This is a genomic window from Rhizobium sp. S96 (assembly GCF_030382195.1).
Taxonomy (GTDB): Bacteria; Pseudomonadota; Alphaproteobacteria; order Rhizobiales; family Rhizobiaceae; genus Rhizobium.
The window spans coordinates 54,298-464,120 of record NZ_JAUDRY010000004.1 but is presented as its reverse complement, the minus strand read 5'-3'; the positions used below and the strand labels follow the sequence as shown (position 1 = coordinate 464,120).

The window sequence follows — 409,823 nt, the reverse complement described above, 5'->3', positions numbered from 1 at the left end:
CTTTGCCGACCTGTTTAACACTAGCTACTAACCTATAGCAAAACCGCTTCTAGCGGTTCAAGCGCAGCGTTTCAAACCTCCACCTCTGGTGGAGGTCATGACTTTTCTCCGACCGTCACAAGCCTGTCATTACAGGCGCCTAAAGCACCGCCATGACACAATCTTTCGCCACTCCCATCCTCCGCTTCGGCATCATCGCAGACCCGCAATATGCAGCCATCGAGCCGCATGTCGGAATGGATCGCTACTACGCCAACAGCCTCGCCAAGCTTGGGGACGCCATCGAGGTCTTCAACGGCGAGGACCTGAGCTTCGTCATGACGCTCGGCGATATCATCGATCGCGACTTCGCCAGCTTCGACGATATCCTCCCGGTTTACGAGGAACTGAAGCACGAAAACCTCTTCCTGCTTGGCAATCACGATTTCTCCGTGGCGCCCGAACATCTCGCGCATGTGTCGGCAAGGGTCGGGCTATCGGCGCCCCATTACAGCTTCGTCCGCCATGGTTGGCGCTTCATCGTGCTGAACGGCAACGAGGTGAGCACCTTCGCGCCGCCGGAAGGCCATCCCCATCGCGAGATCGCCGCAGCCAAGCTCGCCGAACTGCGGGCGGCAGGCGCGATCAACGCCAATGCGTGGAATGCAATGGCAAGCGACGAGCAGTTCGCCTGGCTGGCCGACGAGATCGAGGCGGCGGGCAGGGCCAACGAACGCGTCATCGTCATGAACCACTACCCGGTCTATCCGCCGAACGAGCATGACTGCTGGGACCGCGAGCGCATCATCGAGCTGCTCTCGCCCCAGGATCACGTCGCCGCCTATTTCAATGGCCACAACCACGTCGGCAACTACGGCGCCGTCAACGGCTGCCACTTCGTCAATTTCAAGGGCATGGTCGACACCGAAGCCGAGAACGCTTTCGCCATCGTCGAGATCTGGCCGGATCGGATCACGATCCACGGCTTCGGCCGCGAAGATGACCGAACGCTGGCGCTGCGCGCCTGAGCTTGACTGCCATCGCCATCGTCCGAATGGGCGGGCGATCGTGACCTAGGAGACCGCTGCCGGCCGTTCCGTCCAGCCTGATGTCCACAGCTGGCGCAGCCCGTCGCCTTCGCCCTTGAAATAGGACTGGGCCGGCGCGCAGTGCTCGACCCGGTCGCTGCGGAAATTGCGGATCGCCTTGCGCAGCTCGCACCAGGCGACGATGTTGGCGGTCTGCGAATAGTAGATCAGCGCGATCGGCCGGATCATGCGCTCGGTGGCCCGGCCGAGTTCATCACGGTAGTCCAGTGTGAGTTTCTGTTCGTCGCGAATGGCGCGGCGCACGAGCCCGAGATCCAGCCCCACCGGCGAGGGCGCGGAAGATCCCCAGGCATAGAGCGCCTTGCCCTCCATCGCCTGGCGCAGCGGGGCGGGCACGGCGCCTGCGATCTTCTGGTTCACACGTTTGGCCGCCTGCTTCAGCTCGTCGTCGCCTGTGCGCTCCAGCAGCGCCAGCGACAAGACGATGGCCTCCATTTCCTCGATGGAAAACATCAGCGGCGGCAAGTCGAAGCCGGGCCGCATGATATAACCGATGCCGCGCCCGCCCTCGATCGGCACGCGCATCGCCTGGAGCGCCACGATATCCCGGTAGATCGAGCGAACGGTGACTTCGAGCGTTTCTGCCATGGCAGCCGCTGTCATCGGCTTCCTCGCGAGCCGCAGGATCTGGATGATCTCGAAAAGGCGCGACGCCTTGCGCATTCTTCGTCTCCGCAATCAAACGCTACTGACAATACGCTGTCAGTACGGCCTCCGTATAGTTCCCATTATCGAATTGAAATTCAACAACCTATCCAGAATTCACCTTCAATTTCACCATGGGCAACTGACATGACATATAGCCAAAACCTCTGGCTCTTCTTCACTCTCCTTTTCGGGATCATCATCGTGCCGGGCATGGACATGCTATTCGTGCTCGCCAATTCGCTGACGGGCGGCAGGCGCAGCGGCATGGCGGCGACGGCCGGGATCATGGCCGGCGGCGCGGTCCATTCGCTCTATGGCGTGGTCGGCGTGGGCATCCTCGCCAGCCTGTTGCCGTCGCTCTTTAATCCCTTGCTCGTGGTCGGCGCAGCCTACATGGCCTGGATCGGCTATACGCTTGTTCGCAGTTCCATCGTCGTCGACACGGTCGGAGCCGACGGGACGCGCTCCGGCTGGCGGGCGTTCCAGCAGGGGGCGGTCACATGCCTAGTAAACCCGAAAGCCTATCTGTTCGTGCTGGCGATCTATCCGCAATTCCTGAAACCCGCCTATGGGCCGATCTGGGTGCAAGGCGTCGTTATGGGGCTGATGACCATGGCCACGCAGGCGGCGATCTATGGCACGGTGGCCTTTACCGCGGCGGGAAGTCGGCGGGCGCTGATCTCCAATCCGCGGGCGACGATCCTTGTCGGGCGCATCGTCGGCGGGCTGTTGATTGCCGTGGCAATCCTTACCGCATGGCACGGCTGGCGTGCATCGGCCTGAGGGGATGTCGTGCAAACCGATTAGATTCCTGAAATGATTGCATTATCACCCATTTGTTACTTCTTGGCCGAGATAATTTTGACATCATGCCCGCGTTAAAACGAAGCGCCGGGCTTCGAAGATCTCGGTTATCGAAGAGGAGTGAAGATATGAGACTGAAAGCAATCGCCGCGGCAGTTCTCGTTGCCGGCATGGGGGTAGGCACCGTTTTGGCGGCCGGTGAGGGAACGCATGACGCTCGCGTCGCGATGATGAAGAAGGTCGGTGGCGCCACTGGCGCACTGGCGGCGATCGCCAAGGGCGAAAAGCCGTATGACGCCGACGCGATCAAGACCGCGCTGGCGACGATTTCCGAGACTGCCAAGGCATTTCCCGACCAATTCAAGGCAGGCACGGAAACCAGCGACAAGGACAGTGAGGCAAGCCCGAAGATCTGGGACAACATGGACGACTTCAAGGCCCGCTCCGTCAAGCTCGGCAGTGACGCGGACATGTTGCTCGCCCAGCTTCCAGCTGACGCGGCCGGCGTCGGTGCCGGCCTGAAGACACTCGGCGCGAGCTGCGGCGGCTGTCATCAGCTCTATCGCGTGAAGAAGGAATAATACCTTCGATCCATCGGCCGCGATCCGCCCCGGTCTTGCAGGCCCGGCGGATCGCTTTATGTTTGAGCGCCAGGATCGTGAATGGGAGAGCGGTGCGTGGTTCGAAGATTTATCCGATTTCTTCTTTGCATCGTCGGTGTCGTGGTGCTTAGTGGCGCCGCGTTCTACATGATCACCGCGCCCAATCCGCTTCCCGAGAGCCATTGGGCCAACCTCGGCGCGCCGGATGTGAAAAACGGCGAGCTTGTCTTCTGGGCCGGCGGCTGTGTCAGCTGTCATGCAGCGCCGGGCGCGCAGGCGGATGCCAGGCTGACACTTTCCGGCGGACTAGCGCTGAAGAGCCCATTCGGCACCTTCCATGTCCCCAATATTTCGCCGGATGAAAAGGCCGGTATCGGCCAGTGGACGCTCGCTCAGTTCGGCAACGCCATGAGGCGCGGCGTCGGCCCCGATGGTCAGCACCTCTATCCGTCGTTTCCCTATGGTTCCTATGCCCGCATGAGCGACAAGGACGTCAATGACCTCTTCGGCTATCTCAAGACGTTGCCGAAGAGCAGCAACGTCGCGCCGCCGCATGAACTGCCGTTCCCGTTCAATGTTCGGCTGGCGCTCGGCGGCTGGAAGTTCCTCTACTTCAACGAACAGCCCCGCGTCGTTCTTGCCAATGCCGATGACAGGCAGAAGCGCGGACAGCATCTGGTCGAAGGCCTCGGCCATTGCGGCGAGTGCCATACGCCCCGCAATAGACTCGGCGGCTTCCAGCCCGACATGTGGCTAGCGGGCGCTCCCAATCCCGAAGGCCCTGGCAAAATACCCAACATAACGCCGGGGTCGAAAGCCGTCGGCGGTTGGAGCGAAGCCGATATCGCCAATTATCTCGCAACCGGGTTCACGCCTGATTTCGACTCGGCCGGCGGCTCGATGACCGAGGTGCAGCAGAACATTGCCCATCTTCCAAAGGAAGATCTTGAGGCGATTGCCGCCTATCTCAAGGCTGTTCCGTCACATTAGGGGTCTCTAACCTAAAAATCGCCGCATTGCAGCATACGATCGCCGGGCCAACTGAATGCCCCGCGGCAGCCTTGTGGCTTGCCGCCGAACGACGAACGATCAACGTCTTCCGAAAGGCCAGCTGCATGCACAGCCCATCAGTGACTTCAGTGAACGACTTGGAATCCGTCGCCCGCAAGGGCGGCAAGCTCCGTCGCATGGCGGTGCGAATACCGACCTACATGGCCGATATCCGCGAGAACCCGGCCTGGCTGCCGATGTTTTTGCTAGCCCGCACCATTGCGGGGCGGCGCGCGCACTGGCTGACGGCGCGGCCGAGCAACGGCGCGATCGAGGGGCTTCCCTCGATATTCGCAGGTGTGGATCTCGACGCCGCCGTCGATGGACTGAAGCGTGAGGGGCTGTTCCCGGCAATCACCCTGCCGAAGGCCGTCACTGAAGAAATTGCCGAGTTTGCCCACGATACGCCCTGTTTCGGAAATTTCGACCGCAACATCGAGTTCCGGGCCGTCGAGCATCGCGCCGCCGAGGAGCAACACGGGCGGGCGATCCTGAGCGGCCACCATTTCGAGCGCGCCCTCGATTGCCCGGCGGTACGCGCGGTCCAGCGCGATCCGCTGCTGTCCGAGATCGCCCGCAGGTACCTTGGCGCGCAGGCCCGCCTGATCACCACGCGGACCTGGTGGAGCTTCCCCACTAGGGCGACTGAGGCCGACTGCAGCCTGGCATCGCTCGACAAGTATCATTTCGATCTCGACGATTGGCGGATGCTGAAGTTCTTCTTCTATCTGGTCGATGTCGACGCAGGGACCGGGCCTCACGTCTATGTCAGGGGCAGCCACAACAAGCGACGTCTCAAGCACCAGTTCACCTTGCTTGTCGGCCACCCCGCCAAGGAAATCCTGGACTTCTATGGTAAGGACAGCCCGGTTACGCTGACCGGCCAAGCGGGCTTCGGCTTCGTCGAAGATCCCTTCGGATTTCACATGGGCACGGTCGCAACGCATAAGCCGCGTCTGATGATGGAGGTCGGCTTCGGCGTATCCAAGCCGTCGCGGCGTCGTATCCACGGAGAGCCGGTCCTGCGCTGAGCTGGGCCGAAGGATTAAATGGCCTTCGGCTGGTGCTCCGCGCCGAACATCAGCACATACTGGTCGAGTTCGTCGCCGCCATGGCCGAGAGCCCGGTAGACTTCGGCAGCGAAGGTGACGGGGGCGGATCCTGCGGCGGTGATGATCTTGCCGTCGCGGATTGCGTAGGGGCTATCCTTGTAGCGCGCCTTGCCGGAATAGCCGGGCACGTCGGCGATGAAATCGGCGGCATTGCTGGTATGGGCCGCCCGGTTCAGCGCGCCGGCCCGCGCCAGCGCCAGGGTCGCCCCGCAGATTGCAGCAACGACCTTATCGCGGCTGATGAAGTCGTCGATCACGCCGTTCAGATCAGGTGCCTTTTCGGTTTCCCACACGGTGCCTCCGCAAAGGATCAGGGCGTCGAACGCGTTGGCATGCAGGTGCTCCGTTGCGATGTCGGCCGCCACGCGCATGCCGCCCATCGAGCGCACCTCGGCTCCGTCCGGCGTCGCCGTCACAACGTCGAAGCCGAAATGGGTGCGCGCCGAGGCCGTCAGAGTAGCTACCTCCCAATCGGCAAAGCCCTCGGTGAGGACGATTGCAAGCCGCTTCATGGTTCCTCTCCTTCGTGGGGAGCGGAGGCGCAGCCGCCTCCTATGCCAGGGCCTGCATATAGCGCATGCCGGTGACCGGGCGAGGGACGAAGTCCATGTTCTCGTAGAAGCGGTGCGCCTGGACGTTGCCCGTCGCGGCGCTGACCGAAAGGTAGCCGCAGCCGGCGCTGCGGGCGGTGTCGCGAGCGCGGTTGACGAGATGCTGGCCGACGCCGTGGCCACGATGACCGTCGCGGACGAAGAGGTGGTGCAGGTCCATGCCGCGCGCACCGTCCTGGGCCCTGTAGAGCGGCACGAGTATGGCGTAGCCGATCAGGCCTTCGGGCGTCTCGGCGACAAGGGCGGTGATCCAGGGCAGGGGACCGAAGAGGTCGCGCTCGAGCTGTTCAGGCGTGGAGGCCGCTGCATCGCCGTGATGCTTGGCCAGAAGCGCGATCATGTCGCTGAGTTCGGGCAGGTCGCGCGGCTTGGCGGTACGGATGTTGATCACCGGCGGGCGGATCAACGAGATTTCGCTGTCTTCGATTTCAATCATGGTTCTGCGTCCTTTAGTGGTGTTCTGCCGTCAGGACGCTGCCGATACAACAAAGCCGCCTGACGGCGGCTTGTTGACAATATGATCTTGTCCGGCCGCCCTTTACAGGTACAGCCAAAAATACGAGCTGGTGATGTGCGCGTTCTTGATCATGAGCTGATACATCGGCGGAAAAGAGTCTTTTGTCAAGCGGCTGGCGGTCACTCCATCCTTGTGTTATTTAGATAGGGTACCCCCCTATATTATGAGCGAACGATGTCCCACACCACGCACCAGAAAAAGAAGCTGATCGCACGGATCAGTCGGATGAAGGGCCAGATGGAGGCCGTCGAGCGCGCGCTGGAGGCGGAGCGTCCCTGCGGCGAGATCCTGCAGTTGCTGGCGTCCATCCGTGGCGCGTTGAACGGCCTGACCGGGGAGGTGCTGGACGACCATCTGCACGAGCACGTGCTGCACGCAGCAGACGAGCAGGCCCGCAGCGAGGCGGTGCAGGAGATTTCGGAAGTACTGCGGACCTACATCCGCTGATTATTGTTTGAAAGGGTTGCGTGATGAATGCGCAAGTAGAGAAGCTGGAACACGAGCATGTTTTCCTGGGCGCCGACCACGATCGCAATGCGCATCGGGTCTGGCTGGTCATCGCCCTGACGGTGACCATGATGGTGGTGGAGATCGCTGCGGGCACCTATTACGGCTCGATGGCGCTGGTCGCCGATGGCTGGCATATGTCGACACATGCCAGCGCGCTGCTGATCACCGCGATCGCCTATGTCTACGCCCGCAAGCAGGCGCATAATCCACGCTTCACCTTCGGCACCGGCAAGCTCGGCGATCTGGCAGGCTTCGCCAGCGCGATCATCCTCGCCCTGATTGCCCTGCTGATGGCATGGGAAAGCATGGTACGCCTGACGCATCCCGTTCCGATCAGCTTCTCCCAGGCCATCGGTGTTGCCGTTGTCGGCCTGCTCGTCAACCTGGCGAGCGCCTGGCTGCTGAGAGGCGATCACCACCATCACGGCCACGCCCACGGACATTCCCATGGGCACCATCATGGCCACGATCACGCTGGCGACCATGCCCATCATCACGGCGCGCCCGCCCACCACGGCGCGGATAACAATATGCGCGCGGCCTATGTTCATGTGATTGCCGATGCCCTGACATCGGTGTTGGCGATCGTGGCCCTGCTGCTCGGCAGCTGGTATGGCTGGCTGTGGCTCGACCCCATGATGGGTATCGTCGGCGGCCTGATCATCGCACAATGGGCGTGGGGCCTGATGAAAACGTCCGGCGCCGTGCTTCTGGACGTCGTGCCCGAACGCGAGGACCTGCCGGAAGAAATCCGCGCTGTCATCGAGACCGGTGGCGAGCGCATCACCGATCTGCACGTCTGGCAGGTAGGCCCCGGCCATCATGCCGCCATCGTGGCGCTGGTGACCCGCGAGCCGCGTGCGCCCTCCTTCTATAAGGACAAGCTGGAGCGGCTCACCGGGCTTTCGCATGTCACGGTCGAGGTTACGCAGGCGGCTGCCTGATCGACGCAAGCGGGCCACAATCTCTCTCTAGCTCTGTCATCCATTGATTCTGGCATTGATTCTGGGCAGAGGGTTTTCATGCATCGCTTTTCGATCCGCCGTCGCACGCTTCTTGGTTCGGCATTGCTGATGCCGACCCTGTTCAGCCCGATCGTGGCGCGGGCGGCCGAGAGCGATGACGAGATCGATCGGCGGATCGGAGCCCTGGAAAAGGCGATCGGTGGCCGCATCGGCGTGTCGGCGATCGATACCCAGACGAACATCTCCTTCGGCTACCGCGAGACCGAGAGCTTCCCGATGTGCAGCACTTTCAAGGTGCTCGCCGCGGGCTTCGTCCTTGCCCGTGTCGACAAGGGCGAGGAAAACCTCGAGCGCCGCGTGGTCTACGACAAGGACAAGCTCGTGACCCACTCGCCGGAGACCGAAAAGCATGTCGGCGGCGAGGGGATGAGCGTTGGCGAGCTTTGCCAAGCGGCGATTACCCAGAGTGACAACACGGCCGGAAATCTGCTGCTCGAAAGTTTCGGCGGTCCCAAGGAGCTGACAAACTGGCTGCGCACGCTCGGTGATGGCTCCACCCGCCTCGACCGTTGGGAGACTGATCTCAACGAGGCGAAGAAGGGCGACCAGCGTGACACCACGACGCCGGATGCGATGCTGGATACCCTGGGTAACCTGACACTCGGCTCGGTCCTGTCGGAGCCCTCGCAGAACAAGCTTGTCGAATGGATGGTGGCAAACACGACGGGCGGCACACGCCTTCGCACCGGGCTGCCTGACACCTGGAAGATCGGGGACAAGACCGGAACCGGCAACAACGGCACCGCCGCCGATATCGCCGTCGCCTGGCCTCCCGGGCATGGCCCGATCCTGATGACCGTCTACGTTGCCGACGCGACGGCCGAGATTTCCGAGATCAACGCGATTTTCGGCGAAGTCGGCCGGATCGCAGCCGAGATGATCTGAGCGGGCGTCGCCCGAAAAATGAGATTTCGATTCAAACAGATGCGACGGAAATGTGAATCTCCGTCGCATCCGCATGAATCAGTTTGTGAAGCGTATCAGGCTGTGATGACGCCGCTGTCTTGAGCGTCGCTCTTGTTGTCATCGACGCCGGTCAACTGCTTCTTGATCTCTTCGGCGATCTGCTTTTCGACCGCCGCGCGCTCTTCCGGCGGCATCGATGCCAGCTCGTCTTCCGAAATGCCGAGACGCTCTAGCATCTGTTGGCGAATGCGCTCTGCCGGCGTCATGTTGGCAAGCTCCGTGAACTCGCTGATGACAGCATCATGCCGGGCCTTGGCTTCGTCGTCGCTGGCGTTGATCGTCGCGCTGCCGCCGCTCTGCAGAGCCCACATGGTGCTGGAGATGGACGGCGGTGTCGTGCTCGGCTGCAGAGCCGAACCGCTTTGGCGCGCGCTGGTCTCGATGCTGAGAGATTGCTGCTTGTTGCGCTGGCTGAGCAGGCTCGTCAGCCCGTAGGCGCTGGAAATGCTATTATCGATCTTCATGAAAAATTCCCCGGAACAACATGTCGGGAGAATTGCGCAGGGAGCCTGTCTGAAACTTGTGGGCGAAAAGATAGCGGCCGCCAGATGGCGGCCACTATCGTGCTTTGGCGTGTTGCCGCTCAGGGCAGCGTGTAGGCAATCACGTAGTCGCCCGGCTTGGTCCCGATCGAGCCATGGCCGCCTGCGACCATGACAACATACTGCTTGTTGTCGCTGGTCGTGTAGGTCATCGGTGTTGCCTGGCCGCCGGCCGGCAGGCGGGCCTGCCAGAGCTGCTTGCCGTTGGTCACGTCGTAGGCGCGCAGGTAGTTGTCGACGGCGGCACCGAGGAAGGCGACGCCGCCCTTGGTGAGCATCGGGCCGCCAATGCCCGGAACGCCCACCTTGAAGGGCAGCGGCAACGGCGTCATGTCATGGACGGTGCCGTTCTTGAGCTTGTAGGCGATCTTGCCGGTCCTTAGGTCGACGCCGGTGACATAACCCCATGGCGGTGCCTGGCAGGGAATGTTCAGCGGTCCCAGGAACGGTCCCATGAAGACCCCGTAAGGCGCGCCGTCGTTGCGGTTCAGGCCCTGTTCGCTGCCTTTCTCATCCTGTCCCTTCGGCGGGATGTCGGCGGTCGGGACCAGCCGCGAAGTGAAGGCAAGATAGGTCGGCATGGCGAACATGATCTGGCGCTCGGGGTCGACAGCCACGCTACCCCAGTTGAAGGTGCCGAAGTTGCCGGGATAGATGATCGAGCCGACAAGCGACGGCGGTGTGTAGCGCCCTTCGTACTTGTAACGGTGGAACTGGATGCGGCAAGCGAGCTGATCGAACAGCGACACGCCCCACATGTCCTTTTCCTGTAGCGGTGGCGGCGAGAAGGTGAGGTCGGAAATCGGCTGTGTAGGCGACGTATGGTCCTCCGGGATCGCGCCACCCGGGGCAGGGATTTCCTTGAACGGAATGATCGGCTCGCCGGTCCCCCTATCAAGCACGTAGATGTCGCCCTGCTTGGTCGGGGCGACAAGCGCCGGGACCACCGTGCCATCGGCCTTCTTCATGTCGAAGAGGACCGGCTGGGCGGGCACGTCCATGTCCCAGAGGTCGTGGTGAACGAACTGCTGGACCCACTTCATCTGTCCGGTATTGAGGTCGAGCGCGACGACCGACGACGAGAACTTTTCGACATTGGCGCTTCGGTTCATGCCGAGCTGGTCCGGCACCTGGTTGCCGAGCGGGATGTAGACCATGCCCAGCCCGTCATCGACGCTGAAGACCGACCAGCTGTTGGGCGAGTTCGTGGTGTATGTCTGTCCTTCGGGCAGTGGCGTCGTCACATCGGGATTGCCCGAGTCCCAGTTCCAGATCAGCGCGCCGGAATTGATATCGAAGGCACGGATGACGCCGGATTGCTCATGCGTGGAGTAGTTGTCGTTGACCGCTCCGCCGATGATCAGCTTGCCGGCAACCGCGACCGGTGGCGAGGTCGAATAGTAGTAGCCGGCCGGATTGTACTTCATGCCCTTTTCGAGATGCAGCACGCCTTGGTCCGCGAAGCTCGTGCACACTTTGCCGTCCATGGCATCAAGCGCGATCAGGCGGGCGTCCGACGTCGGAAGGTAGACGCGGTCGACGCAAGGCTGGCCGCCGGCCGTTGCCGTATCGTGGTAATAGGTGACGCCACGGCAGGTCTGGTGCTGCCGATCCGGGTTCATGCCGGAGTTGGCATCGTACTTCCATTTCTCCTTGCCGGTCTTGGCGTCGAGCGCGATGGCCCAGTTGTGCGGCGTGCACAGGTACAGCGTGTCGCCGATCTTCAGCGGGGTGACCTGATAGGTCGTTTCGCCGACATCGTCAGGCCGCTTCACGTCGCCGGTCTGGTAGCGCCAAGCTTCCTGCAGATCCTTGACGTTGCTGACGGTGATCTGATCGAGCGGTGAATAGCGCTGGCCGAACGGCGTGCGTCCATATTGGTGCCATTCGCCATCGGGAACGGTGCCGCCGAAGGCCTGTGTACCCGCGACATCGGTCGGCAACGCTCCGGTCTGGTCGTGCGGATTGGTGGTCATCGAGTAACCGGCCACCACGATGGCGGCGAGAACCGGTATGGCCAGCGGCCACGCGTTCGCTCCGTAGGAGGTTCCGGTCGGGCTGACAAAGCCGAGCGACCTGCGGATGACACGCGTCAACAGCCACAGCCCGAACAGGATGATCAGGCCGCCGCGCGGGCCGAGCTGCCACCAGTCGAAACCGACTTCCCAGATCGCCCAGACCAGCGAAACGACGACGAGCGCCGCATAGACCCAAAGGGCCGCAGGCTTGCGCATCAGGAGCAGGATGGCCGTCAGCAGGAACATGACGCCGGCGAAGAGATAGAAGACGCTCCCGCCGAGTATCACGAGCCAGAGCCCGCCGCCGCCAAGAGCCAGTCCGATGAGAATGAGGAGTGTCGAAGTAATGACGATTGCCATTATGAATTTCTCCCGCTGAATGTTCGGGTAGGACCGCGCGGGAAAAATGTCCGCTAATCAGCGAGATAGAGCGAGCGCAGTGGCTTTCAACCGCGACCGGAAGCACCACGGAGCGTCAGGTGTTCTAGGTGCCGCAGAAGGTTTCCACCACGCGTTCTTCCGGCTTCGGCGGTTCCATATAGGCAGCAAATGCCGGCTGGTCCTCGTATGGTCTGGCAAGCACCGTGAGCAGCGCCTCGAACAGCGAGAAGTCGGCGTCCTCGATCGCGGCTGCAATCGCCTGCTCGATGCGGTGGTTGCGCGGAATGAAGGCGGGGTTCACGCGCAACATGGCCGCACTTCGCTGCGCGGCAGGCTCCATCTCGCGCTCCAAGCGCTGTCGCCAACGCTCGAGCCATGCTCGTGCAGCATCGGGATCTCGGAAGCTGGCGAGGAAGGCCGGCTCTGCGCTGTCATCGGCCGCTAGATGCGACAGACGGCGGAAGGCAAGCGTGAAATCGGCCTGCTGGGTCTGCATGAGGGCTAGAAACGACTGCACGAGATCCAGATCGCCGTCCTCGACGGACGCGAGGCCGATTTTCTCGCGCATCCCGCCAAGCCAATGGGTCTGGAAGCGCTCTCCGTAATTGCCGATCACGACATTGGCGGCCTCGACCGCCTTTTCAGTGTCGGCATCGATTAGCGGCAGAAGCGTCTCGCCAAGCCTTGCCAGGTTCCATTGCCCGATGCCAGGCTGGTTGGCATAGGCATAGCGGCCCTGCTGGTCGATCGAGGAAAAGACGGTCGCGGGATCGTAGACATCCATGAAGGCGCAGGGGCCGAAATCGATCGTCTCGCCTGACACGGTCATATTGTCGGTATTCATGACGCCATGGATGAAGCCGACATGCAGCCACTTCGCAATCAGCGCTGCCTGCCGCTCGCACACCGCCTCGAACAAGGCAACATATGGATTGCCCGCGTCGCGCAGCTCTGGATAGTGCCGGTCGATGACATAATCGGCGAGCGCCCTGACGCCATCGACGTCCCCGCGCGCGGTGAAGAACTGGAAGGTGCCGACCCTGACATGGCTGGCGGCGACACGGGTGAAAACGGCACCGGGCAGGATGCTCTCGCGATAGACAGGCTGTCCGGTCGAAACCGCGGCAAGCGCCCGCGTCGCGGGCACGCCCAGCGCATACATGGCTTCGCTGACGATATACTCGCGAAGCACGGGCCCGAGCGCCGCGCGCCCATCGCCCCGGCGCGAAAACGGCGTCTGTCCCGCGCCCTTCAACTGGATGTCGCGGCGCTGGCCGTTCCGGTCAACGACTTCGCCAAGCAGGATCGCTCGTCCGTCGCCGAGTTGCGGCACGAAGCCCCCGAACTGATGGCCGGCATAGGCCATGGCCAGCGGATCAGCGCCGTCCGGCAGCATGTTGCCCGAAAAGATCTCCGCGCCATCGCGCCTGAGGAGGGCCACGTCGAGCCCAAGCTCCTCCGCGAGCGGTTCATTGAGCTTGATAAGCCACGGCTCGGCGGCCTGCGATGGCGTCTGGCGCGCGAAGAAATGCTGCGGCAACCGCGCGTAGCTGTTGTCAAAAGGAAAAGCTGCGCTGTCGCGCATGTCTTCGAGGGTCTGGCTCATGATCCATAGGTAGTGCCCGACGCCGATTGCTGCAAGCCGGATGGTCTTCGCCACGTCGCCAAACATGCGGGAACATTCGTTTCCAGGCGGTGATGCGACCCATACCATCAGCTCACACCAGACTTGCCAGAAAAGCATAACGCCGCCACATTTGCGGGCGTATACAGAAAGGCAATCCCCCTTTGGCATCATGCCATATCATACCGCGGCCATCGCTTCCGCGCCGGCCCGCGCCATTGCGAGTGATCCCAGACGATGTCGGATCAGATCTATCAGGCGGCTGCCATCGGGCGTCGCCAGCCTAATTTCCGCGTGATTGCAATGATCGTTGCGAGCGCCATGTTCATGGAACAGCTCGATGCGACCGTTTTGGCCACAGCGCTGCCCACCATGGCCCGCGATTTCGGTGTCAGTGCGCCGTCGATGAGTATCGCGCTGACCTCCTACCTGCTCAGTCTTGCGATCTTCATTCCGGCAAGCGGGCTGATCGCCGATCGCTTCGGGTCGCGCACGGTCTTCCGTTCGGCCATCGCCGTCTTCATTGCGGGTTCGATCTTCTGCGCGCTGTCGCCCAACCTTCTCTGTCTGGTGCTGGCTCGTCTGCTCCAGGGTCTCGGCGGCGCTATGATGCTGCCGGTCGGTCGCCTCGTGCTGCTGCGCAGCGTCGATCGCAAGGACATGGTCAACGCCATGTCATGGTTGCTGGTGCCCGCCCTGATCGGCCCGATCCTCGGGCCGCCGGTGGGCGGTCTTATCGTCACCTATCTCGACTGGCGCTGGATCTTCTACATCAACGTGCCGATCGGCATCATCGGCTTCACCCTGGTCTCGATCTTCATCGAGGATTTCAAGGGCAAGGCGTCGGGACGGTTCGACACCATCGGCTTCATTCTCTCCGGCATCGCGCTCGGCTCTCTGCTGTTCGGCTTCGAGACGTCGAGCCGACCGGGAGAGGGAAGCTTTTCGCTGTTCCTGATTGCCGTCGGCGTGCTGTTCGGCATCGCCTATCTCAAGCATGCCCGCCACCATCCGTCGCCGATCATGGATTTCTCGCTGATGAAGGTGCCGAGCTTCGGCACCTCGGTGATCGCCGGCTCGCTCACCCGCATCACGCAGGGCGCGCAGCCCTTCTTGCTGCCGCTCTATTTCCAGCTCGGCTTCGGCCTCTCGGCCGCCAAGGCCGGCCAGCTCGTCACCGCGGCTGCTCTCGGCTCCATGGCGATGAAGGCGTTTGCGCCACGCGTGTTGCGTCGCTTCGGCTTCCGCAACGCGCTGGTCGCAAACGGCGTCATCGCAACGGTCGGCTATGCGCTGTGCGCCGCCTTCCGCCCCGATTGGCCCCTCGGCTTGATCTTCGCGATCCTCGTCATGTGCGGCTTCTTCATGTCGTTCCAGTTCACGGCCTACAACACGGTTGCCTATGACGAGATCGATCGTGACCGGATGAGCTCGGCGACGAGTTTCTACACGACCTTCCAGCAGCTGATGCTGTCGCTTGGCATCTGTGTCGGCGCGCTGGCGCTGCACACGTCCATGTCGTTCAACGGCAGCGAGACCCCGCAGCTCCACGACTTCTCAGCCGCCTTCCTCTTCGTCACCGCGATCTCGATCACGGCGACCTTCTGGAACCTGCGCTTCTCCCGCACAGCCGGTGCCGATATCAGCGGCCACCGCGGCGAGAAGCCCGCGCACGCCGAGCATTGACCATTCATGCCCGCGCCGGTGCGGGCATGCAGGCCTCGCAGATTGCCGCGACATGGCGGTGATCGGTGCCGCAACAGCCGCCGACGATGCGCACCTGCGGCATCTCCTGCATCAGCTCGCGATATCGCTGTCCGAGGTCGGCGGGGTCCCCCGCATCCAGCTCCTCGCTCTCGTCAAGTTCCGCGTGGCTCATGCGTGAGGCATTGGCGCGCAAGCCGTAGATCCGCTTAACCCAGCCGCTGCGGTGGTCAAGAGCATCGGCAAAATGCGAGGGGTGAGCGCAGTTGATCATGTAATAGGCCGGCGATGCGTCGGTCGCCGCATCCGTGGTCTCGATCGCATCCTGCATGCTGCGCCCGGTCACCAGCCTGCCGTCCGTCTCGACCGTAAACGAGATCGCGCAGGGCATGCCTCTTGCTGCGGCCGCCCGCGCGACGCCGATCGCCTCGTCGATATTGGTCAGCGTAAATGCCGTCACCATGTCGGCTTGGCTCTCCGCGAAGCTGCCAATCTGGATGCCGTGATAGTCCTCGCTCTCCGCCGCATTCATGTTGCCGGCCCTGTAGCCGTCACCGCGCGGTCCGATCGCGCCGCTGAGGACGATCGGCCGGTCCGGCTGCTCGTGTTTTGCGCGCAGCTCGGCCAGCAGATCGATGCCTGCAACGTTTGCCGCGTGCAATGCTTCACGCGTGTAATGAAGCTTTTCGCCCCAATCCGGATTGGCGCGCCATGTCGGGGTGTCGAGGATGAAACCGGCGCCGTGTCTGCGGGCAATGTCGAGATAGCGGCGATAGTACGCCCTCAACCGGTCGCGTCCCTCTTCCGAGGCGAGCATGACGAAGGACGCAAAGTGGGGAAGCTGCAGGCCGTCGTGGAAAATGAAGGTTGTCTCCATGCCGCCATCGGTCACGAAGAGGCCGCCATCGAGTTGCGGCAAGCAGTGTCGGTAGGTCGCCATCGGATCTCTCCCGTGCCAAACCAAAGGAATGCTGCACCGCGAGATTGATTGTTAAGTTTGTTCTAAAATAGGCAGCAGGCGCACTCAGCGCGCTTCCATCGCCGCGGCCATTCCGGCGAGCTTGCGCACCGTGTTCATGTTGCGGGCGGTGCCGGGTTTGAGGGCGGCGAGCTTGAGCTTGGATCTGCCGGCACCGATAGGGAAGTGGACATAGATCTCGCGGCCAGCCACGACCGCTTCCTCGCCATCAGCCGCGACCATTCCGTCCAGAGCGTTGCTGGGCGCAGCCTCCGGCAGGAAGCTGACAAGAAGATAGTTCGGCTTGGCGTCGGGGAAGGGCGCATTGGCGACGATGATGTCCAGCTCCTTCCTGCTGCGGAGCATGATGCCCGGCTTCTTGCCAAGCGCCTTTCCGAGAGCCTCGTCGAGCCGACGCTCGACATCGGCAGCGCCAAGATCGGAGCGGAACAGCACGTTGCCGCTTTGGATAAACGTCGTGACGTCTGCGAAGCCGGGAGCTTCGCAGATCGCCTTCAGCTCCGCCATCGGCAGCTTGCCGGTACCGCCGACATTGATGGCCCGCAGCAGTGCCACATAGACAGTCACAGGCTGCTCCCGCTCATCGGCCTACATCTTGCCCGCAACCTTGATCGCAAATGCGTATTCAAACGCGATCTCCTCCAGTCGCTGGAAGCGTCCCGAAGCGCCGCCGTGGCCGGCATCCATGTTGGTCTTCAACAGGATCGGTGCCGAGCCGGTGGTCTTTTCGCGCAGACGCGCCACCCACTTTGCCGGCTCCCAATAGGTGACGCGCGGATCGGTGAGGCCGCCAAGCGCCAGGATCGGCGGATAGGCCTTCGCGCCGACATTGTCGTAGGGCGAGTAGGCGGCGATCTGTTCGTACTCTTCCTTGCTGTCGATCGGGTTGCCCCACTCCGGCCATTCCGGTGGCGTCAGCGGCAGCGTATCGTCGAGCATGGTGTTCAGCACGTCGACGAATGGAACAGCGGCGATGACCCCGGCGAACTTCTCGGGCGCCATGTTGGAGATTGCGCCCATCAGCATGCCGCCGGCGGAGCCGCCCTCGGCGATGATGTTTGCGTAGGACGTGAACTTCTGTTGATTCAGATAGTCCGCCGCGGCAATGAAGTCCTTGAAGGTGTTGGTCTTCTTTTCCATCTTACCGTCTTCGTACCAGGCAAAGCCCTTGTCCTTGCCGCCGCGGATATGGGCGATGGCATAGACGAAGCCGCGATCGACCAGCGACAGGCAATTGGTGTTGAAGCTGGCAGGGATCGTGACGCCATAGGCACCGTAGCCATAGAGCAGGCACGGTGCGGAACCGTCGAGCGGGGTCTCCTTGCGATAGAGCAGCGTGACGGGAACCTCGACGCCATCCCAGCCGGGTGCGAAGACGCGGCGTGTGACATAGTCGTCGGGATTGTGGCCCGATGGGACTTCCTGCGTCTTCAGGAGCGTGCGCTCGCGCGTCACCATGTTGTAGTCGTAGAGCTGCGAGGGCGTCGTCATCGAGGAATAGGAGAAGCGGATGACGTCGCTGTCATATTCCGCCGCACCCTGCAGGCCGAGCGAGTAGGCCTCTTCCGCAAAGCCGATCGCGTGTTCTTCGCCGGTCCGGCGGTCCCGGATCATGATCTGCGGCAGGCCGTCCTTGCGCTCCAGCCAGAGCAGGTGCCGTGCATAGGCCATGTGGCTGATGATCAGCGTGCCAGGCTTGTGCGGCACGACCTCGCGCCAATTGGCCTTCTCCGGCGCGTCAACCGGAGTCTCCATGATCTTGAAATCTTTCGCACCGCCATCGTTGGTGAGGATATAGAAGACATCCCCGCCTTCGGTCATCGAATATTCGACGCCATCCTCGCGAGCCGCAACGAGCTTGGGCTCCGCGGTGAGGTCCTTGGTCGAGAGCAGCCGATATTCGCTGGTCTCGTGGTCGTGGATATCGATGTAGATGACGTCGTCGAGCAGCGAGCCGCCGACCCCCATGAAGAAGCCGGCATCCTCTTCCTCGTAGACCAGCCGGTCCTCAGATTGCGGCGTGCCGACGATGTGATGAAACACCTTCGACGGGCGGTGGTTCTCATCCAGCGCGGAATAGAAGAAGCTCTTGCCGTCGGGCGCCCAGACGCCGCCGCCGCCGGTGTTCTCGATCACATCGGCCAGATCCTCGCCGGTGGCGAGATCGCGGACCTTCAGCGTGTAGAATTCCGATCCCTTGTCGTCATATCCCCAGATGCCGCGATTGTGATCGGTCGAATGATCGATTCCTGCGAGGCGGAAATAGGCCTTGCCGGCCGCTTCCTTGTCGCCGTCGAGAAGCACGGTGCGGATCGTCTCATCCTTGACGTCGCCATCGCGAGGGATGCGGAAATAGCGCGGCTGCTCGCCGCCGGTGACGAAGAAGGTGCCGTAGGCATAGGCACCATCCTTCATCGGTACGGAGCTGTCGTCTTCCTTGATACGGCCGCGCATCTCGGCAAACAGCGTCTTCTGCAGCGGCTTGGTGTCTTCCATCGCAGCATTCATGTAGGCGTTTTCCGCCTCGAGATGCTTGCGAATTTCAGGGTCGAGGATCGACGGATCCTTGAACATCGCCTGCCAGTTGTCGGCCCGCAGCCAGGCGTAATCGTCGGTGCGGGTAATGCCGTGGCGCGTATCGGAAAGCGGCTTCTTGGGCGCGACGGGCGGGGCAGGCAGGTTTTTGAAGGCGGACAAGGAAATGCTCCGGGTCGGAATGACAGGTGGGCAAGAGATAGAGGCCCACAGGCCCCGGATCAAGCTCGGAAGGCTGCTTGCTGGGCCAGCCTGTGAAAAGCGAAGGACTGCTCACGTTGCCTTGATGTCACCACATTGTTTAAGAAAGTCCGCTACCGTCGCGCGGAATTCGGATATCGTTCGGCTCGGTCCCAAGCGGGCGGGCGATGGCGAAATTCCCGAACGTGCATGCAAAGGAATTCCACATAATGCCAAAACGTATCGTGCTGCTCCTGTCGGCTCTAAGCCTTGCCGCTCCTGCCTTCGCAGTAGATCCCGCCATCAAGAAGCAGCTCGAGAAACTGGACCCCGCCACGCGGCTCGAACAGAGCTGCGATACAGAGGCGATGAGCCGAATCAATAAGGATCCCTCCGGCTACAAGCCCGACAAGGTGATTGCCTACACCTTCAAGGATCCGGTCGCAGGCGACGACAAGCTGGAAGCACCGGGCGCCGTTTTCCGCAGCAAGGGCGACTGGTATCATCTGTCCTACACCTGCATCACCGGCCCGCAGCACATGAATGTACGTGATCTGCAGTACTCGATCGGCGACAAGGTCCCGCGCGAGAAGTGGACCAAGTATTACCTCTACGATTGAGGCGGCAGCGGGTGCCGCCGGGCGGTCGCAGCGGCATCAGACCACATGTCGCGCCTTCGCGCGATGCGTTAACAAGTCGTCAAACATTCAACGGCATCTCTTTGATATGAATCGCACTCTTCTCGTTCCGGCGCTGTTGTTCGCCTCCGTTTCCATCGCCTCTGCAACGAGCGTGGCAACGACGGCGCAGCCGCCTGTTACCCTGAAGGGGGCCGCGTCTCCGAGGCTGGTCGAGCCACACCTGCGCATCGCCCGCTCGAACGTGAAAGGGCATGCTCGCATCGCCCTGACCTTCGATGCCTGCATGGGCAAGGCCGACGACCGCATCCTGTCGGTGCTCGTCAGCGAGCGGATCCCGGCCACGATCTTCGTCACCGCCCGCTGGCTGAAGCACAATCCGCAGGCGCTCGAAATCTTTCTGAAGAACCCTGACCTCTTCGAACTGGAAAACCACGGACAGAACCACGTTCCCGCCGTCGACAAGCCGGTCTCGATCTATGGGATCGCCGCCGCCGGCTCCCCTGAGGCAGTCCGGCAGGAGGTCCAGGGCGGCGCGGACGCGATGCTCGCTGCCGGTATTGCCGCGCCCCGCTGGTTCCGCGGCTCGACCGCCAAGTACGATCTGTCCTCGATCGAGCAGATCCGCGCCATGGGCTATCGCATTGCCGGCTATTCCGTGAACGGCGATGGCGGCTCGCTGCTTGGTGCTGCGGTGACGGAAAAGCGGATCTCGTTAGCCAAGGACGGCGATGTGGTGATCTCCCACATCAACCAGCCGACCCACGCAGCCGGCGAAGGCGTCGCCAAGGCGATCCTCGACCTCAAGGCCAAGGGCACTGAGTTCGTTAGACTAGAGGATGTCGACGACACCGGCGACGACCAGACGACGGAATAGCCTCGTCAGTTGAACAGGGTCTCGCGTCGATCCTGCACGGGGCGGCCGGCACCGAAGCCGGGGCCATCCCGGTCCAGCGCGAAATCGTCGAACCAATCCCTGTAACCACCACTGATCATCGCGCCGATCATCTGAGCGGCGAGATAGGAGAAGGTGATGCCGTTGCCGCCATAGCCGTAGGCGGCATAGACGCGGGGCAGAGACGGAACCGGGCCGATCAGCGGCAAACCGTCGGCGGTCTCCCCAAACGTCCCGCACCAGGCGTTTGCCACGCGCGTATCCGCTCTCGGCCAGAGCCGCTTCATCTTTTCCCGGATCGCCATGATCTTCTGCGGCAGCTTCGCATCCCGCATCTCAGGATCGACGGTATCGTCATCCTCGCCACCGGCAACGATGCGGCCGTCGGCCGTCGTGCGCATGTAGAGGTAGGGGTGGCTGTCTTCCCAGATCAGGGCCTGATCACGCCAGAGCGTTGCCGGATCCTGCGGCACGGTGGCCAGCGCCCAGCTCGAGGTCGTGCGATGCAGCTTCGACATTTCGATCCCGGGCATCGTATAGCCGGTCGCCAGCACCGCGGCCTTCCCTTCGATCACGAATGACCGGTCGGTCTCGGCCGTCACGCGGCCGCCTTCGCTGGTCAGCCGTGTAACGGAGGCGTTGACCAGGCGTGCCTGCTGCTTCACCGCCATGTCGAGCAGGCTCCAGGTCAGGAGCAGAGGGTCGGCCTCGGCCGCGCCGCGAGAAAGAATGCCGGCATCGCGATCGAGCTCGAATTGGGTGAAGAGATCGCAATGCTCCAGATAGGTGCTCGGCAGTCCTGCACGCCGGCGCAACTCGACTTCCCGCATCAGGTCACCGGCGCCCTCGCTGTTGCTGGTGAGGAACAGCGATTGGCGTGGCCGGAAATAGCAGGGAATGCGGTGCGCCGTGATGAGTTTGGCAAGACCGGCGACCGAGCCGGCACTGCGCCGGTAGATGCCGATAGCGCGCTCGTGTCCGTAGAAATGCTCGAGCTCGGTCAGCGTCCGGTCGATCTCCCACTGCAACAGCGCAGTGCTTGCCGCGGTGCTGCCGAGCCCCGGCTCCTCGCGATCAACAATCGCGACGGAAAGGCCGCGCTCCGACAGGTGCTGAGCCGTCAACGCGCCGGTGATGCCACCGCCGACGATCAAGACGTCGACCTTGAGATTGTCTGCAAGTGGTTGGTAGGCTGGCCTGACGCCGGCATGGCCCCAAAGGCATGCGCCGCTCGTCAGACGATCGTGGCTGGACTCTTTCAGATCAACTTCGGCCATCGTACGCTTCTTACCTCAATCATTTCGGCAATTGCGGCTGCACTTTTTCTTCGATGAAGAGTTCATCGATGATGGTCATTACGATCAGCGATAGTGGTAGAGCCAACATAGCACCGACTGCGCCCCACATCCAAGTCCAGAAGAGAATCGCGATAAAGACCACGAAAGGATTGATTTCCAGCCGTCGTCCCATCACCGCGGGGAAGATCAGGTTTTCCATCACAAGGTGCACGCAGAAGAAGGCCGCAGCCGGGATCAGACCGATCAGCACGCCGTCATGCGTCAGGATGCCGGCGATGGCGACTGCCAGCGTCATCATGGTGATCCCGAGATAGGGCACGAAGCTCGACAGGAACGCGAAGAACCCCCACAGAACCGGCGAGGAGAGGCCACCGACATAGGCGATGACCATCATCGTTACGCCAAGGCAGACATAAATCAGCGATGCTGTGGCGAAATAGAAGCCGAGCGCCTGCTCGACGCCATTGATGACGCGGATGGCGGCAAGCCGCTGGGGCCTGGTCTTGAAAACCATGATGATCGATTTGCGCAGGTTGACGCGGCCCGCCAGAAACAGAAGCAGCGCTGCGAAGAAGATCAGCGCCTGGACGAGGGCGGGCGTCAGGTTGGCGGTGATGAGATGCAGGATGTTGCCGGTGTTCTCGAGCAGCTTGTCGCTGGACATCGGGCCGCTCTGGAAGGTCTCCGGCGTGATGTGCAGCCACTTGATGCGCTCCAGGTAGGGAAGCAGCCGCTCCATCGTCTTCTCGGCGAAGGCGGGGCCGTCACTGGCAAGGGTCGCCAGCGGCCCGGCCAGCGAATTGGCGAGCAGGAAGAGGATCAGCGCGACGCTGGACGACAGCAGCACCGCATTGGTGATGCGTGGCACGCCGAGCTTGCTGAGCTTCTCCGCCAGGATGCCGAGTATCATGCCGACGACGATGGCAAGCGTGAGCGGAATGAGGATCAGCGCCATCATGTAGACGCCCGCCAGAGCAAGGATGCCGAAAATGCCGATGATCGCCCAGGCCGTGACGATATCGAGGCCGTCCTTTTCCACGCGGCGCACCGGAGCCTGGGGCATCAGGTCGGTCGCCTCCTGCATGGTGCGTGCCCATGTGCTGACGTGCCGTTCGCCGATCTTGTTGGCCTGTTTGCGTATCCCGTTGGCGATGCCCATCGTGAAAGATCCCCGGAAGCCCGATGCTTCGAGCGCAAAACGCGGATTGTTGAATTGGGTTCCTTGGAGTGCAGAAGATAAATGCCGCGATCTTGCCGCATCCTGCGTGCAAGGTGAGCAAATGTTCGGCGGGGGAGCAGGGCCGCTTCTCGGTACGCCCGGAGAGGACGAGAGACTGCGGCCCTGCCTGCTTCGTTCGTCGCGCGCGACCAGCTAGGTGGCCGCGCTCTCACACGCGATCGCCTCTGGTTCCCGCACCCTGCGGCCGAGGAAGAGGACGACGACGATGGCCGTCACGATCGTAATTGCCGTCAAAAGCAGGAGGAGGGTGGCAAAAGCCTGCCCGTATCCCTGCACCAGCCCGTCATGGCCGATGGCTGGCATGCTTGCGACAGCGGCCTTCAGGTCTCCGGTGACCAGCTGCTGGGCCGCACTGGTTGCGTTGCCTTCCGTGCCAAGGTTCGAGCGGATGAGGGCGGAGAGAACAGCGCTGACGATGGCCAGCGCCACGCCTTCCCCGGCAACCCGTGTCGTGCTGAAAATCCCGGTCGCCATGCCCGCCCGCTCCTTGGGAACGACGGAGACGGCGAGCCCATCCATCAACCCCCACGGCAGGCTGATTCCGACGCCGATCGTCAGGAGTGGCGCGATCAACAGCGCCGGTTGCGCGGCCGCCTGCATATTCGAGAGCCAGAAGAGCCCGCCCGCCGAGATCACGAGCCCGGCGCCACAGATGGTGGCCGGGCTGAACCAGCGCGTCAGCAATCCCGCGACGATCGGCAGGACGAGAAGCGGCGACGACAGCGCAATCATCATCTTGCCGGCCGCAACTTCGCTCATGCCGTCGATGCCGACGAAACGCACCGGCAGCAGGATGAGCAGGACGACGAAGGCATAGGCAGGTGCGGCCGCCAGCAACTGCACGCCAACGAATCGTGGATAGCGGAACAGCGACAGATCGAGCATCGGTCGCCTTACAGTGCGCTCGATGACGCAGAAGGCAATCAGCAGCAGAGCCGACGCGGCCAGCAGGCCAAGGACGGCGGGGTTCTGCCAGCCACGTTCAGGCGCCAGCAGCACCCCGTAGGTGAACAGCGTGAGCGCCAGCGTAAAGCTGATGGCGCCCAGCCAGTCGAGGCCGGATGCCGCCGGATCGCGGGTCTCATGCAGGAACAAGGCGCCGAGGACAAAGGCGATCGTGCCGAGCGCGAAGACCAGCGCAAAGATGGCCGGCCAGCCGAAAGTCTCCACCATGAAGCCGGAGGCGATGGGGCCGAATGCCAGCCCGACCCCGAAGCTCGATCCGACGATACTGAAGGCACGCATGCGGGCATTGCCGTCGAACTCCTGGGCAAGCGACGCCATGCCGCCCGAGAAGGCAGCCGCAGCGCCCAGCCCCTGCAGCGCCCGCAGGATGTCGAACCAGACGATGTCGGTGGAGAAGGCAAGGGCAGCTGAAAACAGAAGGAACGCAGCGAGCCCACACAAGAATATGCGTTTGCGCCCATAGCTGTCGGCCAGCGCGCCGGCGGCCATCAGGCTGCTTCCAAAGGTGAGCATGAAGGCGTTGGTCACCCAGTTGAGGGCGATCGGGCTCCCGCCGAGATCCCGGGCGATCGATGGAAGGGCAACTGCGGGGCCGGTAAATGTCAGCGGCATCGCGGCCGCGGCACAGCAGACGCCGATCAGCGCCAGCGTCTTGGTCCCCGCCTTCGCGGGGCGTGTCTTGTCGGGTCTTTTCATGAGGTTTCCGCCTGGTTGAAAATGACGTGCGCGCGGACGGGCAGAGTCGAAACCCTGGAACTCGCGGCCAAGACAAGATAAATTTGCAGGAGTGATTGCATAAGATAGTGATCTTTCCGCCCATTGCGGAAAGAAACGATCGAATAAGGAGTGGCAATGGACCAGTTGAACGGCTTGGCCGCCTTCGTCAGGACAGCCGATCTCGGAAGCTTCGTTGCAGCCGGCCGGGTGCTGGGTCTGTCCGCTTCGGCTGTCGGCAAGGCGGTGACGACGCTTGAGCGACAGCTCGGCGTACGACTGTTCCAGCGCTCGACGAGGAGCATCAGGCTGACCGAGGAGGGCCGTCTGTTCCACGAACGCTGCCGGCGCGTTCTCGACGATCTCGAAGACGCACAGGCCTCGCTGGCCGAAGCCGTGGCGACACCGCGGGGGCGCCTGCGTCTCAGCGTGCGGCTGGTTAGCTATCATCTGCTGCTGCCGGTCCTGCCGGCGTTCATACGGCTCTATCCCGAGGTCGAACTCGATCTCGACTTCAACGATCGCATCGTCGATCTGATCGAGGAGGGCGTCGATGTGGCGATCCGCAGCGGCAACCTGCCGGATTCCCGGCTGATGTCGCGGGCGCTGCGGCCGTTCCAGATGCTGTTGTGCGCCTCGCCCGCCTATCTCGCGGAGCATGGCGTACCGGAGACGCCGCAGGATCTCTGCGGTCATCTCGGGATACGCTTCCGGTTTCCCAACAGCGGCAAGATCCAGAACTGGCCCTTGACCTTGCCTGCAGGTGCTCCGGAGCTTGCGGTCCGCACATCGATGGTCTGCAACAACATGGAGGCCTTGCGGGGAGCGACGCTGAGCGGTCTCGGAATCGGCTGCATGCCTGATTTTCTCGCCCGCAGCCCGCTCGCCGAAGGGACACTCAGCACCGTGCTCGGCGACCATATCGACGGCCCCGGGCAATTCCACCTGCTTTGGCCGTCGAACCGGCATCTCTCGCCGAAGGTGCGCGTTCTGGTCGACTTCCTGACGGAGACGCTGTTTGCCGACAGGTGCGACAGCCCCGCCACAACGACAAACGCCCACCGTTCGGTGGGCGCTGCCGGATGATTGCGAGGCTGAGAGTTAGGCCGTTAGCGTCAGGCCGATGCCCCATGGATCTTTCAGGAACACGCCACGGTCGCGCTTCTCGCTCTTGATTTCGAGTTCGTCGAGCTTGGCGACTGCCTTGTCGAGCGCCGCTGTATCGTTGAAACGAAGGGCATAGTCGGACAGTCCGGTCATGCCGTCGGCGCGGGTGCCGGCGCCGCGGCTGTTCCAGATATTGGCGGCAACATGGTGGTGGTAGTCGCCGGTGGCAAAGAAGCTGGCGCCGGGGTAGCGCGCCATCAGCTTCAGGCCGAGCACGTCGCGGTAGAAGGTATCTGCTTCCGGAATATTTCCAACCTGCAGATGGATATGGCCGATCGCCGTGCCGTCCGCCATGCCGTTCCACGCATCCTGTGGCGCGCTGTTGTAGAGCGCCTGGAGATCGAGACGGAGCGTCGCCATTTCAACCTGGCCGTCCTGATGGAACTTCCACTGCTCGTGCGGCCGGTCGGCATAGATCTCGATGCCGTTGCCTTCCGGGTCGGAGAGATAGATTGCTTCGCTGACGAGGTGGTCGGAAGCGCCCTCGAGCACGACATTGTTATGCGCCGCATGGCGCAGCCAGCGAGCAAGTTCCGTACGGTTGGGCATCAGGAAGGCGGTGTGGAACAGGCCTGCGGCATTGCGCGGCGCCGTGCGGATGTCCTTGCCTGTCGTCAGCGTCAGCAGCGGCGTGCCATCGACGCCGAGAACTTCGCCACTGGCTGTCTTCTCGATGACCTTGAGGCCCAGCATCGATTGATAGAAGCTGGACACCTGCGCCAGGTCAGTGACGACAAGATGCGAGTGGTCGACATAGGCAGGGCGCGTCAGCGCATAGGAAGTCTCGGTGGTCGTCATGCGGATATCTCCTGCCTGTGAAAGAGTAGGCGTACCGGCGGTGGCAGCGAGCGCGCTGCCTGTAGCGATGCCAAGGAATTTTCGCCGATCCATTGCTTCTGAGCTCCCCTTGGCCGCTGTACTTGATCCCGTATATGGCGGATTTCCATCGTTCACAAAAGATCCCGTTTTGGCGATGAAGCGTTCGACGATCGTTGACGGTCCGCGGCGTGGGGGACTTGATCTTGATCAAAGCGCCTTATCTTCTTTCTGAGAAGATCGCGACAGCAAGGTCAGGCGCGACAGGAGGGCCGGAGTGTACAAGAAGATCATCGTAGCCATTGAAATCGGGGCACTGGCGGATGGAGAAGCAACGTTCCGCAAAGCGGCGACATTGCTCGACACGGGAGGGGAAATCATCCTCCTGAACGTGGTCGAGGATATCCCGACCTATGTCGCCGTCGACCTTCCCGTGGAGCTCGTCGAAAGCGCTGCGGCCGACGCACGCACCAAGCTGGAGGCTCTTATCGTCACGACCGGGATTCCCGCCAGCCTGCAGATCAGTCACGGCCGTCCGGCCAGCGGCATCCTCGCCGCAGCCGAAGCCAACCATGCCGATCTGATCATCCTCGCATCGCACATTCCCGATATTAGCAATTACTTCATCGGCGCGACTGCCGACCGGGTGGTGCGCCACGCGAAATGTTCGGTGCTGGTCGACAGGCAGCGCCGGGCGACAGCGGCATAAGGGAGGCAAGCCTATGAGTGACATGCAGGCATACGAGAAGATTTTGGTTGATCGTCAGCGGGAGCTGCAATCGCGCCTGAGCCGGATTGATGTCGATCTCGGCCGGCTCAAGGAGCAGGACAGCGATGATCGCGCGACCGAGATGGAAAACGATGAAGTGCTGGAGGGGCTCGGCCAGGCCGGTCAGGAAGAGTTGCGCGCCATTGCCGCGGCCCTGACCCGGATTGCCAACGGCACCTACGGCACATGCGCCAATTGCGGTCTGCCCATTTCCAAAGAGCGTCTCGCCGCCGTACCCTATGCGCCGCTCTGCGAAGAGTGCATGCCGCACTCGTAGGCCTGCGCAGCCGCGCGCCTCCTCACGAAGATGTATCACGACCGCAAAGCTGTTGTATTGCGCGCAAGCCGCTGAAGTGACACCATCAGCCGACCGAAAGAGGGCGTTCCGGCATGACGGAGTTCAACGGTATACGCTGGGCTTATGACAAGTACGAACTGATCGCGGATGGCATCGTCCACGGTATCGGTCTTGCTTTTGCTCTGGTCGGCGCCACCGCCCTGATCTTCTATGCGACCGTCTGGAGTTCGCATGGAGAGCTCGCGGCGGCGTGGATATATGCCGTCGGCCTTGTCCTCACGATCGGCATTTCGTTTTCCTATAACGCTTGGCCGGTATCGCGAACAAAGTGGTTCCTGCGGCGGCTCGATCACTCGTCGATCTTCATCCTGATCGCCGCCACTTACACGCCCTTCCTCCAGCGCGGCGCCGACAATCCGCTGCTGTTCGGCATGCTGATCGGCATCTGGGTCGTCGCCGCGGTCGGCGTGTTCCTGAAATGCGCTTTCCCCGGCCGCTACGACAAGCTGGCGATCCTTCTCTACCTCGCAATGGGTTGGAGCGGTGTGATGGTGGCCGGGCCAGTCGCCGAGCGCATTCCCTTTGCGTCCATGCTGCTGATCGTTATCGGCGGAATTATCTATTCGCTCGGCGTGATCTTCCACGTATGGGAAAGGCTGCGCTTTCAGAACGCGATCTGGCACGGCTTCGTCGTTGCCGCGGCCGCGGTGCATTATTCGGCGGTCTTCACCTGTCTCAGCATGGGCGCGTCAGGGCTCTGATCAGCCACAGCGCGGCGGTGCCGCCAGTGTCTTCACCATATGCGCGACGATCGGATCGTACTGCGTCAGTGCGGCTTTCGGGTAATCGAGCGTGAAGTACCCGATGGCGTCGTGACAGAGCGCAATCGCCCGGACATAGAGAATGCGATCCTTGCGGGAGCCGGAATAGCTTGCCCAGGTCTTTGACGACTTGTTGTAGCCGATCGCCCAGCCATCCTGCTTGTCCATCGCGACGCGGCTTTTGACCTCGGCTGCGAAATCGTCTTCCATCCTGTTTGCGCCGAAGACCCGCAGTTCGGCTTTTCCGTCCTTCGACGTCAGCGTCATACCGTCGCCGTTGTCGGCTTCGGCCGTAACCTTGAAGTCTCCCGGAAGGTCGATCGCGTAGCCGAACCGGGCGTTGGCATAAGGGCGCCAGTCGTCCGCCAGCGCCGGCGTTGCGGCCAAACACAGCAGTAGGATGAAGCGGTTGATCATCGGGCGGCTCCTTGGTCGCGAGGGAGCCTAGCGCATCGCGGCGATTATTTCAGCCTGTCTTGCTCAAGGTCACGACATAGCGGCAGTGGGCGGTGCTGCGGTTGCGGAATTCGCAGTCGGCCGCCGGCCCGAGCAGCAGGCAGTCGCCGGCCCCGAGATTGTGCACGATGCCGCCCTCCGTGAAGGTGAGTTCGCCCTCAACCACCCAGATACATTGCCTCAGGAAGACAAAAGAGGATGCCGGATAGGCCACGGAAGCGCCGGCGGGAAGATCGATTTCCACGATATCGAACGGACTGCCGCTTGCCGGGGAAACGTGACGGCGCGTATAGCCGGTCTCGGGATCGGTCCAGACCTGCTGGTCCGCCCGCCGGGCAAGCCGTTCGCTGCCGGCTTCGGCGCGGGCGATCAGCGCCGAGACGGTCAGGCTGAAGGCGCCGCAGAGTTTTCCGAGCAGCGACGCCGTCGGGCTGCTCTCGCCGCGCTCGATCTTGTGGATCATAGCGCGCGACACGCTCGATCGGTCTGCGAGATCACTGAGGGACCATCCGCGTATTTCCCGCTCGGCGCGGACGCGTTCCCCTAGACAGCGGTCAAAGTCATTTGATATAGTGGACATATTGAAACAATAGTGGACTAACGCAAATGCCGCAAGCCATTCTCGTCCGTGACGCTACCGAGGCCGATCTCCCTGCCATTCGTGATATCTACAATCACGCGGTAGAGCACACGACGGCGATCTGGAACGAGACGGTGGTCGATCTGCCAAATCGCGTTGAGTGGTTCAAAATGCGCCAAGCGCGCGGGTTCCCCGTTCTCGTCGCGGTCAAGGACGGCGTGGTCGCCGGCTATGCCTCCTATGGTGACTGGCGTGCGTTCGAGGGCTTTCGTCACACGGTCGAGCATTCGGTCTATGTGGAGAAGGACCATCAAGGCGCGGGGATCGGCAAATTGCTGATGCAGGCATTGATCGAGCGGGCAGCCGCAAACGGCATCCACGTCATGATCGCCGGCATCGAGGCCGGAAACGCAGCATCGATTGGACTGCATGAGAAGCTCGGTTTCCGCAACGGCGGCACCTTCTATGAGGTGGGCACGAAGTTTGGCCGCTGGCTGGATCTGACATTCATGGAACTGCGCGTCTCCAAATAGCAGAGACATTCTGCCCGGTCATTTCCCGGGCTCGAACACCATTGCATGACCGTTGATGCAGTAGCGCAGGCCGGTGGGTGGCGGGCCGTCGGGGAAGACGTGACCGAGATGGGCATCGCAGGTTCCGCACCGTATTTCCGTGCGGACCATGCCATAGGTGGCGTCGCGATGCTCGGTCACCGCGTCTGGCGAAACCGCCTCGAAGTAGCTGGGCCAACCGCAACCCGCGTCGAACTTGGTATCGGATCGGAAGAGCGGTGAATTGCAGCCGACGCACCGGTAGAGGCCCGTTTCGAACGAGTCCCAGTAGGGGCCGGTAAAGGCGCGTTCGGTGCCGTGCTGCCGGGTCACCCGGTATTGCTCCGGCGTCAGCTGCTCTTTCCATTCGGCATCCGTTTTCCGGACCTTGGCGGTCGTGGTTTCGGCCATGGCGTTGTTTCCTTTTGGATCGGGCTGCGGGCGCTGCGTTCGTTGAAAATGTGGTGCGGCCTCCGGAAACGATCAAGAGATACGTCTTTCAGCGGGAGGAGGTCTCACGGGGTACGCCGAATAGGGATGATATATTTTAGCGCGATGTTGAAGTATTGTTAAGAATAAGTGGGGTGTTTGTTTAGGGAGCCTGGGTTTTGCCTGGTGTCTTTTGGGGTATATACGGCGCCGTTGTGGGCCTGTTCGTAGTGATGTCCTTCCTCGAGGGGTGGGCTCATCACGATCGCTGGACGATGCGACGGATTGCCGGGCTCCTGTGCGCTCTCATCTGGCCCCTGATGCTGGCCTTTTTCTTGTTGCACGGTCGCCTGTCGCGACCTTTCCTTGCGGCCGAGGTTGCCGTTCCCTGTGAGTATCGCGCGGCACGGCCGAAGAAAGCTTGAGGCAGGGCGGTTCTTCTCCTAAACCTAGCTGGCACTTCTGATTTTGGTTGATTGTTTTCTCGGCCATGCCAGCAGAGGAGGGGACATGGCCGCTGTCACGGCTTTGACATTCGCGGCCCTGTGCATGCCGTTTCTTGCAGCAGCCGTCGCTCCCTTCATCGTCCGGGCGTTGGGCGACAAGGCCGCATGGCTTCTGGCTGCCGCCCCGTTTCTCGCCTTCCTGCACTTTTGCAGACTGCTTCCTGTGGTGGCCGATGGGACCGTCATCACCGGCGGCTATACCTGGGTGCCGAGCTACAATCTCGCATTTTCCGTGCTGCTTGACGGCTTGTCGCTGACCTTCGCGCTGCTGATCACCGGGATCGGAGCGCTGGTGGTGCTTTATGCCGGCGGGTACCTGAAGGGTCATCCTGACCTTGGACGTTTCTTCTCGTTCATTTTCCTCTTCATGGGCGCCATGCTCGGGCTGGTCGTGTCCGACAGCTACCTGATGCTGTTTGCCTTCTGGGAACTGACCTCGATCACCTCGTTTCTGCTGATCGGTTTCGATCACAGCCGCGAAGCGTCGCGCCGGGCGGCGCTGCAGGCGCTTGTCATCACCGGCGGTGGCGGCCTGTTGCTGCTCGCCGGGTTGCTTCTGCTGTGGAGCGTCACCGGAACAACGGATCTTTCCACGCTGCTGCGTTCCGGCGATCTGTTGCGCGCAAACGCCTATTATCTGCCCATTCTGCTGCTGGTGCTGGGTGGCGCCTTCACCAAGTCCGCGCAGTTTCCCTTTCATGTCTGGCTGCCGAACGCCATGGAGGCGCCGACGCCGGTGTCCGCCTACCTGCATTCCGCGACCATGGTGAAGGCGGGCGTCTATCTCCTGATGCGGCTTCAGCCGGCAATGGGCGGAACCGCTTTGTGGGAAACCTTGCTGCCGGTGTTCGGCGGCGCGACGCTGATCGTCGGCACGCTGCTTGCCGTTCGCCAGACGGACCTGAAGCTAAAGCTTGCCTACACCACCGTATCCTCGCTCGGTCTGCTGGTGATGCTGACCGGCTTCGGCACACCTTATGCGATCGAGGCCGCGGTCCTTTATCTGGTGGCGCACTCGCTCTTCAAGGGTGCTCTCTTCATGGTCGCCGGCATCATCGACCACGAAACCGGCACGCGCGACATCACCCGGTTGTCCGGCCTCCGGCAAGCCATGCCGCTAACCTTTGCCGCGGCGTTGGCTGCCGCCGTATCGATGGCCGGTTTGCCGCCCTTCTTCGGCTTTCTTGCCAAGGAGGAGATCTACACTGCATTGGCCCATGGCGATCCACGCTCGATCTTGTTCACGGTCCTTGCTTTGGTGGGCAATGCGCTGATGTTTGCCATCGGCTTTGCCGTGGCGTTGAAGCCTTTCGTCGGAAAGGCGGTCGAAACGCCAGCACATCCGCATGAGGCTCCGCCACTTTTGTTGGTTGGGCCATTGGTGCTGGCCTTGCTCGGCCTCATCGCCGCGGTGTTTTCCGGGGCAGCGCATCACTACATCTCGACGCCCATGGCGTCGGCGGTGCGCGGAACTGCTGCCTCCGTTGATATCTCACTCATCCCCCACCTCGGCGTACCGTTGCTTCTGTCGCTGCTCACCGTGATCCTGGGCATCGGCGTCTATTGGCAACTTGATCGCGCGCGTTTTGTAATGGCGGCGTTGCTGCGCAGGCTCGGGCCGGGGCCGGATCGCGGCTTCGATTATGCCATGACAGGCATCGTCCGCCTTGCGGTCGCGGTTACGCGCTTCGTTCAGCCCGGGCGTCTCGAGATCTACGTGACCACGACCTTCCTTTGCATCGCGGCGGTCCTACTTGTTCCGCTGTGGCTCTTTGGTGAATGGCCGTCGCTGCCGGCAATGCCGGACGGGGTTCGACTTTACGAGTGGGGGATATTCCTTCTTGCTGTTGTCGGTCTGACGGCGGTCGTGTGCGCCCGCGATCGGCTGACGGCGATTGTATCGCTTGGCATCCAGGGCTTTTCCGTTGCCATCATCTTCCTGCTGTTCGGCGCGCCTGATCTGGCCTTTACGCAGTTCATGGTCGAGACCCTTTCGGTCGTAATCCTCGCTTTGGTGATGACGCGCCTGAGACTGTCGCCGACCGATCGGCGCCCGCTGGGCCAGATGCTGCTTGATGGCGCGATCGCGCTTGCCTGCGGCACCGGCTTTGCGCTGTTGCTGACGAAGGCGACGGACGGGCCGTTCAATACGGCGCTCACCGACTTCTTCAACACCTATTCGAAGACCATCGCCCATGGTGCGAATGTCGTGAACGTCATTATCGTCGATTTCCGCGGCACGGATACGCTCGGCGAAATCGCGGTTGTCGCGGTCACGGGTCTTGCCATCCTCGCGCTGATCCGGGTGAGGGCGCAGACGGAGCGAAAGCTGGCTGAAAACGATCCCGATGCGCCCGAGGATCTCGGGGTGGAACGCCCATGAACACGCTGATCTTCAGAACCATCGCGCCGGTATTGACAGCCCTGATGCTGCTCTTTTCGGTTTTCGTGCTGCTGCGCGGGCACAACGAGCCGGGCGGCGGCTTCATCGGTGGCCTGATTGCCGCCTCGGCGTTCGCGATCTTCGGAATTGCGCGCGGTGTCGGGGCGGTGCGTCATGCCATCGTCTTTCATCCGCTGGCGATTGCCGGCGCCGGCCTGTTGCTGTCGTGCTGTGCTGGTTTACTGTCCATCTTTTTGGCCGTGCCGTTCATGACCGGTCTATGGGTTTATCCGTCGGTCTTCGGCGTCGAGGTGCCCCTGTCGAGCGTCATGCTGTTCGATCTCGGTGTCTATCTCGTCGTTGTCGGCGCCATCACGTCGATAGCCTTGGCACTGGAAGAGCGGGAGGTCGAATGATGGAGCCGGTCTTTGCTATCCTCGTTGGCCTGTTTTTCTCCGCCGCGATCTATCTGATGCTGTCGAAGTTCTCCATTCGGATCATGCTTGGCATCGCTGTCCTCGGAAATGGCGTCAACCTGCTGCTGTTCACGGCAGGACGGCTGACACGCGAAGTACCGCCGATCATCCCCGGCGCGCTTGACGCGTTGCCGGCGGGGGCGGCCAATCCGCTGCCGCAGGCACTGATCCTGACGGCGATCGTCATTTCGTTTTCGTTTCTCGCATTCCTCCTGGTGCTCACCTATCGCGCCTATCAGGACGTTGGCACCGACAATACCGACGAGATGCGGGTTGCCGAGCCCGTCGATCCGCCACTGCCGCCGATGGGGTATTAGACGATGGCTGCCCCGATCGAGAAAATCCCGGATCTCTCCGCGGCCGTGGTCACGACGCCGGTCCCAATCGGCGATTGGCTGGCCATCGCCCCCGTTGCGCTCTGTATCGCGCTGGGTGCTGCTCTTTTGATGCTGCGTGGTTCGCTGCGCGTCCAGGCGTCGGTCGCCATTCCGGGGCTCGCGCTTCTGGTCCTAGTCGATGCCGCCCTGCTGGCGAAGGTGGCCGTCCACGGTCCATTGACAATGGTCATGGGCCGCTGGCTGCCGCCGTTCGGCATTGCCTTCACCATCGATCTGCTTGGCGCGCTGATGGCGCTGACGGCGGCGCTGGCAGCACTGGCGGGTGGCATCTATGCGCTTGCCGACATCAATGAAAGCGCGCGCCGCTACGGCTTCTTCCCGCTGCTGCTGATGCTGATGGCGGGTGTCACTGGGGCTTTCCTCACTGGCGACGTCTTCAATCTCTACGTCTGGTTCGAGGTGCTGCTGATTTCGTCTTTCGGCCTGCTGATCCTTGGATCGGAGCGGGGGCAGATCGACGGCGCGATGAAATATGCGGTGCTGAACCTTATCGGCACCACGCTGTTCCTGATCGCCGTCGGCATCCTCTATGCCGTGTTCGGCACGCTCAACATGGCCGATATCGCGATGAAGGCGCAGGACGCGCGAGACGGCGCGCCCTTGATGACACTGTCCGCGCTGTTTCTGCTCGCCTTCGCCATGAAGGCAGCCGCCTTTCCCCTGAACTTCTGGCTGCCCGCCTCCTACCACACGCCACGCATCGCCGTTTCGGCACTGTTCGCCGGACTCCTGACCAAAGTCGGCATCTATGCACTGATCCGCGTGATGGTCATGCTGTTGCCCGTCGAGCGCGAGCAGTTGAGCCTGCTGATCGCAGCCGTCGGCGCGGCGACGGTTGTGTTCGGCGCCCTTGGCGCGCTGGCGCAGGACGATATTCGCAAGCTGTTCGGCTATGTCGTCATCTCGGGTATCGGCAACATGCTGATCGGTGTGGCGATCGGCACGCCGGATGGTCTCGCCGGCGCGATCTTCTATGCCCTCCACTCCATGGTGTTGATGACGGCTCTGTATCTCGTCGCCGGCCAGGCCGCGGTTCTCGGCGGCAGTTTTTCCCTGAACAGTCTCGGCGGACTCTATCGACGCAACGCAGGCTTCGCGGCGATTTCGTTCATCGTGTTCTTCGCCGCCTGCGGCCTGCCGCCGTTCTCCGGTTTTTGGCCAAAGGTCATGTTGGTCAAGGCGTCGTTCGATGTGGGAGCATGGTGGCCGGCAGCCGCCATCCTCGCTGGCGGTTTTTTGACGACGATAGGGCTCGGGCGTGTCTTTCTGCTGGCCTACTGGAGGCCGGCAACGGCGCCGGAAACGCGGCGATCAATGGAGTGGCGCACGGTGCTGCCGCTCGTCTTCCTCTCCGCATTGGTCGTCGGCTTCGGCATCCTGCCGGAAAGGCTGCTGGCGCTGACGCAGGCAGCCGCACAGGGACTTGCCGATCCATCCGCCTACCTGCAGTCGGTCTTCCCCGGGGAGGCAGCGCAATGATCCGTCTTCTCCTCAACCTTCTGCTTGCCATCGCCTGGGCGGCCGTCACCGGCAGCGTGTCGCTCCACAACCTCTTGTTCGGCTTTGCCCTTGGCGCGCTTGCGCTCTTTATCGTGCGTGAGCCGCACGGCAGCGCTCGCTACGTCGGTCGCCCTGTCGCAATCGCCGCGCTCGCGCTGCTTTTCCTCAGGGAGCTCGTGCTGTCTGCATGGCGGGTCGCAATGACTGTCATCAGCCCCGGGATGGATATCAAGCCGGGTATCTTTGCCTTTCCGCTCACCGTCGAAAGCGATTTCGAGATCACCTTGCTTGCCAACATGATCACGCTGACACCGGGGACATTGTCGGTGGATGTGTCGGACGACCGGCGCACACTGTTCGTCCATGCGCTGGACTGTTCCGATGCTGACGCTACACGGCGCGATATCGCCAATGGCTTCGAACGGAAGATCATGGAGGCGTTCCGATGATTACGCCGCAGGCCATTGTGTTGATCTCCGCCGACATCGCGCTTGTCGTTCTCGCGGCCGCGTTCCTGCTGGCCGCCTGGCGTGTCGTATTTGGGCCGACGCTGGCTGATCGCGTGCTGGCCCTGGACACGCTCTCGGGCACCGCCATTGGCTTCATTGCCGTGATTGCCGTCAAGACTGGCTTCTCGCTCTACATCGACATCGCTATTTCGCTCGGCCTGGTTGGATTTCTCGCAACCATTGCCTTCGCGCGCTTTGTGATGTCGCGAGGGGCAATCGCCACAGGACTGGGCAAAACTCTTTCCGTTGCCTCGAAAAAGCCAAAGGCGGCAAAGAAAAGCAGCGGCAAGCAAGCGGCAAGGAAGGGCAAACAATGATGGAGTATGCGATTGCAATCGCCGTCGCCGTCCTTTTGCTGACGGGTGCCTTCTTCGCGTTCGCCGCAGCACTCGGCATCCTCAGGCTTCCCGATCTCTACACGCGCATGCATGCCGCCTCGAAGGCGGGCACGGTAGGGTCTGGTCTGCTGCTCTTTGCCGCCGGCATCGAATCAGCCGAGCCGTCTGTCTTTGCTCGCGCGGTGGCGGGATTCGTCTTCTTTATACTGACCGCGCCGGTCGCCGCACATCTTCTTGCCAGAGCGGCACACAAGACAGGTTATCGTCTTTCGGCGCCTTCGGTGCGCGACGATCTTCTTGAAAGAAAAGACTGCTGACGATTCAGTATTTTAAGCGGATTTTTGCAGCTTTACGGCGCTCGAATGATGATTAATGTTTCCATGCGTGCTTACCAATTCTTAAGACGTAGGCACTTTTCGACAGTTATATAAGAAATAATAATTGGCGTTTTCGCAAAACGGTGATATTTCAATGGCCAAGTAGAGTTCTGATATTGAATTAGAATCACGTTGCTTTTTTCCTCGGTCGCTTTGAATTTCAATGTCTAATTGAGGAAACTGCTTGCGTGACGACGTACTAATTCAGGATCAGGCAGTATAAGAACGGGTTTCGGCCTCAGGAATCTAGGGGTGGATTTCAGTTTTTCGAAACAGGTAGCCGCAGCCTGAGCTTTTTGCTGTTCGCTCTACGATGACGGTCTTGGCCGATCAGGTCTTCGACCATTGGAGCATGCAAACAGGAGAAACGAAATATGACGGATACTGCAGCCGGTAGCGGGCCGGAATTGCTGGTAGAGCTTACCGCAGATATTGTCGCCGCTTATGTCAGCAACCATGTCGTGCCCGTTGGCGATCTCGCCAACCTGATTTCCGACGTGCATTCGGCTCTCAGCAATACGTCGACGCCGCAGACTGCAACGGCGGTCGTCGAAAAGCAGAAGCCGGCTGTCTCTGTACGTAAATCCGTTCAGGACGAACAGATTACCTGCCTTGAGTGTGGTGGTAATTTCAAGTCGCTCAAGCGTCACCTGATGACGCACCATAGCCTTTCGCCCGAAGAATACCGTGAAAAGTGGGACCTTCCGGTCGACTACCCGATGGTAGCGCCGGCCTACGCAGAGGCGCGCTCGCGCCTGGCCAAGGAAATGGGTCTCGGTCAACGCCGCAAGCGCGGCCGCGGCTAAGGCGCTCGATAGCGATCGTCCATCCGGTCGAAAGATCGGCGTTGCGATTGCCATGCGTTTTGTAGGCGCGGAAAGCGCCACATGAGAAACAAGCCGGGTGAAAGCCCGGCTTTCGTGTTTTTAAGGTTTGACGATAGAGGAAAATAATCCCATTTAATTTTGGGCGTTAATGAGAATTGTCAGCGAAAACAACAGATGGTTGCGGTTATTGGCTTTTGTTTATCCTCACGTCCGTATAGGGTGTATGAAATAATTCCTATTATAGGGAGTAGTCATATGCCGATTGAAGATTTTTCATTGCGACCTCGGCTGACGGCGCCCGCCGTTGTCGAGTGCATCGATACAAACCGCCATTCCTCCGGCGCCGTTTCGCCGTCCGCTTTGCCAATCCGCACGATCTGCATGATATGCGCGCAGATAACCACCGAAATGGTCATGCTGGCCGCAAGTCGCATTCAGGTGCGGCGCGACGGACGGCGCACCCTGTGCCACGTCAGGCAGATTGCAATGTATGTCTGCCATGTCACGTTGCAGATTCCGCTTTACGAGATCGGCAAGGCGTTCGGCCGGGATCGGACGACAGTCGGGCATGCATGCCATGTCGTTGAAGATAGGCGCGACGATCCCGCCTTCGATGAATTCGTTGCCGCTGTCGAGCGCACGGTCGGTTCGGTCTTTCGGTCGAGTGGAGCTCTCGGACATGAGTAAGATCAATGCGACCGGCCGCAAGGCGATGGCGAAGCTGATCAGTGTTCTCACACGCGGTGTGGTGTCGGAGGAGTCAGCCGACGGGCCGCATGTCGGCCTGTGCACGGTCGATGGTCGCCTCCATCTTTTCGCCGCCGATCTTCTTGGCGAAGCCCTGTCCCTTGGCCTTGCCGAGAGGGGCGAGGGCGGGTTGCGCGCGAGTGCGGCCGCGCGATCCTATCTGCGGCGCGCCGCGTCCGAGCGCGACGAAGCGTTTCTCGAGCAGCACGGCGACATCGCCGAGGTCGCCACCGACGTCGAGGGAGTACGACAGCAGCTTCGCGTCAACAGGTCGGAATCGCCGCTCGCAAGCATGACCCGCCTTAAGGAAAAGAACGGATCGCCCTTCCTGCCGGCGGAAGCGATCGCTGCCGGCGAACGGCTGCTGGCGGACTTCACCCGCGGCCAGCTCCAGCCACGGGTGACGGCTTCGTGGGAGCCGCGTCTTTCCGACCGTGCAAAGGGCGCGCGCGGCGGCATGGCTGATCTGACCGAAGGGGCGATGGCCGGCCGGCTTGCCGTCAACCGTGCGCTCGAGGCGATCGGCCCCGAGCTTTCGGGCGTGGCGCTCGACATATGCTGCTTCATGAAAGGACTGGAAACGGTCGAACACGAGCGCCAGTGGCCCGCCCGATCGGCGAAGCTGATGCTGCGAACAGCGCTGATGGCCCTGTCGCGCCACTATAATCCGCAGGCGCGGTCAAGGCACGCACGCATGGAGCACTGGGGTGCCGAAGGCTACCGGCCCGCGATGGGTTACTAGGCTGCCATCCTCACATGCGCTTCTTCACGGATCCTGTTGACCATGGAGCGCAGGCCATTCGACCGTTGCGAGGAAAGGTTTTCGACAAGGCCGATTTTCGAGAAGACCTCGAAGGCATCAAGGGCTGCGATTTCGGATGCGGTCTTGCCGGAATAGGTGGCAAGCACGATGGCGACGAGGCCGCGCACGATATGCGCATCGGAATCGCCTTCGAATGTCAGCGTCGGATTGTCGGCATTTCCGTCCGCGTGGGTCACCAGCCAGACCTGGCTTGCACAGCCCATGACCTTGTTGGCCGAGGTCTTCTTCTCGTCGGCGAGATCCGGCAGGGCTTTGCCGAGCTCGATCACATAGCGATAGCGATCTTCCCAATCATCCAGGAAAGAGAAATCGTCGATGATCTGATCGAGGGACGTCATGGGTATACTGGCCTTTCGTTGTCTAGATTCCATATAGGTGAAAGACGGCCAGATTTGAACCATTAAAAAGAAGCGCCGCGAGGGATGGGCTTCCTCGCGGCGTAGCAACAAATGCTGAAAGTAAACAGGGCAGGCACGTCAGGCACAGGGCGTTCGCAGCAAGGCGAACCCACGGTGCAAGCTGGGTTGCGGGCGGACCGCGGAAATCTCAAGTGGCGGGGCGGGGCGTCGGCAGCGGAATGGTACCCGTCGTGACCGTATCGGATACATTGCTGCCGTCATCGACCGGCGGGCGGTAAGGCATCGGCTGGTTCAGGGCGGCGGTCCGCTCGCCAAGAGCCTGGACGGTCGGTGCGAGAGCGGCGATCGGTGCTGCCGGGGCAGGAGTAGCAGCAGTATGCGGATGCGCCGCGCTACCGTCGCCAAACTGACGATCAAGCATCTCATAGGCGACAAACGCACCTTCACGGGCCCGGTGGCCGAGTGCTGCCATCGTTTCCGCGCCCTTGGCGCAGACCTCAGGCTTCTCGCCGCACATGCCGGTCAGATAGTCGTAGGCGCCGGTCGCCGCCACGAAGGCGTCGGAAAACTGTAACTTTGGTCCGTTGGCCGTCTCAGTCGAGCTTCCGCCGCCAAAAAACGACAAGAGCACGAGCACAAGCCCGAACCAGAATGACCCTTTGATCAGAAACCACATCGTCGTTGCCCATCCTGTTTTCCCGTTCGGTCTTGTTGCCGAATCGAGCCGGTTCTCCGGTGTGAATTCACCTTAGCGAGAACTTGCGAATGCCGGTTTTCGAAACTCGTCGGCATTTGCGGCAAGTTTAATTCGAATTTTAATGAACGGCATTTGCACCGCATTTCAGTCAAATTGTAGACATTGGCGTTAAGCATAGGAAGGCGCGTGTCCCGCAACTGCCGGGAATCCTTGGGAAAGCCTCGCCGCAATCGTTAACAGGATGACGAAATGTGAGCGAAATCCGTCGCTTACCCCCTGTTAACCGTAAAACTCAAAGCCGCTTCCCGATGGCCCAAAATGGGACTTTTCGGCTTTTTGAGCTGTGGAGGCAGGCGATCCCTTATCCTTTCTTTAAGCGCAGCGGGCCTATTGTCGGCACTCGATAAAGAGCCTTTTTTGGGCGGGTATTGCGTGCGTGTATTGAGTAAGATCGCAGATCGGGCATCAGCCCTCGTAGACCGGGCAGCGGACAGCTGGCTCTCCCGGACGGGTGGTGGTGTGGCGGTGCGCCAACGCGAACTGATGATCCTGCGCAGGCTTGCGATGCTGTCGTCCGCGGCCCTCGTGGCGGCACCCGTCGGGCTTTCGATGGTCACCAGCCCAGCCGTGGCGCTTCCGGCCGGTGTTGCCGCCGTGTTTGCCGGCTTCCTGTTTTCCGCTGTCGGCAGCATTGCGCTGTCGCGGCAGAGCGCTGCTGCCGCAAGCGTCGCGACGCAGCCTGCCGAAGACTTCTTCATGGAAGCGAGCGCCGGTCTCGCCTTCTTCCTCGATCCGCAGGGCAGCGTTGTCACCATCGGCGGCCGCGACAAGCGCGAATATCTCGCCTGGATGCGCGACCCGAGCGGCAAGGGCTTCATCGATCAGATCCACGTTTCCGACCGTATCCTCTTTCTCCAGGCGCTGGACGAGCTGCGCCAGGGCGAAGACAGGGCGACGGTGGACCTGCGGCTCGAGCGGGCCGCTGTCTCGCGTGACAATCGCCAGTTCGTCCATCTCCGCGTGGACCTCACGGCCCGGCGCGATCTGGACGACACCCTGCTGAGCATCGTTGCGCAGCTGCGCGATGTCTCCGTCGAACAACGCCTGCGTTCCGAGGCCCAGAGCCGGGCCGCTGATGCGGAATCGGCCAATGATGCAAAGTCGCGCTTCCTGGCTGCGGTCAGCCACGAACTGCGCACGCCGCTGAACGCCATCCTGGGCTTCTCCGACATCCTGCTCGGCGAATATTTCGGCAAGTTCGAGAATGACCGCCAGCGCGAATATGTGGGCCTCGTCCGTGATTCCGGCGCGCACCTGCTTTCGGTCGTCAACACCATGCTCGACATGAGCAAGATCGAAGCCGGACGCTACGAGCTGTGCCCCGATGCGTTCGATATCGCTGCGGCGGTTCGCTCCTGTGAAGCGATGCTGGCCCTGCAGGCCAAGACCAAGGGCGTCTCTCTCACCAGCCGCATCCAGCGCGGATTGGACGACGTCGTGGCCGACCAGCGGGCAATCCAGCAGATCCTGATCAATCTGGTCGGCAATGCCGTGAAGTTCACGGACGCCGGTGGCGCGATCTCGATCGACGCCTCGGTCCGCAATGGCATCCTGACGCTGTGTGTCAGCGATACCGGCATCGGCATTCCTGTCGACAAGCTGGAAACGCTCGGCCAGCCATTCGTCCAGATCCAGAACGACTATACCCGCAAATTCGAGGGCACCGGCCTTGGCCTGTCTCTCGTGAAGGGGCTGGTGGCCCTGCATGGCGGCGATTTCGCGATCGCAAGCACGCCCGGCGCCGGCACCATCATCACGATTTCGATTGCAGCGGATGGCTCCGGCATTACCGAGGCGGCTACGGCCCGCCACGAGCCGGTCGAGTTTCCGCCGCGACTGAGGATCAAGCCCGGCCATGCCGGCGTTGTGGAAGAGGGGCATTTCGATGGCCGCGAGCAAGCGAAAATCGCCTAGGGGAAAGAAGGGTCGGCAGAAGCCGAGCCTTCTGCTTACGGGCGCAACCGTCGTGGGCGGTATCGGCCTGCAGGGCGCAACAGCGCTCGGCGGGGTGGTCGGTCGCAATCCTTCCGTTGCCGGCGGCACGGCAGCCTTTCTCGTGATCTTTAGCTTCGTTGCGGCCAATGCACTGTGGTACCAGCCCGGCAGCCATCCGCATCCCTTCCTGCGCACGCGCGATCCACTGTTTCCGAGCGTGCTCGGTGTGCGCCCGACAACGACCGAACACACCGGCGATGTAACGACCTTCAAGATCGAGCGCCAGGATGAAGGCGACGCCGGCCAGACCACCAATGCCACGCCGCCGCCCGCCACAGGCGCGCAGCCGGCAAGCCAGCTGGTGATGGATATCCAGACGGAACTCGTGCGCAAGGGGCTCTACAACGGCGCGCCCGACGGCGTCATAGGCCCACGCACCAGCGCCGCCATCCTGTTCTTCGAGGAAACCGTCGGCATGCCGCAGAAGGGCGATGCGACGCCCGACGTGCTTGCCGCGCTGAAGACCGGATCCGTGGGCGCCTCCACGATCCCGATCGAGAAGCCGCGCGAGAATATCACGCCCGCCGCCTTGGCCGAGGATCCCGTCGCCGCGGCCATTCGCAGTGCCGAAAAGAGCGTCAAGACGGCGCCGACCCCTGCAAAGCCCGCGCCATCGGGAGCGCTCGCAAACGTCGATCTCGTTCTGAGCATCCAGAAGGGGCTCAGCAACATGGCCTACACCAATGTCGGGGTCGATGGCGTTGCCGGCGACCAGACACGTGCGGCGATCCGCCATTTCCAGAAGCACTACAGCCTTCACGAAGACGGCGAGCCCAGCGAGGCCGTGTTGAAGAAGCTGAAGGAAATCGGCGCGCTCTGAGGAGGATTCAGCGCGCATTGTCGCTGCGGACAGGTCGCGCTATATCGCGATCATGAGATTGCGCACCGATATCTATGTTTCAGCTCTTTTGCGCCGCGTCTTCGCCAATGGCGATTTCGCGGCAATCGAAAAGAAGGGCGCGGAAGAGGCCGGCGCGGTCTTCATCCGCCAGCAGTTTCGCGATGGACTGCAGACCCTTTACGGACCGGCCCCGCAGAGCTTCTTCGATGAGGAGAGCAGCGGCGACAGGCTATTTGAGGTCCGCTTGATGCGGCAGGATGCCGACAGCGTCAGCGAGATGCTGGGACGCGAGCGCAAGTTCGATCCTGATCTGTGGATCGTCGAGCTGGAAGCCGAGGATGTCACGAATGTCGTGCCCACGGCCGATCAGCGTCAAAACCCCTTGGGGTGACGGTCAACGCGCGCGACCGACGACGCGAATGTCGCGGGCAGGCGGAACCTGACGCACGGAACGGCTGGGCGTCTCGCTCGGCGGTGCTGCCGCCTCGGGGTGGTGGGTGTAGCTGTCGGCGCGGCGCCATGCCTCGACACGGGCATTGCATTCTTCCGCATCCAGTGCATCCAGCACCATCCAGGCGCGCGTGACACTGTGCTGCGGCTCCGCCAGATGCGGATAGAGCTTTTCGAGCACGAGGACGGCATCGCGGAAATCCATGCCGACACTGACCAGCGTCGTCGCAAGCTGCTGGCCGGACATGTCGAGCATGATCCGCTCGGCGAGCCACCGGCTTGCCGAAAGCGAGTCGGCTAGAGCCGACGCAAACAGCAATGCCTCTCTGTTGCGCGCGAAGCGGACGAGCAGCGCGGCCTGGATCGGCGAAATCGTCCTGAGCCCGAGGCGGTCGTTGTCGTCTCTTGCGAGGTGACGCGCCAGACCTTTGATCCTGTCGCGCATTTCCTCTTCGCTGTGCCGTTTCGCATCTTCGTCGTCGTTGGAAGCCGGCGCAAGCGACGGGGTGGGGATGGCGACCTCTTCCACGACGACTTCCGGCGCGACGCTTCGGGGCGCCGCCTGGCGCAATCCGACCAGGGCATCGATCACGCGCGGCGACAGGGAATCGCGGCTGACGATCGCCTTCATGTGGGCGCTGCCTTGCGTCCGCGCAATCGTGATCAAGGTCTCGTCGTCAATGGCAGGGGAGGCCGTAAGAAAGGGAGCCGCAATCTCGATCGGCTGGCTGCCGACGAACAGGGCGACGGCCTGCGGAATCTGGGGGCATTGAGAAAGAGCGGCCACCGCCTGCCGTTTGGCGTCGTTCGTCGATGCCTGGAAAAGCGGCGTGAACAATTCGGCGAACTGGCGAAGCTCCGACCGCGTTGGCGGCTGCAATCCCTCGAAGCTGCTGACGGTCGCCATGAGAACCACGTCCTTCTTCCGACTCGCGGATGGGGCCTCTAGGTCTCTGAACCGGTCACGCACAAGAACACACCCTGAAATACGCACAAAGGGATGCCGCAGGACTGGACGCGTTGAAGAGACGCCCTCTACCTCATACGGTTTATGAACAAATCCTACACCGGCAGGGTTAATGCTTGTTGAAGATTTCGGGGGAACTGTCTCGAATCCAAGCACAATCATGCGCCCGCGGCCAAGCCGCTCGCACCTGGGCGAAACGAGGGAAGGTATCGGCGGCTAGACGCCTTTGCGGCCGCGCAGTGCGATCAGCAGCCTGTTGCTGTCCGTGTGGCCGGATTGATAGAGGTCCAGCGCCATCGAGGCAGCGCATTGGGCTTCCGAGCTCTTGATGTCGATCCGGTTCTCCACGCACCACGCGTCGAGGGTGTCGCGCAGGACGTCGAGGTCCTCAGGGGAAAATGTAGATCCGATCATCAAAGACATTGTCGGCCACCGCGCTCAGCATCAAGAAAAAATAGCCAAAGTCTCGTTCGGTCGCTGCCTTGAACTGCGACCGTGAAGGCGACCTTACGCGCATTGTGAGGAACTGCAATTAGTATTTTCATGTTGCAAAAATACAACTATCCCACGATCGTCCTTTGCAGATGGCGCTCGGACGGTAACTATATGATTTAATGCTAAAATTTAGAACGCTTTCCAACGGCCAATCTTTCTGCCGAAGCTTGAAACCAAAAAACGGTCCCGCGCGTTTACAGGGGGAGCCAGATGCGTCCTGCGTCGGGATCAAAAATTAGTAATCTGTTAACTGTCATATGTCTCAATTCGGCCAGGACCACGTGATCGCTGCTTCGATCAGGTGTCCAGGTCACGGTATTCGAACAGATGCCGTGGGAAGGCGTGGATGCCCCGAGAGCCGAGGTCGGCTCGAAGGACGCGCTGGCTCGCAGGGGGCGGGCAGGGTGAAATTCGCAGTTCATCCGTCTCAGGCAATGCGTGGAGACGAGAATGGCAATAGTGGTAGCATTGGCAGACCGTCTATCCAGGACGCAAAGCCGCAAGGACAGGAAACCGGTCGAGGCGCAAATCCTGCTTTTCACAGGCGTTCGGTACGAGCGTCTGAGCGAAGGGCCGAAGCGCACGACAGGTCGTCGGCCGTCACGGCTGAAGAAGTAGGTTGCGTCTAGTTGGACGCGCCGGTGAATTCGTCGCAGCCAGCTTCCGACAGGAAGTTGTTGGCCGCCGCGTCGAAGCTGGGCTGCGGCGCCAGCGTCCTCAGGACCGCGTAGCCTTCGGTCCTTGTCGTCTCGACCAGAATGGTCTTCTGCAGTTCCGGCGGCAGTGCCTTGCGAAGCTCCGTCAGCTGGATCGGAGAGCCAATCAGAATATCCAGAGCCCCGCCAACCGATGTCCGGTCGTTCATGCTGAAAACTTCGTTTGATGCTTCATCGTAGAGCGCGATGGACCAGAACGGGACGTTGCCCCTTGCGGTGAAGCGAACCGGATCATCCTCGATGCTGAAGGAGCAGACCGCCGTTCGCACATAGGGATCGTCGTTCGACAGACCGGCGGTATCGTCCGTCTGTCCAAGCAGATAGAACTTGTCGATATCGCCTTCCGCCAGGATCCGCGTGGCGGCATCCTTACCGGTAAAATGCGGTAGGGACAGAATGATGACGAGATGCAGAAGTGCCGCTCCGAACAGCCCCGCGAGCAGACCGAACAACATTCTAAGCATTGCCGCACCCGGTCTTTTCAAGCTTCGGCATGGCAAGGTCGATCACGCCTGAGCTGCCGGCGGTCGGCGTGTCGAACAGGGTGAGCACGAGCTGGAAGGTGCCGGCGGCGGGCACCGCCAGCCAGTTACCAGGACGCGCCTGGGCGGAGATGTCGATCGAAAATCCACTGTCGGCCTGACGAAGGACTGTCCACGAGTTCATCGCGCCGGGAAGGCCAGTCTGTAGCGAAGCCGGATTGCCGCCATTGTCCGCCGTGAAGAGCGTCCAGATGCGGGCAGGCGGTGTCTGGCCCCTGAGCCTGTAGCGACATGCCGCGTCCAGCCGATTGCCCTGGTCGTCCACCTTGGCGGTGAACATCAGGCCTTCCGCGCTGCCATAGAGCAGTCGCCCGGCACGCGCCCTGTGCGATTTGGCGTAGGGGTCGGCATCTTCGGTCTGCAGTTCGGGAAAGGCTTCCCAGGCGCCGAGCTTGATGGCGCCGAAGCCCGAGGTCGCATCCAGCGCGTACAGCGAAATAAGGATACCGCCACCGAAGGCAATAATCAGGGTCATCGCTATGAAAAGAGGAAAACGAAACACCGGGCGCCCTTGAGAGACAAATCAGTTGAAAGGCGTATCACTGATTCTGATAAGGCGGAATGCTTGTGGCGGAAAACGCAGGTTTTACCACGTCATTCCGCACTCGCCACCTTCTGCGCCTCGAGCGGTGGCGCCGCCTTCAGCTTCTCGCCGATGCCCTTGAGAAGGCGGGTCGACTCGACCGACAGCATGCGCGGCCGCACGAGCGGCGGAGGGCTGCCCTCCGGTGGCTTGGCAGCGGCGACAACTTTGGCCTTCTTGTCCGGCGCAGGCGTCGGCACACCGGGGATCGCGCGCAGGGTAATTCCCTGGTGCGCATAATCCATCGCGCGCTTGAAGGTCATCGCCGGTAGCGACCCGCCTGTCATCTTGTTGGTCGAGGTGTAGTCGTCATTCCCGAACCAGACCGCGGTGGTGTAGTTGCCGGTAAAGCCGATGAACCAGGCGTCACGATAGGCCTGTGTGGTGCCTGTCTTGCCCGCGGTGAGAATGCCGTTATCGAGCGCCGCCTTGCGGGCTGTGCCGACATAAGGCACCCGCGACAGCATCTGGTTCATGTACGCATCGGCCTGTTCCGACAGAACGCGCTTGGCGGGCGGCTCGTCGCGGTCGAAATCGTAGAGCACGTCGCCGCCGTAATCTAGGATCTGCGTTATGCCATGGCGGCGAGACTGGTAGCCGCCGGCCGGAAACGTGGCATAGGCCGTCGCCTGGTCGAGAACCGTCACTTCGGAGGTGCCGATCGGGATCGTCACGTCGTCGCGGATCGGCGTCTCGACGCCGAGATTCTTCGCCATCGCCCGGATCGGTGCGATGCCGAACTTCTCCTTGGCCAGGCGCACGGGAATGGTGTTGATCGACTGCGCGATCGCCGTCGCCAGCGTCACCCGCCCGGCATACCGGTTTTCGTAGTTGTGCGGGCTCCAGTTGCCCCAGTAGATCGGGGCGTCGACGACGATGCTGTCCGGCGTCATGCCGCTCTCCATGGCCACCGAGTAGGTGTAGACCTTGAAGGACGATCCGGGCTGGCGCAGCGCCTTGGTGGCGCGATTGAACTGGCTTTCGCCATAATCGCGTCCGCCGACCATGGCGCGCACGGCCCCGCCGTTCTCGATCATCACCATGGCGCCCTGCTTGGCGTGGTAGCTATCGCCATATTCGCGCAGCGACGTTTCCACCGAATCCTCGGCGGCGTTCTGCAGGCCCATGTCGATCGTGGTGCGCACGATGAGCGAGTGCTGGTGGAAACGCGGCGAAAGCCGCATGACTTCGTCGAAGGCCCAGTCGAGGAAGAAGTCGGGCGATTCGACCTCGTTGCGGTCGACGACGGTTGCCGGGTTACGGCGGGCGGCGATCACCTGGCCTTCGGTCATCAGTCCGCTCTGGACGAGATTGGTCAGCACTTCGTTAGCGCGACCGCGCGCGGCGGGCAGGTTGACGTGCGGTGCGTATTTCGCCGGCGCCTTGAACAGGCCGGCAAGCATGGCCGATTCCGCCAGGTTAACATCGGTGATGCTCTTGCCGAAATAGAACTGCGCTGCCGCTGCCGCACCGAACGTGCCGCCACCCATGTAGGCGCGGTCGAGATAGGTCGACAGGATTTCCTTCTTCGACAGGTTGGCCTCAAGCCAGAGTGCCAGGAAGGCTTCGGTGATCTTGCGGTCGATCGAACGTTCGTTCGACAGGAACAGGTTCTTGGCCAGCTGCTGAGTCAGTGTAGAACCGCCCTGGACGACACCGCCGGCCTGGGCATTGGTGACGATCGCGCGGAAGAGGCCGATGACGTCGATGCCGAAGTGATCGAAGAAGCGCCGGTCTTCCGTTGCCAGCACCGATTTGATCAGGCTGTCCGGCAGCTCGTCGATCGGCACCGAGTTCTGGTGGATGACGCCGCGATGGCCGACAATGTTGCCGTAGCGGTCGAGGAAGGTCACGGCATAGTCGCCGCGATTGCGCCAATCTTCCTTGGTAGCCTCAAACGCTGGCTGGGCGAGCGCGAGCATCAGAACGGCGCCGACGGAACCCCATGTGAGACCTTCGCCGGCCAGTTCGAAAACCACGCGCTTCCAACCGCGCACGCGGAAGCGGCGGAAGAAGATCGTGACGTCTTCCCAGATCTCGGCGGAGCGAAAACCGGCATTCCAGATGGTCGAATCGATCCACGAATCGATCTTCAGCAGGATGTGCCGTTTCTTTGCCGGTCGTTTTTCTGGATTGTCCGGATCCGTCACGTCTTATATTCCCGCCCGATCAGTCGCTTCGACGTCGGGTGACCCTGACGCCGGACTATGGCAAATCTGCCGACAGTGTCCGGACTAGCCGGACCATGGTGAATCATTGGTTGATTTGCCTGCCAAGAACAAGAGAAATGGAAAGCTCTCACGCGATTTTGCGGGGGCTGTTGCAAGAACGGAATGATGGAACAAGCACCCTTCTGGAAGCAAAAGACGCTTGCCGAGATGACCAACGCCGAATGGGAAAGCCTGTGCGACGGCTGTGGCCTCTGTTGTCTCAACAAGCTTGAGGACTGGGATAGCGGCGACATCTATTTCACCTCGATCCGCTGCAAGCTCATGGACGGCGAAAGCTGTCGCTGTTCGAGCTACGAGAACCGCTGGGATTTCGTGCCGGACTGCGTGCAGCTGACCAAGCAGAATGTCGACGACATTCCCTGGCTGCCGCCCACCTGCGGCTATCGGCTGATCAATGAAGGGCGTGATCTCTACTGGTGGCATCCGCTGGTGTCGGGCGATCCCGAGACCGTGCACGCCGCCGGCATTTCGGCACGCGGACGGACGATCAGCGAAACGGAAGTCGATGTCGAAGACTTCGAGGATCACGTCGTTGACTGGCCGTTGACGGTCGGGGACGAAGCACGGGCGCAGGAGCCGGAGACGGCCAAGTGATGCCGGGCTAGGCGACCGTCTGGAGGAACTGGCCGAGTTCGCCACGCACATAATCTTCGACTGAGCCTCGAGGCTCGAAGCCCCACCAGAGCAGGCAGCCCTGCCACTGCGACAGCATCAGCCGTCCGAGCGGCGCTTTGCCTTTGGCGCCAAGGCATCGATCAAGCGCTGCTGCCAGCGTGTTCCCCCAGGCCGCTCCCCGAGCCCGCAAGGCCGGGTCGCGCAGATCCTCCCTGAGCACCAGCAGGCCTTCCGCATAGGACGCGGCATCCTCGCCGTAGTCCTTGGAAAGTCCAGTCAGCAGGTCGATGGCGCCTTCGGGCGTTTCCGGAACGGAGTGGATCAGCCGGGCCGTTTCCATGTCCAGCCGGTCCCAGGCGCGCAGCAGGCAGGCCCGCAGCATCGCCGCCTTGGTACCGAAGCGCTGCACCAGCGTCGAGCCGGAAAGGCCGCTGATCTTCGCCACCGCGCCGAAGCTCGCCGCATCAGGACCTTCGGCATGCACAAGCCCGAGAACCATGTCGAGAAGCTGTTCGTCAGAAAGCGTGCGGGGGCGGGGCATGAAGTTTCCTCTTGCGTTTGCACTAATTATGAACGAACGTTCGTTTATATTCAAGCGAAATGGCGAGGCCCATTGAATGGGTTCCAGCGTGGAGGACAAGCACATGACCGCATCGCTTTCAGGAAAGATCGCCCTTGTGGCCGGCGGCACGCGCGGCGCCGGCCGCGGTATCGCGGTGGAACTCGGGGCCGCCGGCGCGACGGTCTACGTGACCGGCCGTACGACGCGGGCAACGCAATCGGAATATGGCCGGCCTGAGACGATCGAAGAGACGGCGGAGCTGGTAACGGCAGCCGGCGGCGAGGGGATCGCCGTTCGCGTCGATCATACCGTGCCTGAAGAGGTCGAGGCGCTGGTCGCCCGCATTCGCCGCGAACAGGGCCGTCTCGATATCCTGGTCAACGATATCTGGGGCGGTGAACACCTCACCGAATGGAACAAGCCGATCTGGGAGCATTCGCTGGACAAGGGACTGCACATGCTGCGGCTGGCGATCGACACGCATCTGATCACCGCGCATTTCGCCCTGGCGCTGATGATCGAACACCCCGGCGGACTGCTGGTAGAACTGACCGACGGCACCGCCGAATACAACGCCACCCACTATCGCCTTTGCCCCTATTACGACCTCGTGAAAACGGGTGTGATCCGCATGGCCTGGGCGCACGGCAAGGACCTCGCGCCGCATGGCGCGACCTCGATTGCATTGACGCCGGGCTGGATGCGCTCGGAAATCATGCTCGACATCTTCGGGGTCACCGAGGAGAGCTGGCACGACGCGACCGCGGCGCAGCCGCATTTCGTCATCTCCGAGACGCCGCGCTTCACCGGTCGGGCGGTGGCAGCCCTTGCCGCCGATTCCGAACGCGCCCGCTGGAACGGACAATCGTTGTCGAGCGGCGGCCTCGCCAAGGTCTATGGCTTTGACGACATTGACGGCTCTCGACCGGACTGCTGGCGCTACATGGACGAGGTGATGGAGGCGGGCAAGCCTGCCGATGCCAGCGGCTACCGTTGAATCAGATTAGCTGGATGGGATGATAACGAACTGTCTTTGCAGCGTTTTCGGCGCCGCATTCTGCCACGACTTGCGCACCAGACCTTGCACCAGCTCGTCGCTCGCCTTGCCGTAGAAGAGACGCGTCGAACCCCGCTCCCCCCAGCCACCCGGCACGGCAGCCGTATCATCGGGCGCCACGGCCAGCGTCATGTGCTGCTGGTCGGGCGTCAGGCGGACGACACAATAGTCCTGCTCCGGCATCGTCAGGAATATCTTGCTGCGCACGCGGAAATCACGCGTGCCATGATGCGCACTCTCGACTGCCTCGGGCAGGCTGAGCGCAAAGGAAATGAGCTCTTCCTGGTTCATGGCTGTGAAATTAGCATATGCTGATGGTCGGAGACCAATCAGAAAAACTCAAGCAGCACCTTATTGAGGAAAATTGTCATTTATAGGAAAATAATCCTTGACGGCGTGACGGTGGTTTGATAGGGTTATGGCATAGTCGGAAAGTTGCGGGTGCAGCGGTGGTGCGCCGAGGTGAGCACGGGTTCGGCCCAACTTGTTTTGACGGGCAGGACCAAAGCACCACGACGCCCTCACAGGCGAACAATTCCCTATTGTTTGGCTGTCGCGCTCTGCGCTGTGGGCGGTCCGAGGAGCGAATGCGAGAAGGCGGATACGTTCTCGCCCTCCAGAAAATAATCGCGACGTTCTCTCGTCAGGACTGAAAGGATCGAGTGGGCCGTGCCATGCCAGTTGGCGATGAGATCATGTGATTCAAAGACGATGAGGGGAGTTTGATCGACCCAATCGGTATTGCTCCGAAAGAGACTGACTTCGCTTCCCTCGATATCGATCTTCACAATGAATGGCTTCCCGTCGGGAACAGAGGAGATGAGGCTAGGTATGGTTTGCGCTTCGATCTCTCCGGATGCGCTTTCGACGGTTTGCCAAGCCCAGGAGCCGTATCCCGGGTCGTGCAGTGCAATGCGCCCCTGTCGATCGGATATGGCGGCCTTGATGGGCCGAATGTTCGGCCGGTTCTCGGCATTCCGGCACAGCACGGCGTAATTGTCGGGTTCCGGTTCGACCGCAATGATGACTGCACGTGGAAACAACTGCGAATACCAGATCGAAGCCAGTCCGGAATTTGCGCCGCAGTCGACGATGACGGGCGTTCCTCCTTCGTTGATAATGCTCTGGTAGTGACAGTTTAAAGCCTCGGCGTGTGCGGTGCTTTCGATGAAATACTCCTTGTCCATAAAGACTTGAATGAGAATTTCCCAATCAGTCGATCTGAGGCGCAGGAAAATATCGCCATCAACGTCAGGTATCCGGATCTTTCTGATCTCGGAAATTTCGCGCGTGGTCTGACGGGTGAAGTAGACAGAGAGAGCAGCCTGAAAGCCAAAATGCTTTATCAAAGTGTTTAGCGTTTGAACGTGCCACAGCATCAACGAGACCTGCTTTTGCTGATTAAAGTATTGAATGTACGTATGGATGAAATAGCGAAGGCGGGATTGGGCAAAGATAGCTTATAGCGGTATTCGGCACAGCGCTCGGCCTGATCGAGGCCGAAGTGCAAACGTTATGCCCGTTTCCTACCCCATGTCGCGGTCCCCCCGTTCACGGGCGTTCGCCTCCAAGCGAATGAAAGTCTTTCCGATTGCTTCGCCACGATCGTGTTGGGTGCTTCCTCGCGGTTAGCGCGGTTTGCCCTTGATAGATCTCGCGGCCAAAGAGGTTTCAACGATGGAAGTCGAGAGTTTCGTGCCCGAGCTTTGTGGCTTGTGGCCGCAGACGCGCGCCTACTGCTCTGGCTTGGCGGCGGTATCGGGCCGGGCGGATGTTCAGGCCGTCGTCGAGGAATATTTTCTTGAGACGAAATCCGGTGCGAACGCCGCGCCGGAAGATTTGCGGGTGCTTCTGAACGAGATGACGGCGGAGATGCGCGAGCAGTTCGCGGCCTTCCGCGAGCTACGCAGATCGGCCGAGGCTGCGGCGTCGGCAAGCGGCGATGAGGCGGCGGCCAAGCTTGCCCGCACCGACCTCAAGGCCGCGACCGATGCCATGTCGCTCATCGTGCGCACGCTGGAGAAAATCGACCAGCTTCAACGGCAGTTCGCCCGGGATCGGGAACTGGCGATCGAGGAAAACGAGATGGCGATGGGGCTGGACGATGCGAAGACGAGCTTTCTCCGACGCATCGAAGAGCGAGCAACAGCCCGCGCATGGCAACTCTTTGAAGACTGGCAGCGCAACGGCCCTCCGGCAACTGACGAAGACGAGGCCGTCAGGGCAACCCGCGAAGCCGAACCGGGCTGAACGCCTGGCCGCCCTTGCCGACGAACGGCGAGCGGCAAGGTTGCTGGCGCGGCACGAACAGAGGATGGCAGGCATCGTGGCGCAACATTCGCAGGTGCGGCAGGCGATGGCGGCGATCACCGCAACCACCGACGCGCTCCTTAAGGGGACCGCTCAGCCGCTGTCGGCACCGCCACAGCAGGAAGAGCTGGTCGTCTCGCGCGATGCGGCGGCTTCGCCCGAGTTATTGGCCGAACGACACGATCTCTGGAAAACCCTGGCGGGGCTCTGGGAGTTCAACGCCCGTCCGGAGCAGCTACCGCCGCCGGGCGACTGGCGGATATGGCTGATCCTGGGCGGGCGCGGTTGCGGCAAGACGCGGGCCGGTGCGGAATGGGTGCATGCCATTGCCAGCGCCGGGCGGCGATCCGATCTGCGGATCGCCCTGATTGCCGAAACGCTTGGCGACGCGCGCGAGGTGATGATCGACGGCATTTCGGGTATCTGTCGCATAGCGCGGCGTTACCGGCCCGAGTTCGAGATCCCGCGGCGCAGGCTCGTCTGGCCGAATGGCGCAGTCGCCCAGATCTTCTCATCCGAAGATCCGGAAAGCCTGCGCGGCCCGCAGTTTCATTTCGCCTGGTGCGATGAGTTGGCGAAGTGGAAGCATGGGCAGGAGACGTGGGACATGCTCCAGTTCGGTCTGCGCCTCGGCAGTCATCCGCGCCAGCTGGTGACGACGACGCCGCGTCCTGTGCCCTTGCTGAAGGCATTGATTGCTGACACGGGTACACGACTGACGCGGATGAGCACGCTTGCCAACGCGGCCAATCTGGCGCCGGGTTTCATCGACGCGCTGGCCCACCGCTACGGCGGCACGCGGCTTGGGCGGCAGGAGCTCGACGGCGAACTGATCGAGGATCGCGACGATGCGTTGTGGCGGCGCGAGATGATCGAAGCGGCCACGATCCGCCTCACCGGCGAGATCAGACGGATCGTCGTCGCCGTCGATCCGCCGGCGGCGGCCGGCGCGCATTCCTGCTGCGGCATTGTCGTCGCAGGGGTGGAGGCGTCAGGCCGCGCCGTGGTTTTGGCGGACTGCTCGATCGAGGGGGCGAGCCCTGCCGGTTGGGCGAGCGCCGTGGTGCGCGCCTACCGACGCTTCTCGGCGGACCGGGTGGTTGCCGAAATCAACCAGGGTGGGGACATGGTGGCATCGATGCTGAAGAGCATCGACGAAAGCCTGCCGGTCTCGACCGTGCGCGCGACGCGCGGTAAGTATCTCAGGGCCGAGCCGGTCGCGGCACTCTACGAGCAGGGGCGGGTCGCCCATGCTGGTCGTTTCGTCGCGCTGGAAGACCAGATGTGCGACTTCGGTCCCGATGGCCTCTCCTCCGGCCGCTCGCCAGACCGGCTAGACGCGCTGGTCTGGGCGCTGACGGCGCTGATGCTCGAGGGAAACGGAGAACCGCGGGTGAGGGGTGTGTGACGCGACGATCTATCGCTGCGGTTGTTGGGACACGGGGCGAGGTGCCTCGCGCTCAGGGCGCACCTGACGCCACTCGTTTTCGAGCTGGTCGATCACGTGCTGGGGAATGGTCGGCTGGTTGCTGTTGGCAGGCTGCTGCATACTCTCCTCCGGCGGCCAGTTTTAACGCTGAGTTAATCACTGGCATGCCCCAAATGATCTGTAAATCAGGGGCTTAAACACTTTAAACGATTGAATTTAATTTAATCGATTAAGACGGACAATGACGTTGCAGTTTTTCGAGGTGAACAACATGGTTATCCACATCGACCGGCCATTTTTCTTCGACACCGTGCGTGATGCCCTTTTCAAGGGAGCGCTTAATCAGCCTCAGGTGGAGGGAATGACGGCGATTCTTGATTTCTGGGAAAGCCGGATGGCCACGGCCGATCGGCGCTGGCTCGCCTATATCATGGCGACGGCCTTTCATGAGACTGCCTATACCATGCAGCCGGTGCGTGAGACGCTGGCGGCGAGCGATGCCCGCGCCATCGAAATTCTCGAAAACGCCTATGCGTCAGGCAAGCTCTCCTGGGTGAAGACCCCATACTGGCGGCCGGACGAGGACGGCAAGAGCTGGCTCGGCCGCGGCCTGGTGCAGCTCACCCACAAGCGGAATTACGAAGCGATGAGCAAGCTTACGGGCATCGATCTCGTCGCCGAACCGGACCGGGCGATGGAGATGGACGCCGCGGTCTCGATCCTGATCGAGGGCATGGTGCAGGGCAGCTTTGCCAACCACAAGCTCGCCGACCACCTGAACGAGACGACAGACGACTGGATCAACGCCCGCCGCATCGTCAACGGCACCGATCGGGCAGAGAAGCTCGCCGGTTATGGCAAGACCTTCATGGCAGCGATCCGCGACAAGGCGCCCGAGGGGTGGTTCGCGCGGTTGAAGGCCTGGCTCGCGCGTGGTATCGCCCGCATATTCGGCTAGAGAGTTTCGCAGGAGTTCCGCGTGATCCGCCACATCGTCTTCTTCACGGCGCCGGCCGAAAATCTCGAAAAGGTCCGTGCCGGACTGTCGATCCTGACAGCCATCCCGCATGCCCGCCTGCTGGAGATCGGTACCAACGTGAAGACCGACCAGCTTGGCACCGATGTCGACCTCATCGTCTACGGCGAATTCGACGACGAGGCGGCGCTTGCCGCCTACAAGGCGCACCCGGACTACCAGCGTTCGATCGATCTCGTGCGTCCGATCCGCGAAATGCGTATGGCCGCGGACTATGAAACCGATGCGGCCGTGAAGCAGCCGCTGCGATAGGCCGCGCTCACCGGACCATGAAGCCGATGACGGCTGCGTTGACGAGATCGATGAAGAAGGCGGAGACCAGCGGCAGGATAATGAATGCCGTTGGAGCCGGACCATGGGCCTTGGTGACCGCCGTCATGTTGGCGATTGCCGTCGGCGTTGCACCAAGGCTGATGCCACTGAAGCCGGCCGATAGCACGGCCGCCTGATAGTCTCGACCCATCGCCGGAAACACGACGAAGATCATGTAGAGCACGGCTGCAATCGTCTGGATGCCGAGAACGATGACGAGTGCCGTGCCGAGGCCACCGAGCGTCCACAGCTGCATGCTCATCAATGACATCGCCAGAAACACATTCAGCGAGAGGTCGGAGATCAATGCCAGTGAACGTGACCGCGATGGCCAGAACATCCGCGGCACTACGCGCGGGATCGTGTTGGTCAGGACGATCGCGACCAGAAGGCAGACCACGAAAAGCGGCAGCTTGACCCCGGTTTCCTCGACCACCTCTTCGAGCGCGTAGCCGATCAGGATAGCGACGTTGAGGATCAGTACCGTGCGCAGCAGGTTGACATAGTTGATGCTGCTGTCCTCCTCGGAGGTCGGCGCATCCGGAAGGCCGATGATGGGTGCTTCCGCCATCTGGCCACTGAGCTGGTAGCGATTGATGAGAAGGCGCGCGACCGGACCGCCGACGATGCTGGCGATCACGAGGCCGAGCGTTGCCGATGCAATGCCGATCTCGAGCGCATTGTTCAATCCGAAGCGGCTGGCGATCAGCGGCGCCCAGGCGATGGTCGTGCCGTGGCCGCCAATGAGTGAAATGGAGCCGAGAAGCGGTCCCATCCCATCAGGCAGGTTGAGCATCCTGACGGCGCCGACGGCGATGAGATTCTGGATGAGGACGAAGCACACCGTCAGCGCGAGCAGGATCACCAGCGGCTTGCCGCCGGCGGCCAGGTCCGCGACGCGCGCGTTAAGACCGATGCCGGTGAAGAAATAGAGCAGCAGCATGTCGCGCGCATCGAGATCGAAGATAACCTGCGTGCCGAGAAAGTAGAAGGCGGACAGCGTCAGCAGCGCCGCAACGAGCCCGCCGGAGACCGCGTCCGGAATATTCCAGCGCTTGAGCGGCTTGATGACGTTATTGATGCCGGTGCCCAGGAAGAACACCACGATGGCGATCGTGAAGGTGAGAAGTCCCGGCGTCTCGATCGTCGTCATCGATGCTGTCCCTCTGATTCGTGGTGTCGGGAGGAATGTATTCGCTAAGCCGGTGAAAGGAATGAACGGCGCGTATGCTGATACGTTTCACGCCTGCCATCAAGTTGCGCTTATGACGTAAACAATGGGTAAACATGCAACGTTGGGGCGAATGTTCGCGTGGCTGCATCGCGGTGCGGGAGACGGATAGCGCCTCACAGCGGGGCAAGCCTCGCGGGCCAAGCCAAACCTGAGGACGAACAATCATGAAACTCCGATCATTGCTGCCGTGGGCCTCCACGGCGGAGCGCAATCCCGCGACCGAGAAAAAGGCCGCCTCCGGCTTCATGTCTCTGGCCGTGGATGGCCGGGCAAGCTGGACGGGTCGCTCCTATGCGGCGCTGTCCCGCGAAGGGTTCATGCGCAATCCCGTTGCGCACCGCTGCGTCAGGCTGGTGTCGGAGGCGACGGCGTCGGTGCCGATGCTGCTCTATGAGGGCGATCGTGAGCGGCCGGATCATCCGCTGCTGGCACTTCTGAGGCAACCGAACGGCCGCATGAGCGGGCCCGATTTCTTCGAGGCGCTCTACGGTCATCTTCTGCTGTCGGGCAACGCCTATGTCGAGCCGCTCGATATCGCCGGGCAATTGCGCGAACTGCACCTGCTGAGGCCCGACCGCGTCAGCGTCGTCGAGGGGCGGGACGGTTGGCCTGAGGCCTATGACTATCGCGTCGGCGGCGTGCTCCGCCGGCTTCCCGCGGAGGCGGCAGGGCTTGGCCTGCTGCACCTCAAACTCTTTCACCCGCTCGACGATCACCTCGGCTTTCCGCCACTGGCGGCGGCACAGGTGGCGCTCGATCTCTCCAATGCGGCGGCGACCTGGAACAAGGCGCTGCTCGACAATTCGGCGCGCCCCTCCGGCGCACTGGTCTATCAGCCCAAGGAGGGCGGCAATCTTTCGCCGGACCAGTACGAGCGGCTGAAGCAGGAGCTGGACGAGGGCTATTCCGGCCCGATGCGTGCGGGCAGGCCGTTGCTGCTCGAAGGCGGGCTCGATTGGAAATCGATGGGGCTCTCGCCGAAGGACATGGATTTCGTCGAGGCACGCAATGGTGCCGCCCGCGACATCGCGCTCGCCTTCGGCGTCCCGCCCATGCTGCTCGGCATTCCCGGAGACAACACCTATGCCAACTACCAGGAGGCAAACCGCGCCTTCTATCGCCTGACAGTGCTGCCGATGCTGACCCGAACGGCGGCCACACTGTCTGCTTGGCTGGCAGGCAGCTATGGCGACGGTCTGCGGCTGGAACCCGATCTCGATAAGGTGGCGGGTCTTGCGGCCGAGCGCGACCAGCTGTGGACGCGGCTGGGCGCGGCGGCGTTTCTCACCGACGAGGAGAAGCGGCAGGCGGTGGGGTATTGAGATCTCGATAAATCGTTTGCTCCGCGAGAAGATCCGACGGTGTTGCCGCCGGATTCAATTCGCGAAGATGCCCGCTCAAGCGATTCAAAAGGCTGGAGGAAACCGGCATCCGATGTGGTCGGGTGCTGCATCCCTTTCGATCCGGAGAGTTTGACCATGACGGACCTTTCCAATGATGCCGGGCTCTGGGCGACCAGAGCGCTGGGCGCGTCGGCGGGCGCTGCTGTGTCGCTCGTCTATCTCCTGCCGAAGAGCCGGCGTGAGGCGGCGAGCCGGTTCTTCACCGGGCTTTCGTGCGGGCTCATCTTCGGTGGGCCGACCGGTATATGGATCGCCGAGCGATTGGATCTTGTCGATCGATTGTCGGTGTCCGAGGTGATGCTGTCGGGATCGGCGGCGTCCAGCCTCTGCGCCTGGTGGGGTCTCGGCATCGTCGCGCGGATCGCAGGGCGATACGGCGCTCGCAACCGCTGACGCGCCGGTGAACATTTGACGGCCGGTGAGGTTGTCAGCGCCACGCCCCTGAACCCGGTGGCGGCATAATCACACAACGAGGAGAGCATCATGACCGCAAGCAGCGCGCTGGCGCGATCACCCATGGGCGCGGATACGCGCAAGTTCGCCAATCTTGAGCTCCGTGGATTGGGGCGCGACGGCAGCTTTTCTGGCTACGCCAGCGTCTTCGGCGAAGTCGATCTCGGCAAGGATGCGATCGAACGCGGCGCCTTCAGAAAGTCGCTGACGGAGCGCGGGGCAGGCGGGGTGCGGATGCTTTTCCAGCACGACCCGTCCGAGCCGATCGGCGCCTGGAAGACGATCCGCGAGGACAGCCGCGGCCTCTACGTCGAGGGCGTGCTTGCCGAGGGCGTCAGTCGCGCCCGTGAGGTGCACCAGTTGCTGAAGAACGGCGCGCTCGACGGGTTGTCGATCGGTTTCCGGACAGTGCGGGCAAAAACCGACGCCAAGTCGGGCGTGCGCCGCATCCTCGAGGCCGATCTCTGGGAAATCTCCGTCGTGACCTTCCCGATGCTGCCCTCGGCCCGCGTGCAGAACATCAAGAATGCGCGGTGGTTCCGCGACAAGGAGACCGAGCTTGTCCGCGCCATGCGCCGGGCCGCCCGGATGATGCTGACTGAAACCTTCAGATAGGATGAACAGATGACCGACAAGCAGACCGCCGTGAAGACCGCACCCGAGATCAAGGCGGCGCCGGAAATGGCCGCCGCCTTCGATGAATTCATGGAGGCCTTCGAAGCCTTCAAGGAAACCAACGATATCAGGCTCGGCGAGATCGAGCAGAAGCTGACCTCCGACGTCGTCACCCGCGATAAGATGGATCGCATCAACCGCGCCATCGACGAGCAGAAGAAGGTGCTCGACCAACTGGCGCTGAAAAAGGCGCGCCCGCCGCTTGGCCGATCGGCTACGGTTGGCATCGAAGCGACGGAGCACAAGGCTGCCTTCGAACAATATATCCGCCGCGGCGACGAGGCCGGATTGCGCGAGATCGAGGCGAAGGCGATGTCAGCGGGGTCAGGCGCCGACGGCGGCTATCTCGTGCCGCCGGAAACGGACACCGAGATCGGCCGCCGGCTCTCCGTCGTTTCGCCGATCCGCTCGCTCGCAACGGTGCGTCAGGTCTCCGGTTCGGTGCTGAAGAAGCCGTTCTCCGTCGCCGGCATGGCAGCAGGCTGGGTCGCGGAAACGGCGGCCCGGCCACAGACTTCAAGTGCCCAATTGGCCGAGCTCTCCTTCCCGACCATGGAGCTTTATGCCATGCCGGCGGCCACCCAGGCGCTGCTTGACGATGCCGCGGTCGATATCGAGGCCTGGATCTCGGGCGAGGTCGACACCGTCTTTGCCGAACAGGAAGGGACCGCCTTCGTGAACGGCGACGGCACCAACAAGCCGAAAGGCTTCCTCGCCTATACTGCAGTAGCCGACAGTGCCTGGAGCTGGGGCAATCTCGGCTACATCGCAACCGGTGCCGCCGGTGCCTTTAAGGCGTCTGCCGCATCCGACACGCTCATCGACACGATCTATTCACTGAAGGCCGGCCATCGCCAGAACGCCAACTTCGTGATGAACCGCAAGACCCAGGCCGAGGTGCGCAAGCTGAAGGACGGCGACGGTCGCTATCTCTGGCAGCCGCCGGCAACGGCGGGTGAGGCGGCCTCGCTGGTCGGCTTCCCTGTCGTCGAGGCCGAGGACATGCCCGATATCGCGGCCAACGCGCTGTCGATCGCCTTCGGCGACTTCCGCGCCGGCTATCTCGTCGTTGATCGCACCGGGGTACGCGTGCTGCGCGATCCCTATTCCGCCAAGCCCTATGTCCTCTTCTACACCACCAAGCGCGTCGGCGGTGGGGTGCAAAATTTCGAAGCGATCAAGCTGGTGAAATTCGCCGCAAGCTGATTGGTCGCCCCATGCGGCGCCCCGCGTCTTCCTCCCACCGGGGCGCCGTACCCTCTTTGCTTTCGATATAATCCGGGAACCCACATGACCTATGCATCTATCACTTCGCCCGCAGCGGAGGCGCTGACGCTCGCCGATGTCAAGGCGCATCTGCGGCTCGACGACGGCAACGAAGACCCGCTGCTGGCCGCCTTGATCGCTACGGCCAGAGAGCACCTCGAACGCTCCACCGGGCTCTGCCTCATCACTCAGACATGGCGCCTCTATCTTGATTCAATACCTGAAGGCGGTGTGATTCAGATTGCCAGAGGCCCGGTGCAAGCCATTGAAAGCCTGACGCTTTATGATGCGTCCGGTGACGAGGTGACACTACCGCTCACCGGCCACATCCTGGATGGCAGTGCGCGGCCGGCTCGCCTGGTGCTGAGCCAGGCGACCGACAGCACGCGCGGTATCAACGGCCTGGAGATCGACTTTATTGCGGGCTTCGGCGAGAGTGGCGCCGACGTGCCCGACACGCTGAAGCGCGCCATGCTGATGCATATCGCCCAGATGTTTTCCTTCCGTGGCGCGATCTCGGCGGAAGACCAGCCGGCGGACATTCCGCCGGGCTATGATCGCCTGATCGCGCCCTTCGTGATGCGGAGATTGTGATGCGCTCGGTGTTTTTCGATCCCGGCCAGATGACGGCGCGGCTCGAACTGGAGGCGCCGGAGGCAACCTCGGACGGACAGGGCGGCGCCACAGTCTCCTTCATCGCGGTCGCGTCGCTATGGGCGCGCATCGAGCCCGTCAGTGAGATCCGGCAGGAGCAGGCGAGCGCCGATGTGTTCACCCTGACCCACCGCATCTGGCTCCGATTTCGAAGCGATATCACGGCCGGCATGCGGCTGCGCAAGGGCGAGCGGGTCTTCGTGATCGGCGCCTGGCGTGACCCGGATGAGAGGGGCAACTACGTCGTCTGCCTCTGCGAGGAGGAGAGCCAATGACGGAACCGCGAGCGTCGCTGGCGATCACTCTCCAAGACCTGGCGGCGGCATTGCTGGCGCTGATGCGCCGTTGCGAGAGCAAGACAGGCCCGAAGGGAGTCGAGACGGATGAGCGCTGCCAATGAACTGCTGACGGCGATCCATGCGCTGCTCAGCGAAGATGCCGAATTGACGGACCTGATCGGGCCGGATGCCATTCGCGACCGGCTGGTCGCGGGCAGGAAGTTACCCTGCATTGTCGTTGGCGAGCTGACCAGCAACGACTACTCGACCTCGACAGAGGAGGGCGAAGAGCATCTGCTGGCATTGGAAATCTGGTCGGATGCCGCAGGGCGCAGGCAGGTTCAGACAATCGTCGAGAGGCTCTATGCTTTGCTGCAGGACGCCGCGCTTGGGCTCGCCACCCATCACTTGGTCGGCGTGCGGCATCTCGCAACACGCACGCGGCGTGAACCGAAGACCAGGCTGCATATAGCGGAGATGCGGTTCAGGGCAGTGACGGAACCGGCTGCGTGACGCCGCGCACCAGGGCCATCAGCATCATCACGAACCCGAGCGACAGAACCGCCAGCACAGCGCAGGTGGCGATCGCCATGCCAGCGCCCGCGCGGTCCAGGATCGCGGTGAAGACGACGGGCGCGACCGCATTGGCGAGATTCTGAGGCAGGGAGAGGCGGGCGGATTGCAGGCCATAGTCGCGAGGTGAGAACAGCGCCAGCGGCAGCAATGCGCGGGCGACGGTCATGACGCCGGAGCCGAAGCCGTAGAGCAGGATGAAGGCGACCAGCAGCGGCGTCGAAGGCGGCAGAACGATCATCATCAGAAAGCTCAGAACCATGAGGCTGACGCCCATGGCTGCGCTGAGGATCGGATTGCCTCGTTTGCCGAGCAGCATGTCCATGAAACGGGCTGAAATGCCGATGACACCACGCGCCGAACCGAGTTGGATAGCGAGCGCTGGCGAGGCGCCGGACTGGCGAAAGATCTCGAGCAGCGATGGCGAGACGCCGAAGGTGACGAAGGTCGAGATCGTCGTCGCCGCCGCGATGAGCAGGAACGCCTTGCGCTGCTTTGCCGGCGAGAGCGGCAGTGGCGCCGTATGCGCGGCAGCGCCCTCGGTGTGGCTGACGATCGGCGCTGGCAGCGCGAAGAGGTGCAGTGGAAGGCAGATGCAGAACTGCAGGGCCGCGCAGATCAGGAAGGTAGATCGCCAGCCGACGGCATCGTTCAGGAGGCTGAGGACAGGCCAGAAGATTGCGCTCGAAAGCCCGGTGAACAGCATCAGGATCGCGATCACGCGTTTGCTGTTCGGCCCTTCGCGTTCCACCACGGCGGTATAGGCAGGCGCCGACAGGCCGAGCGCCCCGCCACCCCCTATGAGGATCCAGGCGAGCACGTAGAGAACGATGCCATTGGCCGCTGCAAGGAGGGCGAGACCGGCGGCAAAGACCAGCGACGCCGCGGCAAGCACGCGCGCCGCCCCGTAGCGCCCCAGCCAGCGGCCCGTGGTCGGGCCCATGAGCGCGCTGATGATCATCATGACGGTCAGTCCGCCAAAGACGATCTCGTTTGCAAGCCCGAGGTCCGGCGCGATGACGCGGCCCATGACGCCGAGCATGTCGAAGCTGGTGCCCCAGCCGATCAGCTGTGTGACGGCAAGAACGGCGACGGTGCGGGCTGTACGTGGGGAGAATGATCGGGACATCGGGCGGATGCCTTGGGGAATCGAGACGTCGGACGGGAATTCAACCGGTCGTACCAGCTTGGCCGACGGGTTGAAAGTGACAAGTAAATGACAGTGGCAGGCGTCCCAGGGGCGCCTTTTGTTTTAAGGGACAAAGCGATGGTTGCGCAAAAGGGCAAGGATCTGCTGCTCAAGATATTCAACGGGACAGCCTTCGAGACGGTGGCAGGCCTCCGCTCGAAACGGCTCGCCTTCAATGCCGAAACCGTCGATGTGACCGATGCCGACAGCGTCGGTCGCTGGCGTGAACTGCTGGGCGGCGCCGGTGTGCAGCGTGCATCCGTTTCTGGCGCCGGGATCTTCAAGGATGCCGCCTCCGATGCGCTGGTACGGAACGCCTTTTTCAATGCGTCGATCCTGAACTGGCAGATCGTCATTCCCGGCTTCGGCAATATCAGCGGGCCGTTCCAGGCGAGCGCTCTTGAGTATTCCGGCCAGCACAACGGCGAGGTGCTGTTCGAAATGGCGCTGGAATCGGCCGGCGCCATCAGCTTCGAGGCGCTTTGATGCGGGCGGCGGGTGCACGTGCAAATCGGCGACGCGGCGAGATCGAGGCGATGATCGATGGTGAACGGCGGATTCTCTGCCTGACGCTTGGCGCTCTGGCCGAGCTCGAGACGGCCTTTGCAGTCGACAGTCTCACGGGTTTGGCGGAACGCTTCGCCGATGGTCGCCTGAGGGCCGCCGACATGATCCGCATCATCGGCGCCGGCCTTCGCGGTGGCGGCAATCTCTATTCCGACGACGAGGTCGCGCAGGCCGATGTCGAGGGTGGCCTGGGCGGCTATGCCACGATCGTCGGCAGCCTGCTTACTGCCACCTTTGTCGGCGTGGAGGCGGAGACCGCCTCGCGCCCCCTCTAGCCGCAGCCGGCATCGAGGCTGAACGTGGTGCCGCGCCTTTCCCCTGGGCGCGGGTGCTGCATGTCGGTCTCTGCTTGCTGCGGCTTCCCCCGGTCGCGTTCTGGGCAATGACACCTCTCGAATTCCACGCAGCCGCAGGCGGGCTGGTGCCGCCTGGCGTCGGCACATCCCGCGCCGATCTGGAGGGGTTGATGGCCCGGTTTCCGGATTGATCCGCAGCGACCCAGAAGAAGGCAGGACAATGGACAGCGAAGAAACGGATTTTACCACCGCAACAGGGCAGGCGGAGACGCTGCAACGCGCTCTCGATGGTCTGGAGACGCGCTCACGCTCGTTCGGGGCAGCGCTTTCGAGCGCGCTTCGAAGCGCCGCCGACGGTAGCAAGAGCTTGGACGACATTCTGCGCAGTCTCGGCAACCGGCTGGCGGATATCGCGCTGTCGGCAGGTCTGAAGCCGCTGGAGACGATGATCTCGGGGAGTGCTTCGAGCCTGCTCGGCAGTTTCGGCAAGCTTCTGCCCTTTGCCGATGGCGGCGTGGTCTCGCAGCCGACCTACTTCCCGATGGGCGGCGACATGGGGTTGATGGGGGAGGCGGGCAGCGAGGCGATCTTGCCGCTGAAGCGTGGCGCCGACGGTTCGCTTGGCGTTGCTGCCGCAGGCGGCGGCTCGCAGCAGATCATCTTCAATGTCACCGCCGCCGACGCCCAGAGCTTCCAGAAAAGCGAGGCGCAGATTTCCTCGATGCTGGCGCGCACCGCCATGCGCGGCCAGCGCAACTTGTGAGGTGCCATGACAAGCGGGTTTCATGATGTGCGCTTTCCGCTGCGCCTGTCGCTTTCGACCAGCGGCGGGCCGGTGCGGCGCACCGATATCGTCAATCTGTCCAATGGGAGAGAGAGCCGCAACAGCCGATGGCGCGATGCGCGGCGAAGCTATGACGCCGGCTCGGGCCTGCGCTCGGTGGCGGATCTCTACGAGGTGCTGGAGTTTTTCGAAGCGCGCAGCGGCGAGCTCTATGGCTTCCGGTTCCGCGATCCAATCGACTGGTCATCGTCCAGGCCCGGCATTCCGGTAACGCCGGGCGACCAGCGGTTGGGCACAGGCGATGGGGTCACCGTGACATTCCCGCTCGTCAAGACCTATGGCGACGCGGCGGGCGGTAGCGTCCGACGGATCGCCAAACCGGCGGACGGTTCGGTCGTCGTTGCGCTGGACGGGGTACCCGTGCCCGGCGCGGCCTTCGACTGTGATACGGCAACAGGGACCGTCACATTTGCCGCCGGTCATGTTCCTGCGCCGGGCTCTTCGATAACGGCCGGCTTCGAGTTCGACGTACCCGTTCGTTTCGCCACCGGCCGGATCGAGGTCAACCTGTCCGCGTTCAATGCCGGGCGGATTCCAACCATACCGCTGACGGAGATCGCGCCATGAGAACGATCCCCTCAGCGCTGAAAGCGCATCTGGATGGAGACGCCACGACGGTCTGCCACGCCTGGCGGGTGATCCGCCGCGATGGCGTCGTGTTGGGCTTCACGGAGCACGACAACGACATCGCCTTCGATGGCACGATCTTTCTCGCTGCGAGCGGATTTTCCGCAAGCGCGGCGGAGGAAGAGGTTGGCCTGCCGGCCGCGACCAGCGAGGTCTCCGGGGGCTTCTCCAGCGCGGCAATCACCGAGGACGATCTGGAGCGGGGACGCTATGACGGCGCCCGTGTCGAGGTGTTCCTCGTCAACTGGGCGCTGCCCGAACAGCACATGATGCTCAAGGTGCAGGAAATCGGTGAGGTGACCCGCGACGCCGGCCGCTTCCATGCCGAGCTTCGCAGCTTCGCCAGCCGCCTGAACGAGCCGCAGGGGCGCGTCTATGGGCGTCGTTGCGACGCTGTGGTCGGGGATAACAGGTGCGGCGTGGATCTGTCGTTGCCGCAGTTTCGTGCGGATGGCGTCGTCGTGTCGGTGCCGGATGCGAGTCGCTTGCTTCTGTCGGGTGTCAGGTCTGTCGACGACGGCTTCTTCCGGCTGGGAACGGCCACGTTTTTCGACGGCGAGAACCAGGGACAGCGTTTCGATATCGACGCGCATGTGTGGGTTGGCGACCTGATGGAGGTCACGCTCTGGCTGCCGCTTGACCGCGCGCCTTCTTCCGGCGATCGCCTCGTATTGACGGCAGGCTGCGACAAGTCCTTCGCCATCTGCCGAAGCAAGTTCTCCAACCGCCTGAATTTTCGCGGTTTCCCGCACATGCCGGGTGCCGATTTCGCCTACACCTACGCCGACGGCGAAAGCGTTCACGATGGGAAGGCGCTGTTCAAATGATGACGACGGCAGACCGCGTGCTCGCCTGTGCCGAAGGCTGGATTGGCACGCCCTACCGGCATCAGGCGTCGCTCAAGGGGGTGGGGTGCGATTGCCTGGGGCTGATCCGCGGGATCTGGCGCGAGCTCTATGGCGAAGAGCCCGAAGTGCCGCGCCCCTACGCGCCTGACTGGGCCGAACGCAGCGGCGAAGATCGATTGATGAACGCGGCGTACCGTCATTTCGATACGTCGCTGTCGCTTGCCGAAGCGCTGCCCGGCGATCTGCTGCTTTTCCGCTGGCGGCCCGATGTGGCTGCCAAGCATGCCGGCATTCTGGCCGATGAACGGCACTTCATCCACGCCTACGAGCAGGCGGCGGTAATCTCCTCGCCTCTCGTGCCGAGCTGGCGGCGTCGTGTCGCGGCTGTGTTTCGGTTTCCGGAGAAATAGATGGCAACACTTCTCTTTCAGGCAGCCGGTGCAGCGCTCGGCAGCGTCTTCGGTCCAGTCGGCGCGATCATCGGTCGCGCGGCCGGTGCCCTGGCCGGCAGCGTCGTCGACCACGCCCTCATCAACGGCAGTACCACCGTGCGCGGCTCGCGGCTGTCGACGGCACGCATTCCCGGCGCCGAAGACGGCACGGCAATCAACCGTGTCTACGGCACTGCCCGCATCGGTGGCACGCTGATCTGGGCCACGCGGTTCGAGGAGCAGTTAACGACCGAACGAACGGGCGGCAAATCCACGGGTGGCACGCGGGTCGAAACCTACCGCTACTTCGCCAATCTCGCGATCGGTCTGTGCGAAGGGCAGGTGGCGCGCGTGCGGCGGGTGTGGGCCGATGGCAAGGAGCTGGATCTCACCAAGATCGAGATGCGGCTCTATCGCGGTGGCGACGACCAGCAGCCCGATCCGCTGATAGAGGCGAAGCAGGGGACAGGCAACGCCCCTGCCTATCGCGGGTTGGCCTATGTCGTGTTCGAACGCTTGCCGCTCGATACCTACGGCAACCGCATCCCGCTGCTGCAGTTCGAAGTGGTTCGTGCAATCGGCGCCCTGGAAAACAAGATCAAGGCGGTCTGCGTCATCCCGGGCGCGACCGAACATGGCTACCGCACGACCGCCGTCTCTGAAAAGACCGGTGCCGGCAGCGCCCGTCTTCTCAACCGGAACACACTGCAGGGGACGACGGATTGGGACGTCTCCATCGACGAGTTGACTGCCCTCTGCCCGAATCTGGAGCGCGTCGCGCTTGTCGTCACCTGGTTCGGAACCGACCTGCGCGCCGGCGAGTGCCGCGTCGTGCCGGGCGTCGAGGTCGCTCGCCGCAACGAAAGCAGGGATTGGTCCGTATCGGGTGTCGAACGTGGCGACGCATATGTCGTCAGCCGGAACAATGGCGGCCCGGCGTTCGGCGGCACGCCGGATGATGAGAGTGTGGTGTCGGCCATTGCCGATCTCAAAGCGCGCGGGCTCAAGGTCTATCTCTATCCGTTCCTGATGATGGATATACCCGCCGGCAACAGCTTGCCTGATCCCTATGGCGACGATGCGCAAGCGGCCTATCCCTGGCGCGGGCGGATCACCTGTCATCCTGCCATCGGCCAGGTCGATACGGCAGACCGTACGGCGCAGGGCCGCAGTCAGCTGCGCGCGTTTGCCGGTGCCGCGCGTCCCGGCCACTTTTCGGTATCGGGGCACCGGGTCGTCTATGACGGCGATGAGGAAAGCTATCGGCGCTTCATCCTGCACTATGCACAGCTTGCGAAGGCGGCCGGTGGTGTCAGCGGGTTCATCGTCGGTTCCGAGCTGCGCGGGTTGACCCAGGTCCGGGACGATAGTGGTGCCTTCCCCTTCGTCGAAACCCTTGCCTCGCTGGCCGCCGACGTGAAGACCCTACTGCCGGCTGCAAAGCTGACCTATGGCGCGGATTGGAGCGAATATTTCGGCTATCATCCGGCGGACGGCAGCGGTGATGTCTATTTCAATCTCGATCCGCTCTGGGCATCGCCGGCAATCGACGCGATCGGTATCGACAATTACATGCCGCTGGCCGACTGGCTCGACGATGATCTTGCCAATGCCAACCCCGACGGCTTCCGCCTCGCGGACGATCGCCAGGCCCTGATGGCCGGCATCGGCTCCGGCGAAGGCTTCGATTGGTATTATGCGACAGAAGCCGACCGCCGGGCGCGCGTGCGGACCGCGATTGTCGATGGCTCCGCGGGCAAGCACTGGGTCTATCGCTACAAGGACATTGCCGGCTGGTGGAGCAATTCGCATTACGAGCGGCTTGGCGGCGTGGAGCGTGCATCTCCGACGCCGTGGATCCCGGCCAGCAAGCCGATCTGGTTCACGGAGCTTGGCTGCGGCGCAATCGACAAGGGAGCCAATCAGCCGAACGTATTCGCCGATCCGAAATCCGCGGAAAGTGCCGCTCCTTATTTCTCCAGCGGAATGCGCTCCGACAGCATGCAGCGTCGGTTTCTCGAGGCGCATCACGATTGGTGGAGCGGTGGCGCCGCGCCTGGAATGGTCGATCCCGCGCACCTCTTCATCTGGTCCTGGGATGCGCGACCCTATCCGGCCTTTCCGCAAAATACGACTGTCTGGAGCGACGGCGCGAACTGGCGCACCGGTCACTGGCTCAATGGCCGGATCGGCGGAGGGACGCTTGCCGACGTGATTGCCGCGATGCTGGACGACCACGGCTTTGCCGATTTCGACGTTTCGGAAGTGAGCGGTGATCTGACAGGCTATGTCCAGGGCGATCTCGCCTCGGCACGCAGCCTGATCGAGCCCTTGCTCCAGGCATTCCAGATCGATGTTTTCGAGGATGCGGGACGCTTGCGGTTTCGTTCGCGTGCGCGGGCAAGCCTTCCGGCCTTGCCGATCGAGACGCTCGTCGATCGTGAGGATGAACAACTCTGGCAGGAGACGCGCGGCCATGACAGCGACTTTGCCGCGGAAGCGGTACTGACTTTCTACAATCCCGAACTCGATTTCGAACAGGCCAGCGTGCGCTCACACCGTGCTGCGCAAACGACGAGCCGGGTCATCAAGCAGGATCTGGCAGCGGTTGTCGCAGAAGAGACGGTACTGGCCGCAGCCGAGGCGCTGTTGCGCGACAACAGGATTTCCCGCCGCTCGGTTCGCTTCTCGATATCGCCCGGCGAGCTGCAGATCCAGCCCGGCGACGTGGTAACTCTGCCCGGCGGCCCGGCCGGTCGTTTCCTCGTCGCACGGATCGAGGAAAGCGAGGCGCGCCGCATCGAAGCACGCGAGTTCGCGCCATCGCGTGGCGGGAGCCTGCCCTCATCGCTGGATGGGCGCGAGGTTGGCACCGAGCCATCGAACCTTTTCGACCCGGTCGTCTGCCTCATGGATCTGCCGTGCATCGATAGCGGTGACGCCGCATCTTTTGCGCAAGGGGCCGTCTTCTCGCGGCCCTGGCGCACAGTCGGGCTGTCGTCGTCCGCGACAAAGGAGGGGTATCAGGGCAGGGTGTTGCTTGATCGCCCGGCCACGATTGGAACACTGGCTGTTGAACTGGGCAGTGGGGTCAGCGGCCGTTTCGACTGGTCCCAGCCGTTGGTCGTTGATCTCCCTACAGGCGAGTTTTCCTCTTTGCCTGCCGTATCCGTCCTGAACGGCGGTAACCTCATGGCGGTCCTGGCAACAAACGGTGCGTGGGAGATTCTGTCCTTCCAGCAGGCCGACGAGATCGAGAGCGGCCGCTGGCGCTTGAGCGGCCTGCTCCGGGCGCTCGCCGGGACCGATGACGCGATGATGTCAGGCGCAGCCGCGGGTTCGCCTGCCGTGCTGCTCGATCAGGCAGTCAAGCCGCTGGGCCTCGGCAGCGATGAAATGGGACTGCGCTTGAACTGGATTGCCGAGGCTGCGGGGTCCGTTGAAAAGGCCGGCCCCTTCGTCTTCGAAGGAGGATTGCGCGCACGGACGCCACTGGCGCCCGTCCATTTGCGCTGCGCGCGCAACAGCGCCGGAGAGGCCGTCGTCTCCTGGATCCGCAGGGGGCGGGAGAACGCCGACAACTGGATCGGCGCCGATATCTCGCTCGACGAACCATTTGAACGCTATCGCCTCGAGATGCTGCGGGAAGAGGCCGTTTTGAGAACTGTCGAGGTCGATACGCCCGAATGGACCTATTCGCTGGCTGACGAGACTGCGGACTTTGGCGCACCGCAGACGAGCCTGACCGTGAGAATCCGCCAGATGGGGGCACGCGTTCCTCTCGGATTGCCCGCGATGCGCGCCTTTGTGCTGTGACTTTTGTTGAAAGGAGAAAGATGATGAGCGAATTGAAATTCTGGTACACCTCCAAGACGATCTGGGGTGCGCTGATCTCTGTTGTCGCATCCTTGATGCACTTTACGGGTGTGGATATTGCCGCTGCCGATCGCAGCCAGATCGTCGACTCGATCGTCAATATTGCCGGCGCGTTCGGCGGTCTGTTGGCCGTCTACGGTCGCGTCACCGCGAAGTCCGCGATCAAATCCGCGTCATGAGAAGCAATGCCGGCGAGGGGTGGATACCCACCACCTTTCGCTGGATTCTACGTGGTTTGGCCCCGCCTGTTCCTAGTCTCAAACAGTTCTAAACACTCGACGTTACAGTGCATTCATTTGCCATTCAGGTCGCTTGAGTACATAGTCGGGCCAAGTTGGTATCCATTGAAAGCATAGCACATGGCCTCTCCTCTGAGCGTCGCAGCGTTAGCCGCCGGGCTGGCGGTATCGTCGCCCTCACCGGATAATTCGCGCAACTTTATAGTGCGCGTAGCAGGCGATTGCAGCGCGGCCGCCCAGCAGGTTGTGGAGAAGACCGGCGGTCAATTGCTCTCCGTCCAACCCTCCGGCGACAGTTGCATCATCACGGTTCTGGTCCAGGGCAACGGTCAGCGTCCGCGCAAGGTAACCGTCAAGGTTCCGATGTAGGCAGAATCGGCCTATGAGACATCGAAGAGATCAAGCGGGGTAAAGCCGACCGATGCGAATTCTGGTAGTCGAAGACGACGTCAATCTGAACCGACAGCTGAGCGACACTCTGAAAGAGGCCGGCTATGTCGTGGATCAGGCATTCGACGGTGAGGAAGGGCATTTCCTCGGCGATACCGAGCCTTACGACGCGATCATCCTCGATATCGGTCTTCCTGAGATGGATGGCGTGACGGTGCTCGAGAAGTGGCGTGGCGCTGGTCGCGGCGTGCCGGTGCTGATCCTAACGGCGCGCGACCGGTGGAGCGACAAGGTTGCCGGCATCGATGCTGGCGCCGACGACTACGTCACCAAGCCCTTCCATGTGGAAGAAGTCCTTGCCCGTATCCGCGCCTTGATCCGCCGCGCGGCAGGCCATTCCTCTTCCGAAATCGTCTGCGGTCCAGTGCGTCTCGATACCAAGACCTCGAAGGCCGTCGTCAATGGCGTGACGCTGAAACTGACGTCGCACGAATACCGCCTGCTGGCCTATCTGATGCATCACATGGGTGAGGTCGTGTCTCGTACCGAACTCGTCGAGCACATGTATGATCAGGACTTCGACCGCGATTCTAATACGATCGAGGTTTTTGTCGGTCGCTTGCGCAAGAAGATGGGCGTTGATCTGATTGAAACGGTGCGCGGTCTCGGTTACCGCATTCAAGCGCCGAGCAATGCGAATTAAGTCGCTCACCGCACGCGTTCTGCTGTTGACCACGATCTGGTCGACCGTTGCGCTGGTTGTCATCGGTCTCCTGATCTCGACGCTCTATCGCAAGAGCGCCGAGCGCGGCTTTCAGGATCTGCTGCGAGCCCAGCTCTATAACGTCATCAACTCCGTGGCGATCGGCGATCAGGGAGCACTGAGCGGCAGTCCGCAGCTTGGCGACCTGCGCTTCGCGCAGCCGAAGACCGGCTGGTACTGGGTGGTGGAACCGCTCGGCACCTACACGGCGCCGCCGCTGGTATCGCCTTCTCTCGGATCGGCGACGATCCCGGTTCCATCGGTGCTCGAAGCGCCCTTCGACAAGAATTACGAGCGCTATTACCAGGTGACCGATGCCTCGGGAAACCGGATCCAGGTCGCCGAAACCGAAGTCGTTCTCGACACGGACGGACGCGCGGCGCGTTTTCGCGTGACGGGCAATGTCGATGTCGTGGAAGACGACGTCCGCAATTTCTCCCACAGCCTCTATCTCGCGCTCGCCGGCTTCGGTGTTGGCAGCCTTATCGTCAATGCGTTGGCCATTCTTTATGGTCTCAAGCCGCTCGACAAGGCACGCGCCGCGCTTGAGCGGATCCGCGCGGGCGAGAGCGAGCAGCTGAAGGGGGACTTCCCTCGCGAGATCTTGCCGCTCGCCAACGAAGTGAATGCGTTGATCGACAGCAACAGGCGTATCGTCGAGCGCGCCCGCATGCAGGTCGGCAATCTCGCCCATTCTCTCAAGACCCCGATTGCCGTGCTGCTCAACGAAGCGCGCGTGCTCGAGCGATCACATGGGGATCTCGTGCGCAGCCAGGCTGAAGCGATGCAGGGGCAGGTCCAGTCCTATCTCAACCGTGCCCGCATCGCCGCGCAGCGGGAATCCGTTCTCGCCCGCACAGATGCCGAGCCGGCGATGGAGCGCCTGGTCCGCGTCATGCGTCGCCTGAACGTCGACAAGGAATTTGAGCTTTCCGTCGCGCCGCCGCATCTGGCCGTCGCGATGGAACAGCAGGATCTCGAGGAAATTGTCGGCAATCTCCTGGAAAATGCGGCACGCTTTGCAGCAACCAAGGTCCGCCTGTCGGTCACGGAGGCGCCTGACGACATCAAGGGAAGCGAGGCCAGCGCGCGTCGTCACTGGGTCGAATTGATCGTCGAGGATGACGGAAGCGGCCTCGAGCCTGATCAGATTCGGGAAGCGCTGAAGCGCGGGCGGCGGCTTGACGAAAGCAAGCCGGGCACGGGTCTCGGTCTGTCGATCGTGACGGAGATCGCCAATGAATACCAAGGGCGGCTCGAGCTGTCTCGCGGTGACTGGGGTGGACTTAAGGCACGCCTTATTTTGCCTGGTGTCACAAAGGATGTTGCGTGACGAACTGCTTGATGCCAGAAAGACATAGGCATTTGCATAGCATGCTTTGCCTTAATGCCGACATGGCGCGATGCGCCTGTGGCAGCGTATTTGACAGCTGAGTCGGGTTCCCCTGAATGATGTTCCGTTCGAAAGGCATGATTGTTTCCTCGTTGGCGGCCGCTGTGGCCTTGTCTGGCTGCCAGACAACGAAGAGTGGTGGCTCCGGCGGCCTTTTCGGAAGCAGCAAGCCGTCTGCATCCGCGTCCTTCATTGCTGCCCTTCAGGGCGGTATCGTCGGTCGCACGGGCATAACGTTGAGCGACAGTGATCGCCAGCGTGCGCTTGAAGCGGAATATCGTGCCTTGGAAGGTGCGGCCGTCGGCCAGCCGGTCGTCTGGAGCGGACGCAATGTCAGCGGCAAGGTCATTGCCGCCGCTCCCTATCAGGTCGGCTCGCAGAACTGCCGCCAGTACACTCATACGGTGACGGTCGAAGGCAAGGAAACCGTTGCCCGCGGTTCGGCCTGTCGCAATGATAACGGCAGCTGGTCGCCGCTCGGCTAGCTGAGATTGGCCTGATTGCGGCCAAACGCCTCAAATCTCGTTCATCACGGCTTTGCTTGTTGGAAAGAAGCCGCGCTTCGAGTATTTGGCGGCTATGATTTTCTGGATTCTTGTGGCCGTTATGACGGCGGTTGTTGCCGCTATCCTGCTTTATCCGCTTTTGCGTGGAGCAAAGGCGGCTGACGATAGCCGGGCTGGCGAAGCCGCGGTCTATCGCGACCAGCTCCGCGAGCTCGAGCGCGACCTTGCCGGCGGCCTGATTTCTGCTGACGAAGCCGAGTATGCGCGGGCGGAAGTCGGCCGGCGGTTGATCGCCGTCTCGAACACTCCTGCGACGGTTTCCGGCCGGAAAAGTGGGCGTCATCGCCTGGCCGAGGCTTTCGTCCTCCTCTTGCTACCCGCAATGGGGCTCTGTCTTTACGTGGCGATGGGGCGGCCTGATTTACCGTCGCAGCCGCTGGAGGCACGTCTTGCAAATCCCGGCAATGACATGGCCGTGCTGGTCGCCAAGGCGGAGCGCCACCTCGCGCAAAATCCCGACGACGGCAAGGGCTGGGACGTCCTGGCGCCGATCTATTTCAGCACGATGCGTGTCGACGATGCCGAGGCGGCCTACCGCAACGCCATCCGCCTGCTTGGTCCGAGCGCCGTGCGGCTCGACGGCCTTGCCGAAACGCTCATGGCGAAATCAGGCGGTGTCGTGACCGACGATGCGCGTCAGGTGCTCGAACAATCGCTACAGCTGGAGCAGGACAATCCGCGCGCGCGGTTCTACCTTGCCCTCGGCATGGAACAGGCGGGCAAGGCGAGCGAAGCTCTCAGCGGCTTTCAGGCGCTCGCCAAGCAATCGCCCGCCGATGCGCCGTGGATGCCGCTGGTCAACGAGCACATCGCCAAGAACGGCGGAACGCCGGCAACAGCGTCGGCGCCGGCCGGTCCGACACAGGCCGATGTCGCCGCCGCCGAACAGATGACTGCCGGCGATCAGCAGCAAATGATCAAGGGCATGGTCGAAAGCCTGGACGCAAAGCTCGCCGAAAATCCGGATGACCTCGAAGGATGGTTGCGGCTGGTCCGCTCCTATGCCGTATTGAACGACAAGGATCATGCCGTTGGTGCCCTCAAGCGCGGGCTCGCGGTGTTCCCCGCCAAGAGCGACAAGGGAATGCAGCTTCTCGCGCTGGCGCGTGAACTTGGTATCGCAACGGAAGGATTGACGGAATGACGCGCAAGCAGAAGCGCCTTGCGGTAATTGGCGGCGGGATGACCTTCATTCTCGCGGCCGTCCTGCTCGTCATGTTCGCCTTCAGCCAGTCCGTGGCCTATTTCTACATGCCGGCCGATCTCGCCAAGAACCCAGTGCCCCCAGGAACGCGCATCCGCCTCGGTGGTCTTGTCGGCGATGGCAGCATCGTGCGCGGCGTCGGCTCGACGGTGCAGTTTGCGGTGACCGACCCCAGCGGTGACCAGATCCGCGTTCGCTATACGGGGATATTGCCTGACCTCTTTCGCGAGGGGCAGGGGGTCGTCACCGAGGGGCGTTTCGAGACGGGAAGCGATGTCTTCACCGCCGATACCGTTCTTGCCAAGCATGACGAGAAGTATATGCCCAAGGAGGTTGCCGACCGCCTGAAGTCGCAGGGGCTGTGGAAAGAAGGAGAGGCGGCGCAATGATCATCGAGATCGGGCACTACGCACTCATTCTGGCGCTGGCGACAGCGCTCGTCGTCTCCCTTGTGCCGTTGATCGGGGCGAGGCGGCTTGATCAGGCGATGATGGACGTCGCGCCGGTCGGTTCGATTGCGCTCTTCGGGCTGGTCGCGTTCTCGTTCGGCGTGCTTACCTATGCGCACGTGGTTTCGGATTTTTCAGTCGAGAACGTCTGGGAAAACTCGCACTCGCTGGTGCCGCTGATCTACAAATACTCCGGTGTGTGGGGCAACCATGAAGGCTCCATGATGCTGTGGCTGCTGATCCTGGCTTTGTTCAGCGCCCTTGTCGCCGCTTTTGGCCGCAACCTTCCCGATACGTTGAAGGCGAACGTGCTTGCCGTGCAGGCTTGGATTTCGGTCGCGTTCATCCTCTTCATCTTGTTGACGTCCAATCCGTTCACGCGCCTTGATCCGGCGCCGGCCGAGGGCAAGGATCTCAATCCGGTGCTGCAGGATATCGGCCTGGCGATCCATCCGCCCTTGCTCTATCTCGGCTATGTCGGCTTCTCCGTCTGCTTTTCCTTCGCCGTCGCTGCCCTTCTTGAAGGGCGCATCGATGCCGCCTGGGCGCGCTGGGTGCGGCCGTGGACGCTCGCCGCATGGACCTTCCTGACGCTTGGCATCGCCATGGGCTCCTATTGGGCCTACTACGAACTCGGCTGGGGTGGCTGGTGGTTCTGGGATCCGGTGGAAAACGCGTCCTTCATGCCGTGGCTCGCCGGTACGGCGCTTCTGCATTCCGCCCTGGTCATGGAAAAGCGCGAGGCGCTGAAGATCTGGACCGTGCTGCTCGCTATCCTGACCTTCTCGCTGTCGCTGCTTGGGACGTTTCTCGTTCGGTCGGGCGTCCTGACATCGGTCCATGCCTTTGCCAGTGATCCTTCGCGCGGTGTCTTCATCCTGTGCATCCTGCTGATTTTCATCGGCGGTGCATTGTCGCTCTTCGCATTCCGCGCGCCTCTGCTGACCGCCGGCGGTCTGTTCGCGCCGATCTCGCGCGAGGGTGCCCTGGTCGTGAACAATCTCATCCTGACGGTGGCGTGCGGCACCGTGCTGACCGGCACGCTTTACCCGCTGCTGCTCGAGACCCTCACGGGCGACAAGATCTCGGTCGGTCCACCCTTCTTCAACATGACGTTCGGCCTCTTGATGGCGCCCTTGCTGGTGATCGTTCCCTTCGGACCACTCCTGGCCTGGAAGCGCGGTGATTTGCTGGGAGCATTGCAGCGGCTTTACGTGGTCGCCGCGCTGGCCTTCGCCGTGGCGATAGCCTTCTTCTATGTCGAACACGGTGGGCCGGTGCTTTCCGTTCTCGGTCTTGCCGCTGGGCTCTTCCTCATCTTCGGTGCGATCGCTGATCTCTGGTACCGTTCCGGCGTCGGTAAGGTTGCCGCCAGCGTTGCCTGGAGGCGTTTTGCCGGGCTGCCGCGCTCCGCCTTCGGAACAGCGCTTGCGCACGCTGGCCTCGGTGTAGCGGTTCTTGGCATCGTCGCCGTTACGACGTTCGAGACCGAGTATGTCGTTCAGATGAAAAAGGACGAGGTCGTCGAGGCAGGCGGGTACACCCTGCGCTTCGACGGCATGCAGGCCGCGGCCGGCCCGAACTATACTGAGGAGCGCGGCCATTTCAGCGTCGCCCGTGGCGGCGTGGAAGTGGCGGACGTATGGTCGTCCAAACGCCTTTACACCGCACGCCAGATGCCGACGACCGAAGCGGGCATACTCAGCTTCGGTCTTAGCCAACTCTATGTCTCCCTTGGCGACGCGACCAACGATGGCGGCATCGTCGTGCGTATCTGGTGGAAGCCCTTCATCCTGTGCGTATGGGGCGGAGCCGTGATCATGGCGATCGGCGGCTTCGTCTCGCTTAGCGACCGCCGATTGCGGGTGGGCGCCCCGCGGCGCAAGGCGAAACCAGCGGCTCCCGCCATGGAGCCGGCCGAATGATCCGACGCTTCATCATGGTGCTGGCGATCCTGTTTGCTGCCGCTCCGGCGTTTGCGGTCAACCCTGATGAGGTGCTTGCCGATCCAGCGCTCGAAGCCCGTGCACGTGCCATCTCAGCAGAGTTGCGCTGCATGGTCTGCCAGAATCAGTCCATCGATGATTCCAATGCCGAACTGGCCAAGGATCTGCGCCTGCTGGTTCGCAAACGCCTCAACGACGGTGACAGCGATACGCAGGTGATGGATTATATCGTCTCCCGCTATGGCGAGTTCGTTCTGCTCAAGCCGCGCTTCGAAATGAAGACGATGCTGCTTTGGGGCGCGCCGCTTCTGCTGTTTGTCGTGGGCGGCATCGCGCTGGCAGTGTTTGCGCGGCGACGCGCGGGAAAGCCGACCGGGTCTGCATTGACCGCTGAAGAACAGGCACGCCTGACCGAATTGCTCAGGAAGTGATCTCGGCCCGGCGCAGACGCTGGCGCAGCAGGGCCGCAACAATCACGGCTGTCAGCGCCAGCACGACGCTGCCCGCAGCTATCGGGCCTGCGGACGGGGAGTAGATATCCATTACGGCCCCGACTGTTGATGAGCCGGCCGCGCTGCTGACCGCATAGGCGAGCGCGAACGCCGCACTTCCAGCGACAAGCGTATCGCCGTTATACCGTTCACCAAGCAGCGTGAGAGCGCAGGTATAGAGCGAAAAGCTCGCCGCACCCATGATGCCGAAGGCAATCAGGATTGCTGCCTGCGATTGAAGAAACGGAATGGCGATAAAGCTCAATCCGGCTAGGCAACCCGAGCAGACGGCAACGCCCGATCGCGACGTCTTGTCGAGGAACCAGCCGACGAGCGGTTGAGCAAGCGCCGTCGGCAAAGCCAAGACGGACACGCTGATTGCCGCGAAGGCCTCTGAATACCCAAGCCGCACGAAGTAGACCGGCATTGCCGAAATTGCGGCGATATCGGCAAAGGCAAAAGCGGCGACCATGACGATCAGCATCGGAGCGCTTTTGGCAAACTTGAAAAGCGCTCCGGAGGCGGCCTGCTCCGGTTGGGTCCTCGCCCTTCTGCTGAGGATGACCGTCAGGAACGCGACGCAAGCCACGTAGACGGCAAGCAGCGCGAACGCAAAACCGTTCTCTGTTCCGAAGAGCGGGATCGCGAGGGGGCCGGCGGCAAAGCCACCGCACATGCCGGCGCCGTAGAGGCCGGACATTCGCCCGCGCAGACGATCGGGGCAGGCCGTGTTGAGCCAGGCTTCGCTCAGCATGAAGATGATGCTGACGCAGACACCCAGCGAGAAGCGAGCGAGACACCAGACCCAGAAACTGTCGAAGGTCGCAAACAGCGAAAGGCTGAGCGCACAGCCGATCAGGCCTGCAACGATCAGGCGATCTCCCCGCACCAGCCGCGAAAGCCATCCGACCGCGAATGTCGCGGTTGCCAGACCGCCCGCAAAACAGCCGGCGTTGAAGCCGATTAGGCTCTGAGAGACGCCGCGGTGCTCGAGAACAAGAGAAATCAACGGGTAGGTCAGTCCTTGCGCGACGGCAAAGGCAGTGACGCCCACGATCACGGCGGCGATTGCTGCCACGTCGGGCGCAAAATCATCTGCCGGAACAGCATGGGTCATTGATCGCTCCTCGCTTGCGTCAGGGCAAGACGCTTAGCGGGTCGCGGCGACTTAGTCGAGACGCCGGGATTGCGAACGGCGCTGAAACAATTTTTGCGAGCGATTTCGCACATTACGAATTTTTCATCGCTCGGACAGTTCGCAGTAAGGTGTGCCGTCCTATATCTTCGTCCATCAACTGATCCGGTGTTTGCCGATCCCGTGGATGCAAAGAGAAAAGAAGGTGCCACTCATGTTCAAGAATATCAAAGCTCCGTCGCTGAACACCGCGCTCAAGGCGTCGACAGTCGCGGGGCTTGCCGCAGCAGTCCTCGCCACCGGTATTCCCCTTGAAATTACCCGTTCCTACGCAGAAGCAGTCAAGGTACAGGCTCCGTCCGTTCCGAGTTTCGCGAACGTCGTTGACGCCGTTTCGCCTGCTGTCGTGTCGGTTCGTGTTGAAAGCCGCGTCAATCCGGTTTCCGATGAAGACGGTGGCAATGGCTTCTCCTTCGACTTCAACGGCCGTGGTTTTGACGATCTCCCCGATGCACTGAAGCCGTTCTTCCGCCAGTTCGGCGAGCAGGGCCCGCAGGGTCCGCAGGGCCATCGCGGTCCTCCCGGCAAGCATTTCGGCCAGCAGGACAAGGAAGGTCGTCTTCGTCCCGTCGCACAGGGCTCCGGCTTCTTCATCTCCGATGATGGCTATATCGTCACCAACAATCACGTCGTTTCCGATGGCGCGGCCTTCGTCGCAGTCATGAACGATGGAACCGAGCTCGACGCCAAGCTCATCGGCAAGGATCCGCGCACCGATCTTGCTGTGCTGAAGGTCGATGGCAAGGGCCGCAAGTTTACCTACGTGAACTGGGCAGACGACAACAACGTTCGCGTTGGTGACTGGGTTGTCGCCGTCGGTAACCCCTTCGGTCTCGGCGGTACGGTCACGGCCGGTATCGTCTCAGCGCGCGGTCGCGACATCGGCTCCGGCCCATACGACGATTACCTGCAGGTTGACGCTGCTGTGAACCGCGGTAACTCCGGTGGTCCGACCTTCAACCTCGCTGGCGAAGTCGTTGGCATCAATACCGCGATCTTCTCGCCGTCGGGCGGCAGCGTTGGTATCGCCTTCGCTATCCCCGCATCGACCGCCAAGGACGTTGTTGCCGATCTGATGAAGGACGGCCAGGTTTCGCGCGGCTATCTCGGCGTGCAGATCCAGCCGGTTACCAAGGATATTGCGGACTCGCTTGGCCTGTCTGAAGCAAGCGGCGCATTGGTTGTCTCGGCCCAGGCCGGAACCCCAGGCGAAAAGGCCGGTCTGAAGGCTGGCGATGTGGTCACGGCCGTCAACGGCGAGACCGTCAAGGACGCCCGCGATCTGAGCCGCCGTATCGGCGCGATGACGCCGGGCAAGAAGGTCGAACTGTCGGTATGGCGTTCGGGCAAGGCTACCCCTGTAACGGTTGAACTCGGCACGTTGCCGGCCGAACAGAAGGACGCCTTGGCTGACGACGGCGATCAGGCACCTGAAGCACAGACGCCTGCCTCCGAAAAGGCGCTTGCCGACCTCGGCCTCAGTGTCGGCCCTGCCGACGATGGCAAGGGCCTGCAGATCACCGGTATCGATCCGAATTCCGATGCCGCCGACAAGGGCATCAAGGAAGGCGAGAAGATCACCTCGGTCAACAACCAGGAGGTCTCCAACGCTGACGACGTTGTCAAGGTTCTGAACCAGGCGAAGAAGGATGGTCGCACACGCGCACTGTTCCAGATCCAGTCGAAGGAAGGCAGCCGCTTCGTCGCGCTTCCGATCAACGGCCAGGGTTGATCCGTCTCAAATCCGAAGAGCTGGAGCCGCGCCGCAGGGTGCGGCTCCTTTTTCACCAATACATCATGGGTGGCTGCAATGACTTCCGTTCAACAGGACACAGCTTTGAGCCTTGCCGAAACACAGCCTACGGGTAATGTCGGCCGCATGAAGATTCTTATAATTGAAGACGATCTCGAAGCTGCGGTTTACCTGACGAAGGCGTTTCGTGAGGCGGGCATCGTTGCCGATCACGCGAGTGACGGGGAGAGCGGCCTCTTCATGGGGACCGAAAACACCTACGATGTCATCGTAATCGATCGGATGCTGCCGCGCCGTGACGGCCTCTCCGTTATCAGCGAGCTGCGCCGTAAGGGCATCCACACTCCCGTTCTCATTCTTTCGGCGCTTGGCCAGGTCGATGACCGCGTGACCGGCCTTCGGGCAGGCGGCGACGACTATCTGCCGAAGCCCTATGCCTTCAGCGAACTGCTGGCGCGTGTCGAAGTGCTCGGCCGTCGCAAGGGTACGCCGGAACAGGACGTGGTCTACCGTGTCGGCGATCTTGAGCTTGATCGCCTGTCGCATGAAGTCAGGCGCGGGGGTAAGGAAATTCCGCTCCAGCCGCGCGAATTCCGCCTGCTCGAATACCTGATGAAGAACGCGGGCCAGGTGGTCACGCGCACGATGCTCCTGGAAAATGTCTGGGACTACCACTTCGATCCGCAGACCAACGTCATCGACGTACACGTCTCGCGCCTGCGCTCGAAAATCGAGAAGGACTTCAGCCAGCCATTGCTGAAGACCATTCGCGGCGCAGGTTACATGATCAAGGATGAGGGATGAACCGTTTCTGGTTTCTCTTCAAGTCCACCGCAGTCCGTCTCTCGGCCCTCTACATTCTGCTCTTTGCAATCTGCGCGGCGACGCTGGTCTTCTATGTGACCGCGATGTCCGAGCGGTTGCTGACCAGCCAGATACGGGAGGCTGTACAGCAGGAAGTCGACCAGGTGCAGCGCGCCTATGACGCGGGCGGCATGAACCTCCTGTTGCGCACGATGGAGCGGCGGGCACGCCAACCCGGTGCCAACCTCTACATCATCGCGGGTCCGTCAGGCGACATCCTTGCCGGCAACGTCGCTTCCGTTCAGCCGGGCGTGCTCGACGAGCAGGGCTGGACGACGTTGCCTTTCAAGTATCGGCGCTATGCCGAAGGGGGTGCCACCAAGCAGCACATGGCGGTTGCCAATATCGAGGTGCTCGACAACGGCTTGCGCGTGCTGATCGGCCGGGACCTTGGCGAGCCGGAGGCCTTTCGTGTGCTCGTGCGGCAAGCGCTGATGATCGCCTTGGCGATCATGGGACTGGGTGCGGTCATCATCTGGTTCGGCATTGGTCGCAATGCCTTGAAACGGATCGACCGGATGTCGGCGGCGAGCAAGAAGATCATGGCCGGCGACCTGTCGCAACGTCTGCCGGTCGGCGGCTCGGGCGACGAGTTTGATCGCCTCTCGGCATCATTGAATGCAATGCTCGGGCGGATCGAGAAGCTGAACGAAGGCCTGCGCCAGGTCTCGGACAACATCGCGCACGATCTCAAGACACCATTGACACGACTGCGCAACAAGGCAGCCGATGCGCTCGATACGCCGGATACGGAGACACGTCGGATCGCACTGGAGGGCATCATCTCCGAGTCCGACCAACTGATCCGTACCTTCAATGCCTTGCTCATGATCTCCAGGGTGGAGGCAGGCTCTGCAGCAGCGGAAATGTCAGCGGTCGATCTCTCAGCCATCGTCGCCGACAGCGCCGAACTCTACGAGCCGGTGGCCGAGGAGGCCGGACTTGCGCTCAATTCATCGATCGAGAAGGACATCGAGGTTCAAGGCAATCGCGAGCTGATCGGCCAGGCGATCTTCAACCTCATAGACAACGCCATCAAGTATTCGGCGGATGTCGAAGGCGGAGGCGAGGTCTCTCTGAAACTCACCCGCCGACAGGACGGCATATGCCTGCAGGTTGCCGATCGCGGCCCCGGAATTCCCGCGGCGAAGCGCGAAGAGGTCCTGAAGCGCTTCGTGCGTCTCGACGAGAGCCGTTCGAAGCCCGGAACCGGCCTGGGGCTTTCACTGGTCGAGGCTGTCATGGAACTGCACGGCGGCAAGCTCGAGCTTTCCGATACGGATCCCGATGATACGGCGAAGCCCGGCCTTGCCGTCGCCATGATCTTTCCCACCAAATAGTTCGTCCATCGATTGCGCACGATCGCTCAATTGATGGTTGGCCATTGTCCTCCCAGACCCTAACTTATCAGGCGGTGGCACGGAGCGATTGTGATTCCGTCCATGGGTGATGCGGCGAGTGGGAGGATGCATGCTGACGGAATCGAAGCACGGTCTCGAGGAGGTGGCGGACGGCCTGTTGAAGCCGTTGAGCAAGACCGAGTTGAAACTCGCGCTCGCCGATTTGCAGAAAATCGGGAAGTCCGAGCCCGCGGTGGCCGAGATGCTGAAGGATGAAGGCGCGCTCCGCGACTTCATCACCGCTGCGTTTAGCCTGTCTCCCTATCTGCGTGACATCGCCAACGTGGACGACGCCGTTCTCGCATCTGCGGTCTCCGGCCCGCTGGAGCCGCAGATCGCCGCATTGATCGGTGAAGCGCGGCTGGCATGGCAGCCGACAGCAGACGGCGCATCGCCGACTGAGGCCGAGGTCATGACCCGTTTGCGCGTTATCAAGCGCCGAGTGGCCTTCCTCGTGGCGCTCGCCGATCTTGCCCGCATTTTCGATGGTCGTGCGACGACCATGTGGCTAAGCAGGCTGGCGGAAGCATCCGTCGCTGCGGCGATCGATCACCTGCTGCTATCTGCGCACGAGAGCCGAAAGCTTCACTTGAAGGATGTTTCCAGGCCCAGTGAGGGCTCGGGGCTGATCGTTCTCGGCATGGGCAAACTGGGCGCCTCGGAGCTCAACTATTCGTCCGATATCGACGTGGTCGTGTTCTTCGACGAGCAGGCCGGAATTCTGCCCGATCCGGAGGATGCGATCGAGATCTTTCCGCGCATGATGCGCCGGCTGGTCAGGATCATGCAGGAGCGAAGCGCCGACGGCTATGTCTTCCGGACCGACCTGAGACTGCGGCCCGATCCGGGATCGACGCCGCTGGCCATCTCGGTCGATGCCGCGATGATCTATTATGAGGGCCGGGGACAGAACTGGGAGCGGGCCGCATTCATCAAGGCTCGTGCTGTCGCTGGCGACATCAAGGCTGGCGAACAGTTCCTGCGTGACCTCGTGCCCTTCGTGTTTCGCAAATACCTCGACTACGCGGCGATTGCCGATATTCATTCCATCAAGCGGCAGATCCACGCCCATAAAGGGCACGGCGCAATTGCTGTCAAAGGGCACAACGTCAAGCTCGGACGTGGCGGCATTCGCGAGATCGAGTTCTTCGCCCAGACCCAACAACTGATCGCTGGCGGACGCATGCCGGTCCTGCGTTGCCGCGGGACGGAAGAGACGCTTGCGGAGCTCACCAAGGCGAAATGGATCGACGAAGAGACCCGCGATGAGCTGACGGAAGCCTACTGGTTCCTTCGTGATGTCGAGCATCGGATCCAGATGGTTCGCGATGAACAGACGCACCTGCTTCCGGAGACAGAGACAGACTTGAAGCGCATCGCTTTCATGATGGGCTTTAACGACACGCAGAGCTTCTCGGAGCGACTTGTGGAGGTGTTCAGAGCCGTGGAACGGCGCTATGCCCGCCTGTTCGAACAGGAAACCAAACTGTCGACGGAAACCGGGAACCTTGTCTTCACCGGACAGAATGACGATCCGGACACGCTGATCACCCTGAAGAAGCTCGGCTTCGAACGACCGTCGGACATATCGCGCGTTATCCGCACTTGGCACTACGGGCGATACAAGGCGACGCAATCAGTCGAAGCGCGCGAACGGCTGACAGAGCTGACGCCGGAGCTCCTGCGTGTCTTCGGGGAAAGCAAGCGGGCGGATGAAGCGATCTTGCGCTTCGATAATTTCATTTCCGGCCTCCCTGCTGGTATTCAGCTTTTCTCACTGCTTGGCAGCAATCCGGCGCTGTTGTCGCTCATCGTCAACATCATGTCCTCGGCTCCGAAGCTCGCCGAGGTAATCGCCGCCAAGCCGCACGTCTTCGATGGCATGCTCGATCCTGGCCTCATGGCGGAGCTGCCGACCCGCGACTATCTGGCCGAGCGCTTGAAGGGATCGCTGCTGCAGGCTCGCTACTATGAAGAGGTGCTAGACAGGCTGCGCATTTTTGCCGCCGAACAGCGTTTCTTGATCGGCATCCGCCTGCTGACTGGCACAATCAACGGCGTCATGGCGGCGCGCGCTTTCACGCACCTCGCGGACCTGATTATCGAGGCTGCGCTCAACGCTGTCATCAAGGAAATCCGTGACGTGCATGGTGACTTTCCCGGCGGCCGTATCGCCGTCGCGGGCATGGGCAAGCTGGGCAGCTTCGAGCTAACGGCCGGCTCCGATATCGATCTCATTCTGCTTTACGATTACGACGAGCGAGCATCGGAGTCGGATGGTTCTAAGCCACTCGACGCCGTGCGCTACTTTACCCGGGTGACCCAGCGGCTGATCGCGGCACTCTCCGCGCCGACCGCCGAAGGCGTGCTTTACGAGGTCGATATGCGGCTTCGTCCGTCCGGAAACAAAGGGCCGGTTGCCACGCGCATCAATGCATTCGAAAAGTATCAGCGCGAGGAGGCATGGACCTGGGAGCATATGGCGCTTAGCCGTGCCCGCCTCATCTGCGGAGATCAAGGGCTGATCGCGGAAGCCGAGCGCGTCGCAACTGAGGTGCTATCCCAGAGCCGCGATATCGCAAGTGTGACGCATGACGTCGCCGAGATGCGTGAGTTGATCGAGAAGGAAAAGCCGCCTTCAAGCCTCTGGGATCTGAAGCTGATCCCGGGAGGTGTCATCGACATCGAGTTCATTGCCCAATATCTGGCGCTGATCGCACCCGCGAAGGGTGCCAGGGTCAGCGTTCGCGGACTGAACACGGGCGAGGCCCTGAAGCTGCTTGGCGGCAGGCTCATGGCTCCGGCGGATGTCGATACCTGCATCGAGGCATTTTCGCTCTATACCGAGCTGTCGCAACTCATTCGGCTGTGCATCGATGGCGTGTTCGACCCGAAGGAAGCGCCATCCGGCCTCATTGATCTGGTCTGCCGCGCTGGTGATTGCCCCGACATCCGCACGCTGGAGAGCGAGGTCAAGCGGCTCTCCAAGGCTGTTCGCAAGATACTGCTGGTGGTCGTCAAGCCCTAGTTCTGCGTGTCGGGTATCCGCAGCGAGATGATCGTTCCGACGGCTTCGCGCGATCGGATCTTCATGCGGCCGCCATGCAGGTCTGTGAGGGAGCGGGAGATCGCCAGTCCGAGGCCAGAGCCGCCCTTGCTCTTCGCGTACTGGTTCTGCACCTGCTCGAACGGCTGTCCAATCTTGCTCAACGCCGCCCGCGGAATGCCGATGCCGGTGTCGGCGATGGTGAGAAGGACATGACCATTCGTCCGGCGCGTCCGCACCGCGATACGGCCGCCGTCATTCGTGAATTTGACGGCATTCGAAAGCAGATTGAGCAGGATCTGTTTCATCGCCCGGCGGTCGGCCTTCAACGTCATGCCGTCGCAGATACGCTGTTCGATCCGGATGTTCTTTTCTGCTGCTGGAATAGTGGTGAAACGTAGGCTTTCCTCGATCAGCGGCACGAGATCGATCGTCTCGCAATGCAGCTTCATATGGCCTGCCTCGATCTTCGACATGTCCAGAATGTCGTTGATGACGTTCAGCAGGTGCCTGCCGCTGTGGTGGATGTCGCGGGCATACTCGTCGTACTTGGCAGAGCCGAGCGGCCCAAACATCTCGTCCTGCAGGATTTCAGAGAACCCGAGGATTGCGTTCAGTGGCGTCCGCAGCTCGTGCGACATGTTGGCCAGAAACTCCGACTTCGCCTTGTTGGCGGCTTCCGCGCGTTCCTTCTCGGCCTGATAGTTGGCGTTAGCGAGGGAAAGGGCAGCCTTCTGGCTTTCCAGTGTTTGCCGGGAGGCGGAAAGGTCCCCAATCGTTGCCATCAGTCGCCGTTCGGAGTCACGCAGGCGCTCCTGGTTGCGCTTCAGCAAGGTGATGTCGGTCCCGACCGAAACCATGCCGCCATCGCGTGTACGGCGTTCATTGGTCTGGAGCCAGCGCTCGTCGGCGAGCTGAACTTCGGTGGTACGGGAGTGGCCGGATCCATCGGCATCCGCGATGCGGCGCTCGATCACGGGGCGAGCCGCGGCAGCGTTGACGACGCTCCGCTCCGTGCCCGGCACCAGCACATTGTCCGGCAATCCGTACGCCTGCTGAAAGTGAGCGTTGCACATGACCAGCCGGTCGTTCTTGTCCCAAAGCACGAAAGCCTCGGACGTGCACTCGATGGCGTCGGCAAGGCGCTGGTCGGCCTCGGCGTAACGCTGTGCGAGACGGTGCTGTTCCGTCACGTCCATTGCGATGCCGATCATGTGGACGCGGCCGGCATTGGTCCGAATGACCTGGGCACGGGCGCGCATCCAGACATAGTGGCCGCCTGCATGACGCATGCGGAAGATCTGGTCGATCTGCTCGGAATCGCCGCGAGAGATCGAGCGTGCGATTTCGTAGATGCCGCCATCGTCCGGGTGCATCAGTCGCGCTGCATCACCGAAGCACATGTTGCCTTCGGAAGCGGGCAGGCCGAGCATTTCGTACATCGACCGGGACCAGAAGAACTCGCGGCGATCGAAGTCGAAGTCCCAAAGGCCGCAGCGACCGCGAGACAGGGCCGTCTCGACCCGCAGGTTGGATTCCTGGAAGATGTCGTCGGCGTCGCGCGCCCGGCGGACCTGCATGTAATAGGCATAGAGAACAACAAGCAGGATCGACGAGATGCCAGCGAAAAGGCTGACATTAAGGGTCATCGTCTCGCGCCACAGGCTGCTGATGCGGTCGAGCGAGGTGGCCGCGACGATATATCCGCCCGAGTCGCCAACAAGGGTGATCTCGGCGTAATGCGGGCGGCCGCTGATCGTCGTTTCGATGACGCCCGCACGATCGCCGAAGCGGCGAACTGCGGAGACTTCGGAGAAGAAGTCACCAACGCTCGCGCCGATATAGGCAGCACCTGCCGTTGATGACGCGAACACTTTGCCCGACGGCTGTACCAGCAGCACGAACGCGTCATCGTCGAGACGGTCTTGCGGAAGGAAACGCGCCAGCCGCGTCTGCGCTGCAGCGGCGTCGCCGGCTTCGAACACGGAGGCGGAATCAGCAAATGCTGCGGCAGCGGTCGCCGCTGCCAGAGCGGTGGAGTGACGCGCGGCCGCCGTCATACGGCTGTACTCGGACATCATGCCAAAGAAGTGTGATGCCGCGACAACCGCAAGGAATGCGACGATGAGAATGGGAATGACGCGCTTCAGGACCGTCTCTGCGTGATTGAGACTTCGAACAGGCGGTCGAAGGGGCGCTGAAGCGTTATCGGCGAAGCGGTCGCGCAAGGCGCGAAAGTCTTCGAAATCGACACGCAGCCGTCCTCCGGCCACGGTTGCCCGCCGCACGTCCATCATCTCTGAGCCTTGATCCCTCGTGTGATTCGCGCGCCGCTCGCTCGAACCTGCATCAATGAATCATTGGTGATTCGCCTTGTCCAGAGGAAAAGGTAAAAATCCGTTAACCGATTCTAAGTGCTGATTATTCTTGAGGGGCCCGAAGCGGCCTGCGTTCGCAAAGCCGCTCCCTGCTGCAAATCACCCCTTGAGGGTGCGTTCGACGATGTCTCTGACGTCGCTGGAAAGACCCGAGCTTTGCTCGATCTCGGCCAGAGCTTTCTGCGCGTGGCCGGCACGTACAGGCTCCAAAGAGCGCCACGAACGCATGGATGTAAGGATGCGTGCGGCGAGCTGAGGGTTGCGCTGGTCGATATCCAGAATCTCGCGGGCGAGGAACCGGTAGCCTTCACCGTCGGCACGACCGAACCCGGTCGGGTTCGTGAAGGCGAACGTACCGATGAGCGAACGCACGCGATTGGGATTCGTCCGCTTGAACAGCGGGTTCTCCATCAGCTTGCGAACGCGGTCGAGGGTCTGCGCGCCGGGAATGGTCGCCTGGACGGAGAACCACTTGTCGATCACCAGCGCATTGTCGGCGAAGCGATCGCGGAACGTCGCAAGCGCTTGGATTGCCTCGTCGCTATCGGGGAAACGATGAGCAAGGATCGTGAGCGCCTGCATCAGGTCGGTCATATTGTTTGCGGCGTCGAAAGCGGCTTTCGCGCGTGCCGGAGCGCTTTCCGCATAGGACAAATATGCAAGTGCGGTGTTTCGCAGGGCACGCCGGCCAGCGCTCTTTGCATCAGGGCTGAAATCGCCTGGCGTTGTCATCTTGTCGTAAAGGGCTGCAAACGCATCCTTTCCGGCGTCCGCGACCTGCTTCATGACTGTCTGGCGGCCGGCATGAATGGCGTCAGGGTCGTTGTTGCCGCCAAGTTCCCGCGCAATATCGGCTTCGCTTGGCAATGCCAGCGCCTGCGCACGGAAGGCCGGCTCCAGACCCTCGTCGGACGCGGCGGCGAGCAGCGTATCGATAAAGGTCTGGTCAGCAACAATGGCCTTGCCTTCACGCGCATCGCGCGCCGCCTTTAGCAGCGTTGGCAGTGTTAGATCTGTCAGCGCTTGCCAACGGGCAAAGTGGTCCGTTTCGTAGCGCGCGAGCAAAGCAAGATCGATTGGTGTCTGATCGAAATGCAAATTGATGGGTGCCGAGAAGCTTCGGTTGATCGAGACGACAGGCCGCGAGGCGATGCCGTGGAATACTGCTGTCTGGGTTCTCTCGGTCAGGTGCAGGACATTGCCGCCGTACTCCGCGCCTTCCACGGAGGAGGGGGCAAAAGCAGCGCCGTCTTCGGAGAATAGCGCCAGGCTAAGCGGAATATGCATCGGCTTCTTGTCGCTCTGACCGGGCGTTGCCGGTATCATCTGCTCCAGAGCAAGGCTGAAGGTCTTGGCAGCGGGATCATAGGTGCCCGATGCCGTCACAAGCGGTGTGCCAGCCTGATGGTACCAGAGCGAAAACTGCTGGAGGTCACGGCCGCTGACGTCTTCGAAGCATTTGACGAAATTCTCGATTGTCACAGCCTCGCCGTCATGTCGTTCGAAATAGAGATCCATACCCTTCTTGAACGCTTCCTTGCCCAGAAGCGTGTGGATCATCCGCGTGACTTCGCTGCCCTTCTCATAGACGGTCGTCGTATAGAAGTTATTGATTTCACGATATTTCGTTGGCCTCACCGGATGAGCCAGCGGGCCGCCGTCTTCTGGAAACTGCTCTGATTTCAGGTGGCGCACTTCCGCGATGCGCTTGACCGGGCGCGAGCGCTGATCAGCCGAGAATTCGTGGTCGCGATAGACCGTCAGGCCTTCCTTGAGGCAAAGCTGGAACCAGTCGCGGCAGGTGATACGGTTGCCGGTCCAGTTGTGAAAGTATTCGTGTGCGATGATTGCTTCGATGTTGGCATAGTCGGCATCGGTTGCCGTTTCGGGATCGGCAAGGACATACTTGTCGTTGAAGACGTTGAGTCCCTTGTTCTCCATCGCACCCATGTTGAAGTCCGACACGGCGACGATCATGAAGATGTCGAGGTCGTATTCACGGCCGAACACGTCTTCGTCCCACTTCATCGAGCGCTTCAGCGCGTCCATCGCATAGCCTGCGCGTTGCTCCTTGCCACGCTCCACGTAGATTTTCAGCGCGACTTCGCGGCCGGACATGGTCGTGAAGGTGTCCTCGATCACGCCGAGATCTCCGGCCACCAATGCGAAAAGGTAGCTCGGTTTCGGGTGCGGATCGAACCAGGCGGCGAAATGCTTGCCTTCGCCGTAGCCAGCACCGCCGAGGAAGTTGCCGTTCGACAGCAGCAGCGGATTGGCCGCCTTGTCGGCGATGATGTTGACAGTGTAGGGCGCAAGTACGTCAGGGCGGTCTGGGAAGTAGGTGATGCGGCGAAAGCCTTCGGCCTCGCATTGGGTGCAATAGATCCCGCCGGTGCGGTAAAGCCCCATGAGTTGGGTGTTCGCTTCCGGATTGATGATCGTCGTGATCGTCAGTTCAAAGGGACCGGACTCCGGCAGGTCGCGGACGGTGAGGCTTTCCGGCGTCGCGGTATATTGGCCGGCCGGCATCTCCATCTGATCGAAGAGCAGCCCTGACAGTGCCAGTTCATCGCCGTCGAGGATAAGGGGCGCACTCGCATCAGCGCCCTCCCGACGGTGGAAGATCAATCTTGATTCTACTTTGGTTTCAGTGGGATCAAGTTCGAACGTCAGGTCCACACGCTCCAGAACGAAGTCGGTGGGGCGGTAGTCTGCCAGATTGATGACCTGGCCGGTATCTGTGCGCATGGTGTTCCCTGAAGACCTTAAGACATAGATTTGCAGCGGAGTGGGCGCTCTGCAGCAAAATTTGACGACATGATTACATCAAAGTCTGAACCAAAGCTAAAGCGAAACATCAGGAGTGCAAGTTTTGGCAGTCGGACGCTGAGAGATACTTAACCGCGTATTCCTGCGTCGACGTACGATGCAAAGGATGTCTTCGGCGATTCCGATCTACCAAGACGTGCGAGCGAGGTGTCGCTTTTTTGATTTTTGCCCTGTTCATTAAGCATCGCGACTGCCACACTTGGGTTGCGTCGAGTCTGGCGCGCTCTCCCAAGCCTTTAGATGGCCAATTCGCGAGTTTCCTGACATGCGGTCGGTTTTCGGAAGTCCGATGAGAGGCATTGCGTTCAAAGTTGCCTCCGTCTGTGTCTTCCTTGCAATGCAAACCTTCATCAAGCTCGCTGGCAGCGATATCCAGCCGGGGCAAGTGACATTCTGCAGGTCCTTTTTCGCATTGTTTCCGATCATGGCCTATCTGGCTTATCGGGGGCAGCTTCGGTCGTCGTTCTACACGACCAATCCGATCGGCCACCTGAAACGAGGCACGCTCGGTATCATATCCATGGGGCTGGGTTTCTACGGCCTGTTGCACCTGCCGCTGCCCGAAGCCATTGCACTGGGCTATGCCACACCACTTGTAGCCGTTGTGCTCGCTGCCTTTTTTCTCGGAGAGACGGTTCGTATCTACCGATGGACGGCCGTTTTGGTCGGTCTCGTTGGTGTCGCCATCATCTCCTGGCCTAAGCTCACGCTTTTTCGGGAGGGCGGTGTTCAGTCCGATCAGGCGATCGGTGCAGTAACGGTGTTGCTAGCATCTGTCCTGGGCGGGATGGCGATGATCCAGGTTCGAAAGCTGGTGGAAGAAGAGAAGACCTCGACGATCGTTCTCTATTTCTCGATCACCGCATCGGTATTTTCACTTGCGACCCTGCCTTTCGGCTGGGACCTTCTGGACCTCTGGCCGCAACTGCATCTGATTGCCGCCGGCTTTTGCGGCGGCGTGGCGCAGATCCTGCTGACCGAGAGCTACCGTCACGCGGACGTGTCGACGATCGCGCCGTTCGAGTACACGTCGATCGTGCTTGGCGCCATCATCGCCTATGTCGTCTTTGGTGATATCCCGACGGGGAGCATGTTACTCGGGACCGCCATCGTCGTGGCGGCGGGCATCTTCATCATATACCGCGAGCACAGGATCCAGCTCGAGCGCCGCGCCTCGGGCCGCTCCGCTCCCTGACACCGTCAGATTTTCCCGGAAATCGTTTCAATCTTGAGACTAACGCCGTGCGCGAATTGACTCGCGCGTAGATTGCGGCGTATGCGCGTGTTTTTAAAGTTGATGAAAATTCATTTATTCGCGAAGATACATATTACCGGTGAACGGTACTTGATACCGAATGAGTCCGGAATCCGGGAGAGAAATGCCTTTACGTGCTGAAGACCTTGCCGCCGACCCGAAGTTTATACTGGGCATTCGCTTTCACGCTGAACGAATGCGCACCATGTATGAGGCAGGCCCACGGCTTGCGCGGCTCCTGGCATCCCAACAACGTTGGCTGCTGACTCAGATGGCCTATGCGCTGAGCGTGGAGCGTGATCCCGCTGATTCGTCTTCCGGCTTGACGGCGGTTAGGCTCACCAATGAGATCACCGCCTACAAGGTGGCCAGCCGCAACACCGTTCTGAGCTTTGTGGACGAGCTCCTGACCTACCGTTTCATTGCCTACGAGCCAGGCGAGGAGCGAAAGAGGCCTCGTCACTTCGAGCCGGCCGAGATCAGCCACCAGTCCATGTATGGGTGGCTCTGCTCCAATCTCGTTGCTCTCGACCTTTTGGACGGAGGTGAGAGGACCGCCTATTTCGAGAGCCATCCCGCCATGGCTCGGCAAATGCAGCCTCGAATAGCCCGCAATTGCCTGGCGGACCAACGCTGGCGGGAGCCGCCTGAACAAGTCGGCCTCTTTCTATGGAGCGATGCGGGCGGCCTGATCGTCGACAACCTGATGTCTCGAATCGACATCGAGGAAACGGACCCGGAGCGCTTTTTCGTCGGTCCGGTGGACAGTCGAGCGCTTGCGGCCGATTTCATGATGTCACGGACGCACATGCAGCGGTTGTTTGCCAAGGCTGTGCAGAAGGAATGCTTGGGGTGGGAGGCTGGAAAGAAGCCCGTGCTGTGGATATCACGCGCGTTCGTGGAAGAATATTGCCGCTGGCAGGCGGTCAAGTTTGCCTATGTTGATGAGGCGTTCAGTTGGGCAAAGGCCGAACTCGATGACGAGGCCACGTAGAGGTCGGATCGCCAGAGAGCCGAGGCAGGCGGGCTGCCCGCCTCGGGTCCACGTCAGTACTGTTGAAAATCCGCGAAAATTGCAGCCGGGCGCGAGATGCGTCCGCTGGCGCCAGTTCCACGAGCAATCATCTGCTCGTTGGTGGCGAAGCCTATGCGGTTGCGGCTTTGTGCCGAGCGAACCGGGTCGCTGGCGACGCGCAGGGTTTCAAACCTGCAATGGATAGGACGAAGCAATGTCGGCATGGCCTTGGTTCCTGATTGATTCCTCCCAAGACACATCCGTAATATTGCAGTGCAGCATGGATTTAACAATAACCGAAAACACGCAACAGCTATGCAAAAAGCGCGTAGGTTATTTATAAAACGTTCATATTCGTCTATTTTTTATGCACTACTGGCTTGAGCCGAGTCTTGCTCGGAAAGCCAGCAGATCGTTCCACGCCAGCCGCTTGTTGATTGGGGCGGTGAGCAGATCCTGCGGGTGAAGCGTCGCAATCGACGGAATAACCTTTCCATCAACGGCGATTTCGCGCCACTGACCACGAAGGCCGTGGATCGTGTCGCCTTCACCGAAGAAAACGCGTGCAGCAAAATTACCAAGAAGCAGGATCGCCTTGGGCTCGGCAAGCGCGATCTGGCGCTCGATGAACGGGCGGCAGATATCCATTTCCACCGCTGAGGGCACGCGATTACCCGGGGGGCGCCAAGGGACAACCTGGGTCAAAAGTATGCCCGAACGGTCGAGACCGATCGCTGCCAGCATCTTGTCGAGCAGCTGTCCGGGACGGCCTGCGAATGGCTGTCCTTCCCGATCATCGTCGGCGCTCGGCGCCGAGCCGATCAGCATGATGCCCGAAGCCGCATCACCGGTGGCGAAGATGGTCGAGCGCGCGCTGTTCTTGAGATTGCAGCCGCTGAATGCTTCGATCGCCGTCTTCAGTTCGGCCAGCGACCGGGCGCTTTCAGCAGCAAAGCGCGCCTGCTGAACCGCTTCACCATCGGGAATGGCGGGATGCGGTTTCTGGGCCGAGCGTTCAGGGGCAGCATCGCGAGCGGAGACTTGAGGTGTGGCTCGCGACGGCGCTTGTCGGGTCTCGGTGGCCTGCGACGAGGAGGGGGCGCTACGTCGCGTCGCCTTCATCGCCTCGAATTCGGCAAACCGATCGACGGCCTCTTCCTCCAGCAGCCATTCCACGCCTGCATCCGCATGAAAATGGAGCAGTGCGGCAAGTTCGGCCGGGGAGAGGTCGTTGACGGAGATCATGATCGGAACTGTAGCGAAGCGGCAGCCTCAATGAAAGGGCGCAGGCGTTCTCGTGCCTGCTATTGCACCGTCCATTGCGCGATGTCGTCTCGTTCGCCGATCAACGCCAGACCATGTGCGATGGACAGAAGTTCGCCACCCGTCTCGATGCGGTCTGTGTCAAACCGTTCCGTGAAGATTCGGCGAACGGCAGGCACGAACGACGTGCCGCCTGTGAGGAACACCTTGTCGATCGCCGTCGAGGGTGTGTTCGTCTTCTCGAGCACGTCATCAAGCGCTCCTTCGATCCGGGCGAGGTCGTCGCCAATCCAACCTTCGAAATCGGTTCGACGGATCGTGCAATGACCACCGCTGCCCAGCGGCGCGAAGTCGAAAGCAGCTTCGTCGGCGGAAGACAGGGCCATTTTGGTGGCCGAGACGGCTTGATAGAGCGGATATCCTTCATCGTGATCGACGAGATCCACGAAGGTCTCCAGCTTCTCCGGCTCCAGCGCGGTGCGCACGAGTTTCTTCAGGTCCTGGAACTCGCGCGAGGTCTTGAAGATCGACAGCTGGTTCCAGCGGCCGAAGGCCGAATAGTAATTTGTCGGCACTTCAAGGATCTTGTCGAAGCTCTTGAAATGACTCCCCTTGCCGATTTGCGGCGAGACGATGTTGTCGATTAGGCGGTAGTCGAAGTGATCGCCGGCGACTCCAACACCAGAGTGGCCGATCGGTGTCGCTGTGAGCTTTCCAGCGATCGTCTCGAAGCGGATCAGCGAATAGTCGGTCGTACCGCCGCCGAAGTCGGCAACCAGGACCGTCGCGTCCGCCTTCAGGTTCTGCGCGAAATAGAACGCCGCCGCCACAGGCTCGTAGACATAGTGGATCTCAGGAAACCCAAAACGGGCGAGCGCCTCGTTGTAGCGCATGGTCGCCAATTGGGGATCCGGGTTGGCGCCGGCAAAATGCACCGGCCGGCCCGTGACGATGCGGGTTACATCGCTCGGCCAGTTCTCGCCCGCATAGTGGCGCAGGCGGCGGATGAAGACCTCCATCAGATCCTCGAAGCTTTGGCGCTTCCCGAAGATGATCGTTCCCTGGAAGAGGGCGCTTGCGGCGAAGGTCTTGATGGACTGCAGGAAGCGGCTGTCGCCGGGGTTCTCGATGAACTGGCGGATCGCCGCGTGCCCGGCTTCCACCTTGAGTGCGGATGCGCCGAGATTAGGATCCTTCATGAACGAAAGGGCCGTGCGCATGCTGTCGGCCTTGCCTGCCGCGCTCGTAAATTCCATCGAACGGGTGGTCGCCCCATCCGCCATTGCAAGAACAGTGTTCGTTGTGCCGAAGTCCAAACCCAGCGCCTGAGCCATGCTCGCACCTCTCAATGTCGATTGTGTATGAGATCGGGGCAAAACCCCGCGAAGGCGCGGGAGGGGCGCCAATTCGAAGAGGGCGCGTGATGCCATAGGGGAACGGCAGATTCAAGGCCAAATCGAAAATGAAACGGGCGCCCTTGGCGCCCGTTGGATCATTCCGCGGCAATCGCCTCCGGAGCATTTTCATGCTCCTCTGCTGGCTTCTTTCGCCCGAAGCTCAGCAACCAATCGCTGAGCCGGCCCATCTCGACGAAGATAACCGGGGTGATGAACAAGGTCAGCGCCTGAGAGACGAGCAAGCCGCCGACCACCGCAATCCCGAGCGGCTGGCGCAGTTCGGAGCTCGCGCCCGAGCCAAGCGCGATCGGCAGCGCGCCAAGCAACGCGCAGAAGGTGGTCATCATGATCGGCCGGAAACGTCGCACGCAGGCTTCGTGAATTGCTTCCGACGGCGACATTCCATTGCCCGATCGGAGGTTCTCCAGCGCCACGTCGATCATCATGATCGCGTTTTTCTTCACGATGCCGATCAGCATCAGCAACCCGATCAAGGCGATGATGGATAGGTCGAAGCCCATTACCTTGAGGGCGAGCAACGCTCCGAGGGCGGCTGCCGGCAGGCCGGAGAGGATGGTGAGCGGGTGGATAAAGCTCTCATACAGCACACCCAGGACGACATAGATCGTCAGGACGGCCGCCAGAATGAGCAACGGTGTGTTGCCCTGCGATTGCTGGAAGATCTGCGCCGTGCCGCCGTAGGACGTGAAAATGTCCGTCGGCATGTTGATGTCCTTCTTGATCTGATCGATCGCAGCCGTGGCGTCACCGAGAGCTTCGCCGGCCGGCAGGTTGAAGGAAACGGTCGTGGAAACGAGCTGACCGGTCTGGTTGATCGTCACCGGGCCTGTGTTCCGCCGCACGGTCGCAAAGTTGGACAGCGGAACCAGCGTTCCATTGCTGGATGCGACACGGATATCTTGAAGCTTCTGGTCGTCCCAGGGTCTGCCGGTGTCGTATTCGACAATCACGTCATAGCTTTCGCCGGTCGATTGGATTTGCGTCGCCGCATATCCGCTGAAGGCTTCCTGCAGCGTCGTGCGCAACTGGTCGTCATCGATGTTGAACGCAGCCGCCTTTTCGCTGTCCACGACAATGTCGGCCTGCAATGCGTTGTTCTGAGCATCGGACGTGACGTCGGTAAAGCGGGGATCAGCCCGCAGCGCCTGCTGCATCTTGTCGGCCCAGAGGTTGGTCTGGTCGGCACTCAGGGCCTGGATCACCAGCTGATACTGGCTCGCCGTCTGCCGTCCGCCGAACCGCAAGCTTTGCTGAGGCGTTATGAACGCCTGCAGGCCGGCAATCTTGTTGATGCTCGCGCGCAACTCTCGCAGCGTTTGATCAAGCGGTACACGCTGGTCCTTGTCCTTCAGTTCGACGAACATCGTGCCGTTGTTCAAAGGACTGCGCGCGCTGCCGCCAACGATCGACATCACGTGGTTCACAGCGGGGTTCTGCCGTACCAGTTCTGCGGCCTGGTTCTGAAGAGCCTGCATCGCCGGATAGGAGATATCCTGGCGCGCGCGGGTCGAAATGTTGAGGCGGCCGATATCCTCGGTCGGGAAGAAACTCGCCGGCAGTGTCATGAACAGATAGATCGTCAATCCGACAGAGGCGAGGAAGAGAGCGAGAATGGCGGGGCGGTGACGAAGGCACCAGCCGACAGCCGCGCCATAACCGCGAAGCGTCCAGTCGAACCCGGCATCGAACCAACGGATGAAGAACGGCGGCCGATCGTGGGCATTCCCCAGACGGGATGCCAGCATCGGCGTCACGGTCAACGAGACGATCGCGGACGCGACGATTGCGATCGCCACGACCATGCCGAACTCGTTGAAGATTCGGCCCACGACGCCGCCCATCAGCAGGATCGGGATGAAGACGGCAATCAGCGAGACCGACATCGAAATGATCGTGTAGCTCACTTCGCCGGCGCCCTTGATCGCGGCATCCATGACAGGCATGCCTTCTTCGACGTGTCGAAGAATGTTCTCGAGCATCACGATCGCATCGTCCACGACAAGCCCGACCGCAAGTGTCAGTCCGAGCAGCGAGATGTTGTCGATGCTGTAGCCGAGCACATACATCATCCCGAAGGTCGAAATCAGCGACAGCGGAACAGCCAATCCCGGGATGAGGGTCGCGGTCAGGTGGCCGGTAAACAGGTAGATGACCAGAACGACAAGGCCGATCGTCAGGAGCAAGGTGAACTTCACGTCGGCGATTGCATCACGGATCGGCTTGGCCGAATCGTTCATGACCGTCGTTGTGACCGACGCCGGAATTTCCGCGTGGAGGGAAGGAAGCTTGGCGTTGATTGCATCGACCACCTCGACCGTATTCGCGTCGGGCTGGCGCTGAATGGCGAGAATGATGCTTTGCTTGCCGTCGTACCAGCTACCGGTGTTCAGGTTCTCGACACTATCCTGCACATCGGCAATGTCGCCGAGATGGATCGGCGCGCCACCCGGATTGGCGATCACCAAGGACCGGAATTCCGCGGCATTGGTCCGCTGAGTATCGGCATTAATGGTCATGCTCTGGCTGGCGTTCTGCAGGGTTCCCACGGGCACCTGGCTGTTTGCCGCGACCAGCGCCTTGTTTACGGTGTCGATACCGATGCCGCGATTGAGAAGCTTGTTCGGATCAACCTCGATGCGCACCGCATAGGTCTGCGCACCGAAGACCGACACTTCGGCCACGCCCGGGAGCGTCGAAAGCGACGGCGAGATGATGTTTTCTGCAATGTCGTCCAGCTTGCTGCGCGGCATCGTATTGCTTTGGATGGCAAGCAACATGACCGGCGCGTCAGCGGGGTTCGTCTTGCGATAGCTTGGCGGCGTCGTCATGTTGTCGGGTAGCTGGCGCGTCGCGTGCGATATCGCCGCCTGAACGTCAGCCGCCGCTGCGTCGATGTTGCGATTGAGATCGAACTGCAGCACGATGCTCGTATTGCCGAGCGAATTGGTCGCGCTGATTTCGCTGATGCCGGGGATTGTCTGGAATTGCTTGATCAGCGGTGTCGCCACGGACGTCGCCATCGTCTTCGGCGATGCGCCGGTCAGCGCAGCAGAGACATTGATGGTGGGGAAGTCGACCTGCGGCAGGGCTGCCACCGGAACAAGCTGGTAGCCTGCGAGGCCGGCAAGAACGACGCCGATCGCTAGCAGCGTGGTGGCAACTGGTCTCCGGATACAGAAATTCGGTATCATTCTTCGGTTCCCGCCGCTGTGGTTGCCTTGTTGTCCGGTAGGGTGGCCGAGGCGACATCCAGCGTCTTGGCGTTGAACTGTTCATTGACAGGCTGCTTGTCGACCAGCTGGGCCTGCCCCTCGACAACGACATGGTCGCCTTCCGACAGGCCTGACGAGATGGCGCTGAAATCGCCGTTTGCGCGTGCCACGGTCACCGGCATCTGCCGTACCTTTCCGTCCTTCACGACAAACGAGAAGAAGCCATCGGCACCAGGGCTTACCGCTACGGTCGGCACGACGACTTGTTGCTCATTGTTGTTGAAATGAACGACAATGTTGACGGACTGACCTGGCCATAGAGCGCCGGAGGCGTTCTCGAACTTAGCTTTGGCAAGGATCGTCCCAGAGGCGGGATCCACCGTGTTGTCGTAGAAGCTGATGTGTCCCTGCCGTGGCTTGCCCTTGTCCGATTGCGGAACCGTGCTGACGTCGACCGGGCCGGTCGCCAAGGCTTGCTTCAACTGTCGTAGATCGCGCTCCTGAAGGTGAAACTTGACATAGATCGGATCAAATTTCGCGATGGTTACGATGGCCGAGCCTGCGTTGACGAAGGCGCCGGGGCTCACGGCGATATCCCCGAGCCGCCCGTCGAATGGAGCCCGGATCTCGGTGTGTTCAAGCAGAACCTGATCCGCCGCAAGGGCTGCTTTGTCAGCTTGGACGGTCGCCGCAGCGCTGTCACGCGCGGCCTTCGCCTGGTCATAGGTTTGCTGCGTGCCAGCCTGCGACGTCAGAAGATCATGGGCTCGTGTCAGTGCCGTATCGGTTTCCGCAAGTGTCGCGGTATCGCGAACAATCATGGCGCTGTCTTTGTCGACGGTTGCTTGGGCCGTACGGTTGTCCAGTTTGACGATCAGGTCGCCCTGTTTCACCATCGTACCGTCAGACGCGATGATCTCTGTGACCAGTCCCTGTTCCTGCGCGGCGATCGTCGTATTGTCATCGGCGTCGGCCCAGCCAGATGCTGTCACGTCGCGGGGCAGGGTGGTCTTGACCGCGGCAACCGTCTTGACGAGCGTAGGTCCGCCGTTGCCGCGTCCTTTGCCGCCGCCCTTGCGATTTCCTGCATCCGGCGTTGCACCGTCACTCGCAGCCTTGTCGCCCCCGGCATCCGCCTGCTTGGCCGTCGTGTCGCCGAACTGGGAAAGATAGGGAATGCGATCCCTATACTGCCAGGCGCCGACGCCGGCTGCAGCAACAATGCAAATGGGGATCCAAAGTTTCTTCATGGTAGGACTGGTCTCGGGCAGTTGCGCTAAAGTGGAGCCTGCATTGAACCACATTTATTACGGCGCAAAAACGACACAATTCCGGAATGACCATCACTAAGTGGTTATTATAGCTTAAATTTTTGTAATAAAAGAATGTGTTGATATTATAATGTTTCCACCCGCCGAACGCCAGTGGGCACGGGCGCGGATCATCCGCGCCCAAATATCCTTTGCAATCAAACCGATCGCGCTGCGCCGCCGTCGCAGCGGATGAGGCTGCCGGTGATGTAGCTTGCCGGTTGGCTGCATAGAAAGGCGGCTGTCGCTGCGAACTCTTCGACGGTGCCGTAGCGCCCGACGGGGATCAGAGCCTCCTTGCTCGCGCGGATATCCGCCATGTTTTTGCCTGTCCGCTTGGCTGCGGCACCGTCGAGATCGTCGAGCCGACCGGTCAGAATGCTTCCGGGCAGCAGGACATTCGTGGTGATCCCGTAGCGGCCGACCTCGGAGGCCAGCGTCTTGCTCCAGCCTGCAAGGGCCGGACGCAGGGTGTTGGACAGCGCAAGACTGGGGATCGGCTCGATGACGCCGGATGAGGCAACCGTCAGGATGCGCCCCCAACCCTGCGCCTTCATCGCCGGCAGCAACGCATTGGTCAGCGTGATGACGCGCAGCACCATCGAGAAGAAATAGGTCTCCAGTCGGTCTGCCGTCATGTCCTCGGTCGTTCCTGGCGTTGGGCCGCCCGTGTTGTTGACCAGAATGTCGACACCACCAAGCTTGCTGGCAACAGCCGCCGTCACGGTTTCGGTGAAGTTCTCATCGGAAAGATCCGCCCAGATCCAGTCGGCATTGCCCTTGCCCTCGGCGTTGATCGCCTTGCAATTTGCCTCCAGCGTCTCGCCGCTGCGCCCGCAGAGCAGGACGTTGGCGCCCTCGTGAGCAAGCGCCACGGCGATGCCGTGCCCAAGTCCTCGCGATGATGCCAGGATGAGCGCGCGCTTGCCCTTGATGCCGAGATCCATTGTGTCGTCTCCTGTTGTTCTGCCCAATCTATAGGGTGCGCAAAGCTCAAAAGGGAAGGGTGATCGAACAGGCATTTCCGTTCATTTTATTGACGTTAACGTAAGGGTAATATACTTCTTTCGCGCTTGAGAATATCATTGCGTGAAATGGGGGATTGGGTGTCGTTTCCCGGCTCGACAATGGTTGCGGGTTTTGCCAAGAGATACCCGATACGGGGAATGTGGCCGCAATGCCGGCCGAATGGAGCGATGCATGACCGATACGCCAGATCTGCCCGAACGCGAAAGCATGGAATTCGACGTCGTGATCGTCGGCGGCGGTCCTGCGGGTCTGTCGGCGGCGATCCGTCTGAAGCAGGTCAATCCGGAGCTGTCGGTGGTCGTGCTGGAAAAGGGCGCCGAGGTCGGTGCCCATATCCTGTCGGGTGCGGTCGTTGATCCGATCGGCATCGACCGATTGCTGCCGGATTGGCGGCAGGAGACGGATCATCCGTTCAAGACGGAGGTCAAGGACGATCACTTCCTGCTGCTCGGCCCGGCCGGATCGGTGCGTCTGCCGAACATCCTGATGCCGCCTTTGATGAACAATCACGGCAACTACATCGTCTCGCTCGGGAATGTCTGTCGCTGGCTGGCGGGCCACGCGGAGGCCTTGGGTGTCGAGATCTATCCGGGCTTTGCCGCAACCGAAGTGCTCTACAACGACGAGGGTGCGGTCATTGGTGTGGCCACCGGCGACATGGGCATCGAGAAGAACGGCGAGCCCGGCCCGAACTACACCCGCGGCATGGCATTGCTCGGCAAGTATGTCCTGATCGGCGAAGGCGTGCGCGGCTCGCTCGCCAAGCAGCTGATCGCCAAGTTCGATCTCTCCAGGGATCGAGAACCCCAGAAATTCGGCATCGGCATCAAGGAACTCTGGCAGGTCAAGCCGGAGAACCACAAGCAGGGTCTCGTGCAGCATTCCTTCGGCTGGCCGCTCGGCATGAAGACCGGTGGCGGTTCCTTCCTCTATCATCTGGAAGACAACCTCGTGGCCGTCGGCTTCGTCGTCCACCTGAACTACAAGAACCCCTATCTCTATCCCTTCGAGGAGTTCCAGCGCTTCAAGACGCATCCGTCGATCCGGGGCACGTTCGAGGGCGGCAAGCGCTTGTCCTACGGCGCCCGCGCCATCACCGAAGGCGGCTACCAGTCAGTGCCGAAGCTCTCCTTCCCCGGTGGCGCCCTGATCGGCTGCTCGGCCGGCTTCGTCAACGTTCCCCGCATCAAGGGCAGCCACAATGCGGTGCTGTCGGGCATGATGGCGGCGGACCGCATCGCCGCCGCGATCGCCGCTGGCCGCGCCAATGACGAGGTGGTCGAGATCGAGACCGACTGGCGTTCGAGCGACATCGGCAAGGACCTGAAGAAGGTCCGCAACGTCAAGCCGCTGTGGTCGAAGTTCGGCACGGCTGTTGGCGTCGCGCTCGGCGGTCTCGACATGTGGACCAACCAGCTGTTCGGCTTCTCCTTCTTCGGCACCTTGAAGCACGGCAAGACCGATGCCGCCTCGCTGGAGCCGGCTTCGAAGCACAAGCCGATCGCCTATCCGAAGCCGGACGGTGTTCTCACCTTCGACCGTCTCTCCTCGGTGTTCCTGTCGAACACCAACCACGAGGAAGACCAGCCGGTGCATCTCAAGGTCAGGGACATGGCGCTGCAGGTCTCGTCCGAGCACGACATCTATGCCGGCCCCTCGACCCGCTACTGTCCGGCTGGTGTCTACGAATGGGTGGAGAAGGACGGCAAGGAGACCTATGTCATCAACGCCCAGAACTGCGTCCACTGCAAGACCTGCGACATCAAGGACCCCAACCAGAACATCAACTGGGTCCCCCCGCAGGGCGGCGAGGGGCCGGTCTATCCGAACATGTGAGGCTGCGACGTGAGCGAGACACAGGCTGATGGTTTGAGTATTCGGCCCGCTCGCCCCGACGAACTGTCGCGACTGGCCGACATCGAGATCGACGCTTTTGCTGCCCTCGCGGACGCGCTAGACGTTGCACGGGACGCCCACGCCCTGCCGCAGGGTGTCCTTCGCCGATCGCACGCGGAAGGGCTTCTTTTCGTCGCCGCCGATGACGCTGGCCAGCCGATCGGGTTTCTTGCAGGCGCCGAGATCGAAGAAACGCTCTACGTCATCGAGCTGGATGTCGTCATGCAATGGCAGCGGCGCGGAGCGGGCCGCCGCCTGATGCTTGAAGCGATAGAGGCGGCTCGTGTTCGCAAGCTCAATGGCGTGACCCTGACGACGGATCGTTACGTCGTCTTCAATGCGCCTTTTTATCGCTCGCTGGGCTTTGAACTGTTGGACCACGAGCACACGCCACCGTATCTGCGCCAGAAGCTCGACGACGAGATCGAAAACGGCATGGACCCCGATCGTCGTGTCGCAATGGCTCTGTGGTTCGAGTGACACTTGCGAAGGCGAAGCGCAGGCCGAAGCTCATCGGCTCCGGCCTGCGATACCAGTGCGTCATGATTGGCGCCTCGCCATGATCCCCGTCGAAAGCGCAACACCAATTCCGGTGATTGCCGCAGCGGTGAGCTCCGCAATACCCACGTCTTCACCGAGCAAGACGGCGCCGCCGAGCGTTGCCAGAACCGGCGTGATCGCGGTGAATGCCGCTGCCTGCGTGCCGCCCAGCGAGCGAACGGCAACGCCGTAGGCAAGCGTTGCAACAAGGCCGGACAGCACGCCCTGGCTCAGGATCTGAAGGCCGATTTCTGGAAGCGGTGCCTGCGCGATCGATGTTCCCAAGACCATGGCGAGCGCGACGTGGATGAGGAACGACCAGATGGCGATGAGTGCACTTGCCTGCAGCGCCGTCAGGCCTGACCGGCGAAAGGCATGGGTATAAGAGGCCCAGAGCACCGCGCCCATCGGCAGGAGCGCGAAGCTGCTCCAGGGAAGCATCGTCGTCGAGAGGCCGTGGACGAGCAGGATGACCATGCCGGCGACAATCGCCGCCAACCCCAGCCAGCGTGTCAGGTCCGGTCGCTCACCGAAAACCACGACGCCGATGAGGGCGGTCGCTAGCGGCATGGAACCTCCGAGCAGGATCCCTGCGGACGCGGCGGGCGTCGAATGGATCGCCGCGGTCGTCAGTTGGAAGAAGACCGCGCCTGCACCCGCGACCATTATTGCCAACAATGTCAGCGGAACGCTTTTCGGCAGCAGGCCTGTCCTCAACCAGACGGGCGCCAGCGCCAATGCCGGAACGCCGTAGCGGATCAGGCCAAGATCAACGGTGCCCAGCCGGGTCGCCGCACTGTGGCGGGTTGCCAGGATCCAGGTTGCCCAGATGAGCACGGTCACTACGGCACCAGCATATCCGGTGGCGAGGGGAGAAGGCTTTGTGTTCGAAAATGCAAGAGTGGTCATGGGTCTATCCTCCAATGGCGTCCGGTTCACCGGTTGCATGAAGAATAGCCGCGGAGGGCGCGGCATGTCCTTGCTATCTGTGGCGCCTATCGCATAGGCTGCGCAATGATATGCCAATGGAGTCATTGGAAATTACTGAATATGCCAAATCTTGATAAATTCGATATCGCGATCCTGAAATGCCTTCAGGAGGACGCACGGGCTACCAACGTCGAGATTGCGGAGAAGGTCAACCTGTCTCCATCGCCATGCCTGCGCCGGATCCGCAACCTTGAGAAGGCCGGCGTCATCCGCGGATATCGCGCCGATATCGATCGCAAGGAGGTTGGCCTGGGTCTCACCGTGTTCGTGGAGTTCAAGGTTGCCCATCACAGCCGGGAGAACTCGGAAGCGCAGCAGGCGGCTTTGCTGGCCATACCCGAAATCGTGTCGTGCTTCCTGATCTCGGGGACCGCGGATTTCCTCGCGGAGGTGGTGGTCGAGGATCTGGCAGCCTATGAGCGGCTTCTGACAGAGACGCTGCTGACGCTACCCAATGTCAGCGACATCAGGTCCAACTTCGCCATCCGCAGCATGAAGACGCACGGGGCTCTGAAGCTGCCCGAGCCGAAATGAAAACGGGGCCGCAAGGCCCCGTCCGAATTGTCATAGCAGTGTGCCGCTGAGGATCATCAGGGCAACCGAGAAGTAGATCACCAACCCGGTCACATCGACGAGCGTTGCGACGAACGGTGCCGAAGCGCTGGCGGGGTCGAGCCGCAGTCTCTGGAGCACGAAAGGTAACATCGAGCCGGCGATCGAACCGAAGGTCACGATGCCGATCAGTGCCGCAAAGATCGTCCATCCGACCAGGATCCAGTGCTCGCCGTAGTCGTAGAGCCCGATATTCTGCCAGAGCACGATGCGGGCGAACCCGACCGCACCGAGGATCGAGCCGAGCACGATGCCTGTCGGCAGTTCGCGCAGCAGCACACGCCACCAGTCCGACAGCTTCAATTCTCCGAGCGCAAGCGCACGGATGATCAGCGATGTAGCCTGCGAGCCGGAATTGCCGCCCGAGCTCATGATCAAGGGGACGAACAGCGTCAGCACGATGGCCTTCTCGAGTTCGCCCTCGAAGTGCTGCATGGCGCTGGCGGTCAGCATTTCGCCGAGAAACAGGGCACACAGCCAGCCGGCGCGCTTGCGTATCATGCCTGCGAAGCTGATCGTCATGTAAGGCTTGCCGAGCGCTTCCATGCCGCCGAACTTCTGCGCATCTTCCGTCTGGTCGGCGATCATCGTGTCGATCACATCGTCGACGGTTACGATGCCGAGCATGTGGCCGTTTTCGCCGATAACCGGAAGTGCGAGCAGATTATGCTTGCGGATCAGCCTTGCGACGTCTTCTTGGGGCATCAGCGGATCGGCCCGCACGATGGCGCCTTGCTGGGCGACGCTGAGAACCGGCTGTTGCGGTTCGCCGGTGATGAGACGGCGCAGGGTGACGACGCTGGTCAGCGCCTGCGTCTGCCCGTCGAGCACGTAGATGGCATAGACCGTCTCACGCGACCGTTCGACCTTGCGGACATGCTCGAGCGTCTGCGCGACGGTCCATGTCGCCGGCACGCTGACGAACTCCGTCGTCATGATGCTGCCCGCCGTACGCGGGGGGTAGCCCATCAGGTGCTGGACGGCGAGACAGGTGGTCCGGTCGAGCTTGGAGAAAAGGTGTGCTCGCGCGTCCTCGCCCATTTCCTGGAAGAGGTCGGCGACACGGTCGTTGGCGGTTGCATTCAGCAGCCGCGCTGCCTGGTCCGACGGCATTTCGGTCAGCATGGCAGCAGCATGGTGCAGCTCGGGGCGCCCCAATATACGGACGGCCTTCTGCTGAGGCAGCGTGGCGAGGATAGCCGCTGCTTCTGGTATTTCGAGCGCGTTCAGGCGTTCGACGCGTTCAGCCGTGGTGATGGCACCGAGGCTGTCGCTGGTAAAGAAACGGGCGGCATGGCCTGCCCGCAGAGGGAAGCGATTGATGTTCATTAAGCTCGCCTTTCCGTCGATCCGCCGTAGCGTCCGACGGGCGAGCCCGACAGAGATCGGTCAGCGCACGAGGGCCGCGTACGGCAAAGGCAATCGACTGCTACTGTCGCTTGGCATCGTGATGATGGCTCCGTTGATAACCGCGAAGAACGGTCGTTCCGCGCGTAAGGCAGTAGGTGGTCTCAAACGGCAAAAAAGTCAAGCTCCTTAGGCGCTTGAGGCAAGAATGCCGCACCCCTGGCGCGCCATTCTTCCTTGGTGTTTCGCCGGCTGGCTCGTTTGGCGGCGAACCCGTCATCTTGCAGCGGCGATATCTGATGCTAGAAGCCCGAAAGAACGACCTTGCCCTTCATCCTGCCGCTCTCGACCATTGCATGTGCCGTCTTGAGGTTCTCGGCGTTGATCGGACCGACGGTCTCGTTCAGCGTGCTTCGGATCGTTCCTGCGTCCACGAGCTCGGCAACCTCGTTCAGCAGCTTGTGCTGCTCGATCATATCGGGCGTCCCGAAGAGCGGACGGGTAAACATCAGCTCCCAGTGGACCGAAATCGCCTTGCGCTTGAATGGCACGATGTCGAGCGTCTTTGGGTCATCAATCAGCGCAAAGCGGCCCTGCGGAGCGATGGCTTCTGCGATGTCTTGAATATGGTCGGCGGTGTTGGTCGTCGAGAAGATGAAGCCGGGTGCGCCGATGCCAAGCGCGGCGACCTGTGGAGCGATCGGTCGCGAATGGTCGATGACGTGATGGGCGCCGAGCTTCTTGACCCACTCGCGGGTCTCGGGGCGGGAGGCTGTGGCGATGACGGTCAGGTCGGTCAGCGCACGCGCGAGCTGGATCGAGATCGAGCCGACCCCACCAGCCCCGCCGATGATCAGAAGTGACCGGGCCGCGCCGTGGACGGCATCCTGTACTTTCAGACGATCGAAGAGCGCTTCGTACGCTGTGATCGAGGTGAGGGGCAGTGCAGCCGCGGCCGCAAAATCGAGGCTTTTCGGTTTGCGGCCAACGATGCGCTCGTCGACAAGATGGAATTCCGCGTTGCTGCCGGGGCGATTGATCGCTCCGGCGTAGAAGACCTCGTCGCCAACCTTGAACAGCGTCACATCGGCGCCGACTGCTTTGACCACGCCGGCCGCATCCCAGCCGAGAACCTTGGGCTCATCGGCGGCGGGTGCAACGCCGGCTCTCACCTTGACATCGACAGGATTGACGGAGACGGCCCGCACTTCGACGAGCAGGTCATGTCCTGTCGGGCTAGGGGTGGGCAGTTCGATGTCGATCAGCGACGTTTCGGCTGAAATGGGTTGCGGGACATAATAGGCGACGGCGCGCATCGGAAACTCCTGTGTTCATTGCACACAAGCTAGATGCGTCCTATGTTCAGCTGACGCAAGAATGCACAAATTATGTACGTAGTACCCAAAAGGATACCGTAAGATGTCGCGACCCCGGGCCAAGCTCACGAAGAACTTTCCCGGTTGCCCTGTCGAGGCAACGTTGAGCTTTCTGGACGGAAAATGGAAAGGCGTGGTTCTCTTCCATTTGCTTGCCGGAACATTGCGGTTTAACGAACTGCGCCGCAAGTTGTCGACCGTGACGCAACGGATGCTCACCAAGCAATTGCGCGAGCTTGAAGAGTCGGGGCTGGTATCGCGCACGGTCTTTGCGGTCGTTCCGCCGAGGGTGGAATACGCACTGACGCCGCTAGGCGAAACGCTGAAGCCGGTGATCGAAGCCTTGGCTGTGTGGGGCGAGGAAAACGTCTTTTGTCTTCCGGACGGCCGTCACATGCGCAATGTCACCGCCGAAGATCCGTCAGTTCCGGCCGCGGCGATCCAGGCGTAGCGATGCTGCGAAGACGAACATGCCGAGGAACGACAGAATGGCGCCGACATAGCCTGTCGCCGCGAAGCCGTAACCCCAGGCGATGACCAGTCCGCCAAGCCATGCGCCGAGCGCGTTCGCGATGTTGAAGGCTGAGTGATTGGACGCTGCGGCAAGCGTCTGCGCGTCGGCCGCGACGTCCATCAGGCGGGTTTGCAGGGCAGGACCTGCCGCAAAGCCGCAGCCGATGAGGAACACGCAAAGCGCCAGCATGAAGGGGTTTGCAGCGGTTAACGAGAACATCGTCAGCACGACGATGTTGAAGATCAGCGAGCCGCCGATCGTGCCCATGATCGATTTATCGGCAAACCAGGAGCCGACAAGGTTGCCGACGTTCATGCCGACGCCGAACAGGACCATCATCACGGCCACCATGCTTGGTTGAAGCATCGCAACCTTGACCGTCGTGTCGGCGATGTAGCTGAACATGGCGAACATGCCGCCATAGCCGACAGCGGCGACGCCGAGCGTCAAGAGCACCTGCGGCCGCTTGAATGCGCCGAGTTCGCGCATGAAGCTCGCGCCTTCCGAGACCTGATCGCGCGGCACGTAGTACCAGATGAGAGCCATCGTCACGAGGCCGATGACACCGACAGAGGTGAACGCCACGCGCCAGTCGAGCGATTGCCCGAAGAAGGTGGCCAGCGGCGTGCCGAGCAGCGTTGCGATGGTCAGGCCGAGCATGACGCGACCGACGGCGCGGGCGCGCTTGTGCACGGGCACCATGGAAGCGGCAACGATCGCGGCCACGCCGAAATAGGCCCCATGCGGCAAGCCGGTGATGAAGCGCAGCATGGCAAAGCCCTCGAATGTCGGCGCCATGGCGCTGAGAATGTTTCCGACCGCGAAGATGCCCATGAGCAGAAGCAGCAGCGAACGCCGCGCCATCTTGGCGGCGAGCACGGCTATGACAGGTGCGCCGATAACGACGCCGAGCGCATAGGCGCTGATCACATACCCCGCCTGTGGGGTCGTGACGGAGAAGGTGTCGGCCACGTTGGGGAGCAGGCCCATGATCGCGAACTCTCCGGTTCCGATCCCGAAGCCGCCGCAAGCAAGCGCCAGTTGCACGAGTGCAACCGCCATCGGAGAGGGGGCTTCGACCGCCGTCCCGGCGTCAATGGAATCGTTTACGGCGATCTGGCTCAAGCGAGAGCTCCTTGGGCAGGCATGCTTGTTTCCGGACGCTGGACGGAGGCGTAGCCACAACCGGCCGGACAAGCAGAAAATGATGGGAGGTGGGGCTTTGCCCCAACATCGCATTTATCGACGATTTGTGCGCCGCCGTCCCCTGCGTTTTATGCAGTGCAGCGTCCCTCATGGCGCATACGTAGGTCATCGATCGGCTGCCTGTTGTGCAGAGCGACCTGCCATTTGGTTGAAATCGATGACGGAAGGACCATCTTCTAGCAGGACGAGGCAGGCGCCTGCGAAAGGCGGCTAATGACAGGAACCGCATGAAGCTTATAGGTTTTTTCAATCGCGACGGCGGTACTTTCCGAACCACCGACATGTCTGCATACCAGAACCGCGCCGAGATCACCTTTGCCGAGGCCGGTCACGACTTCGAGGCTGTCGTGTTTTCCGGTAGCGAGATCGTTCCCGCCATGGAGCGGGCGGCGCGGCGGGACGATATCGACGGGATCGTTGCCGGCGGCGGCGATGGCACGATTTCTGCTGCTGCCTCCATAGCCTGGAAAAACGGCGTGGCGCTCGGGGTTGTGCCTGCCGGCACCATGAATTTGTTTGCACGGTCGCTGCGTGTCCCTCTCGATATATGGGAGGCGCTTGATGTGCTGGCGTTTGGCGAAGTCGATCACGTCGATATCGCGAGCGCCAACGGCAGGCCGTTCATCCACCAGTACTCCGCCGGCCTGCATGCCCGCATGGTGCGCTATCGCAATTCCTACAGCTATCGCTCCCGCCTGGGGAAAATACAGGCAAGTACGCGCGCGGCTTTCGGCGTCGTGCTCAACCCGCCCGAGTTCGATGTGGAATTCGAAGCCGCGGGTATCCGGGAGCGCCGCAAGGTTTCGGCCGTATCGGTCTCCAACAATCCGTTTGGCGAAAACGCGCTCCTCTATGCTGACAGCCTGACCGGTGGCGAATTGGGTTTCTACACCGCGAAACCATTGAAGCCGCTCGGCGTGGCGCGCCTTGCCATCGATCTGTTGCGCGGCAAGGTGCGCGAGAATGCCGACTTGATGATCATGCACCCCGCCGAAGTGCATCTGCATTTTCCGAAGCTTCATCCCAAAGCCAATTGCGTGATGGACGGAGAATTGCTGCCGCTCGAGCGGGACGTGGCATTGACCCTGCACCCGGGTGAGCTGAAAGTTCTGGTTAAACAGGGTCTTGCCGCCAAGCTCGACGAGAGGGAGCGGCGCGAGCCTGTCTCGTAACAACTTCAAGTGTTGCTTTTTGGAGCGATTTCAATCAAGCTTCGCGCGTTCAATCTACAGCAAGGCGGATACGACGATGCCTGTGCAGTGGAATACTCAACGGATATCCGAATCTTTTTCTCGCGCGGCCATTGGGGAATGGGCGTGGTCTGAAGCCCTCGATGTCATATCGGAGGAGGCTTCCGGCGCTGGCGCGACCCTCGTGCGGCTGAAGGGCGGGCTGCCTCAGCTGCCGACCACCCCCTCGTTTCAAGAGGCGATCGACACATATATTCGAGACGGTTGGGCGAACCATGACGTTCGCTTTCGCGGCGTCGGCCATATGATGCGGCACGGGGTCGCCATCGACCTCGATTTTATCAGTGACGACGAAATCAAGCGCAATCCCTATTATCAGGACTGGCTGGCTCGGTTCGGCCTAAAGTGGTTCGCGGGCGTCAAGATCGCAGGCCTGGAAGAGCTCTGGGTGCTGTCGCTGCAGCGGCGCGAGGATACCTTGCCTTTTGACGAGGAGGAGCGTCAATGCCTTGTCGACCTGGCAAAGGGCTTCGGCAATGATGCTGTCTTGGCCAGTGCCTTCGGCTTTGTCCGCGCGGATGAGGCGCTTGCGGCGTTCGACGCAAGCCGGAAAGCAGCATTCGTGCTCGATTATGCGGGCGTTGTCGTTCAGCACAATCAGGCGGCGGACAGTCTCCTTGGTAGCGACGTCACGTTGCGGGAACGCCGGCTCAGTTGTCGCGACGAGCGTTCCGACGAACGTTTGAGCGTTGCTGTCGGTAAGGCTCTGTTGCCACCCACCGGATCATCCTATGTTTCGATCGAGCGCCCCGGCGATTTTCCGCTGGTTGCGCACGTATTACCCGTTCAGGGCGCTATGCACGATATTTTCTCGCCGTGCCAGGCGATCGTGATCGTCAGCGATCCCACCGCGCGCGCCGCACCGTCCACCTTGGCGCTTCAGGCGATCTTCGGCCTCACGCACGCCGAGGCCAAGGTTGCGTCCAAGCTGGCGGCGGGATGGGACCTGCGCGCCGTTTCGGATGAGCTTGGGACCTCGGTAAGGGCGTCGCGCGGTCATCTGCGAAGCGTGTTCCAGAAGACCGGGTTCCGATCCCAGCCCGGGCTGGTCGCTGCTCTTCTGGAATTGATGATGACCGAACACTAGGTTCGCACAACACCGCGCGTCGCTCTCTACAGGCGCGATAGATAGGTGCGATGGTCGAAGTCCGAGACCGTCCTGAGGAAAGTGATCGCTTCCTTGCGCTTCGTGTCGCCGTAAAGCCTCTGGTAGCGCTCGCCGAAGATGTCGGCGATGAACGGCGATGCACGAAAATCCTCCACTGCCGTGAGGAAATCGTGCGTTAACCGGGTGGTATTCTCAGGGATATGGGAAGGCGTGGTTTCCTCGCCCGGGTCCAGTTCGTTGTCGAGGCCCAGCAGCATGCCGCCGAGGATGGCCGCCAGGAGCAGGTACGGATTGGCATCGGCGCCCGCGACACGATGTTCGACGCGCGCCGCCGGGCCATTCAGGTCGGGAATTCGGATCGCGGTGCCACGATGACCATAACCCCAGGTCAGGTCGACGGGAGCAAAGGAATCCGGCTGGAGGCGGCGATAGGAGTTGGCAAACGGTGCGAAGACCAGCTGCGCCTCGCGCATGGTGCGCAACATGCCTGCACAAACGGATTTGAGCTTCTTCGGCTCTTCGCCCTTGGCGTCGAGAATATTGCGCCCATCCCGATCCACGACACTGGCGTGCACGTGCAGGCCCGAACCGGCATGATCCGAATAAGGCTTTGCCATGCAGGTCGACTTGAGACCGTGTTTGCGTGCTGCCTGTTCCACGATCCGCTTCAGGTAGATGCAATCGTCAGCCGCGGCCAGCGCGTCGGGGCGATGCAGGAGGTTGATCTCGAACTGCCCGGGACCAAACTCGGCGGTCGTCGCATCGGCAGGCAGGCTCTGCGCCTTTGCGTAGGACCGCACCGTCTGCAGATAGCCGTCGAGGGCATCGACGGCGTTCATGTCGTAGAGCTGAAAGCCGTTCGGATCACCCCGATAGGTCAGGCTTGACGGCGGGGAGGGGCGACCGGTGTCGCGCCAGTCCTGTTCAACGACATAGAACTCGAGTTCCGTTGCAACCACCGGCGTCAGGCCGCGCTCCTCGTATCGCTTCAGCACCGAGGAGAGGATGGCGCGCGGATCCATGAAGCTCGGCGTGCCGTCGAACTCGTGCATGGTCGCTAGGACCTGCATCGAGCCTTCCGGCGCCCAGGGCATGGTCACGAGGCTGCGCTTGTCCGCAATGCAGTTTCCATCCGGATCGCCGACCGACAGCGACAGGCCGGTAATGTCGTCGTTGTCATCGCCCCAGATGTCGAGCGATTGTGTCGATGAAGGCAGCCGGACTTCGCCAGCCCAGACCTTTTTCTGCGCATCCAGGGGAATTTGCTTGCCGCGAAGGTCCCCATTCATGCCAACGAGCATGATTTCAATGCGCGGTTCTCCGTCCGCAGCCTTTCCGTGCATTTTGTCAGTCGCCATGATCTTGTAAATCCCCTCGGACAAGGCCAAGGTCGTAGCTTATTGGGAAGAGGCTTTCAATCACCGAAGGTGTTTAGCAAATCATGTCTGATACTTACGCGCGTTCTAATCTTGCTGCCGTCGATGCCGCTCATCATCTGCATCCGTTCTCCGACATGAAGAAGTTGAATGCCGATGGCACACGCATCATCCAGCGCGGCGAGGGCGTCCATATCTGGGATAATCACGGCCGGAAGTATCTGGATGGTTTTGCGGGTCTGTGGTGCGTCAATGTCGGCTATGGGCGTAAGGAAATAACCGATGCCGTTGCGCGGCAGATGAACGAGCTGCCCTATTACAACACCTTCTTCGGCACGACCACGACACCGACGACCCTTCTCGCCGAGAAGGTGACGTCTCACGCCGGTCCACGCTTCAACCATGTTTTCTTCACGGGCTCCGGCTCGGAGGCAAACGACACGTGGTTCCGCATGGCGCGCGTCTACTGGAGCGCGGCCGGCAAGCCGTCGAAGAAGATCGTCATCTCACGCAAGAACGGCTACCACGGCTCGACCGTTGCCGGCGCCAGCCTCGGCGGCATGAAATACATGCACGAGCAGGGCGATCTGCCGATCCCCGGTATCGTCCATATCGGCCAACCCTACTGGTACGGGGAAGGCGGCGACCTGTCGCCCGCGGAGTTCGGCCTCAAGGTTGCTCGCGAGCTCGAGGCCAAGATCGACGAACTGGGCGAGGACAACGTCGCGGCCTTCGTTGCAGAGCCCGTGCAGGGGGCAGCCGGCGTCATCATCCCGCCGGAGACCTACTGGCCGGAGATCGCCCGCATCTGCAAGGCGCGCAACATCCTGCTCGTCACGGACGAGGTGATTTGCGGCTTCGGTCGTCTCGGCCAATGGTTCGGCCACCAGCATTTCGGCGTCGAGCCTGACCTTGCTCCGATCGCCAAGGGACTTTCGTCGGGCTACCTGCCGATCGGCGGCGTGCTCGTCAGCGATCGCGTGGCGAATGTACTGATCAACGATGTCGGCGATTTCAACCACGGCTTCACATATTCGGGCCATCCGGTGTGCGCAGCCGCAGCGATCGAGAATCTTCGCATCATCGAGGAAGAGCGGCTTGTCGAGCGTGTTCGCGACGATATCGGCCCTTACTTCGCCAAGGCCTGGGGTGGTCTTGGTGAACATGACCTCGTGGGCGAAGCCGTCAGCATAGGCCTGATGGGCGCATTGCAGCTCACCGCCGACAAGCCTTCACGCACTCGCTTCGAAAAGCCTGACGCGGTCGGTACGCTGGTCCGCAATCATGCCCTCGCAAACGGACTGGTCCTGCGCGCCACGGGCGACCGCATGCTGGCATCGCCGCCGCTGGTCATCAGCCACGCTGAGGTCGATGAAATGGCTCGGATCACCAAGATCGCATTGGATGCGGCGTGGAAAGAGCTGCGAAGCTGACGAAACCACGATAGGTGCGGAAGGATCGCTGCTTTATTGGTTGGCAGCGATCCAGAAATAGGCGAACCGAACATGCTTTTCCGCATCGTCGGGGCTGTAGGGAATAGCCAGGTACTGGGGCGCGATCCCGTCTAGGGCGATGTCCCGTTTCTTGAGGAATGTCGCCACCCGGTCTGGAAGCGCTTCGCCGTACTCACCTTCGACGCGCCAGACGATGAGCAACGGCTGTGAAAGCTCGGATGTAGCCAGCCCCCCGGGGGCCTCGACCAGGACGTTGGGAAACTGCGTACGGAGATTTCCCGCGGTGTTTCCGTCAGTGGTCAAAATCCGCGCCGGCTCGCCATGCTGGGCGACAATCGCATCCGCAAATGCGTGGTAGGGGGTGTTGACCCGCGAATAGTAGCCCAGCATAGGGCCGACAATCGCTCGTCCCGAAAGAACGGCAAGGGCAATCAGGACAAGAGCAGCGACGACGGCCGCAAAACGCGGCAGTTTCAGCTCCACGGCGCTGCCTGACGCGTCCACTTTCATCGCAAGATAGAGCGGCAGCAGCACGATCAGCAGCGAAAGCCACTTTTCGCGGATGTGTGTCGCGCCAACGCCGATAACGACCAGAAGGACAAGGACGAAGCAGGCGATCAACATCCTGCCCAGAATGCGGGTCCACTCACTCTGTGCGCGAACAATGGTCTTGATGTCCCGATAGAAGATCAAGGCAAAAACCGCGACCGTCGGTGCGATCGCCTGGATAGTTGCACTCGTCAGGGAGAGTGTGCCGAGCAGGAAGGTCGGGATGTGCTTGCTTGGTCCACCTTCCTTCATTTCCGCCAGTGTGTTGTTGCTCGCATTTCCAAGATTGTGCAGCAGCCAGTAGGCGTGGGGGGCGGCAATGATCGCGGCTGCCAGCACGGCCAGCAGAATGCGCCAATCGAAGATGCGCTTCCGAAGGTCAGCCTCTGGAAGGATTGCCAGAACGGCCGCCACCGGCACCACAACGAAATTGTACTTGGATATGACGCCGATGCCGACGGCAATGCCAGTGATCAGGTAGGAAGCGAAGCTCGGAGCCTTCAGCGTCCGAAGGAAGCCGAACAGAAACAGCGATACGGCAAACAGCGCCGCAACCGTGTGAGAAAGATCTTTCTGGGCGAGAAAGAAAACAGGCGGCAGCGTCAAAACGCCGAGCATAGCGATGGCCGGTGTCGCGCGGTTCGACGCGACCTGACGGGCGGCAAGACCGTAGAATAGGCAGCACAAAAACAGCAGGCTGTTCTTCAGGATCGACAGGGTCGCGACCGAGATGCCGAAGAGTTCCGCAAGTCCGTGCTGCAGCCAGCCGTAGAACGGCGGCTGGGAGCCGTAGCCGACGAGGAAATATTGCGAAAGAAATGCTTGCGTCGATTCATCGATCTCAAGCGCATCAGGTCGCAAAAGGCGGACGATGACGCAAAGCAGAAAGTAGCCGCCGACGAGATAGAAGGCGGCATCGGATCGACGTGCCAGCATGTTACGCATTCGTTCTTTCGTCGAAAATCTGGCGGACGATGTAGTTCGGCGAGGCGTCGTCGCGATAGTAGGTTCGCGCGATCATCTCCGCGAGGATGCCGGTGGTGATCATCTGTACCGAAGACAGCAGCAGCACGATGCCGACCATCAGCATCGGACGTGTGCCGATATCATTGCCGAGGATGAACTTGTCGAAGAACAGATAGACCAGGATCAGCGCTGAAATGGCACCGAGGCCAAGTCCAAGCGAGCCGAAGAAGTGGCCGGGGCGCGCCTTGTAACGCATGAAGAACATGACCGACAGCAGGTCGAGAATAACGCGGAAGGTGCGCGAGATACCGTACTTGGACTGGCCGTGCTGGCGGGCATGGTGGGTGACGACCATCTCGCCGATGCGGGAGCTTGGGACAACGCCGGCGACCCAGGCAGGGATGAACCGATGCATCTCACCCATCAGCTTCACCTGTTTGATGATCGATGCGCGGTAGATCTTCAGGCTGCAGCCATAATCATGCAGCTTGACGCCCGTAATGCGGCCGATCAGGTAGTTGGCACACCAGGATGGGATCTTGCGCAGGAAAAGACCGTCCTGACGGTTTTTCCGCCAGCCGACGAGGAGATCCAGTTCGCGGCGCTCCAGTTCTGCGACCATCGAGGGGATGTCCTTCGGATCATTCTGCAGATCGCCGTCCATCGTCGCGATCAGTCGTCCGACCGCCGTGTCGATGCCGGCCTGCATGGCTGCCGTCTGTCCGAAATTTCGCTGCAGTTCGACGATCCTCAGCAGCAGACCTTCGCGGCTGACATGCTTGCGCGCGTTTGCCAGCGTTGCATCGGTACTTCCGTCGTCAACCAGGATGAGTTCCCACTGTTCGGCATATCCGGTCATGGCCGTACAGATGCGATCGATCAGCGGGCCGACGCTATCCTCCTCGTTGAAAACGGGAACGACCAGCGAAAGCTCAACAGGTTTGGGAGCGTCGATGACGTTCGAAAGTGACTCAGCCGTTGTCTGCAACGCTTATTTCTCCTAAAACGCCGCGCAGCCGTGTTGGTGGCATCGCGGACGAAGTCAGGAAGCTAGTACATGAAGTCTCCGGTTGTTGCCAGCCGACAATCTTGGTTCGCGCGCAATCGGATGCTGTTGCTGACCGTAACGATTGTCGCGGCCTATGCGGTTTTCATCGAGTGGTTCTGGGGATGGGCATCGATCGTTGGACAATGGGCGGCAGTCGGCGCGCTGCCGGTCGTCACGGCGCTCGTTCTGCTGACCAGCACCTACTTTTTGCGCACGTGGCGCATCTACGACTATTTCCCGCGCGAAACCGCTGGCCGGTTTCAAACGCTCTTTCGGGTGACGCAGATCCACAATCTGCTGAATATCATGATGCCGTTTCGAACCGGCGAGACCAGCTTCCCCGTGCTGATGCGCACGGAATTTGGCATTCCCCTGGCGCGCGCCACATCCGCGCTCCTGGTCATGCGGCTCCTGGATCTGCATGCGTTGCTCGCTGCTGCCGGAATAGGCTTTGCGATAGGCGCCTCGCATAAGGTGCTCGTATGGCTGGCCTGGGGCGTGTTCCTGCTCTTGCCGGTGGCTGGCTTCACCGTTCGCAAGACGTTGCTCCGGTTCGCCGGCAAGCTGCTGCCATCGAAGCTTCACCATTTCGTCGTGGAGATCGAAAACGGGCTGCCGGCCAATGCGTCGGCTTTCGCAAGAGCCTGGGCAATGACTGTCATCAATTGGCTCGTCAAGGTTTTGGTGCTTGCCTGGGCTTTGAGTTTGATGGGCGTTTTGCCCCTGGCAGCCAGCTTCGGCGGCGCATTGGGCGGTGAATTGTCATCTGTGTTGCCGGTTCACGCACCGGGTGGCGTCGGGACTTATCCGGCCGGTATCACTGCGGGTGCAGTGGCCTTCGGTGCGTACGGCGAAAGGGCAGCCGTGGCATCACTGGCGCAGGCGAGCATCAACGCCCATCTGCTGATCATCGTTTCCGCCCTGACGGGTACAGCGGTGTCACTGCCCTTCGGCCGCCGCCGCGAGCTCTGAGATCCGCTTTTGCAGGAAGGCGCGCTCGGGCGCCTGCCGGCAGTGAGCGAGAGCCGTTTCATATGCTTCCAATGCCTGTTTCGTCCGCCCCAGCTGCCGCAGGAAGTCTGCACGGGCGGAGTGCGCAAGGTGATAGGAGCCGAGGTCTCCTGCCTGCAGGATCGTATCGACCAGCTGCAGCCCCTGTTCCGGCCCATCGAGCATCGCAATGGCTACCGCACGATTGAGTTCTGCAATCGGTGACGGCTGAACAGAGAGCAGAAGATCGAAGTAGGCCGCGACCTGTCGCCAATCCGTGTCTGCTGGCGTTTGCGCGCGGGCGTGCTCTGCTGCGATGGCGGCCTGGAGGGTGTAGATCCCGATTTCGCCGTGACGCATGACATCGTGAAGCAGTCGCAGACCCTCGTTGATTTCGGCGCGATCCCAGAGGTTGCGATCCTGCTCCGCAAGAAGAATCAGATCGCCATTGGCGTCGCGCCTCGCGAGCCGGCGTGAATCCTGCAACAACATCAGCGATAGGAGACCTGAAACGTCAGGGTGCGGCAGCAGCCCGCGCAACAGCCGGGCAAGCCGGATTGCCTCGACGGCAAGATCGGTCCGGATCATCTCGTTGCCGGATGAGGCTGAATATCCCTCGTTGAAGACGAGATAGATCACATGCAGCACGCGATCGAGGCGCTGTGGGAGCTCCTCATGGGATGGAACCTCGTAGGGGATGGCTTCCGCGCGGATCTTGCTCTTTGCACGGACGATGCGTTGCGCCACGGTCGGCGCTGGAACGAGGAAGGCATGCGCGATCTCTTCGGTGGTGAGGCCGCAGACCTCGCGAAGCGCCATCGCCATCTGGGCGTCCGCCGGGATCACCGGATGGCAGCAGGTAAAGATCAGCCGCAACATGTCGTCCTCGATAAGTTCCATGTCGCCGACCTCCTTTTCATCGGCAGACGGGTATAGAGTATCTTCTATGTCCCTCAGCGAAGCATCGAAGCGTGTTCGCCGACGGATGTGGTCGATGGCACGGAAGCGGCCGGTCGATACGAGCCAAGCAAAGGGGTTGTCGGGCACGCCATCTCGCGGCCAGGTGCGTGCCGCTGCCGCGAAAGCGTCGTGCAATGCCTCTTCAGCGCGGTCGAAGTCGCCCAGCAGTCGGATCAGGGTCGCAAGGACTCTGCGAGAATGCTTTCGGTAAACGTCCTCGATGAGGTCTTCCACGGTTCACTCCGGAAGGGTCAGCGTTCTCACTGGGCGCAACTCCACGGCTCCGACGCGTGCACAGGGAATGCGTGCCACGATTGCCTTGGCCGCTTCCATGTCCTCTGCCTCGATGACGTATAGTCCAGCGAGATGCTCCTTGGTCTCGACATAGGGCCCATCGGTCGCGCTGAGCTCATTGTTTCGAAGTCGCAGGACAACCGCCTGCTCGGGTGGCTCCAGCGCGTCAGCGTGGATCAGCGTACCGGCGCGGATCAGTTCTTCGTCGACGCGAAAATGAGCTCGAACGATCTCCTCCGTTTCCGCTGTGGTGAGTGTGCCGTCAGTATCAGCGGAGTTGTAGATAAGGCAGACGTAACGCATGGCATCATCTCCCGTCATTGATCGAATAGGCCGGTCGGATTTCGATCGAGGCATATCTCAGGATGGGAAAGGTCGACGCGATCGCCTTTGCCTCTGCCATATCGGTGGCCTCGATCAGCACGAAGCCGCCGAGATGTTCCTTTATTTCGGCGAAGGGGCCATCGGTGGCAGTGACCGAACCTGTTCCAGCACGCAGGGTGAGCGCCGTGTTCGGCGCGTGCAGCGCCAACGCGGTCTGGAGCACACCCCGGTCGCGCCAGTGGTCGTCGCTCGCGATGCATTCCTGCGTCAGGGCGTCCCACTCCTCTTGTGGCACGAGGTTGCTTTTCTCTGTGTCAAACCAGATCTGGCAGAGAAATTTCATGTCATTACCCCTGTTGTTCAACTGGAATCGTATAGATCGGCCTGACTTCGATTGATCCCGTCTTTGCAAGCGGAATACCGGCGGCCACACGGATGGCGTCGTTCAGATCTTTCGCCTCGATCAGGATGAAGCCGCCCAGCTGTTCCTTCGTTTCGGCATAGGGGCCGTCGGTGACCGACATTTCTCCGTTGCGAACCCTTACAGTCACGGCACTCCGAGGTGACTGCAGTGCCTGGGCGACGATCAGGTGTCCGCTCTCGAGGAGGTGATCGTCGTAGGCGAGCGAATCCCTGTCGAGCTTGCGCTTCTCGTCGCTCGTCATGGCGTCGAGCCTGGAGGGCTCGAACCACACCTGGCAGAGATACTTCATGGCATTTTTCCTCCCGAGTTGCGCCGTGACATCTCCTTGACGAGCAGCCTAGGCGCATTTCGACAAGGTGGAAAAAAATCTTTCTGCACGCCCCCTGTCGAATTGAGGAGATCTAACGCGACTAGCAACCGTCAACAGCAAGGAGTGACGGTTATGAGCATCTTCGAGATTGTACTGGCAAACCAGTTGTGGGCGCGTCGGCGCCAGGGAGAAAAGCTTGATCCGCTGGCGCAGGACGTGCCCACCGCCGGTGCCATCGCTGCGCGGCTTGCCGCTGTGCTGGCCGTTTTCGCGTTGTCCATAGTAACGCTGGATATGGCTGGCCACCGTGATGGCCAGCAAGCTTTCGCTGTCGGTCAGGTTGCCGCGTCGCGACAGTAGGGAAACGGCCTACTGGAAGGCCGTCTCGAAGAAGCTTCTGAGCTTGCGGGAATGCAAGGCTTCCGGTGGCATGGCGGCAAGCTTCTGGACGGCACGGATGCCGATCTGCAGATGCTGGTTGACCTGCGTGCGATAAAAGGCGGTGGCCATGCCCGGAAGCTTGAGCTCGCCATGCAGTGGCTTGTCGGAAACGCAAAGCAGCGTTCCGTAGGGCACGCGGAAGCGGAAGCCGTTGGCGGCGATCGTCGCCGATTCCATGTCGAGCGCAATGGCGCGGGCCTGCGACAGCCGCTTGACCGGTCCGCGCTGGTCGCGCAGTTCCCAGTTGCGGTTGTCGATGGTTCCGACCGTGCCCGTGCGCATGATCCGCTTCAGCTCGAAGCCCTCGTAGCCGGTGATCTCGGCAACGGCGGCTTCCAGCGCAACCTGCACTTCTGCAAGGGCCGGAATCGGCACCCAGACCGGCAGGTCATCATCCAGCACATGGTCTTCGCGCATGTAGGCGTGCGCCAGCACATAGTCGCCGAGGCGCTGGCTGTTGCGCAGGCCTGCGCAGTGGCCGAGCATCAGCCAGGCATGCGGCCGAAGAACCGCCACATGGTCGGTAATGGTCTTCGCATTCGACGGCCCGACGCCGATGTTGATCATCGTGATCCCGGCATGGCCCTTCTTCTTCAGGTGGTAGGCCGGCATCTGCGGCAGTCGCGTGAGCGTCACGTCGGTCTCCGGCTGGCCGCTGCCCGCATGGGTAACGATGTTGCCGGGCTCCACGAACGACGTGTAGCCATCGCCGCCATCCGCCATCAGCTTGCGGGCCCAGGCGCAGAACTCATCAATGTAGAACTGGTAGTTGGTGAACAACACGAAGTTCTGGAAATGCTGCGCACTGGTCGCCGTATAGTGCGACAGGCGCGCCAGCGAGTAGTCGATGCGCTGGGCGGTAAACGGGGCGAGGGGAGATGGCTCGCCCGGCGGCGGAATGTACTCGCCGTTGGCGATCTCGTCGTCCGTCGTGTTCAGATCCGGCGTGTCGAACAGGTCGCGCATCGGTATGTCGAGAAACGCCGCGGCCGACGCCTCGACATGCGCACCTTCGCCAAAGGCAAAATGCAGCGGGATCGGCGTGGTCGATTCCGACACGATGACGGGCACGTTGTGGTTCCGCATCAAAAGCCCGAGCTGCTGCTTCAGATAATGCCGGAAGAGCTGCGGACGGGTGATCGTCGTCGTGTAGATACCTGGCGCGGTCACATGCCCGTAGGATAGGCGCGTGTCGATATGGCCGAAGCTGGTCGTCTCGATGCTGACCTGCGGATAGAAGGCCCGGTAACGCGAGGTGATCGGCGCGCCCTTGGCGAGAGACGTGAAATTCTCGATGAGGAAGGACGTGTTGCGCTCATAAAGCGCTGTTAGCGCATCGACTGCCTGAACTGGATCGTCGAAGCTCTTCGGCGAAAAAGGCGATGGTGATGCAATGTCGAGAGGTGCAGATGGAGAGATTCGTTTGCTCATGACGCATTATAGGGTGTTGCATTTAACAAGCAAACGACGCGTTGAGCAGCAACGCATGGAATTTTTATAGGCATTCCGACGGTGTTGGCCGGAATGCCATGACGTCATGGCCGGACGGCACGGATAGGCTCGATCGAAGCCGTGTAGTTGGCGCCGAAGTGCGACTGGGCACCGCCGCCTGCATTTCGGCTGACTGCAGCCGAAAATGTGATGGCGAAGATCGCTGCGAACAGCGTGATGATGGTGAAACGCCTTGCCAAGACTAGCACTTCCATATCCTTGCCCCGGTACGAGGTTCTGGGTGAAAACCGCTCGGTAGCGTCGTTGTGACGATCTGCTCCTGAACGTGACACCGTTTTGCCATGGTCCTGCTGAACCGACGCTGAGATGCCGGTTCATCCAGCGTTCATGAAGACCAGGATGCTTGAAGCGTGCCGGGCGTTACTTATCTCTCAGTATCCGCGCAAGGAGATTTTCATGACGGCGCCAATTGAACTCTATTACTGGCCCACGCCGAATGGCTGGAAGATCAGTATTATGCTGGAGGAACTCGGCGTTCCCTACGAGGTCAGGTACGTCAACATTGGCAAGGGTGAACAGTTCGCGCCCGAATTCCTGAAGATCGCGCCCAACAACCGCATGCCGGCCATCATCGACCGCGAAGGCCCTGGCGGCGAGGCGATCTCCGTCTTCGAATCCGGCGCGATCCTGCAGTATCTCGGACGCAAGTACGGCAAATTCTATTCGATGGACCAGCGAACCCGCGTGCAGATCGAAGAATGGCTGTTCTGGCAGGTCGGCGGTCTTGGTCCGATGGCCGGACAGGCCCATCATTTCCGTGGATACGCCCCTGAGAAGATCGAATACGGGATCAATCGCTATACCAACGAAGTGAACCGTCTCTACGGGGTCATGAACAAGCGCCTCGCAGAGCACGAATACCTTGCCGGCGATTACTCCATTGCGGATATGGCCTCTATCGGCTGGGTCATACCCTACGAGCGCCAGGGACAGGACCTTGCCGAGTTCCCACATCTCAAACGTTGGTTCGATACGATGATGGCACGCCCCGCGGTCATCAAGGGTATCGCGATCGGCAAGGAAGAGCGTGAGCGCAGCAATCTGGCCGACGACAAGGAAGCGCAGAAGATCCTTTTCAACCAGCGGGCACGCTGAACGGTACGGTTGGGAATGTCATGCCTACAGGCGTGTCCAGGTCTGCGATTTGCAGAAGACCTTCAGCACGCAGCCTTTCATCTTCAGAGAGCCGCCGGAAACGGTGCCTGATCCGCTGTAAGTCTTGTCGTTGCTAGGGTCGGTGATCTCGCCGGTGTAGTCCGCGCCTGATCCTGCAAGGGTGCCGATTTTCCTGCCTGTATATTTGCCGGTTTTCAGGGTGATGCAGAAGTCGCCGCCGCAAGCGGCAATCAGCGCGGTTTCACCGGAAGCGGTCTTCCAGTTGCCGACGATGGGTTCGTCGGCATAGGCGAATGTCGCCGATAACGCGATCGCGCCTGCCAGAACGTACTTACGGATCATCTTTTACCTCCCTGATGTCGTGGCGGGCAAACTAACTGACGCGAACGTAAAGGTAAATAATTGTGTTTTCAGCGGCCAGAAATCGCCGGCGCGGAGCGCAATAATTGACGCGCCTTCAGGTTTGCCGCTGATTTCGTGGTGAACGGAAGGTTGATTTCCAAATCTGAATTTTCGGTAAATCGAGGGCCAAAATCCTTAATCCGCAAGGATTCCGATGTTTAACAAAAATCCAATTTTACCAAGCGTTTGGACTTTATTTGTCTCAAATTAATCATGCATTTTAGGCGTTTTTTGAAAGCCATCCGGCATAGTGAAGGCATCAAACGAGCGGGGCAAACCCGCCGAACCGAAGGGACCCAAAAGCTGCGATAGACGGCAAGGCCCAGAGGTAAAACAGGGTAAGTCAACACAGGCTAAACAGGGATAAAACCGATGGCACGCTTTGAAATGCACAATGCAGAAATGGCCACCATGGGTGGCGAGAACAGCGCCGATATCTTCTGCGAAATGGGTCTGATGTATGCAACCGGACGCGGCTGCCCCATCGATCTGGTGGCCGCTCACAAATGGCTGAACATCGCCGCAATCAAGGGCAACGATCGTGCGGCGGAGCTCCGCGCCGATCTCGCCGCAAGCATGGACAAGATGCAGCTTGCCCAGGCGCTCCGCGCGGCTCGCGAATGGATGACCGTTCACTGAGAACGGCCCGCAGCATCACTGCATGATAAAAACAAAAGCCTCAGAAGAGGAACCGGCGGGCTAGGCTCGCTCGGGAGATAGCAAAACCGCGACCGGCAGGAACAAGGCCGGCGCGGTTTATCTCGTTTGCGCTCAGCCGAGCGATTTGAGGACCACGGGCAAGGCTTGCTCGAACAATGCCATATCAGCCTCCGGCCCGACGCTGACCCGGATGCAGCGGTTGAGAGGCGCGACACCCGGCATGCGGATGAAGACGCCGTGCTGCATCAGACCATCGACGATCGAACGCGCGTAAGCACCGTCCCGCCCGGCGTCGATGGCAACGAAATTCGTCGCGGACGGCAGGGGAGCAAACCCATTTGCCTTGGCGATACCGGCAATCCGCTCGCGGGCAGCATGGATCTTGGCAACCACTTCGGAAAGATAGGCCTGATCCTTGAGAGCGGCGAGCGCGGCGGCTGTCGCGAGGCGATTCATGCCGAAGTGATTGCGGATCTTGTCGAAGGCAAGCGCCGTTCCGGGAGTGGAAATAGCGTAACCCACGCGGGCGCCGGCCAGGCCATAGGCCTTGGAGAAGGTCCGCGTCCGGATGACGTTCGGCAGGTCGATCAGCGACGCGATCGATGGCAGCGAATTAGCGGGGCCGGTTTCGCTATAGGCTTCGTCGAGGACGAGAAGAGTGGTCTCCGGTAGCGCCCGGGCAAAGGCGATGACGCTATCGGCGTCCCACCAGCTTCCCATCGGATTGTCGGGGTTGGCAAAATAGACAAGCGGCGGCACCTCGCGTTTCACCGCATCGAGTAGGCCATCGAGGTCCTCACGATCCTGCACATAGGGAACCGTGACGAGCCGGCCCCCAAAGCCGGAGACATGGAAGTTGAACGTCGGATATCCGCCCAGCGATGTCACGACGGGAGCACCCGGGTCAATCACCAGCCGCACGATCTGGCCGAGCAGCTCATCGATGCCGCCGCCGATGGCGATATTTGCTGGGCCGGTGCCGAGATGAGCGGCGAGCGCTTCCTTCAGTTCGTAATTTTCGGGGTCGTTGTACTTCCAGATTTCGGGGGCATGGTCGCGAATGGCCGCAAGCACCGATGGCGCTGGCCCGAAACCGTTTTCGTTGGCGCCGATGCGCGCTTTTACGTGAAGTCCGCGCTGGCGCTCGATCGCCTCGGGGCCGACAAATGGGACAGTTGAGGGCAGGGCGCTGACGAGGGGGGTGAAGCGCGAGAAGGCAGACATTCTGAGGCGTATCCCAAGGCTATGAAAATCGCGCCAACAATAGGCGCTGGTAGAGCCAAGGCAAGGCAGATTATTCCCAGAAACGGCGATCTACATGCTGATAGTGCGGCGCGCGTCGATCGCTTCCATGTTGCCGATCATGAAGTCCGCGCGGACCACGCGGCGCAACACATCTGGCTCGATTGTGTTGATGAAGCGAACGCTGATCCTCTCGTTCCTGCGGTGCACCTCGGCGCAGCCGATACGGTAGGCGAGCCCGAGGATGTTGAGATAGTAGTGCTTCGGCAGGCCGGTTGTGGACGAAACGATGAAGGTGGCGCCGCCACGCGAGATGTCGATGATCTCGGCACTGCGCATCGAAATGCCCGTGAGGCATGGACGGACGGCGATAATGCGGGCGGGACGCTTCACATTGAATTGCTCCCAACGCGTCTCGTAGACTTCCGATTTCACCGTCGCGAGGTGTGTGGCACGAAGCATCGACATAGACATCACAGGGCTCCTGAAAACAGGATCGTCCTGATCCTGCACTCAAAGCCTCACACGAATGGTTTTCGCATTTGTCAAAGAAGAAAATACAAGTTTAACGAAAGCGGATTTTCTTCCGGCCGCTTCAAGCGAATGCCCGGACCGCGAGATATCCGCCAGCCGCTGCCATTGCGGTGACGAAACCACCCCACAGCACGTCAACGATGCTCATCGCCAGAGGCCAATTCTTCAGCGTTGCGAGATTGGTCACGTCATAGGTGCCGTATGCCGCAAGTCCGAGAACCGCCCCATGGATGATGGCGATGGTAATCGAGGCCGAGGACAATCCCGGCCGCGTTGCAAGAAACACGATGGCAACGGCAAAAAACACATAAAAGACGACCGCAATGCCGAAATTGGGAGAGGGGAGCATCAACTCGCCGAGCTGATCGCGATAGAAGGTACGAGCAACCAGACCGAGCCAGATCGCGTCTAGGACAAGCAGCGTCATGAGCGCGCCGGCAAAGGCAATAACCTGTGTCTTCATCTCGATACTCCCATCGATGTGCTCTTTTACGCGGATCAGGGAGATTGGATTGCCTGACCTGCGATTTATCCACCCTGACGCAGAACTCTTTCGTGCCCTGCACGTTTTAATAGAGTTAGCGGCGCAAGGGCGCTCTATCAAAATAGCAAGGAGACGAGGATGTCTGACATCATGCTGCAGCCGAAGTCATGGGTGGTCGTTTGCGATGGAGGGAAAGCCTTGATCATGCAAAATGCCGGCGACGCGAGCGGCATCAACCTGAAGGTCCAGGAGACCTTGACGCAGCCGAATGAGCCAGACCGCGAAATCGGCGCGGATAAGCCCGGTCGCACTCACGCCGCCGACGGATTGAGCGGAAGCGCCGTCGAAGAGACGGATTGGCACAAGCAGGCGGAAGTCGAGTTCCTGAAGCAGGTCGCATCCAAACTCGATCTGCTTGTGCGCGAAAGGGACGTCCAGCGCATCGTGATTGTTGCGCCACCGCGGGCGCTCGGCACGCTCAGAGCAAGCCTCAGTGCCGATGTGCAGGCAGCGGTCTCTGCAGAACTGGCAAAGGATTATACCAACTTGCCGGTCGAGCAGATCGAGCGACGACTGGCCGCCTAGACGGCATAAAGCGGGAGGGCGCAGCGGCGAGCTCGCCCACCCGCAGGCTACGGCTTAGCTCTCGAAATTCAATCGCAGAACGTGGTGAAGGAATTCGGGATTGATCAGCATGTTGAAGCTGATCGTCACGAGGTCTCCCTCACGCTTGACGACGGTCGAACCGATCTCGTCGTGAATGCCGAGAATCTCGAGGAAGAAGTGGTTCGGCATTTCCAGGTTCGGATTGACCTCCAGCACGGCGCCGGCGAGCGTGATCGTGCGGATCAGGCAGCGGACTTGCGTTCCCGTGCTGAGGTGGTGTCCGACGAAGATGATCTTGCCGGGCCGATCGAGCGAGAATTCCCGATAAGCCTGTTCCGGCTGTGGGTGCTCTGTGTCGAGGTGCATCTGAAAGGCCATGTTAGCCTCCGCTTGTTGTACGCTTCTAGATTAGCGCAAGATTGCTGACAACTTCTGAACAATCTCCCTACAATCCGAAGCTTATGCCTGTCTGGAGAGCAGAATGGCTCATTGTTGAGCAAACCGGGCAAACCGCTCCGGCTTGACAGGCCGCCGCCCTTCAATCATATCGGACATGGCTCGAGGCGCCAGCCGCTCGCGGACGACAAGTCCATGGTGAAGTCCTCGGCAAGATTCAGTCACAGCCATTTGGTGCATGCTGACTGCAGGCAATGCGAGCTCCCTTGTGACGGTCGAAATGGCATGCCTTCCGAAAGGCTGAATCCGTGACCACTGCATATCCCACGATCGAAGAACTGAAGTCGCAGGCGAAGCGCCTCCGTCAGGCGATGGAAACACGCGGAACCGCGATCTCCCACGGCGCCGCCCTTGAACTCGTTGCCCAGCAGCACGGCGTGCGTGACTGGAACACGCTTTCCGCGCTTGCGACCCGGCCAAACGAAGAGCCGATCGCTGCCCTTTCCGTCGGCGCGAAGGTCCGTGGCCGGTATCTGAACCAGACGTTCAGCGGCAAGATCCTGGCGCTCTCGGCGCATGGCGGCGGGCTCCACAAGATCACGATCCATTTCGACGAGCCTGTCGATGTCGTGACCTTCGAGAGTTTTTCGGCGTTCCGGCAGCGTATCAATGCGCAGGTCGATGGCAATGGCGTGTCGCCGCGCAAGACGTCGAACGGTGTTCCTCACCTCGTTCTCGACATCTGAGCCGCTCCCGCTTCCTTCATCCCAAACGGCCGCAGCCTCTGGCCGTCGCTCTTCGGTATCCGTATGAAAAACAATGCTGAAAAGAACATGTTTCTGACCGCCCCGCTTGCCGTCGTCTTCGCACGGACGGCGGCGCCGATCATCATGATCACGACGATCAATGGTCTCTTCGCCGTGGTCGACGCCTACTTTCTCGGTGCCTATGTCGGCCCGGCAGCGCTCTCGGCCGTCACGCTGATCTTTCCCGGTCTTATGATGATCATTGCCCTGCAATCCCTCGTATCGAACGGCATGGCAAGCATCCTTGCCCGGCAGTTCGGTGCGGGAGACAAGGCGGCCGCGCGCCGGACATTTGCCACGGCGCATCTCCTTGCGATCGCAGTCGTGGTCGCACTCAATCTCGTCTATTGGAGCATCGGCTGGCGGATCGTCGAGGCGGCCGCCGAAGGCAATGCGATGGTGGCTGCAAACGCTACGCTCTTCATGGCGATCATGATCGGCTCTGCTGTTATCGCCTTCTTCCTGTCGCTGAACATTGATGCCCTTCGCTGCGAAGGCCGGATCGGTTTCATGACGGCCGTGACGCTTGCAGCATCGCTCCTCAACATCGCAGCCAACTGGTTTTTCATGGCGGTGATGCAGTGGGGCGTAGCCGGTTCGGCGATCGGCACCGTCTCGGCGCAAGCGATCTGCCTTGCCGCAATCCTCGCCTATCGCTGGCGGAAGGCCGACGCCTTGCGACCGGCGGGCCGTGGTGCGGCTGGCGAATGGAAGGCCGTCCTCGCCTTGGGAATGCCGATGAGCCTCGGTTTCATCGGGATTTCGCTGAGCTCGGCCGCGGTGATCTTCAATCTCTCGCTCTGGGGCACGTCCGACTATGTGGCAACCATCGGCGCTTACGGCATCATCACGCGAATCATGACGTTCGCCTATCTGCCGCTGCTCGGCCTCAACATCGCCTTCCAGACCATCTCCGGCAACAATTTCGGGGCAGGGCTCTCCGATCGAGTCGGCCGCAGCCTGCGGATCGCGATGGTGTCGGCGCTCGTCTATTGCGCAGCGGTCGAGCTGATCGTCGAGTTGCTGACTGGACGGTTCGGGGCGATCTTCGTCAGTGATCCCATCGTGGTGGCCGAGGTGGCGCGCATCCTGCCCTGGACGGTCGGCTGCTATTTTCTCTTCGGTCAGATGATCGTGCTCTCGGGCTATTTCCAGTCGATCGGCGATGCCCGGCGTGCGGCGATCTTCGGCCTGTCGCGGCCCTATCTCTTCACGCTGCCTCTGACGTTCTTGCTGCCGCATGTCTTCGGTGAGATGGGGATCTGGATGGTGCCGGTCTTTGCGGAGTTATGCATGCTGCTGCTCGCCGCCTGGGTGCTTGTTCGCCTGGCGAAAAGCAAGGGCTGGCGCTACGGTCTGCTCCCCGCCTGAAAGACGAAAGTCGCGCCTCATGGGCGCGGCTCTCCTGTTCACTCATTGTTGCTCGCTCTGGCCGTGGTCGCCGCAGCATCGGCTTCCTTGAGCGCCTCGGCGCATTCCTGGCAGCAGACCTCGACGGTCTTCCCGCCGAGCTTGACGCCGATCACATCCGGCCCGAGTTCGCAGTCGCAGGCGGCACAGGTCGTTTTCTTCATGGCAATGATCCTCCGTTTGGTATCCCCTTCGGGACAGGATCATAAGACCACTTATGCCGACGCAGCCGCTGTCGAATTCTTTAGCAACTTTCTCAGCGCCGAAGCCGCGCCGCACGCTGGAATTCCGCGGGCGTCTGACCGTAGGTCTGGCGGAAGGATGAGGTGAAATGGCTATGGCTGGAAAAGCCCAGTTCCAGGCCGAGCGCCGTCAGGTCGTCGTATTGTCCGAGCAGGTCGAGCGCCCTCGCAAGGCGCAGACGCAGCTGGTAGCGGTAAAGCGGCGTGGCTTCGACCTGCTGAAAGACCTGCGTGAGATAAACAGGCGAAACGCCGACTTCCGCGGCGATTTCGGCCAGCGTCCACCGGCGCGCGAGATCCGAGGAGAGGGCGAGTTTCGCCCGGTCGACAAGCTTCTGCCGCCCGACGCTCGCGCCTGCGGCATGTGATGTTCGTTCACCGAGCGACCGGCGGACGAGGGTGAGTGCCAGCGTTTCTGCTTCCAGTGTCTCGGCAGCCTTGCGATGCAGGCCGTGGCGCAGCAGCGCCACGAGCGCCTGCGCCCGCGGATCGATCCGCCGCCGCTGTCGGCGGAAACCGAAGAGCTCTCCCGGCTGGATCTGATCTTTCGGTGCCAACTCGGCGAGCAATACGTCATCGATGGACAGGTCGATACAGGCATCGCCACCATCGACCGGATGGCTGATCCGGTAGCCTTGCGCCGCATTGAAGAACAGCATCTGGTTCGCCTCAGCCACGGTGTCGTTGCGCCCGACATGGCGCATGAAAACACCGCGGTAAGGATAGACGAGGCTCGTCTTGTGGGCGCATTCCTCGTCGCTCTTGTGCCGGCACTCACCATTGCAGACGACGTCACGGATCGTGACGGTCTTCGTCTTCAACAGCAGTTCGGTCGAAAATTGCGCCATGACATTTTCCGGAAGTTGCATGCGAGAAAGCCTGCTATCGGCATTGTAGCACAGTTCAGTCCCGGCAATAGACATGCACATCGCTCTCGGTCTGGTAGCGCGACAGGCCGATATCTTTCAGCTGCTCGTCGGAAAGCTCCATGACGGCGTTCAGGTTGCGTCGCTCCCTGAGTTTGCGCGCTGTCCAGCGATAGAAGGAGAGAATCGCGCCCACGAGCCGCGATGGCTTGGCCGAACGGCTGCCGGCCGCAAGAATGGTGGTTGAGCCGTGCATGATAGTCCTCCATCGGTTTGATTTCGATGGAGGCAGTGAACCATCTGCACGGCTCGTCCGCTGTCAGATTATTTAGCGATTCTGCGTCGTCTTATTTCAAGAGCCATTCGTGTTCCTGCGCGTTGTGGAACTTCCACACGCGCTTCGGGCCAGCCATGACGTTGAGATAGTAGAGATCGTAGCCGTGAATGGTGGCGCAGGGGTGATAGCCCTTCGGCACCAGCGTCACATCGCCGTTTTCCACCGCCATCGCCTCGTCGAGCGAGCGATCGTCGGTGTAGACGCGCTGGAACGCAAAACCCTGCGGCGGGTTTATGCGGTGGTAATAGGTCTCTTCCAGCAGGCTCTCATTCGGAAGATTGTCCTGATCGTGCTTGTGCGACGGGTAGGACGAGGTGTTTCCGCTCGGCGTGATGACCTCGACCACCAGCAACGAATGGGCGGAATTGTCGTCTTCGGGCATGATGTTGGTCACCAGACGCACATTCGAGCCCTTGCCGCGCTGGAACTGCGGATGGACGCCCGGCGGGATGAGCTTTGCCTTGTAGTCGCCACCGCCAGGGGCAGAGCAGACGGCGAGTTCCACATCCGTCTCGGCCGTCACCGACCAGCCGGAACCGGCCGGCACGTAGAGCGAATGCGGCGCCCCTTCGAACGGGCTCATGCGCCCGCCGACGGAGCCGAAATCCTCGCCTGCCGCCGTTGCCTTACCTTTGCCTGATACCCAGACGAGGCAGACTTCGCGACCGCTTGCATCGCCGGAGACGGTTTCACCCGGCTTCAGCCGATGCATGTCGAAGCCGACATAAGTCCAGCCGGCGCTTTCAGGCGTCACATGGGTGACGCGGCCATGCGTGCTGGATGGTTTTACCTTCAGGTTTGGCATCGGTACTCTCCATTGCCTGCAAATTTCCCCGTGGGGGAGAAGTTGGGCGTTCCGCCGTCAGACGAAACGCCTCGCGTTACCCCTTGGGAAAACCCTCGGTTTCGACGGTATAGCCAGCGGCCGTCATGACGCGCATCAGCTCGGCGTGGCCGATTTCCGCCATCTTCTGAGGCGACGCCTTGCGCGGATCCTGTTCGGCCTCGACGACGAACCATCCTTCGTACCCGTAACCGGCGAACCGCTTCACAATCGCACCGAAATCGAGCGAGCCATCACCCGGCACGGTGAAGGCGCCGAGCGCCACCGCGTCGAGGAAGGACTGCTTGCTACGGTCGAGCCCGTCGACGACAGCCTTGCGGATGTCCTTGACGTGAACGTGGTTGATGCGGGCGTGGTGGTTGTCGATGGCGCGGAGAACGTCGCCGCCGGCAAACGCCAAGTGCCCAGCGTCGAGCAGCAGCGGAATGCCTTCGCCCGAATTGCGCATGAAGGCGTCGAGCTCCGGCTCGGTCTCGACGACGGCCGCCATGTGGTGGTGATAGGAAAGCGGCATGCCCTGTTCGGCACACCATTCGCCGAACTGCGTGACCTTGCGCGCATAGGCCTTCATCTCGTCATCCGAGAGACGCGGCTTGGTCGCGAGAGGCTTGGAGCGGTCGCCCTGGATGGAGCGGCCAACTTCGCCATAGACGATGCAAGGCGCGTTGACGGCCTTGAACAGCTCGATCATCGGCGCGATGCGATCCTTGTTGGCGGAAAGATCCTCATCGACGAGCGTGCCGGAGAACCAGCCGCCGCAAAGCGTCACGTCGGCGGCGCGCAGAATCGGCAGCATCTCGACCGGATTGTTCGGAAAGCGGCGGCCCTGTTCCATGCCGGTGAAACCGGCGCCGCGCGACTGGCGCAGGCATTCTTCCAGGGATACGTCGTCGCTGAGCTCAGGAAGATCGTCGTTCCACCAGGCGATCGGCGACATGCCAAGTTTGGCCTTCATCAATAGTCTCCTCAAAAGCATTGTTGGAAGAGCGGGGCGGCTCTTCCAGAAGATGAAATCAGTCGATCAGCCGATGCGCTGGGCGGCGCGCGCCTTGATATAAGCCGCGTGCGCCTTGTTGACCTGTTCGCGCGGGCTGACTTCGGGAACGGCAACGTCCCACCAGTAGCCGCCGGCATCCGTGGTGATCAGCGGATCGGTGTCGATCACGAAGACCGAAGTGCGATCGTTCTTCTTCGAGTCGGCGATTGCCTTCTCGAGTTCGGCGATCGACGCAACCTTGACCGCGATCGCACCCATGCTCTCGGCATGCGCCCGGAAGTCGATCTCCGGCATGACCTCGTAGTGCGCGTCCTTCAGCAGGTTGTTGAAGTTCGCGCCACCGGTCGCCATCTGCAGCCGGTTGATGCAGCCGTAGCCCCGGTTGTCGAGCAGAACGATGTTGAGCTTCAGGCCGAGCATGACAGACGTCGCGAGCTCGGAGTTCAGCATCATGTAGGACCCGTCGCCGACAAGGACGAAGACTTCCTTCTCAGGATGCGCCATCTTGGCGCCAAGCCCGCCGGCAATCTCGTAACCCATGCAGGAGAAGCCATATTCCATATGGTAGCTGCCAGGTGCTGTCGCGGGCCAGAGCTTGTGCATCTCGCCCGGCAGACCGCCCGCGGCGCAAAGTCCAATTGCCTTTTCGAGGTCGATCGAACGGGTGACAGCGCCGATCACCTGGGCGTCGGAGGGCAGGGCGGCATTGGTGCTCGCCATCGCCTTGGCGGCGGCGTCCATCCAGACCTTCTTTTCCCGTTCGGCCTTCTCCGACAACGCGGCCGGCGCTTTCCAGCCGGCAAGCCCGCTCGAAACGGCCTTCAGTCCCTCGCGGGCATCGGCCACCAGCGTCAGGCCATCGTGCTTGGCTGCGTCGTAGGCAGCAATGTTGAGGCCGAGAATCTCCAACTTTTCGTTCTGGAAAAGCGCCCAGGAACCCGTCGTGAAGTCCTGGCAGCGCGTACCGACGGCGATGATCAGGTCTGTATCCGTTGCAATGGCATTGGCCGCAGACGTTCCGGTGACACCAACGGAGCCAAGCGCGAGCGGATGCCGTTCATCGATCGCCGACTTGCCGGCCTGCGTGACGACGACGGGGATGCGGTGTTCTTCCGCAAACGCCGCAAGTTCCTTGGTGGCCTGCGAGTAGAGCACACCGCCACCGGCGATGATGACCGGCTTTTCCGATTTCTTGATGAGCGCGATGGCGTTTGCCAGTTCGTCGGCATCCGGACGCGGCCGGCGCGTGGTCCAGACACGTTCCTCGAAGAAGCTTTCCGGATAATCGAAGGCTTCAGCCTGTACGTCCTGGCACAGCGACAGCGTCACCGGGCCGCAATCATAGGGATCGGTCAGTACCTGCATGGCGCGCTTCAGCGCCGAGATGACCTGCTCTGGCCGCGTGATGCGGTCGAAATAGCGGGAAACCGAACGGAAAGCGTCGTTCGCTGAAACCGTGCCGTCGCCGAAATCCTCGATCTGCTGCAGCACCGGATCTGGCGCGCGATTGGCGAAGACGTCGCCGGGCAGGAAGAGCACCGGAATGCGGTTGACGTGTGCCACACCGGCAGCGGTCACCATGTTGAGCGCACCGGGACCGATCGAAGTCGTGCAGGCCATGAAACGCTGGCGGAAATTCGCCTTGGCATAGGCAATCGCCGCATGCGCCATGCCCTGTTCGTTATGGGCGCGGTAGGTCGGCAGTTCGCCACGCACCTGATACAGCGCCTCGCCGATGCCTGCGACGTTGCCGTGCCCGAAGATCGCCCAGACGCCGCCGAAGATCGGAACCTTCTTGCCGTCGACCACGGTCATCTGCTTCTTGAGGAAATGCGTGATGGCCTGCGCCATCGTCAATCGTACAGTCTTGCCCATGGGGCACCTCCCAAATGCTCTAATTAATGCAGGCCGCGGGTTTTCAACCAGGCCTCGGTCAGTTCACGGAAGCGTCCGGCCATGTCGGCGACCGCTTCCTCGTCGTTGATCTTGCCGGAAAGCCAGGCACGAGCGGCGTCGGCGAAAATCGTACGCCCCACGGCGAAACCCTTTACCGATGGCGCGGCCAGCGTTGCCTCGAAGCCCTTCACCAGCTCGTCTGCCGGCGCCTCCAGCCCGAGCAGCACGATACCACGGCACCAGGGGTCGTTCCTGGCGATGACGGCGTCGATCTTCTTCCACGCCGCGCTCGAGGCCTGCGGCTCCAGCTTCCACCAGTCCGGCTTGATCCCGAGTGCGTAAAGCTCGTCCATTGCCGTCGCGATCGTATCATCGGTCAACGGGCCGTTCTTGCTGGAGATGATCTCGACCAGAAGCTCGCGCCCGACTTTGCGCGCCGCCTCGAACAGTGTGCGCAACTTCTCCTGCTGTTCCTTCTTCAGTTCCGCCGGATCATCAGGATGGTAGAAGCAGAGGCATTTGATGCAATGATCGAGCGGCCACTCGACAAGCTGAGAGCCGATATCCTGGCTGAATTCGAAACGCAGCGGCTTTGAGCCCGGCAGCTCCACCGGCCGGCCGATCCAGGCGAAATTCTTGGTCGCTGCGTCAAAGAAGGCATCGCGGCCGAAGCGCTCGTCGATCAACATCCCATAGCCGCTGCGGCCATCGGCGACGCGCGCGGCGGCTTCCACGGCAAGTCGCTTGAAGGCGACAATCTTCTTGTAGTCGATGCCGAGCTCGTCGCAGACGCTTGTCAGCTGCGAGCGATGATCGATGGCGAGCGCCATCAGCAGCGGGATATCGCCCTTGCGGTTCGATGCCCAGTGAATGTGGTTGATCGCTTCATCCTTGCGCAGCGCCCGATGCTTGCTGCCGTTCTTCAGGAAGAAATCGAGTTCCGCCCAGGTCGGGTATTCCGGCGAGCAGAGCAGGCGGGATACCGCGAACGCTCCGCAGGCATTCGCCCAGGTCGCGCAGGTTTTCAGCGGCTCGTCCTTCAGCCAGCCGCGCAGGAAGCCGGACATGAAGGCATCGCCGGCGCCGAGCACGTTGAATACCTCGATCGGGAAACCTTCGCCGACGATACCGGCTTCGAGATCGTCCGAGATCGGACCGTCATAAACGATGCAGCCCATCGCGCCGCGCTTCAGCACGATGGTCGCGGGCGACAGCCGGCGGATCTCCTTCAGGGCGCCAAGTACGTCATCAGCGCCCGATGCGATCAGGATTTCCTCTTCCGTGCCGACGATCAGGTCGCAGTCCGGCAGGGTCTCCTTCATCTTGGAAGACACCCGGTCCGACTTCACATAGCGCTCGAACCCTTCCGCATGGCCGGCAAGGCCCCAGAGGTTCGGGCGATAATCGATGTCGAATATCACCTTGCGGCCGTTGGCCTTGGCTATACGGATCGCCTTGCGCTGCGCCGCTTCCGTATTCGGCCGGGAGAAATGCGTTCCCGAGACCAGCACCGCGCGCGAGGACTTTATATAGGCCTCGTCGACATCACCTTCCTCGAGCGCCATGTCGGCGCAGTCGGAACGATAGAAGATCATCGGTGAAACGCCCTCGGCCTCGACGGCAAGAAGAACGAGTGCGGTCAAACGCTCCTTGTCGGTGATGATGCCATCTGTCGCCACGCCTTCGCGTGCCGATTGCTCGCGGATGAAGCGGCCCATCTGCTCGTCGCCGACGCGGGTGATCAAGCCGGACTTGAGACCAAGGCGGGCGGTGCCGATCGCGATATTGGCAGGGCAGCCACCGACCGATTTGGCGAAGGACGCGATGTTCTCGAGCTTGGAACCGATCTGCTGGCCATAGAGATCGACGGAAGATCGGCCAATCGTGATCACATCAAGCAACAGCCCCGGCTGAAGGCCCGGATTCGATTCTACCATCATGTCCTCCCGATCATTTTCAATCCGGCGCAAATGGCAGCCGGTGATTTCGATCAATGAAACATCGGTTCCGTTTGAATGTCAATTCAGAATATTTATTCCATTTTGGCTTTTTTAGGTTTCGCCTGTGCCAGCTTACGCCGCCGCTCGGCGATGGCCACCGGCAGCGCCATCGTCAGTGCCATGGAGGCCGAAAGGGAGCGAAAGCCCGCGAAATCCGCTTCCGCTACTTCAAACCAGCATGCAGCGCTGGCCGCCAGAGGTGAGAAGGCCGAATCGGTGATGACGACGACAGGGACACCACGCTCCGCCAGCATCTCTGCCTGGCCGAGACTCTCGGCGGCATAGGGCGAAAAACTCGCCGCGATCGCGGCATCCTTGGGCGTCGCGAACTGCACGGTTTCTGCATCGACACCATTCGGTGAGGCAACGATCTGGTGGCGGATGTTCAGCTTGGAAAAGGCATAACTCATATGCGCAGTCAGCGGGTAGGAACGCCGCTTGGCAATGAGATAGATGGTATCGGCACCCGCGAGAATATCGACCGCCTTGCTGAAGGCTTCCGGCTGAATGGTCGCTGCCAGCCGATTGATGGATTGGCCGGCGGCCGAAATGAAGCCGGAAAGAAGATTGGCATCCTCGTCCTCGCCGCTCGACTGCTCCAGCGTGACCAACCGCTCTTCGTAGCTCAGCGTTCGGTCGCGAAGCCGCTCGCGAAAGATGCTCTGCAGGTCGGAAAAGCCCTCATAGCCCAGGTGATGTGCCAACCGCACCAGCGTTGACGGCTGCACATCCGATGCCATGGCAATGCTGGCCGTCGTGCCGAATGCGATCTCATCGGGATTGGCGAGCGCGAAAGCCGCCACCTGGGCCAGTCGCTTCGGCATCGTGGCCTTGCGTTCGATGATAGCGCTGCGCAGGCTTTCGAAGTCGCGCGGAACGCGCGCCGTCGCCTTGGAGTCGTTGTCCATGTGCTCATCCGAAAAATGAAACGTATATTCCAGTTTCAGACCATAGATGATTTCGAGCATCCGGCCTATTTGTTTTTTATAATTAAAAAATGAAGCGAATACATATTGTTAGGCCATTTCGGAGGCGCGGGGACTGATCAGGTCATCTTGTCAAAATGATTCAACCATTCCAAAATCCAATCCGGAGAGGGAGGAGATCATGAAATCACTGGGCGTCGGCCTGATCGGCACAGGTTATATGGGCAAGTGCCATGCGCTTGCATGGAATGCAGTGAAGACGGTGTTCGGCGATGTCGAGCGCCCGCGGCTGGTGCATCTTGCCGAAGCGAACGCGGATCTGGCGGCGGCCCGCGCCGCTGAATTCGGCTTCGCGAAGGCGACAGCGGATTGGCGGGCACTGATTGCCGATCCCGACGTCGATGTCGTCTCCGTCACCACGCCCAATCAGTTTCATCCCGAAATGGCGATAGCAGCGCTCGAAGCGGGCAAGCATGTCTGGTGCGAAAAGCCGATGGCGCCGTCCTATGTCGATGCCGAGCGCATGGAAAAGGCGGCTAGGAGCGCAGGCAAGGTTGCCGTTCTCGGCTACAACTACATCCAGAACCCTCTCATGCGGCATATAAAGACGCTGATCGGCGAGGGCGCGATCGGCAGCGTCAATCACATCCGAGTCGAGATGGATGAGGACTTCATGGCCGATCCGCACGCCTTCTTCTATTGGAAGAGCGAATTGGCGGCCGGCTATGGCGCGCTCGATGACTTCGCCGTGCATCCGCTGTCGTTGCTCTGGTATCTCTTCGGCCATGTCGAGGCCGTCATAACGGATATGGTCAAGCCCTATGCCGATCGGCCGTCAAAGGATGGTGGCCGCCGTCCCGTCGAAAATCACGATGCGGCCAGCGTGCTGATGCGTCTTGGCGGCGGCATTTCCGGCGTGCTGATGGCGAACCGTGCCGCCTGGGGCCGCAAGGGCAGGATCGCCCTGCAGATTTTCGGATCGAAGGGGGCGATCGTGTTCGACCAGGAACGCATGAACGAATTCGAGCTTTATCAGGCCGATGGCCGCGGTGCCGAGCAGGGGTTTCGCAAGATCCTGGCGGCACCCGCTCATCATCCTTATGATCGCTTCATTCCGGCACCGGGCCATGGGCTCGGCTTCAACGACCTGAAGATCATCGAGTGCCGCGAACTCATTCGTGCGATTTCCGGTGAGCCGTCGTCCCTTGTCACATTCGAAGACGGTCTCAGGATAGAAAGGTCGGTTCATGCCATGGCACAGTCGTTCCACGAGCGCCGCTGGGTCGAGATAGGCTAAAGGCAGATCCGCCGCGGTTGACGACGCAAAGACCACCGGATAGGCCTTTGCGGAACGCGCAAAATGCAGAGCGGGAGTACGACAGTGACGGACAGACTGGTGATCATCGGCGCGGGTCAGGCAGGTTTTGCGCTCGCGGCTAAACTGCGCGCTCTCAAGGATACGCGCCCCATCACCATCATCGGTGCTGAAGACGCGTTGCCCTACCAGCGACCGCCGCTGACCAAGAAGTATCTGCTCGGCGAGATGAGTTTCGATCGCCTGCTGTTCCGTCCGGAGCATTGGTATGCCGACAATGATGTCGAGATTCGGGTGTCCACCTGGGCCGAGCAGATCAAGCGCGATTCGAAGCAGGTGATCCTGCAGGACGGCTCGGTGCTTGATTACGGAACGCTCGCGCTGACGACCGGCTCGACGCCACGCGGTCTGCCGGCGGCGATCGGCGGCGATCTCGACGGCGTTTATGTTGCCCGAGACAAGCGCGATGCCGATCTGCTCGCCGAGGAAATGCGCCCGGGTCGTCGCGTCCTTATTATAGGCGGCGGTTATATCGGCCTCGAAGCGGCGGCAGTTGCCCGTCATCGCGGCCTCGAGGTCACCGTCATCGAGATGGCAGATCGAATCCTCCAGCGCGTCGCTGCCAAGGAGACTGCCGATATCATGCGCGTGATTCACGAGGCGCACGATGTTGTTATTCGCGAAAAGACCGGCTTGAAGCATTTGATCGGCCGCGACGGCAAGCTCGTCGGCGCCGAACTTTCCGATGGTTCGACGATCGATATCGATTTCGCGATTGTTGGCATCGGCGTTGTCCCGAACGATCAGCTGGCCAAGGAAGCCGGTCTCGAAGTGACGAACGGCATTGTCGTCGATGAGTTCGCGCGAACCTCCGATCCGTCGATCTTCGCGGCCGGCGATTGCGCGGTGCTTCCGTGGCAGGGTGGCCGCATCCGACTCGAATCGGTACAGAATGCCGTGGACCAGGCCGAAGCTGCGGCCGCGATCATCGCCGGTGGCAACGCGCCGTATGAACCGAAACCATGGTTCTGGTCGGATCAATATGACGTCAAGCTGCAGATTGCCGGCTTCAATCTCGGCTATGACGAGACGCTACTTCGCCCGGGCGCACGAGAAGGCGCGCATTCGATCTGGTACTTCAAGAGTGGCACTTTCATTGCCGTCGATGCGATCAACGACGCCAAGGCTTATGTAACCGGCAAGAGGCTGCTCGAATCGGGCATCAACCCCGACAAGGCCATCCTTGCCGACGGATCGGCGGATCTGAAGCAATTGCTGGCTTAGAGGTAAGCCGGCTTTTCTTCCGGGACAAAGCCGAAAAAGCGCTTGCGTCCCCCAGCGAATGACTCTATCAGGCTCTCGACCGGAGAGGTGGCCGAGTGGTCGAAGGCGCTCCCCTGCTAAGGGAGTATACCCGGAAGGGTATCGTGGGTTCGAATCCCATCTTCTCCGCCATCATCCTTAGATCTTCCTTCACGTTCAGATTTGTCCGCGCAAATGCACCGGCCCTGCCGTTGCCATTCGTGCGCCATCGCATCTCGATGTGCGACTTCTCTCCCGGGAAGTAGAATCGCTTCTGGAATCACTTCGCCGACGCACGATGATTCTGTGGCGCCGATCTCCACCGAGCCGCTCTATTCATATGACAGGGTGCTGTCGACGCGGCAGTTGAAATGCCCGAATCCGACGGGAAGCGGGTGCCAATGTGGCACATCCCGCGTGTTTTCCACCGCGCCGGCATGTTCTAAACTCCCGCAAAATCAGCGCTTTCTTAATGAAGTATAAAGAAACGGCCGGGGCGGGTGCCGCATTTGTGACCTTTCAGCAACAGCGCATGGGGAAGGCTGTCGTAAATCCTCCAAACGGACAAGTTGGTGATTGCGTGACAGGCGCGGTCGAGTATTTTCAATCTCGGAAGCAAGGGCGGTTGATCGTCCGACTTCTTGAAACATGGGGATGGGGCAGGGAACGCTGCTCTAACGGCGAAAAACCCAGACCCGATCGAAACTTTGAATTGGAGGTCAATATGAACATCAAGAGCCTTCTTCTCGGCTCCGCTGCTGCTCTTGCAGTAGTTTCCGGTGCTCAGGCTGCTGACGCTGTTGTTGCTGCCGAGCCGGAACCCGTAGAATACGTTCGCGTTTGCGACGCATACGGCACTGGCTACTTCTACATCCCGGGCACGGAAACCTGCCTGAAGATCGAAGGTTACATCCGTACGGAAGCTCGCTTCGGCCGTGACAAGTCTGGCACGTCTGACTGGGACTTCTGGACCCGCGGTAACGTTCAGTTCACGGCTAAGAGCGACACCGAGTACGGCCCGCTCACCGGCGTTATCGTTCTGCAGGCTGATGCTGAAAACGCTTCGGACCAGAACACCTACCTCGACTCCGCTTACCTGGACGTCGCCGGCTTCCGCGCTGGTCTGTTCTACAGCTGGTGGGACGACGGTCTGAGCGGCGAAACGGACTCGCTGGCTTCTGACTCGACGCTGCACAACTCCTTCCGTTATCAGTACACGAACGGTGACTTCTACGCTGGTCTGTCTGTTGACGAACTGGAAGACGCGATCCACACCGCTATGGGCGAAAACGCCAACGACGTTGGTATCGCTGCTGCCATCGGTGGCAAGGCTGGCGCATTCAGCTACCAGCTGGTCGGCGGTTACGACACCGACACCGAAGAAGGTGCAATCCGCGGTATGGGTACGGTCGCTATCGGCCCCGGCACCCTCGGCCTCGCAGCTGCTTGGGCATCTGGCCCGAACGCTTACTTCGAAGAGTCTGAGTGGACTGTTGCTGCTGAATACGCAATTCAGGCAACCGACAAGCTTAAGCTGACGCCTGCTGTTCAGTACTTCGCGAACTACAAGAACGGCGACAGCGCAGCTACCGTTACGGACTTCTCGGATGTTGACATCTGGAAGGCTGGTCTGACGGTTGACTACCAGATCGTAGAAAACTTCTACGCTAAGGCTTCGCTGCAGTGGCAGGACCACACCAGCGCATCTGAAGACGACGATAACTTCTCTGGTTACTTCCGTCTGCAGCGCGCATTCTAATCTGATCTGACTTCGGTCAATCAGGGAAGCCCGGCTCTCGAGCCGGGCTTTTGCGTTATGGCGCATGCGTTGGGCTCTCAAATCTCGTTCAAGAGCTGGCGAATGCAGCTAAGCGCCGGTTCACTGTGGAGTAGGGGCGGATGTCCTTGGCCGGGTGCGACCACGACCCTTAAACCGGGATGCCGCATGGTCATCTCGGCCGCGGCCGCTTCGGCAAGCAGTTCTGAATTCTCGCCGCGAATGACCATGAGTGGGCGTTCACCAAACGCTTCGAAGTGTCGCCAAAGAGTTGGCAATGGTTTGCTGAAGTCGATTGATGTCAGTTGCTTAGCGATCGCGGGGTCGGCGTCGGCAGCAAGCCTGCCGTCAACCTCACGATAGATCGCGGCCGCCATGTCTTCCCAATCCTGGTCTCCAAGGACGGAGAAGTGCGCGCCGTGCCGGCGCTTGAGCATTGCCACGGCTTCCGCCCGATTTTGCGGAGAGGTGCCATCGTTCAGATCGTCGCGAATCCTCATGAGGCCCTTGGCCTCGATTTCCGGGCCGATATCGTTGAGTATGGCAGCCGCAAGCAGCTCCGGCCGCATCTCGGCAAGAAAATGAAGGATCAGGCCGCCGCGTGAGGTGCCGACGAAAACGGCCTTTTCGATGCCGAAGTAATCGCAAGCCGCCAGGACGTCCTGCGCCTCCGTGCGAACGTTATAGTTTTCCGTCTTCTCATCCCAGTCGGACAATCCGCGCCCGCGATAGTCGAGCGAGATGACGCGCCTCGGTGCGGTGTCGTCCTGCGAAAGGATCACAGCAAGCTGATGGAAGTCGCGGGAATTGCGCGTCAATCCGGGGAGGCAGATGACGGGAAGCCGCGACGCCGCCCGTGGGCCGGGATCGTAGTCGCGCAGATGAAGGCTTAGCCCATCCTCGGAACGGTAGGTTCGGTCAACAAAGGCATTTCCGTCTGCATCGTTCATGCGCGCGCTCCTCGTCGTTACGAGGAGAGACTAGCGCCTTGCGCAATATTGGCAAACGCGCCTTAGGACGAGCGCCCGCTGATAAGGTCGCGTTCGATATCGGCTGGTTGGTCGAGCCGCGCCTTGTAGACCTCGTAATTCTCCATCACGCGCTGAACGTAGTTGCGCGTTTCGGGGAAGGGGATGCGCTCAATCCAGTCGACGACCGCATCGATCGATTTGCCGCGCGGATCGCCGTAGCGTTCGATCCATTCGGGCACCCGCTTCGGTCCGGCGTTGTAGGCGATGAAGGTCATGATATAGGAGCCGCCGAAGGCATCGATCTGTTCGCCAAGATAGTGCGCGCCGAGCGTCGCATTGTAGCTCGGATCCGCCGTCAGCTTGTCCTTCGAGTAGGCGATGTTGTGCCGCTGAGCGACCGCCTTCGCTGTTCCCGGCAGAATTTGCAGCAGCCCGCGGGCATCGGCTGCGGAAACAGCTGCCGGATTGAACGCACTTTCCTGTCGTGCGATCGCATACGCGAGCGCCTTGCCGGAGCCCGAGATATTGGCATTCCCGGGGATGACGCCAAGCGGAAAGGCCAGCGCGGCAACATCGACGCCGCGCGAATAGGCGATCTTGCCGATCTGCAGCGACAAGTGATGATCACCCGAGCGCTCGGCCTGGGCGCTGAGAATCGCGAGCTCACCCGGGCTTTGCAGCTGGTCCGCCAGCGCCAGGTAGAGACCGTTCGCCCGCCAGCCATGGCCGGCGGCATCAAGGCGCGCGATCGCCTGAACGGCTTCGCGGGATAGATAGCGTTGCCGATCAGCCGGGGTCGGCGAGGGATAGCTGACATTCAGCATCTTGCGCCCGAGCTTCTCGCCGGCCAGCTGGCCATAGAAAGTCGTCGGGTAGCTGGCGGCCTTGGCGTAGTATTCGCCGGATTTTCCCGGCCCGCCGGCCTCGGCCGCACGTCCCATCCAGTACCATGCCCGCGACACGGATATCGGGCCGTTCGAGAAACCGAGAATCTTGCGGAAGTGGTTTTGGGCAGCTGTCGCGTCCTGCAGTCCACGCAGCGCATACCAGCCAGCGTGGAACTCGGCTTCCACGATGTCGGTCGGCGTGGTGGCGGCATAGTTGGAAACGATGCCGTAGGCGGCCTTGAACTGACCCTGATCGACCAGTCCGCGGCTGATGATCCGCTGCTCGTTCCACCATTCGCCGGCGTTGACCAATGCGTCGCGGTCGCGCGGCATCTGCTGCAGGAGCTTGGCAGCCTCCGGGTACTTCTCCTGGCGGCGCAGATATTCGATCCGCGCGAAGAGATAGCCCGGATCGCCGTTCCACTTGCTGTCGACGCCAGCGAGCAGTGCCCCGGCATTGGGCGCCTTGTTGATGACCGCGGCCCACGCGTTGTAAAGCGACTGAGCCTGTCCCATGTCGCCGAAGCGCTTTGCCTGCGCTGCGCGGTTGCGGTACATCAGATATTCCATCCGGGCCCGGTGGTCGGCTACCGCCAGTAGGCCGGAGAATTCCGCGAGAATCTTGTCTTCGGTCGCCTTGTCCAGGCCTTCGCCTCGCCAGACCTTGCGCACATATTGCCCAGCCTGGGCCTGCTTTCCGGTCGCGACCAGCGCGCGCGACAGGATCATTGCGCCAGCTGTGGTCTCCGGCGCGGTCTCGCCAAAGGCGGCAAGCACGGCGCTCGGTGCAGGGTTCTCATCATAAAGCGCGCGCTCGGAATAGGCGCGCAGCTTGGCGAGGCCCGGCCAGCCTTGCAGTTCCTGCGCCGCCGCAGCGATTTCGACGGAAGGCACGCCCTTTTGCCCTGACATCGCGATCGCCCAGGTCAGGATATGGCGATCCAGCGTTCCGCGCGTCATGCCGTCGCGAATGACAAGAGCCTGGGTGGGGTTCTTTGCGGTGAGGGCGTCGAGACCTGTCTTGAGGTCGCTGTTGACAGGCGCAACTGTCTGGCTGCGAGGGATCGCGCCAGTCATGATCGATTCCGGCATGGCCGTCTGGGGCACGAAGCCGATCGGCTTCACGTCGGGAACCGGGATGTCCTCGCTCGGAAGTGGCGACGCGACGCTGCTCCAAGCGGCAGCCGTCAGGCCGAGGGCGGAGAGGATCATGACAGCTCTCTTCATACGGGGTACTCGCAATGAAAACACGTCGCTCCATTTGGTGGGACGCATATTAACGAAACCTTACCGAAGCGGTTAAATTTCATTCACATTTGCTATCGGAATTTGCTCCAAACCGACCTCTGCGCGCTTGTCGCAGCGTTTTCGCCGCACTATGGTGCGCTCCTCATAGTCATGGAATGCGGCCGAAGCATGGATTGCGGTCGTAAGGAGTTCTGCATGTTCCAGGGATCCATTCCCGCACTCGTCACACCCTTCACTGATGCCGGACAGGTGGACGAAGCTTCGTTCGCCGCGCATGTCGAATGGCAGATCAAGGAAGGCAGCAGCGGTCTCGTTCCCGTCGGGACGACTGGTGAATCGCCGACGCTGTCGCATGCCGAGCACAAACGGGTGGTGGAACTTTGCATCGAGGCAGCCGCAAATCGCGTTCCCGTGATGGCCGGCGCCGGATCCAACAACACCCGCGAAGCGATCGAACTCGCGCAGCACGCCGAAAAGGCAGGCGCGGCAGCCGTTCTGGTCGTTACGCCCTACTACAACAAGCCGACGCAGAAGGGCTTGTTTGCGCACTTTTCCTCTATCGCAGATAGCATCAAGCTGCCGATCTATATCTACAACATCCCCGGCCGTTCGGTTGTCGACATGACGCCGGAGACGATGGGGGCGCTTGCCAAGGCGCACTCGAACATCGTCGGCGTCAAGGACGCGACGGGCAAGATCGAGCGCGTCTCCGAGCAGCGCATCACCTGCGGCAACGCCTTCCGGCAGCTGTCCGGTGAAGATGCGACCGCTCTCGGCTTCAATGCCCATGGTGGCGTCGGCTGTATTTCGGTCACCGCCAATGTTGCGCCGCGCCTCTGTGCGGAGTTCCAGGCGGCAACGCTCGCCGGCGATTATGCCAAGGCGCTAGAGTATCAGGACCGCCTGATGCCGCTGCACAAGGCGATTTTCATGGAGCCAGGTCTCTGTGGCGCCAAGTACGGCCTGTCCAAGCTTGGGCGGATGAGCCGCAATGTGCGGTCGCCGCTGATGTCGACGCTCGAGCCCGGCACGGAATCGGCAATCGACGCGGCGATGCGCCACGCCGGTCTGCTGAACTGATCAAGCCGATCGCGGTCTTCACAACACGCAGCCGCACCCTTAGATATTAGAGCGAGAAGCGTGGGCGCGGTTGTCGCGCCCCCTGAGCAATTGGATTTTGTCATGGCCCCTAAAGGCAGCCAGCGCGTCGTCAATAAGATCGTGGCCGAAAACCGCAAGGCACGCTTCAACTACGAGATCATCGACACCTACGAGGCCGGGCTCGTGCTCATGGGCACCGAGGTCAAGTCGTTGCGCGAGGGCAAGGCCAATATCGCGGAATCCTACGCCTCCGACGAAGGCGGCGAAATCTGGCTGATCAACTCCTACCTGCCGGAATACCTGCAGGCCAACCGCTTCAACCATGAGCCGCGTCGCCGCCGCAAGTTGTTGCTGTCAAGCCGGGAGATCAATCGTCTCCGCGCCGGTATCAATCGCGAAGGCATGACGCTCGTTCCGCTGAAAATCTACTTCAACGATCGCGGTCGTGCGAAAATGGAGCTCGCCCTCGCTAAGGGCAAGAAACTTCACGACAAGCGCGAGTCGGAAAAAGAGCGCGATTGGAACCGCCAGAAGAGCAGATTGCTCAAGGACAACGGTTAACGCGGGCGACCCGAAGGCGATCGTCGCCACTCGGGTCTCACCAATCCATCCCACCTTTTTTCAGGCTTCGAAATCGCTGGATGCGGTGGTTTCCGCGACGCGCGGCGGCCGTTCGGACGGGTCGCGGCCGATTTCGCTTTTCAGCGACAGCAGGTCGATGAAGTGGTCGGCCTGGCGCCGCAGATCGTCGGCGATCATTGGCGGCTGTGTTGCCATCGTCGAGATGATCGAGACCTTGCGGCCCCGGCGCTGCAGCGCTTCGACAAGCGTCGTAAAATCGCCGTCGCCGGAAAAGATCACCAGATGGTCGACGGTCTCGGATTGCTCCATGGCATCGATTGCAAGCTCGATATCCATGTTGCCCTTGATCTTGCGGCGGCCCATGGAGTCCGTGAATTCCTTGGCGGGCTTCGTCACGACCTTGTAGCCGTTGTAGTCGAGCCAGTCGATCAACGGACGAATGGACGAATATTCCTGATCTTCGATTAGGGCTGTGTAATAGTAGGCGCGGAGCAGATAGCCGCGCTTCTGAAATGCTTTCAACAGTTTGCGATAGTCGATATCAAAGCCCAAACTCTTTGAAGCGGCGTAGAGATTGGCGCCATCGATGAAAAGAGCAATTTTTTCGCGTGGGTCAAACATCGCGTACCAATCCACTTTGAGCAATCGAAAATGTCTTCTTAAAAATCCCATAAAAGCAATGGGTTATGTGGAAGACCAGAACAATTCTTAATTTACGAACTATTCATATAAGAAAGATTTAGGGCACGAATCGGGATATTCCAAGCAACTATTGGTGGAAATTCAGCATTCTCTTTCAAAATGGAAGCTTTATGAGGCGGCAAAGGGATTTTCACGAAAAACTTGAATTCGCCCGCTTTTAATTGTATCGCGATCCTTAATCCCGAGATCACGACCGCAAAGGACAGGCAATGGCCCGTGTCACCGTTGAAGACTGCATTGACAAAGTTGAGAACCGCTTCGAGCTGGTTCTGCTCGCCAGCCACCGCGCACGGCTGATTTCCCAGGGCGCGTCGATCACCATCGATCGCGACAATGACAAGAACCCCGTCGTGGCTCTTCGCGAGATCGCCGACGAAATGCTGTCGCCCGACGATCTGAAGGAAGATCTGATCCACTCGCTGCAGAAGCACGTAGAAGTCGATGAGCCCGAGCCCGATCCGGCAAGCCTCATCGCTGCAAACGCCGCGGCTGCTGTCGAAGGCGAAGAGCAGGACGATCTGCCTGAGACGGTTACTTTTGACCAGATGTCGGAAGAAGAGCTTCTGGCTGGTATCGAAGGTCTTGTGCCGCCAGAAAAGAGCGACGATTACTAAGAGAGCGGCGATTACCAATCGTCAATCTTGCTTCAATAATGCTTCGGCATATGATTGATTGTCATGTGCGCCAATCCATGATTGGCGCGCTTTTCTTTTGTGATGGAGTGGCTTCGGGATGATGCGGCAGTACGAGCTCGTGGAGCGGGTTCAGAAATATAAGCCCGATGCCAACGAAGCTCTGCTGAACAAAGCCTATGTCTACGCCATGCAGAAGCATGGCCAGCAGAAGCGCGCCAGCGGCGACCCCTATATTTCCCATCCGCTCGAAGTCGCCGCCATTCTCACCGACATGCATCTCGACGAGTCGACGATCGCCGTGGCGCTGCTGCATGACACGATCGAGGACACGACGGCGACGCGCGCCGAGATCGACGAATTGTTCGGCGAGGACATCGGCCGCCTCGTCGAAGGCCTGACGAAGATCAAGAAGCTCGATCTCGTCACGAAGAAGGCCAAGCAGGCCGAAAATCTGCGCAAGCTGCTGCTTGCCATCTCCGACGACGTTCGCGTGCTCCTGGTGAAGCTGGCGGATCGCCTGCACAACATGCGCACGCTTGACCATATGTCGCCGGAAAAACGCGCCCGCATTTCCGAAGAGACGATGGATATCTACGCGCCGCTGGCCGGCCGCATGGGTATGCAGGATATGCGCGAGGAGCTGGAAGATCTCTCTTTCCGTCATATCAATCCCGAGGCCTACGAAACGGTCACGAAACGGCTCGAGGAGCTGTCTCGGCGTAACGAAGGACTGGTGAAGAAGATTGAGACCGAGTTGCGGGATCTCCTCGTCGCCAGCGGCTTGACGAATGCCTATGTGAAGGGGCGCCAGAAAAAGGCCTACTCGGTGTTCCGCAAGATGCAGTCGAAGTCGCTGTCCTTCGAACAGCTCTCGGACGTCTACGGCTTCCGGATCATCGTCGATGATATTCCTGCCTGCTATCGGGCGCTCGGAATCGTTCACACCCGCTGGCGCGTGGTGCCCGGGCGGTTCAAGGACTACATCTCCACGCCGAAGCAGAACGACTACCGATCGCTGCATACCACTATCGTCGGCCCGTCCAGCCAGCGTATCGAGCTGCAGATCCGCACCAAGCGCATGCATGAGATCGCCGAATTCGGCATTGCCGCGCATACGCTTTACAAGGATGGCGCATCGAACGCCGACGGCGATATCCTCTCGCGTGAATCCAATGCCTATTCCTGGCTGCGGCACACCATCGAAGCACTGGCGGAAGGCGATAGCCCGGAAGAGTTTCTGGAGCACACCAAGCTCGAGCTTTTCCAGGATCAGGTTTTCTGCTTCACGCCGAAAGGTAAGCTGATTGCTCTGCCGCGCGGCGCCACGCCGATCGATTTCGCCTACGCCGTTCACACGAACATCGGCGATACGACCGTCGGCGCCAAGATCAACGGTCGCATCATGCCGCTGGTCACCCGCCTTGCGAATGGCGACGAGGTCGAGATCATCCGTTCCGGCGTGCAGGTGCCGCCCGCCGCCTGGGAGGAGATCGTTGTAACAGGCAAGGCGCGCGCTGCCATCCGGCGCGCCACGCGCATGGCGATCCGCAAGCAGTATGCGGGACTTGGCCACCGCATTCTCGAGCGTACGTTTGACCGCGCCGGCAAGATATTCTCGCGTGAGGCGATGAAGCCTGCGCTCCACCGTCTCGGCCAGAAGGATGTCGAGGATGCCATCGCAGCCGTCGGGCGTGGCGAAATGTCCTCCCTTGATGTCCTGCGCGCGGTTTATCCCGATCATCAGGAAGAGCGCGTGACGGCAAAGCCGACCGGCGATGATGGCTGGTTCAACGTCCGCAGCGCGTCCGGCATGATTTTCAAGATCCCCGGCAAGGCGAAGGCAGGCGAGGGGGTGACGGCGCTGGAAGCAGCAATCGACGCCGACTCGGTGCCGATCCGCGGTATCTCCAGCAATGTCGACGTACAGTTCGCGCCGACCGGTGCCGTGCCTGGCGATCGTATCGTCGGGATCATGAACACCACGGAAGACGCGAAAGCCATCACGATCTATCCGATCCAGTCGCCGATTCTGCAGCGCTTCGATGAGCAGCCCGATCGCTGGATCGATGTGCGTTGGGATCTGGACGAGGCGAATAAGTCCCGCTTCATGGCGCGCGTCATGATCAATGCGCTGAACGAGCCCGGCACGCTTGCCAAGCTCGCGCAGACCGTCGCCGGTGTTGATGTGAACATTCGCGTCCTGAACACGATCCGTGTTGCGGCCGACTTCACGGAAATGACGCTGGATGTCGAAGTTTGGGATCTTCGCCAGCTGAATCAATTGCTTGCGCAGCTTTCCGACCTCGAGTGCGTTGCGACCGTCCGACGTCTCTACGAGTAGGGAATAGGGCGCTTTCGGTGCCCTTGCACATTTTGTGATCGTTTTAAGACCGAAAACGTACAGATAAGAGGCTAGCCATGCGCATGACGCATGGCTGACTTTGACTTACAGCGTTGGTAATCGCGGTCGACAGCGCCTATCTTCTGGTCATCGGAAAATGAAACGAAGATGAGGCAAGCAAATGTTTACACCGATCAAGAAGTTCGCCCGTGCCCTGCGCGCTCCGAGCGCTGAAGACCGCGAATTGGCATATCTGAACGGCTCGTTTGACCGTATTGATCTGGAATATCGCCAGCGTCAGGTTGACCGTGGTCTGTTCCGTACCCGCTAATATCGGGTCTATACTTGAAGAATGTAAGGGGCGCATCTCATGCCGCGCCCTGGTGAATACTCAGTCGGCGCTAATCAAATAATGACTGAGGTGGTTTGACGCTCTTGTCATGCCCGTGCGCCTTGCACTACATACGCGCCATGTTGTTCCGACGTCGAAGACCTGCTGGATTTCGTGAAAAGTTGCGTGAGCTGCTGTGGCCGCGCAAGGGTTTTATGCGGCCAGCGCGATATCTTGTAATGCGTGTTTTGAGGCTGAGAGCCTCGCCGCATGCTGTTGCCATGGGCGTGGCGGCCGGAATATTCGTCTCCTGGACACCGTTCATTGGCGTCCACTTTGTGATGGCGTTCATCCTTAGCTATCTGTTCGCAGGAAACATGGTGGCCGCGGCACTTGGTTGCGCGGCCTTTGGAAACCCGCTGACCTATCCCTTCATCTGGGGGACGACCTGGGAAATCGGCCATCTGCTGTTGAGCCGCAAGGACACTATGAACGGCCAATCGGTCGACCTTGCTGCCCTGTTCCACGAGCTCCATTTCACCGAGCTCTGGCGGCCTGTTCTCGAGCCAATGCTCGTTGGCTCTATTCCCCCCGCACTTCTGTCGTCTGTCGTCATCTATTTCGCGACCTTCTACACCGTCAAAGGGTTTCAGAGCCGCCGCCGCACGCGCCTGCTTGAGCGCGCTCGCCTGCGAATGGCAGAACCCGTTCAGGAAACCGTATGATCATCGGTATCGGCAGCGACCTCATTGACATCCGCCGTGTCGAGAAGTCCATCGAGCGATTTGGCGAGCGCTTCACCAACCGGTGCTTCACCGAGATTGAGCGCGCGAAATCCGATCGGCGTGCCAATCGCGCCGCTTCCTATGCCAAGCGCTTCGCCGCCAAGGAGGCCTGCTCCAAGGCGCTGGGCACGGGCATCGCACAAGGTGTCTTCTGGAAGGATATGGGCGTTGTCAATTTGCCGAGCGGCAAGCCGACGATGGTCCTAACCGGCGGGGCAGGGGAGATCCTGCAGGCCATGTTGCCGCAGGGGCATCGCGCCGCCATTCATTTGACAATTACGGATGATTATCCCCTTGCTCAGGCTTTCGTCATCATAGAGGCCCTGCCGGTGAGCGCGTGATCAGCGACCAGTCGTCGCTTTTAATGTTCGCGCCATTGCCGCAATCGGTCGAAGCCGCTACAGAGAACCAAATAAAAGTTGCGCCTGTGAAGGTGCCCTGAAGGAACAAAACTGCGTGTCCGAAAAAGTTGAAACCAAGCCGAATGCCCTCTGGGAAAACATCAAGGTCATCGTTCAGGCGTTGATTTTGGCCATGGTGATCCGCACGGTGTTCTTTCAGCCGTTCACTATCCCTTCCGGCTCGATGATGCCGACATTGCTTGTCGGCGACTACATCTTCGTCAACAAGTTCGCTTACGGCTATTCGAAGTACTCGCTGCCGTTCTCTCCGAACCTGTTCAGCGGACGCATCTTCGCCAGCGAACCCAAGCGCGGTGACATCGTCGTGTTCCGCTTCCCGCCGAATCCTGAGATTGACTATATCAAGCGTCTGGTCGGCCTGCCGGGCGATCACATTCAGGTGACGGAAGGCGTGCTCTATGTGAACGGCAAGCCTGTTCCGAAGGTGCCGGACGGTACGTTCAATTCGGACTACGCGCAGGATCCTGGCCAGGACGTGCCGGTGTTCCGCGAAACGCTCGACAATGGCGTCAGCTACGACACGCTCGACCAGTCGCCGGTTTCTCGTGGTGACAACACCCGCGAGTTCATCGTCCCCGAAGGTCATTACTTCATGATGGGCGACAACCGTGACAACTCGCTCGACAGCCGCTTCGACGTCGGTTTCGTTCCGGCGGAAAATCTTGTCGGCCGCGCCAGCGTCATCTTCTTCTCGCTCGGCAACGACACGTCCTTCCGTGAAATCTGGAAGTGGCCAGCCAACATGCGTTGGGACCGCCTGTTTAAGGGCGTTGAATGAGCAAGGCGCAGACGCTCTCGACGGCGGACCGAACGAGGCTGGAAGCGCTTATCGGTCACGAGTTCGCCCAGAAGGAGCGCCTTGATCGGGCACTGACGCATGCCAGTGCCCGTACTCAAAAAGGTGCCAACTACGAACGCTTGGAATTTCTCGGCGACAGGGTGCTTGGGCTCTGTGTCGCCGAATTGCTTTTCCGCACCTTCGGAGCGGCGGCGGAAGGCGAACTGTCTGTCCGCCTGAACCAGCTTGTCAGCGCCGAGATGTGTGCTGAGGTTGCCGACGAGCTCGGGCTTCATCTGTTCATCCGCACCGGCGCCGATGTGAAGAAGCTCACCGGCAAGCGGATGATGAATGTGCGCGCCGACGTGGTCGAAAGTCTGATTGCAGCCGTCTATCTCGACGGTGGCCTTGAGGTGGCGCGGCGTTTCATCCTGAAATACTGGGAAAAGCGCGCCGTTCGGGCCGATGGCGCCCGCCGCGACGCCAAGACGGAATTGCAGGAATGGTCGCACGCCAAATTCGGCGTGACGCCAAACTACCGGGTTGAAGAACGCACCGGACCGGATCATGATCCGCGCTTTACGGTGACCGTCGAAGTTGCCGGCGTGAAGCCGGAAACAGGTGTCGAGCGCTCCAAGCGTGCCGCCGAACAGGTGGCCGCCACGAAGATGCTTGAACGCGAAGGAATTTGGCAGAAATCAGCTGCCGGAAATTGACAGGGACAATGACCGAAGAACACGATATCGCGGATAGCGCCGCAGAACCAGCTGGCCCGACGCATTCCGGCTTCGTCGCCCTGATCGGGCCGACGAACGCCGGTAAATCGACGCTGCTTAATCGCCTGGTCGGCGCCAAGGTGTCGATCGTCAGCCACAAGGTGCAGACCACGCGCGCCGTCGTTCGCGGCATTGCCATCCATGACAATGCCCAGATCGTCTTCATGGATACACCCGGTATCTTCAAGCCGCGCCGCCGCCTTGACCGCGCAATGGTGACATCCGCCTGGGGCGGTGCCAAGGATGCCGACGTTATCATGCTGCTCATCGACAGCGAACGCGGGCTTCGCGGCGATGCCGAGGCGATCCTGGAGGGTCTCAAGGACGTTCCGCAGCGCAAGATCCTGGTTCTCAACAAGATCGATCGCGTCCGGCGCGAGGACCTTCTCGCGCTGGCGTCTGCCGCGAACGAGAAGATCGCATTCGACCAGACGTTTATGATCTCGGCCGAGAATGGCTCCGGTTGCGATGACGTGATGGACTATCTGGCAAGGACCCTGCCAGAAGGTCCCTGGTACTACCCCGAAGATCAGATCTCCGATCTGCCCATGCGCCAGCTGGCAGCGGAAATCACCCGCGAAAAGCTGTTCCTTCGCCTGCATCAGGAGCTGCCCTATTCCTCGCATGTCGAGACGGAAAAGTGGGAAGAGCGCAAGGATGGCTCGGTTCGCATCGAGCAGGTGATCTACGTCGAGCGCGATAGCCAGAAGAAGATCGCGCTCGGCAAGGGCGGCGAGACGATCAAGGCTATTTCTTCCGCCTCACGCCGGGAGCTTTCCGAAATTCTCGAGCAGCCGGTCCATCTGTTCCTGTTCGTCAAGGTCCGCGAGAACTGGGGCGACGACCCCGAGCGGTTCCGCGAAATGGGTCTGGATTTCCCGCACTGACAGACTGGCGGGTGCCTGCCCGCCGCTGCAATCCCTTGGTTGTTGAGGGACCTGTGGAACGAAGTGCTGCGCCGCGTGTTTAAGAGAGCGGCGCTGCCTTGTTGGGGCGCCGTCTCGGGGCACCTGATAGGCATGGCGACAATAAAACCTACTCATTCGTTTAAGACACCCTGTGAGCGCTGTCCGTTGCGCGCTCTGTCGCATTTCAGGGAATTCACCCGTGAAGAGATCGAGTTCGTCGCGAAGTTCAAGACGGGTGAACTGGCCGCGGATGCCGGTGCCACGATCCTGGTGGAGGGTGCCCATAGCGCGCATCTCTATACCGTCCTCTCAGGCTGGGGGTTTCGCTACAAGGCGCTTGAAGATGGACGTCGCCAGATCCTGAACTACGTGATGCCCGGCGATCTGATCGGCCTTCAGGGGACGATCATGGGCGAGATGCAACATTCCGTAGAGGCTCTGTCGCCGATCTCGCTCTGCGTGTTCGAGCGCGACAAGCTGATGACGCTTTACGGCAACCATCCGTCGTTGGCGTTCGACATTACCTGGATGGCCGCGCAAGAGGAGCGAATGCTCGACGAGCATCTCCTCAGCATAGGCCGCCGCACCGCAATCGAGCGATCCGCCTATCTGATTGCTTTTTTGTTTCAGCGGGCGAGGCAATTGAAATTGTTCAATGGCCACAATGCGATACCCATTACGCAGCAACACGTTGCCGATACACTCGGTCTTTCCATAGTTCATACCAACAAGACATTGAAAAAGCTCGCGAAACAGGGATTGATCCGCTGGCAGGAGCGCACCTGCGAAGTGCTGGACGGCGATGCGCTGGCTGAGGTCGCGGGCTGGGAAGGATTGGACGAAAGACACCGGCCCTTCCTGTAAAGCACCCGCCGGTATGTCATATTTAAATGCAATTTTTCGGCTCTAGACCTATCCTCATCGTTCTGCCGATTTCCTCCTTATCGACCGGGACGGAAAAAACGGCTATGCAAGCAGGGATGGCATGTGCTGTCCGGCCAATGAGATGGGGCGTCAGGATTGAATAAGTGGGCCAAAGACAGGATGCGCAACACATGTGGCGCTCACCCAAGGACCTATGCACCATGAAGGCGGGTCGTGTTCTGCTTCTGGAAGACAGCCTGATCATTGCAATGGAAGCCGAGGATATTCTTCGGACCGTTGGCGTGGAGACTGTCAGCATTTTCAGCAGCCTTGACCCGGCGATGGAAGCGGTCAGGGCCGAGCGCTATGATTTTGCGCTGCTGGACGTCAATCTCGGCGAAGTCATGAGCTTTGATTTCGCCCGCTATCTCGCCGGCGCCAATATTCCCTTCGGCTTTGTCAGCGGCTATTCCGACACGGAAGATTTTCCTGAAGACCTCAGGGACATGCCGTTGCTGGTGAAGCCCTTCGACGAGACCGGGATGCGCACATTTCTCCAGCGGTTTTTCCTGCCCGAGATCTGAGCCCATTTCATGACAGACCGGCCCCGTTCCGCTAGAATGGAATCGCGGGCTTGAGGTTCAGTTTTCGATGCAGTGGCAGGATCGAGCGATCATTCTTGGTGTCAAACGCCACGGCGAGACAAGCGTCATCGTCGAGGTGATGACGCGCGAGCGCGGGCGCCATCTCGGCATGGTGCGTTCCGGCCGCTCGCGAGCGATGCAGCCCGTCCTGCAGCCCGGCAATGAAGTGGATGCGACGTGGCGTGCGCGCCTTGACGAGCACCTCGGCGAGTTCCGCATCGAACCTTTGACATTGCGTGCAGCGCGGCTGATGGAAACCGCGACCGCCGTTTACGGTGTCCAGGCAATGGGTGCGCTTCTGCGCCTTCTGCCCGAACGGGATCCGCACCCGCATCTGTTCGAGGCGTTGGAGGTCATTCTCGAGAATCTCCATAACCCGGTCGATGCTGGCGAACTGTTTGTGCGTTTCGAACTGGCCGTCCTGAACGATCTCGGCTTCGGTCTGGACCTTGCCGAATGTGCGGCAACGGGCGCCCGATCCGATCTTGCCTATGTCTCGCCGAAGTCGGGGAGAGCAGTCAGCCGCAGTGCCGGCGCCCCATGGGCCGACAAGATGTTTGCCTTGCCGCCGTTTCTCAGCGTCGAGCAAAGCCGCGCAGCCGATTTGGAAAGCCTGGCCGAAGCGTTCAGGCTGACTGGCTTCTTTCTCCACCGCCATGTCTATGAACCTCGCGGGATGGAGGTGGGCGCCGCGCGCGAAGGCTTCGTTCAGGCGGCGTTGAAGGCTCTGAAGGAGCCTGCACGAGCGGCTGGCGATCTGTCTGCCTGACCGCTGTTTTTCACGGCTGCAAAACATCCTGCAATTTCCAGGCCTTTACCGGTGTGGCCGGCCCACTTATCTGCGACAGGAATTTCGCGGAGGAGATAGGCGATGCTGACGAAGCCGGATTTGGACACTACGATCAAGCTCTGGAACGGGCGCGACATACCGAGGCTGGGCATGGGCTGCTGGGCGATCGGCGGTCCTTTTTACGCTGGCGATACGCCGCTCGGATGGGGTGACGTCGACGACAATGAGTCGATTGCGGCGATCGACCGCGCCGTGGCGCTCGGCATCAGTTTTTTCGACACGGCGTCGAACTACGGGGCAGGGCATTCCGAAGAGATTGTCGGTCGTGCGATCGGCAATCGGGATGACATCATCATCGCCACCAAGTTCGGCTTTGCCACCGATGAGGCGACCAAGCAGGCGACCGGCGCATTTGCGGATCCCGCATTCATCCGCCAATCCGTGGAAACATCGCTGCGACGGCTGAGACGCGAGCGCATCGATCTCCTGCAGTTTCACCTGAACGATTTTCCGTTGGCGCAATCCGACGAGGTTTTCGAAACGTTGGGCCTCCTGCGGGAAACAGGCAAGATCGACGCTTTCGGCTGGAGCACCGACTACGCTGATCGTGCCGCCCGACATGCCCAGCGCCCCGGTTTCGTCTCTGTGCAGCACACGATGAACGTCTTCGAGCCGGCGGACGAGATTGTCTCGGTCATCGAGCGACATGGGCTGCTGTCGATCAATCGTGGTCCCCTGGCCATGGGGCTGCTGAGCGGCAAATTTGCCGCAGATACGGCTGTGGGCCCGAAGGATGTGCGCGGCGCGAGCCTGGAGTGGATGGTCTATTTCAAGGATGGCCGCATTGCGCCCGAGTTTGCCGCGCGCCTGGATGCTGTGCGCGATCTGCTGATGTCGGGCGGCAGGACGTTGACGCAAGGCGCGTTGGCGTGGCTGTGGGCGCGGTCGTCCCGGACGTTTCCGATCCCGGGTTTTCGCACGGTCGCACAGGTCGAGGAAAACGCCGGCGCATTGGACAAGGGCGCCTTGCCCAATGAGGTGATGCGCGAGATCGACGAGGTGCTTGGGCGGGCCTGACGCCGCAGGGCTATGCCCGGCGGGTCTTGAAGGCCCAACCCTCTGGTCTCTCCTCGATCACCGTCACCTGATCGCCGCAGCTGACATGCCCTGATGCTCGCGGCGTGACGTTCCAACCAAACAGCGGGCCGGGGACGCGCCGGTCCGCCGACATCCGGATCCGACCCATGGCGGGCATCGGGTTCGGAACCTCGCGCGACCCTGTTATCTGGTCTTGGGTGGTCATGATACAACGCGCGCACGGCTTCACGAGGTCGAAGCGGATACCGGCGATTTCGATGGCGGCCCAGCGATCCTCAGGCCATGCTTCATCAGTGTCGATCACGATGTTCGGGCGAAAGCGATCCATGCCGACGCTTCCTTCGCCATGCGCTTCCAGATCGGCGTTCAACGCCTTCAGTGACCCGGTCGTTGTCACCAGGATCTGATAGCCGTCGGCGAAGGTCACCGGTGTGCCGTCACCGGCCCATTCGGCGCTCGCCGTACGCTTGGCATCCCGATCGAAGAAAACGAGCCTCACTTCGCGACCGAGCCAGCCCGAAAGCGTCTCGTTCGTCGTATCATCAGCCACCGCCGCGTTGACGATCGTTTTCCAGATCGAGACGTCCATCCGCTTTCCGGCCTCGGGAGGCGGCACGGCAATTTCCTGCCCGTCCATCAGCAACCGGAAAACAGACGCCTCCGGTCTCGTCTCGATTTGAGCGAGCGCCGGCAATTCACGCTGCGTGATGAAATGCCCGTCTGGGGCTGTGATCATCGCGCGCCGATCTCCCGGCAGGCCGAAGGCATCGATCGCCGTTGAGGGTAGGGCAATGCCTCGGCCGCTCTTGAGCGGGTAGATAAAGAGGTTGCTGACGCGCATTCGCTGCTCCTAGATTTCGTCCATGAAGGCTACGAGAAAATCGCGGAGCCTCTTGTCCCGTTCACCGGCCAATGCCCGACCGGCGTTCGTCTTGAAACCATCCGCCAGCTTGAAAAGCTTGGTCTGGAAATGGTCGATGGCGTAGCGACGATCGTCAAGCGGTCGATCACTGCCGGAAGGATCGAATGGATCATATAGCGAGGAGGACATGCGGCCGGCGATGTAGAAGCATCGCGCGGCGCCCACCATGCCGATCGCATCGAGCCTGTCCGCATCCTGCAGGATCCTGGCCTCGAGGGTTTCCGGCTGAATGTTTGCCGAAAAGCTGTGCGTCACGATGGCATGGGAAACAGCTTCGATGTCGCCGGGGCTCCAGCCGAAGTCGGCCAGCACACCCGCCGCCTTTTCCGCCGCGAGGGCCGAAGCCTGCGCCCGAAGCGGTGAGCTTTTCTCTACGGCAACGCAATCATGCAGCAGCACGGCGGCGGTAAGAATCCTCACATCTCCGCCTTCGCTGGCTTGTATCCGCATTGCGTTCTTGAAGACGCGCAGAATGTGCGCGAGGTCGTGGGAACCGTCATCGCCCTCGTGCGAATAAGGCACCAGCTGAGAGGCGAGCGTCTCGAACGGAGAGAAGGCTTTGGCGTCGAACATCATGGGCTCCGGAGTCGTGTCCTTCTCCTTAGAGCCCGGGACCGCGAGTCGCAATCAGGAGCGGGGCGCGGCGGCCTTTCCGAACGTCTGTTCGAGCAGATGGGGAACGTCTGCGGCGGGGCGTGGCGCGCTGATGTGGTATCCCTGAATCTCGTTGCAGGCTTCGCGCTCCAGAAGCGCCAGCTGTTCGGCGGTCTCGACGCCCTCGACCGTGACGCGCATTCCGAGCGCGCTGCCAAGCAGGATGATGGCGCGCATGATGGCAAACGCCTCTCGATTTTCGACGATGCCGGTGACGAACGACTTGTCGATCTTGATCTTGTCGAACGGAAAGCTGCTGAGATAGCTCAGCGACGAATAGCCGGTGCCGAAGTCGTCCATCGCGATCCGGATACCATGCTGCTTGATGGCGTGCAGGATCGGCAGGGCCACAGCCCGGTTCTCCATGAGCACGCTCTCTGTGATCTCGACTTCCAGTCGGGCAGGCGGGAGCCCGGAGGCATCCAGCGCATCTCTGATATCGCTTGGCAGATCGCTGTTTGTGAACTGGATCGGTGAGACGTTGACGGCCACCTTTATGTCTTCCGGCCACCGTGTCGCGTCGAGGCAAGCGCGCTTCAGAACCCAGCGTCCGATATCGACGACGAGGCCGACTTCCTCTGCCAGCGGAATGAATTCCATGGGCGGCACGCGGCCCCGCGTCGGGTGGTTCCAGCGGATTAGTGCCTCAAACCCGCAGATACGCCGTTCGGTGAGATCGTAGAGCGGCTGATAGTGGAGCTCGAACTCCTCGTTCTGGACTGCCTTTCGCAGGTCGCCTTCAAGCGCATGCCGTGCATTGATCTTGGCTTCCATTTCCGCCGTGAAGAAGCGCTCTCCCTGCGGGCCATCAGCCTTGGCATGAGCGAGCGCAACGCCCGCGTGCTTCAGGAGAACGTCGGTATCCATCCCGTCCTCGGGGCTTATCGCTACGCCCATCGAGACGCTGAGCTCGACAGCCTTGTCCCCGCGGAAGAATGGTTCTGAGAGCTCGCGTCGGATCTGTTCGGCGAGCGCCGTGACGTTCCACGGCTGCTGGCGGCCGCATTGGAGGATTGCAAACTCGTCGGAGCCCAGGCGAGCGAGCGTATTGCCGGCGCCGGCCGAAAGCCGCAGCCGCTCGGCGACCTGCCGGAGGATTTTGTCGCCGGCTGAAACGCCCATCGTGTTGTTGACGGATTTGAACCGGTCGAGATTGAGATGGACGAGGGCAATGTGTTCGTCCGGCTGCCGCGATGCGAGCGCGGCATCGATCTTCTCACGAAAGCTGATGCGGTTGGGCAATCCGGTGAGCGGGTCATGATGGGCGAGATAAGCGATCCGCTCGGCTGCTTTCCGTTCGTCTGTGATGTCGGCGTGGATCGAAATATTGCTGCCATCGGACAGGATCGTCACGACGCTTTGGATGATGCGCCCATCGTTCATCGTCCATTCGCGGCGACGAATACGCCCGCCGTCGGAGATGATGTCCCGATGCTTGGCGCTCGCTTGCGCGCCGGGTGTCTCTGCGCCTCGAATTCTTGCGATCAGGGAGCTGATCGGCGTTCCGGGGGCAGCCTCGTCTTCGCCGAAGCCGAACAGTTGCCTGAAACGTGGGTTGGCAACGATCAGCTTCTGTTCGGCATCGAAGACGCTGAGACCAAGCGGAAGATTGGTCAGGACGACGTCAAAGAGCCGTCGTTGCTGGTCAAGGTCATTGTGGATGGAAAGAAGCGCGGCTTTCAGCGTGTCGTTGTTCAGAAGCGAGGAGTAACGCCAATCGTCCAGTTCGATGGGAGCGGCCGCGCCGAACTCCGCGAATGCCTCTGGCGGCCTTGGATCGAAGTTCACCGCGGATTTCGCGGATGCGTTCTCAGGCATCTCGGCGAGCCTTCCGATGCAGTGTGCGATCTCGATGCGGCGTGGCAGGCATGCAAGGAAAATCCTGAAACTTCCAAAACGGCTGACTTAACATTCCATAGTAAAAGGCTGCGGAAGCAATAGACGGCGACACTCCCATGACGGAATTAACATTCGGTTGCATCGCCGCAAATATATCGCGTGGCTATATTTTGGGGTCGGTCGCGCTGTCGTGAAAAATCAATGAAAACAAAAGCATTCGACCTTGCTGGCGAGGGGTGCGGTGCAAAATGCAACAGTTTGTCAATGATGATTAATGAGCCGTTAACAACTTATTGACGTGCTGCGCAAATCAGTTTATCCGCCGTTCTGTAGTGATTTTTCTTTTTTCGTATTGCGTACAAACATCACCGGTTAGCCGGTGGACGGAGGTTTGTATGAGCCGTGTTTCATCAGTTGCCGATACGTCCTATGCGTATCTCGCAACTCTCTCGAGACTGGACACAAATGGCGACGGCATGTTGAGCCGTAGCGAGCGCGCGGCTGATGAGAAGCCCGGAATTCTAAAGCAGTTGAGCGAAAACGATGCCTCGCAGGAAGTGTCGCCCAAGCTCTCCAACGGCGTCCTGTCTTTCATGATGGGGAGCCGGTCGGTTGGTAGCGTGGATTTCTTTTCGCAGGATACCGACGACACGACGAACAGTGTCTATCAGAATACCTACGGCCAGTACGATCTGGATATTGCATCCTGATTGGACGCGACCTGTTCGTTACCAAAGCCGGCCGATTGGCCGGCTTTTTCTTTACAGCCTTCCCGGGAACGCGTTCGGCTCTCAAGCGTTTGAAGAGCAAAGGGGAAGGAGGGCGCTCACATGAAAATGCTATCGTGCATTGCTATCGCTGCCATCGCAGTCGCTGGTGTCGCGGCTGCACAGGACCGACAGACCGCGATCGCAAACTTCGTCGGCAAGGACGGTAAGGAAGATGGACGGGCATCGCTGACCGCAGCGGCAGGCGGTGGCGTCCTGATCGAGGTCGAAGTCTCGGGGCTTCCCGCGAACAAGTGGGTTGCCTTTCATGTGCACGAAACCGGCAAATGCGATGCGGCGACACATCACGAATCCGCTGGCAAGCACTTCAATCCTACTTCGGCCGAGCATGGTCTGCTGGCCGCGAGCGGCCCCCACGCCGGTGACATGCCCAACCAATATGTCGGTCAGGATGGGGTGCTGAGAGCTCAAGTCTTTAATGGCATGGTCTCTCTCGACGGAAAGAAAGACGGGATCCGCGGGCGTGCCCTGATGATCCATGCCAATTCGGACGACTACCGCAGCCAGCCTGCCGGCGGCGCGGGCGAGAGGCTGTCATGCGGCGTGATAAAGTGACGACGGCTTAGGCACGATCCGTCAACGGCAGGGTGAAGGGCGCGTTGCCGTCGGCATCGGCACCGCGTCCAATGGAGCGCACGGCCGCAACAAGCCTGCCGTTGCGCCCGAGGATGTCGTCAGCGAATTCAATCAATCGTGCGTTTGGGGTCGCATAGGGAGACACGGCCCGAAGCCGGCGGGCAAGCACCTCGTCGTCCTGATCCGGCTCCACCGCAAGTGCACTGATCAGCGCGGCTGCAGGCGATCGGGAAACGCCCATCCAGCAATGGATCAGCAGTGGCGCACTCTGATCCCAGCTCCTGGCGAAGTCGACGATCTGGCCAACATGACTTTCATCGGGTGCCACGAGGTTACCCGTTCCCTTGAAGGCGATGTCGTTCATGTGGAGCAGCAGGTGACGTTTAGCCTGGATGACTGCGGGGCGGTGGAATGCCTGCTCCTTCGCCATCAGGCTGATCATCTCGCGAGAACGATGCCTTACGGCCATTTCCGCGATGCGAGCCAGCGGCGCCACGACGATCGTGGTCATGGCTTGCCGGTCCGCATGGCGTCGATCGCGTCGAACCGCTCGCAGAACAGGCGCTGGGCCTCGGTCGCGGGCAGGGGGGTGATCAGCAGCATCTCCTTGGTAATGCCGCGCGGTTGGCCGAAGAATTTCTGCCCCTCCGACGCGCTGAAGCCGGCAAGCTCGGTCGCCTCGAAATAGGCAGCGATCGTGTCCGCTTTCTTTATCTTGTCTTTCAGCTCCCGCGACGCGTGTGGCGGAAGTCCGAAGCGCAGATGCACAGCCGCTTCCAGGCGCTTCTCGACCACCTTGTAGCCGCCGCCGACCACGGATTTGAAGGGCGAGATCATGTCTCCGATGACATATTCCGGGGCGTCGTGCAGCAAGGCCATCAGGCATTGGTCGGGCGTGGCTTCGCCCAGCTGCCGGAAAATATACTCAACGACAAGGCTGTGTTGCGCGACGGAGAACGCATGGTCTCCTGATGTCTGGCCGTTCCATCGAGCCACGCGCGCCAGACCGTGGGCGATATCGCCGACTTCGACGTCGAGCGGCGACGGGTCGAGCAGGTCGAGCCGTCTCCCCGAAAGCATGCGCTGCCAAGCGCGCGGTACCTTTGCGGTCAAGCGCTGGCCTCATCCGTCGTCGATGGGAAGACGAGTCCGGACCAGGCGGGCAAGGCCAGCGTCACCGGCGTTTCGCCAGCAAGAAGCTGGGTGCCGAGTGCCATGGCTTCTCCAGCGCGATCGATACGAACGATGGCGAGACCAGTGTCACCGGCGACCGAGCCGAGCAAACCGACAGGCTTGCCCGCGGCCGTTATCTCAGTTCCGGCGGCTGGCAGATCGTGGCCTGTAACCGTGACGACCCGCCGCCGCGCCGTACCGCGATGCTGCATACGCGACACGACTTCCTGGCCGACATAGCACCCCTTCTTGAAGGAAAGACCACCATTCAGATCCATCAGGACGTCATGTGGAAAGGCGTCCTGCAACGCGTAGTCCGCGCCAGAAACGGCAACGCCATTCGCTGCGCGCAGGGCGGCATAGGCGATCTGCTCGTTTTTTCCGTGCTCGCCAGGTTCCCTGCGAACGGTGATGCCGGCCTTGGCAAAACGGCTATCTTTCCAGCCTGCCTCGCGTTCCCCGTCCCAGGAAACCGTTACGCCACTGCCTTCAGCGGAAAAGCTCACGACAGCTCGTAGCTTGTACATGGTCAACCGCTTGATGAGGGCGTCGCGCTGCCCGTCGTCGGCTTCGATGACGAAGTCGTCGCCATCCCGCCAGATCATGAAGTCGAACAGGATCTTCCCCTGCGGCGTCAGCAGCGCACCCGGGCGTGCTTCGTCAGCGCCAAGGGAAACGATATCCGTGGTAATCAAATTCTGTAGGAAAGACTGAGCTTCGACGCCGCTCACGCGAATGAGCGCGCGGTCTCTCAGGAATACGGCTGGCATAGTGTCACCTGTCGCGTTGTCATGGCTCAGAAGTATGTCTTTGACGACAGGATCGCAAGCATCAGTCGCCTGCGGTAAAATACTTCCATCTCCCGTCGGCGGTGATGCCGAGCCGGTAGAAATTGTAGCCGCCGAACTCCTGCATGTCGGAAAGGTCGCCCGCGGTGACGATCCGAAGCAGTTCCACCCTCTCAGGTGGGGTCAGCGTCTTGAGATCCTTTTGGGCGAAGTACGGCCATACATACATGTCTTCAGACGTGCCTTGGCCGACATGAACGAATCCGGTCGAGATGATGTCGAGCATGATCGCCAGAATTTCGTCGCCATCCGGGTCACCGGACAGGTCCTTGAGCGCGCTGATCGGATCATCGGTCGGCTCGCCGACCGTCACCTGGGTCTGGCTTGCGCCTGTCCCGAGGAGAGGGCGCAGCCGCTCAAGATCACCCGACGCTGCCGCCTCGACAATCTGCTGGCGCATGCGGCGAACCGGTTCCGGAACCTTGCTGATGTCGTAGATGACTTCGACCGGCTTGGAATTGTCCTGTGAGCCGGGAGTGGTATCCGAACTCTGCCCATTTGTCTTGTCGACGAGCGGGCTCGGCGCCGGGATGCCCGATGGGGACGCCGGCGAAGCAGCCGGCTTGTCGGTTCCGCCCTGAGCAGGCGTCGAATTGTCTGAAAGACCGGGAGTCTTGTGCAGTTCGGAGAGTGCGAACGCCGACGTTGCGGTCACGAAACTGCCGGTACCGACACTGATTGCAAGCAAAAGCGGCGCGATCGCGAGCCGCGAAGCATTGTCTCTATCGGTACGCATGAAACTCTCTGTAAAAATATTATTGCAGGGTGCGATTGGGAGAAAATTCACCGGCCAGCATGCGCTCGCGCAACGAATCCAGCAGAGCTTCGGCACTATTCTCGCCATGAAGGCGAATGGTTTCGCGGATGGCATGGATGATTGCCGTATCAGCGATGATTTCGGGTTCAATGCCGTCGGCCATTCCGTCGGCCCAGGCTTCATTATGGTACTCCAAGGCCGCCTGAGTCTTCTCATGGACGATCATGTCGTCGATGTCATTGAGGCTTGGTTCCATTGTCTTTTCCTCAAACTGCATGCCTTACTGCCTAGTTAACAACTCTATCAGCCTTTTCCCAAAACGACACGTCCGAGACTGAAAAGAGGTTAATTAAATGTCAATTTCCGAAGCGCGAAGTAATTTCTGTGGTGAGTGTTGCACCTTCGTTACGGTAGCGCTCTTCTGCCACGATGGCCGCCTGTGTGCAATCCGTATAAACAGATGCAAAGGCGCGATAGCCTCGATTGAAAGCGGCCGTGAGCTTCTCTTTCCGCTGAGGCTCGTCTTTCGCTTCCGAATCAAGAAGTTGCTGCATGTCCCTACGCCATTCATCGCTGTTTTCGGCTTTGCACAACGTTCGCAGATAATGCACTGAACCCAGCACCTCGGCGAGGCGCGCGAGCTTGTCGTCATAAGGAGCAGGGACCGATTTCGGTGCAGCTTCCTCTGCAGTTGCCGGCGTTGTTTGACCCTGGGACATCGCGCAAACGGGCATGGCCGCACCGGCGCAGACAACGACACACATCAACACGCGACGCAGGGGAATCATGAGCTTTAGTTGATACGCAGGAGATGGCCGGAACAAGGCACGCAACCGGATTTCCACTGCTTATTCACCCTCCTCGGACAATCGTTCGGCGCACTCCAGCACGCTCTGCGGTGTCGGCAGTCCGCGAATTTCATCGAGGGTAAACCAGCCGATTTCCGCCGCATCGTCCGCGGCCACCGCGACCGCCTGGTGGTCCGCTTCAACGCGGAAGACCGAGAGGAAAAAGTGGCTGCTGAGCCTTCCATCGGGTGCATGAGTCTTCAGGTCATAGGTCGCAAAGAGCCGGGGATTGTGGGCCTGGATGCCGGTCTCCTCCTCGAATTCGCGCAGGGCCGTATCCGCCGGCGTCTCTCCCGCCTCGGCGCGTCCGCCCGGAAAAGCGTACATGTCCGCCGACGGCGGGTTTCGTCGGAGCACCAGCAGAAATCGTCCGTCGCGTTGCAGAATGCCCGAAGAGGCGGCCTTTGGAAGAGAAGTCATGAACGACGCCGATTTGTGATTGCCGGTTGTTGGCCGTGCTCGCTTACGCTCTTGTTCATCCCGTGACGACCAAGCGATTCGAGGGAGCCTTCGTGACTTATATCATCTATGCCGCGGCGGCTCTGTTCGAGATTGCGGGTTGTTTCGCCTTCTGGGCTTGGCTGCGAATGGGCAAGCCAGTGTGGTGGCTCGCTCCCGGCATGGTGTCGCTTGCGCTTTTTGCATGGCTGCTGACGCTCATCCCCAGCGAGGCGGCGGGACGCACTTTTGCAGCCTACGGCGGCATCTACATCGTCGCCTCGCTGGTCTGGCTCTGGTCGGTTGAAAACCGCGTGCCGGACCGATGGGATATTGGCGGCGCGTTGATCTGCCTATGCGGTACCGCGGTCATCCTCTTTGCGCCAAGGGGCTGACGAAGCCTTGACCGGACGGAAAGCCGGTGCAAAGAAACCTTATGTGTGGACGCTTTGCGCTGAACGTATCGCCGGAAGAGCTCGCGGAAGTTCTGGGGCTTTTGGACCTGGAGGATTTCCCCGCGCGCTTCAACATCGCGCCGACGCAGCCGATTCTGGTCGTCGTCTCGGGCGAACCGTCGGAGCCGGGGAGCAATCGCCCGGACCGCCGCGCCGTGCTGGTGCGCTGGGGCTTTACCCCTGGTTGGGTGAAGGACCCCACGCAGTTTCCACTGCTGATCAACGCGCGCGCTGAGACTGCGATCGGCAAGGCGTCGTTCCGCGCGGCGATGCGCCATCGGCGGGTGCTCGTTCCAGCTTCCGGCTTTTACGAATGGCACCGGCCTTCCAAGCAGACCGGCGAGAAATCCCAGCCCTATTGGATCAAGCCGCGCCACGGCGGGATCGTTGCCTTTGCCGGCCTGATGGAAACATGGTCTTCGGCCGACGGGTCGGAGGTCGATACCGGCGCGATCCTGACGACGGCTGCCAATGCGACCATCGCGCCGATTCACGACCGCATGCCTGTTGTCATCAAGCCGGAGGATTTTTCCCGCTGGCTTGACTGCAAGACACAGGAACCGCGCGATGTCGCGGATCTGATGCGCCCTGTTGAAGACGATTTCTTCGAGGCGGTGCCGGTATCAGACAAGGTCAACAAGGTGGCCAACATGGGCGCGGATCTTCAGACGCCGGTGACACTCGATAAGTCACCGTCGCCGGCAGGGAAGAAAACGCCGGACGACGGCCAGCTCAGCTTCTTCTGATTCTCTATCTTCGCCTCTTTACATCCCGGAAAATTTCATGCCTCCCATCTCGGCCGCGCTGTCCGGCTTCTTCCTCGGTGCTTCACTCATCATCGCAATCGGCGCACAGAATGCCTTCATTCTGCGCCAGGGCCTGTTGCGCTCGCATGTCTTCGTGCTCTGCCTGATCTGCGCGCTGTCGGATGCTGTCCTGATCGCCGCTGGCGTCGCTGGCCTCGGGACGCTGGTTTCGCGATCGCCGATCCTGCTGTCGGTCGCGAGCCTTGGCGGCATGCTGTTTCTCGGAGCCTATGCCGTTCTGGCGTTTCGCCGGGCGCTTCATCCCGGCGCGTTGCAAACCGGAACGCCCAAGGCCGTCGGACTAAAGGCCGCGGTGGCGACATGCCTGGCGTTCACATTCCTGAACCCGCACGTCTATCTCGACACGGTCGTTCTCGTCGGCAGCCTGTCTGCCGGCTACGAGGGTGCCGGTCGCCTGGCGTTCGGCGCGGGCGCCGCCTTGGCATCGTTCATCTGGTTTTTTGGATTGGGCTACGGTGCGCGGTTGCTGCAACCGGTTTTTGCGAAACCCGCCGCGTGGCGGGTTCTCGATGTCTTCATCGGCATCGTCATGGCGTTGCTCGCGACCAGCCTGGGCGCGCGCCTCGTGACAGGCTGATCAGGCGATCTTCTTCACCAGCGTCGGCTTGCTCTTCAGCATCAGCGCTGCGGCAAGAACGGCCTTGAGGCCGAGCGGGCGGTAGTTTGCGCTGAGGTCGGTCTTTACCGGCTGTTCGACGCTTGTCTTCTTCGGGGTCACAATACTCTCCTCGCGTGCTGTCCCTAGACTCTTATAATTATTGCTCTTTTGTCTGTAATAACGACAAAATGGAGGCAAGGCTCATCAGGAATTATGTCTGTAAACCATAATTCGCGATCCTTGAGCCAAGCCTTCGCCCGCTAGGAATGGGAGATTTAGATGTGGCGTCCGATGTCGTCTTCGCCTACGCCGGGCTCTTCTATCGTCAGCGTCCCGTATTTGCGTTTCCACTTACGGGCACCGAAGGGCAGGGTCAGCAGGTAGACGACCGCAGTCACGACCATGACCTCCCAGGTGAAGCTCGAAAGCAACGCAACGTAGAGCACGACGCCGAGCATCATCGGCAGCACGAGGTCGCGCCGCAGTCGCGTGCCTTCTGATTTTCCCGACCAGACGGGAAGCCGGCTGATGAGAAGGAAAGCGATCAGGACCGTGTAGGCCGCCGAAAGGTAGCCGAAGGTCTTGTCGGTGGTGAAGCCGAGGAAGCCGAGATAGACCGGCAGCAGCACAAGCATGGCGCCGGCAGGGGCGGGCACGCCGACAAAATATTCCGATTGCCACGAGGCCTTGTTCTCGCGCTCGGACATGACATTGAAGCGAGCGAGCCGGAGCCCGGCCGCGATCGCGTAAATCAGCGCTGCGATCCAACCGATCGAGCGCGCCTGATCCAGGGCGAAGACATAGACGACAAGTGCAGGCGCCACGCCGAAGTTCACGATATCGGCGAGCGAATCCATTTGCGCGCCGAATTTCGACGTCGCCTTCATCAGCCGTGCGACACGACCATCAATCCCGTCGAGAAACGCAGCCAGGAGCACCATGCCGACTGCGAGCTCATAGCGGTTCTCGAATGCGAGACGGATACCAGTCAGCCCGGCGCAGATCGCCAGGATGGTTATGAGATTGGGAACGACCAGCCGAAGCGGGATCTCGCGGAGACGGGGACCGCGCGCCGAATCATCAGGCGGACCATTTGGCTCGAAGGGCGGGAAGGGCGTTTCCATGTCGCGCTCCAATCGTTACTAGCTGCGACGGCTGACAACTGGTCCTTTGGCAGATCCGAATTCAGCCAGGACTGTCTCGCCGGCAATCGCCGTCTGGCCGAGGGAGACCCTCGGCGCGGCACCTGCCGGAAGGAAGACGTCTAGGCGCGAGCCGAAGCGGATCAAACCGAAGCGTTCGCCGGCGTCCAGCGGCTCGTTCGCATTCGACCAGCAGAGAATACGGCGTGCGACGAGACCTGCGATTTGCACGACGCCGATCTGGCCATGCGCGGTTTCGATCACGAGACCATTGCGCTCGTTGTCTTCGCTCGCCTTGTCCAGTTCAGCGTTGACGAAACTGCCGGAACGATAGTTGACGCTGACGATGCGGCCGCGCATCGGCGCGCGGTTCACATGGCAGTTGAAGACATTCATGAAGACCGAGATGCGCAGCATCGGTTCAGAGCCGAGATTGAGCTCCGCCGGCGGCACGACCATCTGAACGGAAGAAACCTTTCCGTCTGCCGGCGATATCACCAGGTCGTCGTCCTGCGGCGTCATGCGCTCCGGATCACGGAAGAAATAGGCGCACCACAAGGTCAGGATAAGGCCGATCCAGAACAGAGGCTTGAACAGCCAGCCAAGGATCAGGGAGGCGACGAAGAAGGCGGCGATGAAGGGATAGCCTTCCTTGTGCACCGGAACGATCGTGTTGCGAACCGTATTGAACAAGCTCATGTATGCCGCTCTCCTAGCGTTTTCGTATCCGCTGGTTACAGCGAAACCTTGGCGGGGGCAATGCTGGCGCCCCCTCATGCACATCTATGGCAGGGTTCTGAACAGCAAAACGCCCGGGACCACTGGCGGTTCGCCTCAGGTAGCCGGCGCCAATCTGTTCACAACGCCCATATCGTCGCTCTCGCGCACCTGCTTCAGATGTTCCTCGGCCTGCGTTGCTTCGCGCTGGCGGCTCCACATCGATGCATAGAGGCCGTTCTTCAGCAGCAGTTCCGAGTGCGTCCCGCGTTCGGCGATTTCGCCGCTCTTCAGAACGATGATCTCGTCGGCACCGATGACGGTGGACAGGCGGTGGGCGATGACGAGCGTGGTGCGGTTCTTCGAAACGACGTCCAGCGCCGTCTGGATTTCGCGCTCGGTGGTCGTGTCGAGCGCCGAGGTAGCTTCGTCGAGGATCAGGATCGGCGGTGCCTTCAATATGGTGCGGGCAATCGCGACACGCTGCTTCTCACCACCGGAGAGCTTCAGCCCGCGCTCGCCGACCTTGGTGTTGAAACCTTCCGGCAGAAGCTCGATGAAGTGGGCGATCTGCGCGATTTCGGCTGCGGTCTTGACCTCCGCATCGCCGGCGGCCGGCCTGCCGTAGCGGATGTTGTAGGCGACAGTGTCGTTGAATAGCACGGTGTCCTGCGGAACCATCCCGATGGCGGTTCTCAGGCTCTTCTGCGTGACGTTGCGGATGTCTTGTCCGTCGACCGTAATCGAGCCGCTTTGGATGTCGTAGAAACGATAAAGCAGGCGCGACAGCGTCGATTTGCCGGCGCCGGACGGGCCGACGACGGCCACGGTCTTGCCGGCAGGAACGTCGAACGAAATCCCCTTGAGAATGGGGCGCGCGGCGTCATAGGCGAAATGGACGTCGCGAAACGAGATGGCGCCATGGCCGATGTCGAGAGGAACGGCGTCCGGCGCGTCCTTGACCTCGGCCTGTACCTCGAGCAGGTCGAACATCTGTTCGATGTCGGTCAGGCCCTGGCGGATTTCGCGGTAGACGAAGCCGATGAAGTTCAACGGCACGGAGAGCTGCAGCAGCATGGCGTTGACGAAGACGAAATCGCCCACGGTCTGCTCGCCGCGCTGAACGGCGAGCGCCGACAGGATCAGCATCACGGTCGTTCCGAGGCCGAAGATCACGCCCTGGCCGAAGTTCAGCCAGCCCAGCGAGGTCCAGACGCTGGTCGCTGCCTTCTCATAGTGAGCCATCGACGCATCGAAGCGCTTGGCCTCCATCTCCTCGTTGCCGAAGTACTTCACGGTTTCGAAATTGAGGAGCGAGTCGATCGCCTTGGTATTGGCGTCGGTGTCGCTGTCATTCATCGCCTTGCGAATGGAGATGCGCCAGTCGCTGGCGCGGATGGTGAACCAGATATAGGCCCAGACCGTGAAGGCGGTGACGGCAAGATAGGAGAAGCCGTAGCCCCACCAGAAGATCACGGCTGTCAGCAGGAACTCGATCAGCGTCGGAACCGAGTTCAGGATCGTGAATCGCACGATCGTCTCGATGCCCTTCGTGCCGCGTTCGATGATGCGGGAGAGGCCGCCGGTCTTGCGCTCCAGATGGAAGCGCAGCGACAGTTCGTGCATGTGCACGAATGTCTTATAGGCGAGCTGGCGCACGGCATGCTGGCCAACGCTGGCAAACAATGCGTCGCGCAGCTGGTTGAGACCAAGCTGGATGAGGCGGGTAAGATTGTAAGCGATCACCAGCGCGACCGCTCCAACCAGCAGATCGGGCAACTTGCCGGCCAGATCCATCTTGCCGTTCAATGCATCGGTCGACCACTTGAAGAAATAGGGGACCAGCAGCAGGACGAACTTCGAAACGAGCAGGAATACCGAAGCCCAAACCACGCGCATCTTCAGATCGGAGCGACCCGATGGCCACATGTAGGGCCAGAGATTGAAGAGCGTTTGCAGCAGATTGGATTCTGAAACTGTCTTGCCGTTAGCCATGTGTGTCTCCGGCCCGCAAGGGGCTCTGGCCGTGTCGCGATGTCGGCAAATGGGCAGAGCGGCGCTTGGAGCTGAAGCTTGGCCGTACATGATCGCCGTCACCGCCAAATGGGGTGTTGGCCGGACCATTACAACATGTTGGCCTGACAGGAAAAGAGCGGCCGGGTGTCATAATCACCCGGCCGCCTGTTTATCGTCGCTTAGAGATGTTCGCCCGAGAGCCGCTTGCGATGCAGCTCTTCGGCATTTGGCAGGGCGTCCTTCGGCAAGCCGAAGATCTGGCCAGGCAGAATGCGGTCCGGATTGCTGATCTTGTCTTCGTTGGCGACATAGATCGTCGTGTAGCGAACGCCAAGACCATAGACGCGGCGCGAGATCTGCCAAAGCGTATCGCCCCGGCGGATGATCACCGTTTCCTTGCTCTCCTGCAGCGGGGCCTGCTCGATTGTTGCCGGCTGGCCGTCGTTGCTGACGATTTCGTTCGTCGTCGGAGCAGCCGGAGCTGCGGCCGGAGGCGCCAGGTTGGCAATCAATGTGCTGAGCTGCCCAAGTGCATCGCCAACGGATTTCGCATCCTTCGGCAGTGCCTGCAGCGTCTTCAACGCTTCGTTCGCTGCGGCCGCAGCCGCGTTGGCCTGCTGCTTGACGTCGGCAGTCGCATCGGCGGCTGGGCGGAACTCGATGATGGCGCGCAAAGCGAACTCGTTGGCCGAGCGAGCTGCTGCCAGCTGTTCCGTCTCCGGCAGCTTGCCATCCGCAAACAGTCCGCTGAGCAAAGCGAATGCCTTGGTGGCATCGTTCTTCAGCTTGCCGAGCGCACCTTCGTCGAGCGTGACCATCGATGCGGTGCCGTTGCTGTTTGCACCGCCCTGTGCCGCGACAGTGACCTGGTTTCCTTCCGGACGATTGAAGTTGACCGAGGCGCGAACCGCGACCTTACCGGCGTCGTCGAGCGCATCGGCCCGGATCTTGTGGTCGCCGACAGCGAGAGGCATGACGCCATCGATGACGAAATGACCATCCGGTCCCGTCTTCGCCCTGCCGATCAGCTTGTCGTCCGCATAGGCAGCCACGTTGGTGTTGGGCTTTGCCGTGCCGGCAACAAAGATCTTGTCGCCTTCGATCTCGACGGCGTTGACCATGATATCGGCCGTTGCCGGTGCGGCGGCAGCCGGCGCGCTGGCAACGTCGGACGTAGCTGCAGCGGGAGCGGTTGGTGCAGTCGCAGTCTGGTTTGCCGTCGCATCAGCGGCGGGGGCGGTGGCGGAAGCCGGGGCTCCAGCCGTCGGCGCCGTGATGATGCGGCTTGCCGTACCGGGCTTGGAAACCATCGCCAGCAATTCCGAAGTCTTGCCGTCCGTCGGTACGGAAACGGTCGCGACTTCCTCGGAGGTCGTGCTCTTTCCATCCTTGCCGGTCGTGCGCAGCACAATCTGGTGGTCGCCAGCCGCCAGCGGATTGTCGAGGACCGCAGCGAAGTCGCCGCTCGGGCCGACATCGGTTGTCGTGACGACCTTGTCGCCGTCCAGGATCTCAAGCTTGCTGTTCGGTTCGCCGGAACCTGCGATGACCGTCGAGCCGTCGGGCTCGACACGCAGCACGTCAAATGTCGGAAGCTTCGGGCCGGCGTTGCCGGCGTTCTCGGTAGCCGGTGCCGGCGTAGCCTGCGGCTGTCCCTCGGCGGTCGCCGCCGGTTCCGGGGTGCCCGTTAGAGCAGCCTCGGCCTTGGCGATCGCCGCAGCCGCATCCGCGATGTTTTCAGGCAGTGCCTGAACGATCGCGAGCGCCTTTGTGGCTCCGTCTTTGGCCTTCTGGATTGCCGCGCCCGTCACCGGGTTCGTCCCTTCGGGAGCCGCAAAATCCACAAGAGCCTGCAGCGATGTCGTCGCCTTGGATTTCGCCGCGCCAAAAACCTCTTCGGTCGGCCCCTTGCCATCGGCAAAGAGCGCCTTAAGTTCGCTGAGTGCCTGTCCGGCTGCGGCGGTCAGCGTCCCAAGCTTTTGCGTCGTGGCGGCATCGTCCGGCGTCGCGGGGCGAGACGTCTTGGCCGCTTCGGTAACAGTATTCTTGACCTCGGAGCCAGCCTGGTTGATTGCGTCACCGACTTTCGCCGCATCCCCGCCAATGCGGGGCATGACGAAAAAGACCATCAACAGAATTGCGATTACGAGCACTGCAAGGGCCAGCAAGCCGGCACGGTTTTTCATCATTCAGGTCTCCCAGGCGGCGAGTATGCCGGACTTCCTAAAATTGCTAGCGATTCCCGCTGCTTTGCACAAGCAGTCAAAGTAGCCCGACAAATGTAAGACACGGCTTTTCTGTCATTTTTCTTGACGAGAGGCAGAGAGAATAGTTGTTTGCCCCTATGACAGATCAATCTCATTCCATTCGCTCCATCTGTGTTTACTGTGGTTCACGTCCCGGCGGTGACCCGCGCCACATGGCTGCCGGCCGTGCGCTGGGCAAGGAGATCGCAGATTACGGCCTGCGACTCGTCTACGGTGGAGGCACCAAAGGCATCATGGGGGCGGTCGCGAGCGGCGTGCTTTCGAACGGTGGTCAGGTCACCGGCATCATCCCGGAATTCCTGATCGACATGGAAGCGACGCGCCACTCCCTGGGCCAGCTCAACGAGCTTATTGTAACCCCTGACATGCACACCCGCAAACATGCGATGTTCGAGCGTTCGGATGCGTTCGTGGCACTCCCAGGCGGGATCGGCACGCTTGAGGAGATCATCGAGATCATGACATGGGCCCAGCTTGGGCGTCATGAGAAGCCGATGGTATTCGCAAATGTCGGCGGCTTCTGGGATCCGATGATGGAATTGCTGCGCCATATGACGGATGAGGGTTTCGTGCACACGGCGCACCGCGTTCAGCCGCTGGTGATCGACGACGTGTCCGAGATCGTGCCGGCAATCATGGGACGTGCGGCAGACCTTGCTTCCGCCGACCGTGACGGCGAAGAAGCCGTCATTTCGAAGATGTAAGACCGCGCGCTATTGCGCGCGGCTTCCTCGCAGCATCGACCATGTGTAGAGAAAAAGCCCGGCCCAGATGAGCGGGAAGGCGACCATGCGCGCAGTCCCAAGCTCTTCCTTGAAGACGAAGACAGCGATCAGGAAGATCATCGTCGGTGCGATGTACTGCATGATGCCGATCGTCGATAGCTTGAGCAGCTTCGCACCGTTGGCATAGATCATCAGCGGCACCGCGGTAATGAGACCACAGCCGAGCAGGAGCGCGGTATCGGCCCAGCCCGTGCGATAGAGGTGCCCGCTGCCGCCGATCTCGAGATAGAGAACGTAGAACAGGGCGGGGACGCTGAGGATCAGCACCTCAAGGAAAAAACCCTGGTTTGGACCAAGCGGCAGCGTCTTGCGGAAGAGGGCATACAGACCCCAGGAGACGGTCAGCGTAATGGAAATCCATGGAACGCCGCCGCTGTCGAGCGCCAGTACGACGACTGCGAGCGCGGCGAGCGCAATTGCGGCGATTTGCAGGGGGCGAAGCCGTTCCTTCAGCACGACCGCGCCAAGAAAAATGCTGAAGAGCGGGTTGATGAAATAGCCGAGCGCCGCATCGAGCGAATGACCGGCGCCAATCGCCCAGACGTAAGTGCCCCAGTTGATCGTGATCAGCGCAGCCGTCAGCGATGCCATCGCGAGCATCCGCGGCGAGCGCAGCGCCAACCGGATATCCTGTGTCCGACCGAGAGCGATCAACACCAGGCCGGCAATGGGAAGCGACCAGAGGATGCGATGTGCGATCACTTCGGCCGGCGAAATATGGGCAACCGCCTTCATGTAGATGGGGAGAAAGCCCCATAACAGGTATGCCACGAGCGCGAACGCAAAGCCGCGTGGACTATCTTCATTCTTGATAACAGGAGCGCTTGCATCGACCGACATCGAGTGTTTCCATTATTTTTTGTGGTTAAGCACCCGATTAGCGCAACGGCCGTGAATAGGCCAATTCATTTCGGTGAATGGACGCGGCCGCCTTTCCGAGGTGGGGTACGGCAATGGATGAGAAGGCCCTTGCGATCTGCCGCCGGGCATTTGCGACCCAGATGCTCGAAAAGGAGGGAATCACCAACGATCCTCCGCTGTGGAATGCGTTTGCCACTGTGCCTCGCGAACGCTTCCTTGGAGCGCCGCCCTGGAAGATGGCGCGATGGGACGGCTATCTCGACATCTCGGCGGACGATCCGTCCGTCCTTTACCAGGATGCACTCTTTGCCCTTCAGCACGAGCGCCAGGTGAACAACGGCAGCCCCAGCCTGCACGCGCGCGGGCTGCACCGCCTCCAACTTCGCACCGGGGAGACGGTGTGCCATATCGGCGCCGGCAGCGGATACTATACGGCCATGATGGCGCTGCTCGTCGGTCCAGCCGGCCGGGTGATCGCGGTCGAGTTCGACGAAGCCTTGGCTGCGCGTGCGGCCGATAATCTCAAAGACTACGGCAACGTAGAGGTCGTCAATGCGAATGGTCTCGAATGGCCGCAAGAGCCGATCGACGCTGTCTATGTCAGCTTTGCAGTTCATCGTCCGGCAGCCCCATGGATCGAGCGGCTGACGCTCGGCGGGCGACTGATCTTTCCGCTGGGCGTGCCGGATGTCGATGGTACCGGGCAACCGACCGGTCTCAGCTCCTACGCCGGGTTCTTCCTGATCGTGCGAAAAGACCCCGGCTACGACGCCACGTTTTTGGGCCCCGTCGTCTTCGTGTGGGGCGAGGCTGTCGTCGGGACGCTCGACAGCTATCGGTCGCTGGAAACCGCCTTCCGCAACGGCGGCATGCGCGGGATCCACGCGTTGCGTTGGAAGACAAGGCCGAGAGAGGGCGAGTGGTACACGCAAGAGGACTGGGGCCTCGAATGACCCCAGACCCGGCCGCCATCACTCGGCGGCGATCTTGCCGGCGAGTTGGCGGTTCTTCATCAGCTTGTAGATGACCGAGTCCATCAGTGCCTGGAACGACGCGTCGATGATGTTCTCGGACACGCCGACCGTCCACCAGCGAACTCCGTCGCTATCGGTGGATTCGATCAGGACGCGCGTGATCGCTTCCGTGCCGCCGTTGAGGATACGCACCTTGAAGTCGGCAAGCACGAGATCGTCGATCTCATGCTGATACTTGCCGAAGTCCTTGCGCAGCGCGAGGTCGAGCGCGTTGACCGGACCGTCGCCCTCGGCCACAGACATGACCGTGCTGCCATCGATGACCAGCTTGACCACCGCCTCCGAGACGATCTTCACCCGGCCGTGGGAATCGAAGCGGCGTTCGACCATCACGCGGAAGCCCTCGACAGAGAAGAATTCCGGGATAGTGCCAAGCGTGCGGCGTGCAAGCAGCTCGAAACTCGCATCGGCACCCTCATAGGCGTAGCCGGACGCCTCGCGTTCCTTCACAAGCGCAATCAGCCTGTCGAGCTTCGGATCGTCCTTGCCGACTTCGATGCCGCGCCGCTTCAGTGCGTTGATGAAGTTCGCCTTGCCCCCTTGGTCGGAGACCATGACCTTGCGGAAATTGCCGACGCTCTCCGGCGTGACGTGTTCGTAGGTACGCGGATCCTTCAGCAGCGCCGAGGCATGGATGCCGGCCTTTGTCGCAAAGGCGGATGCGCCGACATAAGGCATCTGGTGGTCCGGCGAGCGGTTCAACAATTCGTCGAAGGCGTGAGAAAGCCGCGTCAGGTTCACCAGCCTGTCGGCGTCGATCGTGGTCTCGAACCGCGACGAATAGGTTTCCTTCAGCGCGAGCGTCGGGATCAAGGTCACGAGATTGGCGTTGCCGCAGCGCTCGCCGATGCCATTGAGCGTGCCCTGGATCTGGCGAACGCCTGCTTCCACGGCCGCCAGCGAATTGGCGACGGCCTGGCCGGTGTCATTATGGGCGTGGATGCCAAGACAGTGGCCGGGAACGCCGGCCGCGATCACGGCCTCGACGATGGAGCGGATTTCCGGCGGCTGGGTTCCGCCGTTCGTGTCGCAAAGGACAACCCAACGGGCGCCGGAATCGTAGGCGGTCTTCGCGCAGGCCAGTGCATAGGCCGGGTTCGCCTTGTAGCCATCGAAGAAATGCTCGCAGTCGACCATTGCTTCCTTGCCGGCTTCGACGGTCGCCTTGACGCTTTCGGCGATGCTTTCGAGGTTCTCCTCGTTAGTGCAGCCGAGCGCGACCTTCACATGGTAGTCCCAGCTCTTGGCGACGAAACAGATCGCGTCGCTCTTGGCCTGCAACAGGCTCGCCAGCCCCGGATCGTTAGAGGCGGAGATGCCGGCACGTTTCGTCATGCCGAAGGCAACGAAAGAGGCTTGGGCCGTACGCTTCTGGCTGAAGAAGGCGGTATCGGTCGGGTTCGCACCCGGATAACCGCCCTCGACGTAATCAAGGCCGAAGTCATCAAGCATGGTGGCGATCGCGATCTTGTCCTCGACCGAAAAATCGATGCCGGGCGTCTGCTGCCCGTCGCGGAGTGTCGTGTCGAAGAGGTAGATCTTTTCGCGTGTCATGGTGTTCGTCCCGTCGCGGCCCTGCGGCTCGTTATTGTTTTCCGGCAAACTGGTCGGTTGCGCGGATCAGCTTGTCGAGGATGCCGGGCTCTGAATAGGCGTGGCCCGCTCCCTCGATCAGGTGAAAGTCTGCCTTCGGCCAGGCCTTGTGCAGTGCCCAGGCATAACGCGCCGGGCAGGGCATGTCGTAACGGCCATGCACGATCACCCCGGGAATGTCATTCAGCCTGTAGGCGTCGCGCAACAACTGCCCTTCGTCCATCCAGCCGGCGTTGACGAAGAAGTGGTTCTCGATCCGCGCAAAGGCATAGGCGAAGTCGGCGTCTTCGAACTTGCCGCTGGTCGATTTCTCCGGCAGCAGCGTGATGGTTTCGCCTTCCCAGATGCTCCAGGCCTTGGCGGCTTCGAGCCGTACGGCCTTGTCTGCATGTGTCAGCCGCCTGTGATAGGCGTGCATCATCTCGTGGCGCTCCTCCGGCGGGATCGGCGCGATGAAACGCTCCCACTTGTCAGGAAACATCTCGGAGACACCGAACTGATAGTACCAGTCGAGCTCGGCCTTTGTCAGCGTATAGATGCCGCGGACGATCAATTCGGAAACCCGCTCGGGGTATTTCTCCGCATAGGCGAGCGCAAGCGTCGAGCCCCACGAGCCGCCGAACACCTGCCACTTCTCAACGCCGGCCATTTCGCGAAGCCGCTCGATGTCGGCAACGAGATCCCAGGTCGTATTGGCGTTGAGGTCGGCATGAGGCGTGGATCGCCCGCAACCACGCTGGTCGAACAAGGTGACGTCGTAGAGAGCGGGATCGAACAACTGCCGGTGCGTCGGAGAGAAGCCGCCACCAGGTCCGCCATGCAGGAAGACAGCAGGCTTGGCCCCAGGCGTGCCGGAGCGTTCCCAATAGATCACATGGCCGTCGCCGACGTCGAGGTGACCGGACGCATAGGGTTCGATTGCGGGATAGAGCGTACGCAGGACTTCAGTCATATCTTCACGCCTTCGGCTGGCCAAAAAGTGGTGTCGTGGTCCGGGTGCTGGAAGGAGATGATCGCCTCCTGCCGCGAATAGAAATCGGGGTCGGTGTGGACCGGTTGGTCGAAGATCGTCTCGACCCACGGAAGACGCGCCTCGTAGTTCACCTGTATCTGCGGTGCGAGATCGCTGCGATCGTCGAAGGTTCCGATTGCAAGCTCCAGTCCGCCCGGGTGCCGGTAGGTCATCGGCGTGCCGCAGTTCTTGCAGAAGCCGCGCTCGATATTCACCGACGATTGGAAATAGGTGGGCTCGCCGCGCGTCCATTCCATGCCTTCTTCAGGTGCCGTCACCAGAGCCGAGAAGAAGCCACCGAACTGTTTCTGGCACATGCGGCAATGGCAGATCGAGGGGCGTCCAAGCTTGCCGTTGATGCGAAAGCGCACTGCGCCGCACTGGCATCCGCCGGTTCGGATAGGTTCACTCATGGGATGCTCCGCTGGGCCAATTGGCCGTGTCGTGATCGGGATGCTGTTGGTTGCTGGCTGCGATCGCGTTTTCGCGATCGGGCGTTTCGGCCTCGGGCTCGATCGGCAGGCCGTCCAGTTCATGGAACCAGATCATCTTGCGTCCGGTGTTGGATTGCATCACCGGCTTGACGCTGTTCGGCTCGTCGAGGGATCCAAGCACGATGTTCAAGGAATCGGATTCGGCGCTGTCATAGAAGAGAGGTGTTCCGCACGTTCCGCAGAAGCCGCGGCGCACGAGATCGGAGGAGTGAAACCAGGTCGGCTCCCCTCGCGTCAGCATGAACTCGGATCGCTGTGCGGCAGCCAGCGGCATGAAATAGTTTCCGGCGGCCTTCTGGCACATGCGGCAGTGGCAAAGATGCGGGTAGGCGAGCGGGCCCGCGGCACGGTAGCGAACCGCGCCGCATTGGCATCCGCCGCTGTGTGCCGCTAGTGTCGTCACGGACGTTCCCCTTCAGGCCACGTCGCCGTGTCATGGTCGGGATGCTGATAGGATACGATCTCAAGCACGAAGGGAGCTGCTTCCGCATCCTCTTCGGTCTGCCGCGCGGGAAGTTCGTGAAGATGATCGACGAACGCGATCCTGCCCTCCGTCCCGAACTGGATAACCGGCGGGAGCTCCGAGGGATCGTCAAACGCGCCGGCGGCAATTGCTATGCCGTCGGGCGCCTCATAGGTCAAAGGCGTGCCGCAGTCGCCGCAGAAGCCGCGTTCGACATAGTTTGACGAGCGGAACTTCTTGTGTTCGCCGCGCGTCCATTCAAGCTCGGCGCCGCGCACCGAGACGAGCGGTGCGTAGTAGGCGCCGAATGCCTTCTGGCACATGCGACAATGGCAGATCGACGAATCTTTCAGCGTCCCGCGAACGCGAAAGCGGACCGCTCCGCATTGGCATCCGCCGCTATAGGTGGTCACCGCTTCACCTCCCATGTCGTGATGCGTTCGCCGGTCGCCGCGTCCTTGCCGTCCTTCAGCTGGATGCCTTCCGCGAGCAATGTGTCGCGAATGCTGTCCGCCTCGGCGAAGTTCTTCGCCTTCAACAGCTCCAGCCGCGTCTTGACGCGCCTGTCGATCTCGATGGCGACAGCTTCGTCGATCTCGGCCGCTTTCGGCAGGACACCAAGCAACTGCGCACTTGCGGCGAACGTCGCACGGTCTCCGGATTGGGCAAGAGCGTGCAGCGCCTGGATAGCGGCGACGGTGTTGAGATCGTCGGCCAGCGCGTTGACGACCGACGCATCGGGCTTTGCATTGCCCGGTTCCGCCGCCGGCCATTTAGAAAGCAGCCGCTCGGCCTCTTCCAGTCGCTTGATCGAGAAATCGATCGGCTCGCGATAATGCGTCATCAGCATCGCAACGCGCAGCACATCGCCCGGCCATTGGCGGCCGCCGAACTTCTCGGTGTGCAGCAATTCGTAGATGGTGACGAAGTTGCCTTCTGACTTCGACATCTTGCGGCCTTCAACCTGCAGGAAGCCGTTGTGCATCCAGACATTCGCCATGACCTTGGTGCCGTGGGCGCAACGCGACTGCGCGATCTCGTTTTCATGGTGAGGGAAGATCAGGTCCAACCCGCCGCCATGGATGTCGAACACGTCGCCGAGATAGCGTCCACTCATGGCCGAGCACTCGATATGCCAGCCGGGACGACCGCGACCCCAGGGGCTCTCCCAGCCGGGCTCACTCTCGCTCGACAGCTTCCAGAGTACGAAATCGCCAGGGCTCTTCTTGTGGGCGTCGACGGCAATGCGGGCGCCCGCCTGCTGTTCGTCCAGATTGCGCTTCGACAGCTGGCCGTAATCGGCCATGGACTTGGTGTCGAACAGCACTTCGCCCGCAGCCGTGTAGGCATGGCCGTTGGCAATCAGCTTTTCGATGATCTCGATCATCTGGGCGATGTTGTCAGTGGCGCGGGGCTGCACTGTCGGTTCGAGGCAGCCGAGCGACTTGGCGTCGTCGAGAAACTGCTTCTCGGTCTTCTCTGTCACCGCCCGGATCGCTGCGTTGAGCGACAGGCCCGGATAGTCCCGCAGCGCCCGAGCGTTGATCTTGTCATCGACGTCGGTGATGTTGCGCGCATAGATGACGTGATCGCCGCCATAGACATGGTTCAGCAACCGGAAGAGAACGTCGAAGACGATGACCGGGCGGGCATTGCCGATATGGGCGAAGTCGTAGACCGTCGGACCGCAGACATACATGCGGACATTCTGCGGATCGATCGGCGCAAAGACCGTCTTTTCGCGTGTCAGCGTATTGTACAGCTTGAGTTCCGGCGTTGGCGATCCCGGCTGGCCGTCCATGTCTACTCTCCCAAAATGCAATGATCCGAAAAATACTTCCACCGGCGGGCCGGGGCGTTTCTCATCTTGGGTATTTGGGAGACGAAAACGGCCAGGCCAGCGAGCGCGCTAGCGAATAATCTTCCGGCAGATAATGCAGATAACCGTTTTCATGGCGGGTTTTATGGCGCGGGAATAGGGTTTGGTCAAGAGGGTGAGAAGCGGTCCGGCGCCAGCTGGAGCGATCGATCCGGTGAATCGATTGGATCGCCGAACGCCCGAAGCGCAAGCGCACCACCGGGCCATGCCAATCGCACAGCCCCCACAAAATTCTGCTACAAAGCGCTGGAAAGTAGGAAAGACCCTGACGTGAAAACCCTTGATCGAATGGTCCTCGCAACGGTGATTCTCGCTGTCGCGATTGCATCGTATCTGGCATACGATCACGCCATGGCACCATTCACCTCTCCGACGCTTGCGGACTATCCCATCCAGGGCATCGACATCAGCCATCATCAGGGCGTCATCGATTGGCAAGCGCTGGCGCGCCAAGGGAACGTCCGCTTCGTAATCATGAAGGCGACGGAGGGCGGTGACCACCGCGACAAGCGGTTTGCCGAGAACTGGAAGGCCTCAAAGGACGGGGGCCTTGTGCGCGGCGCCTACCACTTCTTCACCTTCTGTCGCCCAGGTCGTGAGCAGGCACGCAATCTGATCGAAACGGTGCCGGTTGAAACCGACGCGCTGCCGATTGCCATCGATCTCGAATTTACCGGCAACTGCGGCAAGGTGCCGACTGTCGATGAGCTGAGTGCCGAGATCGGCGCTTTCTTTGCGGAACTGAACGGCGCCTATCCCGGCAAGCCGATCTTCTATCTGAACCAGCAGTTCTTCGGCCAGTATTTCAAGGGAAACGAAGCGCGTTTCCCGGATCACTACCTCTGGCTGCGCAGTATCGCGCAGGAGCCAGGTCAAAGGGATTGCAGGGATTGGTCAATCTGGCAGTTCGCCGACAATGGCAGTCTGGACGGTATTCAAGGCCCGGTCGATCTGAACGCGCTATGTCCCTCGGAAACAGGTTTCGCGCACCTGTTCCCGTAGTGGCGGTAGACTGACGCGTGCTTATTCCGGCAGTCGATAGTCGACCAGCTTGTTCTCGCGCACGACGAACAGCTTGCCCGTTTCCGTCACGTCAGGGCCGACCAGGGGCAGGATCGCCTTGGCGATTTCTGATGGGTGAGGCAGGGTTTCGGGGTTCTCACCCGGTACCGCCTGCGCACGCATTGCGGTGCGCGTCGCGCCCGGATCGACGCTGGTGATGCGCAGCGGGGTGCTCTGGCTTTCTCCGGCCCAGGTGCGGGCCAGAGCCTCGACGGCGGCCTTGGACGCGGAGTAGGGGCCCCAGAACGGGCGACACTTGTGAGCCGCGCCCGAGGAAAGGATTACGGCGCGTCCGGCGTCCGAGCGCGTCAGTAGCGGATCGACAGAGCGTATCAGGCGCCACGTCGCGGTGACGTTGATGTTCATCACCTTTTCGAAGGTCTTCGCTTCGACGTGGCCGATCGGCGAGATCACGCCGAGCACGCCGGCATTGGCAACCAGGATATCGAGCTTGCCCCAACGTTCGAAGATGGAGGCGCCCAGCGCGTCGATGGCGTTCATGTCGGCAAGGTCGAAGGGGACGAGCGTCGCGGAACCACCGATGGCCTTGATGGCGTCGTCGAGGTCCTCGAGGCCGCCCACGGTGCGGGCGCAGGCAATCACGTGCGCCCCGGCCTTTGCCAGTTCCAGCGCCGTAAAATAGCCGATGCCACGGGAGGCGCCGGTGACGAGCGCGATCTTGCCTTCAAGGTTTACAGTCATGGTCCCCCGGTTCCCCCGTAGCTGAAAAAGCAAGGGGCGCAATAAGCGCCCCTTGCTCAAATGTCAAAGCCAATGGCAATCAGCCGTTGGTCGCCAGCAGCGAAACCTTGCGGCCCATCGTCTCGCCTTCCTTGTCGAGGAGGCGGGTCGGGTAGTCACCGGTGAAGTAGTGATCGGTGAACTGCGGGCGGGCATCGTTGCGATCCTCGCCGCCGACAGCGCGATAAAGGCCGTTGATCGACAGGAATTCGAGCGAGTCCGCGCCGATATATTTGCACATGGCCTCGAGGCTGTCGTACTGGTTGGCCAGCAGCTTCTCGCGATCCGGCGTGTCGATGCCGTAGAAATCAGGATAGTAGATCATCGGGCTTGCGACGCGCAGGTGCACTTCTTTGGCGCCGGCATCGCGGATCATCTGCACGATCTTTAGTGAGGTTGTGCCGCGCACGACCGAATCGTCGACGAGCACGACGCGCTTGCCTTCGATCATTGCCCGGTTGGCGGAGTGCTTGAGCTTGACGCCGAATGCACGGATCTGCTGCGTCGGCTCGATGAAGGTGCGGCCGACATAGTGGTTGCGGATGATGCCGTATTCGAAGGGGATACCGCTTTCCTGGGCGTAGCCGAGGGCTGCCGGCGTGCCGCCATCCGGCACGGGAACGACGACGTCGGCGTCGACGGGCGCTTCCTTGGCAAGGTTGATGCCCATGTTCTTGCGCGCGACGTAGACGCTACGACCGCCGACGACCGAATCCGGACGGGCGAAATAGACATATTCGAACAGGCAGAGGCGCTCCGGCTGGCCGTTGCCGGCCTTGCGCGCATCGATCGAGATCGAACCGTCAGGCTGGATCTCGCAGATGATGACTTCGCCATTCTCGACGTCGCGGATGAATTTCGCGCCGATGATGTCGAGTGCACAGGTTTCCGAAGCGAAGATCGGCTTGCCGTCGAGCTCGCCCATGACCAGCGGACGGATGCCGGTGGGGTCGCGTGCTGCAATCAGCTTGGTGCGCGTCATGGCGAGCATCGAATAGCCGCCTTCCATCTGGCGGATCGCGTCGATGAAGCGGTCGGCCGTGGAGGTGTAGCGCGAGCGGGCGATAAGATGGAGAACGACTTCCGTGTCCGAGGTCGACTGACAGATGGCGCCGCCGGCGATCAGCTGGCGACGAAGCGTCAGGCCGTTGGTGAAGTTGCCGTTGTGGGCAATGGCGATGCCGCCGACTTCAAGCTCGGCGAAGAGCGGCTGCACGTTGCGGAGCGCGACTTCACCTGTTGTGGAATAGCGATTGTGGCCGATCGAGATATTGCCGGGCAGGCGGGCGAGGGTGGTTGGGTCCGTATAGTGATCGCCGACCAAGCCCATGTGCCGCTCGGAGTGGAAGCGCAGACCGTCGAAGGAGACGATGCCGGCCGCTTCCTGCCCGCGATGCTGCAAGGCATGCAGGCCAAGCGCCGTCAGGGTCGACGCATCGTCATGGCCAAGAATGCCGAAGACGCCGCATTCTTCGTGGAGTGTGTCTCCATCGAGTTCGTCATTGAGCGTCACGGGATAAGACTGGTTCATCGATGCGGGCCTTTGCTCTCACAAGAATGGATCGGCTTCCATAGCATGACGCCGTGATCATGCGTTTTAAACGGCTGAGGCCCGGCGGAGCGGATGCCCGGCCGGACCTTTATTCACGTTCCGCTCAAATGGCAATTGCCAGGTGGCGGGTCAAGCTGTTGAACACTGCGTCAATTAGACGGCTGCTGTGCACCATTTGCAGGGGCGGGCGCTGCGTCTTCGGCTGGTGCCTGGTCGGATGCTGGCGCATTGCCGTTCTCCGCGTTGCCGCCCTGCGGCTGAATTTTCTCCATCACGCTCGCCCGGACGACCTGCGCAAGTTCCGCCGGCAGCACGGACTGCAACTTGACGACCATCGAGTCCAGGAACGGCTTCGACTTGGCGTTGTTCACCCAGTTCGGGCGGTGGTCCACGTCCACGAGCCAGTTCCAGAAGGCGACGGCTACGACAAGAAGAAGTATGCCCCTAGCCGCGCCGAAGAGAAAGCCCAAAGTGCGGTCGAGCGCGCCGATACGGCTGTCGATGATGAAGTCGGCGATCTTCATGGTGATGAAGGAGATCACGATCAGCGCGATCAGGAACACCACGGCAGCCGAGCCGACAATCGCGATACGGTCGTCGTCGGTGTACTTCTTCGCGTAGGGGAGGATGTAAGGGTAAAAATAGTATGCGGCGGCTGCGGAGCCGCCCCAGCTGGCGATTGAAAGAACTTCGCGGGAGAAGCCGCGCACCATTGCAAGTACGGCGGAGAAAAGAACGACGCCGATAACAATACCGTCGAAAATCGTAATGGGCATATAAATTCTACTCCAGGACGGCCGCTTATCCGCGGCTCAGTCGCGCCTCATTGCGTGCTTCCTATATCATCACCGATAGCGGCGATGAAAGGATCAAACCTCATCTTCCACACGTCGCAGAGCGCCTTTCGATCCCGCGATCCGTGCAACCAGATCCGGCAGGCTTTCGATCTCGCTCCAGCGACCGCCCGTGCCCTTCGGCAGTTCGGCGGAACCCGACGGAAGCAGCGCTGCAGAAAAACCCAGCTTCTCGGCTTCTTTGAGGCGCTGGGTCGTGTGCGCAACCGGTCGAACGGCGCTCGACAGGCTGACTTCGCCGAAATAGACACAATCGGCGGGAAGGGCAATACCGGCCAGTGATGAAACGAGGGCCGAAGCGACCGCAAGGTCCGCCGCCGGTTCGGAAATGCGATAGCCGCCGGCAATGTTGAGATAGACGTCGTGCTGGCCGAGGCGGACGCCGCAATGCGCTTCGAGCACCGCCAGGATCATCGACAGCCGCGCCGAGTCCCAGCCGACGATCGCACGCCGTGGCGTGCCGAGCGATGTCGGGGCGACGAGCGCCTGCACTTCCACCAGGATCGGGCGCGTCCCTTCCATTCCGGCAAAGACTGCCGCGCCCGGTGATTTCTCGTTGCGCTCGCCGAGGAATAGCTCGGAGGGGTTGGCAACCTCGCGCAATCCCTTGTCCGACATCTCGAACACGCCGATCTCGTCGGTCGGCCCGAAGCGGTTCTTGACCGTGCGCAGGATGCGGTAGTGGTGGCCGCGATCGCCTTCGAAATAGAGGACGGCATCGACCATGTGTTCGACGACACGGGGGCCGGCGATCTGCCCGTCCTTGGTGACATGGCCGACGAGCACCATGGCTGCACCCGTCTGCTTGGCGAAACGGATCATCGCTTGGACACCGGTGCGAACCTGCGTCACCGTTCCCGGCGCGGACTCGGCAAGATCGCTCCACAACGTCTGGATGGAATCGATGATGACCAGGTCAGGACGCTTGCCTTCCGCCAATGTCGCCAGAATGTCCTCGACGTTGGTTTCCGCAGCAAGCAGGACGTCGGTATCGGCCGCTTGCAGGCGCTGTGCACGAAGCCGCACCTGCGCCACAGCCTCTTCGCCTGATACGTAGATGATCCGGTGCCCGCGCCGGGACAGCGCCGCCGCGCCCTGCATCAGCAGCGTCGACTTGCCGATTCCCGGATCGCCGCCGATCAGGACCGCCGAGCCGCGCACGAAGCCGCCGCCCAGTGCCCGGTCAAGCTCCGATATGCCGGTGTGGATGCGCGGTGCTTCCTCGATCTCGCCCGACAAGGCGGTGAGCGCCACGGCGCGGCCCTTCTTCGGCGTCTTTGCCGGGCCGCCGCCGATCCCACCCATGGGATCTTCCTCGACGATGGTATTCCACTCGCCGCAGTTCTCGCACTTGCCCGCCCAGCGGCTGTGGATGGTGCCGCAGCTTTGGCAGATGAATTGTGTCCTGGCCTTCGCCATTATTGCCGCTTTCCTTCGCAGGCGCCGGTTTGCCGGCTCGAATCAGTCGTGTCGCTCAAATAATCATTCGCGCCACGGATCAAAACTAATGATTTCCCTATCAGCGGCTGCGGTGGCATCTCTTCTCCACTATCTTGGAGTTGGAAGATGCTGGACTATTCTCTCGCGCACTGGATCACGTTTCTCACGGCGGCGGTGTTGCTCAATCTCTCGCCGGGGCCGGATATGGCGTTTATCCTCGGCCACACGGTCAAGAGCGGCATCCGTACCGGCTTTGCAGCGCTGTTCGGGATCTGGACGGGGGCGTGCCTGCATGTGGCGCTTGCGGCCTTCGGTCTTTCTGCCATCCTCGCCGCGTCGGCATTGGCCTTCTCCGCGGTAAAGTGGATCGGCGCGATCTATCTCGTCTGGCTTGGTATCCAGGCCTTGCGCTCGAATAGCGATGGCGGGCTGGTCAACGCCGCACGCGATGTCCTGCCGTGGCATCGTGTCTATCGGCAGGGAATTCTCGTGTCGCTGTTGAACCCGAAGGTCGCGATCTTCTTCCTGGCCTTCCTGCCGCAGTTCGTAGTGGAGGGCGCAGGGCCGACATGGCTGCAGCTCGCGGTCCACGGCGTCCTGATCATTGTCGTCGCCGCGTTCATCGAGCCGCCGCTCATTCTCGCCGGTGGTCGTCTCGCCAACCTTATCAAGCGCAAGAGGAGCATTGGCCTGTGGCTCGATCGCGGCCTTGGCGCCTTGCTGGTTGCGCTCGGCGTCAGGCTGGCGTTGACGGCGCGCTAGAGCGCTGCACCTTCGTCCTCGACATAACGGCGCTCATGCCGCAGCCCGATGCTGGTGAGGATTTCATAGCCGATCGTTCCGGCAGCGCGGGCAACGTCGTCGACCGGCATGTTCCTGCCGAACAGTTCGATGTAATCACCTGATCTTACAGAGTTTTCCGGAAGGTCAGTCACATCGAAGATCGTCAGGTCCATGGTGATCCGTCCGGCGACGGGCACCCTGCGCCCGGCGATGAAGCCCTGACCGCCCTGGGGAACGACCTGCCGCAAGGGCACGCCGCCGCTCGATTGGCTGCGCATATAACCGTCCGCATAGCCCGCCGAAACGATCGCAAGGCGACTGTCGCGCGTCAGTTGCATCGCCCGTCCATAGCTTACGGCTTCGCCCGCCTTGACGGTGCGAACCTGAATCACCCTGGCCTCCGCCGTCACCACCGGTCGCATCGGGTTGGCCATCCCTGTGACAGCTTCGCCTCCGTAGATGGTGATGCCGGGACGGGTGACGTCGAAATGATAATCGCTGCCGAGGAAAATGCCGCCGGAGGCCGCGAGGCTTGAATCGATACCTTCATAGGCGGCGCTAACCCTGCGGAATGATTCAAGCTGTTGCCTGTTGATCGGGGAGGTGTGGTCGTCTCCGCAGGTGAGGTGGCTCATGACAAGGACCGGCGAAAAGCTTGCCGGACGGGAGACGTCGTCGGCAAGTGCGATCGCCTCCTCCATGGGAAGGCCCAGCCGGTTGAAACCGGTGTCGATGTGCAGTGCGCAGGGATAGTCCCCGTAGTCGGCAAGAACGGCCATCCAGAAAGCTAGCTGCTCTTCGGACGAGATCACCGGAACGAGATCGTTTTCGAAGAAACGCCGCTCGGTGCCGGGCCAGATACCGGAGAGAACGAAGATGCGAGCTTCCGGCGCATAGAGCCTCAACGTCACACCCTCATCGACTGTCGCGACGAAGAAATCGCGCGCACCTGCCAGATAGAGGGCTTCACCCGCATCCTCGATCCCGGTGCCATAAGCGTCGGCTTTTACGACAGCTGCCGCACGCGCCTTTCCGGAGCGGCGTGCCATGTCCTTCCAGTTGTCGGTTAGAGCCGTCAGATTGACGGTAAGGCGCAAGCCGGCGGAATCGAAGGTGTTCTCGTCTTCAAAGGTATCGGAAAATTCTGTCATGGATGCGCCGCTGAAAAGGGGAATTGCAATGGAGACGCCAGTCTAAAGATCAATATGGCAAAGAGAAAGCGCTGGGGTAGGATATCCGCTCATTGATCACTTTTGTTCAAGACGCAAACCGAGCCTTGCGCTAAATAAGCGCTATGCAGAACATCTCGCAGAAACAGGCCGCGGAAGCGATGCCGCTCGCCAACGTCGAGAGAACACGCTTTTGGCGTGACCGAAGCTTCCGCGACATGGAATGTCTGACCGCCAGCTTCCTTACGCACGAATACGCGCCTCACGCTCACGACACCTTCAGTATCGGAGCGATCGAGAGCGGCAGCCAGATCGCAACGATGAAGGGCAGGCGGGAGGAGACCGGTCCCGGCGATCTCTACCTCATCGACCCAGGCGTCGTTCACGATGGCCATCCCGGTGGCGAGGGCTATCGCTATCGAATGATCTACCCGGATACGAAACTTTTCGTCGATATCCTCGAGGATGTGAGCGGCAAGGCGTTCAACGCGACGCCTTCGTTTCCGAGGGAGCTTCCTCACGATCCACAGATGGCGAGCGATTTTCACGCCGCGCATCGGGCACTGGAGAGCGGTGCAGGGGCGCTGGAATCCGAGGAGGGCATGTTCCGGGTTCTGGCCGCGCTGTTTTCGCGATACGGCAGCGCCATCGTCGTGCCTGTCGATACGCGTGAGCGCACCGCTGTTGGCCGCGCCCACGACTACCTGATCGATAATTTCGACACCGACATCGGTCTTGAGGAACTCGCGGAGGTCACGGGCCTCAGTCGCGCTCATCTCATCCGCGCGTTCCGCAAGGAATATCACATCACGCCGCACGCGTTTCTCACGGACAAGCGGGTGCGCGAGGCCAGAAAGCTGCTGCGCGCCGGATGGACGCCCGCGGATGTGGCAGTTCGCTGCGGCTTTGCCGATCAGGCCCACTTCACCCGGCATTTCAAGGCGCGCACCGGCACGACGCCGGCACAATACCGCGCAGGCTGATCACTTTCGTTCAATACGGCGGCTTCTCGTTCGCATAACACCTCCATTCCTTGAGACTACAGGAGGTCATGATGCTGAACCGGAAACAGGCGGCGGGCGAATTCTTCGCCGGAACGCGCGCCATCCTGCCATTGATTGTCGCCGTCATTCCGATCGGCCTGGTCTTTGGCGCCATATCGGCCACGAAGGGCCTGTCAACGCTGGAGGCGGCGCTGATGAGCGCGCTGGTTTTCGCCGGCGGTTCGCAGTTCGTCGCGATGGATATCTGGACCCATCCGGCAAGCTGGGCAGGCGTTGGCTTTGCTGCACTCCTCGTTAACATCCGGCACGTGCTGATGAGCGCCTCGATCGGCACCAAGATGCAGGCTTTCTCCGGCCTCGAGAAATACGCATCCATGTTGTTCCTAGCCGATGAACTCTGGGCGATGGCCGAGTTCCGGGCCGCCGAGACGCGCCTTACGCCATGGTGGTTTGCGGGTATCGCCGCGCCGTTTTATGCGGCCTGGGTCGGCTCGTCGGTTGCCGGCTCCTTGCTGGGGGCATTCCTCGGAGACCCGACCGTGATCGGACTGGACTTCGCCTTTCCCGCGGTCTTCGTCGTGCTCGTCATGGGCTTCTGGAAGGGGCGTGACACCGGCGCGGTGCTTGCCGCAAGCGGTCTCGCCGCGGTGTTGACGCATCAGTTCGTGCCCGGCGTCTGGTATATCGCCGCGGGCGCGCTTGCCGGGCTTGGTGCGGCTATGTGGACGGGCAGGACAAGGGAAGTCGCAGCGTGACCATCGATCTTCATACTGTCATCGCAATCGTCGCAATGGCTGCGGCAACCATCTTCACACGCGTCAGCGGTCTCGTTCTCATTCGTCACGCCACGATGAATGAGCAATGGCGGACGGCGATCGAAGCGATCCCGCCCGCGGTGCTGATGGCCGTCATCGCGCCAACTGCGTTTTCCACCGGCTGGGCAGAGACGATCGGCTGTGCGCTGACCGCGCTGGCTGCTCGACGCCTGCCGATGCTCGCAAGCGTCGTCGTTGGGGTCATCACCGTTGCCGCGCTGCGGGCAGCGGGCATCTGATCATGAAAGGCATTGAGGCGAGCCTTCGCCTCAATGTTCCTCGTACTGGGTGAACGATGGATCGGCGAGGTCGGCGAAGCGCGTGTATTCCGACTGGAAGGCGAGCTTCACCGTGCCGGTCGGTCCGTGACGCTGCTTGGCGATGATCACGTCGGCCGTGCCCTTCACCTTGTCCATATGCGCTTCCCATTCCGGATACTTCGGATCGTGGATGTCGCGCGGTTCGGAGTTCTTGACGTAGTATTCCTCGCGGAACACGAATAGCACCACGTCCGCGTCCTGCTCGATCGAGCCCGATTCACGAAGGTCGGAGAGCTGCGGGCGCTTGTCGTCGCGGCTTTCCACGCCACGCGACAGCTGCGAAAGTGCGATGATCGGAACGTTGAGTTCCTTGCCCAGCGCCTTGAGACCGGTGGTGATCTGGGTGATTTCCTGTACGCGGTTCTCGCCCGATTTGCCGGAGCCGGTCATCAGCTGGATGTAGTCCACCACGAGGCAATCGAGGCCGCGCTGACGCTTCAGGCGGCGGGCGCGGGCAGAGAGCTGTGCGATGGAGATACCACCGGTCTGGTCGATATAGAGCGGAACCTTCTGCATCATCATCGAGCAGGCGACGAGCTTTTCGAAGTCGGCGTCGTTGATGTCACCGCGGCGGATCTTCGAGGAGGAGACTTCCGTCTGCTCGGAGATGATACGCGTGGCGAGCTGTTCCGACGACATTTCGAGCGAGTAGAAGCCGACGACGCCGCCCTGCTTGGCCTTGAAGGAGCCATCAGACTGCACTTCGCCTTCATACGCGGCGGCGATGTTGTAGGCGATGTTGGTGGCAAGCGAGGTCTTGCCCATGCCAGGACGTCCGGCCAGCACGATCAAGTCGGACCGCTGCAGGCCGCCCATCTTCGAATCCAGCGAGTGGATGCCGGTCGAGATACCGGAGAGACCACCGTCGCGTTCCTTGGCGACCGCCGCCATGTCGATCGCCAGCGCGACCGCATCGTTGAACGCCTGGAAGCCGCCATCGTAGCGGCCGTTTTCGGCAAGCTCGAACAGGCGACGTTCGGTGTCTTCGATCTGCGACTGCGGCGGCATGTCGAGCGGCGCGTCATACGCGATGTTGACGACGTCTTCGCCGATGGTGATCAGCGCGCGGCGCAACGCCAGATCGTAGATCGCGCGGCCATAGTCTTCGGCGTTGATGATGGTCACGGCTTCGCGGGCGAGGCGGGCGAGGTATTCGGAGACCGTCATCTCGCCGACCTTGTCGTCGGCCTTCAGGAACGTCTTGATTGTCACCGGATTGGCAATCTTGCCCATGCGGATGATATCGCCTGCGACCTCGTAGATCTTGCGATGCAGCGGCTCGTAGAGATGGATGGGCTTGAGGAAGTCCGAGACACGGTAATAGGCGTCGTTGTTCATCAGAATGGCGCCGAGCAGCGCCTGTTCGGCCTCGATGTTGTTGGGTGCCTCGCGGTAGTGCTGCTCCGCTGGGGTAACCGCGGCAATCTTTCGAGCAACGTCGTTCATCTTGATCCGTTCTGTGTTTTCAAGCTTCGGGTGTGCAATCCACGCACGAGAAAATCAAGTGCAGCGCGGCAACAGGTCTGCTCGAGATTCGAATCCGCCGGGGCTTTGCCCGTTGTTCGACTTCTCCACAGCGGCACTTGCGGTGCCGCTGAAAATACCGAAAGTGTAACCGTCAGGACACGCGGGCAAAACGACTCACTGCGGTTCATCGTTCGTGATATTTTAGCTGTTTGACAGCTACCTTGCATCGAAAGTCTGCAATTTCAGACTTGAAAAGCCTCCAAAATCATTGTAGATAGCAAAGATATAATTAGTGCACTAATTAAATTGGAGCTGAACTTTATGGTGAATGCCACTCTCGGACGCGAAATCATTGAGGATCTTGCGGCTTTCAATCGAAAGCTCCGGGCGGCCTTCGATTCCCTTGTGCGCGAGCGGAACATGACGCTTCCCCGCGCTCGGGTGTTCTTCACCCTGAACAAGAAGGATGGCATCAACCAGCGCGAACTCGCCGACCGGCTCGAGCTCGAGACGCCGACACTGGTTCGCATTCTCGATGCCATGGAAGGGCAGGGCTTCGTTCAGCGACGTGTCGCGGGCAACGACCGACGCGCCAAGGAGATCTACATGACCGAGACCGGACGGGTGGTCGCGGGCGAGATCAACGATATTGCCGTAAATCTGCGTGCACAGGTGATCGACGGTATTTCCGAAGACGACTTGCGAACTACCTTGAATGTTATACGGGCCATGCAAGCCAACCTGCAGGGCATTCGCGAAGCGTGAGGGCCTTTGAATGAGCCTTGCCGAGAGCGCCAACGACAATGTCGCGCCCAAGCCCGTTGAACAGGCGGCTCAGCCTCAGCCATCGCCCGCGCCTCAGTCGTTAGCTCCCGCAAAACTACCCATCTATATCGTGGCGTCTGCTCTGTTGTTCCTCACACAGGGTCTCGGCATGAACCTTGTGAACGCGAATATCTATCAGCTCCAAGGTTCGTTCTCCGCCACCACCAACGAGATATCCTGGCTGTCCGCCGCCTATATGGCTCCCTATGCCAGCCTTTCGATCGCGCTGTTCAAGATCCGCACCCAATATGGACTGCGACGCTTCGCTGAGCTTGGGATCATCTGCTTCGTCGTTGCCGCTGCGCTCAATCTGCTGGTCACCGATCTGCATTCGGCCATCGTCGTGCGCGCCATCAGCGGCATGGCCGCAGCGCCGCTTTTGACCCTTGGCTTCCTTTATATGCTGGAGCCTTTTCCGCCGGAGCGGAAACTGACCGTCGGGATCAGCTTTGCGCTGACCTGCACGCTGTTTGCATCACCGGTTGCCCGCATCATTTCACCGTCGCTACTGCAGTTCGGTGGTTACAACGCGCTTTACATGTTCGAGATGGGGCTGGCGTTGATCGCGTTTGCGATCATCTACACGCTACCACTCACAGCGCCGCCGCGGGCTGTCGTTATCCAGCGTCTCGATATCCTGAGCTATCTGCTGCTGGCGATCGGCTTCGGCTGTCTCGCCGTCGTGCTGACGCTTGGCCGTCTCTACTGGTGGTTCGAAGCCCCTTGGCTCGGTGTCCTGCTCGCCATCTGCGTCGGGTCCCTTGCGCTGATGCTGGCAATCGAACTGCCGCGTGCCAATCCGCTGATCGATTTCCGCTGGGTGTTGTCAGGACCAAACCTGCGGATGGCGGGTGTGCTGCTACTCTTCCGCTTCGTTTCGTCGGAGCAATCGTCGTCCGCAGCCAGCTTTTACCAACAACTCGGGCTCCTCAACGATCAGACCGTCACGCTGTACGCGATCATCCTGGTCGCGTCGCTTCTCGGCGGATTGCTATGCGCGGCGCTGATGACCACACGCTATGTGGAAACCGCGCATGTGCTTGCCTTGGCCCTGATAGCGGGCGGCGCCTATATGGATAGCCAGTCGACGAGCCTGACGCGCCCCGAGCAGATGTATCTCAGCCAGGCGATGGTCGCAGCCGGAGCGGCCATGTTCCTGCCTCCTGTCATGGCAAGGGGGTTCAAGTCGGCGATGGCGCGCGGCACGCCGTTCATTGTGAACTTTCTGGCGATCTTCACCTTCACGCAGAGTATCGGATCGCTGTTTGCGTCCGCGGTACTCGGAACCTTCGTCACCATCCGCGAGAAGTTCCATTCGAATGTGCTGGTCGAACAGATATTGCTGCAGGATCCGATCGTTGCCCAGCGCGTGTCACAGCTGGCATCCTCCTATAGCAAGGTCATCACCGACAAGACGTTGCTTAATGCGGAAGGTCTGGCGCTCCTCGGTCAGCAGGTGACGCGCGAGGCTTTCGTCCTTGCCTACAACGATTCCTTCCTCGTCATCTGCTACGTCGCGCTACTCGGGCTCGCGCTCATCCTGCTTCACCAGTTGTGGCTGCGTGTGGTCGAGTGGGGGACAACGCGGCAGGTCGGCATCACCGCTGCTCAATCGTAATCTTAGAGTTCATTCATGTTCAGGTTTCTTCGCTCTCCGTCCACGCTCATTGCGCTTCTCGCCGGCATCGTCGGTGTTCTCCTCGTGCTCTATGCCTGGCGGTTACCACCCTTCGCGACGTCGGTGGAGACCACTGACAACGCCTATGTGCGCGGCTACGTGACGATCATGAGCCCGCAGGTCAGCGGCTATGTCGTCAACGTGCCTGTGAAGGACTATCAGCAGGTGAAGCAGGGCGATACGCTCGCAAAGATCGACGATCGCATCTATGCGCAGAAGCTGAGCCAGGCGCGCGCCGCCCTCGATGGCCAGAAGGCGTCGCTCGACAATTCGCGCCAATCCGAGTTGTCCGCCAAGGCAACGATTGCTTCTAGCGAAGCGCAAATCGACAGCGCGAATGCGGCGCTCAAGAGGGCACAACTCGCCTGGGATCGCGTAAGCAACCTCAACGACCGCGGCATTGCGTCGGCAAGCGAAACTGAGCAGGCGCAGGCGACACTGGAGCAGGCCAAGGCTGCGCTGAACCAGGCGCAGGCCGCACTGGAGGTGTCCAAGCAGAACCTCGCGACCATCATCGTCAATCGCTCGCTCCTGGAGGCAAACGTCGCGAGTGCGGAAGCGGCCGTCCAGCTTGCGGAGATCGACCTTCAGAACACCACCATCATAGCGCCTCGGGATGGCCATCTCGGAGAAGTCGGCGTTCGCCTTGGACAATATGTGACGGCGGGAACGCAGCTGATGGCGGTCGTGCCGGAGGATGTCTGGATCGTTGCCAACTTCAAGGAAACGCAGCTTGAGGGGATGCAGGCGGGGCAGCCGGTCTCCTTCTCCGTTGACGCGCTGGGTCGGCAGAAGCTGACGGGCCGCGTCGAACGCTTTTCGCCCGCCGCGGGCTCGGAGTTTGCGGTGATCAAGGCCGACAACGCCACGGGCAATTTCGTCAAGATCGCGCAGCGCATCGGCGTGCGGATCAGCATCGATCCGGGGCAGGAGCTGGCGAAGCAACTGACGCCAGGCATGTCGGTAGTCGTCAGCATCGACAAGAGCGCCGAGCCTGAGCAGGCGCCGGCACCACAATAGCAAAAAGGCCCGGCGTTGAACCGGGCCTTTCTGTTTCAGAGACTACTCTCCAAAAATCATGCTTCGTCTTCGAAGTTGCCGTCAGCTTCCGGATCGAAGAAGTCTTCCGGACGCAGAGCGTCTTCGTCAACGCCGTAGATCGCGTCAACGGAGGTGAGGGTTTCGCCCTTTGCCTGACGCTCAGCTTCTTCAGCCGAACGAGCGACGTTGAGCTCGATATGGATCTCGACTTCAGCGTGAAGCTGCAGTTCAACCTTGTGGATGCCGATCGCCTTGATCGGGGTGTTCAGGTGAACCTGGTTGCGGCCGATGTTGAAGCCTTCGGCAGCGAGGATTTCAACGACATCGCGAGCCGCGACCGAGCCGTACATCTGGCCGGTTTCGCCAGCCGAGCGAACGACGACGAAGGACTTGCCTTCGAGGGCGTCGGCAACCTTCTGGGCTTCAGACTTGCGCTCGAGGTTACGAGCTTCGAGCGTTGCGCGCTCGGATTCGAAACGCTTCTTGTTGGCTTCGTTGGAACGAAGAGCCTTGCCGAGCGGCAGGAGGTAGTTACGAGCAAAGCCGTCGCGAACCTTTACGGTTTCGCCCATCTGGCCGAGCTTGGAGATGCGTTCAAGAAGAATGACTTCCATTTGAGAGTTCCTTTCGTGTCTTTAGATTTTTGTGTCTGTCTGTTTGGGGGCATCGGCATCCTTGTTGGGGGTCAGTGCGATCGCCTTTCGGGTGTCGCCCAGGCCCAGGACCAGGATGAAGAAGGCTGGCAGCAGCAGAAGCAGCGAAGCCAGGTAGCAAAGGATGAGCGCGGGCAAGCGCCAGTCCTTGCCGCGCGTGCGAAAATGCAGTGCGGCGAAGCCGGAGAGCAGAAAGCCGGCACCGAACGTGCCGACGATTGTTGCTCCGACCATCGCTGGAATGCCGCCGAAGAAAGTGGCGGCGAGACCGACGAGGAAGACGAAGATCGAATTGCGGTTCATGCGCAGCGCCGACGGAATGTCCTCGCGCGGACGCAGGCCGCGGCCGGAGACGCTGACGATGCGCGACGCGACATAGTAGGCGGCAAACAGCATCAGAACCCACATGCCGCCCTGGATCGCCGGCAGCATCAGCAGGACCAACGATTTGGTCTGGGCGATGGTGGCCGCATCAGGGGCAAATTCGGACTGCTGCTGAGAGATCGAGCTGAACAGCGCATCGACCATGCGGTCGATCAGCTCCGGTCCGTAGCCGATCATGACGCCGACAACGATCACGGCGATGGTCACCAGCCCACACAGGTGCAGCAGAATGTCGGACAGCGGGTACCACGCCATCAGGTGATCCGGACCACCGAGCTCGGAAGCCGGGCGGGCAAGGTTTGCGAGATGGCTCAGCCATCCGGCCGGCAGCAGCGTAACCAGCGTCATCAACAGCGCAAAGGAAGGCGAGATGGCGATCGCACCGAGCACGGCGGCGGTAATGACGGAAGAGATTGCCGCCAGATTGCCCCAACCGAGGCCGACAAGAAGAATGGGAAGGGCGGAAGCAGCGTAAAGAACAGCACTGAACGACGGCTGCATGCTTGCGCCGAGCACCAGAAGTGCGGCGGTCAATCCGGCGAGCGCGCCGATGCCTAGCGTTTTTGTGTTCAGTTGGTTCACGGTCGCTGTCCTGCTTCATCAAGCAGTTAGAGGGTTCTTCTGAATCGATTTCAGAATGCCTCAACATGGGTTTTAAGAGTTCCGATCCGCGCCCATCGCGAAAGGGAGAAGGGAAGGCATTGCTGCCTTCCCTCGATTTGGTCTCGTCAGCTGATTAAGCGACGACGTACGGCAGCAGGCCGAGGAAACGAGCGCGCTTGATCGCCTGAGCGAGTTCGCGCTGCTTCTTCTGCGAAACAGCCGTGATACGGGAAGGAACGATCTTGCCGCGCTCGGAAATGTAGCGCTGCAGGAGACGAACGTCCTTGTAGTCGATGCGCGGAGCGTTTGCGCCGGAGAACGGGCAAGTCTTGCGACGACGGTGGAACGGACGACGAACCGGTGCGGAGGAAGATTCAGACATTCTCAGTTCTCCTTATGCACGGTCTTCGCGCGGAGCGCGATCAGGGCGCGGGCCACGCTGGAAGTCGCCGTCACGGCGCGGCGGACGATCGCCGAATTCGCGGCGCGGGCCACGGTCGCCGCCTTCACGCGGGCCGCGGTCGTCGCGGTCGCGCTTCTGCATCATGGCAGACGGGCCTTCTTCGTGGGCTTCAACAGCGATCGTCATGTAGCGCAGGACGTCTTCGCTGATGCGCATCTGACGTTCCATTTCCTGCACGGCAGCAGCCGGGGCGTCGATGTCGACGAGAACGTAGTGAGCCTTGCGGTTCTTCTTGATGCGGTAGGTCAGGGACTTGAGGCCCCAGTTTTCTACGCGCCCGACCTTACCGCCGTTAGCTTCGAGTACGCCCTTGTACTGTTCTACGAGGGCATCAACCTGCTGAGCGGAAATATCCTGTCGGGCAAGGAATACATGTTCATAAAGAGCCATGACAGCTTTGCCTTTCTTGCGTTTATTCACCCGATATTCGGCGGCTAAGCCTCAACGACTGCTCCTGAATGGGCGAACCCAGGCAAGAAAAGCGTTTCCGAGACGGTCGAGAGCGGAGACACGGGAGGCTGGAACGCTTCCGTTCCGACGATTCTCTTTCGAAAATCGGCCCTCCGTTCAGCCACCAGCCAGAAGACCGGGTTTGCGAACAGGGCGGCTTATACGGATTTTTGGCGGAAACGCAAGGGGCAGGGCGGAATGTCCTGCAATCAGCCCATGACGGGAAAGCCAGCCTTGCTCAGCCCGTCGCGAAAATGCGCATAGTGTCCGGCATGGACATAGGGCGTGAGGATCTTCCAGTAGTGCTCGATGTCGGCAGGAACATTCGCGAGCGTTTCCGGCAGCAGCCTGCGCGCATCGTCCTGACGGTTCAGTTGACCCAGACTTGCCAGAAACACCACGCGATTGAAATAGGCGCGGCGCAGGGAAAGTCCCCGCTCGGAATAGTGTGCCGCCTCTTCGTAGTTTCCGAGATGGTAGTGGGACAGCGCAATCCGATCGAGGATGAGATAGGTCAACGGGTCATGGGGGCTGAGGCGCAGCGCCATGTGGAGCGGATCCTGGGCCTGAGCAAAGTGCCCGGTGAATATCCTCGTCCAGCCGAGGACCATATGCGCGATCGCAAGATTCGGCGTGAGGTCGATCGCCTGCTGCGCCTCGGCAAGCGCCGCCGTTGCCCGCTGCACGACGAAATTGCCAAGGCACATCGCGTACCGGGCATAGGGATCGCGATCGTCGAGCGCCACCGCACGCTCGGCGGCGGCGCGGAGCTCGGTGCTATCCCTGTCGACATCGGTACTGAAGCCATGGAAGCATCGTGCATAGAGTGAGCGCGCCAGCAGCATGTGCGCGCGGCTGAAGTCGGGGTCCAGAGCGATGGCGCGGCGATGCCAGGCGATGGCCTCGGTGAAATGCTCCGACGTATCCTGCAGATTGTGCAGCCACATCCCGCGCATGTGGCATTCATAGGCATCGAGATTGTCGGTGGTTTTGAGCAGGGCGCGACTGCTCTCGCCGATCACTATCTCCGGCTCGATGGCACCGACAACGTGTTGGGTGAGTTCATCCTGGATGGCGAATATGTCGCTGATCTCACGGTCGTAGCGCTGCGCCCATAGATGAACGCCGGTTTCGGCCTCGATCAGCTGTCCCGTGACGCGAATGCGGGTGCCGGATCTGCGAACGCTGCCCTCGACGATATAGCGTACACCCAGCTCTCGGCCGATCTGCTTGGCGTCGACCGCGCGGCCCTTGTAGGCAAAGGACGAGTTTCTGGCGATGACGAAGAACCACCGATAGAGCGACAACGCCGTGATGATGTCTTCAGTGAGCCCGTCGGCAAAGAACTCCTGCTCGGGGTCGTCGGACATGTTGACGAAGGGAAGCACGGCGATCGACGGTTTGTCCGGCAGTGTTAAAGGGCCGCCGAGAGCACCAGTCTCCAAAGGGTCTTCACGATTCCAGTTTACCCGGTGCACGAGCACGGGACGAGGAATGTTCTTCAGCGTTCGCTCGCCAAGCCGAGTGATGGGGAAATCGAGCTTGCCCTCGATCTGGTCCCTGACCGTGCCGGAAATGCAGATGCCGGCGGGCTGGGCGACTTCCTGAAGTCGTGCAGCGACATTCACGCCGTCCCCGAGCAGGTCGCCGCCCGACACGACGACATCGCCAAGATTCAGGCCGAGTCGAAATTCCATTCTCCGGTCGGCGGGTAAATCGGCGTTGCGCCGATGCAGGGCGCGCTGGATGGCGACGGCTGCACGCACCGCGAGGACAGCACTGTGAAATTCGGCGACCACGCTGTCGCCGGCCGTGCCGAAAATCCGTCCCCCGTGCTCGGCAACCAAGTCGCCAATCGTTGCGGTGTAGACGGCCAAGGTCGCAAGCGTTTCTTCCTCGTTGGCTGCAACAAGGCGGCTGAAGCCGGCTACGTCTCCGGCGAGGATGACTGCGAGCTTGCGTTCCACGGCATGGGCGCTCCTGCAGTGTCGCGAGGGCGAGATCAGGCTAGCGCAAATGCGGAAATTCGAGAAGCGGCAAATTGCAGTGGAAGATGCGGCAGCAAAACCTGCCGTTGTGTCCGAGAAGCCCGGCCTCCCTCGTTGGGGGAGGCCGGGAATCAATTGCTTAGATCGGCATCGGATACTGCCGATGGACCTTTTCGATCTCGTCCAGCACGTCGTGCGAGAGCTTGAGATTGATGGAGCCGATATCGGTCTCGAGCTGCTTCATGGTTGTCGCGCCGATGATGACCGATGCCATGAAACGACGCGTGAGGCAGTAGGCAAGCGCCATCGCTGACGGGTCGAGGCCGTGTCTGGCCGCGATATCGAGATACGCCTTTGTCGGCGCCTCCTGCAGCGGCTGAAGACGGCCGCCGATATCGCTGTTGATCGCGCCGCGCGAACCCTCAGGCGTGGCGCCCCCAACATATTTGCCACTCAGGATGCCGCCGGCGAGAGGCGAATAGGCGAGCAGCCCCACATCTTCGTGATGCGAAAGCTCGGCCATGTCGAGATCGTAGTGGCGGTAAAGCAGGTTGTATTCGTTCTGGACGCTGGCAACTCGCGGCAGGCCGAGCTTTTCGGCCAGCGTCAGATACTTCTGCGTACCCCAGGTCGTCTCGTTGGAAAGACCGATCGCGCGGACCTTGCCTTCCTTCACCAGCTCGCCCATCGTTTCCAGGATGTCGGTGATGTTGGCGATTGCCTTGGCGGTGTCCTGCTTGAAGGGGTCGTAGTGCCAGGCCTGGCGGAAGTGGAAATGACCACGGCTCGGCCAGTGGATCTGGTAGAGGTCGATATAATCGGTCCTGAGCCGCTTCAGGCTTGCCTCGATCGCCAGGCGAATGTTCTTGGCATCCGCACCATCACCGCCGCGAATGTAGGAGCGGCCCGGTCCCGCGACCTTAGTCGCAAGCACGATATCCTTGCGCTTGTCGGTCTTCTCGAACCAGCTGCCGATGTAGTCCTCCGTCAGCCCCTGCGTCTCGGGAGAAACAGGCGTCGTGGGGTAGAGTTCGGCGGTGTCGAAGAAGTTCACGCCCTTTTCGACTGAATAGTCCATTTGCGCGTGCGCTTCGGCCTCAGTGTTCTGCGTGCCCCATGTCATGGTGCCGAGGCAGATTTCGGAGACCGAAATATCGGTACGGCCAAGTTTCTTGTATTTCATCTGGGAACCTTGAAGGTGATCTGAAAATGAATGGGTCTGGAAGGACGGCGCGAATTTAGGCCGGAATTGAGCGAGCGCAAGAGGGAGCCTCCAGCTTTCTCGCAGCCGCGAAAGCCTTGGAACGCAGGCTTGGAGTACTTGACTCTCCGGGAAAGAATGTCAATTGGAGGCGAAATAACCAGAGGTCCATATAAAAAGGACATAGGATGAGCATCGCTTTCACATTCCCGGGCCAGGGCAGCCAGGCCGTCGGCATGGGCAAGGAACTTGCCGAAAATTTCGCTGAGGCACGCGCCGTTTTCCAGGAAGTCGACGAGGCCCTGGGTGAGAAGCTTTCCGAGACCATGTTCAACGGTCCGGAAGAAACCCTGACGCTGACCGCGAACGCGCAGCCGGCACTGATGGCCGTTTCCATGGCGGTCATTCGTATCCTGGAAGCCAAGGGCCTCGATCTCAAGGCCAAGGTCTCCTACGTCGCCGGTCATTCGCTTGGCGAATATTCCGCGCTCTGTGCCGCCGGCACCTTTTCGCTCGCTGATACGGCGCGTCTTCTGCGCATCCGTGGAAACGCCATGCAGGCCGCCGTGCCGGTTGGCGTCGGCGCCATGGCTGCCATCATCGGGCTCGAGCATGCAGATGTGGTTGCGGTTTGCGCCGAAGCATCTGCTGCCGGCTCCTGCCAGATTGCCAACGACAACGGTGGCGGGCAGATCGTCATCTCCGGCGAAAAGGTTGCTGTCGAAAAGGCCGCCGCGCTCGCGACTGAAAAGGGTGCCAAGCGCGCCATCCTGCTGCCGGTATCCGCACCATTCCATTCGACGTTGATGGCGCCTGCGGCAGACGCGATGCGCGAAGCGCTCGCCGGCGTGGCAAAGTCGAACCCGGTCGTTCCTGTGATCGCCAACGTGCGTGCAGCACCGGTCACGGACGCCAACGAAATCGCAGCACTTCTCGTCGAGCAGGTCACCGGCCAGGTTCGCTGGCGCGAAACCGTTGAGTGGTTTGCTGCAAATGGCGTGGCGACGCTCTACGAGATCGGCTCCGGCAAGGTTCTGACCGGTCTCGCACGTCGCATCGACAAGACCGTCAACGGCATTTCGGTCAACACCGCAGCGGATATTGACGCTGCTGTTGCCGCTCTCATGGCCTGATTGATTTAACGATTACAAGGAACACTTCCATGCTCGATCTTTCCGGCCGCAAGGCTCTCGTTACCGGCGCATCCGGCGGCATTGGTGAAGAAATTGCACGCATCCTGCACAAGCAGGGTGCCATCGTCGGCCTTCATGGCACTCGCGTTGAGAAGCTCGAAGCGCTGGCCAACGAGCTCGGCGATCGCGTCAAGATCTTCCCGGCAAACCTTGCCGACCGCGACGAAGTCAAGGCGCTCGGCGTCAAGGCAGAGGCCGATCTCGAAGGTGTCGACATTCTCGTCAACAACGCCGGCATCACCAAGGATGGCCTCTTCGTACGCATGAGCGACGAGGACTGGGATAACGTCATCGAAGTGAACCTGACGTCGATGTTCCGTCTGACGCGCGAGCTGACGCATCCGATGATGCGCCGCCGCTATGGCCGTATCATCAACATCACCTCGATCGTCGGCGTCACCGGCAATCCGGGCCAGGCCAACTACTGCGCCTCCAAGGCCGGCATGATCGGCTTCACCAAGTCGCTGGCGCAGGAGATCGCGACGCGCAACGTCACCGTAAACTGTGTTGCTCCCGGCTTCATCGAATCCGCGATGACTGGAAAGCTCAACGACAAGCAAAAAGAAACGATCATGGGCGCGATCCCGATGAAGCGCATGGGCACCGGTGCCGAAGTGGCATCTGCGGTCGCTTATCTCGCCTCGTCGGAAGCGGCGTACATGACGGGCCAGACTTTGCATGTAAACGGCGGCATGGCCATGATCTGAAACGGGAAACTGCCCTTGGGGCATGTTTTCCCCGCAATAGCGTGTTGACCAACCCGGCGGGGTTGATTTTCTGGCTTTGCGGCAGACTTAAACCGTGTTAAGCGGGCCATGACTGTGAACAGTCTCCCGAGAAAGCAGACGGACCGGCCGGCTTTTGTGCAAGCCTGGGACATCTCTGGTAGCCGGGTTACAACGAGTTTGCCGATGGTCGCCCCCGGGCACCGCAGGCTGAAACAGGGTAGGGTGCCATAAAGGCTCTCTGATCAGGATTATAAGGTCGAGGAAACCGACATGAGCGATATCGCAGAACGCGTAAAGAAAATTGTTATTGATCATCTTGGCGTCGATGCCGACAAGGTTGTCGAAGGCGCAAGCTTCATCGACGATCTGGGCGCTGACTCGCTCGACACCGTCGAACTGGTCATGGCGTTCGAAGAAGAATTCGGCGTTGAAATTCCTGATGACGCTGCGGACTCGATCCTGACGGTCGGCGACGCTGTCAAGTTCATCGAAAAGGCACAGGCTTAATCCTGAGCAATTGAGAAAGGGCGGACCCGGAGTCCGCCCTTTTTGTTTTACGCATGGTTCTCCATAGAACACAAAAGGCGGGGGAATGCAGTCGATGAGACGGGTCGTTATCACTGGTACCGGCATGGTATCACCCTTGGGATGCGGAACAGAAGTGACGTGGGCCCGTTTGCTTGCGGGCCAGAACGGCGCCCGACTGGTCACTGAATTCGAAGTCGAAGACCTCGCAGCCAAGATTGCTTGCCGCATTCCTGTTGGTGATGGCACGGACGGCACATTCAATGCCGACGACTGGATGGAGCCCAAGGAACAGCGCAAGGTTGATCCTTTCATCATTTACGGCATGGCCGCTGCCGACATGGCATTGAACGATGCCAACTGGCATCCTGAGACGGACGAGGACCAGATCTCGACCGGCGTCCTGATCGGTTCCGGCATCGGCGGTATCGAAGGTATTGTCGAAGCAGGCTATACGCTGCGCGACAAGGGACCTCGCCGCATTTCGCCCTTCTTCATTCCCGGGCGCCTGATCAATCTCGTTTCCGGCCAGGTCTCGATCCGCCACAAGCTGCGCGGCCCGAACCACTCCGTCGTCACCGCCTGCTCGACCGGCGCGCACGCCATCGGCGATGCCGCCCGCCTGATCGCTTTCGGCGACGCGGACGTCATGGTCGCCGGCGGCACGGAATCGCCTGTCAGCCGCATCTCGCTTGCGGGCTTTGCCGCCTGCAAGGCTCTGTCGACCCAGCACAACGACAATCCGACGAAGGCTTCGCGTCCTTACGACAAGGACCGTGACGGTTTTGTCATGGGCGAGGGCGCCGGCATCGTCGTTCTCGAAGAGCTGGAACATGCCAAGGCGCGTGGTGCCAGGATCTATGCCGAAGTCGTCGGTTACGGTCTCTCGGGCGATGCCTATCACATCACGGCGCCGTCTGAAGACGGCGAGGGCGCCGGCCGCTGCATGGCCGCCGCGCTGAAGCGTGCGGGCCTGACCCCGGCTGATGTCGACTACATCAATGCGCATGGTACCTCCACCATGGCGGACACGATCGAACTTGGCGCCGTCGAGCGTCTGGTCGGCAATGCGGCCTCGAAGATCTCGATGTCCTCGACCAAGTCCGCCACGGGTCACCTTCTCGGTGCCGCTGGCGCGATCGAGGCGATCTTCGCAACGCTTGCCATCCGCGATAACATTGCGCCGCCGACGCTCAATCTCGACAATCCCGAGCGTGAGACGGCGATCGACCTTGTGCCGCACAAGGCGCGCCAGCGCGAAATCAACGTGGCCCTGTCGAATTCCTTCGGATTCGGCGGTACCAATGCATCGCTGGTGCTTCGCCGCTACGTAGCTTGAGCTCAAGCTCGACGCTCCTGACGGGCAAGGCAGCGCGACATCGGGCTGCCTACCTGCATTTTGCCGTATTGCTTCGCGAGAAGCGGGACTTGGGGCCTAGTTAAGAGGATTGCCGGTGAGCGATACCAACCAGACCAACGACACGATTGGCCAACAAAGCCAGCAGTCGCAGGGCGGGCCGATCATTCCCAAATCGCCCACGGAAGCCCTGCGTCCCGAGCGCGTTCCCGAGCCGCCGCGACGCTCGAAGAAGGCACGCAGCCAGGTCGTCATTTTCCTGAACTTCCTGATGACGCTCGTCGTGCTCGGCTGCGCCGCAGCCGTCGTCGTCTTCTACTACGCGATCTCGGCCTACCAGGAGCCGGGTCCGCTGGAAGCGAACACGAATTTCATCGTTCGAAATGGCGCAGGCATAACCGAGATCGCCTCCAACCTCGAGCGCAACAACATCGTCTCCGATGCCCGTGTCTTCCGTTATCTGACGGCAACACACCTCGATGAGGGCGAAAGCCTCAAGGCAGGCGAATACGAGATCAAGGCGCATGCGTCCATGAACGATATCATGGAACTGCTTAAGTCCGGTAAGTCGATTCTCTATTCCGTCTCGTTCCCTGAAGGTCTGAGCGTTCGGCAGATGTTCAACCGGATGAACGAGGACGCCGTTCTCGAAGGCGACCTGCCTGCCACCCTTCCGGCCGAAGGCAGCCTGCGTCCCGACACCTACAAATTCTCGCGCGGCACGAAGCGTGCGGAGATCATCGAGCAGATGGCTGCCGCCCAGCAAAAACTGGTCGAGCAGGTCTGGGACAAGCGCGATCCGGCGCTGCAGCTGAAGTCCAAGGAAGAACTGGTGACGCTCGCCTCGATCGTCGAGAAGGAAACCGGTGTTCCGGACGAACGAGCACACGTTGCATCCGTATTTCTCAACCGTTTGGCAAAGGGTATGCGGCTGCAGTCTGATCCGACGATCATCTACGGATTGTTCGGCGGTGACGGCAAGCCGACCGACAGGCCGATCTACCAGTCCGATCTGAAGAAGGACACACCTTACAACACCTACGTGATCAAGGGCCTGCCGCCGACGCCGATTGCCAATCCGGGCCGTGACGCGCTTGAGGCTGTTGCCAATCCGTGGAAGACACAGGATCTCTACTTCGTCGCCGATGGGTCCGGCGGGCATGTCTTCGCCGCGACGCTCGAGGAGCATAATGCCAACGTCAAGCGCTGGCGCAAGCTCGAGGCAGACAAGGGCGCAGATCCGAACATCGCGGTCGATGGCCAGCCCGACGCCGCGGCGGCTGCCGACACGCCTGCGGCACCTACCCAGAAGAAAAAGAAAACGAACTGATTTCGGAGGCACGCATGGCTTTGCAGTCCATGACCGGTTTTGCGCGGCGTGAGGGCACCAGCGGCCGCTGGCGCTGGGCATGGGAGCTGCGTTCCGTCAACGGCAAGGGACTGGATGTTCGGCTGCGTTTGCCGCCCGGTCTGGAGCGGATGGAAAACGACGTCCGCCGGATCGCAGGCGAACACTTCAGCCGCGGCAACATGCAGGTGTCATTGTCGGTTTCTGCCGGCGAAAACCGCTTTGAAACGGTGCTGAACCAGGAGGCGCTGGCTGCCGTTCTTGCTCTGCGTGATCAGCTCGGCGGCATCATCGACCCCGTGCCTCTGCAGCTCGATACGCTGCTGTCCATCAAGGGCATTATCGAATTTCGTGAGACGGAAGATAGCGAAGAGGCAATCGCTGCCCGTGACGCCGAGATTACCGCAGGGCTCTCAGCCGCGTTGTCCGATCTGCGCTCCATGCGCGAAGTCGAGGGTAAGGCGTTGTCGCGCATTCTGCTGGACCACGTCTCTACGATCGAAGGCCTGACGCTGGCGATCGAGCGCGATCCTTCGAGATCGCCCCGCGAGATCGCAGCCCGGCTTTCCGCACAGGTCGCCATGCTGATGGACGGTGCTGGAAAGTTCGACGAGGATAGGCTGTACGCCGAGGCGGCGCTGCTTGCGACAAAGGCCGACTTGCGCGAAGAGGTTGATCGCCTGAACGCACATGTGGCGGCAGCCCGCGAGCTGCTCGCCAAGGGTGGTCCGGTCGGGCGAAAGCTCGATTTCCTTGCACAGGAATTTAACCGCGAATCGAATACGATCTGCTCCAAATCGAATGCATCGGCGGTCACCGCTGCCGGTATCGAGCTGAAGGTGGTCATCGACCAGTTTCGCGAGCAGGTTCAGAATTTGGAGTGAGCCATGAGCCCGGCACAGTTGAATAAGCCTGCCACGATCGCCCGCCGCGGGTTGATGCTTGTCCTTTCCTCTCCGTCAGGTGCCGGAAAGTCGACGATTGCCGGCAATCTGCTGCGAGATGATCACAGCCTTGAGATCTCCGTCAGTGTTACGACGAGAGCAAAGCGCCCGAGCGAAATCGCCGGAAAGCACTATCATTTCATAACGGTGCCGCAGTTCGAGAGAATGCGCGACGCGGGCGATCTGCTGGAATGGGCCGAAGTGCACGGCAATTTCTACGGCACGCCGCGCGAACCTGTTGAAGCCGCAATGGCCGAAGGTCGCGACATGCTGTTCGACATCGACTGGCAGGGCGCCCTGCAGCTTCAGGAGAAGATGAAGGCGGATATCGTCTCGATTTTCGTGCTGCCGCCGACCATGACGGAACTCCAGTCACGTCTGCATCGCCGCGCCGAGGATTCTGAGGAAGTTATCCGCACGCGCCTGCTGAACTCCCGAGCCGAGATCGAGCGCTGGCGCGAATACGATTACGTCATCGTCAACGACGATCTCGACGAAGCGTTCCGCAATGTCAGCTGCATCGTCAATGCCGAGCGCGTCCGTCGCGATCGACGTCACGGCCTGTTCGATTTCGTCAACGGTCTTCTGACGGAAGAGCCCAAGCTCTGATCTGTGCGCTGAATGCCTGAACGCCGTGGGCGAGAGTCCGCGGCGATGAGGTCGTCAGTCAGGTTTTCCTAGAGGCAGTTTGCCAGCCGTACGAACTCTTCGACGGACAGGGTCTCCGCGCGCCGGGAAGAATCGATCTCAGCCTTAGCCAGAAGCGTTTCTCCACCGAGCGATTTGAGGCTCTGCCTCAGCATCTTGCGGCGCTGGCCGAAGGCTGCATGTGTCACCTTCTCCAGATTGGAGACGGAGCAGGGGATAGGATGCTCCTTCGGCGTCAGATGCACCACGGTGGACGTTACCTTGGGCGGAGGCGTGAATGCCTGCGGTGATATGTCGAACGCCATGCTTGCGTTCGTACGCCAGCCGCAGAGCACACCTAGGCGACCATAGTGGTCGTCGTCATTCTCCGCGACGATGCGTTGTCCGACTTCCTTCTGGAACATCAGCGTCAGCGATTGCCAGAACGGTGGCCATTGCTTTGGCAGCAGCCAGTTGACGAGCAGCTGCGTTCCGACGTTGTAGGGCAGGTTCGCTATGATCTTGACCGGTCGTCCGTCGGCAAGCGCCTCGAAGTCCGTCTTCAGGGCATCGCCTTCGATAACCTCGAGACGTCCGGGATAGTGAGCCTCGATCTCCGCAAGGGCGGGCAGGCAGCGAGCGTCGCGTTCGACGGCAATGACCTTCTTGGCGCCGAGCGCAAGGATGGCGCGAGTCAATCCACCCGGGCCAGGGCCGACCTCGAAAACAGTCACGTCCTCAAGCGAGCCAGCTGCGCGCGCAACTTTCTGCGTCAGGTTCAGATCAAGCAGGAAGTTCTGGCCAAGCGCCTTGCGGGCGTCGAGCCCGTGGCGCTGAATGACGTCGCGGAGCGGCGGCAGTCCATCGAGAGCTGCCATCAGCGAGCGCCGGCGGCCGTGCGGCCGAGATGTGCGGCAAGCTTCATGGCTGCAACGAGGCTGGTTTCCCTGGCGACGCCCTTGCCGGCGATGCCGAACGCAGTGCCGTGGTCCGGCGAAGTCCGCACGAAGGGCAGTCCCAGCGTGACATTCACCGAATCGTCGAAGCCGAGTGCCTTCGCCGGGATGAGCGCCTGGTCGTGATACATGCAGATCGCGACGTCATACCGTGCGCGCGCCTCGTCATGGAACATCGTATCCGCCGGCAAGGGGCCGATCGCGTCGACGCCTTCCGATCTCAGGAACTGGATGGCGGGGAGAATGATCGACTCATCCTCCTTGCCGATCGCGCCGTTCTCCCCCGCATGCGGGTTCAGGCCGGCGACCGCAAGGCGTGGCCTCTCGATGCCGAATCGTTTCTGCAAGTCGTTATTGGCGATGCGGCAGGTTTCGATGATCAGTTCAGTAGTAAGTGCCTGGGGCACGTCCTTGATTGGAATGTGAATTGTCACCGGTATCGCCCGGAGCTTCGGCCCGGCAAGCATCATGACTGGGGTGACTGGAAGCCCCGTAGCCCGCGCTGCCAGATCGGCAAGAAATTCCGTGTGTCCCGGAAAACGGAACCCGGCTTCATAGAGAACGGCCTTGGAAATCGGGTTGGTAACGACACCGAGCGCCTCGCCGGCGATCGTCAGCGAGACCGCTGTCTCGATCGCAGCAATGGTGCCCTTGGCGGTGGCAACATGCGGTTCGCCCGGTGCAACCTCGACACCTGCCGCGATGGGCAGAACGGGGAGGGCATCGGCAAATAGCGCGGCCGCTCCGGCGCAATCGGTTTCGCGAATGGCGACGGTCAGATCCAGCAGCCGTGCGCGGGTGGCCAGCACGTTGGGGTCGCCGATGAAGACAAACGGCGGAAGACCAAGCTCCCGCCGCTGACGCCAGGCCATGAGGGTTATGTCAGGGCCGATCCCGGCGGGATCGCCCTGGCTAAGCGCAAGCGGGCGGGAAAAAGGATTGGTCATGATGGCTCAGGGACGCAGGATCTGCGCCTTCTTGCGCAGTTCTTCGAGATACTTCGTCGCGTTGGCATTTTCCGGAGGGGCTTCCTTGCCCGACTTTGCCTTGTCGAGGTCTTCTTCGCGGAATACCATCTCGGCGGCCTGGTCGTCGGAAACCTGACGCTGGCTGCAGATGGCAAGGTATTCTACACCCTTGTCCGTAACCCGGGTTGCCGTCGTATTACCCTTGGCCTGCTCGATAAGCGGCTTCCACTCCGGCGGAAGCTCAGGAGCGAGGATACGTCCGAGGTCACGCACGGAGACGTCACGCATGGTGGCTGCAAAAACCTTGGCTTGGTCGCATCCGGGATACTTCGAGCGTGACGCTTCGGCTTCGCCCTTACGCTTGCCAACAATGCCCTTCTTGTTCGCCGGCACGACGAAGATCATCTGCTGAAGAATATACTCGGTGGTTTCCGGCTTCTGCTTGTTGTTCTGCATCATCCGGGCAACGAGGTCGGCATTCGACATCTTGCTGCTGTTGCCATAGCGAGCGTTGACCAGACGAGGCCAGCTCATCTGCACGGCAATGAAAGCCTTGAAATGGGCGACGCCGACACCTGCCTGCTCGAGGATCTGCGTCATCTGAGCTGTTGTGAGCTTGTTGCCGGTGGCGAAGCGCGCAAACGAGGCATCGACATCGTCTTTGGAGACCGACATGCGCACGCGCGAGATTTCCTGCTGCTTCAGGGTCTGTTCGACCAGCTGATCTTCAGCGGATTTTGCATCGGCCTTCTGATGCTGCAGGCGAAGGAAGGCTTGGCGCTTGGCAACGTCACCGCTGGTAATTGCCGTACCATTGACGACCACGCGGACCTCACTGGCGGCAAAAGCCGTCCCGGTCTGCGGCACGACCAAGCTCGTCAGCAGCGCCAAGGCCATGCCGGCGAGCATCGTTGTTACGGTTTTCCTGGCGCCAATCATCTATCGACCCTTCCCATTGACGCCGCACGTTCGTATTGCGGCGCTCCTAATTTATCAAGACAAACGGGCATTGCTGCTCTCGGAGCGTTCAGCGTATGCCTCAGATGTCGACCGGCCACAATGTCCTGCACAGCCATACGGCGAAAGAAAGGCTCCTTTCTTCCGCCGCTGTCGAGGCTCTTAGTTGTTGTAGATGTTCTTGTTGGGATCCGTGACGTCGCCGATGTTGAGATCGCCGAGCGTACGGAAGGTCAACCTCGCGCCAATCGTCCAGTCGCTGGCCGACTCGTCGCTGACGTCTCGCTTGTCCGAGTAGGCGATCGTGAAGATCGTGCATTCGTCTTCGTAAGACAGTCCGACCATCTTTCTGCTCACGACGTTGTTGTTCAAGTCATAAGCGATGCCACCGAAGATCGACCAGTAGTCCTTGAACTTGACCGTTGCCTTCGTCTGGATTTCGTCGTTGTCCGAATTGAAGCCATACTCAGGCTGCGCAGACACGTGCGTATAGAGCAGCTGGCTCTGGAACGCGTCGGTCTGGAAGCCGGCCGTCAGGTCGCCACGACGCAATTCCAGATCGTCGCGGTCCAGGCGATAGGACGCAGCAAAGGCAAAGCCCTGCGGCGTCTCGATGCCACCGAGACCTACATAGTCGGAGACGCTGTCCTGGAGGCCAGAATTCGCGCCGACATTGACGAGGTCTGGGCTAGCAAACGAGTTGTCGCCGGCGAGCTGATAGGACTGGCCGAAGATGCCGTGCAGCTTGTAGCCGTTATCGAACGTACCGGTGTACTGGAAGCCGACATTGGCCCGCGTACCGCCTTCGATGCGGTCATAGCCGGAAAACTTGTCGCGTTCGAAAAGGTTGGTCGCATCGAACACGAAGCTTTGCGAATCCTCGTTCGGCAACCCACCTGCCAGCTGTTCGTTCGGTCGTGCATAGATCTGCATGATCGGTTCGAACACGTGCGTACTGTTGTCTGTCGTTGCAAGGATCGGATAGCGCATCTCCAATCCAGCGGTGAACATCGAGCGCGTAGCGCTGTTGTTGTTGTCGTAATCGCCGTCGTAGGTGAAGCCCTGCGTGTTTGAATTTGGATTATCCATATTCAAGGCAAAGGCATCGCCGCGAGCCGCCAGAAGCGGCGTGATCAGAACGCCGGCCGGCGTCACGAACGTACGCTTCCACTGCAGCTCACCGGTCAGTCGAGACGTCTGTCCCTGGAGACCACGGAACCGATCGAAGCCGTCCACTTCATAGAAGTCGTCGTGCGTTCGCGAAATATTCGTGAAGTTGACGTCGGCGGAAAGCTCGCCTCCGGCAAGCGGCTGCGGCGCCACGAAGTGATAGTCCATCACCGGATAGACGATCGCCTGCTGCTTTTCAGCCGTGTTGGACGGATCGGCGTCCTGAACGTCGTAGTAGAACGAGCGCAGATCGAAGTAGTTTCGCTTTCCAAGACCGGTCAAATAGACTTGGTTGGTGTGCGTGCTCTGGTTCAGACCCTTGAGTTCGTAGGTGCGCGCGAAGTTGTTGTCGCTCTGCAGCATGACATCCCAACCGAACGTCCACCGCGGATTGATCTTGAACTGAGCCTGCGAGGCCACGAGGCCACGGAAATCCTTCTCCGCATCGCTTGTGCCCGGCGTGAACTGCTCGGGGCTCATCTGGTCGATCCCGGCCATGCGCAATGTATGCGTGCCGTTTTCGAAACGCTGGCGGAATTCGGCGTCGAGCAGGAAGCCCTGGGTCGTATAGCCGGTTCCGGTCACCGTTGCGTCCATGCTGGGCGAAATGACGTAGTAATAGGGAACCGACAGGCCGAAGCCGAGATTCTGTGACGTGCTGAAGCTCGGGAAGAGGAAGCCGGACTTCCGCTTCACCGTATTGTCGGGAACTTCCAGCCACGGAACATAGGCGATCGGATGCCCCAGAAGCTCGAAGCGAGCCTTCTCGAGGCGAATCGTGTGCTTTTCGCCGTTCTGAATGACGCGCTCCGCCTTCACCTGCCAGAATGGCGGCTTTTGCGGGTTTTCGGCGCAAGGCAAACAGGCCGTGTAGACGCCCTTGTGCAGGATCATCTGCGTGCCGGCGACGCGTTCGCCGCTCTCGGCAACCAGACGCGTGTTATCGGCCGTCTCGATTCGCAACGAATTGATGAATCCGTTCGCGAAGTCATCGGTCACATCCAGCTTGTCGGCATACATGCGATTGCCGTCGGGGCTGATGAGCTCGACATTGCCGAGCGCCATCAACCGGCCGGTCTTCTGATTATACTCGACGCGCTGCGAGACCATCTTGTAGCCGGCGTAGTTGATCTGCACGCCGCCTACCGCAGAAACAATCTCTGCGTCTCTGTTATAAATGAGCTCGTTAGCCGAAAGCAGCATTTTCGCTTCTTTCGGAATGTTGGGCTTTACGCTTTGTATAGCGTCCTGTGCGAATGCAATTGGGATGCCGCCTGGAAAGCTGCACAGGGCTACGCCTGCCAACAGGGCAACCAGCTGCTTACTGAAACTCTTGCGGTCGCCTGCCGCCACTAGCCGTCCTCCTGATGAAGCAGAATTGTTGCACCCAAAGCCAAGGCAACGGTGACCGGAATCCACGTTGCCACGAAAGGCGGGACAACCCCACTGCTTCCGAATGCTTTTACAAGCACGGTGACCACATAAAGCACGAAGCCCGAAAGGATTCCACCTAGAATCACAGACCTCGATTGGTTGAACCGGCTAAATTTTAGGGACACTGTTGCAGCAATGAGAGTCATCGCCACGAGCAACAGCGGTTGAGACAACAATGAGTGAAACTGGGTTTCGAGCGCCTTGGTCGGAATCCCGAAGGATTTCGCTGCTCGAATACGGTTTGGTAGATCAAAAAATGCAATAGTTTCAGGGGCTGTAAGCCTCTGTTGCACGAAGTCCTGTTTCAAATTGGTGCGGACTCGTACCTCGTCCTTACGGGCAGCGATCTCGCCGGGGCGACGCTCCACAACCGTCTTAAGAAGCCAGTAACCATTCTTCAACTTTGCCGATGCCGCATCCTGTCTCAGAATGATGTGGCCGGTCGAATCAAAGTGTATCAGGACGGCATCGACGAGCAGGGTGCCGTCTTCCAGAACCTTGTGCGCACCGATGACAACGTCGTCCTGGCCACTGATCTGGCGGATCCATGGAACCTGCGGGACGGTGTTGCTCGAGCCCGTATCCCCGCGCCAATTGCTTTCCACAAGCGCGGCCTGACGCTGTCCCCATGCCGCGAGTGGATTGAGAGCGGCCATCACCAGCAGGCCGAGCAGGAAAGCGCCACCAACGAATGGCGACATGAACTGCCAGACCGAAATGCCAGCTGCTCGCGTCACCACAAGCTCGTATTTGCGGTTAAGGCCAATCAGCACGGTCATGCCGACGAACAGGGCGACGAAGGGAACCGTCTGCTGCAGGATGAGCGGCAGACGCACAGCCGTCATCAGTAGGCCGCCGGTCACGGTGTAGCCCGGCAGATTCGACATGCGCCCGGCTGTTTCACTGAAATCGACCATGAAGACGATCCCGGTCACACCGAGAAAGAACCAGATGGTCGTCGTGAGGTAGCGGCGGAAGAAGTAGCGCCCGAGCGTTCCGAAAATCATGCGCCGCCTCCCGTCGATGGTCCAGCGGAGTTGGGGAAGCGTTGGCGTAGCTTGCCCCATAGCGCGGCAGTCCGGTCGCTGATTGCAGCCAGAAGCGAAAGCCGCTTGTGGCTCGCCAGCGAAATGATAGCGAGCAGGCTGACCACGGCAGGGATCGCATAGAGAATACCGATATAGACCGGCTTCGTGTCGATCTGGTTGGCTGCGTAGAACGTTGCCCAGCGCAAGGCAAAGGCGAGAATCAACGCGGAAACCATCGGATGTAGTCGCGCCTCGCGGTGCGATCGCGCATCACCCGCGATGGCCAGCGATACCAGTGTGAAAACCATCGGCAGGAGCCAGTCGGTCAGGCGCCGGTGCAATTCGGCGACATAGCTTCCCGGTCGCGCGATGTAGTCCTTGTCGGTGGTATCTGGATTGAACAGGAACGGCAGTTCGCGGTCGGACGCGCGCAGGGTCGCCTGACCACGGTTCTGCGTCAGGTCGGATAGGTCGAACGAATAGGAATCGAATCGAATGACCGAGACTTCGCCATTCGGCGTTTTCCGGTGCACTTCGCCATCATGCATGATCAGCGAGGTGCCTTTTTCGTCAACGGCGCCCTCGCGCGCATAATAGATTAGCTCAAAGGAAGGGTCGCGTTCGTCCACCACGAACAGCCCCTTCAAGACGCGCCCGGCGAGGCGCTCCGAAATCTGGACGTAAAGGCCGGAATCGATGCGGCGGAAATTCTTCTCTTCGATGACGCTGGACAGCAGATCCGCGTATGCGGCTGCGATCATCTGGCGCGCGCCCGTTTTCGCTTTCGGCTCAACCACATTGTCGACCAGGAAGGAGAAAACGCTGATGACAGCCGCCAGGATAAGAATCGGTCGGAGAATCACACTCCGCTTGGCGCCGGCCGCGTCGATCACAGCAAGCTCCGAGTCGTTGTTCATCGTCGTCAGCGTTTGCGTGACGCCAATGACGAGGGCGAACGGCAGGACGACGGGAATGATAGACGGCAGGATCAGCGTTGCGAGCTTCGCGAACGAACCCATCGACTGGCCGCTATCCGTCACCAGGTTGACGCGCTGCAGCACCTGAGTCGTCCATATGATCGCTAGCACAGGCAACAAGGCCACCAGAAACATCTGGCCGACGCGCCGCAATATATATGTTTCAAGCAGTTTCATGCACGCCCTTGAACGCTGTTTGCGAAGTGATGCCGCTCCGCAGCGAAAACCATCTACGCTCTTTGGTTCGCATTTGCGACAAGGGGACGTCGAAAATTCATTCAAATTTCAGATTTTTTTTCGACCTGTGGCGAATCGGCTAGCGCGAACAGACCCGCGAAAATGACGAGCGATGAAAGCCAGCCGAGAACGACATCCGAAAGATAGTGCGCGCCAAAGGCAAGGCGCATCGCCGGCGCCAGAAGCGAGATCGCGGCAAGGGGCAGGAAGACGGCCACCCGAAAGGGTGGGCGCACAAGGATGATTAGACAGAGCAACCAGCCAGCAGCGGCAGCCTCACCTGACACGAAGGAACAGTTGGAAACGCATTTGCCGGCCATTGATCCAGCGCGGACGAAGTCGAGAGCGCCGCCGAAATCCAATGTCGCCAGCGGCCGCGGCCGCCCCCAATGCTCCTTGAGTAAGCCGTTCACGAGTAATATCGGCCCAACGATAAGGGAACCGAGCGCGATCTTCAATTCACGAGCGCGCTTGGCATCGAAGGTCATTCCGTACTGGCCATAGCATTCCAGCAGTTTCCATAGCAGTATTGGGGCGACCACATAGGGAAGCCAAAGACAGAACCCCCGAAGCAGCTGTAGGTAGTAGTCTTCCCGATAGGGGAAATGGCCGCAGTTCTGGTTTGGATGAGCGCCAAGGCCACAAACCTCACGAACAAAAAAATGTGCGGAAATCTCGTAGTCGATCTGTGGAAAAAGGCTGAAGATGACAAGGAGGACCCACCACAGCGCCAGAAGCCCAACGAAGATGTCTGTCGCGCGATTGCGTCTGAATGCCTGCGACCTTAATGCTCTCAATGCGTAGTTCAATGCCCGATCCTTGGCGGATGAATTCGGTCGATGAATAACGGCTCGCAATGACACCTGTTTGACGAGAGTTTATGTCTCCCGGGTCGCGAGCCTGATGCAAAGGCTTGTGTCGGGATGTAAAACCCGGAATGAGTGTAGCAGAGGATTTTCAACAATCCCACTGGAGAAGACATGTCAGTAAAGTTCGAGATATCATTCGACAAATCAGCGGATCTCGCTGGTGGCTACGCTATCGTGCTGAAGGCGAGCGACGCGGACCTAGCAGCGGGCGCGCAGGCGGTCGATCCGTCCGGCCAGATTGCAAAAGCCGCCAAGGTTGCCGGGTTCACCGCGAAATCCATGAGTGTTCTCGACATCGTTGCGCCAGCGGATTCCGTCGCCGAACGCATCTTCGCCATCGGCCTCGGCAAGGCGCAGCAATTGACTGCGCATGATTGGTTGAAAGCTGGCGGGACGGCCGCATCGAAGCTTAAGAATGCAACCAAGGTGGCGATATTTGTTGATGCACCGGGCGTCGATGTCGGCGCCTCCGCAGTCGCGGATTTCGCGCTCGGCATGCTCCTGCGCGGCTACAGCTTCGACACCTACAAGACCAAGAAGAACGACGAGGAAAATAACGGCAAGAGCGGTGACGGCGTCGTCAAGGTCAGCATAATCACTGCGAATGCAAGCGAGGCGGCCAAGGCGTTCAAGGTCGCGCAGAGTGTTGCCGATGGCGTCAATCTCGCCCGTGACCTCGTCAACGAGCCACCGAACGTTCTCGGCCCGGTCGAATTTGCAGCAAAGGCCAAGGAGCTCGAAAAGCTCGGTGTCGAGGTTGAAATCCTCACCGAGAAGGAAATGCAGAAGCTTGGCATGGGCGCTCTGCTCGGCGTGGCTCAAGGCTCCGTGCGTCCGCCGCGCCTCGCCATCATGCAATGGAAGGGCGGCAAGAACGGCGAGAGCCCTGTGGCCTTCATCGGCAAGGGCGTCGTGTTCGACACTGGCGGCATCTCCATCAAGCCGGCAGCCGGCATGGAGGACATGAAGGGCGATATGGGTGGCGCGGCTGCGGTCACCGGTCTGATGCATGTGCTGGCCGCACGCAAGGCAGCGGTCAACGTCGTCGGCATCATCGGTCTCGTCGAGAACATGCCTGACGGCAACGCCCAGCGTCCTGGCGACATCGTGACGTCGATGTCCGGCCAGACGATCGAGGTGATCAACACGGATGCCGAAGGCCGCCTCGTGCTCTGCGATGCCCTCTGGTACTGCAACGATCGTTTCAAGCCGAAGTTCATGATCAATCTGGCGACGCTGACCGGCGCGATCATGGTTGCGCTTGGAAGCGTGCACGCCGGCCTGTTTTCGAATGACGACCAGTTGTCGGAACAGCTGACAGCGGCCGGCCTTGCCACCCGCGAGAAGCTGTGGCGCATGCCGCTGGGCAAGGAATACGACAAGATGATCGACAGCAAGTTCGCCGATATGAAGAACACCGGCGGTCGCTATGCAGGATCGATCACCGCCGCGCACTTCCTGAAGCGCTTTGTGCAGGAGACACCCTGGGCGCACCTCGATATCGCCGGCACGGCCATGGGCTCGCCGCAGGATGAGATCAATCAGTCATGGGGATCCGGTTTCGGCGTGCGCCTGCTCGATGAGCTCGTGCGCGCTCACTACGAATCATGACGGAAGTCCTGTTTTACCATCTGACGGAATCCAAGCTGGAGGACGCGCTGCCGCCATTGCTCGACAAGAGTGTCGAGCGTGGCTGGCGCGTTTGCGTCCAGCTCAAGGATGCCGCCCGCCGTGACTTGCTTGATCAGCATCTCTGGACGTTTCGTGAAGACAGCTTCCTGCCGCACGGGACCGACGAAGCCGATCTCGCAGATCAGCAACCGGTTCTTCTCACGGTGACCACGGAAAACAGCAATGCGGCGACGGTGCGCTTCGTGGTCGACGGCGCGGAACCGCCGTCCGTCGATGCCTATCAGCGGATCGTTTTCATGTTCGACGGCTATGATCAGGAGCAGCTTGAAGGCGCCAGGGCGCAGTGGAAGAAGCTGAAAGGCGAGGGGCACACTCTCACCTATTGGCAGCAGACGCCCGAAGGCCGTTGGGAGAAGAAGGCCTAAGCTAGCTCACGCCGGCCTTGACCAGGACGGCGTCGATGAACTCGCCTTTCGCCTTCGTGTAGGCCGCGCGGCTTTCGGCGTGCTCGCCGGCGAGGCCGACTTTGAGCTGCTCGTAGGCGCGGGCAAGTCCGGCATCTTTGCGCAGGGCATCGCGAAAGACGAGCATTCGATTCCAGTTGTTGCCCAGATGCTCGACGATGTGGACGAGGTGGGTGCGACTGTCGCTGGCGTTTCCGCGGCCAAAAATATGATCGTCCGGTACGATGTCGCTACCGGCGTACTCGTAGCCGATCTTTTCCATCGGGCCGATGCAAAGCGGCCCGTCGTCGAAGTGCTTGATGCCAACAAGAATGTCGATGATCGGCTTGGCCTTGATACCAGGAATGGCCGTGCTGCCGACATGCTGGATATCGATCGCCATATCCCCGAGGGCCTCGCGTATTGCGGCGGCTTCGTGGGCGTAGGCACGCTCCCATAGGGCGTTGGGTTCGACCAGTGAAACCTTTGTCTGCTGCAGACCAAGGCCGAAAGATGCATCATCCCGCATGCCGAACCTCCGCGATACCTGTGACCATGTCACCGTATCACGAGGTTCGGCATTTTGGCATCAATCGTGGAAGGCTTCGACGAACTTGCGCTTGCCGAGCATGAAGGCATCGGCGACATGGCGCAGCGGCGCCAGATCGACGTCAGATTCGCCTGCCTTGATGATTTCAGCGAAACGGCGGTAGAGGCTGGGATACTCTTCTTCCGGCGCCGAGAACTTCAGTTCGCCGTTGACGGAAAGCTTGGAGCCGCCCTCCGCGAGAACCATCTGGCCCGCTGCCGTTTCAGCGATAATGTCCCAGCTCTGCTTGCCCGTCTGGCGCCAGTCGAATTCAGCGCGTGCCGGGACGTTGTCGGCGTTCTTGAAGTAGAGGTCAGCCGCAATCGGCGCGTCCCGGTTCTCGGGGAACTCCAGCGTGGCGCTGGTCAGAAAGAGAGCCTTGGGCAGGATATGCGTGACGATCGACAGCGCATTGATACCAGGATCGAAAACGCCGAGGCCGCCGGCCTGCCAGATCCAGTCCTGATTCGGATGCCAGTGGCGAACGTCTTCCTTCCAGATGACGTGCACGCTGTTGATGGTTGTCGATGCGAGGAACGACTTCGCAGCCTCGACGGCAGCGGCGTAGCGCGAATGCCAGCTGGCGAACAGCGAGACGCCCTTGGCAGCCGCGAGGCTTTCCAGGTCCGCAACTTCGCTGAGCGTCGCACCCGGAGGCTTTTCGAGGAAAACATGCTTGCCTGCCGACAGCGCCTTGTGGGCTGCGTCGTAGCGATACTGCGGCGGCATGCAGAGAGACACGGCGTTGATCTCAGGCACGGCTTCCAGCATCGCTTCGATCGTGGTGAAGCTCTGGACACCGTCCACAGTGCCGTGACGGCTTGCCGTCGCGATCAGGTTGAAATCCGGATTCTCGGCGATGGAGGGGAGGTGCTGGTCGCGGACGATCTTGCCGACGCCGACGATGGCGAGGTTGATAGGTGACATGCTTGTGGCTCGCGTTCGGTGTTTCGCTCAAAAGTATGATTTATTTTGAGCCTGTTTTATCAGAAAGAAGCCGGCGGGCAAGCGCCGGCATCCGCATTAGAGCGAAGCGAGTTCCGCAGGTGCTGCAGGCTTCCTGAACTTCAGCGTTACCACCTTGTAGCCTTCCGCTTCGAGCTTCGACAGCAGCGTCGGCAGCATCGTTGCCGTGCGGTTGTGGATGTCGTGCATCAGAATGATACCACGTCCACGCTTGTGCAGAAGGTCCATCGTTCGCTTCGTCACCGCAGCTGGCGAAGTGTTGAAGTAATCCTTGCTGTCGACATCCACGTCCATCACGACCATTTCACGCATCGCAACGGCAGAGCGCAACTTCCTGGTGTCGGCGAGGTAGGGGAAGCGGAAGAAGTTGACGTCGACGCCGGTCGCCTTCGTCACCGCAGCTTCGCCGCGGGTTACCTCGGCCATTGCCGCGTCGAAGCTCAGCGTGGCCAGATCCTGGTGCTTGTAGGTGTGGCTGCCGATCGCATTGCCATCCAGGGCCACCTTGCGCGCAAGCGCCGGGTGCAGTTCGGCCATCTCGCCGACCATCATGAAGGCGCCCTTGACGCCGAATTGGTCGAGCGTCGCAAGCACGCGGTCCGTCCGGCCGGGAATCGGGCCGTCGTCGAAGCTCAGCACCACTTCCTTGTCCTGCAACCGCAGTTCGTGGATCGACGAAATGGTCAGCGTCCGGCCGGCCAGATTGTGCTTGCTGGCACCGCGCGCCGCAGGCGTTGCTGCGTCGCCGTCGGCGGCAGTCTGTTTGCCTTCCGGCGCGACAATCGATGAGGTCTTGATCGTCGTGTCCGGGGCAGGCTGTTTTGCCGTTTGGCAGCCGGCGAGGGCGGCACAGAGAAGGAGGCCGGAATAGATGGTGAAGCGATGCATGAAAGTTGGCTCAACAAATCAGTAATGAATGTTGAAACAACCTTTCGGATTATGGTTAACGATCGGTTTCAATCGCCGGGGAAAGCGTTGACGAATGCCAAATTCGCGATGCTCCATCAGGCGGTGTGACTATCCTGCCATAGCCTCTTCGTACTCGGACGACAGCTCCAGCCACTGTTCTTCTGCCGCGGCGAGCTTCGCGGCGGCTTCGCCACGCTGCTTTGCCTTTTCTGCGGCCTTTGCCGGCGCCTTTTCGTAAAGCACGGGGTCTGCAAGTTCCGCATCAAGTCCCTGAATCAGTTTCTCCAGCTTGCCCGTCAAGGATTCGATTTCGTTGATCTTTTTCTTGAGCGGCGCAAGCGAGGCGCGCCTGTCGGCATTCAGCTTGCGCTGATCGGCCTTCGAGGCGGCTTCTTCAACGATCTGTGGCTTCTCGTCCTTCTTCTTGCCGGAGGAGACCACGAGATCGCGATACTCATCCATGTCACCTTCGAAGGTCGTGACCGTGCCGTTGTTGACCAGCCAGAGTCGGTCGACCGTCGCCTCGATCAGATGTCGATCATGCGAGATCAGGATAACGGCGCCTTCATAGTCGTTCAGCGCTTCGATGAGCGCACGGCGGCTGTCGATATCGAGGTGGTTGGTCGGTTCGTCTAGAATGAGCAGGTTCGGCGCGTGAAACGCCGCGAGACCCATGAGGAGGCGTGCCTTCTCGCCGCCCGACAGATCCTTGGCGGCCGTCGACATCTTTTCCGTTGCAAGCCCCATCTGGGCAACGCGGGCGCGAACCTTGGCCTCCGGCGCCTCCGGCATCAGGCGGCGAACATGTTCCACCGGCGACTCGGCGGGGATGAGGTCGTCGAGCTGATGCTGGGCGAAAAAGCCGATCTTCAGGCTGGGCGCGAGCTTCACCTCTCCAGCCTCTGCCTCGAGACGACCGGAGATGAACTTGGCGAAGGTAGACTTGCCGTTACCGTTAGAGCCGAGCAAGGCGATGCGATCGTCGTTGTCGATGCGCAGATTGAGGTTCTTCAGGATCGGCTTGCCCGGCTCATAGCCTACCGCACCGCCGCTGATGGCGACGATCGGGGAGGCGGGCTGCTTCTCCGGCTCTGGAAAGGTAATGGGCTGCACGTGATCCTCGATCACCGAGGCTACGGTCCCCATGCGCTCCAGCGCCTTGACGCGGCTTTGTGCCTGTCGTGCCTTGGAAGCCTTGGCCTTGAAGCGGTCGATGAAGCTCTGGAGATGCTTGCGTGCCGCTTCGTTCTTGGCTTTCGCCTTGGTCTGCAATTCGTCCGCTTCGGCCTTCTGCCGTTCGAACTGATCGTAGCCGCCGCGGTAGAAGGTCAGCTTCTTCTGGTCGAGATGGACGATTGAATTGACGGCGTTGTTCAGCAGGTCGCGATCGTGGCTGATGATGATGACGGTATGCGGGTAGCGCCGCACGTAGTCTTCGAGCCAGAGCGTACCTTCAAGGTCGAGATAGTTGGTCGGTTCGTCGAGCAGCAGCAGATCAGGCTCGGTGAAGAGCACGGATGCGAGTGCAACACGCATCCTCCAGCCGCCGGAAAAAGACGAAGCCGGCCGCGCCTGCGCTTCCTGATTGAAGCCAAGGCCGGACAGAATGCTTGCCGCGCGCGCTTCCGCCGAATGCGCGTCGATATCGACGAGACGCATCTGGATTTCGGCAATCCGGTGCGGATCGGTCGCCGTCTCCGCTTCCTTGACGAGAGCGCTCCGCTCCTTGTCGGCGGCAAGAACGATTTCGATCAGGGAATCCTCCGTTCCCGGCGCTTCCTGGGCGACCTGGCCGATCCTGGCGTTCTTCGGGATGGAGATCGAACCCGTCTCCGCCCCAAGGTCGCCGGTTATGATGCGAAACAGGGTCGACTTGCCGGCGCCGTTGCGCCCCACGAGCCCGGCCTTCGTGCCGGCGGGCAGTGAGACGCTGGCGTGGTCCAGAAGCAGACGGCCGGCAATACGGGCGGAAACATCGGTAATCGTGATCATGCCCGGCGTTTTGGCCGAAAGCATCGATCAGTGCAAGAGCCTGTCAGCGCCCGAATGCCTGCACAGGTTGGCGTCGATTGGATTGCGCCGCGTGCAAGGCAATGCGCGCATTCGCCTGCAGTTGCGACGCGGTTGTTGCGTCCGCGCTCAGGGCGATGCCGAGAGAGATTGTCAGCTTGGTGGCAGCGACAGTATCGGTTGCCGCAAAGACGATGTTGTCCTCGACCGAGGAGCGCAGTCGCTCGGCGATCGCCATCGCTTCCTGCATGCCCACATTGGTGAACAGGAACGTGAATTCGTCGCCGTCGGTGCGCGCGACGAAGTCGTGTTTCTTGATCGACTTGCGGAAGAGATCCGCAAGCTTCTTCAGCAGCCGGCTTCCCGCCTGGGTACCATAGCGGGCGTTCAACGCCTTGAAGTCGTCGATATCGACCATGATGAGCGCATTGCCTGCTGCGCCGTCGTCGCTTTCGTAGAGGTCGAGCATTGTCTTGTTCAGCGCGATGCGGTTTGGAAGGCCGGTGAGCTTGTCCGTTGCCGATGCGGATTGCGCCGCTGCGACCCCACGCTCAAGGGCTTCCAGCCGCTCGATGTCGCTTCGCAGTTTTACTTCTAGGCTCGTCTCGCCGTTGAGCAGTTCTCCGAGCGACGTCGACAGGAACTCCATCTCGCCCATGAAGGACGACAGGCTTTGGCTGGGGTTGTCGGAGATCGACCGCAGGACGGCTTCGGCCGCGCGCACGAAGGCGTGCTTCTGGCCAAGGCTCTCGGATAGGCGCTCGGCTGCATCCTGCAGGATCTTCCCGGTTTCCGCCTGCGAGGCGTTGCCGACGAGACCGCAATGACCGACAAGACGATACTTCAGGCCAAGCTCATCGAGCGCCTGTTGTCGTGGGCTTCCGCCCAGCGCCGCGATGTCCTGCGCCAGCGCGGCGTTCTGCCCGATGATGGCTTCGTAAAGGAGCTCGTAGTTGCGTGGGATGCCGGCGATCCCTAGCCTGGCGATGTGCTGGCCGATCCGCTGGATGTCCGTGATCGCAGCCGGACGTGCGGCCTCGCGCTGAACCTGTGCATTCGAAGCTGCGTTTCGCATAACTGCCCCTCGCTTTGTGGCTCGTCCGGCCTGGCTTGGTTCTGCTATGCCTCCCAGCATTTAAGATAGACTGAATTTGCCTCGTTTCGGGTCACATCCGCCGCGTCGATCCCGAAACGCGGTTAATGCGCCCTTGACGATCAACTCTCGAGCCACTGCTTGCCGTCCGCGCGCAGGTAGTAGACCAGGTCCAGGACGAGGCTGGGCTTGCCCAATGCCGTCAGTGTCGTGTGGCATTGCCCGCGATGATGCGTCTGGTGATTGAAGAAGTGGGAAACGGCTGCCCACAGCGGCTGAGTGATCTCGATCGGCTGCGTTATCGGCGTGTAGGTAAAGGTCCCCGCGAGCGTGGTCTCGTCCAGACCGTTTACCCAATCGATGATACGCTGATCCTCGACCTGTCGCGCTCGGCGTAGCGACGCTAAATCGTCATGCAACAGGGAATTGAGCTTGACCGGCGCGTCTCCGTGCCCGGTGAAGCGCTTCATCCAGATGCGGTCGGCCGTAAGGAGGTGGTTCAGCGTGCCGGCCAGCGACCCGAAGAAAGCGCCGCGGTCGTCATGAAACTCCGCTTCCGTCAATTCCGATGCAGCATCGTAGACGAGAGCATTGGCCCAGCGGTTATAATCGGCAAACATCCTGTATTGCTTCAGCATTTTGGCCTCCATTCATTCTTCTTCGCAGTATAGCAGGGGTATGTCGCCTCTTTGGCGGTGATGATCTCATGAAATTGCGTGATGGTCGGTCGACGCGACCTCATGCTCTATGACGGCATCGTGAAATTACCGGTCCCCCCTTGTTTTCAGGCAATCGGACGGGTAAACACCGCCCACTTTTCCCCGATAACTGAGGATTATTACAATGGCGATTGAACGCACCTTCTCGATGATCAAGCCGGACGCAACGAAGCGCAACCTGACGGGCGCTATCACCAAGATGCTCGAAGATGCCGGCCTGCGCGTCGTCGCCTCCAAGCGCGTCTGGATGAGCAAGCGCGAAGCAGAAGGCTTCTACGCTGTTCACAAGGAACGCCCCTTCTTCGGCGAACTGGTTGAAGGCATGACCTCTGGCCCGACCATCGTTCAGGTTCTGGAAGGCGAAGGCGCCATCCTGAAGAACCGCGAAATCATGGGCGCGACCAACCCGGCAAACGCTGACGAAGGCACGATCCGCAAGGTTCACGCTCTGTCGATCGGCGAAAACTCGGTTCACGGCTCAGACGCTCCTGAGACGGCTGCCCAGGAAATCAAGTACTGGTTCTCCGACACCGAAATCGTCGGCTGATTCAAGAGTTCAGCAAATCCGCTGAACGCATTGAAGTGACTCATGAAGCCGGGGCATCGCCCCGGCTTTTTCTATGTCGAAGGGCAGGTGTCGGCGCTATCGTAGTCCACCGTGCCGTCCGGTTTGAAGACCTCGGGGTTCTTCGTGTAGAACGGCCCGATTACAAGCGGCTTGCCCGGCATGACCGATTGATCGAGGCTGGAAATAACCTCCGTCTTCAAGCTTTGAAGCGTCTTTCCGCTTGTGTCGACCAACCGCACATTGACTGCGTAGGGCTTGTCTTTCTTGACGCAGTGCACTGCCGGGCTCTGCAGCGTGATCTTGTCCCAGAAGGGATAGATCTTCTCGTTGGTAACGAGGGGCGCGCCACCCGCGGGGTTCTCGAATTCGGCGATCGCTACCGTGCCCTCGGGGATTGCCATCTTCTTGTTGAGCGTCACGACATAGGTCGCGACGGCCACGCGATAGTTGAAGACGAAGACGCGGCCCGTCAGTTCAACCAGATTGTCGCCTTCGCGCTGGCATCCGGCAAGCAGGGTCGCGGCCGCGAGCACGGCTATCGATAGCGCTTTCATGGCGCTTCCTCCTCTTTTCTGCGGCGGTAATGGCGGTTCGCCTTGGCGCGGTTGCCGCAGACGGCCATGTCGCACCAGGCGCGGCTCTTGTTCTTGCTGCGGTCGAGGAACAACCAGCCGCAGTTTCGGCAGATCTTCATCCTTTCGGGTTCGGGCATCGCGACCAGGCGGAGCGCGGATTGCGCCGTTGCCTTTTCGAGAGCCTCGGATCCCGGTCCGCCGCGAAGGATCAGCGCGATCGCCTCGAGAAGCTGGGCAAGAAGCGTATCGTCGCTACCGGTCGATACGCGCTTGCGGAAATAGCGATCCGTTGCCTCGCGCAGCGCCAGGAAATTCCTCCGGCTCTCCGGCGTCACAGGGGCGATGTCCCCGAACAGCGTGCGCTCTGCGCAGAATTCGGCAGCCGCTTCGGGAAACGCCTCCAATTGCTCCGGAACGGCAAAACGATCCACTCGCCGCTCGTCATCGTGCCTGAGAATGACGCTGTTGGCGACATCCAGGGCCAAGGCTCCACCTGAGAAGCGATGTGCGGTCCACGAAAAGCTCATCTCAAAAATATAACTGGTAAAACGTAGTTTGCCAGTTATTATTTCGAACTGGGAGTGATCGATGGCCTACCTGCTGCAGCAATTGGCAAATGCGATACCATTGGCCGCGCTCTACGCCGCGCTTGCCTTCGGCTATGCGGTCGCCTTCGGCGTCACGAAGCGGGCCGACATCACCTATGGCGCGATTTTCGCATTCTCCGGCCAGATTTTGCTGCTGTTCACCGACTTCGGCTACAACCGGCTGTGGCTTATTCTGCCGGCAGCCTTGGCGCTCGGTGTGGCTGCCTCGCTGCTCTACTCGATGGGGGCGGGGGTATGGATCGGTCGGTCGATTATGATGCCGCTGGTTCGCCAATCATCGAATACCGTGATCGTCGCGGCCTTGGGAATTACGATCGTCCTGATGGAGACAGCCCGGCTGGCATTGGATACCCGCAGCCTCTGGCTTTCGCCTTTTCTGAATGACCGTGTCGTCTTCTGGCGCAGCGGCGGCTTCGAGGTGGTGCTGACCGAGATCCAGCTCGCCAACACGATCCTCATGTGCGCCTTCGTGGCGATCGGCGCTCTCATTTTGAAGCGAACATCCTGGGGGCGCGTGTGGCGGGCGGTGACCGACGATCCGCTGGCGGCGGAGCTATGCGGCACCAGCGCCGACAAGGTCTTTCTGCTCGCCTATGCCGCTGCCGTACTGGTCGCAAGCCTTTGCGGCATTCTCTCTACCGCCTATTACGGCACCATGGATTTCGGCGCCGGATTGATGTTCGGCTTGAAGGTCTTGATGGTCGCCGCCGTGGGAGGCTATTCCGATCCGCTGAAATCAGCGGGAGGCGCCGCCGGTCTCGGTTTGATCGAAACCTTGTGGACGGCCTATGGACCGTTCATTTGGCGCGATCTGGTGGTCTTCACGCTGCTCGTGCTGTTGCTGGTGCTCAGCAGGCGCGAACGCGCCATCCCGTGACTATTTCCACTTGTCGTGCGCCTTGTCGTCCGCGCTTTTCGCGGTAACCCAGTCGCCAGTAGCGCCGTCCTTACCATGTTCCTTTTTCCAGAAGGGCGCGGATGTCTTCAGGAAATCCATGACGAAATTGGCGCCGTCGAAGGCAGCCTGACGATGGGGAGCTGCGGCAACCACAAGGACGATATTGGCGCCGGCCACGATCTTTCCATAGCGGTGGATGACCGTCAGTCCCAGAAGGTGGAAGCGCTCGATCGCAAGCCTGGCGATCCGGGTCATCTCCGCTTCCGCCATGCCGGGGTAGTGCTCAAGCTCAAGGGCCGCCAAGGTGCCGCCTTCATCCCGGCACAGCCCGGAGAATGTCACGATGGCGCCGACGCCGCGCGTGTCATGCGTGAGCCGGTCGACCTCGGTTTGGAGATCGAAGTCCCCGGGCTGGACCCGGATATGAGGCTCGACCACGCCGGTCATGTCAGCCCCCGGTCATTGGCGGGAAAATGCCGATCTCCCGCGCGTCGCCGATCGGCTCGTCATGTTCGACATGTTCCTGGTCGAGCGCCACACGGATCACGTCAGGAAACTGAAGCGCCGTCTCATATTCTTCGCCTAGCGTCTTCAAATGACTCAGAAGATCGGAAACGGTCACCACCGATGGGGGCAGGGCGATGTCTTCCTCGCCCTTGCCGATCCGCTCACGCACCCAGGCGAAATAGACGAGTTTTGTCATTCTTCGTCATCCACGATGTGCTTCAGGCCGGCCCGGAAATAATCGTAGCCGGTGTAAATGGTCAGGATTGCCGCAATCCAGAGGAGGCCGATGCCGGTCTTCGTCGTGAAGGGGAAGATCTCGTCGCCGGCGGGGCCTGCCAGCAAGAAGGCGATGGCGACCAGCTGCACCGTTGTCTTCCACTTGGCAATGCGGGTCACCGGTACGCTGACCTTCAGCGCTGCGAGATATTCGCGTAGGCCCGATACCAGGATTTCGCGGCAGAGAATGGTGATCGCCGCCCAGATCGACCAGCCGGCAATGGTTTGGTCCGCAGCCACGAGCAGAAGAATCGAGGCGACGAGCAGCTTGTCGGCGATCGGGTCGAGCATCCGGCCGATATTCGACGTCTGGTTCCAGATGCGGGCAAGGTAGCCGTCGAGGAAGTCCGTGATCGACGCAATGACGAAGATCCACAGCGCAACCCATCGCGCGGTGTTGCTGATCGCGAGCTTCCCTTCGAGGAAGAAACACAGGACGATCAACGGTACCGCGAGGATACGGCCGTAGGTCAACAAATTGGGGATGCTATATGCGCGCGATGCCATGAACTGTTCTCTGAATTGATGCGCCGGTAGATGACGGCTTTGACTGCAAAGCGTCAACATTCTTTCTGTTTTTTTGCTTCCATTGCGTGGAATTTGCGACCGACGCCACCTATTTCGCGGCGTCGTCGTGAAAATGATTGTAAACCTGCTTGGCGACGGTTTCCGAAATCCCCTCGACAGCCATCAGATCCGATAGCGCTGCCCGCGAAACGGCCTTCGCCGTTCCGAAATGCTGGAGCAGCGCACGTTTGCGTGAAGGCCCGATGCCGCCGATCTCGTCGAGCGGGTTTTTCACCATCTCCTTCTTGCGCCGCGCGCGATGCGAGCCGATGGCGAAACGGTGCGCTTCGTCACGCATGCGCTGGGTAAAATAGAGAACCGGATCGCGCGGCGGCAAGGTGAAGCTTTCGCCGGCCGGCAGGAAGAACCGCTCACGCCCGGCATCGCGATCGACACCCTTGGCAACGCCGATGGCGATGACGCTGTCGGTAATCCCGAGCTCTTCGAGGATAGCCCGAACGGCCGTCATCTGTCCCTGGCCGCCGTCGATCAGGATTACGTCGGGCCAAGCCGGGAAGGGCATATCCGCTGCATCGGCGGTCGAGACTGGCTGGCTGCGATCGGGAATGCCTTCTTCCTTGATCAGTCGGGTGAACCGCCGCGTCATCACTTCCCGCATCATCCCGAAGTCGTCGCCGGGCGTGATGTCGGTCGATTTGATATTGAACTTGCGGTACTGGTTCTTCACGAAGCCTTCCGGCCCCGCGACCACCATGCCGCCGACGGCATTGGTACCCATGATATGGGAGTTATCGTAGATCTCGACGCGCTGCGGCACGTATGGAAGCTTGAAGGTGTCCTTGAACCCTTCCAGCAGCCGGGACTGCGAGGCAGTTTCCGCTAGCTTGCGCCCATGCGCCTCGCGCGCATTGCCGACGACATGATCGACCAGATCGCGCTTCTCGCCGCGCTGCGGTACCAGGATCGAAACCTTGTGTCCGGCCTTCTCGGCAAGTGCGGCCGACAGCAGCTCCATCTCATCGACCGTCTCGGAGAGCAGGATCTGCTTCGGCACCGGCTTGTCGTCATAGAACTGTGCGAGGAAGGCGCTCAGCACCTCGGCGCCGGTGAGCTGCGGATCGGCTTTCGGAAAATAAGCCCGGTTGCCCCAGTTCTGTCCGGTCCGGAAGAAGAACACCTGAATGCAGGAAATTCCGCCTTCGTGGTGGATCGCGAAGACGTCGGCCTCCTCGACCCCGGCAGGGTTGATGCCCTGATGGCTGGAGACATGCGACAGCGAGGCGAGGCGGTCGCGATAAACGGCCGCCTGCTCGAAATCCAGATCCTCGGCCGCCTGGTTCATCGCCTCGGCCATATGCTCCTTCACCTTCTGGCTCTTGCCGGAAAGGAAGTCCTTGGCCTCCTGCACCAGTTCGCCATATCCCGCATCGCTGATTTCATGCGTGCAGGGCGCCGAACAGCGCTTGATCTGGTAGAGCAGGCAGGGCCTCGTGCGCGTCTCGAAGACACTGTCGGTACAGGTGCGGATCAAAAAGGCGCGCTGCAGGGAGTTGATGGTGCGGCCGACCGCACCGGCGGATGCAAACGGGCCGAAATAGTCGCCCTTGCGGGCGCGAGCGCCGCGATGCTTGAGGATAGCAGGGGCGCGGTGGTCGCCTGATATCAGGATATAGGGAAACGACTTGTCGTCGCGCAGCAGCACGTTAAAGCGCGGTCGCAAGCGCTTGATCAGATTCGCTTCCAGGAGGAGCGCCTCGATCTCGGTCCTTGTCGTCACGAACTCCATATGTGCCGTCTGCCGCACCATCTGCGCGATGCGGTTGGAGTGGACACGACCCATCGCATAGTTGCTGACGCGCTTCTTCAGGCTGCGCGCCTTGCCGACATAAAGGACATCGCCGGCCTCGTTGAACATGCGGTAGACGCCCGGGCTGTTCGGTAGTCGCTTGACGAATTCGGCGATCAGATCCGCGCCGACGAGGCCGGTCTCATTGGTCCCGCCTTCGTTCCAGTCGATCGCAGCGGCAAGCGGCGCAGCGGAGGCTTCGCTCTCCACTTCGATATCGTCGTCGGCCTCGTCATTTTCGTCGTAAAGAACGCCGCCGTCCGGCAGCTTCCTTGAGTTCATTCCGTAATCTCCGCCACATCGGGCGTCTGCCATGCAAGGTGCTGGCCGCCATCGAGGGCAATCATTTGGCCGGTGATCGAGGGCGTATCGTAGAGGAAGCGGATCGTCCGTCCGAACTCGCCGAATCCCGGCCCCGCCTTCATGATAAGGCCGGCGACCTGCGCCTGGAAGTCCTCTTCGCTCTGTCGCGCGCTGCGAACAGTCGGGCCGGGGCCGAGCGCGTTGACACGAATTCGCGGCGCGAAGCTCTGCGCCATGGTCTGTGTCGCTGTCCACAGCGCGGCCTTGGACAAGGTATAGGAATAGAAGCCGGGATTGAGTGCCCACACCCGCTGGTCAATCACATTGACGATCAGCCCGGCATCGCTGGCCGGCAATTGCTCGGCAAAGGCTGCAGCCAGGATGGACGGCGCCCGAACATGCAGCGCGAAATGCTCCTCCCATGCCGTCGCATCGAAATGATGCGCCGAATCATTGTGGAACGCCGACGCATTATTGACCAGTAAATCGATCGGCCCGAGTGCCTCGGAAGCCCGTTTCAGGAGGTCGTTCGTCGCTTGCGCATCCATTAAATTTGCCTGCAGCGAAATTGCCCGAAATCCCTTTTGCCGCAATTCCGCCGCGAAATTTTCGGCCGCCTCGATCGAGCGGTTCGCATGGATGGCGACGGCAAAGCCGTTTGCTGCAAGATCTTCGACTATCGCCCGGCCTATTCTTTTGGCCGCGCCGGTCACCAATGCGGTTCGAAGTCTTTTGTCGTTCAAAATCATGCCTCTTCGTCGCGCGAGTCTGTGCGCTGCTTATATAGGCGTGTGTGTAGACCTTATAAATAGGGGTTTCGATTGCCCGCAAGGCTTGGATGTTGTATGTATTATTTAAGAAAATAATTCGATAAAATAAGTATTCATGACTTAACCATTCATTATGGTTAACAAATATTCTGTTGCGGTAAAGCAACATCGAATTTCAGCCACCCAGGCGCCACAATCAAATCACATTTTGGCTCTTTCAAATCCTCATTTGGGCATCAATTTCCCTCTCGATCCGAAAGGGACATGCGTAATTGCTCGCGAATGCTTCGCTGTAAGACAGTTGACGAAGGACGCGGGTTTGAAAGGAGACGAGTATGCGTACTTTTATTGCTAGCCTGTTGGTTTCGACCGTTGCCCTCGGTGGCTTCTCCGCTGCTTATGCAGCAGACGCCGTCGACCAGATCCCGGAAGCTCCGGTTGCACAGAATGAGCCGGCTCCGGCTGCAACCTGGCAGGGCTTCTATCTCGGCGGCGCCGGCACCTACAACATGGGCAGCTTCACCGACAAGTACAACGCTCGTGCGATTGGTGGCCAGATCTACAGCGGCTACAACTGGCAGCAGGGTCAGATCGTATACGGCGTTGAAGGCGACATCGGCTATTCCGGTGCTGACGGCGCTGCACATGGCGGTACGGCCAAGAACGAAGTCAACGGCTCGATCCGTGGCCGTATCGGTTACGACCTGAACCCGTTCCTGCTGTACGGCACTGCCGGTCTTGCTGCGACCAAGAACAAGTTCAGCAACGGCAACGGTTCGGACACCGATACCGCGCTCGGCTACACGGTCGGCGCCGGTGCTGAAACCTTCGTGACCAACAACATCACGGCTCGTGTTGAATACCGTTACACCGACTACCAGCACAATGACTTCGACATCGGCGGCTCGAACATCTCGCGCGGCTATGACGAACACAGCGTCAAGGTCGGTATCGGCATGAAGTTCTAAGCCGAACATCGAATGCGAAAAAAAGCCGGGCCAAGTGCCCGGCTTTTTTGTTGCTCACGCGCGATCAGGCGGCGTTGCTCTCGCGCGGAAAGTCGGTCGATAGAGCGAGCTCGCGCCATGCCTTGAGTTCCTCGGCAACATCGGAATTCTTCTTTTCGATCGCGGCAACCGTATCGCTGCCGAACGGCATGCGCAGTGGCGGATTGTCGGAGTGTGCCAAGGTGATCATTGCCTTGGCAAAGCGGGCAGGGTCACCGGGTTGCTGGTGATTGTGGCCTGCAGCGAATTCGCGCATCGCGCCCACCGGTGTCTCCTGGTAGTCGGCAATTGAACTCGGGCTTACCGCAAGCGAACTCTCGTCAAGGAAATCGGTGCGGAAAAAGCCGGGCTCGACAACCGTTGCCTTGATGCCCAGCGGTGCGACTTCTGCGGCCAGCGCTTCTGTCAGGCCCTCCACGGCGAACTTGGTCGAGCAATAGATGCCCCAGCCGGCATGTGAGACATAGCCGCCAATCGAAGAGATGTTGATGACGTGACCCGAACGCTGGCGGCGCATATGCGGCAGCACGGCGCGGGTGACGTTCAGCAGTCCGAAGACATTGGTTTGATAGAGCCTTTCGATCTCGCTCATTGTTGCCTCCTCGACAGCACCCAACAGACCGAAGCCGGCGTTGTTGAGGAGGATATCGATACGGCCGAACCGCTTGACGGCCTGTTCGGCAGCCTTGTGCGCCGAGGTTTCGTCGGTGACATCCAGGGATACGGTGAGGAGATTTGGGTGATTGCCAAACTTCTCCTGCAGACCCTGAGGATTGCGCGCCGTCGCTACGACGGCATCTCCGGCGTTGAGAGCTTCCTGAGTGATGAGGGCGCCGAAACCTCTCGATGCACCAGTGATGAACCAGACACGCATGACCTTTTCCTTTCGGTTGTGATTTACTGACACGACCAAGGTAGCGTATGGATATTGGTGAGAGAATTTGCCTTCTTCTCCATGGGCTGCTGAGAAATATTCATCAATGCGACGTGTACGCTCGACCGATCTCGCCATCTTCCTGGCGATAGCCACTCACCGCAGTTTCCGAAAAGCGGCGGTCGAACTCGGTGTGACGGCATCGGCCTTGAGTCACGCTTTAAGGGCGATCGAAGAGAGGCTTGAGGTTCGTCTGGTCAACCGCACCACCCGCGGTGTTGCGCTGACGGAGGCAGGCGAGAGACTGTTCGACCGGATACGGCCTGCCTTCCTCGATATCGACGCGGCGCTCGATGATCTCGACACGTTTCGTGGCCAGCCCTATGGAAAGTTGCGGATCAACGCGGCCCGCGCAGCCACAAGGCTCGTGCTGTTGCCGATCGTCTCGCGCTTCCTGAAAGCCTATCCCTCGGTTGAGGTCGAAATCGTTATCGACGACGCCCTTGTCGACATGGTCTCGTCCGGGTTCGATGCCGGGATACGCTTTGGCGAGAGCATTGCTGCCGACACGATCGCGGTACCGATCGGCCCGCGCCACCGTTTCGCGGTGGTTGGCGCTCCCGGCTATTTCGACGGCAGGAATAAGCCGGTCACGCCGCACGATCTCAAGGACCATGCCTGCATCCGCTATCGGTTCGCCGGCGGTGCCTTCTATCGGTGGGAGTTCGAACGTGGCGGCGTCGAGTTGGAGATTGACGTTCAGGGGCCGCTGACACTGGGCGATCAGGATATTATCTTCGACGCCGCCGTTCAGGGGAGTGGATTGGGCTATCTCTTCGAAGATCAGGTGCGCACCGCGATCGATGACGGCAGGCTGGTCAGGGTGCTGGAGGACTGGTGCCCGTTCTACCCCGGCTTCTTCCTGTATTATCCAAGCCGCCGGCAACTACCGACGGCGCTGCGCGCCTTCATCGATTTCGTCAAGGCAGACAGGGAGCAAACTCAGCCCTGAGGCTTCAGCTCCGGGTAGGCCGAAAACTTCTTTTCGAAGTCGCGTGCCCAGCCGATGAGCTCGGAATGTTCGGCTTCCCACTGGCCCTTGAAGCGCAGCTCGAGATAGCCGAGTGTCGCGGCCAGCGCGAAGTGACCGCCATGCAGCTTCTTGCCGATCTTCGGGAGATGAACGCTGAGGTGGCTGAGGCCGCTGATGGCCTTCTTCCACTGGCGGTCGATCCACGGCTGATGCACCTTTTCCTCGTCACGGAAACGGCGCTCGTAGACGATGGCGAGCAGGCAGTCGCAGATGCCGTCGCACAGTGCTTCGAGGATCTCGGCTTCCAGGCGCTTTCCGTTCTTCGCGGGATAGAGCTTCTTGCCCTTGAGACGGCCGAAATAATGCATGATGGCCACGCTGTCGTAGATCGAAACGCCGTCATCGGTGAGCAGGGTCGGAATTTTGCCAAGCGGGTTGTTGTCGACGAGGATCGCCGGCCCGGCATTGGTGTCGACGCGGATTTCGGTCGCGTCGAGTTCGAGATAACGCGCGGCCATGCGCACCTTGCTGGAATAGGGCGAGGTTGGTGCACACAGGATCTTCATAGTCGTTCTCTCTCAAAAATGCTTGCAATGTGCCAAGACTATTTCGCGCCGGAAAGAGTCGGTCAATCCTCTTTCACGGCCTTGTTCTCGCCGCGCAGCCAGAACGCCCGGTGCGAGGCATAACGGTCCTGCGCCATATGATCCTTCAGCGCCGGCAGCAACTGGTGCAACTCGTCCTTTAGCGTGTAGGGCGGGTTGACGATGATGAGCCCCGAGCCGGTCAGTCCGGTATTCATTCCACGGTCGCTGCGCACGGTGAGCTCGGCGCAAAGTGTCTTCGGAATATCGAGCGCCTGCAGCGCCTCGTGGAATTCCTTGATCGGCGCGCCCTTCTTGATCGGATACCAGAGGCAGTAGGTGCCTCCCGGAAAGCGACGATGCGCCTTGGCGAGGCCATCGACCAGCCGCTCATACTCGCCATCTTCCTCGAAGGGCGGATCAACAAGCACGATGCCGCGCTTCTCCTTCGGCGGCAGATGCGCGCCGAGCGACAGCCAGCCGTCGAGCTCGGTGATGCGGGCATGATGGTCGCCCTCGAACAGGCGATGCAGCCGCTGGTAGTCCTCGGGATGAAGCTCCATCGCCGACAGCCGGTCCTGCGGCCGGAAGAGCATGCGCGACAGCTTCGGCGAGCCGGGATAGTAGCGCATGCCGCCGTCAGGATTGAGCTCGCGGATCGCCGTCAGATAGGGCTCGAGCAATTCCGCCACCTGCGGCGAAAGCTCGGCCTCCATGATCTTGCCGATCCCGTCGCGCCATTCGCCTGTCTTCTGCGCCTCTTCCGAGGAGAGATCGTAGAGCCCGATGCCGGCATGCGTATCGAGCACGCGGAAGCCTGCATCTTTCTTCTGCATGTAGCGGACGAGGCGCGCGAGAACCGCGTGTTTCAGGACATCGGCAAAGTTGCCCGCATGGTAGATGTGGCGGTAGTTCATTTTCGCTGATGCCTACATGAATTTGCGTGAGGGGCGTCGTTTCCGGCTTTTGGCCGGTTTCGGGTTGGAATATAGAAACTCCATGAACATTGCGACCCCCATCGAAGCCAAATCCCCGAAGTCTGCCGTCCGGATCGGCCACACCGCCTGTCCGCACGACTGTCCCTCCACCTGCGCGCTGGAGGTGGAGGTCACAGACGATGGCAGGATCGGTCGCGTGCGCGGGGCGAACGACCACAGCTACACCTCGGGCGTCATCTGCGCCAAGGTCGCCCGATATGCCGAGCGCCTCTATCATCCCGACCGCCTGATGCACCCGCTGCGCCGCAAGGGCGCCAAGGGGGCAGGGCAGTGGCAGCAGATCTCTTGGGATGCCGCGCTGGATGAAATCGCGGAAGCCTTCGTCAAGGCCGAAGCCAGGGATGGCAGCGAGGCTATCTGGCCCTATTTCTATGCCGGCACCATGGGCTGGGTGCAGCGTGACAGCATCGACCGCCTGCGCCACGCCAAACGCTACTCCGGCTTCTTCTCGTCGATCTGCACTAACCCGGCCTGGACCGGCTTCACCATGGCGACCGGGGTCCTGAGAGGCCCGGATCCGCGCGAAATGGCGCGCACCGATTGCGTCGTTATCTGGGGCACCAACGCGGTCGCCACGCAGGTCAACGTCATGACTCACGCGATCAAGGCGCGCAAGGAACGCGGCGCCAAGATCGTCGTCATCGATATCTATGACAGCCCGACGATGAAGCAGGCCGACCTAGCGCTGATCCTCAAGCCGGGCACCGATGCAGCGCTTGCCTGCGCCGCCATGCACATCGCCTTCCGCGACGGCTATGCCGACCGCGCCTACATGGCGAAATACGCCGATGATCCCGCCGGCCTCGAAGCGCATCTGAAGACGAAGACGCCGGAATGGGCCGCCGCCATCACCGGGCTTTCGGTCGATGAGATCGAAGCTTTCGGCAAGCTCGTCGGCACGACGAAGAAGACCTTCTTCCGCTTAGGCTACGGCTTCACCCGCCAGCGCAACGGCGCGGTCGCCATGCACGCGGCGGCCTCGGTCGCCACTGTTCTCGGCTCCTGGCAATATGAGGGCGGCGGCGCCTTCCATTCGAACAGCGACATCTTCCGCATGAACAACGCGGAACTGACCGGCAAGTCGATGAAGGATGCCGACATCCGCATGATCGACCAGTCGCAGATCGGCCGCGCCTTGACCGGCGACCCTGTGGCCCTGCGCCATCGCGGCCCCGTCACCGCCATGCTGATCCAGAACACCAACCCGGTGAACATCGCGCCCGAGCAGCGGCTGGTGAAGCGCGGCTTCGCCCGCGACGACCTCTTCGTCGCCGTCCACGAGCAGTTCATGACTGATACCGCCGAGATGGCCGATATCGTCATCCCCGCCACCATGTTCGTCGAGCATGACGATATCTACCGCGCCGGCGGCCAGAACCATATCTTGCTCGGCCCCAAGCTGGTCGAACCGCCGGAAACGGTGCGCACCAATCTCTTCGTCATCGAGGAACTCGCCAAGCGCCTCGGCGTGGCCGATCGCCCGGGTTTCGGCTTCACGGCGCGCGAGATGATCGACCGCGTTCTCCAATCGAGCGAACTCCCCGGCTACGATCATTTCCTCGAGCACAAGTGGTTCGATCGCCAGCCGGAGTTCGACGACGCCCATTTCATCAACGGCTTCGCCCATCCCGACGGACGCTTCCACTTCCGCCCCGACTGGCGCAACCAGCCAGCGCCGAACCGCCCGCCGGAGGCAGTCGGCCTCCTCGGCCCCTATCCGGAACTGCCCCAGTTCCCGGATCAGGTCGACGTCATCGAAGTGGCCGATGCCGAACACCCGTTCCGCCTCGCGACGTCTCCCGCCCGCAACTTCCTGAACTCGAGCTTCGCCGAGACCAAGACCTCGCGGCAGAAAGAGGGGCGGCCGGAGCTGATGATCAATCCCTCCGATGCGGAAGCTCAAGACATCGCCCACGGCGATCTCGTGCAGGTCGGCAACGCCAGAGGCGAAGTCCGCCTGCACGCCAAGCTGACGACTGAGGTCAAGCCCGGCGTGCTGATCGCCGAGGGTCTCTGGCCGAACAAGGCGCATGTGGATGGCGAGGGCATCAACGTTCTGACCGGCGCAGACCCCGTCGCGCCGTATGGTGGCGCTGCCGTCCACGACAACAAGGTTTGGCTTCGCAAGGATGCCGCATGACGAAGTTCGAAAACGCAAAGGCTGAGATCGTCGAGGATAAGACGCTCTCGGATGGTTGGACGCGGCTCAGCAACTACGAGATTGACTACACGGATTCGGAAGGCGAGACCCATCGCCTGCATCGCGAGGTCTACCACCGCACGCCGGCGGCAACGATCCTGCTTCACGATCCCAAACGCGACACCGTGGTACTGGTCCGGCAGTTTCGTCTTCCGGTCCAGCTTCATGGCGAGCCCGCCTGGATCCTCGAAACGCCAGCGGGCCTGCTCGATGGCGAGGAGCCCGAAGCGGCCATTAGACGCGAGGCGATGGAGGAAACCGGTTTCCGTGTCCGCGACATCAGTTTTCTCTTCAAGGCCTACAGTTCACCGGGCTCCAGCACCGAAGTCGTCCACTTCTTCGCGGCCTCGATCGACACGGACGATCGCGTCTCGAATGGTGGTGGACTGGCGGAAGAACATGAGGACATCGAAGTCGTCGAAGTCCCTCTCGATCAAGCGCTGGCGATGATCGGGACCGGTCAGATCGTGGATTTCAAGACGATTATTCTGCTGCAATGGGCGGCGTTGAACAGAGGTGCCCTGAATAAGCCTTGAGGGGTTCATTCGGCTGTCATGAATCGGGACTATCCGCTCCGGCTTGTCATAATTCCCACCTGCAAGGAGAAAGCCGATGTGGCTCAGCAATTTCACGATCGTTCTGCCAGATGAGGTCGTGAACAACGGCTCGGTGCGCATCGAGGATGGCGTCATTGCCGAGATCCGGCCGGAGACCGTTGCCAATGCTGCGATTGATGGCGAAGGCCGTCTGTTGATGCCCGGCTTCGTCGATCTGCACGGTGACATGATCGAGCGCGAGATTGCACCGCGCCCCAACGCGATGATGCCGATCGATTTCGGCATTCACGAGCTGGACAAGAAGCTCGCCGCGCATGGCGTGACGACGGCCTATGCCGCTGTGTCCTTCGCGACGGAAAGTGTCTATGGCCACGTGCGTTCGCTGGAGACGACCTGCGCCGTCATCGAGGGTGTCAGCCGCCTGAAGGACAGCCTGCTGATCGATCACCGCGTTCACGCCCGCTACGAGATCACCAATATCGGCGCCGCGCCGGCGCTTGAGAAGCTGCTGGATGCCGGTCATGTCGATATGGTGTCGCTGACCGACCATACGCCGGGGCAGGGCCAGTACAATAACATCCAGAGCTATATTCTGAGCATTGCCGAGCGCCGTGCAATCTCCGAGGAAATGGCGGCAGAGATGGTCGCCAAGCGCATCGCCATGCGCAACAATCCCGAGATCGAGACCACGCTCCGTCATATCGTCGACCTGTCGCTGCGCCATAAGCTGTCGCTTGCCTCGCATGACGATGACAGCGCCGAGAAGGTCGCCGAAATGCATGATATGGGCGTCACCATCAGCGAATTCCCGGTGACGCTGCCGGCCGCAGAGGAAGCGCGCCGCCGTGGCCTGTGGACACTGATGGGTGCGCCGAATGCGCTTCGCGGCCAGTCCATGTCCGGCAACCTGAGTGCACTCGATGCGGCCCGCGCCGGTCTGCTGTCGGTCATCGCGGCCGACTATCATCCGGCCGCCTTCGTGCCCGGCATCTTCAAGATCGCCGCCGAAACCGACCTTCCGACTGCGGTAGCCATGGCGACGAAGAATGCTGCCCGTTCGGCCGGCTTGCTCGATCGCGGCGAGATTGCTGTCGGCCAGCGCGCCGATCTGGTCGTTGTCGAACCCGGCGAAGTCCACCGCATCCGCGCCACCTTCCGCGCTGGCCGCTTCGTCTACAGCGACGGCACGTTGCACCAGCCACGGTCGCTGGCGGCGTAAAGGTTGATCCGATCAAACGAGCAGCGGCACGTTTTCGCGTGCCGCTGCTTCGATCAGTTGCTTGTCCAGAGTGGCGGGCGGCAGTTTCGTTTGAATTGCTAACGCTAGGTAAGCTGCGTCGTAAGCGGTCAACTGATGCCGTTCCGCCACGCCAAGAATCGTGTCGTCGCTCGATGATCGCTGTGTGAAGATGCTAGTCCACGCAAGACTTTCACACCTTCACGAGCCTTGTCGAAGTCGATCCGATTGCGCCTTCTCGCCATCATCAACACATTGCGCACTTCGTGCCACAATAAGTCGGGAGCAATCGCGTCGGCGGTTTGCAGATAGGCGAATGCGGCAGCCGCGATCGACGAGCTTTCGTCTGGCAGAACCCAGCTGCACACGATAGATGAATCGACGACGAATTTGGCCGTCATCTCCAGCCCGTCGCCTTCCATTCCGCAATTTCTTCCTGTGTGATAGCAGGCATGGTTTTCCGGAAGGCGCGGACGGCCTCGATCGCCTGTCTGCGCTTCTCGTCATCCGCCGCGACGGGGGCCAGCCTCGCCACTGGCACGCCATCGCGCAGAATAACGACCTCCTCGCCTGCTTCGACCTTGGCGAGAAGTTCGGGAAGGCTCGCTTCATTGAGATTGACGGTTATCGTCATAGCGTTGCTCCGTGGGCCACGCACATGATGATCCGCATCATCTCGCCGGTCAATCTCCGGCCGGGCGCCGGTCAGGCGGAGATCACGGCACCGGTTGCGGTTGTAGCGGACGCATCGGCTGTTCTGACAGCCTTGCCACCTTCCATCCGCACCTTGCCCTCGGCAAACAGCCTGAGTGCCTGCGGATAGATCTGATGTTCGACGGTCAGAACGCGCGCTGCCAGCGTGTCAGCGGTATCGTCGGAGAGAACCGGCACGGCTGCCTGGCCGACAACAGGACCTTCATCCATGCCTTCGGTGACGAAATGCACGGTGCAGCCGGCGATCCGCATACCGGCGTCGATTGCGCGCTGATGCGTATGCAGGCCGGGAAACAGCGGCAGCAGGGAAGGGTGGATGTTGATCATCCGACCCTCGTAGCGTTGGATGAACGTGCCGCTCAGCAGTCGCATATAGCCTGCAAGGCAGAGAATATCCGGTGACAATTCGTCGAGTGCCGCGAAGATCGCCTCTTCGTGCGCTTCCTTGCTGGCGTAGTCCTTGCGCGCGAACGCGAAGGTCGCGATGCCCTCGGCAGCCGCCTTGGCCAGCCCGCCGGCATCGGCCTTGTCGGAGATGACGCCCACGATCTCGGCCGGATAATCTCCGGCCTTGGCGGCCGCGACCAGCGCCATCATGTTGGAGCCGCCGCCTGAGATGAAGACGACGGCGCGTTTGCGCGGAGACGTCATATGGCGAGCGTGCCCTTGTAAAGCGTTCCGCCGGCGCCTTCAGCGCGGGCGATCATCCGGCCGAGCTGCACGACGCTTTCGCCCTGGGCTTGCAGCGCCGAAATGACCGTGTCTGCATTCTCGGCCGAGACGACCGCGATCATGCCGATGCCGCAGTTGAAGGTGCGCAGCATCTCGTTGGCCTCGACGCCGCCGGTCTTGGACAACCAGGAGAATACGGCCGGAACCTTGACGGCAGCGAGGTCGATCTCGGCCGCGAGGTGCTTCGGCAGCACGCGCGGAATGTTCTCGGGGAAGCCACCGCCGGTGATGTGTGCCAGCGCCTTGATTGCACCGGTCTCGCGGATCACGCTCAAGAGTTGCTTTACGTAGATGCGGGTCGGCGTGAGCAGGGCTTCGCCAAGCGTCTTGCCGTCTGCAAACGGCGCCGGCTCGCTCCAATGGAGGCCGGAAATGCCGACGATCTTGCGCACCAGCGAGAAGCCGTTGGAATGAACGCCCGAGGAAGCGAGGCCCAGAATGACGTCGCCTTCAACGATGTCGCCCGATGGCAGCAGCTTGCCGCGCTCGGCAGCCCCCACGGCAAAGCCCGCCAGATCGTAATCGCCGGAGGAGTACATGCCCGGCATTTCGGCGGTCTCGCCGCCGATCAGCGCGCAGCCGGCGTCGCGGCAACCGGCTGCGATGCCCTCGACGATGGCAGCGCCTTGGTCCGGATCGAGCTTGCCGGTTGCGAAATAGTCGAGGAAGAACAGCGGTTCCGCACCCTGCACGACCAGATCGTTGACGCACATCGCGACGAGGTCGATGCCGACCGTGTCATGGTAGTCAGCGTCGATCGCGATCTTCAACTTGGTGCCGACGCCGTCGTTGGCAGCAACCAGAACCGGATCGGTGAAACCCGCTGCCTTGAGGTCGAAGAGGCCGCCGAAACCGCCGATCTCGCCATCGGCGCCGGGGCGGCGGGTCGAGCGCACAGCGGGCTTGATCTTTTCGACGAGAAGGTTGCCAGCGTCGATATCCACGCCTGCGTCGCTATAGGTCAGGCCGTTCTTTCCAGACTGGCTCATGCTGCTCTCCGATGGCTGTCTTCGAGGCGGGAAATATCCCCGCGTCACATGCGGTCGCAATTGCATGGCGGGGGCGTTTATGCAAGGGATTGCATGGAGAAAGCCCCAATTTCCCGCTATTTTGACCGAGGCATTCGGGATTTTAAGCGCCGGGGTTGACCATTCTCGCAGCTGCATCCTATGTGGCTCGAAGGCCGCACCGAGGTGTCGCGGCCAAGCGGCGGCCGATCAGAGGTATGTGATGCCACAGCAGGTTAGCGGGGCAGGTCTCAAGCGCCAGGTCATCTTCTGGTTGATCGTGCTCGCCTTTTTCGTTGCGTTTCTTTTTGTCTTCAGCTCGATCCTGCTGCCATTCTTGGCGGGCATGGCGCTCGCCTATTTCCTGGATCCGGTCGCCGATCGGCTTGAGCGCCTGGGTCTCAGCCGGTTGATGGCGACGATCGTCATCTTGATCTCCTTCGTGATCCTGATCGTCCTTGCGCTGATGATCCTCATTCCGATCCTTGCAAGCCAGTTCAGCGATTTTGCAGGCCGATTGCCCGGCTATATCGATCAGCTGCAGACGTTCATTACCAAGTCGCAGGACTCCGTACTGCCGGACTGGATCAAGAGCCAGCTCGGGACGATCAAGAACAATTTCTCGGAAATCCTGTCGCAGGGCTTCGGCCTGCTCACCGGGCTTTTCAGCCAGGTCTGGAGTTCCGGCCTTGCCGTCGTCAACGTGATTTCGCTGATGATCGTCACGCCGGTGGTTGCCTTCTACATGCTGCTGGATTGGGATCGCATGGTCGCGAATATCGACAAGTATATCCCCCGCGATTATGTCGACAACGTTCACCAGATCATGCGCGAGATCGATCAGGCAATTGCCGGTTTCATCCGCGGGCAAGGATCTTTGTGCCTCATCCTCGGCATCTGGTACGCGGTCGGCCTGTCGCTGGTCGGTCTCAATTTCGGCCTGTTGATCGGCCTCTTCGCGGGCATGATCAGCTTCATTCCCTATGTGGGGTCCATGGTTGGCCTGGTTCTGGCGGTCGGCGTGGCCATCGTCCAATTCTGGCCCGACTATATCTGGGTCGGTGCCGTGCTTGCCGTCTTCTTCAGCGGCCAGTTCATGGAAGGCAATATCCTGCAGCCGAAGCTCGTCGGTCATAGCGTTGGCCTGCACCCCGTGTGGCTGATGTTTGCGCTGTTTGCCTTCGGTGCTCTGTTCGGCTTCGTCGGTCTGCTGGTCGCGGTGCCCGCCGCCGCTGCCGTCGGCGTGCTTGTTCGTTTCGCGCTTTCGCGCTACCTTCAAAGCGATCTTTATGCTGGCGCGGCGAAGCCCGGCCAGATCAGGAAGACAAAAGCTGATCCCAAATGACTGACGTGAAAACCGCCGATTCAAGGCGCAAGGCTGTTGAGCAGCTTCCCCTGGCATTTTCGCATGATGCCGCGACCGGTCGCGACGATCTGCTGATCTCGGAGCGGCTGGCCGCCGCCGTGTCGATCGTTGATGCCTGGCCACAATGGCCGTCGCCGGTGGTCATTCTTGCCGGCCCCGTCGGTTCGGGGAAAACGCATCTGGCGAATATCTGGAAGGAGCACAGCGGCGCCGTCTCCATCCATCCGAAGGCGGGCGCGAATGCTGCCGTGGAGGCCGCCAGCACCCCAGTTTTGTTCGAAGATGTCGACCGTGTGGGCTTCGACGACACCGAACTCTTCCATGTCATCAACAGCGTGCGGGAAAACGGCAACAGCCTGCTGATGACGAGCCGCCTTTGGCCGATGTCATGGCCGGTGGAGCTGGCCGATCTGCGTTCTCGCCTGAAGGCAGCAACGGTCGTCGAGATCGGTGAGCCGGACGAAGAGCTCTTGTCCCAGGTGATCGTCAAGCTCTTCTCGGACCGGCAGCTTTATATAGATGACAAGCTTGTTCTCTACATTGTTGCCAGGATGGAACGGTCGCTGAACGCCGCGCAGACGATTGTCGAAAGGCTGGATCGCCTCGCGCTGTCGAGGGGTACCAAGATCACCCGGTCGCTGGCTGCCGAAGTGTTGAATGAATTGGGCAATTCCGACCCGGCTGATTGACTGTCACAGTTCCGTCGTGAAACTGATATAATTCGCTTGGCCGAACGAAACGGGGCAAAAATACCATGGACAGTGCAGTCGCGGAGCACCATGAACCTACACCGGAAGCCAAGGACAATGTGCCCCCGCTGGAACAGCTACTGTCGAGCCCGGAACGTTTCATCAACCGCGAATTCTCCTGGCTGCAGTTCAACCGCCGTGTTCTCGAAGAGACGCTGAACACCGAGCATCCCTTGCTCGAGCGCGTTCGCTTTCTGTCGATCTCGGCTGCCAACCTCGACGAATTCTTCATGGTGCGCGTGGCGGGCCTCGAAGGTCAGGTGCGCCAGAACATCGTGGTTCGCACGCCGGATGGCAAAACGCCGGCCGAGCAGCTGGATGCGATCTTGCAGGAGATCGACAACCTGCAGATGGAGCAACAGGCATCGCTCGCTGTTCTCCAGCAATATCTTGCCAAGGAAGACATTCTGATCGTTCGCCCGGGCGCGCTCAGCGAAGCTGATCGCAACTGGCTTGCGACCGAATTCGAGCAGGCGATCTTCCCTGTGCTGACGCCGTTGTCGATCGATCCGGCGCACCCTTTTCCCTTCATTCCGAATCTCGGCTTTTCGATCGGCTTGCAGCTCGTCAGCAAGAACGGTCGCGATCCGATGACGGCGCTGCTGCGCCTGCCGCCGGCGCTCGATCGTTTCGTGCGCCTGCCGGACGATGGCAGCACCATCCGCTACATCACGCTCGAAGATGTCGCCAACGTCTTCATCCATCGCCTTTACCCCGGCTACGAGGTGCAGGGCTCGGGTACGTTCCGCATCATCCGCGACAGCGATATCGAAGTCGAAGAAGAAGCGGAAGATCTGGTGCGCTTCTTCGAAACGGCGCTCAAGCGCCGCCGTCGTGGATCGGTGATCCGCATCGAGACCGATTCCGAAATGCCGGCATCGCTGCGCCAGTTCGTCGTCCAAGCGCTCAACGTCCCCGACAACCGCGTTGCGGTCTTGCCGGGGTTGCTGGCACTCAACACGCTTTCGGAAATCACCAAGGCGCCGCGCGACGACCTTCGATTTCCGCCCTACAACGCGCGATTTCCGGAACGCGTCCGCGAGCACGCCGGCGACTGCTTCGCCGCCATCCGCGAAAAGGACATGGTGGTTCACCATCCCTACGAGTCTTTCGACGTGGTTGTCCAGTTCCTTCTCCAGGCTGCGCGCGATCCTGACGTTCTGGCGATAAAGCAGACGCTTTACCGTACATCGAACGACAGCCCGATCGTTCGCGCGCTGATCGACGCCGCCGAATCCGGCAAGTCCGTCACCGCGCTGGTCGAATTGAAGGCCCGCTTCGACGAAGAAGCCAATATTCGCTGGGCACGCGACCTTGAACGCGCCGGCGTGCAGGTTGTCTTCGGCTTCATCGAATTGAAGACACATTCGAAGATGTCGCTCGTCGTTCGCCGCGAGGAAGGCAAGCTGCGCAGCTATTGCCACCTCGGCACCGGCAACTATCACCCGATCACGGCGAAGATCTATACCGACCTGTCGTTCTTCACCTGCAACCCCGTCATTGCCCATGACATGGCCAACATCTTCAATTTCATCACCGGCTACGGCGAGCCGGAAGAAAGCATGAAGCTGGCCGTCTCTCCGTACACGCTGCGCACGCGCATCCTTCGTCACATCGACGAAGAGATCAAGCACGCCAAGAATGGCGCGCCGGCGGCGATCTGGATGAAGATGAACTCGCTGGTCGATCCGGAGATCATCGACGCGCTCTATACGGCGAGCCGCGCCGGCGTCGAGATCGATCTGGTCATCCGCGGCATCTGCTGCCTGCGTCCGCAGGTGGCGGGCCTCTCGGAGAATATTCGCGTCAAGTCGATCGTCGGTCGCTTCCTCGAGCACAGCCGCATCTTCTGCTTTGGCAACGGCCACGGCCTGCCGTCCGACAAGGCGCTCGTCTATATCGGTTCGGCCGATATGATGCCGAGAAACCTCGATCGGCGCGTCGAAACGCTCGTTCCGCTGACAAATCCGACCGTTCACGAGCAGGTTTTGTCTCAGATCATGCTCGGTAACCTCATTGACAATCAGCAAAGCTACGAGATATTGGCCGACGGGACGTCCAGGCGCATGGAAGTGCGCAAGGGCGAGGAGCCGTTCAACGCGCAACAGTATTTCATGACGAACCCCAGCCTTTCCGGTCGTGGTGAAGCCTTGAAATCCAGTGCGCCGAAGCTGATCGCCGGCCTGCTTTCCGGCCGGACAAAAAGATAAAACTGGACCTGTATGGTTGAATCAGAAGCCCAGGGGCGCCTTCCAGGGATTGCCCCGGTCTCCGTTGTCGATATCGGGTCGAACTCGATCCGTGTGGTCATCTACGAGGGCATGTCCCGGTCGCCGACGATCCTTTTCAATGAAAAGGTTCTCTGTGGTCTCGGCAAAGGCATCGCGCTGACCGGCAAGATGGACGAGGCCAGCGTCGAACGGGCGCTCGCAGCTCTGCACCGTTTCAAGGCACTCTCCGATCAGGCGCGTGCGGCAACGATGTATGTCCTTGCGACTGCTGCGGCACGCGAAGCTTCCAACGGCCCGGATTTCATTCATCGCGCCGAAACCATCCTGCAGCGGAAGATCCGTGTTCTTTCCGGCGAGGAAGAGGCCAAGTTCTCGGCGCTCGGTATCGTCAGCGGGTTCTTCCAGCCCGATGGGATCGCCGGCGACCTCGGCGGCGGCTCGCTGGAACTTATCGATATCAAGGGCAAGGAAATCGGCCAGGGCGTGACCTTGCCGCTCGGCGGTCTGCGCCTCTCCGAATACGCCAACGGATCGATGGAGAAGGCCCGTGCCTTCGCCCGCAAGCATGTGAAGACCAGCGCCAAGCTTCTCGCAAAGGGCGAGGGGCGGACCTTTTATGCCGTCGGGGGCACATGGCGAAACATCGCCAAGCTCCACATGGAGCTGACCCACTATCCGCTGCACATGATGCAGGGATACGAAATCACCCTCGACGCAATGATGCAGTTTCTCGATCAGGTGGAGACGGTCAGGGATTCGAAGGATCCGGCCTGGGCCGCGGTCTCGAAGTTCCGTCGCGTGCTGCTGCCCTTCGGCGCGGTGGCGATGAAGGAAGTGCTGAGCGTCATGAAGCCAGCGGTCATCTCCTTCTCGGGGCAGGGCGTGCGCGAAGGCTACCTGTTTTCGCTGCTATCCGAGAGCGAACGCCGTGCCGATCCGCTGATCGAAGCCGCCAGGGAACTGGCGATTCTGCGTGCGCGTTCTCCGGAGCATGCGCGCGAGCTGGCCGAGTGGACCGGCCGGATGATGCCGTTCTTCGGCATCGCCGAAACCGAAGAGGATGCCCGCTATCGCCAGGCAGCCTGTCTTCTTGCCGACATCAGCTGGCGCGCCCATCCCGATTACCGGGGCCTGCAGGCGCTGAACATTATCGCCCACACGTCGTTCGTGGGGATCACCCATCCTGGCCGCGCATTCATCGCACTTGCCAACTACTATCGCTTCGAAGGGCTGCACGACGACGGTGCGACAAGCCCGCTGGCGACGATCGCGACCCCGCATTATGTCGAGCGTGCCAAGCTTCTGGGCGGGATGCTGCGTGTCGTCTATCTGTTCTCGGCTTCGATGCCGGGCGTCGTCCGCAACCTGACATTCCAGAAGTCGTCGAGCCCTGATCTGGACCTCGAATTCGTCGTCCCGGCTGAGTATCGTGATTTTGCCGGCGAGCGTCTGGATGGCCGCCTGCAGCAGCTTGCGAGGCTGACAAACAAGCGGCTAGCCTTCCGCTTCGAATAGCACGCCGCATCTCGCTCGACCGGAGCAAGTGGCAGCTGGCTAGGTAGGCGGTTACGTGGAGCCGGCTACGATCGTATCGATCGGGCATAATGCAGACTTCGGCCGCAAGTTGACGCAATGGTTTGGTATGGTCGAACTGACCATCCAATCACGTGCGAATCTGGGCGAGCGACATGATCACGGACATCGAGGACTTCTTTACGAAGGGATGCGGACGCTGCGAACGGTTTGCGACACCTGACTGTTCGACGCGGCAATGGATTGACGGCTTGAACGAGCTGCGCCGGATCTGTCGCAAGGCAGGTCTCGTCGAGACGGTAAAGTGGGCGCATCCCTGCTACATACATGAAGGCCGCAATATCGCGATAATCGGCGCCTTCCGCGACGATTTCCGCCTGACGTTCTTTAACGCCGCATTGCTGAAAGACCCCGAAGGCATGCTTGAGAAGCAGGGGCCGAACACGCAACATCCTGATATGTTTCGCTTTGTGGAGAACGCGCAGGTCGTAAAGGTGGAGCCAGTTATCCTGTCTTACCTGAAGGAAGCGATGGGCTATGCCGAGGCTGGCATCAAGCCGCCCAAGGGGCAAAGCCAAGTCGACCTGCCCGAGGAGTTGATTGAGGCATTGGATTCTGACCCTGAACTTGCCGAGGCTTTCCACGATCTGACACCCGGTCGGCAGAAAAGCTACGTGATCAATCTCAACGGTGTGAAGAAGTCGGAAACGCGGACGGCGCGGATCGCCAAATTCCGTGATCACATTCTCGCTGGAAAGGGCGCAACGGAGCGGTAGTTCGAGTTTTCGAACTGTAGTGCGCCGCTCATTTCCGGAAAGCCCCGCTCTCTCGAACGGGGCTTTCCTTTAGGAGACAGAACTTACTTTGCGTTCAGCAGATCGCCGACTTCGAGCAGGCTGAACTCGTTGTCGTCTGCCTTGTCGACGGCGCGGCCGGCGGAGAAGGGCAGGTTGTTGTCGTTTCCGACGATGATATGCGTGGCATCGACGCGATCGACGTTTTCGATCGTAACGAACGGCATGTCGTAGACGCCATCCTCGCTGCCAGCCTTCTTCTTGTTGTCGGGGTCCTTGATATCAAGAAGATCGATGTAGCCGATCTTGCGGACGGCCTTGCCGACATTGGCGTCGCTGAACTCGATCTTGTAGATGCGCTTGAGCTCGGCCGGCGCTTCGAAGCAATCCGGCTTCGGCTGCTTGGGATCGGCGCAAGCCTTGTCCTTGCTGCCAGCGCCGTTGTCGCGCTCGATGACGAGGGCGGTGGAGTCGTCCAGCATGTTGAAGTCGCCGATCGACACGCCCTTGTCTTCGAACGGATAGAACCAGGTGCGGCCGGTCCAGTTCTTGGAAGCGGTGTCGAACTCGATGACGCGGATGGCGGTGTGGCCCTCAACCGATTCCATCTTGCCGTCTTCGAGATAGAGCGGGCCTTCGAGCAGGCCATAAAGCTTGCTGCCGTCCTTCGACATGGCGAGACCTTCGAAACCGCCCGAACGCTTCAGGTTGAAGACGGGCATCTTGGCGGTCGGGTTTGCCGGAACCGACAGGAGAGGATTGTCAGGCGACATGACGGGCTTGCCGTCGACGACGGTCGAAACGACGTCCGTCAAGCGGCCTTCGGTATCGAATTTCAGAATATAGGGGCCGAATTCCTCGCCGATCCAGAAGCCATCGGCAACCGGCTGCACGGATTCGATGTCGAAGTCAGCACCGGTGAGATAACGCTTTTCGGCGCCTTCGAGCACGATCGGAAAGGGCGCCTTCTTGTCAGGATCGGACAGGAACAGGTTCTTCACCACCTCGACCTTGCCGGTCGCCCAGTCGAACTTCATCTGGTGCAGGAACAGCATGGCGTCGCTGGAGTTGGCCTTGGAGCCGAAACCGTTGTCGGAGAGCGTCCAGAAAGTACCGTCCGGCATGACCTTGATACCGGAGAAGCCCTGGATCGGCTGGCCGTCGAAAGGCAGCTTCAGGTCGGTCACGCGAGCGCCGTCCTTGCCCGGAACTGTGCCGAGCGCTTCGGTGCGCTTGCGGTCGGCCGTGGTGAACTTGCCGGAGTGCTTCAGGAATTCAGGTGCGTCGGCCGGAGCCGGGACCAGCGTGTTGGCAGGCAGGATGGCCTGGCCGGCCAGCTTTGCAGGAAATTGCTGCTGGTCGGCTGCTGCCGTGCCAGCGATCAAAAGAACAAATGAAACGGAAGCAAGAAGAGTATTTTTCATCGAAACCCCCAAAGATTGGAATGCGGGTCTCGATTAGCAGGGGATTCATGTCGGCGCGTTGACGCCTGCGTGAAGCTTTGGTGACGCCTTCCGGCTTTCGGCCTTGACGAGAGCGATGACGCCAAGGCTCTGGCCACGCCCTTTCACGGCATGGGTTCCGAGATCCTCGGCCACAACGGTCTCCGGCATGAAGATGCGCTGGGCGAGGTCGGAGGAGATGAGCACCGAGCGGTTCAACGTCTTGCAGAGCGTCTCGAGACGGGAGGTGGTGTTCACGGTGTCGCCGAAATAGGTGATCTTGTGGTGATCGACGCCGATTTCCGCAGTGATGACGGTGCCGCCGTGCAGCGCAGCCCGCAGCCGTGGCACCTGGCCGTAGGTCTTCAGCCAGCTTTCCGCATCGTTTTCAATTTCGCCGATGATGTCGAAGATGCAGTTCACGCATCTCGCGAACTTGACGCCGCGCTCCAGCGGCCAGCTGATGATCGCTGCATCGCCCACGTAGTCGTCGATCGTGCCCTTGTACTTCCGCACCGGCTCCGCAAAGGCCGCAAACAGCGAGCTCAGCATCTGTTGGGCCCGGAGGTCGCCATGCTTTTCCGCGAAGGCGGTGGAATCCACCAGGTCGATGAACAGGAAGACACGTTCTTCGCTGAGCGGCTTGCGGTAGCGGCTGAAGAGCATGCTGGTGAAGATGTCGCGTCCCAGCAATTCGCGAACCCGCAGCACGAAGATGATCAGTGCGCAGACGGCGAGCGCATAGAGAAATGCGTCGAACGGCAGGATGACAGCATCGATCCACGATCCCGGACGAAAGATGCCGAGTGTCCACATCGAAAGGCCAGCAACGGCAAACCCGGCGCTCATCAGGATTTCGTAGATGAAGATTTCGGCCAGGAAGAACGTCACCGTCGGCAAAGCCTGCATGCGGCGATTGAGGCGCCGCAGGATGACTTTACGCTCAAAGGCAATGATCGGCAGACCGATCGCCAACGCAAAGGTTGCTCCAACGAACGGATGGCCGCCGTAAAATCTCATGTCGTAGAGGACACCGCTGGCCGCGATCACGAGCGCGATCAGTAACCAGTTCTGGACCGGAGATATTTCCCGCATATAGTCTTTTTAACCCTGACGTGTCACGCGTGTACCCAGGAATGTAGGTAGCATCCAGCGTTTCTGTAAGGGCGCGACCGGTCGGTTTCTCGATTCCAACGGCCCTCAGAAAATGCTTATACGCGCAAAAACGTCCGACTTGTGACCGCTACAGCGTTACCGTCTCGACTTTTTTGCCGACGAAACGCAGTGCGACCTGGCCCTGGATCAACTGCAGGGCAGGTTCGCCGAACAGCTCCCTGCGCCATCCGTGCAGAGCCGCGACCTCGGCCTTCTCACCCTCGGCAGCGATCTTGTCCAGATCTTCACTGTTGGCGATGACCTTCGGCGCAACGCCGTGTTTTTCCGAAATGAGCTTCAACAGCACCTTCAGGAGTTCGGCTGCCGCTGCAGCGCCTTCCGGCGTCTGCGTGTGGCGCGGCGCATGCGGCATCTCGCTCTTCGGCAGAGCGAGTGCAGCGTTGACGGCCTCGACAACAGCGGTGCCGGCGGCCGAACGCTCCCATCCCTTCGGGATCGTTCTCAGCCGGCCGAGCGCTTCCGCATCTTTCGGCTGTTGCTGCGCAATCTCGTAGATCGCATCATCCTTGATGACGCGCGAGCGCGGTACGTTGCGGCTGCGGGCCTCGCGTTCGCGCCAGGCGGCAACGAACTTCAGGATCGCCAGTTCCTGCGGCTTGCGTAGACGCATCTTCAGGCGCTGCCAGGCATCGTCTGGATGAAGATCGTAGGTTTCCTGGGCTTCGAGGACATCCATCTCCTCCGACAGCCAGGACGAGCGCCCTTCGCGCTCCAGTTCGGCCTTCAGGTAGAGGTAGACGTCCCGCAGGTGCGTCACGTCGGCAAGTGCGTAGTCCAGCTGCTTTTCCGACAGCGGCCTGCGGCTCCAGTCGGTGAAGCGCGAGGACTTGTCGATCTGCACGCCCTTGGTGCGGCTGACGAGCTGGTCATAGGAGACGGAGTCGCCGAAGCCGCAGACCATCGCGGCAACCTGCGTATCAAAGATCGGATGCGGGATGAGACCGCCACGATTGAAGATGATTTCGATGTCCTGGCGCGCCGCATGGAAGACCTTGAGCACTGCCGGGTTGGCCATCAGCTCGAAGAACGGCTTGAGATCGAGACCCTTTGCCAGCGGATCGACCAGCACTTCCGTCGTCGGGCTCGCCATCTGGATCAGGCAGAGTTCCGGCCAGAAGGTCGTTTCGCGGAGAAACTCGGTGTCGATAGTAATGAATTCTGACTTGGCCAGCTCTTTGCAGGCCGCCTCCAAATCGGCGGTTGTTTCGATCATATCAATTCATTCGCAGGTAAAAGGTTGATAAATCTTCCTTCTCCTTTCGGCCGGATATGTCAACAAGAAGCCCGCGATTAGTTGTCAAACAACCCGGACATAACTGGTCATACCGGTCTTCTGGTGCTCGATGATGTGGCAATGCAACAGCCAGTCGCCGGGATTATCTGCGACGAAGGCCAGCTGTACTTTCTCGTCGGGCTGGATCAGGTAGGTGTCGGTCACGACAGGCATCACCTCCCGCGTCGAGGAGGAGAGCACGGTGAAGCTCATTCCGTGCAGGTGAATCGGGTGCGTGTGCGGTGTCACGTTCTCGAGCTGGAAGATGTAGCTCTTGCCCAGTTTCAGTTCCGCAAGCGGCGCTGTCGGGTCCTTCGTGTCGCCGGGCCACGGCACCTTGTTGATCGCCCAGAAACTGTAGCCGAGCGTGCCGCAGATGCTGTCGGCAGGTGCGCTTTCCGCCGTGGCACTTAGAACCAGCGGAATTTTCTGCGCGGCATCGAGATCCGCCCGAGCCACGGGATTGGCACCAAGTGCCGCCAGATCCCCGACATTGCGCTTCAACGACTGACCGACGGACCGAAGCTTGGCGATCGTCTTCGGCGTCGTGCCGCGAATATCCTCAAGCGTGGCGATCGCGCCTTCGCCGTCGGGCATACGGACTGCAAGGTCGAGGCGCTGGCCGGGGCCGATCAGCAGCAGGTCGAGCGGGAAGCGCTTGGGCACCGGGTTGCCGTCGATCGCGATCACGGTGGCGTCGGCTCCTTCCATCTTCAGCGAGAAGATGCGCGTCACGTCGGTAACCGCGATCCGCAGCCGGACCAGACCGCCGGCAGGAGCGTCGTATTGCGGCTCCTGGTACCAGTTGGCAGTGCGGACGGTGCCGTAGGTTCCTGTCTTGGCGGCGTCGCGCGGGCGGAACGCCGCGATGAACTGGCCGTCGCTGCCGAGGCGCCAGTCGCGAAGGTTGAGCACCACCTCGGAATCGAAGGTCGGGTCTTCAGCATCTTCGACCACGATGACCCCGGTCATGCCGTGGCCCATCTGGGTCAGCGTATTGCAGTGGGGGTGATACCAGAACGTGCCGGCATCGGGCGGCGTGAAGGCATAGTCAAAACTGTCGCCGGTATAGACGTAGGGCTGCGTCATGAAGGGAACGCCGTCCATCTTGTTGGCGATTCTCAGACCATGCCAGTGGATGGTCGTCGGCTCGTCGAGCGTGTTTGTCAGCCGTGCGGCATAGGGCTTGCCCTTGGTCATCCTGAGCACCGGCGGCGGGCCGCCGTCGCCCCAGGTCATGATGTCCTTCGTTATCCCCGCATCGGAAATGCTGGCGGTCGTCTTCACAGCCTTTAGGACTTGCGGCTCTGGTGCCGCTTCCGCCAGCCCGAATTTGCCGGCAACACCGATACCGACCCCGTAAGCGCCTGCGACGGCGGAAGCCTTCAACAGATTGCGGCGGGTGAGAAAGGGCATGGCGCGGCTCCGGAAAAGTGATATCGGCCCTTCTTAAAGTTGACTGCAGGCTTCAGCAATATGGGGCCGGCTGCCAAACTGCCGCATGGGCCTGGCAAAGGGATAGGGTTCCTGTGGTGTGAATGGTGCTTCCAAAGCGACGACCAATCGCGCCAAGTCTTGACAAATCAGGCAGTCCATGCGCTTTTCCGCCCGATTTTCTTGTCGGCGTGGGAGAGCCATTGGAGCCCCCGGCCGCCGTCTTTAAGCCAAATACTGGGAATTGAGATGATGCATCGTTACCGCAGCCACACATGTGCAGCCCTCCGCAAGGCGGATGTCGGCGCCAATGTCCGGATTTCCGGCTGGGTCCACCGCGTTCGTGACCATGGCGGCGTTCTCTTCATCGACCTTCGCGACCATTACGGCATGACCCAGGTCGTCGCCGACCCGGATAGCCCGGCCTTCAAGATCGCCGAGACCGTGCGCGGCGAGTGGGTCGTCCGCATCGACGGCGTCGTCAAGGCCCGCTCGGAAGAGACCGTCAACAAGAACATGGCGACCGGCGAGATCGAACTCTACGCCCAGGAGATCGAAGTCCTCTCAGAAGCAAAGGAACTGCCGCTGCCGGTGTTCGGCGAGCCGGATTATCCTGAGGACATCCGCCTCAAGTACCGCTTCCTCGACCTGCGCCGCGAGACGCTGCACAAGAACATCGTCAAGCGTAGCCAGATCATTTCCGACATCCGCAACCGCATGACGTCGGCTGGCTTCGGCGAATACACGACCCCGATCCTGACGGCGTCTTCGCCGGAAGGCGCGCGCGACTTCCTCGTGCCGTCGCGTATTCATCCCGGCACCTTCTTCGCGCTGCCGCAGGCGCCGCAGCAGTACAAGCAGCTCTTGATGGTTGCCGGTTTCGACCGCTACTTCCAGATCGCGCCGTGCTTCCGCGACGAAGACCCGCGCGCCGACCGCCTGCCGGGCGAATTCTATCAGCTCGACCTCGAAATGAGCTTCGTCACCCAGGAAGACGTCTGGGACACGATGGCGCCGATCATGACCTCTGTCTTCGAGCAGTTCGCCGAAGGCAAGCCGGTCACCAAGGAATGGCCGCGTATTCCTTACGACGTCGCGATCCGCAAGTACGGCTCCGACAAGCCCGACCTGCGTAACCCGATCGAGATGCAGGCCGTCACCGAGCACTTCGCAGGCTCCGGCTTCAAGGTCTTCGCCGGCATGATCGCCTCCAACCCGAAGGTCGAAGTCTGGGCGATCCCGGCCAAGACCGGCGGCAGCCGTGCGTTCTGCGACCGCATGAACGCCTGGGCGCAGTCGCTCGGCCAGCCTGGCCTCGGCTACATCTTCTGGAAGGAAGAAGACGGCAAGGTCGGCGGTTCCGGCCCGCTCGCCAAGAACATCGGCGAAGAGCGCACCGAAGCGCTCCGCGTCCAGCTCGGCCTTGAAGCAGGCGACGCCGCCTTCTTCGTCGCCGGCGAACCGGCGAAGTTCTACAAGTTCGCTGGCGAAGCGCGCACCAAGGCAGGTGAAGACCTTAACCTCGTCGATCGCGACCGTTTCGAGCTATGCTGGATCATCGACTTCCCGTTCTACGAATGGAGCGAGGAAGACAAGAAGATCGACTTCGCCCACAACCCATTCTCGATGCCGCAGGGCGGCCTCGAGGCGCTGCAGACCCAGGATCCGCTGTCGCTCAAGGCCTACCAGTATGACGCCGTCTGCAACGGCTTCGAAATCGCCTCGGGCTCGATCCGTAACCAGTCGCCGGAAGCAATGGTCAAGGCCTTCGAATTGGTCGGCCTCAGCCAGACGGATGTCGAGGAACGCTTCGGCGGCATGTACCGTGCGTTCCAGTACGGCGCGCCTCCGCACGGCGGCTGCGCCTTCGGTATCGACCGTGTCGTGATGCTGCTGCTCGGCGCCAAGAACCTGCGCGAAATTACGCTGTTCCCGATGAACCAGCAGGCGCAGGACCTCCTGATGAACGCCCCGTCGCCGGCAACGCCGAAGCAGCTGATGGAACTGTCGCTGCGCGTCATCCCGCCGGTCAAGAAAGACTGAGCAAACTGATTGAACAAAGAAAAGCCGGCGACCTGTTCGCCGGCTTTTTGCATTTTTGGAGCGTAGTCAGATCGCCGCGTAGACCGCCTTGCGCAGATCCACGGTGAACCGGCCCCACATGCCCTCAAGCGTCGTGTTGGTAAGGGCGACGACCGTCAGCCCCTCGGATGGGTCCACGAACCAGCTGTGGCCATAGACGCCGCCCCACTGCAGCGATCCCTTCGTAAGCGGCACCTGCGCCGCTTCCGGATCGGTGACGACGGCCCAGCCGAACCCGAATCCGGAGCCGGGCTCCACGGCCTGCCGGCGCCCGCCGGTCTGGTCGACCATCATCGCTGCAACCGTTTCGCTCGAGAGCAGGGGAGCACCACCTCTTCGGATCGTTTCGAGGATCGTTAGGATATCGTCTGCCGTGCCCGCCATCCCGGCGCCGCCGGAGTGATAGGAGGTGGGGTCGAAGATGCGATCCGGCGCGAAGCGAACGGAACCGGTCAAGGCCGACACCAGCGCTTCCTTGCCCATCAGCTTCGGCTCGGGCGAGGCGTCCGTGTAGGCTGCGGCAAGACGCTGGCGATCGCGAACGGAAAATGCGGTGTCCCGAAGCCCGAGGGGGCCGGTGACGAGCTCCGCCACGGCCTCGTCAAGCGAAACACCCATCTCGGCCTCGATGATACCGCCGAGCACATCGATCGCGAGCGAATAACGCCAACCTTCTCCGGGGGCAAACAGCAATGGTGTGCTCGCGATCCGCCGGAGGTTTTCCGCCAGCGACATGCCGGGCTCGCCGATCCCATCAGAGACGCCGGCGCGCACATAGGGACCGTGCTCCTCGGCAAAGCAATAGCTGAGGCCCGACGTGTGGTTCAGCAGATGCCGTATCCGGATGGTTGCCTCGCCGCCATCGGGCAGCGTCGGACGAAAATCAGGCAGCCATTTGGTGATTGGGTCGTCCAGACCCATACGTCCTTGCTCGATCAACCGCATTGCGGCGATCGTGACAATCGGCTTGGTGACGGAGGCCAGCCGGAAGATGGTGTCCTCCCGCATTCCAATGCCGTTCTCCCTGTCGGCGAGCCCGGCGGCCCGACGATAGACAATCTCGCCATTCGCGGCGATCAGGACGACCGCGCCGACCAGCCGCTTATCGTTCAAAGCAGCGTCGATTGCTGCATCGACCCCCTCGGCGAGGGAAAGGGGCGTCGTTGCTCTCTGCAAATCAAGGGGAAGACTCATCGGACCAGATCTCCTATAATCACAATGACCATTCCTGAATAAATCAGGTTGCAGAATATTTCTAGAGTGATCATTGTGAAAAATGACGACAGCGCGAAAAAAGTGACCTCGGGCAGGCGAGGGCGGCCACCGGCCTTCGACCGGGAGACGGTGCTCGCCGCCGCGCGCGATACTTTCTGGGAACACGGCTACGACGGTTCGTCCATCGCGGACTTGACCGCATCGATGAGGATAACCCCGCAGAGCCTCTACGCCGCCTTCCGCTCCAAGGCCGAACTCTACCGCGAAGCGTTGAACCAGTATCGCCGCATGCCCCGGCCGAACCCGGGCAATCCGTTCAGCGAAGCGATCGATACCGTCACGACGTTCGCCCGGTTCCTCAAGAACTCGGCCATCATCTTCACGGCGCCCGAGCACCCCAAGGGCTGCATGATCTCGACGGCGGTGCTGAACTGCGCATCCGAAAACGAAGACATCGCCCACTATGTCTCCTCGCTCCGGCTCGACACGCTGCGGCTGTTCACCGCGCGCATCGAGCGCGGCATCGAGGAAGGGGACATCAAACCGGATGCGAACGCAGCCTCGCTCGCCCGCTTCCTCGGCGCCATCGTCCAGGGCATGTCCGTCCAGGCGCGCGACGGTGCCACCACGGCAGAGCTTCTGGACGTGGTCGACCACGCCCTGACCGAACTGCGCCGCTACACCGTCTAGAACCCAAGAAAAGAAAACCCGGCGGACCGTAGGGCACGCCGGGTTCCAGGCACTTGCTAGGCGCAACGATCAGTCGTTGGCCGAGACCTTCACGCCGAGGACCTGCGGCAGGGTGTTTGGCGCACCCATGGCCGCGCCCATGATCATCGGGAACGGAACCGGCTTGGCGGGGGCAGCGCTGACCGTCAGGCTCTTCGGGTCGTCGAGGAAGGTGTTGACGGCCGCCGAAATGGCGTTCTGCAGCTCCGGAATGTTGAGCTGAGCCAGCATGATCGGCGTCATCGCCTTCAGCGAGTCCGCCATCTGCTTGCCGGACATGTTCTGCTGGCTGCCGGCGTAGTCGAGCGCCCGCTTGGTGATGGAGGCGTCATCGAAGCGGATCTGGGCGCCTTCGAACGACAGCTGCTGCAACAGGCCGAGCATGGAGAGGCCAAGCGCCTGCTGAGCTTCTTCCTTGTTCGCGTTGGCTTCAGCCTGCTTGGCGGCTTCCTGCAGCGACTTCACGAAGGGCATCGTGTAGCCGGAGATCTTGAAGGCGAGGTTGAGCTTGCCGACGTTCGTAAAGTCGAACGCAAATTCGGAAACGTCGATCGTGCCAGGCGCCAGATCCCAGGCGCCCTTCATCGTGATGTCGCCGTTGATGTGCTGCAGCGCCAGCTTTTCGATTGCTTCCTTGCTCTGCGGGTCGCTGGCCTTGGTGAGATCGGCCTTGAGGCTCTTGAAGGCGCCGTCGAAATCGAAGCCGGACTCGTCTTCGCGCAGCGTCAGGTTGACATCGCTGCCGCCGAGCGAAAACACCTCGGCGCCGTCCTTTACGACCTTGATCGGGCCGGTATGCGCGCTTTCATAAAGCAGCATGGAATCCAGACCTTCGCCCTTGGGGTCGGCAGGAATGGAAATGCCGCCGAGCGACAGCTCGGTTGCTGTCAGTGTCGCGCCGTCGTTGGTGGTGTCGATATCGGGGAAGGCTGCTTCTTCGATGTAGTAGCCGCCGTCTTCGTCTTCCTCAACACCGGTCAGCGTGATTTCGCCGATCGGCATGGCTTCGCCGCTGTTGGGCTTGAAGCTCGCGTTCTTCAGCGTGACGGTCGTGCCGTCGACATCGACGCCTTCTGCCGCCAGCGTGCCGCCCTGGAGCGTATAGGCCGCATTGATCTTCTTCAGCAGGTCCTGGCCATCAAGAGCGAAGGCGGAGCCGGCGAGGGAAAGAAAGGCAACGCCCGACAGCATCAGCCGTGTCGTCCGGTAAAATGTCATTGGTGGTCCTCTGTGGCGGTGTGAACTTGGTCGTCAATCTACTACGGATCGATGGCGGTTTATATTTGCGGACTTCTAAATTTGTGTTGAAGGGAAAAGCAAACAAAGTCCAAATTCGGGCAGAGTACCGCCAGCCCCATTTTTCTTGCTCTTCCAAGACTTCATCCACAGCCGGAATGCCTGCATTTCTTGCCCAAAGGGGTCATCTCGGCTAGTCAGGACATATGGGACAAGAGATTTTGCCGCCCTCTGGCGGAGACGATGACAGCATTCTTCCGGTTGACCTAAAGGCGGCGCTCGAAGAGCGCTATCTCGCCTATGCGCTTTCGACCATCATGCATCGCGCGCTTCCTGACGTGCGAGACGGCCTGAAGCCAGTGCACCGCCGCATCATTCACGCGATGAGCGAGATGGGCATTCGGCCGAACTCCGCCTTCAAAAAGTGCGCCCGTATCGTCGGCGATGTCATCGGTAAGTTCCACCCGCACGGCGACCAGTCGGTCTATGACGCGCTGGTACGCCTGGCGCAGGATTTTTCGCAGCGTTATCCCGTCGTCGACGGGCAGGGCAACTTCGGCAATATCGACGGCGACAGCGCGGCTGCCTACCGATACACCGAAGCCCGCATGACCGAGGTCGCGGGTCTCCTGCTCGATGGCATCGAACAGGATGCGGTCGATTTCCGCCCCACCTACAACGAGGAAGACGAAGAACCGGTCGTGCTGCCGGGCGCCTTCCCCAACCTGCTCGCAAACGGTTCCTCCGGGATCGCGGTGGGCATGGCGACGTCCATTCCGTCGCACAACGTCCATGAGCTTTGTGATGCCGCGCTGCATCTGATCAAGCATCCGGATGCGACAGTCGAGACGCTGGTGGAATCCTTCATTCCCGGTCCGGACTTCCCGACGGGCGGTATCATCATCGATGACCGCCAGAGCATCATCGAGGCTTACAAGACGGGGCGCGGCGGCTTCCGCACGCGTGCCAAGTGGCAGGTCGAGGATCTCGGTCGCGGTGGTTACCAGATCATCGTCACCGAAATCCCCTTCCAGGTTCAGAAGTCGCGCCTGATCGAAAAGATCGCCGAGTTGCTGATTGCCCGCAAGCTGCCGCTGTTGGAAGATGTTCGCGACGAGTCGGCAGAAGACGTCCGCGTCGTGCTGGTACCGAAGAACCGGACCGTCGACCCGACCATCCTCATGGAATCCATGTTCAAGCTGACGGAGCTGGAGAGCCGCTTCCCGCTGAACATGAACGTTCTGTCGATGGGGCGGATCCCGCGCGTCATGGCTTTGAACGACGTGCTGAAGGAGTGGCTGGATCACCGCCGCGAGGTGCTCCAGCGCCGTTCGCGCTTCCGTCTGGCCGCAATCGACCGTCGCCTGGAAATCCTCGGCGGCTTGCTGATCGCTTACCTCAACATCGACGAGGTGATCCGCATCATCCGCGAAGAGGACGAGCCGAAGCCTGTCATGGTCGCCCGCTGGGCGCTGACCGAAATCCAGGTCGAAGCGATCCTCAACATGCGGCTGCGCTCTCTGCGCAAGCTCGAAGAATTCGAGATCCGCACCGAGTTCGATGCCCTCACCAAGGAGAAGGGCGAGATCGAGGCGCTGCTGGCATCGGAAGAAAAGCAGTGGCAGACCGTCGCCTGGGAAATTGGCGAGGTGAAGAAGAAGTTCGCGAAGGCGACCGAACTCGGCCGTCGTCGCACGCAGTTCGCCGAAGCCCCGGAGGCTGACGAGCAGGCGATCCAGCAGGCGATGATCGAGAAGGAGCCGATCACCGTTGTCGTCTCCGAAAAGGGCTGGATCCGCGCGCTGAAGGGTCACATCGCCGATACCGCGACCCTGACCTTCAAGGAAGGCGACGCGCTGAAGGTTGCCTTCCCCGCGCAGACGACCGACAAGATCCTCATCATCACGACAGGCGGCAAGGCCTTCACGCTTGGTGGCGACAAGCTGCCCGGTGGTCGAGGTCACGGCGAGCCGCTGCGCATCATGATCGATATGGACAATGATCAGGACGTGTTGACCGCCTTCGTCCATGATCCGCAGCGCAAGCAGATGATCATCTCGACGGCTGGCAACGGCTTTGTCGTCGCGGAAGGCGATATGGTTGCCAATACCCGCAAGGGCAAGCAGATCATGAACGTCTCGATGCCCGACGAAACCAAGCTGATCATTCCTGTCAGCGGTGATCACGTTGCCGTGGTTGGCGAAAACAGGAAGCTTCTGGTATTCCCGCTGGCGCAGGTGCCGGAAATGTCCCGCGGCAAGGGCGTCCGCCTGCAGCGCTACAAGGATGGCGGTATCTCCGACGTCCGCTGCTTTGCAATCGAGACGGGTCTTGTATGGGAAGACAGCGCCGGGCGCACCTTCACCAAGAACAAGGACGAGCTTGCCGAATGGCTGGCCGACCGCGCCACCGCGGGCCGTACCGTTCCGAAGGGCTTCCCGCGTAGCGGCAAATTCGCCGGTTGAAATTTTTAATGCCCCCGCTCTTGGCGAGCGAGGTCTTTCCTCTATCTTTGTCCTTTAATCACAACATGGACAAACATCATTCCGCAGGCGGACGGAATGATCGTATGTGGCGTCTGCGCGCAGGCGGCATGTCCGATCACGGAGGAATGTTGATGACTGCTTGCAATACGATTACCTTGAATGTTGCCCATACCTACGCAGCCTCGCCGTGCGCGGTTTATGATGCGTGGCTCAACCCCCAGATAGCAAAGCGCTTCCTGTTTGCGAGCGATGAGGGTCGCGTTATCCGGGTGGATATCAATCCGCGGGTAGGCGGTCATTTTCTGGTCGTCGATCGGCGACCCACGGGTGACGCGGTCCACTACGGCGTCTTTCTCGAGTTGCGCCGCCCGAGGCGCATGGTCTTCTCGTTCTCGGCGGCTGAACACGATCACAACGCCGACAAGATCCAGATCGATATCGAACAGCTGGCCGAAGGTTCGCGGCTGACGCTCTCACACGAAATGTGCGCCGATTGGGGCCAATTCGAAGAGCAGACGCGGCAGGGCTGGGCTCACGTGATGCAGGGACTGGAACGCGAGCTTGAAGCTCTGCAGACGGTCAATGTGTCAGAGCTTGTTGCGCAGGCTTCGTCCGAACCATCCAAAGCGAGTGCGCCATAATCGCACCAACCAGGATTGCGCCGCCGGTCAGCGTCATGCTCGACGGGGTTTCGGCGAATATCAGCCAGATCCAGATCGGCGCCAGGATCGTTTCCAGCAGGTAGAACATGCCGACTTCCGGCGCCGATAGGTAGCGAGGCCCGGTCGCAAGGCACCAGAACGCGATCGGCATCAGAAGCGCGCCGTTGAATATGATCCAGGCCGGATGCTCTATCGTCAATCCGGCAGGTAGAGCGTTGGCAAAGCCGAGCGCCGCCGGGAAGGCGGCTGCCAGCAGCGGAACGAACCCCATGTCCCGGCGCGACGCGCGACCGACCGTGATGGCTGACGCGAGGATCAGCGCCGACAGCAGCGCCATGGCGTCGCCAAACACATGCCCGCCCGACAAGCCGTCGTGCACGATAAGCCCCACGCCGAAAACCATCACCAGCATTGTTACAAGCGTCGAGACCGATGGCCGCTCTTTCAGGAACAGCCAAGACAACAGCGCGCCGAACATCGGGTTGAACGCGACGATGAAGACCACGTTGGCCGTTGCCGTGTTGAAAACGGCAAGAAGGAAGGTGAGGGTGGACGTTCCGTAGAGCAATCCGGCCAGAATGCCATGACGCCCCGGTACGACAACTGGCCAGGCTCCCCTGATATAGCGGATCAAGCAGACGATCAGCAGGGTTACGGCAACCGTCGTGATGCTGCGCATGCCGAGGATCGACCACATGTCGCCGTGCGCCAACCGCACCAGGGGAATATCCATGGAAAGAGCGAGGCCGCCGATTGCCGTCAGCAGCAAGCCTTTCCGATGATCGGAAAGAATGGGAAGTGGCATTTAGTCGTGGGTGCTTTCGGGCAGGGTGGAGATATCGAAACGCTCCCATCCGCGCGGAGTCAGATGCTCCTGCGGCTGGAAGCGAGTCTTGTATTCCATTTTCTTCGACCCTTGAACCCAGTATCCAAGATAGACATGGGGCAATCCAAGCGCTTTCGTGCGCCTGATATGATCGAGGATCATGAAGGTGCCGAGTGATCGGCGATCGAGATCCGGATTGAAGTAGGAGTAGACCATAGAAAGCCCGTCGCTCATCGTGTCGGTGAGTGCTGCGGCAATCAGCTCGCCGGTCGGACGGGTCTCCAGCCCGGAGCCTTCGACGCGGCGCCGGTATTCGATGATCTTGGTATTGACGTGGGTGTCCTCGACCATGATCGCATAGTCGAGAACAGTCATGTCGGACATGCCGCCCTGCTGGTGGCGGTAATCGAGGTAGCGGCGAAAAAGGGAATATTGTTCGCTGGAAGGCTGCGCGGGAAATTCCGTCGCGATGATATCGGAGTTGGTCGCCAGCACGCGTTTCATCGATTTCGTCGGCTGAAACTCCCGCGCGAGAATACGCACCGATATGCAGGCGCGGCAGGCTTCGCAGGCGGGGCGGTAGGCAATGTTCTGTGAACGGCGAAATCCGCCCTGTGTCAGGATGTCATTCATCTCTGCCGCGCGCGGACCGACGAGATGCGTGAAAACCTTGCGTTCCATCTCGTTGGCCAGATAGGGGCAGGCAGCCGGAGCCGTCAGATAAAACTGCGGTGATGGCGTTGTCTGCGTATTCATCTGCTGCAGAGATTTCCTTCGATTAGCTGTTGACGGAACAGCATGACTTAAGAATACAAAACGTCAACAGCGCGGCCATTTCGTGTCCGCTCTTGCCTCATATACTTTCGGATATGGTGCGGCGGCGATCGCCGCAAAGATCGGCGGATCGCATTTGTTTCAACCTTTTGGCGGACGTCAGGCGGTGCGGACCGTGACGGTTCCGATGAGCAGGTCGTGGATCAGCCTGCTGCGGTCGGTGAAGAGGCCAACCAACAGAATCAGCGGTGTAAGCACCGAGTTCAGGATCCAGAAAAGGGCTAGATGAACGATCGCCGTGAGGAAATCCATTCGTCGGCCATCGACGCGAATGATGGCGATGCCCATCGCCCGCATGCCGAGCGAGGCCTGGCTTGGTCCGCCAACCGTAAAGCCGAAATAGAGACCGGCGACGATCACGAACAGTGCCGGGTATAGAAAAAACCCCAGCCCCAGTGTGACGATTGACAGGAAGAACAGCACCACTGCCGCGGGAATGCAGAGCAGGAGAATGATCACGTAGTCGAGGATGAACGCAAAGACACGGCGGCTCAGCGTTCCACTGTAGGCGCGCCAGTCGTCCGGTGCGGCATAGAGCGGGTTCGGGTTGAGCGTCATCTTTGCGGTCTCCTTTCGAGAAGCGATGCCAAAAATATGGTATCGCGGGCCTCAAATACAATATTGAGGCCCTTGAGCGATCAGCGTTTCGCCAGGATTTTGGCGACCTCCATAGCAAAGTAGGTCAGAACGCCATCGCAACCCGCGCGCTTGAACGCCAGCAAAGTCTCCATCATGGCTCGCTCGCCGTCGATCCAGCCGTTCATCGCGGCAGCCTTGATCTGCGAATATTCTCCCGAGACCTGGTAGGCGAAGGTCGGCAGGCCGAAGGCTTCTTTCATGCGCCAGCAGATGTCGATGTACGGCAGGCCGGGCTTGACCATCAGCATGTCTGCGCCTTCCTCGACATCGAGGGCGGCGTCACGGATCGCCTCAGTGCCGTTGGCCGGATCGATGTAATAGGTCTTCTTGTCGCCCTTCAGCAGTCCGCCGGTGGAGATCGCTTCGCGGTAAGGTCCGTAGAAGGCGGAGGCGAACTTGGTCGCGTAGCTCATGATGCCGACATTCTGGTGCCCGGCCGCATCCAGCGCCTGGCGGATCGCTCCAATTCGGCCGTCCATCATTTCCGATGGGGAGATGATGTCAGAGCCTGCATCCGCCTGCATGACGGCGGCGCGTGCGACCTGCTCGACCGTCTCGTCGTTGACGATCTCGCCGTTTCGCAGGATGCCGTCGTGGCCGTGGCTGGTGAAGGGATCGAGTGCGACGTCTGTGATGATGCCGATGTTCGGCACCGCCTTCTTGATCGCGATCGTCGCCTGGTTGATCAGATTGTTCGCTTCGAGGCTGTTGGAGCCCGTTTCGTCACGCAATTCCATTTCGATGTTCGGGAAGGTGGCGATAGCAGGAATGCCGAGATCGGCCGCTTCTTTCGTTGCCTCGACCAGCTTGTCCACGCTCATACGGTTGACGCCCGGCATTGCCGGGATGGGCTCGACGATGCCGGATCCCGGAACGACAAAGACCGGCCAGATGAGATCGTCCACGGTGACGCGATTCTCCTGCACGAGACGGCGCGTCCAGTCAGCCTTGCGATTGCGGCGCATCCGGCGGTGGCCGGTGATTTCATCGACGAGGTGTGTCTTGTCCTGCATTATTCCAACTCTCAGCAATTCCATTCTATGTTGGGCTCAATATCATGCCGCATCTCGAAACCAAACCGGACGATTGGCCGCAACGGACGAACTGGTGGCGGAGACGCAAATGCAGCCCTATTGTTTGACCTATGGATATTGATTCTCCGACGATACCCAAGCGCACGCTGGCGAGCGTTTTCTTTGTCCTCTTCCTGAGGCTGGTGGCGATTTCGTGCTTCTGGTTCGGCCTGCAATATTGGGCGATGCTGGTCGGCTATTCGCTGGTTGGTGCCGGTCGCTTTGATCTTCTGAGCCTGCCATGGAAAGTCGCCAGCACGGGGCTCGCCGTTGTCTTCCCGGTTGCCTCTCTGGGGCTCTGGCTTGCCGTCTCCTGGGGGCCAGTCATATGGGTGCTTGCAGCCGGTGGCCAGATCCTCATGTATGGCTTCTTGCCGGAGATCTTTGGCGCCAATCGCCTCATCATCCTGCTGCACATTCTGGTCGCGCTGATCTACTGCGCCTTCCGCTTCGTGCTCTGGCAGGAGAGCCGTCGGCGGCGGCAGCAGGTAAGCGTTGATTTACCCTGATACAACCTCCGCTTCCGGTAAGGTGCTGTTAAGGCTGCAGTTTAAGTAGAATTTTATTTGTATTCGATAGGGTCTGTCTCAAGGCGGGAAGAAAACCAACACCGCCAAACAAAACAGTGAGGCAGTCATCATGAACACGAAAATCAAGCCGCAGGCGGTATCGAACTTCCGTGACCAGCAGGAACAGGGCATCCGTGATCTTTACATGGAATCCCTTCATCTTGTTGAACGTCTGCACCGCCGTCTTCTCGACGTCATCAAGGACGAGTTCGACCGTCAGGGTCGCAGCGACGTCAACGCCATCCAGGCTCTGCTCCTTTTCAACATCGGCAACTCGGAACTGACCGCCGGCGAACTTCGCTCTCGCGGTTACTACCTCGGCTCCAACGTTTCCTACAACGTCAAGAAGCTGGTCGACCTTGGCTTCATCAACCACCAGCGCTCGCGCATCGACCGTCGGTCGGTCCGCATCAGCCTGACGGAAACCGGCCAGGACATCGCCGAAACCGTTGCAAAGCTTTACGAACGCCATATCGCCTCGATCGACAAGGTCGGCGGCATCGGCACGGACGAATTCACGCAGATGAACAAGCTTTTGACCCGTCTCGATCGTTTCTGGAACGACCAGATCCTCTATCGCCTCTAATCTCGTAAGCCAACTTCCCTGCTGGCTTACCCGACCTCCAAGGCACAGAAGGGTGCAACGGTTTATATCGTTGCGCCCTTTCTGCTCGTGGTTCGTCATGCGCTTGACGGCTGGCGGGACTTGCACAGACTTGATAAAGGGGAGCGCGCCGACCTGGATGTCGGCCTAGGCTAGGGGATAGTGAGACATGATGTCAGAGGTGCTGACGGCAAGCGGCGGCGTGAAGCAGGTAATCTGTATCAGTTGGGGTACGAAATACGGCGCACCGTTCATAAACCGGCTCTATGGCATGGTGAAACGCAACATAACGCCGCCTTTCACCTTCACCTGCTTTACCGACAACCGCGCCGACCTGAATCCGGAAATCCTCTGCGAGGACTTGCCGCCGCTCGATGTCGAGAAAATGCCAGTCAACACGCTGGGAATCTGGCCAAAGGGTCGGCTTTGGGGTCCAAAGCTTGGCAATCTGAAGGGACCAGTTCTTTTCCTGGACTTGGATCTCGTGATCGTAAGCTCGCTTGATGCCTTCTTCGACGTTGGTGGGCCGGATGACGTGGTGTTGTCGCGAAACCAGACGACGCCCTTCGAACGGCTTGGGCAGACGTCGCTTTTCCGCTTTCCCGTGGGCAAGCTTGTGCCTTTGCAGGAGAAGTTTCGCGCAGATCCGCAAGGCGTCGCCGACAAATATCGATTCGAGCAGCGGTTCGTGACACGCAACGCCCCGGGCGGCGCAAAGTTTTTCTCGCGTCGCTGGGTCCTGCATTTCAAGCAGGATTGCCGTTGGCCGTGGCCGCTGAACTACCTCTTCGCACCCCGGCTGCCTGCCAGCGCGAAGGTCGTGATCTTCCCCCGCGGTTTTCATCCGCAATTTGCCATCGAAGGCCGCTACGGTGGCAAGGGCCCGGCTGTGTCGCCGATGTATCATATTTCGCACATGTTCGACCGTTCTCGGCGGGGAAAGCGGTCCCTCGCGCGCTATCTGCGCCAGTACATCCGTCCCGCGCCTTGGGTCGCGGAACACTGGCGCGAATGACCGCTCGCCCGGGTGCTGTGTCATCAGCGTGTCATCTTTGCAACGCATGGCAGGCAACCGCAAACGCCTGTATTCAAGCCGTTTTTTAGGCGTTATTAACCGCCACGTTTCATGCTGGCATATGGCTTGAAATTTGCGTCGCCCGCATAAGTTGAGTTTTGCCTGGGTGACACGAATTGGCCATATTAGCATGTCAGCGGAAAAGTACGGCAAATTGGCGCTTTCCAAATCAGAGGTCCGATAACCTCGCGCTTCCTGCTCGCAATCATGTGATGGCCGGAAACGTAGATGTGTGATGCGCCGTGGCGATGGGCTGATAATGACTGTGTGCCCGCAGTTATAGGCGCAAAGGCCGCTGGTCTCTCAAGCAGCGGTATTTTAGTGGTTGGGATGGATGTCGAAGAAAATCGGAACTGAAGCTTTCTCTCGTCGGGCGTTTCTGACGTCTGCGGCTATGGTGGGTGCGGGCGCTCTTGCCGCACCGGCGTTGGCACAATCGGCGCTCGATTCGATCATCAATGCGCCGCAGCGTGGCGACTGGGATGACCAGTTCGATGCGAAGGCGGCTTCCCGTACGGCCACGGCTGTTGTTTCCAACACCCCGATCCTCGGCCCGCAATCCATGCCCAGCATGCAGCAGGCAATTGCAGAATACCAGCAGATCGCCTCTGCCGGCGGCTGGCCCGAAGTCGGCAGCAGCCAGCAGCGTCTGCAGATCGGCGTGACGGATCAGGTGGTTCAGGGCCTGCGCCAACGGCTGATCATCACCGGCGACCTGCCGCGCGAAGCCGGCATCTCGAACTCTTTCGATTCGTATGTCGATGGCGCAGTGAAGCGTTTCCAGGCGCGCCACGGCCTGCCGGCCGATGGTGTTATCGGCGAATTCACGCTGAAGGCCATGAACATCCCGGCTGACGTGCGTTTGCAGCAGCTGAATACCAACCTCATCCGCCTCCAGACCTTCCCCGAAGATCTCGGTCGTCGTCACGTCATGGTCAACATCCCGGCCGCTTACGTCGAAGGTGTCGAAGACGGCAGCGTCGTCACGCGGCACAATGCCATTGTCGGGCGCCTCAGCCGTCCGACGCACCTCGTCAACTCGAAGATCTACGAGGTCATCCTCAATCCATACTGGACCGCGCCGCGTTCGATCGTCGAGAAGGACATCGTGCCGCTCATGCGCAAGGATCCGACCTATCTCGAGAAGAACTCCATTCGCCTGATCGACGGCAAGGGCAACGAAGTGGCCCCCGAGACGATCGACTGGAATGCCGAGAAGGCACCGAACCTGATGTTCCGCCAGGATCCGGGCAAGATCAACGCCATGGCGTCCACGAAGATCAACTTCTACAACAAGAACGGCGAGTACATGCACGACACGCCGCAGCAGGGTCTGTTCAACAAGCTCATGCGCTTCGAGTCGTCCGGCTGCGTCCGCGTTCAGAACGTCCGCGATCTGACGACGTGGCTGCTCCGCGACACCCCGCCGTGGTCGCGCCAGCAGATGGAGCAGGTCATCACCACGCGCGTCAACACGCCGATCAAGCTTGCCGAAGAAGTGCCGGTCTACTTCGTCTACATCTCCGCATGGGGCATGCCGGATGGCGTCGTGCAGTTCCGCGACGACATCTACCAGATGGATGGCAATGCCGAACTGGCTCTCGATACGACCGCTGGCACGGAGCAGCCGGTCCAGTAAGGCCGCCGGCCCGCATATTTGTTTTCGAAACCGCGTCTTTTCAGGCGCGGTTTTTTGTTGCGCGTAGATTGCCTAGCAAATGTCGTTCTCCGTATTGCCCTTGGCAGGGCAGGGCGCTAATACCTTCGCGCATTCCAGTTGAGGAGCCCGCCCATGACCAATGCTTCCACCCAGACCTTCTTCAATCGCTCGCTTGCCGATACCGATCCGGAAATCTTCGGTTCGATCCAAAAGGAACTCGGTCGCCAGCGTCATGAGATCGAGCTGATCGCGTCGGAAAACATCGTTTCCCGTGCGGTCCTGGAAGCCCAGGGCTCCATCATGACCAACAAGTACGCTGAGGGTTATCCGGGCAAGCGCTACTATGGCGGCTGCCAGTTCGTCGATATCGCTGAAGAACTCGCGATCGAACGCGCCAAGAAGCTCTTCGGCGTCAACTTCGCCAACGTTCAGCCGAACTCCGGTTCGCAGATGAACCAGGCCGTCTTCCTTGCGCTGCTGCAGCCAGGCGACACCTTCATGGGTCTCGACCTGAATTCGGGCGGTCACCTGACCCACGGTTCGCCGGTCAACATGTCCGGCAAATGGTTCAACGTCGTGTCCTACGGCGTTCGCGAAGGCGACAACCTGCTCGACATGGACGAAGTCGCTCGCAAGGCCGAAGAAACCAAGCCGAAGCTCATCATCGCCGGCGGCACCGCTTACTCCCGCATCTGGGACTGGAAGCGCTTCCGCGAAATCGCTGACTCGGTGGGCGCTTATCTGATGGTCGACATGGCTCATATCGCCGGTCTCGTTGCCGGTGGCCAGCATCCGTCGCCGTTCCCGCATTGCCATGTTGCGACCACCACGACCCACAAGTCGCTGCGCGGCCCGCGCGGTGGTGTCATTCTGACGAATGACGAAGATCTGGCGAAGAAGTTCAACTCGGCCGTCTTCCCGGGTCTCCAAGGTGGCCCGCTCATGCACATCATCGCCGCCAAGGCCGTTGCCTTCGGCGAAGCGCTGCAGCCTGAGTTCAAGGATTACGCAGCCCAGATCGTCAAGAACGCCAAGGCGCTTGCCGAAACGCTCATCGCAGGCGGCCTCGATGTCGTCTCCGGCGGCACCGACAACCACCTGATGCTGGTCGACCTTCGCAAGAAGAACGCGACGGGCAAGCGCGCAGAAGCAGCGCTCGGCCGCGCCTACATCACGTGCAACAAGAACGGCATCCCGTTCGACCCTGAAAAGCCCTTCGTCACCTCCGGCGTCCGCCTCGGCGCGCCTGCCGGCACGACGCGCGGCTTCAAGGAAGCGGAATTCAAGGAAATCGGCAATCTCATCGTCGAGGTTCTCGATGGCCTGAAGGCCGCCAACTCCGACGAAGGCAATGCCAGCGTCGAAGCAGCCGTACGCGACAAGGTGGTCAACCTCACCGGCCGCTTCCCAATGTACGATTACATCGGCTAAGGATAGCGCATGCGCTGCCCATTCTGCGGATCGGAAGACACACAGGTCAAGGATTCACGCCCGGCGGAGGACAATACGTCCATCCGCCGCAGGCGTATTTGTCCTGATTGCGGCGGTCGCTTCACGACCTTCGAACGCGTGCAGCTGCGCGAGTTGATGGTCCTCAAGAAGACCGGCCGCAAGGTGCCTTTCGACCGGGACAAACTGGTACGCTCCTTCGAAATCGCCTTGCGCAAGCGTCCTGTCGATCGCGACCGGATCGAGCGGGCGGTTTCCGGCATCGTGCGGCGCCTCGAAAGCTCCGGCGAAGTCGAGATCAGCTCCGAACAGATCGGCCTGCAGGTGCTTGAGGCCCTGAAGAGCCTCGATGACGTTGGCTTCGTTCGCTACGCCTCGGTCTATAGGGATTTCTCGCACGCCGAGGACTTCGAGAAGGTTATCTCCGAAATCAACGCCAAGATCGCCCGCGATCCGCTGGACGGCTAGCCCATGAGCGCTTCGTCGGACGACGCGCGTTTCATGCAAGAGGCAATCCGCCTCGGTTTGCTGCACCTTGGTCAGACATCGACCAATCCATCCGTCGGCTGCGTCGTCGTTCGCGACGGCGCGATCGTCGGTCGCGGCACTACAGCCGTCGGCGGCCGACCGCATGCCGAGCCGCAAGCCTTGGCTCAAGCTGGCGATCTGGCCCGCGGCGCCACCGCTTACGTCACGCTTGAACCCTGCTCGCATCACGGAAAGACCCCGCCCTGCGCCGAGGCTTTGATCGCCTATGGCGTTGCGCGCGTCGTCATCAGTGTCACGGATCCGGACACTCGGGTTTCTGGACGAGGCATTGCCATGCTGCGCGACACCGGCATTGAGGTCGATACCGGCGTTCTAGAAAAAGAGGGCCGGCGCTCGCTTGCGGCATACCTCATGCGGCAGACGAAACACCGACCCTATGTGACTCTCAAACTTGCGATTTCTGCCGATGGTATGATCGGAAAAGCCGGCGAGGGGCAAGTGGCGATCACGGGACCAGCAGCCCGCGCCGAAGTGCAGAAGCTGCGCGCTGAAACTGATGCGATCCTCGTTGGCATCGGTACAGCAATCGCCGACGACCCATTGCTCACAGTTCGGACCGCGGGGCAGGAGGCGCGATCGCCGATCCGTGTCGTGCTGGATCACGACCTGTCTTTGCCGCTTGAGAGCAAGTTGGTCAAAACGGCAGGAGACGTCCCTGTCATCGTCGTTGCGGGAGAACCGCCGCTCTTCGACAATAGCGAGGACGACGATTTCGCCGGACGTCGGGCAGCTCTCGACGCAGCCGGCGTCGAGGTCGTGCAATGCAACCCATATCGGCCCGACGAACTGTTGCCGGCACTCGCATCGCGGGGGATCTCGTCGCTGGTTATCGAGGGCGGAGCGAAAACCGCAAGGCTTTTCCTTGAGGCCGGTCTCGTGGACCGTATTCTCCTCTATCAGGGGCCCGGTACGATTGGCGCGGGCGGTATTGAAACGCCGGTTACGAAAGCCGATATGCCATCTGGCTTTGCCCACATGGGCACATTTACCTTCGGCGACGACCGCCTCGATGAATACGAAAGAGAGTTTTGATGTTTACCGGAATTGTCACCGACGTCGGCACGATCGAATCCGTTTCACCATTGAAGGAAGGCATCAAGCTTCGCGTTGCGACGAGCTATGATCCTGCCACGATCGATATGGGTGCGTCGATTTCTCATTCCGGCATCTGCCTGACCGTGACGGGTCTGCCGAGCGAGGGCAGCAACGGACGGTGGTTCGAGGTCGAAGCCTGGGAAGAAGCACTTCGCCTGACGACGATCGCCACCTGGAAGGAAGGCAGCCGGGTCAACCTCGAGCGCTCCCTGAAGATCGGTGACGAGCTCGGTGGGCATATCGTTTCCGGCCACGTCGACGGCAAGGCCGAGATTCTGTCCGTGATCGAAGAGGGTGATGCCATCCGGTATCGCCTGCGTGCGCCGGAGCATCTTGCGAAGTTTGTCGCTCCGAAGGGCTCGATCGCCCTGGACGGCACGTCGCTGACGGTCAATGCCGTCGAGGGAACGGATTTCGATGTCCTTCTGATCCGCCATACGCTCGAAGTCACGACCTGGGGCCAGCGCAAGGCTGGTGATTTCGTGAACTTCGAGGTCGACACTATGGCGCGCTATGCAGCGAGACTTGCTGAGTTCCCGAGCGCGAAAGCAGAATAACCTCTCCATTGTAGTTCACGCGTGCCACTTCGCGGAAGCCGAGCTTTTCCGCGACGCGCAGGGAAGGGCTGTTTTTCGGATCTATGATGCAGGTCATCGGCCTCGATGGAAAGCGCTCCTCGGCCCAGGCGATGAGAGCCCGCAGCGCTTCGGTCGCATAGCCGTGGCGTTGTGCGCTAGGGAGTAGCGCCCATCCTGTTTCCAGCGTGCCTTCGGTCGTTTCGGGCTGCATCTCCCTTTTCATGTCAAGGAAGCCCGCCTCGCCAATGAGGCGGCCGCTTTGCTTTTCCTCGATCGCGAGGAAGCCGAACCCCATATGGTGCCACATGCCGGCAGCGCGGAGCATGCGCCCCCATGTCTGTTCGCGCGTTGAAGGAGTACCGGTGATATGGCGAACGACGTCCTCGTTCGCCCAGAGCGCGACGTAATCGTCGAAATCGTCGAGGTTATGGGGGCGGAGTCTCAGCCGCTCGGTTTCTATCGTCGGGATCAAGGTCATGCTCCAGGCTCGCCATCCCAGTAATCGAGATCGTCGCCAGGGCGACCCATGAACCGGAAGTTCTTGCGACCGTCTCCCGGTCGATTGGTCTTGGCGAGGAGCTTGCCGGAATCGGGATATTCGACGATCTCGGTTTTCGCCTTGGTCGAGATGCCAAGATAGATCAGCACCGTCGATCCCGTGTTGATGATCTGATGCGCGGTTTCCGGTCCGCCTGCCGGAGCGCCAAGCGTATCGCCCTTGCCGATCTGATAGCTTTTCGGACCAAAACGATATTCGCCGCTTCCCTCGAGAACGAAGAACAACTCATCTTCGACGTGATGATTGTGAAAGGGACAGCTCGATTTGCCGGGCGGCACTTCATTGTAGCTGATGCCGAGGCCGGCCAGTCCGAGAAGCGCGCCAAAGGATGTATCCCGGCTTTCATAAAGGGTGCCCTGCGTCCAGTGTTCGAGCGTGAGATCGCCGACATTGATGACGGGCTTTGGAATTTCGGACATGGTTGCTCCTCCTGATCGCGGGGAGGAGGCATCATTCCGCTGGAAAACACAACCCTTGCTGGGCCATGCTAGGGCGGCAGCTATCCGCCGCCCATCGATCCTAGTGACAATAGAAGACGATGCCGCCATCGGGAGACAGGGCGGCGTTGACAATGTCCTGAACGCGAACACCGTGCTCGCTCAGCCGGAGAGCGAGGCGTGCATTCGAAGCGATCGCGGCCCGGATCACATGAATGTCGGCGCTATGGCCTTCCGGGGTATTGCTTCCGCCCATGTTGCCGGTCTCGCCCGGGATATGTCTGACCTCGAAGTTGGTGCCGTTGAATATCCTGAGTGTGCTTTCGATGCCTGCCGGGTTGCTCACGGCGAAGTTTTCCGCATGGCCAGCGTCGGCAAGGGCTAGGGAGGCGATAGCGGTAACCCGATTCATGGTGGTGTCCTTTCATCTGCGTTGACGGTCGGCTGTCGTGCAGGGGATCGTCTGGGTTGCCTGATAAAGCTGGCGCCAAGGCATCTGCATTTCAATGGGTAAGCCTCTGAAATCGAATTACAAATTGGTTAGTTTTTCCGCCTTCAGGTTGCCATTTTTGAGGCGACTGACGTTGACGGTCGGGAGGCCCCCGCGGGCGTGCCGGCTATGCTATTGCCCGCGTTTCCAAATTTGCATCCAAGCTATGATCGGAATTTGCTTGCCATTCGGCCAAAGGCATGTTTTGACCGCGACCTGCCGTGTGGCAAGTCCTCTAGGAAATGAAGGTGAAGCATGGCGCGAGATACCGCTCCCCATATTTTGATCGTCGAAGCTCGCTTCTATGACGACATGGCTGACGCCCTTCTCGAAGGCGCGACCTTTGCCTTGACCGAAGCAGGCGCGACCTACGACGTCGTAACAGTTCCGGGCGCGCTCGAAATTCCGGCAGCGATTGCCATGGCGCTTGATGGGGCGGATAATGACGGCACGAACTACGACGGTTATGTCGCTCTGGGCATGGTCATTCGCGGCGAGACCTACCACTTCGATATCGTATCGAACGAATCCTCGCGTGCATTGATGGATCTCGCCGTCAGTGAATCCATTGCCATTGGCAACGGTATCCTGACCGTCGAAAATGATGAACAGGCATGGGCGCGCGTACGCCGCTCTGACAAGGACAAGGGCGGATTTGCCGCCCGTGCAGCTCTCACGATGATCGAGCTGAAGAAGAAACTGGGTGCATAACGAATGAACAACGAGAACTCCGAGCGTCCGGTCAAGGCAGCGAACCAGCGGGGCGCAGCACGCCTCGCTGCCGTTCAGGCGCTCTACCAGATGGATATCGGCGGCACCGGCGTGCTGGAAATCGTCGCCGAATACGAAGCGCATCGCCTCGGCCAGGAGATTGATGGCGAGACCTACCTGAAGGCGGATGCCTCCTGGTTCCGGTCGATCGTCTCCGGCGTCGTACGCGAACAGAAGCGTCTTGATCCGCTGGTCGCCTCCGCACTGCAGGACGATTGGGCATTGTCACGCCTCGACAGCACGGTCCGTGCCATCCTGCGCGCCGGCGTCTTCGAGTTGCTCGAGCGCAAGGATGTTCCCGTCGCGGTCATCGTCACGGAATATGTCGAGATTGCCCAGGCCTTCTTCAGCGATGATGAGCCGAAGCTGGTCAATGCTGTTCTCGACCGCATTGCGAAGCAGGTTCGCGGCGAAGCGAAAAAGTAGCGCTACCTCAGGTCGCAGGGCCGCTCCTCCATCAGAGGCCATTCCTCCTTTCCCGTTGCTCCGTAAGGGTTTTCAGCCCCGGCGGGCTTGACGTCCTGTTTTCCTCCACGCAATCTCCACCCGGCGTTGCAGCATTTCTGTGGGAGGAAATCGAGTCGGCGTGTTCGCAGCCGGAGAGGGAGTGAGCTCCGGCTCTTTTGGAGGAAAGAGCGAAATGACCATTCTTTTAGGCGTAATAGCATGTGGTCTGCTCTCGGTGGTTTATGCCATCTGGGCAACCCGGTCGGTGCTGGCCGCCGATCAGGGCAATAGCCGCATGCAGGAAATCGCGGGCTATATCCGCGAAGGCGCGCAGGCTTATCTGACGCGTCAGTACAAGACCATTGCCATTGTCGGTATCGTTGTTTTCATCGCAGCCTGGCTGCTACTCTCCAGCACAGCTGCAATCGGCTTTCTGATCGGCGCCGTTCTGTCGGGCGCTGCTGGTTTCATCGGCATGCACGTTTCCGTCCGCGCCAATGTCCGTACCGCCCAGGCCTCGTCTCATAGTCTTTCTGCAGGGCTGGAAATCGCCTTCAAATCGGGCGCGATCACTGGCATGCTTGTCGCTGGTCTCGCCCTTCTCGGTGTCTCCATCTACTATTATGTGCTGACCGTCGTTCTCGGCCACGAGGCTGGCTCGCGCGAGGTTGTCGATTCCCTGGTCGCGCTGGGCTTCGGCGCATCCCTGATTTCGATCTTCGCCCGTCTCGGCGGCGGTATCTTCACCAAGGGCGCAGACGTCGGAGGTGACCTCGTCGGCAAGGTCGAAGCCGGCATTCCAGAGGACGACCCGCGCAATCCTGCTACCATCGCAGACAACGTCGGTGATAACGTCGGCGACTGCGCAGGCATGGCAGCCGACCTGTTCGAAACCTATGCCGTGTCTGTGGTCGCGACGATGGTTCTGGCATCCATCTTCTTTGCCGGCGCACCGATCCTGCAGTCGGCCATGATTTACCCGCTTGCGATCTGCGGCGCCTGCATCATCACCTCGATCATCGGAACCTTCTTCGTCAAACTCGGCAGCAACAGTTCGATCATGGGTGCCCTTTACAAGGGACTGATCGTGACCGGCCTGCTGTCGATCGTCGGTCTCGGCGCTGCGACGTCGTTGACCATCGGCTGGGGAAGCGTCGGAAACGTTGGCGGCAGTGAGATCACCGGCACTCATCTGTTCCTGTGCGGTATCGTCGGTCTGATCGTCACGGCGCTGATCGTCGTCATTACCGAATATTACACCGGCACCAACAAGCGCCCGGTCAACTCGATCGCCCAGGCGTCGGTGACCGGTCACGGCACCAATGTGATCCAGGGTCTGGCGGTTTCGCTGGAGTCGACGGCATTGCCTGCCATCGTCATCGTCGGCGGCATTCTTGCCACCTACCAGCTCGGTGGTCTTTTCGGGACCGGCATTGCGGTAACCGCGATGCTCGGCATTGCCGGCATGATCGTCGCCCTCGACGCCTTCGGTCCGGTGACGGACAATGCGGGCGGCATCGCGGAAATGTCCCACCTGCCACCCGAGGTCCGCAAGTCGACCGACGCGCTCGACGCCGTCGGCAACACGACCAAGGCCGTCACCAAGGGCTATGCGATCGGCTCGGCCGGCCTCGGTGCCCTCGTGCTCTTTGCCGCTTACTCCTACGATCTGAAGTATTTCGCGGCAAACGGTGACAAGTACCCTTATTTCGCGGGCATCGGCGATATCTCCTTCGACCTCTCGAACCCTTACGTGGTCGCGGGGCTGATCTTCGGCGGCCTGATTCCATATCTCTTCGGCGGCATCGCAATGACTGCCGTTGGTCGTGCCGCCGGCGCGATCGTCGAGGAGGTTCGCCGCCAGTTCAAGGAAAAGCCGGGCATCATGCAGGGGACCGAGCGGCCGGACTACGGCAAGGCTGTCGACCTGCTGACCAAGGCCGCCATCCGCGAAATGATCATACCGTCCCTGTTGCCGGTGCTGGCACCCGTCGTCGTGTACTTCGGTGTTCTCGCGATCTCCGGATCCAAGGCCTCGGCGTTTGCGGCGCTCGGTGCATCGCTGCTCGGCGTGATCATCAACGGGCTCTTCGTCGCCATCTCGATGACATCGGGCGGCGGTGCATGGGACAATGCCAAGAAATCCTTCGAAGACGGCTTCGTCGACAAGGATGGCACGCGTCACCTGAAAGGCTCGGAGGCGCACAAGGCGTCTGTAACGGGCGATACGGTTGGCGATCCCTACAAGGATACCGCCGGACCGGCCGTCAACCCTGCGATCAAGATCACGAACATCGTCGCGTTGCTGCTGCTCGCCATCCTGGCCTGACGGCTCCACAAACATAGCCAATAAAAAACCCGCCGGAGCGATCCGGCGGGTTTTTCTGTGAGATGCCAGGCTCTTAGCGCAAGCTGCCTGGGTTCTGCGGCGACGCCGGAGCGCCACTGGTGCCGAACAGGCCCTTTGCCATGTTCGCCGCGCTGCCGCCCGAAAGCAGCTGCTGCAGGAAGGTGAGATCCTTGCCGCCGGTCGGGGTGACGCGGTTGATCGTGTCGAAGACCTTGCCGTCCTTGAGCGTGTAGTTGGCACGGCGGGTCACGACGCCGTCCTTGTCGAAATAGATGGCGAGAACGCTCTGGTCGACGACCTTCAGCTTCTGGAAGGCGAGCGAGCGTTCGCGGCGCTGCGAGATGTAGTAGAAGACCTCGCCGTCGAAGGTCGCCGTCGTCGAGGGCGTGCCCAGCGAAAGCAGAACCTGCTCGCGGCTCGAGCCCTCTGGAACGAGGTTCAGGGATTGCTCATCGGCGACATAGCCACCGTTGAGAACGGTACCTGTTTGGCATCCAGTCAATCCGGCTGAGGCAATCAAGATGGCAATGGCTGCATTGCTGAGGAATTTCTTGTCAGACTTGAAATACCGTTTCTTCAACGACATCTACTCCCTTAACGTATCGATAGCGCAGCCATTGGCCCTGCAAAGTATCGCTGATGCAAAACCATTGTGGCCTTTCCGGGGTCGGATAACCGACAGCCCGGCGAGCGGCTCCCAAAAAGGTGCTGTCCCGAAAGCGGCCACCTTCGGCATTGCAATTCGCGCCTGCTTCGGTAAACCAGCTTTCGAAATCATGCAACAAGGCCGGACGCTGCTTAGCGCGAAGAAGAGGCCTTTCCGGAAAAAACAATGATCTTCGGGCTCTTTGGCAAGAAAAACAACAATCAGGCGATCGTCGATCGGCAGTATCAGACGCTGACCGCCGCGGCGCGCATGCCGGATTTCTATGAAAGCATGAATGTGCCCGATACCGTCATGGGACGGTTCGAGATGCTGTCGGCGGTCATGATCCTGTTCTTTCGGCGCACGCGTGCGTCTGCCACCAGCGGCCAGGAAATCGCGCAGGAGATCGTCGATGCCTTCTTTGAGGATATCGACTACTCGATCCGCGAACTGGGCATCGGCGACAATAGTGTTCCCAAGCGGATGAAGAAGCTGGCCGGCATGTTCTATGGCCGGCTCGAAGCTTACTCGAAGGCAATGGACGCAACCGATGCCGAAGCGTTGAACGACGCGCTCAGCCGAAATATACACCCGAAGGCAACCGACGCGGTCGACATGCGTGCTCTTACAGGCTGGATGTTCGAAGCTGAAGCACATCTTTCAGCCCAGTCGGAAGATACGATCGCGACAGGTTCTGCGACGCTTCCGAAGGCTGCATGAGGAGATTACTATGAAGCACTCCACCGACGACATCCCTTTCTCCTATCTCGTCAAGGTCGGCCACATTTCCGCGAATCCGGTCGAAGTGCGCCTTGAAGCCGACAAGAGGGAATTGCTGGCAATCGCCGAGACCTGGGACGTCCTATCGGTCGACGATTTTCGTGCGGACCTGCAGATCGCTCGCTGGAAGCGTGACGGCATTCGCGTGAAGGGCAGGGTGCAAGCCAAGATCGTCCAGGCCTGTGTCGTCTCGCTCGAGCCGGTGCCGTCGAATATCGACGAGACTTTCGAGCAGATTTTCGTGCCCGAGAATTCCAAGCTGGCCCGTCGCCCCGCCAATGACGCCGGCGAAATGGTGCTCGATCCCGATGGCCCTGATCTGCCGGAGAGCTTTTCCGGCGACACGATCGATGTCGGCGAAGTCGTCACGGAATTTGCTGCCATGGCCATCGATCCCTATCCCCGGAAGGAAGGCGTTGAGTTCGGAAATCACATCGAGGACACTGGGGAAAACGACAAGAAACCGTCCGCTTTTGCCGTGCTGAAGGATTGGAAAAAGGACTGAAAGCCGTTGGTTATTTGACACAATTCAGTTGTAAGCGACGGGAAAACCGGTATTTTGGCCGAAATTTCGCCCTCCAGAGGCGAAAAACAAGGATCAGGGACGCGTGATCAGAATTTCTCTCGACCTCATGGGTGGCGACTTTGGTCCCCAGGTTGTCATCCCCGGCGCCGCGAAAGCGTTGGAAAGACATCCAGATATGTCTTTCGTGATGTACGGTTTGAAGGAACAGTGCGAGCCGATCCTCGATAAGTTTCCGAAGCTCAAGGAAAAGTCGGTTTTCCATGACTGCGAACTCGCCGTTCGCATGGATGAGAAGCCAAGTCAGGCGCTTCGCCGTGGTCGTTATGTCTCTACCATGTGGCGTTCGATCGAGGCGGTGAAGACGAAAGACGCCGACGTGGCGGTTTCTGCGGGCAATACCGGCGCGCTGATGGCCATGGCGAAGTTCTGTCTGCGCACCATGGCCAATATTGAACGCCCCGCGATCGCTGCAATCTGGCCGACCCTGAAGGGCGAGAGCATCGTTCTGGATGTCGGCGCAACGATTGGCGCTGATTCCCAGCAGTTGATGGATTTCGCGCTAATGGGCGGCGCCATGGCGCGCGCGCTGTTCGAGGTCGATCGTCCGACGATCGGTCTTTTGAACGTCGGGGTTGAAGAGATCAAGGGACAGGAAGAGGTTCGTGAGGCAGGTCGCCTGCTGCGGGAAGCCAACCTCGATTCCATGGAATATTTCGGCTTCGTCGAAGGAAACGACCTCGGTAAGGGTACCGTCGATGTCGTCGTGACCGAAGGCTTTTCCGGCAACATCGCCCTGAAGGCCGCCGAAGGAACAGCGCGACAGATCGGCGAGTATCTTCGCGCTGCCATGTCGCGAACGCTTCTTGCCAAGATCGGCTATCTGTTCGCCAAGGGCGCCTTCGACATGCTGCGCGAGAAGATGGACCCGAGCCGCGTCAATGGTGGCGTGTTCCTCGGCCTGAACGGCGTTGTCATCAAGAGCCATGGTGGCGCCAATGCCGAAGGCATTTCGGCAGCCATCGAGGTCGGCTATGACATGGCCAAGAATGGCCTCAATGAGAAAATAGAAAACGACTTGCAAAAGTATCATGCCAAAAGGCTGCCGCCGATCGGGCCGGAAGCTGCATGAGCGACGAGGTTTAGTGAATATGATCCGTTCAGTGGTTCGCGGGTTCGGAGCCGCACTTCCGAAACGCGTTATGACCAATCGCGACATCGAGGATGTCGTTGACACGTCCGATGAATGGATTGTCCAGCGGACCGGCATTCGTCAGCGTTATGTCGCCGGCGACGACGAGACGACGTCCTCGCTCGGCGCGGCAGCAGCGCGTGCGGCGCTCGAAAATGCCGGCCTGACGCCTGCTGATATCGATCTCATCATCTGCGCCACCTCGACGCCTGATAATACCTTCCCGGCGACGGCTGTGAGCATCCAGAACCGTCTTGGCATGACCCACGGTTTCGCCTTCGACGTCCAGGCGGTCTGCACCGGCTTTGTCTATGCCGTCACCACCGCCGACGCCTACATCCGTGGTGGTCTCGCCAAGCGCGTTCTGGTCATCGGCGCCGAGACCTTCTCGCGCATCCTGGATTGGAACGATCGCACCACCTGCGTGCTTTTCGGCGACGGCGCCGGCGCGCTCGTTCTCGAGGCATCCGAGGGCGAAGGGACGACGGCTGACCGCGGCGTCTTGACCGCGCACCTGCGCTCTGACGGCTCGCACAAGGACAAGCTCTATGTCGACGGCGGACCGTCTACAACCGGCACTGTTGGCAAGCTGCGCATGGAGGGCCGTGAAGTCTTCAAATACGCCGTCGGCATGATCACCGACGTGGTCGTTGCAGCGTTCGAAGCGACTGGTACCAGCGCCGACGATCTTGATTGGCTGGTTCCACATCAGGCCAACCGCCGCATCATCGAGGGTTCTGCAAAGAAGCTCAATATTCCGGTGGAGAAGGTCGTCATCACGGTTGACCTGCATGGCAACACCTCGGCGGCATCCATCCCTCTGGCGCTGGCGACAGCGGCTGCCGACGGTCGCATCAAGAAGGGCGATCTCGTCATGCTGGAAGCCATGGGCGGCGGGTTCACCTGGGGCGCCGTTCTGCTGCGCTGGTAGCCGTCTCAAATCGAAAAAACTGACAACGAACAAAGGCTTGACCGTAAGGCGCAAGACAAATACTCTTTGTTCGTTTCATAAAAACCTTAAACGGATGGGCGGGGAAACCATGACCGGAAAAACAGTGACGCGAGCGGATCTGGCGGAATCAGTTTTTCGCAAGGTCGGTCTGTCCAGGACTGAGTCGGCAGAGCTTGTGGAAACTGTCATAGACGAGATCTGTAACGCGATTGTTCGCGGCGAGACCGTCAAGCTTTCCTCCTTTGCAACATTCCAGGTGCGCGACAAGAACGAGCGCATCGGGAGAAATCCGAAGACCGGCGAGGAAGTGCCGATTTCTCCTCGCCGCGTCATGACCTTCAAGGCTTCGAATGTCCTGAAGACGAGGATTCTGAAGGCCCATACCCTTCGCAAGGTCAAGCAGAAGCCTGCCAACCCTGCCGTGTAATCCTCCGTGTTGACCGAGCCAAAGCTCGGTTCACAAGCCTCTTCCGTCAGCGATCTGTGCTTTACCTAAAGACGTGACTTGAATTCACGGCGGCAAACCGTTGAAATATGATGAGTCGCGGCCGAGTTCACCTGTCGGTGGTTCGGTCGATGCCTTGCCGTCGTGCGGCAGGCGCGCGCCTGAAATCGCGTAGGGAGTAAGATGTTGGACAAGAGCCCAGATGCTTTCCGCACCATCAGCGAGGTAGCGGACGACCTTGATCTTCCGCAGCACGTGCTTCGCTTCTGGGAGACCCGTTTCCCGCAGATCAAGCCCATGAAGCGTGGTGGCGGGCGTCGCTATTATCGCCCGGAAGATATCGACTTGCTCAAGGGCATCCGGCACCTGCTCTACGATCACGGCTACACCATCAAGGGCGTCCAGAAGCTGCTGAAGACGAACGGCAACAAGTTCGTAATCGCGATCGGCCATGGTGATCTCGCGAGCGTTCAGGCGCTGGCTGGCGGGCAACAGGATGGCGAGGCATCAGAGCCACGGGTCGGTCTCTCGGACGAGGACCAGGTCGTCGGTCGCGCCAAGCCGCCGATCACGCGTCGCTTCTTCAATTTCGTCGGTGGCGAAGAAGATTCACCCGAAGTGTCGATCGGCAAATCCAGCGTCGGCAAGGAAGATCGTGCGCTTCTGCAGGAAGCGCTGTACGATCTTCTCGAATGCAAACGCCTGCTCGATCAGGTTCGCTGATAGGGCTTCCGCGCAGCGCGCCGACCGCTCGGCGCTGCCATCTCATCCATTCGACATGTTCAGGAGACATTCGTGTCCGCGCTCAGTTCCGTTCCCGGAAAATCCTATGATGCCTTTCTGTTCGACATGGACGGCACGCTTCTGAATTCAATCGCCGTCGTCGAGCGCGTTTGGGCAGGCTGGGCCGTTCGGCATGGCTTGGAGCCGGAGGTCTTTTTGAAGACCATTCACGGCATTCGCGCCGTGGATGTCATCAAGCAGCTAGCCCTGCCTGGCGTTGATCCGGTCTATGAGGCAAAGCAGTTGCTCGACGAGGAAATGGCCGACGTCGAGGGCATCGTGCAGATCCCGGGTGCCGTTTCCTTCCTGAACAGCATTGCGCCCGACCGGTGGGCAATCGTCACCTCTGCACCGATCGAGCTCGCGAAGCGCCGCATGGCCGCGGCCGGAATTCCGACGCCGAAGGTTCTGGTGAGCGGTGAGGAAGTTGCGGCCGGCAAGCCAAGCCCAGAATGTTACCGTCTCGGCGCACAACGGCTTGGCGTGGATCCCTCGAAATGTCTTGTTTTCGAGGATGCGGTCGCCGGAATTCTGGCGGGCGAGGCCGCCGGCGCCGACGTTACTGTTATCACCGCAACGCATACGACGCCGTTCGAGACGCCGCATTTTTCCATTCCGGACTATCTGGAGTGGCGCGTCAACGCTGCCGCCGATGGGCGCATCGGCCTCGCGTCGGCATCCTAGTTTTTCTTCTGCAGCGCCTGCTTGCGCATCCGCTCGAACGCGGCCTGCATCTTGGCTTTGACCGAGCCGAGCGTGCCGAGTTCGTGTCCGCAGGTGAAGCAGGTGAGGATATCGCTATCCAACGGCTCCGGCCGCTCGAACTTCATTCTTGTGTTCCTGCACTTCGGGCAGGGGATTTCGATCTGCATGTCTCTCAAACTCCCTATGTCGCGCCGTCCCCTTAGTCGCAAGCAAACGATTGGGCAAGCGCTTTGAACCTGCTGGTGTTGCTACGCTTAAAGGCGGTCGCTGTTTTTTATTCTGATGACCTGATTTTTCGCTTGCGCCGAAAATCCCGAAAGACTAACAGGATCAAGCCTGTTTAGGCGTGACGGAATGTAGCGCAGCCCGGTAGCGCACTTGACTGGGGGTCAAGGGGTCGTCGGTTCGAATCCGGCCATTCCGATATTTTCAAGGTTTAGCGGACGCGTGACGCTTTCTCCTTACAAAGCCAGTTAGCGACACCGCTAGCTGGCTTTTGTTTTTGGCGATGCGCCCGGCAGTGATGGGTCTTCTCGCCTGAATCCGGCAGTCCGAGGCGGCAAGAGACTTTCTTTTGCCATCGGATGCAGGGTATATCAGCGGCCATTATCTTCATGTGGATGGTGGTTTGATCTAGCGACTTTACTGGCAATAGTCGCTATGAGCAGCAAAATGGAATGAAGACGGAACAGGGAATGCGGCAGGTGTCGGACAGGTCAGTAACGCGAAGCGCGGACCTTCTACTCAATGACGAAAGCGAACCCGCGCGCCGGCAGGTTTCGCAGCAGGGCGCGGGCTACCGCCCTTCAGACCTCCAGGAGGTCCTGAATGTCGTCGGCGACGTTTTGCTGTCCCCGCAGGCTCCCGATATGGCCGGATATGTGGCCGGCAACGTTTACCGACGGCTTGAGAAGCGTGGTTCTGTGCGGGAAGCTTCCGCAACCGATCTGACGCCGCCGGAGCATCTGCAGCGCGCGCTTGCAAACGTAGCGGCTTCCCTGCCGCGTTTCGCCGCCATAAAGGAATCGCTTTTCAACGTTGCGGAACGCCTGACATGGCGCCGTGGTCGCGGTGGCCCTTTCGCGAGCCTGAATTTCGAGATGGCACATGCGCATGCGGTGATCGTCGGCCCAGGCGGTATGGAAGAGCGCAGCGATGTGCGCCTGGGGCTGACGCTTATGGCGCCGTACAGTCGCTTCCCGGACCACGTCCAATTCCATTCGCGGGTGTTCATGTTGTTGTCGGATGGAGAGGTCTGCCTCGACGACAGCAACTGGTTCCGGGCAACAGCCGGAACGATCTTCTTCAACGAAGCCGGTCGCAAGTTTGCGATGCGCTGCACCGCGGAGCCGCTCCTTGCGATCTGGTGCCACGTCGAGGACGCGTCTCTCTAGGGACGCCAGCCTTCCAGTCTAGTCAACTTTGTTTTGATGCGCCGCGCTTGCGCCCAGCGTGCAGCCGCCGCTGAAATGCACGCATCTGCAAATTCCAGATGCCTCATATGCAAATTTCGATCTGCTCACTCCATGTGCAATGCGCTATATAATTGTGCAACGCAAAAGGAGAAATGCAATGAATATCGCCAACAGGATTGTTGAGTTCTTTCAGCTTGGTAAGGCATACCGCGAACTGGCTCGTATGGATGATGCCGCACTGAAGGACATCGGTGTAAGCCGTTCGGATCTCAAGCGCCGAGTTTACGGTCGCTGATCGTTTTCAGCCAATACCGGTATTGAAGGGCCTGCCTACGCGGGCCTTTGTTGTTTCTGCCCCCCGGGTGGCAGCTGACAGTCGTCGCAAGACTGAAGCGATCAGGAGTTGCGCGGCAACGGCGCCAAGTGGCGGAATTAACAGATAAATGACGAAGTTGCGCGCCCGGGCTTGGTAAATTATTGGGCAGCCCTATGTTGATTGCGAAAACATAAGGAGAAGGCCATGACAAAGAAGATCGCAGTAGTACTCGCAACGGCGGTTCTGGCGCAGTCATTTGCCACGAGTCTTGCCGCTGCCGACCTCAATCGTACTTATGTGGCGCCCGATAGCAGTGACGGCGTCAGAATTGGTGTTCTGGCATGTAACATTGGTGGGGGCATCGGCTATCTGATCGGCTCGGCCAAGACGCTCGAATGCGTCTTCACGCCTGCTGGCGGTGGAACCCCTGATTATTACAGCGGCGCGGTGCGCAAGCTGGGCGTTGATGTCGGCTTCACGACGCGCGGCGGGCTGGTTTGGGCTGTGTTCGCGCCGACCGCCGGCTATCACCGCGGTTCACTGGGCGGCCTTTACCAGGGCATAACCGCTGAGGCGACACTTGCCGGCGGCGTTGGCGCCAATATCCTGATTGGTGGGACCTCAGGATCGATCCACCTGCAGACGATCAGCGTGACCGGCCAACTCGGCCTCAACGTCGCCGCGACGGGAACCTCGGTGACCCTCACGCCTGCTGGCTAGGCAATCCACCCCAGAGCCGCGATGCTATTTGCGTCCGGATGAGAAGACGAGAGAGCCGCCAAGTGCGGCTCTTTCGCATTTGTGCGTGTAGGGTTGCTTTGATTCCCTCGACGCACGCTGACCGTGTTTATGTGGGTGGCACAATTTCTCGCGGTATAGACCGGTGACGATTTTCGACTGTTATTGCGAGAGTCACGAGCTCATCATAAGGCACAGAGTGTTGTTGAGCGTTGAGATTCATTTAATAAGTAATTCTCTAATATAAGTACATGATGGATCTCGAAATTAACGAAATTGCGTGCTAGATGTATTTGGGGATACGTCTGGTGGGCCATGTTGGATCGTAATCGTGACGAGATGTGCAGAAAAGATATTGCCAAGGCTTTTGACGAGTTGACCAGTCAGGCAACTCAGTCCGGATGGCCGGCGCACGAAGCGGCGCTCGTTCTCTATGAGCTCGCCGAGGCTTACCTGATGCAGGCGGGTGCCACGATCATCATCGAAGGATCGATGCAGTCGCAGTTCATCAGTGACCGTTTGAAGGGGTGAGCGGCAGCCGCCTTCCTGCGCAGAGGCAGTGTCGGACCGTTCACATTAATGTTTCCTAACACAACATGAGTTGATAAATGCCGATCCTGCGCGCATAGTAATCGCATTGTCGGCTATGGAAGGGCGGCCGGCTTTTAGGCTGTCTGTGTTGGTAGCCCTGGATGGGACGTGCAGCTCCGATGCTCAAATCCCCTATATTTCCGCGCGATTTGCCGCTGTTCTCGGAAGATCTGAATCTTCTATCGGGGGTCCTCGACGACGTTTGCGAGAACCGGGGCATCAGCCGAAACACGGCGGAAGCCGAGCACATCGGTGCGTTGATCATCCAGCTCTATCGGCAGGGCGTCAAGGACCCCGCCAAGCTCGCGGCTCTCGGCAAAGCCTATCTCTAGCGATCACCCGCCGGAGCAATCAGTCATCATTGGCAGCGTTGAGGTTTTCCGGCCTGATGCCTTCATCGGCCGCCGACCGGGCTTTCAGCCGCACGCCGGGCCCGCCTTCGTCATGATTGCCGCTTGCGATGAAGATGATGCCGGCTGCCTCCAGGGCATGCTTTATGGCGAGCACGGCGTGTGGTTCGCCATTCGCTTCATCTTCTTCGAGTGTTTCGATGGTTGCAATCGGCAGGCCCGAGGCGGCTGCCAGTTGCTCGATGCTCAATCCGGTCATGGCGCGGGCACCGCGCATTTGTGTCGCTGTGATCATAAGGAAAGTCTAGCGCGGCGGCGAGCGTTCGCAAGGGGCTAGCGGTGCGCGCGACGGTTCTCGTTGCGAATATGCCGTGCCTCGAGAGCGACGCAGCCCCAAACAACGCCGAACAGGAGGTAAACGTGGCGCCAGTGGTCGATGTCGATGACATTGCCGATCGCCGCATGGCCGAGAACGGCGATCCACCCGATCATCAGGTATGGTTGCCAGGGCCGATCCTTCAGCAGATTCTTGAAACCCAGGCACAGGGTGCAGCACAGCATGCCGACATAGCTGATGAAGCCGAGCCATCCATAGGTCGTCAGTGACTTCAGCCAGATATTATGCTCGTCCTCAGGAAAGATGGTGCCGAAGACCATCGGCCCTATGCCGAGCGGTCGTTCCATCATCATCGTGAAACCAATGCGGTGTCGCTCGAAGCGCCCGAGATGTTCGCCGTCGTAGTCCTGCACCAGCTGCGCGCGCGTCGAGAAGAGGTCGCTCACTTTGGGAAACTGGAGGGCGATGAGCAGCGATGCCGTCATCATCATGATCGCCGCAAGCGACAGGATGAGAATGCGCAGGCGAAAGGCTCCACTACGCTCCTTCAACAGCATGAGGAAGACGAGCAGCAGCACGCCAAGCAGAAAGAGGCCCCATGCTGCGCGGGAGAAGGAGAGAAAGACGCCGAAGGCGAGGATCAGCAGGGCTCCGGCGCGGATCGGAGCAGACCGCAAATTTCCGGTCAGTATTCCATGGACCAGATAGAGCGAAGGGGGGACCAGAAAGGGGCCGAAAACGTTCGGATCCTGGAAGGCCCCCTTGGCACGGTCATAGAGCGTGAAGACCTCGGCGCCGGGGAAGGCGTGAAAATAGCCAAGGATGCCGAGCGTCGCGGTGATCACCGCGGCAAAGACCCAGGCGTTGAAGATCAACGGCAGGCGCCGGTGGCTGTCTTCGATGATCGCCGCGTAGAACACGGCCGTCAGTGCGAGGAAGCTCGAAACGGCAACATACATCGGTCCGTCGGCGAGATCCCGCATCTGCGTCAACGACAGCATGCCGCCGACGTTGAATGTCATGAGAAGCGCCAGGAGAGGGGCGGTGTAGCGAGATATCCTGAGCCCGAGGATAAACCAGATACCGACTAGGCCGGCCATCCAGAGCTCGTAAGGGGCGGGTTCATTGATAACGAAACCGGACAGGAAGACGCCGAATGCGACCGCAGCCGATCCGATCAGACGCAGCGTCGCCCGCTGCGGATTGGCGACGCGGGAATATGCCGCCTCCACCGTGCTCAATAGGCGTTTTCCGTATTGAACAGCCGGAATGGCGTGAGGAACAGGATCTTCAGATCGAACCAGAGCGACCAGTTTTCGATGTAGTAGAGGTCGTATGCGGTACGGAACTTGATCTTGTCGTCGTTGTCGACCTCGCCGCGCCATCCGTTGATCTGCGCCCAGCCGGTCACGCCTGGCTTGACGCGATGGCGGGCGAAGTAACCTTCGACCACGTCGCCAAAGGCGCGATCACGGGCCTGGGCAAGCACTGCGTGAGGACGTGGCCCGACGAGGGAGAGCTCGCCGCGAAGAACGTTGAAAAGCTGCGGCAGTTCGTCGATCGACGACTTGCGGATGAAGCGGCCAACGGGCGTGACACGCGGATCGCCCTTCGTCACGGCAGCGCGGCCGGTCGGGTCGCCCATGTCGGTATACATGGACCGGAACTTGAAGATGTTGATGACTTCGTTGTTGAAGCCATGCCGCTTCTGCATGAAGAAGACGGGCCCTTTCGAGGTTACCTTGATGGCAATCGCCGTCGCCAGCATGATCGGCCAGACGATCGCGAGCGCGATGACGGCGAAGAAGACGTCGAAGCAACGCTTGGCAACCGAATCCCAATCGCGGATCGGCTTGTTGAATATGTCGAGCATCGGCACCGCGCCGACATGCGAGTAGGCGCGCGGACGAAAGCGCAGGCGGTTCGCATGCGCGGCGAGGCGGATGTCGACCGGCAGGACCCAGAGCTTTTTCAGAAGCTGCAGGATACGGGCCTCGGCGCTGAGCGGTAGCGCGATGATCAGCATGTCGATGCGTGTCATGCGACCGAACTCGACGAGCTCGGCGACCGTGCCGAGCTTGGGATAGCCCGCCACCATGATCGGAGAGCGTTGCTCTCCGCGGTCGTCGAAGATGCCGCAGATACGGATGTCGTTGTCGGGTTGCTGCTCCAGCAGGCGGATCAGGTTCTTTGCCGGTTCACCGCCGCCGACGATGACAGCGCGCCGCTCCATGATGCCGTTGCGCGCCCAGTTGCGGATGCCGTAGGCGATGAGGAAACGCGAACCCAGCAGAAAGACGGCGCCGAGGGCAAACCAGAAGAGATAGGATTGTGCATGCGCCCAGCCGATCCCGCCAAGCAGGCTCGTGGCTGCCGCCGTCAACAGGAAGGCGACCGTCCACGCGGCGAATACCCGAGGCAGCAGCCGAATCCGCGCGCGCAACGACGGAATGGAATAGTTGTCGGTGACCTGTAGCGCCACAACGAGCACAGCCGCAGCGACGGCCGCCGTTGCGGCACGGCCGAGGAAGGTGTCGGTGACATCACCCGGCCAGATGAGGAAGGCAAGGAGACCGATCGCAAACTCCGATACGAACTCGAACAGCCGCAGTTGCCCGATCATGATCGATGGCGAGCGTGTCTCTTCGCTGAATTGCGCGGCGATCTGTCTTGCAAACTCGTTGATCGGCTCGGAAGGCGCTTCAGCTTCCGTGTCGCTGCCACGCAGATTGATGCCGGAAACCTGCTTGCGCAGTGCTTCCAGATCGAATTGACCGTTTTTCTCTGCCTTGTTCATCAGGCTACCGCCGCTGGTTGTCCAAATGGCAATAGCAGAAAGGGACTAAGAAACTTTTACGAAGCAGCCGCAATGCTTTGCTTCGCTTGGTCATCCAGTAGTTCGCGGTACAATTTCAGCACATCGCCAGCCATAACCGAAGACGAGAATACCGCCCTGACGTTTTCTATCGCAGGCATGACCGCATCGTGCCACCCGGGGACGCGGATTGCATCCGCCATCACGCGGGCCAGATCGTCGGCATCTTCGGGCTTCACCAAGGCGGCGCTGTCTACGCCAAGGGCTTCAGGAACACCGCCGACCCGGGTGGCGATGATCGTCTTGCCGGCAGCCAATCCCTCGAGAACGATATAGGGAAGGGCCTCCGCCCGTGATGGTACGACAAGGTTCTGCGCCATCGCGAAGGCCTGCTGCACACGCATTGCTGGCAGCATCCCGATGCGCTTGCCGAGCCCGCGTTCGACCATCATGTCGCGATACTTGTCCCGATCGGGCCCGTCGCCGATCATCAGGGCCGAGAGAGGGCGACCGAGAATCCGCTCGGCCTTTGCGAAGGCGTCTATAAAAAGGTCGGGACCCTTAAGGTCCCGCAGCATCCCGATATAGATGTAATGCACGGCGTCCGATCGCGTGGGTACGGGTGCGAAATCCCGTTCACCGATGCCGTTATAGATCAGCCGCGTTTCCGTTCGCGGGCGTCCGACCTTCCTGGCGTAGGTGTCGCGCTCGTACTCGCAGATGAAGACGAGCGCATCGGTGAAGTATTCCTGCAGCCGCTCCATGCGCAGGACGAACTGCCCGATGAGCGAGGAGCGGGAATAATGTAGGCTTCCACCATGCGCGGTATAGAGGCGGGCTACGCGATACCTGTTCACCCGCAAGGCTGAGCCGGCAAGTCGCGCGAGCACGCCGCCTTTGGCGCCGTGTCCGTGCAGCACATCCGGCCGCAAGCTTTTGATATGTTTGTATGTGTCCCAGATGACGCCGATATCGGAAAAGCTGACCGAGCGGCGGATCGGGACGCGGATCAGACCGAGAGCGAGATAGGGGCGGATTTCGTCAAAAAGGCTGTCCTCGTGCTCGCCGCCGGTCGAACTGTCGCAAATGATGCCGACTTCATGCCCTGCCTTGCTATGCTCGATCACCAGGTCGCGGACATGGCGGAAGATTCCGCCGACCGGGGATCTGAAGCAATGGAGGATGCGAAGAGGGCGCTGTTTGCTCATCAAGGGTCAGAAGAGCCGTTCGCGCACGTAGATCGTGTCGCCTGCGATGATCGCCGAGGAGATGTTGACCCGGCCCGTCAGAACCTGGCCGTTGATCTTGCGTGTGACGTCGACGGCGCCCTGGTTTGCCCTGGCACTGAAGCCACCGGCCACAGCCACGGCATTCTGTACGGTCATGCCCGGGACGTAAGCATATTGGCCGGGCTGGCCGACTTCGCCCATGATGAAGATCGAGCGGTAACGATCGACGTCGATCGTGACGTCGGGATCACGCAGGTAGCCCTGCTTGAGCTTCTGGGCGATTTGGCCCGAGAGTTGCTGCAAGGTGCGACCGCGCGCCGGCACCTGTCCGATGAGCGGGAAGGCGATGTATCCGGCTTGGTCGATCGTGTAGACGTTCGTCATGCTCGGCTGGTCGAATACTGTGATGCGCAAGCGATCGCCGCTATCCAGTGAATAGGGCTGGATCGTCGCCTGATTGAAGGCCTGCGGGGCCGGCTTGTAGCTATTGCAGCCGGCCAACACCGCAGTCACGGCGGCGAGGCTCAGGGCCAGCAGAAGTTTTGGCTGTGCGACAGGCATGCGCAGGTGCTCGCAAGAAATGAATGTGTTCCCCGCTGTTATCATTCCGTTAGGGTTAATAGCCGGTAAAGGGAGGGCATTTTTCCGCTTTCCGGTGTTGACGGCTCCAATGGCTTGCACTGAAGCATTAACCCTTGAGTTACTGTAATCATTTACCTTCGCCGCACGTTTGTTCTTGGAGTACGAGCATGTCCGGCGTAATGGGTCATCAGGATGTGGACATCGATCTTGGCCAGTTGGTCCGTGCGGTATGGGCGCGGCGGCTGAAGGTCGTGGCAATAACCGTGCTCGGGGCAGGGGTCGCTTTCACCGGCGCCAAGATGATGGCGCCGAAATATCGCAGCGAGACACGCATCCTGATCGAGCCGCGTGCTCCGGCTTTCGCGACAGCCCAGGCCAATGACGCCGGCGCCAGCCCGCTTCTCGATGAACTCAACATCGCAAGCCAGGTCCAGCTTCTCCAATCCGCGGATCTGATCAAGCAGGTCATCAACAGCCAGAAGCTTTACGCGCTTCCGGAATTTGACGCCGCGGCCAACGGGTCGGCGCTCAACGATATCCTGATCGCGCTTCATCTGAAGAAGAGCCCTCTGGAGAGCCCACCCGAGGAGCGGGTGATCGATGCGTTCACCGAGCGATTGCAGGTCTACCAGGTCCCCGGTTCGCGGGTGATCGGCATCACCTTCACGTCAAAGGATCCGAAGCTCGCGGCGACCATTCCGAACGCGATGGCTGCGGCGTATCTTGTCAAGCAAAGTGGCGCGAAGCTCGATTCCAATTCGGAGGCGACGCGCTGGCTGGAGCCCGAAATCGAGACCCTTCGCAGGAAGGTGAGCGAGGCGGAGCAGAAGGTTGCCGAATATCGCGCCGAACACGGTCTGCTGCCAACCAACACCGGCACCAATTTTCCGACGCAACAGCTGAACGACATCTCTGCCGAATTGACGCGCGTGCGCGGCGAGCGGGCCAATGCGGAGGCCCGCGCCCGGTCCGTTCGCGACAGCCTGTCATCAGGCGAGCCGTCGGATACCCTTCAGGACATCATGTCCTCGCAGTCGATCCAGCGTCTGAAGGGTACGGAATCTGCCCTCCAATCGCAGATCTCTGATCTTCAGACTTCGTTGCTCAACAATCACCCGCGGCTTAAGAGCCTTCGGGCGCAGCTTGCCGACATCAAGACGCAGATCCGCCAGGAGACGCAAAGAATTCTGTCGAGCATCGAGAACGAGGCCAAAGTTGCGGCCCTCCGTCAGGCTGAGCTTGAGCAGCAATCCGACAAGGTCAAGGCAAGCAGCGCGCAAGCGGGCGAGGACGAAGTCGGCCTCAACGCGCTGGAACGCGAGGCGGTCGCCCAGCGGCAGCTTCTCGAAACCTATCTGTCGCGCTACCGCGAGGCGGCTTCCCGCGCAGACAAGAATTCCAGCCCGGCGGACGCGCGCGTCGTGTCGAATGCCATCCAGCCAGTCGATCCCTATTTCCCGAAGGTCGTCCCGATCGTCACGGTCGTTGCGCTCGCAACCTTCATCCTGACTTCGATCGCAATCATGCTGGCCGAGTTGTTTAGCGGTCGGGCGCTGCGCCCTGTCGGCGTTTCCACAGCCGCTGAGGAGGAGCTGGTCGAGAAGGATGAAAGCGTCCCTTCCGAACCGCGTAGGAGTGCCGCCACACCGAGCATGCTGGCTCTGACAGTAGAGGACGAAGAACATGCCGATGAGGTGGCCGATGTGCTCTCCGAGGAGCCGCCGGTTGACGACAACGAGTTTTCCGTTGCTTCCGTCGCGGAATACCTAATTGGCAGCCGGGCGCCGCTCGCGATCGCGATTTCGCCGACCGGCGATCGCGGTTCGGCAGCCACCGTGTCTCTTGCACGCAAGCTGGCCGATGCGGGGTCGCGTGTGGTTCTGGTCGATATGACGGGGTCCGGCTGCCCGACCGACCTCATGGCGCAGGATCGCGACGCGCTCGGCATCACCGATCTTCTCTGCGGGGAAGCAGCATTCGGCGACACGATCCACGGCGATCGCCTGTCCGATGCGCATCTCATTCCCCAGGGCGTGAGCGATACGCGACGGGCCATGCGCGGCGCCAGCCGCCTTTCGCTGCTGCTGGACGCGCTTGCTTCGGCCTATGATATCGTGCTTGTCGAATGTGGTGCGGCCGACGTCGCAGGCGTCTCACGTCTGACGCAGAGCAAGGATGTTGAAATCATCCTCTCGATGCCTGATATTGTCGAAGACGAGTTTGTCGCCGCGATGACCGCTTTCGAAGCGGCCGGCTACAGCCGTGTCGTACTCATGTCAGGCGACGATCCGGCGGACGACATGATATCGCGCCAGGCGGCGTGATCAGACGCTGGCAACCCTGCGCGTGCGCTGGGCGAATTTGTAGAGACGCTCGCGGCTTTTGACGTAAGCCTTGCCGCGGGTGATGGCGCGATGCACAAGCCCGGCCAGAGACCCTCGCGCGGTGATGGGCAAGACTACGTCATGATGATCTGTTTCGACGGGCGCCCAGGAGCGCTTGTAACCCTGATCACCGAGGCCAAAGTCGAAGAGGCTGACGCCCTTGCCGTGAAGCCCCGAGATCATCTGCCAGAACAGGAACTCACCCGGGCTTGCCTCCGCGGCAATGCCCTCATCGATCGCGCTGAACTGGCAGATAACGTGGTCGGCCTTTCTGGATATGCCGGCGACCGCCGCGATTTTTCCATCATGTTGGCCCTTCAGGCGGATTGCGTGCATTTCCAGTGAAAATGCCTCGCCGGCTCTTGCATCGAGCGCGCCATGCAGGAATGCCTTGGTTTCAGGATCAGCGAAGACGTCAGGCAGGCCCATGGCCGCGAAGCGTTCACGCTTCATCTGAAAGAAGCGGTCGAGAAGCCAATGCTGTTCCTCCGAGCGACCGCCGGCGACATAGTCGAAGCCGCCGAGCGCTTCGAGCCGCTTGGACTGCACCCGGAACTTCTTGCGTCGACCCTTTGCGTTCAGCTGGGCGAGCGTCGCTTCGAAGGTCTCCAGCAGCGGAAGCTGGTAGGCGTGATTTTGGTTTTGCACCATCGGCAACGCGGCGAGCGGATTTTGACGCTCACGCCAGATCAACGGAATGTTCTGGAGCAGCAGAAGATCGGCTCGCCCGCGCAGGGCCACTCGCAACTGTTCTGCGAAGCTGCGGTCGGCGACGAAATCGGCCGAAAACAGGCCGGTGTTGATGTTGCTGTGATCGGCGGCGATGAATTTGGCGATCCGTCCGCCGTATGACGGAACGATCTCGACAGGCAGGATGAAAACCGTCCGCCCGCCCGATCTCCCGCGCATGATGGCGAGAGCGCGGCCGTGTGCCCGGACCCAGGCAGCGCACCAGTCGTAGCCCTGATGCAGCGAGTTTAAGGCGTCCTTCTCAAGCGCGCGCCACTCCTTCTCGAGGGGCTCGATCGCATCCACGATGTCGATCTCGCAGGTGCTGGCTATCGGCGCTGAAACGCCATCCCGGCCGCCGCCCAGGGGCTCATCATCGACATGAAGCATCTGCGTTTGCACTAGGACTCTCCGGTCAAGCTCGTTGCGCGAAGAGAATAGAGGGCGGAAGCGTGGATTTTGTTTATGCCGTCGCGTCCGCCGGGATTTCCGCCGATCACGGTTATCCGGCGATTAACGCTTACTGCTGCTTAGGGCCGGCCATCCACTTTATGATGACCATCGCCGGCAGCACCCAGAGCAGGCCGCTCAGTGCGAAATAGAGCAGGTGACCCCACCAGGGCGCATCTCCGAGCGTCGCAACCGCGATGGTATTCGCGAGCAGCGCATAGCAGAGCACGAGAACGACGATGAGGATCGTGCCGATGAACTTGCGAAGGCGAACGGGCATCGATTGTCTTTCAAAAGAGATTGGCAGCCGCCGCGACGGCATGCCGCAAAGGTTCGGGGCTTGTTTTGCATGAGCCGCTAAGGCAAATCAACAGCGCAGACAAGGAGCAGTCATGAGCATCGCGAATACGACCATCGAGAAGCAGCTGTTGCAGGAAGTGCGCACGCAGGACAGCAACCGCCGCGTCGTCCGCATCTGGCTCGGGTTCGTTCTCCTGGCGCTCTTCTGTCTTGTGATCGTCGGCGGCGCCACCCGGTTGACCAATGCCGGCCTGTCCATCACCGAGTGGAAGCCCATCCACGGCGTGATCCCGCCGCTGAATGCAGCCGAATGGGAAGAAGAGTTCAAGCTCTACCAGCGCATTCCCGAATATCAGGTGCTCAACAGCGACATGACGGTCGAGCAGTTCAAGGGGATATTCTGGTGGGAATGGGCGCATCGGCTGATTGCTCGCGGCATTGGGGTGATCTTCGCGTTGCCGCTGTTTTATTTCTGGGCGACCGGTCGGATCGAGAAGCGCCTCCGCTGGCCACTGGTCGGCATTCTTGCGCTCGGCGGTCTGCAGGGCGCGATCGGCTGGTGGATGGTGTCGTCGGGTCTCTCCGTTCGCACCGATGTTAGCCAGTACCGGCTCGCCACGCATCTGGTCATGGCGTGTCTGATCTTTGCGTCCTGCATGTGGATCATGCGGGGACTGTCGCCGCACTCTGACGATGCGCCGCCGACGTCAAGTTCGCGCGCCTGGGCTGGTGCCATCGCCATTTTCGCGCTGTTCCAGATCTATCTCGGGGCGCTCGTCGCTGGGCTCGATGCCGGTTTCACCTATAACACCTGGCCTTTGATGGACGGTGCAGTCGTCCCGTCCGATCTCCTGATACAGCAGCCGGCCTGGATCAACTTCTTCGAAAATCCCAAGACGGTGCAGTTCATTCACCGCGTCGGAGCCTACACGCTGTTTGCGCTGACGCTGGTCAACATGATCATCGCGCTCAGTGCGGCGCCTTCGACAACGCATGCGCGCCGCGCCGTCGTCCTTTTTGCGCTCGTCGTCGTCCAGGCGTCGATCGGTATCGCGACACTGCTACTTCACGTCCCACTCCATTGGGGACTGCTGCACCAAGCGGGCGCACTTGTCGTCTTCGGCTTCGCGGTCGCCAACTGGCGCGGCTTCTATGGCGAATACCCGCGCAAGACGGTGATCTCCGAGCGCGACTAGCGCTCCACCTGCTCGCAGGCGAATGCCGAGACAGAGAGATTTTTAGTTTCGTTTGTCGAATCGGGCCTCCCATCGCCGTCCTTGTCAGAACGTAGAAAGGGCGGGAGGCCAGCATGCGACAGCTCAAGGTGTTTCTCAGCATTTCCGTGGACGGCTATTTCGCCGATGAACGCGGCGACATGAGCTGGGCTCATGCCGATGATTCGGATTTCAAGGCATTCGTGGCAGCCAATGCCGGTTCAGGAAATACGCTTGTCATGGGCCGCGTGACCTACGATCTCATGGCCTCCTATTGGCCGACCGATATGGCGAAACGGAACGATCCCGCTGTCGCCGCCGCAATGAACGAATTGCCGAAGATCGTCTTTTCAAGAACGATGCGAGAAGCAAACTGGAACAACACCAAGGTGCTCCACGGTGACGCTGTGCCAGCGATGCAGGCCCTCAAGAACGAGGAGGGCAGGGATATGGTGATCCTCGGCAGCGGCAGCACCGCAAGACTGTTTGCGGAAGCCGGCCTTGTCGACAGCTTTCAGTTCGTCGTCGTGCCGCTTGTGCTCGGTGGAGGGCGTGCGGCGCTTGCCGGTCTTTCGCGTCGCTTGCCGCTGACGCTGGAGGACAGCAGGACATTCAAGAACGGAATGGTGGTTCTCACATATCGCCCCGGCTGATCCACCCAGGCTTGCAGCTTCATCGGGTGCCATAACGAAAAATCCGGCCGCGTTGCCGCAGCCGGATCGTTATCATTCCCTTGTGGGGATCAGTCTCAGAAGAAACCGCGACGCTGCCACCAGCCAGCCTTCTTGGGCTTGCCGTCGTTGTCGGTCGGTTCAGTGCGGGTCGACGTTACCGTCGGCTCGGAAGAAGAGATGTTCGATTCGCGGTTCGCGCGCACCGGCTTTGCGTCTTCGTCGGCCGGCGTTGCGAGATCTGCGACCGCCTCGATGGTTTCTGCTTCAGCGACCGGAGCAGCCTCTTCGGCAGGAACGGCCTCGACCACCGGCTCTTCGACCGGCGACGCCTTGCGGCTCCGGCGAGCGCGCTTCGGCTTCACGTCTTCGGTGACAGATGCGGCCGCTTCCACGGCAGCCATTGCCGATTGGGCCTCGACAGCTTCCTCAGCAACAGTCTCGATGACCTCGCCCTCGGTTACGACTGCCTCGTCGGCTGCAGCGACATCGCCAGCTTCCGCCTCGGCATCATCGCTCTCGCCATCAGCGTTCTGCTCGGCACCTTCTTCGCGGCTCCGGCGACCGCCACGCTTGCCGCGACGGCGGCGCTTGCGGCGCTGGGCGTCATCGCCCTCGGTGCGCTCTTCGGTCGCCGCAGCTGCGGTAGCGCCTTCGGCATCATCACCCTCGTCGTCGCCTTCGTCCTCGTCGCCAGCGGCGAGTTCGGAAGCAGAATCACCGGATGCCTGCTGCTCGGCATTGCCGTTGCGACCGCGACGGCGGCGGCGACGCTTGCGCTTGCGCCCGTCACCTTCACCTTCGGCGCGAGCCGCCGGGCGCTCGGCAGCTGCCGGCTTTTCTTCCAGTTCTTCGTCTTCCTCTTCATCCGCCTCGATGACGATATCGTCGTCATCGTCGTCAGGGATGGCTGCGAAGTTGAAGAGCGTCTCGATCTTGACCGGGTTTTCGACGGCTTCGCCGCGATCGATCGCGAAATGCTGTGCCCCGACGGAGCCGTCCGCATCGATGATGATCGAGACGCCGAAGCGTGCTTCGTAATCGATGATCGTCTGGCGCTTGTGGTTGAGCAGATAGAGCGCGATGTCAGGCGTCGTGCGAACCGTGATGTCGTGCGTCGTGTTCTTGAGCAGGTATTCCTCGATGCCGCGCAGGACATGCAGGGCAACGGAAGACTGCGACCGGACGTGACCGGTGCCGCCGCAATGCGAGCAGACCTGGGTCGTCGATTCGAGAACGGAAGCACGGATGCGCTGGCGCGACATTTCGAGCAGGCCGAAGTGCGAGATGCGGCCGACCTGGATACGAGCGCGGTCGTTCTTCAGGCATTCCTTCAACTTCTTCTCGACGGCGCGGTTGTTGCGCTTTTCTTCCATGTCGATGAAGTCGATAACGATGAGGCCGGCAAGGTCGCGCAGGCGCAGCTGACGCGCTACTTCGTCGGCAGCCTCAAGGTTCGTCTGCAGCGCGGTATCTTCGATCGAATGTTCACGCGTCGAACGGCCGGAGTTGACGTCGATCGATACCAGCGCTTCGGTCTGGTTCATGATCAGGTAGCCGCCGGACTTCAGGGTCACCTGCGGCTGAAGCATGCGATCGAGCTGCGCTTCGATACCGGAGCGCGAGAAGATCGGATGAATGTCGCGGTAAGGCTGAACCACCTTGGCGTGGCTCGGCATCAGCATCTTCATGAAGTCTTTCGCTTCACGATAGCCTTCCTCGCCGGCAACGATGATCTCGCCGATATCCTTGTTATAGAGGTCGCGGATCGAACGCTTGATCAGCGAACCTTCCTCGTAGACGAGGCAGGGAGCTGTCGAAGCAAGCGTGAGCGTGCGGACGTTTTCCCACAGACGCATGAGGTATTCGAAGTCGCGCTTGACCTCGACCTTGGTGCGGTTGGCGCCGGCGGTGCGCAGGATGACGCCCATGCCCTGCGGCACTTCGAGCATCCGTGCGATTTCCTTGAGGCGCTTGCGATCCTGCGGATTGGTGATCTTGCGGGAGATGCCGCCGCCACGTGCGGTGTTCGGCATCAGAACAGAGTAGCGGCCGGCAAGCGACAGATACGTCGTAAGCGCTGCACCCTTGTTGCCGCGTTCTTCCTTGGCAACCTGCACGAGGAGAATCTGGCGACGCTTGATGACTTCCTGGATACGGTACTGCTTGCGCGGCTTGCGCTGCACGCGATCCGGAACTTCTTCCATCGCATCTTCGGCGCCGACGCTCTCGATCACTTCTTCTTCGTGATCATGATCGTCGTCGTCATCATCGTCACCGCCGCGGCGGCGGGCATCGACGTCTTCGGAGATCGAGTCGGTTTCGACCATTGCAGCCATCTCGCCGCCGGTCGAGCCATCGTCTTCGCTGTCGACGGCAGCCGTAGCTTCCGGTTCGCTTGCTGTCTCTGCATCGGCTGCAGGCGCTGCCTTCTTTCGGCTGCGACGCGGCTTGGCTGCCTTCTTGGCAGGCGCAGCCTCTTCCGTGACTTCGGCCACGACCTCAACTGCTTCGACCGCTGCCTCGACGGCTACGGGTTCGTCGTCGCTGGCAACGATGCCGATGTCGGGCTGTGCCTGCGTCGAGAGATCGACGGTTGCGGTTTCGACATGCTCGACGTCGTCGTCGCGGCGATGCTCTTCAGCTTCCGCGCGCAATAGCGCCTGCCGGTCCGCAAGCGGGATCTGGTAATAATCGGGATGGATTTCGGCAAAGGCCAGGAAGCCGTGCCGGTTGCCGCCGTAGTCCACGAACGCGGCCTGTAGCGAGGGTTCGACCCTCGTTACCTTTGCGAGATAGATGTTGCCGCGAATTTGCTTCTTATGCTGTGACTCGAAGTCAAATTCTTCTATGCGGTTCCCGCGAACGACAACGACGCGCGTCTCTTCCTCGTGAGACGCGTCGATAAGCATTTTGTCTGCCATGTAAGCTGTGCTCCTCGGCGCAGTCGAGCGCCAGCAACTCCTCCTGTCGATAGTACAGAAAGAGTGCTGCCCGCCATTGCAGCGCCGGATAGTGAAAGTCGCGATTGGTGCGGTGTGGAAGGCAGCAGCCAGACAACAGCGGGGAAGCTTTTCTCCCGGGGCCTGTAGACTTCAGATAAAACCTGCTGCGACACCATCAAAGACCAAGCGAGATCGACAAAACTAAGACCCTATTCAGGTCCGATGAGTTTGCTCTCTCTTTAAAGAGCGGTTGGTGGCTATCCACCGATGAAGTTTCCGAACTATCCGGAAAATCCAGGATCCATTGTCGAGTAAAAACATGTGAGACGGCGGACGATTGCCGGTTGTGGCGCCAGGTCCTTTGCGGTTGGCTGCCGTGTCGGCGACTCTATCCCGTCAGTGCTTCTACCCTGAAAAACCTTGTATGTTTTCTCCGTCACAATAGCAAGGGAAAAGCCAAATGTGCCATAATATTGATGGATTTGGCGAAGCATACACAGACAGGATGAGGGGTGCCGATTCTGACGGTGCGCATGGGGGCTGTACTTCAGCCGCTTTCGCGTCTGCCGCGCAGGATCCATCACAGATGTTATTTAAGGTGTGGCGGTCGATTGTTTAAGAGGATGCGACGCGCGACGGTGGTCTCCGGTTTGCGAAAGAACAATTTCCTTGGATGTGTGATCGCGGCGGCCATCACGACGATGGCGCCTGCGGTCGTCCATGCGACCGATACGGCGTCTGCTGAGCCGCTGCTGGCCTATGGCGCCCGCATTGTGGGAGACGATGCCCGTACGCGGATCGTGATCGATTTCGATCGCGCGCCGACGTTTTCGATTCATTACATTGCCAATCCCGAGCGCGTCGTCGTCGACCTGCCTGCGACCGCCTTCGGCTTTCCGGCCAAGGACCTCGAGGCGAGGGGGCTGTTCAAGGATATCCGTTACGGCAAGATGGATGAGGACAGCGCGCGCATCGTGCTCACGGCAACCAAGCCGCTGAAGATCGGGCTGGCAAAGGTCCAGGCCGACGAAGGCGGCAAGGGGCAGCGACTGGTGCTCGAGGCCGAAATTTCAGACAAAGAGAAGTTTGATGAGTTGGTCAAAGCCCAGTCCTGGGCTGAGCCGGCTGCTCCTGACGTGACGAGCGCGATCCCTTTACCGGCACAGCCCGGCAGCGGCGATTTCATCGTTGCCGTCGACGCTGGACACGGCGGTATCGATACCGGTGCCATCGGCATCGATACCAAAACGCAGGAGAAGGATGTGACCTTGGCCTTCGCCCGGGCGCTTGCCGATCGCCTCAACCGCGAGCCCGGCATCAAGGCATTTCTCACGCGCAAGGATGACAGTTTCCTGTCGTTGTCGGAGCGGGTGGAGATCGCCAGGCAAAATCATGCCGGTCTCTTCGTTTCGATGCACGCCGATACGCTGAAGCAGAAGGATATCCGCGGCGCCACCGTCTATACGATCTCCGACAAGGCCTCGGATAAACTCGCAGCAGATCTTGCCGAACGAGAAAATCTTTCCGATCAGATCGCCGGAAAGGCTGCGGCTACGGAGCCGCCGGAGGTCGCCGACATTCTTCTCGATCTCACGCGTCGTGAAACGCAGGCCTTTTCGATCTCTCTTGCTGAGAGCGTTCTGGCGTCTTTCAAGGATCAGGTCGGGACGATCAACAATCCGCATCGTCACGCGGGATTCCGCGTCCTGCAGGCGCCTGACGTTCCCTCGATCCTGCTCGAGCTGGGCTTCCTGTCCAACAAGGACGACGAGAAGCTCCTGTTGGACGACGTGTGGCGCGGGAAAATGGCCGATCTTCTGACCGAGGCGGTTAAGCACTATCATTCTTCCATGGTGGCGAATGGTGGTTGAACGCCTGCGTGGCGCAGATGTTACAGTCAGCTGCGTAACGCTGTCGGAGTATGGGAATAGGGCGCTCGGGCCCTATTTTGCTCACATTCGCGCCGTTACTCCCCGCTATGTTTTTGATGGCCGAACGGAAACGGCTTGTGGCGATAACGCTCATGGAGTAAGTCGCCAAACGTGCAAAACGCCCCGATCCATGCGATTGTTATGCTCGCGCCGATCGATGATTGAGATACCGGTAGCTTAGATATGATCAGACTTCTTGGATATTTCTTCGGAGTGGCTTGCGTCCTGTTTTTGGGCGTCGCGGCCGTCGTTGCTGTCTATCTTGCGACGGTCACGAAGGATCTTCCCAACTACGCTGTGCTGAGCAGCTATGAACCACCGGTGACGACACGCGTGCATGCCGGGAACGGCGCGCTGATGGCCGAATACGCCAAGGAACGCAGACTTTTCCTGCCGATCCAGGCGGTTCCCGATCGCGTCAAGGCGGCCTTCCTGTCTGCTGAAGACAAGAACTTCTACCAGCATCCCGGTATCGATGTCACAGGCTTCGGGCGCGCCGTCGTCGCGTACCTGACCGGCGGTCCGACCCAGGGCGGCTCGACCATCACCCAGCAGGTCGCCAAGAACTTCCTGCTCTCGAGCGAGCAGACGATGGAACGCAAGGCGAAGGAGGCCATTCTCTCTTTCCGGATCGAGCAGGCCTACAGCAAGGACAAGATCCTCGAGCTCTATCTGAACGAAATCTTCTTCGGCCTGAATTCCTACGGCATCGCCAGTGCCGCACTCACCTATTTCAACAAGTCGGTCAATGAACTGACGATCGCCGATGCTGCCTATCTGGCATCGCTGCCAAAGGGTCCGGCAAATTATCATCCATTCCGCCATCCCGAAGCTGCGATCACACGTCGTAACTGGGTTATCGACCGCATGGTCGAAAACGGTTACGTCAGCCAGTCGGATGGTGCCGAAGCAAAACAGCAGCCGCTTGGTGTAACCGGCCGCACGAGTGGTCCCTCGCTCTTCGCATCCGGCTATTTCGCCGAAGCCGTCCGCCGGCAGCTGATCGACCAGTACGGGGAAAAGGCGCTCTATGAAGGCGGTCTCTCTGTCCGCACCTCGTTCGATCCGCAATTGCAGGTATTCGCGCGCAAGGCTCTCCAGGATGGTCTGACAACCTATGACGAACGTCGTGGTTTCCACGGCCCGCTCAAGCAAATCGATACGACTGCCGATTGGGGCAAGGCGCTTGCTGATATCCCGGCCCTGAGCGATGTGCCGGAATGGCGCCTGGCGGTGGTGCTCGCTGTCGCCGACGACAGCGTCGACATCGGGCTGCAGCCGGCAAAGGATGGCGCGGGAAAAGTTCCTGCCGAGCGGGAACGCGGCGTGATCCAGGCAAAGAACATGCAGTGGGCCTACCGCTCCTCCACCGGCGGCAAAACGGCCAAGTCTCCCCAAGGCGTGCTTTCGGCCGGGGATGTCGTCTATGTCGAGCGCCTGGGCGACGACAACTCGACCTCTTACCGCCTGCGTCAGCCGCCGAAGGTCGAGGGCGGCTTGGTCGCCATGGACCCGAAGACCGGCCGTGTCTTGGCGATGGTCGGCGGATTCTCCTACTCGCAGTCCGAATTTAACCGCGCAACGCAGGCAATGCGCCAGCCGGGCTCCTCCTTCAAGCCGTTTGTCTATGCAGCGGCCATGGACAATGGCTATACGCCTGCCTCCGTCGTTAGCGACGATCCGCTTGAGATCCAGACCGGCAATGGCCAGGTATGGGCGCCTGATAACTATGAAGGCGAGGGCGGCGGCGCCAACACCTTGCGCTTTGCGATCGAGCACTCGCGCAACCGCATGACGGTCCGCCTTGCCAACGATCTCGGCATGAATGTTGTGGCCGAATATGCGGAACGCTTCGGCATCTATGACAAGATGATGCCGGTTCTGGCCATGTCGCTGGGCTCCGGCGAGACAACCGTCATGCGCATGGTTTCGGCCTATTCAGTCATCGCCAACGGTGGCAAGCAGATCAAGCCGACGCTGATCGACCGTATCCAGGACCGCTACGGCAAGACGATCTTCAAACACGAGGAGCGTGTCTGCGAGGGCTGCAATGCCAGCGACTGGCAGAGCCAGGATGAGCCGAACGTCGTGGATAACCGCGAAACCGTCCTCGATCCGATGACCTCTTACCAGATCACGTCGATGATGCAGGGCGTTATCCAGCGCGGTACCGCAGCCGGCAAGGTTCAGCTCGGTACCCGTGACGTTGCCGGCAAGACCGGCACCACGAACGATGAAAAGGATGCATGGTTCGTCGGCTTCACGCCCGATCTCGTTGCCGGCCTTTATATCGGATTCGATTCTCCGTCGACGCTTGGACGTGGCGGCACCGGCGGTTCGCTGTCTGCGCCGATCTTCAACGAGTTCATGCAGGCTGCCGTCAAGGACATGCCGGAATCCAAGTTCGTTATTCCGGCCGGCATGAATCTCATCCCGATCGACCGCAAGACCGGCATGGCCGCTGTGCAGGGCGATCCGAATACTATCATCGAGGCATTCAAACCTGGCACCGGACCCGCGGACAGCTTCTCTGTCATCGGCATGGACAGCACGATGGCTCCCGAGGAGATCCTGAAGACGTCGCCGCAGGCAAACCAGGCGGTCCAGTCGGGCGCCGGCGGTCTCTACTAAGCCTTTCACAGGACAGATGTGGCGGTTGCGGCTTTACATCCGCAGCCGCCACAATTATTTGACGGACGACTTTTCAAGCAACGCAAAGAAGCAGGAAAATGCGAGCGGAAATCCAGAACGTAGTCGATGAAACCAAGCAGGCTATCACCCTGCTGAGGAGGCATCTTTGACTGGGACCAGGCGATAAGACGGCTGGACTGGTTGAACAACAAGGCAGAGGATCCGACCCTCTGGAACGATGCTTCCGAAGCGCAGAAGCTGATGCGCGAACGCCAGCAACTCGACGACGGCATCAATGGTGTCCGGCAGCTCGAGCAGCAGCTGAACGACAACGTCGAACTTGTCGAGATGGGCGAGGAAGAGGGTGACCCCAGCATCGTCAAGGAAGCGGAAGATGCGCTGAAGGCGCTGAAGGCCGAGGCCGCCCGCCGCCAGGTCGAAGCGATGCTGTCTGGCGAAGCTGATAGCAACGACACCTATCTCGAAGTTCATTCCGGCGCCGGCGGTACCGAAAGCCAGGACTGGGCAAACATGCTGTTGCGCATGTACACCCGCTGGGCCGAACGCCAGCGCTTCAAGGTGGAGCTGCTCGAAGTTCACGATGGCGAAGAGGCTGGCATCAAATCGGCAACGCTGCTGGTCAAGGGCCACAATGCCTATGGCTGGCTGAAGACGGAATCGGGCGTTCACCGCCTCGTCCGTATTTCGCCCTATGACAGCAACGCGCGTCGCCACACCTCCTTTTCGTCGATCTGGGTTTATCCCGTTGTCGATGACTCGATCCAGATCGAGATCAACGAAAGCGATTGCCGCATCGATACCTACCGCTCGTCCGGTGCCGGTGGTCAGCACGTCAACACGACTGACTCCGCCGTTCGTATCACGCATATTCCGACCGGCATCGTCGTGCAGTGCCAGCAGGAGCGCTCGCAGCACAAGAACCGGGCCAAGGCCTGGGACATGCTGCGTGCCCGCATGTATGAAGCCGAGCTTGAGAAGCGTGAAGCCGCTGCCAACGCCGAAGCCGCCTCCAAGAGCGATATCGGCTGGGGCCACCAGATCCGCTCCTACGTGTTGCAGCCGTATCAGCTGGTCAAGGACCTCAGGACCGGCGTAGCGAGCACCGCGCCCGACGATGTTCTGGACGGCGAACTCAACGAGTTCATGGAAGCCGCACTTGCCCATCGCATCAGCGGTAAGCCGGATGCAGTCGTCGACGACGTCGATTGATAGCAGCAGCTAATTTGTATCAAGAGGCCCCCGCGTGGGGCCTCTTTGATTCTATCCGGGCATTTTTAGATGCGCGCGCAACAGCGCTTCCTGCATTATGATGACATCCTCGACGACGAGCCGATAGGGCGAGTGTCGCTTCGTCAACGCGACGGCAAAGCAGATGTGTCCGGTTTCCAGCAGAAGGATGCCCAGCCGGCGAGCCGTGGCGGCGCCGAGATCAGGATCGGCCTTGAGCAGCCAGGCGGTGTGGGTTTCGATGATCGCATGGTCATGCTCCTCGGCAATGCGGCGCAGTTCTGGGTGCGCTTGAAGCGCCTCGATTGTCGGAAGAAGTGCTCGATTTTCCTCGTACATGGCCGCGATCGCCTGCGTGAAATCGCGAAATTCCCGGCTGAACGCCGCCCAGGTCCGCGGTATGTCCTTGGTCGCATAGGCTAGCGGAATGGGCCGAAACGCTGCCAGCCAGCGGCGTGCCAGTTCGAGAACGATCGCCTCCTTGTTCGGGAAGTATTGATAGAGCGAGCCGACGGACAGTCCGGCCCGGTCGGCGATCGCGCTCGTCGTCAGCCCCTTGGTGCTGTCGTCGGCCAGCAGTTCCCGCGCGGCTCCGAGAATGCGTTCTACCATGCTGTGGGAGCGATCCTGCTTGGGCTTTTTTCGCGGCTCTATCGTCACGGATGTCCTGCCTTCGATCTTGCAACGCGCTGAAGTTAGACCGTTTTCGGCCCGGACTTCCAGATCACAAGCCGAATTTTCTCCCCCATCGCCACCGCGTTGACAAATGCGAATAAATATTCGTATTTTGACTTGAGCCTGATGGCTCGAAATTTTGTGGAGGAAGATATGATCAGGGAAATGCGCGCGCTCGAATGGCGCGGTATCGCGATGGGGGTATTGGCTGCGGCAGCTGTCATCGGGCAGCCAGGGCTAACGAGGGCAGACGATCCGCCCCCCTTTCCCAAGACTGTGGAAGAGGCTGTGCTGGCGGAGAAGGACGATGCCCTGCCTTTGACGGCTTTCTATGACCAGTCATTTCGCTTGGCGGACAGCAAGCCCGGTGCCTTGCTCGCAAGCGAGACTGTGAGCGACTACGCACTTGCCGCCGGCGTCACGGCGACACGCATTCTCTATCACTCCGTTCAGGATGGTGCGGATGCGATGACGTCGGCCGTCGTATTGACGCCCGCGGGGACGCCACCGGAAGGCGGTTGGCCGGTGATTGCATGGGCGCACGGCACCAGTGGCATCGCGCGCCAATGCGCGCCATCGGCGATGAAGGACGTCTACTACGGAGGCGAGGGGTTGGCCGGCATGCTGGCCGGTGGGTTTGCCGTTGTCGCGACGGACTACCACGGCCTGGGCACGAAGGGTCATCACCCCTACATGAACAAGGCGGATCAGGCCAACGACGTGATCTACTCGGTACCGGCGGCGCGCAAAGCCGTGGCGACACTCGGGAAGAAGTGGGTTGTCGATGGTCACTCGCAGGGTGGATTGGCCGCCTGGGGCGTAGCGGAGGCACAGGCAAAAAGCCCCGATCCCGATTATCTCGGTGCGGTCGCCGTCGCCGGCGCGACCCACTTGGGCTGGTTCCTCGATCACCCGGAGGCGACGAAAGGAGCGGGCTTCTATCTCGCCTGGCACGCCTATGCCGTGCAGCAGAACTATCCCGAGTTCAAGGTGGAGGACATGCTGTCGAGCGCAGCCATGGACCGCTATGAAAAGGTCACCAACGAGGGGTGCTGGCTTTACGGCTTCCTGAACTACGACGGCGTCGAGGCGCCGCAGATGGTGAAGCCGGGCTGGCGCGATAATAAATGGGTGCGGAAATTCTATCTCGAGAATTCGGCTGGCGACAAACCGGTCGGCGGCCCGATGCTCGTCATAGCAGGCGAAGGCGACAACTCGGTGCCGGTCGAAGCGATCCGCGATACCGTGAAGAAAGCTTGCGGCAACAAACCGGTTCTGGAGTTCAAGAGCTATCCGGGCCTCGATCATGATCCTGTCATGAGCGAATCGACGGCGGCTCAGCTTGATTGGATCAGAGACCGTTTTGCCGGCAAGGCTGCCTCAGGCAACTGCAGCGGTTAAGCATTGGTCGGGGAGGCGGCTAGTTGCTCGCCTTCCCGACGGTGACGTCGCCGAATTCGTCGATGATGACTGTCCAGCTTTCGGCGTCGGCATCTGGATCCGTCTTGAGAAACACGGTCGCGAAGAGGCCGGGCTCCTTCAGGATGCCGGTCGAGTTCTCCGGACGGATATCGGTCACATAGGGCTTCAGGTCATTCAGCTCCTGCAGCTCCACCGTCGAAACGATGTTCGGCCCCTCATCGGTCTGCGCGATCTGCTGCAGGTAGACCTTCGCCGTTCTGTCGGCTTGGCGGACAGCGAACAGCTTGTAGTAGCCGTGCCGCGGCTGCTTTGCGGTCTCCGCTTCCTTCGAACCGGCAGGTTGAGCAGCCGCAGGCGCATGCTGAACGGCAGGGGCACTGCCGTCATCCTCCCAGTAACCGGTGCTGGTGGCAAAGGTGATGAAGGCAGGAAGTATGGCATCCAGAGGCTCAGCTGCGCGTGCAGCGAAAGACCAGCCGGCCAATGAGAGAGCGATGAATGCGATCGACCGCAGTGACATGGTCAATCCTCGAATTGCTCGGCAAGAATACGATCCGACCAGGAACGGTCGGGATCAGAGAGGATACGGGCCGTCGTATGCTCCGACTGGGCAATGCGAACATGCAGCACCGACTTGACTTCGCTGTTGTCGGCAACCGCGTTCACAGGGCGCTTCTCGGCCTCGAGAATATGGATATCGACCGTGACCTTGTTCGGCAGCAAGGCGCCGCGCCAGCGGCGTGGGCGAAATGCGCTGACAGGTGTCATGGCGAGCAGCGGAGCGTCCAGGGGCAGGATCGGTCCATGGGCCGAAAGGTTATAGGCCGTCGAGCCCGCAGGTGTCGCAACCATCATACCATCGCAGATCAGCTCTTCGAGACGCACCACGCCGTCCACTTCGACCCGCAGCTTGGCAGCCTGATAAGACTGACGAAACAGGGAAACCTCGTTGATCGCAAGCGCCGTCGAGTTCGTGCCATCCGCGTTCGCGGTGGTCATCTGCAGCGGCCGGAACGCGTTTTCGACTGCGGCGTTGATGCGCTCGGGCAGATCGTCAACCCGATACTCGTTCATTAGAAAGCCGATCGATCCGCGATTCATGCCATAGACGAGTTTGCCGGAGTTCATCGTGCCGTGCAGGGTCTGCAGCATGAAACCGTCGCCGCCGAGCGCCACGATCACGTCTGCTTCGTCGGCGGGGACATTGCCGTACACGCGAATCAACTCGTCTCGCGCCGCAAGCGCCTCGGTCGTCGGGGAAGCCAGAAAACTAAGCGTCTGAAAGGAGAGGCTCATGCAATGCCCTTTGTGATGTCGGCCTAGCTAAATGATTATAGGTTCGCACGACAAGGCATTTTAAGGCTGCAGGCGTTCGCCCGCATTGGCTATTAGGGCCAATAGTCTGGAAATGGCATGCCCGACATTTTGGAGTTTCGCCAGGGTATCTGTCCTCGCAAGAGGCTCCGAGATCTATGGCGCACCTCGGTTCCGGGAAAAAGCCACATCCGATTCTGCTCTACTATGTTTGGACGTCGCACAAATCTACCGTTTAGGTTTGCCGTCGGCTACAATATCGCTGCAATCTTCACTACCCAACGAGACGGCGGCGGAGCTTCGACCGCGCCGGGGCATATGGCCATGACCAAAGTCTTGGCGTCCATCTGCGCGATCGATCTAGTCGCCTTCGCGGAGCTGAGAACACGCTCGATACCAGCTTGGCGGAGCGATGCGCACGGCATGATCAGAACTTCCCTTTATGTCGACGCGGATGCCTTATCCGAGCTCCGAAGCAGGGTATGAAACCATCGGCGCTTCTCGTCAGCTCGAACCGCGCCGATTTGTCGCATCGATGTACGATCCGTTAAGGCCCTGACTAAGACCTAAGTCCGTATCGCGCGGTCCGATCCCGTGATTGAGTAAGAATATTGATTACGGAGGGGGCAGATGTCTCTAGCAATAATTGCCCAGGTTCAAGAGGCCATCATCTCATTGCCATTGCTTGACCGTGAGCAGCGGATGGCGCTGTTTTTGCGACTACTCAGTGAGATCGAGTTTTTGGGGAAGACGGTGCTGGCAAGCCTTGAGCCCGGCGCCTGTGTTTGGATAGACAATCTTGTCGCGACGGTGTCCGCTGGCCTGCCAGAGATCGCCGAAATGGGCGACTCTGAATTCCAGTTCCTACTCACCGAGTTCGAGAAGGTCATATCAACGCTCGTCTCTCTGGGGCCGATCGCTGGATGAGGGAGCCTCCGGCAGATCTTCGACTCGCCTCGGATCGTCCCGATGGGGCAGAGCGTGTCGCATTTTGCACGGATTCGCCGATACGGCAGGTGAAATGCCTGCAATCCAAAGGGATTGGATACAACAAGCCGTGAAGTGGAAAAGAACCGCCAATTGGGGATGGTTCGATTATTAAATCATTGATGTGAGTTCTGAATTATTGGTGCCCCCGACCGTTGATGAGGTGACTGCCATGAAGCAGCGAGGCATAGGCGCGCTCGCCGTTGTTGGCATCGCGGCGCTCACTTTTCTTGCGACCCAATACTTTGGCAAGATGACGGCCTGGATAATCAAGCGCTGAACTGCGGCCGGACAATTACAGCTCGTTATGCTTACGCCACCCTTCAGCCCCAGTCTCAGGGTGTCAGACTTGAGCGTCTGTGAAGGCCGTTAGGATCAAGCCACCAATGATACCGATAGTTACGAGGCCGTACCCAAGGTACATCGTGAGTTTTCCTCTTTCCCCCGTGAACAACTGGCCGCGCATAGCGACAATGCGGCGATCAACGCACCAATAGAGTGACGCCGCTATCCCCAGATTAAGAATCGCCGAGAACACGTGTCGTCCCATCGTGTCTCGCATACCAAAGGGCGACATCAACGCATGGCCGACAAAGACACCTATCCAGTGGTTGAGGTAGAGGGGATAGGACATGCCGCCGAGAAACTTCCCCATGAACATCGGCTTTCCACGCACCGCAAGGAACAAAACGATGCAGACCGCCACCAACGGAGCCCAAGCGTTATAGCTCAGGCCGCCGTACAATGCAGACGAGAATGCAGCGACCCCGCCGAACGACACGAGACGCGCAGGGACGAACGAATGAACAGAACCAAACTGCTTCGCAAAGACGGCGGCCAGAACACCTAGGACAATACTGCTGTAGATCTCGAACCACAGGCTCCACAGGTGCCCGCCGCCTTCTAGCAGCTGCGAGGGCGGAAGATTGGCAACAAATAGAAAATTGGCGAGGAATGTCGTCAGATCCGCGCCGCCGACCAGCGTCAGGACGGTTATTGTCAGCCATGCCAAAGGGAAGAATTCGGAACGAGCGCCTGAGGAGGAGGTCAAGCACGTCTGCTCGCGCCAGCAGAAATCGTCTGATGAGAAAACCGCATAGCGTGAAGAACAAAACCATGCCTGTTGCGGCAGCAGACCAGTTGGCGTTCCAGGACTTCGGTCCGAGGGGAAGCAGATGACCTACGAGAACAAGCAGGATGCTGAGCGGTTGCCAGCCGTCCAAGATTTGGATCCTGCTCGTCGTTGATCGTTCTGCCTCGTCTACAATACTAGAGAAGCCTTCGCGCCCAGCTTGGTGGGCTTCATGAACAAAGCGCAATTCATCCACCCCCGCGTCCGTTCGACTAGGAAGCAAAGCATGGATTACTTGTTTAGCGAAGTATGCAACCTTTACACTGTTAGCGGTAGCGCCTGCCGTCCAGGAGAGTAGTATCTGATCGACATGCGGCAGGCTCGGATTCCGCGCCAAACAGCATCGTGCTATGAAAACGGGCGCTTACGTGAGGTAATCTGTAATGAGCAGAATTCAGGCACTCCTAGCCGGTATAGTGTTGCTGGGGCTGGCCGCGCTTACAGCCTGTACCACGCACCCCAACCACAACCCGCCCGACTTCCAATATAACCCTCGGACCTCCAGAAATCCTGCTTGCGACGCTGGATTCCGGCCGACCAACAACTGGACCTGTAGTTACTGATCATTCACTCGCGTCACTAGGGCATAACGTTTCGAGCAATCCGCTCCGAGATCCAAAGAGCCTCGCACCATCGAGTTAGCCTCCTCTCGGAGCCGACGGGGCTTTAGGCGGAACAAAGCCAGGTTTATCGGGTTGGTCCGCAAAGGAGGTCGCCATGACGATCATCTCAACGGAACCCGGTCCCAGCCCGAAACGTGGTCCGCTTCCGGGTCTGCCGCCAGATGTTCGTCAGCCGCCAATCCAAGAGCTCGAGCCCGAGAATCTGCCGGATGAGATTCCCAACCCGAACCCGGATGGAACGAGGAGCCACCTAAGCACCTCGACGATGCGCCAATCGGGCGTTTCGTCAGCCGGCCCCGGCGAAGCACCATCAGCAAGCGGCGGGGAAAAATCAAATTCGGCGGCCTCTCGCCGACGCGAATGTCTCCGTGCCATTGGATTTCTTGTCGCGTGGACTGCCCGATGCTATCGGTAAACCGTTGGGAATCAAGGGAAACAGTTTGCACCACAACGCAACATGAAAATCCTCAAAAGAGGCTCAATGTGTTTGGCAATAAATTGATTTCACTAGGGAAATTATGGTGCCCCCGGCAGGGTTCGAACCCGCGACCCCCTGATTACAAATCAGGTGCTCTACCAACTGAGCTACAAGGGCAATGCGTGCCAAGTACCAGATTCTGCCGTCCTGTAAAGAAGAAATCCGCCCGGCATTGATTTTGCTGGGGGGAAACCATAAGCCGTGTGTCCGAGCGGAGCGGTGCACGCCTAGTTTTGCGAGGTCTGACGTATGCTGGCTTGCAGGTGATCGCCGTTCGCCTCACCGGCGTCCCCTGATGGTGACATGATGACGATGCTCAGCACTGAAATAACCATGGCGGCAATGACGGCAATCATTATGCGCAAGCGTCTTCTCCTTGTTGACGGAGAATGAAACGCAATCGAGGCTTTCCGGTTCCGGCACGTGAAGGTGACCTTTACTGGCTAGGTGCGGGGATTGGCTCAGTGGGCAACGTGGAGGGCGCGAGCGGATCGCGTTGATGGATGGGTTGTGTCTTGTCGATCCAGGTCATGCTGAGAATGATGGCAACAAGGATGCCAACGAAGAGTATGCCGATAAAAAGAGGGCGAACTGCCATATCGAGTGGTCTCCCGTTGCTCGGGTGATTTGAAACGTTGGTCGGCGGGTCGAGGCGAAGCCTTTATTGCCCCTTGACCATAAGCAAGGGCTTGCCGCCTTCATCGGGGCTCTTTTCGAACGAGCCATCGGAGCGCATGTCGAATGAAATCGAAGCGCCATCCTTGCTCATGAGCACGAGGCCGAAACCCTCTAGGTGAAAGATGGCGATGTTGAGTTTGGCGATTGCCGGTGCGCAGTCACCGGATGGAGACAATGGCGCATTGCCATCCTCATCCATTCTATCCTGCAGGGTGAGTGTGCAGAGCTTTTCCCCATTGGGGCGTTCGAGCATCCATTTTCCCGCGAGGCTTGCGGCCGTTGGCAGATGGTCCACACCTTGCGGCGCTTCGGTGAGGAGGAGCGGGTCGTCGCCTTCCGTCTTTAGTGGGGAACCCTCGCTTTCAACGAAGCGCGCGAGAACCTTGCGCGTCGCGTCGATGAGGATCAGGTCGCCATTGTCGTCGAAATTCCAGGAATAGGCTTGCGCAAGAAAGGGGAGCGGTTTGCTGCAGCTGTCCTGACCGGAAAGGGAGTAGCCGCCGATGGCGGTGCCTGTATCCAGCGTGACGCTGCAACCGGGCTTTCCGCTGACGGGCGCGATGAGATAGGTGCCGGCTTGTGCCCTGACAGTGTCGGCGTCGACGTCGTCCGCAAGTGCGGCATGGCAGCAGAGGAGACCGGCAGCAATTGCCACTGCCGGTCGAAACGCTAAACGGATCATGACACCCCCTTGTCGCGGCCCGTTTCTGGGCCGTTTTATCCCTTCAAGTGCAGCCTCGCGGCATAGAGCGCGATCGCCGCGGCATTCGATACGTTCAATGATTTGATCTCGCCCGGCATGTCGAGTCGTGCCAGCGCGCTCACGGTTTCGCGGGTCTTCTGCCGCAGGCCCTTGCCCTCGGCGCCGAGAACAAGCGCAATCTTCTCGCCGGAGAATGTGCCCTCCAGCGGGGCCGGTCCCTCCGAATCGAGGCCGATCGTATAGAAGCCGAGCTTATGCAGTTCGCCGAGTGCGTCAGCGAGGTTGGTGATCTGGATATAGGGAATCATTTCCAGCGCGCCGGACGCCGATTTGGCGAGTACGCCGGATTCGGTCGGACTGTGGCGTTGAGTGGTGATGACCGCGCCGGCATTGAAGGCAACGGCCGAGCGCATGATGGCGCCGACATTGTGTGGATCCGTCACCTGATCGAGCACGAGCAGCAGCGGGCTGCTCTTCAGTGCCTCCAGGCGGCGAACAGGCAACGGCCGCGTCTCGAGCATCACGCCCTGGTGGATCGCCTCGGGGCCGAGCACCTTGTCGATATCCTGCGGCGAAACCATCTCGACAGGAATGCCGAGGCTGTCGGCGTCGATCTCCAGGCGCGCGAGCGCGTTCTGCGTCACCGACAGCTTGATCTTCTTGCGCTCCTTGTTCTCGAGCGCCGCGCGTACGGTGTGCAGGCCATAAAGATAGACCTGGTCGGGCGCCAGTGCCGGCGGCTTCCAGTCGTCGCCACCGCGCTTGCGCTTCTGAAAGCCGGGAGTTGGAATTTCGCCGCGTTCGCGCTTGTTGTCGCGATGCGCACGACGCAGATTCGCGTAGTGCGTATCCTTGGCGGATTTTTCGTCGGCGGACGGACCGCCTGTTTTGTTGTCTTTGCTCATGCCGCTTTATAGCGGTGGCGTTTCTTTCCGCATAGGATTTCTTTGTGCGCAGGGCCTTTCCACCGCCGATGACATTTTTCACATATTTTCCATCGTCATCGTGTTGACATAGGCAACTCGGCCCGTCATATACGCGGCGCAGACCGAGGGGCGGCAACGCTTCGAAGGTCTAGCAGACTTGGTCTAACGATCCGGACGAAAAACTGGAGAGATGCCCGAGTGGTTAAAGGGGACGGACTGTAAATCCGTTGGCTCAGCCTACGTTGGTTCAAATCCAACTCTCTCCACCATTCGTCATTGGATCGGACCACCCCGCGGGTATAGCTCAATGGTAGAGCAGCAGCCTTCCAAGCTGAATACGCGGGTTCGATTCCCGCTACCCGCTCCAAAACTTCTCCAAGCAATTTACGATCCGGCAGTCATGCCGCGCGCTAGCGGTGTGCTTAGAGTGCCCGGTTTCAGCCCCATAAAAGAACGAACGGCGAGACGAGGGCGATGATTCCAGCAACCGTCCAACGATTGTGGCCGTAAGTCTTCAGTTCCTCCTTCGAGAGCCATTTCCGGACGGCAAAGAAGCCGATGGCAATGATCGCGCTATAGATGAGGGCGCGCAGCAGGATCGACCAGCCGCCCCCAAATAGACCGATCGCGATCCCGAACCCGGTCAGCGCCCCCAGAATCCCGTATCCGACGTCGAACATCAACGTGGTCGTGGTCGATAGTGGCGTCAATATTTTTGGGAAGGCGATCGCCACGGCTGCTGTCAAGAGCCAGATGGCGACGATTGCCTGGAGAGTGGACGAACTGACGATGGAGGCCGCAAGCGCGGGAAGTCGCTCCGGCGACGAGAGGCGCACGAGTTGAGCGACCCAATCGATCGCAGCGGCGAATATCCATAGTATAAAGGCACAGGCGGCGAAGATCAGAAAGTTGCTGGCCGACCGTTTTACGATTGCCGTCTGTTCCATTGCATTCTCCCCAACAGGCGCTCCCACGAGCGAGATAGGGGAAGTCGTATCATAAGATCAGTCGGTTGTGCCTCCCCACGAATAAACTCTTTGCGTCACCTTTCCGGGTGAAGGTTGCCGTTTGAATGGTTCCTTCCCATATGCGACCGCAGCAAGGAATAACGTCCGCAATTAAGTCTTGCGCAATGCCGCCGAAAGCCTTAAACGGCGGCACTAAACCGGTTCGCCGGGGTCATCCATTTCGTTCACAGGAAGCATTCAAATGGCAAAGAGTAAGTTTGAGCGCAACAAGCCGCACGTTAACATCGGCACGATCGGCCACGTTGACCACGGCAAGACGTCTCTGACGGCAGCGATCACGAAGTTCTTCGGCGAGTTCAAGGCGTACGACCAGATCGACGCTGCTCCGGAAGAAAAGGCACGCGGCATCACCATCTCGACGGCACACGTTGAGTATGAGACGCCGAACCGCCACTACGCGCACGTTGACTGCCCCGGCCACGCCGACTACGTCAAGAACATGATCACCGGTGCCGCACAGATGGACGGCGCGATCCTGGTTTGCTCGGCCGCTGACGGCCCGATGCCGCAGACCCGCGAGCACATCCTGCTGGCTCGTCAGGTTGGCGTTCCGGCGATCGTCGTGTTCCTCAACAAGGTCGACCAGGTTGACGACGCCGAGCTTCTCGAGCTCGTCGAGCTGGAAGTTCGCGAACTTCTGTCGTCCTACGACTTCCCGGGCGACGACATCCCGGTCATCAAGGGCTCGGCTCTGGCCGCTCTGGAAGACAGCGACAAGAAGATCGGCGAAGACGCGATCCGCGAGCTGATGGCCGCTGTTGACGCCTACATCCCGACGCCTGAGCGTCCGATCGACCAGCCCTTCCTGATGCCGATCGAAGACGTGTTCTCGATCTCGGGTCGTGGTACGGTTGTGACCGGCCGCGTCGAGCGTGGTATCGTCAAGGTTGGCGAAGAAGTCGAAATCGTCGGCATCCGCGCAACCTCGAAGACGACGGTTACCGGCGTTGAAATGTTCCGCAAGCTGCTCGATCAGGGCCAGGCTGGCGACAACATCGGCGCTCTGGTTCGCGGTGTTAACCGTGACGGCGTTGAGCGTGGTCAGATCCTGTGCAAGCCGGGTTCTGTCAAGCCGCACAAGAAGTTCATGGCCGAAGCCTACATCTTGACGAAGGAAGAAGGCGGTCGTCATACGCCGTTCTTCACCAACTACCGTCCGCAGTTCTACTTCCGTACGACTGACGTGACCGGTATCGTCTCACTGCCGGAAGGCACGGAAATGGTTATGCCTGGCGACAACGTCACCGTTGCTGTCGAGCTGATCGTTCCGATCGCGATGGAAGAAAAGCTGCGCTTCGCTATCCGCGAAGGCGGCCGTACCGTCGGCGCCGGCATCGTCGCTTCGATCGTCGAGTAATCTTCGCAACGGCCACTCTTAACGGAGTGGCCGCTTCGATGACAATATTATGAAGCAAGTGGCCTTTAGCCGCTTGCTTATTACATGAAAATGTTGCACATGGCGCGCGAGCGCTATTTGCGCCCTGCTTCGTTCGTCGAAGCGGGTGACTAAGCTAACAATAAGGTGGGTCGAAAGGCCTGAAGACTGGATAGGGGCTCGGTAACCCGCAGCCTCCATCGATCTTTGAAACCGGTGGTCCGCCTTAGGAATAAGAACAGCCCGTGCCTACCCAAAAGGCGCACGGGATAACAAACACAAGGATAACGTCGAATGAACGGCCAAAATATCCGCATTCGCCTGAAGGCGTTCGATCACCGCATTCTCGACGCTTCGACGCGCGAGATCGTGTCGACGGCGAAGCGCACCGGCGCAAGCGTCCGGGGCCCCGTTCCGCTTCCGACTCGCATCGAGAAGTTTACGGTCAACCGGTCCCCACACATCGACAAGAAGAGCCGCGAGCAGTTCGAGATGCGCACGCATAAGCGCCTCCTCGACATCGTTGACCCGACACCGCAGACGGTAGACGCGCTGATGAAGCTCGATCTCGCCGCTGGTGTCGATGTTGAGATCAAGCTCTGAGCCTGGCTCGAGCTGAGTTGGAAGGATTGAACCGATGCGTTCAGGTGTGATTGCACAGAAGGTCGGCATGACCCGCGTCTATAACGACGCCGGCGAACATGTTCCGGTAACAGTACTGCGTATGGAAGGTTGCCAGGTTGTAGCCCAGCGCACAGTAGAAAAGAACGGCTACGCCGCAGTTCAGCTTGGTGCTGGCACGGCGAAGGTCAAGAACACGTCCAAGGCAATGCGCGGCAACTTCGCCATCGCCAACGTCGAGCCGAAGGCGAAGCTTGCTGAATTCCGCGTCACGGAAGACAACCTGCTCGACGTCGGCACTGAGCTGAAGGCTGGCCACTTCGCCGCTGGACAGCTCGTCGATGTCACCGGCACGACGATTGGTAAGGGCTTTGCGGGCGCCATGAAGCGTCACGGTTTCGGCGGTCTTCGCGCCACGCACGGTGTGTCGGTTTCGCACCGTTCGCACGGTTCGACTGGCTCGCGTCAGGATCCGGGCAAGGTTTTCAAGAACAAGAAGATGGCTGGTCACATGGGCCAGACGCGCGTAACGACTCAGAACCTTGAAGTGGTTTCGACCGATGAAGATCGCGGTCTGATCCTGATCAAGGGTGCAGTACCCGGTTCCAAGGGTGCCTGGATCATCGTGCGCGACGCCGTCAAGTCGGCCGCGAAGTAAGGGAGCCAGACCAATGGAATTCAACGTCAAGACCCTCGAGGGAAAAGACGCAGGGAAGGTTTCTCTTTCTGACGCGATTTTCGGTCTCGAGCCCCGCGAAGACATCCTCGCCCGCGTTATCCGCTGGCAGCTTGCCAAGAAGCAGCAGGGCACTCACCAGGCAAAGGGCCGCGCCGACGTATGGCGTACCGGTGCCAAGATGTACAAGCAGAAGGGTACGGGCCGCGCTCGTCACCATTCGGCTCGTGCTCCGCAGTTCCGCGGCGGTGGTAAGGCTCACGGCCCGGTCGCTCGCAGCCACGAACACGACCTTCCGAAGAAGGTTCGCGCTCTCGGCCTGCGTCACGCTCTCTCGGCCAAGCTGAAGTCTGATGATGTCATCATCATCGACAACCTGGTTGCTGCAGAAGCAAAGACCAAGGCACTGGCATCGGTTTTCGAAACGCTCGGCCTGACCAACGCCCTCTTCATCGGTGGCGCTGAACTTGATGGCAACTTCAAGCTCGCAGCACAGAACATCCCGAACATCGATGTTCTGCCGATCCAGGGCATCAACGTTTATGACATCGTGCGCCGTGGCAAGCTCGTGCTTTCCAAGGCTGCCGTTGAAGCTCTAGAGGAGCGTTTCAAGTGACCGATCTTCGCCACTATGATGTGATCGTCTCGCCGGCGATCACCGAAAAGTCCACTCTGGTATCCGAGAACAACCAGGTTGTTTTCAACGTCGCCAAGACGGCGTCGAAGCCGGAAATCAAGGCTGCAGTCGAGGCGCTCTTCGGCGTCAAGGTCACGGCCGTCAACACTCTGCTCCGCAAGGGCAAGACCAAGCGTTTTAAAGGTTTTGTCGGCAAGCAGAAGGACGTGAAGAAGGCTGTCGTGACGTTGGCTGAAGGCCAGACGATCGACGTCTCCACCGGTCTCTGAGGTATAAAAAGATGGCATTGAAAACATTCAATCCGACGACCCCGAGCCAGCGTCAGCTGGTCATCGTCGACCGCTCCTCGCTCTACAAGGGCAAGCCGGTCAAGGCGCTGACGGAAGGTCTGACCAAGAGCGGCGGTCGTAACAACCTCGGTCGCATCACGGCTCGCTTCATCGGCGGCGGTCACAAGCGTACGTATCGTCTGATCGACTTCAAGCGTCGCAAGTTCGACGTTGAAGGCACCGTTCAGCGTATCGAATACGACCCGAACCGCACCGCCTTCATCGCGCTCGTCGCTTACGCAGACGGCGAACAGGCCTACATCATCGCTCCGCAGCGTCTTGCTGCCGGCGACAAGGTCATCGCTTCTGAGAAGGCTGTCGACGTAAAGCCTGGCAACACCATGCCGCTGCAGTTCATCCCGGTCGGCTCCATCATCCACAACGTGGAAATGAAGCCGGGCAAGGGTGGCCAGATCGCTCGCTCTGCTGGTTCCTACGCACAGCTCGTTGGCCGCGACCAGGGTATGGCGATCCTTCGCCTGAACTCCGGCGAACAGCGTCTCGTGCACGGCTCCTGCCTTGCTTCGATCGGTGCGGTTTCGAACCCTGATCACGCCAACATCAACGACGGCAAGGCCGGTCGTACGGTTTGGCGCGGCAAGCGTCCGCATAACCGCGGTGTCGTCATGAACCCTGTCGACCACCCGCACGGTGGTGGTGAAGGCCGCACCTCTGGTGGTCGTCACCCGGTTACCCCGTGGGGCAAGCCGACCAAGGGCAAGCGCACTCGGTCGAACAAGTCGACCGACAAGATGATCATGCGCTCGCGTCACCAGCGTAAGAAGTAAGAGAGGAAGTCTCCAATGGCTCGTTCAGTATGGAAAGGTCCGTTCGTTGACGGCTATCTTCTCAAGAAGGCTGAGAAGGTTCGTGAAGGCGGACGTGCAGAAGTAATCAAGATCTGGAGCCGTCGTTCCACGATCCTGCCGCAGTTCGTCGGTCTCACCTTCGGCGTCTACAACGGCAGCAAGCATGTTCCGGTCAGCGTCAATGAAGACATGGTCGGTCATAAATTCGGTGAATTCTCTCCGACCCGGACCTACTACGGTCACGGTGCGGACAAGAAGGCAAAGAGGAAGTAATCATGGGCAAGGCAAAAGCCGAACGCCGGCTGAAGGACAACGAGGCGCAAGCAGTCGCCCGTACGCTCCGCGTCAGCCCACAGAAGCTCAACCTCGTTGCTGCGGCTATCCGCGGCAAGAAGGTCGAACGTGCACTCGCTGAGCTGGAATTCTCCCGCAAGCGTATCGCAGGCGCCGTCAAGAAGACGCTCGAATCTGCGATCGCAAACGCCGAGAACAACCACGATCTCGACGTTGACGCGCTGGTCGTAGCGGAAGCCTACGTCGGCAAGTCGATCGTCATGAAGCGTTTCCACGCTCGTGGCCGTGGCCGCGCATCTCGCATCGAGAAGCCGTTCGCGCACCTCACGATCGTTGTCCGCGAAGTGCAGGCACAAGAGGAGGCCGCATAATGGGTCAGAAAATCAATCCAATCGGTTTCCGTCTTGGCATCAACCGTACCTGGGATAGCCGCTGGTTCGCGGACAATGCCGAATACGGTCAGCTGCTGCACGAAGACCTGAAGATGCGCAAGTTCGTCATGAGCGAACTGAAGCAGGCCGGTATCGCCAAGGTGGTTATCGAGCGTCCGCACAAGAAGTGCCGCGTCACGATCCACTCGGCTCGTCCTGGCCTGATCATCGGCAAGAAGGGCGCAGACATCGACAAGCTCCGCAAGAAGCTGTCGGACATGACGAACTCCGAAACGCACCTCAACATCGTTGAAGTTCGTAAGCCGGAAGTCGACGCTACGCTCGTCGCACAGTCGATCGCGCAGCAGCTCGAGCGTCGTGTTGCTTTCCGTCGCGCCATGAAGCGCGCCGTTCAGTCTGCAATGCGTCTTGGCGCCGAAGGCATCAAGATCACCTGCGCAGGCCGTCTCGGTGGTGCTGAAATCGCTCGTACGGAATGGTACCGCGAAGGTCGCGTTCCGCTGCACACGCTGCGCGCTGACATTGACTATGGCACAGCCGAAGCGGAAACCGCTTTTGGTATTTGCGGCATCAAGGTTTGGATCTTCAAGGGCGAAATCCTTGAGCACGATCCGATGGCCTCCGAGCGCCGCGCACTCGAGGGTGATGCTCAGGGTCCGGCTAGCCGTGACCGCGATCGTCGCCGCGACAACGCTTGATAGCGTTGGTGGCAGATAAGTTCGGAGAATAAGAAAATGTTGCAGCCAAAGCGTACCAAGTACCGCAAGCAATTTAAGGGCCGCATCAAGGGCGTCGCCAAGGGAGGTTCCGACCTCGCATTCGGCGAATTCGGCCTTAAGGCTCAGGAGCCAAACCGCGTAAATGCACGCGAGATCGAAGCGGCCCGCCGCGCGATCACGCGCTACATGAAGCGTGCTGGCCGTGTATGGATCCGCGTGTTCCCGGATGTTCCGGTAACCGCAAAGCCGACCGAAGTCCGTATGGGTAAGGGTAAGGGCTCTGTTGAATATTGGGCATGCAAGGTCAAGCCAGGCCGTATGATGTTCGAAATCGACGGTGTCAGCGAAGAAATCGCTCGCGAAGCGCTTCGCCTCGGCTCTGCCAAGCTCTCGGTCAAGACGCGCTTCGTACAGCGCATTGCAGAGTAAGGAGCAAGGCACATGAAAGCCGAAGAAGTTCGCGGCCTGACGGCCGATCAGCTCAAGGACAAGCTTGCCGACCTGAAGAAGGAGCAGTTCAACCTGCGCTTCCAGAAGGCCACCGGTCAGCTCGAAAAGTCCTCTCGCGTCAACGAAGTTCGCAAGGACATCGCCCGCGTGAAAACCATTGCCCGCCAGAAGGCGGCAGAAGCAAAGGCCTAAGAATATGCCGAAGCGCATCCTGCAGGGCGTCGTCGTTGGCGACAAGAACGAAAAGACTGTAGTTGTCCGCGTTGAGCGTCGTTTCGCTCATCCGCTGATGCAGAAGACCGTTCGTCGTTCCAAGAAGTACAAGGCCCACGACGAAAACAATCAGTACAAGATCGGCGATACCGTATCCATCGAGGAATGCGCGCCGATCTCCAAGGACAAGCGCTGGACGGTCGTAGCCGCCCAGGCAAAGTAAGAATTTCTCGCGGGGCCTTGCGTCTCGCGGAAATTTCTGTATGAAGCAGCGTCAGAACGCTCGTTCGTCGAGCGTTCTTTTGCTTTGAGCGCACGGAAGGTCCCGTTGGGAAACCACCCTGGCACGATCGATCCCGCGCTATTCAAGCTAATGCCGTATTTCGCCTGCTCTTGTGGCAAGCGGTCGGCTGAAGATTTTCATATGCCGGGGTAGGGGGCGTAAGCCCAACCATTCCGGTAAACCAAAAAGGCGACCTGATATGATTCAGATGCAAACAAACCTCGACGTGGCGGATAATTCCGGCGCACGTCGTGTCATGTGCATCAAGGTGCTGGGCGGCTCTAAGCGCAAGTATGCTTCGATCGGCGACGTTATCGTCGTTTCGATCAAGGAAGCTATTCCGCGCGGCCGCGTGAAGAAGGGTGACGTGATGAAGGCGGTCGTTGTTCGCACCGCCAAGGAAATCCGTCGCGTTGATGGTTCCATCATCCGCTTCGACACCAATGCAGCAGTCCTCATCGACAACAAGAAAGAGCCGATCGGCACCCGTATCTTCGGACCGGTTCCGCGCGAACTTCGCGCCAAGAACCACATGAAGATCATCTCGCTCGCTCCAGAAGTACTGTAAGGAGCGCGAACGATGCAAAAGATTCGTAAGGGCGACACGGTCGTCATGCTCGCAGGCAAGGACAAGGGCCGCACTGGCGAAGTCCTCCAGGTTCTGCCTAAGGAAGATCGCGCCGTCGTTCGTGGCGTCAACGTCGTGAAGCGCCACCAGCGCCAGACGCAGACCCAGGAAGCAGGCATCATCAGCAAGGAAGCCTCGGTTCACTTGTCCAACGTTGCAATCGTCGACAAGGACGGCAAGCCGACCCGCGTTGGTTTCCAGGTTGTTGACGGCAAGAAGGTCCGTGTGGCCAAGCGTTCCGGTGAGGTGATCTGATGGCTGACGCAAAGTACGAGCCGCGGCTCAAGAAGGAATATGTCGAGCGCATTCGTGCGGCGATGCAGGAGAAGTTCTCCTACGCCAACGAAATGATGATTCCGAAGCTCGACAAGATCGTAATCAACATGGGTGTTGGCGAAGCAACGGCTGATTCGAAGAAGCCGACTGTTGCTGCAGCTGACCTGGCCGCTATCGCTGGTCAGAAGCCGGTCATCACCCGTGCACGCAACTCCATCGCTGGCTTCAAGGTCCGCGAGCAGATGCCGATCGGCGCAAAGGTTACCCTGCGCGGCGCTCGCATGTACGAGTTCCTGGACCGTCTCGTGAACATCGCTCTTCCGCGTGTTCGCGACTTCCGCGGCCTGAACCCGAAGAGCTTTGACGGCCGTGGCAACTTCGCCATGGGCATCAAGGAGCACATTGTGTTCCCTGAGATCAACTACGACAAGGTTGATCAGATGTGGGGCATGGACATCATCGTTTGCACGACGGCAACGAAGGACGACGAAGCACGGGCTCTGCTGACAGAGTTCAACTTCCCGTTCCGTCAGTAACCGTAACGACGAGCGTAGAAAAGGAACCGCACATGGCGAAGACAAGCGCAGTTGAAAAGAACAAGCGCCGCCGTACCACGGTCGCAAACCAGGCTGCCAAGCGCGCAGCTTTGAAGGCGATCATCATGAACCAGGCTCTTCCGATCGAAGACCGGTTCAAGGCCTCGATCAAGCTGGCATCCCTGCCGCGCGATGGATCGAAGACCCGTATTCGCAACCGTTGTGAAGTATCGGGCCGTCCGCGCGCATACTACCGCAAACTGCGCATGTCGCGTATCGCGCTGCGTGAACTCGGCAATCTCGGCAAGGTGCCGGGCATCGTCAAGTCGAGCTGGTAAGGAGCAGGTTAGATGACAATGACTGATCCGTTGGGCGATATGCTCACTCGCATCCGTAACGGCGCTTCCCGCCGCAAGTCGTCGGTCTCGACGCCTGCTTCGAAGCTCCGTGCACGTGTTCTCGATGTTCTTCAGGCTGAAGGCTACATCCGTGGCTACTCCCTTGTCGATTTCGGCAATGGCAAGTCTGAAATCAGCATCGAGCTGAAGTACTACGAAGGCGCATCGGTGATCCGTGAGATCGGCCGTGTGTCCAAGCCGGGCCGCCGGGTTTATGTCTCGGTCAAGTCCATTCCGCAGGTCGCGAACGGCCTCGGCATCACCATCCTTTCGACTCCGAAGGGTGTGATGGCCGATCACCAGGCTCGCGAACAGAACGTTGGTGGTGAGGTTCTTTGCTCGGTATTCTAATACCGAGCATCGATCTCCATAGCGAACAGACAGGATATAAAAATGTCTCGTATCGGTAAGAAGCCCGTTCAGATTCCTGCTGGGATTACGGCTACGGTCGAAGGCCAGAAGGTTACTGCAAAGGGCCCGAAGGGCGAGCTGTTCTTCGTCGCAAACGACGAAGTCGGCGTTAAGCTCGAAAACAATGCGGTTGTCGTGACACCGCTCACGCAGTCGAAGGATGCTCGTTCGAAGTGGGGCATGTCCCGCACGATGATCGAAAACATCTTCACGGGTGTTAAGGATGGCTACGAGCGCAAGCTCGAAATCAACGGCGTTGGTTACCGCGCGTCGCTTCAGGGCAAGAACCTGCAGCTCGCTCTCGGTTTCAGCCACGACGTGGTTTATGAGCCGCCGGTTGGCATCACGATTGCTGTGCCGAAGCCGACTGAAATTGTTGTCACTGGCATCAATAAGCAGCAGGTCGGCCAGGTTGCCGCTGAAATCCGCGAATACCGCGGTCCTGAGCCTTACAAGGGCAAGGGCGTCAAGTATGCCGGCGAACGTATCGTTCGCAAAGAAGGCAAGAAGAAGTAAGGAACACGCGAAATGGCTAGCAGGAAAGAAGCACTTGCACGTCGTGCCAACCGCGTGCGCCGTCATCTCAAGTCGGTGGCCAATGGCCGTCCGCGCCTGTCGGTTCATCGCTCCTCGAAGAACATCTACGTTCAGGTTATCGACGATGTTGCTGGCAAGACGCTTGCGTCTGCCTCGACCCTCGATAAGGACCTGCGCGGTTCTCTGAAGACCGGTGCTGACACAGCTGCAGCTGCCCTCGTAGGCAAGCTCGTTGCTGAACGCGCATCGAAGGCTGGCGTCAAGGAAGTCGTATTCGACCGTGGCGCCTTCATCTACCACGGCCGCATCAAGGCCCTGGCTGATGCAGCTCGCGAAGGCGGTCTGTCCTTCTAATTAGATTTCCGGCCGGAGCCCAAAGCTTCCGGCCGGATCTTCACCGGGCCGCAAACGCTCCTCGATAGGGGAGGCTGATGCGGTCCTCGTTTTGTCTGCCGTTCCACCCGCAAAAGAAAAAGGAAAAGGACAATGGCACAGGAAAGAAGAGGTTCTCGCGACGATCGCCAGAACCGCGAAGAACGCGATAGCGAATTCGTCGACAAGCTGGTCGCGATTAACCGCGTTGCTAAGGTTGTTAAGGGTGGCCGTCGCTTCGGCTTCGCTGCTCTCGTCGTCGTAGGCGACCAGAAGGGCCGCGTTGGCTTTGGTCACGGCAAGGCACGCGAAGTGCCTGAAGCAATCCGCAAGGCGACTGAAGCTGCCAAGCGCGAACTGATCTTCGTACCGCTGCGTGACGGCCGTACGCTGCATCACGACGTTCACGGCCGCCATGGCGCCGGCAAGGTTCTCCTTCGCTCGGCCAAGGTCGGTACCGGTATCATCGCCGGTGGCCCGATGCGCGCCGTTTTCGAAACGCTCGGCGTTCACGACGTCGTTGCAAAGTCGACCGGTTCGTCGAACCCATACAACATGGTTCGCGCTACCTTCGACGCTCTGAAGCACCAGGTTCACCCGAAGGACATCGCAGCTCAGCGCGGCATCAAGTATGCAACGCTTCAGGCTCGCCGTGCCGCTTCTGGTAACGCTTCTGAAGAATAAGAGGAGCTGATCCATGGCCAAGGCTACAAAGAAGACCGAAGCAAAGACGGTTACCGTCGAGCAGATCGGCAGCCCGATTCGCCGTCCAGACGTACAGCAGCGCACGCTGATCGGTCTCGGACTGAACAAGATGCACCGTCGTCGCACGCTGGAAGATACCCCTTCCGTTCGTGGCATGATCCGTGCTGTCCAGCATCTCGTTCGCATCGTCGACGAGAAGTAAGCCGGGAGTATTCGCTATGAAACTCAATGAAATTAAAGACAACGAAGGTTCGACCCACAGCCGCAAGCGCCTCGGCCGCGGTATTGGTTCGGGCTCCGGCAAGACCGGTGGTCGCGGTGTCAAGGGTCAGAAGTCCCGTTCGGGCGTAGCCATCAACGGCTTCGAAGGCGGTCAGATGCCAATCTACCGTCGCCTGCCGAAGCGCGGCTTCAACAACATCTTCAAGGCCGACTTCGTTGTCGTGTCCCTGGAGCGTGTTCAGGCTGCGATCGACGCTGGCAAACTCGACGCCAAGTCCACGGTTGATGCAGCAGCTCTCAAGGCTGCCGGCGTTATCCGTCGCGTCAAGGACGGCGTTCGCGTTCTCGCCGACGGCGAGCTGAAGGCAAAGGTCAAGTTCGAAGTAGCTGGTGCTTCCAAGCCTGCTGTCGAAAAGATCGAAAAGGCTGGCGGTTCCGTCACGCTTCTTTCTGCCGCAGCTGCAGAATAATTAATCTATGATAAGTCGCCCGGGGTGCTTCACACCGGGCGATTTTGCTCCCATATGTGAGCCTCACAAAAACCGGCTGGACGCACGTGCGTCATCGACGGTACGACTAAAAACAGGGTGAGGCATAGGTTGCGCCCGCAATCCGTCCGAAGCCCGCTTTTGAATAATTCAGAAATGCCGATTCCGGGATTGGCCCCAAGCGGGAACCCGAAATTGGTAGCGCGGAGAATCGCATGGCGTCTGCAGCGGAACAGTTGGCTTCCAACCTCAATTTCTCGACCTTCGCCAAAGCCGAGGATCTCAAGAAGCGCCTGTGGTTCACACTGGCAGCTCTCCTCGTGTACCGGCTTGGGACGCATATTCCGCTTCCGGGTCTTAACCCCGAAGCATACGCCCAGGCCTTCCGCGGCCAGTCCGGCGGCATTCTCGGTCTCTTCAACATGTTTTCCGGCGGCGCTGTCCAGCGCATGGCGATCTTCGCACTCGGAATCATGCCCTACATTTCCGCTTCGATCATCGTGCAGCTGATGACCTCGGTCGTCCCGGCGCTCGAGAACCTGAAGAAGGAAGGCGAGCAGGGCCGCAAGATCATCAACCAGTACACCCGCTACGGCACGGTGCTGCTCGGTGCGCTTCAGGCCTACGGCATCTCGGTCGGCCTTGAGAGCGGCAATGGTCTGGTCGTCGATCCCGGTATCTTCTTCCGCGTCTCGACCGTCATCACGCTGCTCGGCGGCACGATGTTCCTGATGTGGCTTGGTGAACAGATCACTTCGCGCGGCATCGGCAACGGCATCTCGCTTATCATCTTCGCAGGTATCGCAGCGGGCCTTCCGCAGGCGCTGGCTGGTACCCTCGAACTCGGCCGCACCGGCGCTCTGTCGACGACGCTGATTCTCGCGGTTATTGTGATCGCCATCGCCGTCATTGCCATCATCGTCTTCGTCGAGCGTGCCCAGCGCCGGCTTCTGATCCAGTATCCGAAGCGTCAGGTCGGCAATCGCATGTTCCAGGGCGACACGTCGCACCTGCCGCTGAAGCTCAACACCTCGGGCGTTATCCCGGCAATCTTCTCGTCTTCGCTGCTTTTGCTGCCCGCAACGGTCGCAGGCTTCGCGAACACCACGGCTCTGCCGGCCTGGGCGACGTCTATTGTCGCTGCCCTCGGCCACGGCCAGCCGCTCTACATGCTCCTTTACGGTCTGCTGATCGCCTTCTTTGCCTTCTTCTACACGGCCATCGTCTTCAATCCGAAGGACACGGCCGACAATCTGAAGAAGCATGGCGGCTTCATCCCCGGCATTCGCCCGGGCGAGCGCACCGCAGAGTACATCGATTACGTGTTGACCCGCATTACGGTCATCGGCGCGATCTACCTCGTCTTCGTCTGCATTCTGCCGGAAATTCTGGTGTCGCAAACGGGCATTCCGTTGTCCCTCGGTGGCACTTCGCTTTTGATCGTGGTTAGCGTAACTCTCGATACGGTGGCACAGATCCAGGGTCACCTGATCGCCCAGCAGTATGAAGGCCTGATCAAGAAATCGAAGTTGCGCGGAGGAAAGAGGGGGCGATGAGACTCATACTGTTAGGGCCGCCGGGCGCGGGTAAGGGGACCCAGGCTCAGCGGATCGTGGAGAAATACGGTATTCCGCAGCTCTCCACGGGCGATATGCTTCGTGCTGCCGTTGCGGCGGGCACGGAGGTCGGCAAGCGGGCAAAGGCTGTCATGGACGCCGGCAAGCTTGTTTCCGACGAGATCGTCAATGCCATCGTCTCCGAGCGCCTCGACGCTCCGGATTGCGCCAAGGGCTTCATCCTTGACGGCTTTCCGAGGACATTGGTTCAGGCCGACGCGACCGAGGCAATGCTGAAAGGCAAGGGCATCGAGCTTTCGACGGTCATCGAGATCCAGGTCGACGACAAGATTCTGGCGGACCGCGTTTCCGGCCGCTACACCTGCGCCAACTGCGGAGCAGGGTACCACGACACCAACGTGAAGCCGAAGGTGGAAGGGGTCTGTGACCGTTGCGGTTCGACCCACTTCAAGCGTCGCCCCGATGACAACCGCGAAACGGTCGTCACCCGTCTCGGCGCCTACTACAAGGAAACATCGCCGCTGATCGGCTACTACTATGCCAAGGGCAAGTTGAAGTCGGTTGACGGCATGGCAGACATCGATCACGTGACGAACGAGATCGAAGCCATTCTTTCGAAGCTTTAGGGCTTTGGAAATAAACTTGGCGGAAGCGGTTGCTTTTAAGCGCTGATTCCGCTAAACACCGCGCCAACTCGCGATATCTCATGCGATCGGCGCGGACTTCCCAAGGGAATTCCGGGTTCGATCGTTTTGACTTGTTGAGAACCTGAATTGTAATTGCGACCTCTCTGGGTCGTGTAACGAGACACCACTTGCCGGATGGCAACTGGAACGCAAGGAGAATAGGCGTGGCACGTATCGCTGGCGTCAACATCCCGACTGCAAAGCGCGTTGTAATCGCGCTGACGTACATTCACGGGATCGGTCCGAAATTCGCACAGGAAATCATCGAGAAAGTCGGTATTCCTGCTGATCGTCGCGTGAATCAGCTCACCGACGCTGAAGTCCTGCAGATCCGCGAAACCATCGACCGCGATTACCAGGTCGAAGGTGACCTGCGTCGCGAGACCTCGATGAACATCAAGCGTCTGATGGACCTCGGCTGCTACCGCGGCCTGCGTCATCGCCGTGGCCTTCCGGTCCGCGGTCAGCGCACGCACACCAATGCTCGTACCCGCAAGGGTCCGGCAAAGGCGATCGCTGGTAAGAAGAAGTAATTTCCGGGAAACCGGGAGTGTGGGGGCTGGCGGTCTGCGCCGGCCTCTTTTGAGTTTGGGGCAGGGCCGCAAGGTCTCGTTCCGGTGTAGCCGCTGGCATTACGGCGGTGCAGAGATCCAAGAAAGGGATACAAATGGCCAAGGAAGCCGTACGCGTTCGCCGTCGCGAACGTAAAAACATTTCGTCGGGCGTTGCTCACGTCAACTCGACCTTCAACAACACGATGATCACGATCACCGACGCACAGGGCAACGCCATTGCCTGGTCGTCTGCTGGCGCCAAGGGCTTCAAGGGCTCGCGCAAGTCGACCCCGTTCGCTGCTCAGATCGCTGCTGAAGACTGCGCCAAGAAGGCTCAGGAACATGGCATGAAGTCGCTGGAAGTTGAAGTTTGCGGTCCGGGTTCGGGTCGTGAATCCGCTCTGCGCGCGCTCCAGGCTGCTGGCTTCATGATCACGTCCATCCGCGACGTGACGCCGATCCCGCACAATGGTTGCCGCCCGCGCAAGAAGCGCCGCGTCTGATCATCGCCATTCACAACACCGGTGAGCGGATCTTCGCTCCCGGTGCTTCTCAAGCTCGGTTGTCACGATTGGATGGTGGCAACGAACGGAAGGCAAAAATATGATTCAGAAAAACTGGCAGGAATTGATCAAGCCGAACAAGGTCGAGTTCTCTTCGAGCTCGCGCACCAAGGCGACGCTCGTAGCAGAGCCGCTGGAGCGCGGTTTCGGCCTCACCCTCGGCAACGCGCTTCGCCGCGTTCTGCTGTCCTCGCTGCGCGGTGCCGCAGTGACGGCCGTGCAGATCGATGGCGTGCTGCATGAATTCTCGTCGATCCCGGGCGTCCGCGAAGACGTTACGGACATCGTCCTCAACATCAAGGAAATCGCCATCAAGATGGATGGCGATGACGCAAAGCGCATGGTCGTGCGTAAGCAGGGCCCGGGCGTTGTAACGGCTGGCGACATCCAGACGGTCGGCGATATCGAAATCCTCAACCCCGAGCATGTGATCTGCACGCTCGACGAGGGCGCCGAAATCCGTATGGAATTCACCGTCAACAACGGCAAGGGCTACGTTCCGGCCGACCGCAATCGTGCGGAAGATGCTCCGATCGGTCTCATCCCGGTCGACAGCCTTTATTCGCCGGTCAAGAAGGTGTCCTACAAGGTTGAAAATACCCGCGAAGGACAGGTTCTCGACTACGACAAGCTGAACATGACGATCGAAACCGATGGTTCGATCTCCGGCGAAGATGCTGTCGCTTTCGCGGCTCGCATCCTCCAGGATCAGCTTGGCGTGTTCGTCAACTTCGACGAGCCGCAGAAGGAAACCGAAGAAGAAGCAGTCACCGAACTCGCTTTCAACCCGGCTCTCCTCAAGAAGGTGGACGAACTCGAACTGTCTGTTCGCTCGGCAAACTGCCTGAAGAACGACAACATCGTCTACATCGGCGACCTCATTCAGAAGACCGAAGCAGAAATGCTCCGCACACCGAATTTTGGTCGCAAGTCGCTGAACGAAATCAAGGAAGTTCTCGCTTCCATGGGTCTGCACCTCGGCATGGAAGTGCCGGCATGGCCGCCTGAAAACATCGAAGATCTCGCCAAGCGTTACGAAGACCAGTACTAACAGTTCAAACGGCAGGCGAATGCCTGCAAGTGAAGGAGAATAGCCATGCGCCACGGTAAAGCCGGCCGCAAGCTGAATAGAACCGCTAGCCACCGCAAGGCAATGTTTGCCAACATGGCGGCTTCGCTCATCACCCATGAGCAGATCGTGACCACCCTGCCGAAGGCAAAGGAAATCCGTCCGATCGTTGAAAAGCTCGTAACCCTCGGCAAGCGCGGCGACCTGCACGCTCGTCGTCAGGCGATCTCGCAGATCCGCGACGCCGCTGTTGTTTCGAAGCTCTTCGACGCAATCGCTTCGCGCTACGCAACCCGCAACGGCGGCTACCTGCGTATCATGAAGGCTGGCTACCGCCAGGGCGACAACGCTGCCCTCGCTGTTGTCGAATTCGTCGATCGCGACGTAAACGCCAAGGGCGCAGCCGACAAGGCTCGCGTTGAAGCCGAAGCAGCTGCTGCTGAAGCCGCTTAATCCTTTCCGGTTCGCCGGAAGCAGAACAGCCGGGCTGAAAAGCCCGGCTGTTTTCGTTTGTGGGGATCATGACGACCGCGATCGTCCACTTGCTCTCTCGGCTTGCCTGTTGAGTGCATTTCAGATCCAGCGTGGCGTCGTGGCTCCGTTGCGTCTTTGGGAGCGTGCACTTGATAGACCACATAACTATCGCGGTAGGTGACCTCGCGAAGAGCAAGATCTTCTACGAGACGGCATTTTCGCCGCTGGGATACGCGCTTTCCTTCGGAAAAGAGGACGTTTTCTGGGCATTCGATATAGGCAATGGTTGCCTGTTCGAAATCCAACAAGCCGATAGCCAGCCGCCTTTGACGCCGGTGCATATCGCCTTTCGTGCTAGCAAGAGGTCCGAGGTTGAGGCTTTCTATCACGCCGCACTCGAGGCCGGCGCCAGGGACCATGGGGCTCCCGGCCCACGCCCGCACTATGGGCCCGACTACTTTGCTTGTTTCGTTCTTGATCCCGATGGCCACAATATCGAAGCCATGATCAATCAGCCGGATACGGATGCGTCAACTTGAGGCGCGGGTCTGCTTCATGAGGCCCCATGCGGGTTAAGCCGCGTTCGCCGTAGCCGGTCGACGGTCTCGCCCCGATGAACGCTTCCTGCTCCGCGCGATCGGTCTCCATGAGCGATAGAGGATCAGCAGGATGATCAGGCTGAGATAAATGTACTGCTGCAGATCGAGGAGCTTTGTCGACAGCGCGAAGTGCACGGCGCCGGCAGCGGCAATGATGTACACGAGGCGATGCAGCCGCACCCAATTCTGGCCGAGGCGGCGGATCGAGAGATTGTTCGATGTCACGGCAAGCGGCACCAGCAGCGCCAGCGCCCCCATGCCAAACATGATGAAGGGCCGTTTCAAGACGTCATCAAGCACCGCCGAAAGGTCGAGGGCCTGGTCAAGGACCATGTAGACCGTGAAGTGCATCAGGGCGTAGTAGAAGGCCAAGAGACCGAGCGCGCGGCGATAGCGGAGATAGTTCCAGCCGAAGAGATCGCGGGTAGGGGATACGGCCAGCGTCAGGATAAGAAAGCGGATCGTCCAGAGGCCGAGGAAAAGCTCGAATGTCTTCACCGGGTCCGCGCCCAGCTGATCCGTTGCGCCGAGGTAGAAGGTCCAGACGGCAGGCAGCAGACCGACGACATAAAGCGCCCAGACGGAAGCCGATTGCCAGCGCTTCGGCAGACTGAACGAAAAGGCCGCCATCAGAAGTTCTTCCTGAGATCCATGCCGCTGTAGAGGCTAGCCACCTCGTCGGCATAGCCGTTGAACGGCAGGGTCGGATGACGGCTGGCGCCGAAGAAGCCGCTTTCGCCGATACGCCGTTCCGTCGCCTGGCTCCAGCGTGGATGATCGACCTCGGGATTTACGTTGGCGTAGAAGCCGTATTCCTGCGAGTTGGTGACCTGCCAGGTGTTCTTCGGTTCCTGGTCGGTGAGCGTGATCCGCACGATCGACTTGATGCCCTTGAAGCCATACTTCCAGGGAACCACCAGTCGGATCGGCGCGCCGTTCTGGTTCGGCAGTGTCTGGCCGTAAAGCCCCACGGCAAGCAGCGTCAGGGGATGGCGTGCCTCATCGAGCCGCAGACCTTCGACGTATGGCCAATCAAGCGACTGGAAGATGCCCTTTTGCCCCGGCATCTCGTCCGGGCGGACGACCGTCTCGAAGGCGACATATTTTGCGCTTCCGAGCGGCTCGACCTTGTTAAGCAGCGAGGCGAGCGGAAAGCCGTCCCAAGGGATGACCATCGACCAAGCCTCGACGCAGCGCATGCGATAGGTGCGGCTCTCGATCGGAAATTCCTTCATCAAGGCGTCGATGTCGAAGGTGCCGGGCTTGCCAACCATCCCATCGACCTTGATCGTCCAGGGCAAGGGCTTGAAGTCACCGGAAAGTGCGGCCGGATCACCCTTGTCGAGGCCGAACTCGTAGAAATTGTTATAGGTCGTCACATCCTTGAGTGGCGTCGCCTTCTCATCGACGGTGTACTTGCTGTCAACGACCGAAAGTGCGGCAGCGCTCGCCTTGCTGGCGCCATAGAGCGCCATGGTGCCCAGCGCCGCAGCACCGAGGAACGCGCGACGCTTCAGATAGATCTGTTGTGGCGTGATCTCCGAGGCGGCGATCTTGGGCGGACGGTACATTGGCATGTCAAAACCTCCTGAGCCCGATAACCGGGTCTCAAACCTTCAACGCATCAGCGCTCTGTTCGGATCATTTATGCCGTCAGGTGCTTGCGCGGGAAGCCAATTTTTTGTGTACTCATGTGAGGCGATAAACTGTAACAAAACGCTCGCTGACCACGTAGACGCTCGATCAGCTCAGCGTACCGGTTTCGGCCTTCCCGGTAGTGACAGTACAGGCCGTTTGGATTAGGACAATTCCAAAAAGTAGCGATTGCCCGGCCGCAAGCCTTGCCGCCACGCAACGTCGATAACTTCCGGCACCTTGAGGAATACACCAATGCCAGCTTATCGTTCCAGAACCACGACCCACGGCCGCAACATGGCAGGCGCGCGCGGCCTTTGGCGCGCAACGGGCATGAAGGATTCGGACTTCGGCAAGCCGATTATTGCGGTGGTGAACTCCTTCACCCAGTTCGTTCCCGGGCACGTCCATCTCAAGGACCTCGGCCAGCTCGTTGCTCGCGAAATCGAAGCGGCCGGCGGTGTCGCCAAGGAGTTCAACACGATCGCCGTCGACGACGGTATCGCCATGGGCCATGACGGCATGCTCTATTCGCTGCCTTCGCGCGAACTGATCGCCGACAGCGTCGAATACATGGTCAACGCCCACTGCGCCGACGCCATGGTCTGCATCTCCAACTGCGACAAGATCACCCCCGGCATGCTGATGGCCTCGCTGCGCCTCAACATCCCGACGGTCTTCGTCTCCGGCGGCCCGATGGAAGCCGGCAAGGTGGTGTTGAACGGCAAGAAGGTCGCGCTCGACCTCGTCGATGCCATGGTCGCAGCCGCCGACGACAAGATCAGCGATGAAGACGTCGCCGTCATCGAGCGTTCGGCTTGCCCGACCTGCGGCTCCTGCTCCGGCATGTTCACGGCAAACTCCATGAACTGTCTGACCGAGGCCCTCGGCCTGTCACTGCCGGGTAATGGTTCGACGCTGGCGACCCATTCCGACCGAAAGGAACTTTTCCTGGAAGCCGGTCGCCGCGTCGTCGCGCTCGCGAAGCGCTATTACGAGCAGGACGATGAGACTGCATTGCCGCGCACGATCGCCAGCAAGGGTGCGTTCGAGAACGCTATGGCACTCGATATCGCCATGGGCGGCTCGACCAATACCGTTCTGCACATCCTGGCTGCCGCCCACGAAGGCGAGATCGATTTCACGATGGATGATATCGATCGCCTGTCGCGCCGCGTTCCCTGCCTGTCGAAGGTCGCGCCTGCCAAGGCCGACGTTCACATGGAAGACGTTCACCGCGCCGGCGGTATCATGGCGATTCTCGGCGAGCTCGATCGTGCCGGCCTGCTGAATGTCGACCTGCCGACCGTCCACGCTCCGACCATGCGTGAAGCGCTGGCCCAATGGGATGTCGCTGTCACCGACAACAAGGCTGCCTTCGATCTCTTCAGCGCCGCACCAGGTGGTGTTCCGACACAGGTTGCCTTCAGCCAGAGCTCTCGCTGGGAGGAACTCGACCTCGACCGCGCGAAGGGCGTTATCCGCGATGCACAGCATCCCTTCTCGAAGGATGGCGGCCTCGCCGTTCTGAAGGGCAACCTCGCGCTCGATGGCTGCATCGTGAAGACGGCAGGCGTCGATGAATCGATCCTGAAGTTCTCCGGTCCGGCAAAGGTCTATGAAAGCCAGGACGCGGCCGTAAAGGCGATCCTGTCGAACCTTGTTGTGGCCGGTGACGTCGTCGTCATTCGCTACGAAGGTCCGAAGGGCGGTCCGGGCATGCAGGAAATGCTCTACCCGACCAGCTATCTGAAGTCGAAGGGTCTCGGCAAGGCTTGCGCGCTGATCACCGATGGCCGCTTCTCCGGTGGCACCTCGGGTCTGTCGATCGGCCACGCTTCCCCGGAAGCGGCGAATGGCGGCACGATCGGTCTCGTTCGCGATGGCGACATGATCGACATCGACATCCCGAACCGGACCATCAGCCTGCGGGTCGATGACAAGGAGCTGGCCACGCGCCGTGCCGCGCAGGAAGAGAAGGGCTGGCATCCCGCCGAAGTCCGCAAGCGCAACGTCACGACCGCGCTGAAGGCCTATGCGGCCTTCGCAACCAGCGCCGACCGTGGCGCGGTGCGCGATCTCGGCGGTCGCTGAACGGTAATCTGGATACGCTGATTAAGAGTCAGCTGCTCTATGGACCGGTCGCCTCAAAGCGGCCGGTTTATCTTTTTGTAGGTCGAGTCCAGCTGCAGCAGCCGTTCGTCGTATGCGGCCTTGATGCAGGATGTGTCGGCGCCACAAGCCTGTCGCTTCTTCAGCCAGGCCGTCTGTTCGTCCTGAAGCGTGCCGCGTGCTCCCATCGCCATCAGGCCGGAGAGAAGGTCGAACGTCGTCACCATCTTCACGTCGGCGTCGTTGAGCGCCCTGATATCGCATATCGCCTTCTCGTCAGGCTGCAGCGTCTTCGCCTCGCAATCGAAACTGGCGGCGTAGCTGGCTGTAGGCAACAGCAGCATGGAGGCGCCCGTCAGCGCCAAGGCAATATCGCGAAGTGAGATCATGCATCGTTTCCTGTTCAATGACGAAGGGCCCTCAGAAAGAGCAGGCCCATGTAGATGATGCAGCAGGCCCAGACGGCAAGAATAAAGATCATGCCCGCTCGCCCCGACGGCCGCTCAAGCCGCGCCGCCGCTTGAGCACGAAGGTCTGCCATGACACTGGGAGGGATGAGGCGGGTTGCCAGCAGGATGCCAAACGGCACGATGATCAGGTCGTCGAGATAACCGAGCACAGGAATGAAGTCCGGTATCAGGTCGACCGGCGAGAGAGCGTAGACGGCGACCGCACCGGCCACCGCCTTGGCATGCCACGGCACCCGATCATCGCGAGCGGCGAGCCACAGTGCGACAATGTCTCTTTTCAGTGACTTCGCCCAGCTTTTGGCTTTTGTTATCAGTTGCATGTCGTCTGTTCCTGAATCATTTTGGCAAGCGCGTTCAGCATCTCGTGAGCTGCCTTATTCTTCCATGGTTCCGCCCTCTTTCCTTTCTAGCGTCCAGCGCTACAAGTCATTCTCGAGAGTATTTCAGAAGGGATTCCCATGCACGATCTGTTGAAACGCGCCGCATTGCCGCTGATGGCTCTGGTGCTCGTGCTGCCGTTCGATGCCTATGCGCAGACCGCCAAGACCGTACCGCAGAGCCAGATGGAGATGCAGCTTTCCTTTGCGCCATTGGTCAAGCAGACCTCGGGCGCCGTGGTCAACGTCTACGCGGAAAAGACCGTCCGGCGTCAGTCGCCCTTCGCCGGCGATCCCTTCTTCGAGCAGTTCTTCGGGCAGCAGATGCCGAACAGAACCGAGAAGCAATCGTCGCTCGGTTCGGGTGTCATTGTCGAAGCCAATGGCACGATCGTCACCAACAACCACGTGATCGAAGGTGCTGACGATATCAAGGTTGCCCTGTCGGACGGACGGGAGTTTCCCTGCAAGGTCGTGTTGAAGGATGACCGGTTCGATCTTGCCGTCTTGAAGATTGACACAAAGGAAACCTTCCCGACACTATCGATAGCCAACTCCGACAGTGTCGAGGTCGGCGATCTTGTCCTCGCGATCGGCAATCCCTTCGGTGTCGGCCAGACTGTCACATCTGGTATCGTTTCGGCGCTGGCCCGTAACCAGGTGGTCAAGAACGAGTTCGGCTTCTTCATCCAGACGGACGCCTCGATCAACCCCGGAAATTCCGGCGGCGCTTTGATGAACATGAAGGGGGAGCTGATCGGCATCAACACGGCGATCTTTTCGCGTGGTGGCGGCTCGAACGGTATCGGCTTTGCGATTCCTGCCAATCTCGTCAAGGTTTTCCTGGCGTCGGCCGACGCTGGTGTAAAGACCTTCGAGCGCCCCTATGTCGGCGCGACCTTCGATGCGGTAACCTCCGAGGTCGCTGATGCGCTTGGGCTCAGCAAGGCGCGGGGTGCAATCGTCGTGAAAGTCACCGAGGGTGGACCAGCTGCAAAGGCGGGCTTGAAGGCAGGCGAGGTGGTTACGGCTGTCGATGGCGTTCCGGTCGAGCACCCCGACGCGCTTCTCTATCGTCTGACGACCGCGGGTCTCGGAAAATCCGCCAAGCTGACGGTGGTTGATAACGGCCATGAGGAACAGCTGGGCATCGAGCTTGGCCGCGCACCTGAAACGGCACCGCGCGATCAACGCACCATCGGCGGTCGCTCGCCCTTTACCGGCACCGTTGTCGAGAACCTTTCGCCGCGTGTTGCCGACGAGCTGAGGATGCCCACCGAGTCGACCGGCGTCGTCGTCGCCGAAGTGAAGGACGGTTCGGTCGCCGCCCAGCTTGGCTTTGAGCCGAAGGACATCATCGTGTCCATCAACGGCACTGAGGTGAAGACGACCAAGGATCTGGCCGCACTCGCCACCCAGGAGCCGAGCTTCTGGCGCGTCGAGATCGAGCGCGACGGTCAGCGCATCCGGCAGTTCTTCCGATGAGCAACGATCTCTTCGCGCCGCGCATTCCGCAGGAGGTCGCCAACCGGCGGCCGCTTGCCGACAGGCTTCGCCCGCAGACGCTTGCTGAAGTCACCGGTCAGGAACACCTGACCGGTGATGACGGCGTTCTGAAGCGAATGATCGAAAGTGGCTCGTTGGGATCGATGATTTTCTGGGGCCCGCCCGGCACCGGCAAGACCACCGTTGCGCGGTTGCTGTCGGGCGAGGCGGGTCTCGCCTTCGAACAGATTTCTGCGATCTTTTCCGGGGTCGCTGATCTCAAGAAGGTGTTCGAGTCGGCGCGGCTGCGCCGCATGGATGGGCGTCAGACGCTGCTCTTTGTCGATGAGATCCATCGCTTCAATCGCGCGCAGCAGGATAGCTTCCTGCCTGTCATGGAGGACGGCACCGTCATCCTCGTCGGCGCGACGACCGAGAACCCGTCGTTCGAGCTCAATGCCGCTCTTTTGTCGCGCGCCCGCGTCCTCACCTTCAAGTCGCATGATGATACGAGCCTCGAAGAGTTGTTGAAGCGTGCCGAGGCAACCGAACAGAAACCGCTGCCGCTGACGCCGGAGGCAAGGATCAGCCTGCTCCGCATGGCCGATGGCGATGGCCGCGCGGTGCTGACGCTTGCCGAAGAGGTCTGGCGCGCTGCCCGCCAGGGCGAGATCTTCAACACAGAAGGCCTGACGCGGATCGTCCAGCGCCGGGCTCCCGTTTACGACAAGGCGCAGGACGGGCATTACAATCTGATTTCCGCGCTGCATAAGTCGGTCCGTGGGTCCGACCCGGATGCCGCGCTCTACTATCTCGCGCGCATGTTCGATGCCGGCGAGGATCCGCTATACCTCGGACGCCGGCTGGTGCGCATGGCCGTGGAGGATATCGGTCTTGCCGATCCCCAGGCGCTAGTGATCTGCAACGCCGCCAAGGATGCTTACGACTATCTGGGCTCTCCTGAAGGAGAGCTAGCGCTGGCCCAGGCTTGCGTCTATCTCGCCACAGCCCCGAAATCGAACGCCGTCTACACCGCGTTCAAGGCCGCGACGCAGGCGGCCAAGCAGAACGGTTCGCTCCTGCCGCCGAAGCACATTCTCAATGCGCCGACGAAGCTGATGAAGGACGAAGGCTATAACGAAGGCTATCGCTACGATCACGATGAGCCGGATGCCTTCTCGGGCCAGGATTACTTTCCGGAAAAGATGGGGCGGCAGACCTTCTACGACCCACCGGAGCGCGGCTTCGAGCGGGATATCAGGAAGCGGCTGGATTGGTGGGCGAAGCTTCGCAAGGAGCGCAATCAGCGCTGATCAGGAGGCGCGCACCTGACCTGCGGGCGCGGCAATCAGTTTCACGGCAGACTCCGCCAGGCCATGATGCCCTTCCATATCCACGACCAGATGCCAGTGGCCGCTTTCCGGGATTGACAATTTCACAGGTGATTTGCGCGCTATGCCGCCCACATATTTGAAGTCGAGCACTTCGGTGAAACGCTGGTAGTTTGGCGCCGTCATCAAGCGAACATTCGCGACAGCTGACAGCGTCACTTCGATGATCGTCCCAGCTCGCTGTTCCTTGAGGTCATAGTGGGTGAAGCGAAAATTGGGTTTCGGCATTATGGGGGCGTCCGTCGTCTATTGCGACGGACATTAGCGATTCCCGGTTAAGGAAGAGTTGGCCTTTGAGGCTCCAGCCGGGATTTCTGCAAAGCCACTAATGGACGATGGGATCCGGGCCGCCTTCGATGAGACGGAGAGCCGTTTCCCCTGGAGCGAACGAGATCTGGCTGAGATCGTGGTCGCATTCTTCGGCCGCGAAATGCAGCGCCGCATCCCGGCTGACGAATATGCCACCTACGCGCCCCTCACGATCATTGACGACCCAGCGCCCGGCGCGGTCGCTGCCGATCGTGAAACGCGGAAGCGCTTGCGGGCTGGCTGCTGCGAAACGGCGAGCGTGATGGAGGAGGGGCATTTCAGTTCCTTTCGTGAAATGTCGGGGATTCGACGACACGGTCGCACAGGCGGTCAGGACGCCAGCGGGTGCGTTTCGGCGGTGGAGGTGAGTGCTTCGAAAACGGCTGCCTTCTCCTCGGTATCAAGCTCCACCATCGGCAGCCGAACCGTTGGATCGATATCCAGGAGAAGCCGCAGCGCATATTTGATCTGCGCCGGTGCCTGGTCGCCCAGTATTTGCATCACCGTGTGCAGCCGCCGTTCAAGCGCCAGAGCTCCCGGAATATTGCCGGCGAGGGCGGCATTGTGGAGCGAATTGAACAATCGCGGATGGACATTGGCGCCGGACGAGATGATGCCGGTGCCGTAGCCGCTCAGAAAAGCGAGCGAGGTATCGTCGCTGTCGGAGAGAAACAGGAAGCGCTCGCGCAACGCAGGCGGCGGAGGCAGCATCCCGTGTCCAATGACACCGATGATCGAAGGAATGGACGCAAGCGCCTCCAGTGTCCGTGGCGAAAGGCAGCTTGCCGAGCGCGCCGGGTTGTCGTCCACGATGAGCGGGATACTGGTTTCCGTGGCGAGCGCCTCAAAATGGTGGAGAATGCCGCGCTGTCCGGGCTTCGAATAATAGGGCACGGTCACGATCGCGGCGTCCGCGCCGAGAGCTTCGGCCTGCTGGGTGAGCCTTATCGTTTCGAGCGTGCAGTTGGTGCCGGTCGCGGCGACTATTGGAACGCGACGGTCTGCCGCTCTCACGCAGCACTGAAGGACCGCCGAACGCTCGAGCATTGAAAGGGTCGGGCCTTCCCCCGTAACCGTGCAAACGGCGATGCCGCCGATGCCGGACTGGATCTGCCTGATGGCGAGACTTTCCAGCGCGGTAAGGTCGACCGCCTCGCCACGGAATGGCGTTATCAAGGCCGTCGTGACGGCCCCGAGACGCAAGGGGCTGCTCTGTCTCATTGGTGCCAGAACCCGCCCAGGATCACATAAAGTTCCACCGCCGCCAGAACGACGCCGAACAGGATCATGGCCTGCGCCGTTCGCCTTTCACGCATCCGCCGTTTCGGCACGTGCCGCTCCGGCCGGGAGATGTGCAGGCTCGAAGAACTGAAGTCTCTCATGACGTTCACCTTGTGCATCATGAGGAAAGGCTACCGCCGGCCGCCGTAGGAAATCCATTCCGCTACCCGCCGCGAGAAATAGAAATTGCATAAAGATCGATGCCGGCCTGATCGTCTCAAACGATTCTGAGATCAATGGCTTCCCAGGGTTTCCGGAATCTGTATGTGAGCGACTTGAATCAAGATAGGAGCGCCCGCATCGTGCGGGCAAACTCTCCGATCTCGCGGGGCGATAAAAAAAGATTGTGCGGCCTGTCGGAACGACGGCCCGCAATCCGTCCTTGCAGGGAGAGGTCAACAGGCATCAACTGCCGGAGATCGAAACGGAAGGCCATTGGCCGGGGAGGACACATCATGGGTAGGACAATCGCAATTCTCGTCGCACGCCTCATCTTCGCGGGGGTGTTCCTGATGGCGACGAGCTTCAAGTTTATCGACATGCAATCGACTGCGAGCTACATCGCCTCGGCGGGCTTCCCGGCTCCACTTTTCCTCGCCTGGGTTGCCGCCTTCTTTGAGCTTGCGCTCGCGCTTGCGTTCCTGACCGGCGCCTTCTTTTCCCAGGCGGCATTGCTGGCCGGCGTCTACGTTATCTTCCTTGCCTTTGCTTTTCATGGGCCTAGCCACTGGAGTGGCAATCAGGCCGAGTTCGGCTTCTTCATCGACCACTTCACCTTCCTGGCCGGCCTGCTCTTTGCAGCCGTGCACGGGCCCGGCGAGACGCTTGTCGTAAGAGACAACAGGCTCCGCACAGCGCTGCGCTAGCCGCCAGTCAGTTATCAGCCACTGGCGCCGCCATCTCCTGCAACAGCCGCTCGAAGGCCGCTGGCTCCAGCGTCGCGGGCGGGTTGTAGGGGTTGGAGAAGGCGTAGATGAAGAACAGAATGATGCCGGTGAACGCGCCAAGCACGCACAGCAGCAACAGGTTTCGCGGGTCGGGCGGGTAAGGGTAATAGCCGAGCGCCATGAAAACGACGCCGGAGATCGCCGCAAACCAGAAGATGCTGCTGATGGAGTCCGTGCCGCTGTTGGCGCGTTTGTCGCGGGAATCCGCGATGCTGTGGACGTCGACCAGCATGTGCTCCCTGATGCTCTGTTGTCGCGGGTTGGTAGGCGTCAGATCGAGAATTCTCTGGTAGACGCTGTCCCACTTGCTCCAGGCCGTCTGTGACAGTTCTCCCGTCGAGCCAAGCTCATGCCATTCCTCGTCGACGACGATTTGCACATACTCGAACAGCGCCTGTTGAATTAACTGCTTCTCGTCGGAGCCGTAGCGATCTGCATCGTAGTAGATATCGGCAATCGCGTTGGCCTCCGTGACGCTCTCGAACTTCAATTGCTGGTACTCGATCATCTCCTGGGCGAACACCAGTGCCAGGATGAGGGCATGGAGCGATGAGATGCGCAGGACGATCGCACCGGCCAGCTCCCGGTCCTTGCCGGTCGGGTCGGTGCCCATGACGAGGCGCATGAGAAAATAAAACGCAAGGGTTACGACGATCGTGCCGCCGATGAAGGCAATACCGAACAAGACGGTATTCATGATTGCTCCCTCTGAACTCCTCGGGAGCAACTGTATGCGGCTTGCGGCAGTTGATCAACGAAGCCGCAAAACGGCGCTCTCAGCCGTTCGGTGGAGGCTCGCGCCGGGGCTCAGCGCAGGATACCGTCGAGCGCCGGCATGCCCAGAAAAGCCGAGGCGCCGATCAGGCCATAGCAGATCACACGGAAGGTGCTTTCCCGTGCCAGCCCGAAAAGCCTGGAGCCGGCGAACAGGCCGATCGTATAGCTCGGCAGGATGACGAGCGTCAGCGCAAACACCGTCGGCACGAACAATCCGCCGGCGTAATAGCTGACCACGCTGAAGCAGGTGGAGATGGCGAAATAGAGAATGATGTTCGACCGGACCTTGGTGAAGTCGGTTTTCCCACCCAGCCAGTAGGCAACCACCGGAGGGCCACCCAACTGCGCCGCACCGCTGAACAGCCCGGCAACAAGACCGACGCCGGCGCTGAGATAGGAATGCGGCCTTCCATGATAACGCCAGCCCGAGACGAGCAGCGCCAGCAGCAACACGGCAATGATCGTGATCGACCAGCGCAGGAGCAGGGGATCGAGCAACGCCAGCACGGCGGTCCCGGCCGGCACGCCCAGCATCGCGCCAGCAGCCATCGTAAAGACCTCTCGCCTGTTCGCGCGCTGCCAGGCGGGTGGGATCATGCCCAGCGTCGCCAGCCCGTCGATCACAAGCAGCACGGGCGAGATCAGCTTTGGCCCAATGATGGCCCCGCCGAGCGGAATGAAGATCAGCGCTGCGCCAAAGCCCGAAAAGCCGCGCGCCAGGCCGGCGATGCAGGCGATGACGATCAGCGAATAAAGACCATGATCCGGCAGCGCGGCAGAAAACCAGGCGGTCGCGTCGGTCACAAACTGGCTAGTTGGCATCGGACAAGATTCCGTGGGGCAAGGTGCATGTCATACGGAAGCACACCGCCGGAGGTCAGACATTTGGTTGGAAACGGTACTGCATATTTGCGCGCACGATGCCGTACATGCCGCCAACTGCCGCCCCAACGAAAAAATAGGCCGCCTCGTATCCTGGTGGGGTGAAGTAGGTTTCGACATGTGACAGCCAAAGCATGATGGTGCCGGCAATAAGGCCGCCACCGATCGGCTGCACCAGATATACGCTGCGGCCGCTCGTTATCCGAGGAAGAGTAATCGAGACGGCGTCTATCAATATTCCTGTCGTTAACAGCAACAGAAAAAGAAGTAACGCGGCAAGCCAGAGGTCTGGATCAAGACCGATAGCCGCCCCACGCAAAAGGCCTCCTGTCATCTGCCAAAGTGTAAGCAGCCCAAGTAGCAACAGATCGACGAGCGCGATCGTTGCGAACGTCAGGGCTAGGCGCTTGGCATTGCCCACGGCCGCTCAGCTCTAGGAGGCCAGCATCAGATCCATGTTCTGCACCGCGGCTCCCGACGCGCCCTTGCCGAGATTGTCAAGCAGGGCAACCAGATTGACCTGCGAACCGCCTGGCGTGCCGAACACGAAGAGCTTCATCGTGTCCTTGCCGGCGAGCTCGACGGCATCGACGCGCGCCATCTTGCTGCTGTCTGCAAGCGGAACCACCGTGACGATATCCTGGCCGGCATAATGGGCGGTCAGCGCCGCGTGGATGCTCTCAAGCGTCGCGCCCGGCGCCAGCATGTCGAGGTGCAGCGGCACCTGCACGATCATGCCTTGCGCGAACTTGCCGACCGACGGCGCAAAGATCGGCGCGCGGTCGAGCAGGCCGTGGATCTTCATCTCGGGGACGTGCTTGTGCGTCAGCGGCAGCCCGTAGAGGAAGTGCGGCGCGCTGATCGCGTCGTCGCGGCTCTGGTCTTCCATCTGTGCGATCATCTGCTTTCCGCCACCGGTGTAGCCGGAAACCGCGTTGACCGTCACAGGGTAGCCGTCCGGCAGGATGCCGGCGGCGCGCAGCGGACGCATGAGGCCGATGGCGCCGGTGGGATAGCAGCCCGGATTGGCGACGAAACGCGCCGACTTGATCTTGTCTGCCTGCTCCTTGTCCATCTCGGCGAAGCCATAGGCCCAGGAGGGGTTGACGCGGTAGGCAGTCGACGTGTCGATGACGCGGACATTGTTGTTGGCCGAGACCATCTGCACGGCTTCCTTCGACGCATCGTCGGGAAGGCACAGGATCGCGATATCGGCGCTGTTCAGCATGTCCTCGCGGATCGCGGCATTGCGGCGCTCCGCTTCCGGAATGGACAGAAGCTCGACGTCGCGGCGACCAGCCATGCGCGTGCGGATCTGCAAGCCCGTCGTGCCGTGTTCGCCATCGATGAAGATCTTCGGTGCCATTGTCTTGCTCACAATTTCAATAGGTTGGAATGAAGTCCGGATTCATTTTGTAAGAGGGATAAGTCAGCCGTGTGACGCTGTCGCGCGTCGTTCGGCATGTAGCCCCAGCATATACATCGCGACCGTCGCCCCCGCAATGGCGGTGATGTCGGCATGATCGTAGGCGGGCGACACCTCAACGACGTCGGCGCCGCGGATATCGAGCTGGTGCAGCCGCTGCAGCACCGAAAGGATCTTGGCGCTGGACGGGCCACCCGAAACCGGCGTGCCGGTGCCGGGCGCATAAGCCGGATCCAGGCAATCGATATCGAAGGTCAGGTAGGCCGGCGCACCCTTGGTGTGCGAAATGATCATCGATGCGATCTCGGCCGCGCTCATCTCCTCGACCTGATGGCCGTAGAGAATATTGATGCCGAAATCGTCAGGCGCATGCGTGCGGATGCCGATCTGGATAGAACGGTCAGGATCGATGATCCCATCGCGGACCGCGCGCGCCACGAAGGAGCCATGGTCGATCCGTTTGCTGTCGTCGAACCACGTATCCTGGTGTGCGTCGAACTGCACCAGCGCCAGCGGGCCGTGCTTGGCCGCATGCGCCTTGAGGATCGGCCAGGTCACATAGTGGTCGCCACCGAGCGTCAGCATGAAGGCGCCGCTATCGACGATCGTCTTTGCTTGCTTTTCGATCGCGGCCGGCGTCTCATGATGGTTGCCATAATCGAGCAGGCAGTCGCCGTAGTCGATGACCGCCATATGTTCGAACAGGTCGCGGTTGAAGGGATACTGGGGGTCGTTGTCGAAGATAGCCGAAGCCCGGCGGATCGCCTGAGGCCCGAAGCGCGTCCCTGGCCGGTTGGACGTCGCGGCATCGAAAGGGATACCCCAGACAACCACGTCGGCGCCAGTCAGGTCCTTCGTGAAGCGGCGACGCATGAAGGACAACGCTCCGGCAAAGGTTGGATCCGTTGCCGCCGAGGTGAGGCTCGTTGCCGTGAAAGCATGATCGATCGACTTGTTCGCCAAGTGAATACTCCTTCTCGCAGGCATCAAGGAGTATGTGGCTCGATCCTCAAATGCAACAATATCCGACGGTTATCAGATGACGGATCGATGAAGATTGCCGGATCGCTGCCAACGGCGACACGGATCGTGCCGCCGTTGCTCTCGGCGAGCCCTAGGCGCCCATCTTGCTCATTCGGCCTTTGGCCGTATAGGGCAGGGCGAACATATAGAGACCGCTGAACAGCAGCAGGAAGAGCGGAGGCAGCGGCGAGTAGGTCAGCCAGTCGGGTGCCTCACCGAACGGCCTGACTGCAAAATTGGCAATGACAGTCAGTGTAAACAAAATCGAGAGCCATCGATGGCCCTGTCTGATCCATGCACTCATGTTCTGCTCCTCCTTCCAGAATAACGTTCAATCGCGGGCGCTTTGCCGGCGAAATCAATCATTGCGCGCCAGCGCCTCTCCAAGATTGTCGAAGAAACGTTGCCAGCCATGCTTGGCGCCCGCGTAGGCCTGCTGCTGGTCTGGGCGGAAGCCGGACTGCTCCATCCGCAGATGCGTGCCGCCACTGGTCGGCGTCAGGGTCCAGGTGACAACACTCTCGAGACCATAGGCGTTCCAGGTATAGGAGAGCGTGCTGATCGGGGCGATTTCAAGAACCGTGCAATCCACCGAGCCCCAGTCCGCAGTCAGTTTGAAACGGTGATCCCTCACAGGCGCAAAGTCGTTCTTCATCAGCCATTCGGCGATAAGGTGCGGTTGCGTCAGGGCGCGCCACGTCTTCTCCTGCGAAAACGGCAGCTGCCGTTCGACGACGACGGAACGTGTTTCGGTCGATGTATCGTTCATTGGTCCATCCTTTTCAGCAAGTCTTCGAGTTCGTCGAACTTCTTTTCCCAAAAGCCGGTCATCTCGGTTGTCCAGTCGGCCAGCGGAACGAGGGCGCCGGGCTGAGCGCTGTAGTGGGTCTGGCGGCCGTCCTGACGGTCGCGGACGAGGCCGGCCCGCTTGAGATTCGCGAGATGCTTCGAAACCACCGGCTGCGACACGCCGGCATGCGCCGTCAGGGCGCTGACGGTCTTCTCGCCCTCGCGGCAAAGTCGCTCGAAGATACCGCGCCGTGTGGGATCGGCGAGTGCGCGAAATAAATTGGGCTGGCGTTCAGACATGCGTAATTCATACCCGGTTGGCTATTAATTGACGTATAGCCGTATGGGTATGAATGTGTCAAGCAGTGGGTTGACCGGTGGCGGGAGATGGAAGCGCAATCTTGCTCTTGTCCGGAGAACGAGAGGCGATGCCGGCTTGCCTATTGATCAAGCACGGTGAGCGCCGGGCACAAAAAAAGGCCGGGCAAAGCCCGGCCTTCCAAAGTCCGAAATCCGAAGCGATTAACGCTTGGAGAACTGGAACGAACGGCGGGCCTTGGCCTTACCGTACTTCTTACGCTCGACAACGCGGCTGTCGCGGGTCAGGAAGCCACCCTTCTTCAGGACCGAGCGCAGGCCCGGTTCGAAGTAGGTGAGTGCCTTGGAAACGCCGTGACGAACGGCACCGGCCTGGCCGGAAAGACCGCCGCCTGCAACCGTTGCGACGATGTCGAACTGGCCGTCACGGGCAGCAGCAACGATCGGCTGACGCAGAATCATCTGCAGAACCGGACGTGCGAAGTATTCCGTGAATTCCTTGCCGTTGATGACGATCTTGCCGGAGCCCGGCTTGACCCATACACGGGCAACGGCGTTCTTGCGCTTGCCGGTCGCGTAGGAACGGCCAAGCGAGTCAACCTTGCGGACGTGAACCGGAGCCGAAGCTTCGGTAGCCGTGCCGAGATCCTTCAGGGAGGAGAGGTCAGCCATTCTTAGGCGCTCCTTACGTTCTTCTTGTTCAGCTTGGCGACGTCGAGAGCGACAGGCTGCTGTGCTTCATGAGGATGGTTGGAACCAGCGTAGACGCGGAGGTTCTTCATCTGGCGACGACCGAGCGGGCCACGCGGAACCATGCGCTCAACAGCCTTCTCGAGAACGCGCTCCGGGAAGCGGCCTTCGATGATCTGACGAGCGGTACGCTCCTTGATGCCGCCTGCGTAACCGGTGTGCCAGTAGTAAACCTTGTCGGAGTACTTCTTGCCGGTGAATACGACCTTGTCGGCATTGATGACGATGACGTTGTCGCCGTCGTCAACGTGGGGCGTGAAAGTTGCCTTGTGCTTGCCGCGCAGACGCATAGCGATGATGGAAGCGAGACGACCAACAACGAGCCCTTCGGCGTCGATGATGACCCACTTCTTCTCCACCTCTGCAGGCTTCTGGGAGAAAGTTGCCATAGTAGTTACTCTCTTTTGGATCCCTTGTGCCCGAAGGCGAAAGGGCGTTTCTTGTTGCTTGATTTGGGAGCCCGAAGGCGCACCAAAAAGAAAGCAGCCGGGAAGGGCTGCGATCTGACGCGGTGTATAAGGCCTGTCGCGAATACGGTCAATATCGCGGCGAATGGTGCCACGAAAAACAATGAAGCGAAATCAAACACTTAGATATGTGGTAATTTGATACCTCAATTTTCTCGAGGCGGAATCGAGTATGTTGCCGTCGCATGGGCGACTAGATGCTCCGGATCGCCCTGAAAAATCGAAGCTTCAATGACGGCAAGGCGCCTGCCGAGCTTCAGGATTCGGCATGTGCAGACCGTCGGCTGCAACCGAGGCAGTCGCAGGAAGTTGATGTTGAGATTGGTGGTCACGGCCAGCGCCACGGGGCCGATGTGGGCAATCACAGCCACGTAGGCGGTCACGTCGGCCAGTGTAAACAGGGCAGGACCTGACAGGGTTCCACCGGGTCTCAGGTGTCGGTCGGAAGGGTCGAGCCGTATGGAGGCCCGACCCGGCGCTATTTCGGTTACCACCATCATGCGGCCATCGGCGTGGATCTGTGGAAAATCCGCGTCGAGAAATCGGTGGACCTCGTCGATTGTCATCACTGGTTGCATTGCTTCTCCTCGAAATCCCAGGCCGCTTGTGGCAAAACTGTTGGTACGAAGCAAACATGCAGGAGTTCAGCCATGGCAGAAGTCGTATCGTTTCGAACGGATGCAAGCAAAGCGAATGGTGGCGCATTGGTGATCCGCCAGCTTTCCGATGGCATATTGCGGCTGACGCTCAACAATCCTCCGGCCAATGCGCTGTCGATCGCCGTTCTCGAGACGCTGATGGGCGAATTGCAGAACGCTGCCGAAAACGACGATGTCCGCATCGTGATCATTGCTTCGACCGGGACCGTTTTTTCCGCCGGTCATGACCTCAAGGAGCTGACGGAGCATCGTGGCGACGCGGACGGCGGCGTTGCCTTCTTCGAGGAGACATTTGCTCTTGCCGCGGATCTGATGATGGAGATTGCGCGACTGCCCAAGCCGGTGATTGCCGAAGTCGATGGTCTGGCCACGGCCGCCGGCTGCCAGCTTGTCGCCTCCTGCGACCTCGCGATCTGCACAGATACGGCCACCTTCTGCACCCCAGGCGTCAACATCGGGCTCTTCTGCTCGACGCCGATGGTTGCGATCTCGCGTGCGGCTCACCGCAAGCAGGCGATGGAAATGCTGCTGACCGGCGAAACGATCGACGCATCGACGGCGAAGGACTTCGGCCTCGTCAATCGCATCGTCCCCAAGCAGTATCTGACGCAGGTCGTCACCAAATATGCTTCGGTGATCGCCGGGAAGTCCCCGCTGACGCTGAGGATCGGCAAGGAAGCCTTCTACCGCCAGCTCGAAATGCCCGTCGAGGAGGCCTATGGCTATGCCGCGCAGGTGATGGTCGAGAATATGCTGACCGCGGATGCGGAGGAGGGGATTGGCGCCTTCCTGGGCAAGCGGATGCCGGAGTGGACGGGGGAATAGCCAACGGCTACCCCAGCTTCAGGATCAATCCCCCCATGGCGATGATCACGCCGGCGAGATAGCGCCACGGGCTCGCTTTTTCTTTCAGGATCACAACTGAAATGATGAGGGCAAAGAGGATCGACGTCTCCCGCAGGGCGGCAACCGTTGCCACCGGGGCCTTGGTCATGGCCCAGAGTGCCAAGCCATAGGAGGCGATCGAGCCGCCGCCGCCGATCAATCCACGCCACCAGTTGTAGCGGACATGAACCGCAACGGCGAAAAGCCCGCGGCGCCAGATCGCCCAGGAAAAGAGAAGCACGGGCGGGAGCAGCGACATCCACAGCGTATAGGAAATTGCGTTGCCGGATAGTCGGGCGCCGATGCCGTCGACATAGGTATAGGTCGCAATGACGAAGGCATTGGCGAGAGCGAGCCGAATGGCATGACCGCTTCCCTTCCGGGCCTCGCAGGCCAGCGTCAGGATGCCGGCACAGATCGTCATGGTGCCAATCAGGGCGCCGCCGGACAGCGTTTCGCCGAGGATGACGCCGCTTGTCGCGACGATCAGGAGGGGCGCGCAGCCTCGCATCAGCGGATAAACCAGGCCGATGTCGCCAGCCCGATAAGCACCGGCAACCAGCTGGAAATAGATGAACTGCAGGATCGCCGAGGCCCCGATGAATGGCCACGATGCGGATGCCGGCATCGGCAGCAAGGCCAGGAAGGGTAGCGCGCAGGCGGCGCCGCCTGCGGAAACGAGGCTGGCATCGAGCGACTTGTCGGTGCCGGCCTTGATGAGGGCATTCCACGTTGCGTGGAGCAACGCCCCGAATAGGACGAGAAGGATGATATCTAGCGGCAAGAATGGACTACCGGATGGTGTAAGAAGAGCGATGGAGACGGTTGTTACGCCCTGCCGGAGAAAAAGCAATCGCAATATGGGCTGCGCTGAAAAGCGCTCGTTTGGCCGATGCTGGCAGGAGTGCAACTTGCGGCTTATCTCGGCTCAACGCAAAAATGATGGGCGTACACCAAAAGCCGATCGAACGAGCCTAGTCCATTCAACTATGCGGTGTTTCTAACATATGCGTGAACAAATACGGACATAAACAGGTTATACACAGAACAGTGATGCGGATGGCGTTAACAATTTCTGGCTGTGTGACAAAGCTGTCACAATCGATCTCCTCGCTGATCATGAGGATATATACAATAGGTTGTGCCAGAAAGGCTAAGCTCCCGGCCTTTCCAAACGTCGCTCGAAGGAATTACAGCGAATTGTTTGGTATGATAAATGTCCCGTCCAGGTTGTCTATGTTCTGGCAATTCAGAACAGGGCACTGCGGATTGTCCTTGGTCGGAATACGCGTCCACTCGGCATATTTGTTCGCGTCGCAAAAGCGGCTGTTGCGGATATAACGATCGAAAAGTGCCATGCCGCGAACCCGCGTCGAGGGGTAGCGGAAGATCACGGCGCCTTCGTTGTGAATGGCCGCGCGCGCCCTGTCGCAGGTTATCGTCAGCGAATTGTAGCGCGAGATCGCCATGGCCGGCGATGCAGCCAGAACGGTCGCTGCAACAAAAAGAACTGTCTTTCTCATCACCATATCCTCCAGGGCGTCATCGTGCCTATATACGATCAACTTCGCCGTTGGTTTCGTATCTTGCTAAACCGAGGCGAGATAACACAAATATGGCCGCATTCCTGAGGATGCCCAGCATGAATCACGACAAATACGACGACAGCTATATTCTCGACATCTTGCATTCGGTGAAGACGATCGCCTTGACCGGCGCATCGCCCAACCCGGCGCGCCCCAGCAACGGCGTGATGGGCTATCTTCTGTCGCGCGGCTATACTGTCATACCGGTCAATCCGGGGCAGGCGGGCAAGGCCATACACGGGCAGACCGTTAATGCTCGCCTATCGGATGTCCCCGTTGCGGTGGACATGGTCGATGTCTTTCGCGCGTCGCAATATCTGTCCGAGGTCGTCGATGAGGCGTTGGCCATGCAACCGCGGCCGAAAGTGATATGGGCGCAGCTTGGCGTCCGCGATGATGCGGCGGCCGAACGAGCCGAGGCTGGCGGGATCAAGGTCGTCATGAACCGCTGCCCGGCCATCGAGTATCCGCGCCTTCTGGGGTGAGTGCGAGAAAATTTTCCGCCAAACGCCTTTCGGTTGAAACGGATAGCAATTAACTTTTCGAGATCGTCCGCTATGCTCCGCCCCATTCTATTGAAAAGTATGGGAGGACTGCATGAGCAATAACGATCCAGGTTTTAATACGTTGGCGATTCACGCTGGGGCCAAGCCAGACCCCGCAACCGGTGCCCGTGCGACACCGATTTATCAGACGACGGCATATGTCTTTAACGATGCGGACCATGCGGCTGCCTTGTTCGGCCTGCAGCAGTTCGGAAATATCTATACGCGCATCATGAACCCGACGCAGGCCGTGCTTGAAGAGCGCGTTGCGGCACTGGAGGGTGGCACCGCGGCGCTCGCCGTAGCCTCGGGTCATGCGGCGCAGATGATCGTTTTTCACACCATCTTGCGGCCCGGCGAGAATTTCGTCGCCGCCAAGCGCCTCTACGGCGGTTCCATCAACCAGTTCGGCCATGCCTTCGATAATTTCGGCTGGCAGGTTCGTTGGGCCGATCCGGCAGATCCTGCAAGCTTCGAAAGCCAGATCGACGAAAAGACCCGTGCGATCTTCATCGAGAGCTTGGCGAACCCCGGCGGCACGTTCGTCGACATCGCGGCGATTGCGGAAGTCGCCCACAAGCACGGTCTGCCGCTCATCGTCGACAACACGATGGCCAGCCCCTATCTCATTCGCCCGATCGAGCACGGCGCCGACATCGTCGTTCACTCGCTGACCAAGTTCCTCGGTGGCCACGGCAATTCGATGGGTGGCATCATCGTCGATGGCGGCACGTTCGACTGGTCGAAGTCCGGCAACTACCCGATGCTGTCGAGCCCTCGGCCGGAGTACAACGGCGTCGTGCTGCATTCGACCTTCGGCAATTTCGCCTTTGCAATTGCATGCCGCGTCCTTGGCTTGCGCGATCTCGGCCCGGCAATTTCGCCGTTCAATGCGTTCCTGATCCTGACCGGTATCGAGACGCTGCCGCTTCGCATGCAGCGTCACAGCGAAAATGCCGCTGCCGTGGCGAAATGGCTGAAGGCGCACAGCAAGATCGCCTGGGTCAACTATGCCGGCCTGGAGGATGACCCGAACCACGCCCTGCAGAAGCGCTATTCCCCGAAGGGTGCGGGCTCGGTCTTCACCTTCGGCGTGAAGGGCGGCTACGAAGCAGGCAAGTCGCTCGTCGAAAATCTCCAGCTCTTCTCGCACCTCGCCAACATCGGTGATACCCGCTCGCTCGTCATCCACCCAGCATCGACCACGCATCGCCAGCTGACGGATGAGCAGAAGATCGCGGCCGGCGCCGGCCCTGATGTCGTTCGTCTGTCGATCGGTATCGAGGACGTGAAGGACATAATCGCCGACCTCGAGCAGTCGCTCGCCAAGGTCTGAAGCCTCTGAGTTTCAGAAGCACAACGTCGGGCTCCAGCCACTGGCTGGAGCCCGATTTCGTATCTGGCCATGCCACCCGCCCGGTCCTCACGCTACGCGTTGCGACTACCGTGGACAATTAACGCCGGCATTTACTGTTACGTACTTGCGTGAAGTGGCCGCGCCACCACAATCCCACCATCGCCCAGACTGAGCGCTGCGCACCCTCGGATTTCGGCGGTGATGTGCCTATTCCTCTCAAGGATCTTGGATGATGAGTATCGTAGACGTATTCGCCTGGATCGTGCTGATCGTTCTCGTTGCCAGTACTGTGGCCGTCATTGTCTTTCTCGCAATGTTGCCAGGGATGATCGCAAAGCGGCGCAACCATCCCTGGGCCGCTGCCGTCACCGTGGGCGGTTGGGTGACGCTGTTCTTCGGCTTTGCCCTTTGGCCGCTGGTGCTGATCTGGGCACACGTCGACGCGCCGCGGGCTGCGAACGCGGAGAAGGCGCAATGATCGTTGTCCTGCTGAACGTCTATTTGGTCATCCTGTTCTGCCTCGTGAAATTCTGCATTGTTCGGTTCAACCTGTTCTGGAAGATCTCGCCGGTCATCGTCTTCCTGTTGCTGCTGATCGGCCTTTTCATTCCGATGAACTGGGGCGCGCCGCAGGGTGCGGCCCTGGTTGTCCGCAACTCGGTGGCAATCGTTCCTGATGTGGCAGGCGAGGTGGTCGATGTTCCGGTGAAGGCGAACACGCCGCTGAAGGCCGGCGACGTCCTCTTCCGTATCGACCCCGTTCCCTATCAGGCGAAGCTGGACGCGCTCGCGGCGCAACTCGAGCTCGCCAAGCTGCGGTTATCGGAAACAACGAGGCTGCGCACGACCGGTGCCGGTCGCGGTTTCGATGTCGAACAGGCCCAAGCCGAAGCCGACCAACTCGCCGCTGAAATCACCGAGGCGAAATGGAACCTCGACAAGACGGTGGTGCGAGCCCCAGCTGACGGATACGTGACCAACGTGGCGCTGCGGACCGGCGCACGGGTCTCCAGCCTCCCACTGTCGCCCGTCATGGCGTTCATAGATACCTCCGAGACGATCATCGGCGTCGAGGTTCCCCAGATCGATGCGCGCTATCTGGAACCTGGCCAGATGGCCGAGATCACCTTCAAGTTCATGCCGGGCAAGGTCTATACCGGGAAGGTGGAAAGCATTCTCCAGGCCGTATCGACAGGACAGACGCAGACGTCCGGCTCTGCGGTGACATCAAAGGCCATTCAGAATCTGCCGCTGGTCGTCCGGATCAAGCTGGATGACGATAGCATTGCGGGCAGGCTTCCCGCCGGGAGCACAGGCACGGCGGCGATCTATACGAGCCATGTCGAGGCCGCGCATGTCATCAGAAAGGTGCTACTGCGACAGATCGCGATAACCAACTATATCAATCCTTTCTAGCTCGGCGGTGAACCGCCTTGCTTTTTGTTCATCGGCTGGGCGACAGTGACAAATCGACAAACCGTAACGGGTCTTGCGGCGCGGGCGCACGCGATCCGCACTGCGCTACGAATTTCATCGCCGGGCGGGCGGTCGCGCGTCCTGGCGGAACAACAGAGGTCCCATGGCGAACTACATCACTTTCGACATCAGCGACGCCGAAGCGGAGCACGGCGCTCCGGAGGCCGACCGCATTATTTCCGGCAATCCTCAGTTCAGGACGTGGAATCTCGAAGACGTCGATGGCGTTCTCTACGCGGGCATATGGGAAGCGACGCCGGGCAAATGGCGCGTCGCCTACGATGAATGGGAATATTTCAACGTATTGTCCGGTCATTCGATCGTGACCGAAGATGGTGGCGACGCCGTTCAGCTTCGAGCGGGCGACCGAATGGTCCTCAGGCCGGGCTTTAAGGGGACCTGGGAAGTCGTTGAAACGACTCGCAAGGACTATGTGATCAGGCTGTAGCCAACCGACCGTCGCGCACTCACCTTTGGGTTCGCTGCGCGTTGGCGGTGGCGACATCCTCGGATGCGTGGTCAGCGCTGGCAAATGCGCGGGCGAAGTTCGGCGATGAGATCAGGTCCATGGTCTGCCGAAGCGCCTCAGACGCTTCCTTTCCGAACGCTGCGTCGAAGCGGGCCTGCGCGTCTCGCCACAAGATGTTCGTCTTCGTCCAGAGTTCGTTGCCGGCATCTGTCAGGCGCACGCGTTTCACGCGGCGGTCCTGCGCGTCCGGCACGAGTTCCACGAGGCCATCGCGCAAGAGTGGCTTCAGCGTGTGGCCGAGTGCGGAGAGGTCCATGACCATGGTTTCGGCCAGCAGCTTCAGCGGCGTCTCTTTTCCGATCTTGATCTGGGTCAGCAATGTGTACTGGGTGATCCTCAGCCCGCTCGGCGCAAGGATATCTTCGTAAAGCTGGCCAAGCTGGCGGGACGCACGTTTCAGTGCCCCGTTGCTGCAGTAGCTCCACACGCCTGGCTCTTGTCTTTTTTCATTCATCTCGTTGCCTCCGCGGCTGTTGTCCTCCGTGCGTTGACGATCAGTCAATCGCAGCGACCGCAATTTTTGAATGAAAGCCCTTGCACAATCGCGATCATGGATCAATATAGTGGCATATACCAGTAAATTCCAAAAACCGAAAGGAATGCTGCAATGTCCCGCTCCAATCTCGGAACTGCCCTCGTAACCGGTGCCTCGTCCGGCATCGGCGCCACCTATGCCGATCGCCTGGCCAAGCGCGGTTATGACCTGCTGCTGGTCGCGCGCGATGCCGGTCGCCTCTCTGCGCTGGCGGAAAAGTTGGCGAAGGAGCAGGGCGTGCAAGTGAATGTGCTGCGCGCCGATCTCACGGAGAAAGCGGATGTGCGTGTGGTCGAGCAGCGCCTGCGCGAGGACGAGACCATCACTTTGCTCGTCAACAACGCCGGCGTTGGCCCCAAGGGCAAGCTCCTCGCTGACGATGCCGATTATCTGGAAAAGATGATCGAACTGAACGTCGTCGCGGTAAACCGCCTTGCCGTCGCCGCCGCCCAGGCATTTGCCGCAAGGGGCAGGGGAGCGATCGTCAACATAGCCTCGGTGGTCGCCTTCATCCCGGAGCAGTTCAACGGTACCTACAGCGCCACCAAGGCCTTCGTGCTCAACCTTACCCAGGGCATCCATGCCGAAACGGCGGAGAAAGGCGTCAAGGTCCAGGCTGTCCTGCCGGGACTGACGCGGACGGAGATTTTCGAGCGCGCTGGCCTGTCGACCGACGCCTTCCCGCCATCAATGGTGATGGATGTCACCGACATGGTGGATGCTGCTCTTGCGGGCCTCGATCAGGGCGAGCTGGTGACGATCCCGTCGCTGCCGGACGATCAGGACCTGGTTGCGCTGAACGCGGCGCGCATGGCGCTGCGGCCCAATCTCTCGCGCGACAAGCCGGCTGTCCGCTACGGCGTCGCCGCCGGTTGAAAGACCCGCATCTGGTGCAGGCGGCCCTTCATTCGCCGCCACCCGATTGAGCAAAGTCGGCCCGGACAATGCCGTGCCGCTGCAGCTTGTCGTAAAAGGTCTTGCGCGGAATGCCGAGGTCGGCAATCGTCCGCCTCACGTCGCCTCCGTTGGCGTCGAGAGTCTCGCGGATGATGCCGGCCTCATATCGCTCCATGCGATCGGGGAGTGGCAGGGGGCCGTCCTCCACCGCTGCCGCGCGGACCATGCCCCCCGCGGCCTGCTCTACCCCAAGCACGAAGCGTTCGGCAAAGTGGGAAAGCTCGCGCACGTTGCCCGGCCAGCTGTGATCCCGCAGATGGCGATGGACCGCTGCTGACGCTGTCGGCACATCGCGTTTGAACCGATTCCCGGCTCGCTCGGCAAAATAACCGAAGAGAAGCGGGATATCGTCGCGCCGGTCTCTCAGTGGCGGAATGGAGATCGTCACGACATTCAGCCGGTAGTACAGATCCTCACGAAAGCTGCCTCGCTCCTTGGGGTCCCCAAGATCGATCTTCGCGGCGGCGACGACACGAAGGTCCACGGGCCTGACGTCATTCGTGCCGAGAGGCGTGACCTCGCGCATCTCAAGCACGCGCAGCATCTGCACCTGTGTCGATGGCGGCATGCTCTCGATTTCGTCAAGAAACAGCGTGCCGCCACTCGCATGCTCGATGCGGCCGACGCGCTTCTTCTGCGCGCCGGTGAAGGCTCCCGCCTCATGCCCGAAGAGTTCGCTTTCGATAACTGTCTCGGGCAGGGCGCCGCAGTTGAGCGCGACGAAGTTGCCAGCTGCCCGGCGGCTCCATTGATGCAGGAGGCTGGCAACAACCTCCTTGCCGCTGCCAGTTTCCCCTGTGACAAGAACATCGACGTCGGTATCCGCGATCTGGCGCAGCGTTCGGCGCAACCGCTCCATCGCCGGCGTCTGGCCGATCAGGGGGAGATCGTCGCGAACCTGCTCGCTGGCTTTGCGCAGGGCACGGTTTTCCAGGATCAGGCGGCGTTTCTCGACAGCCCGGCGAACGCTTTGCACCAGCCGGTCGGCCGGAAACGGCTTAGTAATGAAGTCGTAGACGCCGTCCTGAATGGCCTTCACCGCCATGGGGATGTCGCCATGGCCGGTCATCAGGATGACCGGCAGGTCGGCATCCTGATGCCGCACGCGGTTGAAAAGTTCCAGCCCGTCGATTTGCGGCATCCTGATATCAGAGACCACGATCCCGGCGAAATCGGCATCGAGCGCCGCCAGAGCATCGCTCGCTGCGGAAAACGCTGAGACGCTGAACCCGGCAAGCTCCAGCGTTTGCTTGGTTGCCCGGAGGAGCTCCTTGTCGTCGTCGACAAGATAGATCGGTGCTGCGTCGGTCATGATGTCACCTTCACGAGATGAACTGTAAACTTGGTGCCATCGGCACTGCTGGAGACATCGATGCGCCCTCCATAGTCGGCGACGATGTCCTTGGCGATCACGAGGCCGAGCCCCAGGCCCTTTTCCTTCGAGGTGTTGAACGGAGTGAAAAGCGAGTTCAGAATTTCAGGCGGTATCCCGGGGCCATTATCGGCAACGGTGATCGCGACCTCGGCCGCCGTTTCCGCGACTGAAATCTCCACCTTGCCGCCGCTGCGGCCATCGAGAGCTTCGAGCGCATTCTGGAAGAGATTGATGAGGATCTGCTCTAGCCGGACCCGGTTGCCGAGAACGCGTAGGCCGGACGGCGCCGGCTGAATGACAAGCGCATCCAGCTGGCCAGAAAAGCGGCTCTTCAACAGAACAACGGCTCCGTCGATGACATCGCGCAAGATGACTGGTTCCGGCGCCGTCCGGCCCTTGCGTGCGAAGGCCTTCAGTTCCTCGGTGATCGTGCCGATGCGCTCCGTCAGAGCCGCGATCGCTTCCAGATTTTCCTGAACCGGCTCCGTCTGCTTCCGGTCGAGGAAAACGCGTGCGTTGTCGGCATAGGCGCGGATGGTGGCGACGGGCTGGTTGATCTCGTGGGCCACGCCTGCCGCAACCTGTCCCAGGATGGCGAGGCGGTTTGCCTGCACAAGGTCCTGTTGCACACCCTGCAATCGAGCCTCCGTGTCCCGGTGATCGGAAATCTCCGCCTGAAGGCGGTCGCGTGCGCGGCTGAGATCGACCGTACGCTCCTCCACGCGTCGCTCCAGCTCTTCACGCATCGCCTGTTCCACCGCGATCGTCATTGCCGCGACCTGCCGTCGTCGCAGAAGAAAAGCGGCCACTGCAAGAATGGGAAGGAGTGCGGCGAGCGTCAGAAGACGCGCCTCTCTCACCGCCGACGCAATCGGCGCTGCGGTCGGGACAAGATATTCAAGTCGCCAGGGCGTCGTCGGCACCGCCGCGAAAAGCCGCAAATATTCCGCCTCGCCGCTGCCGGGAAGAACAGCGGAAACCAGTGCGGTCTCTGTATCGATGTTTCGCGGACGCATGATCGGCAACGGCGTCAGCGGTGCGTCGCCGAACTGGAGGCTGTTGCGAATGGATGTAAGGTCTTCCTGCGGGATGGGTGTCGCCGTCATGAAGCGCCACGACGGGATGCTGGTGATGAGAACGACCCCATGATCATCGGTGACATAGACGGGTCGCCGTGCGTCGCGCCAGTCATCCTCGAGCCGGTCGAACTCCAGCTTGACGACCACGACACCGAGCGGCTTCGTCTCGTTGCCGACACGGCGCGAGATATAGAGCCCGGGTCGCTTGCTGACGCTGCCGAGTGCGAAATGCTCGGCCGTGCCCTGTTCCATCGCCCGCTGGTAATAGTCGCGAAAGGTATAGTCGTTTCCAACGAAGCTGACCGGCTCCCGCCAGTTGCTCGAGGCGATGGCGATGCCATCGGTGCCGATGACGTAGAGGACGGCAGCCTGCGTGCCCGATACGAGGCGTTCCAGCTTGCGGTTCAAGATGTCGACGGCGTCGGGCTTGGACGATGACAGCGCATCCAGAACCTGCTGATCCTCCGCCAGCAGGAAAGGCAGCGCGCGAGGCCGCTCAAGCACGGCATTCAACAACGCGACCTTCAGTCCGGCATCGCTGCGGCTCTGGTTTTCGAGTGCCTCGATCGCCGAGCGGCGCCCATAGAATTCCGCGCCGACAAAACCTGCCGAAAGCAGGGCGAGCGCGAGGCAGGCGAACACGATCCAGCTTCGCCGCGCCTGCCGGCCAGCCTTCATCACAAGTTGGAAGTCCGCGATCTGGGTAGGCGAGGTCATCTCCAACCTTGTGCGTAATTTCGCACGTCCGTCAAATGAATTTGTGCGGAATGTCGCCTAATTCCCGCAACTGGATCTCTGTTGAATCAAAAAGAATGTTTAAAATCATAGCCCTGTCGTCCCGTCCGTGAACTGGCACGCGCGTTGCAAAAGATCAGCAAACAGCACGCGCTGTTGATCGATCAACGAAACTGCCCCGGGAGGCCGATCTGGTTTGGGGCGCGATGGAGGACACTATGGGTGTAGCACTTCCAACCGCGCAGGTGCGCGGCAAGGTTCCATTTTATCGGCATCTCTACGTTCAGGTTCTTGCTGCCATTGCGGCGGGCATCCTGCTCGGCCACTTCTATCCTGACATCGGCACGGCGCTGAAGCCGCTCGGTGATGCCTTCATCAAGCTGGTGAAGATGATCATTGCGCCGGTTATCTTCCTTACCGTCGCAACGGGTATTGCGGGCATGTCGGACCTGCAGAAGGTCGGTCGCGTCGCCGGCAAGGCGATGCTCTACTTCCTCGTCTTCTCGACGCTTGCACTCGCCGTCGGACTTGTCGTTGCCAATGTCGTGCAGCCGGGCGCAGGGATGCACATCGATCCGGCGACGCTCGATGCCAAGGCTGTCGCCAGCTATACGGAAAAGGCCCATGACGCGACCGTCACCGGCTTTCTCATGAACATCATCCCGAACACCATCGTGGGCGCATTCGCGGATGGTGACATTCTGCAGGTGCTGTTCTTCTCGGTTCTGTTCGGCATCGCGCTGGCCATGGTCGGTGATCGCGGACGTCCGGTCGTCGATTTTCTGCAGGCACTGACCGCACCGGTGTTCAAGCTGGTGGCCGTGCTGATGAAGGCCGCCCCGATCGGCGCGTTCGGTGCGATGGCATTCACGATCGGCAAATACGGTATCGGCTCCATCGCCAATCTCGCGATGCTGATCGGCACGTTCTATCTGACGTCGATCATCTTCGTGATCGTCGTGCTCGGTGCCGTCGCTCGCTATAACGGCTTCTCGATCCTGGCGCTGATCCGCTACATCAAGGAAGAGCTGCTGCTCGTCCTCGGCACATCTTCGTCCGAAGCGGCTCTGCCGGGCCTGATGCAGAAGATGGAACGCGCCGGCTGCAAGCGCTCGGTCGTCGGCCTCGTTATCCCGACCGGCTATTCGTTTAACCTCGACGGCACCAATATCTACATGACGCTGGCGGCGCTCTTCATCGCCCAGGCAACGGACATTCACCTGTCGCTCGGCGATCAGATCCTGCTGCTGGCGGTAGCGATGCTGAGTTCCAAGGGCGCTGCCGGTATCACCGGTGCCGGCTTCATTACGCTCGCGGCCACGCTGTCGGTCGTTCCGTCGGTTCCGGTCGCCGGCATGGCCCTCATCCTTGGCATTGACCGCTTCATGTCAGAATGCCGCGCATTGACCAACTTCGTCGGCAATGCGGTTGCTACCGTTGTTGTTGCCCGCTGGGAAAATGAACTCGACCGCGAAAAGTTCGCTGCCGCCATGGCTGGCCAGCTGCCGGAAGAGCTCGATCAGCCGGTTCCGGTGCTGCAGGCGGCCGAATAAGGCAAACGAACCAACGAACAGCCTGCCGTCACCGCGGCAGCTGTGCCTCCCAAGGCGGATGGCCGCACTCCCGAAGGGGAGTGCGGTCGTTTTATTTGGTCGGCCAGCTGAGATCGAGCCGGTCCAGGCCATGGAAGTGATAGACGTCCTTCACCTTTGGCGTCTCGGCGATCTTCAGGCCGGGCAGGCGTTCGAACAGGATCGGCAGCACGACATTGAGCTCCAGGCGTGCGAGCGGTGCGCCGATGCAGAAGTGGATGCCGGCGCCGAACGACAGGTTGGGCGCCTCGTTGCGGCCGGGCGTGAACGTCAGCGGGTCAGTGAACTTCGCAGGGTCGAGATTCGCCGCCGCCAGGATCAGGCTGACCTTGTCTCCGCGCTTGAATGAAATGCCGTCGATTTCGACAGGCTCAAGCGCCCAGCGCTGGAAAATGTGGACGGGCGCACAGATGCGCAGCGTTTCTTCCACCGTCCGTTCGGTCGTCGCTTCGTCCTTGAAGAGTGCTGCGGGGTCTAGGCCGCTGTCGAGGATCATGCGGACGGAGTTGCCGATCTGGTGGACCGTCGCTTCGTGCCCGGCGTTCAACAGAACGATCGTCGTCGACACGAGTTCGTCCTCGGTGAGGTACTGCCCCTTGTGTTCGGTGTGGATCATGTGCGTCAGCAGGTCGTCCCGCGGATTGGCGCGTCGTTCCGCGATCACGGTTTTCACGTAATCCGAGAATTCCTTGGCCGCCTTGTCGGCGCCGTCCTCGTCGGCACGCGTCCGGCCGAAGAGGTACATGCGAATATAGGCGTGCGACCATTTCAGCAGTTGCGGCCCCATCTCTTCCGGGATGCCGATCATGCGGGCGATCATCGTGACCGGAATGATGTCGGCGAAGGCCGAAAGCAGCTCGACTTCACCACTCTTCTCGAATGTGTCGATCAGCCGGTTGGCCAGCTCGGCAAGCTCGGGTTTCATTTTTTCGACGTGGCGGGAGACGAAGGCGCGATTGACGAGCGTTCTTAGCCGCGTGTGTTCAGGCGGCTCCAGCTCGAGCAGGGAGAAGCGTTCGGCGAGGTCGAAGTTTGCGACGTGCTGGTCGGGCTCGGGCAGGCCGAGTTCTTCGCGGCTCGCGATATGCAGGATCTGACGGCCGAAGCGGCGGTCGCGCAACAGGGCGTTCACATGGTCGTAGCCAGTGAAGAACCATTGCTTCTGCTCTTCCCAATAGAAGGTCGGACAATGAGCGTGCAACGCCGCATAGGCGGCGTTGGGGTTGCCGTAGAAGGCTGGATTGCTGGCGTCGAGAGAGACGCGACGAGTGGCGGGATCGATCGAAATAAAAGGCGGTATCATCATATTTCGAGGCTTAGCGGATTTGCCGAGCCTCGAAAAGAGCGCGCGCCGTTCAACCTCTGGAAAGCGATCCGACCCGGCGAAGCGCGTGGACTTGGTCGTCGACGGTCGGGACAAGCTCACCGCGCCGGTGATCCGGCTCTACCGGCGCGGGTGCGGCCGCTTCCGTCTCTCCGAAGATCACGGTGCAGTTTCGCCCGGCACCCTTGGCCGCGTACAATGCGCGATCGGCAGCGGAAACCAGCTTGTCCATGTTCGCTTCCACCGGCGGTGCGATCGCTACGCCAATGCTGACGGTGGCGGGAATGATCGCGTCGCCGGTACTGATGGGAGCGCGACAGAATTCGGTCCGCATCGCTTCGGCAAGTGCTTCGGCTTCCGTCTGGTCCCCGACGCTCGCAAACGCTGCGAACTCTTCGCCACCCATGCGTCCGAAGGCGCCGGTTGGCACGTATTGGCGTGTCATGCGAGCAAAGGCAGTCAGGACGACGTCGCCTGCCTGGTGGCCGAAGCGATCGTTGATACGCTTGAAGTTGTCGAGGTCGAACAGCAACACCGCAACCTGCCGCCCTTCTTCGAAGGCACGCAATCTGATCGGGTCGAACTGCCCGAACAGACCGCGTCGGTTCAAGACGCCGGTCAGTGTGTCGGTCAGGCTGAGCAACCGCAATTGGCGCTCGGAACGCTCCATGATGACCCGCGCGGTCAGGGCGCAGGCAAGCGTCAGAAGGAATGCCGTGCCCATGGCGGCTGCGCCGGCGTAATTGGCTGCCTGTACATCCGTGGGCGCCGCGATAGCCATGATCACGGCTGTACTGAAGCAGAGGCCACTCTGGGCGAGGAAAAGCACCGCCAGTTTGGCGCGCGTCGGCTCGGCCTGGAGATTCGGTCCGTTTATAGCCATGAGGAGCGAAGTCGCTCCGGCCGCGGAGGCAAGATTGTAAAGAATGACGCGGTTGGGGTAGTCCTCGTTCACCCAGGGCAGGAAGATACCCGCGACCCATATCAGAGGAGGGAGGAAGATCCACCACTCCATCTTCCGCTTGTCGAGCGCGAGGTAGCCCGCCGCCCATGCACTCTGGCCGGTCAAGGCAATCGCGTTGCCGAGCTCGATCGAGAGGAAGTCGGCAATGTGGCCGCGCAATGCCACCATCGCGAAACCGATGGCGCTGAGCAGAAAGCCATAGCCCCAGTAGAGATAGGATTTGTTGCGGACATCATGGCGCCAGGCCATGAAGGCCACCAGGGCGAGCGTCATGGCCTCTGAGCACCAGATGGCCAGACCCGTTGTAACATTGAACACGGCAATACCTCTTGTTGGCCGCATACTCGCCGAAGTTACTGGTGACTTCCTTAATCGCCCGCCGCCCGTCGATGGCCGGCGCCATTTATCCGGCGATAGGCTTTCCGTGAGGTAAACGCTGCACACTGTGAGGGCAGGATTTAGCATTCCTTCATCTTGCTGCAGAGAAAAGCTGTGCGGCAGCACGACGGCGGATCGCTATTGTCGACAGTTTCGAACAATACGCTCGCCAGCAGGCCCAAGTGATTCCACATGGATGCCCGCCCTCTTAACGTTATCCGCTGGCGCGTCTTGAAGAGAAGGGTAGGGAAGTTCTATGTAGGGAGAAGGCATTTTCTTTGATTCCCGGCGTCGGGCCGGAAAGACGTTGACAAAGGACGCACATGAGAAACCCAGTCGATACCGCTATGGCCCTCGTGCCGATGGTTGTGGAACAGACCAATCGCGGTGAACGCTCCTACGACATCTATTCGCGCTTGCTCAAGGAACGCATCATCTTCCTGACGGGCCCGGTCGAGGATCACATGGCGACGCTCGTTTGCGCCCAGCTTCTCTTCCTCGAGGCCGAAAACCCGAAGAAGGAAATCGCGCTCTACATCAATTCTCCTGGTGGCGTTGTGACCGCAGGCATGGCGATCTACGACACGATGCAGTTCATCAAGCCGGCCGTGTCGACGCTCTGCATCGGTCAGGCCGCGTCGATGGGCTCGCTGCTTCTGGCGGCTGGCGACAAGGACATGCGCTTCGCTACACCGAACTCCCGCATCATGGTTCACCAGCCGTCCGGTGGCTTTCAGGGTCAGGCGTCGGACATCGAGCGTCATGCGCGCGATATCCTCAAGATGAAGCGCCGCCTCAACGAAGTGTACGTCAAGCATACCGGCCGCACGTACGACGAAGTTGAAAAGACGCTCGATCGCGACCATTTCATGGATGCAACGGAAGCTCGCGACTGGGGCGTTATCGACAAGGTTCTGACGTCGCGCGCCGAAATCGAAGGCGACGCGGCCTAGTGAGAACTAGGGATGGTGTTTTATCCGCCACAGTTCTATCTCATTTGTGATCGAACAAGGGAATAAACCCGGTGGCGGGTGAGGCAATCTCAAGTATTAATGCTATGTTGAATTTTTATGACATAGCATTCGGCATTCGAAGGGGAATTCGTTGCCACCGGAACCAGGACAGCATAGCTTGGACCCGGTTCGTACCCCTTAACGGCCCTGGCCGGCTGGAACTCCAAGAGTGGAGTAGGCCAATGAGTGGACCGTCATTTCACCTTGAAATGCGGCGTGCTGGAAGGAAAGTGATATGAGCAAGGTCAGCGGCAGCAACGGCGGCGACTCCAAAAACACCCTCTATTGTTCGTTCTGCGGAAAGAGCCAGCACGAAGTCCGGAAGCTTATTGCCGGGCCGACAGTTTTCATCTGCGATGAATGCGTCGAATTGTGCATGGACATCATTCGCGAAGAGAACAAGTCCTCGATGGTCAAGTCCCGCGACGGCGTTCCCACGCCCCAGGACATCATCAAGGTTCTCGACGAATACGTCATCGGTCAGCGCCAGGCGAAGAAGATCCTGTCGGTTGCCGTTCACAACCATTACAAGCGCCTCGCACATGCGTCGAAGAACGGCGAAGTCGAGCTGGCGAAGTCGAACATCATGCTGGTCGGTCCGACCGGTTGCGGCAAGACCTATCTCGCCCAGACGCTCGCTCGCATCATCGACGTTCCCTTCACAATGGCCGATGCGACGACGCTGACGGAAGCCGGCTATGTCGGTGAAGACGTCGAAAACATCATCCTGAAGCTTCTGCAGGCTGCCGACTACAACGTCGAGCGTGCGCAGCGCGGTATCGTCTACATCGACGAAGTCGACAAGATCTCGCGCAAGTCGGACAATCCTTCGATCACCCGCGACGTGTCGGGCGAGGGCGTTCAGCAGGCGCTTCTGAAGATCATGGAAGGCACCGTTGCCTCGGTACCGCCGCAGGGCGGCCGCAAGCATCCGCAGCAGGAATTCCTGCAGGTCGACACGACGAACATCCTGTTCATCTGCGGCGGTGCGTTTGCTGGTCTCGACAAGATCATCTCCGCTCGCGGCGAGAAGACCTCGATCGGCTTCGGCGCGACGGTGAAGGCTCAGGACGATCGCCGCGTTGGCGAAGTGCTGCGCGAGCTCGAGCCGGAAGATCTGGTCAAGTTCGGCCTCATCCCCGAGTTCATCGGTCGTCTGCCGGTTCTGGCAACCCTCGAAGATCTCGACGAGGATGCGCTGATCCAGATCCTGTCGGAACCGAAGAACGCGCTCATCAAGCAGTATCAGCGCCTGTTCGAGATGGAAGACGTGGAACTGACCTTCCACGAGGACGCTCTTCGCGAAATCGCCCGCAAAGCGATCACCCGTAAGACCGGCGCCCGCGGTCTTCGTTCGATCATGGAAAAGATCCTGCTCGACACGATGTTCGAACTTCCGACCCTGGAAGGTGTACGCGAGGTCGTGATTTCCGACGAGGTCGTACGCGGCTCAGCCCGTCCGCTGTACATCTACGCGGATCGTCAGGACGAAAAGGCGAACGCCTCGGCCTAACGCCTTATCGATGTCTTTACGATACGAAGCGTGATTTTTAGGGGCTTGCCGTCGGCAGGCCCCTTTCTATTTGAAAAACCATGCACGGCACTGATAAATCTTGCTTATGAAGTCCGAAACCACCTCCGTTGCCGTTGCGAATTCACGCGCCCTTGGCAATTATGGAATGATTCCGTTGGTGTGTTTCGACTTTGTATTTTAGTCGGTTCGGAAGTGGTCAGCGCCGGTCCAGCGTAGCGCGCCATAGTGCAGGTGTTCCGTTGTAGCATAGCTGTCATGTCCAGGGGGACGCGGGCCATGGCACTGCTTGAAAAGCGTAGTCAGAACCTCCACTTGTGTCTCAAGTGAGAGTGCGGCCGGTCCAAGCGGCCGTGCCAGAAGAGCCCGGCAACGGGACGATGGAAAGGAAATAAAATGACGAAGAAAACGTCAGCTGCGAGCAGCACCCCATATCCGGTTTTGCCTCTGCGCGACATCGTGGTTTTTCCGCATATGATCGTGCCGCTGTTCGTTGGTCGTGAGAAGTCGATCCGCGCGCTTGAAGAAGTCATGGGTTCCGACAAGCAGATCATGCTCGTCACGCAGATCAATGCGAGCGATGATGATCCGGAACCGTCGGCCATTCACAACGTCGGCACCGTCGCCAACGTCTTGCAGCTGCTCAAGCTTCCTGATGGTACCGTGAAGGTTTTGGTCGAAGGGCGCGCCCGCGCCGAGATTGATACCTACACCGATCGCGAGGATTTCTACGAAGCGCTCGGCCATGTTCTCGAAGAACCGCATGACGATCCGGTCGAGCTCGAAGCGCTCAGCCGCTCGGTCGTCTCCGAATTCGAGAGCTACGTGAAGCTCAACAAGAAGATCTCTCCTGAGGTCGTTGGCGCCGCCAGCCAGATCGACGACTATTCGAAGTTGGCCGATACGGTTGCCTCGCACCTGTCGATCAAGATCACCGAGAAGCAGGAGATGCTGGAAACCACCAGCGTCAAGGCTCGCCTCGAAAAGGCGCTCGGTTTCATGGAAGGTGAGATCTCGGTCCTTCAGGTCGAGAAGCGTATCCGCTCGCGCGTCAAGCGCCAGATGGAGAAGACCCAGCGCGAATACTACCTGAACGAACAGATGAAGGCGATCCAGAAGGAGCTCGGCGACGGCGAGGAAGGCCGCGACGAGATGGCCGAACTGGAAGAGCGCATCTCCAAGACCAAGCTGTCGAAGGAAGCCCGCGAAAAGGCTGATGCCGAGCTGAAGAAGCTGCGGCAGATGAGCCCAATGTCGGCTGAGGCGACTGTGGTCCGGAACTATCTCGACTGGCTGCTCGGCATTCCGTGGGGCAAGAAGTCGAAGATCAAGTCGGATCTCAACAACGCTGAAAAGATCCTCGAAGCCGATCACTTCGGTCTCGACAAGGTCAAGGAACGCATCGTCGAGTATTTGGCTGTCCAGGCTCGTGCGACCAAGATCAAGGGTCCGATCCTGTGCCTCGTTGGCCCTCCGGGTGTCGGCAAGACCTCGCTCGCCCAGTCGATCGCCAAGGCGACCGGCCGTGAGTATGTCCGCATGGCTCTCGGCGGCGTTCGCGACGAAGCTGAAATCCGCGGTCACCGCCGCACCTATATCGGCTCGATGCCCGGCAAGGTCATCCAGTCGATGAAGAAGGCGAAGAAGTCCAACCCGCTCTTCCTGCTCGATGAAATCGACAAGATGGGCCAGGACTTCCGTGGTGATCCGTCTTCGGCTTTGCTCGAAGTGCTCGATCCGGCACAGAACTCGACCTTTATGGACCACTACCTTGAGGTCGAATACGATCTGTCGGACGTGATGTTCATCACGACGGCGAATACGCTGAATATCCCTGCGCCTCTGATGGACCGCATGGAAGTCATCCGTATCGCCGGCTACACCGAGGACGAAAAGCGCGAAATCGCCAAGCGGCACCTGCTGCCGAAGGCCATCAAGGAACATGCGCTGCAGCCGAATGAATTCTCGGTCAGCGACGATGCCCTGATGGCGATCAGCCAGCAGTACACCCGCGAAGCCGGTGTCCGTAACTTCGAACGCGAATTGATGAAGCTCGCGCGCAAGGCGGTTACCGAGATCATCAAGGGCAAGACGAAGTCCGTTCATGTGACGGCCGAAAACATCGACGACTATCTGGGCGTTCCGCGCTTCCGCCACGGCGAAGCCGAACGCGAGGATCAGGTCGGTGTCGTCACTGGTCTGGCCTGGACGGAAGTCGGCGGCGAACTGCTGACGATCGAAGGCGTCATGATGCCGGGCAAGGGTCGCATGACCGTGACCGGCAACCTGAAGGAAGTCATGAAGGAATCGATTTCGGCGGCGGCATCTTACGTCCGCTCGCGCGCTGTCGATTTCGGCATCGAGCCTCCGCGCTTCGACAAGAGCGACATCCACGTGCATGTGCCGGAAGGTGCGACGCCGAAGGATGGCCCGTCGGCCGGTGTTGCCATGGCAACCGCGATCGTCTCGATCATGACCGGTATTCCGGTCGACAAGAACGTGGCAATGACGGGTGAAATCACCCTGCGCGGTCGCGTACTGCCGATCGGTGGTCTGAAGGAAAAGCTGCTTGCAGCGCTTCGCGGCGGTATCAAGAAGGTGCTGATCCCGGAAGAGAACGCCAAGGACTTGGCGGAGATTCCGGATAACGTGAAGAACAACATGGAGATCATCCCCGTTTCCCGCATGGGCGAGGTGATCAAGCATGCCCTGGTCCGCAGACCGGAGCCGATCGAGTGGGATGGAACGGTGGAAACGCCGGTCATCGCGACGGTCGAAGGGCTCGATGAAACTGGCGCAACCATAGCTCACTGAGCCTTGTTTGCCACATTCGTGCCCAATTGCTTAAAAACCCTGAAAAGGCTGGCGTTTTCGCCAGCCTTTTTTTGTGAAAACCATGTGTAGACGCTTGCATTTCCTTGATTTGCAGGGTCTTTGGGGTGCGGCGGGCCTGATGAACCTTATTCTGTGCCAGCTTATAGATTTGAGTCGTTTCGAACCATTTAGAAAGGGGTGGAAACATGAACAAGAATGAACTCGTGTCCGCAGTTGCCGAAAAGGCAGGACTCTCGAAGACCGATGCTGCTTCCGCAGTTGACGCAGTTTTCGAAGTTGTCCAGGCTGAACTCAAGGGCAAGGGCGACGTTCGCCTCGCTGGTTTCGGTAGCTTCACCGTTTCCCATCGCGCAGCCACCAAGGGCCGCAACCCGTCCACCGGCGCTGAAGTCGATATCCCGGCTCGCAACGTGCCGAAGTTCACGCCCGGCAAGGGCCTGAAGGATGCCGTCAACGGCTGATTGGATTTGACTTGGCTGCCGGACAACGAGGCCGGCGGCACAGGTTTTAGAGGGTTCGGCGCAAGCTGGACCCTTTTCGCGTTTTTATGACCTTGCTGATCTTGCGACTTTGTTTTACGCCATTGATGTTCTCAGGGCGGGGTGAAAGTCCCCACCGGCGGTAAGAGCATCTGCTTGAGCCCGCGAGCGCTTTTCCGGCCACGTCGGAAAGGGTCAGCAGATCCGGTGCAATTCCGGAGCCGACGGTCATAGTCCGGATGAAAGAGAATGAACGTCGTTTGATCGCGAAGGCCGATGCCGACGCGTGATATCGGCGCTCATGCGTCCTGATTTGTGTTGGTCCCTTGTTTCGGATGAATGACATGAATCAGACTTCCCCATTGACCGCTTCCAAGTCGCGCGCGCTTGCCGGCGCCGGCTGGATGGTACTTGCAGGGATCGCTTTCGCGATCCTCAACGTCATCACGCAGTGGCTGACGATGAAGCTGGCGTTTCCCTCCGCATCAGCCGCTTTCTGGCAATATGCATTCGCTTTGCTGTTCTCCCTGCCGTTCCTGAAAAAGGTCGGCCTTTCCGCCATGCGGACCAGTTACCCCTGGCGCCACGCCGTTCGCGTTGCCCTGGCCTCCTTCGGCGTGCTGGCCTGGGTTGCGGGGCTCGCGTCTGTCCAGATCTGGCAGGCGATCGCACTGGTGATGACGTCTCCCTTCTTCATCATCCTCGGCGCCCGGCTGTTTCTTGGCGAACGTGTTGGAACCGCCCGTTGGGCAGCGACCGCAGTCGGTTTCATAGGCGCGATGATCATCCTGCAGCCGTGGTCGGATGCCTTTACCTGGGCTGCCCTGCTGCCGATACTCTCCGCGTTGCTGTGGGGAGCCTCGTCCCTGATCACCAAGAGCCTCACCGGGATCGAGCGCCCAGAGACGATCACCGTCTGGCTGCTGGTCTTGCTGACGCCGATCAATGGTGGCCTGGCGCTTGCCGCGGATTTCGCCATCCCGACCGGCATGACCCTCGTGCTCTTCGTTCTGGCTGGCCTGTTGACCGTCATGGCGCAGTATTTCCTGACGCTCGCCTACACCGTGGCCGACGCCACTTACGTGCAGCCGTTCGATGATCTCAAGCTGCCCCTGAACGTACTGGCCGGCTGGCTGTTCTTCGGTTACGCGCCGGCGGGCTACCTCTGGCTCGGTGCTTTCCTGATCCTCGGCGCCTCTATCTTCATCATGCAAAATGAAATGAAGCGGGAGCGGGCGGGCGGCTGATCCACAGCTGACCAGCGGGCGGTCACGCATATGTTATCGCCCGTTCCGGAAGCCGACAGAAATGTCATATCGTTGTGATCTCACCCCCCTAGGCGGAGTGCGTTTCTTATAGCGCCAATGGGGGTATCCATAGTGAAGACGATTTTTTCCACCGCAGCAGCCTTGCTTTTGACCGCAGGTATCGCAGCCGCTGCAGACTATGTTTCCTATCTCGATTTTCCGCAGCCGAAGGATGACAGCAAGGAGTTCTTCACGGCGATCGAGATCCCGCAGGGAAGCATCATCAAGTACGAGATCGACGCCGATACCGGCCACATCGTCGTTGACCGCTTCCAGTCGATGCCGGTGGCCTATCCGGCCAACTATGGCTCGATCACCAGCTCGCTCGGCGGTGACGGTGATCCGCTCGACGCGATCGTCTACACACGCGAACCGGTCGCTCCCGGCGCAATCATCCGGGTGCGCGCGATCGGTGTGCTGAAGATGATCGACGGTGGCGAGGTCGACGACAAGATTGTTGCCGTGCCGACGACCGACATCGATCCGACCTACGACAAGGTCAAGGAAATCACCGATCTTCCGGAGATCGAGCAGGAGCGCCTGCAGGCCTTCTTCCGCGTCTACAAGCAGCTTCCGGCAAAGCGCAAGGTCGTCGAGCTGAACGGCTTTGAAAATGCCGAGAAGGCGCAGTCGGAAGTCGCCACCGCCATCAAGGCCTATGCCGACAAGAAGTAATTCGAGCCGCACGCTCAAAGAAATGGCCGGGTTTTGCCCGGCCATTTTTGTATCTACCAGCGCTGATGCACGTGCGGCCCGATCAGCCGCTCGTAGATCTCGCGGGTGGCATCCATGACGTCCTGCGAAAGCGGCGCAAGGCTGGCCGCGGCCGCGTTGGCTTTGGCCTGCTCGGCATTGCGAGCGCCGGGGATCACGACGGTGACGGCGTCGCTCATCAGGATCCAGCGAAGCGCGAATGCGGCCATGGAGGCGCCGGCCGGAACCAGCTTGCGCACTTCCTCGACGGCTTGAAGGCCAACCTCGAAAGGCACACCGGCAAACGTTTCGCCGACGTCGAAGGCTTCGCCGTGACGGTTGAAGTTGCGGTGGTCGTCGCTCGCGAACGTCGTTTCCCGGTTGATCTTGCCGGAGAGAAGGCCGCTTGCCAGCGGCACGCGGGCGATGACGGCGATGTTCTTGCGGCGCGCTTCCTGGAAGAACAGATGATCCGGTCGCTGGCGGAAGATATTGTAGATGATCTGGATGCTGACGACGCCGGGATATTCGATCGCCTTCAACGCTTCCTCGACCTTTTCAACGCTGACGCCGTAGCCCCGGATCTTGCCGGCCTTCTGCAGTTCGTTCAGCCCTTCGAAGACTTCGGGACGATAAAGGACCTCTGTCGGCGGGCAGTGCAGCTGAACCAGATCCAGACTGTCGACGCGCAGGTTCTTGAGGCTACGATCGATGAAGCTTTCGAGGTTGGCCTTGGTGTAGCCATCGGCCACATGCGGATCGAGCCGGCGACCGGCTTTGGTCGCCACCATCGGGCGCTCGCCGCCACGGCTTTCAAGCACATCGGCGATGATCTTTTCCGAACGCCCGTCACCATAGACGTCTGCCGTGTCGATGAAGGTCATGCCGGCATCGAGGGCGGCGTTGAGCGCTGCGCGTCCGTCCGCTTCCGTGACATCGCCCCAGGCGCCGCCGATCTGCCATGCGCCAAAACCGATGTTGGTGACAGTATGGGGCAGATGGCCGAATGAATGTTGCTTCATGAAAATCCTCCACGTGATCAAGTGTTCCCGGCACTAGCAGCGAGCCGGGCAGGGGGCAAGCGTCGGGGCAGAAGATAGGGCGGCCAGCGGGTCGCGTCGCATCTATTTTATGGAGAGCCTTGGCCGTCCCAGGCGTCCTGTCCCTTGGACGGTGGCGATCTATATCCTACGATCGGACGATAACGTTGAGTTCAATTCGCAAGGGAGCGTGCAGTGGAGATCAAACCCGTCGGAAGCAGGCCTTCGATGAAGGCGCCTGCCGAATACTTCACCGGTGCCGTGCGTCAGGACCCACTGATGGATACCCCCGAGCCGGCACGGGTCAGGGCCGTCAGCGTGACTTTCGAGCCGGGCGCCCGCACCGCATGGCACACCCACCCATTGGGGCAAACGCTGATCATCACATCAGGCAAGGGCCTGGCGCAAAGCTGGGGCGGCCCGCTTCAGGAAATCCGCGCCGGCGACTCCGTGTGGTTCGCGCCTGGTGAAAAGCATTGGCACGGCGCCGCGCCGGATACTGCCATGACCCATATCGCCATCCACGAGGCCCTGGATGGCAAGGCCGCTGACTGGATGGAACAAGTCAGCGACGAGCAATATGCGGGAAAGGCCTGAGGCGGTTCAGAGCCGCTTCAGGCAATAGGAAAAGTGAGCGTGCGATTCGACCGTCAGGAACTCGAATTGCCAGCCATAGTCCTTGCAGAATTTCGTGACGGCCTCGACCACGCCGTAAACGATCGGCTTGACCGTGTTGCCGGTGCAGAAATCATGGCCGGCAATCCGGCCGGTCCGTTTGACCTTCTTCTCGCAGAGCAGAAGCTCCTGCCATGTCAGTTCGAACGAGTGGTCGGTGTCGATATAGGCCCAATCGAGAAAGTCGTCTTCGAACTCGGCAAGCTTTTCGAGCGACGTGCCCTGCATCAGGTGCAGCTGGCCGCTATCGATCTGCTGCTTGAACTGGGTATGGATCTGGTCGAGGCCGGAGCTGTAGCGATCCATGCTCCACGGATCGATGAGATAAAGTTGCGCCGGGCGATTCTTCTCCAGAATCTCGGCGGTGTACTCGCCGAATGCCGCCCCGACCTCGACGCCGATGCCGCCATTCGGAATGCGATAGAGCAATTCGCCGCGATCCGGCAGCAGCCGCGCATTTTCCATGTGATGGGCAGCAAGCTGCGTCCTCGGCATGCTCGCCCTTTGTGCCTGCCGTTCTTCGCGTGTTTTCATGATGATATCTCGGATGATGATGCCTGTGGGCTCCCCGCCGGCGCGGCCGGAAGCAAGATGCTCATATAGCCAACCGGGCGGCCGCTTGGCTACCCCATGGGCCGTCATGGGTGGGTGAGGCGGAAGATGCGAGCGCCGCGTTACACTTCCGGTTCCCACCGTTTGGCGCCAGGGCGCAACAGCGAGAGAAAATGCAGGCCCTTTTAGATTCCCTTTCAGATCGTTGCTCTAGCATTCCAGAAGGTGTGTCCTTCATCGCGAAATTATCGAAAGGAAAGAAGGCGGTCCTCGTCAACTAGGGAAGCTCGTTTATTCGTACTCTCGCGTCGGCAAGCCTCCAGCGAGGCCATTCGCCCAGCACCGGCTACGAATCGGCGAGCAGGTAAGATGCACCACGCGCAAGAGAAGGCGAATCTCTCTTCATCGCGCTGCGTTTCCGAGGCTCATTTTTCCAACCACTTCGCCCCTACTCGAATATCGCTGTTCTATCAACCGCGTACAGCCAACTGGCAGTCCTGTAGGGGTGTTGCTCTCCGGGCCGTTCGGTACAGCGGCTTCGGTGCGTATTGCTGACGAAGCGGTGGGTGCGGATTTCCATTGACGTCGTCGTGGCTGCAGAGTTCGATATGAAGCGACATGGGTGAGGGCGCGCGATGGACTACCAAGAAATCGGTGAGCGTCGGAGACAGCTGCGTATAGACGGCTTTGCGACACTTGCAGATGTTGGCTTTGATGGGGACTGGGTAAGCCCCTACCAGATATCATCTCGGTCTAAGACCGGTCCCGTGCTGCTTGCGCTGCACTGGCTGGATGTGCCGTCAATCACCCAACATCATGCAATCTTGACCAAGCTCGGGTTCCTCCCCGGCATTCTCTTCAACAAGGTCTTAGGCCAAGCCCTCGTTGAGTCGGGTCTCACCCGCTCACACATCTACGTCACTCAGGCATTTCATTTACTGCCCAAGGAACAGCGATCGGAAGGCATTTCGCGCGCCAATGTGGATATCTCGTTCGACCAAGTTACACGGCACGAGCTTTCGGGGAGACGTGTTATCGCTCTCGGAGGCGTCGCCACGGCAGCATGTCGGCGGCACGGTATTTCTCACACCGTCGTTTGCCACCCAAGCGCAAGGGGGCGCACGATATCGGACAAGGCGTTGGAAATCGGCAGAGCCCTCGCTGGGTAGGAGGGGGACAACACATCGCGTCGCCCGGGGGCATGACGCTTCGGTATTGAAATATGCGGCCAAAAAGGGAGGAAAATGGTGGGCGATGAGAGACTCGAACTCCCGACATCCTCGGTGTAAACGAGGCGCTCTACCAACTGAGCTAATCGCCCGCTCGCTGTGCGGATCATGTCCGCCGCGTCGGTGGCCGTGATCTATGCGGATCGCGGACAAACCGCAAGAGTGTTTGTGAAGATTTTTTGATTTTTTTGAAGGCGGATCGTCATTTGCCTTGGTTGTGCGCGGATTCTGCCTGTGGAAAAAAACCGGCCGCGACGACGGTCGGTTGATGCGGCAGCCAAAATCGATGCGAGGGGCCCCTTATATAGAAGGGGAGCGATTCATCTCGTTTTTCGTCTCCCACAAACAATTCGCAAACTGTCATCGTTTTGTCTCCAAACCTGCTTGACACTCAAATGCGAACCCCTTAGTTAGCCGCTCATCGAAGCGGCAATGCTGCTTTGACAAGGATGCGAAAGCCTCCGGATTGCTTGAAATGAATGCGGGTGTAGCTCAGTCGGTTAGAGTGCCGGCCTGTCACGCCGGAGGTCGCGGGTTCGAGCCCCGTCACTCGCGCCATTTCAATGCAGATGCTGAAAGGCATCGTCCGGCAAGCTTGGTGTCTGTTATGCGCGGGTGTAGCTCAGTCGGTTAGAGTGCCGGCCTGTCACGCCGGAGGTCGCGGGTTCGAGCCCCGTCACTCGCGCCATTTCTTTCTTCAGGAAATGTTCTCCAATACATCAAGGTTCCGGGCTTTCTTGCCCCGGCCTTTATTGACTTTTGCCGCATGCGGTCGACCGATTTCCCTGTCTGTTTCCGCGATAAGCCATGCAATATCGGATGGGCTGGCATGCGCCTGAATCAACTTCTGTGGATTTGTCGCGACATCATTGCATCTGCTTGGTAAAGTCGCGCGTCGACTATTCGAATTGACCCTCTAAAAGTCTTGCGCCGTGGCTCTGGCTGCGCTAACCACGGCGTTGTTGCAACGCACGTTCGCTTGCCGGGCAAATGCCCATTCGCGCCTCCCGGCGCAGCCGGCAAGCAGGGATGAACCTGATGACTGGACTGCTCAGTTCCTATATTCCGATCGCCATTTTCATTGCTATCGCCCTTGTAATCGGCCTGTCGCTGCTCATTGCGCCGTTCGCCGTTGCCTACAAGGCGCCTGATTCGGAAAAGCTTTCGGCTTTTGAATGCGGCTTCAACGCATTCGACGACGCTCGCATGAAGTTCGATATCCGCTTCTATCTGGTGTCGATTCTCTTCATCATCTTCGACCTCGAAGTCGCCTTCCTCTTCCCTTGGGCCGTTTCGTTCGGCGCGATCGGCTGGTTCGGCTTCTGGTCCATGATGGTCTTCCTTGGCGTGCTGACCATCGGCTTTATTTATGAATGGAAAAAGGGAGCCCTGGAATGGGAGTAGCCCCAAGCGACAAGGCGCTCGTTGCGCCGCATCCGAAAGGCGTGATCGACCCGGCTACGGGCAAGCCGATCGGCAACGACAGCGCCTTCTTCGGTGAGATCAACGATGAATTGGCTGACAAGGGCTTTCTCGTTACCTCCACGCGCGATCTGATCACCTGGGCCCGTACGGGCTCGTTGATGTGGATGCAGTTCGGTCTGGCCTGCTGCGCCGTCGAAGGCCTGATGCAGGTCTCCGGTCCGCGTTATGACATGGAGCGCTTCGGTGTTGCTCCGCGCGCTTCGCCGCGCCAGTCCGACGTCATGATCGTTGCCGGTACGCTGACCAACAAGATGGCGCCCGCGCTTCGCAAGGTCTATGACCAGATGCCTGAGCCGCGTTACGTCATCTCGATGGGCTCCTGCGCAAACGGCGGTGGCTACTATCACTATTCTTATTCGGTCGTGCGTGGTTGCGACCGTGTCGTTCCTGTCGATATCTACGTGCCGGGCTGTCCCCCCACGGCAGAAGCGCTGCTCTACGGGGTGCTGCTTCTGCAGAAGAAGATCCGTCGAACCGGAACGATTGAGCGCTAAGGGCGGAGGACTGTCATGAGTGAAGCCTTGAGCGAACTGTCCTCGTATCTCCGCGAGATGCGTGGCGACCTCTTTCTTGATGCATCCATCAGCTACGACGAGCTGAACGTAACTGCTACGCCGGAAACGATTCTGGCGCTGCTGACGTTCCTGCGTGACGACGCCCGTTGCGGCTTCATCAGCATGATCGATATCTGCGGCGTCGACTGGCCGCAGCGTGAGAAGCGTTTCGATGTCGTGTATCACCTCCTGTCGCCGAAGCAGAACCTGCGCATCCGCGTGAAGGTTGCTGTCGCCGATGGTGAGTCGGTTCCATCAGCTACATCAGTCTACATGGGTGCTGAGTGGTTCGAGCGTGAAGCCTGGGACATGTACGGCATTCCGTTCTCCGGCCATGCCGACCTCCGCCGCATCCTCACTGACTACGGCTTTGAAGGTCATCCGCTCCGCAAGGACTTCCCGACGACAGGTTACGTCGAGGTGCGTTATGACGATGCCGCCAAGCGCGTCGTCTACGAACCCGTCGAGCTGAAGCAGGAATTCCGCAATTTCGATTTCACGTCCCCGTGGGAAGGCACCGACTACGTACTTCCGGGAGACGAGAAGGCTGCGAATTGAGATGAGGCTCGACTGTCTTGAAGCCTCTCTGTTCGCCGTCTCATGCCAATTGCCAGCGCGGAGCGCGTCGCTATGACTGAACATAACGTTCGCAACTTTACGATCAACTTCGGACCGGAGCACCCGTCCGCGCACGGCGTGCTGCGTCTCGTGCTTGAACTCGATGGCGAAATCATCGAGCGCGTCGATCCGCATATCGGTCTGCTGCACCGCGGCACCGAGAAGCTGATCGAATCGAAGACCTATCTTCAGGCTGTTCCTTATTTCGATCGTCTCGACTACGTCGCGCCGATGAACCAGGAACACGCTTTCGCGCTCGCCGTCGAAAAGATGCTGAAGCTCGAAATTCCGATTCGCGGTCAGCTGATTCGAGTTCTGTACTCCGAAATTGGCCGAATCTTGTCGCACATCATGAACGTGACGACACAGGCCATGGACGTCGGGGCGATGACGCCGCCGGTCTGGGGCTTCGAAGAGCGCGAAAAGCTGATGGTGTTCTACGAGCGTGCCTGCGGCGCGCGTATGCACTCGGCCTATTTCCGTCCGGGTGGCGTCCACCAGGACATCCCGCCGGAGCTTGTCGAGGATATCGGCAAGTGGTGCGATCCATTCCTCAAGATCCTCGATGATATCGAAGGCCTTCTGACCGATAACCGCATCTTCAAGCAGCGTAACGTCGATATCGGCGTCGTGTCGCTGGCTGATGCCTGGTCCTGGGGCTTCTCGGGCGTGATGGTTCGCGGTTCCGGCGCTGCCTGGGACCTGCGTCGCTCGCAGCCTTACGAGTGCTACAACGATCTGGAATTCGACATTGCGATCGGCAAGAATGGCGACTGCTACGACCGTTACCTGATCCGGATGATCGAGATGCGCCAGTCGGTTCGCATCATGAAGCAGTGCGTCGAGCGCCTGATGGGCAGCGCCAAGACCGGTCCGGTCTCGTCGATCGACGGTAAGGTCGTTCCGCCGAAGCGCGGCGAGATGAAGCGGTCGATGGAAGCGCTCATCCATCACTTCAAGCTCTATACAGAAGGCTACCACGTTCCGGCCGGCGAAGTGTACGCCGCCGTCGAAGCGCCGAAGGGCGAGTTCGGCGTCTATGTCGTCTCCGATGGCAGCAACAAGCCGTACCGCTGCAAGATCCGCGCCCCGGGCTACGCCCATCTGCAGGCGATGGACTTCCTCTGCAAGGGTCACATGCTTGCGGACGTGACGGCTGTTCTCGGTTCGCTCGACATCGTGTTCGGTGAGGTAGACCGCTGATGCGTTTGCTGCCGCTCGTCTCCATCGTTCTTCTCTCGGCTTCCGGAGCATTCGCTCAGGAAGCCGGTGGGCTTGGCCTCAAGCTGGGTCAGGAAGCACCGACGGCGCCGGCAGCAAAGACCTCGATGGGCGACCTGTTGTCCAAGGGGTATGAAATCAAGGCCGCCGTTCCAAACGGCGGCAAGTTCGTTGTGTTTTTGCAAAAAGACCAGTCGGCCTATGCTTGCGAGATGAAGTCTCTGACCGCCTCGCAGTGTGGCGCCCTAAACTGACAAGGCGTGAGGAAGAATGTCCGTTCGTCGATTAGCCGAAGATCAATTCCAGCCAGCCGCGTTCGCCTTCAATGACGAGAACGCAGCCTGGGCGGATAAGACGATCCAGAAATATCCCGCAGGCCGTCAGCAATCCGCGGTCATTCCGCTGTTGATGCGGGCGCAGGAGCAGGATGGTTGGGTTACGCGTGCAGCGATCGAGAAGGTCGCCGACATGCTCGACATGGCCTATATCCGCGTCCTCGAGGTCGCGACATTCTACACCCAGTTCCAGCTGGCTCCTGTGGGAACGCGTGCGCACATCCAGGTTTGCGGCACCACGCCCTGCATGCTGCGTGGTTCGGAAGGTCTGATGTCGGTCTGCAAGAGCAAGATCCACCATCATCCCTTCGAACGGAATGCTGAAGGCACGCTGTCCTGGGAAGAAGTCGAATGTCTCGGGGCCTGCGTCAATGCACCGATGGTCATGATCGGCAAGGACACTTACGAGGATCTGACACCAGAGCGTCTGGGTGAGATCATCGACACGTTTGAAGCAGGCAACGGCGCGAGCATCACGCCCGGCCCGCAGATTGATCGTCATTTCTCGTCGCCCGAAGGCGGCCCGACGAGCCTGACCGACGAAGAGCCGAAGAAGAAGGCATCCGCCAAGAAGGTTGTTGCAGAAGCAGCAACCGCCAAGGTTGACGCTGCGCCCGTTCCTCCGTCCGAAGCGGCTCGTCCGAAGAGCACCGACGCCGAAACCAACGCGGCCCTGAAGACGCCTGCTACGGCGCCCAAGGCTGCCGCGAAGAACGTCAAGGCGGTCGAAGAACAGGCTGCGGCTGACGCCGGCAAGCCTTCGCTGAGCGACAAGAATCGTCCGGCGGGCATCGAGAAGCCGGCCACTCCTGACGATCTGAAGTTGATCTCCGGCGTTGGCCCGAAGATCGAGGGTACGCTCCACGAACTCGGCATCTTCACCTTCGCGCAAGTCGCGGGTTGGAAGAAGGCGGAGCGCGAATGGGTCGACGGCTACCTGAATTTCAAGGGTCGCATCGAGCGTGACGACTGGGTCAAGCAGGCCAAGGCGCTCGCCAAGGGCGGCGAAGCGGAATATATCAAGGTCTTCGGTAAGAAGCCGCGGTAAGAGGTGAAGCATGTTACAAGATAAAGACCGCATCTTTACCAATATCTACGGCCTCAAGGACAAGTCCCTGAAGGGCGCGATGAGCCGCGGCCACTGGGACGGCACCAAGCAGATTCTCGAAAAGGGTCGCGACTGGATCATCAACGAGATGAAGGCCTCTGGTCTTCGCGGTCGTGGCGGCGCAGGCTTCCCGACGGGTCTCAAGTGGTCCTTCATGCCGAAGGGATCGGATGGTCGTCCGCACTATCTCGTCGTCAACGCCGACGAGTCGGAGCCGGGCACCTGCAAGGACCGCGATATCATGCGCCACGATCCGCATACGCTGATCGAAGGCTGCGTGATCGCCAGCTTCGCCATGGGCGCGAATGCTGCCTACATCTACGTCCGTGGTGAATACATCCGCGAGCGCGAAGCCCTCCAGGCCGCGATCGACGAGTGCTACGACTACGGTCTGCTCGGCAAGAGCAACAAGCTCGGCTATCCGATGGACATCTATGTCCACCATGGCGCGGGTGCTTACATCTGCGGCGAAGAAACAGCACTTCTCGAAAGCCTCGAAGGCAAGAAGGGCCAGCCGCGCCTCAAGCCGCCATTCCCGGCCAACATGGGTCTCTACGGCTGCCCGACGACCGTCAACAACGTCGAGTCGATCGCCGTTGCTCCGACGATCCTGCGTCGTGGTGCTGGCTGGTTCTCCTCGCTCGGTCGCCCGAACAACGTCGGCACGAAGCTGTTCATGCTCTCCGGTCACGTCAACAAGCCGTGCACCGTCGAAGAAGAAATGGGCATCACCTTCCGTGAACTCGTCGACAAGCACGCCGGCGGTATCCGCGGTGGTTGGGACAACCTGCTCGCGGTCATCCCGGGCGGCGCATCGTGCCCGATCGTTCCGGCCAAGGACATGATCGATGTCCCGATGGACTTTGACGGTCTGCGTTCGGTTGGTTCGTCCTTCGGTACGGCAGCCTCGATCGTCATGGACAAGTCCACCGACGTCATCAAGGCGATCGCCCGTATCTCGGCCTTCTTCAAGCATGAGAGCTGCGGCCAGTGCACGCCGTGCCGCGAAGGCACGGGCTGGATGTGGCGCGTCATGGAGCGCATGGCCAAGGGCAATGCCCAGAAGCGCGAAATCGACATGCTGTTCCAGGTCACGAAGCAGATCGAAGGCCACACCATCTGTGCGCTCGGCGACGCTGCTGCATGGCCGGTGCAGGGTCTGATCCGTAACTTCCGCCACGAGATCGAAGCGCGTATCGACCAGTACACGGCGAGCGCGATGGATCACGGTGCGGTTCTCGAGGCAGCAGAGTAAGGCTGATGACGAAGGCGTCCGACAGCACGAAGAAGGAAGGAGCGGCTGATTTTTCGGCCGACTTCGGCCGTCTTGCTGCCGAGATGCTGGAAAACGCCCGGGCCCTGCCGCTGCCGCCGCTGATGATCAATCCGGCTGCGGCGATGGCCGCAGCGACGGCGATCGGTTTCGGCTTTTCCACGCAGATGGCCGGTGCGTTCCTCGGAGCCCTCCAGGGCGCTGTGGAAGCGTCAAACCAGCTGGCCGCTGTGCTCGATGAGACGCCGCCGGATGAGTCTAAGCCGGAAGTGGACGTGAAGCCTGAGAACATTCGCCCAGCACCGGTAAAGACCGCGCCAGGCAAGGTCGAACTTGCCGTTGCTCCGGCTCCGAAGCCGGTCGCGAAGGCGAAGGTCGCGCCACGGACGCGGAAAGCCGATGATCTCAAGCAGATCTCGGGGATCGGTCCGAAGCTTGAGCAGGTTCTTAACGCCAAGGGGATACGCACCTTCGCGGATCTCGCGGCATGGTCGGACGAGGACATCGCGCGGATCGACGCTGAGCTCGGCTTTGAAGGCCGTATCGCGCGGGACGGCTGGGTTGCTCAAGCAAAGGCGCTATCGGCGAAGGGCCGGAAGCGGACGTAATTTTTCGGCCGAATGACTTGGCCGAAGTGAAGTCGAGGCAGAACGACGGACAGGCATGGCCTGGTGTTGCAGATGCCGAATGCCGGTCTCGGGTCTCGGGAGCGGAAACAGAATTTGGACGATACCGGTGCTAGCGGGCGCAAAAATCCGGCCTGGCAGTGGAAACGTTGCAAAATAGATTTGTTTGCCGCCATCCGGCAAACGGAAAACAGGACTGAGTGACGATGGCAAAACTGAAGATTGACGGTAACGAGATCGAAGTCCCGGATCATTACACCCTCATTCAGGCGTGTGAAGAAGCCGGTGCTGAAGTTCCGCGCTTCTGCTTCCACGAGCGCCTTTCGGTTGCCGGCAACTGCCGCATGTGCCTCGTCGAGGTCAAGGGTGGTCCGCCGAAGCCGCAGGCATCTTGCGCCATGGGCGTACGCGATATCCGTGGCGGCCCGAACGGCGAGCTGCCTGAAGTGTTCACCAATACGCCGATGGTCAAGAAGGCCCGCGAAGGCGTGATGGAGTTCCTGCTCATCAATCATCCGCTGGATTGCCCGATCTGCGACCAGGGTGGCGAATGCGACCTGCAGGACCAGGCAATGGCCTTCGGCATCGACAGCTCGCGCTATCAGGAAGACAAGCGCGCCGTGGAAGACAAGTACATTGGACCGCTCGTCAAGACCGTGATGAACCGCTGCATTCACTGCACGCGTTGCGTTCGCTTCACGACCGAAGTGGCCGGCATTGCCGAACTCGGCCTGATCGGCCGCGGCGAGGATGCCGAGATCACCACCTATCTCGAGCAGGCGATGACCTCCGAACTGCAGGGCAACGTCGTTGACCTTTGCCCGGTCGGTGCGCTCACCTCCAAGCCTTTCGCTTTCACGGCGCGTCCGTGGGAACTGAACAAGACCGAATCGATCGACGTCATGGACGCGCTCGGTTCGGCGATCCGCGTCGATACCCGTGGCCGCGAAGTCATGCGCGTCCTGCCGCGCGTCAACGACCAGATCAACGAAGAGTGGATCTCCGACAAGAGCCGCTTCATCTGGGACGGCCTGAAGACACAGCGCCTCGACAAGCCATACGTCCGCAAGGACGGTCGCCTTCAGCCTGCGACCTGGGGTGAAGCTTTCGGCGCGATCAAGGCGGCCGTTTCAGCGACCTCGGGCGACAAGATCGGCGCGATCGCCGGTGACCTCGCTTCCGTCGAAGAAATGTATGCGCTTTCCGAACTGGTGAAGTCGCTGGGCTCCGAGAACCTCGACTGTCGTCAGGATGGGACGGCACTCGATCCGTCGCTCGGTCGTGCAAGCTACGTCTTCAACCCGACGATCGAAGGCATCGAGCAGGCTGACGCGCTGCTGATCATCGGCTCCAACCCGCGCTTCGAAGCTGCTATCCTCAACGCTCGCATCCGCAAGCGCTGGCGTCGTGGCAACTTCCCGATCGGCGTGATCGGTGAGGGCGGCGAGCTTCGCTACAACTACGAATACCTCGGCTCCGGCCCGGACACCCTGAAGGATCTCGTCGACGGCAACCATGCCTTCGCAAAGGTTCTGACGGACGCCAAGAAGCCGCTCATCATCATCGGCCAGGGCGCTCTGTCGCGCAGCGATGGCGCTGGCGTTCTCGCAAGTGTTGCCAAGCTCGCCGGCAATGTCGGCGCGGTTGTCGAAGGATGGAACGGCTTCGCAGTACTGCACACCGCAGCATCGCGCGTTGGCGGTCTCGACCTCGGCTTCGTGCCTGGCGCCAAGGGCGTCGGCGCGGCTGAAATGCTGACTGCGATGGACGTGCTCTTCCTGCTCGGCGCGGACGAACTGAACTTCTCGGCGAAGAAGGCCAAGCTCACGGTCTACATCGGCTCGCACGGTGACGAAGGCGCACAGAACGCTGACGTCATCCTGCCGGCAGCCGCCTACACCGAAAAGTCCGGTATCTGGGTCAACACCGAAGGCCGCGTTCAGATGGGCAACCGCGCAGGCTTTGCTCCTGGCGACGCTCGCGAAGACTGGGCGATCATTCGTGCGCTTTCCGACGTGCTCGGCAAGAAGCTGCCGTTCGATTCACTGAACCAGTTGCGCGCCAAGCTCTATGCGGCATTCCCGCATTTCGCAGCGCTCGACGAGATTGCCGAAAGCGACAGCGCCAAAATTGCCGCAGTTGCGAAAAAAGCCGGCAAGATGAACAAATCCGGGTTTGCGTCGCCTGTGAAAGACTTCTATTTGACGAACCCAATCGCGCGCGCGTCGGCTGTCATGGCCGAGTGCTCGGCATTGGCCCGCAACAACTTTAAAGTCGCGGCAGAGTAAGGGCAGGGGACTATGGAATCGTTTGTTTCAACTTATGTCTTGCCCGGCCTTCTCATGGTCGGTCAGTCGCTTCTCGTCCTCGTCTGCCTCCTCGTCTTCATCGCCTACATTCTGCTGGCCGACCGTAAGATCTGGGCAGCAGTTCAGCTCCGTCGTGGTCCGAATGTGGTGGGTCCGTGGGGACTTTTCCAGTCCTTTGCCGACCTTTTGAAGTTCGTCTTCAAGGAGCCGATCATTCCGGCCGGGGCTGACAAGGCGGTTTTCCTTCTGGCGCCGCTGGTTACCGTGCTTCTGGCGCTGTCGACCTGGGCTGTCGTGCCCTTCGCTGATGGCTGGGTTATCTCGAACATCAACGTCGGTATCCTCTACATCTTCGCGATCTCGTCGCTCGAAGTGTATGGCGTCATCATGGGCGGCTGGGCTTCGAACTCGAAGTATCCGTTCCTCGGCGCGCTTCGCTCTGCAGCACAGATGGTGTCCTACGAAGTCTCGATCGGTTTCGTCATCGTTACCGTCCTGCTTTGCGTTGGCTCGCTGAACCTGACGGATATCGTTCACGCTCAGCAGAGCGGCATCGGAACGCGCCTCGGCCTGCCGGCTTCCTTCCTGGATTGGCATTGGCTCGCCCTGTTCCCGATGTTCATCATCTTCTTCATTTCGGCGCTTGCTGAAACGAACCGTCCGCCCTTCGACCTTCCGGAAGCTGAATCCGAACTCGTCGCCGGCTTCATGGTCGAGTACGGCTCCGCGCTCTACATGATGTTCATGCTCGGCGAATACGCGGCCATCGTTCTGATGTGCTCGCTGACGACGATCCTGTTCCTCGGGGGCTGGCTGCCGCCGGTCGACGTGTGGTTCCTGAACTGGGTTCCGGGCATCATCTGGTTCATGCTGAAGTCGTGCCTGGTGTTCTTCATGTTCGCGATGGTGAAGGCATTCGTGCCGCGCTACCGCTACGACCAGCTCATGCGCCTCGGCTGGAAGGTCTTCCTTCCGCTGTCGCTGGCCATGGTCGTTATCGTTGCATTCGTGCTGAAGCTGATGGGTTCGTGATTATGTCGGCCCTCGTTTCAAGCAATTTTGGAGGTTGAAGATGGCAGGCTTGTCCAACGCTGTCAGCTCGCTGTTCCTGAAGGAATTCGCCAGTGCGTTCTGGCTGACCTTCCGGTACATTTTTAAGCAGAAGGCAACGGTCAACTATCCGTTCGAAAAGGGACCGGTCAGCCCGCGCTTCCGCGGCGAACATGCCCTGCGTCGTTATCCCAACGGCGAAGAGCGCTGCATCGCCTGCAAGCTGTGCGAGGCGATCTGTCCTGCACAGGCGATCACCATCGAAGCTGGCCCGCGCCGCAACGATGGCACGCGCCGCACGGTTCGTTACGACATCGACATGGTGAAGTGCATCTACTGCGGCTTCTGCCAGGAGGCATGCCCGGTCGATGCGATCGTCGAAGGCCCGAATTTCGAATTTGCGACGGAAACACGCGAAGAGCTCTACTTCGACAAGCAGAAGCTCCTCGACAACGGCGACCGCTGGGAGCGCGAAATTGCGCGCAACATCGCGCTGGACGCACCGTACCGTTGATCGAAATTGAAATGCCGGGATGCCGCGCCTGACGCGGCTTCCGGTCAACATGCACCGGAGCTTTGCTGGATCCCTCCTTGCGAAGCTTCATCGGGCAGGGAAACTCCCGGCTGCCCGGGGGAAGATGAAAAAGGCACCAACATGGGTCTGCAGGCTCTATTTTTCTATCTTTTCGCCTTTATCGCGATAGCGTCGGCGTTCATGGTTATCTGGTCGAAGAACCCTGTTCATTCGGTTCTCTTCCTGATCCTGGTTTTCTTCAATGCGGCGGGCCTGTTCCTGCTGCTCGGCGCCGAATTCCTCGCGATGATCCTGCTGGTCGTTTATGTCGGGGCCGTGGCCGTTCTCTTCCTTTTCGTGGTCATGATGCTCGACATCGACTTCACGGAGCTGCGGGCCGGCGTTCTCGAATATGCGCCGATCGGCGCGCTGATCGGGGTGATCCTCGCAGCCGAGCTGATCGTCGTGGTCGGCGGCAGCGTGATTTCGCCTGAGATCGCGAAGTCCGTGGCGATGCCGATCCCGGCCATCACCGACCGGACCAACACCGCGGCGCTCGGCGATGTGCTCTACACCAATTACGTCTACTTCTTCGAAATCGCCGGTTTGGTGCTTCTGGTCGCGATGATCGGGGCGATCGTGCTGACGCTCAAGCATCGCACGCACGTCAAGCGGCAGAACATTGCGAACCAGGTTGCCCGCAATCCGAAGACCGCCGTCGAGGTGGTGACGGTGAAGCCGGGGCAGGGGCTTTGAGGCAGGCGCGAGCTTAAGGAAACAACACAATGGTCATCGGACTTTCCCATTACCTGACGGTCAGCGCCATCCTCTTCACGCTCGGCGTCTTCGGTATCTTCCTCAACCGGAAGAACATCATCGTTATCCTGATGTCGATCGAGCTCATTCTGCTCGCGGTCAACATCAACATGGTCGCCTTCTCGTCGTTCCTGAACGACATCGTCGGCCAGGTCTTTGCATTGTTCATTCTGACCGTCGCTGCTGCTGAAGCGGCCATCGGTCTCGCAATTCTCGTCGTCTTCTACCGCAACCGCGGCTCCATCGCCGTGGAAGACGTCAATATGATGAAGGGCTGATAAGGCTATGTTTTTATATAAGGCTATCGTCTTTCTTCCCCTGATTGGCGCGATCATCGCCGGCCTTTTCGGCCGCGCGATCGGCGCCAAGGCATCGGAATTCGTCACCACCGGTTTGATGATCGTCGCGGCAGTTCTGTCGTGGTACGTTTTCATCACCGTCGGCATGGGCCACCACGAAGGCGGTCCGATCAAGGTTGAAGTTCTGCGCTGGATCCAGTCCGGCGGTATCGACGTCTCCTGGGCGCTGCGTATCGACACGCTGACCTCGGTCATGCTGATCGTCGTCAACTCGGTTTCGACCCTCGTTCACGTCTACTCGATCGGGTACATGCATCATGACCCGCATCGTCCGCGCTTTTTCGCCTATCTGTCGCTCTTCACCTTCGCGATGTTGATGCTCATCACGTCCGATAACCTTGCCCAGATGTTCTTCGGCTGGGAAGGCGTCGGTCTGGCTTCGTATCTGCTCATCGGTTTCTGGTTCAAGAAGCCGTCGGCCAATGCTGCTGCCATGAAGGCCTTCATCGTCAACCGCGTTGGCGACTTCGGCTTCATCCTCGGCATCGCGAGCGTCTTCGTTCTCTTCGGCGCGATCAACTTCGACACCATCTTCGCCAACGCTCCGAGCTTCGCTGCGACTGAGGCTGGAGGCCAGGGTGGCGAGATCGTTCTCAACCTCTTCGGCATGCACCTCGACAAGGCGCACGCACTGACCGGCGCCTGCCTGCTGCTTTTCATGGGCGCGATGGGTAAGTCGGCACAGTTCCTGCTGCACACCTGGCTGCCGGACGCCATGGAAGGCCCGACGCCTGTTTCGGCGCTCATCCATGCCGCTACCATGGTCACCGCCGGCGTCTTCCTCGTCGCCCGCATGTCGCCGCTGTTTGAACTGTCGCCCGATGCGCTGACTGTCGTCACCATCATCGGCGCCATCACCGCCTTCTTCGCGGCAACCGTCGGCCTCGTGCAGAACGACATCAAGCGCGTCATCGCTTATTCGACCTGTTCGCAGCTCGGCTACATGTTCGTCGCACTCGGCGTCGGCGCCTATGGCGCGGCCATTTTCCACCTCTTCACGCACGCCTTCTTCAAGGCACTGCTGTTCCTTTGCGCCGGCTCGGTCATCCACGCCGTCGATGGCGAGCAGGACATGCGTCACATGGGTGGTCTGCGTCCGCACATCAAGGTCACCTTCTACATGATGCTGATCGGTACCCTCGCCATCACCGGCGTCGGCATTCCGTTCACGCCGTTCGGCTTTGCCGGCTTCTTCTCGAAGGACGTCATCATCGAGGCTGCCTATGCATCGCATTCGCCGGTTGCCGGCTTTGCCTTCGCGATGCTGGTGATCGCTGCTCTGTTCACGAGCTTCTATTCCTGGCGCCTGATGTTCATGACCTTCTTCAACAAGCCGCGCGCTTCGCACGAGGTCATGCACCACGTTCACGAGTCGCCGCAGGTCATGCTTGTGCCGCTCTACCTCCTGGCGATCGGCGCAGTCTTCGCAGGCTGGTTCTTCGAAGGCCACTTCTACGGCGAAGAGTACGCCGAGTTCTGGAAGGGCGCTCTCTTCACCTCGAAGGAAAACGAACTGCTGGAACACTTCCATCACGTTCCGGCCCTGGTTGGTCTCAGCCCCTTCATTGCGATGATCGTCGGCTTCGTCACCGCCTGGTACATGTACATCAAGTCGCCGTCGACGCCGCGTGTCCTCGCGCAGCAGCATCGCGTCCTGTACAACTTCCTTCTGAACAAGTGGTACTTCGACGAGCTGTATGACTTCCTCTTCGTTCGCTCGGCAAAGGCGCTTGGCCGCTTCCTCTGGAAGAAGGGTGACGTCGGTGTCATCGACACCTACGGCCCGAACGGCATCGCTGCCCGCGTCGTCGATGTCACCAACCGCGTCGTGCGCCTGCAGAGCGGTTACCTCTATCACTACGCGTTCGCCATGCTGATCGGCGTTGCAGCGCTCGTTACCTGGATGATGCTCGGGAGTGCCCTCTGATGACCGATTGGCCTATTCTTTCCACGGTCACCTTTCTGCCGCTCGTCGGCGTGGTGCTCCTGCTGCTTATGAATGAGAACGGCCCGAACGGCCGCCGCAACGTGCTCAACATCTCGTTGCTCACGACCGTGGTGACCTTCATCGTGTCGCTGTTCATCTGGATCGGTTTCGACAATGCGAACCCGGGCTTCCAGATGATCGAGAAGCACGGCTGGCTCGGCACCGGTATCAGCTACCACATGGGCGTCGATGGCATTTCCATGCTCTTCGTCATCCTGTCGACCTTCCTCATGCCCTTCTGCGTGCTCGCCAGCTGGTTTTCGGTGGAGAAGCGCCTGAAGGAATACATGATCGCCTTCCTGATGCTTGAGATCATGATGGTCGGCGTCTTCGTGTCGCTCGATATCGTTCTCTTCTACGTGTTCTTCGAAGCCGGCCTTATCCCGATGTTCCTGATCATCGGCGTCTGGGGTGGCAAGGATCGCGTTTACGCCAGCTACAAGTTCTTCCTCTACACGCTGCTCGGCTCGGTGCTGATGCTGCTCGCCATCATGGCTATGTACTGGCAGGCCGGCACGACGGATATTCAGGCGCTGCTCGCCTACAAGTTCCCGCCACAGATGCAGACCTGGCTATGGCTTGCCTTCTTCGCCTCGTTTGCAGTGAAGATGCCGATGTGGCCGGTTCACACCTGGCTTCCCGACGCGCACGTTCAGGCGCCGACGGCAGGCTCGGTTATCCTGGCAGGCGTGCTCCTGAAGCTCGGCGGCTACGGCTTGATCCGCTTCTCGATCGGCATGTTCCCGGTTGCGTCCGATTTCTTTGCGCCGCTCGTCTTCGCAATGTCGGTCATCGCCATCATCTACACCTCGCTGGTGGCGCTGATGCAGGACGATATCAAGAAGCTGATCGCCTATTCCTCCGTGGCCCACATGGGCTACGTGACGATGGGTATATTCGCGGCCAACGCGCAGGGTCTGCAGGGCTCGATCTTCCAGATGCTGTCGCACGGTATCGTCTCCGGCGCGCTCTTCCTCTGCGTCGGCGTTGTCTACGACCGCACCCATACCCGCGAGATCGCGGCCTATGGCGGTCTGGTCAACAACATGCCGAAGTATGCCGTTGCGATGATGGTCTTCACCATGGCGAACGTCGGCCTTCCCGGCACGTCGGGATTCATCGGCGAATTCCTGACGCTGATCGGTGTCTTCCGCGTCAACAGCTGGGTTGCGCTGTTTGCCGCGACGGGTGTCATCCTGTCGGCTGCCTACGCGCTCTGGCTCTATCGTCGCGTGATTTTCGGGGCACTGGAGAAGGAGAAGCTCAAGGCTCTCCTCGACCTTTCGCCGCGCGAACAGCTGATCCTCTATCCGATGATCGCACTGACAATCTTCTTCGGCGTCTATCCGGCTCCTGTTTTCGACGTGACGGCTGCGTCTGTTGATCAACTGGTGCATAGCTATTCGGCCGCAGTCCAGGCAGCGCAGGATGTTGCGCTGTCCATGAAATGATGACGGGACTTTTGGGACATGACCTCTGAAACAATTCTCGCAAGCCTGCATCTTTCCATTCCGGAACTGATCCTCGCGATCGGTGCCCTGGTGCTGCTGATGATCGGCGTCTTTTCGGGCGAGCGGTCCGGCCGCATGGTCAGCGTTCTCGCGCTGATCGTGCTGGCGGCGGCTGCACTCTGGCTCATCTTCGTGCCGAGCGAAGGCCTCGCGTATGGCGGCGTCTTCGTGTCGGACGGCTTCGGCCGCTTCATGAAGATCACGGCGCTCATCGGCTCGATCGTGGCGCTGTTCATGTCGCTCGGTCTCGCCAAGGAGAACCAGCTCGACAAGTTCGAGTTCCCGGTACTGCTCGTGCTCTGCACGCTCGGTATCCTCCTGATGATCTCGGCCAATGACCTGATCTCGCTCTACCTCGGCCTCGAGCTGCAGTCTCTCGCGATCTACGTCATTGCTGCAATCAACCGCGAGAGCGTCAAGTCGACGGAAGCCGGCCTGAAGTACTTCGTACTCGGCGCCCTGTCCTCGGGCATGCTGCTTTACGGCATGTCGCTGGTCTATGGTTTCAGTGGCCACACGCACTTTGCCGAAATCGCGCAGGCTCTGACGATTGATGGCGCTCGTTCGCTCGGTCTGATCTTCGGCCTCGTCTTCATCCTCGCCGGCATTGCCTTCAAGATCTCGGCCGTTCCGTTCCACATGTGGACGCCGGACGTTTACGAAGGTGCACCGACGCCGGTGACCGCCTTCCTGGCAAGCGCGCCGAAGATTGCGGCCATGGCCATGATGACCCGTATTGTCATCACTGCCTTCCAGCCCGTCATGGCTGACTGGCAGCAGGTCGTGGTGTTCATCTCGATCGCTTCGATGCTGCTCGGCTCCTTCGCGGCTATCGGCCAGAAGAACATCAAGCGACTGATGGCCTACTCCTCGATCGGTCACATGGGTTACGCACTGGTCGGCCTCGCCGCCGGTTCGCAGACAGGTGTGTCGGGCGTGATGCTCTACATGGTCATCTACATGGTCATGACGCTCGGCAGCTTTGCGATCATCATGTCGATGCGCCGCAAGGATGGAACCGTCGTTGAAAACGTCGCCGATCTGGCAGGCCTTTCGACCACGAACCCCTTCATGGCGACCGTTCTGACGATCCTGATGTTCTCGCTGGCCGGCATTCCGCCACTCGCAGGCTTCTTCGGGAAGTACTTCGTCTTCGTCGCAGCCATCGAAGCCAAGCTCTATGCGCTTGCCATCATCGGCGTGCTCGCATCGGTCGTCGGCGCTTACTACTACCTGCGCGTCATCAAGCTGATGTGGTTCGATGAAGCCACCGGTGAGTTTGCCCGCGTATCCGGTTCGCTGCGCCTGGTCTTCGGCGTGTCTGGCCTGTTCGTTCTCGCCTATGTCCTCATCGGCGGTCCGATCGGTGGCGCGGCCGAGCTTGCTGCGGCGACGCTGTTCTGATGAGCTTCGACGCACGGCGCCGGATGTCGCTCGACGATTTCCGGCACGAGGCTCTGTCGGAGACATCGTCCACCAATAGCGAATGCCTTGCCCGGGCTCGGGCAGGGGACCGCGGCCTCCTTTGGATCACCGCGGAAAAGCAGACCGGCGGCCGAGGCCGCCGGGGACGCCCCTGGGTCTCGGAACGGGGCAACCTCTATGCCTCTCTTCTCCTGATCGACGCTGCTCCGATGGAACGCCTGGGCTCCTTGCCGCTGGCGATTGCCGTGGCTGTCCATCAGGCGGTGCGCGCGGTGCTTCCCGCTTCCGCCGAACCGCTCGAGGTGAAGTGGCCGAACGATATCCTGATTGGGCGCAAGAAGACCTGCGGCATCCTCGTCGAAGGCGAAAGCCTGCCGGACGGCCGCCACGCCCTGGTGATCGGCATCGGTATCAATGTCTCCGTCATGCCGGATAACCCGCTCTACCCGGTAACGTGCCTGCGTGAGCAGGGAAGTGCCGCTTCGCCGGAGGAGCTCTTTGCTCACCTCTTCGCCGCGATGGCAGAGGCGCTTGCAGCCTGGGATCGTGGCCGCGGCATTCGCGAGATTACGGCACGTTGGCGCGAAGTCGCCTGCGGTATTGGTGAAAAGATAACCGTGAACCTGCCTGACCGGTCGATTTCCGGCCACTTCAGTGGAATTGATGATAATGGCCTGTTGATGCTCGATACTGGGGCAGGCAGGATGATGACGATCGCCGCCGGCGACGTCTTCTTTGGATGATTGGAAAAACGAAGACTATGGCGAAGCAGGACGAACTTGTATTTCTGCCTCTGGGCGGCGTGGGCGAGATCGGTATGAACCTCGCTCTCTACGGCTATGGCCCGGCCGAGCATCGCCAATGGATCATGGTCGATTGCGGTGTGACCTTTCCGGGGCCCGATTTGCCGGGCGTCGATCTCGTCCTTCCCGACATCCGCTTCCTCGCCAAGCAGCGCAAGAGCCTGAAGGCGATCATTATCACCCACGCGCATGAAGACCACTACGGTGCGCTGGCCGACCTGTGGCCTGGCCTCAACGTTCCGGTCTATGCCTCGAAGTTCACCGCTGGGCTGCTCGAGGCCAAGCGCAGCTTCGAGAAGTCTGCGATCGGCGAGATCCCGATCACGCCGTTTACCGCTGGCGACACGATCAACGTCGGCCCGTTCAGCATCGAAGGCGTGGGCGTCAATCACTCGATCCCAGAGCCGATGTCGCTGATGATCCGCACGCCCGTTGGCAATGTCATCCATACCGGTGACTGGAAGATCGACCATGAGCCGTCGCTCGGTCCGCTGACCGACGAAGCGCGGTTCCGGCAGTTGGGCGACGAAGGTGTGCTGGCGCTGATGTGCGACTCCACCAATGCGCTGCGCGATGGCGTTTCTCCGTCGGAAAAGGATGTCTCCGAGAGCCTGCGCAAGATTATCGAGAATGCGGAAGGTCGCGTTGCGATCACGACATTCTCGTCGAACGTCGGCCGCATCAGGACGATTGCCGAGGCTGCGGAAGCAGCCGGTCGCGAGGTCCTCCTCCTCGGCAGCTCGCTGAAGCGCGTTGTCGACGTGTCGCGCGATATCGGCATCATGGAGGGTGTGAAGCCCTTCATCTCCGAAGAGGAATACGGCTACATCCCGCGTGACAAGGTCGTCGTTATCCTGACAGGCAGCCAGGGCGAGTCGAGGGCTGCCCTTGCCAAGCTTTCCCGTGACGAGATGCGCAATGTCGCGCTCGCGGCTGGCGATATCGTTGTTTTCTCGTCTCGCGCCATCCCGGGCAACGAAAAGGCGATCCAGGACATCAAGAACGGGCTCGTCGAGCAGGGTGTCCATTGCATCACCGACAGCGAGGCTCTTGTTCACGTCTCCGGCCACCCGCGCCGCAACGAATTGCAGAAGATGTACGAGTGGACGCGCCCGAAGATCGTTGTGCCCGTCCATGGCGAAGCGACGCATCTGACCGCTCACAAGGAGCTGGCGGAGCAGTCGGGCATCGGCATCGTTCCGCGCGTGCGCAATGGTGACGTGCTACGGCTTGCACCAGGCCCGGTCGAGGTCATCGACGAGGCGCCCCATGGCCGGATCTACAAGGACGGCACGTTGATCGGCGACTTCGACGAAATGGGCATTGGCGAGCGCAAGAAGCTCTCCTATGTCGGCCACGTTGCGTTCAATCTCGTTATCGACTCGCGTTACGATATTGTCGGCGAGCCGGATATCGTCGCCATCGGGCTGCCGGTCTATGATGACGAAGGCGACGAGATGGAAGATGCGCTTTACGATGCCGCCGTCGGCGCCATCGAGAGCATTCCGCGCGCGCGCCGCAAGGATCTGGATCTGCTGCAGGAGTCGGCGCGTCGCGCCATCCGCGCCGCGGCGAACCAGATCTGGGGCAAGAAGCCCGTCGTCACGGTCTTCATCAACAAGGTCTGATGATGCTCGGGCGCGTCAATCACATAGCAATGGCTGTTCCGGATCTCGCGGCCGCGACAGCTGTCTATCGCGACACGCTCGGAGCGACGGTATCCGTCCCGCAGGCCTTGCCGGAGCATGGCGTGACCGTTGTCTTCGTGGAGTTGCCGAACACGAAGGTCGAACTGCTCGAGCCGCTTGGGGCGGAATCGCCGATCGCGACCTTCCTCGAAAAGAACCCATCGGGCGGAATGCACCACATCTGCTACGAGGTCGACGATATTGTCGCCGCCCGTGACCATCTGGTCCGCGCCGGGGCGAGGGTGCTCGGGAACGGTGAGCCGAAGATCGGCGCGCATGGAAAGCCGGTGCTCTTCCTTCATCCGAAGGATTTCTTCGGTGCCTTGGTCGAACTCGAGCAAGTCTGAGCCGGCTGCGGCAGAGTGACACAAAGCCGGCAAATCTCTGCAGGGATCAACACCGGCCTTTGTGTTGGCACTCGATCCGGCCTATAAGCAGCCAAATCGCGATAGTCACAACGCGCTCGGCGGGACACTTTATGCTGCAGACATTTCTTCAGGGCTTTGCCGTCTATTTCATCGTCTGGTGGTTGACGCTTTTTGCCGTCCTGCCGATCGGCCTTCGCACCCAGGCGGAAGACAACGACATCGTCTTGGGTACGGTTCACAGCGCGCCGACCCGCTTCCGACCGCTGTTCGTCTTCTCGATGACGACTATCGTTTCGGCCGTGATCTACGCCGCCTGGTATATTTCTTCGAATTACTTTGGATGGGGCTTCGATGCCCTGCCGCAGATTGGGCCTTCGTTCTCGAACGTTTAAGGGCGTTTGCTCAGCATTTGAGCAGCTGCGGATTCTGCCGTCATACAGATGTCATCAAATTGCGCCATGAGCTTCCCTAACGGGATGCATGGCTCACGTTACGGCAGTTTGGCTGTGCATGGGAACGAATGCCGATGCTAAAAGGCAAAAAAAAACAAGGCTAAAAGCCTTGTTTTAAGTATCGCGTGATCCTTAACCGTTGCCGGGGCTGCGACGAGCGCGCCTAAGATCTGATCCTCCCAAGACTTGACCGCGAAATCGACAGAAATTTAGCTTCCTGCCTGTTTTGTGGGCTAAAGCTAGCTCAAAGAATGGGCTTTGTCATTAGGTTTTTTTGCATTTTTGCTACACTCTAGCATTTTTTTTCTGTTGATAAGGATTTCGTTCAAACCATTATAATCTCATGTTTTTCTTCGCGTTTATATTTTGCAGGCGCGAACTTGCATTTACGGAAGTCTGCGCGGACCTTTGCCGGGTTTCTTTCCGGCCGCGAAGCGGTTATGAACGCTCACAATATCTATCATCGCCTTCGATTCCGCGACCTGCGGTGTCCCAACAGCTTTGGAATTCGCCATGCGTCTGTCTCGCTATTTCATGCCCATCCTCAAGGAAAATCCCAAGGAGGCGGAAATCGTCTCCCACCGGCTCATGCTGCGCGCCGGCATGATCCGACAGCAGTCGCAGGGCATCTATTCCTGGCTGCCGTTGGGCAAGCGTGTACTGGACAAGGTCAACAACATCATTCGTGAAGAGCAGAACCGCGCCGGCGCGATCGAGCTCTCCATGCCGACCCTGCAGTCTGCCGAGCTGTGGCAGGAAAGCGGTCGCTATGATGCCTATGGCAAGGAAATGCTTCGGATCAAGGACCGCCAGGATCGCCCGATGCTGTATGGCCCGACCAACGAGGAGATGGTGACGGATATCTTCCGCTCCTACGTGAAGTCCTACAAGAGCCTGCCGCTCAACCTCTACCATATCCAGCTGAAGTTCCGTGACGAGATTCGTCCACGCTTCGGCACGATGCGTTCGCGCGAGTTCATGATGAAGGATGCCTATTCCTTCGACCTGACGCGCGAAGGCGCCGAGCATTCCTACAAGAAGATGTTCACCGCCTACCTGCGCACCTTCGATCGCCTGGGGCTGCGTGCCATTCCGATGCGTGCCGATACGGGCCCGATCGGCGGCGATCTCAGCCATGAGTTCATCATTCTGGCCGACACCGGCGAGTCTGAAGTCTACAGCCACAAGGACTTCGTCGATTTCGACATTCCGGCTGTTGATACGGATTTCGACGACGTCGCCGGTCTGGACGCGATCTTCAAGAAGTGGACGTCGGTCTACGCAGCCACATCCGAGATGCACGACGAAGCGGCCTTCAATGCGATCCCGGAAAGCGATCGCCTGTCGGCGCGCGGCATCGAAGTTGGCCATATCTTCTACTTCGGCACGAAATATTCCGAGCCGATGGGCGCCAGGGTGCAGGGTCCTGACGGCAAGGAACACCCCGTTCACATGGGATCCTACGGAATTGGCCCGACGCGCCTTGTTCCCGCCATCATCGAAGCATCGCATGATGAGAACGGAATCATCTGGCCAGACTCAGTCGCGCCGTTCGATGCGATCGTGATCAACATGAAGGCAGGCGACGCTGCCTGCGATGCCGCCTGCGAGACCATCTACGCCGCGCTTTCGAATGCCGGCAAGGACGTGCTCTATGACGACACCGACGACCGCGCCGGCACGAAGTTTGCGACGGCCGATCTGATCGGTATTCCGTTGCAGATCATTGCCGGTCCGCGTGCGGTCGCGAACGGCGAAGTGGAAGTCAAGGACCGCAAGACGGGCGCCCGCGAAACGATGACCATCGAAGCGGCAATCAACAAGCTCTTGGGCTAACGAGAAGGCGGGAGGCAAAATGGCAGACGCAGCGGTGGGCCAGCGGGGTTCCAAATCCGGCTTGGCTCCGGCCGGCCGGCCATTTTCCACCTTCGAGCGCCTTGTGGCGTGGCGCTATTTGCGCGCGCGCCGCAAGGAGGCGTTCATTTCGGTGATCGCCGGCTTCTCTTTCATCGGCATCATGCTCGGCGTGGCGACGCTCATCATCGTCATGGCTGTCATGAACGGCTTCCGGACGGAGCTGATTTCCCGCATCCTGGGCATCAATGGCCATATGATCGTGCAGCCGGTGGATGGGCCATTCACCGATTATGCGGTGCTGACCGACAAGTTTGCTGCGGTCCCTGGGATAAGGCTGGCGCTGCCGCTTGTGGAAGGCCAGACGCTCGCATCGGGCGCCGGCGGGGCAGGAACGGGAGCGCTGGTGCGCGGTATCCGTCCCGAAGACCTGACCAAGGTGAAAACCGTTTCCGAGAACATCAAGTCCGGTGACCTTGTCGGCTTCGCGGCCGGGCAGGGCGTTCTCATCGGTTCGCGCATGGCCGACCAGCTTGGCCTCCAGGCGGGTGACAATATTACCTTGATATCACCGGAAGGCGACATTACGCCGATGGGCGTCAACCCGCGCGTCAAATCCTACAAGGTCTCGGGTATCTTCGAGATCGGCATGTCGGAATACGATGCGTCAATCATCTACATGCCGCTCGAGGAATCGCAGCTTTATTTCAACGCAGACGGGCTGGTGCAGTCGATCGAACTCTTCGCCGACAATCCGGACGACATCGACAACCTGCGGCCAAAGGTCGAGGCCGCGGCGGGCCGCCAGATCGCCATCACCGATTGGCGCCAGCGCAACCAGACCTTCTTCTCGGCACTCCAGGTCGAGCGCAACGTCATGTTCATGATCCTGACGCTGATCGTCCTGGTCGCGGCACTGAACATCATCTCCGGCCTCATCATGCTGGTGAAGGACAAGGGCAGCGACATCGCCATCCTGCGGACGATGGGGGCGACCTCCGGCGCCATCATGCGGATCTTCTTCATGACGGGTGCGGCCATCGGGATTGTCGGGACGGTAGCCGGCGTCGGGCTCGGTGTCCTCGTCTGCGTCAATATTGAAAAGATCCGCGAGTTCTTCTCCTGGGTCTCCGGCACCGTGCTCTTCGATCCGCAGCTCTACTTCCTCAGCCAGCTGCCCGCCGAGATGAACCTCGGTGAAACGATCTCGGTGGTCGTGATGGCGCTGACCCTCTCCTTCATCGCAACGATCTTCCCTGCGTGGCGGGCCTCGAGGCTCGATCCCGTGCAGGCCCTGCGCTACGAATAAGGAATGCTCATTTCATGAAGCGGAATACCGTTCTCAAGCTTTCCGGCGTCGAGCGTCACTACGGCCAGGGAGAGACGCTGCTCTCCATCCTCAAAGGCGCGGATTTCACCCTGAACAGCGGTGAGATCGTCGCACTGGTCGCCCCCTCCGGCACGGGTAAATCGACGCTCCTGCACGTCGCCGGTCTGCTCGAACATCCCGATAGCGGCGAAGTCAGCATCAACGGTCATCCCTGCAATGGGCTGTCGGACGACAAGCGCACGGCAATCCGTCGCAGCGAGATCGGTTTCGTCTACCAGTTCCACCACCTGCTGCCGGAATTTTCCGCAATCGAAAACATCATGATGCCGCAGATGATCGCGGGTCTTCCGCGCGTCGAAGCAAAGCAGCGTGCCGCGCAGCTGCTAGATTACATGCGCATCGGCCATCGCGGCGCACACCGCCCAGGCGAGCTTTCCGGCGGCGAGCAGCAGCGCGTAGCCATTGCGCGCGCTGTCGCCAATGCGCCGAGCCTGCTTCTTGCCGACGAGCCGACCGGCAATCTCGACCCGGAGACGGCGAGCTATGTCTTCGATGCGCTGGAAGCACTCGTCCGTCAGTCTGGCCTGGCAGCCCTGATCGCAACCCACAATCACGAACTCGCGGGCCGGATGGATCGTCGCGTGACGATTGCCGATGGCAAGGTGGTGGATTTCTGATCAGGGGTGGATGAGACCGCCGCGGTAGTCCAGTTCGTAGGCCCGGCGCTCGTTCACCACGATCACTTCGCGCCCACTGAAGTGGCTGCAATCGCCGACGCTCTCGTCGGCATACAGACCGAAGGCATGCTCGAATTCCATGCCGCCGAGAAAGCGCCGATACTCGGCGTACATCTTGGACAGCGCGGCCTTGATCACGATGCCCGCGCGCTCGCCGTCGATCAGCGAATGCTCGATGATGCGGCCGAAGTAGTTCATCGCCCAGGCCGGCTTGCTGTCCAGCCAGACCACTTCCTGCCCGGCAAAATCGGTTCCGCCAAAATAGCTGTCGAGGTAACGCCACGGACCGCGCTGATAACCGATGTCATGCGATCCCGGCCGACAGGCAGGCGCAGGCCCACCGCTACCGACATAGGTGTTGGACTTCGCCTCGACGATGAAATCATTCAATGCGGCAATATCCATGCGCAGTTCCCTCCGCCGCGCAACCTCTCAAGAACGCAGGGAATTGTAAAGAACAAAAAGAGAACAGTCTCTATTGTCCGCAGATCTTTTGCCCGGTCTCGTCGGTCCATTCCGCGAGTGGGATGATGCGCGATTCGGCTTTGACACCCTTGCCGTCCTTCTGCAGCTGACCGGTCAAGGCATTGTAGTCGCAGCTGCCGGCGGCGTCCGGATCGAGCGTGTCGTAGTGATTGTAAGTATAGCCGGCAACGACGAACTGCTCGTTGCGGTAGGCGACCGTCAGCGTCTGATCCCAGCGATCCCGCCCAACGGCGCTGTTTTGTGAATGTATCGCGATCGAGGATTTGCCGACGGCCTTTAGCGACGGTTCCTGGCCGAAGATCCCGTCCGCATTGGTGCTGCCCCAGATCTTGTTTGGCGCGCTCAACGAAAGTCTGAGGAGCTCATGCTCGCTGTCACGAAGATAGATGTAGATGCCGATCTGGTCATCGCTGGCGCTGTCCGCTGGAGCAACCAACAGCGCAAGATCGTTTTTCCCGTCGGCATCCCAATCACCGCTGGCTGCATCGACGATGCGTGCCGGATCAATCTGCTCGGCTTGCGCGGTTAACGCCGCCGACAGGGTCAATCCGGCGATTAGTACAATCTTAAACATGCTTTTCTCCCGTGGCCACGCGGCCAGAAAAGCGGAAAAGATTCCTGTTGACAATAGAACAAACGAGAAACAAAATACAAACATAAGAGCACAGGAGAGCCAAATGACTGATATGATCCGCGATATCGCAGCATTCACCTCCATCGCAATGTTCGTTGCCAGCTTCTCGCTAATCTGCATGGCAATGTAGAATTCAGGGGACCGCATGGCTGCCATGCGGTCCATACGCAGGACTTAACTGGACATCGCCACTCCCAATGCCGACAATGCGCCCGATTCATTCGGATGCGCGGAAAGGCATGTCATGGCGGGTACGGAAAAGGACGGCTCGGACGGATTTATCGGCGGTACGCCGGGGTTCGTTCACCTGCGTGTTCATTCGGCCTATTCGCTTCTCGAGGGCGCTCTTCCGCTGAAGAAGATCCTCTACAAGGCGTCGGGCGACAGCCAGCCTGCAATCGCCATTACCGACACCAACAACCTGTTCGTCGCCCTCGAGTTTTCGCAGAAGGCGATGGACGAGGGACTTCAGCCGATCATCGGCTGCCAGCTGTCGATCGACATGGAAGACGGCCTGGAAACGGAGCGGCGTGGTGGCCAGCAGGCGTTGGT

Annotated in this window: 430 protein-coding genes, 8 tRNA genes, 1 pseudogene and 1 riboswitch (1 of these 440 running past the window's edge); of the genes and pseudogenes, 248 read left to right on the top strand and 191 right to left on the bottom strand. The window is 60.4% G+C overall.

What is annotated here, in order from left to right; all coding sequences use genetic code 11:
- Window positions 1–152 precede the first annotated feature (152 nt).
- Complete coding sequence (locus tag QTL94_RS07160; RefSeq protein WP_289801051.1) at window positions 153–1,007, top strand: metallophosphoesterase; 855 nt, start codon at window positions 153–155, stop codon at window positions 1,005–1,007.
- Between the two features lie 45 nt (window positions 1,008–1,052).
- On the opposite strand, the gene QTL94_RS07155 is transcribed toward QTL94_RS07160, so the two are convergent.
- The gene (locus tag QTL94_RS07155; protein ID WP_289801050.1) at window positions 1,053–1,751 is read right to left on the bottom strand and encodes a helix-turn-helix transcriptional regulator; all 699 of its coding nucleotides are present in this window, start codon (window positions 1,749–1,751) and stop codon (window positions 1,053–1,055) included.
- Window positions 1,752–1,880: 129 nt separating this feature from the next.
- Here QTL94_RS07155 and QTL94_RS07150 point away from each other — a divergent pair, with 129 nt between their 5' ends.
- From QTL94_RS07150 to QTL94_RS07135, 4 genes are all read left to right on the top strand, one after another.
- Window positions 1,881–2,519, top strand: a complete 639-nt coding sequence (locus QTL94_RS07150; RefSeq protein WP_289801049.1) for a LysE family translocator — start codon at window positions 1,881–1,883, stop codon at window positions 2,517–2,519.
- Between the two features lie 149 nt (window positions 2,520–2,668).
- Window positions 2,669–3,121: a c-type cytochrome gene (locus tag QTL94_RS07145; RefSeq protein ID WP_289801048.1), complete on the top strand. Its 453-nt coding sequence runs from the start codon at window positions 2,669–2,671 to the stop codon at window positions 3,119–3,121.
- 96 nt (window positions 3,122–3,217) lie between these two features.
- Window positions 3,218–4,132: a c-type cytochrome gene (locus tag QTL94_RS07140; protein ID WP_289801047.1), complete on the top strand. Its 915-nt coding sequence runs from the start codon at window positions 3,218–3,220 to the stop codon at window positions 4,130–4,132.
- A gap of 125 nt (window positions 4,133–4,257) precedes the next feature.
- Entirely contained in the window at window positions 4,258–5,223 is a 966-nt protein-coding gene (locus QTL94_RS07135) for a phytanoyl-CoA dioxygenase family protein (RefSeq protein WP_289801046.1), read from the top strand.
- Window positions 5,224–5,237: 14 nt separating this feature from the next.
- Here the strand turns inward: QTL94_RS07135 and QTL94_RS07130 are convergent, their stop codons facing one another.
- Together QTL94_RS07130 and QTL94_RS07125 are read right to left on the bottom strand one after the other, a co-directional pair.
- Window positions 5,238–5,816, bottom strand: a complete 579-nt coding sequence (locus QTL94_RS07130) for a type 1 glutamine amidotransferase family protein (RefSeq protein ID WP_289801045.1) — start codon at window positions 5,814–5,816, stop codon at window positions 5,238–5,240.
- Between the two features lie 40 nt (window positions 5,817–5,856).
- Entirely contained in the window at window positions 5,857–6,351 is a 495-nt protein-coding gene (locus tag QTL94_RS07125) for a GNAT family N-acetyltransferase (protein WP_113524444.1), read from the bottom strand.
- Between the two features lie 255 nt (window positions 6,352–6,606).
- Between QTL94_RS07125 and dmeR the strand changes: the two genes are divergently transcribed.
- The 3 genes from dmeR to bla all read left to right on the top strand — a co-directional run bounded on the left by dmeR (window position 6,607) and on the right by bla (window position 8,852).
- Window positions 6,607–6,879: a Ni(II)/Co(II)-sensing transcriptional repressor DmeR gene (gene dmeR, locus QTL94_RS07120; RefSeq protein WP_065689858.1), complete on the top strand. Its 273-nt coding sequence runs from the start codon at window positions 6,607–6,609 to the stop codon at window positions 6,877–6,879.
- A gap of 23 nt (window positions 6,880–6,902) precedes the next feature.
- Entirely contained in the window at window positions 6,903–7,886 is a 984-nt protein-coding gene (gene dmeF, locus QTL94_RS07115; RefSeq protein WP_289801044.1) for a CDF family Co(II)/Ni(II) efflux transporter DmeF, read from the top strand.
- Between the two features lie 78 nt (window positions 7,887–7,964).
- Window positions 7,965–8,852 (top strand): class A beta-lactamase, encoded by an 888-nt coding sequence (bla, locus tag QTL94_RS07110; RefSeq protein ID WP_289801043.1) that lies wholly within the window; start codon window positions 7,965–7,967, stop codon window positions 8,850–8,852.
- Between the two features lie 95 nt (window positions 8,853–8,947).
- On the opposite strand, the gene QTL94_RS07105 is transcribed toward bla, so the two are convergent.
- From QTL94_RS07105 to QTL94_RS07095, 3 genes are all read right to left on the bottom strand, one after another.
- Window positions 8,948–9,397 (bottom strand): hypothetical protein, encoded by a 450-nt coding sequence (locus QTL94_RS07105; RefSeq protein WP_289801042.1) that lies wholly within the window; start codon window positions 9,395–9,397, stop codon window positions 8,948–8,950.
- Window positions 9,398–9,516: 119 nt separating this feature from the next.
- Entirely contained in the window at window positions 9,517–11,853 is a 2,337-nt protein-coding gene (locus QTL94_RS07100) for a glucose/quinate/shikimate family membrane-bound PQQ-dependent dehydrogenase (RefSeq protein ID WP_289801041.1), read from the bottom strand.
- A 124-nt stretch (window positions 11,854–11,977) separates the two neighbouring features.
- Entirely contained in the window at window positions 11,978–13,480 is a 1,503-nt protein-coding gene (locus QTL94_RS07095) for a protein adenylyltransferase SelO (protein WP_289801067.1), read from the bottom strand.
- Window positions 13,481–13,735: 255 nt separating this feature from the next.
- On the opposite strand from QTL94_RS07095, the gene QTL94_RS07090 reads away from it, so the two are divergent.
- Window positions 13,736–15,184, top strand: a complete 1,449-nt coding sequence (locus QTL94_RS07090; protein WP_289801040.1) for a DHA2 family efflux MFS transporter permease subunit — start codon at window positions 13,736–13,738, stop codon at window positions 15,182–15,184.
- Window positions 15,185–15,188: 4 nt separating this feature from the next.
- Here the strand turns inward: QTL94_RS07090 and QTL94_RS07085 are convergent, their stop codons facing one another.
- From QTL94_RS07085 to QTL94_RS07075, 3 genes are all read right to left on the bottom strand, one after another.
- Entirely contained in the window at window positions 15,189–16,142 is a 954-nt protein-coding gene (locus QTL94_RS07085) for a homocysteine S-methyltransferase family protein (protein WP_289801039.1), read from the bottom strand.
- 84 nt (window positions 16,143–16,226) lie between these two features.
- Entirely contained in the window at window positions 16,227–16,748 is a 522-nt protein-coding gene (locus QTL94_RS07080; RefSeq protein WP_289801038.1) for a DUF1697 domain-containing protein, read from the bottom strand.
- 21 nt (window positions 16,749–16,769) lie between these two features.
- Complete coding sequence (locus QTL94_RS07075; protein WP_289801037.1) at window positions 16,770–18,878, bottom strand: S9 family peptidase; 2,109 nt, start codon at window positions 18,876–18,878, stop codon at window positions 16,770–16,772.
- Between the two features lie 248 nt (window positions 18,879–19,126).
- Here QTL94_RS07075 and QTL94_RS07070 point away from each other — a divergent pair, with 248 nt between their 5' ends.
- The gene (locus QTL94_RS07070; RefSeq protein WP_065690260.1) at window positions 19,127–19,516 is read left to right on the top strand and encodes a DUF930 domain-containing protein; all 390 of its coding nucleotides are present in this window, start codon (window positions 19,127–19,129) and stop codon (window positions 19,514–19,516) included.
- 106 nt (window positions 19,517–19,622) lie between these two features.
- On the top strand, window positions 19,623–20,411 hold the full coding sequence (locus QTL94_RS07065; protein ID WP_289801036.1) for a polysaccharide deacetylase family protein: 789 nt from the start codon (window positions 19,623–19,625) through the stop codon (window positions 20,409–20,411).
- Window positions 20,412–20,416: 5 nt separating this feature from the next.
- On the opposite strand, the gene QTL94_RS07060 is transcribed toward QTL94_RS07065, so the two are convergent.
- The 3 genes from QTL94_RS07060 to QTL94_RS07050 all read right to left on the bottom strand — a co-directional run bounded on the left by QTL94_RS07060 (window position 20,417) and on the right by QTL94_RS07050 (window position 24,629).
- On the bottom strand, window positions 20,417–21,706 hold the full coding sequence (locus QTL94_RS07060) for an NAD(P)/FAD-dependent oxidoreductase (protein WP_289801035.1): 1,290 nt from the start codon (window positions 21,704–21,706) through the stop codon (window positions 20,417–20,419).
- A 19-nt stretch (window positions 21,707–21,725) separates the two neighbouring features.
- Window positions 21,726–22,886 (bottom strand): AI-2E family transporter, encoded by a 1,161-nt coding sequence (locus QTL94_RS07055; RefSeq protein ID WP_289801034.1) that lies wholly within the window; start codon window positions 22,884–22,886, stop codon window positions 21,726–21,728.
- Between the two features lie 213 nt (window positions 22,887–23,099).
- Entirely contained in the window at window positions 23,100–24,629 is a 1,530-nt protein-coding gene (locus tag QTL94_RS07050) for an MFS transporter (protein ID WP_289801033.1), read from the bottom strand.
- A 156-nt stretch (window positions 24,630–24,785) separates the two neighbouring features.
- On the opposite strand from QTL94_RS07050, the gene QTL94_RS07045 reads away from it, so the two are divergent.
- Window positions 24,786–25,733, top strand: coding sequence for a LysR family transcriptional regulator (locus QTL94_RS07045; protein ID WP_289801032.1), 948 nt, complete (start codon window positions 24,786–24,788; stop codon window positions 25,731–25,733).
- A 15-nt stretch (window positions 25,734–25,748) separates the two neighbouring features.
- Here the strand turns inward: QTL94_RS07045 and QTL94_RS07040 are convergent, their stop codons facing one another.
- Window positions 25,749–26,705, bottom strand: coding sequence for a VOC family protein (locus QTL94_RS07040; protein WP_289801031.1), 957 nt, complete (start codon window positions 26,703–26,705; stop codon window positions 25,749–25,751).
- Between the two features lie 202 nt (window positions 26,706–26,907).
- Between QTL94_RS07040 and QTL94_RS07035 the strand changes: the two genes are divergently transcribed.
- From QTL94_RS07035 to trhA, 3 genes are all read left to right on the top strand, one after another.
- Window positions 26,908–27,339, top strand: a complete 432-nt coding sequence (locus QTL94_RS07035; protein WP_065689872.1) for a universal stress protein — start codon at window positions 26,908–26,910, stop codon at window positions 27,337–27,339.
- Window positions 27,340–27,352: 13 nt separating this feature from the next.
- Window positions 27,353–27,676 carry a TraR/DksA family transcriptional regulator gene (locus QTL94_RS07030; RefSeq protein WP_289801030.1) on the top strand — a complete coding sequence of 108 codons (324 nt, stop codon included), beginning with the start codon at window positions 27,353–27,355 and terminating at the stop codon, window positions 27,674–27,676.
- Between the two features lie 113 nt (window positions 27,677–27,789).
- Window positions 27,790–28,458, top strand: coding sequence for a PAQR family membrane homeostasis protein TrhA (gene trhA, locus QTL94_RS07025; protein ID WP_065689874.1), 669 nt, complete (start codon window positions 27,790–27,792; stop codon window positions 28,456–28,458).
- Here trhA and QTL94_RS07020 read toward each other — a convergent pair whose 3' ends face one another.
- Both QTL94_RS07020 and QTL94_RS07015 read right to left on the bottom strand, forming a co-directional pair.
- Complete coding sequence (locus QTL94_RS07020) at window positions 28,459–28,935, bottom strand: hypothetical protein (RefSeq protein WP_289801029.1); 477 nt, start codon at window positions 28,933–28,935, stop codon at window positions 28,459–28,461.
- Window positions 28,936–28,984: 49 nt separating this feature from the next.
- Window positions 28,985–29,554, bottom strand: a complete 570-nt coding sequence (locus QTL94_RS07015; RefSeq protein WP_289801028.1) for a helix-turn-helix domain-containing protein — start codon at window positions 29,552–29,554, stop codon at window positions 28,985–28,987.
- A 26-nt stretch (window positions 29,555–29,580) separates the two neighbouring features.
- On the opposite strand from QTL94_RS07015, the gene QTL94_RS07010 reads away from it, so the two are divergent.
- On the top strand, window positions 29,581–30,087 hold the full coding sequence (locus tag QTL94_RS07010; RefSeq protein WP_113524462.1) for a GNAT family N-acetyltransferase: 507 nt from the start codon (window positions 29,581–29,583) through the stop codon (window positions 30,085–30,087).
- Window positions 30,088–30,105: 18 nt separating this feature from the next.
- Here QTL94_RS07010 and msrB read toward each other — a convergent pair whose 3' ends face one another.
- On the bottom strand, window positions 30,106–30,516 hold the full coding sequence (gene msrB / locus QTL94_RS07005; RefSeq protein WP_289801027.1) for a peptide-methionine (R)-S-oxide reductase MsrB: 411 nt from the start codon (window positions 30,514–30,516) through the stop codon (window positions 30,106–30,108).
- Between the two features lie 528 nt (window positions 30,517–31,044).
- Here msrB and QTL94_RS06995 point away from each other — a divergent pair.
- The 10 genes from QTL94_RS06995 to QTL94_RS06950 all read left to right on the top strand — a co-directional run bounded on the left by QTL94_RS06995 (window position 31,045) and on the right by QTL94_RS06950 (window position 39,337).
- The gene (locus QTL94_RS06995) at window positions 31,045–33,423 is read left to right on the top strand and encodes a putative monovalent cation/H+ antiporter subunit A (RefSeq protein WP_289801026.1); all 2,379 of its coding nucleotides are present in this window, start codon (window positions 31,045–31,047) and stop codon (window positions 33,421–33,423) included.
- Window positions 33,420–33,839, top strand: a complete 420-nt coding sequence (locus QTL94_RS06990; RefSeq protein ID WP_289801025.1) for a Na(+)/H(+) antiporter subunit B — start codon at window positions 33,420–33,422, stop codon at window positions 33,837–33,839. The genes QTL94_RS06995 and QTL94_RS06990 overlap by 4 nt, the downstream gene beginning before the upstream one ends.
- Entirely contained in the window at window positions 33,839–34,216 is a 378-nt protein-coding gene (locus tag QTL94_RS06985) for a Na+/H+ antiporter subunit C (protein ID WP_289801065.1), read from the top strand. Before QTL94_RS06990 ends, QTL94_RS06985 begins: the two co-directional genes overlap by 1 nt.
- 3 nt (window positions 34,217–34,219) lie before the next feature.
- On the top strand, window positions 34,220–35,776 hold the full coding sequence (locus QTL94_RS06980) for a Na+/H+ antiporter subunit D (protein ID WP_289801024.1): 1,557 nt from the start codon (window positions 34,220–34,222) through the stop codon (window positions 35,774–35,776).
- The gene (locus QTL94_RS06975) at window positions 35,773–36,246 is read left to right on the top strand and encodes a Na+/H+ antiporter subunit E (RefSeq protein ID WP_289801023.1); all 474 of its coding nucleotides are present in this window, start codon (window positions 35,773–35,775) and stop codon (window positions 36,244–36,246) included. The genes QTL94_RS06980 and QTL94_RS06975 overlap by 4 nt, the downstream gene beginning before the upstream one ends.
- Complete coding sequence (locus QTL94_RS06970) at window positions 36,243–36,623, top strand: cation:proton antiporter (protein WP_289801022.1); 381 nt, start codon at window positions 36,243–36,245, stop codon at window positions 36,621–36,623. The genes QTL94_RS06975 and QTL94_RS06970 overlap by 4 nt, the downstream gene beginning before the upstream one ends.
- Entirely contained in the window at window positions 36,620–36,961 is a 342-nt protein-coding gene (gene mnhG, locus QTL94_RS06965; RefSeq protein ID WP_289801021.1) for a monovalent cation/H(+) antiporter subunit G, read from the top strand. Before QTL94_RS06970 ends, mnhG begins: the two co-directional genes overlap by 4 nt.
- A 434-nt stretch (window positions 36,962–37,395) precedes the next feature.
- Window positions 37,396–37,827: a Ros/MucR family transcriptional regulator gene (locus QTL94_RS06960; RefSeq protein ID WP_065689885.1), complete on the top strand. Its 432-nt coding sequence runs from the start codon at window positions 37,396–37,398 to the stop codon at window positions 37,825–37,827.
- A gap of 276 nt (window positions 37,828–38,103) precedes the next feature.
- The gene (locus QTL94_RS06955; protein WP_289801020.1) at window positions 38,104–38,535 is read left to right on the top strand and encodes a helix-turn-helix domain-containing protein; all 432 of its coding nucleotides are present in this window, start codon (window positions 38,104–38,106) and stop codon (window positions 38,533–38,535) included.
- Window positions 38,528–39,337, top strand: coding sequence for a DUF6456 domain-containing protein (locus QTL94_RS06950; protein WP_289801019.1), 810 nt, complete (start codon window positions 38,528–38,530; stop codon window positions 39,335–39,337). Before QTL94_RS06955 ends, QTL94_RS06950 begins: the two co-directional genes overlap by 8 nt.
- Here QTL94_RS06950 and QTL94_RS06945 read toward each other — a convergent pair.
- Both QTL94_RS06945 and QTL94_RS06940 read right to left on the bottom strand, forming a co-directional pair.
- Window positions 39,334–39,756, bottom strand: coding sequence for a SufE family protein (locus QTL94_RS06945; protein WP_065689888.1), 423 nt, complete (start codon window positions 39,754–39,756; stop codon window positions 39,334–39,336). The two genes, QTL94_RS06950 and QTL94_RS06945, sit on opposite strands and share 4 nt — an antisense overlap.
- A 208-nt stretch (window positions 39,757–39,964) precedes the next feature.
- A complete protein-coding gene (locus QTL94_RS06940; RefSeq protein WP_065689889.1) occupies window positions 39,965–40,453 on the bottom strand; it encodes a DUF5330 domain-containing protein in 489 nt (162 codons plus the stop codon).
- A 453-nt stretch (window positions 40,454–40,906) separates the two neighbouring features.
- On the opposite strand from QTL94_RS06940, the gene QTL94_RS06935 reads away from it, so the two are divergent.
- Genes QTL94_RS06935 through QTL94_RS06925 form a run of 3 tightly spaced genes read left to right on the top strand, consistent with a single transcriptional unit; the run spans window position 40,907 to window position 43,761 of the window.
- A complete protein-coding gene (locus QTL94_RS06935; RefSeq protein WP_289801018.1) occupies window positions 40,907–42,448 on the top strand; it encodes a sensor histidine kinase in 1,542 nt (513 codons plus the stop codon).
- Window positions 42,420–43,349 (top strand): peptidoglycan-binding domain-containing protein, encoded by a 930-nt coding sequence (locus tag QTL94_RS06930; RefSeq protein WP_289801017.1) that lies wholly within the window; start codon window positions 42,420–42,422, stop codon window positions 43,347–43,349. Before QTL94_RS06935 ends, QTL94_RS06930 begins: the two co-directional genes overlap by 29 nt.
- Before the next feature lie 52 nt (window positions 43,350–43,401).
- Complete coding sequence (locus QTL94_RS06925) at window positions 43,402–43,761, top strand: DUF1491 family protein (RefSeq protein ID WP_289801016.1); 360 nt, start codon at window positions 43,402–43,404, stop codon at window positions 43,759–43,761.
- Window positions 43,762–43,764: 3 nt separating this feature from the next.
- Here QTL94_RS06925 and QTL94_RS06920 read toward each other — a convergent pair whose 3' ends face one another.
- Window positions 43,765–44,790: a DUF2336 domain-containing protein gene (locus tag QTL94_RS06920; protein WP_289801015.1), complete on the bottom strand. Its 1,026-nt coding sequence runs from the start codon at window positions 44,788–44,790 to the stop codon at window positions 43,765–43,767.
- A gap of 213 nt (window positions 44,791–45,003) precedes the next feature.
- Window positions 45,004–45,210, bottom strand: a complete 207-nt coding sequence (locus QTL94_RS06915; RefSeq protein WP_065689894.1) for a hypothetical protein — start codon at window positions 45,208–45,210, stop codon at window positions 45,004–45,006.
- A gap of 522 nt (window positions 45,211–45,732) precedes the next feature.
- On the opposite strand from QTL94_RS06915, the gene QTL94_RS06910 reads away from it, so the two are divergent.
- Window positions 45,733–45,900 carry a hypothetical protein gene (locus QTL94_RS06910; RefSeq protein ID WP_198928658.1) on the top strand — a complete coding sequence of 56 codons (168 nt, stop codon included), beginning with the start codon at window positions 45,733–45,735 and terminating at the stop codon, window positions 45,898–45,900.
- A 7-nt stretch (window positions 45,901–45,907) separates the two neighbouring features.
- On the opposite strand, the gene QTL94_RS06905 is transcribed toward QTL94_RS06910, so the two are convergent.
- The 3 genes from QTL94_RS06905 to QTL94_RS06895 all read right to left on the bottom strand — a co-directional run bounded on the left by QTL94_RS06905 (window position 45,908) and on the right by QTL94_RS06895 (window position 49,273).
- Window positions 45,908–46,462: a DUF1254 domain-containing protein gene (locus tag QTL94_RS06905; RefSeq protein WP_289801014.1), complete on the bottom strand. Its 555-nt coding sequence runs from the start codon at window positions 46,460–46,462 to the stop codon at window positions 45,908–45,910.
- Window positions 46,455–47,042, bottom strand: coding sequence for a DUF1214 domain-containing protein (locus tag QTL94_RS06900; RefSeq protein ID WP_065689896.1), 588 nt, complete (start codon window positions 47,040–47,042; stop codon window positions 46,455–46,457). The genes QTL94_RS06905 and QTL94_RS06900 overlap by 8 nt, the downstream gene beginning before the upstream one ends.
- A 92-nt stretch (window positions 47,043–47,134) precedes the next feature.
- Complete coding sequence (locus QTL94_RS06895) at window positions 47,135–49,273, bottom strand: transglycosylase domain-containing protein (protein WP_289801013.1); 2,139 nt, start codon at window positions 49,271–49,273, stop codon at window positions 47,135–47,137.
- 186 nt (window positions 49,274–49,459) lie between these two features.
- Here QTL94_RS06895 and QTL94_RS06890 point away from each other — a divergent pair, with 186 nt between their 5' ends.
- Complete coding sequence (locus QTL94_RS06890) at window positions 49,460–49,948, top strand: YcgN family cysteine cluster protein (RefSeq protein WP_065690264.1); 489 nt, start codon at window positions 49,460–49,462, stop codon at window positions 49,946–49,948.
- Window positions 49,949–49,955: 7 nt separating this feature from the next.
- On the opposite strand, the gene QTL94_RS06885 is transcribed toward QTL94_RS06890, so the two are convergent.
- Window positions 49,956–50,510, bottom strand: a complete 555-nt coding sequence (locus QTL94_RS06885) for a TetR/AcrR family transcriptional regulator (RefSeq protein ID WP_289801012.1) — start codon at window positions 50,508–50,510, stop codon at window positions 49,956–49,958.
- Window positions 50,511–50,613: 103 nt separating this feature from the next.
- Here QTL94_RS06885 and QTL94_RS06880 point away from each other — a divergent pair, with 103 nt between their 5' ends.
- Window positions 50,614–51,528, top strand: a complete 915-nt coding sequence (locus tag QTL94_RS06880) for an SDR family oxidoreductase (protein WP_289801011.1) — start codon at window positions 50,614–50,616, stop codon at window positions 51,526–51,528.
- 6 nt (window positions 51,529–51,534) lie between these two features.
- On the opposite strand, the gene QTL94_RS06875 is transcribed toward QTL94_RS06880, so the two are convergent.
- Entirely contained in the window at window positions 51,535–51,879 is a 345-nt protein-coding gene (locus tag QTL94_RS06875) for an MmcQ/YjbR family DNA-binding protein (RefSeq protein ID WP_289801010.1), read from the bottom strand.
- A 248-nt stretch (window positions 51,880–52,127) separates the two neighbouring features.
- The gene (locus QTL94_RS06870; RefSeq protein WP_065689901.1) at window positions 52,128–52,967 is read right to left on the bottom strand and encodes an FkbM family methyltransferase; all 840 of its coding nucleotides are present in this window, start codon (window positions 52,965–52,967) and stop codon (window positions 52,128–52,130) included.
- Window positions 52,968–53,265: 298 nt separating this feature from the next.
- Between QTL94_RS06870 and QTL94_RS06865 the strand changes: the two genes are divergently transcribed.
- The 4 genes from QTL94_RS06865 (at window position 53,266) to QTL94_RS06850 (ending at window position 56,615) form a co-directional block, all read left to right on the top strand.
- Entirely contained in the window at window positions 53,266–53,838 is a 573-nt protein-coding gene (locus QTL94_RS06865) for a hypothetical protein (RefSeq protein WP_289801009.1), read from the top strand.
- Between the two features lie 64 nt (window positions 53,839–53,902).
- Window positions 53,903–55,306, top strand: a complete 1,404-nt coding sequence (locus tag QTL94_RS06860; protein ID WP_289801008.1) for a DNA-packaging protein — start codon at window positions 53,903–53,905, stop codon at window positions 55,304–55,306.
- Window positions 55,307–55,598: 292 nt separating this feature from the next.
- A complete protein-coding gene (locus QTL94_RS06855; protein ID WP_289801064.1) occupies window positions 55,599–56,285 on the top strand; it encodes a glycoside hydrolase family 19 protein in 687 nt (228 codons plus the stop codon).
- 21 nt (window positions 56,286–56,306) lie between these two features.
- Complete coding sequence (locus QTL94_RS06850) at window positions 56,307–56,615, top strand: Dabb family protein (RefSeq protein ID WP_289801007.1); 309 nt, start codon at window positions 56,307–56,309, stop codon at window positions 56,613–56,615.
- A 7-nt stretch (window positions 56,616–56,622) separates the two neighbouring features.
- Here QTL94_RS06850 and gltS read toward each other — a convergent pair whose 3' ends face one another.
- The gene (gltS, locus tag QTL94_RS06845) at window positions 56,623–57,828 is read right to left on the bottom strand and encodes a sodium/glutamate symporter (protein ID WP_289801006.1); all 1,206 of its coding nucleotides are present in this window, start codon (window positions 57,826–57,828) and stop codon (window positions 56,623–56,625) included.
- 245 nt (window positions 57,829–58,073) lie between these two features.
- On the opposite strand from gltS, the gene QTL94_RS06840 reads away from it, so the two are divergent.
- The 8 genes from QTL94_RS06840 (at window position 58,074) to QTL94_RS06805 (ending at window position 63,151) form a co-directional block, all read left to right on the top strand.
- Window positions 58,074–59,231 carry a phage portal protein gene (locus QTL94_RS06840; RefSeq protein WP_289801005.1) on the top strand — a complete coding sequence of 386 codons (1,158 nt, stop codon included), beginning with the start codon at window positions 58,074–58,076 and terminating at the stop codon, window positions 59,229–59,231.
- Window positions 59,232–59,387: 156 nt separating this feature from the next.
- The gene (locus tag QTL94_RS06835) at window positions 59,388–59,705 is read left to right on the top strand and encodes a DUF6107 family protein (RefSeq protein WP_289801004.1); all 318 of its coding nucleotides are present in this window, start codon (window positions 59,388–59,390) and stop codon (window positions 59,703–59,705) included.
- Window positions 59,706–59,795: 90 nt separating this feature from the next.
- A complete protein-coding gene (locus QTL94_RS06830; RefSeq protein ID WP_065689907.1) occupies window positions 59,796–60,380 on the top strand; it encodes an HK97 family phage prohead protease in 585 nt (194 codons plus the stop codon).
- Window positions 60,381–60,389: 9 nt separating this feature from the next.
- Window positions 60,390–61,646, top strand: a complete 1,257-nt coding sequence (locus QTL94_RS06825) for a phage major capsid protein (protein WP_289801003.1) — start codon at window positions 60,390–60,392, stop codon at window positions 61,644–61,646.
- 84 nt (window positions 61,647–61,730) lie between these two features.
- On the top strand, window positions 61,731–62,300 hold the full coding sequence (locus tag QTL94_RS06820) for a head-tail connector protein (RefSeq protein WP_289801002.1): 570 nt from the start codon (window positions 61,731–61,733) through the stop codon (window positions 62,298–62,300).
- Window positions 62,300–62,635: a phage head closure protein gene (locus tag QTL94_RS06815; protein ID WP_289801001.1), complete on the top strand. Its 336-nt coding sequence runs from the start codon at window positions 62,300–62,302 to the stop codon at window positions 62,633–62,635. Before QTL94_RS06820 ends, QTL94_RS06815 begins: the two co-directional genes overlap by 1 nt.
- Window positions 62,632–62,760, top strand: coding sequence for a hypothetical protein (locus QTL94_RS06810; protein ID WP_289801000.1), 129 nt, complete (start codon window positions 62,632–62,634; stop codon window positions 62,758–62,760). The genes QTL94_RS06815 and QTL94_RS06810 overlap by 4 nt, the downstream gene beginning before the upstream one ends.
- The gene (locus tag QTL94_RS06805) at window positions 62,744–63,151 is read left to right on the top strand and encodes a DUF3168 domain-containing protein (protein WP_289800999.1); all 408 of its coding nucleotides are present in this window, start codon (window positions 62,744–62,746) and stop codon (window positions 63,149–63,151) included. Before QTL94_RS06810 ends, QTL94_RS06805 begins: the two co-directional genes overlap by 17 nt.
- Here the strand turns inward: QTL94_RS06805 and QTL94_RS06800 are convergent.
- Window positions 63,123–64,340 (bottom strand): MFS transporter, encoded by a 1,218-nt coding sequence (locus tag QTL94_RS06800; RefSeq protein ID WP_289800998.1) that lies wholly within the window; start codon window positions 64,338–64,340, stop codon window positions 63,123–63,125. The two genes, QTL94_RS06805 and QTL94_RS06800, sit on opposite strands and share 29 nt — an antisense overlap.
- A gap of 138 nt (window positions 64,341–64,478) precedes the next feature.
- Here QTL94_RS06800 and QTL94_RS06795 point away from each other — a divergent pair, with 138 nt between their 5' ends.
- The 17 genes from QTL94_RS06795 (at window position 64,479) to QTL94_RS06715 (ending at window position 79,270) form a co-directional block, all read left to right on the top strand.
- Window positions 64,479–64,886, top strand: a complete 408-nt coding sequence (locus QTL94_RS06795; RefSeq protein ID WP_065689913.1) for a phage major tail protein, TP901-1 family — start codon at window positions 64,479–64,481, stop codon at window positions 64,884–64,886.
- Window positions 64,886–65,242, top strand: coding sequence for a gene transfer agent family protein (locus tag QTL94_RS06790; RefSeq protein WP_065689914.1), 357 nt, complete (start codon window positions 64,886–64,888; stop codon window positions 65,240–65,242). Before QTL94_RS06795 ends, QTL94_RS06790 begins: the two co-directional genes overlap by 1 nt.
- An 11-nt stretch (window positions 65,243–65,253) precedes the next feature.
- Window positions 65,254–65,454: a rcc01693 family protein gene (locus QTL94_RS06785; RefSeq protein ID WP_083199260.1), complete on the top strand. Its 201-nt coding sequence runs from the start codon at window positions 65,254–65,256 to the stop codon at window positions 65,452–65,454.
- 29 nt (window positions 65,455–65,483) lie between these two features.
- Window positions 65,484–66,026, top strand: a complete 543-nt coding sequence (locus tag QTL94_RS06780) for a phage tail tape measure protein (RefSeq protein WP_065689915.1) — start codon at window positions 65,484–65,486, stop codon at window positions 66,024–66,026.
- A gap of 6 nt (window positions 66,027–66,032) precedes the next feature.
- Window positions 66,033–66,674 carry a DUF2460 domain-containing protein gene (locus QTL94_RS06775; protein ID WP_065689916.1) on the top strand — a complete coding sequence of 214 codons (642 nt, stop codon included), beginning with the start codon at window positions 66,033–66,035 and terminating at the stop codon, window positions 66,672–66,674.
- Entirely contained in the window at window positions 66,671–67,561 is an 891-nt protein-coding gene (locus tag QTL94_RS06770; protein WP_289800997.1) for a phage/gene transfer agent baseplate hub protein, read from the top strand. The genes QTL94_RS06775 and QTL94_RS06770 overlap by 4 nt, the downstream gene beginning before the upstream one ends.
- Window positions 67,558–67,992: an NlpC/P60 family protein gene (locus QTL94_RS06765; RefSeq protein ID WP_065689918.1), complete on the top strand. Its 435-nt coding sequence runs from the start codon at window positions 67,558–67,560 to the stop codon at window positions 67,990–67,992. Before QTL94_RS06770 ends, QTL94_RS06765 begins: the two co-directional genes overlap by 4 nt.
- Window positions 67,993–71,829 (top strand): baseplate multidomain protein megatron, encoded by a 3,837-nt coding sequence (locus QTL94_RS06760; protein ID WP_289800996.1) that lies wholly within the window; start codon window positions 67,993–67,995, stop codon window positions 71,827–71,829.
- A gap of 23 nt (window positions 71,830–71,852) precedes the next feature.
- Entirely contained in the window at window positions 71,853–72,068 is a 216-nt protein-coding gene (locus tag QTL94_RS06755; RefSeq protein WP_065689920.1) for a hypothetical protein, read from the top strand.
- 180 nt (window positions 72,069–72,248) lie between these two features.
- On the top strand, window positions 72,249–72,497 hold the full coding sequence (locus QTL94_RS06750; protein WP_037062162.1) for a hypothetical protein: 249 nt from the start codon (window positions 72,249–72,251) through the stop codon (window positions 72,495–72,497).
- 52 nt (window positions 72,498–72,549) lie between these two features.
- The gene (locus tag QTL94_RS06745; protein WP_065689922.1) at window positions 72,550–73,221 is read left to right on the top strand and encodes a response regulator transcription factor; all 672 of its coding nucleotides are present in this window, start codon (window positions 72,550–72,552) and stop codon (window positions 73,219–73,221) included.
- Complete coding sequence (locus QTL94_RS06740) at window positions 73,211–74,614, top strand: ATP-binding protein (RefSeq protein WP_289800995.1); 1,404 nt, start codon at window positions 73,211–73,213, stop codon at window positions 74,612–74,614. The genes QTL94_RS06745 and QTL94_RS06740 overlap by 11 nt, the downstream gene beginning before the upstream one ends.
- Window positions 74,615–74,730: 116 nt before the next feature.
- Window positions 74,731–75,159, top strand: coding sequence for an RT0821/Lpp0805 family surface protein (locus tag QTL94_RS06735; protein WP_065689924.1), 429 nt, complete (start codon window positions 74,731–74,733; stop codon window positions 75,157–75,159).
- 94 nt (window positions 75,160–75,253) lie between these two features.
- Entirely contained in the window at window positions 75,254–76,384 is a 1,131-nt protein-coding gene (gene ccmI, locus QTL94_RS06730) for a c-type cytochrome biogenesis protein CcmI (protein WP_289800994.1), read from the top strand.
- Entirely contained in the window at window positions 76,381–76,833 is a 453-nt protein-coding gene (ccmE, locus tag QTL94_RS06725; protein WP_113523969.1) for a cytochrome c maturation protein CcmE, read from the top strand. The genes ccmI and ccmE overlap by 4 nt, the downstream gene beginning before the upstream one ends.
- Complete coding sequence (locus QTL94_RS06720; protein WP_289800993.1) at window positions 76,830–78,818, top strand: heme lyase CcmF/NrfE family subunit; 1,989 nt, start codon at window positions 76,830–76,832, stop codon at window positions 78,816–78,818. The genes ccmE and QTL94_RS06720 overlap by 4 nt, the downstream gene beginning before the upstream one ends.
- Window positions 78,815–79,270 carry a cytochrome c-type biogenesis protein gene (locus tag QTL94_RS06715; protein WP_289800992.1) on the top strand — a complete coding sequence of 152 codons (456 nt, stop codon included), beginning with the start codon at window positions 78,815–78,817 and terminating at the stop codon, window positions 79,268–79,270. The genes QTL94_RS06720 and QTL94_RS06715 overlap by 4 nt, the downstream gene beginning before the upstream one ends.
- Here the strand turns inward: QTL94_RS06715 and QTL94_RS06710 are convergent.
- Entirely contained in the window at window positions 79,260–80,447 is a 1,188-nt protein-coding gene (locus tag QTL94_RS06710) for an MFS transporter (RefSeq protein ID WP_289800991.1), read from the bottom strand. The genes QTL94_RS06715 and QTL94_RS06710 overlap by 11 nt on opposite strands.
- 232 nt (window positions 80,448–80,679) lie before the next feature.
- On the opposite strand from QTL94_RS06710, the gene QTL94_RS06705 reads away from it, so the two are divergent.
- The 4 genes from QTL94_RS06705 (at window position 80,680) to QTL94_RS06690 (ending at window position 87,570) form a co-directional block, all read left to right on the top strand.
- A complete protein-coding gene (locus QTL94_RS06705; protein ID WP_289800990.1) occupies window positions 80,680–82,257 on the top strand; it encodes a Do family serine endopeptidase in 1,578 nt (525 codons plus the stop codon).
- Between the two features lie 147 nt (window positions 82,258–82,404).
- The gene (locus tag QTL94_RS06700) at window positions 82,405–83,082 is read left to right on the top strand and encodes a response regulator transcription factor (RefSeq protein ID WP_198928659.1); all 678 of its coding nucleotides are present in this window, start codon (window positions 82,405–82,407) and stop codon (window positions 83,080–83,082) included.
- Complete coding sequence (locus QTL94_RS06695; protein ID WP_289800988.1) at window positions 83,079–84,482, top strand: sensor histidine kinase; 1,404 nt, start codon at window positions 83,079–83,081, stop codon at window positions 84,480–84,482. The genes QTL94_RS06700 and QTL94_RS06695 overlap by 4 nt, the downstream gene beginning before the upstream one ends.
- A 130-nt stretch (window positions 84,483–84,612) precedes the next feature.
- A complete protein-coding gene (locus QTL94_RS06690) occupies window positions 84,613–87,570 on the top strand; it encodes a bifunctional [glutamine synthetase] adenylyltransferase/[glutamine synthetase]-adenylyl-L-tyrosine phosphorylase (protein WP_289800987.1) in 2,958 nt (985 codons plus the stop codon).
- On the opposite strand, the gene QTL94_RS06685 is transcribed toward QTL94_RS06690, so the two are convergent.
- Both QTL94_RS06685 and pepN read right to left on the bottom strand, forming a co-directional pair.
- Entirely contained in the window at window positions 87,567–89,885 is a 2,319-nt protein-coding gene (locus QTL94_RS06685) for a PAS domain-containing sensor histidine kinase (RefSeq protein WP_289800986.1), read from the bottom strand. The two genes, QTL94_RS06690 and QTL94_RS06685, sit on opposite strands and share 4 nt — an antisense overlap.
- Before the next feature lie 180 nt (window positions 89,886–90,065).
- Entirely contained in the window at window positions 90,066–92,714 is a 2,649-nt protein-coding gene (gene pepN / locus QTL94_RS06680) for an aminopeptidase N (protein ID WP_289800985.1), read from the bottom strand.
- 346 nt (window positions 92,715–93,060) lie between these two features.
- On the opposite strand from pepN, the gene QTL94_RS06675 reads away from it, so the two are divergent.
- Together QTL94_RS06675 and QTL94_RS06670 are read left to right on the top strand one after the other, a co-directional pair.
- The gene (locus QTL94_RS06675) at window positions 93,061–93,990 is read left to right on the top strand and encodes a DMT family transporter (protein ID WP_289800984.1); all 930 of its coding nucleotides are present in this window, start codon (window positions 93,061–93,063) and stop codon (window positions 93,988–93,990) included.
- 184 nt (window positions 93,991–94,174) lie between these two features.
- Complete coding sequence (locus QTL94_RS06670; protein WP_289800983.1) at window positions 94,175–95,044, top strand: hypothetical protein; 870 nt, start codon at window positions 94,175–94,177, stop codon at window positions 95,042–95,044.
- Between the two features lie 53 nt (window positions 95,045–95,097).
- Here QTL94_RS06670 and QTL94_RS06665 read toward each other — a convergent pair whose 3' ends face one another.
- The 6 genes from QTL94_RS06665 to QTL94_RS06640 form a co-directional block, all read right to left on the bottom strand.
- Window positions 95,098–95,289 carry a hypothetical protein gene (locus QTL94_RS06665; protein WP_113523981.1) on the bottom strand — a complete coding sequence of 64 codons (192 nt, stop codon included), beginning with the start codon at window positions 95,287–95,289 and terminating at the stop codon, window positions 95,098–95,100.
- Window positions 95,290–95,437: 148 nt separating this feature from the next.
- Window positions 95,438–96,310, bottom strand: coding sequence for a uracil-DNA glycosylase (locus tag QTL94_RS06660; protein WP_289800982.1), 873 nt, complete (start codon window positions 96,308–96,310; stop codon window positions 95,438–95,440).
- A gap of 59 nt (window positions 96,311–96,369) precedes the next feature.
- Window positions 96,370–97,662: an Hsp70 family protein gene (locus tag QTL94_RS06655; RefSeq protein ID WP_289800981.1), complete on the bottom strand. Its 1,293-nt coding sequence runs from the start codon at window positions 97,660–97,662 to the stop codon at window positions 96,370–96,372.
- Between the two features lie 158 nt (window positions 97,663–97,820).
- Window positions 97,821–100,937: an efflux RND transporter permease subunit gene (locus QTL94_RS06650; RefSeq protein ID WP_065689940.1), complete on the bottom strand. Its 3,117-nt coding sequence runs from the start codon at window positions 100,935–100,937 to the stop codon at window positions 97,821–97,823.
- A complete protein-coding gene (locus QTL94_RS06645; RefSeq protein WP_289800980.1) occupies window positions 100,934–102,208 on the bottom strand; it encodes an efflux RND transporter periplasmic adaptor subunit in 1,275 nt (424 codons plus the stop codon). Before QTL94_RS06645 ends, QTL94_RS06650 begins: the two co-directional genes overlap by 4 nt.
- A 218-nt stretch (window positions 102,209–102,426) precedes the next feature.
- The gene (locus QTL94_RS06640) at window positions 102,427–103,215 is read right to left on the bottom strand and encodes an SDR family oxidoreductase (protein WP_289800979.1); all 789 of its coding nucleotides are present in this window, start codon (window positions 103,213–103,215) and stop codon (window positions 102,427–102,429) included.
- Window positions 103,216–103,468: 253 nt separating this feature from the next.
- On the opposite strand from QTL94_RS06640, the gene QTL94_RS06635 reads away from it, so the two are divergent.
- Window positions 103,469–105,133, top strand: coding sequence for an electron transfer flavoprotein-ubiquinone oxidoreductase (locus QTL94_RS06635; RefSeq protein ID WP_289800978.1), 1,665 nt, complete (start codon window positions 103,469–103,471; stop codon window positions 105,131–105,133).
- 9 nt (window positions 105,134–105,142) lie between these two features.
- A complete protein-coding gene (locus tag QTL94_RS06630; protein WP_289800977.1) occupies window positions 105,143–105,673 on the top strand; it encodes a GNAT family N-acetyltransferase in 531 nt (176 codons plus the stop codon).
- 60 nt (window positions 105,674–105,733) lie between these two features.
- Here QTL94_RS06630 and QTL94_RS06625 read toward each other — a convergent pair whose 3' ends face one another.
- On the bottom strand, window positions 105,734–106,642 hold the full coding sequence (locus QTL94_RS06625) for a DMT family transporter (protein ID WP_289800976.1): 909 nt from the start codon (window positions 106,640–106,642) through the stop codon (window positions 105,734–105,736).
- 141 nt (window positions 106,643–106,783) lie between these two features.
- Here QTL94_RS06625 and QTL94_RS06620 point away from each other — a divergent pair, with 141 nt between their 5' ends.
- The gene (locus tag QTL94_RS06620; RefSeq protein ID WP_289800975.1) at window positions 106,784–107,257 is read left to right on the top strand and encodes an Lrp/AsnC family transcriptional regulator; all 474 of its coding nucleotides are present in this window, start codon (window positions 106,784–106,786) and stop codon (window positions 107,255–107,257) included.
- A 30-nt stretch (window positions 107,258–107,287) separates the two neighbouring features.
- On the opposite strand, the gene mgtE is transcribed toward QTL94_RS06620, so the two are convergent.
- Both mgtE and QTL94_RS06610 read right to left on the bottom strand, forming a co-directional pair.
- Window positions 107,288–108,664 carry a magnesium transporter gene (gene mgtE / locus QTL94_RS06615; protein ID WP_065689946.1) on the bottom strand — a complete coding sequence of 459 codons (1,377 nt, stop codon included), beginning with the start codon at window positions 108,662–108,664 and terminating at the stop codon, window positions 107,288–107,290.
- A 320-nt stretch (window positions 108,665–108,984) separates the two neighbouring features.
- On the bottom strand, window positions 108,985–109,998 hold the full coding sequence (locus tag QTL94_RS06610) for a zinc-binding alcohol dehydrogenase family protein (RefSeq protein WP_289800974.1): 1,014 nt from the start codon (window positions 109,996–109,998) through the stop codon (window positions 108,985–108,987).
- 103 nt (window positions 109,999–110,101) lie between these two features.
- On the opposite strand from QTL94_RS06610, the gene QTL94_RS06605 reads away from it, so the two are divergent.
- Window positions 110,102–110,509, top strand: coding sequence for a winged helix-turn-helix transcriptional regulator (locus QTL94_RS06605; protein ID WP_289800973.1), 408 nt, complete (start codon window positions 110,102–110,104; stop codon window positions 110,507–110,509).
- Here QTL94_RS06605 and QTL94_RS06600 read toward each other — a convergent pair.
- Window positions 110,480–111,697, bottom strand: a complete 1,218-nt coding sequence (locus tag QTL94_RS06600) for an MFS transporter (RefSeq protein ID WP_289800972.1) — start codon at window positions 111,695–111,697, stop codon at window positions 110,480–110,482. The two genes, QTL94_RS06605 and QTL94_RS06600, sit on opposite strands and share 30 nt — an antisense overlap.
- A gap of 308 nt (window positions 111,698–112,005) precedes the next feature.
- On the opposite strand from QTL94_RS06600, the gene QTL94_RS06595 reads away from it, so the two are divergent.
- Together QTL94_RS06595 and QTL94_RS06590 are read left to right on the top strand one after the other, a co-directional pair.
- Window positions 112,006–112,950: a diacylglycerol/lipid kinase family protein gene (locus tag QTL94_RS06595; RefSeq protein WP_289800971.1), complete on the top strand. Its 945-nt coding sequence runs from the start codon at window positions 112,006–112,008 to the stop codon at window positions 112,948–112,950.
- A 76-nt stretch (window positions 112,951–113,026) separates the two neighbouring features.
- Entirely contained in the window at window positions 113,027–114,115 is a 1,089-nt protein-coding gene (locus QTL94_RS06590) for a helix-turn-helix transcriptional regulator (protein WP_289800970.1), read from the top strand.
- Between the two features lie 26 nt (window positions 114,116–114,141).
- On the opposite strand, the gene QTL94_RS06585 is transcribed toward QTL94_RS06590, so the two are convergent.
- Window positions 114,142–115,494 (bottom strand): glutamine synthetase family protein, encoded by a 1,353-nt coding sequence (locus QTL94_RS06585; RefSeq protein ID WP_289800969.1) that lies wholly within the window; start codon window positions 115,492–115,494, stop codon window positions 114,142–114,144.
- Window positions 115,495–115,577: 83 nt separating this feature from the next.
- On the opposite strand from QTL94_RS06585, the gene QTL94_RS06580 reads away from it, so the two are divergent.
- Window positions 115,578–116,945 (top strand): aspartate aminotransferase family protein, encoded by a 1,368-nt coding sequence (locus tag QTL94_RS06580; RefSeq protein ID WP_289800968.1) that lies wholly within the window; start codon window positions 115,578–115,580, stop codon window positions 116,943–116,945.
- A 33-nt stretch (window positions 116,946–116,978) separates the two neighbouring features.
- On the opposite strand, the gene QTL94_RS06575 is transcribed toward QTL94_RS06580, so the two are convergent.
- Together QTL94_RS06575 and QTL94_RS06570 are read right to left on the bottom strand one after the other, a co-directional pair.
- Window positions 116,979–118,460 carry an ArnT family glycosyltransferase gene (locus QTL94_RS06575; protein WP_289800967.1) on the bottom strand — a complete coding sequence of 494 codons (1,482 nt, stop codon included), beginning with the start codon at window positions 118,458–118,460 and terminating at the stop codon, window positions 116,979–116,981.
- Complete coding sequence (locus QTL94_RS06570) at window positions 118,453–119,469, bottom strand: glycosyltransferase family 2 protein (RefSeq protein WP_065689954.1); 1,017 nt, start codon at window positions 119,467–119,469, stop codon at window positions 118,453–118,455. Before QTL94_RS06570 ends, QTL94_RS06575 begins: the two co-directional genes overlap by 8 nt.
- A 69-nt stretch (window positions 119,470–119,538) precedes the next feature.
- On the opposite strand from QTL94_RS06570, the gene QTL94_RS06565 reads away from it, so the two are divergent.
- Window positions 119,539–120,501, top strand: a complete 963-nt coding sequence (locus tag QTL94_RS06565) for a lysylphosphatidylglycerol synthase domain-containing protein (RefSeq protein WP_289800966.1) — start codon at window positions 119,539–119,541, stop codon at window positions 120,499–120,501.
- Here QTL94_RS06565 and QTL94_RS06560 read toward each other — a convergent pair.
- The 4 genes from QTL94_RS06560 to QTL94_RS06545 are packed head-to-tail and all read right to left on the bottom strand — an operon-like array spanning window position 120,469 to window position 122,810.
- Window positions 120,469–121,713 carry an RNA polymerase sigma factor gene (locus QTL94_RS06560; RefSeq protein ID WP_289800965.1) on the bottom strand — a complete coding sequence of 415 codons (1,245 nt, stop codon included), beginning with the start codon at window positions 121,711–121,713 and terminating at the stop codon, window positions 120,469–120,471. The two genes, QTL94_RS06565 and QTL94_RS06560, sit on opposite strands and share 33 nt — an antisense overlap.
- 3 nt (window positions 121,714–121,716) lie before the next feature.
- Window positions 121,717–122,076, bottom strand: a complete 360-nt coding sequence (locus tag QTL94_RS06555; protein WP_289800964.1) for a YciI family protein — start codon at window positions 122,074–122,076, stop codon at window positions 121,717–121,719.
- A gap of 4 nt (window positions 122,077–122,080) precedes the next feature.
- Window positions 122,081–122,440 carry a YciI family protein gene (locus QTL94_RS06550; RefSeq protein ID WP_289800963.1) on the bottom strand — a complete coding sequence of 120 codons (360 nt, stop codon included), beginning with the start codon at window positions 122,438–122,440 and terminating at the stop codon, window positions 122,081–122,083.
- 4 nt (window positions 122,441–122,444) lie between these two features.
- A complete protein-coding gene (locus tag QTL94_RS06545; protein WP_289800962.1) occupies window positions 122,445–122,810 on the bottom strand; it encodes a YciI family protein in 366 nt (121 codons plus the stop codon).
- Window positions 122,811–122,963: 153 nt separating this feature from the next.
- On the opposite strand from QTL94_RS06545, the gene QTL94_RS06540 reads away from it, so the two are divergent.
- Window positions 122,964–123,191: a hypothetical protein gene (locus QTL94_RS06540; protein WP_113521614.1), complete on the top strand. Its 228-nt coding sequence runs from the start codon at window positions 122,964–122,966 to the stop codon at window positions 123,189–123,191.
- Between the two features lie 9 nt (window positions 123,192–123,200).
- On the opposite strand, the gene amn is transcribed toward QTL94_RS06540, so the two are convergent.
- Both amn and QTL94_RS06530 read right to left on the bottom strand, forming a co-directional pair.
- The gene (gene amn / locus QTL94_RS06535) at window positions 123,201–124,703 is read right to left on the bottom strand and encodes an AMP nucleosidase (protein WP_289800961.1); all 1,503 of its coding nucleotides are present in this window, start codon (window positions 124,701–124,703) and stop codon (window positions 123,201–123,203) included.
- Window positions 124,704–124,807: 104 nt separating this feature from the next.
- A complete protein-coding gene (locus QTL94_RS06530) occupies window positions 124,808–124,972 on the bottom strand; it encodes a hypothetical protein (RefSeq protein ID WP_162764245.1) in 165 nt (54 codons plus the stop codon).
- Window positions 124,973–125,180: 208 nt separating this feature from the next.
- On the opposite strand from QTL94_RS06530, the gene QTL94_RS06525 reads away from it, so the two are divergent.
- The gene (locus tag QTL94_RS06525; protein ID WP_289800960.1) at window positions 125,181–125,879 is read left to right on the top strand and encodes a glutathione S-transferase N-terminal domain-containing protein; all 699 of its coding nucleotides are present in this window, start codon (window positions 125,181–125,183) and stop codon (window positions 125,877–125,879) included.
- A gap of 24 nt (window positions 125,880–125,903) precedes the next feature.
- On the opposite strand, the gene QTL94_RS06520 is transcribed toward QTL94_RS06525, so the two are convergent.
- Window positions 125,904–126,242, bottom strand: coding sequence for a DUF2147 domain-containing protein (locus QTL94_RS06520; protein ID WP_289800959.1), 339 nt, complete (start codon window positions 126,240–126,242; stop codon window positions 125,904–125,906).
- A gap of 432 nt (window positions 126,243–126,674) precedes the next feature.
- On the opposite strand from QTL94_RS06520, the gene QTL94_RS06515 reads away from it, so the two are divergent.
- Complete coding sequence (locus tag QTL94_RS06515; RefSeq protein ID WP_289800958.1) at window positions 126,675–126,941, top strand: SEL1-like repeat protein; 267 nt, start codon at window positions 126,675–126,677, stop codon at window positions 126,939–126,941.
- Window positions 126,942–127,073: 132 nt separating this feature from the next.
- Here the strand turns inward: QTL94_RS06515 and QTL94_RS06510 are convergent, their stop codons facing one another.
- The 3 genes from QTL94_RS06510 to QTL94_RS06500 all read right to left on the bottom strand — a co-directional run bounded on the left by QTL94_RS06510 (window position 127,074) and on the right by QTL94_RS06500 (window position 129,201).
- Window positions 127,074–128,186 carry a pyridoxal phosphate-dependent aminotransferase gene (locus QTL94_RS06510; protein WP_289800957.1) on the bottom strand — a complete coding sequence of 371 codons (1,113 nt, stop codon included), beginning with the start codon at window positions 128,184–128,186 and terminating at the stop codon, window positions 127,074–127,076.
- A 90-nt stretch (window positions 128,187–128,276) separates the two neighbouring features.
- Complete coding sequence (locus QTL94_RS06505; protein ID WP_113521617.1) at window positions 128,277–128,672, bottom strand: PilZ domain-containing protein; 396 nt, start codon at window positions 128,670–128,672, stop codon at window positions 128,277–128,279.
- Window positions 128,673–128,799: 127 nt separating this feature from the next.
- Window positions 128,800–129,201, bottom strand: a complete 402-nt coding sequence (locus QTL94_RS06500) for a DUF2177 family protein (protein ID WP_289800956.1) — start codon at window positions 129,199–129,201, stop codon at window positions 128,800–128,802.
- Between the two features lie 159 nt (window positions 129,202–129,360).
- On the opposite strand from QTL94_RS06500, the gene QTL94_RS06495 reads away from it, so the two are divergent.
- Window positions 129,361–129,807, top strand: a complete 447-nt coding sequence (locus QTL94_RS06495) for a baeRF12 domain-containing protein (protein ID WP_289800955.1) — start codon at window positions 129,361–129,363, stop codon at window positions 129,805–129,807.
- A 54-nt stretch (window positions 129,808–129,861) separates the two neighbouring features.
- Here the strand turns inward: QTL94_RS06495 and QTL94_RS06490 are convergent, their stop codons facing one another.
- A complete protein-coding gene (locus QTL94_RS06490; protein ID WP_289801063.1) occupies window positions 129,862–130,194 on the bottom strand; it encodes a hypothetical protein in 333 nt (110 codons plus the stop codon).
- A 338-nt stretch (window positions 130,195–130,532) separates the two neighbouring features.
- Between QTL94_RS06490 and QTL94_RS06485 the strand changes: the two genes are divergently transcribed.
- Both QTL94_RS06485 and QTL94_RS06480 read left to right on the top strand, forming a co-directional pair.
- Window positions 130,533–130,970: a glyoxalase superfamily protein gene (locus QTL94_RS06485; RefSeq protein WP_289800954.1), complete on the top strand. Its 438-nt coding sequence runs from the start codon at window positions 130,533–130,535 to the stop codon at window positions 130,968–130,970.
- Between the two features lie 63 nt (window positions 130,971–131,033).
- Window positions 131,034–132,401 (top strand): MATE family efflux transporter, encoded by a 1,368-nt coding sequence (locus QTL94_RS06480; protein WP_289800953.1) that lies wholly within the window; start codon window positions 131,034–131,036, stop codon window positions 132,399–132,401.
- Window positions 132,402–132,439: 38 nt separating this feature from the next.
- On the opposite strand, the gene QTL94_RS06475 is transcribed toward QTL94_RS06480, so the two are convergent.
- From QTL94_RS06475 to QTL94_RS06440, 8 genes are all read right to left on the bottom strand, one after another.
- On the bottom strand, window positions 132,440–132,604 hold the full coding sequence (locus QTL94_RS06475) for a hypothetical protein (protein WP_289800952.1): 165 nt from the start codon (window positions 132,602–132,604) through the stop codon (window positions 132,440–132,442).
- Between the two features lie 92 nt (window positions 132,605–132,696).
- Window positions 132,697–133,530, bottom strand: a complete 834-nt coding sequence (locus QTL94_RS06470; protein ID WP_289800951.1) for a helix-turn-helix transcriptional regulator — start codon at window positions 133,528–133,530, stop codon at window positions 132,697–132,699.
- 55 nt (window positions 133,531–133,585) lie between these two features.
- A complete protein-coding gene (locus QTL94_RS06465) occupies window positions 133,586–133,804 on the bottom strand; it encodes a DUF1127 domain-containing protein (RefSeq protein WP_289800950.1) in 219 nt (72 codons plus the stop codon).
- A gap of 91 nt (window positions 133,805–133,895) precedes the next feature.
- Window positions 133,896–134,690, bottom strand: coding sequence for a 5-deoxy-glucuronate isomerase (gene iolB / locus QTL94_RS06460; RefSeq protein WP_289800949.1), 795 nt, complete (start codon window positions 134,688–134,690; stop codon window positions 133,896–133,898).
- A gap of 76 nt (window positions 134,691–134,766) precedes the next feature.
- Window positions 134,767–135,684 carry a myo-inosose-2 dehydratase gene (gene iolE / locus QTL94_RS06455; protein ID WP_289800948.1) on the bottom strand — a complete coding sequence of 306 codons (918 nt, stop codon included), beginning with the start codon at window positions 135,682–135,684 and terminating at the stop codon, window positions 134,767–134,769.
- Between the two features lie 66 nt (window positions 135,685–135,750).
- The gene (gene iolD / locus QTL94_RS06450) at window positions 135,751–137,601 is read right to left on the bottom strand and encodes a 3D-(3,5/4)-trihydroxycyclohexane-1,2-dione acylhydrolase (decyclizing) (RefSeq protein WP_289800947.1); all 1,851 of its coding nucleotides are present in this window, start codon (window positions 137,599–137,601) and stop codon (window positions 135,751–135,753) included.
- 23 nt (window positions 137,602–137,624) lie between these two features.
- Window positions 137,625–139,559 carry a bifunctional 5-dehydro-2-deoxygluconokinase/5-dehydro-2-deoxyphosphogluconate aldolase gene (locus QTL94_RS06445; protein ID WP_289800946.1) on the bottom strand — a complete coding sequence of 645 codons (1,935 nt, stop codon included), beginning with the start codon at window positions 139,557–139,559 and terminating at the stop codon, window positions 137,625–137,627.
- 95 nt (window positions 139,560–139,654) lie between these two features.
- A complete protein-coding gene (locus tag QTL94_RS06440; protein ID WP_113521778.1) occupies window positions 139,655–140,530 on the bottom strand; it encodes a MurR/RpiR family transcriptional regulator in 876 nt (291 codons plus the stop codon).
- 199 nt (window positions 140,531–140,729) lie between these two features.
- Between QTL94_RS06440 and QTL94_RS06435 the strand changes: the two genes are divergently transcribed.
- The 4 genes from QTL94_RS06435 (at window position 140,730) to QTL94_RS06420 (ending at window position 144,924) form a co-directional block, all read left to right on the top strand.
- The gene (locus QTL94_RS06435) at window positions 140,730–141,845 is read left to right on the top strand and encodes a Gfo/Idh/MocA family protein (RefSeq protein WP_289800945.1); all 1,116 of its coding nucleotides are present in this window, start codon (window positions 140,730–140,732) and stop codon (window positions 141,843–141,845) included.
- 84 nt (window positions 141,846–141,929) lie between these two features.
- Complete coding sequence (locus tag QTL94_RS06430; protein WP_289800944.1) at window positions 141,930–143,147, top strand: NAD(P)/FAD-dependent oxidoreductase; 1,218 nt, start codon at window positions 141,930–141,932, stop codon at window positions 143,145–143,147.
- 81 nt (window positions 143,148–143,228) lie between these two features.
- Window positions 143,229–143,318: transfer RNA gene (locus QTL94_RS06425), tRNA-Ser, on the top strand.
- A gap of 571 nt (window positions 143,319–143,889) precedes the next feature.
- Window positions 143,890–144,924 (top strand): porin, encoded by a 1,035-nt coding sequence (locus QTL94_RS06420; RefSeq protein ID WP_065689976.1) that lies wholly within the window; start codon window positions 143,890–143,892, stop codon window positions 144,922–144,924.
- A gap of 77 nt (window positions 144,925–145,001) precedes the next feature.
- On the opposite strand, the gene QTL94_RS06415 is transcribed toward QTL94_RS06420, so the two are convergent.
- Together QTL94_RS06415 and QTL94_RS06410 are read right to left on the bottom strand one after the other, a co-directional pair.
- Entirely contained in the window at window positions 145,002–145,892 is an 891-nt protein-coding gene (locus tag QTL94_RS06415) for an alpha/beta fold hydrolase (RefSeq protein ID WP_289800943.1), read from the bottom strand.
- A gap of 62 nt (window positions 145,893–145,954) precedes the next feature.
- The gene (locus QTL94_RS06410) at window positions 145,955–148,027 is read right to left on the bottom strand and encodes a lytic transglycosylase domain-containing protein (protein WP_289800942.1); all 2,073 of its coding nucleotides are present in this window, start codon (window positions 148,025–148,027) and stop codon (window positions 145,955–145,957) included.
- A gap of 216 nt (window positions 148,028–148,243) precedes the next feature.
- Between QTL94_RS06410 and dapA the strand changes: the two genes are divergently transcribed.
- Window positions 148,244–149,128 (top strand): 4-hydroxy-tetrahydrodipicolinate synthase, encoded by an 885-nt coding sequence (gene dapA, locus QTL94_RS06405; RefSeq protein ID WP_289800941.1) that lies wholly within the window; start codon window positions 148,244–148,246, stop codon window positions 149,126–149,128.
- 102 nt (window positions 149,129–149,230) lie between these two features.
- Entirely contained in the window at window positions 149,231–149,710 is a 480-nt protein-coding gene (gene smpB / locus QTL94_RS06400) for an SsrA-binding protein SmpB (RefSeq protein ID WP_065690273.1), read from the top strand.
- Between the two features lie 60 nt (window positions 149,711–149,770).
- Here smpB and QTL94_RS06395 read toward each other — a convergent pair whose 3' ends face one another.
- On the bottom strand, window positions 149,771–150,352 hold the full coding sequence (locus QTL94_RS06395) for a LabA-like NYN domain-containing protein (RefSeq protein ID WP_065689980.1): 582 nt from the start codon (window positions 150,350–150,352) through the stop codon (window positions 149,771–149,773).
- A gap of 290 nt (window positions 150,353–150,642) precedes the next feature.
- On the opposite strand from QTL94_RS06395, the gene rpoZ reads away from it, so the two are divergent.
- From rpoZ to QTL94_RS06335, 12 genes are all read left to right on the top strand, one after another.
- The gene (gene rpoZ / locus QTL94_RS06390; protein ID WP_065689981.1) at window positions 150,643–151,047 is read left to right on the top strand and encodes a DNA-directed RNA polymerase subunit omega; all 405 of its coding nucleotides are present in this window, start codon (window positions 150,643–150,645) and stop codon (window positions 151,045–151,047) included.
- Window positions 151,048–151,165: 118 nt separating this feature from the next.
- Complete coding sequence (locus QTL94_RS06385) at window positions 151,166–153,409, top strand: RelA/SpoT family protein (RefSeq protein ID WP_289800940.1); 2,244 nt, start codon at window positions 151,166–151,168, stop codon at window positions 153,407–153,409.
- A 181-nt stretch (window positions 153,410–153,590) separates the two neighbouring features.
- Entirely contained in the window at window positions 153,591–153,740 is a 150-nt protein-coding gene (locus QTL94_RS06380) for a DUF3563 family protein (protein WP_065689983.1), read from the top strand.
- Window positions 153,741–153,880: 140 nt separating this feature from the next.
- On the top strand, window positions 153,881–154,465 hold the full coding sequence (locus tag QTL94_RS06375; RefSeq protein ID WP_065690274.1) for a DUF2062 domain-containing protein: 585 nt from the start codon (window positions 153,881–153,883) through the stop codon (window positions 154,463–154,465).
- Entirely contained in the window at window positions 154,462–154,866 is a 405-nt protein-coding gene (gene acpS, locus QTL94_RS06370) for a holo-ACP synthase (RefSeq protein WP_065689984.1), read from the top strand. The genes QTL94_RS06375 and acpS overlap by 4 nt, the downstream gene beginning before the upstream one ends.
- A 115-nt stretch (window positions 154,867–154,981) precedes the next feature.
- Window positions 154,982–155,725: a signal peptidase I gene (gene lepB, locus QTL94_RS06365; RefSeq protein ID WP_065689985.1), complete on the top strand. Its 744-nt coding sequence runs from the start codon at window positions 154,982–154,984 to the stop codon at window positions 155,723–155,725.
- Window positions 155,722–156,441 carry a ribonuclease III gene (gene rnc / locus QTL94_RS06360; RefSeq protein WP_065689986.1) on the top strand — a complete coding sequence of 240 codons (720 nt, stop codon included), beginning with the start codon at window positions 155,722–155,724 and terminating at the stop codon, window positions 156,439–156,441. Before lepB ends, rnc begins: the two co-directional genes overlap by 4 nt.
- Before the next feature lie 8 nt (window positions 156,442–156,449).
- Complete coding sequence (gene era / locus QTL94_RS06355; protein ID WP_065689987.1) at window positions 156,450–157,388, top strand: GTPase Era; 939 nt, start codon at window positions 156,450–156,452, stop codon at window positions 157,386–157,388.
- 132 nt (window positions 157,389–157,520) lie between these two features.
- Window positions 157,521–158,273, top strand: a complete 753-nt coding sequence (locus QTL94_RS06350) for a Crp/Fnr family transcriptional regulator (RefSeq protein WP_065689988.1) — start codon at window positions 157,521–157,523, stop codon at window positions 158,271–158,273.
- Between the two features lie 191 nt (window positions 158,274–158,464).
- A complete protein-coding gene (locus QTL94_RS06345; RefSeq protein WP_342587877.1) occupies window positions 158,465–158,857 on the top strand; it encodes a response regulator in 393 nt (130 codons plus the stop codon).
- A gap of 67 nt (window positions 158,858–158,924) precedes the next feature.
- Entirely contained in the window at window positions 158,925–159,686 is a 762-nt protein-coding gene (recO, locus tag QTL94_RS06340; protein WP_065689990.1) for a DNA repair protein RecO, read from the top strand.
- A gap of 102 nt (window positions 159,687–159,788) precedes the next feature.
- Entirely contained in the window at window positions 159,789–160,784 is a 996-nt protein-coding gene (locus QTL94_RS06335; RefSeq protein WP_289800939.1) for an aldo/keto reductase, read from the top strand.
- A 10-nt stretch (window positions 160,785–160,794) separates the two neighbouring features.
- On the opposite strand, the gene QTL94_RS06330 is transcribed toward QTL94_RS06335, so the two are convergent.
- The 3 genes from QTL94_RS06330 to QTL94_RS06320 are packed head-to-tail and all read right to left on the bottom strand — an operon-like array spanning window position 160,795 to window position 164,199.
- Complete coding sequence (locus QTL94_RS06330; protein ID WP_065689992.1) at window positions 160,795–161,646, bottom strand: MOSC domain-containing protein; 852 nt, start codon at window positions 161,644–161,646, stop codon at window positions 160,795–160,797.
- 9 nt (window positions 161,647–161,655) lie between these two features.
- Window positions 161,656–162,300 (bottom strand): HD domain-containing protein, encoded by a 645-nt coding sequence (locus QTL94_RS06325; RefSeq protein WP_289800938.1) that lies wholly within the window; start codon window positions 162,298–162,300, stop codon window positions 161,656–161,658.
- 54 nt (window positions 162,301–162,354) lie between these two features.
- A complete protein-coding gene (locus tag QTL94_RS06320; RefSeq protein ID WP_289800937.1) occupies window positions 162,355–164,199 on the bottom strand; it encodes a putative bifunctional diguanylate cyclase/phosphodiesterase in 1,845 nt (614 codons plus the stop codon).
- A 416-nt stretch (window positions 164,200–164,615) separates the two neighbouring features.
- Here QTL94_RS06320 and QTL94_RS06315 point away from each other — a divergent pair, with 416 nt between their 5' ends.
- Together QTL94_RS06315 and QTL94_RS06310 are read left to right on the top strand one after the other, a co-directional pair.
- A complete protein-coding gene (locus QTL94_RS06315) occupies window positions 164,616–164,930 on the top strand; it encodes a hypothetical protein (RefSeq protein ID WP_113521643.1) in 315 nt (104 codons plus the stop codon).
- A 120-nt stretch (window positions 164,931–165,050) separates the two neighbouring features.
- Entirely contained in the window at window positions 165,051–165,563 is a 513-nt protein-coding gene (locus tag QTL94_RS06310; protein ID WP_289800936.1) for a superoxide dismutase family protein, read from the top strand.
- A gap of 7 nt (window positions 165,564–165,570) precedes the next feature.
- Here QTL94_RS06310 and QTL94_RS06305 read toward each other — a convergent pair whose 3' ends face one another.
- From QTL94_RS06305 to QTL94_RS06275, 7 genes are all read right to left on the bottom strand, one after another.
- A complete protein-coding gene (locus QTL94_RS06305) occupies window positions 165,571–166,095 on the bottom strand; it encodes a tyrosine phosphatase family protein (protein ID WP_289800935.1) in 525 nt (174 codons plus the stop codon).
- On the bottom strand, window positions 166,092–166,664 hold the full coding sequence (locus QTL94_RS06300) for a YfbR-like 5'-deoxynucleotidase (RefSeq protein WP_289801062.1): 573 nt from the start codon (window positions 166,662–166,664) through the stop codon (window positions 166,092–166,094). Before QTL94_RS06300 ends, QTL94_RS06305 begins: the two co-directional genes overlap by 4 nt.
- A gap of 29 nt (window positions 166,665–166,693) precedes the next feature.
- The gene (ygfZ, locus tag QTL94_RS06295; protein WP_289800934.1) at window positions 166,694–167,527 is read right to left on the bottom strand and encodes a CAF17-like 4Fe-4S cluster assembly/insertion protein YgfZ; all 834 of its coding nucleotides are present in this window, start codon (window positions 167,525–167,527) and stop codon (window positions 166,694–166,696) included.
- A gap of 61 nt (window positions 167,528–167,588) precedes the next feature.
- Window positions 167,589–168,341 (bottom strand): hypothetical protein, encoded by a 753-nt coding sequence (locus QTL94_RS06290; RefSeq protein ID WP_065689998.1) that lies wholly within the window; start codon window positions 168,339–168,341, stop codon window positions 167,589–167,591.
- A gap of 19 nt (window positions 168,342–168,360) precedes the next feature.
- Window positions 168,361–168,618 (bottom strand): hypothetical protein, encoded by a 258-nt coding sequence (locus QTL94_RS06285; RefSeq protein ID WP_065690277.1) that lies wholly within the window; start codon window positions 168,616–168,618, stop codon window positions 168,361–168,363.
- Window positions 168,619–168,718: 100 nt separating this feature from the next.
- On the bottom strand, window positions 168,719–169,150 hold the full coding sequence (locus QTL94_RS06280) for a TIGR02301 family protein (protein WP_289801061.1): 432 nt from the start codon (window positions 169,148–169,150) through the stop codon (window positions 168,719–168,721).
- 60 nt (window positions 169,151–169,210) lie between these two features.
- Window positions 169,211–169,630 carry an NUDIX hydrolase gene (locus QTL94_RS06275; protein ID WP_289800933.1) on the bottom strand — a complete coding sequence of 140 codons (420 nt, stop codon included), beginning with the start codon at window positions 169,628–169,630 and terminating at the stop codon, window positions 169,211–169,213.
- A gap of 92 nt (window positions 169,631–169,722) precedes the next feature.
- Here QTL94_RS06275 and QTL94_RS06270 point away from each other — a divergent pair, with 92 nt between their 5' ends.
- Genes QTL94_RS06270 through QTL94_RS06260 form a run of 3 tightly spaced genes read left to right on the top strand, consistent with a single transcriptional unit; the run spans window position 169,723 to window position 171,507 of the window.
- On the top strand, window positions 169,723–170,043 hold the full coding sequence (locus QTL94_RS06270; protein ID WP_289800932.1) for a YnfA family protein: 321 nt from the start codon (window positions 169,723–169,725) through the stop codon (window positions 170,041–170,043).
- A 41-nt stretch (window positions 170,044–170,084) separates the two neighbouring features.
- Window positions 170,085–170,849 (top strand): SOS response-associated peptidase, encoded by a 765-nt coding sequence (locus QTL94_RS06265; protein ID WP_289800931.1) that lies wholly within the window; start codon window positions 170,085–170,087, stop codon window positions 170,847–170,849.
- Window positions 170,850–170,886: 37 nt separating this feature from the next.
- Complete coding sequence (locus tag QTL94_RS06260) at window positions 170,887–171,507, top strand: LysE/ArgO family amino acid transporter (protein ID WP_289800930.1); 621 nt, start codon at window positions 170,887–170,889, stop codon at window positions 171,505–171,507.
- Here QTL94_RS06260 and QTL94_RS06255 read toward each other — a convergent pair whose 3' ends face one another.
- The 5 genes from QTL94_RS06255 to QTL94_RS06235 form a co-directional block, all read right to left on the bottom strand.
- On the bottom strand, window positions 171,508–171,648 hold the full coding sequence (locus tag QTL94_RS06255; RefSeq protein WP_289800929.1) for a hypothetical protein: 141 nt from the start codon (window positions 171,646–171,648) through the stop codon (window positions 171,508–171,510).
- Window positions 171,649–171,803: 155 nt separating this feature from the next.
- Window positions 171,804–172,652, bottom strand: coding sequence for a CDP-diacylglycerol--serine O-phosphatidyltransferase (gene pssA / locus QTL94_RS06250; protein ID WP_065690003.1), 849 nt, complete (start codon window positions 172,650–172,652; stop codon window positions 171,804–171,806).
- A gap of 18 nt (window positions 172,653–172,670) precedes the next feature.
- Window positions 172,671–173,447 carry a phosphatidylserine decarboxylase gene (locus QTL94_RS06245; protein WP_275078372.1) on the bottom strand — a complete coding sequence of 259 codons (777 nt, stop codon included), beginning with the start codon at window positions 173,445–173,447 and terminating at the stop codon, window positions 172,671–172,673.
- Window positions 173,448–173,504: 57 nt separating this feature from the next.
- A complete protein-coding gene (locus QTL94_RS06240) occupies window positions 173,505–175,382 on the bottom strand; it encodes an ABCB family ABC transporter ATP-binding protein/permease (protein ID WP_065690005.1) in 1,878 nt (625 codons plus the stop codon).
- 200 nt (window positions 175,383–175,582) lie between these two features.
- Window positions 175,583–177,592, bottom strand: coding sequence for a LysM peptidoglycan-binding domain-containing protein (locus tag QTL94_RS06235; RefSeq protein ID WP_289800928.1), 2,010 nt, complete (start codon window positions 177,590–177,592; stop codon window positions 175,583–175,585).
- Window positions 177,593–177,747: 155 nt separating this feature from the next.
- Here QTL94_RS06235 and QTL94_RS06230 point away from each other — a divergent pair, with 155 nt between their 5' ends.
- The gene (locus QTL94_RS06230; protein ID WP_113521654.1) at window positions 177,748–178,374 is read left to right on the top strand and encodes an LOG family protein; all 627 of its coding nucleotides are present in this window, start codon (window positions 177,748–177,750) and stop codon (window positions 178,372–178,374) included.
- A gap of 9 nt (window positions 178,375–178,383) precedes the next feature.
- Here QTL94_RS06230 and rarD read toward each other — a convergent pair whose 3' ends face one another.
- On the bottom strand, window positions 178,384–179,295 hold the full coding sequence (gene rarD, locus QTL94_RS06225) for an EamA family transporter RarD (protein ID WP_289800927.1): 912 nt from the start codon (window positions 179,293–179,295) through the stop codon (window positions 178,384–178,386).
- A gap of 113 nt (window positions 179,296–179,408) precedes the next feature.
- Between rarD and QTL94_RS06220 the strand changes: the two genes are divergently transcribed.
- Window positions 179,409–180,269 (top strand): protein-L-isoaspartate O-methyltransferase family protein, encoded by an 861-nt coding sequence (locus QTL94_RS06220; protein WP_289800926.1) that lies wholly within the window; start codon window positions 179,409–179,411, stop codon window positions 180,267–180,269.
- An 18-nt stretch (window positions 180,270–180,287) separates the two neighbouring features.
- Here the strand turns inward: QTL94_RS06220 and cimA are convergent, their stop codons facing one another.
- The 6 genes from cimA to cysS are packed head-to-tail and all read right to left on the bottom strand — an operon-like array spanning window position 180,288 to window position 185,713.
- The gene (cimA, locus tag QTL94_RS06215; RefSeq protein ID WP_065690279.1) at window positions 180,288–181,904 is read right to left on the bottom strand and encodes a citramalate synthase; all 1,617 of its coding nucleotides are present in this window, start codon (window positions 181,902–181,904) and stop codon (window positions 180,288–180,290) included.
- A gap of 31 nt (window positions 181,905–181,935) precedes the next feature.
- On the bottom strand, window positions 181,936–182,895 hold the full coding sequence (pip, locus tag QTL94_RS06210) for a prolyl aminopeptidase (protein WP_289800925.1): 960 nt from the start codon (window positions 182,893–182,895) through the stop codon (window positions 181,936–181,938).
- Window positions 182,892–183,368: a GFA family protein gene (locus QTL94_RS06205; RefSeq protein WP_065690011.1), complete on the bottom strand. Its 477-nt coding sequence runs from the start codon at window positions 183,366–183,368 to the stop codon at window positions 182,892–182,894. Before QTL94_RS06205 ends, pip begins: the two co-directional genes overlap by 4 nt.
- A complete protein-coding gene (locus QTL94_RS06200) occupies window positions 183,361–183,852 on the bottom strand; it encodes a GFA family protein (RefSeq protein WP_289800924.1) in 492 nt (163 codons plus the stop codon). The genes QTL94_RS06205 and QTL94_RS06200 overlap by 8 nt, the downstream gene beginning before the upstream one ends.
- The gene (locus tag QTL94_RS06195) at window positions 183,849–184,325 is read right to left on the bottom strand and encodes a GFA family protein (RefSeq protein ID WP_289800923.1); all 477 of its coding nucleotides are present in this window, start codon (window positions 184,323–184,325) and stop codon (window positions 183,849–183,851) included. The genes QTL94_RS06200 and QTL94_RS06195 overlap by 4 nt, the downstream gene beginning before the upstream one ends.
- Complete coding sequence (cysS, locus tag QTL94_RS06190) at window positions 184,322–185,713, bottom strand: cysteine--tRNA ligase (protein WP_289800922.1); 1,392 nt, start codon at window positions 185,711–185,713, stop codon at window positions 184,322–184,324. The genes QTL94_RS06195 and cysS overlap by 4 nt, the downstream gene beginning before the upstream one ends.
- A 348-nt stretch (window positions 185,714–186,061) precedes the next feature.
- On the opposite strand from cysS, the gene QTL94_RS06185 reads away from it, so the two are divergent.
- The gene (locus QTL94_RS06185) at window positions 186,062–186,793 is read left to right on the top strand and encodes a glycoside hydrolase family 25 protein (RefSeq protein WP_289800921.1); all 732 of its coding nucleotides are present in this window, start codon (window positions 186,062–186,064) and stop codon (window positions 186,791–186,793) included.
- A 21-nt stretch (window positions 186,794–186,814) separates the two neighbouring features.
- Here QTL94_RS06185 and QTL94_RS06180 read toward each other — a convergent pair whose 3' ends face one another.
- The 4 genes from QTL94_RS06180 to radA all read right to left on the bottom strand — a co-directional run bounded on the left by QTL94_RS06180 (window position 186,815) and on the right by radA (window position 191,419).
- Entirely contained in the window at window positions 186,815–187,555 is a 741-nt protein-coding gene (locus QTL94_RS06180; RefSeq protein ID WP_289800920.1) for an SDR family NAD(P)-dependent oxidoreductase, read from the bottom strand.
- Window positions 187,556–187,634: 79 nt separating this feature from the next.
- Window positions 187,635–189,125, bottom strand: a complete 1,491-nt coding sequence (gene purF / locus QTL94_RS06175; protein ID WP_289800919.1) for an amidophosphoribosyltransferase — start codon at window positions 189,123–189,125, stop codon at window positions 187,635–187,637.
- Window positions 189,126–189,295: 170 nt separating this feature from the next.
- A complete protein-coding gene (locus tag QTL94_RS06170; protein ID WP_113521662.1) occupies window positions 189,296–189,922 on the bottom strand; it encodes a CvpA family protein in 627 nt (208 codons plus the stop codon).
- A gap of 93 nt (window positions 189,923–190,015) precedes the next feature.
- Window positions 190,016–191,419: a DNA repair protein RadA gene (gene radA / locus QTL94_RS06165; RefSeq protein WP_289800918.1), complete on the bottom strand. Its 1,404-nt coding sequence runs from the start codon at window positions 191,417–191,419 to the stop codon at window positions 190,016–190,018.
- A 147-nt stretch (window positions 191,420–191,566) separates the two neighbouring features.
- Between radA and QTL94_RS06160 the strand changes: the two genes are divergently transcribed.
- Window positions 191,567–192,202: a LysE family translocator gene (locus QTL94_RS06160; RefSeq protein ID WP_289800917.1), complete on the top strand. Its 636-nt coding sequence runs from the start codon at window positions 191,567–191,569 to the stop codon at window positions 192,200–192,202.
- Here QTL94_RS06160 and alr read toward each other — a convergent pair.
- The gene (alr, locus tag QTL94_RS06155) at window positions 192,199–193,374 is read right to left on the bottom strand and encodes an alanine racemase (RefSeq protein WP_289800916.1); all 1,176 of its coding nucleotides are present in this window, start codon (window positions 193,372–193,374) and stop codon (window positions 192,199–192,201) included. The genes QTL94_RS06160 and alr overlap by 4 nt on opposite strands.
- Window positions 193,375–193,553: 179 nt before the next feature.
- Between alr and QTL94_RS06150 the strand changes: the two genes are divergently transcribed.
- The 3 genes from QTL94_RS06150 (at window position 193,554) to QTL94_RS06140 (ending at window position 195,450) form a co-directional block, all read left to right on the top strand.
- On the top strand, window positions 193,554–194,375 hold the full coding sequence (locus QTL94_RS06150; RefSeq protein ID WP_289801060.1) for an AraC family transcriptional regulator: 822 nt from the start codon (window positions 193,554–193,556) through the stop codon (window positions 194,373–194,375).
- Window positions 194,376–194,446: 71 nt separating this feature from the next.
- A complete protein-coding gene (locus QTL94_RS06145; protein ID WP_289800915.1) occupies window positions 194,447–195,151 on the top strand; it encodes an AzlC family ABC transporter permease in 705 nt (234 codons plus the stop codon).
- Window positions 195,148–195,450 (top strand): AzlD family protein, encoded by a 303-nt coding sequence (locus tag QTL94_RS06140; RefSeq protein WP_289800914.1) that lies wholly within the window; start codon window positions 195,148–195,150, stop codon window positions 195,448–195,450. Before QTL94_RS06145 ends, QTL94_RS06140 begins: the two co-directional genes overlap by 4 nt.
- A 30-nt stretch (window positions 195,451–195,480) precedes the next feature.
- On the opposite strand, the gene QTL94_RS06135 is transcribed toward QTL94_RS06140, so the two are convergent.
- Window positions 195,481–196,977 carry a replicative DNA helicase gene (locus QTL94_RS06135; RefSeq protein ID WP_065690023.1) on the bottom strand — a complete coding sequence of 499 codons (1,497 nt, stop codon included), beginning with the start codon at window positions 196,975–196,977 and terminating at the stop codon, window positions 195,481–195,483.
- 342 nt (window positions 196,978–197,319) lie between these two features.
- On the opposite strand from QTL94_RS06135, the gene QTL94_RS06130 reads away from it, so the two are divergent.
- From QTL94_RS06130 to QTL94_RS06120, 3 genes are read left to right on the top strand one after another with little or no spacing between them, the layout of a single operon-like run.
- Entirely contained in the window at window positions 197,320–197,763 is a 444-nt protein-coding gene (locus QTL94_RS06130; RefSeq protein ID WP_113521667.1) for a MarR family winged helix-turn-helix transcriptional regulator, read from the top strand.
- A 10-nt stretch (window positions 197,764–197,773) separates the two neighbouring features.
- Window positions 197,774–199,441 carry an MFS transporter gene (locus QTL94_RS06125; RefSeq protein ID WP_289800913.1) on the top strand — a complete coding sequence of 556 codons (1,668 nt, stop codon included), beginning with the start codon at window positions 197,774–197,776 and terminating at the stop codon, window positions 199,439–199,441.
- 15 nt (window positions 199,442–199,456) lie between these two features.
- Window positions 199,457–200,521, top strand: a complete 1,065-nt coding sequence (locus tag QTL94_RS06120) for an HlyD family secretion protein (RefSeq protein WP_289800912.1) — start codon at window positions 199,457–199,459, stop codon at window positions 200,519–200,521.
- A 56-nt stretch (window positions 200,522–200,577) separates the two neighbouring features.
- Here QTL94_RS06120 and rplI read toward each other — a convergent pair whose 3' ends face one another.
- The 6 genes from rplI to QTL94_RS06090 all read right to left on the bottom strand — a co-directional run bounded on the left by rplI (window position 200,578) and on the right by QTL94_RS06090 (window position 206,266).
- A complete protein-coding gene (gene rplI, locus QTL94_RS06115; RefSeq protein ID WP_065690027.1) occupies window positions 200,578–201,156 on the bottom strand; it encodes a 50S ribosomal protein L9 in 579 nt (192 codons plus the stop codon).
- A 21-nt stretch (window positions 201,157–201,177) separates the two neighbouring features.
- Window positions 201,178–202,161: a DUF2232 domain-containing protein gene (locus tag QTL94_RS06110; protein WP_065690028.1), complete on the bottom strand. Its 984-nt coding sequence runs from the start codon at window positions 202,159–202,161 to the stop codon at window positions 201,178–201,180.
- A 154-nt stretch (window positions 202,162–202,315) separates the two neighbouring features.
- Window positions 202,316–202,564 (bottom strand): 30S ribosomal protein S18, encoded by a 249-nt coding sequence (gene rpsR, locus QTL94_RS06105; RefSeq protein WP_007531286.1) that lies wholly within the window; start codon window positions 202,562–202,564, stop codon window positions 202,316–202,318.
- Between the two features lie 12 nt (window positions 202,565–202,576).
- A complete protein-coding gene (gene rpsF / locus QTL94_RS06100; RefSeq protein ID WP_037134580.1) occupies window positions 202,577–203,035 on the bottom strand; it encodes a 30S ribosomal protein S6 in 459 nt (152 codons plus the stop codon).
- A 269-nt stretch (window positions 203,036–203,304) separates the two neighbouring features.
- Window positions 203,305–205,062: an adenylate/guanylate cyclase domain-containing protein gene (locus QTL94_RS06095; RefSeq protein WP_289800911.1), complete on the bottom strand. Its 1,758-nt coding sequence runs from the start codon at window positions 205,060–205,062 to the stop codon at window positions 203,305–203,307.
- 160 nt (window positions 205,063–205,222) lie between these two features.
- Window positions 205,223–206,266 carry an aldo/keto reductase gene (locus QTL94_RS06090; protein WP_289800910.1) on the bottom strand — a complete coding sequence of 348 codons (1,044 nt, stop codon included), beginning with the start codon at window positions 206,264–206,266 and terminating at the stop codon, window positions 205,223–205,225.
- Window positions 206,267–206,472: 206 nt separating this feature from the next.
- Here QTL94_RS06090 and fabD point away from each other — a divergent pair, with 206 nt between their 5' ends.
- From fabD to gmk, 7 genes are all read left to right on the top strand, one after another.
- Window positions 206,473–207,417 carry an ACP S-malonyltransferase gene (gene fabD, locus QTL94_RS06085; RefSeq protein ID WP_289800909.1) on the top strand — a complete coding sequence of 315 codons (945 nt, stop codon included), beginning with the start codon at window positions 206,473–206,475 and terminating at the stop codon, window positions 207,415–207,417.
- A gap of 29 nt (window positions 207,418–207,446) precedes the next feature.
- On the top strand, window positions 207,447–208,184 hold the full coding sequence (gene fabG / locus QTL94_RS06080; RefSeq protein ID WP_113521674.1) for a 3-oxoacyl-[acyl-carrier-protein] reductase: 738 nt from the start codon (window positions 207,447–207,449) through the stop codon (window positions 208,182–208,184).
- Between the two features lie 291 nt (window positions 208,185–208,475).
- Window positions 208,476–208,712: an acyl carrier protein gene (locus tag QTL94_RS06075; RefSeq protein ID WP_003502080.1), complete on the top strand. Its 237-nt coding sequence runs from the start codon at window positions 208,476–208,478 to the stop codon at window positions 208,710–208,712.
- A 94-nt stretch (window positions 208,713–208,806) separates the two neighbouring features.
- Window positions 208,807–210,069, top strand: a complete 1,263-nt coding sequence (gene fabF / locus QTL94_RS06070) for a beta-ketoacyl-ACP synthase II (protein ID WP_113521783.1) — start codon at window positions 208,807–208,809, stop codon at window positions 210,067–210,069.
- Between the two features lie 115 nt (window positions 210,070–210,184).
- Entirely contained in the window at window positions 210,185–211,417 is a 1,233-nt protein-coding gene (mltG, locus tag QTL94_RS06065) for an endolytic transglycosylase MltG (protein WP_289800908.1), read from the top strand.
- Between the two features lie 14 nt (window positions 211,418–211,431).
- Window positions 211,432–212,319 carry a YicC/YloC family endoribonuclease gene (locus QTL94_RS06060; protein ID WP_289800907.1) on the top strand — a complete coding sequence of 296 codons (888 nt, stop codon included), beginning with the start codon at window positions 211,432–211,434 and terminating at the stop codon, window positions 212,317–212,319.
- A gap of 3 nt (window positions 212,320–212,322) precedes the next feature.
- On the top strand, window positions 212,323–212,988 hold the full coding sequence (gene gmk / locus QTL94_RS06055) for a guanylate kinase (RefSeq protein WP_289800906.1): 666 nt from the start codon (window positions 212,323–212,325) through the stop codon (window positions 212,986–212,988).
- Window positions 212,989–213,056: 68 nt separating this feature from the next.
- On the opposite strand, the gene rsmA is transcribed toward gmk, so the two are convergent.
- The 7 genes from rsmA to QTL94_RS06020 form a co-directional block, all read right to left on the bottom strand.
- Window positions 213,057–213,884 (bottom strand): 16S rRNA (adenine(1518)-N(6)/adenine(1519)-N(6))-dimethyltransferase RsmA, encoded by an 828-nt coding sequence (rsmA, locus tag QTL94_RS06050; RefSeq protein WP_289800905.1) that lies wholly within the window; start codon window positions 213,882–213,884, stop codon window positions 213,057–213,059.
- Window positions 213,884–214,909 carry a 4-hydroxythreonine-4-phosphate dehydrogenase PdxA gene (pdxA, locus tag QTL94_RS06045; protein ID WP_289800904.1) on the bottom strand — a complete coding sequence of 342 codons (1,026 nt, stop codon included), beginning with the start codon at window positions 214,907–214,909 and terminating at the stop codon, window positions 213,884–213,886. Before pdxA ends, rsmA begins: the two co-directional genes overlap by 1 nt.
- Before the next feature lie 6 nt (window positions 214,910–214,915).
- A complete protein-coding gene (locus QTL94_RS06040; RefSeq protein ID WP_289800903.1) occupies window positions 214,916–215,869 on the bottom strand; it encodes a SurA N-terminal domain-containing protein in 954 nt (317 codons plus the stop codon).
- A gap of 180 nt (window positions 215,870–216,049) precedes the next feature.
- The gene (locus tag QTL94_RS06035; protein ID WP_289800902.1) at window positions 216,050–218,410 is read right to left on the bottom strand and encodes an LPS-assembly protein LptD; all 2,361 of its coding nucleotides are present in this window, start codon (window positions 218,408–218,410) and stop codon (window positions 216,050–216,052) included.
- The gene (lptG, locus tag QTL94_RS06030) at window positions 218,410–219,498 is read right to left on the bottom strand and encodes an LPS export ABC transporter permease LptG (RefSeq protein WP_289800901.1); all 1,089 of its coding nucleotides are present in this window, start codon (window positions 219,496–219,498) and stop codon (window positions 218,410–218,412) included. The genes QTL94_RS06035 and lptG overlap by 1 nt, the downstream gene beginning before the upstream one ends.
- Window positions 219,495–220,673, bottom strand: a complete 1,179-nt coding sequence (locus QTL94_RS06025; RefSeq protein ID WP_065690040.1) for an LptF/LptG family permease — start codon at window positions 220,671–220,673, stop codon at window positions 219,495–219,497. The genes lptG and QTL94_RS06025 overlap by 4 nt, the downstream gene beginning before the upstream one ends.
- A 101-nt stretch (window positions 220,674–220,774) precedes the next feature.
- Window positions 220,775–221,542: a phosphatase PAP2 family protein gene (locus QTL94_RS06020; protein WP_502944106.1), complete on the bottom strand. Its 768-nt coding sequence runs from the start codon at window positions 221,540–221,542 to the stop codon at window positions 220,775–220,777.
- 171 nt (window positions 221,543–221,713) lie between these two features.
- On the opposite strand from QTL94_RS06020, the gene QTL94_RS06015 reads away from it, so the two are divergent.
- On the top strand, window positions 221,714–223,213 hold the full coding sequence (locus QTL94_RS06015) for a leucyl aminopeptidase (protein WP_289800900.1): 1,500 nt from the start codon (window positions 221,714–221,716) through the stop codon (window positions 223,211–223,213).
- Window positions 223,210–223,659, top strand: a complete 450-nt coding sequence (locus tag QTL94_RS06010; RefSeq protein ID WP_289800899.1) for a DNA polymerase III subunit chi — start codon at window positions 223,210–223,212, stop codon at window positions 223,657–223,659. The genes QTL94_RS06015 and QTL94_RS06010 overlap by 4 nt, the downstream gene beginning before the upstream one ends.
- A gap of 1 nt (window position 223,660) precedes the next feature.
- On the opposite strand, the gene QTL94_RS06005 is transcribed toward QTL94_RS06010, so the two are convergent.
- The 6 genes from QTL94_RS06005 to QTL94_RS05980 form a co-directional block, all read right to left on the bottom strand.
- On the bottom strand, window positions 223,661–224,206 hold the full coding sequence (locus QTL94_RS06005; RefSeq protein ID WP_289800898.1) for a GrpB family protein: 546 nt from the start codon (window positions 224,204–224,206) through the stop codon (window positions 223,661–223,663).
- 60 nt (window positions 224,207–224,266) lie between these two features.
- A complete protein-coding gene (locus tag QTL94_RS06000) occupies window positions 224,267–225,193 on the bottom strand; it encodes a Gfo/Idh/MocA family protein (protein ID WP_065690044.1) in 927 nt (308 codons plus the stop codon).
- Window positions 225,194–225,289: 96 nt separating this feature from the next.
- A complete protein-coding gene (locus QTL94_RS05995; protein WP_065690045.1) occupies window positions 225,290–226,120 on the bottom strand; it encodes a polysaccharide deacetylase family protein in 831 nt (276 codons plus the stop codon).
- A 129-nt stretch (window positions 226,121–226,249) separates the two neighbouring features.
- Complete coding sequence (locus QTL94_RS05990) at window positions 226,250–228,133, bottom strand: ABC-F family ATP-binding cassette domain-containing protein (protein WP_065690285.1); 1,884 nt, start codon at window positions 228,131–228,133, stop codon at window positions 226,250–226,252.
- A gap of 43 nt (window positions 228,134–228,176) precedes the next feature.
- Entirely contained in the window at window positions 228,177–229,226 is a 1,050-nt protein-coding gene (locus QTL94_RS05985; RefSeq protein WP_289800897.1) for a GGDEF domain-containing protein, read from the bottom strand.
- A gap of 140 nt (window positions 229,227–229,366) precedes the next feature.
- The gene (locus QTL94_RS05980) at window positions 229,367–229,882 is read right to left on the bottom strand and encodes a DinB family protein (RefSeq protein ID WP_289800896.1); all 516 of its coding nucleotides are present in this window, start codon (window positions 229,880–229,882) and stop codon (window positions 229,367–229,369) included.
- A gap of 205 nt (window positions 229,883–230,087) precedes the next feature.
- Between QTL94_RS05980 and ndk the strand changes: the two genes are divergently transcribed.
- Entirely contained in the window at window positions 230,088–230,510 is a 423-nt protein-coding gene (ndk, locus tag QTL94_RS05975; RefSeq protein WP_016553456.1) for a nucleoside-diphosphate kinase, read from the top strand.
- Between the two features lie 71 nt (window positions 230,511–230,581).
- Here the strand turns inward: ndk and QTL94_RS05970 are convergent, their stop codons facing one another.
- Window positions 230,582–231,085 carry a hypothetical protein gene (locus tag QTL94_RS05970; RefSeq protein ID WP_289800895.1) on the bottom strand — a complete coding sequence of 168 codons (504 nt, stop codon included), beginning with the start codon at window positions 231,083–231,085 and terminating at the stop codon, window positions 230,582–230,584.
- Window positions 231,082–231,633 carry a CGNR zinc finger domain-containing protein gene (locus QTL94_RS05965; protein ID WP_289800894.1) on the bottom strand — a complete coding sequence of 184 codons (552 nt, stop codon included), beginning with the start codon at window positions 231,631–231,633 and terminating at the stop codon, window positions 231,082–231,084. Before QTL94_RS05965 ends, QTL94_RS05970 begins: the two co-directional genes overlap by 4 nt.
- Before the next feature lie 61 nt (window positions 231,634–231,694).
- Here QTL94_RS05965 and QTL94_RS05960 point away from each other — a divergent pair, with 61 nt between their 5' ends.
- The gene (locus tag QTL94_RS05960; RefSeq protein ID WP_289800893.1) at window positions 231,695–232,591 is read left to right on the top strand and encodes a branched-chain amino acid ABC transporter permease; all 897 of its coding nucleotides are present in this window, start codon (window positions 231,695–231,697) and stop codon (window positions 232,589–232,591) included.
- Here the strand turns inward: QTL94_RS05960 and QTL94_RS05955 are convergent, their stop codons facing one another.
- The 5 genes from QTL94_RS05955 to QTL94_RS05935 all read right to left on the bottom strand — a co-directional run bounded on the left by QTL94_RS05955 (window position 232,592) and on the right by QTL94_RS05935 (window position 236,815).
- Entirely contained in the window at window positions 232,592–233,059 is a 468-nt protein-coding gene (locus QTL94_RS05955; protein WP_289800892.1) for a molybdenum cofactor biosynthesis protein MoaE, read from the bottom strand.
- 1 nt (window position 233,060) lies between these two features.
- Window positions 233,061–233,315: a molybdopterin converting factor subunit 1 gene (gene moaD / locus QTL94_RS05950; protein ID WP_289800891.1), complete on the bottom strand. Its 255-nt coding sequence runs from the start codon at window positions 233,313–233,315 to the stop codon at window positions 233,061–233,063.
- Window positions 233,312–233,902 carry a CDP-diacylglycerol--glycerol-3-phosphate 3-phosphatidyltransferase gene (pgsA, locus tag QTL94_RS05945; protein WP_065690052.1) on the bottom strand — a complete coding sequence of 197 codons (591 nt, stop codon included), beginning with the start codon at window positions 233,900–233,902 and terminating at the stop codon, window positions 233,312–233,314. The genes moaD and pgsA overlap by 4 nt, the downstream gene beginning before the upstream one ends.
- Window positions 233,903–234,011: 109 nt before the next feature.
- Window positions 234,012–236,051 (bottom strand): excinuclease ABC subunit UvrC, encoded by a 2,040-nt coding sequence (gene uvrC / locus QTL94_RS05940; RefSeq protein ID WP_289800890.1) that lies wholly within the window; start codon window positions 236,049–236,051, stop codon window positions 234,012–234,014.
- Window positions 236,048–236,815, bottom strand: a complete 768-nt coding sequence (locus tag QTL94_RS05935) for an SDR family oxidoreductase (RefSeq protein WP_289800889.1) — start codon at window positions 236,813–236,815, stop codon at window positions 236,048–236,050. The genes uvrC and QTL94_RS05935 overlap by 4 nt, the downstream gene beginning before the upstream one ends.
- Before the next feature lie 362 nt (window positions 236,816–237,177).
- Between QTL94_RS05935 and QTL94_RS05930 the strand changes: the two genes are divergently transcribed.
- Entirely contained in the window at window positions 237,178–237,810 is a 633-nt protein-coding gene (locus tag QTL94_RS05930; protein ID WP_065690054.1) for an outer membrane protein, read from the top strand.
- 64 nt (window positions 237,811–237,874) lie between these two features.
- On the opposite strand, the gene QTL94_RS05925 is transcribed toward QTL94_RS05930, so the two are convergent.
- Entirely contained in the window at window positions 237,875–238,723 is an 849-nt protein-coding gene (locus QTL94_RS05925) for an oxidoreductase (protein WP_289800888.1), read from the bottom strand.
- A gap of 106 nt (window positions 238,724–238,829) precedes the next feature.
- Here QTL94_RS05925 and QTL94_RS05920 point away from each other — a divergent pair, with 106 nt between their 5' ends.
- Window positions 238,830–239,735: a LysR family transcriptional regulator gene (locus tag QTL94_RS05920; RefSeq protein WP_289800887.1), complete on the top strand. Its 906-nt coding sequence runs from the start codon at window positions 238,830–238,832 to the stop codon at window positions 239,733–239,735.
- On the opposite strand, the gene QTL94_RS05915 is transcribed toward QTL94_RS05920, so the two are convergent.
- Both QTL94_RS05915 and QTL94_RS05910 read right to left on the bottom strand, forming a co-directional pair.
- Window positions 239,726–240,322, bottom strand: a complete 597-nt coding sequence (locus QTL94_RS05915; protein ID WP_289800886.1) for a glutathione S-transferase — start codon at window positions 240,320–240,322, stop codon at window positions 239,726–239,728. The genes QTL94_RS05920 and QTL94_RS05915 overlap by 10 nt on opposite strands.
- A 62-nt stretch (window positions 240,323–240,384) precedes the next feature.
- Window positions 240,385–241,257, bottom strand: coding sequence for a 23S rRNA (adenine(2030)-N(6))-methyltransferase RlmJ (locus QTL94_RS05910; RefSeq protein WP_289800885.1), 873 nt, complete (start codon window positions 241,255–241,257; stop codon window positions 240,385–240,387).
- Between the two features lie 82 nt (window positions 241,258–241,339).
- On the opposite strand from QTL94_RS05910, the gene QTL94_RS05905 reads away from it, so the two are divergent.
- The 3 genes from QTL94_RS05905 to QTL94_RS05895 all read left to right on the top strand — a co-directional run bounded on the left by QTL94_RS05905 (window position 241,340) and on the right by QTL94_RS05895 (window position 245,314).
- Window positions 241,340–243,478 carry a molybdopterin-containing oxidoreductase family protein gene (locus QTL94_RS05905; protein ID WP_289800884.1) on the top strand — a complete coding sequence of 713 codons (2,139 nt, stop codon included), beginning with the start codon at window positions 241,340–241,342 and terminating at the stop codon, window positions 243,476–243,478.
- Entirely contained in the window at window positions 243,475–244,074 is a 600-nt protein-coding gene (locus tag QTL94_RS05900; protein ID WP_289800883.1) for an NUDIX domain-containing protein, read from the top strand. The genes QTL94_RS05905 and QTL94_RS05900 overlap by 4 nt, the downstream gene beginning before the upstream one ends.
- A gap of 76 nt (window positions 244,075–244,150) precedes the next feature.
- Complete coding sequence (locus tag QTL94_RS05895; RefSeq protein ID WP_289800882.1) at window positions 244,151–245,314, top strand: alpha-D-ribose 1-methylphosphonate 5-triphosphate diphosphatase; 1,164 nt, start codon at window positions 244,151–244,153, stop codon at window positions 245,312–245,314.
- A gap of 128 nt (window positions 245,315–245,442) precedes the next feature.
- Here the strand turns inward: QTL94_RS05895 and QTL94_RS05890 are convergent, their stop codons facing one another.
- The 4 genes from QTL94_RS05890 to purM all read right to left on the bottom strand — a co-directional run bounded on the left by QTL94_RS05890 (window position 245,443) and on the right by purM (window position 247,767).
- Window positions 245,443–245,754: a type II toxin-antitoxin system VapC family toxin gene (locus QTL94_RS05890; RefSeq protein WP_289800881.1), complete on the bottom strand. Its 312-nt coding sequence runs from the start codon at window positions 245,752–245,754 to the stop codon at window positions 245,443–245,445.
- Window positions 245,730–245,966 (bottom strand): type II toxin-antitoxin system Phd/YefM family antitoxin, encoded by a 237-nt coding sequence (locus tag QTL94_RS05885; RefSeq protein WP_289800880.1) that lies wholly within the window; start codon window positions 245,964–245,966, stop codon window positions 245,730–245,732. The genes QTL94_RS05890 and QTL94_RS05885 overlap by 25 nt, the downstream gene beginning before the upstream one ends.
- Window positions 245,967–246,037: 71 nt before the next feature.
- On the bottom strand, window positions 246,038–246,697 hold the full coding sequence (purN, locus tag QTL94_RS05880) for a phosphoribosylglycinamide formyltransferase (protein ID WP_289800879.1): 660 nt from the start codon (window positions 246,695–246,697) through the stop codon (window positions 246,038–246,040).
- The gene (gene purM, locus QTL94_RS05875) at window positions 246,694–247,767 is read right to left on the bottom strand and encodes a phosphoribosylformylglycinamidine cyclo-ligase (protein WP_289800878.1); all 1,074 of its coding nucleotides are present in this window, start codon (window positions 247,765–247,767) and stop codon (window positions 246,694–246,696) included. Before purM ends, purN begins: the two co-directional genes overlap by 4 nt.
- Window positions 247,768–248,008: 241 nt before the next feature.
- On the opposite strand from purM, the gene QTL94_RS05870 reads away from it, so the two are divergent.
- The 5 genes from QTL94_RS05870 to QTL94_RS05850 all read left to right on the top strand — a co-directional run bounded on the left by QTL94_RS05870 (window position 248,009) and on the right by QTL94_RS05850 (window position 254,440).
- On the top strand, window positions 248,009–249,130 hold the full coding sequence (locus tag QTL94_RS05870; RefSeq protein ID WP_289800877.1) for an AI-2E family transporter: 1,122 nt from the start codon (window positions 248,009–248,011) through the stop codon (window positions 249,128–249,130).
- The gene (hdaA, locus tag QTL94_RS05865; RefSeq protein WP_289800876.1) at window positions 249,127–249,840 is read left to right on the top strand and encodes a DnaA regulatory inactivator HdaA; all 714 of its coding nucleotides are present in this window, start codon (window positions 249,127–249,129) and stop codon (window positions 249,838–249,840) included. Before QTL94_RS05870 ends, hdaA begins: the two co-directional genes overlap by 4 nt.
- Before the next feature lie 65 nt (window positions 249,841–249,905).
- A complete protein-coding gene (locus QTL94_RS05860; RefSeq protein WP_289800875.1) occupies window positions 249,906–252,110 on the top strand; it encodes an RNA degradosome polyphosphate kinase in 2,205 nt (734 codons plus the stop codon).
- A gap of 12 nt (window positions 252,111–252,122) precedes the next feature.
- Window positions 252,123–253,646: an exopolyphosphatase gene (gene ppx, locus QTL94_RS05855; protein WP_289800874.1), complete on the top strand. Its 1,524-nt coding sequence runs from the start codon at window positions 252,123–252,125 to the stop codon at window positions 253,644–253,646.
- 173 nt (window positions 253,647–253,819) lie between these two features.
- Window positions 253,820–254,440, top strand: a complete 621-nt coding sequence (locus QTL94_RS05850; protein WP_289800873.1) for a YdeI/OmpD-associated family protein — start codon at window positions 253,820–253,822, stop codon at window positions 254,438–254,440.
- An 83-nt stretch (window positions 254,441–254,523) separates the two neighbouring features.
- Here QTL94_RS05850 and QTL94_RS05845 read toward each other — a convergent pair whose 3' ends face one another.
- The 4 genes from QTL94_RS05845 to QTL94_RS05830 form a co-directional block, all read right to left on the bottom strand.
- Window positions 254,524–255,882: an esterase-like activity of phytase family protein gene (locus QTL94_RS05845; protein ID WP_289800872.1), complete on the bottom strand. Its 1,359-nt coding sequence runs from the start codon at window positions 255,880–255,882 to the stop codon at window positions 254,524–254,526.
- A 45-nt stretch (window positions 255,883–255,927) separates the two neighbouring features.
- Complete coding sequence (locus tag QTL94_RS05840) at window positions 255,928–256,995, bottom strand: adenylate/guanylate cyclase domain-containing protein (protein ID WP_065690070.1); 1,068 nt, start codon at window positions 256,993–256,995, stop codon at window positions 255,928–255,930.
- A gap of 148 nt (window positions 256,996–257,143) precedes the next feature.
- Window positions 257,144–258,289, bottom strand: coding sequence for a ribonuclease D (gene rnd, locus QTL94_RS05835; protein ID WP_065690071.1), 1,146 nt, complete (start codon window positions 258,287–258,289; stop codon window positions 257,144–257,146).
- 84 nt (window positions 258,290–258,373) lie between these two features.
- Window positions 258,374–259,765, bottom strand: a complete 1,392-nt coding sequence (locus QTL94_RS05830; RefSeq protein ID WP_289800871.1) for a multicopper oxidase family protein — start codon at window positions 259,763–259,765, stop codon at window positions 258,374–258,376.
- 270 nt (window positions 259,766–260,035) lie between these two features.
- Here QTL94_RS05830 and aspS point away from each other — a divergent pair, with 270 nt between their 5' ends.
- Window positions 260,036–261,826: an aspartate--tRNA ligase gene (aspS, locus tag QTL94_RS05825; protein WP_289801058.1), complete on the top strand. Its 1,791-nt coding sequence runs from the start codon at window positions 260,036–260,038 to the stop codon at window positions 261,824–261,826.
- Between the two features lie 66 nt (window positions 261,827–261,892).
- Here the strand turns inward: aspS and QTL94_RS05820 are convergent, their stop codons facing one another.
- The gene (locus QTL94_RS05820; protein ID WP_289800870.1) at window positions 261,893–263,059 is read right to left on the bottom strand and encodes a serine hydrolase domain-containing protein; all 1,167 of its coding nucleotides are present in this window, start codon (window positions 263,057–263,059) and stop codon (window positions 261,893–261,895) included.
- A 66-nt stretch (window positions 263,060–263,125) separates the two neighbouring features.
- Here QTL94_RS05820 and QTL94_RS05815 point away from each other — a divergent pair, with 66 nt between their 5' ends.
- Window positions 263,126–263,770 (top strand): TetR/AcrR family transcriptional regulator, encoded by a 645-nt coding sequence (locus QTL94_RS05815; RefSeq protein ID WP_289800869.1) that lies wholly within the window; start codon window positions 263,126–263,128, stop codon window positions 263,768–263,770.
- Window positions 263,771–263,839: 69 nt separating this feature from the next.
- Here QTL94_RS05815 and QTL94_RS05810 read toward each other — a convergent pair whose 3' ends face one another.
- Window positions 263,840–265,027 (bottom strand): aq_1923 C-terminal domain, encoded by a 1,188-nt coding sequence (locus tag QTL94_RS05810; RefSeq protein ID WP_289800868.1) that lies wholly within the window; start codon window positions 265,025–265,027, stop codon window positions 263,840–263,842.
- A gap of 224 nt (window positions 265,028–265,251) precedes the next feature.
- Here QTL94_RS05810 and parC point away from each other — a divergent pair, with 224 nt between their 5' ends.
- Together parC and QTL94_RS05800 are read left to right on the top strand one after the other, a co-directional pair.
- Window positions 265,252–267,510, top strand: a complete 2,259-nt coding sequence (gene parC, locus QTL94_RS05805) for a DNA topoisomerase IV subunit A (protein ID WP_065690076.1) — start codon at window positions 265,252–265,254, stop codon at window positions 267,508–267,510.
- Window positions 267,511–267,662: 152 nt separating this feature from the next.
- Window positions 267,663–268,172 carry an SRPBCC family protein gene (locus QTL94_RS05800; protein ID WP_244499419.1) on the top strand — a complete coding sequence of 170 codons (510 nt, stop codon included), beginning with the start codon at window positions 267,663–267,665 and terminating at the stop codon, window positions 268,170–268,172.
- Here QTL94_RS05800 and QTL94_RS05795 read toward each other — a convergent pair.
- The 4 genes from QTL94_RS05795 to hemB all read right to left on the bottom strand — a co-directional run bounded on the left by QTL94_RS05795 (window position 268,111) and on the right by hemB (window position 271,505).
- Window positions 268,111–268,998 (bottom strand): DMT family transporter, encoded by an 888-nt coding sequence (locus tag QTL94_RS05795; protein ID WP_065690077.1) that lies wholly within the window; start codon window positions 268,996–268,998, stop codon window positions 268,111–268,113. The two genes, QTL94_RS05800 and QTL94_RS05795, sit on opposite strands and share 62 nt — an antisense overlap.
- Complete coding sequence (locus tag QTL94_RS05790) at window positions 268,999–269,775, bottom strand: arginyltransferase (RefSeq protein WP_289800867.1); 777 nt, start codon at window positions 269,773–269,775, stop codon at window positions 268,999–269,001.
- Between the two features lie 177 nt (window positions 269,776–269,952).
- A complete protein-coding gene (locus QTL94_RS05785; RefSeq protein ID WP_065690079.1) occupies window positions 269,953–270,411 on the bottom strand; it encodes an RDD family protein in 459 nt (152 codons plus the stop codon).
- 80 nt (window positions 270,412–270,491) lie between these two features.
- On the bottom strand, window positions 270,492–271,505 hold the full coding sequence (gene hemB, locus QTL94_RS05780; RefSeq protein WP_289800866.1) for a porphobilinogen synthase: 1,014 nt from the start codon (window positions 271,503–271,505) through the stop codon (window positions 270,492–270,494).
- A 131-nt stretch (window positions 271,506–271,636) separates the two neighbouring features.
- Here hemB and QTL94_RS05775 point away from each other — a divergent pair, with 131 nt between their 5' ends.
- The 8 genes from QTL94_RS05775 (at window position 271,637) to QTL94_RS05740 (ending at window position 279,123) form a co-directional block, all read left to right on the top strand.
- Window positions 271,637–272,074: a DUF6163 family protein gene (locus tag QTL94_RS05775; RefSeq protein WP_065690081.1), complete on the top strand. Its 438-nt coding sequence runs from the start codon at window positions 271,637–271,639 to the stop codon at window positions 272,072–272,074.
- A gap of 130 nt (window positions 272,075–272,204) precedes the next feature.
- The gene (ldtR, locus tag QTL94_RS05770; protein ID WP_065690082.1) at window positions 272,205–272,720 is read left to right on the top strand and encodes a transcriptional regulator LdtR; all 516 of its coding nucleotides are present in this window, start codon (window positions 272,205–272,207) and stop codon (window positions 272,718–272,720) included.
- 187 nt (window positions 272,721–272,907) lie between these two features.
- Window positions 272,908–273,753, top strand: a complete 846-nt coding sequence (locus QTL94_RS05765; RefSeq protein WP_065690083.1) for a glycosyl transferase — start codon at window positions 272,908–272,910, stop codon at window positions 273,751–273,753.
- Between the two features lie 394 nt (window positions 273,754–274,147).
- The gene (locus QTL94_RS05760; RefSeq protein ID WP_289800865.1) at window positions 274,148–275,452 is read left to right on the top strand and encodes a L,D-transpeptidase family protein; all 1,305 of its coding nucleotides are present in this window, start codon (window positions 274,148–274,150) and stop codon (window positions 275,450–275,452) included.
- A 153-nt stretch (window positions 275,453–275,605) separates the two neighbouring features.
- A complete protein-coding gene (gene glyA / locus QTL94_RS05755; RefSeq protein WP_065690085.1) occupies window positions 275,606–276,904 on the top strand; it encodes a serine hydroxymethyltransferase in 1,299 nt (432 codons plus the stop codon).
- 9 nt (window positions 276,905–276,913) lie between these two features.
- The gene (gene nrdR / locus QTL94_RS05750; RefSeq protein WP_065690086.1) at window positions 276,914–277,390 is read left to right on the top strand and encodes a transcriptional regulator NrdR; all 477 of its coding nucleotides are present in this window, start codon (window positions 276,914–276,916) and stop codon (window positions 277,388–277,390) included.
- A gap of 3 nt (window positions 277,391–277,393) precedes the next feature.
- The gene (ribD, locus tag QTL94_RS05745) at window positions 277,394–278,503 is read left to right on the top strand and encodes a bifunctional diaminohydroxyphosphoribosylaminopyrimidine deaminase/5-amino-6-(5-phosphoribosylamino)uracil reductase RibD (RefSeq protein WP_289800864.1); all 1,110 of its coding nucleotides are present in this window, start codon (window positions 277,394–277,396) and stop codon (window positions 278,501–278,503) included.
- Window positions 278,503–279,123 (top strand): riboflavin synthase, encoded by a 621-nt coding sequence (locus QTL94_RS05740; protein WP_289800863.1) that lies wholly within the window; start codon window positions 278,503–278,505, stop codon window positions 279,121–279,123. Before ribD ends, QTL94_RS05740 begins: the two co-directional genes overlap by 1 nt.
- On the opposite strand, the gene QTL94_RS05735 is transcribed toward QTL94_RS05740, so the two are convergent.
- The 3 genes from QTL94_RS05735 to QTL94_RS05725 all read right to left on the bottom strand — a co-directional run bounded on the left by QTL94_RS05735 (window position 279,068) and on the right by QTL94_RS05725 (window position 280,552).
- Entirely contained in the window at window positions 279,068–279,622 is a 555-nt protein-coding gene (locus QTL94_RS05735; protein ID WP_289800862.1) for a GNAT family N-acetyltransferase, read from the bottom strand. The genes QTL94_RS05740 and QTL94_RS05735 overlap by 56 nt on opposite strands.
- Window positions 279,619–280,122, bottom strand: coding sequence for a cupin domain-containing protein (locus tag QTL94_RS05730; RefSeq protein WP_289800861.1), 504 nt, complete (start codon window positions 280,120–280,122; stop codon window positions 279,619–279,621). The genes QTL94_RS05735 and QTL94_RS05730 overlap by 4 nt, the downstream gene beginning before the upstream one ends.
- Window positions 280,123–280,222: 100 nt before the next feature.
- The gene (locus QTL94_RS05725; RefSeq protein ID WP_289800860.1) at window positions 280,223–280,552 is read right to left on the bottom strand and encodes a hypothetical protein; all 330 of its coding nucleotides are present in this window, start codon (window positions 280,550–280,552) and stop codon (window positions 280,223–280,225) included.
- A 333-nt stretch (window positions 280,553–280,885) separates the two neighbouring features.
- On the opposite strand from QTL94_RS05725, the gene QTL94_RS05720 reads away from it, so the two are divergent.
- From QTL94_RS05720 to QTL94_RS05710, 3 genes are all read left to right on the top strand, one after another.
- On the top strand, window positions 280,886–281,341 hold the full coding sequence (locus QTL94_RS05720; RefSeq protein WP_065690092.1) for a 6,7-dimethyl-8-ribityllumazine synthase: 456 nt from the start codon (window positions 280,886–280,888) through the stop codon (window positions 281,339–281,341).
- A 3-nt stretch (window positions 281,342–281,344) separates the two neighbouring features.
- Entirely contained in the window at window positions 281,345–281,827 is a 483-nt protein-coding gene (gene nusB, locus QTL94_RS05715; RefSeq protein ID WP_065690093.1) for a transcription antitermination factor NusB, read from the top strand.
- Between the two features lie 214 nt (window positions 281,828–282,041).
- Window positions 282,042–284,177: a sodium-translocating pyrophosphatase gene (locus QTL94_RS05710; protein ID WP_289800859.1), complete on the top strand. Its 2,136-nt coding sequence runs from the start codon at window positions 282,042–282,044 to the stop codon at window positions 284,175–284,177.
- Between the two features lie 73 nt (window positions 284,178–284,250).
- Here the strand turns inward: QTL94_RS05710 and QTL94_RS05705 are convergent, their stop codons facing one another.
- Entirely contained in the window at window positions 284,251–284,784 is a 534-nt protein-coding gene (locus tag QTL94_RS05705) for an outer membrane protein assembly factor BamE (protein WP_065690095.1), read from the bottom strand.
- Between the two features lie 190 nt (window positions 284,785–284,974).
- Between QTL94_RS05705 and QTL94_RS05700 the strand changes: the two are divergent.
- From QTL94_RS05700 to QTL94_RS05670, 7 genes and pseudogenes are all read left to right on the top strand, one after another.
- Window positions 284,975–285,564, top strand: a pseudogene (locus QTL94_RS05700) (ubiquinol-cytochrome C chaperone family protein).
- 10 nt (window positions 285,565–285,574) lie between these two features.
- Window positions 285,575–286,129: a YceD family protein gene (locus QTL94_RS05695; protein WP_065690098.1), complete on the top strand. Its 555-nt coding sequence runs from the start codon at window positions 285,575–285,577 to the stop codon at window positions 286,127–286,129.
- Window positions 286,130–286,232: 103 nt separating this feature from the next.
- Window positions 286,233–287,279: a phosphate acyltransferase PlsX gene (gene plsX, locus QTL94_RS05690; protein WP_065690099.1), complete on the top strand. Its 1,047-nt coding sequence runs from the start codon at window positions 286,233–286,235 to the stop codon at window positions 287,277–287,279.
- Between the two features lie 19 nt (window positions 287,280–287,298).
- Window positions 287,299–288,270 (top strand): beta-ketoacyl-ACP synthase III, encoded by a 972-nt coding sequence (locus QTL94_RS05685; RefSeq protein WP_289800858.1) that lies wholly within the window; start codon window positions 287,299–287,301, stop codon window positions 288,268–288,270.
- Window positions 288,271–288,379: 109 nt separating this feature from the next.
- The gene (locus QTL94_RS05680; RefSeq protein ID WP_065690101.1) at window positions 288,380–288,718 is read left to right on the top strand and encodes an integration host factor subunit alpha; all 339 of its coding nucleotides are present in this window, start codon (window positions 288,380–288,382) and stop codon (window positions 288,716–288,718) included.
- Between the two features lie 201 nt (window positions 288,719–288,919).
- Entirely contained in the window at window positions 288,920–289,459 is a 540-nt protein-coding gene (locus QTL94_RS05675; RefSeq protein WP_065690102.1) for a MerR family transcriptional regulator, read from the top strand.
- Window positions 289,460–289,531: 72 nt separating this feature from the next.
- Window positions 289,532–290,203: an HAD family hydrolase gene (locus QTL94_RS05670; protein WP_289800857.1), complete on the top strand. Its 672-nt coding sequence runs from the start codon at window positions 289,532–289,534 to the stop codon at window positions 290,201–290,203.
- On the opposite strand, the gene QTL94_RS05665 is transcribed toward QTL94_RS05670, so the two are convergent.
- Complete coding sequence (locus tag QTL94_RS05665) at window positions 290,200–290,349, bottom strand: hypothetical protein (RefSeq protein ID WP_198928662.1); 150 nt, start codon at window positions 290,347–290,349, stop codon at window positions 290,200–290,202. The genes QTL94_RS05670 and QTL94_RS05665 overlap by 4 nt on opposite strands.
- Before the next feature lie 225 nt (window positions 290,350–290,574).
- Between QTL94_RS05665 and QTL94_RS05660 the strand changes: the two genes are divergently transcribed.
- The 6 genes from QTL94_RS05660 to QTL94_RS05635 all read left to right on the top strand — a co-directional run bounded on the left by QTL94_RS05660 (window position 290,575) and on the right by QTL94_RS05635 (window position 293,616).
- Window positions 290,575–290,648, top strand: a tRNA-Pro gene (locus QTL94_RS05660).
- Window positions 290,649–290,919: 271 nt separating this feature from the next.
- Window positions 290,920–291,618 carry a dimethylsulfonioproprionate lyase family protein gene (locus QTL94_RS05655; RefSeq protein ID WP_289801057.1) on the top strand — a complete coding sequence of 233 codons (699 nt, stop codon included), beginning with the start codon at window positions 290,920–290,922 and terminating at the stop codon, window positions 291,616–291,618.
- Between the two features lie 178 nt (window positions 291,619–291,796).
- Window positions 291,797–291,934, top strand: coding sequence for a DUF1127 domain-containing protein (locus QTL94_RS05650; RefSeq protein WP_083199267.1), 138 nt, complete (start codon window positions 291,797–291,799; stop codon window positions 291,932–291,934).
- A gap of 225 nt (window positions 291,935–292,159) precedes the next feature.
- Window positions 292,160–292,675: a DUF992 domain-containing protein gene (locus tag QTL94_RS05645; RefSeq protein ID WP_065690105.1), complete on the top strand. Its 516-nt coding sequence runs from the start codon at window positions 292,160–292,162 to the stop codon at window positions 292,673–292,675.
- 333 nt (window positions 292,676–293,008) lie between these two features.
- The gene (locus QTL94_RS05640) at window positions 293,009–293,224 is read left to right on the top strand and encodes a hypothetical protein (protein WP_065690106.1); all 216 of its coding nucleotides are present in this window, start codon (window positions 293,009–293,011) and stop codon (window positions 293,222–293,224) included.
- 179 nt (window positions 293,225–293,403) lie between these two features.
- A complete protein-coding gene (locus tag QTL94_RS05635; protein WP_065690107.1) occupies window positions 293,404–293,616 on the top strand; it encodes a hypothetical protein in 213 nt (70 codons plus the stop codon).
- Window positions 293,617–293,635: 19 nt separating this feature from the next.
- On the opposite strand, the gene QTL94_RS05630 is transcribed toward QTL94_RS05635, so the two are convergent.
- The 5 genes from QTL94_RS05630 to QTL94_RS05610 are packed head-to-tail and all read right to left on the bottom strand — an operon-like array spanning window position 293,636 to window position 298,576.
- Window positions 293,636–293,929 (bottom strand): helix-turn-helix domain-containing protein, encoded by a 294-nt coding sequence (locus QTL94_RS05630; RefSeq protein WP_065690108.1) that lies wholly within the window; start codon window positions 293,927–293,929, stop codon window positions 293,636–293,638.
- 38 nt (window positions 293,930–293,967) lie between these two features.
- Window positions 293,968–295,212, bottom strand: a complete 1,245-nt coding sequence (locus QTL94_RS05625; RefSeq protein WP_289800856.1) for an O-antigen ligase family protein — start codon at window positions 295,210–295,212, stop codon at window positions 293,968–293,970.
- Window positions 295,209–296,768, bottom strand: a complete 1,560-nt coding sequence (locus QTL94_RS05620) for an undecaprenyl-phosphate glucose phosphotransferase (protein WP_289800855.1) — start codon at window positions 296,766–296,768, stop codon at window positions 295,209–295,211. The genes QTL94_RS05625 and QTL94_RS05620 overlap by 4 nt, the downstream gene beginning before the upstream one ends.
- A 56-nt stretch (window positions 296,769–296,824) precedes the next feature.
- Window positions 296,825–297,994, bottom strand: coding sequence for a glycosyltransferase (locus tag QTL94_RS05615; protein WP_289800854.1), 1,170 nt, complete (start codon window positions 297,992–297,994; stop codon window positions 296,825–296,827).
- Between the two features lie 6 nt (window positions 297,995–298,000).
- Window positions 298,001–298,576 carry a polysaccharide biosynthesis/export family protein gene (locus QTL94_RS05610; RefSeq protein ID WP_289800853.1) on the bottom strand — a complete coding sequence of 192 codons (576 nt, stop codon included), beginning with the start codon at window positions 298,574–298,576 and terminating at the stop codon, window positions 298,001–298,003.
- 188 nt (window positions 298,577–298,764) lie between these two features.
- Between QTL94_RS05610 and QTL94_RS05605 the strand changes: the two genes are divergently transcribed.
- Entirely contained in the window at window positions 298,765–300,921 is a 2,157-nt protein-coding gene (locus QTL94_RS05605) for a GumC family protein (RefSeq protein ID WP_289800852.1), read from the top strand.
- Here QTL94_RS05605 and QTL94_RS05600 read toward each other — a convergent pair whose 3' ends face one another.
- Window positions 300,922–302,112, bottom strand: coding sequence for a GNAT family N-acetyltransferase (locus tag QTL94_RS05600; protein WP_502944105.1), 1,191 nt, complete (start codon window positions 302,110–302,112; stop codon window positions 300,922–300,924).
- Window positions 302,113–302,230: 118 nt separating this feature from the next.
- On the bottom strand, window positions 302,231–302,440 hold the full coding sequence (locus QTL94_RS05595) for a DUF2842 domain-containing protein (RefSeq protein WP_289800851.1): 210 nt from the start codon (window positions 302,438–302,440) through the stop codon (window positions 302,231–302,233).
- A 112-nt stretch (window positions 302,441–302,552) separates the two neighbouring features.
- On the opposite strand from QTL94_RS05595, the gene QTL94_RS05590 reads away from it, so the two are divergent.
- Window positions 302,553–303,656, top strand: coding sequence for a COX15/CtaA family protein (locus QTL94_RS05590; protein ID WP_289800850.1), 1,104 nt, complete (start codon window positions 302,553–302,555; stop codon window positions 303,654–303,656).
- Between the two features lie 113 nt (window positions 303,657–303,769).
- Complete coding sequence (locus QTL94_RS05585) at window positions 303,770–304,327, top strand: dihydrofolate reductase family protein (protein WP_289800849.1); 558 nt, start codon at window positions 303,770–303,772, stop codon at window positions 304,325–304,327.
- A gap of 95 nt (window positions 304,328–304,422) precedes the next feature.
- Here the strand turns inward: QTL94_RS05585 and QTL94_RS05580 are convergent, their stop codons facing one another.
- On the bottom strand, window positions 304,423–307,269 hold the full coding sequence (locus QTL94_RS05580; RefSeq protein WP_289800848.1) for an Rne/Rng family ribonuclease: 2,847 nt from the start codon (window positions 307,267–307,269) through the stop codon (window positions 304,423–304,425).
- Window positions 307,270–307,901: 632 nt separating this feature from the next.
- Between QTL94_RS05580 and QTL94_RS05575 the strand changes: the two genes are divergently transcribed.
- The 3 genes from QTL94_RS05575 to prfB all read left to right on the top strand — a co-directional run bounded on the left by QTL94_RS05575 (window position 307,902) and on the right by prfB (window position 313,082).
- Complete coding sequence (locus QTL94_RS05575; RefSeq protein ID WP_198928663.1) at window positions 307,902–309,161, top strand: N-acetylmuramoyl-L-alanine amidase; 1,260 nt, start codon at window positions 307,902–307,904, stop codon at window positions 309,159–309,161.
- A 243-nt stretch (window positions 309,162–309,404) separates the two neighbouring features.
- Window positions 309,405–311,852: a penicillin-binding protein 1A gene (locus tag QTL94_RS05570; protein ID WP_289800847.1), complete on the top strand. Its 2,448-nt coding sequence runs from the start codon at window positions 309,405–309,407 to the stop codon at window positions 311,850–311,852.
- Window positions 311,853–311,950: 98 nt separating this feature from the next.
- Window positions 311,951–313,082, top strand: a protein-coding gene (gene prfB / locus QTL94_RS05565) for a peptide chain release factor 2 (RefSeq protein WP_289800846.1) whose coding sequence is annotated in 2 segments (ribosomal slippage) — window positions 311,951–312,019 and window positions 312,021–313,082 — 1,131 coding nt in all. Because the reading frame shifts where the segments join, the coding sequence is not laid out codon by codon here.
- A gap of 51 nt (window positions 313,083–313,133) precedes the next feature.
- Here the strand turns inward: prfB and QTL94_RS05560 are convergent.
- Entirely contained in the window at window positions 313,134–313,712 is a 579-nt protein-coding gene (locus tag QTL94_RS05560) for a TetR/AcrR family transcriptional regulator (RefSeq protein ID WP_289800845.1), read from the bottom strand.
- A gap of 216 nt (window positions 313,713–313,928) precedes the next feature.
- Here QTL94_RS05560 and QTL94_RS05555 point away from each other — a divergent pair, with 216 nt between their 5' ends.
- Window positions 313,929–315,176 (top strand): lipase family protein, encoded by a 1,248-nt coding sequence (locus tag QTL94_RS05555; protein ID WP_289800844.1) that lies wholly within the window; start codon window positions 313,929–313,931, stop codon window positions 315,174–315,176.
- 19 nt (window positions 315,177–315,195) lie between these two features.
- On the opposite strand, the gene QTL94_RS05550 is transcribed toward QTL94_RS05555, so the two are convergent.
- Both QTL94_RS05550 and QTL94_RS05545 read right to left on the bottom strand, forming a co-directional pair.
- Window positions 315,196–315,717 carry a hypothetical protein gene (locus QTL94_RS05550; protein WP_289800843.1) on the bottom strand — a complete coding sequence of 174 codons (522 nt, stop codon included), beginning with the start codon at window positions 315,715–315,717 and terminating at the stop codon, window positions 315,196–315,198.
- A gap of 2 nt (window positions 315,718–315,719) precedes the next feature.
- A complete protein-coding gene (locus QTL94_RS05545; protein WP_289800842.1) occupies window positions 315,720–316,493 on the bottom strand; it encodes an NAD kinase in 774 nt (257 codons plus the stop codon).
- Window positions 316,494–317,141: 648 nt separating this feature from the next.
- Between QTL94_RS05545 and QTL94_RS05540 the strand changes: the two genes are divergently transcribed.
- Window positions 317,142–317,438 (top strand): hypothetical protein, encoded by a 297-nt coding sequence (locus QTL94_RS05540; protein ID WP_289800841.1) that lies wholly within the window; start codon window positions 317,142–317,144, stop codon window positions 317,436–317,438.
- A gap of 403 nt (window positions 317,439–317,841) precedes the next feature.
- Here the strand turns inward: QTL94_RS05540 and QTL94_RS05535 are convergent, their stop codons facing one another.
- The 6 genes from QTL94_RS05535 to rlmB all read right to left on the bottom strand — a co-directional run bounded on the left by QTL94_RS05535 (window position 317,842) and on the right by rlmB (window position 322,017).
- On the bottom strand, window positions 317,842–318,549 hold the full coding sequence (locus QTL94_RS05535; RefSeq protein ID WP_289800840.1) for a hypothetical protein: 708 nt from the start codon (window positions 318,547–318,549) through the stop codon (window positions 317,842–317,844).
- A 1,223-nt stretch (window positions 318,550–319,772) separates the two neighbouring features.
- Window positions 319,773–319,848: transfer RNA gene (locus tag QTL94_RS05530), tRNA-Thr, on the bottom strand.
- Window positions 319,849–319,958: 110 nt separating this feature from the next.
- The gene (locus QTL94_RS05525; RefSeq protein ID WP_289800839.1) at window positions 319,959–320,096 is read right to left on the bottom strand and encodes a hypothetical protein; all 138 of its coding nucleotides are present in this window, start codon (window positions 320,094–320,096) and stop codon (window positions 319,959–319,961) included.
- A gap of 71 nt (window positions 320,097–320,167) precedes the next feature.
- Window positions 320,168–320,329 carry a hypothetical protein gene (locus tag QTL94_RS05520; RefSeq protein ID WP_198928666.1) on the bottom strand — a complete coding sequence of 54 codons (162 nt, stop codon included), beginning with the start codon at window positions 320,327–320,329 and terminating at the stop codon, window positions 320,168–320,170.
- 63 nt (window positions 320,330–320,392) lie between these two features.
- Entirely contained in the window at window positions 320,393–321,091 is a 699-nt protein-coding gene (locus QTL94_RS05515) for an AprI/Inh family metalloprotease inhibitor (RefSeq protein ID WP_289800838.1), read from the bottom strand.
- Between the two features lie 35 nt (window positions 321,092–321,126).
- Complete coding sequence (rlmB, locus tag QTL94_RS05510; RefSeq protein ID WP_065690126.1) at window positions 321,127–322,017, bottom strand: 23S rRNA (guanosine(2251)-2'-O)-methyltransferase RlmB; 891 nt, start codon at window positions 322,015–322,017, stop codon at window positions 321,127–321,129.
- A 205-nt stretch (window positions 322,018–322,222) separates the two neighbouring features.
- Here rlmB and QTL94_RS05505 point away from each other — a divergent pair.
- Together QTL94_RS05505 and QTL94_RS05500 are read left to right on the top strand one after the other, a co-directional pair.
- Window positions 322,223–322,307: transfer RNA gene (locus QTL94_RS05505), tRNA-Tyr, on the top strand.
- Window positions 322,308–322,331: 24 nt separating this feature from the next.
- A tRNA-Gly gene (locus tag QTL94_RS05500) sits at window positions 322,332–322,405 on the top strand.
- A gap of 70 nt (window positions 322,406–322,475) precedes the next feature.
- Here QTL94_RS05500 and QTL94_RS05495 read toward each other — a convergent pair.
- Complete coding sequence (locus tag QTL94_RS05495) at window positions 322,476–322,985, bottom strand: hypothetical protein (RefSeq protein WP_289800837.1); 510 nt, start codon at window positions 322,983–322,985, stop codon at window positions 322,476–322,478.
- Between the two features lie 262 nt (window positions 322,986–323,247).
- Here QTL94_RS05495 and tuf point away from each other — a divergent pair, with 262 nt between their 5' ends.
- The 29 genes from tuf to QTL94_RS05350 all read left to right on the top strand — a co-directional run bounded on the left by tuf (window position 323,248) and on the right by QTL94_RS05350 (window position 339,899).
- Window positions 323,248–324,423 carry an elongation factor Tu gene (gene tuf, locus QTL94_RS05490; protein WP_289722745.1) on the top strand — a complete coding sequence of 392 codons (1,176 nt, stop codon included), beginning with the start codon at window positions 323,248–323,250 and terminating at the stop codon, window positions 324,421–324,423.
- A gap of 312 nt (window positions 324,424–324,735) precedes the next feature.
- Window positions 324,736–325,044 carry a 30S ribosomal protein S10 gene (gene rpsJ / locus QTL94_RS05485; protein WP_003547547.1) on the top strand — a complete coding sequence of 103 codons (309 nt, stop codon included), beginning with the start codon at window positions 324,736–324,738 and terminating at the stop codon, window positions 325,042–325,044.
- A gap of 34 nt (window positions 325,045–325,078) precedes the next feature.
- On the top strand, window positions 325,079–325,720 hold the full coding sequence (gene rplC, locus QTL94_RS05480) for a 50S ribosomal protein L3 (protein ID WP_113522528.1): 642 nt from the start codon (window positions 325,079–325,081) through the stop codon (window positions 325,718–325,720).
- A 13-nt stretch (window positions 325,721–325,733) separates the two neighbouring features.
- Entirely contained in the window at window positions 325,734–326,354 is a 621-nt protein-coding gene (gene rplD / locus QTL94_RS05475) for a 50S ribosomal protein L4 (protein WP_065690143.1), read from the top strand.
- A complete protein-coding gene (locus QTL94_RS05470) occupies window positions 326,351–326,644 on the top strand; it encodes a 50S ribosomal protein L23 (protein ID WP_056820386.1) in 294 nt (97 codons plus the stop codon). Before rplD ends, QTL94_RS05470 begins: the two co-directional genes overlap by 4 nt.
- Window positions 326,645–326,655: 11 nt before the next feature.
- Window positions 326,656–327,492 carry a 50S ribosomal protein L2 gene (gene rplB, locus QTL94_RS05465; protein ID WP_065690144.1) on the top strand — a complete coding sequence of 279 codons (837 nt, stop codon included), beginning with the start codon at window positions 326,656–326,658 and terminating at the stop codon, window positions 327,490–327,492.
- Between the two features lie 15 nt (window positions 327,493–327,507).
- Window positions 327,508–327,786, top strand: coding sequence for a 30S ribosomal protein S19 (rpsS, locus tag QTL94_RS05460; RefSeq protein ID WP_007531666.1), 279 nt, complete (start codon window positions 327,508–327,510; stop codon window positions 327,784–327,786).
- A 2-nt stretch (window positions 327,787–327,788) separates the two neighbouring features.
- Complete coding sequence (rplV, locus tag QTL94_RS05455; RefSeq protein WP_065690145.1) at window positions 327,789–328,178, top strand: 50S ribosomal protein L22; 390 nt, start codon at window positions 327,789–327,791, stop codon at window positions 328,176–328,178.
- Window positions 328,178–328,897 carry a 30S ribosomal protein S3 gene (gene rpsC, locus QTL94_RS05450; protein ID WP_018857109.1) on the top strand — a complete coding sequence of 240 codons (720 nt, stop codon included), beginning with the start codon at window positions 328,178–328,180 and terminating at the stop codon, window positions 328,895–328,897. The genes rplV and rpsC overlap by 1 nt, the downstream gene beginning before the upstream one ends.
- A gap of 36 nt (window positions 328,898–328,933) precedes the next feature.
- Window positions 328,934–329,347 carry a 50S ribosomal protein L16 gene (gene rplP / locus QTL94_RS05445; protein WP_003573792.1) on the top strand — a complete coding sequence of 138 codons (414 nt, stop codon included), beginning with the start codon at window positions 328,934–328,936 and terminating at the stop codon, window positions 329,345–329,347.
- 12 nt (window positions 329,348–329,359) lie between these two features.
- Window positions 329,360–329,560: a 50S ribosomal protein L29 gene (gene rpmC, locus QTL94_RS05440; RefSeq protein WP_016553554.1), complete on the top strand. Its 201-nt coding sequence runs from the start codon at window positions 329,360–329,362 to the stop codon at window positions 329,558–329,560.
- A gap of 4 nt (window positions 329,561–329,564) precedes the next feature.
- Window positions 329,565–329,804: a 30S ribosomal protein S17 gene (rpsQ, locus tag QTL94_RS05435; protein ID WP_037177362.1), complete on the top strand. Its 240-nt coding sequence runs from the start codon at window positions 329,565–329,567 to the stop codon at window positions 329,802–329,804.
- Window positions 329,805–330,063: 259 nt separating this feature from the next.
- The gene (gene rplN, locus QTL94_RS05430) at window positions 330,064–330,432 is read left to right on the top strand and encodes a 50S ribosomal protein L14 (protein WP_018900268.1); all 369 of its coding nucleotides are present in this window, start codon (window positions 330,064–330,066) and stop codon (window positions 330,430–330,432) included.
- Between the two features lie 12 nt (window positions 330,433–330,444).
- On the top strand, window positions 330,445–330,747 hold the full coding sequence (gene rplX / locus QTL94_RS05425; RefSeq protein WP_289800836.1) for a 50S ribosomal protein L24: 303 nt from the start codon (window positions 330,445–330,447) through the stop codon (window positions 330,745–330,747).
- A complete protein-coding gene (gene rplE / locus QTL94_RS05420) occupies window positions 330,747–331,304 on the top strand; it encodes a 50S ribosomal protein L5 (protein WP_016553557.1) in 558 nt (185 codons plus the stop codon). The genes rplX and rplE overlap by 1 nt, the downstream gene beginning before the upstream one ends.
- A 32-nt stretch (window positions 331,305–331,336) precedes the next feature.
- The gene (rpsN, locus tag QTL94_RS05415; RefSeq protein ID WP_016553558.1) at window positions 331,337–331,642 is read left to right on the top strand and encodes a 30S ribosomal protein S14; all 306 of its coding nucleotides are present in this window, start codon (window positions 331,337–331,339) and stop codon (window positions 331,640–331,642) included.
- Between the two features lie 12 nt (window positions 331,643–331,654).
- A complete protein-coding gene (gene rpsH / locus QTL94_RS05410; RefSeq protein WP_037063300.1) occupies window positions 331,655–332,053 on the top strand; it encodes a 30S ribosomal protein S8 in 399 nt (132 codons plus the stop codon).
- Window positions 332,054–332,095: 42 nt separating this feature from the next.
- Window positions 332,096–332,629: a 50S ribosomal protein L6 gene (rplF, locus tag QTL94_RS05405; protein ID WP_018900263.1), complete on the top strand. Its 534-nt coding sequence runs from the start codon at window positions 332,096–332,098 to the stop codon at window positions 332,627–332,629.
- Window positions 332,630–332,641: 12 nt separating this feature from the next.
- Window positions 332,642–333,004: a 50S ribosomal protein L18 gene (gene rplR / locus QTL94_RS05400; protein WP_065690147.1), complete on the top strand. Its 363-nt coding sequence runs from the start codon at window positions 332,642–332,644 to the stop codon at window positions 333,002–333,004.
- 132 nt (window positions 333,005–333,136) lie between these two features.
- Window positions 333,137–333,706, top strand: a complete 570-nt coding sequence (rpsE, locus tag QTL94_RS05395) for a 30S ribosomal protein S5 (RefSeq protein ID WP_016553561.1) — start codon at window positions 333,137–333,139, stop codon at window positions 333,704–333,706.
- A 13-nt stretch (window positions 333,707–333,719) separates the two neighbouring features.
- Window positions 333,720–333,929 carry a 50S ribosomal protein L30 gene (gene rpmD / locus QTL94_RS05390; protein WP_016553562.1) on the top strand — a complete coding sequence of 70 codons (210 nt, stop codon included), beginning with the start codon at window positions 333,720–333,722 and terminating at the stop codon, window positions 333,927–333,929.
- A gap of 16 nt (window positions 333,930–333,945) precedes the next feature.
- Window positions 333,946–334,419 (top strand): 50S ribosomal protein L15, encoded by a 474-nt coding sequence (gene rplO, locus QTL94_RS05385; protein ID WP_016553563.1) that lies wholly within the window; start codon window positions 333,946–333,948, stop codon window positions 334,417–334,419.
- Window positions 334,420–334,652: 233 nt separating this feature from the next.
- Window positions 334,653–335,993 (top strand): preprotein translocase subunit SecY, encoded by a 1,341-nt coding sequence (gene secY / locus QTL94_RS05380; protein ID WP_065690148.1) that lies wholly within the window; start codon window positions 334,653–334,655, stop codon window positions 335,991–335,993.
- A complete protein-coding gene (locus QTL94_RS05375; RefSeq protein ID WP_065690149.1) occupies window positions 335,990–336,640 on the top strand; it encodes an adenylate kinase in 651 nt (216 codons plus the stop codon). The genes secY and QTL94_RS05375 overlap by 4 nt, the downstream gene beginning before the upstream one ends.
- 224 nt (window positions 336,641–336,864) lie before the next feature.
- Window positions 336,865–337,233: a 30S ribosomal protein S13 gene (gene rpsM / locus QTL94_RS05370; protein WP_018900258.1), complete on the top strand. Its 369-nt coding sequence runs from the start codon at window positions 336,865–336,867 to the stop codon at window positions 337,231–337,233.
- A gap of 134 nt (window positions 337,234–337,367) precedes the next feature.
- Complete coding sequence (rpsK, locus tag QTL94_RS05365; RefSeq protein ID WP_003547577.1) at window positions 337,368–337,757, top strand: 30S ribosomal protein S11; 390 nt, start codon at window positions 337,368–337,370, stop codon at window positions 337,755–337,757.
- 100 nt (window positions 337,758–337,857) lie between these two features.
- Entirely contained in the window at window positions 337,858–338,868 is a 1,011-nt protein-coding gene (locus QTL94_RS05360) for a DNA-directed RNA polymerase subunit alpha (protein WP_007787729.1), read from the top strand.
- A gap of 45 nt (window positions 338,869–338,913) precedes the next feature.
- Complete coding sequence (gene rplQ, locus QTL94_RS05355) at window positions 338,914–339,339, top strand: 50S ribosomal protein L17 (RefSeq protein WP_056541199.1); 426 nt, start codon at window positions 338,914–338,916, stop codon at window positions 339,337–339,339.
- A 170-nt stretch (window positions 339,340–339,509) separates the two neighbouring features.
- The gene (locus tag QTL94_RS05350; RefSeq protein ID WP_065690150.1) at window positions 339,510–339,899 is read left to right on the top strand and encodes a VOC family protein; all 390 of its coding nucleotides are present in this window, start codon (window positions 339,510–339,512) and stop codon (window positions 339,897–339,899) included.
- Window positions 339,900–339,932: 33 nt separating this feature from the next.
- Here QTL94_RS05350 and msrQ read toward each other — a convergent pair whose 3' ends face one another.
- Window positions 339,933–340,589: a protein-methionine-sulfoxide reductase heme-binding subunit MsrQ gene (gene msrQ, locus QTL94_RS05345; RefSeq protein ID WP_289800835.1), complete on the bottom strand. Its 657-nt coding sequence runs from the start codon at window positions 340,587–340,589 to the stop codon at window positions 339,933–339,935.
- On the bottom strand, window positions 340,589–341,536 hold the full coding sequence (gene msrP, locus QTL94_RS05340; RefSeq protein ID WP_289800834.1) for a protein-methionine-sulfoxide reductase catalytic subunit MsrP: 948 nt from the start codon (window positions 341,534–341,536) through the stop codon (window positions 340,589–340,591). Before msrP ends, msrQ begins: the two co-directional genes overlap by 1 nt.
- Window positions 341,537–341,849: 313 nt before the next feature.
- Between msrP and ilvD the strand changes: the two genes are divergently transcribed.
- The gene (gene ilvD / locus QTL94_RS05335; RefSeq protein ID WP_289800833.1) at window positions 341,850–343,688 is read left to right on the top strand and encodes a dihydroxy-acid dehydratase; all 1,839 of its coding nucleotides are present in this window, start codon (window positions 341,850–341,852) and stop codon (window positions 343,686–343,688) included.
- A gap of 53 nt (window positions 343,689–343,741) precedes the next feature.
- On the opposite strand, the gene QTL94_RS05330 is transcribed toward ilvD, so the two are convergent.
- Together QTL94_RS05330 and QTL94_RS05325 are read right to left on the bottom strand one after the other, a co-directional pair.
- Window positions 343,742–344,095, bottom strand: coding sequence for a lysozyme inhibitor LprI family protein (locus tag QTL94_RS05330; RefSeq protein ID WP_289800832.1), 354 nt, complete (start codon window positions 344,093–344,095; stop codon window positions 343,742–343,744).
- A 14-nt stretch (window positions 344,096–344,109) separates the two neighbouring features.
- A complete protein-coding gene (locus QTL94_RS05325) occupies window positions 344,110–344,496 on the bottom strand; it encodes a YkvA family protein (RefSeq protein WP_289800831.1) in 387 nt (128 codons plus the stop codon).
- 138 nt (window positions 344,497–344,634) lie between these two features.
- On the opposite strand from QTL94_RS05325, the gene QTL94_RS05320 reads away from it, so the two are divergent.
- Together QTL94_RS05320 and QTL94_RS05315 are read left to right on the top strand one after the other, a co-directional pair.
- The gene (locus QTL94_RS05320; protein WP_289800830.1) at window positions 344,635–346,038 is read left to right on the top strand and encodes a DegQ family serine endoprotease; all 1,404 of its coding nucleotides are present in this window, start codon (window positions 344,635–344,637) and stop codon (window positions 346,036–346,038) included.
- Complete coding sequence (locus QTL94_RS05315) at window positions 346,035–347,351, top strand: replication-associated recombination protein A (RefSeq protein ID WP_289800829.1); 1,317 nt, start codon at window positions 346,035–346,037, stop codon at window positions 347,349–347,351. The genes QTL94_RS05320 and QTL94_RS05315 overlap by 4 nt, the downstream gene beginning before the upstream one ends.
- On the opposite strand, the gene QTL94_RS05310 is transcribed toward QTL94_RS05315, so the two are convergent.
- From QTL94_RS05310 to QTL94_RS05295, 4 genes are all read right to left on the bottom strand, one after another.
- On the bottom strand, window positions 347,352–347,657 hold the full coding sequence (locus QTL94_RS05310; RefSeq protein ID WP_065690158.1) for a DUF1883 domain-containing protein: 306 nt from the start codon (window positions 347,655–347,657) through the stop codon (window positions 347,352–347,354).
- 97 nt (window positions 347,658–347,754) lie between these two features.
- On the bottom strand, window positions 347,755–348,015 hold the full coding sequence (locus QTL94_RS05305; protein WP_289800828.1) for a hypothetical protein: 261 nt from the start codon (window positions 348,013–348,015) through the stop codon (window positions 347,755–347,757).
- Between the two features lie 53 nt (window positions 348,016–348,068).
- On the bottom strand, window positions 348,069–348,959 hold the full coding sequence (locus QTL94_RS05300) for a dihydrodipicolinate synthase family protein (protein ID WP_289800827.1): 891 nt from the start codon (window positions 348,957–348,959) through the stop codon (window positions 348,069–348,071).
- Entirely contained in the window at window positions 348,956–349,141 is a 186-nt protein-coding gene (locus QTL94_RS05295; protein WP_065690161.1) for a hypothetical protein, read from the bottom strand. Before QTL94_RS05295 ends, QTL94_RS05300 begins: the two co-directional genes overlap by 4 nt.
- Window positions 349,142–349,474: 333 nt before the next feature.
- Here QTL94_RS05295 and QTL94_RS05290 point away from each other — a divergent pair, with 333 nt between their 5' ends.
- Entirely contained in the window at window positions 349,475–349,885 is a 411-nt protein-coding gene (locus QTL94_RS05290; RefSeq protein ID WP_289800826.1) for a DoxX family protein, read from the top strand.
- 7 nt (window positions 349,886–349,892) lie between these two features.
- Here QTL94_RS05290 and QTL94_RS05285 read toward each other — a convergent pair whose 3' ends face one another.
- The 11 genes from QTL94_RS05285 to QTL94_RS05235 all read right to left on the bottom strand — a co-directional run bounded on the left by QTL94_RS05285 (window position 349,893) and on the right by QTL94_RS05235 (window position 356,976).
- The gene (locus QTL94_RS05285; protein WP_065690163.1) at window positions 349,893–350,663 is read right to left on the bottom strand and encodes a bestrophin-like domain; all 771 of its coding nucleotides are present in this window, start codon (window positions 350,661–350,663) and stop codon (window positions 349,893–349,895) included.
- Window positions 350,664–350,773: 110 nt separating this feature from the next.
- A complete protein-coding gene (locus QTL94_RS05280; RefSeq protein ID WP_289800825.1) occupies window positions 350,774–351,565 on the bottom strand; it encodes a sulfite exporter TauE/SafE family protein in 792 nt (263 codons plus the stop codon).
- Window positions 351,566–351,620: 55 nt separating this feature from the next.
- Complete coding sequence (locus tag QTL94_RS05275; RefSeq protein WP_289800824.1) at window positions 351,621–352,046, bottom strand: hypothetical protein; 426 nt, start codon at window positions 352,044–352,046, stop codon at window positions 351,621–351,623.
- Between the two features lie 12 nt (window positions 352,047–352,058).
- Window positions 352,059–352,991: an N-acetyl-gamma-glutamyl-phosphate reductase gene (gene argC, locus QTL94_RS05270; RefSeq protein ID WP_289800823.1), complete on the bottom strand. Its 933-nt coding sequence runs from the start codon at window positions 352,989–352,991 to the stop codon at window positions 352,059–352,061.
- A gap of 63 nt (window positions 352,992–353,054) precedes the next feature.
- Complete coding sequence (gene speB / locus QTL94_RS05265; RefSeq protein ID WP_289800822.1) at window positions 353,055–354,014, bottom strand: agmatinase; 960 nt, start codon at window positions 354,012–354,014, stop codon at window positions 353,055–353,057.
- A 151-nt stretch (window positions 354,015–354,165) separates the two neighbouring features.
- The gene (locus QTL94_RS05260; protein WP_113522509.1) at window positions 354,166–354,378 is read right to left on the bottom strand and encodes a hypothetical protein; all 213 of its coding nucleotides are present in this window, start codon (window positions 354,376–354,378) and stop codon (window positions 354,166–354,168) included.
- Between the two features lie 54 nt (window positions 354,379–354,432).
- On the bottom strand, window positions 354,433–354,843 hold the full coding sequence (locus QTL94_RS05255) for an SRPBCC family protein (RefSeq protein WP_065690169.1): 411 nt from the start codon (window positions 354,841–354,843) through the stop codon (window positions 354,433–354,435).
- Window positions 354,840–355,163 (bottom strand): ArsR/SmtB family transcription factor, encoded by a 324-nt coding sequence (locus QTL94_RS05250; RefSeq protein ID WP_289800821.1) that lies wholly within the window; start codon window positions 355,161–355,163, stop codon window positions 354,840–354,842. The genes QTL94_RS05255 and QTL94_RS05250 overlap by 4 nt, the downstream gene beginning before the upstream one ends.
- Window positions 355,164–355,385: 222 nt before the next feature.
- On the bottom strand, window positions 355,386–355,853 hold the full coding sequence (gene rpsI, locus QTL94_RS05245; RefSeq protein WP_113522507.1) for a 30S ribosomal protein S9: 468 nt from the start codon (window positions 355,851–355,853) through the stop codon (window positions 355,386–355,388).
- 2 nt (window positions 355,854–355,855) lie between these two features.
- A complete protein-coding gene (gene rplM / locus QTL94_RS05240; protein WP_065690171.1) occupies window positions 355,856–356,320 on the bottom strand; it encodes a 50S ribosomal protein L13 in 465 nt (154 codons plus the stop codon).
- 224 nt (window positions 356,321–356,544) lie between these two features.
- The gene (locus tag QTL94_RS05235) at window positions 356,545–356,976 is read right to left on the bottom strand and encodes a PaaI family thioesterase (protein ID WP_289800820.1); all 432 of its coding nucleotides are present in this window, start codon (window positions 356,974–356,976) and stop codon (window positions 356,545–356,547) included.
- Window positions 356,977–357,048: 72 nt separating this feature from the next.
- Between QTL94_RS05235 and QTL94_RS05230 the strand changes: the two genes are divergently transcribed.
- Window positions 357,049–357,882, top strand: a complete 834-nt coding sequence (locus QTL94_RS05230; RefSeq protein ID WP_289800819.1) for an enoyl-CoA hydratase — start codon at window positions 357,049–357,051, stop codon at window positions 357,880–357,882.
- Window positions 357,883–357,889: 7 nt separating this feature from the next.
- Here the strand turns inward: QTL94_RS05230 and QTL94_RS05225 are convergent, their stop codons facing one another.
- Together QTL94_RS05225 and QTL94_RS05220 are read right to left on the bottom strand one after the other, a co-directional pair.
- Entirely contained in the window at window positions 357,890–358,726 is an 837-nt protein-coding gene (locus QTL94_RS05225; RefSeq protein ID WP_289800818.1) for an EamA family transporter, read from the bottom strand.
- Window positions 358,727–359,132: 406 nt separating this feature from the next.
- Complete coding sequence (locus tag QTL94_RS05220; RefSeq protein ID WP_065690175.1) at window positions 359,133–359,465, bottom strand: hypothetical protein; 333 nt, start codon at window positions 359,463–359,465, stop codon at window positions 359,133–359,135.
- A gap of 119 nt (window positions 359,466–359,584) precedes the next feature.
- Between QTL94_RS05220 and QTL94_RS05215 the strand changes: the two genes are divergently transcribed.
- The 5 genes from QTL94_RS05215 to QTL94_RS05195 all read left to right on the top strand — a co-directional run bounded on the left by QTL94_RS05215 (window position 359,585) and on the right by QTL94_RS05195 (window position 363,354).
- Window positions 359,585–360,013 (top strand): CoA-binding protein, encoded by a 429-nt coding sequence (locus QTL94_RS05215; RefSeq protein ID WP_289800817.1) that lies wholly within the window; start codon window positions 359,585–359,587, stop codon window positions 360,011–360,013.
- A gap of 112 nt (window positions 360,014–360,125) precedes the next feature.
- Window positions 360,126–361,409: an O-acetylhomoserine aminocarboxypropyltransferase gene (locus tag QTL94_RS05210; RefSeq protein ID WP_113522503.1), complete on the top strand. Its 1,284-nt coding sequence runs from the start codon at window positions 360,126–360,128 to the stop codon at window positions 361,407–361,409.
- Between the two features lie 253 nt (window positions 361,410–361,662).
- Window positions 361,663–361,908 (top strand): DUF3302 domain-containing protein, encoded by a 246-nt coding sequence (locus tag QTL94_RS05205; protein WP_289800816.1) that lies wholly within the window; start codon window positions 361,663–361,665, stop codon window positions 361,906–361,908.
- On the top strand, window positions 361,905–362,846 hold the full coding sequence (locus QTL94_RS05200; RefSeq protein ID WP_289800815.1) for an HlyD family secretion protein: 942 nt from the start codon (window positions 361,905–361,907) through the stop codon (window positions 362,844–362,846). The genes QTL94_RS05205 and QTL94_RS05200 overlap by 4 nt, the downstream gene beginning before the upstream one ends.
- 163 nt (window positions 362,847–363,009) lie before the next feature.
- On the top strand, window positions 363,010–363,354 hold the full coding sequence (locus QTL94_RS05195; RefSeq protein ID WP_289800814.1) for a cupin domain-containing protein: 345 nt from the start codon (window positions 363,010–363,012) through the stop codon (window positions 363,352–363,354).
- Between the two features lie 19 nt (window positions 363,355–363,373).
- On the opposite strand, the gene QTL94_RS05190 is transcribed toward QTL94_RS05195, so the two are convergent.
- On the bottom strand, window positions 363,374–363,889 hold the full coding sequence (locus tag QTL94_RS05190; protein ID WP_289800813.1) for a MarR family winged helix-turn-helix transcriptional regulator: 516 nt from the start codon (window positions 363,887–363,889) through the stop codon (window positions 363,374–363,376).
- A gap of 153 nt (window positions 363,890–364,042) precedes the next feature.
- On the opposite strand from QTL94_RS05190, the gene QTL94_RS05185 reads away from it, so the two are divergent.
- On the top strand, window positions 364,043–364,846 hold the full coding sequence (locus tag QTL94_RS05185; protein WP_289800812.1) for an SDR family NAD(P)-dependent oxidoreductase: 804 nt from the start codon (window positions 364,043–364,045) through the stop codon (window positions 364,844–364,846).
- 28 nt (window positions 364,847–364,874) lie between these two features.
- Here QTL94_RS05185 and QTL94_RS05180 read toward each other — a convergent pair whose 3' ends face one another.
- Window positions 364,875–366,239, bottom strand: coding sequence for a sigma-54-dependent transcriptional regulator (locus QTL94_RS05180; RefSeq protein WP_289800811.1), 1,365 nt, complete (start codon window positions 366,237–366,239; stop codon window positions 364,875–364,877).
- Window positions 366,236–368,098, bottom strand: a complete 1,863-nt coding sequence (locus tag QTL94_RS05175; RefSeq protein WP_289800810.1) for a sensor histidine kinase — start codon at window positions 368,096–368,098, stop codon at window positions 366,236–366,238. The genes QTL94_RS05180 and QTL94_RS05175 overlap by 4 nt, the downstream gene beginning before the upstream one ends.
- 236 nt (window positions 368,099–368,334) lie before the next feature.
- Here QTL94_RS05175 and QTL94_RS05170 point away from each other — a divergent pair, with 236 nt between their 5' ends.
- On the top strand, window positions 368,335–369,669 hold the full coding sequence (locus tag QTL94_RS05170; protein ID WP_198928764.1) for a dicarboxylate/amino acid:cation symporter: 1,335 nt from the start codon (window positions 368,335–368,337) through the stop codon (window positions 369,667–369,669).
- A gap of 91 nt (window positions 369,670–369,760) precedes the next feature.
- Here QTL94_RS05170 and QTL94_RS05165 read toward each other — a convergent pair whose 3' ends face one another.
- The gene (locus tag QTL94_RS05165; RefSeq protein ID WP_289800809.1) at window positions 369,761–371,014 is read right to left on the bottom strand and encodes a cytochrome P450; all 1,254 of its coding nucleotides are present in this window, start codon (window positions 371,012–371,014) and stop codon (window positions 369,761–369,763) included.
- Window positions 371,015–371,063: 49 nt separating this feature from the next.
- Complete coding sequence (locus QTL94_RS05160) at window positions 371,064–372,314, bottom strand: GGDEF domain-containing protein (protein WP_289800808.1); 1,251 nt, start codon at window positions 372,312–372,314, stop codon at window positions 371,064–371,066.
- A gap of 383 nt (window positions 372,315–372,697) precedes the next feature.
- On the opposite strand from QTL94_RS05160, the gene clpP reads away from it, so the two are divergent.
- From clpP to QTL94_RS05130, 6 genes are all read left to right on the top strand, one after another.
- A complete protein-coding gene (clpP, locus tag QTL94_RS05155; RefSeq protein ID WP_065694114.1) occupies window positions 372,698–373,327 on the top strand; it encodes an ATP-dependent Clp endopeptidase proteolytic subunit ClpP in 630 nt (209 codons plus the stop codon).
- A gap of 295 nt (window positions 373,328–373,622) precedes the next feature.
- The gene (clpX, locus tag QTL94_RS05150; RefSeq protein WP_065694115.1) at window positions 373,623–374,900 is read left to right on the top strand and encodes an ATP-dependent Clp protease ATP-binding subunit ClpX; all 1,278 of its coding nucleotides are present in this window, start codon (window positions 373,623–373,625) and stop codon (window positions 374,898–374,900) included.
- A 414-nt stretch (window positions 374,901–375,314) separates the two neighbouring features.
- The gene (gene lon / locus QTL94_RS05145) at window positions 375,315–377,732 is read left to right on the top strand and encodes an endopeptidase La (RefSeq protein ID WP_065694116.1); all 2,418 of its coding nucleotides are present in this window, start codon (window positions 375,315–375,317) and stop codon (window positions 377,730–377,732) included.
- Between the two features lie 206 nt (window positions 377,733–377,938).
- On the top strand, window positions 377,939–378,214 hold the full coding sequence (gene hupB, locus QTL94_RS05140) for a DNA-binding protein HupB (RefSeq protein WP_007531759.1): 276 nt from the start codon (window positions 377,939–377,941) through the stop codon (window positions 378,212–378,214).
- 123 nt (window positions 378,215–378,337) lie between these two features.
- A riboswitch (FMN riboswitch) is annotated at window positions 378,338–378,487 on the top strand.
- 89 nt (window positions 378,488–378,576) lie between these two features.
- Window positions 378,577–379,479 (top strand): DMT family transporter, encoded by a 903-nt coding sequence (locus tag QTL94_RS05135; protein ID WP_289800807.1) that lies wholly within the window; start codon window positions 378,577–378,579, stop codon window positions 379,477–379,479.
- Window positions 379,480–379,611: 132 nt separating this feature from the next.
- Window positions 379,612–380,214, top strand: coding sequence for an inorganic diphosphatase (locus QTL94_RS05130; RefSeq protein ID WP_083199678.1), 603 nt, complete (start codon window positions 379,612–379,614; stop codon window positions 380,212–380,214).
- A 53-nt stretch (window positions 380,215–380,267) separates the two neighbouring features.
- On the opposite strand, the gene QTL94_RS05125 is transcribed toward QTL94_RS05130, so the two are convergent.
- The gene (locus QTL94_RS05125) at window positions 380,268–381,254 is read right to left on the bottom strand and encodes an aldo/keto reductase (protein ID WP_289800806.1); all 987 of its coding nucleotides are present in this window, start codon (window positions 381,252–381,254) and stop codon (window positions 380,268–380,270) included.
- A 213-nt stretch (window positions 381,255–381,467) separates the two neighbouring features.
- Here QTL94_RS05125 and QTL94_RS05120 point away from each other — a divergent pair, with 213 nt between their 5' ends.
- Entirely contained in the window at window positions 381,468–381,869 is a 402-nt protein-coding gene (locus QTL94_RS05120) for a (R)-mandelonitrile lyase (RefSeq protein WP_502944104.1), read from the top strand.
- Window positions 381,870–381,875: 6 nt separating this feature from the next.
- Here the strand turns inward: QTL94_RS05120 and QTL94_RS05115 are convergent, their stop codons facing one another.
- Window positions 381,876–382,481: a class I SAM-dependent methyltransferase gene (locus QTL94_RS05115; protein ID WP_065694366.1), complete on the bottom strand. Its 606-nt coding sequence runs from the start codon at window positions 382,479–382,481 to the stop codon at window positions 381,876–381,878.
- Window positions 382,482–383,134: 653 nt separating this feature from the next.
- Here QTL94_RS05115 and QTL94_RS05110 point away from each other — a divergent pair.
- Window positions 383,135–383,668: a hypothetical protein gene (locus tag QTL94_RS05110; RefSeq protein WP_289800805.1), complete on the top strand. Its 534-nt coding sequence runs from the start codon at window positions 383,135–383,137 to the stop codon at window positions 383,666–383,668.
- 76 nt (window positions 383,669–383,744) lie between these two features.
- Here QTL94_RS05110 and QTL94_RS05105 read toward each other — a convergent pair.
- Window positions 383,745–383,820: transfer RNA gene (locus tag QTL94_RS05105), tRNA-Val, on the bottom strand.
- Window positions 383,821–384,209: 389 nt separating this feature from the next.
- Here QTL94_RS05105 and QTL94_RS05100 point away from each other — a divergent pair.
- From QTL94_RS05100 to QTL94_RS04980, 25 genes are all read left to right on the top strand, one after another.
- Window positions 384,210–384,286: transfer RNA gene (locus tag QTL94_RS05100), tRNA-Asp, on the top strand.
- A 53-nt stretch (window positions 384,287–384,339) separates the two neighbouring features.
- Window positions 384,340–384,416 (top strand) — tRNA-Asp (locus QTL94_RS05095).
- Between the two features lie 350 nt (window positions 384,417–384,766).
- Complete coding sequence (locus QTL94_RS05090) at window positions 384,767–385,132, top strand: NADH-quinone oxidoreductase subunit A (protein WP_056537832.1); 366 nt, start codon at window positions 384,767–384,769, stop codon at window positions 385,130–385,132.
- A complete protein-coding gene (locus tag QTL94_RS05085; RefSeq protein WP_056537784.1) occupies window positions 385,123–385,707 on the top strand; it encodes a NuoB/complex I 20 kDa subunit family protein in 585 nt (194 codons plus the stop codon). Before QTL94_RS05090 ends, QTL94_RS05085 begins: the two co-directional genes overlap by 10 nt.
- Window positions 385,708–385,722: 15 nt before the next feature.
- Complete coding sequence (locus QTL94_RS05080; protein WP_289800804.1) at window positions 385,723–386,325, top strand: NADH-quinone oxidoreductase subunit C; 603 nt, start codon at window positions 385,723–385,725, stop codon at window positions 386,323–386,325.
- 72 nt (window positions 386,326–386,397) lie between these two features.
- Complete coding sequence (locus tag QTL94_RS05075; protein WP_289800803.1) at window positions 386,398–387,588, top strand: NADH-quinone oxidoreductase subunit D; 1,191 nt, start codon at window positions 386,398–386,400, stop codon at window positions 387,586–387,588.
- The gene (locus tag QTL94_RS05070) at window positions 387,588–387,860 is read left to right on the top strand and encodes a hypothetical protein (RefSeq protein ID WP_289800802.1); all 273 of its coding nucleotides are present in this window, start codon (window positions 387,588–387,590) and stop codon (window positions 387,858–387,860) included. Before QTL94_RS05075 ends, QTL94_RS05070 begins: the two co-directional genes overlap by 1 nt.
- A gap of 16 nt (window positions 387,861–387,876) precedes the next feature.
- Window positions 387,877–388,989 carry an NADH-quinone oxidoreductase subunit E gene (locus tag QTL94_RS05065; protein ID WP_289800801.1) on the top strand — a complete coding sequence of 371 codons (1,113 nt, stop codon included), beginning with the start codon at window positions 387,877–387,879 and terminating at the stop codon, window positions 388,987–388,989.
- Between the two features lie 10 nt (window positions 388,990–388,999).
- Entirely contained in the window at window positions 389,000–390,304 is a 1,305-nt protein-coding gene (gene nuoF / locus QTL94_RS05060) for an NADH-quinone oxidoreductase subunit NuoF (protein WP_289800800.1), read from the top strand.
- Window positions 390,305–390,306: 2 nt separating this feature from the next.
- Complete coding sequence (locus tag QTL94_RS05055) at window positions 390,307–390,930, top strand: helix-hairpin-helix domain-containing protein (protein ID WP_141684049.1); 624 nt, start codon at window positions 390,307–390,309, stop codon at window positions 390,928–390,930.
- A gap of 224 nt (window positions 390,931–391,154) precedes the next feature.
- Window positions 391,155–393,236 (top strand): NADH-quinone oxidoreductase subunit NuoG, encoded by a 2,082-nt coding sequence (gene nuoG, locus QTL94_RS05050; RefSeq protein ID WP_065694128.1) that lies wholly within the window; start codon window positions 391,155–391,157, stop codon window positions 393,234–393,236.
- 12 nt (window positions 393,237–393,248) lie between these two features.
- Window positions 393,249–394,289, top strand: coding sequence for an NADH-quinone oxidoreductase subunit NuoH (gene nuoH, locus QTL94_RS05045; RefSeq protein WP_065694129.1), 1,041 nt, complete (start codon window positions 393,249–393,251; stop codon window positions 394,287–394,289).
- Between the two features lie 40 nt (window positions 394,290–394,329).
- Window positions 394,330–394,821 carry an NADH-quinone oxidoreductase subunit NuoI gene (nuoI, locus tag QTL94_RS05040; protein ID WP_065694130.1) on the top strand — a complete coding sequence of 164 codons (492 nt, stop codon included), beginning with the start codon at window positions 394,330–394,332 and terminating at the stop codon, window positions 394,819–394,821.
- A 141-nt stretch (window positions 394,822–394,962) separates the two neighbouring features.
- Window positions 394,963–395,577 carry an NADH-quinone oxidoreductase subunit J gene (locus QTL94_RS05035; RefSeq protein WP_065694131.1) on the top strand — a complete coding sequence of 205 codons (615 nt, stop codon included), beginning with the start codon at window positions 394,963–394,965 and terminating at the stop codon, window positions 395,575–395,577.
- Between the two features lie 29 nt (window positions 395,578–395,606).
- Window positions 395,607–395,915 carry an NADH-quinone oxidoreductase subunit NuoK gene (nuoK, locus tag QTL94_RS05030; protein ID WP_018900202.1) on the top strand — a complete coding sequence of 103 codons (309 nt, stop codon included), beginning with the start codon at window positions 395,607–395,609 and terminating at the stop codon, window positions 395,913–395,915.
- Between the two features lie 7 nt (window positions 395,916–395,922).
- Window positions 395,923–397,923, top strand: coding sequence for an NADH-quinone oxidoreductase subunit L (gene nuoL, locus QTL94_RS05025; protein ID WP_065694132.1), 2,001 nt, complete (start codon window positions 395,923–395,925; stop codon window positions 397,921–397,923).
- On the top strand, window positions 397,923–399,434 hold the full coding sequence (locus tag QTL94_RS05020; RefSeq protein WP_065694133.1) for an NADH-quinone oxidoreductase subunit M: 1,512 nt from the start codon (window positions 397,923–397,925) through the stop codon (window positions 399,432–399,434). Before nuoL ends, QTL94_RS05020 begins: the two co-directional genes overlap by 1 nt.
- 18 nt (window positions 399,435–399,452) lie before the next feature.
- Entirely contained in the window at window positions 399,453–400,898 is a 1,446-nt protein-coding gene (gene nuoN / locus QTL94_RS05015; protein ID WP_065694134.1) for an NADH-quinone oxidoreductase subunit NuoN, read from the top strand.
- A complete protein-coding gene (locus QTL94_RS05010; RefSeq protein WP_289800799.1) occupies window positions 400,898–401,662 on the top strand; it encodes a biotin--[acetyl-CoA-carboxylase] ligase in 765 nt (254 codons plus the stop codon). Before nuoN ends, QTL94_RS05010 begins: the two co-directional genes overlap by 1 nt.
- A 17-nt stretch (window positions 401,663–401,679) precedes the next feature.
- Entirely contained in the window at window positions 401,680–403,350 is a 1,671-nt protein-coding gene (locus tag QTL94_RS05005; RefSeq protein ID WP_289800798.1) for a ribonuclease J, read from the top strand.
- 2 nt (window positions 403,351–403,352) lie between these two features.
- Window positions 403,353–403,757 carry a methylmalonyl-CoA epimerase gene (gene mce, locus QTL94_RS05000; protein ID WP_289801055.1) on the top strand — a complete coding sequence of 135 codons (405 nt, stop codon included), beginning with the start codon at window positions 403,353–403,355 and terminating at the stop codon, window positions 403,755–403,757.
- A gap of 131 nt (window positions 403,758–403,888) precedes the next feature.
- The gene (locus QTL94_RS04995; protein WP_065694138.1) at window positions 403,889–404,170 is read left to right on the top strand and encodes a DUF1467 family protein; all 282 of its coding nucleotides are present in this window, start codon (window positions 403,889–403,891) and stop codon (window positions 404,168–404,170) included.
- Window positions 404,171–404,743: 573 nt separating this feature from the next.
- Window positions 404,744–406,066, top strand: a complete 1,323-nt coding sequence (gene proS, locus QTL94_RS04990) for a proline--tRNA ligase (RefSeq protein ID WP_289800797.1) — start codon at window positions 404,744–404,746, stop codon at window positions 406,064–406,066.
- 19 nt (window positions 406,067–406,085) lie between these two features.
- Window positions 406,086–407,393 (top strand): lipoprotein-releasing ABC transporter permease subunit, encoded by a 1,308-nt coding sequence (locus tag QTL94_RS04985; RefSeq protein WP_289800796.1) that lies wholly within the window; start codon window positions 406,086–406,088, stop codon window positions 407,391–407,393.
- 14 nt (window positions 407,394–407,407) lie between these two features.
- On the top strand, window positions 407,408–408,091 hold the full coding sequence (locus QTL94_RS04980) for an ABC transporter ATP-binding protein (protein WP_065694141.1): 684 nt from the start codon (window positions 407,408–407,410) through the stop codon (window positions 408,089–408,091).
- Here the strand turns inward: QTL94_RS04980 and QTL94_RS04975 are convergent, their stop codons facing one another.
- Together QTL94_RS04975 and QTL94_RS04970 are read right to left on the bottom strand one after the other, a co-directional pair.
- Complete coding sequence (locus QTL94_RS04975) at window positions 408,092–408,556, bottom strand: DUF5680 domain-containing protein (RefSeq protein ID WP_289800795.1); 465 nt, start codon at window positions 408,554–408,556, stop codon at window positions 408,092–408,094. It abuts the gene before it with no gap.
- A gap of 70 nt (window positions 408,557–408,626) precedes the next feature.
- Window positions 408,627–409,211 carry a hypothetical protein gene (locus QTL94_RS04970; RefSeq protein ID WP_289801054.1) on the bottom strand — a complete coding sequence of 195 codons (585 nt, stop codon included), beginning with the start codon at window positions 409,209–409,211 and terminating at the stop codon, window positions 408,627–408,629.
- Between the two features lie 304 nt (window positions 409,212–409,515).
- On the opposite strand from QTL94_RS04970, the gene dnaE reads away from it, so the two are divergent.
- Window positions 409,516–409,823 carry the 5' portion of a DNA polymerase III subunit alpha gene (dnaE, locus tag QTL94_RS04965; protein WP_289800794.1) on the top strand. It continues 3,190 nt past the right edge of the window, so 308 of the gene's 3,498 nt are visible here — the first part of the coding sequence; its start codon is at window positions 409,516–409,518; its stop codon lies beyond the right edge, outside the window.

Excerpts from the sequence above, each read along its gene's own strand:
- QTL94_RS05075 (WP_289800803.1), top strand. The coding sequence starts at position 386,398 with ATGACTGAACATAACGTTCGCAACTTTACGATCAACTTCGGACCGGAG.
- QTL94_RS05965 (WP_289800894.1), bottom strand. The coding sequence starts at position 231,633 with ATGAGCTTTTCGTGGACCGCACATCGCTTCTCAGGTGGAGCCTTGGCC.
- QTL94_RS06005 (WP_289800898.1), bottom strand. The coding sequence starts at position 224,206 with ATGCGGGATGATGCATCTTTCGGCCTTGGTCTGCAGCAGACAAAGGTT.
- QTL94_RS06675 (WP_289800984.1), top strand. The coding sequence starts at position 93,061 with ATGCGGTCGGTTTTCGGAAGTCCGATGAGAGGCATTGCGTTCAAAGTT.
- QTL94_RS05845 (WP_289800872.1), bottom strand. The coding sequence starts at position 255,882 with ATGAAAAATACTCTTCTTGCTTCCGTTTCATTTGTTCTTTTGATCGCT.
- QTL94_RS05800 (WP_244499419.1), top strand. The coding sequence starts at position 267,663 with ATGACTGCTTGCAATACGATTACCTTGAATGTTGCCCATACCTACGCA.
- QTL94_RS05795 (WP_065690077.1), bottom strand. The coding sequence starts at position 268,998 with ATGCCACTTCCCATTCTTTCCGATCATCGGAAAGGCTTGCTGCTGACG.
- rnd (WP_065690071.1), bottom strand. The coding sequence starts at position 258,289 with ATGATCGAAACAACCGCCGATTTGGAGGCGGCCTGCAAAGAGCTGGCC.
- QTL94_RS07030 (WP_289801030.1), top strand. The coding sequence starts at position 27,353 with ATGAGTGACATGCAGGCATACGAGAAGATTTTGGTTGATCGTCAGCGG.
- QTL94_RS06415 (WP_289800943.1), bottom strand. The coding sequence starts at position 145,892 with ATGAACGATGCAGACGGAAATGCCTTTGTTGACCGAACCTACCGTTCC.
- QTL94_RS05330 (WP_289800832.1), bottom strand. The coding sequence starts at position 344,095 with ATGATCTCACTTCGCGATATTGCCTTGGCGCTGACGGGCGCCTCCATG.
- QTL94_RS06930 (WP_289801017.1), top strand. The coding sequence starts at position 42,420 with ATGGCCGCGAGCAAGCGAAAATCGCCTAGGGGAAAGAAGGGTCGGCAG.
- QTL94_RS06420 (WP_065689976.1), top strand. The coding sequence starts at position 143,890 with ATGAACATCAAGAGCCTTCTTCTCGGCTCCGCTGCTGCTCTTGCAGTA.
- QTL94_RS07070 (WP_065690260.1), top strand. The coding sequence starts at position 19,127 with ATGCCAAAACGTATCGTGCTGCTCCTGTCGGCTCTAAGCCTTGCCGCT.
- QTL94_RS05205 (WP_289800816.1), top strand. The coding sequence starts at position 361,663 with ATGAGTATCGTAGACGTATTCGCCTGGATCGTGCTGATCGTTCTCGTT.
- QTL94_RS06505 (WP_113521617.1), bottom strand. The coding sequence starts at position 128,672 with ATGTCGATGCTTCGTGCCACACACCTCGCGACGGTGAAATCGGAAGTC.
- QTL94_RS05620 (WP_289800855.1), bottom strand. The coding sequence starts at position 296,768 with ATGAACAAGGCAGAGAAAAACGGTCAATTCGATCTGGAAGCACTGCGC.
- ccmE (WP_113523969.1), top strand. The coding sequence starts at position 76,381 with ATGACGCGCAAGCAGAAGCGCCTTGCGGTAATTGGCGGCGGGATGACC.
- QTL94_RS05585 (WP_289800849.1), top strand. The coding sequence starts at position 303,770 with ATGCGACAGCTCAAGGTGTTTCTCAGCATTTCCGTGGACGGCTATTTC.
- QTL94_RS05255 (WP_065690169.1), bottom strand. The coding sequence starts at position 354,843 with ATGAACGATACATCGACCGAAACACGTTCCGTCGTCGTCGAACGGCAG.
- QTL94_RS06625 (WP_289800976.1), bottom strand. The coding sequence starts at position 106,642 with ATGACCACTCTTGCATTTTCGAACACAAAGCCTTCTCCCCTCGCCACC.
- QTL94_RS06830 (WP_065689907.1), top strand. The coding sequence starts at position 59,796 with ATGACCGCAAGCAGCGCGCTGGCGCGATCACCCATGGGCGCGGATACG.
- QTL94_RS07010 (WP_113524462.1), top strand. The coding sequence starts at position 29,581 with ATGCCGCAAGCCATTCTCGTCCGTGACGCTACCGAGGCCGATCTCCCT.
- QTL94_RS06380 (WP_065689983.1), top strand. The coding sequence starts at position 153,591 with ATGTTTACACCGATCAAGAAGTTCGCCCGTGCCCTGCGCGCTCCGAGC.
- QTL94_RS06075 (WP_003502080.1), top strand. The coding sequence starts at position 208,476 with ATGAGCGATATCGCAGAACGCGTAAAGAAAATTGTTATTGATCATCTT.
- QTL94_RS05200 (WP_289800815.1), top strand. The coding sequence starts at position 361,905 with ATGATCGTTGTCCTGCTGAACGTCTATTTGGTCATCCTGTTCTGCCTC.
- nusB (WP_065690093.1), top strand. The coding sequence starts at position 281,345 with ATGAACAACGAGAACTCCGAGCGTCCGGTCAAGGCAGCGAACCAGCGG.
- mce (WP_289801055.1), top strand. The coding sequence starts at position 403,353 with ATGCTCGGGCGCGTCAATCACATAGCAATGGCTGTTCCGGATCTCGCG.
- QTL94_RS05830 (WP_289800871.1), bottom strand. The coding sequence starts at position 259,765 with ATGCCCTTTCTCACCCGCCGCAATCTGTTGAAGGCTTCCGCCGTCGCA.
- QTL94_RS05360 (WP_007787729.1), top strand. The coding sequence starts at position 337,858 with ATGATTCAGAAAAACTGGCAGGAATTGATCAAGCCGAACAAGGTCGAG.
- QTL94_RS06500 (WP_289800956.1), bottom strand. The coding sequence starts at position 129,201 with ATGAAGACACAGGTTATTGCCTTTGCCGGCGCGCTCATGACGCTGCTT.
- rplX (WP_289800836.1), top strand. The coding sequence starts at position 330,445 with ATGCAAAAGATTCGTAAGGGCGACACGGTCGTCATGCTCGCAGGCAAG.
- QTL94_RS07015 (WP_289801028.1), bottom strand. The coding sequence starts at position 29,554 with ATGTCCACTATATCAAATGACTTTGACCGCTGTCTAGGGGAACGCGTC.
- alr (WP_289800916.1), bottom strand. The coding sequence starts at position 193,374 with ATGACAGAATTTTCCGATACCTTTGAAGACGAGAACACCTTCGATTCC.
- nuoG (WP_065694128.1), top strand. The coding sequence starts at position 391,155 with ATGGCAAAACTGAAGATTGACGGTAACGAGATCGAAGTCCCGGATCAT.
- rplV (WP_065690145.1), top strand. The coding sequence starts at position 327,789 with ATGGGCAAGGCAAAAGCCGAACGCCGGCTGAAGGACAACGAGGCGCAA.
- QTL94_RS06780 (WP_065689915.1), top strand. The coding sequence starts at position 65,484 with ATGGACAGCGAAGAAACGGATTTTACCACCGCAACAGGGCAGGCGGAG.
- QTL94_RS05645 (WP_065690105.1), top strand. The coding sequence starts at position 292,160 with ATGACAAAGAAGATCGCAGTAGTACTCGCAACGGCGGTTCTGGCGCAG.
- QTL94_RS06090 (WP_289800910.1), bottom strand. The coding sequence starts at position 206,266 with ATGAAATACAAGAAACTTGGCCGTACCGATATTTCGGTCTCCGAAATC.
- iolD (WP_289800947.1), bottom strand. The coding sequence starts at position 137,601 with ATGGGCAAGACTGTACGATTGACGATGGCGCAGGCCATCACGCATTTC.
- QTL94_RS06820 (WP_289801002.1), top strand. The coding sequence starts at position 61,731 with ATGACCTATGCATCTATCACTTCGCCCGCAGCGGAGGCGCTGACGCTC.
- QTL94_RS06670 (WP_289800983.1), top strand. The coding sequence starts at position 94,175 with ATGCCTTTACGTGCTGAAGACCTTGCCGCCGACCCGAAGTTTATACTG.
- QTL94_RS05910 (WP_289800885.1), bottom strand. The coding sequence starts at position 241,257 with ATGAACTACCGCCACATCTACCATGCGGGCAACTTTGCCGATGTCCTG.
- rpsC (WP_018857109.1), top strand. The coding sequence starts at position 328,178 with ATGGGTCAGAAAATCAATCCAATCGGTTTCCGTCTTGGCATCAACCGT.
- QTL94_RS06885 (WP_289801012.1), bottom strand. The coding sequence starts at position 50,510 with ATGCCCCGCCCCCGCACGCTTTCTGACGAACAGCTTCTCGACATGGTT.
- QTL94_RS05680 (WP_065690101.1), top strand. The coding sequence starts at position 288,380 with ATGACCGGAAAAACAGTGACGCGAGCGGATCTGGCGGAATCAGTTTTT.
- QTL94_RS06275 (WP_289800933.1), bottom strand. The coding sequence starts at position 169,630 with ATGACTTCTCTTCCAAAGGCCGCCTCTTCGGGCATTCTGCAACGCGAC.
- QTL94_RS05185 (WP_289800812.1), top strand. The coding sequence starts at position 364,043 with ATGTCCCGCTCCAATCTCGGAACTGCCCTCGTAACCGGTGCCTCGTCC.
- QTL94_RS05545 (WP_289800842.1), bottom strand. The coding sequence starts at position 316,493 with ATGAGCCTCTCCTTTCAGACGCTTAGTTTTCTGGCTTCCCCGACGACC.
- QTL94_RS06135 (WP_065690023.1), bottom strand. The coding sequence starts at position 196,977 with ATGAACGACGTTGCTCGAAAGATTGCCGCGGTTACCCCAGCGGAGCAG.
- QTL94_RS06925 (WP_289801016.1), top strand. The coding sequence starts at position 43,402 with ATGAGATTGCGCACCGATATCTATGTTTCAGCTCTTTTGCGCCGCGTC.
- QTL94_RS04995 (WP_065694138.1), top strand. The coding sequence starts at position 403,889 with ATGCTGCAGACATTTCTTCAGGGCTTTGCCGTCTATTTCATCGTCTGG.
- QTL94_RS05325 (WP_289800831.1), bottom strand. The coding sequence starts at position 344,496 with ATGCAACTGATAACAAAAGCCAAAAGCTGGGCGAAGTCACTGAAAAGA.
- QTL94_RS04985 (WP_289800796.1), top strand. The coding sequence starts at position 406,086 with ATGGCAGACGCAGCGGTGGGCCAGCGGGGTTCCAAATCCGGCTTGGCT.
- QTL94_RS06220 (WP_289800926.1), top strand. The coding sequence starts at position 179,409 with ATGGATGAGAAGGCCCTTGCGATCTGCCGCCGGGCATTTGCGACCCAG.
- QTL94_RS06835 (WP_289801004.1), top strand. The coding sequence starts at position 59,388 with ATGACGGACCTTTCCAATGATGCCGGGCTCTGGGCGACCAGAGCGCTG.
- ygfZ (WP_289800934.1), bottom strand. The coding sequence starts at position 167,527 with ATGCCAGCCGTATTCCTGAGAGACCGCGCGCTCATTCGCGTGAGCGGC.
- rnc (WP_065689986.1), top strand. The coding sequence starts at position 155,722 with ATGAGCAAGGCGCAGACGCTCTCGACGGCGGACCGAACGAGGCTGGAA.
- rplM (WP_065690171.1), bottom strand. The coding sequence starts at position 356,320 with ATGGCAACTTTCTCCCAGAAGCCTGCAGAGGTGGAGAAGAAGTGGGTC.
- purF (WP_289800919.1), bottom strand. The coding sequence starts at position 189,125 with ATGAACCAGTCTTATCCCGTGACGCTCAATGACGAACTCGATGGAGAC.
- rsmA (WP_289800905.1), bottom strand. The coding sequence starts at position 213,884 with ATGGCAGCTCTCGATGGACTGCCGCCGCTCCGCGACGTCATTCAGCGC.
- era (WP_065689987.1), top strand. The coding sequence starts at position 156,450 with ATGACCGAAGAACACGATATCGCGGATAGCGCCGCAGAACCAGCTGGC.
- QTL94_RS05520 (WP_198928666.1), bottom strand. The coding sequence starts at position 320,329 with ATGGCAGTTCGCCCTCTTTTTATCGGCATACTCTTCGTTGGCATCCTT.
- nrdR (WP_065690086.1), top strand. The coding sequence starts at position 276,914 with ATGCGCTGCCCATTCTGCGGATCGGAAGACACACAGGTCAAGGATTCA.
- QTL94_RS06025 (WP_065690040.1), bottom strand. The coding sequence starts at position 220,673 with ATGAAACTGCTTGAAACATATATATTGCGGCGCGTCGGCCAGATGTTT.
- rplI (WP_065690027.1), bottom strand. The coding sequence starts at position 201,156 with ATGGAAGTCATTCTTCTTGAACGCATCTCCAAGCTCGGCCAGATGGGC.
- QTL94_RS05540 (WP_289800841.1), top strand. The coding sequence starts at position 317,142 with ATGTCTCTAGCAATAATTGCCCAGGTTCAAGAGGCCATCATCTCATTG.
- QTL94_RS06260 (WP_289800930.1), top strand. The coding sequence starts at position 170,887 with ATGCCTCCCATCTCGGCCGCGCTGTCCGGCTTCTTCCTCGGTGCTTCA.
- proS (WP_289800797.1), top strand. The coding sequence starts at position 404,744 with ATGCGTCTGTCTCGCTATTTCATGCCCATCCTCAAGGAAAATCCCAAG.
- QTL94_RS06510 (WP_289800957.1), bottom strand. The coding sequence starts at position 128,186 with ATGTCTGCCTTCTCGCGCTTCACCCCCCTCGTCAGCGCCCTGCCCTCA.
- rplF (WP_018900263.1), top strand. The coding sequence starts at position 332,096 with ATGTCTCGTATCGGTAAGAAGCCCGTTCAGATTCCTGCTGGGATTACG.
- QTL94_RS05895 (WP_289800882.1), top strand. The coding sequence starts at position 244,151 with ATGTGGCTCAGCAATTTCACGATCGTTCTGCCAGATGAGGTCGTGAAC.
- rplC (WP_113522528.1), top strand. The coding sequence starts at position 325,079 with ATGCGTTCAGGTGTGATTGCACAGAAGGTCGGCATGACCCGCGTCTAT.
- QTL94_RS06640 (WP_289800979.1), bottom strand. The coding sequence starts at position 103,215 with ATGGATCTCGGCATCAAGGGCAAGCGCGCGCTCATCCTGGCATCATCG.
- QTL94_RS05710 (WP_289800859.1), top strand. The coding sequence starts at position 282,042 with ATGACCATTCTTTTAGGCGTAATAGCATGTGGTCTGCTCTCGGTGGTT.
- QTL94_RS05635 (WP_065690107.1), top strand. The coding sequence starts at position 293,404 with ATGCTCAAATCCCCTATATTTCCGCGCGATTTGCCGCTGTTCTCGGAA.
- QTL94_RS07045 (WP_289801032.1), top strand. The coding sequence starts at position 24,786 with ATGGACCAGTTGAACGGCTTGGCCGCCTTCGTCAGGACAGCCGATCTC.
- msrB (WP_289801027.1), bottom strand. The coding sequence starts at position 30,516 with ATGGCCGAAACCACGACCGCCAAGGTCCGGAAAACGGATGCCGAATGG.
- QTL94_RS05860 (WP_289800875.1), top strand. The coding sequence starts at position 249,906 with ATGGACAGTGCAGTCGCGGAGCACCATGAACCTACACCGGAAGCCAAG.
- QTL94_RS07055 (WP_289801034.1), bottom strand. The coding sequence starts at position 22,886 with ATGGGCATCGCCAACGGGATACGCAAACAGGCCAACAAGATCGGCGAA.
- QTL94_RS05735 (WP_289800862.1), bottom strand. The coding sequence starts at position 279,622 with ATGACCTTGATCCCGACGATAGAAACCGAGCGGCTGAGACTCCGCCCC.
- QTL94_RS06440 (WP_113521778.1), bottom strand. The coding sequence starts at position 140,530 with ATGGACAACGACTCCAAGGCGACGGCGCGCGTTCCGCGCGACTTCGAA.
- QTL94_RS05740 (WP_289800863.1), top strand. The coding sequence starts at position 278,503 with ATGTTTACCGGAATTGTCACCGACGTCGGCACGATCGAATCCGTTTCA.
- dapA (WP_289800941.1), top strand. The coding sequence starts at position 148,244 with ATGTTCCAGGGATCCATTCCCGCACTCGTCACACCCTTCACTGATGCC.
- rplP (WP_003573792.1), top strand. The coding sequence starts at position 328,934 with ATGTTGCAGCCAAAGCGTACCAAGTACCGCAAGCAATTTAAGGGCCGC.
- QTL94_RS05785 (WP_065690079.1), bottom strand. The coding sequence starts at position 270,411 with ATGACGCTCAACCCGAACCCGCTCTATGCCGCACCGGACGACTGGCGC.
- QTL94_RS06945 (WP_065689888.1), bottom strand. The coding sequence starts at position 39,756 with ATGACGTCCCTCGATCAGATCATCGACGATTTCTCTTTCCTGGATGAT.
- QTL94_RS06870 (WP_065689901.1), bottom strand. The coding sequence starts at position 52,967 with ATGCTGTGGCACGTTCAAACGCTAAACACTTTGATAAAGCATTTTGGC.
- QTL94_RS06515 (WP_289800958.1), top strand. The coding sequence starts at position 126,675 with ATGGCACGCTTTGAAATGCACAATGCAGAAATGGCCACCATGGGTGGC.
- fabF (WP_113521783.1), top strand. The coding sequence starts at position 208,807 with ATGAGACGGGTCGTTATCACTGGTACCGGCATGGTATCACCCTTGGGA.
- QTL94_RS07040 (WP_289801031.1), bottom strand. The coding sequence starts at position 26,705 with ATGGATCGGCGAAAATTCCTTGGCATCGCTACAGGCAGCGCGCTCGCT.
- QTL94_RS06245 (WP_275078372.1), bottom strand. The coding sequence starts at position 173,447 with ATGAGGGGGCGCCAGCATTGCCCCCGCCAAGGTTTCGCTGTAACCAGC.
- QTL94_RS07085 (WP_289801039.1), bottom strand. The coding sequence starts at position 16,142 with ATGGCGACCTACCGACACTGCTTGCCGCAACTCGATGGCGGCCTCTTC.
- hupB (WP_007531759.1), top strand. The coding sequence starts at position 377,939 with ATGAACAAGAATGAACTCGTGTCCGCAGTTGCCGAAAAGGCAGGACTC.
- QTL94_RS06305 (WP_289800935.1), bottom strand. The coding sequence starts at position 166,095 with ATGACCACGATCGTCGTGGCGCCGCTGGCTCGCATCGCGGAAATGGCC.
- rpsS (WP_007531666.1), top strand. The coding sequence starts at position 327,508 with ATGGCTCGTTCAGTATGGAAAGGTCCGTTCGTTGACGGCTATCTTCTC.
- QTL94_RS06940 (WP_065689889.1), bottom strand. The coding sequence starts at position 40,453 with ATGTGGTTTCTGATCAAAGGGTCATTCTGGTTCGGGCTTGTGCTCGTG.
- QTL94_RS06565 (WP_289800966.1), top strand. The coding sequence starts at position 119,539 with ATGAAGTCTCCGGTTGTTGCCAGCCGACAATCTTGGTTCGCGCGCAAT.
- QTL94_RS05960 (WP_289800893.1), top strand. The coding sequence starts at position 231,695 with ATGGCCTACCTGCTGCAGCAATTGGCAAATGCGATACCATTGGCCGCG.
- QTL94_RS06120 (WP_289800912.1), top strand. The coding sequence starts at position 199,457 with ATGTTCAGGTTTCTTCGCTCTCCGTCCACGCTCATTGCGCTTCTCGCC.
- QTL94_RS06145 (WP_289800915.1), top strand. The coding sequence starts at position 194,447 with ATGCTGAACCGGAAACAGGCGGCGGGCGAATTCTTCGCCGGAACGCGC.
- QTL94_RS06150 (WP_289801060.1), top strand. The coding sequence starts at position 193,554 with ATGCCGCTCGCCAACGTCGAGAGAACACGCTTTTGGCGTGACCGAAGC.
- QTL94_RS06595 (WP_289800971.1), top strand. The coding sequence starts at position 112,006 with ATGAAGCTTATAGGTTTTTTCAATCGCGACGGCGGTACTTTCCGAACC.
- QTL94_RS06740 (WP_289800995.1), top strand. The coding sequence starts at position 73,211 with ATGCGAATTAAGTCGCTCACCGCACGCGTTCTGCTGTTGACCACGATC.
- QTL94_RS06205 (WP_065690011.1), bottom strand. The coding sequence starts at position 183,368 with ATGAGTGAACCTATCCGAACCGGCGGATGCCAGTGCGGCGCAGTGCGC.
- QTL94_RS05720 (WP_065690092.1), top strand. The coding sequence starts at position 280,886 with ATGGCGCGAGATACCGCTCCCCATATTTTGATCGTCGAAGCTCGCTTC.
- QTL94_RS05285 (WP_065690163.1), bottom strand. The coding sequence starts at position 350,663 with ATGAATACCGTCTTGTTCGGTATTGCCTTCATCGGCGGCACGATCGTC.
- QTL94_RS05985 (WP_289800897.1), bottom strand. The coding sequence starts at position 229,226 with ATGCGAAACGCAGCTTCGAATGCACAGGTTCAGCGCGAGGCCGCACGT.
- QTL94_RS04975 (WP_289800795.1), bottom strand. The coding sequence starts at position 408,556 with ATGGATATTGCCGCATTGAATGATTTCATCGTCGAGGCGAAGTCCAAC.
- QTL94_RS05605 (WP_289800852.1), top strand. The coding sequence starts at position 298,765 with ATGTCCGGCGTAATGGGTCATCAGGATGTGGACATCGATCTTGGCCAG.
- QTL94_RS06475 (WP_289800952.1), bottom strand. The coding sequence starts at position 132,604 with ATGAAGAAAACGACCTGTGCCGCCTGCGACTGCGAACTCGGGCCGGAT.
- QTL94_RS05515 (WP_289800838.1), bottom strand. The coding sequence starts at position 321,091 with ATGATCCGTTTAGCGTTTCGACCGGCAGTGGCAATTGCTGCCGGTCTC.
- QTL94_RS06715 (WP_289800992.1), top strand. The coding sequence starts at position 78,815 with ATGATCCGACGCTTCATCATGGTGCTGGCGATCCTGTTTGCTGCCGCT.
- QTL94_RS05590 (WP_289800850.1), top strand. The coding sequence starts at position 302,553 with ATGAGCATCGCGAATACGACCATCGAGAAGCAGCTGTTGCAGGAAGTG.
- QTL94_RS05990 (WP_065690285.1), bottom strand. The coding sequence starts at position 228,133 with ATGATCACGATTACCGATGTTTCCGCCCGTATTGCCGGCCGTCTGCTT.
- QTL94_RS06985 (WP_289801065.1), top strand. The coding sequence starts at position 33,839 with ATGGAGCCGGTCTTTGCTATCCTCGTTGGCCTGTTTTTCTCCGCCGCG.
- QTL94_RS06520 (WP_289800959.1), bottom strand. The coding sequence starts at position 126,242 with ATGATCCGTAAGTACGTTCTGGCAGGCGCGATCGCGTTATCGGCGACA.
- rpsN (WP_016553558.1), top strand. The coding sequence starts at position 331,337 with ATGGCGAAGACAAGCGCAGTTGAAAAGAACAAGCGCCGCCGTACCACG.
- QTL94_RS06160 (WP_289800917.1), top strand. The coding sequence starts at position 191,567 with ATGCTGGACTATTCTCTCGCGCACTGGATCACGTTTCTCACGGCGGCG.
- QTL94_RS06320 (WP_289800937.1), bottom strand. The coding sequence starts at position 164,199 with ATGCCTGAGAACGCATCCGCGAAATCCGCGGTGAACTTCGATCCAAGG.
- QTL94_RS06580 (WP_289800968.1), top strand. The coding sequence starts at position 115,578 with ATGTCTGATACTTACGCGCGTTCTAATCTTGCTGCCGTCGATGCCGCT.
- parC (WP_065690076.1), top strand. The coding sequence starts at position 265,252 with ATGGGACAAGAGATTTTGCCGCCCTCTGGCGGAGACGATGACAGCATT.
- rpsI (WP_113522507.1), bottom strand. The coding sequence starts at position 355,853 with ATGGCTGACCTCTCCTCCCTGAAGGATCTCGGCACGGCTACCGAAGCT.
- aspS (WP_289801058.1), top strand. The coding sequence starts at position 260,036 with ATGCATCGTTACCGCAGCCACACATGTGCAGCCCTCCGCAAGGCGGAT.
- QTL94_RS04980 (WP_065694141.1), top strand. The coding sequence starts at position 407,408 with ATGAAGCGGAATACCGTTCTCAAGCTTTCCGGCGTCGAGCGTCACTAC.
- QTL94_RS06865 (WP_289801009.1), top strand. The coding sequence starts at position 53,266 with ATGGAAGTCGAGAGTTTCGTGCCCGAGCTTTGTGGCTTGTGGCCGCAG.
- QTL94_RS06375 (WP_065690274.1), top strand. The coding sequence starts at position 153,881 with ATGTTGTTCCGACGTCGAAGACCTGCTGGATTTCGTGAAAAGTTGCGT.
- QTL94_RS06545 (WP_289800962.1), bottom strand. The coding sequence starts at position 122,810 with ATGAAGTATCTCTGCCAGGTGTGGTTCGAGCCCTCCAGGCTCGACGCC.
- QTL94_RS06525 (WP_289800960.1), top strand. The coding sequence starts at position 125,181 with ATGACGGCGCCAATTGAACTCTATTACTGGCCCACGCCGAATGGCTGG.
- QTL94_RS05650 (WP_083199267.1), top strand. The coding sequence starts at position 291,797 with ATGAATATCGCCAACAGGATTGTTGAGTTCTTTCAGCTTGGTAAGGCA.
- QTL94_RS05320 (WP_289800830.1), top strand. The coding sequence starts at position 344,635 with ATGCACGATCTGTTGAAACGCGCCGCATTGCCGCTGATGGCTCTGGTG.
- QTL94_RS06665 (WP_113523981.1), bottom strand. The coding sequence starts at position 95,289 with ATGCCGACATTGCTTCGTCCTATCCATTGCAGGTTTGAAACCCTGCGC.
- QTL94_RS06745 (WP_065689922.1), top strand. The coding sequence starts at position 72,550 with ATGCGAATTCTGGTAGTCGAAGACGACGTCAATCTGAACCGACAGCTG.
- QTL94_RS05725 (WP_289800860.1), bottom strand. The coding sequence starts at position 280,552 with ATGAATCGGGTTACCGCTATCGCCTCCCTAGCCCTTGCCGACGCTGGC.
- QTL94_RS07125 (WP_113524444.1), bottom strand. The coding sequence starts at position 6,351 with ATGATTGAAATCGAAGACAGCGAAATCTCGTTGATCCGCCCGCCGGTG.
- QTL94_RS06315 (WP_113521643.1), top strand. The coding sequence starts at position 164,616 with ATGAGCCGTGTTTCATCAGTTGCCGATACGTCCTATGCGTATCTCGCA.
- QTL94_RS06230 (WP_113521654.1), top strand. The coding sequence starts at position 177,748 with ATGACAGATCAATCTCATTCCATTCGCTCCATCTGTGTTTACTGTGGT.
- QTL94_RS05195 (WP_289800814.1), top strand. The coding sequence starts at position 363,010 with ATGGCGAACTACATCACTTTCGACATCAGCGACGCCGAAGCGGAGCAC.
- QTL94_RS05220 (WP_065690175.1), bottom strand. The coding sequence starts at position 359,465 with ATGAGAAAGACAGTTCTTTTTGTTGCAGCGACCGTTCTGGCTGCATCG.
- rpsH (WP_037063300.1), top strand. The coding sequence starts at position 331,655 with ATGACAATGACTGATCCGTTGGGCGATATGCTCACTCGCATCCGTAAC.
- QTL94_RS05550 (WP_289800843.1), bottom strand. The coding sequence starts at position 315,717 with ATGTCACTGCGGTCGATCGCATTCATCGCTCTCTCATTGGCCGGCTGG.
- QTL94_RS05705 (WP_065690095.1), bottom strand. The coding sequence starts at position 284,784 with ATGTCGTTGAAGAAACGGTATTTCAAGTCTGACAAGAAATTCCTCAGC.
- ppx (WP_289800874.1), top strand. The coding sequence starts at position 252,123 with ATGGTTGAATCAGAAGCCCAGGGGCGCCTTCCAGGGATTGCCCCGGTC.
- QTL94_RS06910 (WP_198928658.1), top strand. The coding sequence starts at position 45,733 with ATGGCAATAGTGGTAGCATTGGCAGACCGTCTATCCAGGACGCAAAGC.
- QTL94_RS06435 (WP_289800945.1), top strand. The coding sequence starts at position 140,730 with ATGAAATCACTGGGCGTCGGCCTGATCGGCACAGGTTATATGGGCAAG.
- QTL94_RS06660 (WP_289800982.1), bottom strand. The coding sequence starts at position 96,310 with ATGATCTCCGTCAACGACCTCTCCCCGGCCGAACTTGCCGCACTGCTC.
- fabG (WP_113521674.1), top strand. The coding sequence starts at position 207,447 with ATGCTCGATCTTTCCGGCCGCAAGGCTCTCGTTACCGGCGCATCCGGC.
- QTL94_RS06265 (WP_289800931.1), top strand. The coding sequence starts at position 170,085 with ATGTGTGGACGCTTTGCGCTGAACGTATCGCCGGAAGAGCTCGCGGAA.
- QTL94_RS06755 (WP_065689920.1), top strand. The coding sequence starts at position 71,853 with ATGAGCGAATTGAAATTCTGGTACACCTCCAAGACGATCTGGGGTGCG.
- QTL94_RS05310 (WP_065690158.1), bottom strand. The coding sequence starts at position 347,657 with ATGCCGAAACCCAATTTTCGCTTCACCCACTATGACCTCAAGGAACAG.
- QTL94_RS06995 (WP_289801026.1), top strand. The coding sequence starts at position 31,045 with ATGGCCGCTGTCACGGCTTTGACATTCGCGGCCCTGTGCATGCCGTTT.
- QTL94_RS06445 (WP_289800946.1), bottom strand. The coding sequence starts at position 139,559 with ATGGTAGAATCGAATCCGGGCCTTCAGCCGGGGCTGTTGCTTGATGTG.
- QTL94_RS06815 (WP_289801001.1), top strand. The coding sequence starts at position 62,300 with ATGCGCTCGGTGTTTTTCGATCCCGGCCAGATGACGGCGCGGCTCGAA.
- QTL94_RS05495 (WP_289800837.1), bottom strand. The coding sequence starts at position 322,985 with ATGGAACAGACGGCAATCGTAAAACGGTCGGCCAGCAACTTTCTGATC.
- QTL94_RS06555 (WP_289800964.1), bottom strand. The coding sequence starts at position 122,076 with ATGCGTTACGTCTGCCTTATCTACAACTCCGCTGATACTGACGGCACA.
- argC (WP_289800823.1), bottom strand. The coding sequence starts at position 352,991 with ATGGCACCGAAGATCTTCATCGATGGCGAACACGGCACGACGGGCTTG.
- QTL94_RS06410 (WP_289800942.1), bottom strand. The coding sequence starts at position 148,027 with ATGAAGAGAGCTGTCATGATCCTCTCCGCCCTCGGCCTGACGGCTGCC.
- nuoL (WP_065694132.1), top strand. The coding sequence starts at position 395,923 with ATGTTTTTATATAAGGCTATCGTCTTTCTTCCCCTGATTGGCGCGATC.
- QTL94_RS07160 (WP_289801051.1), top strand. The coding sequence starts at position 153 with ATGACACAATCTTTCGCCACTCCCATCCTCCGCTTCGGCATCATCGCA.
- rplQ (WP_056541199.1), top strand. The coding sequence starts at position 338,914 with ATGCGCCACGGTAAAGCCGGCCGCAAGCTGAATAGAACCGCTAGCCAC.
- QTL94_RS07100 (WP_289801041.1), bottom strand. The coding sequence starts at position 11,853 with ATGGCAATCGTCATTACTTCGACACTCCTCATTCTCATCGGACTGGCT.
- QTL94_RS06970 (WP_289801022.1), top strand. The coding sequence starts at position 36,243 with ATGATTACGCCGCAGGCCATTGTGTTGATCTCCGCCGACATCGCGCTT.
- QTL94_RS06720 (WP_289800993.1), top strand. The coding sequence starts at position 76,830 with ATGATCATCGAGATCGGGCACTACGCACTCATTCTGGCGCTGGCGACA.
- pssA (WP_065690003.1), bottom strand. The coding sequence starts at position 172,652 with ATGGAAACGCCCTTCCCGCCCTTCGAGCCAAATGGTCCGCCTGATGAT.
- rplR (WP_065690147.1), top strand. The coding sequence starts at position 332,642 with ATGGCTAGCAGGAAAGAAGCACTTGCACGTCGTGCCAACCGCGTGCGC.
- QTL94_RS06800 (WP_289800998.1), bottom strand. The coding sequence starts at position 64,340 with ATGTCCCGATCATTCTCCCCACGTACAGCCCGCACCGTCGCCGTTCTT.
- QTL94_RS06700 (WP_198928659.1), top strand. The coding sequence starts at position 82,405 with ATGAAGATTCTTATAATTGAAGACGATCTCGAAGCTGCGGTTTACCTG.
- QTL94_RS05730 (WP_289800861.1), bottom strand. The coding sequence starts at position 280,122 with ATGTCCGAAATTCCAAAGCCCGTCATCAATGTCGGCGATCTCACGCTC.
- QTL94_RS05170 (WP_198928764.1), top strand. The coding sequence starts at position 368,335 with ATGGGTGTAGCACTTCCAACCGCGCAGGTGCGCGGCAAGGTTCCATTT.
- QTL94_RS05580 (WP_289800848.1), bottom strand. The coding sequence starts at position 307,269 with ATGGCAGACAAAATGCTTATCGACGCGTCTCACGAGGAAGAGACGCGC.
- QTL94_RS07145 (WP_289801048.1), top strand. The coding sequence starts at position 2,669 with ATGAGACTGAAAGCAATCGCCGCGGCAGTTCTCGTTGCCGGCATGGGG.
- QTL94_RS06620 (WP_289800975.1), top strand. The coding sequence starts at position 106,784 with ATGCCAAATCTTGATAAATTCGATATCGCGATCCTGAAATGCCTTCAG.
- pgsA (WP_065690052.1), bottom strand. The coding sequence starts at position 233,902 with ATGGCATCGCGCGCATATAGCATCCCCAATTTGTTGACCTACGGCCGT.
- QTL94_RS06395 (WP_065689980.1), bottom strand. The coding sequence starts at position 150,352 with ATGTTTGACCCACGCGAAAAAATTGCTCTTTTCATCGATGGCGCCAAT.
- QTL94_RS06325 (WP_289800938.1), bottom strand. The coding sequence starts at position 162,300 with ATGTTCGACGCCAAAGCCTTCTCTCCGTTCGAGACGCTCGCCTCTCAG.
- QTL94_RS05305 (WP_289800828.1), bottom strand. The coding sequence starts at position 348,015 with ATGCCCCTCCTCCATCACGCTCGCCGTTTCGCAGCAGCCAGCCCGCAA.
- QTL94_RS05070 (WP_289800802.1), top strand. The coding sequence starts at position 387,588 with ATGCGTTTGCTGCCGCTCGTCTCCATCGTTCTTCTCTCGGCTTCCGGA.
- QTL94_RS05995 (WP_065690045.1), bottom strand. The coding sequence starts at position 226,120 with ATGCATCGCTTCACCATCTATTCCGGCCTCCTTCTCTGTGCCGCCCTC.
- mnhG (WP_289801021.1), top strand. The coding sequence starts at position 36,620 with ATGATGGAGTATGCGATTGCAATCGCCGTCGCCGTCCTTTTGCTGACG.
- QTL94_RS05110 (WP_289800805.1), top strand. The coding sequence starts at position 383,135 with ATGGACTACCAAGAAATCGGTGAGCGTCGGAGACAGCTGCGTATAGAC.
- QTL94_RS06610 (WP_289800974.1), bottom strand. The coding sequence starts at position 109,998 with ATGCGCGCCGTCGCCTATTATGTCCCGCAACCCATTTCAGCCGAAACG.
- rplD (WP_065690143.1), top strand. The coding sequence starts at position 325,734 with ATGGAATTCAACGTCAAGACCCTCGAGGGAAAAGACGCAGGGAAGGTT.
- QTL94_RS05035 (WP_065694131.1), top strand. The coding sequence starts at position 394,963 with ATGGGTCTGCAGGCTCTATTTTTCTATCTTTTCGCCTTTATCGCGATA.
- QTL94_RS05020 (WP_065694133.1), top strand. The coding sequence starts at position 397,923 with ATGACCGATTGGCCTATTCTTTCCACGGTCACCTTTCTGCCGCTCGTC.
- QTL94_RS05925 (WP_289800888.1), bottom strand. The coding sequence starts at position 238,723 with ATGCGTGTCTGGTTCATCACTGGTGCATCGAGAGGTTTCGGCGCCCTC.
- fabD (WP_289800909.1), top strand. The coding sequence starts at position 206,473 with ATGAGCATCGCTTTCACATTCCCGGGCCAGGGCAGCCAGGCCGTCGGC.
- rplO (WP_016553563.1), top strand. The coding sequence starts at position 333,946 with ATGAAACTCAATGAAATTAAAGACAACGAAGGTTCGACCCACAGCCGC.
- QTL94_RS05230 (WP_289800819.1), top strand. The coding sequence starts at position 357,049 with ATGGCAGAAGTCGTATCGTTTCGAACGGATGCAAGCAAAGCGAATGGT.
- amn (WP_289800961.1), bottom strand. The coding sequence starts at position 124,703 with ATGAGCAAACGAATCTCTCCATCTGCACCTCTCGACATTGCATCACCA.
- QTL94_RS06125 (WP_289800913.1), top strand. The coding sequence starts at position 197,774 with ATGAGCCTTGCCGAGAGCGCCAACGACAATGTCGCGCCCAAGCCCGTT.
- QTL94_RS05630 (WP_065690108.1), bottom strand. The coding sequence starts at position 293,929 with ATGATCACAGCGACACAAATGCGCGGTGCCCGCGCCATGACCGGATTG.
- QTL94_RS07090 (WP_289801040.1), top strand. The coding sequence starts at position 13,736 with ATGTCGGATCAGATCTATCAGGCGGCTGCCATCGGGCGTCGCCAGCCT.
- clpP (WP_065694114.1), top strand. The coding sequence starts at position 372,698 with ATGAGAAACCCAGTCGATACCGCTATGGCCCTCGTGCCGATGGTTGTG.
- QTL94_RS05290 (WP_289800826.1), top strand. The coding sequence starts at position 349,475 with ATGGGTAGGACAATCGCAATTCTCGTCGCACGCCTCATCTTCGCGGGG.
- rplB (WP_065690144.1), top strand. The coding sequence starts at position 326,656 with ATGGCATTGAAAACATTCAATCCGACGACCCCGAGCCAGCGTCAGCTG.
- ribD (WP_289800864.1), top strand. The coding sequence starts at position 277,394 with ATGAGCGCTTCGTCGGACGACGCGCGTTTCATGCAAGAGGCAATCCGC.
- uvrC (WP_289800890.1), bottom strand. The coding sequence starts at position 236,051 with ATGAACTCAAGGAAGCTGCCGGACGGCGGCGTTCTTTACGACGAAAAT.
- QTL94_RS05570 (WP_289800847.1), top strand. The coding sequence starts at position 309,405 with ATGATCAGACTTCTTGGATATTTCTTCGGAGTGGCTTGCGTCCTGTTT.
- QTL94_RS06550 (WP_289800963.1), bottom strand. The coding sequence starts at position 122,440 with ATGAAATTTCTCTGCCAGATCTGGTTTGACACAGAGAAAAGCAACCTC.
- QTL94_RS06490 (WP_289801063.1), bottom strand. The coding sequence starts at position 130,194 with ATGCACCTCGACACAGAGCACCCACAGCCGGAACAGGCTTATCGGGAA.
- QTL94_RS06540 (WP_113521614.1), top strand. The coding sequence starts at position 122,964 with ATGAGCATCTTCGAGATTGTACTGGCAAACCAGTTGTGGGCGCGTCGG.
- ilvD (WP_289800833.1), top strand. The coding sequence starts at position 341,850 with ATGCCAGCTTATCGTTCCAGAACCACGACCCACGGCCGCAACATGGCA.
- QTL94_RS05915 (WP_289800886.1), bottom strand. The coding sequence starts at position 240,322 with ATGAAGATCCTGTGTGCACCAACCTCGCCCTATTCCAGCAAGGTGCGC.
- QTL94_RS05190 (WP_289800813.1), bottom strand. The coding sequence starts at position 363,889 with ATGAATGAAAAAAGACAAGAGCCAGGCGTGTGGAGCTACTGCAGCAAC.
- QTL94_RS06575 (WP_289800967.1), bottom strand. The coding sequence starts at position 118,460 with ATGCGTAACATGCTGGCACGTCGATCCGATGCCGCCTTCTATCTCGTC.
- pip (WP_289800925.1), bottom strand. The coding sequence starts at position 182,895 with ATGACTGAAGTCCTGCGTACGCTCTATCCCGCAATCGAACCCTATGCG.
- lon (WP_065694116.1), top strand. The coding sequence starts at position 375,315 with ATGACGAAGAAAACGTCAGCTGCGAGCAGCACCCCATATCCGGTTTTG.
- QTL94_RS06285 (WP_065690277.1), bottom strand. The coding sequence starts at position 168,618 with ATGGAACCAAGCCTCAATGACATCGACGACATGATCGTCCATGAGAAG.
- QTL94_RS05180 (WP_289800811.1), bottom strand. The coding sequence starts at position 366,239 with ATGACCGACGCAGCACCGATCTATCTTGTCGACGACGACAAGGAGCTC.
- QTL94_RS06685 (WP_289800986.1), bottom strand. The coding sequence starts at position 89,885 with ATGATGGACGTGCGGCGGGCAACCGTGGCCGGAGGACGGCTGCGTGTC.
- QTL94_RS06585 (WP_289800969.1), bottom strand. The coding sequence starts at position 115,494 with ATGGCGACTGACAAAATGCACGGAAAGGCTGCGGACGGAGAACCGCGC.
- QTL94_RS05685 (WP_289800858.1), top strand. The coding sequence starts at position 287,299 with ATGATCCGTTCAGTGGTTCGCGGGTTCGGAGCCGCACTTCCGAAACGC.
- QTL94_RS06905 (WP_289801014.1), bottom strand. The coding sequence starts at position 46,462 with ATGCTTAGAATGTTGTTCGGTCTGCTCGCGGGGCTGTTCGGAGCGGCA.
- QTL94_RS06765 (WP_065689918.1), top strand. The coding sequence starts at position 67,558 with ATGATGACGACGGCAGACCGCGTGCTCGCCTGTGCCGAAGGCTGGATT.
- pepN (WP_289800985.1), bottom strand. The coding sequence starts at position 92,714 with ATGCGCACAGATACCGGCCAGGTCATCAATCTGGCAGACTACCGCCCC.
- QTL94_RS05235 (WP_289800820.1), bottom strand. The coding sequence starts at position 356,976 with ATGCAACCAGTGATGACAATCGACGAGGTCCACCGATTTCTCGACGCG.
- radA (WP_289800918.1), bottom strand. The coding sequence starts at position 191,419 with ATGGCGAAGGCCAGGACACAATTCATCTGCCAAAGCTGCGGCACCATC.
- QTL94_RS06240 (WP_065690005.1), bottom strand. The coding sequence starts at position 175,382 with ATGGCTAACGGCAAGACAGTTTCAGAATCCAATCTGCTGCAAACGCTC.
- QTL94_RS05005 (WP_289800798.1), top strand. The coding sequence starts at position 401,680 with ATGGCGAAGCAGGACGAACTTGTATTTCTGCCTCTGGGCGGCGTGGGC.
- QTL94_RS05210 (WP_113522503.1), top strand. The coding sequence starts at position 360,126 with ATGAGCAATAACGATCCAGGTTTTAATACGTTGGCGATTCACGCTGGG.
- QTL94_RS05175 (WP_289800810.1), bottom strand. The coding sequence starts at position 368,098 with ATGACCTCGCCTACCCAGATCGCGGACTTCCAACTTGTGATGAAGGCT.
- QTL94_RS06280 (WP_289801061.1), bottom strand. The coding sequence starts at position 169,150 with ATGATTCCCCTGCGTCGCGTGTTGATGTGTGTCGTTGTCTGCGCCGGT.
- QTL94_RS05900 (WP_289800883.1), top strand. The coding sequence starts at position 243,475 with ATGACGAAGTTCGAAAACGCAAAGGCTGAGATCGTCGAGGATAAGACG.
- clpX (WP_065694115.1), top strand. The coding sequence starts at position 373,623 with ATGAGCAAGGTCAGCGGCAGCAACGGCGGCGACTCCAAAAACACCCTC.
- QTL94_RS06760 (WP_289800996.1), top strand. The coding sequence starts at position 67,993 with ATGGCAACACTTCTCTTTCAGGCAGCCGGTGCAGCGCTCGGCAGCGTC.
- msrQ (WP_289800835.1), bottom strand. The coding sequence starts at position 340,589 with ATGGCGGCCTTTTCGTTCAGTCTGCCGAAGCGCTGGCAATCGGCTTCC.
- QTL94_RS05295 (WP_065690161.1), bottom strand. The coding sequence starts at position 349,141 with ATGATGCACAAGGTGAACGTCATGAGAGACTTCAGTTCTTCGAGCCTG.
- QTL94_RS05920 (WP_289800887.1), top strand. The coding sequence starts at position 238,830 with ATGCGACGTGTACGCTCGACCGATCTCGCCATCTTCCTGGCGATAGCC.
- QTL94_RS07065 (WP_289801036.1), top strand. The coding sequence starts at position 19,623 with ATGAATCGCACTCTTCTCGTTCCGGCGCTGTTGTTCGCCTCCGTTTCC.
- QTL94_RS06890 (WP_065690264.1), top strand. The coding sequence starts at position 49,460 with ATGGAACAAGCACCCTTCTGGAAGCAAAAGACGCTTGCCGAGATGACC.
- QTL94_RS06795 (WP_065689913.1), top strand. The coding sequence starts at position 64,479 with ATGGTTGCGCAAAAGGGCAAGGATCTGCTGCTCAAGATATTCAACGGG.
- QTL94_RS05790 (WP_289800867.1), bottom strand. The coding sequence starts at position 269,775 with ATGAATACGCAGACAACGCCATCACCGCAGTTTTATCTGACGGCTCCG.
- nuoN (WP_065694134.1), top strand. The coding sequence starts at position 399,453 with ATGACCTCTGAAACAATTCTCGCAAGCCTGCATCTTTCCATTCCGGAA.
- QTL94_RS05695 (WP_065690098.1), top strand. The coding sequence starts at position 285,575 with ATGAAGCACTCCACCGACGACATCCCTTTCTCCTATCTCGTCAAGGTC.
- QTL94_RS07105 (WP_289801042.1), bottom strand. The coding sequence starts at position 9,397 with ATGAAGATCGATAATAGCATTTCCAGCGCCTACGGGCTGACGAGCCTG.
- QTL94_RS05315 (WP_289800829.1), top strand. The coding sequence starts at position 346,035 with ATGAGCAACGATCTCTTCGCGCCGCGCATTCCGCAGGAGGTCGCCAAC.
- mgtE (WP_065689946.1), bottom strand. The coding sequence starts at position 108,664 with ATGAACATCAATCGCTTCCCTCTGCGGGCAGGCCATGCCGCCCGTTTC.
- rpoZ (WP_065689981.1), top strand. The coding sequence starts at position 150,643 with ATGGCCCGTGTCACCGTTGAAGACTGCATTGACAAAGTTGAGAACCGC.
- QTL94_RS05885 (WP_289800880.1), bottom strand. The coding sequence starts at position 245,966 with ATGACGATAACCGTCAATCTCAATGAAGCGAGCCTTCCCGAACTTCTC.
- QTL94_RS06655 (WP_289800981.1), bottom strand. The coding sequence starts at position 97,662 with ATGGCTCAGGCGCTGGGTTTGGACTTCGGCACAACGAACACTGTTCTT.
- QTL94_RS06810 (WP_289801000.1), top strand. The coding sequence starts at position 62,632 with ATGACGGAACCGCGAGCGTCGCTGGCGATCACTCTCCAAGACCTGGCG.
- QTL94_RS06590 (WP_289800970.1), top strand. The coding sequence starts at position 113,027 with ATGCCTGTGCAGTGGAATACTCAACGGATATCCGAATCTTTTTCTCGC.
- moaD (WP_289800891.1), bottom strand. The coding sequence starts at position 233,315 with ATGACAAAACTCGTCTATTTCGCCTGGGTGCGTGAGCGGATCGGCAAG.
- QTL94_RS06750 (WP_037062162.1), top strand. The coding sequence starts at position 72,249 with ATGGCCTCTCCTCTGAGCGTCGCAGCGTTAGCCGCCGGGCTGGCGGTA.
- QTL94_RS07150 (WP_289801049.1), top strand. The coding sequence starts at position 1,881 with ATGACATATAGCCAAAACCTCTGGCTCTTCTTCACTCTCCTTTTCGGG.
- iolB (WP_289800949.1), bottom strand. The coding sequence starts at position 134,690 with ATGCCAAACCTGAAGGTAAAACCATCCAGCACGCATGGCCGCGTCACC.
- QTL94_RS06980 (WP_289801024.1), top strand. The coding sequence starts at position 34,220 with ATGGCTGCCCCGATCGAGAAAATCCCGGATCTCTCCGCGGCCGTGGTC.
- rplN (WP_018900268.1), top strand. The coding sequence starts at position 330,064 with ATGATTCAGATGCAAACAAACCTCGACGTGGCGGATAATTCCGGCGCA.
- QTL94_RS06235 (WP_289800928.1), bottom strand. The coding sequence starts at position 177,592 with ATGATGAAAAACCGTGCCGGCTTGCTGGCCCTTGCAGTGCTCGTAATC.
- QTL94_RS06690 (WP_289800987.1), top strand. The coding sequence starts at position 84,613 with ATGCTGACGGAATCGAAGCACGGTCTCGAGGAGGTGGCGGACGGCCTG.
- QTL94_RS06805 (WP_289800999.1), top strand. The coding sequence starts at position 62,744 with ATGAGCGCTGCCAATGAACTGCTGACGGCGATCCATGCGCTGCTCAGC.
- iolE (WP_289800948.1), bottom strand. The coding sequence starts at position 135,684 with ATGAAGGCCAAACTTGGCATGTCGCCGATCGCCTGGTGGAACGACGAT.
- QTL94_RS05615 (WP_289800854.1), bottom strand. The coding sequence starts at position 297,994 with ATGAGCAAACAGCGCCCTCTTCGCATCCTCCATTGCTTCAGATCCCCG.
- smpB (WP_065690273.1), top strand. The coding sequence starts at position 149,231 with ATGGCCCCTAAAGGCAGCCAGCGCGTCGTCAATAAGATCGTGGCCGAA.
- QTL94_RS06335 (WP_289800939.1), top strand. The coding sequence starts at position 159,789 with ATGCTGACGAAGCCGGATTTGGACACTACGATCAAGCTCTGGAACGGG.
- ndk (WP_016553456.1), top strand. The coding sequence starts at position 230,088 with ATGGCGATTGAACGCACCTTCTCGATGATCAAGCCGGACGCAACGAAG.
- nuoH (WP_065694129.1), top strand. The coding sequence starts at position 393,249 with ATGGAATCGTTTGTTTCAACTTATGTCTTGCCCGGCCTTCTCATGGTC.
- QTL94_RS05065 (WP_289800801.1), top strand. The coding sequence starts at position 387,877 with ATGTCCGTTCGTCGATTAGCCGAAGATCAATTCCAGCCAGCCGCGTTC.
- QTL94_RS07020 (WP_289801029.1), bottom strand. The coding sequence starts at position 28,935 with ATGATCAACCGCTTCATCCTACTGCTGTGTTTGGCCGCAACGCCGGCG.
- glyA (WP_065690085.1), top strand. The coding sequence starts at position 275,606 with ATGACCAATGCTTCCACCCAGACCTTCTTCAATCGCTCGCTTGCCGAT.
- QTL94_RS06710 (WP_289800991.1), bottom strand. The coding sequence starts at position 80,447 with ATGACCCATGCTGTTCCGGCAGATGATTTTGCGCCCGACGTGGCAGCA.
- QTL94_RS05215 (WP_289800817.1), top strand. The coding sequence starts at position 359,585 with ATGAATCACGACAAATACGACGACAGCTATATTCTCGACATCTTGCAT.
- dmeF (WP_289801044.1), top strand. The coding sequence starts at position 6,903 with ATGAATGCGCAAGTAGAGAAGCTGGAACACGAGCATGTTTTCCTGGGC.
- QTL94_RS05870 (WP_289800877.1), top strand. The coding sequence starts at position 248,009 with ATGCCACAGCAGGTTAGCGGGGCAGGTCTCAAGCGCCAGGTCATCTTC.
- rpsE (WP_016553561.1), top strand. The coding sequence starts at position 333,137 with ATGGCACAGGAAAGAAGAGGTTCTCGCGACGATCGCCAGAACCGCGAA.
- QTL94_RS05890 (WP_289800881.1), bottom strand. The coding sequence starts at position 245,754 with ATGGAAGGCGACGGGCTGGAGATGACGGCCAAATTCGTCGTCGATTCA.
- QTL94_RS06350 (WP_065689988.1), top strand. The coding sequence starts at position 157,521 with ATGGCGACAATAAAACCTACTCATTCGTTTAAGACACCCTGTGAGCGC.
- QTL94_RS06010 (WP_289800899.1), top strand. The coding sequence starts at position 223,210 with ATGACGGAAGTCCTGTTTTACCATCTGACGGAATCCAAGCTGGAGGAC.
- QTL94_RS06060 (WP_289800907.1), top strand. The coding sequence starts at position 211,432 with ATGGCTTTGCAGTCCATGACCGGTTTTGCGCGGCGTGAGGGCACCAGC.
- QTL94_RS05775 (WP_065690081.1), top strand. The coding sequence starts at position 271,637 with ATGGATATTGATTCTCCGACGATACCCAAGCGCACGCTGGCGAGCGTT.
- QTL94_RS05760 (WP_289800865.1), top strand. The coding sequence starts at position 274,148 with ATGTCGAAGAAAATCGGAACTGAAGCTTTCTCTCGTCGGGCGTTTCTG.
- lptG (WP_289800901.1), bottom strand. The coding sequence starts at position 219,498 with ATGATTTTCGGAACGCTCGGGCGCTACTTCTTCCGCCGCTACCTCACG.
- QTL94_RS05980 (WP_289800896.1), bottom strand. The coding sequence starts at position 229,882 with ATGCTGAAGCAATACAGGATGTTTGCCGATTATAACCGCTGGGCCAAT.
- QTL94_RS06825 (WP_289801003.1), top strand. The coding sequence starts at position 60,390 with ATGACCGACAAGCAGACCGCCGTGAAGACCGCACCCGAGATCAAGGCG.
- rpsJ (WP_003547547.1), top strand. The coding sequence starts at position 324,736 with ATGAACGGCCAAAATATCCGCATTCGCCTGAAGGCGTTCGATCACCGC.
- QTL94_RS05115 (WP_065694366.1), bottom strand. The coding sequence starts at position 382,481 with ATGAAAACACGCGAAGAACGGCAGGCACAAAGGGCGAGCATGCCGAGG.
- QTL94_RS06705 (WP_289800990.1), top strand. The coding sequence starts at position 80,680 with ATGTTCAAGAATATCAAAGCTCCGTCGCTGAACACCGCGCTCAAGGCG.
- QTL94_RS05930 (WP_065690054.1), top strand. The coding sequence starts at position 237,178 with ATGCGTACTTTTATTGCTAGCCTGTTGGTTTCGACCGTTGCCCTCGGT.
- QTL94_RS06290 (WP_065689998.1), bottom strand. The coding sequence starts at position 168,341 with ATGCGTACCGATAGAGACAATGCTTCGCGGCTCGCGATCGCGCCGCTT.
- acpS (WP_065689984.1), top strand. The coding sequence starts at position 154,462 with ATGATCATCGGTATCGGCAGCGACCTCATTGACATCCGCCGTGTCGAG.
- rpsR (WP_007531286.1), bottom strand. The coding sequence starts at position 202,564 with ATGTCTGAATCTTCCTCCGCACCGGTTCGTCGTCCGTTCCACCGTCGT.
- QTL94_RS06855 (WP_289801064.1), top strand. The coding sequence starts at position 55,599 with ATGGTTATCCACATCGACCGGCCATTTTTCTTCGACACCGTGCGTGAT.
- QTL94_RS05300 (WP_289800827.1), bottom strand. The coding sequence starts at position 348,959 with ATGAGACAGAGCAGCCCCTTGCGTCTCGGGGCCGTCACGACGGCCTTG.
- purN (WP_289800879.1), bottom strand. The coding sequence starts at position 246,697 with ATGACGTCTCCGCGCAAACGCGCCGTCGTCTTCATCTCAGGCGGCGGC.
- rlmB (WP_065690126.1), bottom strand. The coding sequence starts at position 322,017 with ATGAGCAAAGACAACAAAACAGGCGGTCCGTCCGCCGACGAAAAATCC.
- tuf (WP_289722745.1), top strand. The coding sequence starts at position 323,248 with ATGGCAAAGAGTAAGTTTGAGCGCAACAAGCCGCACGTTAACATCGGC.
- QTL94_RS06860 (WP_289801008.1), top strand. The coding sequence starts at position 53,903 with ATGGCAGGCATCGTGGCGCAACATTCGCAGGTGCGGCAGGCGATGGCG.
- QTL94_RS06960 (WP_065689885.1), top strand. The coding sequence starts at position 37,396 with ATGACGGATACTGCAGCCGGTAGCGGGCCGGAATTGCTGGTAGAGCTT.
- QTL94_RS05840 (WP_065690070.1), bottom strand. The coding sequence starts at position 256,995 with ATGCGGGAAATATCTCCGGTCCAGAACTGGTTACTGATCGCGCTCGTG.
- gltS (WP_289801006.1), bottom strand. The coding sequence starts at position 57,828 with ATGACGACGATCGAGACGCCGGGACTTCTCACCTTCACGATCGCCATC.
- QTL94_RS07135 (WP_289801046.1), top strand. The coding sequence starts at position 4,258 with ATGCACAGCCCATCAGTGACTTCAGTGAACGACTTGGAATCCGTCGCC.
- QTL94_RS05280 (WP_289800825.1), bottom strand. The coding sequence starts at position 351,565 with ATGCCAACTAGCCAGTTTGTGACCGACGCGACCGCCTGGTTTTCTGCC.
- QTL94_RS05165 (WP_289800809.1), bottom strand. The coding sequence starts at position 371,014 with ATGATGATACCGCCTTTTATTTCGATCGATCCCGCCACTCGTCGCGTC.
- QTL94_RS05560 (WP_289800845.1), bottom strand. The coding sequence starts at position 313,712 with ATGGTAGAACGCATTCTCGGAGCCGCGCGGGAACTGCTGGCCGACGAC.
- QTL94_RS05970 (WP_289800895.1), bottom strand. The coding sequence starts at position 231,085 with ATGAAAGCGCTATCGATAGCCGTGCTCGCGGCCGCGACCCTGCTTGCC.
- QTL94_RS06465 (WP_289800950.1), bottom strand. The coding sequence starts at position 133,804 with ATGCACGGCTCAACCACCATTCTTGCGGCCGGCAGCCGTTCGGCCAAG.
- QTL94_RS06650 (WP_065689940.1), bottom strand. The coding sequence starts at position 100,937 with ATGATACCGAATTTCTGTATCCGGAGACCAGTTGCCACCACGCTGCTA.
- QTL94_RS05250 (WP_289800821.1), bottom strand. The coding sequence starts at position 355,163 with ATGTCTGAACGCCAGCCCAATTTATTTCGCGCACTCGCCGATCCCACA.
- QTL94_RS06880 (WP_289801011.1), top strand. The coding sequence starts at position 50,614 with ATGACCGCATCGCTTTCAGGAAAGATCGCCCTTGTGGCCGGCGGCACG.
- rpmC (WP_016553554.1), top strand. The coding sequence starts at position 329,360 with ATGAAAGCCGAAGAAGTTCGCGGCCTGACGGCCGATCAGCTCAAGGAC.
- QTL94_RS06990 (WP_289801025.1), top strand. The coding sequence starts at position 33,420 with ATGAACACGCTGATCTTCAGAACCATCGCGCCGGTATTGACAGCCCTG.
- QTL94_RS07095 (WP_289801067.1), bottom strand. The coding sequence starts at position 13,480 with ATGAGCCAGACCCTCGAAGACATGCGCGACAGCGCAGCTTTTCCTTTT.
- QTL94_RS06310 (WP_289800936.1), top strand. The coding sequence starts at position 165,051 with ATGAAAATGCTATCGTGCATTGCTATCGCTGCCATCGCAGTCGCTGGT.
- nuoI (WP_065694130.1), top strand. The coding sequence starts at position 394,330 with ATGGCAGGCTTGTCCAACGCTGTCAGCTCGCTGTTCCTGAAGGAATTC.
- QTL94_RS05955 (WP_289800892.1), bottom strand. The coding sequence starts at position 233,059 with ATGACCGGCGTGGTCGAGCCTCATATCCGGGTCCAGCCCGGGGACTTC.
- QTL94_RS07060 (WP_289801035.1), bottom strand. The coding sequence starts at position 21,706 with ATGGCCGAAGTTGATCTGAAAGAGTCCAGCCACGATCGTCTGACGAGC.
- QTL94_RS06950 (WP_289801019.1), top strand. The coding sequence starts at position 38,528 with ATGAGTAAGATCAATGCGACCGGCCGCAAGGCGATGGCGAAGCTGATC.
- QTL94_RS07050 (WP_289801033.1), bottom strand. The coding sequence starts at position 24,629 with ATGAAAAGACCCGACAAGACACGCCCCGCGAAGGCGGGGACCAAGACG.
- QTL94_RS07130 (WP_289801045.1), bottom strand. The coding sequence starts at position 5,816 with ATGAAGCGGCTTGCAATCGTCCTCACCGAGGGCTTTGCCGATTGGGAG.
- QTL94_RS06605 (WP_289800973.1), top strand. The coding sequence starts at position 110,102 with ATGTCGCGACCCCGGGCCAAGCTCACGAAGAACTTTCCCGGTTGCCCT.
- QTL94_RS05610 (WP_289800853.1), bottom strand. The coding sequence starts at position 298,576 with ATGCCTGTCGCACAGCCAAAACTTCTGCTGGCCCTGAGCCTCGCCGCC.
- QTL94_RS04970 (WP_289801054.1), bottom strand. The coding sequence starts at position 409,211 with ATGTTTAAGATTGTACTAATCGCCGGATTGACCCTGTCGGCGGCGTTA.
- QTL94_RS06480 (WP_289800953.1), top strand. The coding sequence starts at position 131,034 with ATGAAAAACAATGCTGAAAAGAACATGTTTCTGACCGCCCCGCTTGCC.
- trhA (WP_065689874.1), top strand. The coding sequence starts at position 27,790 with ATGACGGAGTTCAACGGTATACGCTGGGCTTATGACAAGTACGAACTG.
- cimA (WP_065690279.1), bottom strand. The coding sequence starts at position 181,904 with ATGACACGCGAAAAGATCTACCTCTTCGACACGACACTCCGCGACGGG.
- rpsQ (WP_037177362.1), top strand. The coding sequence starts at position 329,565 with ATGCCGAAGCGCATCCTGCAGGGCGTCGTCGTTGGCGACAAGAACGAA.
- QTL94_RS05085 (WP_056537784.1), top strand. The coding sequence starts at position 385,123 with ATGGGAGTAGCCCCAAGCGACAAGGCGCTCGTTGCGCCGCATCCGAAA.
- gmk (WP_289800906.1), top strand. The coding sequence starts at position 212,323 with ATGAGCCCGGCACAGTTGAATAAGCCTGCCACGATCGCCCGCCGCGGG.
- QTL94_RS05665 (WP_198928662.1), bottom strand. The coding sequence starts at position 290,349 with ATGAAGTTCGAGCGGCCGGAGCCGTTGGATAGCGATATCCTCACCTGC.
- hemB (WP_289800866.1), bottom strand. The coding sequence starts at position 271,505 with ATGCAGGACAAGACACACCTCGTCGATGAAATCACCGGCCACCGCCGG.
- QTL94_RS05090 (WP_056537832.1), top strand. The coding sequence starts at position 384,767 with ATGACTGGACTGCTCAGTTCCTATATTCCGATCGCCATTTTCATTGCT.
- QTL94_RS06015 (WP_289800900.1), top strand. The coding sequence starts at position 221,714 with ATGTCAGTAAAGTTCGAGATATCATTCGACAAATCAGCGGATCTCGCT.
- secY (WP_065690148.1), top strand. The coding sequence starts at position 334,653 with ATGGCGTCTGCAGCGGAACAGTTGGCTTCCAACCTCAATTTCTCGACC.
- QTL94_RS06790 (WP_065689914.1), top strand. The coding sequence starts at position 64,886 with ATGCGGGCGGCGGGTGCACGTGCAAATCGGCGACGCGGCGAGATCGAG.
- rplE (WP_016553557.1), top strand. The coding sequence starts at position 330,747 with ATGGCTGACGCAAAGTACGAGCCGCGGCTCAAGAAGGAATATGTCGAG.
- QTL94_RS06645 (WP_289800980.1), bottom strand. The coding sequence starts at position 102,208 with ATGAAGAAACTTTGGATCCCCATTTGCATTGTTGCTGCAGCCGGCGTC.
- pdxA (WP_289800904.1), bottom strand. The coding sequence starts at position 214,909 with ATGACCAATCCTTTTTCCCGCCCGCTTGCGCTTAGCCAGGGCGATCCC.
- QTL94_RS06330 (WP_065689992.1), bottom strand. The coding sequence starts at position 161,646 with ATGCGCGTCAGCAACCTCTTTATCTACCCGCTCAAGAGCGGCCGAGGC.
- QTL94_RS06695 (WP_289800988.1), top strand. The coding sequence starts at position 83,079 with ATGAACCGTTTCTGGTTTCTCTTCAAGTCCACCGCAGTCCGTCTCTCG.
- QTL94_RS06915 (WP_065689894.1), bottom strand. The coding sequence starts at position 45,210 with ATGTCTTTGATGATCGGATCTACATTTTCCCCTGAGGACCTCGACGTC.
- hdaA (WP_289800876.1), top strand. The coding sequence starts at position 249,127 with ATGACTGACGTGAAAACCGCCGATTCAAGGCGCAAGGCTGTTGAGCAG.
- QTL94_RS06470 (WP_289800951.1), bottom strand. The coding sequence starts at position 133,530 with ATGGCGCAATTTTCGACCGAACTGCTGTTGAAGACGAAGACCGTCACG.
- QTL94_RS06130 (WP_113521667.1), top strand. The coding sequence starts at position 197,320 with ATGGTGAATGCCACTCTCGGACGCGAAATCATTGAGGATCTTGCGGCT.
- bla (WP_289801043.1), top strand. The coding sequence starts at position 7,965 with ATGCATCGCTTTTCGATCCGCCGTCGCACGCTTCTTGGTTCGGCATTG.
- QTL94_RS05765 (WP_065690083.1), top strand. The coding sequence starts at position 272,908 with ATGATGTCAGAGGTGCTGACGGCAAGCGGCGGCGTGAAGCAGGTAATC.
- QTL94_RS05905 (WP_289800884.1), top strand. The coding sequence starts at position 241,340 with ATGAACATTGCGACCCCCATCGAAGCCAAATCCCCGAAGTCTGCCGTC.
- QTL94_RS06495 (WP_289800955.1), top strand. The coding sequence starts at position 129,361 with ATGTCTGACATCATGCTGCAGCCGAAGTCATGGGTGGTCGTTTGCGAT.
- QTL94_RS05010 (WP_289800799.1), top strand. The coding sequence starts at position 400,898 with ATGAGCTTCGACGCACGGCGCCGGATGTCGCTCGACGATTTCCGGCAC.
- QTL94_RS05850 (WP_289800873.1), top strand. The coding sequence starts at position 253,820 with ATGATCACGGACATCGAGGACTTCTTTACGAAGGGATGCGGACGCTGC.
- QTL94_RS05820 (WP_289800870.1), bottom strand. The coding sequence starts at position 263,059 with ATGAGTCTTCCCCTTGATTTGCAGAGAGCAACGACGCCCCTTTCCCTC.
- QTL94_RS06770 (WP_289800997.1), top strand. The coding sequence starts at position 66,671 with ATGAGAACGATCCCCTCAGCGCTGAAAGCGCATCTGGATGGAGACGCC.
- QTL94_RS05595 (WP_289800851.1), bottom strand. The coding sequence starts at position 302,440 with ATGCCCGTTCGCCTTCGCAAGTTCATCGGCACGATCCTCATCGTCGTT.
- nuoF (WP_289800800.1), top strand. The coding sequence starts at position 389,000 with ATGTTACAAGATAAAGACCGCATCTTTACCAATATCTACGGCCTCAAG.
- QTL94_RS06840 (WP_289801005.1), top strand. The coding sequence starts at position 58,074 with ATGAAACTCCGATCATTGCTGCCGTGGGCCTCCACGGCGGAGCGCAAT.
- msrP (WP_289800834.1), bottom strand. The coding sequence starts at position 341,536 with ATGCCAATGTACCGTCCGCCCAAGATCGCCGCCTCGGAGATCACGCCA.
- QTL94_RS05675 (WP_065690102.1), top strand. The coding sequence starts at position 288,920 with ATGTTGGACAAGAGCCCAGATGCTTTCCGCACCATCAGCGAGGTAGCG.
- purM (WP_289800878.1), bottom strand. The coding sequence starts at position 247,767 with ATGAGCCAGTCTGGAAAGAACGGCCTGACCTATAGCGACGCAGGCGTG.
- dmeR (WP_065689858.1), top strand. The coding sequence starts at position 6,607 with ATGTCCCACACCACGCACCAGAAAAAGAAGCTGATCGCACGGATCAGT.
- QTL94_RS06635 (WP_289800978.1), top strand. The coding sequence starts at position 103,469 with ATGACCGATACGCCAGATCTGCCCGAACGCGAAAGCATGGAATTCGAC.
- QTL94_RS06170 (WP_113521662.1), bottom strand. The coding sequence starts at position 189,922 with ATGCCCATTACGATTTTCGACGGTATTGTTATCGGCGTCGTTCTTTTC.
- QTL94_RS07155 (WP_289801050.1), bottom strand. The coding sequence starts at position 1,751 with ATGCGCAAGGCGTCGCGCCTTTTCGAGATCATCCAGATCCTGCGGCTC.
- QTL94_RS05135 (WP_289800807.1), top strand. The coding sequence starts at position 378,577 with ATGAATCAGACTTCCCCATTGACCGCTTCCAAGTCGCGCGCGCTTGCC.
- QTL94_RS05655 (WP_289801057.1), top strand. The coding sequence starts at position 290,920 with ATGCGGCAGGTGTCGGACAGGTCAGTAACGCGAAGCGCGGACCTTCTA.
- ccmI (WP_289800994.1), top strand. The coding sequence starts at position 75,254 with ATGATTTTCTGGATTCTTGTGGCCGTTATGACGGCGGTTGTTGCCGCT.
- QTL94_RS05640 (WP_065690106.1), top strand. The coding sequence starts at position 293,009 with ATGTTGGATCGTAATCGTGACGAGATGTGCAGAAAAGATATTGCCAAG.
- QTL94_RS06000 (WP_065690044.1), bottom strand. The coding sequence starts at position 225,193 with ATGTCACCTATCAACCTCGCCATCGTCGGCGTCGGCAAGATCGTCCGC.
- QTL94_RS06385 (WP_289800940.1), top strand. The coding sequence starts at position 151,166 with ATGATGCGGCAGTACGAGCTCGTGGAGCGGGTTCAGAAATATAAGCCC.
- QTL94_RS06300 (WP_289801062.1), bottom strand. The coding sequence starts at position 166,664 with ATGCTTTCGGGGAGACGGCTCGACCTGCTCGACCCGTCGCCGCTCGAC.
- QTL94_RS06345 (WP_342587877.1), top strand. The coding sequence starts at position 158,465 with ATGTGGCGCTCACCCAAGGACCTATGCACCATGAAGGCGGGTCGTGTT.
- QTL94_RS05080 (WP_289800804.1), top strand. The coding sequence starts at position 385,723 with ATGAGTGAAGCCTTGAGCGAACTGTCCTCGTATCTCCGCGAGATGCGT.
- QTL94_RS06775 (WP_065689916.1), top strand. The coding sequence starts at position 66,033 with ATGACAAGCGGGTTTCATGATGTGCGCTTTCCGCTGCGCCTGTCGCTT.
- rpsF (WP_037134580.1), bottom strand. The coding sequence starts at position 203,035 with ATGGCTCTTTATGAACATGTATTCCTTGCCCGACAGGATATTTCCGCT.
- QTL94_RS06180 (WP_289800920.1), bottom strand. The coding sequence starts at position 187,555 with ATGACTGTAAACCTTGAAGGCAAGATCGCGCTCGTCACCGGCGCCTCC.
- recO (WP_065689990.1), top strand. The coding sequence starts at position 158,925 with ATGCAGTGGCAGGATCGAGCGATCATTCTTGGTGTCAAACGCCACGGC.
- ldtR (WP_065690082.1), top strand. The coding sequence starts at position 272,205 with ATGAACACGAAAATCAAGCCGCAGGCGGTATCGAACTTCCGTGACCAG.
- QTL94_RS05810 (WP_289800868.1), bottom strand. The coding sequence starts at position 265,027 with ATGACATTTTACCGGACGACACGGCTGATGCTGTCGGGCGTTGCCTTT.
- rpsK (WP_003547577.1), top strand. The coding sequence starts at position 337,368 with ATGGCCAAGGAAGCCGTACGCGTTCGCCGTCGCGAACGTAAAAACATT.
- rarD (WP_289800927.1), bottom strand. The coding sequence starts at position 179,295 with ATGTCGGTCGATGCAAGCGCTCCTGTTATCAAGAATGAAGATAGTCCA.
- QTL94_RS06040 (WP_289800903.1), bottom strand. The coding sequence starts at position 215,869 with ATGATTGGCGCCAGGAAAACCGTAACAACGATGCTCGCCGGCATGGCC.
- QTL94_RS05260 (WP_113522509.1), bottom strand. The coding sequence starts at position 354,378 with ATGAGTGCATGGATCAGACAGGGCCATCGATGGCTCTCGATTTTGTTT.
- QTL94_RS05125 (WP_289800806.1), bottom strand. The coding sequence starts at position 381,254 with ATGAAGCAACATTCATTCGGCCATCTGCCCCATACTGTCACCAACATC.
- rpmD (WP_016553562.1), top strand. The coding sequence starts at position 333,720 with ATGGCCAAGGCTACAAAGAAGACCGAAGCAAAGACGGTTACCGTCGAG.
- QTL94_RS05375 (WP_065690149.1), top strand. The coding sequence starts at position 335,990 with ATGAGACTCATACTGTTAGGGCCGCCGGGCGCGGGTAAGGGGACCCAG.
- QTL94_RS06955 (WP_289801020.1), top strand. The coding sequence starts at position 38,104 with ATGCCGATTGAAGATTTTTCATTGCGACCTCGGCTGACGGCGCCCGCC.
- cysS (WP_289800922.1), bottom strand. The coding sequence starts at position 185,713 with ATGGACGGCCAGCCGGGATCGCCAACGCCGGAACTCAAGCTGTACAAT.
- QTL94_RS06875 (WP_289801010.1), bottom strand. The coding sequence starts at position 51,879 with ATGAACCAGGAAGAGCTCATTTCCTTTGCGCTCAGCCTGCCCGAGGCA.
- QTL94_RS06735 (WP_065689924.1), top strand. The coding sequence starts at position 74,731 with ATGATGTTCCGTTCGAAAGGCATGATTGTTTCCTCGTTGGCGGCCGCT.
- nuoK (WP_018900202.1), top strand. The coding sequence starts at position 395,607 with ATGGTCATCGGACTTTCCCATTACCTGACGGTCAGCGCCATCCTCTTC.
- QTL94_RS05555 (WP_289800844.1), top strand. The coding sequence starts at position 313,929 with ATGATCAGGGAAATGCGCGCGCTCGAATGGCGCGGTATCGCGATGGGG.
- QTL94_RS06975 (WP_289801023.1), top strand. The coding sequence starts at position 35,773 with ATGATCCGTCTTCTCCTCAACCTTCTGCTTGCCATCGCCTGGGCGGCC.